This window comes from Microbacterium sp. NPDC008134, assembly GCF_042957055.1.
Lineage (GTDB): Bacteria > Actinomycetota > Actinomycetes > Actinomycetales > Microbacteriaceae > Microbacterium.
Genome location: NZ_JBIBHO010000001.1, coordinates 1811300 through 2189748 on the forward strand (window position 1 = coordinate 1811300; position 378449 = coordinate 2189748).

A 378449-nucleotide genomic window follows, 5' to 3' on the forward strand; every position below is an offset into this window, starting at 1 on the left:
GACCGTGCCGTTCTCGGCGAATCGCAGGGGCAGATCGCGATAGCTGCGCGCGCGCTCCTTGTAGATCAGGATGTGCATGGGGCAGTTCATCGGCTTCAGGTAATAGTCCTGGCCCTGCTTGGTGATGTTGCCCTCGTCGTCGCGCTCCTCGTCCATGACGATCGGCGGGAACATCCCGTCCTTGTAGGTGACGAGGTGGTTCGAGGTGAGGAAGAGGTCTTCCTTCGAGATGTGCGGGGTGTAGACGTAGGTGTAACCGCCCTCGATGTGGCGCTTGCGTGCGTGCTGCTCCATCTCGCCGCGGATCATGCCGCCGCGCGGGTGCCACACCGAGAGCCCTGAACCGATCTCCTCCGGGAAGGAGAACAGGTCGAGCTCCTTGCCGAGGCGGCGGTGGTCGCGCTTTGCGGCCTCCTCGAGGCGGTGCTGGTAGGCGCGCAGCTCGTCCTTCGACGGCCAGGCGGTGCCGTAGATGCGCTGCAGCTGCGGGTTCTTCTCGCTGCCGCGCCAGTAGGCGGCGGCGATGCGGGTGAGATCCCAGCCGTTGCCGATCATGCGGGTGTTGGGCAGGTGCGGACCGCGGCAGAGGTCCTTCCAGACCACTTCGCCGTCACGGGTCGTGTTGTCGTAGATCGTGAGTTCGCCCTCGCCGACCTCGACGGAGGCGCCTTCGACCTTGCCCACCTGGGTTCCTGAGCCTGTCGAAGGGCCTTTGAGTCCGATGAGCTCGAGCTTGAACGGCTCGTCGGCGAGCTCGGCGCGCGCCTCGTCATCGGTCACGACGCGGCGCACGAAGCGCTGGCCCTCACGGACGATGCGCTGCATCTCCTTGGTGATCGCCTTGAGGTCCTCCGGCGTGAACGGCGAGTCGACACCGAAGTCGTAGTAGAAGCCGTCCGTGATCGGCGGGCCGATGCCGAGGTTCGCCTGCGGGTTGATCCGCTGCACGGCCTGCGCGAGCACGTGCGCCGTCGAGTGGCGCAGGATACTGAGGCCGTCGGGGCTGTCGATCGTGACCGCCTCGACCTCGTCGGCGTCGGTCACTGTGGTCGCGAGGTCCTTGAGGATGCCGTTGACGCGCATGGCGACGACGGATCGGTCAGAGAACAGGGCGAAGCCGTCTTTCGGCTGGGCGTTTTCAGGCACTGATCACTCCATCTGGGTCTGGATCTAGGCTACTCGCCTGGCCGGGTCGCGCTGACCGTCACGACGCCGGCTCGGATGCCGTGTGCACGACGGCCGGGGCGAGGATGATGATCGCGGCGCCGACGAGCGCGATCGACGACCCGACCCAGTCCCAGACCGTCGGCTTGAAGCCGTCGACGATGATGCCCCACGCGAGCGACCCCGCGATGAAGATCCCGCCGTACGCCGCGAGCACCCGACCGAAGTTGGCGTCGGGCTGCAGCGCCGCGATGAACCCGTACGCGCCGAGCGCCATCACTCCGAGCACGGCGAAAATCCATCCGCGCTCCTCTTTCACGGCCTGCCAGATCAACCAGGCTCCCCCGATCTCGGCGATGGCTGCCAACACGAAGAGAACGATGATGCGGAACACGGTCATGCGGCCAGTCTGGCAGTCGGGCCCGACTGCGCACGAGCATCCGCTACCGCCGATGCGGTATGCCTTCGACCGCGGTGGGTCGATGTGCGCGCCGCACTGTCGCGTGACGCTGGATAGGCGGCGCGGGAGCGCGCCCGGAGAGGCAGGAAATGAAGAAGTTCGTGAAGAGGGCACTCGTCAGCATTGTCGCCGTCACCGCGACGGTCGCCGTCGCGCTCGCGACCACCACCGTCGTGAACGTCGTCGCGTCGGAGTCGGAGAAGGACGCGATCGATTCGTACGGTCGTTTCGTCACGGTCGACGGGCGTCGTATGAACGTCGTGATCGCGGGTACCGGGCCGACCGACATCGTCTTGCTCCCGGGGTTCGGCACCGCATCACCGGTCATCGATTTCTCTCCCCTCGTCGACGATCTGGCGGCCGATCATCGCGTGATCGTGATCGAGCCCCTCGGCTACGGCTTGAGCGACGGCACGGAATCCGCTCGGACGACGGCGAACATCGTGACCGAGGTGCACGACGCGCTCGAGCAGCTCGGCATCGACCGGTACGTGCTGATGGGGCACTCCATCGCCGGCATCTACGCCCTCGAGATGGCGGCGAGACACCCTGAAGAGATCCAGGCGTTCGTGGGGATCGACACCAGCGTCCCGGGACAGCCGCACATGGACACCGAGTTCCCCACGGACCTCCTGGCAGCCGTTCGGGCTCTGGGACTCGCGCGCGCTGTGGTCGCCGTGGGCGGGGTCGGTTACGAAACGGACGCCTACTCCGATCATGATCGGGAGCAGATCGCGATGATCTCGAACCGCACGTCGATGGCTCCCACCTATCTCGACGAGATGTCGCACATCGCCTCGAACTTCGCGGATGCCGAGGGACGCACGTTCCCCGAACACCTCCCGGTGCTGCTCTTCGCGGAAGCGGACAATGCGAGCAACCCGGACTGGGTCGCCCTGCACGAAGCCCAGGCGGAGAGCGTCGCGGACGGCGCCGTCATCCCCGTTCCGGGAGGCCACTACCTCCATCACACGCACGCGACGGAGATCGCCGAGGACTTCCGAACCTGGTCGTCGGAGCGGATGACGTCTCCGCAGTGATCCGGGTAGCGTGAACGGATGACTCGCACCGTCGCCCGTTGGATCCTCGCTGCCGGACTCGCCGCGATCGGAGTGTTGCATTTCGTCCAGACGCGTGGATTCCGCGTGGTCGTGCCGGATTGGGCGACGCGGGTCTCACGGCTCGACAAGGAGACGATCGTCGTCGCCTCGGGGGTGGTCGAGATCGGCCTTGCCGCCGCGCTGGTCGCGCTCCCCCGGGAGAGGCGACGGGTCGGCTGGGCGACGGCGGCGTTCTTCGCCGCCGTCTTCCCCGGCAATGTGCACCAGTGGCGCACCGGGAGATCCACACCGGGTCTCGACACCGATGGCCGACGATTCGGCCGCCTGTTCCTCCAGCCGTTGCTGCTCGTCTGGGCGTTGTGGGCGACCTGCCCGGAACGCCGAAGTCAAGGCCGTCGCTGACATTTCTCCGCTGACGGGGCGCGCGTCAGAATGGGGCGATGGTCTCCCCCTCGCTCGTGTGGTTCCGTGACGATCTGCGCCTCGCCGACAACCCGGCGCTGCGCGCAGCGATGGATCGCGGTGAGCCGATCATCGCTCTCTACGTTCTCGACGAGGAGTCCGACGGCATCCGCCCTCTCGGGGGCGCGGCGCGGTGGTGGCTCCACCATTCGCTCGCATCGCTGAGGGAGCGGCTGCGCGAGCGCGGCGGCGACCTCGTTCTGCGGCGCGGCCCCGCGGCCCGCGTGGTCAGTGGCGTGATAACGGATGCCGACGCCGGTGCCGTGTTCTGGAACCGCCGGTACGGCGGACCCGAGCGTCAGATCGATACCGACCTGAAGAGCGCCCTGCGCGCGGACGGCGTCGAGGTCGCCTCTTTCGCGGGTTCCCTGCTGCACGAGCCGTGGACGGTGACGACCGGGGCAGGCACTCACTTCTCGGTCTTCACTCCGTTCTGGCGCGCCTGCCTCTCCCTCCCCGCACCGCGGCTCCCCCTGCCCGAACCGCGCGAGATCGACGGCATCCGCTCCGTGCCGGCGTCGGACGACCTCGACGACTGGGCGCTTCTCCCGACCGAACCGGACTGGGCGGAAGGACTGCGCGACACGTGGGAGCCCGGCGAACCGACCGCGCGGCGTCGGCTGCGCACGTTCCTCGACGACGACCTCGCGGCCTACGACCGTGCACGCGACGAGCCCTCGGCCGGAGCCACGTCGCTGCTCTCCCCGCATCTGCGGTGGGGAGAGATCAGTCCGTTCACGGTCTGGCACGAGTCCGTCTCCACCGAGGGGGCGGGAGGGTTCCTCTCCGAGCTCGGATGGCGCGAGTTCGCCTGGCACACGCTCTACCACTTCCCGGATCTCGCGTCTAAGAACCTCCGGCCGGAGTTCGACGCCTTCCCCTGGCCGCGCCTGAAACCGTCCCACCTCCGGGCGTGGCAGCGCGGAGAGACCGGCGTCCCCCTCGTCGACGCCGGTATGCGGGAGCTCTGGCGCACCGGCTACATGCACAACCGGGTGCGGATGGTGACGGCATCCTTCCTCGTGAAGAATCTGCTGATCGACTGGCACCGGGGCGAGGAATGGTTCTGGGACACACTCGTCGACGCCGACGGAGCCAACAATCCCTTCAACTGGCAGTGGGTCGCCGGTTCCGGGGCGGATGCCGCGCCCTACTTCCGCATCTTCAACCCGGAACTCCAGGCGAAGAAGTTCGACCCGCATCGCCTGTACATCACGCAATGGGCGTCGGATGCGCCCACTGACCCGATCGTCGATCTCGGCGAGACGCGGAAGGCGGCGCTCGACGCCTACGACGTCGTCAAGCGCGCGCCGCGCGATCGATGACCACTGATCGCGTTTCGCCGGGCCGAAACCATATGAACCCGCCGGACACATCCGCAGGATTCCGGCACTTCGGGCATCCGAAAAGCTCCGAAAGTCGGTTTCGCCTTGGAGTCGGCTGAGAGCGCCCGCAAGACTGGTCACATCGAAGGGGAGTAGCTCCGGGCCCGGCCCGAGGCGGTATCGACATGCTGACGTTCACGACGATCGTCCGGTACCCCGTCCCGTCTGGATGAGCGAGACCTTCGGCCCCTCTGCGCGGCCGGAGTTCTGCATGCCCTCCTGCCGGTCGCGCCCGATCGAAAGGACCGATCATGCCGCGCGCACTGATCCGTCGCATACTCCTCTGCCTGGCCATCGCTTCCCCGGCCATCGCCTTCCGCGTGACCGGCTTCCACCCGGCACCCGTCATCTCGCTCCTGATCTTCGGCGCCGCGGTCGTCGCCGCGAGCTTCCTGCTCGCGTGGGCGGCCGAGGCCGCTCAGAAAGACATCTCGGGCGCTCTCGCGATCGCGATCCTCGCTCTCATCGCCGTGCTCCCCGAGTACGCGGTCGATCTGTACTACGCGTTCCGCGCCGGCTTCGATCCCGAATACGCGCAGTACGCGGCCGCGAACATGACCGGATCGAACCGGTTGCTACTCGGATTCGGATGGCCGCTCGTCGTGATCGTCGCGCTCGTCGTGGCGCGACGGGGGCTCGCTCGTGGCCAACGGCGCCCCGCGTTCCTCCGGCTGCCGGAGACCTCGCGGCTGGACGTGGGGTTCCTCGCGGTCCTCGCGGTGCTCGCGTTCGCGATCCCTTTCCTCGGCCACATCCCGATCTGGTTCGGCGCGATCCTGATCGCGGCCTTCGTGTTCTACCTCTGGCGTGCCAGCCGCGTCGAGGACGACGGTGAGGAGGAGTTCGTCGGCGCCGCCGCCGATATCGCCGACCTGCCGACGAGACTCCGGCGCGGCACCGTCATCGCGATGTTCTTCGTGTCGGCCGCGATCATCCTCGCGTGCGCTGAACCGTTCGCGACTGCGCTGGTCGATTCGGGCTCGGCGCTCGGTATCGACAGCTACTTCCTGGTGCAGTGGCTCGCACCGCTCGCGTCGGAGGCTCCCGAGTTCATCATCGCGGTGCTCTTCGCGCTGCGCGGCATGGGCGCCGCCGCGATCGGCACTCTCATCGCCTCCAAGGTGAATCAGTGGAGCCTGCTCGTCGGATCCCTGCCGATCGCGCACTTCTTCGGCGGAGGAGGAGGCGCACTCCCCCTCGACGCCCGACAGATCGAGGAGTTCGTGCTGACCGGCACCCAGACGGTGATGGGCGTCGCGATCCTGCTCGCGTTACGGTTCCACCTCGGATCGGCGATCTCACTCGCCGCGATCTTCCTCGTGCAGTTCTTCGTGACCGACACGACCGGTCGCTACGTGCTGTCGGCGATCCAGCTCGTCATCGCGGCGGGATTCCTCATCGTGCACCGTCGGCACATCGTCACCACGTTCACGGCGCCATTCCGCCGGCAGGCTCCGGGGGTTCTCCCGCCCCGTACGATCGAGGGAGCCCCCGCTCCCCTGCCGTGAAGGACCGCCGCATGACCGTCGCCCGTTTCGACACCCTCACCGAGAACGACCTGCGCGAGGCGGGGAGCGTGAAGTGGACGACGTTCCCCGACACGATCGGGGCGTTCGTCGCCGAGATGGATTTCGGTGTCGCTCCGGCGGTGAAGGACGCGGTGAACGGTGCCCTCGAGCAGGGGCTCACCGGATACCTCCCGCAGCACCTCGCCGACGACCTCGCCGCAGCGACCGCCGCCTGGTACGCAGGCCACTACGGATGGGAGATCTCGCCGACGCAGGTGAAGCAGGTGCCCGACGTGATCACCGCGTTCGAGTACGCGATCGAGCAGTACACGTCCCCCGGGGCCGCTGTGATCGTGCCCACGCCGGCGTACATGCCATTCCTCCTGGTTCCCCCGATGCACGGGCGACGGGTCATCGAGGTGCCCAGCACCGTCGAGGACGGTCGGTGGGTGCTCGATCACGACGCCGTCACTGCGGCTTTCGCCGACGGCGGCGAGCTGCTCGTGCTGTGTAACCCGCACAATCCGCTCGGCACCGTCGCGACGCGCGAGGAGCTCGAGCGGGTCGCCGTGACCGTGCACGATGCGCGCGGGCGCGTGTTCTCCGATGAGATCCACGCGCCGATCGTCTACGCCCCGGCTCGGCACATCCCCTACGCCTCGGTCTCCGAGATCGCCGCGGGCCACACCCTCACCGCGACGTCCGCCTCCAAGGCATGGAATCTCGCGGGCCTCAAGTGCGCGCAGGTGATCGTCTCGAACGACGCGGATGCCACGCTGTGGGAGCGCGAGGGCGCCTGGGCGGGTCACGGGACGTCGACAATCGGGGCCGTCTCCAACGTCGCCGCCTATGCGGACGGCGGTGAGTGGCTCGACGGTACGGTCGCGTACCTCGACGGCAACCGCCGGGCCCTGGCGGATCTCGTATCCGAGCATCTCCCCGAGGTACGGATGACAGTGCCCGAGGGCACCTACATCGCGCTCCTCGACTTCCGGGAGACCGGACTGACCGGCGACCTCGGCGCGTGGTTCCGCGAGCACGCAGGCGTCGCGATGACGGATGGAGCCGCTTGCGGCGTCGCTGCGGTCGGGTTCACGAGGTTCGTCTTCGCCCTGCCGCGGCCGCTTCTCGAGGAAGCGGTGCGCCGGATCGCGGCGGCCCTGCGCGGCGCGAACGACTGAGACAGAGCACTTCCCCTCGACCCGATCGCTCTTCCGCGGAGGAGGACGACGTGCTTTGCTGTCCTCGGAGGGGTACCACTGGGGAAAGGGTACCGATGATGGGTGAGGCGGAATCGCGCGCCAACGCGCAGTTCGGGGCGGTGTGGACGGCGTTCACCGGCGCGATCGGCGGGTTCGTCATCGCGATGTTCATCGCGCCGGCGATCCAAGTCCACTGCAGAAGTGGCTGGCTCGCCGGAACCTGGCAGCCGGATGCCCCCGTGGGGTGCGCGCTGATTCCGGGCTGGATGTACGGGAGCGGAGGGTTCGCTGCGGCGCTCGGGCTCGCACTCGCTCTGATCGTTGGCGGCGGCGTGTGGGTCTTCGTCTTCCTGAGCCACGACGACGACTGAGCGCTCTCCCGTTCCGCGCCCGGCACTTCCCGGAGAACGCAAAAACCCCCGGGGAGAACCGGGGGTTTCGTATGTGCGCGATACTGGGATCGAACCAGTGACCTCTTCCGTGTCAGGGAAGCGCGCTACCGCTGCGCCAATCGCGCCTATGAAGGCTATTCAGTTCTCAGTGAGGTGGCGACGGGATTCGAACCCGTGTAAACGGCTTTGCAGGCCGGTGCCTAGCCGCTCGGCCACGCCACCGTGTGGATTGACCCCACGTGCTGAAGGTCTTCCGAAGAAGACCCTCTGCACTCGAGCGGATGACGAGACTCGAACTCGCGACCCCAACCTTGGCAAGGTTGTGCGCTACCAACTGCGCTACATCCGCATTTTGTTCCCGGTTGTCCCGGGCACTTATGAAACATTAGCCGATGATCGACGACTGTCCAAACCGAACGCGAATCTCGCGCGTGTCTCGCCGGATGGTCATCACAGCCCGCATGCGTCCGGTAGTATCGTTTCTCGACCCCCTGGGTCATGGGCGATTGGCGCAGTTGGTAGCGCGCTTCCTTCACACGGAAGAGGTCATCGGTTCGAGTCCGGTATCGCCCACAGATGAAGCCCCGCCCGTCGCACTGACGGAGCGGGGCTTCGGTCATCTCCGGAGAAACTCGGGGCGGCGATGCTTCGCCGTGGTAACTTAGGGTCGCCTAAACTACTCGCGCGATCACCAGGCGGAGATTCATGTCGCTCACCGATACCGGCTCCGAGGAGACCGTCGTCTGGCGCATCGGGACGAACGATTTCGACGTCGCCGACGGTGCCGCATGGGACACCCACTCCCATCCTGATCGTCACGAACTGCTGTGGGGCGCGCGAGGCGTGCTCACTGCCGAGACCGATCACGGTCACTTCGCCATTCCCGCCACCCAGGGCCTCTGGATCCCGGCCGGCGTCGGCCATCGCGTCGCAGCCGCCCCCGGCACATCCTTCCGCTGCACCTTCGTCGACAGCGGTATCGCGTCGATCTCGTCGCGCGTGACCGCGGTCGCCATGCCCGAGGTGATGCGTGCGGTGCTCGACCGACTCGAAGCCCCTCCCTATCTCGCCGCCGGACCGCGCCTGCACGCCGAAGAACTCGCCGCAAGCCTGCTCGAGCCGGTGACGGCATCCATCGTCGATCTCCCCCTCCCCCTCGACCCGCGCACACGGCCCATCGCCGAAGCACTCCTCTCCGACCCCGCGGACGATCGCTCCATCGAGGATTGGGGACACCACGTCGGTGCCAGCGCTCGAAACCTCTCCCGCCTCTTCGTCGCCGAAACCGGTTTGAGCTTCTCGACGTGGCGGACGCGCGCGCGCATGCGGCGCGCGATCGAGTGGCTCGCCGCCGACTACACGGTCGCGCACGTGAGCCGACGCTCGGGCTACGCGACGCCGAGCGCGTTCGTCCAGGCGTTCCGTCGAGAGCTCGGGCGCACGCCCGGCGACTACGCCGCCCGACGAAACGAAGACTCCCCGAAGTCGGCGTGACCTCGACACGGTGTGGCATCTGCGCGACATTCGACGCGTTCATACTGGGTAAGCCGAGCCTTACCTAAGCCTCGATGCCCCGATCCCCTCCCGGAAGACCCCCATGCGCTCCACACCCCTATCCTTCGTCGCGCTCGCGGCGACCTGTCTGCTCCTCACCTCGTGCGCGGCCTCGTCCGCCGGCGGCTCTTCGACCGCGGACGAGACCGTGGAGCTCACGACGCCCACCGGTGTCGACATCGAGATCCCCGCCGAGCCGACCGCAGCCCTCGGGTTCTACACGACCGACCTCGACATCCTCATCACGCTCGGTTTCGACCTCGCCGACACGCAGCCGATCCGCGACGACTTCACGGCGTTCCCCGATTTCTTCCCGCAGGAAGAACTGGACGGCCTGGCGACCTTCGGCAACTTCCCCGAGTTCAACCTGGAGGCGGTGCTCGAGGCGGAGCCGGACTTCATCCTCAACGGCCTCGGCTACGAGCAGGACCTCGACGGGCAGCTCCAGAAGATCGCCCCGACCTACACGTACAACGCGTTCGACGGAGGCGACTGGCGCGATGTCGTCGCGAAGGCCGCGACCGACCTGGGCCGCGAAGAGCAGTGGCAGGCGTGGGTCGACCGGTACGAAGCTCGCATCGCAGACATCCGCGAGCGTCTCGACGCCGCCGACATCCACCCGGTCGTCGCCGACATGGGCTACTGGGAGGGTCAGGTCACGACCTCCTGCTACGGCGTCCCCTGCCTCGTCTTCGCCGATCTCGGGCTGGAGATGGCACCGCTCATGAACGCGACGGAGGACGGCCTGCCCGCGAGCGACGAGTATGCGGAGCTGAGCCCCGAGCAGCTCGGCCAGCTCGACGGCATCGACGTGGTCTTCACCGGAGCAGAGGAAGACGGAACGGTCTGGGTCGAGGAGGACGAAGCCCTCAAGCAGAACGCGATCTGGCAGAACCTCTCGTTCGTGCAGGACGGCGAGTACTACCCCTACAACTACGAGATGATCTACGGCTCCCCCAGCGGCATGGACGCGTTCCTCACCGTCGTCGAGAAGGCGCTCCTCGGATGACCGTCAACCTCGTGCACCGCGTCGTCGTGCAGCGCGTCGAGCGGCTGAGCCCCGGGATGATGCGGGTCGTCTTCGGCGGCGAAGGACTCGACGGATTCGTGACGACCGGCGTGGGCGACGAATACTTCCGCGTCTTCTTCCCGACGGAGGGACAGACCGAGCCGAACCTGCCGTTCCCGACGGACGACGGCTACTGGGATTTCCCGGAGGGTGTGGAGCCTGCTCCGATGCGCACGTACACGGTGCGCGAGTGGGATGCCGCGGCCCGTGAGCTCACGATCGACTTCGTCGTGCACGACGGAGGGATCGCTGCGGCCTGGGCACTGCGCGCCCAGCCCGGTGACGTCCTCGGGGTCAACACTCCGAAGGCGCTCTACGCGGCGCCGGCCGACATCGAGTGGCAACTGCTGATCGCCGACGCCACGGGCCTGCCCGCGGCCGCCCGCCTCGCCGAGAACGCGCCGTCCGGCGTCCGCACCCGTGTGGTCGTCGAGGTCGCGACCGCCGAGGACGAGCTCGATGTCACGACCCCGGACGGGGTCGAGCTGCACTGGGTCCACGGTGGCAACGGCCACGGCCCCACGCGCATCGAGGAGATACTTCGCGCGTCCGACCTCCCGAACGGTCGCGGATACGTGTGGGTCGCCGGCGAGACGAAAGCCACCCGTGGCGTGCGCAAGCACCTCCGTCACGAACTGAAGCTCGCGGCGAGTGACTACAAGATCCTCGGGTACTGGACCGAGAACGCCGAAGCCTGGCGCGAGCGGTACGAATCCCTCGACGAGAAGACGCACGCACGTCTGATGGCCATGTGGGACGATGACAGCCGCTCCGAGGAGGAGATCGAGGACGCCTACGACGCCGAGCTGGAGAAACTCGGCCTGTGAGGTGCGCGGGATGACCTCGACGCTCGTCGAGGAGACGGTGCCGCATGTCTCGGTCGTACGCCGCGGCCTGGTGATCGCTCTCCTCGCCGGCGCGCTCGCGCTCGTGTGCGTCGCGAGCGTGCTGCTCGGTTCGCAGCGGATCTCCCCGTTCGAGGTCTGGCACGGCCTGACCTCGGGCACCGGAGACGCCGGCGCGATCGTGCAGGGCATGCGCATCCCGCGCACGGTCGTCGGCCTCGCGGTCGGAGCGGCACTGGGGATCGCGGGCGCCCTGATCCAGGGATTCACCCGCAATCCGCTCGCCGATCCCGGCATCCTGGGGGTCAACGCGGGCGCGAGCCTGGGCGTCGTGATCGGGGTGGCGTTCTTCGGCGTGAGCGCGGCCAGCGGATACATCTGGTTCGCGTTCGCCGGAGCGATCGCGGCGACCGTCCTCGTCTACCTCATCGGTTCGGCCGGCCGCACCGCCCCCGACCCGATGCGGATGACGCTGTCCGGAGTCGCGCTCGGCGCCGTGATGGGCGGTGTCGTGGCGGCGATCGGACTCCTCAACCCGAGCGTCTTCGATCGGATGCGCAGCTGGAACGCGGGTTCGCTCACCTCGCTCACCGCGGACGTCTACACCGTGCTGCCCTTCGTGCTCGTCGGCCTCGTGCTCGCGTTGTGCCTCGCACCCTCGCTCAACGCCCTCGCGCTCGGCGACGATCTCGCGACGGCTCTCGGATCCCGGGTCACTCTCACGCGCGTGCTCTCGATCGTGGCCGTCACGCTGCTGTGCGGCGCGGCCACCGCCGCGGCGGGTCCGATCGCCTTCGTCGGACTGATGGTGCCGCACGCCGTGCGCTGGTTCGTCGGACCGCATCAGGGATGGATCCTCCTCGGCACCCTCTTCGCCGCGCCACTGCTACTCCTCACCGCGGATGTGACGGGACGGCTCGTGCTCCGCACGGGCGAGCTGCCCGTCTCGGTCGTGACGGCGATCATCGGTGCCCCCGTCCTCATCGCCCTCGTGCGCCGACGGAAGGTGAGTGGACTGTGAGCGTCGATCGCCTGGCGTCTCCGGTCGATGCCGGCCGCCGTATCTTCACCCTGCGCACGCCCGTCTTCTCCCGGCGCATCGGCGTGCGCGCGACGATCGTCGCCGTCGCCGCCACGGTGCTCGCGATCACGATCGGAGTGTTCGCCCTCACCCTCGGCGACGCCGTCTTCACCCCCGGCGAGGTCATCGCGACGCTCCTCGGCTTCGGCGAGCCCCGCGCCGAGCTCGTCATCATCGAATGGCGTCTGCCCCGGGTTCTCGGCGCGCTCGTCTTCGGCGCTGCCCTCGGTATCGGCGGCGCGATCTTCCAATCGCTCACGCGAAATCCGCTGGGGAGCCCCGATGTCATCGGCTTCGACGCCGGGGCCTACACCGGCGCCCTGATCGTGATCACGACGTTCGGCGTCAGCGTCGCGTCAACCGCGGCCGCTGCCCTGCTCGGCGGCGCGGCGACCGCATCGATCGTCTACCTGTTGGCCTTCCGGCGCGGGTTCACAGGATTCCGACTCATCATCGTCGGCATCGGAATCGCGTCGATGCTGGCATCGGTGAACACGTGGATCATCCTGAACGCGAACCTGAACGTCGCGCTCCTCGCCAGCGCGTGGGGCGCGGGATCGCTCAATCTGATCACGGCCGAACAGGTCGGCATCGCCGCGTGCGTCATCATCCCGATCTCGATCGCCGTCGCGATGCTCGCCGATCGCCTCCACATGCTCGAGCTCGGTGACGACGCGGCCTCCGCCCTCGGTGTGCGCACCGGAGGGGTGCGCCTGACGCTGGTGATCCTCGGCGTCGGTGTCACCGCTGTCGTCACGGCCATGGCGGGACCGATCGCCTTCATCTCCCTCGCGGCGCCGCAGATCGCCCGCCGTCTCACCGGGTCGGCGAGCGTCACGCTCACGGCATCCGCCGCGCTCGGCGCCCTGCTCCTCGTCGCGAGCGATGTCCTCGCACAGCGCTTGTTCGCCCCGACACAGATCCCCGTCGGCCTCGTCACCGTCTGCCTCGGCGGCGTCTACCTGGTGTGGCTGCTCATCCAAGAAGCGAGAAGACGATGACGATGCCCGAGACCCTCACCCACGCCCGCCTGCGGGGCCACGACCTGACGATCGGCTACGACGGCCGCGTGGTGTCGGAGCACCTCGACGTCGAGATCCCGGCCGGATCGTTCACGGTCATCGTGGGTCCGAACGCCTGCGGCAAGTCGACACTGCTGCGGGCGCTCGCCCGACTTCTTCGGCCGACGACCGGGCAGGTACTGCTCGATGGCCGTTCGATCTCCGAACTGCCGACGAAGGAGATCGCACGGCGACTCGGGCTCCTCCCCCAGACGTCCCTCGCGCCCGACGGCATCCGCGTCTCCGACCTCGTCGCTCGCGGGCGCCATCCCCATCAGACGATCCTGCGCCAGTGGTCGCACACCGACCAGGCGGCCGTGGCCGCCGCTCTCGCCGCGACCGGCACGACGGAGCTCGCGGGACGTCTCGTCGACGAGCTCTCCGGAGGCCAGCGTCAGCGCGTCTGGGTGGCGATGCTGCTCGCCCAGGAATCGCCGACGATGCTGCTGGACGAGCCGACGACGTTCCTCGACATCGCGCACCAGTACGACCTGCTGCGGCTGTTCCACGGACTCCACGCCGAGGGGCGCACCGTCGTCGCGGTGCTGCACGATCTCAATCAGGCCGCACGCTTCGCCGATCACATGATCATGATGCGCGACGGCGAGATCGTCGCATCCGGGGATCCTTCCACCATCGTCACCGCCGAGCGGGTCGAGGAGGTCTTCGGATTGGCCTGCTCCGTGATCCCCGACCCGCACGCCGGGACGCCCCTGGTCGTGCCGCTGTGACCGGCTGATCAGCCCATGAACGGGCGCAGGTCCGGGTAGCCGGTCGTCGCCCAGGCGCCATCGACGACGATGTTCTCGCCGTTGACGTACGAGGCATCGGCCGAGGCGAGGAACAGCGCGACGCCGGCGATCTCGTCGGGGTCGGCGGCGCGCTTCGCGGGGATGCGGTCGAGGTACGTCTCCATGACCCCCGGAACGGCCAGCAGCCCACCCGTGAGCGGAGTGGCGACGAGACCCGGCGAGACCGCGTTCACGCGGATGCCCTGCTCGGCGAGTTCGAGAGCGGCGTTCTTCGTGAGCATCACGACACCGGCCTTGGCGGTCGAGTACCCGGCACCGAAGTGCATCGGCACCTGGGAGTTCAAGGACGCGATATTCACGATCGACCCCGACGTCCCCTGCGCGAGGAACTGCTTCGCGCCCAGCTTCGTGCCGAGGAAGGCACCGTAGAGGTTCAGCTTGATGTTGAAGTCCCACGTCGCGAGATCCATGTCGACGATGCGGGCGGGCTTCGATCCACCGGCGACGTTGTACACCGCGTCGATGCGGCCGAAGCGCTCGACGGCAGCGGCGAAGAGTGCCTCCATCGACTGCTCGTCGGTGACGTCGGTGCGGATGCCGGCGACGTTCTCGCCGAAAGTCTCTGTGGCGGCGGCCACGGCGTCCGCGTTGATGTCAGCGACGAACACCTTCGCTCCGCGCTCGACGAGGCGGCGTGTGATCGCGGCTCCGATCCCCGACACTCCGCCGGTGACGACCGCGACGCTGTTCTCGAACCCTGACATGACTTCCTCTCTCCGGCACCCTCGTGGTGTCGTGTTCGATCGCCACGATACGCCCTATCTGACACATGTCGGATAAACTGAGCACATGGATGCACGGGCGCGACGTTCACGGGAGCACCTTCGCGCGGCGGTCCTCACTCTCGCCGGACGGATGCCGATCGCCGATGTGACCGCCTCCGCTATCTGCACCGAGGCCGGCGTGACCCGCGACACGTTCTACCGTCACGCGGAGAGTCCCGTCGACCTCCTCGCCGACGCCCTCTCGTCCGAGATCGCCGAAGCGATGGAGATCCTGCCGCGCACCGACGTGATCGGCGATGCCGAACGGGCGCTCCTCGAACACGTCCTGCGCCGCGCGGGCGTCTATCGCGGCGCGATGCACCCCCTGCTCGCCGCTCCCGTACGCAGCAACCTGGAGCGCTCGATCCGCTCGGGTCTCGAGATCTGGGCGCAGCTGCACCCCGACATCGTGCCGTCGGCCTTCCGCGACGATCCCGCGGCGATGCGGATCGCGATCGCCTACGCCGCCGCCGGCACCGTCGGATCCATCGAGGAGTGGCTGCGCAGCGGCGACGACGACATCGACCGCGCCGTGAGGCTCATCCTCGCGGCGTCCCCGGAGTGGTGGCTGCGCTGACGGCCGCCGGAAATGGAGAGAAGGATGAAGGCCGCAGTTTTCCACGCACAGGAGGATCTCCGCATCGAGGAGGTCGCCGATCCGTCGCCGGGTCCCGGCCAGGTCAAGCTGCGCAATGCCTTCGCGGGCATCTGCGGCTCCGATCTGCACGTCTACTACACACCGGAGGCGGCGGGCCTCGACTTCGAGCACCCGCACCCGGTCACGGGATCGACGCTCCCTCAAATCCTCGGCCACGAGTTCTCGGGCACGATCGTCGAGCTGGGCGCGGACGTCGATGGTTTCTCGGTCGGTGACCGGGTGGCAGTCTGGCCCATCTACTACTGCGGAGAGTGCCCGGCGTGCCGCCGCGGCAAGTACAACGTGTGCCAGAAGATCGGGTTCCACGGCCTGAGCTCCCACGGCGGTGGCATGGCCGAATTCACGACCGTCGACGCGTCGAAACTGCACGTGCTCCCCGAGAGCGTCGACCTGCGCCTCGGCGCGCTGGTCGAGCCGATGTCGGTGGCGTGGCACGCCGTCTCGCGCAGCGGGGTGAAGTCGGGCGGTACCGCACTCATCGCCGGCGCCGGGCCGATCGGCATCGGCGTGTGGTTCGCCCTCAAGGCCCGCGGCGTCGAGAAGGTACTGGTGTCCGAGCCGAGCGCGGAACGACGCGCCATCCTCGCGGCCCTCGGCGCCACGGTCATCGACCCGGTGACCGAGGATCTCGCCGCGGCCGTGGCCACACTCACCGACGGCGACGGCGTCGACGTGGCCTTCGATGCGGCCGGCGCCGGCCCCGCCGTCACTTCGTCGCTGGCGAGCCTCGTCCCGGGCGGACGGGTCGTCGTCGTGGCGATCCACGAGCGCACGATGGAGTTCCTGCCGACCCAGCTCGTGATGGGCGAGACCGAGATCGCCGGTGCGCTGGCCTACCTCCCCGAGGACTTCGACGCGGTCATCGCCGCGATGGCCGAGGGCGTGTACGACACGACCGGCTGGGTGCAGGACGTGCCCCTGGACGGGGTCGTCGACGCGATCCACGCTCTCCGCGGCGGCGCCGGGGCGAAGATCCTCGTCCGGTCGAACTGACGCCCATCCCACGGCGGCGGCCGGACCCGACACGATCGGCCCCGGCCGTCGCCGTATGCCCTTCCCTCCGCGGGGCCGGACTGACTAACGTCGGGATCACCACCCTGCGATGCCCTCCGGCGAAGGAGTCCCCATGCACACCTCTGACGCGATCGTGATCGGTGCGGGAATCTCCGGCCTCTCCGCCGCCCGACTCCTCCGAGCGGAGGGCCTCGGCGTCGTCGTGCTCGAGGCGCGGGATCGCATCGGGGGACGCGTCACGACGGATCGCTCGGCCGGACGGGTCACCGACCTCGGCGCCTCCTGGATCCACGGCGTCGACGGCAGTCCCGTCGCGGCGGCGGCCACCGCGTTCGGCATGCGCACGCAGGAGTTCACCGTCGGCGGCTATCAGCCCGACAGCCGCCCGATCGCGCATTACGGCCCCGACGGCATCCGCCTGTCCGATGCGGATGCCCGTGCGTACGTCGCCGACATCCATGCGGTGGATGCCGCGCTGCGCGACATCATCGCCGCATCCGCGCCCGACGCGTCCTACCGCGACGTGACCGAAGCCGCTCTCACATCCCAGGGATGGAGCATCGATCGCGCGCAGCGCGTGCGCGAGTATCTCGAGCACCGCGCCGAGGAGCAGTACGGCGCCTGGATCGAGGATCTCGCCGCTCACGGCCTCGACGACGACACGATCGACGGCGACGAAGTCGTGTTCCCCGACGGGTACGACCATCTGGCGACGCATCTGGCGGACGGACTCGACGTGCGGCTCGACCACGTCGTCTCCCGCGTGGATTGGTCGGTGGAGGGCGTCGTCGTCACCACGGTCCACGGTGTTTTCCGCGCAGCGGCGGCCGTGCTCACGATGCCGGTCGGCGTGCTGCAGTCCTCCGCCCTCGTGATCGACCCCGCGCTGCCCGAGCCGAACGCCGCGGCCCTGTCGCGCCTGCGCATGAATGCATTCGAGAAGGTCTTCCTCCGATTCCCCACGCGATTCTGGGACGACGACGTGTACGCGATACGCCAGCAAGGCCCCGAGGGACGCTGGTGGCACTCCTGGTACGACCTCACCTCCCTGCACGATGAACCGACATTGCTGACTTTCGCCGCGGGTCCGGCGGCCGAGGAGACACGGAGATGGGACGACGAACGGGTCGTGGAGTCGGTGCTCGCGCAGTTGCGACGACTCTTCGGCGACGACGTTCCGGCACCCGTCGCCGTGACTCGCACCCACTGGCAGGACGACCCGTTCACCCACGGTGCATACGCCTACATGACGCTCGGCGCGACGACCGCCGATCACGACGACCTGGCGACCCCGATCGGCGGCGTGCTGCACATCGCGGGAGAGGCGACCTGGACCGACGACCCCGCGACCGTGCCCGCCGCCCTCCTGTCGGGGCACCGCGCGGCTACTCGGATCCTCGGGCGGGAGGTCGCGGTCGAGCGGCTGTGGTCCCGGCCGTGAGCGCGAGACCGCAGCCGCCGACCGCGCCTCACTCGTAACGCAGGGACTCGACGGGATCGGCCCGCGCCGCCCGGGCGGCGGGCAGGGTGCCGGCGAGGAAGGCGATCACCATGACGAGCAGGATGATCGACAGGATCGAGACCGGGTCGAAGGCGATAAGGGTCAACCCCGGCAGATCGGCGAGAAGACCGTCGGCCAGTACCGCGCTGATCCCGGTACCGGCGAGCATCGCGATCCCGACGCCGATCGCGCTGCCGAGCAGACCGAGGAAGGCCGCTTCGAGGCTGAACAGCCCGAACACGCGACCCGACCCCATCCCCATCGCCTTCATCAACCCGATCTCCCGCGTGCGCTCCTGCACCGACATGTACAGCGTGTTCACGACGCCGAAGGCGGCCGCCAGGAGGGCGATGATCGCGAAGGCGTTGAGGACGAGCACGATCCCGTCGATGACGGTCGTGATGGTGCCGAGCTGGTCGGCCACTGTCGTCCCGGTGAACCCGGCATCGGACAGGCGCTCCTTCAGCGCCTGGATCTCGTCGTCCGTCGCGTCCGGCGCGAACCACACCGTCGCCGACGCGAAGCGGTCGACCTGATCCGCCGGCAGACCGGTCGTCTGCGCCTCGAAGAGAGCGTCGCTCATCGCCTGGTTCACGAGGATGCTCGACCCGGTCGGACTCGCAAGAGCCTCCTCGGTGATCCCGACCACGGTCGCCTCGATCGTGTGCGAGGTGCGCGCGGCATCCGTGATCCCCAGAGTGACGGTGGCCCCGAGCGCATCGTCGTCGTCCGCGAAGCCGAGGGCGGCGACGTAGGCGGCGGGGAGAGCGACCTCCGTCTCCGAAGCCCCGTCGTCCGGGTCCGTCCCGGCAGCGAGCACGGTCGTCTGCCCCGGGATGAGGCTCCCGACGGAGGCGACGAACGGCGTGCCGTCCCCCACCCGGATGAAGTCCGGAGTGAACGTCCGAGTGGGGTCCACGCGCAGGACGCCGTTGATTCCCTCGAGCTCGGTGATGTCCGCGGAATCGAGCGCGATCACCGTCTGCCCGGGGATGCCGCTCGACACGGCATCGGGCTCGTATTCCCGTGGCGCCCCACCGGATGCGCCCGGCAGGCCTCCCGAATCGTCCGCGGCCCGCGTGACACTCATCGCATCGGATGCCCCGACCCCCGAGACCGTGTCGTCGATGTACCGATTGATGCCGGTGCCGAGGCCTCCGGTCAGCGCGAGCGTGAAGGCGCCGACGAAGATGGCCAGGATGGTGAGTATCGTCCGGGTCTTCGCCCGGAACGTGTTCGAGATCGCCGAACCGACGAGGTCCGCCGCCCTCATGCGGCCACCGCCGAGTCGTTCTCGTCGACGATCCGACCGTCGCGGATCACGATCCGCCGATCGCACCGCGCCGCGAGCTCCTCATCGTGCGTGACGACGATCAGCGTGATGCCGCGCTCGCGATTGAGGCCGAACAGGATGTCCTCGACCACCGCCCCCGTCGCGCTGTCGAGATTCCCCGTCGGTTCGTCGGCGAAGATGATGCGCGGATCGTTGACGAGTGCACGCGCGATCACCACGCGCTGCTTCTGGCCCCCGGAGAGATCGACCGCCCGGTTCCGTGCCTTGTCGGCGAGATCGAGCTGCTCGAGCGCGGCCATCCCGCGTCGGCGGCGCTCGCCCGCACCGACGCCGGCGATCTTGAGCGGAAGCACGACGTTTTCCAGGACGCTGTCACCGCCGGTGAGAAAGAACTGCTGGAACACGAAGCCGAAGGTCTTGTTCCGCGTGCGGTTGAGCTGCGCACCACGCAGCCGCGACGTCGGCGCGCCTTCCAGGGAGATCGTCCCGGTGTCCGGGGCGTCGAGCAGGGCGAGCAGGTGCATGAGCGTCGACTTGCCGGATCCGCTCTTGCCCACGATCGCGATCGACTCTCCTTCCCCGACATCGAAGCTCACTCCCTTCAGCGCATCGAAGCGGGTCGGGCCGCGCCCGTAGGACTTGTGGACATCCCTGATCTGCAGGAGGGGTGAGGCCATCGGAGGACTCCAATCGGTTCGGCGGCTCTCAGCGTCCCTCCCGGCACCGAGCCCGCACATCCCTCCGCGGCGGTTCGGTTCTACCGCGTTCGCGGTATCCGGGGTGCCACGGGCGACGGACGCATCGGCACCCGTTCCACGGCAGACTGAGGGGATGTCAGAGTTCACGGACGTTCCGGAGGCACCCGCCGATCCGCGCCCGCGGATGCCCCGGTGGCTCCCCGATGTCCTCGTCTCGATCGTCGTGCTCGTGTTCGCCCTGGCGCCGACCCCGATCCCCGACTTCCGCCCGACGAGTGCGCTCTCGCTCGTCCTCGTCCTTCTGCCCCTCGCGATCCTCCCCTGGCGCAGACGGTGGCCGATCCTGACGCTCGTCGCACTCCTGATGAACTTCGGTGCGGCAGCCGCCACCGGCATCCTCTCGCCCGGAATCGGCATCGCGATCGGTCTCGCGATGTACCAGGTGACGCTGCGCTCGACCCGCCGACGAGCGTTGGTCCTCGCCGCGTGCGCCGTCGTCGCCGTGATGCTGCTGTCCCTCCTATCGGCGATCGGCTCGGTGTACGACCCCCGGGCATTCCAGTTCGGGCTGATCGTGGCGCTGTCGACCGCCCTCGGCGACGCGGCGCGTTCGCGTCGCGACTACATCGCCGCCATCACCGAGCGCGCGGAGCGCGCCGTGCGCAGTCGGGAGTCCGAAGCGCAGCGGCGGGTGAGCGAGGAGCGATTGAGGATCGCCCGCGACCTGCACGATGCGGTCGCCCACCAGATCGCCGTCATCAGCTTGCAGGCGGGGGTGGCGACCTCGGTGATCGACGATCGCCCGGACAGAGCGAAGCAGGCATTGGCGACTATCCGCGGCGCCGCCCGCATCGTGCTCGGCGAGATCGGCGACCTGATGTCGATGCTGCGCACGGCCGATGACGGCGAGCAGGCGTCGGTCCCGCTGGCGGGCATGGACCGGATCGACGATCTGGTCGCGCAGTTCGCCGCGTCGGGCCTCGAGGTCACGATGCGCCGGGAGGGAGACGTGGAACGCGTCACCGGCGCGACTGGTTTCGTCGCGTACCGCGTCGTGCAAGAGGCGCTCACGAACGCCCACAAGCACGGCGCCGAGCATCGTGCGCACCTCCTGCTCCACGCCGATGACGACGAGCTGATGATCTCGGTCACCAATCCGATGGCGATGCCGCCGGCGCGCGATGTCGATGATTCCTCCGGCCTCGGTCTGGTCGGTCTCCGCGAGCGAGTGGCATCGGTGCGTGGCACGGTCGACGCCGGACCCGACGGCGGCGGTTGGAAGATCCATGCCTGGATGCCCCGATCGAAGGACCAGTCATGATCCGTGTTCTCGTGGTCGACGACCAGGCGCTCATCCGTCAGGCGGTCGCGGACATCCTCGGCGCGCAGGACGACATCGACGTCGTCGGACTGGCGGCGAACGGACGGGAAGCGGTCGATCTCACCACCGCGCACCGGCCGGACGTCGTGATCATGGATATTCGGATGCCGGTGCTCGACGGCATCGAAGCGACCGCGCAGATCTGCCGCACACCGGGCCTCGAGAACGTCCGGGTGCTCATCCTCACCACTTTCGAGGAGGACGAATACCTCGTCCAGGCGCTCCGCGCGGGTGCCGGCGGCTTCATCGGCAAGGGCTCCGAACCCGAGGAGATCCCACGGGCCGTGCGCTCGGTGCACGCCGGCGACGCGCTGCTGTCGCCCGTGGCCACCCGCGCTCTCATCGATCGTTTCGTCGCGACGCCCGCGCGGGGCGAGCCCGTTCCGGGAATCTCCCGACTCGACTCCCTCACCGAACGCGAGCGCGAAGTCCTGATCATGGTCGGTCGCGGTCGATCCAATCAGGAGATCGCCGCCGAGCTGTTCATCTCGCCGCACACCGCGAAGACCCATGTCAACCGGATCATGACCAAGGCCGGCGCGCACGACCGTGCCCAGCTCGTGATCCTCGCCTACGAGGGCGGTCTGCTCGTCCAGGGCGGTTGAGTCCGGCGGCGCCACTGCACATGGGAGCGCCCCTCCCGCTCAGAACAGGAGGGGCGCCGTCCGGTACGCGCGTCAGGCTCGGGCGGCCCGCGGCGTGGTCTCGGGCTGCGGCTTCGAGAACAGCACGACGATGATGACCGTCACACCGACGACGACGTGCGGCAGCCAGACGTTCAGGGCCTCACCGGAGAAGCCGAAGATCCAGGGCGACAGTGCGAGGAACAGGCTGGCGACGATGTCGAAGACGAGGTGCACCGGCATCGGGATGAATCCGAAGGGGCCCCACTCGTACTTCGTGAAGAGGCTGTAGACGATGAGGCCGACGCCGAGAACGATCGGGATGATGACCGCTGCGCCGCCGACGGCGGAGAACCCGAACAGCCAGGGCGCGGCGATCAGGGCGATGCCGACGAGGTAGTCGAGGACTCCGTGGACCTTGGTGGGGATGAAACGCATGATGCCTCCTTGTGCGGGAACCGCGGGAGCGGCTCATGCAAGGTGTTCGGCACCCCGGCGGAAACGGATTGGAGGAGTCCCCTATCGGGCGATGCGCCAGCCGTAGCGCCGCTGGAGCGCCGCGGCGACCCGGTCGAAGCGCCCACGCGCGAGCACGGCCGCCTCGCGGCGCATCCCCGCGTCGTGCACGCTGTAGAGCTGTTCGACGTCGACCCAGGACTCGCGACCCTGGGAATCCCACTCCCCCGCACCGATCGACAGGTAGTCGCGGTCGCCGTCGTGCGAGCGGCTGGTCATCCGCACCGCGAACACCCGATCCGCGGACTCCCGGCCGATCACGAGCACCGGACGGTCCTTGCCGCGGCCGTCGTTCTCCTCGTACGGCACCCACGTCCAGATGATCTCTCCGGCGTCGGGGGCACCGTCGCGATCGGGCGCGTAGGAGATCACGACGTCGTCGAGGTGCGCGGGATCGAGACGAATCGTCTCGCTCCCGCGGGAGCGCCCGGCATCCGTCTTCATCGTCGTGAGAACAGCCGAACGTCCCGGCTCCTTGCGGGGCCGGGACGTTCGGGGTGTCAGTGCGTCGAGCAGCGCCTGCGCGATCGTGACGAGGATGCTCCTGGATGAACTCACACGCTCACACTACGTCGCTCGCGCTGGACGGTCACGCGTTGGTGAGCGCGTAGCCCTCCTCGCCGTGGACGACCGAGTCGACACCGGCGATCTCGTCTTCGCTCGTGATGCGGAAGCCGATCGTCTTCTCGATTGCGAAGCCGATGATGAAGGCGACGACGAACGAGTAGATCAGCACGCCGCCGGCGGCGATCGCCTGGACGGCCAGCAGACGCCAGTCACCACCGGTGAACATTCCCTGACCGGTGGCGAAGAAGCCGAGGTAGAGGGTACCGATGAGACCACCGACGAGGTGGATGCCGACGACGTCGAGCGAGTCGTCGAAGCCGAGGCGGAACTTGAGCTCGACGGCCAGAGCGCAGACGACACCGGCGACGAGACCGAGGACCAGTGCCCAGCCCGGCGTCAGGTTGGCGCAGGCGGGCGTGATGGCGACGAGACCGGCGACCGCACCCGAGGCGGCGCCGACCGAGGTGGGCTTTCCGTCCTTGATCTTCTCGATGACGATCCAACCGATGATGGCCGCGGCCGTCGCGCCGAGGGTGTTGATGCCGATGAGTCCGACACCGCCCATGTCCTCCGACAGCCACTCCGCACCGGCGTTGAATCCGAACCAGCCGAACCACAGGAGAGCCGCACCGAGCAGCGTCAGCGGCACGTTGTGCGGCTTGAGGATGCCCTTCTGGAAGCCGATGCGCTTGCCGAGGACGAGAGCGAGGGCGAGAGCTGCAGCACCCGCGTTGATGTGCACCGCGGTACCACCGGCGTAGTCGATGACGGCGATGCCGCTGTCCTCACCGAAGAGCGTGGTGCCGAGGTTCATGATCCAGCCGCCGCCCCAGACCCACGCGGCGATCGGGAAGTACCCGACCGTGGCGAAGATGCCGGCGAAGATCAGCCAGGAGCCGAACTTGGCGCGGTCGGCGATGGCGCCGGAGATCAGGGCGACCGTGATGATCGCGAAGGTGGCGCCGTACGCGACACCGAGCAGGGCGACGTTCGCGTCGGGGCCTTCGGAGAGTGCCGAAAGACCGAAGTCGGCGAACGGGTTGCCGGCGAACTGCGTCGGGCTGTCGACCGCACTCATCGAGTAGCCGAACAGGATCCAGAGCACGGCCACCAGTCCGATGGAGCCGAAGCTCATCATCATCATACTGACCACGCTCTTCGCCTTGACCAGGCCGCCGTAGAAGAAGGCGACACCGGGGGTCATGAGAAGAACGAGGGCGGTCGCGGTGATCGCCCAGGAGATGTTGCCGGGAGCATCCATGGAATACCTCACATCCGAGTAACTGAGAGCACCAGTGTGGCGATGCCCGGTTTCGGGGAGACGCGAGGAGTGTTTCGCTCCGGTTACACCCGACGTCGGTGTGTAACCATCGCGTTACGCGGGGCTGGAATGCGTCAGTGCATTCAGCCGTGAGATGGCGCGCAGGTACTTCTTGCGGTAACCGCCGCCGAGCATCTCCTCGGCGAACACCTGGTCGAGCGAAACTCCGGTCGCGACGATCGGGATCTGCGCGTCGTACACGCGATCGACGAAGGCGACGAAACGGAGCGCCTCGGACTGATCGGTGAGCACGCGAACATCGCGCAGACCCACGAGGCGGAGCCCGTCGATGAGCCGGATGTAGCGCGAGGGATGCACCTGCGCCAGGTGCGCGACGACCTCGTCGAACGCATCGTCGGAGACGAGGCCCGTAGCGGACGCCGAGGCGATCGCCGCCGCATAGTCGTCGTCCGAGAGCACGATCGACTGCCCGTCGATCGCACGCTGACGGAAGTCGACCCCGTCGATCCGCATCGTCTGGAAGCTGTCCGACATCTGGTGGATCTCGCGGAGGAAGTCCTGCGCGGCGAACCGCCCCTCGCCGAGAGCGTTCGGCGGGGTGTTCGAGGTGGCGGCGAGTTTCGTGCCCGACGTGACGAGTTCGCCCAGCAGGCGGGTCATGACCATGGTGTCGCCCGGATCGTCGAGCTCGAACTCGTCGATGCAGAGCAGGTCGGCGCCACGCAGCAGGTCGACCGTGTTCTTATAGCCCAGGGCGCCGACCAGAGCGGTGTACTCGATGAACGATCCGAAGTACTTCCGCCGCGCGGGCATCGCGTGATAGATCGACGCGAGCAGGTGCGTCTTGCCGACGCCGAATCCACCGTCGAGGTACACGCCGGGCTTGACGGCCTGCTCCTTCTTCGGACGACTGAAGAACGACGCCTTCTTCACCGGCGCACCGCGTCCGGCGAACCGCAGGAGCGCCTCCTTCGCCTCTTCCTGGGAGGGATAGGCCTCATCCGCGCGATAGCTCTCGAAGGTCGCGCCGTCGAACTGCGGCGGCGGCACGAGGCTCGCGAGCATCTCGGGACCGGTGACGGTCGGCTGGCGGTCGCTGAGGCGCACGACGCCCGTGGTGCTCTGCGTGTCGGTCATTCGTTTCCTGTGTCGAAGTCTTACGAATCCGGCGCCGGTGGCACCGCGGGGAACTATCGTCGAAGCGACGGATCAACACTACGCCGTCGCCGCCCGTCCCCTTCACTCGCACACCCCCGAGGAGCATCCCGTGACCATCGAGTTCGACACGTCGTCCGCAAAGTTCGCCGAGTACTCCGAGCCGGGACGGCTCGTCAGCACGGACTGGCTCGCCGCCCATCTGGGAGAGCCGGGCCTGGTCGTGGTCGAGTCCGATGAGGACGTGCTCCTGTACGAGACCGGGCACATCCCCGGAGCCGTGAAGGTGGACTGGCACACCGAGCTCAACGACCCGGTCGTGCGCGACTACGTCGACGGCGAGGGCTTCGCCGAGCTGCTGAGCCGCAAGGGTATCGCCCGCGACGACACGGTCGTCATCTACGGCGACAAGAACAACTGGTGGGCGGCATACGCGCTGTGGGTGTTCTCCCTCTTCGGCCACGAGGACGTTCGCCTGCTCGACGGCGGTCGCGACCGCTGGATCTCCGAGGGCCGTGAGATCACGCGCGAGGCGACGAACCGTCCGGCGGTCGAGTACCCGGTCGTGGAGCGCGATGACACGCTGCTGCGCGCCTACAAGGAAGACGTGCTCTCCCACATCGGCAAGCCGCTCATCGACGTCCGCTCGCCCGAGGAGTACAGCGGAGAGCGCACGACCGCTCCCGCCTACCCCGAGGAGGGCACGCTCCGCGCCGGCCACATCCCCACCGCGCAGAGCGTGCCGTGGGCGAAGGCGGTCGCGGAGGACGGTGGTTTCAAGTCGCGCGCCGAGCTCGACGCCATCTACCGCGACGGGGCCGGTCTCGCCGACGGTGACGAGGTCGTCGCGTACTGCCGTATCGGTGAGCGATCGAGCCACACGTGGTTCGTGCTCAAGCACCTCCTCGGATTCGAGAACGTCCGCAACTACGACGGTTCCTGGACCGAGTGGGGCAGCGCTGTGCGCGTGCCGATCGTGACCGGCTCGGAGCCGGGATCGATTTGAACGTGTGACAATGACAGGGATGAGCGACACGCACGTTCCTGAGACCCTGGCCGAGATCCGAGACGCCTTCCTGGAGACGCCCGAGAGCGACCGGCTGCTGCTCCTGCTGGAGTTCGCCGACGAGCTCCCCGCTGTCTCCGAGGAAGTCGCGAACCATCCGGAGATGTGCGAGCGCGTCGCCGAGTGCCAGTCCCCCGTGTACATCTACGTCGAGATCGTCGACGGTCGTGTGGTCATGCACGCCACCGCACCGCCGGAGGCACCGACGACCCGCGGATTCGCGAGCATCCTGGTGCAGGGCATCACGGGGCTCACGCCCGACGAAGTGCTGGCGATCCCCGAGGACTACCCGCAGGCGATCGGGCTGACCAAGGCGGTCTCACCCCTGCGCATCGGAGGCATGACGGGCATGCTCATGCGGGCGAAGAAGCAGGTCAGGCAGAAGCGCTGAGGCCCTGCGCCGCGAGCCACTCGCGGATCGCCGTCGACCAGCCGGCCTCGTCGTAGTTCCAGATCTTGGTGTGCCGTGCACCCGAGAAGGGCGGCATCGTGACGAGGTCGGGGCGCGCATCCCGCAGCGCGTGCGAGGCATCCGCCGGCACGAAACCGTCGTCGTCGCTGTGCAGGATGAGGATCGGAGCGACGAGCTCCTCCGCGCGCGCGACCATGTCGAGGCTGTCGAACGGGATCGCATCCTCCGCCCCGCTCAACCGGGCCGTGACGGGGAGCGACAGGGCTCCCATCGCCAGCGCCGGCAGCGGTGCACGGAGCCCCGCCTCGCGCGCCTGATAGCGCAGCACGGTGCGCCAGTCGACCACCGGCGACTCCAGGATCAGCCCGGCGATGCGATCGCGGTTGCCCGAGTTGACAGCGGTCTGCAGCGAGACGGCACCGCCCATCGACCATCCCATCAGCAGGACCCGCTCGGCCCCGTGCCGCAGCGCATAGGCGATCGCGGCATCCACGTCGCGCCACTCCGCCGCGCCCAGGGCGTAGGCCCCGCCGCGGCTGCGCGGCGCTTCGCCGTCGTTGCGGTATGAGACGACGAGGTTCGGCAGACCGGCCGCGTGGAGCACGGGTACCGCGCGCAGGCACTCCGCCCTGGTCGTTCCGCGTCCGTGGACCTGAATCACCCAGGTGCTCGACTCCGCGGGGAAGAACCATGCTGGGCACGGACCCGCCGGCGAGCCGATGAGCACGTTGCTCCACGGGAGATGCAGCTCGGACGGGGCCGAGTAGTACCAGCCGCTGAAACCGGCATCGCGATCCACGCGCGCGCCCGGCTCGATCTGCGTCAGGAGTTTGCGTCGTACGGTCGTGCTGTCGGCGCTGAGCACGGCGCCCAGCTTCACGTATCCGTAGGTCCCGGTCGTGTAGAGCCCGTAACGCCCGGGGAGCTCGGTGTCGAGCGTGCGACCGAGCTCGATCGTCTGCGCTCCGGTGTCGACCGCGATGATCTTCGTGTTGGGGCCGTTCCGTGTCGGCATCACGACGCGACGGGCGATGCTCAGCACGAGCAGCGCGGACGCCGCTCCGAGCGCGAGCAGGACAGGGAGGAGGAGTGCAACGGCGTGCCTGAGACTCTTCATCGCTTCCTGACTCTAGCCTGTTGCCGTGACCGCACCCCCCGATGCCGGGACCCTCTTCGAGAACGCCGCCGCAGAACTGCGGGCGACGGCGTTCCGTGATGACATCACCGTGCGCGAGATCCCGACACCGACCGGCCTCGCTCCCTTCGCGCTGGCACTCGCCGCCGACGTCCGGCCCGACGACGACGGCGACTCCGTCTACGGCACGGGTCGTTTCGTGCTGCTGCACGATCCGGAGGAACCGTCGGGGTGGGGAGGTGCCTGGCGGATCGTGATCTTCGCGCAAGCCCCCCTCGAGACCGAGATCGGCACCGATCCCCTTCTCGCCGACGTCACCTGGTCATGGCTCGTCGATGCGCTCGAGTCCCGAGAGGCTCGATACAGCGCGGCTTCGGGCACGTCGACCAAGACATTGTCGAAGGGATTCGGGAGTCTCGCCCTCGAAGGCGACGGTGCACAGATAGAATTGCGGGCGTCCTGGACTCCGCAGGGCCCGTTCCGACCCCACGTCGAAGCATGGGCCGAACTGGTCGGAATGCTGGCGGGTCTTCCGCCCGGTTCCGAGGGCATCGCCGTTCTCGGCGCGCGAAAGGCTGTACGTGACTGAATATTCCGTGATCTCGGATGCCGAGGAGTTCCGCGCCGCCTGCGCCGTCCTCGCGAACGGCACCGGGCCGGTCGCCGTGGATGTGGAGCGCGCCTCCGGCTTCCGCTACTCGCAGCGCGCGTATCTCGTGCAGGTCTTCCGCCGGGACGCGGGCGTGTACCTCTTCGACCCGCCCGCCATCGGAGACCTCACCCCGCTGAGCGCGGCGATCGGCGACGTCGAATGGGTCTTCCACGCCGCGAGCCAGGATCTGCCCTCGCTGCGTGAGCTCGATCTGGAGCCGAAGACGATCTTCGACACCGAGCTCGCTTCGCGCCTGCTCGGCCACGAGCGCGTGGGACTCGCCGCCGTCGTCGAGCACACGCTCGGCATCACGCTGAAGAAGGAGCACTCGGCCGCCGACTGGTCGACGCGGCCCCTGCCGGACGCGTGGCTCGAGTACGCGGCGCTCGATGTGCTGCACCTGATCGACGTGCGCGACGCACTCGCCCTCGAACTCGACGAGCAGAACAAGACCGCCTTCGCAGCCGAGGAGTTCGCGGCGACCCTGAGCCGTGCCCCCAAGCCGCCGCGCGAAGACCCCTGGCGGCGCCTGAGCGGACTGCATCAGGTGCGTGGCGCCCGCAATCTGGCCGTCGCGCGATCCCTCTGGCAGGCCCGTGAGTCGTACGCGCAGGCGCAAGACGTCTCCCCCGGCCGGCTCATCCCCGACCGCTCGCTGGTGGCTGCGGTCCTCGGGAACCCGCAGAGCAAGCAGGCGCTCGCCGGGATCAAGGAGTTCCAGGGACGCGCGAGCCGCACGCAGCTCGATCGCTGGTGGCAGGCCATCGTCGACGGACGCGCGACGGAGGAACTGCCCCGTGAGCGGGTTCCGAGCGACGCTCTTCCTCCCCCGCGCGCCTGGGCGGACCGCAATCCCGAGGCGGACGCGCGGCTCAAGGCCGCACGTCCCGCCGTCGAGGCGATCGCCGAGGAACTGCACATGCCCACGGAGAATCTGTTGACCCCCGACTACCTCCGCCGCATCGCGTGGGCTCCCGCGGGAGTGACTCCGGCGGCCGTCGGCGACGCCCTCACCGCTCTGGGGGCGCGCGCCTGGCAGGTTGAACAAACCGCACAGAAGATCGCCGCCGCATTTGTAGAAGCCGCGCAACAGCCTGACGAGGCATCCGCCGCCGCTTCGTAGGTTCGATCCAACCGATTCCTCCGCGTTTCGGGGCCTCCCTAGACTGAGGCCACCGCACAAACTTGGAGGCAGAGTGGCCGAGATCTCGGACGTCTTCTTCGTCGATGGAGTGCGCACCCCCTTCGGGCGCGCCGGCGAAAAAGGCATGTACTGGAACACCCGCGCAGACGACCTCGCCGTGAAGGCGACCATCGGACTCATGGAGCGGAATCAGGCCGTCCCGGCCGACCGGATCGACGACGTGGCGATCGCCGCGACCTCGCAGACCGGCGATCAGGGCCTCACACTCGGGCGCTCCGTCGCGATCCTGGCAGGTCTTCCCCAGACCGTGCCCGGCCTGGCCGTCGAGCGCATGTGCGCCGGGGCGATGACCAGCGTCACCACCATGGGTGCCTCGATCGGCGTGGGCATGTACGACCTGGCCCTGGCCGGTGGCGTAGAGCACATGGGACACCACCCGATCGGTGGCAATGCCGACCCGAATCCGCGCTTCGTCGCCGAGAAGATGGTCGACCCCGGCGCCCTCAACATGGGCGTGACCGCCGAGCGCATCTTCGACCGTTTCCCCCACCTCACCAAGGAGCGCTCCGACCGATTCGGAATGCTCAGCCAGCACAAGGTGCAGGCCGCCTACGACGCCGGCAAGATCCAGCCCGATCTCGTGTCCGTCGCGATCAAGGATGCCGACGGCGCCTGGGGCCTCGCGACCGAGGACGAGGGCCGCCGTCCGCAGACCACGATGGAGGACCTCGCCGCACTGAAGACGCCGTTCCGGCCGCACGGCAGGGTCACCGCCGGTACTTCGTCGCCCCTCACCGACGGCGCGACGATGTCGTTGCTCGCCGGTGGCGGTGCCGTGAAGGAACTGGGCCTCGCCCCGAAGATGCGGATGGTCTCGTTCGCCTTCGCGGGCGTCCAGCCCGAGATCATGGGCATCGGTCCGATCCCCTCGACCGAGAAGGCGCTGAAGAAGGCCGGCCTGTCGATCTCCGACATCGGACTCTTCGAACTCAACGAAGCATTCGCCATCCAGGTCATCTCACTCCTCGACCACTTCGGGATCGCGGACGACGACCCCCGCGTGAACCAGTGGGGTGGGGCCATCGCACTCGGTCACCCGCTCGCGGCATCCGGTGTGCGTCTGATGATCCAGCTCGCGGCCCAGTTCGCCGAGCGTCCGGACGTCCGCTACGGCCTGACCGCGATGTGCGTCGGCCTCGGACAGGGCGGTTCGGTCATCTGGGAGAACCCGCACTACGACGGCAAGAAGCGGAAGTGATGGCAGGCATGGCGAACACGGTTTCCGAACAGTACGCGAACGTCGACTTCGCACCGATCCAGGCGCTCACCGACGGCGAGGTGATCACGCAGTCCCCCGTCCGCGACATCCGTCTGGCGTCCGGCAAGGTGCTCGCGCTCATCACCCTCGACAACGGTCGCGATCACAATCGCCCCAACACCCTGGGACCTGCGACGCTCACCCAGCTCGGCGAGACGCTCGACGGCCTCGCCGCCCGGGCCGCCGCCGGTGAGATCCAGGCGGTCGGCGTCACGGGCAAGCAGTACATCCTCGCCGCCGGCGCCGACCTTTCGGACATCGGCAAGGTGGGGTCCCGCGACAATGCCCGCCTCATCGCGCAGCTCGGACACAAAGTGCTCGGCAAGCTCGGCGAGCTCGGCGTGCCCTCGTTCGCGTTCGTGAACGGTCTCGCACTCGGCGGGGGGCTCGAGATCGCGTTGAACTCGAGTTATCGCACGGTCGACTCGTCCGCCGCCGCGGTCGCCCTGCCCGAGGTCTTCCTCGGCATCATCCCCGGGTGGGGCGGGGCCTACCTGCTCCCGAATCTCATCGGCATCGAGAACGCCCTCGAGGTCGTCATCTCGAATCCGCTCAAGCAGAATCGGATGCTCAAGCCGCAGCAGGCCTTCGACCTCGGCATCTTCGACGCGATCTTCCCGGCGGCGAACTACCTCGAGAACTCGCTCGCCTGGGCCGACGCGGTGCTCGGTGGCAAGAAGGTCGAGCGCAAGAACGAGCCCGGCAAGATCGAGCGGCTGACGAAGTGGCCGATCGCGATCAAGATGGCGCGCGGCATGCTCGAGTCGAAGATCGGCACCGTGCCGAAGTCGCCGTACGCGGCGCTCGAGCTGCTCGAGAAGGCGAAGAGCGGAACGAAGGCCGAAGGGTTCGCCCGTGAGGACGAGGCCCTGGCCGATCTCGTCACCGGCGACCAGTTCGCGGCGTCGATGTACGCGTTCGATCTCGTGCAGAAGCGCGCGAAGCGTCCGGTCGGCGCTCCCGACAAGCAGCTCGCGAAGAAGGTCACGAAGGTCGGCATCATCGGCGCCGGCCTCATGGCCAGCCAATTCGCGCTGCTGTTCGTGCGCAAGCTGCAGGTTCCTGTGCTGATCACCGACCTGGATCAGGCCCGCGTCGACAAGGGCGTGGCCTACATCCACGAAGAGATCGGCAAGCTCGAGGCCAAGGGGCGTCTCGACGCCGACACCGCGAACAAGCTGCGGGCGCTCGTCACCGGCACGACCGACAAGGCCCTCTACGCGGACTGCGACTTCGTGATCGAGGCCGTGTTCGAAGAGGTCGGCGTCAAGCAACAGGTGTTCGGCGAGATCGAGACGATCATCGCCGAGGACGCGATCCTCGCGACGAACACCTCATCACTGTCGGTCGAAGAGATCGGTGCGAAGCTCGCCCACCCCGAGCGTCTCGTCGGTTTCCACTTCTTCAACCCGGTCGCGGTCATGCCGCTGATCGAGATCGTGAAGACGCCGAGCACCTCGGATGCCGCGCTGTCGACGGCCTTCGTCGTCGCTCGCACTCTCGGTAAGAACGCGGTACTCACGGCTGACGCTCCGGGATTCGTCGTGAACCGCCTGCTCGCCAAGGTCATGGGCGAGGCCGCGCGCGCCGTCTACGAGGGCACGCCGATCGTCGACGTCGAGAAGGCATTCGCTCCCCTCGGCCTGCCGATGGGCCCATTCCAGCTGATCGACCTCGTCGGATGGAAGGTCGCCGCCCACGTGCAGGACACGATGGCGACGGCGTTCCCCGAGCGCTTCTACGCGAACGAGAACTTCCACGCTCTCGCCGAACTCGACGCGATCGTCGAGAAGGACAAGGGTGGCCGGGTCACCGGGTGGACGAAGCCGGCCGAGAAGCTTCTGCGGCCCGCTCTCGGCTCCGCTCCCGCGTCGGCGGCGACGATCCTGCAGCGCGTGCAGGACGGCCTGGCCGACGAGATCAAGCGGATGCTGGACGAGGGCGTCGTCCCGGAGGTGGAGGACATCGACCTCTGCCTGATCCTGGGGGCCGGCTGGCCGTTCATCGACGGCGGCGCCTCGCCGTACCTGGATCGCGAGGGCGCCTCGGACCGCGCGTTCGGCGGGTCCTTCCACACCCCGCAGATCCGGGGCGTCGAGAGCCGCTGATCACACGCATCGGAGGGGCCGTGCGGTTTCGCACGGCCCCTCCATCGTTCCCGGCATCCGTCTCTCAGGTTCCGAGAAGCCGCTCCTGACCGGGACGACCGTCCTCGGTGCCTGCCTCGGGCCAGTACGAGAGAGCGCGCTCTGCGAGAGCGGTGATCGTGAGCGAAGGGTTCACGCCGGGGTTCGCGGGCATCGCCGAACCGTCGACGACGTGCAACCCGGGATGACCCCACACGCGGTGGTAGCGATCGATCACGCCCGTGCGCGGGGAGTCGGAGATCACCGCTCCCCCGAGGAAGTGGGCGGTCAGCGGAACTCCGAACACCTCGGGCCATGATCCGCGCGCCGCCGCGGACACGCCGCCGTCGCTCTGCATCCGCGCCGCGATCGCCTCGGCGGCACGATGCGCCTGTGGGAGGTGAGACGGGTTCGGCGCACCGTGCCCCTGCGCGCTGGTCAGCGTCAGCCGCCCCCACCTGCGCCGGAGCGACAGCGTGAGCGAGTTGTCCGCGGTCTGCATGACGAGCGCGATGATGCCGCGCTCGCTCCACCGGCGCAACGACGAGAGACGCGCCATCCGCAGCGGCGCGCGAATCACCTGCCCGACGAGGCCGGCGAGGCGGCCGACGAGACCGCGATCGCCCGGTACGAGAGCCGTCGCGAGCGCGCCCATGAGGTTCGACCCGGGTCCGTAGCGCACGTTCTCGACGTGCGTGCGGTCGTCGATGTGGAACGAGGTCGTGATCGCGACCCCCCGTGCGAGCTCCAGCGATGCGGGAACGGAGACCGCGACCGAGCCGTCCAGAGCCTCGGAGTTCGTGCGCGTCAACCTCCCGATCGTCTCGGAGACGCGCGGCAGGGCCCCCGAACGCCGCATGCGGTGCAACAGCTGCTGCGTTCCCCACGTGCCGGCGGCCAGCACGACGTCGCGCGCGGTGACCGTACGGGTGCGCCTGCCCCATCCGCTGCCTCGGGTCGTGACGGCGAATCCTCCGCCCGTGAGCGCCCGCACATCGACGACCGTTCGCATCGCTTCGATGATGGCACCGCGCCGCTCGGCCAGCGGCAGGTAGTTCTTCATGAGCGTGTTCTTGGCGCCGACACGGCATCCGACCATGCAGTTCCCGCAGAGGGTGCATCCGGTGCGCTCGGGCCCTTCGCCACCGAAGTACGGATCGGGCACCCGCTCCCCCGGCTTCCCGAACCACACACCCACCGGCGCGTGCCGGAACGTCGCACCGACACCGAGATCTTCCGCCGCTCCCGCCATGATCTTCTCGACCGGACCGGTGTGCGGATATCGCTCGACGACACCGAGCATGCGCTTCGCCGTCGCGTAGTGCGGCGCGAGTTCCTGCTCCCAGTCCGCGATCCCTCGCCACTGATCGTCGCCGAAGAACGCAGGGCCGGGCTGGTACAGCGTGTTGGCGTAGTTCAAGGAGCCGCCGCCGACACCGGCGCCCGCGAGGATCATCACGTGCGGAAGCCGGTGAATCCGCTGGATGCCGAAGCATCCCAGCTGAGGCGCCCAGAGATAGCGCCGCACGTTCCAGTTGGTCTTCGCGAAGTCGTCGTCCTCGAAGCGTCTCCCGGCCTCGTAGACGCGCACGCGGTATCCCTTCTCCGCTGCGCGAAGCGCTGCAACCGCACCGCCGAACCCCGAGCCGACGACCACCACGTCCTCGTCGAACTCAGTCACGCGGGCGCGCCTTCGTCGCCGGTACCAGGATCGAGAGTGCCCGCGTCCGCACACCGATGGTGCATTCGTCGGTCGCGATCCGCTCCCCGTCGGCGTACACCACCAGACCCGGTGCCGACACCGTCACCGTTCGTGCCCGTCGATGCGTGACCTCAGGGCGGGAGAGATGGCGACCGTGGAGCAACAGCGGGAAGAGGCGCAGCAACCGCACGCGACCGATCGGCGCCACGTGCACGACATCCAGCTGCCCGTCGTCGGGCGCCGCCGTCGGACAGATCGGCATCCCCCCGCCGTAGCTCGACGTGTTGCCGACAGCGACGAGCGTTCCTACCGTAGCCGCGGGCGTCCGCTCATCGACGCCGACCGTGAAGCGCATCGGGTGCAGGCGCACCACCTCGATCAGGACGGCCAGGTAGTAGCGGAGCGCCCCGCGCGGCCAACGCAACCGATTCGTGCGATCACTCACCTTCGCGTCGAAACCGAGCGCCGCCACCGTCAGGAACGGGGTGGTGCGACCGGCGCTGCTGACCTCCCCCACGTCGACGTGGCGCACGACACCATCGAGGGCGAGATCGGCCGCATCCGCAGCATTCCTCCGGGCGAGCCCCAGAGCGCGGGCGAGGTCGTTGCCGGTCCCGGCCGGGACCAGCGCGATCGGCACCGAGGAATCCCGCAGCGCGGGAAGGATCCCGGCGAGCGTGCCGTCGCCCCCGACGACGAGCAGCGCGCGCGGTGCGGCGCTCAGGGCCCGCGCCGCGAGCTCAGCGGTCTCTGCTGCGGATGTCCCGGCGAACTCGTGCACCTCGCACCCACGGTCGCGCAGACGGGCGACCGCGACGGCCGCATCCGAGCGTGCGCGCCCCTTGCCGGCGAACGGGTTGGACAGAACGGCGATGTGCGTGCCCATGTCAGACCTCCGGCGAATGCCCGAGCAGAGCCCCGGGATTGAGGATGCCGCGGGGATCGAGCTCGCGTTTGACCGCCCGCAGGATGCGCAGACCGGTGTCACCGACCTCATCGATGAGCCAGGGCGCGTGGTCCCGACCGACGCCATGGTGGTGGCTGATCGTTCCGCCCGATCCGACGATCGCGTCGTTCACCGACGCCTTCACGCGTTCCCAGACGGCGAGCTGATCACCCTGGATGCCGGCGAGAACCGTGAAGTAGAGCGACGCCCCGGTCGGATACACGTGCGAGACATGGCACATCACGTACGACCGCGCGTCGGCATCCTCGAACCCCGTCTTCAGCGCCGTTTCGATCGCCTTCTTCGACGCCGAGAGGTTCGACCACGTCGTCGCCGTCTCGAGCGTCTCGCAGAAGACCCCGGCGTCGAGCAGCGCGTCGCGCAGGTACGGGCCGTCGAAGCGTCCGCGGAGCCATTCCGCGGCGTCTTCCTCGCCCGCGGACTGTCCACCGGCAGCCCGCAGGATCTCGGCTGTGCGCTCGCGCCGCCCGGCGGCATCGCCGCCTTCGAAGACCGTCACCGCGCCTGCCCCCCGCGCGAGGAGTCGCCCGATCCGGCCGACCTGAGCCAGGCTCACGGCCGTCTCCGCTTCGTCCGACAGACGGATCACGGTCGGTCCGGGTCCGTGCTGCGCCACCCGGCGCAGAGCATCGGCACCCGTGACGAAGTCCGGGAACGTCCATGCCTCGAAGATCCGCCCGCGCGGCACGGGATGCGTCCGCACACGCACCTCCGTGATCACGCCGAGCGTTCCCTCGGACCCGAGGAAGAGCCGGGCCAGATCCGGCCCCGCGGCCGACCCGGGAGCACGCCCGAGATCGAGGTCGCCCGTCGGCGTCGCCACCCGGATGCCGGTGACCATGCCGTCGAATCGACCGTTCCCCGCCGAGTTCTGCCCGGACGATCGCGCCGCGGCGAAGCCGCCGATCGTCGCGTAGCGGAAGCTCTGCGGATAGTGGCCGAGCTCGTGTCCCCGCGCCGCCAGGAGGTTCTCGGCCACGGGTCCCGTCGTCCCCGCGCCGAGCAGCGCCTCCCCCGCGACCTCGTCGAACCGCAGCAGCCCGGATAGACGCCGGGTGTCGAGGCTGATCACCGCGCGGTGCGCACCCCGTTCCGGATGGAGCGCACCGACGACGCTCGTGCCGCCTCCGAACGGGATCACCGCGATGCGCCGTTCCGACGCCACGTCGAGCACGGCGCGCACCTCGTCATGCGTGGCCGGGTGGACGACGGCATCCGGTGCTTCCTGCGCCCGCTGGCGGGCACGCAGCAGATCCGGGGTGGATCGTCCTCGCGCGTGGCGGATCCGTCCCTCGTCCGTCGTGTCGATGCCCGCTGTCCCGACCGCGCCGACCAGCGCAGCCAGATCCTCGTCCGTCAGCGCCGAGGCCGCAAGGGTCACGTCTTCGATGTCCACCGCCGGTTCGGGGCGGCGAAGTCGACCGAGGAGCAGCGGGAGCAGGGCGCGGACGGCGCGAGACAGCGGAGCGGCCCGGTGCGGATCACCCCAGCCGTTCCAGCGCATCGGGAGATCGTCGTCGACCTCGCCGGAATTCGAGTTCATGCGTTACAGTGTGACAGATCATGGAAGAACGTCAACCAGCGGCACCGACCTGGGATGCGACCCAGGCCCGTGTCCTCGATGCCGCCGACGAACTCCTCATCCGACGCGGAGTGCACGGCGTCACCATCGCCGAACTCTCCCGCCGTTCCGGACTCAGCCGCCCGACCCTCTACCGGCACTGGAGCGACGCCGACGACGTGGTCCGCTCCGCGCTCCTGCGCCGGGTGACCGTCATCCTCGCGTCGTTCCCGGAGCCGGCGGCTCACCGCAGCGATCTCGTCGCCGACGTGCTCAGATTCTCCGGCCTCTTCTACGCCGACCCCGTGTATGCGCACCTGCTCGCTGACGAACCCGAGGCTTTCACCCGCTACACACTGCAACGCGTCGGTTCGAGCCAGCGGTTGATCCTGGAATGGCTCGGCGCGTCGATCGCCGCCGCCCAGCGCGGCGGGTCCGTCCGCGGCGGCGATCCACGCGCGATCGCCGTCATGACCCTGTTGATCGCTCAGTCGGCGGTACTCTCCCAGGGCACCGTCGCCGAACTCATCGACGATGCGACCTGGGAGAGCGAACTCCGCGCCGCCCTCGACGGGCATCTCCGGTCATGAGCACCGCATCCGCCGCCCTCAACGTCGCGAGGCGGCGTGCCGAACTCCTCCGGGCGGCGGAGGACGTCACCGACCTCCTCGTCGTCGGCGGCGGGATCACCGGCGTCGGCGCCGCACTCGACGCCGCGGCGCGGGGCCTCAGCGTGACTCTCATCGAGGCGGAGGACCTCGCGTTCGGCACCAGCCGCTTCAGCTCGAAGCTCGTCCACGGCGGCCTCCGCTATCTCGCGACAGGGGATGTCGCGACCGCGCGAGAGAGCGCCGAGGAACGGCATCTCCTGATGACCGCGATCGCTCCGCACCTGATCCGTCCGCTGCCCCAGTTGCTTCCCTTCGCGTCCGGAATCACCGTGCGCCAGCGCGCGGCGGGGGCCGTCGGAATGACGATGGGAGATGCCCTCCGACTGCGCGCACGAACACCGCGAAGGGTGCTGCCGCCGCCGCGATTCGTCGGTCGCCGTCGAGCGCTGGCGCTCGCGCCCGGGCTGGCCCCGCACGGACTGCGCGGAGGGATGATCTCCTTCGACGGCCAACTCGAAGACGATGCTCGACTGGTCACGACGGTCGCCCGCACCGCCGCAGCGCAGGGAGCGCTGATCCTCACGCGGGTGCGCGCGGTCTCCCTGCATGCGGAGGGCGCTCGGGCCCTCGACGTCCTCACCGGTGAATCGCTCGACATCCGAGCGCGCGCCGTCGTGAACGCGACCGGGGTGTGGGCAGGGACGCTCGACGGGAACCTCACCCTCCGGCCCAGTCGCGGCACCCACATCGTGCTCGATGCGGCGGATCTCGGGCATCCGGGCGCCGCGCTCACGATTCCTCACCCCGGCTCGATCAGCCGCTACGTCTTCGCGCTCCCGCAACCGCACGGTCGGGTGATCGTCGGACTCACCGATGAGGACGCGCCCGGTGCGATTCCCCGCGTGGCGATGCCGACCGAGGAGGAGATCGACTTCCTGCTCTCCCTCCTCAACGGCGTGCTGCGCGTCCCCGTGCACCGCGCGAGCGTGCGCGGTGCCTTCGCGGGACTGCGCCCGCTCGTGGACACGGGTGCGGACTCCACCGCCGACATCTCCCGACGTCACCTCGTGCAGCTTTCGGATGCCGGATTCGTGAACGTTCTCGGCGGAAAGCTGACCACGTACCGACGCATGGCGGAAGACGCCGTCGATCTCGCCGTACGCGCGCGAGGGCTCTCGGCACCGCCGAGCCGTACCGCCACGCTCCGCCTCGTCGATCGCGATGTGCCGCTCGGGGAGCCGCTCCTGAGCGGGCCGGGGATCACGCGCGCCGACGTCGAGTACGCGGTGCTCCACGAAGGCGCGCTGACGACCGATGACGTGCTGGATCGACGCACCCGGGTCGGTCTCGTCGACGGCGATCGTTCGCGCGCCCACGACCTCGTCGCAGCGATCGTCTCCGAGTCCCTCGACCGCCTGGGTTAGTCACCCGCAGGCGCCGAATCCGCCCCGTATTCATCGAGCGGCGGCGGGGCGAACGAGCACGGAACAGCGTGTGAACAGCGCGTCCAGGTGCCCGTTCACGACGCTCTCGCCCCGGCGGAGAAGGCACAGTGGTGTGCATGGACATGCTCCTCTCGATGCTGGGCGGCAAGGGACTCTCGGGTCTGCTGAAGACGGGGACCGCGATCCTCACGATCCTGCTGGTCGTTCCGGCGCTCCTGAAGATCTTCATCGTGACCGTGGACGAGGGCTGGGCGGCGATCCGCACCCGCAACGGCAAGCCCATCATCCGCAACCGTCCGCAGCGACGTCCCACCGGTCGCGGCGGTGCCGTCGGCGAAGTGGTCGTGCTCCACCCGGGCTCGCACGGCGCGTTCCCGTTGTTCTACTGGTACAAACTCATCGACGTGAGGTGCCGGGCGACCGACCTCCCCGCGCGCGAGATGACGGGGGCGCAGGGGCACCAGCATCGCGTCCACGCGTCGTTCGAGTGGAGACCGATCCCCACGGGACGAGATCTTCGGGTCTTCGAGCTCGATGTCGTGAACGTCAAGGAGCGTGCGTCGAATATCGTCGGCGCCGCCCTCCGCGATGTGATCCGCGGCTTCGACGGGGCAGAACTCCCGCACAACGACGAGATCAACACCCGCGTCATCGCCGCGAGTGCCGAAGAGGTGCGCCGGGCCTGCGGGGTCGAGCTCGTGCGCGTCATGGTCACCGGCGACGCGCTCACCGACGGCTACCTGCTGTCGACGGCGCTCCGCGACACCGATCGCGATGCGCGGGCGGTGGCCGCCCTGCACGCACTCAACTGACCGAGCAGCCGTCGACTCTGGCGGGTCAGCGCTGCTCGTGCAGCGGGAGGTCGATCGTGCCGGTCTCGCCCGCGCTCCGAGCCACGGGGATTCTCGTGCCGAGCACCTGGGCGACGACATCCTGCGCGATCTTCGACGCGGTCAGGCCGGCGTCGGCGAGAATCTGCTCTCGCGAGGCGTGATCGAGGAACTCGTCGGGGAGGCCGAGCTCGTCGACGGCCGTATCGATGCCCGCTTCGCGCAGCACCTGACGCACCCGCGTGCCGATTCCTCCGACGCGGATGCCGTCCTCCAGCGTGATGACGAGACGGTGACGTGAGGCGAGAGCCACCACCGACGGCTGCACCGGGATCGCCCAGCGCGGATCGATGACCGTCGCTCCGATCCCCTGCGCGCGCAACCGATCCGCGACATCCATGGCCATCGCCGCGAACGGACCGATGGCGACGATCAGTACGTCTTCGCTCTCGCCCCGCGCCAGGACGTCGACCCCGTCGTGAAGACGGTCCAGGGCAGGGAGTTCGGCCGCGACCTCTCCCTTCGGGAACCGGATGACCGTCGGTGCGTCATCGACCTCGACGGCTTCCTCCAGCGCTTCCGTGAGTCGGATGCCGTCGCGCGGAGCCGCGATACGGATGTGCGGCACGATCTGCAGCATCGCGAGATCCCACATGCCGTGATGGCTCGGCCCGTCGGGACCGGTGACGCCGGCACGGTCGAGCACGAACGTGACGCCGGCGCGGTGCAGCGCGACGTCCATGAGCACCTGGTCGAAGGCGCGCCCCATGAAGGTCGCATACACCGCGACCACGGGGTGGAGACCGCCGTACGCGAGTCCTGCGGCTGAAGCGACGGCGTGCTGCTCGGCGATACCGACGTCGTAGACCCGATCCGGGAAGCGCTCGGCGAAGGGGGCGAGGCCCGTGGGGCGGAGCATCGCGGCCGTGATGCCGATCACGTCGTCGCGGCGGCACCCGATGTCGACGAGCGCGTCGGAGAAGACATCCGTCCATCCGCGGCCGCCCGACGAGAGGGTCTCCCCCGTCGCGGGGTCGATCTTGCCGACGGCGTGGAACTGGTCGGCGTCGTCGTCGCGCGCCGGCTGATAGCCGCGTCCCTTCTCGGTGATCGCGTGCACGATGACCGGAGCACCGTAGGACTTCGCGAGCTCGAGGGTCTCGAGCAGCGCCGGGAGGTCGTGGCCATCGACCGGGCCCAGGTACTTGATGTCGAGGTTCGAGTAGAGCGCCTCGTTGTTCGTGAAGCGCGAGAGGAACCCGTGCGTTCCTCCTCGCACGCCGCGGAACACCGCGCGCCCCACCGGGCCGAAGGCCCGGAAGAGCCGATCGGACTTGTGGTGGAGGTCCTTGTACGCGGCGGCGGTACGCACACGGTTGAGGAAGCGCGACATCCCGCCGATGGTCGGAGCGTAGGAGCGGCCGTTGTCGTTGACGACGATCACGAGGTTGCGGTCGTTGTCGTCGGAGATGTTGTTGAGCGCCTCCCACGTCATGCCGCCCGTGAGCGATCCGTCACCGACGACCGCGACCACATGGCGGTCCGCTCGACCGGTGGCCGTCAGCGCCCGGGACACCCCGTCCGCCCAGCTCAACGAGCTGGACGCGTGGGAGGACTCGACGACATCGTGGGGGCTCTCTCCGCGCTGCGGGTATCCGGCGAGACCACCACGCACGCGCAGACCCGAGAAGTCCTGACGCCCGGTGAGGAGTTTGTGCACGTAGGACTGGTGGCCGGTGTCGAAGATGAAGGGGTCGTCCGGCGACGAGAACGTGCGGTGCAGGGCGATCGTCAGTTCGACGACGCCGAGGTTCGGGCCGAGATGCCCGCCCGTGCGGGAGACGTTCTCGACGAGGAAGTCGCGGATCTCCTGTGCGAGATCGGTCAGTTGCTCGGCGCTCAGACCGTCGAGGTCCCTGGGTCCTGAGATGCTCGGAAGAATGGGCATCGGCACCTCCTCACCTACTGTGTCGTCGGCGCCGGACTCGGTGCCCGGGGCCTCATCGATGGTACCGCCAACCCCGGGGAATCCCCCGGGAGGCGCACCCCCTGGCATGACGAAGGGGACCCGGCTACGATGCACCGGATCCCCTTCTCGGAATGCTCAGACGAGCGAACGCAGAACGTACTGCAGGATGCCGCCGTTGCGGTAGTAATCCGCCTCACCGGGGGTGTCGATGCGCACGACCGCGTCGAACTCGACGGCCTGCTTGCCCTCGGGCGAGTGCTCGCTCGGGGTGGCCGTGACACGCACCGTCTTGGGGGTGACGCCGTTGTTGAGCTTTTCCAGCCCCGCGATCGAGACGATCTCGGTGCCGTCGAGGCCCAGCGACTCCCAGCTCTCCCCAGCGGGGAACTGCAGCGGGACGACGCCCATACCGATCAGGTTCGAGCGGTGGATGCGCTCGAAGCTCTCGGTGATGACGGCCTTGACGCCCAGCAGGCTGGTGCCCTTCGCCGCCCAGTCGCGCGACGAACCGGAACCGTACTCCTTACCGCCGAAGATGACGAGGGGCGTTCCCTGCTCCTGGTAGTTCATGCTCGCGTCGTAGATGTACGACTGCGGGCCGCCCGGAAGGGTGAAGTCGCGGGTGAAGCCGCCCTCGACGATGGCGCCGTCGTTGACGGCCGAGACCATGAGGTTCTTCAGACGGATGTTCGCGAACGTTCCGCGGATCATCACCTCGTGGTTGCCGCGACGCGAACCGAAGGAGTTGAAGTCCTTCCGGTCGACACCGTGCTCGGTGAGGTACTGCGCGGCCGGCGTCCCCGGCTTGATGTTTCCGGCGGGCGAGATGTGGTCGGTGGTGACCGAATCGCCGAGGGTCGCCATGACACGAGCACCCTGGATGTCCTTCACCGGGGTGAGCTCCATCGTCATGCCATCGAAATACGGCGCCTTGCGCACGTAGGTAGAGTCCTCGTCCCACTGGAAGATCGCGTCATCCGGCGTGGGCAGGCTGCGCCAGCGCTCGTCACCGTCGAACACGGTGGCGTACTGCTTGATGAACTGCTCGCGCGAGATCGACGAGTCGACGATCTCCTGCACCTCGTCGGGCGAGGGCCAGATGTCCCTCAGGTAGACGTCGCTGCCGTCGCTGCCCTTGCCGAGCGAGTCGTTCTCGAAGTCGAAGTGCATCGAGCCGGCCAGCGCGTAGGCGATCACGAGCGGCGGGCTCGCGAGGTAGTTCATCTTCACGTCGGGGCTGATACGGCCTTCGAAGTTGCGGTTGCCCGAGAGCACCGCGGTGACGGCCAGATCGTGCGAGTTGATCGCCTCGGAGACCTCTTCGATCAGTGGACCGGAGTTTCCGATGCAGATCGTGCAGCCGTAGCCGACGGTGTAGAACCCGAGACCCTCGAGGTCCTTGTCGAGACCGGACTTCTCGTAGTAGTCGGTGACGACCTTCGACCCCGGGCCGAGCGTGGTCTTGACCCACGGCTTCTGCTTGAGGCCCTTCTCGAGCGCCTTGCGAGCGACGAGACCGGCGGCGATCATGACCGACGGGTTCGACGTGTTGGTGCACGAGGTGATCGCCGCAAGCGTGACGGCGCCGTTGTCGAGGATGTACTTCTCGCCGTCGGGCGTCGTGACAGGCACGGGCTTGGAGGCGTTCGCCGGAGCTCCGCTGTTGATGTGCACCGGACGGGTGGTGCGCGGCTCCTCCTCGCCGGGGACGGCGCCCGGGTCGGATGCCGGGAAGGAGTGCTTCGACTCGAGATCGACGACGTCGTCCGAGGTCGACGCGGTGGCGTAGTTCAGGATGTCCTGCTCGAACTGCGACTTCGCCTCGGAGAGGAGAATGCGGTCCTGCGGGCGCTTCGGGCCGGCGATCGAGGGAACGACGGTACCGAGATCGAGCTCGAGGTACTCGCTGAAGACGGGCTCCTGCGAGGCGTCGTGCCAGAGCTTCTGCTCCTTCGCGTACGCCTCGACCAGCGCGACCGCTTCCTCGCTGCGCCCCGTCAGGCGCAGGTAGTCGAGCGTCACGTCATCGATCGGGAACATCGCGGCCGTCGAACCGAACTCCGGCGACATGTTTCCGATCGTGGCGCGGTTGGCGAGCGGCACGGACGCCACACCCTCACCGTAGAACTCGACGAACTTGCCCACGACACCGTGCTTGCGCAGCATGTCGGTGATGGTGAGGACGACGTCGGTCGCCGTGACGCCCGCGGGGATCTCACCGGAGAGCTTGAAGCCGACGACGCGCGGGATGAGCATCGACACGGGCTGGCCGAGCATCGCGGCCTCCGCCTCGATACCGCCGACGCCCCAGCCGAGCACGCCGAGACCGTTGACCATCGTGGTGTGCGAGTCGGTGCCGACGCAGGTGTCGGGGTAGGCCTGGAGCACTCCGCCGTTGGTGCGGTCGTAGATGACCTTGGCGAGGTGCTCGATGTTGACCTGGTGCACGATGCCGGTGCCCGGGGGGACGACCTTGAAGTCCTGGAATGCCGTCTGGCCCCAGCGGAGGAACTGGTAACGCTCGCCGTTGCGCTCGTACTCGATCTCGACGTTGCGCTCGAGGGCGTTGTCGGAACCGAACAGGTCGGCGATGACCGAGTGGTCGATGACCATCTCTGCCGGCGAGAGCGGGTTGATCTTGTTCGCATCGCCGCCGAGCGCCGTCACGGCCTCGCGCATCGTGGCGAGGTCGACGATGCAGGGCACACCGGTGAAGTCCTGCATCACGACGCGCGCCGGCGTGAACTGGATCTCGGTGTTCGGCTCGGCCGCGGCATCCCACGATCCGAGCGCCTCGATCTGCGCCTTCGTGACGTTCGCGCCGTCCTCGGTGCGAAGGAGGTTCTCCAGCAGCACCTTGAGGCTGAAGGGGAGCTTGTCGAAACCGGGCACCGTGTCGATGCGGAAGATCTCGTAGTCGGTGCTGCCGACCGTCAGGGTGCTCTTGGCACCGAAGCTGTTCACCGTGGACACGATTCCGTCTCCTTCTGATCTGATGGAAGCGACAGGCGATTCCATCTTGCTCGCCTGGGAGGGGCCGGGGCTAGCAAGGCGTACCTAACCAGTCTGCGCCTTCGACCCTTCAGGCAGAAGCCCTGCAATTTATCTTGATGTCAAGATAAATCTATCACGCCTCGGAGGTCGTCTCCGCCGCCGACGCGCCCCGCTTGTCCTGCGGGTACAGGGCACGGACGACGAGCCAGGTGACGGCGACCATGGGAGCGAAAAGCGGGAGTCCCATGATGAGCTTGAGAGTGCCGAGCGCTGTGACCTCGCCCGCGAGATACAACGGGAGCTGCACGGCGAGGCGCGCGAAGAACAGAGCCGCCCACGCCACACCGAGCCAGAGGAACGCGCGACGCTTGCGCCGGTCCTGGCGCCAGGCCATCCCCTCTCCCATGAGGAAGCCCGCGGCGATTCCGATGAGCGACCAGCCGATCAACGCGGTCACCAGAAGCACCGTCCCGTAGGCGGCGTTCGTGATCAGTCCGGGCACGAAGTTGTCCTGCCCGCGTCCGGTGATCAGCGCCAGCGCAGCGGCCGCCCCCGCAGCCACGAGTCCGCCGATCGCGGCGGACGGCGGCGACTTCTGCAGCAGGCGGACGATCGTGAACACCGCGGCGAGACCGACGGAGACGCCGAGTGCCAGGATCAGCGGCTCGGGCTTGATCGTGAAGAGGATCACGAAGGCGAGGCTCGGCAGGACCGACTCGAGGATCCCCCTCCATCCGCCGATCGCGGACCAGACCACCGTGTGGGTGTTCGCGCCCTCGGCCGGGTCGACCCCGGCGCGACGCGCGGCGCCGCTGAGGGCCGCGCCCAGGATCTCCGAGGCCGACTGCTCGCGGTCGCCCTGCGGGCTGTCGCCGCTCACGCCGATCCCGGCGTGGCCGGCATCTTCAGCGGGATGAGGTCGCGGGGAGGCATCGGCGATCCACCGCGCACGACGACGATCGAACGGAAGAGGTCCTCGACCTTCGCGGCAGCGTCGGGATCGGATGCCGCAGCACCGCCGATCACGCCCCGGAGGAACCACCGCGGGCCGTCGATGCCGATGAATCGTGCGAGACGGAGCCCTGCGCCCTCGTTGGCGGCGGCGGGGACCTCGGCGAGCAGCTCCTTGCCGAGGGAGCCCTCTCGCTCCTCGACCCGGCCGCCCTGCGCCTTCACCTGATCGCGGAGCTGCACCCGGGTCTCGTCCCACAGGCCGCCGGAGCGCGGAGCCGCGAACGGCTGCACCTGCAACGAGGAGTCCGCATAGTCGAGACCGACCGCGACGATCCGCTTCGACTGCTCCTCGACCTCGAGGCGGAGGTTCAGACCCTCACGCGGGAGGATCTTGATGCCGCCGAGGTCGATGTAGGGGCGAACCGGGTTCGCCTCGGAGTCGTCGAACGGTCCGTCCACGGCGCGGTTCAGCGGTGCGGACTCCTGAGGAGTGGGGGTGTTGTCAGTCATTGCTCTTCCCTGCCTGGTATCCGGTGGATCCGAATCCGCCCTCGCCGCGAACGCTCTCGGGCAGTTCGTCGACCGGGTGGAAGACGGCACGCGTCACCGGCATGATGATCAGCTGCGCGATGCGATCGCCGACCGCCACATCGTACGCGCTCCGGGTGTCGGTGTTGATCAGGCTCACCTTGATCTCGCCGCGGTACCCCGCGTCGACGGTCCCCGGCGAGTTCACGATGGAGATGCCGTGCTTCGCCGCGAGACCGCTGCGAGGCACGACGAATGCGGCGTATCCGTCCGGAAGCGCGATGCGCACTCCGGTGGCGACCAGGGCGCGCTCCCCCGGCTCGAGGCGCACGGCCTCCGCCGCCGTCAGGTCCGCTCCGGCGTCGCCGGGATGCGCGTAGACCGGCGGCTGAGCGGCGATAATGGGGATATCAACGGAATCGGTCACCCCATGAGGCTAATGCAGAACCCCACCACCGACGCACGATCGCGCTATCGCGAACGACTCTCGCCGAGCCTGTGGCTCCTGGTCACGGTCGCCCTCGCGGGCCCCATGGTGGCCCTCATCTTCGTCCCGGTCGGTGCGACCGTCGCTCTCGTCGCCGGCGCCGCCGTCTCCGCGATCCTCGTCGCGCTCTTCATCCTCATCACGCCGATCGTGTCGGTCGAGGACGGCGTGCTCCGCGCCGCACGTGCGCACATCGACGTCGCCCATCTCGGCGATCCGCTCGCGCTGACCGGCACCGAGGCGAAGGATGCCCGTGGAACAGGTCTTCCCGCACGCGGATGGCACCTCATCCGCGGCGGAATCGACGGCGTGGTCGTGGTCCCGAACGACGACCCCGCCGACCCGGTCAGCGCGTGGACGATCTCGACCCGTACTCCCGACCGTCTCGCCGCCGCCATCCGCAGCGCTCAGCGCTGATCGCGTCGCGCCGTCGGGCAACCCTCGAAGACGACAACGCGCCCCTGACCTCGAGGGTCGGGGCGCGTGATTCGTCGCGCTGTGCCGTCAGGCCGCGCATTCCTTGCAGATCGGGCCGGCGGCCTCTTCATGGTCGAGCTGCGAGCGGTGCTTCACGAGGAAACAGCTCATGCACGTGAACTCGTCCTGCTGCGCGGGTAGCACGACGACGTCCAACTCCAGGTCCGAGAGGTCGGCTCCCGGGAGGTCGAAGCTGGACGGGTTGTCGGCGTCCTCGTCTCCGGTCGATCCGGAGAGCTTGTCGGGAACGCGCTCCTTCAGGGCTTCGATCGACTCGGAGTCGTCTTCGCTCTTACGGGGGGCGTCGTAGTCGGTTGCCATGCGGTTAGATCTCCACATTCATGGTGCGAGTGGTGGTGCGCCGTCGGGTATTCGGCGGCCATAGTTTGCATGACCGGAAGGCATTTAGCAAATGCCACTGCGATCGACAGAGCAAACTCGCGGCGCGCCCAGGGTATTCCCGCCCGGCGGCGTTCTCGCGTGACACCATGAACGCACACCCATCAGAGGGGCATTCGCATGGAAAACGTCACCATCGTCGGCACCGAGGCAGGAGTCCTCGTGCTCGCGACCGAGTCCGGCGAGCGTTTCGCGCTGGCCATCGACGACGTGCTGCAGCGCGAGCTGCGCAGGGCGACCCGGCAGACCGAACCGACCGCGCAGAAGCTCGCCGCGAGCCCGCGCGACATCCAGGCCCAGATCCGCGCCGGCCTCACGGCATCCGAAGTGTCCGCGCTGCTCGGAATCAGCGTCGATGACGTCGTGCGCTTCGAGGCGCCTGTCCTCGCCGAGCGCGAGCACGTGATCGGACAGGCCCTCGCCGTCCCCGTCCTGATCGGCAGCGAAGTCGAACCCGATGCGCAGCCCACGTTCGGCACGGCCATCCGCGCCAAGCTCTCCGACGTCGCCGCGACCGCCGAACGCTGGGCGAGCTGGAAAGAGGAGTCCGGCTGGATCATCAAGCTCGAGTTCACGGCGAACGACGTCGAGCACGACGCGCGCTGGAGCTTCGACCCGCGCCGGAGCGCCCTGTCGCCCCTGAACGCCAATGCCACCCAGCTGTCCCGTCAGGGCTCACTCCCCGACGGACTCATTCCGCGCCTGCGTGCCGTGGAGTCCGACCGCACGACCTCGCCGTACAAGGACGACAGTCGGTTCGACTCCGGAGCCTTCGGCCCGCGCCTCGTGCCGGCACCCGAGGCATCCGTCGAGGAACCGTCCACGCCCGAACGATCGAACGCAGCGGCGCAGGCTGCGGCGATCAACCGCGCGCCGGAGACCCCGAGCACGAACCCCGAGACGGCGGATCTGCTGGAAGCCCTCCGACGCCGGCGAGGTCAGCGCGAAGCCTCGCCGATCATCGACGATGCGCCGGTCGCGGAGCCGACCCCGTCGGCGGACACGACCGATGACGAGCCGGATCGCAACCTGATCGCCCTCTTCGAGGACGCCTTCGAGCCGGAGCCGGCGGAGCAGCCCCGCGCAGAGACCCCCGCGCCCTCTCGGGAATCCTCTGAGTCGAACGAGTCCTCCTCCCGGAAGCGCCGCCGGAACGCAATGCCCTCCTGGGACGAGATCGTTTTCGGAGCACGCACCGACGAGTGATGCCCGCGGGCTCAGCGCGCGAACGCACCGAGCCCGACCAGCGGCACCTGCCGCTCCTCCGGAGTGAGGCCACCGTGCTGTCCCACCATCCCGCGTCCGCGTTGATCGGCCGCAGTCCCGTCGTAGACCGCACCGTTGCCGCGCGGGATCACGAGCAGGTCACCGACGCGCGCCGCCGCGGCATCCGCGATCCGGGGTCCGAACAGACCGGCCGCGATCGCCTCGTCGCGTGAAGCGATATCGGCGAGGCCCTCGAGGTCGGACCGCCACCGGGCGATGACGGCTTCGGCGTCGGCCGGGCGTTCGAGATAGGCATGGATCATGCGGGGTTCTCCCCCGACGTGTCGGATGCCGTCGAGGTGGGACTCGTCGAGAACGATCTGCCGCCGTTCCGGAACGTCGATCATGCCGTGATCGGACGTGACCAGCACGCCGATGCCCGACGGCACACGGACCGCGAGCGCGGCATCGACATCCTCGAGTGCCGCCAGCCACTCCGCCGAAGCCATCCCGTGCTTGTGTCCGGCCTTGTCGACCTCGGGCAGATAACAGTAGACGAGAGAACCCGGGTTCTGTTCGGCGAGGGTGTAGGCCGACAGCACACGGTCGGCCGCGCTCGCCTCCGCGGAGAACACAGCCCCGCGCAGCGTCGCACGGGTGAACCCGCTCTGCGCGTAGGCGGCGAGACCGACGGCGAAAGCTCCGTGGCCGTTCGCCGCCGCACGCTCGAAGACCGTCGGCACCATCTGCCAGGTGGCGGGGTCCAGCCCCTCGCTCTCCCAGCCCGTGAGCTGGTTGACGAGGATGCCTCGGTCCGGGTCGACGACGCGATAGCCCATCAGGCCATGCTCTCCCGGCCACGCACCGGTCAGGATGCTCGTCAGGGCGGAGGCCGTGGTCGACGGGAAGACGGAGGTCGCGACGTCGCGCTTGCTCATCTGCGCCGTCAGGGCCCGGGCATGTCCCGCGTGCGCGCGAAGACCGATGGCGCCGAGTCCGTCGATCACGACCAGCACCACCGATGTCGCACGGGGAAGACGCCCGGCATCACCGCGCAGTGCGGCGAACACGTCGTCCGCCACCCCGACGACGCTCCGGGCTGACGGGGACTCGGACGGTAGCATGAGGGACATCCGAGCCAGTCTGACACAGGCTCCCGCACGCCCTCAGGAACCCCATGCCGAAAACGCCGCCGCCCGAGCCCGTCGAGGAGCGCATCCAGGACATCGATCTCTCCAGTGAGATGCAGGGGTCCTTCCTCGAGTACGCGTACTCCGTGATCTACTCGCGCGCCCTCCCCGACGCTCGTGACGGCCTCAAGCCGGTGCAGCGCCGCATCCTCTACCAGATGGCCGAGATGGGGCTGCGCCCCGACCGCGGACACGTCAAGAGCGCCCGCGTCGTCGGCGAGGTGATGGGAAAGCTGCACCCGCACGGCGACTCCGCGATCTACGACGCGCTCGTGCGCCTCGCCCAGGACTTCGCCCTCCGCGTGCCGCTCGTCGACGGCCACGGCAACTTCGGCTCGCTCGACGACGGCCCCGCCGCCGCTCGTTACACGGAGGCGCGCCTCGCCGCGTCGGCCCTCGCGCTCACCGAGAACCTCGACGAGGACGTCGTCGACTTCATCCCCAACTACGACGGTCAGTTCCAGCAGCCCGCCGTACTGCCCGCTGCCTTCCCCAATCTCCTGGTCAACGGCGCGAGCGGCATCGCCGTCGGTATGGCGACCAACATGGCGCCGCACAACCTCATCGAGGTCGTGGCCGCCGCGACGCATCTGCTCGAGAACCCCGATGCCACGACCGAAGAACTCATGGAGTACGTGCCCGGACCGGACTTCCCGTCCGGTGGCGTCCTCATGGGTCTCGACGGCGTGAAGGATGCGTACACGACCGGACGCGGCGCGCTCAAGGTGCGCGGCAAGGTCTCGATCGAACCCCTCGGCCCTCGACGCACCGGAATCATCGTGTCGGAGCTGCCGTACATGGTCGGTCCCGAGCGGCTGATCGAGAAGATCCGCGATGCCGTCCAGGCGAAGAAGCTCCAGGGCATCAGCGACGTCACCGACCTCACGGACCGCAACCACGGGCTGCGCGTCGCGATCGGCATCAAGACCGGCTTCGACCCGAACGCCGTGCTCGAGCAGCTCTATCGCCTCACGCCGCTCGAGGACTCGTTCAACATCAACAACGTCGCGCTCGTCGACGGCCAGCCGCGCACGCTCGGGCTGAAAGAGATGCTGAGCGTCTATGTCGGCCACCGTCTCGAAGTCATCACGCGTCGAAGCCGCTACCGCCTCGCCCGTCGCGAGGAGCGGTTGCACCTCGTCGAGGGTCTCCTCATCGCGATCCTCGACATCGACGAGGTCATCCAGGTCATCCGTTCGTCCGACGACTCCGAGCAGGCTCGCACCAAGCTGCGCGACGTGTTCGACCTGAGCGAGCTCCAGGCCGAGTACATCCTCGAGCTGCGCCTGCGGCGACTCACCAAGTTCTCGCGCATCGAACTCGAGGCCGAGCGCGATGCGCTTCTCGCCGACATCGCCGCTCTGCGAGAGCTCCTCGGCAGCGACGCACTGCTGCGCCGCGCCGTCGCCACCGAACTCGACGCCGCCGCCGACGCCTACGGAACCCCCCGCCGCACGCTGCTGATGAACGCCGCGCCGCCGAAGCCCCGCGCGAGCAAGGGGGCCGTCGATCTTCAGATCGCGGACGCCCCGACCGTTCTCGTGCTGTCGACGACCGGACGCGCGGTCCGCGTCGACCTGGTCGACGGTCAGGAGCTCACGGTTCCCGCCCGTCGCAGCAAGCACGATGCGATCCTGGCCACGGTCGAGACGACGGTGCGCGCGGAGATCGGTGCGCTCACGAGCACGGGTCGCGTGATCCGCTTCTCCCCCGTCGACCTCCCCTCGGTCCCGTCGAGCTCGGTGCAACTCGCCGCCGGGACGCCGTTGCGCGACTACCTGGGCATCACGACTCGCGGAGAGAGAATCCTCGGATTCGTACGCTTCGACAGCGACACCCCGATCGCGCTCGGCACCGCGCAGGGAACGGTCAAGCGCATCGTTCCCACCGCGATCCCCGTGCGCCCGGACGTCGAGGTCATCGGGATGAAGCCCGGCGACTCGGTCGTGGGCGCCGCGGACGCACCGGACGAGTCCGAGGTGGTTTTCGTCACCTCCGACGCTCAGCTGCTGCGCTTCTCGGCCTCCGCCGTGCGTCCGCAGGGCGCGCCCGCGGGCGGCATGGCCGGCGTGAAGCTCGGAGCGGGAGCATCCGTGCTGTTCTTCGGCGTCGTCGGCGCGGGGTCGGACGCCGTCGTGGCCACCGTCTCCGGCTCGGACAGCGCCCTTCCCGGGACGGATGCCGGCCGCGCGAAGGTGTCGTCGTTCACGGAGTACCCGGCGAAGGGCCGCGCCACGGGCGGTGTGCGTGCGCATGCCTTCCTGAAGGGCGAGGACCGGCTGACGGTCGCCTGGGTCGGTGCGAGTCCCGCGCAGGCGGTCGACCCGACCGGAGCGGTACGGAAGTTGCCGGAGGCCGGCGCGCGACGCGACGCGTCGGGTCAGCCGACGGACGGCGTCATCGGCAGCATCGGACGCACGCTCGTCTGATCTTCGTCGCGCTCACCGCATCGCGGCGTCGAAGCGCTCCTCGGCCAGGATGTCGAGCAGCGCGGCAGAGGTCTCGTCCGGCGCATCCCATGTGACGATGTGCCCGGCGTCGGGAACGATGCGTTCGTCGATGCCCTCGGCCTCCGCCCACCGAGGCATCGCCGACGCGATGTTGCCGGTGCGGTCCTCCGCTCCGCGGACCAGCCCGAGCGGCACCGTCGAGCGATAGCGCTGGTCGGGAGTGATCAGGGATGCCGTCGCCCGCCAGACGTCGAGGAAGGCCCGCTTCGGCATCCGAGCGAACATCTTCTCGGTGCGGGCGACTGCGGATGGCGACACGGCCGATGCTCTCGCCATGATCGCCGGAAGACGACGGGACGGCACCGACGCGAGCGCGGGTGCGGCGAGACGGAGGGCGAGACGTTCGCCACGGGAGAGCTGTCCCGTGTTCCAGCTCGCATCGAGCACGACGATCCCGCTCACCTGCGCGGGAAGGGCGGCCGCGAACGCCTGGGCGAGATTGCCTCCGAGCGAGTGACCGATGAGAACGGCCCGCGGAACTCCGCACTCCGCGAGCAGCGCTTCGATGTCGCCGAGAGCCGCGTCCGTCGAGAACCGCACCCCCTCGTCGAGCGGTGATGACCCGTGGCCGCGCAGATCGCACAGCAGCACTCGGAACCCCGCGTCGGTCAGGGCTGTCGCCTGAGCGTCGAACATGGTGTGATCCATTCCGGCTCCGTGCAGAAGCAGCAACGGATGCCCGGCTCCCCCGCTGTCGGCGAAGGAGAGCACGGCACCGGGGCGGACCAGACGACGGTCGAGAGCAGTCATGCCCCGACCCTACGACGACTCAGGCGTCGATCGACTCCCGCGACAGGCGGTCAGACGAGTCGATGATGAACTCGCGGCGCGGAGCGACCTCGTTGCCCATCAGCAGCTCGAACACGCGGCCGGCGGCCTCGGCATCCTCCATGCGCACGCGGCGGAGCAGGCGGCCCGAACGATCCATCGTGGTGTTCGCCAACTGCTCGGCATCCATCTCACCGAGACCCTTGTAACGCTGGATCGGTTCCTGCCAGCGCTTCCCGGCCTTGCGAAGCTTGGCCAACAGCGCGTGCATCTCCTGCTCGCTGTAGGTGTAGATCGTCTCGTTCGGCTTGGAACCCGGGTTTATCACGACCACACGATGCAGCGGCGGCACCGCCGCGAACACGCGACCGTGCTCGATGAGCGGCCGCATGTAGCGGAAGAAGAGAGTGAGCAGCAGCGTACGGATGTGCGCACCGTCGACATCGGCGTCGCTCATCAGGATCACCTTGCCGTAGCGCGCCGCATCGATGTCGAAGCTGCGCCCCGAACCGGCGCCGATCACCTGGATGATCGATGCGCACTCCGTGTTCGACAGCATGTCGCCGATCGACGCCTTCTGCACGTTGAGGATCTTGCCACGGATGGGCAGGAGCGCCTGGAACTCGCTGTTGCGCGCGTTCTTCGCCGTCCCCAGCGCCGAGTCGCCCTCGACGATGAAGAGCTCGCTGCGCTCGACCTCATTGGTCCGGCAATCGACGAGCTTGGTCGGCAGCGTCGACGACTCGAGCGCGTTCTTCCGCCGCTGTGTCTCCTTGTGGGCGCGCGCCGAGACGCGCGCCTTCATCTCGGCGACGATCTTGTCGAGCAACTGCGTCGCCTGGCTCTTGTCGTCGCGCTTCGTGGAACTGAAACGCGCGGCCAGATCCTTGCGGAGGACCTGTGCCACGATCTGGCGCACCGCCGGCGTGCCGAGCACCTCCTTGGTCTGCCCCTCGAACTGCGGCTCCGGCACGTTGACGGTGAGCACCGCGGTGAGACCGGCGAGCACGTCGTCCTTCTCGAGCTTGTCGTTGCCGACCTTGAGTCGACGGGCGTTCTGCTCGACCTGCGTGCGCAGCACCTTGAGCAGTTCCTGATCGAAGCCCTGCTGATGGGTTCCGCCCTTGGGGGTGGCGATGATGTTGACGAACGACCGCGTCGTCGTCTCGTACCCCGTGCCCCAGCGCATCGCGATGTCGACCTGGCAGACGCGCTCCACCTCGGTCGCGACCATGTGGCCGTCGGCCTGCAGAACCGGGACCGTCTCCTTGAAGGTGCCTTCACCCTGCACGCGCCAGGTGTCGGTGACGGGCGGGTCGCCGGCGAGATAGTCGACGAACTCCGAGATGCCGCCCTCGTAGTGGTAGCTCGTCTCGACCTTCTCCTCGGCACGCTCGTCGCGCACCACGATCTCGAGACCCGGCACGAGGAAGGCCGTCTGACGGGCGCGCGTCTCGAGGTCGCCGAGCTGGAAGGCCGCGTCCTTCGTGAAGATCTGGCGGTCGGCCCAGTAGCGGATACGCGTACCGGTGACGCCGCGCGGAGCCTTGCCGACGACCCGCAGTTCGCTCTTCTGCTCGAACGGGGCGAAGGGCGCGTCGGGACGCTTTCCGTCCCCGTCATCGAACACCCCGGGCTCGCCGCGGTGGAACGACATCGCGTACGTCTTGCCGCCGCGATCGACCTCAACGTCGAGCCGCTCGGAGAGCGCGTTCACGACCGATGCGCCCACGCCGTGCAGACCACCGGACGCCGCATACGATCCGCCGCCGAACTTGCCACCCGCATGCAGTTTGGTGAAGACGACCTCGACGCCGGTCAGGCCCGTGCGGGGTTCGACGTCGACCGGGATGCCTCGACCGTTGTCGTGCACCTCGACGCTGCCGTCGGAGTGCAGGATCACCTCGATCTTCGCGCCGTTGCCGGCGACGGCTTCATCGACGGAGTTGTCGATGATCTCCCAGAGGCAGTGCATCAGCCCGGGCGATCCGTTCGAGCCGATGTACATACCGGGACGCTTGCGGACGGCCTCGAGGCCTTCGAGCACCTGGAGATGATGGGCGGAATACTCGGCGGTCACAATCTCCGATTCTATGTTCGAATGCGCTCCCGGCTCCGCCGACACTCCCCGGACGCGCGTACCGCACGATGCCCGCGTACGCGCTGAGCGAAACACGCCGTGATCCGGGCATGCACCCAGCCACTCCGTGGTTGTATTGAGCACGCTCCCCAGCGAACCCGAATCGAGGAGGCACCGAGATGAACGCAACGACCGAACGTGAGACCTCCGTGGTCGAGTTCCGCCTGACCGCAGCCGACCGCTGCGACTCGTGCGGCGCGCAGGCCTACATCGCAGCCGAGGTCAACGGCTCCGAGCTCCTGTTCTGCGCCCACCACGGACGCAAGTACGAAGAGAAGCTCCGCGCCATCGCGACGAGCTGGCACGACGAGACCGCGCGTCTCGTCGAAGCCGTCTGACCCCACAGCCCACGAAGGCCCTCCCGCGGTAACGCGTCGAGGGCCTTCTGCATGCCCTCGGAGGCTCGACTTCTCAGTCGACGACGACCCGCCGCACCCGCGCAGTGAGTCGGGTGAGGATCTCCTCGCCCACGGTGTCGATCCGCTCGGCGAGCGTCGTCGCGGACGACTCCCCCCACTCGCCGGCGCCGAATACGCGGACGACGTCGCCCACTGCGGCGCCCGACCACCCGGCCACCACACTCCGGGTGTGATCGATGCTGCGCAGCTCCCGTGCTCCCTGCGGAGTTCCGACCGAGACGCCCGCGAGCGTCGAGGGAATCCCGTCGAAACTTCCGATCGCGACGATCGCATCGCCGTCGACGATGTCGACCACCGAGGCGGTGAGCGTGGCGACGGGGCGGATGCCGTCGAGTTCCGGGCCGTCGGCCGAGCGGACGCCGTAGCAGAATGCGCCGATACGCGAGAGCGAGCCCCGCAGCTCCGGGCGCCACCACGAGGCCGCCGAGGCCGTGAGATGCAGGAACGACGGAGCGGGACCGGTGTCGCCGACGTGCTGCACGGCGTCGACGAACACCGCTCGAGCCTCATCGTCCTCGGCATCGCTCGCCTCGGCGATGTGGCTCCACACGCCGACGAGCTCCACCGCACCGGCGGCCTCGGCCGCACGCGCGGTGGCGACGGCATCCGCCCAGTCCTCCGGAAGGATGCCGTTGCGGTGCAGGCCGGTGTCGATCTTCAGGTGCACGCGGGCGCGCACCTCGAGCGCCGTCGCCCGAGCGATCACCCGAGCGAGGTAGTCGGCCGTGCCCACGCCCAGGTCGATGTCGTTCAGCAATGCCTCGTCGATCTCCGCATCGGTCGACGTGACCCAGGCGAAGATGCGCACTCCGCCTCCCGCGACCCGACGCACGTCGACGGCGCTGCGCACATCGAAACTCCCGATCCAGGCCACCCCTGACGCGATCGCCGTCTCGACGGCCCACGGCAATCCGTGCCCGTATGCGTCGTCCTTCACCACGAGCATGAGCGCAGACGGCGCGATGCGCTGCTGCACCGCGGCGATGTTGGCGCGCAGCACGGAGCCGTCGAGCCGGAGTTCGGGGCGCGTCATGCTTCCCACCCCCGGTCGGCGTGGATACCGGCGACGGTGACCAACTCGGGCATCGTGAGCCCGGTGACCTCGGCCCAGCGAGCCAAGCCGGGGGCGGCGGGGCCGGCACCACCGAAGTAGGTGGCCTCGGTTCCGACTGCGGCATCCGCTCCGCCGAGATCGACCACGCACACGTCCATGGCAACGCGTCCGACGATGGGACGCTCGTGCCCGTTGATCTCCACCGCTGCGCGGTTGCCGAGCGAGCGCATGATGCCCTGCGCATAACCTCCCGTGACCAGAGCCACGGTCGTGTCGGTCGCGGCCCGGAAGGTGTACCCGTAGGAGACCGCGTCACCTGCACGCAGACGCTTCGTCGAGAGCACGAGCCCGTGGAGCCGCATCACGGCACGCCCGGGCATAGTCCCGTCGTGATCGGGGAGTCCGTAGAGAAGCGCGGGATCGATATCGGCCTCACCATCGAGCGTCGCCGCGATCCCCTCGAGGGCGAGCGCTTCGCGCACGCCCGGCGAATCGACGAGGACGCGCTCGGCCCCGACGGCCGTCACGGCGTGCGCGACGGCGAGCACGCCGTGCCCCCAGGCGTCGCGTCGCAGATCGGCGACGTGCCCGCCCGCACGAAGCGCTGCGGCAGCGCCGGAGGCCAGGGCGGAGCGGGAGATCATCGCCCGCGGCCGGGCACTCGAAGTCGTCTCACGCACGCATTCCAGCCTATCGCTGTCTCTCAGGCGCCGACCGGCGCCCACCGTAGACTGGGGAGAACCCCTTTCACCTTCGGAGTCACATGTCACGTCTTTCCCTCGCGCCCCGCATCCGCTACCTGATCGGACGCGCCCGGCGCATCGATGTCGGATCGGTCGTCGAACGTGCGAAAGAAGCGTCGGCGCAGCACCACAAGGCCGTTCCCGCCATCGTCGTCGACATGCTCTGGTCGGCGGCTCGGCACAACGTCGGTTTCCAGGACTACATCGACTACGACTTCGCGATGCTGACCCGCGCGGAGCGCGAGACGTACATGACCCACCCGGTCTCCAACCAGCTGTCGCAGCGATACGACCACCCCGACTTCCGCTGGATCTTCCAGGACAAGGTCGAGTTCGACACGCACTTCTCGGAGCACCTGCACCGTGAGTGGCTGGTGGTCGAAGAGGGCAACGCCGACGCGGTGCGTGAGCTCACCCAGCGCCTCGGAACCATCGTCACCAAAGAGCCGGTCGGGCAGGCCGGGACCGGTGTGCACCGCTACCACGCCGCCGACATCGAGGACTGGGACGAGTTCCACCGCGGTCTCCTCAATCGCGGTGAGCTACTGATCGAAGAGGTCATCCGGCAGCACGACGCACTCGCCGCGGTGTGCCCCGGCACCGTCAACACGACCCGCATCACGGCGTTCTTCGACGGCGAGAGGGCGCACATCCTCGCGATGGCGCAGAAGTTCGGACGCGGGGCGGTCAGCGATCAGATGACGTTCGGCGGCTTCTACACGATGCTCGACGAGAACGGCCACGCCGTGGGCGCCGGGTACGACTCGCACGGCCACGTGCACGAGACGCACCCCGACTCGGGCTTCCGCATCGCCGATTTCCAGCTGCCGCACATGGATAAGGTGCGCGCGTTCATCGACCAGGTCGCACGAGTCGTGCCGCAGGTGCAGTACGTGGGTTGGGACATCGTCGTCTCCCCCGACGGTCCCGTTCTCGTCGAGGGCAACTGGGGTGCCGGCGTCTACGAGAACAAGCCCAGCGTGACGGGCATCCGCACCGGGCACAAGCCGCGCTACCGCGAGGTCATCGGCTTCTGAGCCGCAGACGAAAGGGCCCCGGATGCCGAAGCATCCGGGGCCCTTTCTCGTACCGATCTCGTGACGGGGTCAGATCTCGCGGACGATGCCCAACGGCGTCGACTCCAGCCCCTGGCCGAGCGGGTTGTCGCCGAGGATCTTGACGAGACGACGCTCGCCGTCCTTGTCGAGGGTCGATCCGAGGATGTTGCCACCGATGTCGTTGATATCGACGACCGCGACCTCCGCCGTGCCGCCGAGGAGCGCCTTGAGGCGCGTGGCGACCTCACGCGGGTTCTTCGGACCGAGCACGACCGCCTGGTTGTAGGGCGGGATGGTGTGCTTGGTGGGGCCGTCGATCGCACGGGCCTTGTCACCGGCGATGCGGTAGAAGTCACCGCGCCGGCCGAAGGCCTTCGTCACGGCGGAGACCGCGGCGGCGAAGAGGATGCGCGGAGTCCCGCACTCGCGGAGCGCCATCTCCATCGTCTCGGGCATGCCGAGTCCGATTCCGTACGGGGTACGGGTGACGTACTTCGACAGGAACAGCGCGAGCTTGCGCGGCTGGATCTCGTCGAGACGGTAGGAACGCCCCTGCGTGATCGCCACGATCTTCTCGGTGACGAACAGCAGGTCGCCCGGCTGCACGGCGGACGCCGCGTACTCCGTGATGACCTGGTCGATGTCATCGTCCGGCATCACGACGCGCGTGCGCAACGGGATGCGCGCGAACGTCTTCCCGTCGACGCTGGTCTCGAGCGCCTTGCCCTCGTTCGCCTGCATCACTCGAGGTAGTCCCGCAGCGACTGCGAGCGGCTCGGGTGGCGAAGTTTCGCCATCGTCTTGGACTCGATCTGACGGATGCGCTCGCGCGTCACGCCGAAGGTGTCGCCGATCTGATCGAGCGTCTTGGGCTGACCGTCGCCGAGGCCGAAGCGCATGCGGATCACGCCCGCCTCGCGCTCGGAGAGCGAGTCGAGCAGCTGCTCGAGCTGACGCTGCAGCATCGTGAAGCCCACCGCATCGGCGGGGACGACGGCCTCGGTGTCCTCGATGAGGTCACCGAACTCGCTGTCACCGTCCTCACCCAGCGGCGTGTGCAGCGAGATGGGCTCGCGCCCGTACTTCTGCACCTCGACGACCTTCTCCGGCGTCATGTCGAGTTCGCGGCTGAGCTCTTCTGGGGTGGGCTCGCGACCGAGGTCCTGCAGCATCTGCCGCTGGACGCGGGCGAGCTTGTTGATGACCTCGACCATGTGCACCGGGATGCGGATGGTGCGGGCCTGGTCGGCCATGGCGCGGGTGATCGCCTGACGGATCCACCAGGTGGCGTACGTCGAGAACTTGAAGCCCTTGGTGTAGTCGAACTTCTCGACCGCGCGGATGAGACCCAGGTTGCCCTCCTGGATGAGATCCAGGAACTGCATGCCGCGGCCGGTGTAGCGCTTGGCGAGCGACACGACGAGTCGGAGGTTGGCGCCGAGCAGGTGGCTCTTCGCGCGCTGACCGTCACGGGCGACCCACTGCAGATCGAGCCCGAGCTGGCTCGTCTTCTCGGCGGCCGTCATCGCCGACAGCTTCTCCTCGGCGAAGAGACCGGCCTCGATGCGCATCGCGAGCTCGACCTCTTCGGCCGCGTTCAGCAGGGCGACCTTTCCGATCTGCTTCAGGTAGTCCTTGACCGGGTCGGCGGTCGCGCCGGTGATCTGCGTGGAGTAGACCGGCACGTCTTCATCGTCGTTGGACGAGATGACGATGGCGCCGGTCGGCAGCGGCTCGGTGAACTTCGGCTTCTTGTCGTCGTCGTCCTCGTCATCTCCCGAGGCGTCGTCGTTCGCGGCGGTGGGGGCCTCGTCTTCGTCGACGACGTCATCCGCCTTCTTCTTCTTGACCGGAGCGCGCTTCGCAGCCGCACGCTTGGCGGCGGTCTTCGGAACAGCCTTCTCTTCGACCTCGGCCTTCACGTCGAGGTCGGCGTCGTCGGCAGTCTTCTTCGTCCGGGATTTGTTGGTCGTGGCAGGAGTCACGTTTCGCCTTTCACGGAGCGGCAGAGCCCCTCCGGGACATTTCGGACACTAGTAAGACCCTTGTCAAGTCCGCTCCCCGGAAGGAACGATTGACAACGGGTCAGACAACCAGTATCGCACACGCAGAAGGATGCCGGTGCATTCGCGCCGAGTTCGTCGTGTCGAACGTCATCCGCGCCCCGACTTGTCGTCGTCGCCCGACGGACGCGAGGCGAGGTAGCGCTCGAGCTCCGCGGCGAGTTCGTCGGCGCTGGGGAGGTCGCGCTCGTTGAAACCGCCCTCGTCGTACGAGTCATCCTCGGGATTGCGCCCGGCCATGTACGCGTCGTACCGGCGCTCGAGGTTGTGCACCATCTGCTGCAGCTCCTCGTTGCCGACGACCTGCTCGTCGATCTTGGCGAGGTAGTCCTCGCGGCGCTCCTGGATCTCGTCGAGCATGAGCACGAGACCGGTCGATGCCATGAGTTTCTCGGCCGCGGCGATCACCGCGTTCGGGTTCTCGGTCTCGGCGAGGTAATGCGGAACGAGCAGCACGAAGCCGACGGCGCGGTCACCGCGCTCGGCGAAGCGGAACTCCAGGAGGTGCCCCGCGGTCGCCGGCACCTGGGTGCGCGGACGCCAGACGGAGTGCACGACGCTGAGATCGCGACGGTTGCCGCTCACCGTCGTGCCGATCGGACGGGTGTGCGGCACCGGCATCGCGATCGAATGCACCCAGTTCAGCCCGGAGACCTCGAACTCGGTCGCGAGGTCGAGCACCGTGCGCGCGAACGCGTTCCAGGCGAAGTCGGGCTCGTACCCGGCGAGCAGCAGGAACGGCTGTCCGAGGGCGTCGGTCGCGAGCGAGAGTTCGAGCTTCGCCGGGCGGAACTGCGTCAGGTGGTCCTGATCGAAGGAGATCACGGGACGACGCGCGCGATAGTCGAGGAGCACGTCGTTGTCGAAGACCACGACGGGCTGCGGGTCAGCGGTCTCACGCAGGTGCTCGATGAGGCCCGAGACGGCGTTGCCCGCATCGGTGAAACCGGTCAGCAGCATGACCAGCGGCAGTCCGGGCGGCACCGCCGGAGCGTTCGCGACTCGTTCGTGGATCTCACCGGAGAAGGGCATTCCTCCATGCTACGAGCACGGCGGCGCACGGGGGCTGGCGGGGTCTTGCTGAGAGCGAACACACCCCCTCCGGTCCACGCCCGTGCCGCGTACAGCTTGCCTAGGATGGAAGCATGACGCTTCCCGTGCTCTCGCACACCCTTGATCAGTTCCCCGGAAGCGCTGCCGATGCCGCAGTGCTCGTCGTCCCCGATCTCGCCGATGCGGCGACGTCGCTCGAGTCGTATCCCGGACTCGCCGAGGCCCTCGCGGCCGTGGGCTTCACCGGCGCGACCTCTGCCTTCACTCGGGTGCACGCGCCCGAGGTGACGGACCTGCCGTTCGCCGTCGTCGGTATCGGATCCACCCGATCGGCCGAGACGGTGCGTAACGCCGCCGGCGCCGCCCTGCGCACGCTGACCGGATTCGACACGGTCGCTCTGGCACTGGCGCCCGGCCTCGAGGAGTTCGCCGAAGCGGCGGCCGAAGGGGCGGTCCTCGGTGGGCACCGCTTCGAGGGGTACCGCACCAAGAAGCCGTCCGCCCGAGCCTCCGCCGTCGTGCTCCACGGCGAGCTCGACGACGCGTCGGTCGCTCGCATCCGGGCCACGGGCGAGGCGGTCGCGCTCGTCAAGGATCTCGTCAACGTCCCCGCCGAATGGCAGAGCCCGGCTGATCTCGCACAGAGCGCGCTCGACAGCGTCGCCGACCTCGACGTCACCGTCGAGATCCTCGACGAAGTGGCGCTCGCCGAGCAGGGCTTCGGCGGCATCCTGGGTGTCGGGCAGGGGTCCGAACGCCCGCCCCGTCTCGTGCGCCTCGATTACTCCCCCGCCGGCGCGACACAGCACATCGCCCTGGTCGGCAAGGGCATCACCTTCGACACCGGCGGTCTCTCGCTGAAGCCCGCGGCGTCGATGGTCGGGATGAAGTTCGACATGGCGGGAGCAGCCACCAGCCTCGCGGCGCTCCGCGCGATCGCGACCCTGGCGCTCCCGGTGCGCGTCACCGCGTGGCTCTGCATCGCCGACAACATGCCCTCCGGCCGGGCCACCCGCCCCGGTGACGTGCTGCGGATGCTCGACGGCACTACGGTCGAGGTTCTCAACACGGACGCCGAGGGCCGCCTGGTCATGGCCGACGGACTCGTCGCCGCGAGCCGCGAGAATCCCGACGTCATCATCGATGTCGCCACCCTCACCGGCGCGATCGTCATGGCGCTCGGCCACCGGCACACCGGCGTCATGGGAGATGACGAAACGGTGACGCGCTTCCTCGCGGCCGCCGAATCCGTCGACGAGCCCGCCTGGAGGATGCCGCTGCCGGAGTACATGGAGGACTCCCTCGACTCCCCCATCGCGGATCTCATCAACGCGAACATGAGCGACCGCGCGGCCGGCGCATCCTTCGCCGGACTGTTCCTCCGTCGCTTCGTCGGACGCGTGTCGGAAGACGCGGACGCCCCGCGCATCCCGTGGGTACACCTCGACATCGCCGGTTCGGGCGAGAACGGCAGTGCGCCGTTCGGATTCACCGAGAAGGGCCCGACCGGGGCGATGGTCCGCTCGATCGTGGCGTTCGCGGCAGCTTCGGCGCAGGAGGCCTGACATGACGACCCACACCTTCGACATCGTGGTCCTGGGCGGCGGCAGCGGCGGATACGCGGCGGCGCTGCGTGCGAGCGAGCTCGGGAAGTCCGTCGCCCTGATCGAGAAGGACAAGGTCGGCGGCACCTGCCTCCACCGTGGATGCATCCCGACGAAGGCCCTGCTGCACGCCGCCGAGGTCGCGGAGCACGTACGCGACGCGGCCGCCGTCGGTGTGACGGCATCGTTCGACGGCATAGACCCGGTCGGTGTGCGCACGTACCGCGAGGGCATCGTCGCGAAGAAGTTCAAGGGCCTCGAGGGTCTCGTCAAGGCGCGGGGCATCACGACCGTCGCGGGCATGGGACGACTCAACGCGGATCGTAGCGTGAGCGTCGGGGACGATGTCTACGTCGGCGCCGACGTCGTGCTCGCGACGGGCTCGTACAGCCGCACGCTGCCCGGACTCGAGATCGGTGGCCGCATCCTCACGAGCGAGCAGGCGCTCGCCCTCGATGAGGTGCCGAAGAGCGTGCTCATCCTCGGCGGCGGCGTCATCGGCGTGGAGTTCGCGAGCGTGTGGCGATCCTTCGGGTCCGACGTGACCATCATCGAGGCGCTGCCGCATCTCGTCCCGAACGAGGACATCGCGATGAGCAAGGGCCTCGAGCGCGCCTTCCGCCGACGCGGCATCCAGTACTCGCTCGGCATCCGCTTCCAGACCGCGGTGCAGGACGACGCCTCGGTGACCGTGACGCTCGAGGACGGCAAGCAGTTCACCGCGGACTACCTCCTCGTCGCGGTCGGACGTGGCCCGGTGACCGCGGATCTCGGCTTCGAAGAGGCCGGCGTAACCCTCGAACGCGGATTCGTCACGGTCGACCAGGACCTGCGCACGGGCGTCCCCGGTGTCTGGGCGGTCGGCGACATCGTGCCGGGCCTGCAGCTCGCACACCGCGGATTCCAGCAGGGAATCGCGGTCGCGGAACGGATCGCCGGTCTGTCTCCCGTGAACGTCCCCGATGTCCAGATCCCCAAGGTCACCTACTCCAGCCCCGAGGTCGCCTCGGTGGGCGTGACGGAGGAGGCCGCGATCGCCGCGCACGGTGCGGACGAAGTCGTCTCCTACGAATACAACCTCGCGGGCAACGGCAAGAGCGAGATCATCGGCACCGGTGGCCTGGTCAAGGTCGTGCGTCGCAAGGACGGCCCCGTCCTCGGCGTTCACCTGCTGGGAGATCGCGTCGGCGAGCTCATCACCGAGGGCCAGCTGGCCGTGGCCTGGGAGGCGCACCCGGAGGACATCGCACCCCTCATCCACGCGCATCCGACGCAGAGCGAAGCGCTCGGAGAAGCATTCCTCGCCCTCGCGGGCAAACCCCTGCACGCCCTCTGAACACCAACCGGTGCCCAGGGTCACTAAGCTAGATAAGCGTCTGAACAACTTCCTGAAGGAGACTCCGTCATGAGCACATCCGTTATCCTCCCCCCGCTCGGAGAGAGCGTTACAGAGGGTACGGTCACCCGCTGGCTCAAGCAGGTGGGCGACACTGTGCAGGCGGACGAGGGCCTGCTCGAGATCTCGACCGACAAGGTCGACACCGAGATCCCCTCGCCGGTCTCCGGCGTGATCGAGGAGATCCTGGTCGCCGAGGACGAGACCGTCGAGGTCGGTGCCCTGCTCGCCCGCATCGGCGACGGCAACGCATCCGCCCCGGCCGCCGACGCCCCCGAGGCTGCGGCTCCCGCCGCTGAGGCTGCTCCGGCCCCTGCCGCTCCTGCCGAGGCCGCGCCCGAGGCCGCCCCCGCTGCGGAGGCCGCTCCCGCCGCTGCCGCGCCCGCTGCTCCGGCCGGCGACGCCAAGGACATCGTCCTCCCCGAGCTCGGCGAGAGCGTGACCGAGGGCACCGTCACCCGCTGGCTCAAGCAGGTGGGTGACGAGGTCGCCGTCGACGAGGCCCTTCTCGAGATCTCGACCGACAAGGTCGACACCGAGATCCCCTCTCCGGTCGCCGGCGTTCTGCAGGAGATCCTGGCCGCCGAGGACGAGACGATCTCGGTCGGTTCGGTGCTCGCTCGCATCGGCTCGGGCGCCGCTCCCACCGCTGCGCCGGCCGCACCCGAGGCTGCTGCCCCGGCGCCCGCTGCTCCGGCACCGACTGCCGCTCCCGCCGCCCCGGCACCCGCCGCTGCACCCGCCCCGGCTGCTGCGCCCGCCCCGGCTGCTGCCCCGGCACCGGCCGCTGCTCCCGCAGCCGCTCCGTCCGCCGAGAACGACAACCTGTACGTCACCCCGCTCGTGCGCCGTCTGGCCTCGCAGCAGGGTGTGGACCTCGCGTCGGTCACCGGAACCGGCGTCGGCGGTCGCATCCGCAAGGAGGACGTGCTGAAGGCCGCCGAATCCGCTTCCTCTGCTCCGGCCGCTGCTGCTGCACCCGCCGCTCCCGCTCCGCTCGAGGTCTCGCCGCTTCGCGGCACGACCCAGCCGATGTCGCGTCTGCGCAAGGTGCTGGCGGAGCGCGCTGTCGCCTCGATGCAGCAGACGGCGCAGCTCACCACGGTCGTGGAGGTCGACGTCACGGCTCTCGCGGATTACCGCGACAGCGTGAAGGCGTCGTTCCTGCAGAAGACGGGCGACAAGCTATCGTTCCTCCCGTTCTTCGCCCTTGCGGCGGCTGAGGCGCTACGCGCCTTCCCGATCGTGAACTCCACGGTCGACGGTGACCAGATCGTGTACCCGGCGACCGAGAACCTCTCGATCGCCGTCGACACCGAGCGCGGCCTGCTGACGCCGGTCCTGCGCGACGCCGCGTCGAAGAACATCGCGGAGATCGCGCACGAGATCGCCGATCTCGCCGCCCGCACGCGCGACAACAAGCTGAAGCCCGATGAGCTCGCTGGTGGCACGTTCACCCTCACGAACACCGGTTCGCGTGGCGCGCTGTTCGACACCCCGGTCGTCTTCCTGCCCCAGTCGGCGATCCTCGGCACGGGTACCGTCGTCAAGCGCCCCGGCCTGGTCAAGGTCGCAGGGTCCGATGCGATCGCGATCCGCTCGTACGTGTACCTCGCACTCTCGTACGACCACCGCATCATCGATGGCGCGGACGCCGCTCGCTTCCTGGGCGCGGTGAAGGCCCGTCTCGAGTCGGCGGAGTTCGCCGCTCAGCTCGGAGCCTGACGACCGACACCTCAATCTGGCTGGTCCGCGACGTCGTACACGTCGCGGACCAGCCATTTCTCGTTCACCCGAACGAGAACGAGAATGTGCGCGGCATCCGGTGACTCCGCACGGATAACTGCGACATCGCCGTATTCGTCGACCGGGCTGATCGTCGGCTCGGCCGTGGCGATCCCCGCCAGGTCCGCGACATCGGCCGTCGATCCCTCGGCGATCACCTCCGGACACGATGACTGCGCGGCATCGTCACAGCCGGCCGCCGCGTCGAGCAACGCAGTCGCTGCCACGATCGCCGCCTCGTCGACCGCCGGAACACCCGCCCCTGGATGCGATGTCGCCGACGGCATCGGGCTGGCACTCACGCCGGTCGTCTCCGGAGAGCCGTCCCCGATCGTCGTGCCCGGTGATGCCGGCGCCTCCTGCCGCACGCCCGACGACTCTTCGCTCTGTCCTTCGGCGGCCTCCCCGGAATCGCCACCGGGCCACAGCAATCCGCCGGCCAGCACCGCGGCCGCGGCCGCCCCCGCGATCAGAAGGCTCCGACGGCGAGAACGCGGGGCCGCGTCATGGTCTGTTCGGCTCCGTGAACCCGCCGCCCACGCCCGTGCTGGCGATGACAGACGGCGATCGGAGAGACTCGGCAGCGCCCCCGCGAACCGTCGCATCAGCCCCGCCGCGCCCTGGTGGAATGCGCCGAGGGTCCCACCCGGAAGCCTCGACCGTCCCGCTCGCCGCGCCCGCCTCGTCATGCCCGACGCGATCCCCCCACTGTCGCGCCTTCCGAGCGCCGGGCGCTCGCGCGGACGAGCGTTCGCCGCACGGGCGACATCCTGCACACCCTCAGGTGTGACGATGTCGCATCGCAGAGGACGGGGAGCTGCGATCTGCAGCAGAGCCCCCTCCCACTCCTCGATCTGACGCTGCGGCACGCGCGGCTGCGCCTCGCCCAGGTGCAACCCCATCTGCACCTGGGCGAGGACGCGACCCATCCCCCTGTCGCGGCACCCCTCCGCGACGAGCTCGACCACGCGCGCCGCTCCCGCGCATGCCGGCTCCCCCTCCCCGACGACGAACACGGGGCGTCCCTCCCCGGTGACCCACCAGGTGCCGCTCTCGCGTGCCCCCGGTTCCCCGAGTTCGTCGATCCCCCTCAGCACACTGGCCACGAGTGTGCTGCTCTCCCCGAGCGACAGATGCTCATCGACGACCTGCCGACGAACGAGCAGGCTCGTCACGCGCTCCGTGCACCACGGCAGCAGTACATCGTGCCCGTCACGTCTTCTCACGACGTCGAGCGGCGCGGCGATGTGCTCGGCGCCTGCGAAGCCCCACCCCGCCCAACCGGTAAGCGTCTCCGCGTCGACCTGCACCGCCACGCCCTCCCCACGGGTGACGAGCAGGCCACCGAACGGCGTCTCGACCGCGTCGAGCGCGCGGACGACGCGATGCGCCTCCGGCACGAGCGGCGGCGTCGAGGTGCCGAGCGCGTCATCTGTCATGCCCCTATGACATCGCACCGCCCGGCGCGTAGAGCTCGAAAACGAACCGATGGGGATGCATCCGCGTGATCCGCACGTCGTGCAGGAGAAGTCGACACCTCACTCGGGGCGCTCCGCTCGACGCGAACGACGGCATCAGCTGCACCGGGGACTCGGTAGGCTTGTCCTTATGGCAAAGACTCCCGAACCCGAGAAGCGTCCTGGGTTCTTCTCCCAGATCAAGTCCCTCTTCAGGTTCACCAAGGAGGCGTACCCCTGGCTGCCCTGGGCGCAGATCGCGATCCTCATCGGCGGCATCCTCATCGGACTCGTCGTCGGGTATCTGATCCCGCCGCTGCAGTGGTGGACGCTACTGCTCTGGGGCATCACCGGACTGATGCTCGGCGTGCTGGCCGCGATGTTCCTCATGACGCGCCTGTCGACCTCGGCGATGTACACGAAGATCGACGGCATGCCCGGCGCCACCGGCCATGTCATCAGCACGAGCCTCGGTCGGCGTTGGCAGGCATCCGACACCCCCGTCGGCATCAACCCCAAGACCCAGGAGGCCGTCTACCGCGCGGTCGGCCGTGGCGGCATCGTCGTCATCGGCGAGGGCGCCCGCGGGCGCCTCACTCGCCTGATCAACGAGGAGCGCAGCAAGGCTCAGCGGGTCGCCAACGGCGTGCCCGTCACCGTGCTCTACGTCGGTCACGGCGATGACGAGGTGGCGATCTCCGATCTCGCCAAGACGATCAAGAAGATCCCCAAGTCGATCGACAAGGCGACGATGGGCGCAGTCATCCGCCGTATCGAATCGGTCTCCCAGTCGCTGTCGTCGCTGCCGATCCCGAAGGGGATCGACCCGACGAAGGTGCGTGCCCAGCGTCCGCGCTGATCACCGACTCCGTAGAAAGACGAAGCGCGGCCGTTCCCCACGAGACGGCCGCGCTTCTCTCATTCTGAGAGAGGCTGACGAGGCAGGCGGCGCACCTTCGCGCGCCGGCGCCGACGCTCGGGGATCATCGAGCGCATCTCGTCGAGCTTGCCGAAGCAGAACAGCCGATCATCCGCCTCCAGCACGACGTGCTTGCGCGGGTTGGGGATCACCGTGACCCCGCGATGCAGGGTCAGAACCGTGATGTCGCGCTCCCACAGACCGGCCTCGCCCAGCGTCTTCCCCACGAGGTCGACGGCTCCGTGCACCATCAGCTCGGCGACGCCGTACCCGGTCGAAACGGTGAGGCGCTGGCGCACATCGATCTCGGGGAAGGCGACCTGTCCGGCGATGTAGTCGATGATCGCGCCCGCGACGTCGAGCTTGGTCGCCAGCTCGATGCCCTGCAGGCCCGGAGAGGAGTTGACCTCCATCACGAGAGGCCCGTCGTCCCCCTCGAGCATGTCGACGCCGGCGACGCGCAGGCCCATGATCTGAGCCGACCGGACGGCCGCGCGCTCGTACACCGGGTCGAGCTCGACCGCCTCGACCGATCCGCCGCGGTGCACGTTCGAGCGGAACTCGTCACCCGCGGCCGAACGGCGCATCGCGGCGACGACGCGGTCTCCGACGACCAGGGCGCGGATGTCGCGTCCGCGGCTCTCGGCGATGAACTTCTGGATGAGCACGTTCTGCTTCGTCGAGTGCAGCGTCTCGATGATCGCTTCGGCGACCTTGACCTGCGGCGCGAGGATCACACCGATCCCCTGCGTTCCCTCGAGGAGCTTGATGACGACGGGAGCGCCACCGACGCGCTCGATGGCCGGACGCACGTCGGCGCGGTTGCGCACGAACGCCGTCGGCGGCATGGCGATGTTGTGCCGCGACAGGATCTGGTTCGCCCGCAGCTTGTCGCGGGCGCTCGAGATGCCGTTGGCCGTGTTCGGCGTGTACACGTCCATCTGCTCGAACTGCCGCACGACCGCGGTGCCGAAGTACGTGATCGAGTTGCCGATGCGCGGCAGGATCGCGTCGTAGTCGCTGAGCTGGCGGCCCCGGTAGTGGAGGTCGGGTTCGTCGGCGGTGAGGTCGATCGCGAAGCGCAACGTGTTCAGCACCTTGACGTTGTGCCCGCGCTGGAGAGCGGCGGCACGGAGGCGCTGGGTGGAGTACGCCTGGGGCGCACGGGAGAGCACTGCGAGCTTCACGAAGATTTCCTGCCAGGATGGTCGAGTGACGAAGACATCCCATTCAAACACTCTTACGGGGTGGCGAGAATGGGTGAGCTTGCCCGATCTCGGCGTGGACTGGATCAAGGCCAAGATCGACACGGGCGCCCGCACCTCGTCGCTCCATGCCTTCGACATCCAGGAGTTCGAGCAGGACGGCTCCGAGTGGGTCAGATTCAAGGTCAAGCCATGGCAGGACAGCCAGGCGGATGCCGTCGTCGTCGAGTCGCCCGTGCACGACCGGCGTGCCGTGCGCAGCTCCTCCGGACACGCTCAGGAGCGCCTGGTCGTGGAGCTCCTCATCCGTCTCGTCGACCGTGAGGTTCTGGCGGAGGTCACGCTGAGCAATCGCGACGAGATGGGCTTCCGCATGCTGATCGGGCGGGAAGCGCTCCGCCAGGGGTTCTCGGTCGATCCCGCACGGTCCTTCCTCGGGGGCCGAGCACCGCGCGAGGCCCGTCGGCGCAACCGCGGCCGGATCTGATCGATCAGGTGCGGATCAGCACCGTGCCCACGACCTTGTCGTGGAGTCCGCGCTGGTCGGCGTCGAAGATCACCGCGGGGATCACGACGATCAGCAGTGCCGTGCGAACGATCGGACGCCAGAGGCCCACCCATCCCCCGTCGAGGCGCACCACACGCATTCCGAGGATGCGGTGCCCGGGGCTTCCTCCCGCCGTGGGGATGAAGAGGATCTGCAGCAGGGCGAACACGGCCATCGGACCGAACTGGCTCAATCCCGCTTCCGCGGGGAGCGCGAACTGGTCGAAACCGAGGAATGCCGTAGCGATGATCGTCGCCGCGACGTAGTCGATGAGGAGCGCTCCGATGCGTCGGCCGAGGCGTCCGACGCTCCCCGTACCCGACGCGGGCAGTCCGAGGCGTTCACCGGGATAAGCGTTCACAGCATCCGTCACCTTCCCAGCCTACCGAGGGTCGATATGCGGCCCGAACGGCGAGGCGCTGTAACACGCCCGAAACAAAGTCGATACCGTGGAGAAATCCCCCGACCGTACTCTGCGAGTGGCCCCGAAGCCATCGATCCGTCTTACAGGAGTCGTACATGTTCAAAGATTCGTCCGAGGTTCTGAGCTACATCAAGGAGAACGACGTCAAGTTCCTTGACATCCGTTTCACCGATCTCCCGGGTGTGCAGCAGCACTTCAACATTCCTGCATCGACGGTCGACGAGGCGTTCTTCACCGAAGGCCAGCTGTTCGACGGCTCCTCGATCCGTGGCTTCGCCAGCATCCACGAGTCCGACATGCAGCTCATCCCCGATGTCACCACCGCGTACATCGACCCCTTCCGCGAGGCGAGCACCCTCGTGATGATCTTCGACATCTACAACCCGCGCACCGGCGAGATCTACTCGAAGGACCCGCGTCAGGTCGCCAAGAAGGCCGAGAAGTACCTCGCCTCGACCGGCATCGCCGACACCGCGTTCTTCGCCCCCGAGGCCGAGTTCTACATCTTCGACGACGTGCGCTACTCCGTCACCGCCGGCGAGAGCTTCTACAAGGTCGACTCCGAAGAGGCCGCGTGGAACACCGGTCGCGAGGAAGAGGGTGGAAACCTCGCCAACAAGACCCCGTACAAGGGCGGCTACTTCCCCGTCAGCCCGGTCGACAAGACGGCCGACCTGCGCGACGACATCACGCTCAAGCTGATCGACGCCGGCTTCATCCTCGAGCGCTCGCACCACGAGGTGGGCACCGCGGGTCAGCAGGAGATCAACTACCGCTTCGACACGATGGTGCACGCGGCCGACGACATCCTCAAGTTCAAGTACATCGTCAAGAACACCGCCAACGAATGGGGCAAGGTCGCCACCTTCATGCCCAAGCCGCTCTACGGCGACAACGGCTCCGGCATGCACACGCACCAGTCGCTGTGGAACGACGGCAAGCCGCTGTTCTACGACGAGGCCGGCTACGGCCAGCTCAGCGACATCGCGCGTTGGTACATCGGCGGCATCCTGGCGCACGCGCCGGCCCTGCTCGCCTTCACCAACCCGACGCTGAACAGCTACCACCGTCTGGTCAAGGGCTTCGAGGCTCCGGTCAACCTGGTCTACTCGGCCGGTAACCGCTCCGCCGCGATCCGCATCCCGATCACCGGCTCCAACCCGAAGGCCAAGCGCATCGAGTTCCGCGCTCCCGACGCCTCGGGCAACCCGTACCTCGCCTTCGCCGCGCAGCTCATGGCCGGCCTCGACGGAATCAAGAACCGCATCGAGCCGCACGAGCCCGTCGACAAGGACCTCTACGAGCTTCCGCCCGAGGAGGCCAAGGGAATCCCGCAGGTGCCGAACTCGCTCCTCGACTCGCTCGACGCTCTCGCGGCCGACCACCAGTTCCTCCTCGAGGGCGGCGTGTTCACCAAGGAGCTCATCGAGACCTGGATCTCGTACAAGTACGAGAACGAGATCCTCCCGATGGCGCAGCGCCCGCACCCGTTCGAGTACGAGCTCTACTTCGGAGTCTGATCTCGGATCGAAAGAGCGCCCCGCTGGCTTCGGCCGGCGGGGCGCTCTTTCGTGGTTCTGCCGCGGCCTCAGCCGCGCGGCATCCGGAAGGAATGCAGTCCGAGGTCGTGGCTCAGGACATCACTGACGGCATGCCCCCGCACGCTGGTGCCCTGCTCATCGAGCGGCGGACTCACGACGGCCGCTCCGAGTACACCGGGCGCGGCGAGCACGATTGCGCCCGAGACGCTCGACTTCGCCGGCACGCCCACCTGCCGCATCCATCTGCCCGATCCGTCATACACGCCACAGGTCGCCATCACCGAGACGACGTCGCGTGCGACCCCGTCACCGACTACCCGCTGGTCGGTGACGGGGTTGCGCCCTCCGGCCGCGAGCGTCGCACCCATGACAGCCAGGTCGCGGGCATCGACGAGAACGGCGCAGGCGCGCGCGTACACCGCGACCGCTTCGTCGGCGCCGATGACGAGTGTTCCTTCCGAGCGCATCAGGTGCGCCAGTGCGTGGTTGCGGTCGCCGAGCAGGTGCTCACTCTCGGCGATGCTCTCCGACACGCGGAGATCCCGACCGGCGAACGCCGACAGGCCGTCGAGGATGCGGCCGCTCCGCGATGCGGCGTCGGCACCGTCGACCAGGGCTGCCGTGAGGAGAGCCCCGGCGTTGACCATCGGATTCGGGGGACGCCCTGTCCCGCTCTCGAGCTTGATCGCGTCGAATGCCTCACCGGTCGGCTCGATGCCGACCAGATCGAGCGCAGCGGGACCGTGATCCTGCAGGGCCAAGGCGAACAGGAATGGCTTCACCGCCGACTGGATGCTGATGAGAACGTCCGCCTGTGCGCTGGCGCGCAGCACACCCTCGACGGTGACCAGCGCGATCCCGAGGAGATCCGGGTCAGCTCGCGCCAATTCGGGGATGCTGTCATCGACCGCTCCCCCTCCCGACAGGAGCGTGCGTGATCGCAGCTCATCGAGGTCGTACTCCCGGGGATCGGTGGCGGCGTTCATTCCCCCAGCCTGACACGGAGCGCGCTGGAACGAGTCAGCTCGCCGGGTCGTATCCGAACTCGCGGAGCTCCTGCGGGCAGCGGCAGGCATGTGCGACCCGGGCCGCCCACTCGACGGCATCGGCCCGGGTCGGTAGTTCGAGGACGAGGAATCCGCCGGTGATCCGCGACCCGGGATACGTCTCGTCGCTCACGGCGCCGCGACCGGTGACCAGCACGGGAGCGACGTCCTCGTCGATCCCGCCGCCGAACACGTAGACGCCCGCGGCCCTCGCCTCCTCGATCACGGCGTGCGAGGTCTCGACGACATCCGGGAACTCCTCCTCCGAGAGGTTCATCGCTTCAGCCGGGAACGAGATCAGGTACTTGGTCATGTTCCGATCGTCCTCCCGTATACCCCTCGGATCAACATCCGCACAAGCCCGCGCGTCCGGCTTGACCGCACCGCGTGCCGGTGGTCAACTGAGAGGTCGGAACGACCGAGGAGAGACATCATGCGCCGCAAGAACGACACCGCGAAGACCGCGACGCCGACGCACACCGCCACAACTCCGATGCCACGTTCGGTCGCCTCACTCGCCCGCACGAACCCGTTCATGCTCGGTCTGATGGGTGCGCTCGGCGTGCTCGTCGCCCTCGTCATCGGCGGGATCGTCGATCAGCTCGCCACGGTGCTGGTCTACATCGGCGTGGCGATCTTCCTCGCGCTCGGCCTCGACCCCATCGTCTCCTTCATCGAGCGCAAGCTGCCCCGCCCGGCTGCCGTGGCGATCGTCGTCGCCGCGGTCGTGCTCGCCTTCGTCGGCATCCTCCTCGCGATCGTCCCGATCCTCGTCGAGCAGATCAGCAACCTCATCGAGGACGGCCCGAAGATGGTGCAGGACTTCATGGCCAGCGCCTGGTTCAAGGATGTGAGCGAGCAGTTCGGGTCGACGTTCGACGACGCGGCTCAAGGAGTGCTCAGCTTCATCCAGGACCCCGGCAACATCCTCAACATCAGCGGCGGTGTCTTCGCCGTCGGAGCGGGCATCGCCAGCGGGTTCACCGGCGTCACGATCGTGCTGATCCTCACGCTGTACTTCATGGCGTCGCTGCGCAGCATGAAGAAGGTCGCCGCCCGGTTCGTGCCCGCGTACCAGCGCGACACGTTCAGCGGCCTGCTCGAGGACGTCTCCGGCGCCGTCGGCCGCTACGTGATGGGGCAGGCCAGCCTCGCACTCGTCAACGGCATCCTGAGCCTGATCTTCCTCAGCATCATCCAGGCCCCGGTTCCCGCACTGCTGGCCCTGATCGCCTTCATCGGGTCGATGATCCCCCTCGTCGGAACCCTGGCCGCGTCGATCATCAACTCGTTGATCTGCCTGATCGTCAGCCCCGTCACCGCACTGATCGCGATCATCTACTACCTGATCTACATGCAGATCGAGGCGTATGTGCTCTCTCCGCGGATCATGAGTAAAGCCGTCGCCGTTCCGGGCGCCCTGGTGGTCATCGCCGCCGTCGCGGGCGGCGCACTCGGCGGAATCCTCGGCGCACTCGTCGCGATCCCGGTCGCCGCGAGCATCATCATCATCGTGCAGAAGGTCGTCTTCCCCGCTCAGGACCGCAAGAAGACTCCGCCGGCCGTCACCGCACCGTGAGCGCGCCCGGCTGAACCCGGACGGAGAAGGACGACACCTCGCCCATCTCCTCGCCGTCGATCTCGAAGACGAGCGGACTCGCGAGTTCGACGCTGATCTTCTCGACCGCGAGGTGCTGGGTCGACTCGGTGCTCACCGCGCTGTCGTCCTTGCCGAGCAGACGACGGATGCCGTTGTCCCACACGAACGACCGCACGGTGTCGAGCCACTGCAACGGGCCTTCGGAGCTCACCAGGAGGATGTCGAGCAGTCCGTCGTCGAGCTGTGCGTCGGGCAGCAGACGGATGCCGCCCTGCAGCATGCCGCAGTTGCCGATCAGCATCGTGTGACCGCGGACCTCCTCCGGCTTGCGGTCGTCGATCGTGACCGTGATGTCGGTCATCTCGGTACCCGCGAGCGCACGGCCCATCGCCTCGACATACGCGAGCCACCCGGCCTTGGACTTGAGATCGTCATCGGTCTCGACGAGCATCTGCGCGTCGATGCCGAAGCCGACCATTACGGCGAACGCCCGGGTCTGACCGTCGAAGTCCACCCAGCCGAGGTCGATGTGCTGGGGAGTCGCGTCCCGAACGCGCTCGAGCGCGGGCTTCATGCCGTTCAGGGGCACGCCGAGGTTGCGCGCGAGGAGGTTGCCGGTGCCCTGCGGCACGATGCCGAGCGCGGTCTCGGTGCCCGCCAGGGCCTCCGCGACGGCGCGCACGGTGCCGTCGCCGCCGACCGCGATGACGAGCTCGCGCCCATCGGCGATCGCTTCCTCCGCCATCCCCCGGCCCGGGTCGTCGATGGTCGTCTCCCACCATCGGATCGGCGCGTCGGTGCCGAACACCTCGTCGACGGCGAAACGCAACGCGTTCTCGTCGATCTTGGACGGGTTCCAGACGATGCCGATGCTCGAAACGCTCATGAGGCCAAGCTAGCGGGTGTCGCGACCCGCGGAGCACGGCGCGCTTACCTACCCGTAGAACTCCTGCTCGAAAGCTTTGCGGGAACGGCGGGTCACTCCGAAGTAGTCCTCCTCGAGCTCGGTCGCCGAGAAGTCGGGGTAGCCCAGGATGCGCGCGATGCCGTCGAGCTCTCGGCGATCCGCCGGAAGCACGTCGCTGGTCGTCCCGGTGAGGATCGTGATCGCGGAACGTAGGCGACTCGACAGCAGCCAGGCCTCGCGGAGACGTTCGGCCGCCTCTGCGGGGAGAAGTCCCGCCTCGACCGCCGCACCGAGCGCCACCAACGTCGACGTCGTGCGCATTCCGGGAACCGCGTGGGCATGCTGCAGCTGGAGCAGCTGCACGAGCCACTCCACGTCGCTGAGCGTGCCGGGACCGAGCTTGAGGTGGCGACGTGGGTCGGCACCTTGCGGAAGTCGCTCACCCTCGACGCGCGCCTTGATGCGCTTGATCTCCCGGGTGCCTTGGAGGTCGATCTCCGCGGGATAGCGGATCGTGTCGGCGAGCTCGGTGAAGCGCGCGATCAGCTTCGCGCTGCCGGCGACGCCGCGCGCCCGCAGAAGGGCCTGCGCCTCCCAGGAGAGCGACCACCGGCGGTAGTACTCGGCGTAGGCCTCGATCGAGCGCACCACCGGACCGTTGCGACCCTCCGGGCGGAGCCCCGCGTCGAGATCCAGCGGCAGACGATGATCGGTGACGTGCTCGCGGAGTCCGGCGACGATCTTCGCCGCGAGAGCCTGCGCACGATCGGGGGCGACGCCGTTGGCCGAGTAGACGTAGAGGATGTCGGCATCCGATCCGAATCCCAGTTCCGCTCCCCCGAATCGCCCCATCGCGATCACCGCGAAGTCGAGAGCCTCGTCCTCGGGCGGCACCACCTCGCGCAGCACCGCGCGCAGTGCGGCCTGGATGGTCGCCTCGGTGATGTCGGTGAGAGCGGTCGCGACGTCTTCGATGGTCAGCACGTCGAGCACCCCGCCCATGGCGGTGCGCAACAGTTCGCGGCGGCGGAGGGCGCGCACGGCGCGGAGCGCGTCTCCGATCGTCTCGTGTCGCGTCTGGATCGCCCTGGCCTCCTCCGAGAGCGCGGCTCCACCCCGCGGACGCAGGGACTCGGTGCTGTCGAGCCACGCCACGGATTCCGGGATCCACTCCATCAGCTCGCCGATGTATCGCGATGTCGACAGGATCCGGGTGAGGCTCTCGGCCGCCCCCGAGGAGTCGCGCAGCATCCGGAGGAACCAGTGCGTGTCGCCCAGACGCTCGCTGATCCGCCGGAATGCGATCAGTCCGTAGTCGGGATCGGTGCCGTCGGCGAACCACCGCACCATGACCGGCATGAGGTGGCGCTGGATCGTGGCCTTGCGGCTGAGCCCGCTCGTCAGCGCACCGATGTGACGCAGGGCGCCCGCCGGGTCGCGGAACCCGATCGCCGCCAGACGATCGTGGGCCTGCGCGGTCGACAGCGTGCGCTCCCCCTCGGGCAGCGCGGCGACCGCGCTGAGCAGGGGGCGATAGAAGAGTCGCGTGTGGATCTCGCGGACCTCGCGTCGCACGCTCTCCCACCGCGCCCACACGCCGGCGCCGCTGTCCGCCAGCGTCGTACTGCGCGCGAGGACCCGGAGACCCGCCGGAGTCCGCGGCATGAGGTGGGTGCGACTGAGCTCCTTGAGCTGCAGGCGATGCTCCATCAGGCGGAGCACCCGGTAGTCGTCGGCGAAGGTCGTCGCCTCGACGCGGCCGATGTAACCACCCTCGACCAGCGCCTCGAGGCTCTCGAGCGTGCCTCTGGTGCGGAGCGTGGCATCGGTCAGTCCATGTACGAGCTGCAGCAGCTGGACGGTGAACTCGATGTCGCGCAGACCGCCCTCACCGAGCTTGAGCTGGTATGGGGCGTCCTCCGGATCGATGTGCTCCTTGACGCGCTCCCGCATGCGCTGCACGCTGTCGACGAAATCCTCGCGTGCGGCGCTCGACCAGATCTTCGGCTGTACGGCGGCGATGTACTCCGCTCCGAGCTCGGCGTCGCCGGCGAGGGGCCGCGCCTTCAGCAGCGCCTGGAACTCCCAGCTCTTCGCCCAGCGGTCGTAGTACGCGAGGTGGGAACCGAGCGAGCGGACGAGGGCGCCGTGTTTGCCCTCGGGCCTCAGGTTGGGATCGACCTCCCAGAGGGGCGGCTCCTTCTCGATCCCGTCCAGGCCGCGCATCGTCTCCCGCGCGAGCTTGGTCGCCAGATCGATCGCCCGCGCCTCGGAGACGATCTCCTCGTCGCTCGTGCCACCGACGAAGATCACGTCGACGTCGCTGACGTAGTTGAGCTCCCGTGCACCGGCCTTGCCCATACCGATGATCGACAGACGCACGGCGGCCACCTCACGTGCGTCGATGCTCTCGCTCAGTCGGCTGCGCGCGACGGCGAGCGAGGCCTCCAGGGCGGCACCGGCGGCATCCGCGAGCGCCGCGGCGACGTCGGCGACCGCCGCGACCGGCGCCGTTCGGGTCAGATCGTAGGCCGCGATCGCGGCGAGGCTGCGCCGATAGGCGACCCGGAGGGCCACGATCTCGTCGTCACCACCCGACCGGGCGAACCCGTCGACGGCGCCCACACCGGCGAGCATCGCCCGAGCGAGGTCGTCGGCGGTCGGCAACGCGTCGACCCCCTCGGCGAGCACGGCCAGTTCCGCCGGATGACGGAGGAAGAAGTCCGCCAGCCCCTCGGATGCTCCGAACACGCGCCAGGTGCGTCGCTGCGTCTCGCCACCGTCGAGCAGAGCGGCCACGGGCGCGGGATCCCGTCGCGCAACGCGCAGCATTCCGCGTACTGCGGCGTCGGGGTCGGCGGCATCCGCTCCCGTCAGCAGCTCCGCGCGCGAACGACCGAGCAATTCGGAGAGCTCGGCGAGGGCCTCAGCGGCCTCGCCGAGCTCATCGAATCCGAGGCGAGCCAGCGCGGACAGGGAGAAGGAATCGTCCGGACGGGCCATGCGCACGACTCAGAGCAGCTCGAGGTTGTTCTTCAGCTCGAGCGGCGTGACCTGACCGCGGTACGCCTCCCACTCCTTGCGCTTGTTGAGCAGCACGTAATTGAAGACCTGCTCGCCGAGCGTCTCGGCGACAAGCTCGGAATCCTCCATGTACTCGAGCGCGTGGTCGAGGCTCGCCGGCAGCGACGAGTACCCCAGCGCACGACGCTCCGCGTCGCTCAGCGACCAGACGTTGTCCTCGGCCTCGGGCGGGAGCTCGTACTCCTCCTCGATGCCCTTGAGACCCGCGGCCAGCATGAGCGCGTAGGCGAGGTACGGGTTCGCCGCAGAGTCCAGCGCGCGGTACTCGACGCGCGACGACTGCCCCTTGTTGGGTTTGTACATCGGCACGCGCACGAGCGCGGAACGGTTGGCGTGCCCCCACGTGACGAAGCTCGGCGCCTCGTCGCCGCCCCACAGGCGCTTGTACGAATTGACGAACTGGTTCGTGACGGCCGAGATCTCGTTCGCGTGCCGCAGGAGGCCGGCGATGAAGTGACGCCCGGTCTTCGAGAGCTGGTACTTCGCTCCCTCTTCGTAGAACGCGTTCTGGTCGCCTTCGAACAGCGACATGTGCGTGTGCATTCCGCTGCCCGGGTGGCCGCTGAGGGGCTTGGGCATGAACGTCGCGTAGACGCCCTGCTCGATCGCCACCTCCTTGATCACCGTACGGAAGGTCATCACGTTGTCGGCGGTGGTGAGGGCATCCGCGTAGCGCAGGTCGATCTCGTTCTGACCGGGACCACCCTCGTGGTGGCTGAACTCGACCGAGATGCCGAGGTCTTCGAGCATCCGCACCGAGCGACGACGGAAGTCGTGCGCCGTGCCACCGGGCACGTTGTCGAAGTATCCGGCGGAGTCGACCGGGACCGGTCCCTCGGGGCCGTACTGCGACGACTTGAGCAGGTAGAACTCGATCTCGGGGTGCGTGTAGAACGTGAACCCGGCATCGGCGGCCTTCGCGAGCGTGCGCTTGAGCACGTGGCGCGGGTCGGCGACAGCGGGCTGGCCGTCGGGCGTCGTCAGGTCGCAGAACATGCGGGCGGTCGGGTCGATCTCCCCGCGCCACGGCAGAGTCTGGAACGTCGTCGGATCGGGCTGCGCGAGCAGATCGGACTCATGGCTGCGGGTCAGACCCTCGATGGCCGACCCGTCGAAGCCGATGCCCTCGGCGAACGCGCCCTCCACCTCGGCCGGCGCGATGGCGACCGACTTGAGGGTTCCGATGACGTCCGTGAACCAGAGGCGGACGAACTTGACGCCGCGCTCCTCGATCGTCCGGAGGACGAAGTCTCTCTGCTTGTCCATATCGTGCGGAGCCTCAGCCCTTTCCTTCGTCCCAGCCGGATTCGGCTGCTTCTTCATCAGCCCAGGCGCGGGAGCGCGCCTGCAGAGTCTCGGGTGCGTTCGCGGCCTCGGCCTCGGTGTCGAACGGGCCCACGCGGTCGATCGACTGCGAGATCATCCCGTATTCGACCTGCTTGGTCTCGAGGTTGTACCAGTACTTGTGTTCGCCGTCGGACATGGCCCGTCCCTTCGTCGTCTGATGTCATCGATCCTACTGGCGCGAACGCCTGTCGCTATGCTGTGGGTCATGGCAAAAGCGATCGGCGTCGACATCGGCGGTACCGGAATCAAGGCAGGAATCGTCGACCTCGAGCACGGCACGATGGCGTCCGATCGGGTGCGCGTCCCCACCCCCGAGGGCGCGTCGCCCGCCGACGTGCTGCAGGCCGTGCAGACGGTGCTGAAGACACTCGACGTGCACGACTCGACCCTGCCCCTCGGCGTGGCCTTCCCGGCCATCGTGAAGCGCGGCAAGACCCTCTCGGCCGCCAACGTCTCGAAGGAGTGGGTCGACTTCGACGCGGAGCGCTTCTTCCGCGACGGACTCGGCCGCAACATCGTCTTCGTGAACGATGCGGATGCCGCAGGCGTGGCCGAGGCACGACACGGCGCGGCGCGCGATGTGCGCGGGTTCACCCTGCTCACGACCCTCGGCACCGGCATCGGCTCGGCCTTCATCAACGACGGCGTGCTGCTGCCCAACACCGAACTCGGGCATCTCAACTTCCGCGAGTACGAGTCCGTCGAGCAGTGGGCGGCGACCTCCGCCCGTGAGCGCGAAGGCCTCACCTGGGCGGAGTGGGCCGAGCGCCTGCAGGCGTTCTACTCGCACATCGAATTCCTCTTCAGCCCCGACCTGTTCGTGGTCGGTGGCGGCGTGTCGAAGAACGCGGGCGACTTCCTCCCGCTCCTCGACCTGAAGACCCCGATCGTCCCGGCGATCCACCGAAACAACTCCGGCATCATCGGCGCAGCCTCGCTCGCGGGCGACTGACCACCAGAGACGACGACAAGGCCCGGTGACCTGATGGTCCCCGGGCCTTTCACGTCGAGGCGAATGGGCCGACCTGTACGCCGGGTTCTGTTCCGGGGTTCTTCGCCCCTTCGACGGCCATCTCTCTCGGCGACACGTTGCCGTGCCGCTCCAGCGGTCTACCCGAGGACTCGGCGAGCCGCGTCAACATCCTCTGTCTGACCTTGCTCCGGGCGAGGTTTACCTGGCGGGACATGTCACCATGTCCCCCGGTGGTCTCTTACACCACCCTTTCACCCTTACCCCCGGCGAACCGGGGGCGGTCTGCTCTCTGTGGCACTGTCTCGCGGATCACTCCGGGTGGGTGTTACCCACCGCCCTGCCCTGTGGAGCCCGGACGTTCCTCGGTGCGGTTGCCCGCCACGCGACCGTCCAGTCGACCCATTCGCGTCTGCCAGTCTACGACGCCGGACCGCGCATCATTTCTCCGCGGACTCGGTGACGCGCAGATCCAGGGGCACATCGATCGGGAAGCTGCCGAACAGACGGGTCGTCGCGATGGCCGCCGCTTCGCGCACGGCGTCGGCCGCGGCATCCGCAAGCTCGGCGGGCACGTGCAGGATGACCTCGTCGTGCAGGAAGAACGCGAGGTGCGCGGCATCCGCGAAGGGGCCGGATGCCTTGGCCGGCGTCGCAGCAGTGGGCATGCCGCGCAACCGATGTCGGATCTCCGCGAGCCAGATGAGCGACCACTCCGCCGCGGTGCCCTGCACCACGAAGTTGCGGGTGAATCTGCCCCAGTCCCGCGCCCGACGGCGCGCCTGCGTCACCACGACCGGGTCGACATCGGCGCCGGTGGCGGCGGACTGGAGCGCCGCCCATTCCGCGGACGGCTTCGGCGACGAACGCCCGAGCCACGTCGACACGACCCCGCCGTCCTCCCCCGTCCGCGCCGCGGCGTCGACGAGCGCCATCGCTCGCGGGTACACCTTGCGCAGGCGCGGGACGAGGCGCCCGCTGTCCCCCGTCGTCGCTCCGTACATGGCGCCGAGCACCGCGTACTTCGCCTCCTCGCGCGTGGCGACCGCGCCGGAGTCGACCACCCCGGCATAGAGGTCTCTGCCCTGCGCTGCGCGCGCCATCGCGGCATCCGATGCCATCGCCGCGAGCATGCGGGGCTCGAGCTGGGCGACATCGGCGACGACCAGCATCCACCCGGGGTCCGCCCGCACGGCGGGTCGCAGACTGCGCGGCAGCTGAAGCGCACCGCCACCGGCGGAGGCCCACCGACCCGTCACGACGCCGCCCGGGATGTACACCGGGCGGAACCGGCCACGATGCACCCACTCGGCGAGCCACACCCACCCGTTCGCGCTGAGCAGGCGCGACATCTTTTTGTACTCCAGCAGCGGCTCCACGACCGGATGCTCGTACTGCGCGAGCTCCCATTTGCTCGTCGACTCGACGGGCACCCCCGCGCGGTGCAGCGCCCGCAGGAGCTTGGGCTGGCTGTCGAGGTGCAGCGTGGCATCGCCGAGAATGGTGCGCACCTGATCGCCGAGCGCGAGCATCTTCGCCGGGAGTCCGCCGGCGAGGGAACGAGCGCCGAGCGTCCGAGTGAGGATCTCGTGGTGCACCCCCTCGTTCCACGGCACGCCCGCGGCGCGCATCTCCTCGGCGACGAGACCACCGGCGGACTCCGCGGCGCAGAGCAGAGCGAGTCTGCCGTCGGACGCCGCCGCGATCACATGCCGCTGCGCACGGTACTGTGCGAGCGCCTCGACGACGGTGTCCACGCGCGCGTCGGACTCGAAGAGGTCGAACAGGCCGGGCTCGGCATCGGGAGCATCACGCCGCACCCAGTTCTCCGAGGGTTCGAGCGGCTGCGGGACTGATGCCGTGTCACGCAGGATCGCGTGGCACAGGAGCAGATCGTGGGTGCGCCCGAGACGGATCCCCTCGGCGAGCAGAGGCGCGTACGTCTCGCGTGCGCTCCGGATGATCCATCGCGGCGCGTCCCGTTCCTCGGCCTCGGCGACCCAGCCAGCGAGGTCGCGGGCGCTCAGGTGCTCGCGACCGACTTCGACATCCGCAGCGTCGAGATCGACCGCGATGTGCGCGCCGCTGCCGACGGCGGCCAGCAGAATGCGTCGCTCGGACGCTGTCGGCGACGCGCTCACGACGAGGGCGCCGCGGGCATCACAGTCCCGATTCCTCCGTGCGCACCAGGATGCAGCCGCACTCGGGGCACGAGACGACCGCATCGTCGGCGGCGCGACGGATCTCGGCGAGATCGGTGCCCGGCAGCATCATGCGGCATCCCTCGCACGTGCCACGGGTGAGCAGAGCCGCACCGGCGCTGTTCGCCGTGCGACGTGTGTACTCCGCGAGGAGGTCGGCCGGAACGTTCTCGGCGACGGCCGCGCGATCGCGTGCCAGTTGGACACCGAGTTCGGCAGCGGCAGCGACGTCGGCCTTGCCCTGCGCGCTGAGGGTCGAGCCCTCGGCCGTGGTGATGTCGATGAGCGCCTGCTGAGCGGCGACGGCGGCCTCGGCCTCTTCGACACGACCCATGACGTCGAGCTCGGCGTCTTCGAGATCGCTCTGACGACGGGCGAGACTCGCGATCTCGTGCTCGAGGGCCTGCGCCTGCTTCGGATCGGTCGCGACGGCGAGGCGCTCGGCATCGCGGGCGCGGCGCTGCTCGACGAGCTTCACGTCGGACTCGAGACGCGTCAGTTCGGTGCGAGCGTCGTCGCGGGTGCCGGTGAGCGCGGTGAGCTCGCGCAGCTGCTCCTGACGGATCGCCACCAGCTCGTTGATGCGCGCGGCCTGCGAGGGGTGGGTGCGGGCACGATCGGCCTGCGCGATGCGCCGATCGAGGTCGGCGATGTCGAGCAGGATGCGCTGGTGTTCGGAGCTGGCGTTCACGCTGTCCAATCTATCGCCTGGCGGGCGCGACCATCACAGCAGGTCGCCGTCGACGTACAGCCACCGGCGCTCCTCCCGCACGAACCTGCTGCGTTCGTGCAGTGCGCCACGAGAGCCGTCCTGCACCCAGTGCGCCGCGAACTCCACGACGCCCTCGCGGTCGAAGGGGCCGCCCGCCTCCCGGTCGAGCACCACGAGCCGCCGCCAGTGCAGGTCCGGTTCGATCTCGATCGACGACGGGCGCGTGGAGACGTGCCAGGTCGTGCGCAGGTGCGCGACGTCTCCGACCACGAACGCCGTGTAGCGCGAGCGCATCAATCGCTCAGCCGTCGGGGCGCTGACCTCGGCGCGGAGGATCGGCCCGCAGCATCCGCCGTAGACGTCTCCCGATCCGCACGGGCATCGTGCGGAGTCGGTGATCGCCGTGTCATGCGGCGCCATCTCCGCCTCGGATGTCATCCCCCCAGCGTACGCTCGAGACACCGACCGAGAAGGAGCACCGTGAGCACCCAGCCCGCCATCCCCACGTTCACCGCCCACAACGGATTCGCCCTGCCGGCGATCGGATTGGGGACGTACGCGCTCAACGGCGATGCCGGAGCGGATGCGGTGACCGGCGCCATCGGTGCCGGGTACCGCCTCATCGACTCCGCCTTCAACTACGAGAACGAGGGATCGGTGGGACGCGGCGTCGCGGCATCCGATGTCCCCCGCGGCGAGATCATCGTGACCACCAAGCTCCCCGGTCGGCACCACCCCGCCGAGAAGGCACGGACGAGCATCGAGGAGAGCCGTTCACGTCTCGGCCTCGACATCACCGACCTGCACCTCATCCACTGGCCCAACCCGAGTCAGGACGAGTACGTGCAGGCGTGGGCCGCCCTGGTCGACGCGCAGCAGCGCGGCGTCGTCCGCCAGATCGGCGTCTCGAATTTCCTCCCGGAGCACCTCGAGCGCATCGAGCGCGAGACCGGGGTGCGACCCGTCGTGAACCAGATCGAGGTGCACCCCTACTTCCCGCAGAGCGAGCAGCTCGCGTATCACCGGGAGCACGGCATCCTCACCGAGGCCTGGAGCCCTCTCGGTCGCGCGAAGGAACTGCTCGACGAGGATGTGATCCGCGAGGTCGCCGCCTCCCACGGCATCACCCCCGCGCAGACGGTGCTCGCCTGGCACGTCGCCCGCGGCACCGTCTCGATCCCGAAGGCCTCGTCTCTCGAGCACCAGGTCGCCAACCTGGCCGCCGCCGAGGTCGCGCTCGACGAGGCGGAGGTGCTGGCGATCACGGGGCTGGGGCGTGCGGACGGGCGACTCTTCGACGCCGACCCCGCGCACCACGAGGAGTCCTGACCGAGATCAGACCTTCTGCGTGCCGAGCACGCGGAGGAACTCGAGCTTGCTCGCCGCCTCACTTCCCGGCGCGGCGGTGAGCACGATGAGCGCCTGCGATTCGTCCTCGGTGAACAGCGCCTGGCAGTCGACCTCGATCTCGCCGAGCTCGGGATGGACCATCGTCTTGTGCTGCTCGAACCGCCTGCTCACCTCGTGGTTCTCCCAGAGGCCGGTGAACTCGTCGCTGCGCTCGGAGAGCTCTCGGACGATCTCGCCGGCGCGCGACCGCGCGCCCATGACGCCGTGCGCCGCGCGCAACGACGCCACCAGAGCGCGGCTCTGGCGAGCGTGGTCGGCCGCGGGATAGCGACGGCGCTCCGTCTCGGGCATCGCGAACCAGCGGTAGATCCCACTGCGTTCGAGCCCGGTCAGCGCGCTCGCATCACCGAGGAGCGCCCGGGCGGCGTCGTTCTGCACGAGCACCTCGTCGAGCACAGAGACGACGAACGCCGGAGTGTCGTGCAGGCGGTCGAGCACGCGCAGGATGCCCGGACGCACGTAATCCGTGACGTGTGCCCGATCGGGAGCGCTGTAGCCGCACAGCCGATAGAGGTAGTCGCGCTCGTCCTCGCTGAGCCGGAGTGCGCGGGCCAGCGACGCGAGGATCTGCGCACTCGGCTGCGGTCCCCGCCGCTGCTCGAGGCGCGTGTAGTAGTCGGTCGACATCGTCGCGAGCTGCGCCACCTCCTCGCGACGGAGTCCGGCCGTGCGCCGACGCGGTCCCGCCGAAAGCCCCACGTCATCGGGGGTCAGCGCCTCCCGTCGCCGCAGGAGGAAGTCGGCCAGCGCATCGCGATCCATCCCCCGAGTATCCCTCGGCCGGTCGACGCGATCCAGGGACGGACGGTCCCTGGATCGACCATCTCTGGAGCGGCTCGCGCGGCCGATCGAGGCTGGACGCATGAACATCAGCGGAAACACCATCTTCATCCCCGGTGCGACGAGCGGGATCGGCCTCGCGCTCGCACTCAGCCTGCGTGATCGCGGCAACACCGTGATCGTCGGCGGCCGGCGCACCGACCGACTGGAGGCGATCGCCGCCGAGCACCCGGGTCTCGGCACCGTACGCATCGACACCGGGGATGCCCGGAGCATCGAGGACGCCGCACGCACGGTGCTCGCCGAGCATCCGTCGCTGAACGTACTCGTCACGATGGCGGGCATCATGCGCGCCGAGGACTGGCGCACGCCCGAGGGCTTCCTCTCGACCGCCGAGGAGATCGTCACCACGAACTTCCTCGGACCGATCCGTCTCATCGCGGCATTCATCGAGCACCTGCGCAGCATGCCGGATGCGACGATCATGACCGTCTCCTCCGGCCTCGCCTTCGCCCCGCTACGGGTCACCCCGACTTACAACGCGAGCAAGGCGGCGATCCACATGCTCAGCGAATCGCTGCGTCTGCAGTTCGCAGGATCCAGCGTGTCGATCATCGAGCTCGAGCCCCCGGCGGTCCGGACCGACCTCATGCCGGGTCACGCGGAGAACGACGCGGCGATGCCGCTGGACGAGTTCGTCTCCGAGGTCATGGCGCTGCTCGAGACCCACCCCGACGCCCCGGAGGTGCAGGTCGAGCGCGTGAAGTTCCTCCGCTACGGCGAGGCGCGCGGGGATTACGCGCAGGTCGTCGCCGCCCTCAACAGCACCGATCCGCACGGGAAGTGACAGCGGGCGGGGTGTCGGGCAGAGCCCCGGCACCCCGCGCCTCCGCGTCCCGTCGGGCGGGAGCAGTCAGGCGCGTAGGCTCGTGGCGGCCGAGCGCAGCGCGTCGGCAGACCCTCGCAACAGCGAGAGCTCGCCATCGGAGAACGAGGTGTTGCGGATCGGGACGGCGCCCGAGGCGCTGACGATCGACGGCACCGAGAGCGCGACGCCGTCGATCCCGTGGAAGTCGTGGAGCACCGTGCTCACGGGCATCACGGCATGTTCGTCGTGCAGGATGGCTTCGACGATCCGGGCGCTGGATAGTCCGATCGCGTAGTTCGTCGCCCCCTTGCCCCGGATCACCTTGTAGGCCGCATCGCGGACGTCGACCGCGATCTCGTCGAGCTCGGCGAGTGTGAATCGCGGATGCTCGGGCGTCTCCCACTCGAGGATCGGCACCGTCCCGATCGTGGCGCGCGACCACAGGGGGAACTCCGTGTCGCCGTGCTCGCCCACGATGTGCGCGTGCACGCTCGCCGTCGAAACGCCCGCCCGCTGCGCCAGCTTCCAGCGCAACCGCGAGGTGTCGAGAACCGTGCCGGAGGCGAAGATCCGCTCGGGCGGCAATCCCGTCTCCTGTTGGGCGATGACGGTGAGCACGTCGCACGGATTGGTGACGATCACGTACACCGCGTTCGGAGCCACCTCGAGAAGCTGCGGCATCATGCGTCGGATGATCCCCGCGTTCACGTCGGCGAGCTCGATGCGCGTTTGGCCGGGATTCTGCTTCGCCCCGGCGGTGATCACGACCACATGGGAGCCGGCGGCGACGGAGACGTCGCTGCCGCCGATGATGTCGCTCGTGCCGGTGAACTGCGTGCCGTGCGCGAGATCGAGCACTTCCGCCTCGACCTTCTCGGTCGCGATGTCGTAGAGGGCGACATGCCGCGCGGATCCCCGGATCAGCGCCGCATAGGCCACGCTCGAGCCGACGCTTCCCGCGCCGACGACCGTGAGCTTCGAGTTCTCGATGATCTCCATGCGCCCAGTGTGGCAGGTGACCGGGTGGATAGCATGGGGCGGTGTTCGCCGGCATCCGCATCGCTCCCCCGGCAGCACGCGCGTACTTCGTGCTTCAGGCCGTGGCCGGCGGATGCTGGTGGGTCGGGGTGTTCCTCGTCCCCGCGATCCGCGTCGCCACGCTCGACGGGCTCCCGGTGCTCCCGATCGCGCTGGCCGACATCCCGCTCTTCGTCGGCGGGTCGGCGCTCGCGGCCTTGGGCGTGCGCGCGGCGATCTGGATCATCACGCCCTGGGCCGCCCTCGTCGCGGTCGCAATGGTGGTGTACGCGACGGCGACCGGTTCAGCAGGGTGGGGTGCGCTGCTCATGGTGGCCGCCGCGGGCGGGAGCCTGGCGGCAGGGATCGTGATCGCGCTCGGTCGGGCACCCTTCGGGTGGATCGCTCGGGGACCGTTCGCCTTCCGTACCACCCGCATTCGCGGACGCGCGCGGGTGGCGGCCCGAACCGGAGTGCAGACGCTGTTCTTCTGGGGGTTGTTCCTCGGCATGCTCCCCGCCCTCATCGCGGCTTTCGAAACCCGATGGGGTCTGCATTTCGAGATGCCGCCCGGCATCCGCGTGACCGGTGTCGTGCTGTTCCTCGCGGCGACGGCACTGGGGCTCTGGTCGGCCATCACCATGTCGTCGCTCGGTGAGGGCACTCCGCTCCCGTCCGACATGGCGCGCCGCCTCGTGATCGCCGGGCCCTACCGCTTCGTGCGCAACCCCATGGCGGTCGCCGGTATCGCACAGGGCGTCGCGGTCGGACTGATGCTCAGCTCCTGGCTCGTGGTGGTCTACGCCCTGTGCGGGTCGCTGATCTGGAACACCGCCGTGCGGCCGATCGAAGAGGCTGATCTCGCTCAGCGGTTCGGCGAGGAGTACGCCGACTACCGCCGTCGTGTCTCCTGCTGGGTGCCGCGACTCGCAACGTCCCCCACGTAAACGAGGAAAATTCACGACCGACACGCCGTTTCTCGCTTGTCGTCCGGGCCTCCGGCGTGAAATGGTATCCCGGGCGGATCCCCCACCGCTCGTCCTCCGGTTCCTGCGTGACTCCCCTAAACGCCGGAACCTTCTGCTCCGTACGTGTCTTCTCGCCCCTGGGCCGAGCGAGCTGTGCGGTGAGCCGCGAATCCGACCGATCGACCATCGGGGAGCGAAGGAGGAGGGTGTTGTCCAGCACCTACATCGAGACCGGTGGTCACGTCCGTGTCTACGACAACGCCGTCCGCACTCACCCCGCGTTCCCCGCGGGCACCTATCGGGTCAGCTTCACCTCGAAAGAGGGGTTCAGCCTCGTGCGCATCGACGATCTGACCGTCGGCGCGGAGCGGGTCTACGGCGGCCGCGATCGCAAGGTCGCCAAGATCTTCCGTTCCTACGCTCTCTCCGACCGCAGCCTCGGGGTGATGCTCTCGGGCGACAAAGGCATCGGCAAGTCCCTGTTCCTGCGCATGGTGGCGGAGGCCGCTCGTGAGCAGGGCCTCCCCGTGGTCGTCGTCTCCGAGGACCACGACGGCATCGTGGAGTTCCTCGACAGCCTCGACGAGTGCCTCATCGTCTTCGACGAGTTCGAGAAGATCTTCCCGGCCGGACGCCGCGGGATCTCCGACGGGCTGAACCGGCAGAATCAGTTCCTGTCTCTGTTCGACGGGCTCTCCTCGGTGAAGCGGATCTACTGCCTGTCGGTGAACGCGATCGCCGACGTGAGCACGTACCTCGTCAACCGACCCGGTCGGTTCCACTACCACCTGCGGTTCGACTACCCGGGCCCCGACGAGGTGCGGCAGTACCTTCTCGATCAGGCGCCGAACGCTCACCCCGACGAGATCGAGAACGTCGCGCTGTTCTCGCGCCGCGCCCGGCTCAACTACGACCATCTGCGCGCGATCGCGTTCGAGCTGCAGCAGCCCGACACGCTGTTCGCCGAGATCGTCGACGATCTCAACATCAAGGCGGTCGAGCCGGGCACGTACCGGATCGAGGCGCGCTTCCCCGACGGCAAGATCTGGTTCGACGAGGTCGAGATGAACCTGTTCGAGCGTGGAGACGTCGGACGCACGTTCGAACTGCGCAACGGCACACGTTCGCTGTTCGCGTCGTTCGTTCCGCGCGATCTGATCTTCGAACCCGACGGCAGCATCTTCGTTCCGATCGACCGCCTCGATCTGCTCGGTGACGACGACGAGGAGCCGGAGATCTATCCGACGACCGTCAGCCTCGCGCTGGTCGCGCAGGCGACGTACGGCTTCGGCCTCTGACGCGCACCGTCGCCCTTCAGTCGGTGACCTTGACGCGACGGTTGACCTCGCGCGTCGCGGAGAACTTCAGGACCGTGTAGTCGGTGACCTCACCGGTTCCCTCGTCCTTGCCGAACTGAACGCGGTGCCCCTTGTGGGTCTGCGGGTAGAACTTGCCGAAGTTGGTGAGCGTGACGGTATTGCCCTGGCTGACAAGATCGAGGAGTTCGTCGATCATCGCGTTGTAGGCCGTCTGCGCGGCGAAGACCGAGATCCCGCCGCGTCGCGCGAACCGCTGCACGAACTCGCGTTTGCTCACGCGATTGGCCTCGAGCGTCTTGGATGTGCTCATGCTCTGTACCGTCCCCTGGTGTGTTCGCTCGTCGCCGAGCGTCTTGCGCTGCGCCCCTGCAGCTGCACCGGTGATTCGTCGAAGGCCCCCCTGCGACGAACCGGGATCAGCGAGGCCCCAGCCCTTACCCCTCAGAGGATAGTGCCTCTTCCTTGGTATATGCGGTGAACTCTGGTTTCACCTGGTTCTTCCGTGTTTTCACTGATTCTCGGAGGGTTCGCGCCGCAGCGGTCGATCCGTCGATCTGCGCGCGGATGTCGCGTCCGTGCTCGTCGACGTCGACCGAGAGGTCGGTCACCTCAAGGGTCTTGGTGTTCACGACGACGTCGCCGTCGTTGATCAAGAGGTCGGCCTTCACCCCGTAGGCGCGGCCGACGACCGCTCCGCGCGCATCACGCAGCGGGGTCGTGTTCTCGCCCGCCGTCTCGGCGATCGCGGCGAGCTGGGCGGCCGTGTACCGGGCCGAGTTCTCGAACGCGCCCGCGGATGGCTCCTCCTTCGTCGGAACGAGGGCGAGCTCCGTCTCACCCGGCGCCCGACGATCGCCGGGGTGCACCCGTGCATCCAGATGGTGGACGATGTCACCGTCGGCACCGGCGAAGACTACGCGGTCGACGTACGCGAGAACGACGAGGTTGACGCCCTTCATCGCCCCCGGTCCGTGCGTGCGGGATCGCAGATCGACCATCCGTCACCGTCCGCCGAGAAGGGAACGGATCGGATAGGCCTGATCCTCGAGAATCACCTGCGCCGCGCGTCCGGTGCCGGGATGGACGACGATCGGTGCGCGCAGGTTCACATGCACACCGTCTTCCCCGGGATTCGCCACGACCAACACCTGGAGCGCATCTCCCGCCGAGGCGCCCAGCTCTGCGCGGACGGATGCCGGCACCTTCGGCGCGTACGCGCGATCGACGTACGGCGCCTCCAGGACGAACAGGCGCACATCGGCATCCGTCGTACGGAGTGCGTGCAGACCGTCGGCTCCCGCGATGCTCTCGAGGGTGAACGTCGTGTGCGGAGCGAGGCCGAGCAGGGGCGCGGCGAACTCGATCACGGGCGCCGTGGGCTCGATGCCCGCACGGGCGGTCGTCGCGGTCATCGAAGGAACTCCAGGAGGTTGGTCTGCAGCGACTTCGCGGTCACCTGCAGGGCGGATTGGAACACGAGCTCGGCGGACTGCAGCCGCACGAGCACTTCGAGGCTGTCGACGTTCTCGACCTCGGCGCGACGCGCCTCGAGGTCGGTGGAGGTCGCGAGGTTCTGCGACGCCGCGCGCTCGATCTGCACCTGTCGCGCGCCCGTGGTGCCGCGCGCCGAGACGACGTCCTTCAGACGTGCGTCGATGTCATCGAGCCGTGATCCCACATTCGCTCCCCCGCGCAGTTCGGCCGCGATGTCGTTGAGCAGCGCGAACGCGCTGTTCGCCCCCTCCCCGAATGCCTGCGAACCGTCGAAGTCGACGCGCACCGTCTCGTTGTCGCTGATGCGTCGCTGCACGCCGTCTCCCGGGCTGCCGTGGAACACGAAGGTGTCGGGATCGAACGCAGCGCCGGAGTCGCCGGTCCCGGCGAATACGCTCCGCCCCAGCACCGTCGTGTTCGCCTGGGCGAGCAGCTCGGCGCTGATCGTCTCGAGTTCCTCCGCGATGGACTCCCGCGCGGTCGGGCTGAGCGCACCCGAGTTCGCGCCCTGCGCCGTCAGATCGCGCGCGCGGTTGAGGAGGTCGGTGCTCGCACCGAGCGCGGTGTCGACCGTGGTGACCCAGGCCATGCCGTCGCTGAGGTTGCGGGCGAACTGCGCGACTCGCGCCTGCTCGCCGTGTACACCGAGAGTCGTCGCCGCGGCGGCGGGATCCTCGCTCGGCGTGCGGAAGGCGCGCTGCGATGCCGCCTGGTTCTGCAGGCGCTCGCGGTCGACGAGGTTGGTCTGCAGTGTGCGCAGCGACTGCTGCGTCATCGTGCTGCTCGTGATGCGTCCGATCATGGTCGTCTCCGGGGTCAGCGGCCGACCAGGCCGGTGCGGTTGATGAGCAGGTCCAACGCCTCGTCCATGGCGGTGAGCACACGGGCGGCGGCCTGATAGGCGGTCTGATAGGTCAGCAGGTTGATCGTCTCCTCATCGCCGTCGACCGAGGCGTTCGACTGCTGCGCGGTGACTGCCGCCACGGCGCCCATATCGGCGATGTCCGCCCGCTGCAGATCGCCGGCGACCGAGACCGCGAAGCCGGTGACGAAGGTCGCCCAGGTCTTGCTCGGCCCTGTTGCGGACGCGCCGAGCGCGCTGATGCGGTCGGCGATCGTCGTATCCTTCGCTCCGGCGCCCGGGGCGGCCAGCGCGAGCTGATCCAGGCCGGTGGGGACGACGCTCAGCCCGAGCGCCGCAGGGGCCGTGGCGTCGACAGCGAAGAAATCGCCTCCGGCGACGCCGGTGGACGTCACTCCGGTGCGGTGCAGGTCGTTGACCGCGGCGGCGAGGGCTGCGGCGGTGTCGTTGTACGCTGCGGCGACGCTGGCGAGCGTGCCACCGTCCGTCGCCGGAGCGAGCGCGCTGACGGTGCCACCGATCACACCGCCACCGACCGCGACCGGCACGTCCGGCCGATCCGACCACGACACGACGATGCGGCCGGCATCCGCGATCTCGCGCGGACCGCTCACCTGCAGCGAACGGCTGCTGTCACCCGAGACGAGGGCGTTCCCGTCGACGCGGAGCGTGAGGGTGCCGTCCGATTCGACGACCCCCGTCGCACCGATCGCGGACGAGAGCTGCTGCGCGAGCACGTTCCTCTGATCGATCAGCTCATTGGCGTTGCGCCCCGCGTGCAGAGCATCGCGGATCTGACCGTTCAGCGTCGCGACCTGGCCCGCCACCGCGTTGACGTCGGCGATGTCTCGGTCGACCTGCCCGCGCAGATCGCCCCACTGCCCGGCGACGGCCTGATATCCCGCGGCGATCTGACCGACGAGGACCTGGGCGTTCGTGAGCACGACCTGCGCCGCAGCGGGCTCCGGGGTGTTCGCGAGATCGGACCAGCCGGCCCAGAAACGGTCGAGGTTGGCGGCGAGGCCGTCAGCGGTCGGCTCCGCCATCGCACTCTCGGCGTGCGCGGCAGCCGTCGCACGCGCGCTCCAGAACCCGGAGGTCGAGAGGGCATCGCGAACACGTGCGTCGAGCACGGCGTCACCGAGGCGCGCGACTCCTGTGATCGAGACGCCTCCGCCGATTCCGAGGCCGCTCTTCCAGAGCCCTGTCTGGCCGACGCCGGAGAGGGGTGCCTGATCGACCCGCTGGCGGGTGTACCCCGTCGTGGTCTGATTGGCGATGTTCTGACCCGTCACGGTCATGCCCGCGCGGGCGGCGGAGAGGGCGGATTCCGCCAGACGAAGACCTGCGAACGAAGACATGGTCACCTCACATCCGGGTGTCGAGCAGTCGGGCGTCGCCGCCGCGGACGACGTCGCCGGCCGGCGTGTACTCGCCGGTGGGCTCACCGAGGCCGGCGATGGTCTCCTGGGTCACGCGGATCGCGGTGCGCAGACGCTGCTCGTTGACCTGCTTCATCTGCTCGATCTCATCGGCCAGTGCGGTCATCGCGGACAGGTGCCCCTCGAGCACCTCGCGCCAGCCGTCGGAGGGTGCCGCGGCGATCAGTTGCCGCAGTGTCGTCGCCTCGGGCACGCCCCACTCATCCGCCACGGCCACGACGAGGGCATCGCGCGAGAGGGCGACGGTCGGCATCGCCGCGAGCACGCGCTCGATCTCGGTCGATGCGTGGCGGATCCAGCGGTTGCGGCCGGTCGCGAGCAGCATCTGCTGCTCGTCCAGCTTGAACAGCAGGGTCTCGAGCAGCTCGCGCTCGCGCAGCAGGTGCATGCTCAGATCGTGAGCGGCCACAGGGCGTCACCTCGTCGGGTCGGATCGTCGCTGACGGGAATCCCCGTCACATCCACGACTATCGCGACATCACCGACGCGAGTAACTCGACACGCATGGGGAGAAGTCCCCATTGACACCCGTCAGGATGCTCCACTCAGGCGTCGCAGAGCACCGAGCAGCGCGCTCTCGGCAGACTCGTCGCCCGCCGTCTGGACGGCCTCCTGATTGGCGTCCCCGACCGCGAGCACGATCTCGGCGCGGTTGATGCGAGTGTCGCGCGGGGCGTCGATACCGACCCGCACCCCGCTCGGCGTGACCGCCAGGATCGTCACCGTGATGTCGTCGCCGATCACGATGCTCTCGTTCGCACGCCTCGTCAGAACCAGCATCTCGTCCGCCTTCCCTGGCTGCGGCGCCTACGCGCCATCCTGATCACCAAGGTACTGCATGCGCTCGTAAACGAGCGGAATCAGCGGGTCAGCCCGCGGCACTGGGAAGGGCGGACGGCGCGATGCGCACGACCCCGACCACATCCGTCGCGTGACCGGCGGCACCGGCCTCGTCGTAAGACAGCACGGGGAGGGATTCGACCTGCGGCGCCAGCATCCGACGCACCGCTTGACGCAGGGACGGTGCGCACACGAGCACCGGCTCCGGCCCCGCCTGCGCCAGCTCCGAGACCGTGCGGCGCACGCTCTCGAGCACCTGCAGAGTCGCCTCGGGCGTGAGCACGATCTGAGGGCTGCCGTCGACGACGCGCATCCCCTCGAGCATCTGCTGTTCGAGCATCGGATCGAACATGATGACCCGGATGCGTCCGTCCTCCGCGAATCGCGCGGCGATCGCGGGTCCGAGGGCCGCGCGCGCGGAGTCGATGAGCCCGGGGATCTCGGTCGAGGTCTTGCCCCGGAGCACGAGCGCCTCGTAGATGCGCGCGAGGTCGTTGATCGGCACGCGCTCCGCCAGCAGGCCGGCGAGCACCCGCTGGATCGCCGCGAGCGAGAGCACTGCCGGGGTGAGTTCCTCGACCGTCGTGGGGCTCGTCTGCTTCAGGTGCTCGGTCAACTGGCGCACATCCTCCAGGGACAGGAGCCGGTGCGCCTGGCTCTGCACGATGTCGGACAGATGCGTGATGATGACGCTCGCCCGGTCGATGACCGTCGCGCCCGCCATGTCGGCCGCGTGGGACATCTCGGTCGGAACCCACTTGCCCTCGAGACCGAACACCGGATCGACGACGGCCTCGCCGGGCAGCTGCTCCAGCCCGGTGCCGATCGCCAGAACATGGCCGCGCGGCACGGCGCCGCGTCCGACTTCGACGCCGGCGATGAGGATCGCGTAAGTCTGCGCCGGCAGATCGATGTTGTCGCGGGTGCGCACGGGGGGCATCAGGATGCCGATGTCGAGCGCGAGCTTGCGGCGGAGCGACTTGACGCGGGTGAGCAGATCGCCCGAACCACCGGCGGCGAGATCGACGATGTCGGTCGAGAGCGAGATCTCGAGGGCATGCACCCGCATCCGATCCATGAGGTCGTCCGGGCCCTCGGCGCCTGCATCGGCCGCCTCCTGCTGGAGGGCGTCGGCCTCGCGTGCGGCATCCCGCTCCTGGTTCGCCTTCACCCGCGACGCGGCGAACAGCAGTACGGCGCCGATGCTCGCGAACACGAGCAGCGGCATCCCGGGGATGAACCCCATCGCGATCGCGGCGAGACCGGTGATGACCAGGGCGTTGCGCGACTGCATCAGTTGCCGCGCCGCGGCCTGGCCCATCTCGGCCTCGACGTTCTCGCGCGTGACGATCATGCCCGTCGAGACCGCCATCAGCAGTGCCGGGATCTGGGTCACGAGCCCGTCGCCGATGGTCAGGATGCTGTACGTCTCGAGCGCCTCCCCCATCTCCATGCCGTGCTGGGCCATGCCGATGATGATGCCGCCGACGAAGTTGATGACGACGATCACGATGCCCGCGATCGCGTCACCCTTCACGAACTTCGAGGCACCGTCCATCGCCCCGTAGAAGTCGGCCTCGGCCGCGACCTCGGCACGGCGCCGGCGCGCCTCGGCGTCGGTGATGAGTCCGGCGTTGAGGTCGGCGTCGATCGCCATCTGCTTGCCGGGCATGGCATCGAGGGTGAAGCGCGCGCCGACCTCCGCGACGCGCTCCGCGCCCTTGGTGACCACCACGAACTGGATGACGGTGAGGATCAGGAAGATCACGGCACCGATCACGAGCGATCCGCTGATCGTGATCTGCCCGAACGCCTGGATCACCTGGCCCGCGTGCGCCTCGCTGAGCACCAGACGCGTGGATGCCACGTTGAGCCCGAGGCGGAACAGCGTCGCCACGAGCAACAGGCTCGGGAACACCGAGAAGTCCAGCGGCTTCTTCACGAACATCGCCGTGAGCAGGATCAGAAGCGCGAACGAGATGTTCACGACGATGAGCACGTCGAGCAACGGTGTCGGGATCGGCACGATGAGCAGGAGGATGATCCCGACCACACCGACGGGGACGGCTCCCTTCGACAGCAGCTGACCGATCATGCGTCCTACCTTCTCGTTCTCGGTGTCTCAGGGTTCGGTTCGGGGCTCAGGGGCGGGCTCGGGTCAGAGCCCGCGGTCGCGGGTGCTCGCGAACGGCATCGTGTGGGTTCCGCGCGCCGAGCCGCGCCGCTTGAGGTGCTCGATGAACGCGAGCACCTGGGCGACCGCAGTGTAGAGCTCCTCGGGGATCTCGCGTCCGATCTCGCAGGCCGCGTGCAGGGCGCGGGCGAGCGGGATGTCGCGCACCAGCGGGACGCCCGACTCCTCGGCGCGCTCGCGGATCTTCTGCGCGACGATCCCGGCCCCCTTCGCGACGACGCGCGGCGCCGACTTCCCGGGCTCGTAGCGCAGTGCGACCGCGACGTGCGTGGGGTTGACGAGCACGACGTCGCTGTCGCCGACCGCCGCGATCATGCGGTTGCGGCTGAGAGCGATCTGCCGGGACCGGCGCTGCGAACGCACGAGCGGGTCGCCCTCGGTCTTCTTGTGCTCGTCCTTCGCCTCCTTCTTGGTCATGTGCGTGTGCTTGCGGTTGCGGCGCAGCACGACGGCGACGTCGACGGCGGCGAGGAGGATGCCCACGACGACGGCGACCTGCAGGAGGGCGAGCACTCCCCCGGCGGCCTGCTCGACGAGCCACGTGATGTTGTGACTGCCGCTGGCCAAGAGCACGGGCACGAGCCCGGAGACGACGATCCAGAGGGCGAGACCGATGGCCACCGTCTTCAGGAGCGCTTTGGCACCCTCCCAGAGCGCCTGTCGCCCGACGACCCTCTTCAGGCCGGTCACGATGTTGAACTGCTCGGTGCGCATCGTGACGCCGCGCAGGTGGATGCCACCCTGCGCCACGGCCGTGGCGGTGGTCGCCAGCAGCACGACCACGAGCATCGGAAGCAGGATGCCGCCCATCGACGAGAGCGCCGTTCCGAGCACCTCGACCGCGCTGTCGGACGTCGGATGCTCGGCCATCGGCGAGACCCGCAGGAAGAGCTCGGTGAGCGCCTGGGTCGCCGAGGAGATCGCCGGGAGCGACATGATCGCGGCGGCGGCGATGCACACCCAGGCCGTGAAGTCCTGGCTGCGACCGATCTGCCCCTTCCGACGAGCCTCCTTGAGGCGGCGGTCGGTCGCCTTCTCGGTCCGTTCACCGGTGTCTGTCTCGCTCATCGGGTCACCTCCAGCAGGAGGCGCGCGGCATCGTCGGCGATCGCGGCGACCACTCCGGGGAGCGCCGCGTACACGAAGCCCACGAGCAGGAGCGTGAGTCCGATCTTGATGGGGAAGCCCATCGCGAACGCGTTGAGTGCCGGCGCGACGCGGGTCACGAGCCCCAGTCCGACGTCGGCGAGGAAGAGGACGATGAGCAGAGGGCCGGCGATCTGCACGGCGCTGAGCATCATCTGCCCCGCCGCGCCCACAAGCGCCTCGGCCGGACGCGCGAGATCGATCATGCCCGTCACGGGCACCGCATCGAACGAACGGAAGAGGCCACCGAGCACGAGCTGATAGCCGTCGGAGGCGAACAGCAGCACGATCGCGGTCATCTGGAACAGGCGGGTGAACTGGGCGCCGTTCACGGCCATCCCGGGGTCGAACGCCTGGGCGAGCTGGAACCCCCCGAAGGTGTCGACGAGATAGCCGGAACTCTGGACCGCACTGAAGAGCACCATCACCAGGAAGCCGAGGAGGGCGCCGGTGAGGGCCTGACCGACCAGGGCGAGCAGGAAGCCCCCGGTGTCGAGACGCTCATAGCCCGCGGTGACCACCGGCGACACCGCCAGCGCGAGACCTGCGCCGAGCATCGCGCGGATCCGCATCGGCACGGTGCCGTGGCTGAACGGCGGTGCGATCACCAGGAATGCCGTGATCCGCACGCAAGCGAGAGCGGTCGCCTCGAGCCAGGTGAAATCGATCGGGATGTGCATCAGCCGCCGTTCAACAGCGCCGGTATGCGTGCGAACAGCTCGTTCGAGAACGCGATCATCTCGGAGATCATCCAGTGCCCGCTCACCAGCAGCGCGATACCGACCGCGACGAGCTTCGGCACGAAGGAGATCGTCATCTCCTGCACCTGGGTGATCGACTGCAGCAGCGAGATCGCGAAACCGACCACGAGCGCGGTGATCAGGAGGGGCGCGCAGAGCTTCGCCGCGAGGATGAGCGCCGCCTGACCGATGTCGATGACCGCTTCGGGGTTCATCCGCCACCTCCGGCGTAGGACTGCACGAGGGCGGTGATGACCATGCCCCAGCCGTCGATGAGCAGGAACAGCAGGATCTTGAACGGCAGCGAGATCATGACGGGCGGGAGCATCATCATGCCCATCGACATCAGCGCGCTCGCGACGACGAGATCGATGACGAGGAACGGCACGAAGATGATGAACCCGATGAGGAACGCCGCACGCAGCTCGCTGAGCATGAACGCCGGCACCAGCGTCTGCAGAGGGATGCTGGAGGGATCGGTGGGGTTCTCGATCTGCGCGGCGCGGTGCATCAGGGCGATGTCCTCTTCGCGCGTGTACGCGAGCATCCACTGCCGCAGGGGTTCCTGGGCGAGCTCGAACGCCCGACCGAAATCGATCTGACCGTCGGTGAACGGCGCCACCGCGACGGTGTTGATGTCGGTGAGCACCGGCCACATGATGAACAGCGTCAGGAACAGGCTGAGGCCGGCGAGCACCTGGTTCGGCGGGATCGAGGGAAGCGACAGGGCGTTACGGGTGAGAGCGAGAACGACGAAGATCTTCGTGAAGCTCGACATCATCAGCAGCAGTGCGGGGGCCACGCTGAGCACCGTGATGCCGAGCAGCGTCACGATGCTGTCGGACGGTGTTCCGTTGATGCCGTTGATCGTCACGCCCTCGCCGTCGCCCGACTGCGCAGGAACGGCGGATGCCGCGGCATGGGCCGCCGCGGAGCCCCACAGCACGAAGACAGCCACGAGAACGAGAGCGGCAGCGACCAGGACGGCGATCCGGCCGCGGGCTCGCCACGCGCGCATCGTCGGCGCGACGGCGAGGGCTGATGCGGGCACGGCGGCACTCCGAAGATGGGTGTCGTGGCCGATCCGTAGCCAGGGGGCGAGCGATCCGTGCTCACCGAGGACTATCGCGACAGCGGTCGTCCCGCGTAACCGGGTGGTCGAGGGGGCGAGTGCCGGTCAGGCGACGCTGGTGAGCGGTGGCCGCTCCGCACCGTCGTCGTGCGCAGCGTCGTCTGGCGCGTCGACGAGCGCATCCTCGATCCCTGCGGGGGCCTCCTGCGTGTCCACGACGCTGACACCGCCCTCCGTGACGCCGAGCACATAGCGGATGCCGCCGAACTCCGCGACGACGAGTTGCGCCTTGGCCCCGATCCCACTGCGGGCGACGACCGTGATCTTCTCGGGGCGTGGCCGCGCGGACTTCGGCGCCGAGGAACGCGGGGGGCGGAGCACGGACAGCCTACCGAGTTTCCTGGGCAGGAGGCCGTCCAGCGGGCTGCCGCCCTTCGCTCCGGCCTTCTGCAGACGGCGGCTGAGGAACAGCAACAGGCCCAGCACCGCGGCCAGGGCCACGATCATCCGCAGTGCGACGAGGATGTCGTCCATGTCAGACGCTCTCGGCGCCGTCGAGGATGCGCTCGACGCGGATCGCGAAGTCGCCGTCGGCGACGACCACCGTGCCGTGTCCGATCAGACGACCGTTGAGCTTGATGTCGGCCGGCGATCCCGCAGCGCGGTCGAGTTCGACCACGTTGCCCGGCTCCAGCGCGAGCACGTCGCGCACCGGCATCCGCGTTCGTCCGATCTCGACGACCAGCTCCATCTCGACACCGGCGATGCGATTGATGCGCTGCGGGCCCGAAGATCCCGAGCCCGCCCGATCACCGTCGATGCGGACCGAGGCGCGCGCGGCGATGGCCCCGGTCGAATCGACGAGGTCGAACACCTGCGTGCCCGGAGCCGCGAAGACCTCGGCCGCCGCGACGCTTTCCCCCGCACCGAGCGCCCCGGGACCGAGCACGATCGCCGCGGCCTCGAAGATCGGATGCAGCCGGTCAGCGAGAGCCGCCTTCTTCGACCCGTCCTCGAGCTGCGCAGGGTCGATCACCTGGATCGCGAGCCGCGCGCCGGGCGTGCCGGTGAAGGTCACTGCGATCGCGTCTCCCACCGCTCCGGGGTCGGTCGACGGCGTCGGGATGACGGGGAAGCCGAACGGCAGCTTGCCGGCGATCGCCGCGGCGATGGCGGTCTCGTGGAAGGTGCTCATCAGTGGTTCTCCTCGTGGGTGGTCGTGATCGTGCAGGCGAGGCGCGATCCTCGGCTGCCGGGGGTCGCACGCGCGATGGTCGTGTTTCCCGCCATCAGCTCGTAGGGCACCGTCTCCGGGTGCGGGAGACGCAGCAGATCACCCGGCGCGAGATCGAGCACCTCGCCCGCACCGATCGTGATCGGCGCGAGACGCAACGTGATCTCGAGCGGAGTGCTGTGCACCTGATCGCGGGTGTGGCCGGCGCCCCGCGTCGCCGCAGCATCCGCCCCTGCCTCGGCGAGGTGGTCCACGACGGCCGTAGCGGGAAGCATGATCGAGGCGACCGTGCGCGTGTCACCCAAGCGCATCGTGTACCGGGCGACGATCACAGCGGCCGAGGCCGAGATGACCTGCAGATACTGCGGGTTGTAGTGCACACCGCCGAAGACCGGCTCCCCGGGCAGCAGCGGACCGAGGCTCGCGGAGAGGTGCTCGAAGGTCCCCTCCATGAGGTTGCGCACCAGGGCGAGCTCGATCGGGGTGAACGTGCGGGCGTCCGGGAGCGACGTGCTGCGCCCTCCCATCATCTGCACGACCCACAGCAGCGCACTGTCGAGTCCGAACTGCACGACGCACGGCTCGTCGCGATCGGCGAAGGCGCCGGCGACCATGGCGGTCGTGCTCGGCAGCGTCTGCGCGTACTCCTCGTACGAGACGAGCTCGACGTCATCGAGAGTGAGATGCGTGCGCACCCGGATCTTCGCGGTGAGCTGTGACGACCACAGGCGCGCGAACGACTCGAACGACGCCTCCAGACGGCGGATGCTGTCACGCCCGAGCTGCGCGGGCCGACCGAAGTCGTACGCCGGATAGCGCGGTACGGAATCATCGGGCTCGCCGTGCGCGGCCATGGCGGTCTCCTCGGAGATGGTGGACACGTCTCAGCCCTTCCCGGCCGCATCGGCGAGTGCGGGGAGCAGCGCCCGCACCTGGTCTTCCTCGGTGGATTCGACGACGATGTCGACCCGCCTGTTGCTCGCCAGCGCCTCCGGCGTGTCGCCCTCGGCGAGCGGACGGGTGTCGGAGAAGGCGGTCGCCTTCACCCGCGCCCCGCCGACGAGTTCGTGCTCGACGAGGAAGCGCGCCACCTGGGTCGCTCGACCCCCCGACAGCTCCCAGTTCGTCGGGAAGGGTGCGGCCGACAGGCGCCGGTCGGCATGCCCCTCGACGCTCACCTGGTTGTCGACCGTCGTCAACACGTCACCGATCGCGTCGAGCACGGCATCCGCCTTCGCCGAGAGATCCGTGCTGTTGTCGCCGAAGAAGGTCTCCGCACCGATCAGGCCGACCTTGAGTCCGCGGTCGTTGATGACGAACTCGACCGTGTCCTGCAGACCCTGAGCCGCGAGTGCCGTGCGCATGCGCTCGCGCAGCTCCTCGAGCGACTCGTACTCGGCCGCGGCGCGCTCGGTCAGATCTGGTTCGCCCTCCTCGTCGAGCATCTCCGGAGGAATCACCAGCCCTTCGGAGATGTCGGCACCGCCAGTCGTCGTCTCCTCCTGCCCGAAACCGGTCGCGAGGCTGTTCGCGAGCAGCTCGAACTTGGTCTTGTCGACGTTCGACACGGCGAACAGCACGATGAACAGGCACATCAGCACCGTCACCATGTCGGCGTATGACACCGCCCAGCGCTCGTCGGGTTCGTCGTGGGATTCGTCCTCGTGCCCGCGCCCGCCCGCGCGGCGGGCCGTGCTCACAGGACCGCCTCCGAACCCTGCGCCTCCGAACCCTTCGGCTCCTTCGGCGCGCGGCGCTTCGGCTTGACGGTCGACAGCGCCTCGAGGCGCTCCTGCAGCAGATGCGGAGCACTGCCGGCCTGGATGGCGAGCATGCCCTCGCTGACGATCATCATGCGCTCGAGCTCCACCGCCCCGATGCGGTTCAGACGCCCCGCGATCGGGTTCCAGATGAAGTTCGCCGAGAGGAGCCCCCAGAGCGTCGCGACGAACGCCGCCGCGATCATCGGTCCGAGGTGATCGGGCTCGTCGAGCTTCTCGAGCACGTGCGTCAGCGAGACCACCGTGCCCACGATGCCGATGGTGGGCGCGTAGCCGCCGAGAGACGAGAAGAACTTCGCGGCGATCCGCGTGCGCGACGAGGTGGCCGTGATCTCGTCGTCCATCATGAGACGCAGGTCGTCGGCATCCGTCCCATCGGCCAGGGCCTGGAGCGCCTGGCGCGTGAAGGCGTCGGGTGCCGAGTCGAGCTCCTGCTCGAGAGCCAACAGGCCGTCGCCGCGGGCCTTCTCGGCATAGCCGACGAGGAACGGGATCACGGCCTCGGGCGTCGAACGCGGGCCCCGCACCATGCGACCGAGGCTCGTGACGGCCAGGCGGGTGTCGCGCAACGTGTGGCTCGCGATGCCGACGCCGATCGTCGATCCCAGCACGAGGATCATCGGCGCCGGGATCAGCAGGGCCTCGAAGCTCGCGCCCTCCATCGTGATCATCGCGACGAGGGCGCCGAACGCCAGGACGACGCCGATGAGGAATGCGGGATCCACGCTCAGTCCCCCGACTTCCGACCGAGGGTCTGCGCGGCGTCGAGCACGCGCGCCCGATAGGCGACGATCAGCTCGACCACGGCATCGAGGCTCTCCTCGACGACGTAGACCCCACCGTCGATCATGTGCAGTGTGGTGTCGGGCGACGAGTAGACGCGCTCGATGAGATCGGGGTTCACCGCGAACCGTGTGCGGTCGAGGCGAGTGACGATGATCATCGAGAAGTCTCCGGGCGAGGGCGTCGGGCGAGAGGCGGTTCAGCCCCGACTATCGCGACGTGACCCGCCCCGGGTAACCAGGGCGGGCCGCGAGTGCGTTGCAGGGATCAGCGCTTGAGCTGGGTGAGCTCCTGCAGCACCTCGTCGCTCGTGGTGATGATGCGGGCGTTCGCCTGGAAGCCGCGCTGCGCGACGATGAGATTGGTGAACTCCTGCGACAGGTCGACGTTGCTCATCTCGAGTGCACCCGACACGAGGCTGCCGAATCCGGCCTGGCCCGCCTCGCCGATCTGCGCCGGTCCCGAGTTGACCGAGAGGCGGTACGACGACCCGCCGGCCTTCTCGAGGCCCTCGGGGTTGGCGAAGGTCGCCATCGCGATCTTGCCGAGGGTTTGGGTCGCGCCGTTGCTGAACGTGCCGACGATCGAGCCGTCACCGGTGATGCTGTACGACTTGAGCGTGCCGGCAGCGGCTCCGTTCTGGTCGGTGACGGCGACGGTCGAGAGGCTCGCGTACCCGGTGACCGCGGTCAGATCGATGGTCACGGCGCCCGCGGTGAGAGTGAGGCCCGCACCGGTCTGCTTGCCGTCGATGAAGGCGAGGTCGCCCGTCGCGCCGCTCACCGGCTCGGAGACGCCCCAGCCCGCAGCCGTGCGCGTGAACGTGAGGCTCAGCGTCGTCGGCGTGCCCTGCGCGTCGAACACCGTGACGTCGCGCACGACCTCGTCGCCGACGGCAGCGGTCGAGGGCAGGTTTCCGGTGACGGTCGCTCCCGTCGTCGCACGTGCGGGTGAGACGGCATCCAGCGGCAGCACGATGTTGCCGACGGCCTGACCGGTGTTGACGACGCCGTCCTGCGCCGACCAGCCCTGCACGATCGCTCCGTCCGCGGTGACCATCTTGCCCGTCGGGTCGAAGGAGAAGCCTCCAGCGCGCGTGTAGAGCGTCTCACCGCCCGCGCGCACGGCGAAGAAGCCGTCGCCCGAGATCATGAGATCGCCGCCGCGTCCGGTGGCCTGGGCCGACCCCTGGGCGAAGTTGGTGCGCACGCCGGCTACCTGTACACCGAGGCCCACCTGCGCGGGGTTGCGTCCGCCGACCTGGTCGTCGGGGATACCGGCGTTGCCGATGAGCTGCGAGAGGGAGTCCTGGAAGACGACGGACGATCCCTTGAAGCCCGCGGTGTTCACGTTGGCGATGTTGTTGCCGGTCACGTCGAGCATGGTCTGGTGCGAGCGGAGTCCGGAGATGCCGGAGTAGAGCGAGCGGAGCATGGTGTTCTCTCTTCCTGTGTGTCAGGTGGTCGGTGCGGTCGTGGTGGCGACGCCCGTGATGGCGTCGAGTGCGATGGTCTTGTCGCCGATGGTCACCTGCGGCACGGGGCCGTCGAACGAGACCTTCGTGACGATGCCGGTGACGGACGTGCCGTCGGCATCCTCGTAGCTCGCCTCCTGCCCGATGAGGGCGGCGGCGGCCTGGCGCATGTCGAGCGCGAACGCCTCGGCGCCGTTGTCGGCGAGAGCCGTGAGCTGCTCCATCATGGCGAGCTGCGTCGTCTGCGAGATCATCTCGTTGGTGTCCATGGGACTCGAGGGATCCTGGTGGGTGAGCTGGGTGACGAGCAGCTTGAGGAAGACCTCGCCGTCGAGCACTTGCTTTCGGGCGGCGGGGTCGGTGGTGCTTCCGGTGTGGATCGACGTGGGTGCGCTCACGGCATCGACGGTCATGGGCTGTCCTCTCAGGCGAAGGTGTCGAGCCCCGCGCCGGCGACGGCGGGGGTGGAGGTCGGGAGGGTCCGCGCAGGGGGCGCATCGGCGCGGGCCCCGGAGGTGACGTCGGCCCCGGAGCCGCGTCGACCGTCGGCGTGTCCTCCGGCGCCCTGCTCGGCGCCGGGCTGCGCGAACCGCTCGGCGCCCCCGGCATCCGACGACGAGGCGGATGCCGACGCGAGCGAGAGGTTCGCGTGCGGGAGGACCGCCGCAAGGTCACGGCGGAGGTCGGAGACGATCGCGCGTAGCGCCTCACGCCCCGCATCGGTCGCACCGACGAGCTCGACCCGCACATCACCGTTCTGGCCGATGTGCGCCCGCACGGTCACCGGGCCGAGAGTGTCGGGGGTGACGGTCATGGTCAGCTGGTGGCTGCCGGCCGGACGCTGGGCGATGCTCACGACGACCGGAGACACCTGGGTGGCGACCGAGCGCGCGGATGCTGCGGGCTCCGGCGCCGAGACGACGGCGACCCCCGGCGCCGGTGCGCTCGCCGCGGGTACGACGGACGGCGTCGACGGAGCTGCCGTAGCCGGACCGGCGGGCGGCTCCGTGCGGTCCGCGACGGTGCCGGACGATGCGGCGGCGGTGATCTGAATCGCCGATGACGGGGCGGCGGACGAGGCGCCCGCCGGACGGACGGATGCCTCGACCCGCGCCGCCTCGGACGCGATCGCGCTCGCTGTACCCGACAGGAAGCCATCCGGCGGCGCAGCATCGGAGGACGGGACGGTCGTGGACGAGGGCACCGTCGGGACCGCGTCGACGGCGGCGCGGGCGAGGGACGGCATCCGCTCGTAGGACCGGGCGACGTCCGCAGGCAGCGCGCCGACGCTGTCGCCGGCATCCATCGTCGGGGCGGAAGGAGAAGCAGGCGCGCTCGTCACTGCGGGCCGCGATTCAACGACGCCGTCGGGGGTCGCGGCATCGGCTGCTTCGGTATCGGGTGCGTCGGCATCGGATGGGTCCAGGACAGTCATGGTCGGAGATGACGTCTGCGTCGACGCGACCGACATCGCGCTGATCATCGCGGGATCCGTCGTCGCTTCACCGCCCGCCGCCTCACTCGACGCGGTTTCCGCCGAATCCGTCGCGCCCTCGCCGGCGTTCGGAGCGGCGTTCGGCCCGACCGAGGACTCGGCGGTCGCGGGCGACGGAGTGCTCGCCTGCGCCTCCGAGCCGCTGGGGGCATCGAGCATTCGCTCCGCGAGTTCCAGCGCAGCGCCGAACGAGGTCGCCGGGACGCCCGTTCCGCGACCGGCCTGCGTCGCTCCCCCGGCGATGATCGCGACGAACGGATCGGTCGGCGTCGTTCCCGCGGCGAACCCGGCCCTCATGCGGTGCGCTCCTCGCGCAGACTGCGCACGACGGCGATCTCGTCGAGCGCGGTCTGCTCCGCGTGCTGCTCGATCTGTGCGCTCTCGACGCGATGCGCGTCCTCGAGGCGTTCCAGGCCTCGCAGCTCCCGGCGCGCCTCGATGTGCGCGGCCTTCGCCTCCGCCTCTTCCGCGCGACGCAGCTCGGTGAGCGCCTGGATATCGCTCAGGGCGCTGCGACCGGCGGCTCGCGCCGCCGCCATCGCGAGCAGGGTCTGTGCGTCGTCGACCTGCGCGCTGATCTCGGAGAGGCTCACGACCGCCCCCTGTTCTGTGCTCTCGGCCTGCAGCCGGGCGGATGATGTGCGGGACAACTGCTCAGCGGCGACGCGCTCCTGGGCGTCGCGCACGCGCAGCAGGCCGGCGAGGGGGAACGTCATGGCGTCAGTCCTCCGAGCTCGGTGGTGAGAGCGGCGAGGCGCCGCCAGGAATCCTCGGCGCAGGTCAGGTCGTCCATCCGCTGGGTGAGGAACCCGGCGATGTCTTCCTCGTGCGCGAGAGCGGCATCGACCAGCGGGTTCGCCCCTGCCCGGTACGCGCCGATGTCGATGAGGTCGTTCGCACTGCGACGTGCGGCCAGCACGCTGCGCAGCGCCACCGCGTGTGCTCGCTGCTCGGTGGTGGTGATCTTCGACACCACGCGCGAGATCGAGCCGAGCACATCGACGGCCGGAAAATGCCCACGCACCGCGAGGGCGCGATCGAGCATGACGTGCCCGTCGAGGATGCCGCGGGCGGCATCGGCGATCGGCTCGTTGTGATCGTCGCCGTCGACGAGCACGGTGTACAGACCCGTGACCGAACCGACGGGCCCCGTACCGGCGCGCTCCAGGAGACGGGCCAGCACCGAGAAGGTCGACGGTGGATATCCGCGGGTCGCCGGCGGCTCCCCTGCGCTCAGCCCGATCTCGCGCTGCGCCATCGCCACGCGCGTGAGGGAGTCCATCATGAGCACGACGTCGCTTCCCTCTGCCCGGAACCCCTCGGCGATGCGCGTCGCGACGAACGCCGAGCGCATCCGCACCATCGCCGGCTGATCGGAGGTCGCGACGACGACGACGGAACGGGCCAGACCTTCGGATCCCAGGTCGTCCTCGAGGAACTCGCGCACCTCACGGCCGCGCTCACCCACCAGAGCGATCACGGTGACGTCGGCCGTCGAGCCGCGGGCGATCATCGACATCAGCGACGATTTGCCCACTCCCGAGCCCGCGAAGAGTCCGAGGCGCTGCCCGGTACCCACAGGGATCAGTGTGTCGAGCACCCGGACGCCGAGTCCGAGCTGACGATCGATCCGCTGGCGGTTCAGGATGCTCGGGGCCTCGTGATCGAGCGGCACGAAGGCGGTGTCGCGGCCCAGGGGCCCCTTCCCGTCGATCGGTCGACCCAGACCGTCGAGCACGCGCCCGAGCAGCGACGTGCCGGTCGGCACCCGCAGGCGCTCGCCGGTGTGCAGCACGCGCGCCCGTGCGGTGATCCCATCGAGCGGTCCGAGCGGCATGCACCGCGCCGAACCACCGTCGACCGCGACGACCTCGGCATCCACTCGGCGCCCGCCTGCCACATCGATCCGGACGCGATCGCCGACCGCGGCATCGATGCCCACGACCTCGGCCCCGAGCCCGAGGACGGACTTCACCGTGCCCGAGCGCTCCGGGCGCACGGCCTCCAGCGCCCGCGACCACGACGCCGTGCGGGCGCTCATGCGCGGCCCTCGATGTCACCGCGAGCATCGTCGCCGCTGTCATCGCGGCCGCCGTCGACGCCGCCGCGCAGGGCCGCACCCGCCCGCCGCAGAGCGTCCGCGACGCTCAGGTCGACGGCACCGTCGACGATCTGCACGATCGCACCGCCCGGCGAGATCGAGGCGTCGTCGATCATGTCGACGCCCTGCAGCGCCGCCGCGGCATCCGCGTCCCCGCGCAGGATCGCCGCGTCCTGCGGGTGCACCGCGATACGCGTCCACCGGTCCACGGGCATCTCGGCTACGGCTCTGCGAAACGCGTGCGCTGCCGAGCGCGCGGCATCCGACAGCTCTGCGCCGAGGATCACGGACGCGAGCTCGACCGCGAGTTCTTCGATGCGATCGACCGAGAGTGCGCTCATCGCACCGACCCGCTCGCCGAGGGCGGATCGGGCGTCGTCGAGCGCGGCCAGAGCACTCGCTGACCGCTCCGCGTGGGCATCGCGCTCCCTCTGGAGGCGCTCGGCCACGACGACCTGCTGCGCCCGCGCCTCGTCGAGCGCGATCCGTCGCCCTTCCGCGAAGCCCTCGGCGTAGCCGCGCGTGCGCGCACGCCTCGCCTCGTCACGGACGTCGGTCGGGGTCTCCCCCACGCGCGGCACGACGAGCGGGGTGAAGGCGGTGTCGGAGGGCATCATTCGATCAACTCGTCCTCGTCCTCGCGCGAGATCGTGATCTCCTCCGCGGCCTCGAGTTCGCGGATGATGCGCACGACCTCGGCCCGCGCCTCATCGACCTGACGGACACGTACGGATCCGAGCACTCGGGCCTCCTCGGCGAGGTTCTCCCGGTTGCGCTCGGTCATGTTGGTCGTGACCTTGAGGGCGATCTGCTCGTCGGCCCCCTTGAGCGCGAGCGCGAGGACGCGCAGGTCGATGCCGCGCAGGACGCGCTGCGCGTCGCGGTCCTCGAGTCGGGTGAAGTCGGCGAACGTCACCATCCGGCTGCGGATGTCCTCGGCGAGGGCGAGGTCGCGGCCCTCAAGGCTCGCCAGAAGCGACTTCTCGAGTGCGGTGTCCGAACGGCTGATGATCTCGACCAAGGGCTGCACGCCCCCGATCGACTCATGGTTGTCGCGCATGGCGAACACACCGGTGCGCGAGCGCAGGGAGTCCGCGACGATCGAGATCGCTTCCTGCGTGGCGGTCCCCATCGTCGCGATCGCCTGCGCGACGTCGGTGCGCAGCGGGTCCTGCAGCGCGGCGAGCACCGCCGCGGCGCGATCCGCCCGCAGGTTCGCGAGCACGACCGCGACCGTCGTCGGCAGCTCGCCCTCGAGGATCGTGGCGAGCTGAGCCGGATCCGCCGCGTTCAGGAAATCGAACGACACCGCGCCCTGCGACATCACCCTGCCGACCATCCCGACGGCCTTCTCCCGCCCGAACGCGGTCTCCAGCAGCCCGGTCGCGAGCTCCTGTCCGCCGCGGGACGGCACCGACCCGCCCGATGCGATGCGCGTGAATGCGGCGAGGGCGTGGGCCGTGGCGGCGAGATCGACACCGCCGAGCTGCGTGAGCTCCGCAGCGAGCAGCTCCGACCGGTCCTCGCCCAGCAGACGGAGCACCTCGGCGCTCGCCTCGCGGTCCATGTTGAGAAGCACGATGGCCGCCTGACGGAGTCCGCTCATCGGAGCGATCGCCTGCCCCGAAGAGGCCACGACCGCCTCGGTGATCTGCTCGGTCGGGGCATCCGCTGATTCGATCTGCATGCTCATACGGTGGACTCGTCCATCAGGCTCGCCAGCGCGGTGGCGGTGGCTTGAGGTTCGCGGCGGGCGATGTCGTCGATCTCACGGCGACGGCGCTCGACGAGGATCTGCTCCCGCTCGGGTTCCTCCTCGACGTCGAGCAGAGTCGGCGACACCTGCGGCAGCAGCGGTGCGGTCAGTGCTTCGCGGTCCTGCAGACCCTTGAGCGATTTGAGCTTCTGCTCCTCGCTCTCGGTCAGAGTCGCGAGGTACTCGATCGGCCCCTCGTCGGTGTAGGCGATGCGCCGCTTCATCCGCAGACGGATCGAGAGGAACACCACGAGGATGATCACGGCGAGCAGGATCGACCCGCCGATGATCGCCGACCGCACGAGCTCCTGCTGGAACTGCGCCGCCTGCTCCGCCTCGGCGGCTGCCAGCGCCGTCTGCGCCGCATTCGCACCGGCTCCGGCGAACTCCACGAACTCGACGGCGATCGTGTCACCGCGCTCGACGTCGATGCCGGCCGCCGAGGCGACGAGCGTCTCGATCTGCGCTGCGGTGACGCCCGTCACGGTGCCACGGTTGAGGGCGATGCTCACGGTCTGCCGGGTCACTTCACCGGCGGGTGTGATCGTCTTCTCGGTCGATTTGTTCACGGCGTTGCTGCGCGAGGTCTCCTCGAACTCGTAGGCGCCGTCACCGTCCGCCCCATTCGGCACCGCGATGTTGTCCGGGCCGAGCACTCCCGTGCCGCCGCCCTGACCACCGGTGTAGGTCTCGGTCTTCGTCTGCTCCGACGCGCTGAGATCACCCTCGGGGGCCGAGTAGGTCTCGTCCATGCGCTCGGAGGTCGAGTTCGCGACGTCGGCGGACACCGTCACGGTCGCGTTCCCCGGCCCGACGATCGTCTCCAGCATCCGATTCACCGACGCGGCCACGCGGGCCTCGTGCTCGGTGGCCTGCTTCGACGAGTTGCCGGCCACGCCCGAACCGACCGCCGAGAGCACCGTGCCGTTCTGGTCGGTGACGGCCACGTCCTCCGGAGTCATACCGGGAACCGACGCGCTCGTGAGGTGGATGATCGCCTCGATCTTCTCGTCGCTGAGCGTCGATCTGTTGCGGGTCTTCACGAACACGGATGCCGTGGGAGTCTGCTGCTCCGAGACGAAGACGCTCTCCTCGGGGATCGCGAGCTGCACCGACGCGGTGCTGATGCCGTCCATCGCGCTGATCGTGCTCGCGAGCTCGCCCTCGATCGCACGCTTGTAGGTCACGGACTGCTGGAACTCGCTCGCGGTGACGCCCATCTTGTCGAGAAGGGTGTATCCCTCGCTCGTGTCGCCGGGAAGACCGGCGGATGCCGCCGCCAGTCGCTGCGCATAGACCTGATCGTCGGGGACGAGGATCGTCGCGCCGCCCTCGGCCAGCTCGTACCCGACGCCCGCCGACTTGAGCTGATCAACGACCGCCGAAGCGTCGCCGGCGCTGAGACCGGTGAAGAGCGGGCTCATCTGCGGCTTGGTGAGCCATGCGCCGAGCGCGACGGCCCCCATCACCAGTAGCGCGACGCCGATGATCGCGATCGTGCGCTGGGCGACCGTGAAGCCCGAGACGATCAGCTTCACGCGTTCGAAGGAGTTGGAGAGCACCTTCGGCATGGTCAGGCCTGCATCCGCATGATCTCGTTGAACGCCGACACGCTACGGTCGCGGACGGCGACCATGAGATCGAGCGTCACACCCGCGCGGGCGGAGGCGATCATCGCCTGGTGGATGTCCTGCAGATCGCCGGTGACGGCCTGCACGGCGAGTTCGTTGGACGTCGACTGCAACTGCTGCAGGTTCTCGACGGCGCCGGTGAGCGACGTCGCGAAGGCACCCGCCGACGTGGAGGATCCCACACCGTCGGCGCCGGATTCGAAGCTGAGGGCCGACATCGGGGTGACGCCGGCGGCGGAGATCGCGTCGATGGGAGACGACATCAGTTGCGTCCGATCTGCAGGGCCGCCTCGTAGGTCGTCTTCGCCCGGTCGACGACGGCGGCGTTGGCCTCATACCCGCGCTGGGCGAGGATCAGCATGCTCATCTGATCACCGAGCTCGACGTTCGGGTACTGGACGTACCCCTCTTCGTTCGCGTACGGATGCTCGGGGTCGTAGACGAGTTTCGCCTCGGCCTCCGATTCGACGACGCCGGCGACGAAGACTCCCGGGCTCGAGGTACCTGCCTGCACCGTCACGAACTTCTCGCGGAACGCCTCCTCCCCGGCCGGGGTGGCGGTGTTGACGTTCGCGATGTTGTCGCTGAGGGCGTCGAGCCACTTGCGGTGCACGTTCAATCCGGTACCGGCGATGCCGATCGCGTCGAAGGTCATGCGGATGCCTGTCCGATCGCCTTGGTGATCGATGCGGCCTGACCGCCGATCGCCTGGCTGGCGAATTGGAAGCGGAGGACGGTGTCGATGTTCGACAACGTCTCGGTGTCGAGGTTGACGTTGTTGCCGTTCAGACGAGTGGGCTCGAGCGAGCGCTCGACCGTCGCCGCGACCGACCCCGACCCGTCATCGACCGCGCGCCGGAGTTCGTCTTCGAACTGCACCCGCTTCGCCTGGTAGCCGGGTGTGTTCACGTTCGCGATGTTCTCGGCGATCGAGCGCTGGCGCAGCGCCAGGCCGTCGAGCGCACTGATCAGTGCGGAGGAGGTTACGGATTCGAGCACGGCGGCACCCCGGAAGTGTGGTGGAGAAGCCGATCCGTGGCCTGCGTCGAGCGATCCGTGCTCGTGGCCGACTATCGCGACAGTGCCGCGTCGGCGTAACCGCCGTCGCTCATCCTTCGACGTCGAGGTAGACGGGAGCGTCGGGGGTGCCCGTCGGCACCCGCCGGAGAGCGGCGAGTTCGCGCGCCACGTTCGCCCGTGAGGCGGTGAGTCCGCGGATCATCATCTGCTGACGCGCGAGCACCGCCTCCGCACGTTCGCGCAGTTCCTCGGGCACCGGGCCGGTCGGCGCCTCGAACGCCGGGTCGAGCTGATCATCGGCGGCATCGAGCGCACGCTCGAACGAGTCGAGCACCGCCATCCACGACGCGAGATTGTCGGTCATCCGATTCAGCCCAGGGCGGATGCCGGGGCGGGAGCCGACGCGGAGGTCACCGCTGCCGCCTGGTGCCACGCCTCGCGCAGCGGGGCGATGAGCTCACGGCACTCCGCGACGGCCGCCCGGTCGCGGCCGATGTTCGCGGCGATGAGTCGACCGGTGACGTAGGTGTACAGCGCGCGCAGATCGACCGCGCCGTCCCAGGCGTCGGTGAGCGAGCCGCTCAGTTCGGCGACGATCTGCTGGGCGTGGGTGAGATGTGCACCCGCAGCCGCCCAATCCTCGGCTTCCTGCGCGGCACCCGCTCGATCGACATCGACGAGCAGACGGTCGTACAGCAGGGTGAGCAGCCGCTCGGGCGAGGCCGAGGCGACCTGCTGCTCGAGGTACTGCTGCTTGGCGCGTTCCAGGGATGTCAGGGGCATCGCTTGTCTCCTCGGCGATCAGGACTTGGTGGCGGTGAGGGCGTCGAGCTGCCCGGTCAGCCACGACGACTGGGATTCGAGCTTCGAGAGCTGCACTTCGAGCTGGGCGTAGGTGCGCTCCAGGGTGGCGCGACGCTGCTCGAGGCGGATGTCCCACCGCTCGACCTGCGTCTTGAGTGTCTTGACCTCGGACTCCTGGCCGGTGATCCGCTGCGTGAGCAGACCGTCGTACTTGTCGGAGTAGGTGTCGGCGACGCCTTCGAGACGCGCGGCGACACTCGAGAACAGCTCCTGCGTCTTCTCGGGATCCTCGGCGAGTGCCGCGGCGAACTTCTCGGCGTCGAACGAGAGCACGCCCTTCTCGTTGATCGAGACGCCGATGCTCGAGGGCGAGACCCCGTCGAGCGGGTGCTGCACGGCGTTCGCGAGCGCCGTGCGGAGGTTGCGTACCGTGCTGTCGCCGGTGAACACACCGAGGGTCGTCTTCTCCCCCACCTCACCGACCGTCGCCTTCGAGCCGTTGTCGATGCGGGTGAGCAGACCGGCGATCTCCTTTACGAACGCCTCGGCCGTGGCCGTCTGCGCCTTCGCGTCGAGGGCGACCGTGACGGTGATCGGATCGGTGCTGGGCTTCGTGACCGTGACGGTGACGTCGTCGCCGACGGTGATCGTGTTGCTCGCGCTCGCGAGCACCTGCTCGGCGGAGGTTCCGGCGAACAGTCGGATGCGGGCGTCCGAGCCCGTGGTCAGGACGGCGGCGCCGGGCTCTGCGCCGAGGTCGATCGCGGTGCCGGCGTCGAGGTCGTCGCCGTTGCCTCGGTGCAGCGTGAAGCGGTTTTCGGCCCCGGTCTCTGCGGCGTTGAGCTGGATGCGCGAGAGCGGTGCGCCGTCGGCATCCGTCCCGGCGGGCACCACGGTCGCCGTCACACCGGCTTTCGCCGCGTTGATGGCCTTGACGAGGTCCTGGGGCGATGACCCGGAGGGCGCGATCTCGGTGCGGGTGCCGTCGGCGGCGACGAGGGTGAAGGCCCCTCCCCAGGAGTCCGCGCGTCCGGCCGCGGTGACGACGGAGTGCGCGGTGGCGACGGCATCGACGACGATGCTCGTCGAGAACGCACTGGCTTTCGGCCCAGCGGCCACGGTGACGCTCTCGGCCGACGACGTGGCGGTGAACGCAGCCAGCGACGTGGCGGCGGCTGCGGTCTTCGCTTTCTCGACCAGTGCCTGGAGCGAGGTGTTGAGCGACTGCAGGTTCGTGATGATCGAGGTGCGGTCGGTGATCTTGGTGGTGATCAGTTTCTTCGGGATCGCCGACACGTCCATGAGCGCGTCGATGAGCTCACCGGTCTTCAGTCCGGAGATCAGTCCGTCCAGTTTCATCGTCGGATGCCTTCCATCGGAACGTGTCGCGTTGCTTATGGGAAGGCGCCCGGGCGGAGTGTCCCCCGCCCGAGCGCCCGGTGCGCCTCAGGCGCGCTGACTCAACGCAGCAGCTGCAGAACGCCCTGGCCGGACTGGTTCGCCTGCGCGAGCATCGCGGTGCCCGCCTGCTGCAGGATGTTCGCCGCCGTGTACTTGACCATCTCCGCCGCCATGTCGGTGTCGGCGATGCGGCTCTTGGCCGCCGAGAGGTTCTCGGCCGAGACCTGCAGCGAGTTGATCGTCGACTCGAAGCGGTTCTGCACCGCACCGAGGTCGGCGCGGGCCGACGAGACGCTCTTGATCGCGGTGTCGACCGTCGTGATGGTCGCAGCGGCCACCGTGGGGTCGGCGAAGCCGTCCGTGGTGACGATCGCGGCCTTGAGGTCGGTGGCGAGCGTCGCGATGTCGGCGGACGCGAGGTTCACCGTGATCTGGCTCGACGCGGCGCCGTCGGCTCCGACCTGGAAGCTGAGCACACCGTCGCCCGCGGCACCGGCCGACGCATCCAGCAGCTTGATGCCGTTGAAGTTCGTCGTGTCGGAGATGCGGGTGAGCTCGTCGACCAGCTGCGTCACCTCGGTGGTGATCGCGGCGCGCGAGTCCTCGTTGTTGGAGTCGTTTCCGGCCTGCACCGCGAGGTCGCGCACGCGCTGCAGGATGGAGTGGACCTCGGTCAGTGCACCTTCTGCGGTCTGGATGACCGAGATGCCGTCCTGAGCGTTGCGGGCTGCGACGTTCAGGCCGTTGACCTGCGAACGCAGGCCCTCGGAGATGGCGAGGCCGGCGGCGTCGTCGGCTGCGCGGTTGATGCGCAGGCCGCTCGAGAGCTTCTCGAGCGACTTCGAGACGTCGTTCTGATTGCTCGACAGGTTGCGGTACGAGTTGAGCGCGCTGACGTTGGTGGCGATCTGAAGACCCATGAGTATCCTCCGTGGTTATGGGACTGGAAGCGGGTCCATCCGTGGACCTGCACATCCCACATTCGCGACAGCTCGCGCGTCCCGTAACCGACGATCGGGAGGAAACTCAGATCGCGGGGAGGAGATCTTCGCTCCGGTGCGCGGTCGTGGTCTTCTCCGGCCCGAACAGCGCGCCGAAGAACTCGGCCTTCGCCGGGCTGGTTCGGTCGCCGGACGTCCCCTGTTCCCACGCTTCCATCGCCTCTCGCATGAGAACGAGGCCGCGCGAGCGCAGCTTCGACACGTAGGCGTGGCTGACCTCCATCTCGTCGGCGAGGTCTTTGACCATCCGGTCGTCGAGATAGATCCCGCGGATCACCCGGCGCATCGCGTCCGGAAGCGCGTCGAGCACTCGGACGACCATCTCGCGCGTCTCGTTCTGCTCCGCGGCGAACTCGGGCAGCACGATGCTGTCGGTGAGGTCGACCGCCTGCCTCCCCGATTCGGGGTCGAAGTGCTCCTCGAAGCTCGTCGCGGTGCGCACCATCGTGTCGAGGTGCAGCATCTCGGTGACCGCCGCGACGTCGAGACCCGCTTCCTTCGCGACCTCGGCCGGTGTGCCCGCGCGCCCGGTGCGGGCGAGCACGGCGTCGCCGGCGGCGCGAATCAGCTCGATCTTGTCGCGCCCTCGTTCCCCGGCCGGGTCGGCGCGGCGCATCTCCGAGAGCATCGCCCAGGTGATCTGGGTGCGGGCGAAGGCACCGAACGGGATGCCGCGCTCGGGCTCGTAGGTCATCGCCGCCCGAGCCAGTCCGAGTCGTGCGGCCGACATGAGGTCGTCGAGGTCGACGTGCTCGGCGGTGCGGGCCTTCTCGAGGGCCAGGAACGTCGCCAGCGCCATGTTGTCGCGCGCGAGTTTCTCGGCGGATGCCGTCGTGGACCCGCGCGATCCGGAGACAGCAGAAAGAGCAGAATCCTGCAGCAACGTGGCCCCCTGAGTTATCAACTGATTTACGAGTGAAGATAACAGGTTTTACACGTAGACAAGTAAATAATTGATTTCCCGCTCGTGTCTGTCGAGGTGCGCTTCGGACGGCGACGCGAACAGGCTCGACAGATGTCGTAGCGCCGCCTCGGACGATCCGCTTGAATGACCCTCAGGAGCGAAGGGCAGGCGGACATGAGTGTGATCTCCCACGGATTCGGTGCGCGCCGACGAGAATCCGATGAGCGACTCCCTCCGGGCCAATACCTGACCGAGGACTTCCCCGTGCTCTCGGCCGGGCCGACGCCGCGAGTACCGACGGAGTCCTGGGAGTTCGTCGTGGTCGGGCGCGACGGCATCCGGCATTCCTGGTCCTGGGACGAGCTGCACGCTCTCCCGATCGAAACGATCAGCACCGACATCCACTGCGTGACGCGATGGTCCAAGCTCGGCACGCAGTGGCGCGGCGTCGCGGTCGAGCGCCTGCTCGACCAGGTGGGAGACGACGCGGCGTTCGCCGAGGTCTTCTCCTACGGCGGATACACGACCAACGTCTCCCGCACCGACCTCGCCGAAGGCCGGGCATGGATCGCGCTGGAGTTCGACGGGGAACCTCTCGCCCCCGAGCACGGCGGGCCCGCCCGCCTGCTGATCCCGCACCTCTACTTCTGGAAGTCCGCGAAGTGGGTGCACGGGCTGAACCTGCGCGACCACGACGCACCGGGGTTCTGGGAGCAGAACGGCTACAACATGCACGGCGACCCGTGGAGAGAGGAGCGGTACTGGTGAGCACGGGCTTCCTGTGGCGGGTCGCGACGGTCACGTCGGCGCGCCCGACCGGGTCCCGAGGACGCGTGCTGGAGCTCGCCGTCGAGGAATGGCCCGGCAACATCGCCGGGCAGCACGTCGACGTCCGCCTCACCGCCGAGGACGGCTATCAGGCCGTGCGTTCCTATTCGCTGGCGTCTTCCGGCACGGTACCCACGATCGAACTCGCCGTCGACGAGATCCCTGACGGTGAGGTCTCGCCCTACCTGGTCGAAGACGTGCGCCCCGGCGATCAGGTGGAGGTGCGCGGTCCGATCGGCGGCTACTTCGTGTGGACGCCCGACCGCCCCGAACCCGTGCAACTCATCGCTGGCGGGTCGGGCATCGTGCCGATGATCGCGATCGCCCGAGCACACGTCGGAAGTTCCGCACCCCTGCGGCTGCTCTATTCCGTCCGCACCCCCGCCGACGTGTTCTACGTCGAGGAGCTGAACGCGCTCGCGAATGCCGACTTCCGCATCGACTGGGCCTACACGCGCTCCGCGCCCGCCGACGATGCGCGCCCTCCCGGCCGCGTCGACGCCGCCACGATCGCCGAGGCGACGCTTCCACCGTCCGAGCATCCGACCGTGTACGTGTGCGGACCGACGGGATTCGTCGAGACCGTCGCCGATCTCCTCGTCGCGGCGGGGCATCCGCCCGACCGCATCCGCACCGAACGCTTCGGAGGCACGTGATGGACGGCAAGGACATCGCCCGCGTCAGGCGAGTGGACGGGAACGCTGCGGGCGGCCTGCTGCTCGAGATCTTCGGCCGGGACATGACCAGCGCGCGAGCGCGCTGCGCGCACTGCCGGCGCGATGCGGAGGTGGCGGATGCCGTCGCTGAACTCGACGACACCGGCATGATCCTGCTCTGCCGCGGGTGCGGTCGCACTCTGCTGACGTATCTGCGCACGGACGGGCAGGCGATGCTCACGATCGGCACCCTCACCCACCTCGAGTGGGACGAGGATAGGTCGATGGATTCTGTGGTGGGCCCTGCCGGGATCGAACCGACGACATCCACGGTGTAAACGTGGCGCTCTACCAGCTGAGCTAAAGGCCCTGGTGCGTCCAGTGTATCCGTATGCGGATGCGCACCACGGTCGTGGAAGAGGGCTAGGCTGAGGACGGCGCGCGTTGTGCACAGCCGACAAGGCTGCCCGCGTCGCTTCCCGTTTCATTGGCATGACCTGCCAGCTTGACGAAAGGCTCCCCGTGACCGTCCACGACCAGGATCCGTACTCTCAGGACTCTCTCGACAGCGACCCGGAAGAGACGGGTGAGTGGCAGCAGTCGCTCGATGAGCTCGTCGATGCCAAGGGCCACGGCCGTGGGCGCGAGATCATGCTCAGCCTGCTGAAGCGCTCCAAGGAGCTGCACCTCGGCGTTCCGATGGTTCCGACCACGGATTACATCAACACGATCGCGCCCGAGAACGAGCCTGAGTTCCCCGGCGACGAAGAGGTCGAGCGTCGCTACCGCGCGTGGATCCGCTGGAACGCCGCCATCACGGTGCACCGCGCCCAGCGCCCCGGAATCAGCGTCGGTGGCCACATCTCGACGTACGCCTCGTCTGCCGCCCTGTACGAGGTGGGCTTCAACCACTTCTTCAAGGGTGCCGACAATCCCGGCGGCGCCGACCAGATCTTCATCCAGGGCCACGCCTCCCCCGGCACCTACGCCCGCTCCTTCCTCGAAGGCCGACTGAGCGAGGACCAGCTCGACGGCTTCCGCCAGGAGAAGTCGCACGCCCCGCACGGCCTTCCCTCCTACCCGCACCCGCGCCTGATGCCGGACTACTGGCAGTTCCCGACCGTATCGATGGGCCTCGGCCCGATCAACGCGATCTACCAGGCGATGTCGAACAAGTACCTCGAGAACCGCGGCATCAAGGACACCTCGCAGTCGCACGTCTGGGCCTTCCTCGGCGACGGCGAGATGGACGAGGTCGAGAGCCGCGGCCAGCTCCAGGTCGCAGCGAACGAGGGTCTCGACAACCTGACCTTCATCGTCAACTGCAACCTGCAGCGCCTCGACGGCCCCGTCCGCGGCAACGGCAAGATCGTGCAGGAGCTCGAATCGTTCTTCCGCGGCGCCGGCTGGAACGTCATCAAGGTCGTCTGGGGCCGCGAGTGGGACGACCTGCTCGCCCGCGACACCGAGGGTGCGCTGCTCAACCTCATGAACGTCACCCCCGACGGCGACTTCCAGACCTTCAAGGCGGAGTCGGGCGGATACATCCGCGAGCACTTCTTCGGACGCGACGAGCGCGCCGCCGCCCTCGTCGAGGGCTACTCCGACGACGACATCTGGAACCTCAAGCGCGGTGGTCACGACTACCGCAAGGTCTACGCCGCGTTCAAGGCGGCCACCGAGCACAAGGGCAAGCCCACCGTCATCCTCGCGAAGACCGTCAAGGGCTACGGCCTCGGTCCGCACTTCGAGGGCCGCAACGCGACCCACCAGATGAAGAAGATGACGCTGGACAACCTCAAGACGTTCCGCGACGCCATGCACATCCCGATCACGGACGCGCAGCTCGAGGAGAACCCGTACCTGCCCCCGTACTACAACCCGGGCCCCCAGGACGAGACGATCCAGTACATGCTGGAGCGCCGCAAGAACCTCGGCGGCTTCCTGCCCGAGCGTCGCTCGACGCACGTGGGTCTCTCGCTGCCCGACGACTCCGCGTACGCCCTGCCCAAGAAGGGCTCCGGCACGCAGGAGATCGCCACGACCATGGCGTTCGTCCGTCTGCTGAAGGACCTGCTGCGCTCGAAGGACTTCGGACACCGCATCGTGCCGATCATCCCCGACGAGGCGCGCACCTTCGGTATGGACGCGTACTTCCCGACCGCGAAGATCTACAACCCGAACGGTCAGCACTACACGTCGGTCGACCGTGAGCTCCTCCTCGCCTACAAGGAGAGCCCGCAGGGCCAGATCGTCCACGTCGGCATCAACGAGGCGGGCGCTCTCGCGGCGTTCACCGCCGCCGGCACGTCGTACGCGACGCACGGCGAGCCGCTCATCCCGATCTACCTCTTCTACTCGATGTTCGGGTTCCAGCGCACGGGCGACGCGCAGTGGGCGGCGGGCGACCAGATGGCCCGCGGTTTCATCATCGGCGCCACCGCCGGCCGCACCACCCTCACGGGTGAGGGTCTGCAGCACGCCGACGGGCACTCGCACCTCCTGGCGGCGACCAACCCGGCGACGGTCTCGTACGACCCTGCCTACGGCTACGAGATCGCGCACATCATGCGCTCGGGTCTCGAGCGCATGTACGGCGGCCAGCACGAGGACCCGAACGTGATGTACTACGTCACCGTCTACAACGAGCCGCTCGTGCAGCCGGCCGAGCCGGAGAATGTGGACGTCGACGGCATCGTGCGCGGCATCCACCGCGTCTCGGTCGGCGAGGGCGAGGGTCCCCGCGCTCAGCTCTTCGCCTCCGGCGTCGGACTCCCCTGGGCCCTCGAGGCGCAGGAGCTGCTGAAGAACGACTGGGGCGTGATCGCGGACGTCTGGTCGGTCACCTCCTGGACCGAGCTGCGCCGCGACGGCCTCGCCGCCGACGAGCACAATTTCCTGCACCCGGAGGAGGAACCCCGCACGGCATACCTCACCCAGAAGCTGCAGGGCGCCGAAGGCCCCGTCATCGCGGTGAGCGACTTCATGCACGCCGTCCAGGACCAGATCCGTCCGTGGGTCCCGCAGCGTTTCGCGACGCTCGGTGCCGATGGCTTCGGTTTCTCCGACACCCGCGCCGCGGCACGTCGTTTCTTCAAGATCGACGGCCCGTCGATCGTGGTGCGCACGCTGCAGTCGCTCGCCGAGGACGGCGTCGTCGACCGCTCGCTGGCCGCGCAGGCCATCGCGAAGTACAGCCTTCACGATGTCAACGCCGGCACCAGCGGCAACGCGGGTGGCGAAAGCTGAGCCATCGGTGACAGGTTCGTCTCCCGCCGGCATGGACAAGGCCGCGACCCTCGCCTGGCTGCGCCGGATCTCCGGTGACATCGCCTCGGTGACGATCAAGCGCCTCGAAGACACGCTGCCCTGGTACGCCGACATGCCACCAGCCCGCCGCTCTGCGGTCGGGCTGGTGGCCCAGGCGGGCATCACGTCGTTCATCCAGTGGTACGACGACCCCACCTCGACGCCCTGGATCGCGGCCGATATCTTCGCCGCGGCTCCGCGCGAATTGCTGCGCAGCGTGAGCCTGCAGCAGACGCTCCAGTTGATCCGTGTGACCGTCGAGGTCACCGAGGAGCGCGTCGCCGGCAAGGGCGAGAACATCCGCGAGGCGATCCTGCTCTACTCGCGCGACGTCGCCTTCGCGGCCGCCGATGTGTACGCGCGTGCAGCGGAGGCTCGCGGACTCTGGGATGCCCGTCTCGAGGCGCTCGTCGTCGACTCGATCCTCACGGGCGAGGCCGACGAAGAGCTCCCCAGCCGGATCGCCGCGCTCGGGTGGCACGGTCACGGCGAGGTCGCGGTGCTCGTGGGCACGACTCCCCCGCAGTTCGACGTCGACCAGGTGCGGCGAACCGCCCGCAAGCTCGCGGTCGACGTGCTGATCGGCGTGCAGGGCTCCCGCCTCGTTCTCGTGCTCGGTCGCGCGCGCGACGACGACCACGAGACCGACGACGATGAGCTCTCGTTCCTCGAGATCGCTTCTCGCCTGGAGCCCTCGTTCGGCCCCGGCTACGTGGTGCTCGGCCCCGCCGTGGTCGCGCTCGTCGACGCCAGTCAGAGCGCCCGTGCGGCACTCGCCGGTTTCGCGGTCGCGCGCGCCTGGCGCAGCGCACCCCGGCCGGTCGAGGCCGATGATCTGCTCCCCGAGCGCGCTCTCGCCGGCGACCCGCTGGCGAAGCAGACGCTCATCGAACGGATCCACCGCCCCCTTCAGGCGCATTCGACCGACCTCGTCACGACGCTCTGGAGCTACCTCGACAACGGCCGCTCCCTCGAGGCGACCGCCCGTGAGCTGTTCGTGCACCCGAACACCGTGCGCTACCGCCTCAAGCGGGTCAGCGAGGTCATCGGTTGGGATGCCACCGGGCCGCGCGAGGCGTTGATCCTGCAGACGGCATTGATCCTCGGCTCGATCGGCGCCGCCGACCAGTCGCGACGCCGCCCGTCGCAGCGCCGCGTGCCGCGCTGACCCGCGATTTCCGCGACTCTGTGCGCCACACACAAGCGTTCTTCGGAATCTTGTGATGAATCATCCACCGCTTGCCTCAGATCATTGGCAGACTGGTGAGGTGATTGTCGTCGTATGCCCTGGTCAGGGCTCGCAGACCCCCGGTTTCCTCGCCCCTTGGCTCGAGCTCGACGGGGTGGCCGAGCGCCTCGCGTCGTACTCCGACGCCGCCGAGGTCGATCTCCGCCTCCACGGCACCGAATCCGATGCCGACACGATCCGTGACACGCGCATCGCGCAACCGCTGATCGTCGCGGCGTCGTTGATCGCAGCCGACGCCCTGAACGCCCGCGCCGGCCGCCGGGCCGACGGTATCGCGGGCCACTCGGTCGGTGAGATCGCCGCCCTTGTCGGCAGCGACGTGATCGATGCCGAAACGGGCATGCGCCTGGTCGGCATCCGCGGACGCGCGATGGCGGATGCCGCGGCGCAGACTCCGACGGGCATGAGCGCGGTCCTCGGCGGTGACGAGGCGGCGGTGCTCGCCCGTCTCGACGACCTCGGGCTCTCCCCCGCCAACTACAACGGCGGCGGCCAGATCGTCGTGGCCGGTGAACTCGCAGCGCTCGAGGCCCTCGCCGCCGAACCCGTCAAGGGCACGCGCGTGATCCCGCTGCAGGTCGCGGGCGCGTTCCACACCGCGTTCATGGCCCCCGCGGTCGCCGTTCTGCGCGACGCCGTCGGCGAGGTCGCTCCCGCCGATCCGACGCTCACCCTCTGGACCAACCGCGACGGATCGACCGTCACGACCGGTATGCAGGCCCTCGACTACCTGGTCGACCAGGTCTCGTCGCCCGTTCGCTGGGACCTCTGCATGGCGTCCTTCGCCGAGCAAGGCATCACCGGACTGATCGAACTCGCTCCCGCCGGTGCGCTCACCGGACTCGCCAAGCGCGGTCTGCGCGGCGTGCCGAGCGTCGCCGTGAAGACCCCCGAAGACCTCGACGCGGCCGTCGCGCTGCTGAACGGAGAAGCCGCATGAGCGCCACCCTGACGCAGGCCACGGGCCCCGCTTTCACCCGCATCTACTCGTACGGAGCCGCACGCGGCGAGAACGCCGTTCCCAATGAAGACCTGATCGGTCCGATCGACTCGAGCGACGAGTGGATCCGCCAGCGCACGGGCATCATCACCCGCGCTCGTGCCGACAAGGGCACCGATGCGATCGATCTCGCCTCGGAGGCCGCTGCCGAAGCGATCGCGAAGGCCGGGATCCCCGCCGATCAGGTCGATCTCGTCATCGTCGCGACCATCAGCAACCCGAAGCAGTCCCCGTCCGTCTCCGCGATCGTCGCCGACCGCGTCGGTGCGAACCCTGCGGCGGCCTACGACATCAACGCCGCGTGCGCGGGTTACGCCTACGCCGTCGCCCAGGCCGATGCCCTCATCAAGGCCGGCGCCGCCCGGTACGCCCTGGTGATCGGCGCCGAGAAGCTGTCCGACATCGTCGATCCCGCCGACAGAAGCATCTCGTTCCTGCTCGGCGACGGCGCCGGCGCAGCCCTCATCGGTCCGAGCGACACCCCCGGCATCGCGCCGGCGGTGTGGGGCTCGGACGGCTCGAAGGCGGATGCCGTGGGCATGAACGCCACCCTGACGGAGTTCCGTGACGGCGAGGTGCCCTGGCCGACCCTCCGTCAGGAGGGCCAGACGGTTTTCCGCTGGGCCGTGTGGGAGATGGCCAAGGTCGCGCGCGAAGCGCTCGACCGAGCCGGAGTCGAGGCATCCGACATCGCCGCGTTCATCCCCCACCAGGCGAACATGCGCATCATCGACGAGTTCGCGAAGCAGCTGAAGCTGCCCGCGACCACGGTGATCGCCCGCGACATCGAGACGACGGGCAACACGTCGGCCGCCTCGATCCCGCTGGCCAGCCACCGCCTCATGGCGGAGCACCCCGAGCTCTCGGGCGGACTCGCCCTGCAGATCGGCTTCGGCGCGGGCCTCGTGTTCGCGGCTCAGGTGGTCGTGCTCCCCTGACCGGGGCCCGATTTTCCCTAGACTGTTCCACGGTTCCGAAAACAACCCGCAAGAAAGAGGAAGACCACATGGCTTTCACCAACGATGAGGTCCTCGCCGGCCTCGCAGAGCTCATCACCGACGAGACCGGCATCAACGCCTCCGAGGTCGCTCTCGAGAAGTCGTTCACCGACGACCTCGACATCGACTCGATCTCGATGATGACGATCGTCGTCAACGCCGAGGAGAAGTTCGGCGTCACCATTCCCGACGACGAGGTCAAGAACCTGAAGACCGTCGGCGACGCCGTCAACTTCATCGTCGCAGGCCAGGAGTAAGACGCGCAGGATGCCACCCCCGCACGGTCGGGGCGTGGCATCCTCCGTCCTGCCCCACCCCGCCCTGAATCCCGTCCGACAAGGAACCACACCATGACCAAGCGCATCGTCGTCACCGGCATCGGCGCCACGTCCGCCATCGGCGGGACCGCCCCGGAGAACTGGACCAACCTCCTCGCGGGAGCCTCCGGCACCCGCGCACTCGAGCACGACTGGGTCGCTCAGTACGAGCTGCCCGTCACCTTCGCCGCCGAGGCGATCGTGCGGCCCGAGGAAGTCCTCCCCCGCCACGAGGCCAAGCGCCTCGACCCCTCTTCTCAGTTCGCCCTGATCGCCGCACGCGAGGCCTGGGCCGACGCCGGCTCCCCCGAGGTCGCTCCCGAGCGCCTCGGCATCGACTTCGCCACCGGTATCGGCGGCCTCTGGACGCTGCTCGACGCCTGGGACACGCTGCGCGAGAAGGGCCCCCGCCGCGTCATGCCGCTCACGGTCCCGATGCTCATGCCGAACGCGGCCGCCGGCAACCTGTCGCTCCAGTTCGGTGCGCGCGCCTACGCGCAGACCGTCGTCAGCGCCTGCGCCTCGAGCACCGAGTCGATCATCCACGCCTTCCACCACCTGCAGGAGGGTCTCGCCGACGTCGTGATCGCCGGTGGCACCGAGTCCGCGATCCACCCGATCACGATGGCCTCCTTCGCCTCGGCGCAGGCGCTATCCCGTCGCAACGACGACCCGGCCACGGCTTCTCGACCCGGCGCGATCGACCGTGACGGTTTCGTCATGGGCGAAGGCGCTGCCGCACTCATCCTCGAGACCGAGGACCATGCGAAGGCCCGTGGTGCGAAGATCTACGGCTACGTCCTCGGCGGCGGTGTGACGGCGGATGCCTATCACATCACCGGCAACGACCCCGAGGGCACGGGAGCGGCACGTGCCGTCACCCAGGCGCTCGAGGAGGCGGGCATCACGGCCGACCAGGTCACGCACATCAACGCGCACGCCACGTCGACCCCGGTCGGAGACCCGAACGAGTACGTCGCGCTCAAGAAGGTCTTCGGCGACCGCATCGACGAGATCCCCGTCTCGGCGACGAAGGCATCGACCGGGCACCTGCTCGGCGGCACCGGTGCTCTCGAGGCGATCTTCTCGCTTCTCGCGCTCCGCGACCGCGTCGCTCCTCCGACGATCAACATGACCGAGCCCGACCCGGCCGTGCCATTCCGCCTGTCCGGCGAGGCGCAGCCCCTCGGCGACGGCCCGCAGTACGCGATCAGCAACTCCTTCGGCTTCGGCGGCCACAACGCCGTCGCCGTGTTCGCCGCCGCCGACAACTGATCGACGCGCGAACGCACGCGAGAGCGGCCTCGGGATTCGTCCCGGGGCCGCTCTCGTTTCTGCGGTGTCAGCGCGTTCGGGCGAGATGCTGCGATCGTGCGCTGCGCATCGCCGTGATGCGCGGCAGGAACCACCCGATCAGCGGGCCGACTCCGAAAGCGAACAGCACGGTTCCGACACCGACCGGGCCGCCGAGCAGGAAACCGACCAGCAGCACGCTTCCCTCGATCAGCGTGCGCACGATCCAGACGCGCCATCCGGTCACGCGGACGAGCCCGGTCATCAGGCCGTCGCGCGGTCCGGGTCCGAAGTCCGCGGCGATGTAGAGCCCGGTCGCGAACGACAGCAGGAACAGCCCGAACACGAACATCGGTGCGCCGATCCACACCGTAGGGGGCTCGGGGAGCACCAGCAGCGTGAGATCCGCCGAGGGACCGACGAGCAGCGCGTTGAGCAGAGTCCCCGCGCCGACGCGCTGACGCAGCGGGATCCACAGCAGGAGGACGACGATCGAGACCAGGACGGTCACGGCGCCGTACCCGATACCGGACTGGCTCGCGACCCCGAGGGCGAGAACGTCCCACGGCGCCACTCCGATGCCACCGCGCACCATGAACCCCAGGGACACTCCGTAGAGGAAGAGTCCGATGAGGAGCTGCACCGAGCGCTCGACGAGGTCGCGCCGACTGGTCGCGGCGATGGGCAGGAAGATCGAACGGAGGCGCATTCCCTCATTGTGGCGCGCTCCACCCGCGCGTGGCGGAGTCCACTGGCAGACAAGTGGACTGCATATATCAGTCCACTCTGCGCCATGCTGGACAAATGGGATCCCGACTCGTGGAACAACTCGGCGCGCAGACCGTGGCGGGAGCGACCGCCGCCGCACTCGCCGGGCAGATCCGCGCGCTCATCCTCGACGGACGCCTCACCGTCGGCGAACGACTGCCGAGCGAGCGCGCCCTCGCCCTCGAGCTGCGCCGTTCGCGCTCGACCATCACCCGCGCCTACGGAGTGCTCGAGAGCGACGGGTACGTCTCGCGTTTGCACGGCGGGAGCACGCGCGTGACCCTCCCCCATGCCGCTGCGAGCATGCCGTCCGACGACGACGAGAGCGCGATCGACCTGTCGATCGCCTCGATGGATTCCACGCCCGGTCTCTACGACGCCACGGTGCGTTCCCTGCCGCGCCTCGCCGCGATGCGCGGGACCAGCGGATACTCCCTGCGTGGCCTGCCCGAGCTGCGCGAGGCCGTGGCCCAGCGGTTCACCGAGCGGGGAGCAGTGACCGCGCCCGACGAGATCATGATCACGTCCGGCGCTCTGAACGCCCTGAATCTCGTGCTCGCCACGATCGGCCGCCGCGGCGAACGCGCCCTGGTCGAGCAACCGACCTTCCCGCACGCCCTCGAGGCGATCGCCCGGCACGGCTACCGCCCGGTGCCGACGCCGGTCGACGTCGACGGATGGGACCCGCGGCACCTGAGCGAGACCCTGCTGAGCGCCCGCCCGCACGTGGCGTACCTGATCCCCGACTTCCACAATCCGACCGGCGCCACGATGCCCGACGGCGAACGCTCCCGGCTCGTCGCGACCGCGCGCAGCGCCCGCACACACCTCATCGTCGATGAGACGACCGCCGATCTCGACATCGACCGCGGATGGACTCCGACACCGATCGCGGCCTACGACCCCCGGGTCATCACGCTCGGCTCGATGTCGAAGATCGCCTGGGGCGGGATGCGCATCGGGTGGATCCGCGCGGAGCGCAGCCTGATCGACCGGCTTCTCGCCGTTCGGCCCTCGTTCGAACTCGGCACCGCGCTTCTCGAGCAGTGCATCGCCGTCGAACTGCTCTCCGACATGCCGGCGCTCACGACCCACGTGCGGGCCCGCCTGCGCGCGGGGCGGGCCGCGGTGGCGGCGGGTCTCGCGGCGATCGGGGGCATCGGGATGCCGACCACCCCGGGTGGGCTCTCCGCCTGGGTCGACCTCGAGGCGCCCCTGTCGACCGCCCTCTCCCTCGCCGCACGAGAGCGACAGGTCATCCTGCCTCCCGGACCCCGCTTCACCACCGGCGGGGTGCTCGAACGGCGGCTGCGCATCCCGATCACCCTTCCTCCCGAGCGCACGGCCGAGGCAATGTCGAGGATCGCGGATGCCTGGCACGATGTCCGCTTCGGGCACCCGGCCCGGCACGACGACCTCCGCCACGCCGCCGTCATCTGACGCGCTTCCCGACGACGAAGACCCCGCCGCTGCGGACAGGGGCGGGGTCTTCGTCTATGGAGTGGGGAACGTCTTCTCAGCGTCCGGGACGAGTCACCGGCATCCGATACTCACGCCTCCCGCACTCCAGGTCTCCTGGTCGGCCCGGTCGTCAGCCGACCTTGTGCAGCCACACGACACGGGCGTCATCGCTCGCGTGACGGAACGGCTCCAATTCGTCGTCCCACGCGGACCCGAGCGCGACGTCGAGTTCGCGCTGCAGCTCGAGTGCGCTTCCGGCCGCGATCTCCATCGCATACCGGATGCGGTCCTCGCCGATGACGATGTTGCCGGCAGCATCCGTCTGCGCATAGTGGATGCCGAGGTCGGGAGTGTGCAGCCATCGCCCACCGTCACTGCGGGGCGTCGGGTCCTCGGTCACCTCGAAACGGAGGTGCTCCCAGCCGCGGATCGCGGTCGCGAGAGCCGCTCCCGTTCCCACCGGGCCGTCCCAGTAGAACTCGGCGCGGCGCGCACCGTCGAGGACGGGCTGGTCGGCCCAGTCGAAGTTCACCGCACGCCCGATAGCGCGACCCACCGCCCATTCGAGGTGCGGGCAGAGCGCGCGAGGCGCCGAGTGGATGTACACCACTCCGCGTGCGTAAGCCGTCGCCATGATCTCTCCGTTTCATCAGGTGCGTCTTCCCCAACGACCTGACCTGAAATCGGCGACGATATGCGGTTATGCGCCCATTCTCGCCCACGATCCTGGAAATCACAAGCATGTGATTTCACGCGGAAGGGCCCCGGTCGCGACGACCGGGGCCCTTCGTGCAGACGGGTCTCCGAGGTGCGGCGGATCAGGCCTCGCTCATCGCCTGCTTGACCTGCTGCCCCTTGGCGGCGTAGTACGCAGCGCGCGCGGCATCCTTGCGGGCCTGCTCGGCGTAGCCGTGCTCGAGCACGTCCTGCGGGACCTCGACGTTGGGGACATCGTCGGTGCCGTGGTACTTCTCGATGTACGCGTCGAGCTCGGGGCCCGAGGTCCACGAGGTGATGAGGCAGTAACGCGGCTCGGTGCCGTTGTGCGTCGCGGCGTGCCAGAGGCGCTGCGTGTCGACGATGAGCTGGGCGCCGGCCGGAAGAGCGATGCGGTACTCGATGCTCGGGTCGGTGCGGTTCTCGCGCAGGACGAAGTAGCTGTCCTTGTCGTCGGTGAGGTTGAAGAACCCGCGGACCACCCAGCCCGTGCCGTCCGGGTTCAGACGGTTGTTGTCATCCTGGTGCAGGTTGTAGAGGCAGTCGCCGTACGGGGTCGGCTGCAGCTCGATGATGCGGCAACGCCCGACGTTCGCTCCCGGCTCCTGCGCACGGCGCGTGAGGTTCGGGGCCTTGGAGGTCTGCGCGTCGATCCAGACGCCGTCCTTGTCGGTGCGCGGCGGCTTGTGGTTCCAGAAGCCGTTGCACTCGATGTCGCCGAAGGCGCTGGCGAGGGGCGCGAAGCGCGTGTCGCCCGAGGACTTCCAGTCGTTGTACTCGACGTCGAGCCATTCCTTCGGGTCGAGTTCCTGGTTGTAGCTGTCGAGGACGACGAAGCCCTTCTCCTCCAGCGCTTTGGACTTGATGTATCCCATGATCGAGTCATGTTCCTTTCATCGGGGGCCAGCACGTTTTAACAGGCCCTGATAAGGCAAGCCTAACAGCGAGGCGCGCGCCCGCTTCGGAGGCGGCCGTGAATAACCGAATAGACTGAAATCGGTGCCGGGTTCGCCCCGTGCGCCGCGCACTACGGGAGGACGAGACACCAGTATGAGCACCGCCACCAACGTCGAGGCGACAGCAGTCAACACGATCGAGTGGCTCGCGGCGGGGTCGACCACCATCGTCGTCCCCGTGTATCAGCGGCAGTACCGGTGGGACATCGGCGGCTGCGAGAGGCTGCTCTCCGACGTCCGCTCCGTCGCCGACGCCGACGACTCGCACCGCCATTTCATCGGTTCGATCCTCTCGGCGCAGGACGGCGCGACCGACGACGACCTGATCCTCATCGACGGCCAGCAGCGCATCACGACGCTCACACTCCTCATCGCCGCTCTGCACCACAGCGTCCGGGACACCGACCCGCAGCTCGCCGGCGAGCTCGCGCGGGTGCTCGTGCGCGCCGATGACCCGTCGCGCACCAAGTTGCGCCCGCACGACGCCTGGGCAGGGCTCTACGAGTCCGTCGTGCTCGACCGACGCGATGACGCCGAGCGGGAGTCTCGATTCGACGACAACTACGCCTTCTTCCGCAGCCAGGTGCACGCCGACGAGGTCCCGCGCATCTGGCGCGGGCTGCGGCGCCTCGAGCACGTGTCGATCACGCTCGGCGCACAGGCGAACGCCCAGCAGATCTTCGAGAGCCTCAACTCGACGGGCGAACCGCTGCGGGACCACGAGCTCATCCACAACTACATCCTGATGGGTCTGACCCACGCCGAGCAGCTCGACGTCGAAGCACGGTTCTGGCTGCCGATCGAACGCCACACGGGAGAGACGATCGGCGCCTTCTGGCGGCACTACCTCGTGATGACGACCGGTCGCGAACTCGCGGCGAACGGCGAGCACGGCGTCTACAGCGCCTTCCGGCACTCGTTCCCCCGGGTGGACGCCGAACGGCTGCAGGCGGATGCCGAGGTCTGGCGCCACTACGCCGAGATCTACGGCATCCTTCTCGATCCCTCCCTCGACAGCGACGACGAAATCGCCCGGCAACTGCGCTACGTCAACACCTTCGGCCGTGCCGCGTACCCGCTCGTGCTCAGCGCGTACAGCGACCATGCCCGCGGGATCATCTCCCGCGACGAGCTGATCGAGACCCTCGAGTGGATCCAGGCGCTCTATCTGCGCCGCACGCTGGTGAACCTGCCAAACGAGCGTCTCGTGGCCCGGCTCTGCCGCGCCCGCGCGCAGGGTCGCGAGGCACTGGCCCGCGCATTCGCGCGGATCACTCCCTCCGACGAGCGTGTCAGCGCGGTGCTGAAGTACAGCGAACTCCCTTACTCCGCCTATGTCCTGGGGCGCCTCGAAGGGGTCGACGACCCGCTCGCGTTCGATGTCGAGCACATCGTTCCGACCGTGCCGGGCGATTCCTGGTCGGGTGACGGAGTGCGCCCGTGGAGCGAGTACAGCGAAGACGAACAGAACAGCCACCGCGCGCTCGCCCCCACGCTGGGCAACCTCACGCTGCTCGAACAGCACCTCACGGAGAGCGTCTTCGGGGCGTCGTTCCCCGCCAAGCGCCCGGCCTACGCGCGGAGCACCGTCACCGCGACCCGCGAACTCGACGGGATCGATCGGTGGGACACCGCGGCGATCACCGCTCGTACCGTGCGGCTCACCACCGAGCTGCTCCGGATCTGGGCGCGACCGGCTCTCCCCGAGATCGACGACGACGGGCTGACCCCGATCCTCGACGCCGTCCGCCGTCGCGGCTGGCCGGCCGGCTGGGAGCGCGAGTTCGACTACGTCGAGTACCGCGGCGAGCGGTGGGAGGTCTACGACGTCAAGCACCTCTTCAACCGCGTGCTGCGTCGCGCCTGGACCGACACCCGCGCGGCCGCTCTGGCGTACTCGGCGGCGCACGGTGGCCCGATCTACGACGGCATGGCCTGGAAGGGCCAGTGGGACGAACTCACCGAGGGGCACCACCTCTACATGGGCTGGGACTCGAACTACATGATGAGCGCCGTGCAGGGCGTGCTCGAGGAATCGGGGATCGCCGCCGAGGTGTTCGTCAAGTACTCCTACATCGGCAACGTGATGTAACTCCGGAGGCACCGTCGACCCCCACCGTCGATCGATAGGATCGAAGACGTGACTACCGTCGTGCGCCGCCTGCTGGATCTGACCGTCGAAGAGCACACGCTCACCGTCCCCCTCGTCTGGGGTGATCCCGCCGACACCCGCACGATCGACGTGTTCGCCGCCGTCGTCTCCCGCCCTGGCGGCGAGACGCTCCCCTATCTTGTGTTCCTCCAGGGCGGCCCGGGCAGCGAGGCGCCGCGTCCGTTCCACGCCGCCACCGCGCCGGCGTGGCTCGATGAAGCACTCGCGCACTATCAGGTCGTCTTGCTCGATCAGCGCGGCACCGGGCGCTCGACGCCCGTCTCCGACGCAGACCTCGAGCTCGGATCCTCCGTCGTCGCCGAGCACCTCACGCATCTGCGGGCCGACGCGATCGTGCGCGACTGCGAGGCCATGCGCCAGCATCTCGGCGCCGAGCAGTGGAGTGTGCTCGGCCAGTCGTTCGGCGGGTTCACGACCCTCGCCTACCTCTCCACCGATGCCGAGTCCCTGACCGATGTGTTCATCACGGGAGGGCTGAGCGCGATCGGACGCCACCCCGACGACATCTACGCGCTCTGCTACGACAAGATGCGGGATGCCTCAGAGCGCTACTACCGGCGCTTCCCCGAGCACCGCGACGCGATGCGCCGCCTGGTCGATCGTGCGGCGGCCGGCGACATCGTGCTCCCCGACGGCGAGGTCGTCTCGGTCTCACGGTTGCGCTCCTTCGGCTCGGCCCTCGGGACGGATGCCGGATGGCAGACGGTGTGGTCGCTCCTCGAACTCGACCCGACGACCAACGCCTTCCGCTACGACCTCATGAATGCGATGCCGTACGGCGGGCGCAACCCGCTCTACTTCGCCTTCCACGAGTCCAGCTACGCCGACGGTCACGCCACGCGGTGGTCGGCCGAGCGCACGGAGCCCGCGGACTTCCGCGACGACTCGACGCTGTTCACCGGCGAGCACATCCGCCGCGAGTGGACCGAGACGGTGCCGGCCTTCCAGCCCTGGCGGGATGTCGCGCTGGAGCTCGCCGAGTTCGCCTGGCCCTCGGTGTACGACGCCTCGGCGATCGCGGCATCCGAGGCGACCGGCGCCGCCGCCGTCTACGTCAACGACGTGTACGTGCCCTACGAGTTCTCACTCGAGACCGCGAAGCTGCTTCCCGGTGTGCACCTGTGGCAGACGAGTGAGCACGAGCACAACGGACTGCGGTCGGGTCCGGTCCTGAGCCGCCTCATCGACCTCGCGCACGGTCGACGCATCCGCTGAGGATATCCGTCGATCGACGGATGCCGTCGCGCGATGCGCCACCTACGCTGGACGCATGGACGAGGTGCTCGGAGTGATCCTGCTGGTCGGCGCGCTCGTGCTCGCAGGCACGATCGTGATCGTCCTCATCGCGTTCGGCTTCTCACGGGCGTCGATCGACAGCAAGTACGAGAGCGCCGGGGGCGGCCTCGGCGGAGCCTTCGATGCGATCTGGTCGCCCACGGCACACAAGGCCGGAATGGAGCGCGATCGCCAGACGCAGCGAACCGCTCCCGCCCCGGCTCCCGGCGATCCGCCCGACGCGCTCGGCGACGGACGCATCCGTATCGACATCTGAGTATCCAGGAATCCTCTTCCCCTAGCCGCTGAGCCTGCGTTCCTGGACCCCTGAGCCTGTCGAAGGGTCGTAGGGACGCACCGCGGATACGACGAAGGCCCCGCCCTCCGAGGAGAGCGGGGCCTTCGCGGCGGGGGTCCTTACTTGGACGAGCCGCCGAAGCCCTTGAAGCGCTGGTTGAACTTCTCGACGCGGCCGGCCGAGTCCATGATGCGCTGCTTGCCCGTGTAGAACGGGTGCGAAGCCGAGGAGATCTCGACGTCGATGACGGGGTACTCCACGCCGTCCAGCTCGATGGTCTTGTCGCTCGAGACGGTGGAGCGGGTGAGGAAGGTCTCGCCCGAACCGAGGTCGCGGAACACGACTGCCTTGTACTCGGGGTGGATGTCAGTCTTCATGGGATTCCTTAGTTGCTGCCCTGGATTGTGCCAGGGACGAGGGAAGTCTGCGGTGCAGAGTGCACCAAGGGTCGATCTTATCAGATGACGCGTCAGGATGCCGCGCGGGCCGCGTAGCGTCCGTCCTCACTGCTGAGCGCGATCGGCATGCCGAACGCCTCGGTGAGCGCCTCGGCCGTGAGTGTCTCGCGGATCGGGCCCGCCGAGACCACCCGTCCCTCACGCAGCAGCATGACGTGGGTGAAGCCCACGGGGATCTCCTCGACGTGATGCGTCACCATCAGCATCGCCGGAGTCGTCGGCGACGAGGCGTATCCGCTGAGCAGCGCGAGGAGCTCTTCGCGCGAGCCCAGGTCGAGCGAGGCGGTCGGCTCGTCGAGCAGCAGCAGCTCGGGGTCGGTCATCACTGCACGGGCGATCTGCACGCGCTTCTGCTCGCCGTCACTGAGAGTGCCGAAGGTGCGGTCGGCGAGGTGGTCGAGCTTCCACTCTCCCAGCACGCGGAGCGCGCGGCGCTCGTCGATGTCCTCGTAGTCCTCATTCCAGCGCCCGAGCACCGAGTAGGCGGCGGTGAGAACGGTGTTGAGCACCGTCTCGTCACGCGGGACCCGCTTCGCCATCGCCGACGATGCGAAGCCGATCCGGGGACGCACCTCGAACACGTCGGTGCGACCGAGGGTCTCCCCCAGCACCGTCACGGTTCCCGATGTCGGGTGCATCAGCGTGTCGGCGAGCTGCAGGAGCGTGGTCTTGCCCGCGCCGTTGGGCCCGAGCACCACCCAGCGCTGGTCGTCCGCGACCTGCCAGGTCACGTGGTCGATGATGTTTCGCCCGTCGCGGCGCACGACGACATCGGTGAAATCCAGAGCGATCGGCATGCGTCCAGCCTATCGGCTCAAGCGGTCAGCTCCGCGTAGAGCGCGCGCGTCGCGTCGGCGATCGACGACCAGCTGAACTCGCGCGTGGCGCGCTCGCGTCCGGCGTCTCCGTAGGCCCGCGCCCGGGCCGGATCCATCGCGACCTCCGTGAGCACGGCGGCGAGATCGGCGACGTACCTCTCGGGATCGACCGGAGTGCCGGTACCGTCCTGCACCTGCTCGATCGGCACGAGGCGTCCCGTCACTCGGTCGGCCACCACTTCGGGGATCCCCCCGGTCGCGGTCCCGACCACGGCCGCGCCGCACGCCATGGCCTCGAGGTTCACGATCCCCAGCGGCTCGTACACCGACGGGCAGACGAAGGTCGTCGCGGCGGTGAGGATCGCCGACAGCTCGTCGCGCGGCAGCATCCGCTCGATCCAGATCACGCCGTCGCGGGTCTGCTGGAGCAGCCGGACGCCCTCCTGCACCTCCGCCATGATCTCGGGGGTGTCCGGTGCACCGGCGCAGAGGATCACCTGCACCTCTGGCGGGAGAAGACGCGCGGCCTGGAGCAGGTACGGGAGTCCCTTCTGGCGCGTGATGCGCCCGACGAAGACCACCGACGGGCGGTCGGGGTCCATGCCGATCGATGCGAGGAACTCCGGGTTCTGCACGGGGCGCCAGCGTTCGACGTCGATCCCGTTGTGGATCACCCGCACCTTCGCGGGGTCGACCTGGGGGTAGCTGCGCAGGATGTCCGCCCGCATGCCCGCGCTGACCGCGATCACGGCGGCCGCGTTCTCGTAGGCGAGCTTCTCGATCCCGCTCGACACGGCGTATCCGCCGCCGAGCTGCTCGGCCTTCCAAGGGCGCAGCGGCTCGAGGCTGTGGGCGGTGAGCACGTGCGGGATGCCGTGCAGCTGAGAGGCGAGATGGCCCGCGAAGTTCGCGTACCAGGTGTGACTGTGCACGATGTCGGCGCGCTCGATGGCGGCGACGATCTCGAGGTCGGTGCCGAGGGTCTGCAGCGCGGGGTTCGCGGACGCGAGTTCGGAAGGCGTGGAGTAGGCGGCGGTGCCCCGTTCGTCCCTCGGCGATCCGAAGGCTCGGACGCTCACCTCGATGCTCTCGCGGAGCGCCGCCACGAGCTCGGCGACGTGCACCCCGGCACCGCCGTAGATCTCCGGCGGATACTCCTTGGTGATCATTTCGACTCGCATGTCTGAACGCTAGTACAGCGGGCAGGATCGCATCTATGGTGGAGCCATGTCCGCACCAAAGAAGATCTTCGGCATCATCCTCGCCGGCGGCGAGGGCAAGCGACTCATGCCGCTCACGGCGGATCGAGCGAAACCCGCGGTGCCCTTCGGCGGACAGTACCGATTGATCGACTTCGCGATCTCGAACCTCATCAACTCCGGCCTGCGGCAGGTCGTCGTGCTGACGCAGTACAAGTCGCACAGCCTCGACCGCCACATCTCGCAGACGTGGCGCATGTCGGCACTGCTCGACTCCTACGTGACCTCGGTCCCGGCGCAGCAGCGCCTGGGCAAGCGCTGGTTCTCGGGCTCGGCCGACGCGATCCTGCAGAGCATGAACCTGCTCAACGACGAGAAGCCCGACATCGTCGTGGTGATCGGCGCGGACCACGTCTACCGCATGGACTTCCGGCAGATGATCGACGCCCACATCGCATCGGGCGCGAAGGCCACCGTCGCCGGCATCCGTCAGCCCCTCGCCCTCGCGTCGCAGTTCGGCGTCATCGACACCGATCCCGAGGACCAGGGCCGCATCCGCGCCTTCCTCGAGAAGCCCACCGATGCCACCGGTCTGCCGGACGCTCCGCACGAGGTGCTCGCTTCGATGGGCAACTACGTCTTCGACGCCGATGCGCTGATCGCAGCCGTGGAGACGGATGGCGAGTCCCCCACCTCCGGGCACGACATGGGCGGCGACATCATCCCCTATTTCGTCGGACGCGGCGAAGCGGGCGTGTACGACATGAAGCGCAACGAGGTGCCAGGCTCCTCGCCGCGCGACCGCTCGTACTGGCGCGACGTGGGAACGATCGAGTCGTTCTTCGACGCCCACATGGACCTGATCTCGACGCTGCCCGTTTTCAACCTGTACAACACCGACTGGCCGATCCACTCGCAGACCGTGAACTCCCCGCCCGCGAAGTTCGTGCGCGACTCGGTCGGCCGCATCGGCAACGCGATCGACTCGATCGTGTCGCTGGGGTCGGTGCTGTCGGGCACCCATCTGGAACGCAGCGTCGTCGGCCCGTGGACTCTCGCCGGCGGTGGATCGACGATCACCGACTCCGTCGTCTTCGACCACGTGAACGTCGGCGCCGGTTCTCGCGTCCATCGCGCGATCCTCGATAAGAACGTGGTGCTGGCCGACGGCGCGACCGTCGGTGTCGATCGGGAGCGCGATCTCGCGCGCGGCTTCACCGTCACCGAGACGGGCATCACCGTCGTCGGAAAGGGCCTCTACATCGAGCGCTGAGCGTCATCCGTCCGGCACGCTCCGCCGTGCTCGGTAGGCTCGACGTCGTGACCTCTGCGCGCCTCCTCGTCGTCCTCGATGCCGATTCCACCCTCATCCGGAACGAGGTGATCGAGTTGCTCGCCGACGAGGCGGGGCGACGCGACGAGGTGCAGGCCGCGACCGAGGCCGCGATGCGCGGTGAGGTGGATTTCTCCGAGAGTCTACGCACGCGCGTCGCGGCGCTCCGCGGGGTGTCGGTCGACGCCTTCCCCCGCGTCCTCGCGCGTATCGAGCCGACACCGGGTGTCCGCGAGCTGACCGCCGCGGTGCACGCACGCGGCGGAGTGGTGGGCGTCGTGTCCGGCGGATTCCACGAGATCCTCGACGACGTGGCCCCTGGGCTCGGCGTCGACCGCTGGCGGGCGAATCGACTCCGGGTGGTCGACGGTCGGTTGACGGGTGAGGTCGACGGCGCGATCGTGGATGCCGCCGCCAAGGCCGAGTCGCTTCGCGAATGGGCCGCAGAGCTGGGTGTGGCCCCGCACGCGACCATCGCGATCGGCGACGGTGCGAACGACCTGAAGATGATGGCGGCCGCCGGACTCGGACTCGCCTTCAACGCCAAGCCCGCGGTGCGCGCCGCGGCGAGCCTGGTGGTCGGACCGCAGGATCTGTCCGAGGTCATCGCGCTCCTCCCCTGATCGGCCCCGGCGCATTCCGCGACCCCCTCGCGGATGTCGGACGCCGGCGCTAACGTCAGCCCATGGACATCATCCTCATCCCGGGCCTGTGGCTCGATGCCGAGAGCTGGAACGACGTGACCCCCGTGCTGACGCGCGCGGGCCATCGGGTGCACCCGCTGACCCTGCCGGGCGTCGGTGCACCGGCGACCGAGTCCGCCGACATCGGCATCGCCGTCTGGGTCGACGCCGTGACGCAGAAGGTCGACGAGATCCCCGGGGAACGAGTGGTCGTCGTCGGGCACAGCGGCGGCGGCAACGTGGCCTGGGGCGCGGCGAACGCGCGCGCCGAGCGCCTCGACCGCGTGATCCTGGTCGACACCGTCCCGCCCCCGCCCGGTCACGGCATCAGCGAGTTCGAGGTCGCCGACGGCGTCGTCCCCTTCCCGGGCTGGGACTTCTTCCCGGATGAGGACGTCTTCGATCTCGATGCCGACACCCGCGCCCGCACGGCCCCGACGACACGGAGCGTCCCGGCTCGCGTGCCGACCGACGCGATCGTTCTCGACGGCGACGCACGCTACGGCGTCCCGGTGACGATGCTGATGGGCGGTCTCGACAAGGAGTCGCTCGAATCGGAGATCACCGACTGGGGCCCCTACGGCGACGAGTACCGGGCGATCTCCGACGTCGAGGTGGTGAAGATCGGCTCCGGCCACTGGCCGCAGTTCTCGGTACCTCGGCGCCTGGGTGAGCTGATCCTCGCCGCCGTCGACCGCTGAGCGGCGATCGACGAGGCGGTGCTGTCAGTGCCCCATCCCGAGGCCACCGTCGACGGGGATGACGGCGCCGGAGATGTAGGCCGCGTCATCGCCGGCGAGCCAGGTGACGACGCCCGCGACCTCGTCGGGGCTCGCGAATCGTCCAGCGGGGATGTTGGCCTTGTACTGCTTCTGGGTGTCTTCCGGCAGTTCGGCGGTCATGTCGGTCTCGATGAATCCGGGCGCGACGACGTTCGCCGTGATCCCGCGACCACCGAGTTCGCGCGTGAGCGAACGGGCGAACCCGACGAGAGCGCTCTTCGATGCCGAGTAGTTGATCTGGCCGGCCGAGCCGTACAGCCCGACCACGCTCGAGATCAGGATGACGCGGCCGAACCGGGCACGCAGCATCCCCTTCGACGCCCGCTTGACCACGCGGAAGGTGCCGCCGAGGTTCGTGGCGATGACGCTGTCGAAGTCGTCCTCGCTCATCCGCAGCAGCAGTGTGTCCTTGGTGATGCCCGCGTTCGCCACGACGATCTCGATCGGACCGAGCTTCTCCTCGACCTCGGTGAACGCGGCGTCGATCGCGGCAGCATCCGTCACATCGGCACGCACCGTGAGCGTGCCCTCGGGCCCCTCGCCGCTGCGGGCGGTGACGGCCACTCGGTAGCCCTCGCGCACGAATCGTTCGGCGATCGATCGGCCGATGCCCCGGTTGCCTCCGGTGACGAGGACGACGCGCTGCTCACTCATGTTCATTCACTCCTGCTGTTCACGACGATCCGGCGACCGAACCGACACCGATCCTATCGAGGATGCCTCCCGGCCATCGGGTGCGGGACGTTTGACACCCACCCGGCGGGCTGGGAGCCTGATCTCGACGAAAGGGTCTCCGCGTGAGCGACAACACCACTCCCCCTCCCTTCGGCGGCACACCGTACAGCCCGCCGCCGGCCGCCCCCGTGCAGCCCACCCAGGCGTATCCCGGTGCCGCCCCCAGTTACGGTGCCGCGTCACCCACGGGGTACGGCCAGCCCCAGCCGCCCGCTCAGCCCGGCTACGGCGCCGCGCACCAGCCCTACGGCTACGCGCAGAATCCCTATCCGATCTACCCGGCGCCGCGACCGACGAGCGGGCTCGCGATCACGTCGCTGGTGTGCGGCATCGTGAGCCTCCTCTTCGGCCTGCTCGTCCTCCCGGCGCTCGCGTCGATCGCTGCAGTGATCACCGGCCACGCAGCACTGAAGAAGACGAAGAACGATCCGACCGTCGGCGGCCGGGGCATGGCGTTCGCAGGGCTCATCATGGGGTACGTCGTCCTCGCGGTCGGCGTGATCACGGTCGGAGTCACGATCATCTCCTTCCTCATGGTCGGAGCCTTCACGCTCCCCTTCCTCTACAACAGCTGACGCGCGCGAACGCACTCCGGCCCGCGCCCACCGGCGTAGGCTGGAGGCATCGTGAACCGCAAGCATTCCGTCCCCGCAGTGACCTCGCTGCCGCAGTCGCCGGCAGCCGAGTCCGATCACCGCGTGCGCCGTTATGCCATCACGATGACGATCCGCATCGTGTGCTTCGGACTGATGGTGTTCGTGCAGCCCTACGGGTGGTACACCTGGGTGTTCGCCGCGGCGGCCGCGGTGCTCCCTTACATCGCCGTGGTGTTCGCGAACGCGGGCAGCGACAGCACCGAGTCCGCCGCCGAATCCCCCCGGCAGGAGATCGAGGCGACCCCGCGAGTCGCGCCCGACGAGATCGAAGAGACTCCCGGCATCATCACGATCCACGAGAAGCCGCAGGACCGCCCGTGACCGATCTCATCTGCTCGCGCGCCGGATGCCGGAGCGCGGCGACGAAGCAGGTCGTCTGGCGCAACCCCCGCATCCACGCCGCCGACCGCGAGAAGATCTGGCTGGCGTGCGACGAGCACGTGGAGTACCTGCACGACTACCTGGCGGCCCGCGACTTCCCGGTGGCCGTCCGAAACGGAGTACCCGCGTGAGCAAGCGCCTGACCCGGTGGATGGTCTACGTCCTCATCGCGATCGGCTTCGCGATCGCCTGTGCGTTCCTCTCCCAGTGGCAGTTCGACCGCAACGAGTCCCGCGCCGAGCAGATCGAACTCGTCGAGCAGAACTACGATGCCGACCCCGTTCCGCTCGGCGACCTGATCGGCGACGACGACGTGCTCCAGCCCGGCGATGAGTGGCACCCGGTCGTGCTCAGGGGCGAGTACCTCTCCGATCAGCAGTTGCTGGTGCGCAACCGACCGCACGGAGGCACCAGCGCCTTCGAGGTACTCACGCCGTTCCGCGATGTCGACGGCCGCGTGTTCGTCGTCGACCGCGGCTGGGTTCCCCCGGGCGACGGCGACACCCCGGATGCCGTCCCCGAGGCGCCGAGCGGCACCGTCGAGGTGATCGCGCGTCTGCGCCCGAGCGAACAGGTCCCCGCGTCCGGACGTGGCGCCCCCGAGGGGCAGGTTCCGACCATCAACCTGCCCACCATCGCGGGTCTCATCGACGGCGACGTCGTCACGGCGGCCTATGGGCAGTTGATCAGCGAGGAACCGGCGGGAGCGCCCCTGGGTGGGTTCACCTCGCCCACCGACGACCCCGGGCCGCACCTGTCGTACGCGATCCAGTGGATCCTTTTCGCGATCATGGGCTTCATCTTCATCGGGTACATCATCCGCACCGAGATCGTGAAGCACCGCGAGGAGGTCGAGGGCCGACCGGCTCCGGTCAAGGAGAAGCGTCGGCGAGACAAGGACGCCGACGTCGAGGACGAGCTCCTCGACGCTCGCTGACGCTCAGGCGCTCGCCGCCCCGGCATCCGTTCGCACCCACGCACCGTCACGGGATTCGTACACGAGCCGGACGTGCCGACGATCCGGCGAGCCCTGCCAGAACTCGATGCGCTCGGGTACGAGTCGCCACAGCACCCAGTCGCCGGGTTCGATCCCTGAACGCGCCGTGGCCGAGCGCGCCGCAAGATCGGCGGCGCTCTCCTCCGCCGCGGCTTCGACGACCCGACCGCGTGCGCGCACGGCGCGCACGAGAGGCTGCCACCAGAAGCTCAGCGCAGCTGCGGGGTGCACCGCCAGGTGATCGGCCTTGCGCGATCCCCGCGGACCGGCGAATGCCCAGCCGCGCTCATCGACGTCCTTGAGGATCAACGCACGCGCATCCGGGATGCCGTCTGCACCGACCGTCGCCAACGTCGCGACATGCGGTTCGGGTACCCCGGCCTGCACGGCCGCACCGATCCAGTTCCGGAAGAGGTCGACGGGCGAATCCGGCGCAGCGGACGCGTCCCACGCCGGCGCGGTTCCGATCAACGACGGCTGATGACGCAGCCAGGAAGACATCTCGCTCGGTGGGGTCGGCATGCCTCCGACTATGCCACCGATGCGCCGCTCAGGCGTCAGGCGAGCTCGATGAGGTCCTGATACTCCTGGTTCCAGATGTCTTCCACGCCGTCCGGCAGGATGAGCACGCGCTCGGGGTTGAGCGACTGCACCGCTCCCGGGTCGTGCGAGACGAGCACCACGGCACCCTCGTAGTGCGCGAGCGCGTCGAGGATCTCCTCGCGTGACGCGGGATCGAGGTTGTTCGTGGGCTCATCGAGGAGCAGCAGGTTCGCCGACGATACGACGAGGGTCGCGAGCGAGAGACGGGTCTTCTCACCGCCGGAGAGCACGCCCGCAGGCTTCAGCACGTCGTCTCCGGTGAACAGGAACGATCCGAGCACGCGACGCGCCTCGGTCTCGGTGATGTGCGGAGCGGCCGAGACCATGTTCTCGAGCACGGATCGACTCACGTCGAGGTTCTCGTGCTCCTGGGCGTAGTAGCCGACCTTGAGGCCGTGCCCCGGCTCGAGCTGGCCGGTGTCGGGCTGGTCGACGCCGGCGAGCATCCTCAGGAGCGTGGTCTTGCCGGCACCGTTCAGGCCGAGCACGACGACCTTCGAGCCGCGATCGATCGCGAGATCGACGTCGGTGAAGATCTCGAGCGAGCCGTACGACTTCGACAGCCCCGACGCCATGAGCGGCGTCTTGCCGCAGGGCGCGGGCTTCGGGAAACGCAGCTTCGCGACCCTGTCCTGCTGCCGCACGTCGTCGAGTCCGGCGAGCAGCTTCTCGGCGCGCGCCACCATCTGGTGGGCAGCCGCGGCCTTCGACGCCTTCGCACCGAAGCGGGCGGCCTGCTGCTGCAGGGTCGTGGCCTTCTTCTCGGCGTTGGCGCGCTCCTTCTTGCGACGCTCCTCGTCGGCGACGCGCTGACGCAGGTAGTTCTTCCAGTTCATGTTGTACGTGTCGATGACCTGACGGTTCGCATCGAGGTAGAACACGCGGTTGACGGTCTCGCCGACGAGTTCGACGTCGTGGCTGATGACGATCAGTCCACCCTTGTACGTCTTGAGGAACTCGCGCAGCCACACGACGCTGTCGGCGTCGAGGTGGTTGGTCGGCTCATCGAGGATCATGGTCTCGGCATCCGAGAAGAGGATGCGGGCGAGCTCGATGCGGCGACGCTGACCACCCGACAGGGTCGACAGCGGCTGGTCGAGGATGCGGTCGGGAAGCGAGAGGTTGTGGGCGATGGATGCCGCCTCTGCCTCGGCGGCATAGCCGCCCTGCGCCTCGAACTGCTCGGTGAGGGCCGCGTAGCGCTTCATGGCCTTCGCCGCGACGGCGGGGTCGTCCGAGCCCATCGCGAGCGACGCCTCGGTCATACCGAGGTTGAGCTGACCGAGGCCGCGGGCGTCGAGGATGCGCGTGCGCGCGAGGTCCTCGGGGTTGCCCGAGCGAGGATCCTGCGGCAGGTAGCCGAGTTCCCCCGAACGCGTCACGCTGCCGCCGGAGGGCAGCACGTCGCCGGCGAGCACCTTGGTGAGGGTGGTCTTGCCGGCGCCGTTCCGGCCGACGAGGCCGATCTTGTCACCGTCGCCCACGCGGAACGACACGTTCTCCATCAGGAGGCGGGCGCCCACGCGGATCTCGAGTTCGTGCACGGCAAGCACAGCGGGATGTCCGTTCGTTCGGGTGGAAGGTGGCCGAGCGGCCAGCCTCCCAGTATAAGCGCCCCGTCGGTACGAGCAGCCCAGGAAGATCACTCCCTGGTCTGACGCGATCGATACCACGGGGTGATGACCTCGCACCCGCCCGATTCGTACCGTTCCAGGGTGGACGTGATCAATGACCTCATTCTCCAGGCCGTGGCCTCGCCATGGCTCGTGCTCGCGCTCTTCGCCGTCACGGTGATCGACGGGTTCTTCCCTCCGGTGCCGAGCGAGACCGTCCTGGTCGCCGCGGCGGCGGCATCCGTCTCGGGCGGAGGGACGAACCTGCTCCTCCTCGGCATCATCGCGGCCGTCGGCGCAGCCCTGGGCGACAACATCGCGTTCCTCCTCGGCCGGCGGATCGGAACCACCCGGGCGAGGTGGATGCGCCGACCGCGCGTGCGCGCCGCGTTCGCGCGTGCGGAGCAGGCGCTCGAGACCCGCAGCGCCGCGCTCATCCTCGGGGCCCGCTACATCCCGGTCGGCCGCGTCGCCGTCAACATGACCGCGGGCGCCGTCCGCTTCCCGTGGCGGCGCTTCCTGCCCCTCAGCCTCGTCGCCGGAGCGAGTTGGAGCGCGCTCAGTCTCGCGATCGGCCTGCTCGCCGGCAGCTGGATCAAGGATCAGCCGCTCCTGAGCGCCGGGGTCGGGATCGTCATCGCGCTGCTGATCGGCGTCGTGATCGACCGCGTGTCCGCGGCCCGGCGCCGACGAAGCGCACCTGCCCACCTGGCAGGATGAACGTCGTGACCCGTTCTCCGCGCCCTCCCCGTCTCCGCAGACGGACCTTGGCGGCGATCGGCCTCTGGACGGTGACGATCAGCCTGTACGCGGTGTTCGTGCCCATCCATGCCGCCCTGTACGGCACCCCGCCCGCTCTGGCCTTCCTCCTCGGCGCCGCCGTCTGCGGTGCGGTCCCCCTGTCGATCGACCATCCGCGCATGGCGATCGTCCTGTTCTGCGCGGCGACCTTCGTCGTGCCTCTGGTCACGGACGGGGCTCTCGCCGCCACCGCGCCGTGGCCGTGGTCCGTTCCGTCGACGATCGCCCTGGTGGTCGTCACCGGACTCGTCACCGGGATCCACGGCGCGCGCTGGGGCGCTCTCCCCCTCGGCATCGGACTCGCCGCCTCCCTCACCGCCGCGCTGCTGCGTCCCGACATCATCGAGACCGCGAACGTCGGGGCCACGGCCACCGCCGACCTCATCGTCACGGCATCCGTGGGCGTCGCCGCGCTTCTTCTCGCCCTGCTGATCGCCAGCCGCCTGCGCATCGGAGCGGAACTCACACGGGAGCGCGAGCACTCCGCGCTGGAGGAGTCGCGCCGCGCCCTCGTCGAGGAGCGCACCCGCATCGCCCGCGAACTGCACGACGTCATCGCCCACAGCATGTCGGTCATCCAGGTACAGGCCTCGACGGCCCGGTACCGGCTGCCGACCATCGACGACACCGCCGCCGCGGAGTTCGACGACATCGCCGCGACCGCGCGCACGTCGTTGAGCGAGATGCGGCGGATGCTCGGAGTCCTGCGCACCGAGGACCAGACGATCGAGCTCGCGCCGCAGAGCGGCATCGACGACATCCCTGCGCTGGTCGAGACGATCCGTCGTGCCGGGGTCGATGCGGGCCTCTCCCTCGTGGGCATGGACGCCGCGGCATCCGCTCCCGCGGCTGTCCAGATCGCGGCCTACCGAATCGTGCAGGAGAGTCTCAGCAACGCGGTACGTCACGCGTCCGGCAACGCCGTGACCGTGCAACTGCAGGCGGATGCCGCCACCCTCCGGATTCGCGTGCGCAACTCCGCCCCTGCCGAGGCACGGGATCGCGGCACCGGGCACGGTCTCCGAGGAATGCGGGAGCGCACGGAGGTGCTCGGCGGCAGTCTCACGGCCGGGCAGACTCCCGACGGCGCCTGGCTCGTCGAGGCCGCTCTCCCCCTGGCCGGAGGGAACGACGGGCAGCCGTCCCCGGCATCCGCGACTCACAAGGAGAATCCGTGACCATCAACGTCCTCATCGCCGACGACCAGGCCATGGTACGGGCCGGCTTCGCCGCGCTGCTCGACGCGCACGACGGCATCCGGGTGACCGGTCAGGCCGCCACCGGAGCCGAGGCCGTCACCATGTCCGCGCGGCTCGATCCCGATGTCATCCTCATGGACGTGCGGATGCCGGACCTCGACGGGATCGAGGCGACGCGACGGATCCTCGGCTCCTCGTATCCAGCGGCGCACGTCCCGCGCATCCTCATGCTCACCACGTTCGACATCGACGACTACGTCTACGACGCGCTCGAAGCGGGAGCGAGCGGATTCCTCCTCAAGGACGCACTCCCGGAGGAGCTGGTGCACGCCGTGCGCGTGGTCGCCGCCGGAGACGCCCTCCTCGCACCGAGCGTGACCCGTCGCGTCATCGCGCAGTTCGCCGGTCGTCGCCCGCGCACACCCCGTGCGGCATCCGCGCTCGCCGACCTCACCGACCGCGAGCGGGAGGTGCTCGTGCTGATCGGCCGTGGGCGGTCGAACGGCGAGATCGCCGCCGAACTCTTCATCGCCGAGCAGACGGTGAAGACGCACGTCGGCAAGGTGCTCGCAAAACTCGGGCTCCGCGATCGTGTGCACGCCGTGATCCTGGCGTACGACACGGGGCTCGTCGAGCCCGCCTGAGTCCGGGATCACCCCACGGTACGGGGTACGACGGCACCACGGTGTGATGCCCCACGGGTTACGGCGTCCATAGCCTCACGGGAGACCGTTCCCCAGGAGGATCCATGGCCATCGTGCAGGCGCCCGCCGTCCGACCCACCCCGACCGTCACGACTCCCGGAGTCCGCGACACCGGGATCGATCTCGTCCGCTCGCTCTGCGTGATCGCGGTCGTGCTGCTGCACGCGATCATGGTCGGCGTCGACGTCGTCGACGGACGCCCTGTCTTCGACAATGCGAGCACCGGCACCTGGTGGATCGTGCCTGTCAGCTGGGCGTTGCAGGTCATGCCGCTCTTCTTCGTCATCGGCGGCTTCTCCGGTCTCCTCGCGTACCGTGCAGTCCTCGCCCGGGATGGCGAAGCGCGGAGTTTCGTCGCGGGCCGGGTGCACCGGCTGTTGCGGCCCGCAGTGGTCACGATCGCCGTGATCGGTGCCGCTCTCGGTGCTCTGCTGCTCCTCGGCGTGCCGGCCGATCTCGTCGCCGTCGCCGGCTATCGCTACGGGCAGCCGCTGTGGTTCCTCGCGGTCTTCCTGCTCTGCCAGGCGCTGCTGCCCGCGCTCGCGAACGCCCATCGGGTGCGACCACTCCTCAGCCTGACGCTGCTCGTCGCCGCAGCGGTCGCGGTCGACATGTCCCGAGCGATCAGCGGCATCGAGGCCCTCGGGTTCCTCAACCTCGCGTTCGTCTGGCTCGCACTCCAGCAGATCGGCTTCTTCCTCGCCGACGGTCGGATCGATGCCCTCAGTCGGCGCCTGCGGATCCGCCTCGCCCTCGGTGCGGTCGTCACGCTGCTGCTGGCCTTCGCGACCGGATTCTGGCCCGCCGATCTGATCGCGCACATCAATCCGCCGACGATCGCCTTGATCCTGGTGGGCGTCGCTCACACGTGCGCGCTCTCGCTCCATCGCACGCGTCTCGCCGCTCTCAGCCGTCGCCCGGTCGCGGCGCTCCTGATGACATTCATCGGCGGTCGGACGATGACGATCTACCTCTGGCACATGCCGGTACTGCTCGCCATGGCCGGTGCGACCGCGCTCGTCGCGATCGGCGAGGGCACGGCGCTCCCGGAGATCGGGGGTGCCGACTGGTGGAGTGGGCGTCCACTGTGGCTCGCGATGGCCCTCGCCCTCACCGCTCTGGTCGCGCTGCCGTTCACACGATTCGAGACGCTCCGCGCGCCTCTCCCCGCCGACACCACACGGCGCCTCGTCCTCGCGGTGCTGAGCGGTCTGATCGGTGTGGTGCTGTTGCTCGTGATCGGCACGACACCGATCACGGCGTCGATCGCCGTCGCGCTGCTCGTCGTAGCGCTGCGCCTGGCGGCTGCCCCGGCGCGGGACGCGAAATCGTCCCGGTTGTGGCTCAGGAGCGCTCGGCCGCGTGTCCGAGCCTGAGGCCCGGGAGAGCGGCCACGCCGACCAGCGCGATGCAGACCACGAACACGATCCAGAACGTGCCGACACCGCCTCCGAGCGCCGCGACCGCGAGACCGGCGAACGCGATCGTGACCGCGGACCCCGTGGAGTCCGAGATCGACAACGCCGAGGAGTTGAATCCCTGGTCGCGCTCGTCGGAGTATGCGAGCGTGAGCACCGTCAGACGCGGATACAGCAGGCCCATTCCCCCGCCCGCGAGACCCCACCCGATGAGGACCACGAGCGGGGAGATACCGACGAGAGCGGCCAGCAGCACGCACAGCAGTGCGAGCAGCAAGAGGGCGAGGCTGATCGTCGTGATGCGACGGTTCCCGAGGCGCTCGCCGTACTTCCCCTGCACCGCGGATGCCCCGGCCCACGCGAGAGCAGCGAACATGAGAGCGACGCCAGCCCACGTCGCCGTGAACTCGAAGCGCTCCATGAGCAGGTACGGGATGTACGCCTCGGCGGCGAAGAAGGCGCCGGCGACGATACCGCGCATGAGCACCACGCTCGGCAGCCCGCGTCCGGCCCGCAGAGTCCCGCGCGGCAGTAGCGGCAGGATCGCGACGGAGATCACCACCAGCGCACCGACCGCGACCGGCCACCGTACGGCGGACAGCATATCGGCGGTGAATCCGATCACCACCGCGAGCACCGCGACGACGACCGCGAGCAGCAGGCGGGTCGCGATCACCCGGCGATTCTGCGACTCGCCGTGACCGAGGTCGACCCCGCGCAGTCGCACGGCGATCACCATGAACGCGATGCCCGTGAGCACCGCGACCCCGAGGAACGTCCAGCGCCAATCGATGTGCTCGGCCACGGCTCCGGCGAGGAACGGACCGATCATCGACGGCACGACCCAGGCCGCTGCGAACGCGGCGAAGATCCGGCCGTGCAGATGGGGCGGGTACAACCGCGCGACGACGACGTACAGCGCGACGGTCTGTCCGCCCGCGCCGAGCCCCTGAACGAGACGGCCCACGAGGAACTGGTGCATCGTGACCGCGAACCCCGAGATGAGCAGTCCCACCAGGAACAGCGTGACCGCGACGTAGAGCGCCCCGCGCGGACCGCGGGCATCCGACCAGGCGCCGGCGGCGACCATGCCGATGACACCGGTCGCCAGAGTGCCGGAGAACGCCACCGCGTACAGCGCACCCCCGTCGAGCGCCTCGCTGACGATCGGCATCACCGTCGTCACCGCGAGCGCCTCGATCGCGGCGAGGAAGATCAGCGCCACCGCGCCGGTCGTTACCCAGATGCGGCTCCGGTCCCAGATCGACGCGACGGGCTGCGGAGCCGTCATCGCCCGACGAGCGCCGCGATGCGCTCGATGGCTTCGGTGAGGATCTCGGGGCTGGTGCCGAAGTTCAGGCGAGCGAAGCCCGTGCCCTCGTCGCCGAAGGCCGCCCCGTTGTGGAGAGCGACCTTCGCCTCGCGCAGGATGCGCCGCGAGGGATTGTCTCCCCACCCCAGTGGCCGCAGGTCGATCCAGGCGAGATAGCCCGCATCGGGGATGCGGTAGCGGGCACCCGGGAGGTGCCGGGCGAGGAGGTCCTCGAGCAGCACACGGTTCTCGTCGAGTGCGCGGAGCAGCCCGTCGAGCCACCCATCGCTCTCCTCGGAGAACGCCGCGACGGCCGCGATCAGACCGAACTGCCCCGTGCGCCAGACCACCTCGATGGGCAGGTCGCGCAACACGGCATGCGTCGCGTCATCGGCGGCCACCATCAGCGCGCATTTGAGGCCCGCGAGATTGAACGCCTTGCTCGCGCTGACCACCGCATAGCCGACCCGGCGCGCGGCGTCGTTCACGGCGAGGAACGGTGTGAAGCCCGTGCCGGGCTGAGCCAGCGGCGCGTGGATCTCGTCCGAGACCACCGCCGCACCGAACTCGTCGGCGAGATCGGCGAGTGCGGCGAGAGCCTCCCGATCGTGCACGGTCCCGGTCGGATTGTGCGGATTGCAGAGCAGGATCGCGGTCGCTCCGTCGTCGAACGCCGCTCGGATGCCGTCGAGATCGAGTTCCCAGCGCGAACCCGTGTCACGCAGGGGCACGCGCTCGACCTCGGCACCGGCCTCGGCGACGAGATCGTAGAAGGGCGGATACACCGGAGGCGTCACGACAACGCGCTCCCCCGGCTGGGTCACCCGACGGAGGATCTCGACGATCCCCATGCTCACGTCTGCCGTGCTGCGCATCCGCGCCGGGTCGGGAGACCACCCGAACCTCCGCGCGGCGAACGCCGCGTAGGCGTCGTTCAACGGAGTGCGCGAGGCGATGTACCCGGTGTCGCCGACATCCAGCGCACGCTGGAGCGACGCCGTGATCTCCGGCGCGAGCGGGAAGTCCGTCTCCGCCACGAAGAGCGGCAGCACGTCATCGGGGTACTCGCGCCACTTCTCGCTCGTGCGCCGGCGCAGCTCGGCGAGAGGCAGCGCCTTCACCTCGAGCATCAGATGGCGAAGCCGAGCGCTCGCATCATGTCGCGGCCGTCGTCGGTGATCCGCTCGGGACCCCACGGCGGCATCCACACCCAGTTGATCCGGAAGCGGTCGACGACCTTGTCCAGGGCCTGCGCGGTCTGCTCCTCGAGCACGTCCGTGAGCGGGCACCCGGCACTCGTGAGCGTCATGTGGATGACGAGAGCATCGTTCTCGTCATCCCACGCCAGGTCGTAGATGAGTCCGAGGTCGACGACGTTGATCCCGAGCTCGGGATCCATGACGTCCTTGAGAGCCTCGGTGACCTCGTCGTACTTCTCGTCGGTCAGCGTCGCGGTCATGCGGTCAGCCTACGCCTCGATGGGAGCGGCGGGGTCGAGGAAACGGTCGTATCCCTCGTCTTCCAGCCGGTCGGCGAGCTCGGGGCCGCCCTCCTCGACGATCTTTCCGGCGACGACCACGTGCACGAAGTCGGGGCGGATGTAACGGAGGATTCGCGTGTAGTGCGTGATGAGCAGCACGCCGAGGCCGGTCGCCTCCTTGGCGCGGTTGACGCCCTCCGAGACGATCTTCAGCGCATCGACGTCGAGACCCGAGTCGGTCTCGTCGAGGATCGCGAACTTCGGCTGCAGGACCTCGAGCTGGAGGATCTCGTGACGCTTCTTCTCGCCGCCCGAGAAGCCCTCGTTGACGTTGCGCTGCGCGAACTTCGGGTCCATGCGCAGGTTGGCCATGGCAGCCTTGACGTCCTTGGTCCACGCGCGGATCGCGGGAGCCTCGCCGTCGAGCGCCGTCTTGGCGGTGCGCAGGAAGTTGGTGACCGTCACACCGGGAATCTCGACCGGGTACTGCATCGCGAGGAACAGACCGGCGCGCGCGCGCTCGTCCACGCTCATCTCGAGCACGTCCTCACCGTCGAAGGTGATCGAACCACCGGTGACGGTGTACTTGGGGTGCCCGGCGATCGTGTACGCGAGCGTCGACTTGCCGGAGCCGTTCGGGCCCATGATGGCGTGGGTCTCACCCGTGTTCATGGTCAGGGTGATTCCGTTGAGGATCGGGGTGGTCCCCGTTTCGGTCTCGACCGTCACGTAGAGGTCGCGGATCTCGAGAACAGACATCAGATTTCCTTCGTCACAGTCGGGTCGATGAGCACGTCGTCGCCGTCGATCTCGACGACGTAGACGGGGACGGGCTCGTAAGCAGGGAGGTTCTGGGGCTTGCCGGTGAGCAGCGAGAACGCCGAGCCGTGGGCCCAGCACTCCACCGTGTCACCTTCGACGAACCCCTCGGAGAGCGAGATGTCTCCGTGGGTGCAGGTGTCGCCGATCGCGTGGATGACGCCCTCGCCGTCCTTGATCACGGTGATCGGAACGCCGTCGGGCTCGACGCGGATCGGCATGTCCTGCTCGAGCTCCGCGACACCGCACACGCGCTGAGCGCTCATGCGGAGACCGCCGCGAGCTCGGCCTCGATCGCGTCGAGCAGCTCGGTCTCGAGCGCGGGGATGCCGAGACGCTGCACGATGTCGCTGAGGAATCCGAGCACGACCAGACGACGCGCCTCCTCCTCGGTGATGCCGCGCGCCTGCAGGTAGAAGAGCTGCTCGTCATCGAAACGACCGGTCGCGCTCGCGTGACCGGCGCCGACGATGTCACCCGTCTCGATCTCGAGATTCGGGATCGAGTCGGCGCGCGCGCCTTCGGTGAGAACGAGGTTGCGGTTCGCCTCGTACGAGTCGGTGCCCGTGGCATCCGGTCCGATGAGCACGTCGCCGATCCACACCGAGTGGGCGCTCTCGCCCTGGAGCGCGCCCTTGTAGAGCACGTCGCCCTTCGTGTGCGGACCCTTGTGGTGCAGGTAGACCTGGCTCTCGAGGTGCTGCCCGGCGTCCGCGTAGGACAGGCCGTACAGGTAGCCCTCGGAACCGGCACCGGTGAGTTCGACGCTCGGGTTCACCCGCACGACACCGCCGCCGAAGCTGATGACGAAGTGCTTGAGCGTGGCGTCGGCGCCGACCGTGGCCTGGTGAGCCGCCGCATGCACGGCATCGTCATCCCACCGCTGCAGGCTGATGACCGAGAGCTGGGCGCCGTCGCGCACGATGATCTCGACGTTCTGCGCGTACTGGGCCGAGCCCGAGTGCTCGAGCACGATCGTCGCACGCGAGTGCGGCAGCGCCTCGATGAGGATCTGCGCGAACGCACGCTTGTCGGCGCCCGCACCCCGGATCGGAACGACGACGGGCTCACCGAGCTCCGCCTCGGCCGGCACCTGGATGTGGAGGCCACGCGGTCCGTGCTTCCAGGCCAGGGCGCTGGGGAGATCTTCCGGACGGAAGAACTCGCCGTAGGTCTCCACGCCCTCGGCGGCGGGCTCGAGAAGCGCCTCCGCCTGCTCGAGGTCGTAGCTGACGGCATCCGCATCGCCGGGCTCATCGGCGAGGAGACCGGCGAGCTTAGCGACGGGTGTGTGCTTCCAGTTCACCTCGCGACCCGTGGGCGCGCCGAAGTCGGCGGGCTCGAACGAGTGCGGGCGCTCGGAGCGGGTCTGCACCGGCACGAAGCCGGCATCCGCCACCTGCGCCGCCGGGTCGACGTGCGCGCTCGAGTAGTGCGACGCCGTGGGCGTCGTCGTCTGGGAGGTCATCTCAGCCGACCGATCCTTCCATGCCCATCTCGATGAGCTTGTTCAACTCCATCGCGTACTCCATCGGCAGCTCGCGCGCGATCGGCTCGATGAAGCCGCGCACGATCATCGCCATCGCCTCGTCCTCCGGCATGCCGCGGGACTGCAGGTAGAAGAGCTGCTCCTCGCTGACCTTCGAGACGGTCGCCTCGTGGCCGAGCTGCACGTCGTCGACGCGGATGTCGATCGCCGGGTATGTGTCGGAACGCGACTTCGTGTCGACCAGGAGCGCGTCGCAACGCACCGTGTTGGCCGAGTGGTGGGCGTTCGCATCGACGCGGACCTCGCCGCGGTAACCCGCACGGCCGCCGCCGCGGGCGATCGACTTCGAGACGATCGACGACTGCGTGTACGGAGCCATGTGGATCATCTTCGCGCCGGCGTCCTGGTGCTGGCCGGGGCCGGCGAAGGCGACCGAGAGCGTCTCGCCCTTGGCGTGCTCGCCCATGAGGTAGATCGACGGGTACTTCATCGTCACCTTGGAGCCGATGTTGCCGTCGACCCACTCCATCGTCGCGCCCTCGTGCGCGACGGCACGCTTGGTGACGAGGTTGTAGACGTTGTTCGACCAGTTCTGGATCGTCGTGTAGCGCACGCGGGCGTTCTTCTTCACGATGATCTCGACGACGGCCGAGTGCAGCGAGTCGGACTTGTAGATCGGAGCCGTGCAGCCCTCGATGTAGTGCACGTAGCTGTCTTCGTCCGCGATGATCAGGGTGCGCTCGAACTGACCCATGTTCTCGGTGTTGATGCGGAAGTACGCCTGGAGCGGGATCTCGACGTGCACGCCCTTGGGGACGTACACGAAGGAACCGCCCGACCAGACGGCCGTGTTGAGGGCCGCGAACTTGTTGTCGCCGGCCGGGATGACGGTGCCGAAGTACTCCTCGAAGAACTCGGGGTGCTCGCGCAGCGCCGTGTCGGTGTCCATGAAGATGACGCCCTGCTGCTCCAGGTCCTCGCGGATCTGGTGGTACACGACCTCGGACTCGTACTGCGCGGCGACACCGGCGACGAGACGCTGGCGTTCGGCCTCGGGGATACCGAGGCGCTCGTAGGTCTCGCGGATCTCCTCGGGGAGGTCCTCCCACGACTGCGCCTGCTTCTCGGTCGAGCGCACGAAGTACTTGATGTTGTCGAAGTCGATGTCGCTGAGGTCGGCGCCCCACGTCGGCATCGGCTTGCGGCCGAACAGCTGGTACCCCTTCAGACGGGTCTTCAGCATCCATTCGGGTTCGCTCTTGAGCGCCGAGATCCCGCGGACGACCTCCTCGGAGATCCCGCGTTTCGCGACGGCGCCGGCGGCGTCAGCGTCGTGCCAGCCGAATTCGTACACCCCCAGCCCATCGAGCTCCGGGCGGTCGATCAACACATCCGACATCACACTCTCCTCATTGGGCCTCAACGGTGTCATCCGCCCCGACACACCTGATCCCCGTCGAGTCTGCGGGGAGCGGGTGCCGCTGGTGGGCCCTCATCGCCGGCGCATCCTTCGCGCCTAAACTGTTATCGATGCTTCCGCGCCCTCGAGCGCGCATCGCAACAATCCGATTCTACAGGTTCCGCTTCGCGGACGGGCCGCCCGTCCCGTCCGAAGCGCGCCGGAGGCCCCCATGCCCGACACCGCCACGCCCGCCCGCACCACCCCCGCGGAGCTCGACCTGCGACCCGCAGCCTTCACCTCCCCGTGGGGCCGCGTCCTCCGCGTGTTCGCGTGGCTCTCGTTCCTCACCGAGACGATCATCATCGGAACCGGTGGCGCGGTGCGGCTCACCGGTTCCGGACTCGGATGCTCCGAATGGCCGCTCTGCACGCCGGAGTCCCTGGTCCCGATCCTGGCGGATCAGGGCATCCACGGCGCGATCGAGTTCGGCAACCGACTCATGACCGGCGTCGTCGGCGTCATCGCGCTGGCGGTCGTCCTGCTCGTGCTGCACCTCACCGACGGATCGCGCTCGGTCTTCCGCGCTCTGCGCTACGCCGGTGGCGGCATCCTCGCGGCCGCCGCGGCGTTCGCGCTCGTCAGCCTCACCGGCCTTCCGGTGCCCGCCTTCCCCGTGGCATCCGCGGTCCTGCTGCTCGCCGTGATCGCCGCAGCCGTGCACACCACGCGTCGCACCTCGACGCGCCGCGATCTCGTCGTGCTGGCCTGGGTCGTATTCGCCGGCGTCATGGCGCAGGCGCTCGTCGGCGGCATCACGGTGCTCACGGGGCTGAACCCGTTCATCGTCGGATTCCACTACACGTCGTCGCTGCTCCTGGTGTGCGTCACCGCGGCGTTCCTCGTGCGCATGTACGCGGTTCCCGGCCCGCGCGAGCGCGCGGTGCCGACCTGGTTCATGATCCTCAGCCACGTCACCGGTCTCGCGCTCGCGGTCACCATCCTCTTCGGCGTGCTCACGACCGGTTCCGGTCCGCACTCCGGCGATCAGGACGTGCTGCGGCACGGGTTCGACGCGACGGTGCTCGCGCACGTGCACTCCTGGCCGGGGTACATCCTCGCCGCCCTCGTGCTCGCCCTCGCCGTCTCCGCCTGGGCACTGCGTCTTCCTCCCCGGAAGTGGCTCGTCGTGCTTGTGCTGGCGATCGCGGTCCAGGTCGGCGTCGGCGTGTGGCAGGCTCGCGAGGGACTCCCGCCACTGCTCGTCGGCATCCACATGGTGCTCGCCTCACTCTCGGCCGCGACCTACACCGTCGTGGTGCTGAAGCTGAAGCGACCGGTCGTCGACGAAGATCTCTCCCCCGTCGCCTGATCGCCCGCTTCCCCGCGCGTGTCAGTGCGCGCGGACAGCCGATCCATAGGTTCCGCATACCGCAGTCATCAGCGCGTCCGTGATCGTGGTCGGCATGAACAAGTCACTGACACGCAGCATCGGTTTCTGGCTGCTCCTCGTGCTCGCGCTCGCCTCGACCGCTGTGGGCGGTTGGCTCATCTCCGGCCAGATCGGAACGATGACCACGACGCTCCTCGACGGGACGGCCACGGGCATCGAGGTCTACGTCGGGCAGTCGCTGGTCGTCGTCGGAGCCGCCCTGCTCGGCGCCGGAGTGCTCGGCATCCTCCTCGCCGTCGCGCTCGTCGCCGTGCAGGCGATCATCCCCGCGTCGACGCCCGTCGTCGTCGAGCCCATCGACTGGAAGGCCGAGTCCGAGGATCTGGCCGCGTCCGAGGACGACGCGACGGTCACGGCTGTCGGCGAGGAGACCTCAGCGGACGACGCCGTCGACGCCACGACGGAGCCGGAGAAGGCGGATGCCGAGACCGACGATCAGAACGGCAGCAGCGGGTCGACCGCGACCGCGACGAAGATCAACGTCAAGTAAGTGATCGAGGCGTGGAAGACTCGCATCGGCCGCGCCTCGGTACCCCGCACCGCACGGTTGTACAGGCGGTGCGACTCGTAGATGAACCATCCGCCGAAGACGAGGGCCGACACGGTGTAGACGAGGCCCATGTTCGCGATCGGCACCAGCAGCAGCGAGCAGGCCAAGGTCGCCCACGCGTACAGGATGACCTGGAGACCGACCTGCGAAGCATTGCGCGTGACGCCGAGCATGGGCACGTCGACGTCGTCGTAGTCACTGCGGTACTTCATCGACAGCGGCCAGTAGTGCGGCGGCGTCCACAGGAAGATCAGCAGGAACAGGATGAACGCCGGCCAGTCGAGCGAGCCGGTCACGGCTGCCCAGCCGATGAGCACCGGGAAGCAGCCGGCGATGCCGCCCCACACGATGTTCTGCTCGGTGCGGCGCTTGAGCAGCATCGTGTAGATCACGACGTAGAAGAAGATCGCGAAGGCCGACAGCGCGGCGGCGAGCCAGTTCGTCGTGACCAGCAGCCAGACCGTCGAGAGCACCGCGAGCGTCCAGGAGAACACGAGGGCGCCGCGCGGGGTGACCTCGCCCGTCACGAGCGGACGGTTCTCGGTGCGGTGCATGTGCGCGTCGATGTCGCGATCGAGGTACATGTTGAAGGCCGCAGCGGATCCGGCGCTCATCGCGCCGCCGATCACGGTGGCCAGCACCAGCCACAGATCGGGCATCCCGCCGTACGCCAGGAACATCACCGGCACGGTCGACACGAGAAGCAGTTCGAGGACGCGGGGCTTGGTGAGGGCGACGTACGCCTTCACCGTGCGACCGATGGACTGCTTCTCCACGGTCTGATCAGACATCGTCGAGATCTCGATCGCCTCCTCCGCACGCGCCATGACAACCCTTCCAGTCTAGGGCACGCGGCGGGGCGGACTCGGAGCGTAAGACGGGGTCTGGGGTCGAACCCTCCCCGCTATGCTGAAATGACTCGCGCCCAGCGCTGTGCACACTCTCCGTGACGATGCGGAGGCGCAGGGAATACGGGCGCCCTCGAAACTGTCGGAAAGGGCATGAACGTGTCGGAATTGCAGTGGGATGAGATCGATCGGCGCGCGGTGGACACCGCTCGCCTCCTGGCGGCTGACGCCGTGGAGAAGGTCGGAAACGGACATCCCGGCACGGCAATGAGCCTCGCTCCCGCCGCCTATCTCCTCTACCAGCGCGTGCTGCGCCACGACCCGACCGACACGGACTGGCTCGGTCGCGACCGCTTCATCCTCTCGGTCGGACACTCGTCGCTCACGCAGTACGTGCAGCTCTACCTCGGCGGCTTCGGCCTCGAGCTCGATGACCTCAAGGCGCTGCGCACCTGGGGCTCGCTCACCCCCGGTCACCCCGAGTACGGCCACACCAAGGGCGTCGAGATCACCACGGGCCCGCTGGGTCAGGGCCTCGCCTCGGCCGTCGGCTTCGCGTACGCCGCCCGCTACGAGCGCGGCCTGTTCGACCCCGAGGCGGCAGCGGGCACCAGCCCGTTCGACCACTTCGTCTACGTCATCGCCGGCGACGGCGACCTGCAGGAGGGCGTGACCAGCGAAGCCTCGTCGCTCGCGGGCCACCAGCAGCTCGGCAACCTCATCGCCATCTACGACTCGAACCAGATCTCCATCGAGGACGACACGAACGTCGCCTTCACGGAGGACGTCGCGAAGCGCTACGAGGCCTACGGCTGGCAGGTGCAGACGGTCGACTGGAAGAAGACCGGCGAGTACGTCGAAGACGTCGCCGAGTTGAACGCGGCCATCGACGCCGCGAAGGGCGAGGCGTCCAAGCCCTCGCTCATCATCCTCAAGACGATCATCGGCTGGCCGTCGCCCGGCAAGCAGAACTCCGGCAAGATCCACGGTTCCGCGCTCGGCGCCGACGAGCTCGCCGCCACCAAGAAGGTCCTCGGCTTCGACGCCGACGAGAACTTCGCCATCGCCGACGACGTGATCGCACACACGCGCGGGCTCGCCGAGCGCGCCGCCGGTGTCCGCGCCGAATGGCAGCAGTCGTTCGACGCCTGGGCCGCCGCGAACCCCGAGCGCAAGCAGCTCCTCGACCGCCTCGAAGCGGGAGAGCTCCCCGCCGACATCCAGGGCGCGCTCCCGGTCTTCGAAGCCGGCAAGGACGTCTCGACCCGTGCGGCCTCCGGACAGGTCATCAACGCCCTCGCCGCCGAGCTCCCCGAGCTCTGGGGTGGATCGGCCGACCTCGCCGAGTCGAACCTCACCACGATCAAGGGCGCGCCGTCCTTCATCCCCGAGGAGTGGTCGACGCACGAATGGTCGGGCAGCCCCTACGGCCGCGTGCTGCACTTCGGCATCCGCGAGCACGCCATGGGCGCCATCGTCAACGGCATCGTGCTGCACGGCAAGACCCGCGCGTTCGGCGGCACCTTCCTCATCTTCAGCGACTACATGCGCCCCGCGGTGCGTCTGGCCGCACTGATGAACGTGCCGAGCGTGTTCGTCTGGACCCACGACTCCGTCGCGCTCGGCGAGGACGGCCCGACGCACCAGCCGATCGAGCAGCTCGCGACCCTCCGCGCGATCCCGAACCTCGCGGTCGTACGTCCTGCCGACGCCAACGAGACCTCGGCCGCCTGGCTCGAGATCCTTCGCCGACAGGAGGGTCCGGCCGGCATCGCCCTCACCCGTCAGAACATCCCGGTGTTCGCGCGCGGCGAGGGTGACGCGGCAGGCGATGTCTTCGCCTCCGCAGACCGCACCGCCCGCGGCGCATACGTGCTGGCGGAAGCCGCGAACGGCACGCCGGACGTCATCATCATCGCCACCGGATCCGAGGTGCAGCTCGCCGTCGAGGCCCGCGCTGCTCTCGCCTCCGAGGGCGTCGGCGTGCGTGTCGTCTCGGCGCCGTCGCTCGAGTGGTTCGACGAGCAGGACGAGGCATACCGCGAAAGCGTGCTGCCCGCCTCCGTCACCGCGCGCGTGTCGGTCGAGGCCGGTTCCGTGCTCACGTGGCGCGGCATCGTCGGCGACCGCGGCCGCTCGGTCGGCATCGACCACTTCGGCGCATCCGCCGACTACAAGACCCTCTTCCAGAAGTTCGGTATCACCACGGAGGCCGTGATCGCGGCCGCTCGCGAGACCATCGCCGCACACAGCACCAAGGAGAACGCATGAGCACCCCCACCGCACAGCTCGCCGCCGCCGGCGTCAGCATCTGGCTCGACGACCTCTCTCGCACCCGAATCTCGTCCGGCAACCTCGCCGAACTGATCGAGACGCGCAACGTCGTGGGTGTCACTACGAACCCGACGATCTTCGCCAACGCGCTCACCGACAAGAGCAACACGTCGTACGACGCGCAGGTGACCGAGCTCGCCGCCTCCGGCGCCTCCGCCGAGGAGGCCGTGTTCGCGGCCACCACCCAGGACGTCGCCGCCGCACTCGACGTGTTCCGTCCGGTGTGGGAGGCCTCGAACCACGTCGACGGCCGTGTCTCGATCGAGGTCTCCCCCGACCTCGCGCACGACACCGACGGCACCGTCGCGTCGGCCAAGGAGCTGTGGAGCAAGATCGACCGCCCCAACCTCCTGGTCAAGATCCCCGCGACGAAGGCCGGTCTCCCGGCCATCACCGAGGCGATCGCCGCCGGCATCAGCGTCAACGTCACGCTGATCTTCAGCCTCGAGCGCTACGAAGAGGTCATCGACGCCTACCTCGCGGGTCTCGAGCGCGCGAAGGACGCGGGCACCGACCTCTCGACGATCCACTCGGTCGCCTCGTTCTTCGTGTCACGCGTCGACACCGAGACCGACAAGCGCCTCGACGTGATCGGCACCGACGAGGCGAAGGCCCTCAAGAGCAAGGCGGGTCTCGCGAACGCGCGTCTGGCCTACGAGCTCTTCGAGAAGAAGTTCGCCGAGAAGCGCGCACAGGATCTCCTCGCCGCCGGCGCGAACCTGCAGCGTCCGCTCTGGGCCTCGACCGGCGTCAAGGACCCGTCGCTCCCCGATACCCTCTACGTGACCGAGCTCGTCGCCTCCGGCGTCGTCAACACGATGCCGGAGAAGACGCTCGACGCCACGTTCGACCACGCCGTCGTCACCGGCGACACGATCACGGGCGGCTACGCCGAGGCTCACGAGGTCTTCGATGCGCTGGCCGCGGTCGGCATCGACCTCGTCGACGTCACCCAGGTGCTCGAGGACGAAGGGGTCGCGAAGTTCATCGACTCCTGGCACGACCTCCTGGAGCAGGTCGCCGCGACGCTGGAGGCACAGCGATGACCTTCGGCATCCATGCCTCCGGCGACGCGCGCGTCGCGATCGACGAGGCCGTCCCGGCGCTCGTGCGCGACCTCATCGCGTCTCGCATCACGGGCGGCGACTCGACCCTGTGGGGCCCGGCCGCCGAGGCCGAGGCATCCGTTCGTCTGGGCTGGGTCGAGGCCGTCTCGGTCTCGCGTCCGCTCGTCGACGAGATCGTGGGCCTGCGCGAACAGCTCGCCGCGAAGGGCGTCACCCGCGTCGTGCTCGCGGGCATGGGCGGATCGTCGCTCGCCCCCGAGGTGATCGCGCAGACCGCGGGCAAGCCGCTCACGATCCTCGACTCGACGGCCCCTGGTCAGGTGCTCGCGGCCCTCGACGAGGGACTCGCCGACACCGTGCTCGTCGTCTCCTCGAAGTCGGGTTCGACGGTCGAGACCGACTCGCAGCGTCGCACCTTCGAGGCCGCGTTCCGCGACCTCGGCATCGACCCGCTCGAGCGCATCGTCGTCGTGACCGACCCGGGCTCCCCGCTCGACGTCTCGGCACGCGAGACCGGCTACCGGGTCTTCAACGCCGACCCGAACGTCGGTGGACGCTACTCGGCGCTCACCGCCTTCGGCCTCGTTCCCTCGGGCCTCGCGGGCGTCGACATCAGCGAACTCCTCGACGAGGCGGAGGCGTCGCTGCTCGAGGTCGCGGTCGACTCCGCCGAGAACCCCGCACTGCGCCTCGGCGCGGCCATCGCCGCGACGAACCCGCGCCGCGACAAGCTCGGCCTCATCACCGACGGCACCCACATCAAGGGGCTGCCGGACTGGATCGAGCAGCTGATCGCGGAGTCCACGGGCAAGGACGGCACGGGCATCCTCCCCGTCGTCCTGCTGCCGGTCTCGCCCGAGCTCGACACGAAGCCCGCGGATCTCCAGATCGTACGCCTGGTGGACGACGCCAACGAGTTCCACCTGCACGAGCGCCACGAGGGCGAGATCCTCGTCAGCGGCTCGCTCGGCGCGCAGCTCATCGTCTGGGAGTATGCCACCGCTATCGCGGGCCAGCTGCTGCGGATCAACCCGTTCGACCAGCCCGACGTCGAGTCGGCCAAGGTCGCGGCCCGTGGTCTGCTCGACGCGCGCCCCGAGCCCACGGCTCCCGCGTTCGTCGAGAACGGTGTCGAGGTGCGCGTGTCCGATCCGGCTCTCGCCGCCTCGGGCACCGTCGAAGGCGTGCTCGACGCTCTCTGGGCACAGCTCGCCGAAGACGGGTACGTCTCGATCCAGGCCTACGTCAACCGCCTCGAGGTTCCGCAGCTGCAGGGTCTCCGCGAGCTCGTCGCCGCCGACTCCGGTCGCCCGACGACCTTCGGCTGGGGTCCGCGCTTCCTGCACTCCACGGGTCAGTACCACAAGGGAGGCCCGGCACAGGGCGTCTTCTTGCAGATCCTCGAGCGCACCGACGTCGATCTCGAGATCCCGGAGCGACCGTTCACGTTCGGCCAGCTCATCGAGGCTCAGGCCGCCGGCGACGCCGCGGTCCTGGCCGAGCACGGTCGTCCGGTCGTCTCGCTGACGATCACCGACTCGTCGGCCGACGTGCTCACCCTCTTCGAAGCCGCACAGAAGTAGTCAGCAGGAGAATCCCCCACCGATGTCTGTTCCCCTCTCGCGCGGGCACAACCCGCTGCGCGATCCCGATGACCGCCGTCTCAACAGGATCGCCGGGCCCAGCGCCCTCGTGATCTTCGGCGTCACCGGAGATCTGTCCCGCAAGAAGCTCATGCCGGCGGTCTACGACCTCGCCAACCGCGGCCTTCTTCCCCCCGGCTTCGCGCTGGTCGGCTTCGCCCGGCGCGACTGGGAGGATCAGGACTTCGCCCAGGTCGTCTACGAGGCCGTCAAGCAGCACGCGCGTACGCCGTTCCGCGAGGAGACGTGGGCGCAGCTGCTGCAGGGCATCCGCTTCGTGTCCGGGGAGTTCGACAACCCCGAGTCGTTCCAGAAGCTGAAGGACACCGTCGATCAGCTCGACGTGGAACGCGGCACCATGGGCAACCACGCGTACTACCTGTCGATCCCGCCGAAGGACTTCCCGCTCGTCGCGAAGCAACTCAAGGACTCGGGACTGGTCGGGGAGGACGCCGACGAGGATTCGCGTTGGCGTCGCGTGGTGATCGAGAAGCCGTTCGGGCACGACCTGGACTCGGCGCGGGCGCTCAACGAGGCCCTCGAGGTCGCGTTCCCGGCCGACTCGATCTTCCGCATCGACCACTACCTCGGCAAGGAGACGGTGCAGAACATCCTCGCTCTGCGCTTCGCCAACGAGCTGTACGAGCCGATCTGGAACCGCAACTACGTCGACCACGTGCAGATCACGATGGCCGAGGACATCGGAGTCGGCGGACGCGCGGGGTACTACGACGGGATCGGCGCCGCGCGCGACGTCATCCAGAACCACCTGCTCCAGCTGCTCGCGCTCACCGCCATGGAGGAGCCGATCAGCCTCTCGGCGGAGCACCTTCGCGCCGAGAAGGAGAAGGTCCTCGCCGCGGTGCACGTGCCGGACGACCTCTCGCAGGCGACCGCGCGCGGCCAGTACGCGGGCGGATGGCAGGGCGGCGAGCAGGTCACCGGCTTCCTCGACGAGGAGGGCATGAACCCCGAGTCGACCACCGAGACCTACGCCGCGATCAAGCTCGAGATCGACACGCGCCGCTGGTCGGGTGTGCCGTTCTACCTGCGCACCGGCAAGCGCCTGGGCCGTCGCGTCACCGAGATCGCCGTGGTGTTCAACCGCGCTCCGCAGCACCTGTTCGGACGCGGCAACGCGTCGGAGTTCGGTCAGAACGCGCTGGTCATCCGCGTGCAGCCCGACGAGGGCGTCACGATCCGCTTCGGGTCCAAGGTCCCGGGCAGCGGGTCGAACGTGCGCGACGTGACGATGGACTTCGGATACGGCCACGCCTTCACCGAGGCGAGCCCCGAGGCATACGAGCGCCTGATCCTCGACGTCCTCCTGGGCGACCCGCCGCTGTTCCCGCGGCACGAGGAGGTCGAGCTCTCCTGGAAGATCCTCGACCCCGTCGAGAAGTTCTGGGCGTCGGAGGGCGGCCCGGTTGAGCAGTACGCACCCGGTTCGTGGGGCCCGGCATCCGCCGACGCCCTGCTGGCCCGCGACGGACGAGTCTGGAGACGACCGTGATCATCGACCTTCCCGACACGACCGTCAGCCAGGTCGCCAAGCAGCTCGTCAAGGTGCGCGAGGAGGGCGGCGCCGTCGCCCTCGGTCGCGTGCTGACCCTCGTCATCTCGGCCCGCAACGGCGTCGCCGAGGCGGCGATCGACGCCGCCAACGACGCATCGCGTGAGCACCCGATGCGCGTCATCGTGCTCACCACCAGCGAGGGCGAGTCCCGTCTCGACGCCCAGATCCGCGTCGGTGGGGATGCCGGAGCGAGCGAGGTCGTGGTGCTGCACGCCTACGGCGAGGCCGCGAGCAACGAGGAGAGCCTTCTCACGGGTCTGCTCCTGCCGGATGCTCCGGTCGTGGCCTGGTGGCCGGAAGAGGCACCGACTTCTCCATCGTCCTCTCCGCTGGGCCGGATCGCGCAGCGCCGGATCACCGATGCCGCGACGGCGCACGACGTGCGCGACCGCCTCGCGCTGCTCGGCAAGACGCACGCGCCGGGTGACACCGACCTCGCCTGGACCCGTCTGACGCACTGGCGCGAGCAGCTCGCCGCCGTGCTCGACCAGCCGCCGTTCGAGCCGATCACCGCCGTCGAGGTCCGCGGGGCTGCCGCCTCCCCCTCGACCGCGCTCCTCGCCGCCTGGCTGCAGCTCGCTCTCGAGGTGCCGGTCCGCTGGTTCTCCGAGCAGCCGGAGGTCTGGCACGACGGCATCCGTTCGGTGCGCCTGACCCGCGAGTCGGGCGACATCCTGCTCGAGCGCCCGGCGCCCGGCGTCGCCAAGCTCACGCAGCCCGACCAGCCGAACCACGACCTGCACCTTCCGCGGCGCACCCTTCGCGAATGCCTCGCCGAAGAGCTGCGTCGTCTGGATCCCGACCTCCTGTACGGTCGAGTGATCACCGAGGGCTGGGAGAAACTGGGCCCGCCCGAGACAGGAGAGTGACGACGTGAGCGACGCAACGTCCGCGGAGAAGCGGGTCGTGATCGAAACTCTGCCCGCCGATGTGGCTGCACGGGTCGCCGACCGCTTCCTGACGCGGCTGCGCGCCCGCACCGTCGACGGCCGCGTCGCTCACGTCGCCCTCACCGGCGGTTCGATGGGCGGCGCGGTGCTGACGGCGACGCGCGAGGATCCGCGTGCCGAGGCGATCGACTGGTCACTCGTGCACTTCTGGTGGGGTGACGAGCGTTTCGTGCCGCGCGACGACGCGGACCGCAACGCGCTCCAGTCCCGTCGCGCACTGCTCGACCACATCCCGGTACCGCCCGAGAACATCCACGAGGTGGCCGGCTCCGACGAGGGCGTGACCCTCGATGAGGCGGCCGCGGCGTACGCCGCCGAGCTCGCGCGATTCGGTACCGACGAGAACCCGTGGCCCGCGTTCGCCGTGTGCTTCCTCGGGGTCGGCCCCGACGGGCACATCGCGTCGCTCTTCCCGGATCGCGCCGAGGTCACGGTGACGGATGCCGCGGCCCTCCCCGTGCGCAACTCGCCGAAGCCTCCGCCCGAGCGCGTGACGCTGACGCGTCCGGTCATCAACTCGTCGAAGCGCGTCTGGATGGTGCTCACGGGTGCCGACAAGGCATCAGCGCTGGGCCTGGCCCTCGCCGGCGCGAGCTACACGAGCGTTCCGGTCGCCGGGGCCCGCGGTCGCAAGCGCACGGTGTTCTTCGTCGATGAAGCTGCCGCTTCCGAGGTCTCACCGGATCTCATCGATCAGGCGTACTGACCTCGGACTCGAGGGAAACGCCCCTACGGACGATCCGTCTCCTCGGACCCCGGTGCCTGCGCGGCGCCGGGGTTCGTCGTTGTCGTCGGGCCGCCGTCGCTTCCGCGCGTGATCCCGATCTCCTGGCTCTCGCTGAGCACCTGCGGGTGGTAGCGGGCGAGGTTGACCACGCCGTAGACCGCGATCGCTCCGGCGACACCGTAGATCACGAGGGCCCACGGCGGCGCGGCGGCCGCCTCGCCGAGGACGACCATGCCGATGAGCACGGCGACGAGCGGGTCGACCACCGTGAGGCCGGCGATGACGAGATCGGGAGGTCCCGAGCTGTAGGCGGTCTGCACGAAGTACGCGCCGGCCGCCCCGGCGGCGATCAGCGCGATGACGCAGATCGCGGTGATCCACTCGAACTGGCCCGCCTCGATGCGCTTGATGACGACTTTGGCCAGGGTGGCGACGAATCCGTACAGGATGCCGGCACCGATCACGTAGAACAGCGCCCGCATACGGTGGCGCAGGATCAGCCAGCACGCTCCGAGCACGATGATCACGACGAGGAGGAGCGCGAGGATCACGAACAGCTCTCGATCCTGCACCTCGCGCTCGGTCGCGAACAGCGCGGCGAAGAAGACGAAGAGGAAGATGCCGCCGACGCAGCAGATGATCGCCGTGATGGACTTCTTGGTCGGCGAGTGACCGGAGATACGGGCGTTCAGCAGCGTCGTGATCACCAGTGCGATGGCGCCGAGCGGCTGCACGACCATCAGCGGTGCGCGCACGAGCGCGGCGAGCTGGCACACGATCGCGAGTCCCAGCATCAGGGTGCCGATGATCCACGAGGGACGCGTGAGCAGGCGACGGAGCTGGTCGAAGCTGAGTCCCGAGGTACCCTGCGAGCCGCTCAGACGCTCGACCTTCTCGACGCCGCGGTGCTGGTACTGCGCGCCGAGCGACATGAACACCGCTCCGGCCAGGGCGAGCGGGATGCCGAGGAGCAACCCGGGGTTCTGGAAGACACCGACGAGCTGTTCGCCGACGTCTTCGACCGAGTTCACTTCCACACCCCTGCGCTCACCCTACGACCCTACCTGCCGCAGTGCGCCCAGTAGGGTTGTGACGTGGCTGTACTTCCGATTCGCATCATGGGCGACCCCGTCCTGCACTCCCCCGCTTCCCCCGTCGACGAGATCACCGACGAGATCCGCACGCTCGTCGCCGACATGTTCGAGACGATGGACATCGCCCCGGGTGTCGGCCTGGCCGCCCCGCAGGTCGGCGTCGGCCTGCGCATCTACACCTACTCCTACGTCGACGACGACGATCAGCCATGGCGCGGCGTCATCCTCAATCCCGAGCTGTGGATCACCCCGCTCGAGCCCGGCTCCCCCGACCCCGACCTGGAATCCGAAGGCTGCCTGTCGTTCCCGGGCGAGCGCTTCCCCCTGCGCCGGTCGGAGAGCGCACGCGTCACGGGCATCGACCTCGAGGGAGCTCCTGTCTCGATCGCGGTCGAGGGATGGCGCGCACGCATCATGCAGCACGAGTTCGACCACCTCGACGGCATCCTCTACGTGGATCGGCTGTCGGACGGCGACTGGAAGACAGCGCAGAAGATCGCGCGGAAGCGCGGCTGGGGCCGACCCGGCGCGAGCTGGATGCCCGGCGTCGACGATCTGGAAGGCTGAGGATAGGGATGACCCCGCACGCACGCCGCGGCCTCGCCGGGCTCGCACTCACCGCCTCCCTCTCGATCACCCTCCTCGGGTGCAGCACATCGGAAGAACCCGAGCGCGACTCCGAGACCGGTCAGGTCGCGGAGGAGGCGACCATCGACATCGTCGCGCTCGAGCTGGGCGACTGCATGATGGATGCCCCCAGCGGTCTGCGCGAGGACATCGTCGTGGTCCCCTGCGCGGAGTCCCACGACCAGGAGGTCTTCCACGAGATCACCATGCCCGACGGGGACTTCTCGGAGACCGACATCGACGCGGCGAGCATGGAGTGCATCGGCGAGCCCTACACCGGCTTCATCGGCCTCGAGAAGGCCGAATCGGTGTTCGAGGTTTTCCCCCTCACCCCGAGTGAGACGTCATGGGAAGAGCACGACGACCGGACCATCCAGTGCGTCGTCTTCGACCCGTCCGGCCCCGTCACCGGCTCTCTTGCGGGCGCATCACGTTGACGTCTCGCCGCGGCCGGGCCGGAGATCGAGCCGACGCAGCAACTGCGCGTTGAGCGCGACGACGACCGTCGAGAGCGACATCAGCACGGCACCGACCGACATCGGCAGCACGAACCCGATCGGCGCCAGCACGCCCGCGGCCAGCGGCACGGAGAGCAGGTTGTAGCCGGCCGCCCACCACAGGTTCTGCGACATCTTGCGATAGGTCGCGCGCGACAGCTCGATCACGGATACGACGGAGCGGGGATCGGAACTGGCCAGGATCACCCCGGCCGAAGCGATCGCCACGTCGGTCCCCGCCCCGATCGCGATGCCGACGTCGGCCTGCGCCAGCGCGGGGGCGTCGTTCACGCCGTCCCCGACCATCGCGACGGTCCTGCCCTCGCGCTGCAGTTCCGCGACCGTGGCCGACTTGTCCTCCGGGCGCACGCCCGCGAACACACGCCGGATGCCGAGATCTGCGGCGACGGCATCCGCGACCGCCTGCGCGTCCCCGGTGATCATGACGACGTCGACGCCGCGCCGATGAAGGTCATCGACCGCGGCCCGGGACTCGGTGCGCACCTCATCGGCCAGCGCGAACGCGCCAGCCAGCGCGCCGTCGACGACGACGTGCAGGATGATCGCCCCGGTCGCCCGCCATGCCTCGGCGATGGGCAACTCCGCTGCCCCGACCTCGTCGAGCATCTTCGGGCCGCCCACGCGTACGTCCTCGCCGTCGACCGCCGCCCGGACTCCGACAGCCGGCGATGAGGAGAATCCCGTGGCCGAGGGGACGTCGAGTGCGCGTTCCTCCGCCGCGCGGACGATCGCCCGGGCGAGGGGGTGCTCGCTGTCTCCCTCCGCCGATGCCGCCAGGGCGAGCACGCGAATGGGATCGATGCCGTTGGCCGCCGCGATATCGGTGACGACCGGCTCACCGCGCGTCAGCGTTCCGGTCTTGTCGAACAGCACCGTGTCGACGGTACGCATGCGTTCGAGCGCCAACCGGTCCTTCACGAGGATGCCGGCACGGGCCGCACGCTCGGTCGCGATCGAGACCACGAGGGGAATCGCGAGACCCAGAGCATGCGGGCACGCGATCACGAGGACGGTGATCGAACGCACGACCGCGGCGTCGACGTCGCCGACGGCCGACCAGGCCGCGGCGGTCGCCGCCGCCGAGATCAGCGCGAACCAGAACAACAGCGCCGCCGCCCGATCGGCGAGCCGCTGGGCGCGGGATGACGAGTTCTGCGCATCCTCGACCAACCGACGGATGCCGGCCAGCGCCGTGTCGTCGCCGACCGCGGTGATCTCGACGCGGATACCCGAATCGGTCGCCACGGTACCGGCGGTGACCGTCTCGCCGGACTCCCGTGTCACCGGGCGGGACTCCCCCGTGATCATCGACTCGTCCATCGCCGCGCTCCCGTCGACGATCCGCCCATCGGCGGGCACCCGCGAGCCGGGGCGCACCACCACCAGATCGCCCGGACGGAGCTCGTCCGGCGACACGCTCACCGTTCGACCGCCCTCGAGGCGCTCGGCCTCGTCGGGCAGGAGCGCGGCCAGCGAATCGAGCGCCGAGGTCGTCTGCGCCAGCGAACGCATCTCGATCCAGTGCCCGAGCAGCATGATGACGATGAGGAGGGCGAGCTCCCACCAGAACTCCAGCTCGTGGAGCAGCAGCCCCAGGGTCGCTCCCCACGAGGCGAGGAACGCGACCGTGATCGCGAGGGCGATCAGCAGCATCATTCCGGGGCGTCGTGCGCGCAGTTCGCCGACGGCGCCCTGGAGGAACGGCCGACCGCCCCACACGTACATCACCGAACCGATGACGGGGGCGACGAATCGCACGCCGCCGTCGGGGATGTCGTAGCCGATGATCATCGCGAACATCGGCGACAGCAGCACGACCGGCACCGCCAGGATCAGATTGATCCAGAACAGTCGCCGGAACTGACCGACGTGATCGCCGTGCCCGGTGTGCCCCGCGTGGGCGGAGTGCCCGTCGTGAGCGGAGTGCCCTCCGGCATCCGCCTGCTCACTGGCGGGCGCCGCATCGTGCCCGTGGTGCGCGTGTGCGTGCATCTCGCTCATCGCACTCTCCCCTCTTCGCGCGCGATGCTGCGGAACCCGCGCAGGCGCAGACTGTTGCCGACCACGAACACGCTCGACAGGGCCATCGCAGCGCCGGCCAGCATCGGATTGAGCAGTCCGAGGGCCGCGATCGGGATCGCCGCCACGTTGTAGGCGAACGCCCAGAACAGGTTGGTCTTGATCGTGCTCAGCGTGCGGCGCGAGAGGCGGATCGCGTCGACGGCGCTGCGCAGATCGCCGCGGACCAGAGTGACGTCGGACGCCTCTATCGCGGCATCCGTTCCCGTTCCCATCGCGATACCGAGGTCGGCACGCGCGAGCGCGGGGGCGTCGTTGACACCGTCGCCGACCATCGCGATCGTCCGGCCGTCCGCCTGCAATCGCGCGATCACCTCGGCCTTCTGCGCGGGGAGGACCTCGGCGATGACCTCGTCGATGCCGACCTCGCGAGCGACATGCCGCGCCACCGCCGCGTTGTCGCCGGTGAGGAGCACGGGGGTGAGCCCCATCGCGGTCATCCGTGCGACCGCTTCGGCACTCGTCGGTCGCACGGCATCCGCCACGACGAGCGCTCCGCGGAGCGCACCGTCCCAGCCGACCGTCACCACCGTACGCCCCGCCTGCTCGTGCGAAGCACGGGCAGCGAGAAGAGCGCCGGTATCGGAGGTGTCGGAATCATCGAACAGCGCGGCGCGGCCGACACGCACGCGCCGCCCGTCGACGATGCCCTCCACTCCGATGCCGGGATGGTTGACGAACCCGTCGACGGACGGAAGCGCGTCGACCTCGGTCGTCGCCGCACGAGCGATGGCCTGGCCGATCGGATGCTCGGACGCCCGCTCGAGAGCACCGGCGAGACGGAGGAGCTCGACGCGGTCCGTGCCCTGTTCGACGATCACGTCGACGAGGCCCATCGCGCCGCGGGTCACCGTCCCCGTCTTGTCGAGAACGACCGTGTCGACCGCTCGCGTGGACTCGAGCACCTCCGGCCCCTTGATGAGGATCCCCAGCTGGGCTCCGCGGCCGGTACCGACGAGCAGAGCGGTGGGGGTCGCGAGACCGAGCGCGCAGGGGCACGCGATCACCAGCACCGCGACGGCGGCCGTGAACGCCATCGTCGTCGAGGCACCGACGACGAACCAGGTGACGAGCGTGCCGAGAGCGATCACCAGCACGATCGGCACGAAGACGCCCGAGATCCGATCGGCCAGACGCTGCACCTCGGCCTTCCCGGTCTGAGCCTCCTCCACCAGTCGCGCCATCTGCGCGAGTTGCGTGTCGGCGCCGACCCTGGTCGCCTGGACCACGAGGCGACCACCCGCGTTCACCGTCGCCCCGATGACCGGGTCTCCCGCGACGACCTCGACGGGGACGGATTCCCCCGTCATCATCGAGGCGTCGACGGCCGATGTCCCGGACACGACGACCCCGTCCGTCGCGATCTTCTCGCCAGGGCGCACCACGAACTCATCGCCGATCCGCAGTTCCTCCGCGGGGATGCGCCGCTCGATCCCTTCCCGGAGCACCGCGACGTCCTTCGCGCCGAGTTCCAGCAGGGCGCGCAGCGCGGCTCCCGCGCGACGCTTCGACCGCTTCTCGAAATACCGACCGGCCAGGATGAACATCGTCACGCCCGCGGCGACCTCGAGATAGATCGCATCGGCACTGTCGGAGGGTGAGAGCACGAACTCGAACGGATGCGTCATGCCCGGCATTCCGGCCATGCCGAAGAACAGGGCGTGCAGCGACCACAGGAACGCCGCGATCGTGCCCATCGACACGAGCGTGTCCATCGTCGCCGCTCCGTGACGGAGATTCACCCAGGCCGCCCGGTGGAAGGGCAACCCACCCCACACGACGACGGGAGCGGCGAGCGTCAGCGACGCCCACTGCCAGTACGTGAACTGCAGTGCCGGGATCATCGCCATCGCGATCACGGGCACGGTCAGCGCGATCGTGACGAGCAGCCGCGTGCGCAGGCTGTCGAGCTCGGGGTCGCCCGCGGCATCGGGTTCGGTATCCGGCGTACGCTCCGGCAACGCGGCCGTGTACCCGGCCTTCTCGATCTCGGCGATCAGGACGGCCGGGTCGTAGCCCGAGGGCACCGCGACGGACGCCTTCTCCGTCGCGTAGTTGACCGTGGCGGTCACCCCGTCCAGGCGATTGAGCTTCTTCTCGATCCGCGTTGCGCACGAGGCGCACGTCATCCCGCCGATCTCGAGGTCGACACCGGCCGCCCGAGCGCTCATCAGACGCGCACGGCCGAGTATCCGGCCTCGGATACAGCCGCGAAGATCTGCGCATCGTCGACGTCCGGAGCGGTGATGCGCAGCATCCCGCTCTGAGCGCTGACGTCGACGACCTCGACGCCGTCGATCTGCTCGACCTCTTCGCGGACCGACATCTCGCAGTGGCCGCAGGTCATGCCGGTGACGCGGAATTCGGTGGTGGTGTCGCCCATGGCTACTCCTTCGATAGGGACCGATACCCCCAGGGGGTATCACATTAAACGTCACTCTACCCGGGATATTCCCCGACCGCACCCGCACGTTCCCTACGGCATACTTCCAAGGGAACGAAAGGATGCGCGATGACGCAACCACCCCAGGACCCCACTTCCCCGCGTCGCGCCGGAGTCTTCCGACGCCGAGCCGCCGACGGCGGTGCGGTGACGACGGACGCAGGTCGCCGCACCCGCTACGTCGACGACGGCAGACTGAGCGTCCCGTCACGCAGCACCACGGTCGACGACGCGATGCGCTTCACGCGGGAGGGCGCGAACCGCACCACGCTGCTGTTGTACCCGACGCCGACGCCGAACGATGTCGCCGAACTCGCGACGGCGTGGGAGCTCCACCCCGTCCTCGTCGAGGATCTGCTGCACGCCGGTCAACGCCCGAAACTCGAGCGCTACGACGACACCCTCTTCCTCGTCGTGCGTTCGGCCTGGTACCTCGACGCAACCGAGGACGTCGACTTCGCGGAATTCCACATCCTCGTCCGGCCGCACGCCGTCGCCGTGTTCTGCCAGGATGCCCGTTGGATCGACGGCGTCGACGCCGACGACGCCTCCGGGGCAGCGGATCGGGGCGAGCAGACGCTCCTCGCCGATGAGAAACTGCTCCGGCACGGGCCCGAAGCCATCGTCTACCGACTGCTCGACGCCATCGTCGACGGCTACTCCCCCGTGCTGCGCGGCATCGCGGTCGACAAGGAGCAGATCGAACGACAGGTGTTCCGCGGCGAATCCACGGTGACCGAGCGCATCTACCGCCTCAGCCAGGAGGTCATCGACCTGCAGCAGGCGACATCCGGGTTGAGCGAGGTGCTGGCCGCCCTGCGCGACGGCTTCACACGCTACGACATCCCCGAAGAGCTGCAGACCTATCTCCAGGACGTCGACGACCACCTCCGCCGAATCGGCACGCGGGTTGCGGAGGTGCGCGAGTCGCTGTCGCAGATCCTCACCGTCAACGGAACCCTCGTCGCCCAGCGCCAGAACGAGGACATGAAGAAGATCTCAGGGTGGGCGGCGATCCTGTTCGCGCCCACGCTCATCGGTGCGATCTACGGCATGAACTTCGACAACATGCCCGAACTGCACTGGACCTTCGGCTATCCGCTCGCCGTCGGCGGGATGATCGCATTCGCACTCGTGCTCTTCCTCGTCTTCAAGAAGCAGAAGTGGATGTAGCAGGAACTCGCGGCAGGCAAGGGAAAAGCCCCTCCGAAGAGGGGCTTTTCATTGGCTCCCCGGCTTGGACTCGAACCAAGAACCTGCCGGTTAACAGCCGGCTGCTCTGCCAATTGAGCTACCGAGGAATGTGCTCCGCTGCGCGGGCAACTCGACAAGCTTAGCAAACTCCGAGCCGTGCTCGTGACACCGGGGGCGGTTATCGCGCTCTCGGGCGTGTCGCGATCACCGCCGAGAATCCGCCTCCGCGTTCGGCACCCAGAGCAGATCCTTCCCGACCCCGCGCGCCACGACGTGTCCGGCGCGCAGCATGAGCGTCTCGGCATTGAGCTCGCGGATGAAGTCGGCGTCGTTCGTCACGAGAAGCGCCGCCATCGACTGCTCCTTTCGCCGCCGCGTGATCGCGTCGAAGACCACCGGACGCACCTCGAGGTCGAGGTTCGCGAGGATCTCATCGGCGATGAGCACCTGCGGCTCGAGCACGAACGATCGCGCGATCGCCACGCGCTGGCGCATACCGGCGCTCAGCTCGTACGGGAACTTCGCGGCCGTTCCGAGCGGCAGGTGCAGCTCGTCGAGAAGCGTGGCGACGCGGATCGAGAGCGCCTTGCTGTTGACACGCTTCTCCCGCATCAGGATGGGCTCGGCGATCACCTCGTTGACGGTCAGCCGCGGAGGAAGATCGGCTCCGGCGCCCTGCGGCACGAAGCCGGTGCGGTAGGTGAGCACGCGGTGCTTGCGTCCGGGTCGACGCGCGTCGACGCCGCAGACCTCCGCGCGACCACCGACGACCTTGACCGACGGATCGGTGGATCCTGCCAGAGCGGCGACGAGGCTCGACTTGCCCGACCCTGTGGGCCCGGCGATGCACAGGAGCGCGCCCGGAGCGAGCGAGAACGAGACGCCGTCGACCGCGCGCGTGGGAGATCCGTGCCCGATCCGGTCGATGACCAGATCGGAGCAGTCGATGGCGTGGGTGGAGGCGTGCCTGCGGGACATTCCTCCATCCTGCCCTCCCGCAGCGGCCCCGGGGGGTTACGACTCGACGAACCGTTGACGCTCGATATCGATGTCGCGCAGGCGCATGCGGAGCGCGCGCCCGCCATCGGAGTCCGCCGGAACCCGCTGGACCGCTCCCAGGAGCTCCTGCTTCTCGCTCTCGAGCTGACGCAGGACGAGGCGCCGCGCGAGATCCGTGGTGCTCGCCACCGCGCCCTCTTCGTTCCGCGCGGGGAACGGCATCATGAGCAGCTCCCCCGCGAGCGAGCGGTACGGCTCACGCACGCTGTTGACGGCATCCGTCGCCCACCCCGCCCGCGTACGATCCGCAGCCGCCGCGACCGCCTCGCGCACGGCGTCGAGTGCGGGCGTGCGCAGCGGCGCGCTGAGCGCCCGTGAGAGCAGCGGCTGGTCGATCTGATGGCCGTACTGCAGCGCGCCCATCAATGCGTCGCGCTCCACGGCGATGTCGGCCGAGCGCGGCAGGCTCGCGAGCGTCACGGGAGCGATCCCGGATGCTGTGCCCTCGCCCGCACCGGAGGGCACCGTCTCGCGGCGCGAGGGAGCGCTCTGCGATCCGCCGCGCGCCGAGCGCTCGACCTCGGTGTGCACCTCGGTCGGGTCCATGCCCAGGCGTCGCGCGAGCACGCGCTCGTATCCCGGGCGCAGCAGTCGATCGCGGATCTCCGCGACGATCGGGGCGGCCGCCCGCAGCGCACCGACGCGCCCCTCGACCGTCGCCAGGTCGAAGCCTGCGAGCTTGCGATCGATCGCGAACTCGAACATCGGGACCTTCGCGTCCATGAGGCCGCGCACGGCGGCATCCCCGCGCTGCAGGCGCAGGTCGCAAGGATCGAGACTGTCGGGCGCCACGGCCACGAACGTCTGCGCGTTGAAGCGGTCGTCCTCGGTGAAGGCGCGTAGCGCCGCCTTCTGCCCCGCCTCGTCGCCGTCGAACGTGAACACGACCTCGCCCGACGCATTGTCGTCGCCCATCACTCGGCGCAGTACCTTGATGTGCTCGGCGCCGAAGGCCGTTCCACAGGTCGCCACCGCCGTCGTCAGTCCGGCGAGATGGCAGGCCATGACATCGGTGTACCCCTCGACGACCACGACACGGCGCGGATCGCCACGGGAGATGTCGCGCTTGGCGAGGTCGAGGCCATAGAGGACCTGCGCCTTCTTGTAGATCGGCGTCTCGGGGGTGTTGAGGTACTTCGGCCCCTGGTCGTCGTCGAAGAGCTTGCGCGCGCCGAACCCGATCGTCTGACCGGATACGTCGCGGATCGGCCAGACGAGTCTGCCGCGGAATCGGTCGTACACGCCACGCTGCCCGGTGGAGACCAGACCGGCGGTGCTGAGCTCCTCGCGGGTGAAGCCCTGCGCCGTCAGCGCCTTGAGCATCCCGTCCCATCCGCGGGGAGCGAAGCCCACACCGAAGTGCGCCGCCGCTCCGGCATCGAACCCGCGCTCGCCCAGGAACCGTCGCGCCGCCTCGGCATCCGCCGACAGCAGCTGCGACCGGAAGAATTCGGCCGCGGCGGTGTTCGCGGCGTACAGCCGACTGCGACCGCTCGTCTCGGGGGCGGCGCCGCCGTCCTCGTAGTGGAGCGTGTAGCCGATGCGCCCGGCGAGCCGTTCTACCGCCTCGGTGAAGCTCACGTGATCCATCTCGCGCAGGAACGAGTAGACGTCGCCCGATTCCCCGCACCCGAAGCAGTGGTAGTAGCCCACCTGCGGGCGCACGTGGAAGCTCGGGCTCTTCTCGTCGTGGAAGGGGCAGAGCCCCTTGAGCGATCCGACGCCGGCGGACTTCAGCGCGACGCGCTCCCCCACGATGTCGGCGATGTTCGTGCGCGACTTGACCTCGTCGACGTCGGCCTGCCGGATACGGGGCATCAGCGCGCCCCTTCGACGACGGTCGACCTCTCGGCGTGCGCGCGCGCCCCGGGGCGTGCGTGACGGGGGGTCCAGATGCCGACCTCGGCCGGGTCGATCTCGCCCACGAGACGGTTGTGCCAGTCGATCGCGCTCTGGTCGGTGAGGCTGGCGATCTGGTCGACGATCACGCGTGCGCGCTGGTCGTCGGTCTCGGCGTCGTGGAAGTCCGCGGCGAACGCGGGCTCGAGCACATCGGCTCCGGCCGACCACAGCGTGTCGGTCTGCCACAGCGCGTCGGCGAGACGCGTGAGCACCCGGCGCTGCTCCTTGTAGACGCCCTTGCGCGCCTCGATCGTCACGATCGCCTGGCCCATGATGCCCTTGAGCACGGCGATCTCGGCCTCGACCACGCGCGGCACGACGACGTGCCCGTTGTAGCGCACGAGGTTCTCGCTGCCGTAGGCGTCGCGGGTCGCCGACACGGCCGCACGGGCGAACCGCCCGATCAGGTCGCTCGTCAGGTTCTTGAGACGCGCGAGCGACTGGCGACTGCGGTCGAAGGACGAGAGCCACATCGACTGTGACGAGAGCCGGTAGAGGGCATCGGCGAGTTCCTCGCGCGTGAAGTCGTACCCCACCCACTGCTGGATGCGGCTGAGCAGCGCCTCGTGCTCGGCCGGATCGGAGAGCTGGGCCACGTCGAGGTAGCCGTTGACGATCGCATCCTCGAAGTCGTGCACCGAGTACCCGATGTCATCGGAGAGATCCATGATCTCGGCCTCGATGCAGCGCAGCCGTCCGGGCGCGCCCTCGCGCATCCACCGGAAGACGGCTTCGTCTTCGGGGTACACCCCGAATTTCAGACGTCCACCGGGATCGGGAACCGGGCTGTCGACCGTCCAGGGGTACTTGCACGTGGCGTCGAGGCTCGCGCGCGTGAGGTTGAGCCCGACGGAGCGCTCGTCGTCGTCGAGCACCTTCGCCTCGAGCCGGGTGAGGATGCGCAGCGACTGCGCGTTGCCCTCGAACCCGCCGATGTCGGCCGCCCACTCGTTGAGCGCACGCTCGCCGTTGTGACCGAAGGGCGGGTGCCCGAGATCATGGCTGAGGCAGGCGGTGTCGACCACGTCGGCCGAGACCCCCAGCGCGATCGCGAGCTCGCGACCCACCTGTGCCACCTCGAGCGAGTGGGTGAGACGGTTGCGGGCGAAGTCGGCCGTGCTCGCCGGACTCAGCACCTGCGTCTTCGCGGCGAGCCGCCGCAGCGCGGCGGAGTGCAGCACGCGCGCCCGGTCGCGCGCGAAGTCGTCGCGCTCCGAACGATGTGTCTCGGCGAAGAAGCGCTCGGCGTCGCGCGGGTCGTACCCGTCGACTCGGGGTGCACGCGCCGGCGTGCCCGGGTCACCCACCGCTGTTCTCGATCTCTGCTCCACGCATCATCTCCGAGGCCGACGCGGCGATCTCGCGCGAATCGAGCCACTTGTCCGGGAGGGCCGGGCGCTTCGGACGGCCGGCGCGGCCGCGCTGCCCCTCGGCATCCGCTCCGGGATAGGGGGCGGTGTGGTCGAGGCGGCTCAGCAGGTCGTCGATCTCGGCGAGGCTCGAGGCCGTCGCAAGCCCCGTGCGGATGTCGCCGCCCACCGGATACCCCTTGAAATACCAGGCCACGTGCTTGCGCACGTCGCGGCATCCGCGGTCCTCGTCCTCGAAGAACTCGACGAGCAGTTCGGCGTGTCGACGGAAGGCGTCGGCCACGAACCCGAGCGTGGCGTCGACGGGGTGGCTCTCGGCGCCGAAGGCGGCGGCCAGTTCTCCGAAGAGCCAGGGGCGCCCGAGGCATCCGCGTCCGACGACGACGCCGTCGCAGTCGGTCTGCTCCATCATGCGCACGGCGTCGTCGGCCGACCAGATGTCGCCGTTTCCGAGCACCGGGATGCTGGTGACGGCCTGCTTGAGCTTGCCGATCGCGTTCCAGTCGGCGTTGCCGGAGTAGAACTCGCTCGCGGTGCGGGCGTGCAGGGCAACCGCGGCGACGCCTGCGTCTTCGGCCGCGCGCCCGGCGTCGAGGAAGGTGAGATGGTCGGGATCGATCCCCTTGCGCATCTTCACGGTGAGAGGCACGTCGCCCGCCGCCTTCACGGCCTGCGTCACGATGTCGGCGAAGAGCGAGCTCTTCCACGGCAGAGCCGCTCCCCCGCCCTTGCGCGTCACCTTGGGCACCGGGCATCCGAAGTTCAGATCGATGTGGTCGGCGTGGTCCTCGGCGACGATGATGCGCACGGCTTCGGCGATCGTCTTCGGGTCGACGCCGTAGAGCTGGATGGACCGCGGCGTCTCGCTCTCGTGGTGACGGATCAGACGCATCGTCGTCTCGTTGCGTTCGACGAGAGCGCGCGAGGTGATCATCTCGCTGACGTAAAGGCCGGCGCCGTACTCGCGGCACAGACGACGGAAGGCGGTGTTCGTGATCCCGGCCATGGGCGCGAGGACCACCGGCACGTCGAGGTCGATGGGACCGATGCGAAGCGTGCGCGCGGATTCGGTGGCGAGAGTCATGTCCTGACCATTCTCCCAGACGCGGAGCCCGGAGTGCCCCATCGACCTAAGCTGTGGAGTATGACCGATTCCGCGCTCCGTTCGATCCCCTTCACCGATGCGCAGGGCAACGAGAAGACTCTCGATGACCTCGGCGCCGATGTGCTGCTGGTGGTGAACGTCGCGTCGAAGTGCGGGCTCACCCCGCAGTACGAGCAGCTCGAGGAACTGCAGCGCCTGTACGGCGACCGCGGGTTCAGCGTGGTCGGCTTCCCCAGCAACCAGTTCCTGCAGGAGCCGGGCTCCGTGGAGCAGATCACGGAGTTCTGCTCCACGACCTACGGCGTCACCTTCCCGGTGAACGACAAGGTCAAGGTCAACGGACGGAACGCCGCAGAACTCTTCAAGGCTCTGAAGGAGACGCCCGACGCGAACGGCAAGGCCGGGCGCGTGGAATGGAACTTCGAGAAGTTCCTCGTGCTGCCCGACGGCGAGGTCCTCCGGTTCCGGCCGAAGCAGAAGCCGGACGACCCCGCGATCGTCGGTGCGATCGAGGCTGCGCTGACGCGTTAGACCGCGGCGGCCTCGGCCTCCGCGTTGCCCTCGAGCTCGGCGTCGCCGCGCTTCGACCACAGGTCGCGCAGCACGTTCTCGAACGCGGCGGGAGGCTGGGCACCGCTGATGCCGTACTGCCCGTCGATCACGAAGAACGGCACGCCCTGGATGCCGTAGGTACGCGCCTGCGCCTGGTCCTGGCGGACGGCCGGGAGGTACTGCTCGGTCTCGAGCGCTTCGCGTGCGCCATCGGCATCGAGACCGACCTCGACCGCGAGGGCCACGAGATCGTCGATGCGGCCCACGTGCTTGCCCTCCGTGAAGTACGCCGACATCAGGCGCTCCTCCATCTCGTGCTGGAGGCCCTGCGCCTTGGCGAAGTGCAGCAGCTCGTGCGCCTTGACGGTGTTGGTGTGCTGCAGCAGGTCGAACCGGTACTGCAGGCCCGCCTTCTCGGCGACACCGGTCACGTTGGCGAGCATCTGCTCGACCTGGTCGCGCGGCATGCCCTTGTGCCCGGCGAGGAAGTCGATCTCATCGCCGTCGAAGTCGACGGGGGTGTCGGGCGAGAGTTCGAACGAGTGGAAGGTGACGTTCACCTGCGGGGCGTCGTCGTCGCCGGAGACCGCTTCGAGCCCCTTCTCGAGATTGCGCTTGCCGATGTAGCACCACGGGCAGGCGATGTCGGACCAGATGTCGATGGAGATAGGTTCGCTCACACTTTCGTCCAACCCCCTCGGACTCGCTCGTATTCCGGTGGGAAGTAGGATCGTCGGATGCTGTCCGCCGACGATCCGTTGCCGCTGACGCCGCAGCGCGTGCTGGTGGCGGGCGTCTCCGGATCCGGCAAGACCACTCTGTCCGGCCGCATCGCCCGACTCTGGGGGCTGCGTCACGTCGAGATCGACGGACTGTTCCATGGCGCCGACTGGACGCCTCGACCGGAGTTCCTCGCCGACGTGCGCGCGTTCGCGGGCGAGGAGCGCTGGGTCACCGAGTGGCAGTACACGAGCAAGGGCACGGACGAGATCCTGCCACCGCGCGCTCACCTCGCCGTGTGGCTGGACTACCCGTATCGCGTGGTGCGGTCGCGCCTGCTCCGCCGCACGATCGGCCGCAGCGTCCTTCGCACCCGACTGTGGAACGACAACGTCGAGAGACCGATCTGGCGGACGTTCCGCGGCTCACCCGAGGAGAACATCCTCGCCTGGCAGACGGCGACGCTCGGCAAATGGGCGGAACGGATGCCGGTGGTCGCCGCCGAGTTCCCGCATCTCGTGATCGTGCGTCTCCGGCATCCGCGCGAGGCGGAGCGATGGCTGCGCGCTCAGGCCGAGGCGTCGGGCGCGTCGATCGCGCCGCCGAAGCGGCGGTCGCGCGAGAGATAGATCCCGATCGCCCGCCAGAGCTCCTCGCGAGAGAAGTCCGGCCAGAGCGTGTCGAGGAACACCATCTCGGCGTATGCCGATTCCCAGAGCAGGAAGTTCGAGGTGCGCTGCTCCCCCGAACTTCGCAGGAACAGGTCGACATCGGGCATGTCGGGCACGTACAGGTGGCGACGGATCACCTTCTCGCTGATCGCGTTCGGCTTCACCCGGCCCGCCGCGACGTCCGCCGCGATCGAGCGCATCGCGTCGACGAGTTCCACCCGTCCGCCGTAGTTGACGCACATCGTCAGCGTGAGCACGTCGTTGCCACGCGTCAACTGCTCGGCGTACTGCAGTTCCTTGATGACGCTGCCCCACAGGCGCGGCTTGCGCCCCGCCCACCGCACCCGCACGCCCCACTCGTTGAGCTGGTCGCGGCGCCGGTGCAGCACATCGCGGTTGTAGCCCATGAGGAAGCGCACCTCCTCGGGCGACCGCGCCCAGTTCTCGGTCGAGAACGCGTAGACCGAGAGGTGCTTCACGCCCGCCTGGATGGCGCCGGCGACGACGTCGAGCAGCACCTCCTCGCCCGCCTTGTGCCCCTCGACCCGGCTCAGGCCCCGGCGATTCGCCCAGCGTCCGTTGCCGTCCATGACGATCGCCACGTGCTCGGGCACCGCACGGAACTCCGGCGGGTGCACACCCGTCCAGTCGAGCGGTCGGTACGCCACCGCGTCTTTGTGCGTGTAGGGCTTGGGGGTCACCGTGCTCCTCCGGGGATGTCGGATACGTGCGCGAGCGAGCGGATGCCGCGCTCGAGGTGCCATTGGGCGTAGGCGCTGATGAGGCCGGACGCAGTGGCCGTGTCGGCGGCGGACGCCGAGTCGACGGCATCCCACTCGCCCGCGAGCAGTGAGCGCAGAAGGGCCAGCGCCGTCTCGCCGATGCGCGGGCTGCCCGCGGGAGCGCACGACGTGCACACCAGACCACCCATCTGCACGACGAACGTCGAGTGGGGTCCGGGCGTGCCGCATCGGGCGCACTCCCCGAACGACGGCGCCCAGCCCGAGAGCGCCATCACACGCAACAGGTAGGAGTCGAGGATGCTGCGGGGTGCGTGCTCGCCGCGGGAGAGCGCTCGCAGGCCCCCGACCAGCAGCAGGTACTGCTCGGGAGTCGCCTCGGCGTCGCTCAGCCGGTCGGCCGTCTCGACCATCGCGCTGGCCGAGGTGAAGCGGTCGTAGTGCGCGACGATGTCGGCGCCGTACGCGCCGAGGGACTCCGCCTGCTGCACGATGTCGAGCGACCGCCCCTGGTAGAGCTGCACATCGGCCACCATGAACGGCTCGAGTCGCGAGCCGAACTTCGACGAGGTGCGCCGTACGCCCTTCGCGACCGCGCGGATCTTGCCGTGACGGCGCGATAGCATCGTGACGATGCGGTCCGCCTCCCCGAGTTTGTGGGTGCGCAGGATCACCGCTTCGTCTCGATAGGTGGGCATCCCTCGATTATCCTCCGTGCGCGACAATGGACGGGTGACCGAACCGCTCTTCATCATCCCGTTCTGGGCGGATCTGCTGGGCGTGGGGCTCGGCGGCGTCCAGGGAGCCCTCTTCGCCTCCGGTTTTCAGGGGCAGCGACGTCTGGACTGGCTCGGCGTCGCGATCATCGGGATCATGATCGGGATGGGCGGCGGTCTCATCCGCGACATCCTGCTCGGGCAGACCCCGGCGACGCTGCAGAACCAGTGGTACCTCGTCACGGCCACCGGCGCCGCACTCTTCGGGATGCTGCTCGCCGGACTCTTCACGCGGTTGAACAAAGTGATCGTCGGGCTCGACGCGATCGTCATCGGCATGTTCGGGGCCTTCGGCACGAGCAAGGCCCTCACGCTCGGCATCCCCGAGGTTCCGGCCGTCTTCATCGGCGTGTGCGCTGCGGTCGGCGGCAGCGTGCTGCGCGACATGCTCATGGGGCTGCCGACCGCGATCATGCACGTCGGATCGTTGTACGCCGTCGCCGCGGGAGGCGGATGCGCGTTCATCGTCGTCGCGCACGCTCTCGGCATGTCGATCCCCCTCGCGGCCGTGATCGGCATCGCCGTCACCGCGGTGATCCGTGTGCTCGCGGTGAGCTTCGATGTCTCCCTGCCCGAGCAGCGTCGACTGTACCGCCGCAAGGTCGCGGCGGAGACCGGGGCGATCCCGATCGTCAAGCCCTGACGCGGTTCAACAGGGCCAAGCCCTGTGCAGGTCACCGACCCGGATAGTCGCTCAGACGGCGGCGAGCTCCGACTGCCGGGCGCGGATCGAGCGGTTCACGCCCGAGACGATCGCCTTGAGCGACGCGGTCGAGATGTCGCCGTCGATACCGACGCCCCACAGACGCTGGTCACCGATCTGCAGCTCGACGTAGGCCGCGGCCTGCGCGTCGCCGCCGGCGCTGAGAGCGTGCTCGACGTAGTCGTAGAGCGTGATGTCGAAGCCCTGCGCGCGCAGCACCTCGATGAACGCGGCGATCGGCCCGTTGCCGTTCCCCGCGACGGCCACCTGCTGGTCGTCGTCACGGAGAGTGACATCGAGCACCACATCGCCCGACATGTCGCTCCTCGTCTGCGTCGAGAGCAGCTCGAAGCGACCCCACTTGTCGTCGCTCGATACCGCCGGCAGGTACTCGTCGGTGAAGATCGACCAGATCTGGTCGCTCGTGACCTCGCCGCCCTCGGCATCCGTCTTCGTCTGGACGACGCCCGAGAACTCGATCTGCAGCTTGCGCGGCAGGTCGATCGCGTGGTCGGCCTTCAGCAGGTAGGCGACACCGCCCTTGCCGGACTGCGAGTTGACGCGGATCACGGCCTCGTAGGAGCGACCGAGGTCCTTCGGGTCGACCGGCAGATACGGCACCGCCCATTCGATGTCGTCGACCGTGACGCCCTCCGCGTCGGCCCGCACGGACATCGCCTCGAAGCCCTTCTTGATCGCATCCTGGTGCGATCCGCTGAACGCGGTGAAGACCAGGTCTCCCGCCCAGGGGCTGCGCTCGGGCACCGGCAGCTGGTTGCAGTACTCGACCGTGCGCTTCACCTGATCGATGTCGCTGAAGTCGATCTGCGGATCGATGCCCTGCGTGAACAGGTTGATCCCCAGCGCGACGATGTCGACGTTGCCGGTGCGCTCCCCGTTGCCGAACAGGCATCCTTCGATGCGATCCGCGCCGGCCATGTAGCCGAGTTCGGCCGCGGCGATCGCGGTGCCGCGGTCGTTGTGCGGGTGCAGCGAGAGGATGACGTTCTCGCGGTGGTTGAGGTTGCGGCTCATCCATTCGATCGAGTCGGCATAGACGTTGGGCGACGCCATCTCGACCGTGGCCGGCAGGTTGATGATGACCTTGCGCTCGGGCGTCGGCTCGAAGACTTCGATCACCTGGTTGCAGATGTCGGCGGCGAACTCGAGCTCCGTGCCCGTGTAGCTCTCGGGCGAGTACTCGTAGTACACCTGCGTCTCGGGGATGCGCTTCTCGAACTCGCGGCACAGGCGCGCGCCCTCGAGCGCGATGTCGATGATGCCCTGCCTGTCGGTGCGGAAGACGACCTCTCGCTGCAGCACGCTCGTCGAGTTGTAGAGGTGCACGATGGCCTGCTTCGCGCCGGCGATCGACTCGTACGTGCGCTCGATCAGGTGCTCGCGCGCCTGGGTCAGCACCTGGATCGTGACGTCATCGGGGATCAGGTTCTCCTCGATCAGCTGACGCACGAAGTCGAAGTCCGTCTGGCTGGCGGACGGGAACCCGACCTCGATCTCCTTGTATCCCATGTTCACGAGGAGTTCGAACATCACCCGCTTGCGCTCGGGCGACATCGGGTCGATGAGGGCCTGGTTGCCGTCGCGCAGGTCGACGGCGCACCAGCGGGGCGCGGTCGTGATGCGGGCATCGGGCCAGGTGCGGTCCGGGAGGTCTACCGCGATCTGCTCGTGGAACGGCCGGTACTTGTGGATCGGCATCCCGGAGGGGCGCTGCGTGTTCTGCATGGTGGGCTTCTTCTCTTCGTCAGAAATGTACGGGCCAACACAAGCGCCGCGACGAGGAAGGCCCTAGCTCTCAGGACTCGTCGCGGCAGCTAAGAAGAAGCAGACCGCCGAAAGGCATGTGGTCATGCTAGCAGGATGCCTCGTCCGCCGCGCACGTGAGACGATCACGACCTCGGCGACACTGGTGGGTATGAGCACACCACTGCGCCGCCGTCTTCTCTGGTCCGCTGCCGCCGCGACGGCGCTCGCCACGACGCTGGCCGCCTGCGCCGCAGGCCCCGGTTCGGGCGGCGCGCCCACGAGTAGCGCGGGTTCTCACGCGCAGGACTTCTCGGACATCGTAGTCGATCCACCCGAGGGGCCCGTGCGCGGCACCGGCACGGTCCTCGACGTCGACGGCGACACTCAGTTCTGCCTCGGTGCGGTCGCCGAGTCGTATCCGCCGCAGTGCACAGGTGTGCCGCTGCTCGGGTGGAGCTGGGACCGCGTCGACGGGAGCGAGACGAGCGGAGGAACGACGTGGGGCGCGTACGCGGTGACCGGACAATACGACGGCGAGAGCATCACCGTCACCGATCCGCCGATTCTTCTGGCGTTGTACGACCCGATGCGTCCGGTCGACCCCACCGGCGGGGTCGACGGTGAGGCGACGACAACCGAGCTCACGGAGATCCAGGACGATCTGAGCTCGCGCCTGGGCACCGACGCTCTGGCCCTCTGGTCGGAGCGCAGCTACGTCTGGGTGCAGGTCGTCTGGGACGACGGACAGCTCCAGCAGGCACTCGATTCCGAATACGGCGAGGGCACCGTCATCGTCCTGCCCGCCCTGAGCGAGATCGACGCCCCCTAGGCCGAAGGACGGCCTCGGAGGACGAGGTCAGAGGACGCAGCGGACCGTCTTCGCCGTACCGCCGACGTTCGCCCATGCCCCGGCGTTCGCCGTGGCGAGCACTCCCCCCGCGCTGTTGCGGGCCTGCGCGTAGCCGGAGCTGCGGGCATTGGCGAGCGACCGCGGCACGAACCCGCTCGGCACGGTCAGGATCCCGCACGTGCCCCACGACACGCTCGTTCCCATCAGCGAGCCGCTGCTGTACGCGCAGATCCGCCCCGTCGCGCAGCTCCCGACCGCGGCGCGTGAGGCGAATCCCCCCACGGCGCCGGGCACCGTGACCTCCATGTCGAGCTCGGGCCACACGGCGCGGTGGGAATCGATGAGCACGCCGCCGGGGATCTCGTCGAGCATCTGCGCGATCTGCGGATCGACCTCGTCCGCGCCGGTCGCAGCAGATGCCGCGGCGGGGGCGGACGCCACGAGCAAGCCGGCGACGATCAGGGCGGAGAGCACGGCACGGGTAGACCTCATCACAGAATCCCTTCGATATCCCAGAGCTGGTAGGAAATGATGGCGCCGGCGGCGAACGCCTCGTTGTCGAGGAGGTTGGTGCGTTCGACACCGACGATGCGACCGGTGTCGGCGGAGAGCAGCACCACGTCGCTCGAGGTGCCGTCGGGCGACGGGACTCGCAGTGCCGTCACGGGGCGATCGAGCCTGTCGGTGGACGTGCCCAGCGCCTCGACGCCGGGCACCTGCTCCAGGATGCCGAGCATCTCGGACTCCTGAGCGTTCGTGAGCGTCCACTGCCCCTTCGCGGCACTGATCGCGGCGACGACGTCGAAGCCCGTCGGATCGCTCGGCAGCCAGTAGGCATCGAGGACCTCGCGCATGTTCTCCGGGGTCGCGGTGGGCATGTCGACGACGGGGACGGAGAACTCGCCCGGCGCCATGTCGAGCTCCCAGGCGACCTCGCCGCTGCTCGAGATCTCGGAGCCGACGTTCGCCGCGGCATCCGCGGGATCGTAGGGAACGCCCTCGATCGCGACCGTGCGGCCGGACAGATCGGCATTCCAGGTGGTCGTCACGAGCTGCGGCACGACCTCGGTCTCCCGAGTGCCCATGTCGACCGCGAACGACCAGGATGCGGATTGGGCGACACGCTCGGCCTCGGCCGGGCCCGGACCGGTCGCGAGCGCGGCCTGTGCGTCGTCGAGGATCTGAGTCGTCGTTCCCCCGGCGTCGAACTCGAGCGGGAGGGGCGTGCTGGCGACGGCCGCGTTCTGCGGAACCATGACGGCGACCGCGACGACGGCGGATGCTGCGGCGACCGTGAGCCCCGACGCCCACCCGGAGACGGCCACGCGGTGCTGCCGCGGGGCCCGCGTATCGCGCAGGATCCGTTCTCGCAGCGCGATCGCTCGCAGGTCGGGTGCGGATTCCCGCGGTGTGCGTGCCGGGTCGGCGTCGGTGAGCACGCGCTCGAGCAGAGCACTGTCAGTCATCGACGATCACCCCCTCCGATCTCAGCGCTTCGCGCACGTGAGCCTGTGCGCGGAGCAATGTCTTGCGCACCCGGGCCACGGAGCTCCGCGAGAGTTCGGCGATCTCCCCCACCGACAACCCATCCCAGTACGTGAGCACGATGATACGCCTCTCGCGGGCCGCGAGTACAGAGAGCGCACGCAGAACAGCGGCATGCTCGGCGGCATCCGTCTCGTCGCGCGGACCGCGCAACCCGTCGTGCACCGCTGCCGCCGCGCTCGAACGGGTGCGGGCACCGTGTGCGCGCCCCCGGAGCGCGCGGTCGGCCGCGCGAAGGAGCCAGATCCGCCCCATGGGCTTTCGCGGGTTCAGGCGCGCCCAGGCGGTGACGAACACCTCCGAGACGATCTGGGTCACCTCGCCGTCGTCGACGACCACGCCCTCGATGTGGTGGCGGATCGCCGCCCAATGAGCGTCGAAGACCGCGGAGAAGACCTCATCCCGCAGCGATCTCGGGTCGTCGCTGCGGGAGATCATGTGCTCGGAGGTGGCGGTCCCGCGTGCGCCGCCGGCATCCCTCGGGAAGTCATGTCAGAACCCGAGCCTGCCCAGTTGCTTCGGGTCGCGCTGCCATTCCTTCGCGACCTTCACGTGGAGCGAGAGGAACACGCGGGAGCCGAGGAGTTCCTCGATCTGCGTGCGCGCACGCGCACCGACGTCGCGCAGTCGCTTGCCCTTGTGACCGATGATGATCGCCTTCTGGCTGTCGCGCTCGACGATGATCTGCGCGTGCACGTCGGTGAGGTCGCTGCCCTCGCGCGGCGCCACCTCGTCGACGACCACGGCGATCGAGTGCGGCAGTTCGTCGCGCACGCCCTCGAGTGCGGCCTCGCGGATGTACTCGGCGATCCGGTCGTCCTGCGACTCATCGGTCGTGATGCCCTCGGGGTACAGGGCCGGACCCGTGGGCATCAGCGAGAGGATCTCGTCGGACAGGACGTCGAGCTGATCGCGCGTCAGCGCCGAGAGCGGGACGACCGCCGCCCAGTCCTCGCGCAGCGCATCGACCTCGAGAAGCCGCTCGGTGATCTCGTCGCGCCCCGCGGCATCCGTCTTCGTCACGATCGCGACCTTCTTCGCGCGCGGGTATCCGTCGAGCGACGCGGCGATCCGCCGATCCCCCGGGCCGATCTTCTCGGTGGCGGGCACGCAGAAGCCGATCACGTCGACGTCGCCGAGAATCTGCTCGACGAGATCGTTCAGACGCTCACCGAGGAGGGTCCGGGGCTTGTGGATGCCGGGGGTGTCGACGATGACGAGCTGGCCGTCCGGCCGGTTGACGATGCCGCGGATCGCCCGCCGGGTGGTCTGCGGCTTCTCACTCGTGATCGCGATCTTCTCGCCGACCAGGGCGTTCGTGAGAGTGGACTTCCCGACGTTCGGTCGGCCGACGAAGGTCACGAACCCGCTTCGGTTCTGCTCAGTCATCGTGTTCTCCTTCGTCGTCCGCGGCATCCTCGCCGCGCGCTGCTCTCTCCACGAACACCGTGGCGATCCCTCTGCCTCGTCCTCGCGAAGCCCCGCCCGTCAGGACCAGTCCGTCGACGACGGCCGTCGCGCCGGGCTGAGGAACCTGCCCGAGAGACTTCCCGAGGAGACCGCCGATCGAGTCGACGTCCTCGTCCTCCAGTTCGACCCCGAACAGGTCGCCCACGTCTTCGAGCGAGAGGCGGGAGCTCACGCGGTAACGCCCGTCACCGAGATCGAAGAAGTCCGCGGACACCCGATCGTACTCGTCCGAGATCTCGCCGACGAGTTCCTCGATGAGGTCCTCGAGCGTCACGAGTCCCGAGATCCCCCCGTGCTCGTCGATCACCAGGCACACGTGCACCGCGTCGCGCTTCATCTGCTGCAGGAGCGTCTCCGCACGCATCGACTCGGGGACGAACGTCGCGGGGCGCGAGATGGGACGGATGGATGCTCCGCGCCACGCTCCCTCGTCGCGGTACGCGAACTGCACGAGGTCCTTGAGGTAGAGCACCCCCACGACGTCGTCGGCCTCGTCGTCGACGACGGGCATGCGCGACACGCCTCGGTTCAGGAAGAGTTCCATCGCCTCGCTCGTCGACGCGGTGGCGTCTACCGTGACCATCTCGGTGCGCGGCACCATGACGGCGCGCACGAACTGGTCGGTGAAATCGAAGACGGAGTGGATGAGGTCGCGATCGTCGGCCTCGATGAGGTCGTTCGACGCCGCCTCGTCGACCATGCTGAGCAGCTGCTCCTCGGACGAGAAGGAGCTGCGTCCGGCACCCGGGGTCACCCGGTTGCCGAGAAGTACGAGACCCTGCGCGATCGGCCCCAGGATGATGCGCAGTCCGCGCACGATCGGGGCGTTCGCCCGCAGCAGACCGTCGGCGCGGTGGCGTCCGACCGACCGCGGGCTGGCACCGACCAGCACGAACGTGATCCCGGTCATGAGCACGGCGGCGGCGAGCATCGCCCACCAGATGTTGTCGAACAGCGTCGTGAACGCGACGGTGACGAGCACGGCCGCCGTCACCTCGGCGAGCACACGGATGAAGGCGACGGAGTTGACGTGCGCGTCGGGATCCGCCGCGATCCGTGCGAGCTGCGCGGCGTTGCGACCTTCCGTGCCCATCTCCTCGAGATCGGCGCGCGATCGCACGCTGAACGCCGCGTCGATCGCCGACATCAGGCCGCCGAAGGCGACGAGGAGGACGGCAGCGGCGAGGAGGACGGCGGCGACGGCCGTCATCGCCGGCGCTCGGCCGCCGCGAAGCTCTGGATGAGCTCCTTCTGCAGGCCGAACATCTCACGCTCCTCGTCGGGCTCGGCGTGGTCGAATCCGAGCAGGTGCAGCAGACCGTGCGTGGTGAGCAGGATGAGCTCGTCCATCAGCGTGTGGCCGGCGGCCTGCGCCTGGGTCTCGGCGACCTGCGGGCAGAGCACGATGTCTCCGAGCAGACCGGGCGCGGTCGGACGGTCCTCGGTGCCGGGGCGCAGTTCGTCCATCGGGAAGCTGAGCACGTCGGTCGGGCCGGGCTCGTCCATCCACTGCACGTGCAGGGCTTCCATGGCGCCCTCGTCGACGAGGACGATGGCGACCTCGGCATCCGGACTCACGTGCAGCTCGGCGAGATTGTGGTCGGTCAATCGCTGCAGCACGGTCTCGTCGACGTCGATCGCCGATTCGTTGTTGATCTCGATCATGAGAGTCCTCGTTTCGGCATGCGGTCACGGGGACCGGGTCGTTGCGCTCCGCGACGATCGGCGCGATTCGCGAATTCGGCGGCCTGTTCGCGCTCGAATCGCTGCGCCGTGCGCTTCTCGTCGTACTCGCTGTAGGCGTCGACGATGCGGCCGACGAGCGAGTGCCGCACCACGTCGTCGCTGGTCAGTCGGGAGAAATGGATGTCGTCGATGTCGCCCAGCACCCGGGTCACCATGCGCAGGCCGGACGACCCCTGCGGCAGGTCGACCTGCGTGATGTCACCGGTGACGACCATCTTCGTGCCGAAGCCGAGACGCGTGAGGAACATCTTCATCTGCTCGGGCGTGGTGTTCTGCGCCTCATCGAGCACGACGAAGGAGTCGTTCAGTGTGCGCCCGCGCATATAGGCGAGCGGGGCGACCTCGATGGTTCCGGTGGCCATGAGGCGCGGCACGATCTCGGGGTCCATCATCTCGTTGAGCGCGTCGTACAGCGGTCGCAGGTACGGGTCGATCTTGTCGGTCAGGGTGCCGGGCAGGAATCCGAGACGCTCACCGGCCTCGACCGCGGGACGGGTCAGGATGATCCGCGTGACCTCCTTGCGCTGCAGCGCCTGCACCGCCTTGGCCATCGCCAGGTAGGTCTTGCCCGTTCCGGCGGGACCGATGCCGAAGACGATCGCGTTCTCCTCGATCGCGTCGACGTACTCCTTCTGTCCGACGGTCTTCGGGCGGATCACCTTGCCGCGGGTCGACAGGATCGCCTCGCCGAGCACCTCGCTCGGGCGCGGGCCCCCGTCGCGCAGCATCCGTGCAGAGCTGCTGACGTCGCTGGGAGCGAGATCGGCCCCGCCGCGGGTCATCTGCAGCAGTTCCTCGACGAGGGTCTTCGCCGCCGCGACCGCGGATGCCGAACCGCTCAGCGTGATCTCGTTGCCGCGTACGAGCACCTGCACGTCGCGGTGCTCCTTCTCGAGCATGCGCAGGAGCCGGTCCTGCGGACCGAGCAGCTGCACCATCGCGACGCCGTCGGCGTAGATCTTCTCGACGGACTCTGGAGCGGATGCTCCGCTGCGCCGCTCCGGGATCTCCGGGCTCTGATCGTGGTTGTCAGGCACCGACACTCTTCTCGGTCAGTCCCCCGCCCAGGACGTGGGCGTGGACGTGGAAAACGGTCTGTCCGGCGTTCGCGCCGGAGTTGAAGACGAGGCGGTAATCGCCGTCTTCGGTGTGCTGCGCGGCCAGCTCCTTCGCGAAGGAGACCATCTCGGCGAGCAGCGTCGGGTCATTCGCCGCGACCTCGGCGACGTCGCGGTACTCCGCGGTCTTCGGGATCACCAGGAGGTGGACCGGCGCCTGGGGTGCGATGTCGCGGATGGCGAAGACGCGCTCGGTCTCACCCAGGATCTCTGCGGGGATCTCACCGTTCAGGATGCGCGTGAAGATCGAGGGTTCGCTCATGTTCCCAGTCTAGCGGCGGGGTCGGACGGCGCGGCGGTGCGCTCACCAGCGCCGGAGCGCGACCGAGAGCACCGCGATCGCCGCGGGACCCGCCGTGGAGGTGCGCAGCACGGTGTCTCCGAGGAGCACCCGCTCGGCACCCGCCGCCGTGAGCCGCGCGAGCTCGTCGTCCGACACGCCGCCCTCCGGCCCGACGACCAGCACGATGTCGCGGTCGTCCGCGACGATCTCCGACAGACGGGTCGTCGCCGACGGGTCGAGGATCAGCACGCGCTCGCTGCCGGCCCGGGTCGCCAGGTCACCCGTGCTCGCGGGGACCGACACCTCAGGGACCCACGGCCGGTGGGCCTGCTTGGCGGCCTCGCGCACGATGGTCGCCCAGCGTTCCCGCCCCTTCACGGCCTTGGGGCCCTCCCACCGGGAGACGCTCCGGCCGGCCTGCCAGGGCACGATCTCATCGACACCCAGCTCGCAGGCCGCCTGCACGGCGAGCTCGTCGCGGTCGCCCTTCGCCAGCGCCTGCGCGAGCGCGATGCGCGGGGTCGGCGACGGATGCACCGACCGCTCGGAGACCCGCACGTCCACGCGCGCCGGGGCGACCTCCTCCGCGACGCCCTGGAGCCACACGCCCCGGCCGTCGCCGATCGTCACCTGCTCCCCCACGCGCAGCCGCCGGACGACCGCCGCGTGCTTCGCCTCGGCTCCGGTCAGCGACACGAGGTCGCCGGGCCCGGCATCCGACGACGTCTCGACGAGGAAGTGCAGTGCCATGGCTCAGTGCGTGCGGAAGCGGTCGCGAAGCTTGGAGAAGAGCCCCTGCTGGAACTGCGCGAGCTGCGGGCCCGGAGCCTTGGCCTTCTTCGCGAAGTCCTCGATGAGCGCCCGCTGCGCGGAGTCGAGCTTCGTCGGGGTCACCACCTGCACGCCGACCCGCAGGTCGCCCCGCTGCGATCCGCGCAGCGGAGTGATGCCGCGTCCCTTGATCGTCAGCACATCGCCGGACTGCACGCCGGCGCGCACCTCGAGATCCACCGCACCGTCGAGACCCTGGATCGAGGTCTCCGTGCCGAGGATCGCATCGGTCATCGACACCTCGAGAGTCGCGAGCAGATCGTCGCCGTCACGGCTGAACGCCGCGTGCGGGTTGACCGTGACCTCGACGTAGAGGTCGCCGTTCGGGCCGCCGGCTTTGCCGACCTCGCCCGAACCGGGAAGCTGCAGGCGCAGCCCGGTCTCGACGCCCGCGGGAATGTCGAGCGACACGGTGCGGCGCGAGCGCACGCGCCCCTGGCCGCCGCACGTTCCGCACGGGTACGGGATGGTCGTGCCGTAGCCCTCGCACGTGCCGCAGGGCTGCGAGGTCACGACGTTGCCGAGCAGGCTGCGCACCGTGCGCTGAACGTGACCGGAACCGCCGCAGATGTCGCAGGTGACCGGTGAGGTCCCCTCCTGGCAGCAGGATCCCTGGCACGTCTCGCAGAGCACCGCGGTGTCGACCTCGATGTCGCGGTGGGCGCCGAAGACGACGTCGCCCAGATCGAGGTTCACCCGGACCAGTGCGTCCTGACCGCGCTCGCGACGGGACCGGGGGCGCGCACGCCCACCGCCCTGACCGGCGCCGAAGAACGTCTCGAAGATGTCGCCGAACCCGCCGAAGCCTCCACCGAAGTTCCCGGAGGCGCCGTCTCCCCCGCCCATGTCGTATCGGCGACGGGAATCGTCGTCGCTGAGCACGTCGTACGCGTGCGTGACGAGCTTGAACTTCTCGGCGGCCTCCTCGCCCGGGTTCACGTCCGGGTGCAGCTGGCGCGCCAGGCGCCGATACGCCTTCTTGATCTCGTCGGTGGAAGCGTCCCGGGACACCCCGAGAACCTCATAGTGGTCGGCCACGTTCGCCTTTCTGCGTCGTTCTTCGTCGACGGCCGCTCAGCGGCTCGTCTCGTCTTCGTCGAGCATCCGCGTCAGGTAGCGGGCCACGGCCCGCGCCGCCGCGAGATTGCTCGGATAGTCCATGCGCGTCGGTCCCATCACACCGACTCGAGCCGTGCCGCTGGGGGCGGCGTAGTTGCTCGCCACGATCGAGGCCTCGCCGAGGCCGAACGAGGCGTTCTCGGTTCCGATGCTCGCGGCGAGACCGTGCTCGTCGGTGACCATCTCGCTCATCAGACGCAGGAGCGTCACCTGCTCCTCGATCGCCTCGAGCAGCGGATGGATGCTCCCGCGGAAGTCCTGCTCGCGACGGGCGAGCGTCGCGGCGCCCGCCATCACCAGGCGCTCCTGACGGAACGTGCCCAGCTCATCGACGATCACGGCCGCGAGTGCCCGCAACGCCGCCTCTCCCGGTGCGGCTTCGGGCGACGCGAGAAGCGTCTGCAGGCGCTCGGCCGCGTCGCTGACCGCCTGCCCGGTGAGCAGGGCGGAGAGTCGTGCGCGGAGCATGATCGTGTCGCTCTGGTCGATCTCGATCGGCAGCGGCGTCATCCGCTGCGAGACGCCACCGGCGTCGGTGACGAGCACGACGAGCATGCGGGTCGGGGCGAGCGGCACGAGTTCGATGTGCGTGAGGTGCGCGCGGGCGAACGACGGGTACTGCGCGAGCGCGACCTGACCGGTCAGCTGCGTCAGCACTCGCACGGTGCGCACCATCAGGTCGTCCAGATCGCTCGGCGCCGCCAGGAACGACTCGATCGCGGTGCGCTGCGCGGACGAGAGCGGGCGCAATTGGGCGAGATGGTTGACGAAGACGCGGTACCCCTTGTCGGTGGGCACCCGGCCCGATGACGTGTGCGGCGCGGTGATGAGCTCCTCGTCCTCGAGAAGCGCCATGTCGTTGCGGATCGTGGCCGCGGAGACCCCGAAGGAGTGACGGTCGACGATGGAACGGCTGCCGACGGGTTCGTGGGTCTCGACGTAGTCCTGCACGATCGCGCGGAGAACCTGGAGTCCTCGCTCTGTGACCATCGCCCTTCCCTTCCGTTGGCACTCGGACGTTCAGAGTGCCAATCCTACCCCGCCCGCGGCGTCTCTCGTCGGAGGTCGGGCCGCCGGCCTAGGATGACGACCATGACCGCCCCCACCGTCGAGCTGTCCACCGGAGTCGTCGAGGGATCGAGCGAGGGCGGGATCTCCCGGTTCCTCGGCATCCCCTACGCCGCGCCACCCTTCGGCGAGAACCGGTTCCGGGAACCGCAACCGGTGACGCCGTGGACCGGCGTGCGATCCGCCACGGCCTTCGGACCCACGGCACCGCAGCTGCCCTATCCCGGTGCGATCGGCGAGTTGCTCGGATCGGTGCGCATCGCCGGCGACGACATCCTCACCGCCAACGTCTGGGCCCCGACGGATGCCGACGACGCACCCGTGCTGGTGTGGGTCCACGGCGGCGCGCTGGAGCGCGGCACCGCGGCCCTTCCGCTCTACGACGGCGCGGGGTTCGCGGCCGCGGGGATCGTGTTCGTGTCGATCAACTACCGTCTCGGGTCGGAGGGCTTCTCGGTGCTCGACGACGCCCCGCGCAACCTCGGTCTGCGCGACGCGGCGGCGGCTCTCGAGTGGGTGCACCGCGAGATCGGCGCATTCGGAGGCGGCCCCGCGCGGATCACTCTGATGGGCGAGTCCGCCGGCGGCGCGATCGTCGCGGGCCTCCTCGCCCGCGACGAGTCGCGCGCCCTCGTCGCGCGTGCGATCATCGAGTCCGGCCCGCTCGAGGCCCAACCGCCGCAGAAGGCGGGGCGGGCCACCGCAGCCCTCGCCAAGAGGCTCGGCATCCGCACCGATCGTGCGTCGTTCGCCGCGGTGCCTCCCGAGGAACTTCTCGAGGCGCGTCGAGCGCAGTCCGCGGGCTCATCGCCGCTGGGTGGAGCGCCGGGATTCCAGTTCGCGATCGATCCCGAGAGCCTTCCGCACTCGCCTCACGAGGTGCTGCCGACGATCGACACGCCTCTGCTGATCGGCAGCAACACGGATGAGTACCGCCTCTGGTTCACTCCCGAGACCCTCGCCGAGATCCGTCCCCTCAAGCTCCTCATCGCGCGGCTGGCCCTCGGCATCCCGCGCCGCGCCGTGTCGGAGTACCGGAAGGCTTTCCCCGACGCGTCCACCGGCGAGATCTTCGGACAGCTCGCGACCGACATCATGCTGCGTGCGCCGCTGTCCCGCGCGGCACGTGCGCGCCCCGCCCTCACGTTCGTCTACGAATTCGCCTGGCCGAGCCCCGTGCGCGATCTGCGCGCCGCGCACGCCCTCGAGCTCGGATTCGTCTTCGACCGCCTGTCGGCCCCCGAGGCGCAGCGACTCGCGGGCGCCGATGCCCCTCAGGCTCTCGCCGATGAGATGCACGCCGCCTGGATCTCGTTCGTCACGACCGGTTCACCCGGCTGGTCGGCGTACGGCGTGGATCGCACGACACGGGTGTTCGATACGACGAGCGGCACGCTCCCCCAGCGACGCACCGCCGGGTTGGATCTGCTCCCGATCCGAACCTGAACGGCCTCTCGCCGTCAGTCGGTGAGCTCGCGCACCACGGCGTCGGCCAGAAGGCGCCCGCGCAACGTCAACCGCACCCGCCCCTGGACGGCGGCTCGAGCGTCGACGAGACCGTCGGCGATGAGTCCCGCGACGTTCGGACGATTGCCCGCAGGCAGGTCGGCGACGGCGATGCCCTCGGCCAGGCGGCTCTGCAGCAGCACCCGTTCGAGCATCCGCGCATCCTCGTCGGGACGCTCGGTTCCCGCGGCTGGTGAATCGGATGCCGACAACCGCTGCGCGTACGCCGCCGGATGCTTGACGTTCCACCAGCGGAGTCCGGCGACGTGGCTGTGCGCGCCGGGGCCGAAGCCCCACCAGTCACTCCCCCGCCAGTACGCGAGGTTGTGGCGCGATCGCTGCGATTCACTGCGGGCCCAGTTGCTCACCTCGTACCACTCGAAGCCGGCCGCGTCGAGACGGCGATCGGCGAGCTCGTACATGTCGGCCTGCAGGTCGTCGTCGGGAGTCGGCACCTCGCCGCGACGGATCTGCCGGGCGAGTTTCGTGCCGTCCTCGATGATGAGCGCGTAGGCGGAGATGTGGTCGGACTCGAGCTCGAGGGCGGCATCCAGCGACGCCTCCCAGTTGGCGAGCGACTCACCCGGTGCGCCGTAGATCAGGTCGACGCTCACGGCGAGACCCGCATCCTTCGCTGCGGCGACGGCCGTGCGCACGTTGTCGGGGTCGTGCGTGCGATCGAGCGCGGCGAGCACGTGCGGCACCGCCGACTGCATGCCGATCGACAGACGTGTGACACCGGCATCCGCGAGAGTCCGGGCGACCTCCGGGGTCACCGTGTCGGGGTTCGCCTCGACCGTGACCTCGGCGCCCTCGGCCAGGCCGAAGGCAGAGACCGCGGCGCCGAGCATCCGCGCGAGGTCGCCGGCCGGGAGCAGTGTGGGCGTTCCGCCGCCGAAGAAGACCGTGTCCATCGGGCGCAACGCGCCGGCCTCGCCGAGCACCCGCCGCGCGAGGTCGATCTCGGCGAGGAGGGTCGAGGCGTAGTCCTCCTGGCGGGCGCCGCGCAGCTCACTCGAGGTGTAGGTGTTGAAGTCGCAGTATCCGCACCGCACCCGACAGAACGGGATGTGGAGGTACGCGGAGAACGGGACGGAGGGATCGATCGGCAGATCGGCCGGCAGACGGCCGTCGGAGGGAGCGGGATCGCCGAGAGGAAGGGGCCCCGCCATCAGAGGGGGGTCGCGTAGAGCGGAGAGATCGCCCGGAGATAGCGGGCGAAGAGCTCGCGACGGCGACGCTTCACGAGCGGCGGCACCGTGCGGTACAGCAGGGAGTTGGGAGCGTCGAACGCGCGCACTGTGAACCAGACCTCGTCGTTGTCCTCGCGCCAGTCGACGTCGAACGACTCCTCACCGCTGACGACGGACCCGCCGACCGTGCCGAGCACGAACCCGATGCGCCGGGCCTCCTCGGTGACCGAGATCACGCGCAGCTCGGCATCCGCCCGCATGCCCGACAGACGACCGCGCACGCGCAACGTCATCCCCGGGCCGACGAGCGGCGTTCCCTCGGCGTCGTAACGGGGCTCGACATCGCGCTTGCTGGGGGCGATCGGGTTGCCTTCGGCATCGAAGCTCACCCCGGCGTAGGCCGGACCGGAAGCGGGACGCACGTCTTCGATCGCGAGTCCGGCCGCGCGCTGCGCCGTCCACGACAGCAGCGCCTCACCGGCGGTCTGGAACCGCTCCGCACCGGAGCCGATGCGCCAGGACTCCTCCGCCGGGAAGCTGCGCTCCGGCGGGTACTGCATCAGATCGGGCGCGTGGGTGGCACCCACGGCCGCATAGTCCACCGTGTCGTCTCGGAAGTTCCCGCGCCGCATGACATCCAGCCTACTGTCGGTTGCCTGGACGAACACCCCGTGATCAGTGCGCGGCGTCCGCCTCGGCCGCGACGATACGCGTGTAGCGGGCGTGGGTGCGGCGCTGCATCAGGCGCAGAGCGGGCGACAGCAGCCACCACACGACGGTCGAGGGTCGCGAGATCGACCGCGCGGTGAAGACGCCGTCGTCGAGCACGAACGACTCCTCGCCGTAGATCGGATGCCCGGGGCGCGTCTCGTACCCGAAGCCCCGCTCATCGGCCCAGACGACCCGGATCGGCTCGGTGAAGCGGATGCCGAGAACGCGCTTCGCCAGCGTGCCTTCGTTGCCTGCGACCGGCGCGGCGGTCGGTCCGTCGAAGCCCGCCCGCCGCTTGAACTCCCAGGAGCCGATCAACGCACGCACGGCACCCTGCGCCTCCGGCGCGACCGCGATGCTGCGCTCGGACAGTCGCATCCCGGCCGGGACGTCGACGATCGGATGCCGCGTCATCCCGCGCGCGTACCGCGGGAGCGTCATCGCTACTTCTTGTCCTTGCCCTCGACGTCTCCCGAGAGTGCGGCGATGAACGCCTCCTGGGGGACCTCGACGCGGCCGACCATCTTCATGCGCTTCTTTCCCTCCTTCTGCTTCTCGAGGAGCTTGCGCTTACGGGTGATGTCACCGCCGTAGCACTTGGCGAGCACGTCCTTGCGGATCGCGCGGATCGTCTCGCGAGCGATGATGCGCGCACCGATCGCCGCCTGGATCGGCACCTCGAACTGCTGGCGCGGGATGAGCTTGCGCAGGCGCTCGGCCATCATCGTGCCGTAGGCGTACGCCTTGTCGCGGTGGACGATCGAGCTGAACGCGTCGACCTTGTCGCCCTGCAGGAGGATGTCGACCTTCACGAGGTCGGCCTCCTGCTGTCCGGCGGGCTCGTAGTCGAGCGAGGCGTAGCCCTGCGTCTTCGACTTGAGCTGATCGAAGAAGTCGAAGACGATCTCGCCGAGCGGCATCATGTAGCGCAGTTCGACGCGCTCCTCGGAGAAGTACTCCATCCCCAGCAGGGAGCCACGACGCGACTGGCAGAGTTCCATGACCGTACCGACGTAGTCCTTCGGGAGCAGGATCGCGGTCTTGACGATCGGCTCCGACACCGAGCCGATGCGGCCGTCGGGGTACTCGCTCGGGTTCGTGACCGTCACCGTCTCACCCGTGTCGGAGGTGAGCACCTCGTAGATCACGCTGGGCGCGGTGGTGATGAGGTCGAGACCGAACTCGCGCGACAGGCGCTCGGTGATGATCTCAAGGTGCAGCAGGCCGAGGAAGCCGCAACGGAATCCGAAGCCGAGGGCGACCGAGGTCTCCGGCTCGTACTGCAGGGAGGCATCGGAGAGCTTGAGCTTGTCGAGTGCCTCGCGCAGCTCGGCGTAGTCGCTGCCGTCGATCGGGTAGATGCCCGAGAAGACCATCGGCTTCGGGTCGGTGTATCCCGCCAGCGCGTCGGTCGCGGGCTTGCGCGCAGACGTGACCGTGTCACCGACCTTCGACAGGCGGACATCCTTCACGCCGGTGATGAGGTAACCCACCTCACCGACGCCGAGGCCCTTGGTCGGGATCGGCTCGGGGCTCGACACCCCGATCTCGAGCGCTTCGTGGTTCGCGCCGGTCGACATCATCTGGATGCGCTCGCGCGGCGACAGGCTGCCGTCGACCATGCGGACGTAGGTCACGACGCCGCGGTAGGCGTCGTAGACCGAATCGAAGATCATCGCGCGCGCCGGGGCATCCGCATCGCCGACAGGAGCCGGGATCTCGTTCACGAGGCGATCGAGCAGCGCTTCGACGCCGACGCCGGTCTTGCCCGAGACGCGGAGGACGTCTTCCGGCTTTCCGCCGATGAGCGAGGCGAGCTCCTTGGCGTACTTGTCGGGGTCGGCGGCCGGCAGGTCGATCTTGTTCAGCACGGGGATGATGTGCAGGTCGTTCTCGAGCGCGAGGTAGAGGTTCGCGAGCGTCTGCGCCTCGATGCCCTGCGCGGCATCGACGAGCAGGATGGCCCCCTCGCATGCGGCGAGCGAACGGGACACCTCGTAGGTGAAGTCGACGTGGCCGGGGGTGTCGATCATGTTGAGGGCGAACGTCTCGCCCTCGAGCTGCCAGGGCATGCGGACGGCCTGGCTCTTGATCGTGATGCCGCGCTCACGTTCGATGTCCATGCGGTCCAGATACTGGGCCCGCATGTCGCGGTCGGCGACCACGCCGGTGATCTGCAGCATGCGGTCGGCGAGGGTCGACTTGCCGTGATCGATGTGCGCGATGATGCAGAAATTGCGGATCTGCGTCGCGGGCGTCGCGGCAGGCTGAAGCGGAGTGAGAGCGCGTGGGGACATGTTCCGTCGATTCTACGGTGAGGGAGGCCTAATGCCCGATTCCGCCGATCCGGTGGTAACGTCGCCCAGGTCTTCGACGTGGAACCGAGTTCCACGAAGGAAACGACCCCGTAACATCTTTTTGGTATACCGGAACGTGCGAAGAGGCGCGTCCGGAGTGAAGCACGTTGATCAGATCCGCAACGGCGATCCCGTTCGGCTCTGGTGAAGAGAGAGATACCGACCTTGATCAAGTACCTGCTGCGTCGAACGCTGGGCTGGCTGCTCATGATCGTCGTGGCGACGAATGTCACCTACTTCCTGGCCTGGAGCTTCCTGGATCCGCGGAGCAACTATGTGGGTCGCCGGCCTCCGCTCTCGCCGGACGAAGTCACCCGGATGCTCGAACCGCTGAATCTCAGCGACACCGTCCCGCTCGTCGAACGGTGGTGGACCTGGCTCAGCGGAATCGTGCTCCGCTGGGACTGGGGCCAGAGTCCGGTCGGCCAGTCCGTGAACGATCAGATCGCCTATCGCGCGCTGATCTCTGGTGAACTCGTGATCGGGGCCACCATCATCGGCGCCCTGCTCGGGATCGGTCTCGGTGTCTACACCGCGTCACGTCAGTACAAGCTGGGCGACCGGATCGGACAGGCGACATCGATCATCACGATGAACGTCCCGATCGTCGTGGCAGCGCTCGGCATCGTCCTCCTCGCGATCGCCTTCAACGAATGGGTCGGCGTTCGGGTCTTCTATGTGACGGGTGCCGGCGGCAACGACGTCGACGGATTCCTCCCGTTCATCCTCGACAAGATCCAGCACCTCACACTTCCGACGATCGCGCTCGTCTTCACCGGGTACGCGAGCTACCACCTTCTACAGCGTTCCCTGCTGCTCGACAACATCAAGGCGGACTATGTGCGCACGGCGCGCGCGAAGGGTCTCACCAAGCAGCAGGCCATCCGGAAGCACGCGCTTCGCCCTTCGCTGATCCCGGTCGCCACGCAGCTCGCCTTCACGATTCCGACGGTGTTCACGGGCGCAATTCTGACGGAGACGATCTTCGGCTGGAACGGAATGGGCAAGTACTTCGTCGACACGATCAGCAAGAACGATGTACACGGCGTGGTCGCAATCGCGGCATTCGGCGCCGTCCTCACCGCCATCGGTGCGGTTCTGGCCGACGTTGCCGTCGTCGTTCTCGATCCTCGAGTGAGAGTGAGCTGACATGGCCACCGAAATGATCGATCCGACGCTGCACCCGGAAGCCGTTGTCTCGGCACCCGTCATCGCGCAGCGCAAGCGGACATCCGTCTTCGCGCTGTACTACCGCCGGTTCGTGCGCAACCGTCCGGCTGTCGTCGGCGTGTTCATCTTCATCGCACTCGTCCTCTTCGCCATCATCGGTCCACTGGTGGCGAAGTACGACCACATCTTCCTCGACTTCCTCAACCTCGGCACGGGACCCTCCGCCGAGCACTGGTTCGGTACCACTCCCGCCGGAAATGACCTCTTTGCACAGGTCTCGATCGGTCTGCAGCGATCCCTCATGATCGCGGTCACGGTGTCCGTCGGAACCACTGCTCTCTCGGCGATCGTCGGCACAGCTGCGGCCTACTTCGGCGGCTTCCTCGAACGATCGACGCTCCTGATCATCCACTTCCTGATGGTCATTCCGACGTTCCTGATCCTCGCCCTGGTCTCCAACACCGCGGGCGGCGACTGGCGGGTCATCGCACTCGCCCTGATCTTCGTCGGCTGGTTCTTCCAAGCACGAGTCATCTGGACCATGGCGCTGTCTCTGCGCGAACGTGAGTACGTGCACGCGGCGCGCTACATGGGCGTGCGGGGCATGAAGATCGTGTTCCGTCATCTCCTGCCCAACATCGGTTCCCTGCTCGTGATCAACTTCACGCTCGGCGTCGTGGCCGCCGTGATGACAGAGACCGGCCTGTCCTTCATCGGCTTCGGCGTGAAGATCCCGGATGTCTCGCTCGGGTCACTGATCGGCAGCGGCGCCAACACCATCACCAGTGCGCCCTGGGTGTTCTACTTCCCGGCCGCCGCTCTGACTCTGCTCACCGTGTCGATGGCGCTCGTCGCCGACGGTCTACGGGACGCCCTCGATCCCACTTCGGCGGCTGGAGGCCGCGCATGAGCACCACCACTGCATCCACCGTCCTGTCCGTGCGTGACCTGCGGGTCAGCTTCCCCTCCGAGGCCGGACGGGTCGACGCCGTTCGAGGCGTGTCCTTCGACCTGAAGGCGGGCAAGACTCTCGGAATCGTCGGCGAGTCGGGGTCGGGCAAGTCCGTGACCTCACTCGCCATCATGGGCCTGCTCGACGAGAACGCGAAGGTCACCGGCTCCGTCGTGTTCGACGGCCAAGAACTCCTCGGCAAGACCGATAAGCAGATGTCGATGATCCGCGGTAACGGCATGACGATGGTCTTCCAAGACCCCCTGACGTCGCTCACCCCGGTCTTCACGGTCGGCGACCAGTTGATCGAAGCCCTCACGGTGCACCGCAAACTCGCCAAGAAGGACGCCTGGAAGCGCTCGGTCGAGTTGCTATCTCTCGTCGGGATCCCCGAGCCGGAGAAGCGCATGAAGGCCTTCCCGCACGAGTTCTCCGGCGGCATGCGGCAGCGCGTCGTCATAGCGATCGCCATGGCCAACAACCCGAAACTCATCATCTGCGACGAGCCCACCACGGCGCTCGACGTCACGATCCAGGCGCAGATCCTCGAACTCATCGAGAAGGCGCAGAGCGAGACCGGCGCCGCCGTCATCATGATCACGCACGATATGGGAGTCGTCGCTCGGACGGCCGACGACGTCATCGTGATGTACGCCGGCAAGCCCGTCGAGCAGGCCGAAGCCCGCGAGCTCTTCCACCACACGCGGATGCCGTACTCGATCGGCTTGCTGGGTGCGATCCCCCGCGTCGACAAGTCCGAGAAGCAGCCGCTCGTGCCCATCAAGGGCAACCCGCCATTGCTCATCGGCCTGCCGGATGCCTGCCCGTTCGCCGACCGCTGCCCGATCGTCGTCGACGCGTGCCGCACAAAGGAGCCGGAGCTGCTGCCCGTGTCGGCCGATTCCACTGCGACGCACAATGCGGCCTGCATCCGGTCCCAGGAGATCGAGGACGGTGGTCTGATCGGTGGCATCCCCGTCTACCCGATCCCGGTGATCCCCGAAAGCGATCTCACGCGCACGCCGCGCGAAGAGCGTCCGATCACCCTCGAGGTCCGCAACATGACCAAGACCTTCCCTCTGATGAAGGGAGCGCTGTTCAAGCGCAAGGTCGGCGAGGTGCACGCTGTGAAGGGCATCAGTTTCGACGTGCGCGAGGGCGAGACCATGGCCATCGTCGGCGAATCCGGTTCCGGTAAGACGACGACTCTGCTGCAGATCATGGACTTCGAGCGGCAGAGCGACGGCGACATCGTGATCGCGGGCACGAGTGTCGACGACATCAGCAGCGGACGCCAGGAGCGAGCGCTCCGTCGTGACATTCAGATCGTGTTCCAGGACCCGATGGCCGCCCTGGACCCGCGCATGACGGTCGCCGACATCATCGCGGAGCCGATGACCGCGATCGGCACCTCCCGCGCCGATGCGCACGTCCGCGTACAGGAGCTGATGGCTCTCGTCGGGCTGGACCCCGCACACCTCGACCGCTTCCCGAGCGCTTTCTCCGGCGGGCAGCGACAGCGGATCGGAATCGCGCGGGCGCTCTCGACCAACCCCAAGATCGTCGTGCTCGATGAGCCCGTCTCCGCACTCGACGTCTCTATCCAGGCGGGTGTGATCAACCTGCTCGACGAGCTCAAGGTCAAGCTCGGCCTGTCGTACCTCTTCGTCGCGCACGACCTCTCCGTGGTCCGGCACATCGCCGATCGTGTTGCCGTGATGTACCTCGGCGAGTTCGTCGAGCACGGGGACGTCGACGACGTGTTCGACCACCCGCAGCACCCGTACACCCAGGCGCTGTTGTCCGCGATCCCTGTTCCCGATCCCGATATCGAGCGAACCCGGCAGCGCGTCGTGTTCGACGCGAAGACCATGACCACTCAGCCGCTTCTCTCCTGATCGGCTCCCCGGTAACGGTTAAGCCCCATTCACCGACAGACCCGAGCCATCCGGACCGAAGCGAACTAACCTCCCCTTTATGACACGCCGAAAGGCGAAAGGAGCACCATGAAAACCACCACGAAGCTGACGGGCATCATCGCCCTCAGCGGCGCTCTCGCACTCGTGATCAGCGGATGTGCGGCGGGCGGAGACAACGGCGGTGCCGATGGCGGCAACACGCCCCAGGAGACCAAGCAGGCGGATTACAACCCGCAGCCCCGCGAGAATCTGCAGGAGGGCGGCGAGGTGAACTTCGGTATCAACGAGGTCACCCCGCAGATGAACCCCTTCAACGGAAACGCCAGTGCCGACACGACGCGCCTCGCGCAGTGGTACAACCCCCAGGTGTTCCTGATGACCCCCGAGGGCGACGTCTCGGCGAACCCGGCATACCTGGATGCATGGGACATCACGACCGAGAACGGCAAGACGACCATCACGATGAAGGTCAACGAGAAGGCGGTGTGGAACGACGGCACGCCGATCGACTACACCGCGTTCGAGACCACGTGGAAGGCCAACAGCGGCGAGGACGAGGCGTACGAGACGAGCTCGACCGACGGGTACAAGGAGATCGAGTCGGTCACGGCGGGCGCAACGGACAAGGACGTCATCGTCACCTTCAAGGGCGAGTTCGCATGGCCCAAGATGCCGTTCCTCAACGGCATCCTGAACCCCGCGGTCAACTCACCCGAGGTGTTCAACACCGCATACATCGAGAACGCGCACCCGGAATGGGGTGCCGGACCGTACAAGCTCACCGAGTACGACGTGAACGGCCAGCGCGTCACCTTCGAGCCGAACGAGAAGTGGTGGGGCGACAAGCCGCTGCTCGACAAGGTGACCTACACCGGCCTCGACGCCGCGGCGTCGATCAACGCCTTCAAGAACGGCGAGATCGACATGGTCGGCACCAACACGAAGGACCGCCTCGCGCAGGTCGCCGATATGGAGGATGTCGTCACCTACCGGTCGCAGCAGACCGCGAAGACCATCGTCATCCTCGACGCCGAGAAGCCCCAACTGCAGGACCTCGACGTTCGTGAGGCGTTCTTCATGGCGATCGACATCGATCAGCAGAAGCAGATCGCGTGGAACGGCCTCGACTACGAGGAGGCCCCCGCAGGCTCGCTCAACATGTATGACTTCCAGGACGGCTATAAGGACTCGTTCGCCGAGGCAGGCCTGAAGTTCGATGTCGATGGCGCCAAGAAGCTGCTCGATGACGCCGGATGGACCGAAGGCGAAGACGGCATCCGTGAGAAGGACGGCGTGAAGCTCGAGATCGTCTACCCGATCCACAGCGACGACCCGACGATCGAGGCACTCGCGAAGGCGCTGCAGCAGCAGGAGAAGGCCGTCGGTATCGACCTGCAGATCGAGAAGCGTTCCCCTGCGGACTTCTCAACCGACTTCAGCACGAAGAACTGGGACGCATTCTCCCTGCGCTTCACGGATTCCGACCCGTTCGGACCGCTGTACTTCTGCCAGCTGTACTGCTCCGACAGCAGCCTGAACCTCTCCGGTTCCGGCAACGCCGAGATCGACGAGAAGATCAAGTCCGAGGTCGAGTCGCAGACGACGGCCGAGGACTGGACCGCCGCCACGATGAAGCTCGAGCCGGAGATCATCGCGGAGACGTGGGGCGTCATCCCGCTCTACAACGGTCCGTCGATCTACACGGTCAAGGAGGGTCTCGCGAACCTGACCCCCGAGCCCTACGTGGGCCTGGACCTCTTCGGTGTCTCGCCCGTCGAGAACGTGGGCTGGGAGAAGTAATCCCCTCATCCGAGGCGGGGTCGGTGGTCTTCCACCGGCCCCGCTTTCTCGTGCGGGGTCGCGGAAGCGCACCTAGGCTGAGACCGTGAGCGTCCAGATCGTCTTCGTGCACGGCATCCGCACGTCGGCGACGATGTGGCGCTCTCAGCAGGCGTACCTCGACGAGCGAGGGTACGCGCACACTGCGGTCGACCTGCCGGGGCACGGCACGCGCATCGCCGAGGACTTCACCCTCCACGAGGCCCTGCACACGATCGATGCCGCCGTGCGCGACGCCGCCGCACGCGGACCGGTGCTGCTCGTCGGGCACTCCATGGGCGGCATCCTCTCGCTCGCCTACGCGGGAAGCGGCGAGCCGACTCCTGTCGCGGGTCTCGTGGCAGCATCGTGCACCGCACTCCCGCTCGGCGCGGGTCTCGCCGCCTACCGCTGGCTCGCGCGCGCGATGGACTCCCTGCCCGACCGCGGGCGCTGGCTCTCGGATCGCGTGCTCGACGCCACGATCCCTGCGGAGACGCGCGAGGACTTCGGCGCCGGCGGATATGCACTCGACGCGCAGGACATCGCCCTGGGCAGCCTTTCAGCCCTCGACCTCGCGTCGGCGGTCGCCCGCATCCGTCTGCCCCTGTGGTTCGTGAACGGACAGTACGACCAACTGCGTCGCAACGAGACGCTCTTCTGCTCGCTGGCTCCGCAGGCCGAACTCATCGTCGTGCCGCGGACCACCCACCTCGTGACGGCGATGCGTCCCCGCGTGTTCAACGCCGTGCTGCAGCTCGCGATCGCAACCCTCGAGAGTGAGAGCTCATGACCGCTGCGGTTGCCGCGCGAGGCCGGTGAGCACACCGCCCGCGAGCGAGAGCACCGCGGCGGCGACGAAGACCAGCCAGAAGCCTCCCACCAGCGCCACGAGGCCCGCCCCGAGAACCGGTCCGATCAGCTGACCGAGCGCGGCCGTGACATTCACGATGCCGAGGTCGCGGGCGTGATCCTTCTCGTCGGGCAGCAGGTCGGCGGCGAACGCCAGACCGACGGTCGAGAACGCGCCGTAGCCGAGCCCCATGAGCGCGGCCGCGACCATCGTCATCTCGAAGGTCGGAACCACCGCGATCGCGACGCCGGATGCCGCCTGCACGACGGTGGCGATCACCGCCAGCCGACGCCGGTCACCGGTGCGATCGGACAGGATGCCGGTGAGCACGGATGCCGCGACCACGAACAGCGTGTAGACGACGATGAGCAGGAGCAGGTTGTCCTGCGCCGTCGACGACGGCTGGCCGAGGCCATGGAGGAGGAAGAAGAGGAAGAGCGCCGTGCCCAGGGCATTGCCGATGTTTGTCACGAGCCGACCGGCGAGCATCCAGGCGAAGTCGCGGTCGCGGAGCGAGGCGAAGCGCCGGCTGTCCTGGGCCGCCGGCCGCACGGCATCCGACGAGGAAGGGTCGGGCAGCAGCAGAGCGGCGGCCGTGCCGACCACGGCGATCACGGCGGCGAGTAACAGGTAGCCCGAGAGGATGTCGAGCCCGAGCAGCACGACGAGGCCGACCCCCAGGACGATGCCGACGGCCTGACTCGACCCCACGGCAGCGGATGCCGCGCCCCGCTGCGTCGTCGGCAGCTGATCCGCGATCATCGCGGTGAAGGCCGCCGACGACACCGCCACGCCGATCGAGACGCCGACCCAGGCGCCACCGACCGCCCATGGCCCCGTCGAGAACCCCGTGAGCACCAGGAACGCGGCGGTCGTCCACACGCCCGCGAGCGCCCACGGTCGCCGGCGCGGACGCCCCGGTCGGGCGCGATCCGACAGCGCTCCGGCGATGGGTCCCGCGATGATGCCCGCGAGCCCTCCGATCCCGAGCACGAGGCCCGAGGAGACCACTCCCCGGATCCAGTCGTCTTCGGGGGTGTCGAGCTGCAGCGGCAGCAGGAGTTGGACGGGCGTGAGCTGCACGGTCCAGATCGCGAGCCAGGCGAGGGTGAACAGCGACATCCACCGTGCGCCGACCTTCGTGGCCGCGGTCACAGCACGGTCCGCTCGATCGCGTCTGCGGTGCGGGTGCGAGCGATCGCGTCGCGGTACCAGTCGTACGAGGCCTTGGGGGTGCGCTCCCCTGTGGCGAAGTCGACGTGCACGAGGCCGAAGCGCTGGGTGAATCCGTCGGCCCACTCCCAGTTGTCGAGGAGCGACCAGACCGTGTACTCCTCGACGGGGACCCCGGCGGCGATCGCTTCGCCGACCGCGGCGATGTGATCGGCGAGATAGTCGATGCGGTCGGCATCATCGATACGTCCCGCATCATCCGGCTCGGGGAACGAGGCCCCGTTCTCGCCGATGATCACCGCGGGCATCCGTGGATGCCGGTGATGGAGGTCGAGGAGCAGATCACGGAGCGCCCCGGGCACGATCGGCCACTCCGAACCGAAACCGGTCACGGGCGCCCCGGGTGTCGGCACGATCTCGAACGGCAGAGGCCCTGTCGGGTCGGCGGCAGTGACCGTCGTGGGGTTGTAGAAGTTGATGCCGTAGAAGTCGATCGATGATCGGATGCGCTCGAGGTCCCCCGCGCGCACCGGCATCGACGGCAGGCCGAACGCCTCCAGGTCGGGGTACCCGCCCGCGAGCAGGGGCTCACTGAAGAGACGGTTGTGAAGCGTGTCGTAGACGGTCGCGGCCACGAGGTCGTCGTGCGACCCGGTGAGCGGCAGCACCCGGGTGTGGTTGTTGACGAGGCCGACGGCGGCCGCGCCGCGCAGCCGCAGCTCCTCCGCGGCGTGAGCGTGGGCCAGGAGCTGATGATGGACGCTCGGGAGAGCGCCGAACAACAACTGCCGTGCGGGGGCGAGTGCTCCGGTTCCGTACCCCTGCAGTGTGGTCATCGCCGGTTCGTTGAGCGTGTACCAGTGACGCACCCGATCACTGAGCCGGTCCGCGACGAGCGCGGCGTACTCTCCGAAACGCTCGGCCGTGTCACGCGCGAGCCAACCGCCGTCGGACTCCACCGCGCTCGGCATCTCCCAGTGGTAGAGCGTGGGGAACGGCGTCACGCCTGCCTCGAGCAGGGCATCGACGAAGCGGGAGTAGTGATCCAACGCGGCGGTTTCGCCGGGGCCCCGCCCGTCCGGCTGCACGCGCGCCCACGGGATCGAGAAGCGATAGCGGTCGATGCCCAGTCCCGCGATCAGAGCGACGTCGGACTCGGGATGCCGGTAACTGTCGCAGGCACGCTGCGGGGTGGAGCCGTCTCGCACGGCGCCCGGAACGTCGGCGAAGTCGTCCCAGATCGAGCGCCCTCCCCCGTCATCGGCGGGAGAGCCTTCGATCTGAATGGAGGATGTCGCCGCTGACCAGCGGAGACCTGAGGGCAGAACGGTATCGCGGGAGGCAGAACTCATGTCGCTCCTTGACGTCTGTGTCGGGTGATCCTGATTCTGCACCCGGTACCGTGTTTCGCGCGACCGAGTTCCTCGATCGGCTCGTCGTGTCGGACATCCGACAGCATCCGTCAGGCGTCGTTTCGCGTGATCCACCCGACTGCTGGTAGAGTTGGCTCTTGGCTTGCGTGTGGGTTCTTCCCTCACGACCGTCGTGCAGCAGCCCTCTTCTGCTGTCGGCACTCCGAATCACTCCTGTACAGAAAGTGTCCACACGTGGCAAACATCAAGTCGCAGATCAAGCGCAACAAGACCAACGAGAAGGCTCACGAGCGCAACAAGGCCGTGAAGAGCGAGCTCAAGACCCTCGTTCGTCAGACCAAGGCAGCCGTCGCCGCGGGCGACAAGGCCGCCGCTGAGGCCACCCTCAAGAAGGCGTCCGTCAAGCTCGACAAGGCCGTCAGCAAGGGTGTCCTGCACAAGAACCAGGCGTCGAACCGCAAGTCGGCCATCGCCAAGTCGGTCGCCGCTCTCTGAGTCGCACACCGCTGAGAAAGGCCCGTCCCGTTCGCGGGGCGGGCCTTCTTATCTCCTCCCAGACGGAGGGGCGGGGCTACTCCTCGCCGAACGGTCGGCGGGTCGCGATGACCGTGACCATGCGCTCGAGCGCGAAGATCGGGTCGCGTGATGCACCCTTCACCTCGGCATCCGCCCGTGCCGTCGCCTGGATCGCGAGGCCGAGCGAGCGCTCGTTCCATCCCGCGAGATCGCGACGTGCACGATCGACCTGCCAGTCCTTCATGCCGAGGCGCTGCGCGAGCTGACGACTCGGCTCCCGATTGCCCGCGACGCGCGCCATCGTGCGCAGCTTCATCGCGAAGGCGGCGACCATCGGCACCGGATCGGCGCCGGACGACAGCGCGTGCCGCAGCGAGATGAGCGCCTCACCGTAGCGGCCGGCGATCGCGGTGTCGGCGACGACGAAGGCGGAGACCTCGACGCGTCCGCCGTAGTACTTGGTGACGACGTCGTCGGTCACGTCGCCCTCGACATCGCCGATGAGCTGCTGACAGGCGGCGGCGAGCTCGGTGAGGTCGTCGGCGAAGGCCGAGACGAGCGCCCGGAGCGCCGAAGGCTGGATGCGCTTCTTCGCGGCCTTGAATTCACCGGCGGCGAAATCGACCCGGTCGCCGTCGCGCTTGATGGCGGGGCAGGCGATCTCGACACCCTCTCCCGTGCCGGCGCGCAGGGCGTCGAGGAGCTTCTTGCCGCGCACGCTCGCGCCGGTGTGCCGGAGGACCACCGTCGCGCCGTCCTGCGGCTGATCGAGGTACGACACGGCCTCCTGCAGGAAGGCATCGGAACAGCGCTCGACTCCCGAGACCCTCACGAGCCGCGGCTCGCCGAAGAGCGACGGAGATGTCATCGACAGCAGCGTGCCGGGCGCGTAGTCGTCGGCACGGATGTCGCTGACCTCGAGAGCCGGGTCCTCGGCACGCAGGTAGTCGCGGATGCCGGCGATCGCACGTTCGGCGCAGATCTCCTCGGGGCCCGAGACGAGCACGAGCGGGGCCGGTCGCGGATCACGCCAGGAGACCTGCGGGATCTTCGACGGCTTGGCGGCGGTGCGGGACGAGGATCGCGGAGCTGCCATGGATCCAGCCTACTCGGGGGCGCCGACGTCGGTCTCCGTCCAGACCGCTATCCCGTCCGCCTCGATGCCGAGCAGGATGCGCCCCTGCTGGTCGGTTCGCAAGACATACGCTCCGACGGTCGCGAGCAGATCGAGCGTCTCCTCCCTCGGGTGACCGTAGTCGTTGTCGATGCCCGCGCTGAAGATCGCGACGGCCGGGCGGATCGTCTCGTAGATCGCGGGATCCTGATCGGCGCTACCGTGATGCGCGACCTTGACCACGTCATACGGTCCTGTCAGACGTGCGCTGCGCGCGAGCATCCGCTGGGCCTCGGCCGACAGATCGCCGAGGTAGATCGAGCGCGGCACGCCACCGCCGGAGATATCGATCACGACGCTCGCGTCATTGCCCGCGGGGAACGCCGCGGATTCGCGCTGCGGCCAGAGCACCCGCCATGTCGCACCGCCGAACGTGCCCCGCAGGCCCGTCGTCGCCTCGGTCACGGCAGCGCCATCGGATGCCAGGGCATCGAGGATCCGTTGCTCCTCCGCTTCGATGGCGGGGCCGTGCAGCACCGTATCGACCCGCCCGCGGACGGCGTCCACTCCCCCGACATGATCGAGATCGAAGTGCGTGAGGACGAGGAGATCGATGCGATCGATGCCGAGCGACCGCAGGCAGTCGTCGAGCGGACCCGGGTCCGGACCGGTGTCGATCAGCGCGACCTCGCCCTCAGAGCGCACGAGGAGGGCATCTCCCTGGCCCACGTCGCACGCGGCGATGGACCAGCCCGACGGCGTGGACATCGCCGCGAGCGGTCCGTCGAGGACGAGGTGCGCCCCGCCGAGCGAGAGCGTGACGATGAGCACCACCGCGGCGAGACGGTGTGCCCACGGAGCCCACCGAGCCTTCCTCCCGGGGTGGCCGAGCGCGACGCGTCGTCCGCAGACCACGAGCCCCAGGGCGGCACTGAGCACGGCGACGAGCAGGGCGCTGCCGAGCCCCGGCACCAACGATGCCTGCGCAAGCGGTAGACGCGCGCTCACCGTCGCGGTGACCGAGATCCATGCGGCCGGCAGCCAAGCGGATGCCGCGAGAAGATCGGCGAGCATCGGGACCGGTGCGGCGACACACGCGAGAAGGCCGATCACGGTCGCGATCGGCGCGGCGGGGGCGGCGAGCAGGTTCGCGGCGATGCCGACCAGCGACTGCTGCTCGGCGAACAGCGCGATGATCGGACCGCACGCCAACTGAGCGGCGAGAGGAACCGAGATCGCGAGCGCCAGTGGCTGCGGCATCCACCGAGCGAGTCCCCGCGCGAGCGGTGGTGCCAGCAGGATCAGGGCACCCGAGGCCGCGACCGACAGAGCGAAACCGGCCGTCGCGGCCAACCACGGATCAACGATGAGGATACCGGTCGCGCACAGCGCGAGCATCCCCGCTCCCGCGCTCGGGCGCCCGAGGAGCACCGTGAGCATCGCGACCCCGGCCATCACCGCCGCACGGATCACGCTCGGTTCCGGCGTGACGAGGATCACGAATCCGGCCAGCGCGAGGGCGGCGACGAAGATCCGCAGGCGGCGACCGCCGCCGCACAGTGCGACGAGCCAGAACGCCGCCGCGACCACGATCGCGCAATTGGCGCCGCTGACAGCCGTAAGGTGGCTGAGACCGCTCGTACGCATCTCCTCGTTCAGCGCGTCGGAGACAGCCCGGGTGTCACCGACGGCGAGACCGGGCAGCAGGCCAGCGCCCGGCTCGGGCAGGCGCGTCGCCCGCTCGATGAACGCGCTGCGCGCGCCGGCCGCCACCGCGAACGCTCCCGAGGCCGGCTGCACGATCTCCGCCTCGCTCGCGAACACGACGACCGCGGCGCGCTCCCCCGGATCCGTCGCCTCCATCTGGCCCGTGACCCGGATCGTCGCGCCGAGGTCGAACCCCTCGGCGGGCTCGATCCCGATGCGCACCGGCGCCGAGACCGCCACGTTCCCCTCCGCCGATTCGATCGAACGAGACTGCGCCTCGAACCACAGCCGCCCATCCTTCCCGACCGACGCCGACGACGACACGTCCGCGACCAGATCCACCGCATACGCCTCGCGCTCACGGGCCGCGTCACGCGCCGGCATCGCCAGGCATGCGGTCACCGCCACCGCGCCCGCCGCCGCGAGGACGACGATGAGGAGTCCTCCCCGCTCCACACCCCGCATACGGGAGCACCAGACGACCCCACCCGCCACGACCGCCACCACCACGCAGGCGACAGCCACCCCGGCCGCGATCTGCGGGAGGAACACGCACAGCAGTCCGGAGGCCCACGCTCCCCCGGCGATCGGCAGCAGCCGAAGATCACGCCGCCTCACACCCGCACGCCGTCGCGCAGACCCTCGAGCAGCTTCTCTCCGATGCCCGGCACAGCGAGGAGGTCGTCGACGGTCTGGAAGCGCCCGTTCTCCTCGCGCCAGGAGATGATGCGCTCGGCCAACGCGGGGCCGATGCGCGGCAGGGTCTCGAGCGCCGCCTGATCCGCGGAGTTGAGATCGATCCGATCGTCGCCCGGCAGGGTCGCTCCCGTTCCCGGTTCGGCGGGATTCGCACCGATGACGGGGACGACGACCTGCTCGCCGTCGGTCACGATCCGTGCGAGATTGACGGCGGCGAGGTCGGCCTCATCCGTCGTGCCACCCGCCGCCGCGAGGGCATCGACGATTCGGGCATCGATCGCGAGCACGTACAGGCCCGGCTTCTCGACAGCACCCAGGACGTGCACGTACAGCTCTCCGCCCGGGGCCGCGGTCCCGGCGGCATCCGTCGCGTCGCTCGACGACTCTCCGATCGACACTGTCTCGACCGGAGCGGCCTGCCCCCGCAGGATGCCGAGACCGACCGCCGCCGAGAGCACGACGAGGGCGAGCACGACCGCTGCCCCGATGCCCAGTCGCAGACGCCGCGGCGCAGGCTGCGGCACAGCGGGGACGGAACCATCGGGAGGAGCATCGGTCGGCGGCATCCGCCCACGCTAGGTCGCCCGACTTCTCCGGCCCGCCACTCTTCCCGCGCACGGTGGACAACTCCACACATCGGTCAGCCGTGCAGAACCACCCGAAGCGCCGAAACCGCCGCCCGGCATCCGGACGGCGGTCTCGATCGAACGAGCGAATCAGCCCTTGACGACGAAGCTCACGATCTTGGGCGCGCGCACGATGACCTTGACGATCTCCTGGTCGCCGATCGCGCGGATCACGCGCTCATCACCGCGAGCGAGAGCCTCGAGCTCCGCCTCGCCGATACGTGCGGAGACCTCGAGCTGAGCACGCACCTTGCCGTTGACCTGCGCGACCGCGGTGACGGTGTCTTCGACCAGCAGTGCCGGGTTCGCCGAACGCCACGTCACGAGACCGACAGAGGGCTCGTGACCGAGGATCTCCCACATCTCCTCCGCGGTATGCGGGGCGATGAGGTCGAGCATCACGGCGACGGTCTCGGTGGCCTCGCGCACGGCCGGGTCGGCTGCACCGTTCGCACCGTTGTCGATCGTCTTGCGGATGGTGTTCACGAGCTCCATCAGACGGGCGACGAGCACGTTGAACTTGGTCTGCTCGACGAGCGCGGGGGCCTCCGACAGCAGCTTGTGCGTCGTGCGGCGCAGGGCGGCGTCTCCCCCGTCGAAGACGACGTCGACCGGGCTCGAGACCTCGCGGGCGATGCGCAGGGCGCGCGACAGGAACTTCTGGGCACCCGTCGTCGAGACGTCGGCCCAGTCCTTGTCGTCTTCCACGGGACCGGCGAACGCCAGACCCACGCGCAGTGCGTCGGCACCGTGAGCGTCGAGCTCCTCCTGGAAGAGCACGAGATTGCCCTTGCTCTTCGACATCTTCTGACCGTCGAGGAGCACCATGCCCTGGTTGATCAGGTTGGAGAACGGCTCGGTGAAGTCGATCAGCCCCATGTCGAACAGCACCTTCGTGATGAAGCGTGCGTACAGCAGGTGCAGGATCGCGTGCTCGACACCGCCGATATACGAGTCGACCGGAGCCCACCGAGCGGCCTGTGCCGGGTCGAAGGCGACCTGGTCGCTGTTCGGCGACAGGAACCGCAGGAAGTACCACGAGCTGTCGACGAAGGTGTCCATCGTGTCGGGGTCGCGCAGCACGGGCTCGCCCGTCTCCGGGTCGACCGTGCGCACCCAGCCCTCGGCGCCGCCCAAGGGCGAGGTGCCCTTCGGCTTGAGGTCGAGTCCCTCGATACTCGGCAGGCGGACGGGCAGCTTGTCTTCCGCGACCGGGATGATGTCGCCGTCCTCGGTGTGCAGCATCGGGATCGGCGTGCCCCAGAAGCGCTGGCGGGAGATCAGCCAGTCGCGCAGGCGGTAGTTCTTCGCGGCGCGGCCGGTGCCGGATGCCTCGAGCTGCTCGATCGCGCGAGCGATCGCGTTGCGCTTCGACAGGCCGTTCAGGTCGCCCGAGTTGATCAGACGTCCCTCGCCCGTGAGCGCCACGCCCGTCGACGCGGGGTTCTGGTCATCGAGCGCACCCGTGTCGATCGGCACGCCCTCGTCGTCGACCTCGATGACCGGCATGGCGCCCGTGATGGGCGCGGTCGTGTCGACGACCACCTTGACCGGCAGGTCGAACGCGCGGGCGAAGTCGAGGTCGCGCTGGTCGTGCGCGGGAACGGCCATGACGGCGCCGTGGCCATAATCGGCCAGCACGTAGTCGGCGGCCCAGACCGGCAGCTTCTCGCCGTTGACCGGGTTGATCGCGTAGCGCTCGAGGAAGACACCCGTCTTCGGGCGGTCCGTCGCCTGGCGGGCGATGTCGGTCTCCTTCTGCACGCCCTCGAGGTACGTCTGGAAGCGCTCGCGCACCTCGGCGGGAGCATCCGCCGCCAGCTCGGAGGCCAGGTCGGAATCGGGCGCGACGACGAAGAACGTCGCACCGTGCAGCGTGTCGGGACGCGTCGAGAACACGGTGACCGGCTCGTCACGCCCCTCGATGCGGAAGTCGACGTCGGCACCGACCGAGCGGCCGATCCAGTTGCGCTGCATCTGCAGCACCTTGTGCGGCCAGAAGCCCTCGAGCTGGTTGAGGTCGTCGAGCAGGCGGTCGGCGTAGTCGGTGATCCGGAAGTACCACTGCGTCAACTTCTTCTTGACGACCTCGTAGCCGCAACGGTCGCAGCGACCGTCGACGACCTGCTCGTTCGCGAGCACAGTCTGATCGTTGGGGCACCAGTTGACGGCGCTCTTCTTGCGGTAGGCGAGGCCGCGCTCGTGCATCTTGAGGAACAGCCACTGGTTCCAGCGGTAGTACTCGGGGTCGGACGTGTGCAGCACGCGCGACCAGTCGAACGAGACTCCGTACGCCTGGAAGCCGACCTTCTGCTGCGCGATGTTCTGATACGTCCACTCACGCGGGTCTGCGCCCTGACGGATCGCCGCGTTCTCGGCGGGCAGGCCGAAGGAGTCCCACCCGATGGGGTTCAGGACGTTGTGCCCGCGGTGGCGCCAGAATCGCGCCACGATGTCGGAGTACAGGTAATTCTCGGCGTGCCCCATGTGCAGGTCGCCGGACGGGTACGGGAACATCGCGAGCACGTACCGACGGGGGCGTGTGTCGTCGTCGCCGCCGGTGAGGAACGTCTCGTTCTCCGCCCAGTACTTCTGCCACTTGGCCTGGATGGCGTGGGCCGACGACGTCTCGTCCTCGGCGGGAACGGTGGACAGGTTCTCAGACAACGAACGCACGACCAATCTGGAAGGAAAATCGGGATCAGTTCAGGATATCCGAACCCCAGGCCCCGGGCAGGACAGCGCCCAGCGCCGCCAACGGCGCCCGCGCCTTGGTGGCGACCTCGGCGACCTCGGCCGCGGCATCCGACCCCCAGGTGATCCCACCGCCGGCACCGACGGTCGCCCTCTCGCCGTCGATCACGATGCTGCGGATGACCATGGCGAGGTCGACGGCGCCGTCCACGCCGATGTAGCCGAAGCATCCGGCGTAGATTCCGCGCGGTCCGCCCTCGAGAGCGTGCAGCTGTGTCATCGCCGAGAGCTTCGGCGCACCCGTCATACTGCCGGCCGGGAATGTGGCTTCGAACAGTGCGCCGACGGTCACGCCCGGCGCGGCCGTGCCGCTGACCGTGCTCACCAGCTGGTGCACCGCGGGGTAGCTCTCGACGCCCCACAGTCCGTCGACCCGGATCGACCCGGGTACGCAGACCCGGGAGAGATCGTTGCGCATGAGATCGACGATCATGACGTTCTCGGCGCGTTCCTTCGGGTTGACGGCGAGCTCGGCGGCGAGGGCGGCGTCCTCGACCGGGTCCACCGATCGCGGCCGCGTGCCCTTGATCGGCCGCGTGCGGATGACGCCGCCGTCGACCCGGAGGAACTGCTCGGGGCTCGCACTCAGCAACGCACGGCCCTGGATCCGCACGAACCCGCCGTGGTGCGCGGGCGTCGCGGCGCGCAGGCGCGTGTACACGGCGACCGGATCGCCGACGCCCGATGTCGAGAAGCGCGTCGTGAGGCACAGCTGATACGCGATGCCCTGGCGGATGAGGTCGCGGCACCGCTTGATGAGGGACGCGTACTCGTCCGGCTCGTGCCGGGCCTCGGCCACGACGCCGGCGGGCGGCGCGTCCGGAAGAGGGGGAAGAGCGGATGCCGTGACCGCCGCGCGCTCGACGATCGCCGACCATTCCTCGAGTCCTGCGTCGGCCTGCACCCAGACCCGGCCACGCGCGTGGTCGAACGCGGCGGACCGCTGCACGCGCATCCACGATGCCCGGTCCCCCGCGTCACCCTCGTGGGTCGGAGCGCCAGCGATCGCGGCCCCGCTCTCGTAGTCGCGCCACCCGACCCATCCCCCGCGGAACGGAGGACGTTCGTCATCGATCATCGCCCCGCCACCAGGAGCGTCCGCATCTCCTCCGAGCACGACGTCGTCGGGCAGCGCGGACGGCTCGCCGACACCGACGAAGCTCCACCCGTCCACCGCGTCGGCGCCCGCATCGAGCCAGAAGACATCCGGGAACGAAGCCTCGAGAACACGGAAGACGTCGAAAGGCTCGACCCAGACAGGGAGGGGACGAGCGGTCGGACGATGGGGCACCTTGTCAGCCTAGAACCTGGTCGCTCCCGTATTCTCGTGCTGTGGATGACCTCTTGACCTGGCTGTTCGAATTCATCCGTTCGATCGACCCCGTCACCCGCACTCTCATCGCCGGACTCGCCGTCATGCTCGAGACCAGCGTGCTCATCGGGCTCATCGTGCCCGGCGACACCGTCGTGATCATGGCGTCGATCGGCGTCCGCGGTCCCGTCGAGGCGACCGCGATGGTGATCGCCGTCGTCGTCGGAGCGCTGATCGGCGAGAGCATCGGCTTCGCGCTCGGCCGGTGGCTCGGCCCGCGCATCCGCACCTCCTGGCTCGGGAGTCGCATCGGGGAGAAGAACTGGGTGCGCGCGGAGCGGTACCTGCAGCGACGCGGGGGCATCGCGATCTTCCTCTCGCGGTTCCTGCCCGTGCTCCACTCGCTCGTGCCCCTCACGGTCGGCATGAGCCATTACTCGTACCGGCGCTTCCTCGCGTGGACGGCACCCGCCTGCGTGATCTGGGCGATCGCCTACGTCAGCGTCACCTCGCTCGCCGCGTTGACCTTCGACGAGATGGTCGATCGAGTGCACTACGCCGGGTACATCTTCGTGGCGATCATCGTCGCGTTCCTCGTGGTGGTCTATCTCGGCAAGAAGCTCCTCGAGCGCTCCGAGGCCCGTCACCTCGACGCCCACGACGCAGAACCCGAGGCGGACGTGAAAGACTGAGCCAATGGCTTCCGCACCCCCGGCGCCCCGGATCCACTGGTTCGCCCGACTCGAACACCGCTTCCACGTGTGGCGTGAAGTGCGTGCGCGCAAGCGGGGTCGCACGGCGACCGTGGTGCCGTTCCCCGGCTACGGCGGACCCGGCTGGGTGCGGGTCGTCGGACGCGTGCTGATCGTGCCTCCGCAGCGGCGGGGCAAGGACGGCGAACTCGCGAGCATCCGCGGGTGGCGCAGCTTCGTCGGAATCCCCGTCAGCTTCGGGAAGGTCACGGTGCGCATCGGCGACACCGAGCACCAGGTCGTCGCCGATCGCGGCGGGGTCGTGGATGCCGTGATCCATGGCGATCTCGACGCCGGATGGCAGACCTTCCACGTGTCGACGGAAGAGCAGGATCCGGTCGAGGCGACCGCCTTCGTCGTCGCGGAATCCACGACGTTCGGTGTCGTCTCCGACGTCGACGACACCGTCATGGTCACCGCTCTCCCCCGCCCGTTCATCGCGTTCTGGAACTCCTTCGTGCTCGACGAGCACGCACGCATCCCCGTGCCCGGGATGGGCGTGCTCCTCGACCAGTTGCTGCGTCAGCATCCCGGCGCCCCGATGGTGTATCTCTCCACCGGCGCATGGAACATCGCCCCGACGCTGCGCCGCTTCCTCAGCCGCCACCTCTTCCCTGCCGGCTCCATGCTCCTCACCGACTGGGGCCCGACGCACGACCGCTGGTTCCGCAGCGGCCGCGAGCACAAGCTCACGAACCTCCGCCGCCTCGCCACCGAGTTCCCGCACGTGCGCTGGCTGCTGATCGGCGACGACGGCCAGCACGACGAGTCGATCTACTCGACGTTCCTCGAGGAGCACCCCGAATCGGTGGCCGGTGTGGCGATCCGTCGCCTGCTGCCGGCCGAGGCCGTGCTCGCGGGTGGGCGCACGGATGCCGAACCGCACGGCGATGCCGACGTGCCGTGGGTCAGCGCCGAGGACGGCGCCGGGCTCCGCGATCGACTCGGCGACGCCGGCATCCTCGACTGACATGCCCCTGCCCCTGCCCGAGGTCGAGTGGCGCGAGCGCGAGCACGCCCACCAGGAGCGCGCGGATGCCCTGACCGCCGCGCATCGATCCCGCGTCGCCGCGGGCGAGAAGCATCCCGTGTGGGACTTCCTCTTCACCTACTACTCGTACAAGCCCGCGCAGCTACGCCGCTGGCACCCCGGCACGGGTGTCGAGCTCGTCGATGCCCCGGAGCGCGCGGACTGGCGCTGGTACGCCGCCGGATCGGCGCGCGACAGTGTCGTGCCGGATGCCGCCGCGTTCGCTCGCGAGAAGCCCGAGCTCGCGGGACTCGTCGAACGGATGCTCCGCCGCACCGCCTCCCGCCCCGGGCAGTTCGGTTGTTTCGGCCTGCACGAGTGGGCCATGGTCTACCGGGCCGATGAACACCGTCACCCCGTGCCGCTCCGACTCGGACGCGAGGGCACCGACGCGGTCGTCGAGGCGCACGACCTGCGTTGCACGCACTTCGACGCGTTCCGCTTCTTCACTCCGGAAGCCGTGCCCCGCAATCGCACGGAGCTCACGCGCGAGGAGCAGCCGCTGTTCGAGCAGCCGGGCTGCCTGCACGCGGGGATGGACCTCTACAAGTGGGCGACGAAGCTCGGCCCCCTGGTGCCCGGTGAACTGCTGCTCGACACGTTCGAGCTCGCGCGCGACATCCGACTGCTCGACATGCAGGCCGCCCCCTACGATCTCTCGGCGTGGGACGTCGAGCCGGTACCGATTGAGACGAGTGAGGGCAAAGCGGAGTACGTACGCCGCCAGCGCGCGTTCGCCGATCGCGGTGCGGCGCTGCGCACGGCCCTGCTCGATGCCTGGCAAGGAGACGCGGCGACGGTCGCTACCTGAGGCGAGGTCAGCCGGCTGGCGTGCAGTTCTCGCACACCGACCAGTCGGCGGTGGCCGCCGCCAGCTCGAGACGCAGCTGCCTCACGCGGGTCGCCGCGTCTGCGAGACGCTCGGCCGGGAGATCGCCCGACTCCACCGCCGCCACGATCCCCGCGGCCATCTGGCCCGCCGTGTCGGGCGTGGACCCCGCGATCATGAGCACGAGGTCGTTGCCCGCGGCGATCGCGGCGACGCCGTTCGCGACCGGATCCGCGTAGGCGGGGTCACCCGACGAGAGCAGCATGCCGAGGTCGTCGGTCACCATGACGCCCTCGAAACCGAGGTCTTCGCGAGCGATCCGATGCCACTCGGCCGACATCGACGCGGGAGCGGAATCGACGGCAGTGTACGCCAGGTGGCCGAACATCAGCAGCGAGGCCCCCGCATCGATCCCGGCGACGAACGGCGGTGCATCATCGGTGCGCCACTGCTCCACCGACATCGGCGTCGTCGGGATCGCGTGGTGCGAATCCCCCTCCGCGGCACCGTGCCCCGGGAAGTGTTTGAGAGTCGACGCGAGGAACCCCTCCTGGGCCGTGGTCGCCGCTGCGACGCGCTCCGAGGCGGACGACGGGTCGGTACCGAGTGCACGGCCGTAGATGAAGGACGCGGCGCTCGAGGTGACGTCGGCGACCGTGCCGAAGTTCACGGTGATGCCCGCACGGGCGACCAGTGACGCCCGTGCGGTGAAGGCATCCGTCGTCTCGATCACCGGGGCCGACTTCAGCGTCGTCGACGCCGCGAAGGTGTCGGCGGGAAGGCGCGAGACGATGCCGCCCTCCTGATCGATCGCGATCAGCGGAGGGAGCGATTCATCGACCGTCAGCGCGGCGGTGAGCGCCCGCAGCTCCGGCTCGGTCGCGGGGATGTTCGACCCCATCAGGATGAAGCCGCCGAGTCCCTGCTGCATGTAGGTGCGGAGAGCCGCCGCATCCGTCACCGGGATGTGCCCCATCACGACGCTCGCCGCCTGTTCGGCGACGCTCATGTCGCGCACGTCCGCCGCCGCACGTGCGGCGGGGCCGAAGACGTCCGACGGCGCGGCATACGCCTGCCGGCTCGCGGCGGCCGGCCGCGAGGTCTGTGCCGGTGCCTGCGCCGCCGCGGGTGCCGCGATCGCCGCCACCGCGAGAGCGGCGACGCTCGCGAGCATCCAGCGGCGCAGGGTTCTCATCCGGTCAGCTCAGCGCCTCGGCGATCGGGACGGCGGTATCGGCCGGGCCGTTGCCGAATCGGATCGTGCGCCCGAACGTCGACGGCTCGACGAGCGTCGCGGCGATCACCGCGGCGACATCCGCCCGCGACACCTCGCCCCTGCCCTCGGGGTCGATCACGATGCGACCGGTCGGGTCGTCGAACGTGAGTGTGCCCGGACCCAGGATCGTGCCGTCGAGGTCGGTCGAGCGCAGGTATTCGTCGGCGGCCCACTTCGCGTCGGCGTATGCGAAGAAGCTGTCGTTCTCGGGCACACCGTGATCGGCCGTCGAGCCGATCCACGACACCATCACGTAGCGCCGGACGCCCGCGAGCTGCGCCGCGTCCATCGAACGGATCGCGGCGTCACGGTCGACCGCGTAGGTGCGCTGCGGGTCGCCGCCGCCGGCGCCGGCCGACCAGACGACCGCGTCGTGCTCGCGGATCAGGTCCGCGATCCCCGCGGCGTCGAGCGACTCGATGTCGGCGACGAGCGTACGCGCGCCCGTGGCCTCGACATCGGCGATGTGCTGGGGGTTGCGGATGACGGCGGTCACCTCGTCGCCCCGGGCGACGAGAAGCGGCGCGAGCAGCAGGGCGATGCGGCCGTGCCCTCCGAAGACGATGATGCGGGACATTGCGATTCTCCTCACTCCGACAGCTGGGAGCTGTCGATCACGAAGGCTTGCGGATGGCTCGGAAGGTAGCGTACGACCACAGGCTGACCGCCCGGTATGTAGGCGTCGCGGTCGGGGTAGACGGCGGGACTGAAGAAGTTGCTCTCGAGGGTGTACTCCACGCCCTCGCCGGTGGTGAAGGTGACCCAGTCACCGTCGAGCGTCGCCACGGTCGGACGACCGTTGTCATAGATGTAGGCGCGCGTGACCGGGACCCCGGTGAGGCTCAGGATGCCGATGACGAGGCTCGCGAGCATCGCGAACGCGAGGATGCGGAACAGCACGTGCAGGATCGTCCCCCCGATGTCACGCCGCGGCGCGCCGTGCTCCGGCAACAGACCCTCGCGCTCGCGCACGCGACGCAGAGACGCCGCGGGACTCGTGCGTTTCGCCGAGACGGCGAACAGCGCCAGGATCGAGAAGCCGGCGATGAACACCATCGCGTAAGCGTGCGAGGCGGGGAAGTTCAGCACCCAGAAGACGGTGTCGAGCGGGTTCATCGTCCGGCTTCCTTTTCGATCGTCACGGCCACGGTCTGCGGATCCTCCCGGCGATAGAACGCCCAGATCGGCGCGCCGACCTGCAGACGCCCGACGGCTTCGGGGTAGACGAAGACGGTGGTGTCGGCCTCCCAGGTCTCTGCACCCTCGGGGGCGAGCAGCACGCGCAGGGAGAGTTCGGACTGCCCCTCGCGGCGGCGTCCGGTGGGCCGGATCTCGAGAACGGATGCCGGAACCTGCGTGCCGGTCGTACGTGCCCGCACTTGGCGCGGATCGATGAGCCCGCGGTCGATCCGCCACTGCAGCAGCGCCTCACGCACCGCAGGATCGGTCGGATCGGCGAGTTCGATCGCGGTTCGCGCTCCGTCGCGGTAGCGGACGGCGAGCGGCTGGCCGACCTGCAAGGCCCCGACCTCGGACAGCGGCACGAGCGTGCGCAGCTGTGACACGAAGTCGTCGCCGTCGGTCGGGGTGACGCGGACGAAGATGTCGTACTCGGGCACGTCGTTGATCATCGTCCCGGTCGTGGAGACCTCGACGATGCGCGCGACGCCGATCTTCGCGTCACCCGCGCGCGTGATGCGCCGGCGGGGCAGTCCGAGCATCGTTCCTCCGAAGGTGAGGAGGATGCCCCAGGCCACGCCGATCATGATCGGGGCGCCGAGGCTGTCACCGCCGAACGGCAGGATGGACTCGCGTTGGTCGACCCCGAAAAGTCCCTCTCCCGTCCAGACGATCAGCCACGCAGAGAGCAGCAGCCAGACGATCAGCAGGATGACGCGGAGCATGCCCTCAGCGTATCGAGGGAACGTTCGCCAGCGCCCGACGCACTCCGGTCGCGGCCGAGCGCCCGGCGCGATTCGCTCCGATCGTGCTCGCCGAGGGGCCGTAGCCGACGAGCTGGATGCGGGGGTCGGCGACGGCCGTGGTGCCCCGTCCGCCGCGATCGAGTTGGATGCCTCCAGCGGCGCTGCGCAGGTGCAGCGGGGCGAGGTGGCCGATCGCGGGGCGGAATCCGGTCGCCCAGAGGATCACGTCGACGCGCTCGAACGATCCGTCGGCCCAGCGCACGCCATCCGGCTCGATCCGCGCGAACATCGGCCGGCGCCCGGCATACGCGCCGAGGCGCTCGGCTTCGCGCTCCTGTTCGCGGAGCATGAGTCCCGTCACGCTCACGACGCTCTGCGGTGGAAGGCCCTGCGAGACGCGCTGCTCGACGAGGGCGACCGCCGCCGCACCCGCTTCGGGGGTGAAGTCGTCGGTGCGCCAGACCGGCTCGCGACGCGTCGCCCAGAGCGTGTCGGTGATCGGGGCGAGCGCGCCGAGGAACTGCACGGCGGATGCCCCACCGCCGACCACGAGGACGCGCTTGCCTCGGAAGTGCTCGGGGCCGGGATAGTCGACGGTGTGCAGCTGCTCGCCGAGGAACGTCTCCATCCCGGGATAGTGCGGGAGGAACGGATGCGTCCAGGTTCCGGTCGCATTCACCAGGGTGCGCGAGCGCCACTCTCGCTCCCCCGCCCGAGTCACGAGCACCCCGCCTTCGTCGTCGACGCGGTCGACCGTGACGGGGCGAATGACGGGAAGGGCGTGGGCGCGCTCGTACGCGGCGAAGTAGGAAGGAACGACGAGGTTGGCGCGCTGCTCGTCGCGCGGCGGCGCTGTGTCGCCCGGAAGTTCGGCGACGCCGTGCACGTCACGCATGGACAGGGCATCCCATCGGTGCTGCCAGGCCCCGCCGGGTGCCGCGTCGGAATCGAGCACGACGTGCGAGATGCCGAGCCGCGTCAGGTGATACGACGCCGACAGCCCGGCCTGGCCCGCGCCGATCACGATGCTGTCGAGGATGCTCACGCTGACGTGAACGTGCGAGCGCGCGGTGTTGTTCCCGCCGCTCCCCCGGCAGCGCGCCACGACGCGCCCGGGCAACCCGGCTCGATTGGTGCTGACGTCGAGACCTGTAGTACGCTTTTCGAGTTGCCCCGGTTGATCCGGAGCGATTCTGGGCCTGTGGCGCAGCTGGTAGCGCACCTGCATGGCATGCAGGGGGTCAGGGGTTCGAGTCCCCTCAGGTCCACCGGAGAGAAGCCCCGCGAGAGATCGCGGGGCTTTTTCGTGTTTGGAGAAAAAGTTTCGTCTTCTCATAGATCCTGTTTCCTGTAGGATTCTTGCGACCATGACCCTCGCAACGACGCAGGAGCTCTCATGAACGCTTCGACGGAATCCCCCGCCTCCCCCACCACGAAGAAGAACTTGATGCTCGGCGTCGGCGCCGCAGCGCTCGTCGGCTCGGCCCTCGAGTGGTACGACTTCTACCTCTACGGCACCGCCGCAGCTCTGGTCTTCAATCGGATCATCTTCGTGAACTCCGATGCCGTCGTCGCGACGCTGGCCGCTTTCGCGACCTTCGCCGTCGGCTACCTGATCCGCCCCCTGGGCGGCCTCATCTTCGGTCGCATGGGCGACACCCTCGGCCGCAAGCGCGTGCTCGTGCTGACGCTGCTGATCATGGGCGTGGCCACCTTCCTCATGGGTCTCACCCCCTCCTACGAGCAGATCGGTATCTGGGCCCCGATCATGCTGATCGTGCTCCGACTGGTGCAGGGCATCGGCGCCGGAGCGGAGTTCGGCGGCGCGGCCATCTTCTCGGTGGAGCATGCCGATCCCCGCCGGCGCGGTCTGCACGGCGCCTGGCCGTCGGCCGGCGTCTATCTCGGACTCCTGATGGCATCGGGCGTGTTCGCGATCGTCACCCAGCTCCCAGAAGACCAGTTCCTCGCCTGGGGCTGGCGCATCCCGTTCCTGCTCAGCGCCGTCGTGGTCGTCGTCGCCCTGATCATCCGCCTCCGCCTCGCCGAGAGCCCGGCGTTCGTCGCGATGCAGTCCGAGGAGCACGCTCCCGTCTCCCCCGTGAAGACGGTCTTCGCGCAGGAGAAGACGGGCATGCTCACGCTCTTCCTCGCGCAGCTTCCCCAGAATGTCGTCTCGTCGATCAACCTCGCCTTCATCACCGCCTATCTGGTCGGCAACCTGCAGCTGTCGGCATCCGTCGGCCCCGTCGCCACCACGATCGGCACGGCGGTGACCATGGTGCTCCTGCCCGTCTTCGGGGCCCTGTCGGACCGGGTCGGCCGTCGTCCCGTCATCCTGTTCGGCATCGTCTTCTCGGGGGTCTTCGCGTTCCCGTACTTCTGGCTGATCGGCGGCGGCGAGGCTCCAGCGCTGGTCGTCCTGGCGATCGTTCTGAGCCTGGGCCTCGGAGTGGGCGCCATGTTCGGCCCTCAGGCGGCGTACTTCGCTGAGCTCTTCACCGGCGGTGCACGGTTCACGGGACTCGCGTTCTCGCGCGAACTCGCCGGAGCCGTCAGCGCGGGCACGACCCCGCTTATCGCCGTGGCCCTCGTCGCCGCGACGGGCGGCGCGACCTGGGCGGTCTCGCTGTTCATCGTCGCGGCCTGCGTGGTCGGCGCGATCGCGGTGTACTTCGGAGGCGAGACGCGCGGACGACGGATGAGTGCGACGACCGTCGCCGATCTGAAGGCATCCACCGGGTCGTTCGAGCGCTGAGGCCCGCCCTCGCACACGAACGCCCGCGGTGGCAAGGGGCAGACGGATGTCGGTGGGTGGCGGATAGGTTCATCCGGTGAACCATTCCGACCACCATCCCGACGGCGTCCTCTGGGCGCGCGTCGAAGACGGCTTCCACGTGGGCAGCCGCGGCGGCGACTTCCTCGGCTACGTGGATCGACAGCCCGACGGCAGCCATCGCGCCTTCGACGCCCGCTCCGTCGCCCTCGGCGACTACGCCTCGCTCGGCGAGGCGACGCACGCGGTCGTGGTGTCCGCCACACCGCCGGCCTCGCTCGCCGGATCCGCGGATGCCGTAGACGGAGGGCTCGTATGACCGGTGAAGACCTCGTCTCCCTCGTGTACACCAGCACCGCCTCGCAACCGTTCCGTGAGAGCGCCCTCGAAGAACTCCTGACGACGAGCCGTCGTCTCAACGCGGAACGCGACGTCACGGGGATGCTGCTGTACCGTGACGGTCGGTTCATCCAGGTGCTCGAGGGCGAACGCGCCGTCGTGACCGGACTCGCGCAGAGGATCGCCGCAGACTCCCGGCACCACGACATGCGGGTTCTGCTCACCGAGTCGATCCCTCGACGCACGTTCGGCGAATGGACGATGGGGTACCGTGCGATCGGCGACCCCGCACAGACGCCGCTCGGGTATCGAGACTCCTTCGCCGATCTGGATGCCGGCTCGGACAGCGGAACCGTCGAACGAGCGCTGGCCGAACTCACACTGTGGTTTCGCGTGCGGTCGGGAGCGTCGGTCGGCGCCACCCGATGAGGAACGGATCGTCAGTCGGTCGGTGCGAGCATCGCGTCGTATCCCTCGGCGTACGTCGGGTACGTGAGAGAGCTCAGCACCGTGTTCAACAGAGTGCCGTCGAGGACGTGGCCGCTTTCCTCGGCGCCGGTGTCGGGCGGCGTGTCGACGGCCAGACGCCGGGCGACGTGGCGTACGACGTCGCCGAGCGGTGCGGGACGCGCATCGACGGCGTGCAGAAGCGCAGGCGGGTCGGGCATCTCGAGCAGAGCGTGCACGGCACGGGCGAGATCCACCTCGTGGATGCGGTTCGTCCAGCGGCGGTGATCGACCGGGATGCCGTCGCGCACGCGCCGCACCAGGAAGTCGCGACCGGGGCCGTAGATCCCCGCCGGGCGCACGACCACGGCGCTGAAGAGCTCGTGCGCCGCGACCTCACCCTCGAACAGTCCGCGTGCACGCGTCGTGAGCACGCCGGGCTCGTCGCGCTCCGTCAGGCGCGGCTGCGAGGGCGCTCCCTCGAACACGCCGGTCGACGAGACGAAGACCGTGCGTCGGGGCGGCGACGGCAGAGCACGCGCGAGGTTCTCGAGCGCGGAGCGGTATCCCCCGACAGCGCCGCTCGGCGGCACGGTGATGACCACGGAGTCGACGTCGGGCAGCGGCCGGGTGAGCGGCGAAGCGATGTCGGCGACGATGCCCGTCGCCCCGACCGGCAGCTCGCTGTCGGTTCGGCGGAGCGCGAACACGTCCGCCCCCTCACCGCTGAGCTCGTGCGCCAGGCGCGCCCCGAGCTTGCCGAATCCCACGAGCAGAGTGCGCTGGGATGCGCGCGATGAGCCGGCGGTCGGGGGGATCTCCATCCCTCCAACCTGCCACAGGCGGTCCGCTTCCATGGTCTGGTCAGGGGCGATCGCTAAGTTTGACAGTCACGGCGCGCTGGCGCCGGCGAACGGGAGGATTCTGATGGGACTGTTCCGACGACCGGAGACGCCGACTGCCGCACCAACCGCTGCACCGGGGCTCTGGTCCCGCGGGTTCGGTGTCGTCGCGACGCGCAGCCTGCAGACCCTGATCGTGCTCGCGCTCGTCGCCGTCGCCGTGCTCGTGATCACGCAACTCTCCCTCGTCTTCATCCCTGTCACGATCGCGCTCATCCTCGCGAGCGCGATCCACCCGCTCGTCGCGCTCATGCGCCGCCGCGGGATGCCGTCGATCCTGGCGACGTGGATCGCGCTGATCGGCATCCTGGCCGTGCTCGGCGGCGTGGTGTGGATCATCGTGCTCACTGTCCGCTCGCAGTGGGACGACCTCGTCGACTCCGCCACCGACGGCATTGCACAGGTCACCGCATGGCTCGACACCCTTCCCTTCGATTTCGAGGCCATCGACCTCGACGACGTCTGGGCGAACGCGCAGGACTTCCTCACGAGCGCCTCGTTCGGTCAGGGGGCCCTGGCCGGCGTCTCGGCCACCGCGAGCTTCTTCACCGGACTCGCGCTCATGATCGTCGTGCTGTTCTTCTTCCTCAAGGACGGCCCGCGCATCTGGGAGTTCCTGCTGCGCCCCTTCACGGGCGAGAGCTACGAGCGGGCTCGCCGGATCGGCGACAAGACCGTCGACGTGTTCGGCGGCTACATCCGCGGCACGTCGATCGTCGCCGCCGCCGACGCGCTCGGCATCGGCATCGGCCTGGCGATCCTGCAGATCCCGCTCGCGGTACCGCTCGCCGTGATCGTCTTCCTCACCGCCTTCATCCCCCTCGTGGGCGCGACCGCCGCCGGCATCCTCGCCGCTCTCGTCGCTCTCGTCACGCACGGCCCCGTCGCGGCACTGATCGTCGTCGGCATCGTGGTGCTCGTCAACCAGCTCGAGGGCAACTTCCTGCAGCCGGTCGTGATGGCGCGGTCGCTGAAGCTGCACGCTCTCGTCATCCTGCTCGCTCTGACCGCGGGCACGATCCTTGGCGGCATCGTCGGAGCGGTGCTCTCGGTGCCGCTCGCGGCGGTCGCCTGGGGAATCATCACGGTCTGGGACGGACCGCACCTGCCGGCTCGCCCCTTCCGCAAAAAGCGGTCCGAGACCGTCTGAGGCCCGGTCTCGACAGCCGTGCCGTCCGCTTCTCTGTGCACAGCGCAGCGGAGTGATTCCCAGCGCGCACGATCTGCTGGATTCCGTCCAGCGCTTCGCGGCGGATCTCTTCCACGGCGGCACCTCCCATCCTGTGCTCCTCACGCTAGGTGCACAGGATGGGTGGGCCGTCCGAAGTCCGTCGAGGGTACGAAGGACGAATGCCGGATCGCGGCTGCGACCGGAAAGCTCAGCTGGCCGCGGCGGATGACCGCCGAGCCATGAGGTCGTAGGCGTCGCGCACGGCATCCGCCGTCGTCTCGACCTCTTCGTAGTAATGGGTGAACCCTCGCTCGTCACGGACGACGAGCGAGACGCGGACCATCCCGCTCCGAGCGGGTGCGGCGGACGTCAGGGGGACGACTCCAGTGGGGGACATGGAACTCCTTCGTGATCGTGCGAGCCGGAGAAGTTCACACCATCCGGCCCCACCAGGAAGACGCCGCCGAGGGCGGTTCATTACGCCGACACGCGAGAATTCCTTCGAAGTCTCCCCCGAGGTCGTCACCCCGCCCGCGTCAGCGCGCGACGCCCGCGAGCGTGCCCTGCACCTGCGCGCTGGGGTCGTACACGATGCACTGGATCAGGCGGTCGCCGTAGTCCTCCCAGCTGCCGGTCGTCGGCGTGAGGTAGTTGTACTCGAGCACGGAGTCCGCATAGGCGATGCCGACGAAGCCCTCGAACTGCGCGAAGCAGTTCTCCTCGGCGGCAGCGGAGATCGCGTCGTCGCCCGGGAACTCCCCATCGGGCATCTCGTGCTCGTAGTACACCTCGTTGTCGTGCGGGTCGGCGCACGGCACCACCGGCAACTCGCTGACCTGCTCCCCGGCGGTGTCGTTGAAGCAGTCGCCGATCTCGAGCGTGAAGACGCTCAGGTCGCCCCCCTCGGTGATCTCCGCGCTGTCCGCATCGCGGACCGCGCTGCCGCCACCGCCGACGAGGTCGGTGATGACGGAGCAGCCCGACAGCAGGGCCACCGCCGCGGCCGCCGCGATCGTCGCGATTCCAAGACGTGATGCACGATTCATGTGCGTTCCTCTCCGGGGCGCGCTCGGGAACGCGCGTTCTCTCCCCGGAATATCAACGTAGCGGTACGGCGAATCTGACGCCATACGCCCGTGCGACGACCCGGTCATACGCCTCAGAACACCCCTGGTCAAGCGCCTCACCCGCCGCGCCGCGCTTCCCTATCGTGATCTCCATCACCGACGAGAGGAGCACGACATGTCGAACCCACCCCCGATCCCCCCGATCCCTTCGCTGGGCGACGAGTCCGACGACGAGCGGGACGGCGTCCCGACGCGCGAGGTCGACGGCGAGCGTGAGATCGATCCCGACGCCGACGATTCTCAGATCGACAGCGCCGAAGCGGATCGTCTCGCCGCCGACGGAGATTGACGCCCGTGAACGCGGAGGGGCGGGAGCGGAATCATCCGCTCCCGCCCCTCCGCATCACGCGTCAGTTGGCCAGTAAAGGCGGCAGGTGAGGGATCTGCACCGGTCGGGTCGCACGACTCGAGCCGTGCATGCGTTCGACATCGGCGAGCACGTCGAACGCATTCGAGTAGCGCATCGCCAGGGGCAGGTCACGGACCCACACGACCTCGACCTCGGTGTCCGCGTACTCGTACACGCACGCGACGATGTGACGGGGGTCGTTGGCCGGGAAGCGCTGGTCGTTGATCACCCATTCCGTCGGCGTGATGCGGCGAAGGATGTAGCGCGGTTCCGGATCCTCTGACATGGCAGCCCTCCAAGACTCTCTCCCCTTGAAAAGAGTGTGCGCGCCGGTATACCGGGCGGGAAGACCCTTGACAGAATCCGTGCGGGATGCCGCACCCGAGACGCACTCAGTTCTCGGATGCCCCCGCCGACGCGACCTGCGCACGCCACCACGGCGTTTCGATGAAACCGCGCTTCATGAACACGAGCTCCATGGCCGCGGTCCAGCCGCGCACGCCCTTGAGATGCGCGATCGTTCCCGTGAGGAAGTCGTGCAGCGTCTCGGTGCTCGGAAGGATGATCTCGCAGTACAGCGAGTTCTCCTCGAGCGCCGCCGCGAGGAAACGGACCGATACGTGCTGCGAAAGCGTCTGGGCGACCGAGGCGAGACGCGAGGGCTCGACGCGCAGCATCAACAGCGTCTCGGCGCTCATCCCGAGTGCCGATGCCGGCACCATCGTCACCGTCGTCAGACAGCCCGCACTCCGCATGCGCTCGTAGCGCCGACGCACGCTGCTCTCGTTCATCTCGAGCTTCGCGGCGATCGACAGGAACGATGCCCGGCCGTTCTCGCTGAGCTCACGAACGATCGCGTGATCGGCGTCGTCGAAGTGGGTGGGATCGCACGTGTTCGGCGCCGGCATGTACGACTGGGGATCGGTCGCGGCTTCGGCGTGCGAATCGTAGAGTTGCCGCCCCCAGTCGAAGCTCACCTTGTAGGTATGCACCACCAGATCGCTGCGCCACCGCTCGACGCCCGGAATGCCCTGCAGATCCGTCAGCACGTGCGCATAGGTCGCCGAATCCCCGGGGATGACCACCTCGGCGAAGACGTCGAACTTCCCGGTGACCAGCGTCACGAAGCGCACGTACGGCGAGCCGATGAGGGCCTCGGCAACCGCCAACTGAGACCCCGGCGTGCAGTTGATGCGCACGAAGAAGGTCTCGACATGCCCCTCGCTGCCGAGCGTCGGCACGATCCCGACGCGTACCACGCCCTCGGCGAGCAACTGCTGCCCGCGTCGGGTCACGGTCGAGACGGATGCCCCGGCGAACTCCGCGATGGACGTCCAGCTCGCGCGTCCGTCCTGCTGGAGTGCGACGACGATGCGTCGGTCGAGGTCGCTGACCTCGCGTCCCATCTGCACGGCGCTCATGCCGTCGGCGGGTACACCCGGTGCAGGAACGTGCGCACGGTGTCGGTCCACGCCTCTGCCTCCTCGATCTGGGGCGAATGCCCGGACTTCTCGAACACCACCATCTCGGAGTCCGGGATGAGATCGGCGATCACCTGGCTACACGATACTGGCGTGATCCAGTCTGTTCGGCCCACGGTGATGAGTGTCGGCGCGGAGATCTCGTGCAGACGAGGCTTGAGGTCGTAGTTCGGGAGGTTCACCGAGAACGCGTAGTTGTGCGCCTGATAGCGATACGGGGTCGCCTGCACCTTCCGCTCGGTCGCCTCGGGGTCGTAGACGAAGTCATACAGCGGAAGGATCTCGCGCCAGCAGTCCTTGAGGTCCTCGTCGTCACGCACCTGCCCGACGTCGATCCGATCGAACTTCTCCATGTCGATCGTGACCCGATCCGAGGCGAGGGCGTTCTCGCGTGCGAGATGGGCGTTGGAGTTGTCGGGCGAGGTGTCGCGCAGCACGACGGCCGCGACACGCTCGGGGTAGCGCAGTGCGTACTCCATGGCCATGAAACCGCCGTACGACCCGCCCGCCATCACGATCCGCTCGGCGCCGACCCACTCGCGCAGGCCGTCGATGTCCGCAGCCCACTGCGCGTGACTGTAGGTACCCTCGCCCTCGCTCACGCCGCTCCCCCGCGCGTCGAAGACGACGACACGATACTCGTCCGCCAGACGTCCGAAACTCGCGCGCGGCTCGGCTCGCGAGCCGAGACCGGGCGCGCCGTGGTGGGTGATGATCACCGGCGCCCCTTCCGGACCGAGCACCTCCACCGCCAGATGATTGCCGTTGATCTCGACCCACTGGTGGTCGCTGGTAGCGGCGGCGAACTCCGGAGAGACCTCGGGTGTCGATGTCATGTCGTCCTCTTTTCTGGGTCGGTGGCGCTCAGAGAGCGATCGTGCAGTCTTCGAGGCTGCGGGGGAAGGTGGTCAGCGCCTCGGCGCCGTCGGGGGTGACGAGCATGCTGTCGCTGATCCGATAACCGGCGTGCCCCGGTACGTAGATGCCGGGCTCGTTGGAGACGACCATTCCGGCGGCGAGCACCGTCGGATCGCCGTCTTCCAGCCAGGGCGCCTCGTGCATCCCGAGTCCGATGCCGTGGCCCTGACGGTGACGGATGTACGCCCCCAGACCCGCTTCGCGGATGACGCCGAGGCACAGACGATTCGCCTCACGACACTCCAGCCCGGCGCGGATCGTCTCGCGTCCGACGGCTTGCGCATCGCGGATCGTGTCGTGGTAGCGCCGCTGATCCGCCGTCGGCTCGCCGAGCACGAACGTGCGCTCGCCCTCGATGAAGCGCCCGCCGACCGCGCAGCCGAGCGACAGCATGAACGTGTCTCCCGCTTTCAACCGGTTGACGGACGGCAGCCCGTGCGGGAACGCGGAGTTCGCGCCGGAGTACACGAGACCGCCCGCGAGGAGCGAGGCGACGACCACGTTGCGATGCTCGGCGTACATGATCGCGGTGCCGGTCGCCGTGACGTGACGTTCGAGCTCCGTCTCGGTCGGCAGGTCTCCCCCGGCGGCGATCGCGTCCGTCACCAGCCGCACGCCGGCGTCGAGCATCCGATCCGTCACCCGAGCGGCCTCGCGATGCAGGGCGATCTCCTCGGGGAACTTGATGTAGCGCGCGCGGTCGATGAGATCGGAGGCGACCAGCTCGGCATCCCCCATCGCCGCGCGCGCTGCGGCGAGCCGTTGGACGCTCATCGACGAACTGAAGCCCACGCGGCCGCGGGGACTCACGGCATCCGAGAGCGCCGCGTAGGGCGAGGCCACCCCGGGGTACTCGAAGAAGGCGACGAGGTCGGCCCTGGCCGACTGCGATTCCGCGTACTCACGCTCGAGTTCGGGGAGGAGCATGACCACGCGGCCGCCGCTGTCCAGCCAGATCGCGACGGGGCGCTCGGAGGGGTGGTGGAAGAATCCGGTCAGGTATGCGATGTCCTCGGGATGGTCGGTGAGGAAGGCGTCGAATCCCTCCTCTGCCATCATCACCCGCACGCGCTCCTGCACCCGATCGAAGAAAACGGGTGCGAGACGCTGATCGAGGTCGGTCATGCGGTCCTCCTTCTCACCGGGCGAGGTGGCGCGGGTTGCGCGCATCGTTGTAGGCGATCGAGAGCAACGTCGCCGACAGCACCAGGATGAGGATGGCGATCGACGGGAAGAGCGTGAGCCACCAGGCGCTCACCATCGCCCCGGCCTGCTGGGCTTCGTAGAGGATGCGCCCCCACGACCAGGTGGTCGGATCGCCGAGGCCGAGGAACGCGAGTCCGGCCGCCGAGAGCACCGCACGGGATGCCGTGACGACGACCGAGACCACGACGACCGGGGTCACGGCGGGCAGCACATGCCGCGAGATGATCCAGAGCGGCGATGTGGTCATCAGACGTGAAGCGTCGACGTAGGGAAGCCCCACGACGGTGAGGGCCTGCGACCGGACGAGACGGGTCACCTCCGGCCACGAGAACGCGGCGACGACGAGGATGATCGTCGTCGTGCTCGGTCCGGCGAGGGCGGCGATGAGGATCATCAGCGGCAGCACCGGCAGAGAGAGCGTCATGTCGACGACCACACTGATGAATCCGTCGAGGCGACGGAAGTACGCACCGATGACCGCGATGATCGTTCCGAACACGATGGCGATGACGGATGCCGCGACCGCGACCAGCACGCTCTGCTGCGTTCCCCAGATGACCTCGGAGAACACATCGCGCCCCAGGGCGTCGGTACCGAACCAGTGGTCACCTCCGGGCGGGCGCAGAACGTCGGGCCCGTAGCTGGCGGGATACGGCGCGATCAGCGGGGCGGCGAGCGCGATGATCACGAGGAGGATCAGCAGACCCAGCGAGATCATCCCGAGCGGGTCGCGCCGGAACGCCCGCCACGTGTGGGCACTCGCCCGCTCGCTGCCGACGGCGGCGGGTTCGGTGGGGTGGATGTTCTCGGTGGAGGGCAGCGGAGCGGTCATGACGTCTTCACTCTCGGGTCTAGGTAGCCGTAGATGATGTCGGTGACGGTGTTGGCGACGACCACCGTGACCGCGAGCATGAGGAATGCTCCCTGCAGCACGGGGAAGTCCAGCTGCGTGACCGCCTCGTAGATGCCCCGACCGATGCCCGGGTAGGCGAAGACCGTCTCGGTGAGTACGGCTCCACCGACGAGGAAGCCGAGTTGGAGTCCGATGAGGGTGGTCGTGGGGAGTAGCGCATTGCGGAGCGCGTGCTTCCAGAGGATGCGGCGACCCCGGAGGCCGTTCGCCTTGGCGAGGAGGATGTAGTCCTCGCCCAGCGTCTCGATGAGTGTCGAGCGCATGGTGAGCACATAGGAGCCGACCTGGATGAGCATCAGCGATACCGCGGGGAGGACGAGATGCTGTGCGACGCTCAGGTACCACTCGAAGCCGTAGGTGTTGTTCGTGTAGGCGCCGCCGATCGGGAACCAGCCGAGATTCAACCCGAAGACGAAGAGCAGCAGGATCGCGACGCTGGGCACGAAGAGCGACTGGCCGGTGACGCCGACGATCTGAACGGCCCGATCGATGAAACGGCCCTTGTGCGACGCTGCCGCGACACCGAGCGGGATACCGATCACGATGGTCAAGGCGAGCGCCGTGAGCGTCAGCAGCAGCGTCCACGGCAACCGCTGCAGCAGCACGTCGAGGACGGGGATGGACTGGGTGAACGAGATGCCCAGGTTGCCTTGCACCAACTGCCACATGTACAGCCCGTACTGCACGATGAGAGGCTGGTCGAGGCCGTACTGTTCGAGGATGGTCGCCCGGATGGCATCCGTCATGTTCGGGCTGGCCAGCGCGAGCGCCGGATCGCCGGGGAGCAGACGGAGCAGAAGGAACGTCACGGTCACGGCGAACCAGATCGTGAGCAGACCTCTACCTGCGCGACGGAGTATGAACGATGCTCGGGACACCCGGGCGACCTTCCTCGAGAGTGGGGGGTGTTACTCGACCGGGTGCGCGCTCGCGAGCGAGAGCGGATTGACGATCGAGAGCAGTTCGCTCGGCTTCGAGATGAAGCCGGCCCACTCGTCGCTGGCGGCGAAGAACAGGTTCTGCGTGTACATGATGTTGTCGTAGACCTGCTCGTGCACGATCTTGTTCGCCTCGCGCATGATCTCGATCTTCTCGTCCTCGTCGAAGGTGACCATGCCCTCTTCGATCAGGGCGTTCAGCTCGGGGTCGTCGACATGGGTGTAGTTGATCGCCCCACCGGGCAGGTAGGAGAGCGCGAAGTTCGTCACCGGGTCGTCCATGATGGCGAAGTTCCCGGCGTAGATGTCGTAGTCGCCCTCACTCGTCATCGACAGGTACGTGTTGCGCTCGGTGCCCTGCAGTTCGATCGTGATGCCCGCCTCGGCGGCGCTGTCCTTGACCATCTGCGCCCACTGGCTCGTCACGCTGTCCTGCAGCGAGTAGATCAGCCGGAACGACACGGGGAACGTGCCGTCGGAGCCGGCGACGTAGCCCGCCTCCTCCATGAGCGAACGCGACTCCTCGGGGTCGAACGCGTACTCGGTCACCGAATCGTCGTAGTACTTCGCGAGCACCGGCATGAGCGCGCTGGAGCCGGTCGAGACCGCCTGGCCTTGCAGCACCACCGTGCGGATCGCCTCGTAGTCGACCGCGTGGGCGAGCGCCTGACGGACGAGTGCGTTCGCCAGATCCGGCTTGTCCATGTTGTAGACGAGGTGCGCATAGCCGAGGCCCGCCGCCTCGATGACCTGGAGGCCATCGGTGCTGCGGAGCTGCTCCACCTGCGCCGGCGGGAGGGCGTTCGCGATCACGTCGATCTCGCCGCTCTGCAGCGCGAGGATCTCGGTGTTCACATCGGGGTACACGCGGTAGACGACCTCGGCCGGTCCGGGAACGCCGCCGTCCACCAGCGGGTAGTCCTCCACACGATCGAGCGTGTAGTGCTGCCCCACCTGGAAGTCGCTGAGGATGAACGGGCCCATGCCCACCCACCCGCCATCGCTGCCGTCGTTCGCGAACTCCGCGATGGATCCCTGGGGCTCGAACACGTGCTGGGGCACGACCACTCCCCAGAATCCGATCTCGTCGACGATCGACGAGTCGGGCTGGGTGAGAGTGAGCTCGACGCGAGTGTCCGAGACGGCGGTGGCGGTGTCGAGGTTGCCGAGCTGGCCGAAGAATGTTCCCGGTGCCTGATCGCGCTTGACGGCGTTCAGCGTCCACGCGACGTCCTCGGCGGTCAGCGGCTCGCCGTCGCTCCACGTCAGGTCATCACGGATCTCGTAGAACCCGGTCGTGTCGTCGACGTAGCCCCAGTCGGTCGCGACATGCGCTTCCTTCGTGCCGTCATCGCTGATGCTCAGCAGGTGCGGATACATCAGATTGGTGATCCACGAGTCCGTGCGGCTGTTGCCGAGCACGGGGTTGAAGTTGACGACGTCCGTCGTCGTGCCGATGCTGAGCGTCTCATCGCTCGGCCCGGCGGTTCCGGATGACTCCCCCGGCTCTGGCGCCGTGGGGGCGCATGCGACGAGACCGACGGCGAGAGCCGCGGCAGCGCCGAGCGCGAGGTACCTGCTGTGCTTCATCAGACCCAAACCTCCTCGAGTACGCGCATGGTGTTCCCGCCGACGACCGCGCGGATCTCGTCGTCGGAGTAGTCGTGCTTCACGAGCCAGCCGATGATGTTGTAGAAGGCCTCGGCGGGGTTCTCGATACCGTCGACGTAGGGCTGCTTCTCGTAGTCGACGTTCGCGTGCGCCTGCCCGAGCGACAGGTTCGACGAGAACGCGTCGTGCAGACCCACGTGGTCACCGAACAGGGTGTCCGGTCCGAAGCTCACGTGCTCGAGACCCACGAGGTCGACGCAGTACTGGAAATGGTCCATCACCGACTCGAGCGAGTGCTTCGGATGCTGCGGCGAGATCGTCGTGTGGGGCGCGGCCTCGATGCCGATGACTCCCCCGCGCTTCGCGCACTCGATGATCGTCTCGTCGGTCTTCATGCGGTTCGTCGGCCACAGACCGCGCGCGCCCGCGTGCGTGATGAACACCGGCACCTTCGAGTGCTTGACCACGTCGACGCAGGTGCGATCGCCGGAGTGCGAGATGTCGATCGCGATCCCGAGCTTGTTCATGCGCTCGACCGCGCGCTCGCCGAAGTAGGTGAGGCCGCCGTCGCCGCGCTCCTTGAGGCCGCCGCCGAGCATGTTCGCCTCGGAATACGCGATGCCCATCTGACGCACGCCGAAGCCGTACAGCACATCGAGCCGATCGACCTCGTTCTCGATCATCGTCGCCGCTTCGAGCGCGAAGATATGGGCCACACGACCGGTCTCGGCCGCGTAGCGGATGTCCTTGATCGACTCCGCCTTGATCACGAAGTCCTGGTGGGCGAGGTCGGCCATGCGAACGCCCAGATCGAACAGCACGTCCTGGTACTTCCAGCCGGCGTCGCTCGAGATGCAGCACGTGCCATCCATGCCGTTGTCGAAGACGGCCGTGAGTCCGGAGCGCGCGAGCCCCTGGTATCCGGTGGGTTCGCGGCCCTGACGGATGTGGTCGCGCAGCTCCCCCATGTCCTCGGGGAAGACCTGGACGTGCTCGTGCAACGAGATCACGGTCTCCTCGCGCAGCAGGCGCTCGGTGCGCTCCTTCTGCGCGTCGTTCAGGTCGAGCCCCTCGTATGCGGGGACTCGCCCGATCTGCTTGGCGTAGCGGAACTCGCGGTAGTCCTTGCCCGCTTCGAGGTAGTCGTAGGCAGTGTAACCGGTGTAACGGTCGGCTTTCTCGAGCACGAATGCGCTCCTTCGGTTCGTTGGTGCGGGGTAGCCTCTCCCGCTCGACGAAGGGGAGATTCCTCGAATCTCGATTATTTCGGCGCAAATGTCAACAACAATGATGATTTTCGGCTGAGATGTTTCCTGTCCGAAACATTTCAGAGCAAATTCTTGGCATGATGGCCTCATGCACACCACGCCCGCAGCAGAGCACGACATCGTCCTCGACGTTCGAGGCCTCACCGTCACCCTGTCGTCCGACGGACGTCGCAACCGCGTCGTCGACGGCATCGACCTCACCGTGCGCCGGGGAGAGGTCTTCGCGCTGCTCGGCGAGTCCGGTTCCGGCAAGTCGATGACCGCGCGCGCGATCATGGGACTGCTCGACAAGGGCGACGTGACGGCCGATCACCTGACGCTCGACGGAACCGATCTGCTCCCCCTGTCGGACGAGGAGCGCCGACGGCTGCGCGGCGTGCGGGTGAGCCTGGTCATGCAGGATGCGCTCTCGGCACTCAACCCCGTGCTCAGCATCGGCGACCAGATCATCGACCTCATCCGGGCGCACCGCACCGTGAGCCGTCGCACCGCGGAGAAGCGCGCAGTCGAGCTGCTGACGCTGGTCGGCATCCCCACGCCGGAGAAGCGGGTCCACGACTATCCCCATCAGTTCTCGGGCGGACAACGGCAGCGGATCCTCATCGCAATGGCGATCGCCCTCGAACCCGATCTCATCATCGCCGACGAACCGACCACCGCGCTCGATGTGACGGTGCAGGCTCAGATCCTCGACCTGCTCCTGTCGCTCCGTGACCGCCTGGGCATGGGCATCCTGCTCATCACGCACGATCTCGGAGTGGTGATGGAGGTCGCAGATCAGGTAGCGGTGATGCGCACCGGACGGATCGTCGAGGCGGGCAGCGCAGACACGGTGCTCACCGCACCCCAGCATCCCTACACGCTGCAGCTCCTGCACTCCCTGCCGAGTGATGTGAGCGCGGCCGTCGACGACCCCGCGGCTGCGCCCATCCTGCAGGGCACGGCCCTCGAGCGCACCTTCCGCTCGGGCACCGGGCGCCGAGCGCACCGGGTCGCCGCGGTGGCCGGAGTCGACCTGAATCTCCGAAAGGGAGAGATCCTCGCGATCGTGGGTGAATCGGGCAGCGGAAAGTCGACGCTCGCGCGCATGCTCGTGGGCCTCGACTCGCCCGACGCCGGCACCCTGACGTACCGGGACCAGGACGTCACACGCGGGCGCCTCCGTGATCGCAAGATCCTGCGCCGCGGCGTCCAGATGGTGTTCCAGGACCCGTACATGTCGCTGAACCCTCGGATGACGGTGCAGCAGATCATCGCCGAGCCCCTCGCCGCGACCCGCACGGGAAGCCCGTCGAGCCGGCGAGAGCGGGTCGCCGAGCTCCTCGAACTCGTGGGGCTCACCCCGGAGATGGGATCACGCTTCCCGCACCAGTTCTCCGGCGGTCAACGGCAACGTATCGGCATCGCACGCGCACTCGCGCTCGATCCCGATGTGCTCGTGTGCGATGAGCCGGTGTCGGCACTCGACGTCTCGATCCGCGCCCAGATCATCGACCTGCTCTGCGACCTCCGGGAACGACTCGGCATGTCGATCGTCTTCATCGCGCACGATCTCTCGCTCGTCCGCCACATCGCCGATCGGGTCGCCGTCATGTACCTCGGTCGGATGGTCGAGATCGGCGAAACCGAGGACGTCTACCGCACTCCGTCCCACGCGTACACGCGGTCTTTGCTGTCGGCCATCCCGCCGCAGACCCGGGCCGAGCGCGGCATGCTGCAGCGACGGACCCCGCTCACCGCCTGACACGAAGGCCGCCGATGGTCACTCCCCCGCGACGGGCTCCGGGAGGTCGATCGGCACGACGGGGCAGTCCTTCCACAGACGCTCGAGCCCGTAGTAGACGCGCTCCTCCTGGTGGAAGACGTGCACGATCAGGTCACCGAAGTCCATCAGCACCCAGCGCGCCTCGGCGCGTCCCTCGCGACGCACGCGCTTGTGCCCGGCCTCGATGAGTCGGTCCTCGATCTCGTCGGCGATCGCGGCGACGTTGCGCTCGCTGTTTCCCGTGACGAGCAGGAAGATGTCGACGAGCGGGAGCGGCTCGGACACGTTGAGCGCGACGAGGTCTTCGCCGCCCTTCGAGACGGCGGCTGCGGCAGCGATCTGCAGCATGGATTCAGCGGATTCAGGTGATTGCATCAGAACACATTCGTAGTGAAGGCGACGACGAGGACCACGCCCAGTGCGAGAGCGAGACCACCCGCAACGATCGCGAGGATGAGCATGAGCCTGTTGCCCTTTTCAGGGGCAGGGGGTCGGATGACCTCGCCGGCGGGCTTGATGGTGCTGACCGCCGAGCTGGCGGCGATCGGCGTGGGAGAGGAAGCGGGCGGCAGTTCGCCGTCGATGAGAACGGCATCGACGTCCTTGCCGTCGGCGACCCCGTGGGCGTGCCCCTGCGAGCCGATACCGCGAGGGAGCTCGTAGGAGCCGGTCACGAGGATCTCACCGGTCGACGCGACCGGCCCCGAGAGCGACCCTTCGCCCGGCGATGGAGTGAAGATCAACGCGCTGGGCGACGTGTGCTGGGAACCGCTCGAATCGCCGACCGTGAGCAGGTCATCGAATGACGGCGCGAAGGGCTTGCGCGCCTCGTCGATCACGGATGCCCCGAACGCCGGGTTCACCGTCGGTCGCTCGTCCGGCGCGATGGCCTCGTCGTCCTCGCCGACGTCGGCGAGGACGTCGTCGCTCTCCGGGACGGCGGGGTCCTGGTCGAGGCCCAGAACGGCATCGACGTCGTCGACGTCGTGCGGCGTCTCGACGATCTCACGGGACTCGTCGACGGGCTGCTTCGCGTCGACCGCCTCTCCGAGCGGCACCTCGCCGACGGAAGCGCTCGCGCCTGCGGCGCTCACAGGCGCGATCACGATCTCGGCGTCATCCACCTCGTCGTCGTGGATCTCGTCGTCCGTGAGGTCATCGCTCGTGGTGGCCGGTGCCGAGAACTCCGGCACGGCGGAGACGATGGGCTCCTTCTCGACCGGCGCACTCTCGACCGGGGCCTGGACGTTCGCGGCCGGAGTCGGAGCAGCGGGGGTTGCGGGCTCCGCGGGAGCGACAGGTGCCGCTTCCTCGGGCTCGACGACGGGAACGGATGCCGTCCGCACGCGCTCCTGATCGCGCGCCTGCCGGCGGGTGAGCGGGGCAGCAGGCGACGCCGGGGCCGCGGGCTCCGGGGCGGCGGGCTCCGGGGCGGCGGGCTCCGGGGCGGCGGGAGCGGCGGTCGGGTTCGGAGCAGCCGGGGTCTCCGCAACCGGTGCGGGCGCGGGGGCAGGAGCCGGCTTGGGCGTGGCCGCCGTCTCCTCGTCGGTGATGACGGGCGTCGATCCGGTCAGTCGGATCTCACGCAACTGCTTGCGTGTCAGCGGACCCTGGCCGTGCTGATCCGATGTAGTCATGACTTGCTCCGATACAGATGATGCTTCGCGATGTACTGGACGACCCCGTCGGGAACGAGATACCAGACCGGCTGATCGTCCCGGACCCGCTCGCGGCAGGCGGTCGACGAGATCGACAGGGCCGGCACCTCCAGCTGGCTGACGTTGTCGCTCGGGAGGCCATCCGTGCTCAGGACGTGTCCTGGCCGGGAGACCGCGACGAAGTGGGCCAACTCCCACAACTCATCATGGTCCCTCCAACTGAGAATTTGCGCCACGGCATCCGCACCGGAGATGAAGAACAGCTCCGCATCCGGCCGATCTCGCTTCAGATCCCGCAGGGTGTCGATCGTGTACGTCGGACCTTCGCGATCGACGTCGACGCGGCTGACGGTGAACTGCGGGTTGGACGCCGTCGCGATCACGGTCATCAGATAGCGGTGCTCGCTCGGAGTGACGTCCGACTTCTGCCAGGGGCGGCCGGTCGGCACGAAGACCACTTCATCGAGATCGAAGGAGTGCGCGACCTCGCTGGCAGCGACCAGGTGACCGTGGTGGATCGGGTCGAACGTTCCACCCATCACACCGATACGCGGAGCGCGCGAGGTCACGGTCTTCATAGTGCCTTAGTGGCCGTGTCCTGCTCCGTGACCGTCCTTGCCGTGCTTCGCAGCCCACGCCTCGGCCTTCGCAGAGTGGCGGTTGGCGACGTTGCGGTACGACAGCGTCACGAGACCGAGGAACGCGAAGATGATCGCAGCGATCACACCGAAGATCACGGTCTCGAGGGCAACGTTGCCGTGGTGCTCGGTTTCCGCAGCGGCCATCGCGACCTGTGCGATGAGGTTCATCGTTTCTCCGTTTCGTGACCTGAGTCAGTGCAGCGCCATCCAGTCTAGCCCTCAGCCGCGCGTCTGCCCCGCCCCACGCGCCAGCCATTTCGTGCTCGTGAGCTCGGCGAGGCCCATCGGACCCCGTGCGTGCAGTTTCTGCGTCGAGATGCCCACTTCGGCGCCGAAACCGAACTCGCCGCCGTCGGTGAAGCGAGTGGAGGCGTTCACCATGACGACCGCGGAATCGACCTCAGCGAGGAAACGCTCGGCGTTACGCGTATCCGTCGTGATGATCGACTCGGTGTGACCGGTGCTGTAGGTGCGGATGTGCGCGAGGGCCTCGTCGAGATCGTCGACGACCTTGATCGCGATGTCGAGGCTGAGATACTCGGTCGCCCAGTCCTCCTCCGTCGCCGGGATCACGTTCGAAACGAGGCCCGAGACGATGTCGTCTCCGTGGATCGCCACCCCTTCGCTCTGGAGAGCGCTCGCCACGAGGGGCACGAGACGCGGAGCGGCCTGACGGTGCACGAGGACGGTCTCCACCGCGTTGCACACGCTCGGTCGCTGCACCTTCGCGTTGACGACGATGTCGCGCGCCCAGTCGTCCGGCGCCGACTCGTCGAGAACGATGTGCACGTTGCCGGCTCCCGTCTCGATGACCGGCACGGTCGACTCGGTCACGACGGTCTCGATGAGTCCGGCGCTCCCCCGGGGAACGAGCACATCGATGTATCCCCGCCCGTGCATGAGCGCCGTTGCCCCGTCGCGCCCGAAGTCGTCGACGGTCTGGATCGCCTCGGCCGTGACGCCGGAGCGCACGAGCGCCTCGCGCATCACCTCGACGAGCACGGTGTTCGACTCGCGCGCGGCGCTGCCGCCCCGGAGCACCGCCGCGTTGCCCGAACGCAGCGCGAGGGCGGCGATGTCGACCGTGACGTTCGGGCGCGCCTCGTAGATCGCGCCGACCACGCCGAAGGGCACACGGATCTGCTCGAGGGAGACCCCGTTCGGCATCCGATGTCCACCCACGACACGTCCCACCGGATCCGGGAGCGCTGCCACCTGCCGCACCGCGGCGGCGAGAGCCGCGACGCGATTCTCGTCGAGGCGCAGACGGTCGATCAGCGAGTCGCCGATGTCGTTCTCCCGCCCGCGGGCGATGTCGAGCGCGTTGGCGGCGATGATGCGCTCGGCGTCGCGCTCGAGCCCGAGCGCGATCTCCTCGAGCACCTGCTCCTTGTCGCCACTGGTCAGAACGGCGGTCGCGCGCGACGCCTCCTTCGCGCGCTCGAGGCGCACCTGCGGGGTCTGGTCGGTCATCCGCCCAGTCTAGGGCGCTCGCCTTCGCTCAGACGGCGGGCTCGAACCAGGTTCCGACCTCGGCCCCCGAGAGCGCGCGATCCACCAGGTCGGCGCTCGTCACGAGCACGCCGATCCCCGACGCAGCCGCGAGGCGGGCGGCCGACACCTTGGTCGCCGCTCCCCCGGTGCCGACGCTGTTCACGACCGTCGCGCCGAACTCGAGTCCGCTCAGATCGGCATCCGCGGCGATCACATCGATCGGCTCGGCGCCGGGGTCGGACGGTGGCCGCGTGTACAGCGATTCGATGTCGCTGAGCAGCACGAGGGCGTCCGCCTCGATCAACTGGGCGACGAGCGCACCCAGACGGTCGTTGTCACCGAAACGGATCTCCTGCGTCGCGACCGTGTCGTTCTCATTGACGATCGGGAGCACCCGCAGTCCGAGAAGGCGCTCCATCGCACGGCGGGCATTGCTTCGCGACGTCGGGTTCTCGAGGTCACCGGTCGTCAGCAGCACCTGCCCCGCGACGATGTCGAACGGCCGCAATGCCTCTTGATACCGGTAGACGAGGATGTTCTGACCGACCGCTGCGGCCGCCTGCTGCGTCGCGAGATCGGTGGGGCGGGCATCGAGCCGCAGGAAGGGGATGCCGGAGGCGATCGCACCGGACGAGACGAGGACGACCTCCGTGCCCCGACCGTGCGCGGCGGCGAGGGCCTCGACGATCACCGGGATACGCCACGAGGCCTCCCCGCTGATCGACGACGATCCGACCTTGACGACGATGCGCGCAGCCGTGGCGAGGTCTGCACGCGAGCGTGCGGTCACTCGCCCTCTTCGCGATAGGCGGCGAGGCGCTGGGCCTCGACCTCCGCGCGCGCCGCGGCCTTGGCATCCATGCGCTCGTAGTAATTCTCGCGGCGCTCCGCCGTCGTCCGTCGCGAGTTCGGCGCCAGACGCGGGTCGGTGCCACGCGGGGCCGTCATGAGCTCGGCCGCCGAGGTCATCGTCGGCTCCCAGTCGAAGACGATGCTGTCGCCCTCGCCGATCACCACGGTCGAGCCCTGCACCGCTCCGAGGCGGAAGAGCTCGTCCTCGACGCCGAGCTTCTCGAGCCGGTCCGCGAGGTAGCCGACGGCCTCCTCGTTCTGGAAGTCGGTCTGCTGCACCCAGCGCACCGGCTTCTCGCCGATGATCCGGTAGACGTTGCCGTAGGTGCCGCCCTCGACCCGGATCGTGAAGTCCTTCTTCGAGCCGCGCGGGCGGATGACGACGCGCTCGCGGGGCACCTCGACGGTGGCCTGCTCGGCGCGCACCTTCTCTACGAGCTCGCCGAGCGCGAAGGTGAGCGGGCGCAGGCCCTCGTGCGAGACGGTCGAGATCTCGAAGACACGGAAGCCGCGCTCCTCGAGGTCGGGCCGCACCATCTCGGCGAGGTCGCGCGCCTCGGGGACGTCGATCTTGTTCAGGGCGACGAACTGCGGGCGCTCCAGGAGCGGGGTCTGCCCTTCGGGCACCTCGTAGGCCGCGAGCTCGGCGAGGATCACGTCGAGGTCAGAGAGCGGATCGCGTCCCGGTTCGAGGGTCGCGCAGTCGAGCACGTGCAGGAGCGCCGAGCAGCGCTCGACATGACGGAGGAACTCGAGACCGAGACCTCGGCCCTCACTCGCTCCCTCGATGAGCCCGGGCACATCGGCGACGGTGTAGCGCGCACCGCCGGCCTGCACGACACCGAGGTTGGGATGCAGGGTCGTGAACGGATAGTCCGCGATCTTGGGCCGTGCGGCCGAGATCGCCCCGATCAGGCTCGACTTGCCGGCCGAGGGGTACCCCACGAGCGCCACATCGGCGACGGTCTTGAGCTCGAGCACGACATCGCCCTCGTGGCCCGGTGTCCCGAGCAGCGCGAAGCCCGGCGCCTTGCGCTTGGGAGAGGCCAGCGCCGCGTTGCCGAGTCCGCCGATGCCGCCCTTCGCCACGACGAAGCGCTCACCCGGGGTGACCATGTCGATCAGCACCTCACCGGTGCTGCTCTTCACCACCGTGCCGACGGGCACGGGGAGCTCGAGATCCTCGCCGGCGTATCCCGAGCGGTGGTCGCCCATCCCGAACCCGCCGTTGGGCGAGGACCGGTGCGGAGAGTGGTGGTACGAGAGCAGCGTGCCGGTCTGCGGGTCGGCGACCAGCACGATGTCGCCGCCGTCACCGCCATTCCCGCCATCGGGTCCACCGAGCGGCTTGAACTTCTCGCGGTGCACCGAGACACAGCCGTTGCCGCCCTTGCCCGCGCGCAGGTGAAGCGTCACGGTGTCGACGAACGTGACCATGTGTCGGTCTCCTCAAGTGATAGCTGTCGCCCAGCGGAATCGGTGGGCAGATACACGGACGGGGCGAGCCGAAGCCCGCCCCGAACCGGATGTCTGTTGCTGTGCGGCGATTACTCGCCTGCAGCGACGATGTTGACGACCTTGCGGCCGCCCTTCGCGCCGAACTGCACCGCACCGGCGGACAGCGCGAAGAGCGTGTCGTCGCCGCCACGGCCGACGTTCACGCCGGGGTGGAAGTGGGTGCCGCGCTGACGGACGATGATCTCGCCGGCGTTGACCTGCTGGCCGCCGAAGCGCTTGACGCCGAGGCGCTGTGCGTTGGAATCACGACCGTTACGGGTGGAGCTTGCGCCCTTTTTGTGTGCCATGTCCTGGTCTCCTCGGTCTTACTTGATGCCGGTGATCTTGACGCGCGTGAGCTCCTGACGGTGGCCCTGGCGCTTCTTGTAGCCGGTCTTGTTCTTGTACTTCTGGATGACGATCTTCGGGCCGCGGAGGTTGCCGATGACCTCGGCGGTGACCTTGACCTTGGCCAGCTTGTCGGCGTCGGTGGTCACCGTAGCGCCGTCGACGAGCAGCACAGCGGCAAGCTCGATCTTCTCGCCCTGGGCAGCCTGCACACGGTCGAGCTGAACGATCGTGCCGACCTCGACCTTCTCCTGCCGCCCACCGGCGCGCACTACTGCGTAAACCACTTCATACCTGTTTCGTTGGGGAGCTCGCGGCTCCGAGAATCTCACGGGAAGACTGTTGCTTGCATGCGCCGCAGGGCGACGGGTGCGAATGCAAGACTCTCCGCTCCGGCCGACGAGGACGACGCGGCATACGCACCAAGGGACTACTTTACCGGATGCCGGACCCACTCGCAAAGTGAGTGGAGGGGCGTGTCCGGTCATAGGCTTACGGAATGACCGTTCTCGTCGACGACCCGCTGTGGCCCGCGCACGGACGCCTGTGGGCGCACCTCGTCAGCGACGAGAGCCTCGACGAGCTGCACACGTTCGCGCTCCGTCACGACCTGCCCCCTCGGGCTTTCGATCGGGACCACTACGACGTGCCGGAGGAAAGCATCCCCCGGCTCATCGCCGGTGGCGCCCAGCACGTCGGCGGCAAGGAGCTCGTCCGACGACTGATCGCCTCAGGCCTCAGGATCCCCGCTCGCGACCGACGCTGACCCCTCGCCGTTCACCGACACCGGCGTGCCGGTGAGCGCCGCAGTGCTCACCCGACGACGGCCGCGTCCCTGACCCGGTGCCTTCGGCTCCGGGAGGGCATCGAGCACCGAGTCGAGCAGCTGCTCGGCCTGGCTGCGTGGTGCGGGCTTGCGGTCTGCGCCACGCTTCTTGCGGGGCTTCTTCGCACGTTCGAGGACCTCGACCGGTGCTTCGTCGACCACGACCGCTTCGGCCGCACCCTCGACGGGTGCCTTCGTGGACGCCGCGATCTGCGCGAGCGCCGACTTCGCGCCCTCGGGGATGCTGTGCGTCGCATTGGCCGCCGGAGGAGCGCTCTGGCTCTGTCCGCCGCCGTTGCCGCCGCGCTGACGACGGCCGCCCTGGTTGCCGTTGCCGCCGTTGCCGTTCCCACCGTTCCCGTTGGAACGGTGCTTGACGACGGGATCGTGGTGCACGATCACACCGCGACCCGCGCAGACTTCGCACGCCTCGCTGAAGGTCTCGAGAAGTCCGAGACCGAGCTTCTTGCGCGTCATCTGCACGAGTCCGAGCGAGGTGACCTCGGCGACCTGGTGCTTGGTTCGGTCTCGGCTGAGGCACTCGATGAGACGACGCAGCACGAGGTCGCGGTTCGACTCGAGCACCATGTCGATGAAGTCGACCACGATGATGCCGCCGATGTCGCGAAGACGCAGCTGGCGGACGATCTCCTCCGCGGCCTCGAGGTTGTTCTTGGTCACCGTCTCTTCGAGGTTTCCGCCGGAGCCGACGAACTTCCCGGTGTTGACGTCGACCACGGTCATCGCCTCGGTGCGGTCGATCACGAGCGATCCACCCGACGGCAGCCAGACCTTGCGGTCGAGCGCCTTCTCGATCTGCTCTGTGATCCGGAACGCGTCGAACGGGTCGGCGGCGTCTTCGTAGGCCTCGACGCGCTCGAGCAGGTCGGGGGCGACGCTCTCGAGGTAGGAGCGGATCGTGCGCTGCGACTCCTCGCCCTGGATGAGCATCTTCGTGAAGTCCTCGTTGAAGACGTCGCGGACGATCTTGACGAGCAGGTCGGGCTCGGCGTGCAGAAGTGCGGGCGCCTGCTGGCTCTCGACCTGCTTCTGGATGTGCTCCCACTGCGAGGTGAGACGCTGCACGTCGCGCGTGAGCTGGTCCTCCGTCGCGCCTTCCGCTGCAGTGCGCACGATGACGCCGGAGGACTCCGGCAGCACCTCCTTGAGGATGCGCTTCAGACGCGCACGCTCGTTGTCGGGGAGCTTGCGGCTGATGCCGTTCATCGAGCCACCGGGAACGTACACGAGGTAACGGCCGGGAAGCGAGATCTGGCTGGTCAGGCGGGCGCCCTTGTGGCCGACCGGATCCTTCGTGACCTGCACGAGCACGCGGTCGCCCGGCTTGAGGGCGAGCTCGATGCGACGGGGCTGGTTGCCGGTCTCGACGCCGTCCCAGTCGACCTCGCCGGAGTAGAGCACCGCGTTGCGGCCGCGCCCGATGTCGACGAACGCGGCCTCCATGCTCGGCAGCACGTTCTGCACGCGTCCGAGGTAGACGTTGCCGATGAGCGAGGCGTCCTGGTTGCGGGCGACGTAGTGCTCGACGAGCACGCCGTCCTCCAGGACGCCGATCTGCGTGCGGCCGTTCTTGGAACGCACGACCATCTTGCGATCGACCGACTCCCGACGAGCGAGGAACTCCGCCTCGGTGACGACCGGGCGACGACGACCCGCGTCGCGTCCGTCGCGGCGGCGCTGCTTCTTCGCCTCGAGGCGCGTGGAGCCCTTGATCGCCTTCGGCTCGGTGATGTATTCGACGACGCGCTGACGCTGACGCGGCTCGCGCTGGTCGTCGCCCTCGGATCCGCCGCGACGGCGACGTCCTCGGCGACCGCCGTCGGCGTCGTCCAGGTCGCGATCGGGGGCGGATGCCCGACCGGGGCGTGCCGGCAGCGGCACGATCTCCGGTGCGTAGAAGTGGAGCTGGGTGGAGACCTGGGAGACGAACACCTCGGGAAGCAGACCCAGCGAGACGGCGGTGACCGCGGCGGGCGCCTCGGGAGCCGCGGGCTCCTCCTCGACGGGCTTCTCCGCGGCAGGCTCTTGCGCTGCGGGCTCCTCGGCGACCGGCGCCTCAACGACCGGTGCTTCTTCTGCCCGCGCCTCTTCGACCGGTGCCTCTTCGACCGGCGCCTCTTCGACCGGCGCCTCTTCGGCGGGCGCCTCTTCGGCGGGCGCCGTTTCGGCGGAGGCCTCGACGGGCTCCTCGGTGTTCACGACCTCGGCGGGAGCATCCGACTCGGCCTCGGCCGCGTCCTCCGGCGTCTCGACCTCGGGAGTCGGGGACTCCGTCAGCTCTTCCGCGGCGTCCGCCGGGAAGTCGAGGGTAGGGGTGTTGTTGTCATTGTTCTCATCGGCCATCTCTGGCTTACTCCCTGCGCGGATCACCGGAGTGTTCCGCGAAACTCATGCAGCACCCGCGGGTGCCGCGAACTCACTCGATCTGCGACCGGCTCGTAGCTCTGGTCGCGTGGGGCATGGGCCCCGAAGTCTGCGTCGACACGTGTCACGGCTGGGCCGCTCATCGCGTCACAGGTCATTATCGCACCAAGTTCCGCAGAATGCGGCATCCGTGCACGTCCGATGATTTTCTCCGGCCCGTTCTCGCCTCATCCATAGCCGTCGCTGAGATAATCCTCAGATGAGCGAGCAGCGCACCCGCCCCGTCATCTTCGCCGTCTGGCTGATCATCGCGAGCATCATCGGCTGGTTCGCCGCCTTCCAGCTCACGGTCGAGAAGTTCGTCATCCTCGCTGACCCGGACGCATCGCTGTCGTGCGACCTGAGCGCCTTCATCCAGTGCGGCAAGAACCTGGAGTCCTGGCAGGGTTCGGTGTTCGGATTCCCGAACCCGATCCTCGGCCTCACGGGCTGGATGGCACCGCTCGTCGTCGGTGTGGCGATCCTCGCCGGCGCTCGCTTCCCCCGTTGGTTCTGGGCGCTCTTCGGCGTGGGTATCACGTTCGCCTTCGGCTTCGTGTGCTGGCTGATCTCGCAGAGCATCTACGACCTGATCGTGCTGTGCCCGTGGTGCATGGTCACGTGGGCCGTGACGATCCCGACCTTCTTCGCCACGATGCTGCACCTCACGCGCAACGGCACGTTCACCCGCAACGAGGTCGTGCAGCAGCGGGCCGACAAGCTCATGGCGTGGGTCCCCCTGGCCACGGTCGTCGCGTACGCGATCATCATCGTGATGGCGCAGACCAAGGGCATCGACTTCCTCGGCGAGATGGTGCGCATCGTCACCGGCGGCTGACCCGCCCATGAGAAAGGCCCGTCCGCTGCGCAGCGGACGGGCCTTTCTCATGGATGTGCGACTCAGTCGAACCAGATGCCGAGCTCGCGCGCGGCGCTCTCGGGGCTGTCGGAACCGTGCACGAGGTTCTGCTGGACCTTGAGTCCCCAGTCGCGACCGAAGTCACCGCGGATCGTGCCCGGGGCGGCAGTCGTCGGGTCGGTCGTACCGGCGAGCGAGCGGAATCCCTCGATCACGCGGTTGCCGGCGAGGCGGATCGCGACAGACGGGCCCGACAGCATGAACTCGAGGAGCGGCTCGTAGAACGGCTTTCCCTCGTGCTCGGCGTAGTGCGCGGCGAGCAGGTCGCGGTCGGGCTCGACGAGGCGGATGTCGACGAGCGCGTACCCCTTCGCCTCGATGCGGGCGAGGATCGCGCCGGTGAGGCCGCGTGCGACGCCGTCGGGCTTGACGAGGACGAGGGTTTCTTCGGTGGCCATGTCATTCACTCTCTGTCTGAGTCTCGGTCGAGGGCTCGGTCGGGCGTTGTGCATCCACCCGCGCCCCCTTGATGGTCGCATACGCCCACATGCCGCCGAAAATCAGCACGACGAACAGGATGGACGGAACCAGGATCGCCGACAGGGCGATGATGACCTGCACGATCCAGCCGGCCGTGATGGCCCAGGGCTTCGTGATCATCCCGGCGATGGCGATGCAGACCAGCGCCATCACGATGCCGCCGACGATCCCCCACCACTGCGGGATGGCGGGCGGAAGCGAGCGCAGCCCGAAGATCGTCAGACCGACGAGGAAAACCACGATCGATTCGAAGCCGAGCACGACCGGCGCGAGCTTCTGCACGAGGGTGCGGGGCGGGCGCGGCGGGCGCGGAGCGCGTCCGCCGGCGGCGCTGGAGGTCATGCGCGCCACCCCGACTTCCAATCCTCGTCCTCGGCGAGGGCGATCGCCTCGCCCGCGAGGACGACGGAACCGGCGATCACGACCGCGCGGCGGTCGCTCGATGCGGCCCACTCGCGAGCGGCGTCGGCCGCGTCGGCGAGACTCGGATGCACGGTCGCCCGCTGCCCCGCCTGCTCGACGAGGTCCGCGATCGCGTCGGCATCGGATGCACGGTCGGAGTCGGGCGCCGTGGCGAACACGTGCGCCGCCGCCGGAGCGAGCTGCGCGACGATGCCCGCAGCGTCCTTGTCGGCCAGCACCCCGAGCACGACCCCCCACTCGTCGAAGTCGAAGCTGTCGTCGAGCGCCTGCACGAGGGCCTTCGCGCCGTGCGGGTTGTGGGCGGCGTCCACGACGACCGTCGGTGCGACGCCCAGCAGCTGCAGTCGGCCCGGAGAGGTCGCGCCCTGCAGACCCTCAGACATGATGTCATCGGCGATCCGCTGGGTCGCGCCGCCGATGAGCGACTCGACCGCGGCGACCGCGAGGGCGGCGTTGTGCCCCTGGTGCGCGCCGTAGATCGGCAGGTACTCCTCGACGTAGTCCCCGGCCAGGCCGCGGATCGTGAGCAGCTGTCCGCCGACGGCGAGTTTCTGTTCGGCAAGCCCGAACTCCTCCCCGTCGAACGCGATCGTCGCGCCGCGCTCGGCGGCGACGCGGCGCAGCACCTCGGCGGCCTCGGCCGGCTGCTGTGCGGAGACGACCGCGGCGCCGTCCTTGATGATCCCGGCCTTGACCTCGGCGATCTTCGCGATCGTGTCGCCGAGACGGTCGGCGTGATCGATGTCGATGGGCGCGAACACCGCGACGTCGCCGTCGGCCGTGTTCGTGGAGTCCCACTCCCCTCCCATGCCCACCTCGAGCACGAGCACGTCGACGGGCGCATCGGCCACGGCGACGAACGCGAGGACCGTCAGCAGCTCGAAGAAGGTCAGCGGGGCGTCGCCCGCTGCCTCGAGTTCGGCATCCACGATCTCCACGAACGGGGCGATCTCGTCCCACGCGTCGGCCACGGCCGCGTCGTCGATCGGCTCACCGTCGATCATGATGCGCTCGGTGAACCGCTCGAGGTGCGGGCTGGTGAAGAGCCCCGTGCGCAGTCCGTGGGCGCGCAGCAGGCTCTCGATCATCCGCGCGGTCGAGGTCTTGCCGTTCGTCCCGGTGATGTGCACGACGCGGTAGGTGCGCTGCGGGTCGTCGAGGAACGCGAGGATGCGGGCGGTGCGCTCCTTGCGCGGCTGCACCCAGCGCTCCCCCGCGCGTCCGAGGAGAGTCTCGTAGACGGCATCCGCCCGGTCACGTGCGCTCATTCCGTTCCTCCGATCCGGCTGACGGCGATCGTGAAGGCCGCACGGTTCGCGTACGTGCCCTTCTCGATGTCTGCGATGAACTCGGCCCCCGCCACAGGGCGATCCTCGCGGTGCAGCGAGTGCTCCACCGCCAGGGTCTCCCCCGCAACGTCGGCGATCTCGAAGGCCGAGGCGACGGCATCCGCATCCTCCTCGCTCGCGAACCGCAGATCCAGACGGATGCGGTCGCTCACGTCGAAGCCGGCGTTCTTGCGCGTCTCCTGCACGGCGCGGATGACGTCGCGCGCCAGTCCTTCCGCCTCGAGCTCGGGCGTCGTCTGCGTGTCGAGCAGCACGAACCCTCCGGTCGGAACGATGGCGAGGGCTTCACCCTCCGGGCGCCCCGTCGTCTCGAGCACGAGCTCGTACTCGGCAGGCTCGAGCGCGATGCCACCGGCGGTCACGACACCATCGACCTCGGCCCAGTCACCGGAACGCGCGGCCTGGATCGCCTTCTGCACCTCCTTGCCGAGGCGCGGTCCGGCCGCCCGGGCGTTGACGCTCAGGCGGTGGTCGATGCCGTAGTCCTTCGCCGTGGTGTCGGCGAGCGGCACAAGCTCGACCGCCTTCACGTTGAGCTCCTCGCGCAGGATGTCCTCGAACTGGCCGAGCGTCGATGCGAGCGGCGATACGACCGTGAGACGCGCGAGCGGCAGACGCACCCGCAGCTTCTCCTTCTTGCGCAGCGCGTTGCCGACGCTCGACAGCTCGCGCACGGCGTCCATCGCATCGCGGATCTCGTCGGCGGCCGGGAACGCCTCAGCATCCGGCCAGTCCTGCAGGTGCACGCTGCGCCCGCCGGTGAGTCCCTGCCACACGCGCTCACTGATGAGCGGCACGAGGGGCGCCGCGACACGGGTGAGCGTCTCGAGCACGGTGTACAGCGTGTCGAAGGCCTCGCGGCTCTTCGGGTCCTCGGTCACGCCCACCCAGAACCGGTCGCGCGAGCGGCGGATGTACCAGTTGGTCAGCACCTCGGCGAAGTCCCGCAGACGTGCGGCGGCCGTCGTCGAATCGAGACCCTCGAGGTCGGCGCGCACTTCGCGAACGAGATCGCCGAGCCGGGCGAGGATGTAGCGATCGAGCACATCGGTGGAGTCGGTGCGCCACGATGCCTCGTAGCCAGCGCCCGTCTCGGTCGCTGAGCCTGTCGAAGCGTTCGCATATGTCGCGAAGAAGTACCACGAGTTCCACAGCGGCAGCAGGAATTCGCGCACGCCCGAGCGGATGCCCTCCTCGGTCACCGCGAGGTTTCCCCCGCGCAGCACCGAGCTCGACATGAGGAACCAGCGCATCGCGTCGGAGCCGTCGCGGTCGAGCACCTCCGAGACATCCGGGTAGTTGCGCAGCGACTTCGACATCTTGTAGCCGTCACTGCCGAGGACGATGCCGTGGCAGCTGACGCCGGTGAAGGCGGGGCGGTCGAACAGCGCGGTCGACAGCACGTGCATCACGTAGAACCAGCCGCGGGTCTGCCCGATGTACTCGACGATGAAGTCGGCCGGCGCGTGCGAGTCGAACCACTCCTGGTTCTCGAACGGGTAGTGCACCTGGGCGTAGGGCATCGAGCCCGAGTCGAACCACACGTCGAAGACGTCTTCGATGCGGCGCATCGTGCTCTTGCCGGTCGGGTCGTCGGGGTTCGGACGCGTGAGATCGTCGATGTACGGGCGGTGCAGGTCGATCTCGCCCTCGGGGTTGCGCGGCAGCGTACCGAAGTCGCGCTCGAGGTCCTCGAGCGAACCGTAGGCGTCGACGCGCGGGTACTCGGGGTCGTCGCTCTTCCAGATCGGGATCGGCGATCCCCAATAGCGGTTGCGGCTGATCGACCAGTCGCGCGCGCCCTCAAGCCACTTGCCGAACTGGCCGTACTTGACGTTCTCGGGCACCCAGGTGATCTGCTCGTTGTTCGCGAGCAGATCGTCCTTGATGTCCGTGACGCGGATGAACCAGCTCGACACGGCCTTGTAGATGAGAGGGTTCCGGCAGCGCCAGCAGTGCGGGTACGAGTGCTCGTAGCTCTGCAAGCGTACGAGGCGACCGCTCTCGCGCACGAGGCGCACGAGCGGGGTGTTGGCGTCCATCCAGAGCTCGCCGGCGACGTCGGTGACCGCCGAGAGGAAGCGCCCGCCGTCGTCCAGGGAGATGATCGTCGGGATGCCGGCGCCACCCGCGACCCGCTGGTCGTCCTCACCGTAGGCCGGAGCCTGGTGCACGATGCCGGTACCGTCGCTGGTCGTGACGTAGTCGTCGACGAGGATGCGCCAGGCGTTCTCGGTGCCCCACGTCTCGGCATCCGCGTAGTAGTCGAAGAGGCGGTCGTACGTGACGTCCTGCAGCTCGGATCCGCGGACGGATGCCTCCACCGCGGCGAGCGCCTCTTCGGCGCTCTCGTAGCCGAGGTCCTTCGCGTAGCCGCCGAGAAGTTCACGGGCGAGCAGGTAGCGGTGCGCGGAGGCCTCGACCGCGGCATCCGTGGAGCCGGCGACCTGGTGCACGTCGGCCGCGCCGTTCGGACCGGCGGGCACGACGACGTAGTCGATGTCGGGCCCCACGGCGAGCGCGAGGTTGGTCGGGAGGGTCCAGGGTGTGGTGGTCCAGGCGAGGGCGCGCACGGCGGTGAGGCCGAGGGACTCGGCCTTCGCGCCCGTGAGCGGGAACGTCACGGTCACGGACGGGTCCTGCCGCATCTGGTACACGTCGTCGTCCATGCGGAGCTCGTGCGCGCTGAGCGGCGTCTCGTCGCGCCAGCAGTACGGCAGCACGCGGTGCCCCTCGTAGGCGAGGCCCTTGTCGTAGAGGGTCTTGAACGCCCAGAGCACGCTCTCCATGTAGCCGAGGTCGAGCGTCTTGTAGCCGCGCTCGAAGTCGACCCAGCGCGCCTGGCGGGTGACGTAGTCCTGCCATTCGCGCGTGTACGCGAGCACCGAGCTCTTCGCCTTGTCGTTGAAGACGTCGATGCCCATCGACTCGATCTCGCTCTTCTCGGTGATCCCGAGCTGCTTCATCGCCTCGAGTTCGGCCGGGAGGCCGTGCGTGTCCCAGCCGAAGACGCGATCGACCTTGTGACCGGTCATCGTCTGGAAGCGCGGGAAGACGTCCTTGGCGTACCCGGTGAGCAGGTGCCCGTAGTGCGGCAGACCGTTGGCGAACGGCGGGCCGTCGTAGAACACCCACTCGGGCGAGCCCTCGCGCTGCTCGATCGAGGCGCGGAAGGTGTCATCGGTCTTCCAGAACTCGAGCACCTCCTCCTCGATCTGGGGGAAGCGGGGGCTGGGCGCGACGGAAGCGTCGGCGGCGGGGCCGAAAGAGGAACGCGGATAGGTCATCGTGTCTCGCAGTGGTCGTCGTGGCGGATGCTCCTGCGAGGACGACCCTGCCGGGCCGCGGTACCACCTCGCGTGCGCTCCCACCCCTCTCGGTGTGTTCACGCCACTCTCACTGCGGCTGTGACGGGCCTGCCCCGCTCGGTTCTACTGAGCCCGTCGCCGGACCGTTCTTCCGAGAGCTCCCCGGTGATGCCGGATCGATGCTCGTGATTCCAGTGTACGCGCCCCGCGGTCGTGCGGGATCCCGCAGATCCGCACGACCCTGCGAGTGTCGGCGCCCCGCCCTACGCTCGACGCATGGCCCGCTCCGCCGAGACCCCCGTCGCACCCCGCGTCTCACCGCCCGACCTCCCCGATCGCCTCGACACCGCCGTCGCCGCGCGCAGCGCCGACCTCCTCGCCGCACGGATCGAACTCGCGGGCGATGCCGACCTCGCCTATGCCTCGCTCGAGCAGTGCGTCGTGACCGCGGATGCCGACTCGATCGACCTCACCGGGGCGACCCTGCTCGACGTCGACATCACCGGCATTCGCGCCGCGTCGGTCAAGCTCCGTGGCGCCGGCATCCGTCGCCTGCGTGTGACCGGCGGGCGCATCGGCACGCTCGATCTCAGCAGCGCCCGGGTGTCCGAACTCGAGCTTCGCGACCTCCGCATCGACTACCTGAACCTGGGCGCGGCTCGCGTCGACGACGTCGACGTGATCGGATGCCGCATCCGCGCCCTCGACATGCCCCAGGCGGAGCTCGCCCGCATGCGCTTCGCGGATTCGGCGAGCGATGAGGTCGACACCCGGGGCATGCGGGCGACCGATGTCGATCTGCGCGGGCTCGACGCCCTCGCCTTCCTCGATGCGAACAGCCTGCGCGGCACGACCCTCACGTCGTTCCAGGTGCAGCAGCTCGCCCCCGTATTCGCCGCAGGGCTCGGCATCCACGTCACCGGCTGACCGCGACCGGGTGACCGCCATGGGCTGACGAGCACCGGTCAGGGCCGGCGCACGCCGCTCGCCGCGAGGAGTTCCCGGGTGAACGGATGCTGTGGGTCTGCGAACACGTCGACCGCCGTTCCCTGCTCGACGATCCGACCGCCCTGCATCACCAGTACGCCATCGGCGACGGCCCCGACGACGTCGAGGTCGTGCGAGACGAAGACCATCGTCAAACGCCTCTCGCGCTGCAGCCGGAGCAGCAGACGCAGCACCCGTTCCCGCACCGACGGGTCGAGCGCCGACACGGGTTCGTCGAGAACGAGCACATCCGGGTCTGCGGCGAGCGCACGGGCGATCGCCGCTCGCTGACGTTGTCCGCCGGAGAGCTCCGACGGACGCCGCCGGGCGAGAGATGGATCGAGGTCGACCTCCTCGAGAAGACCCGCGACACGCTCGCGACGCTCGGTGCGCGGCACTCCGCCCGCGGCGAGCGCCTCCTGCAGCGAACGCCCGATGCTCCAGCGCGGATCGAAAGCGCCGAGCGGATTCTGATGCACGAACTGCACCCGGTGCGCGCCGCTCCAGCGGATGCTCCCGGCATCCGGTTCCTGCACTCCGAGCAGCATGCGCGCGAGCGTGGTCTTCCCGGAGCCGGACTCCCCGACGATCCCGAGCGTCGACCCCTCACTCACAGAGAACGTGGCGTCGACGACGGCGTCCACGCCGGCGAACGACACCGACGCACCCTCGACGGACACGACCGATTCGCCGCCGGCATCGTGTGCCTGGCGGGGTTCGTGCAGGGTCGCGGCGATGAGCTGTCGTGTGTACGGATGCTGTGGCGCCTCGAGCACCTCGGCGACCGGGCCCTGCTCCACCACCGTGCCGTCGCGCATCACCAGCACACGGTCGGCGAGCAGCCGCACCGCGGCGAAGTCGTGGCTGATGAAGAGCACGGCGGTTCCGGCATCCGCGATCTCCCGCAGCAGGTCGAGGATCCTCGCCTGCACGGTGGCGTCGAGGGCCGTGGTCGGCTCATCGGCGATGAGCGCGGCGGGGCCGGCCGCGAGAGCCGAGGCGATGAGCGCGCGCTGTCGCAGTCCTCCCGAGAGTTCGTGCGGGTACTGGCGCATCCGACGTTCCGGCTGCGGCATCCAGACGCGGCGCAGCAGACCGAGCACTCTCTCGCGCAGTGCACTTCCGCCGCGCGAATGGAGGCGCAACGGCTCGGCGACCTCCGACTCGATGCGCTGCAGCGGATCGAGGGCGACGAGAGCGTCCTGGGCGACCAGCGCGGCTCGCGCTCCGCGGAGGCGGCGCCAGCCGCGCTCGTCGAGACCGCGCGCATCGGTGCCGTCGATCCGCATCGTGCGGGCGGTGACGGATGCCCGCGTGGGAGCGAGGCCGAGGAGCGCGCGAGCCGTGAGCGACTTGCCCGCTCCGGACTCCCCGACGATCGCGACGCACTCCCCGGGCGCCACGGTGAGCGACACCCCGTCGACGACGGAGACGTCGTCGATCACGATCCGCAAATCCTGCACCTCGATCACGGGAGGTGTGCTGGCGCTCATCGTCCGCCTCCGTCCGCTCGCGACCGGAGCACTCGACCGACGATCGTCGCCGCGACCACGGTGAGGGTGATCGCGATGCCGGGGAACACCGAGATCCACCACGCCTGGCCGAGCACGTTCCGACCGCCTGCGAGCATGAGGCCCCATTCCGGTGTCGGCTCCGCGGGACCGAGACCGAGGAAGCTGAGACCGGAGGCGGCGAGGATGCTCGATCCGATGCCGATCGTCGCCAACACGCTCAGCGATCCCACCACCCCGGGGAGCACGTGGCGCCAGAACGCCAGGAGACGCGGCACACCGAGGATCCGCGCGGCCTCCACGTGCTCGGCGACGCGGAGGGTGCGCGTCTGCACGCGCGCGAGACGGATGTACACCGGTACCGCCGCGAGCGTCACGGCGATCGCGACGTTCGCCGGCCCCGGCCCGAGCACGGCGATCACCACGAGCGCGACCAGGAACTCGGGGAACGCCATGAGCACGTCGTTCACGCGCATGAGCGAGACGTCGACCCAGCGCGGGGCGAGGCCGGCCAGCGCACCGATCGCGAGCCCCACGATCAGTGCGATTCCCGTCGCGAGCAGCCCGATGCCGACCGAGCGGGCGGCGCCGAACACGACCCGGGAGTACACGTCACGGCCGCTCTGGTCCGTGCCGAAGAGGTGCTCGCCGCTCGGCGGGCGGAGCGCTCCCCGCACATCGGTGAGCACGGGGTCGTGCGTCGCGAGGATTCCCGGGAATGCGGCGGCGAACGCGATGACGCACAGGACGGCGACGGCCGCCCACAGCAGCACCCGCTGCGCGCGGCTCATCGCCCCGTCTCCCGGACGGACATGCGCACGCGCGGGTCGATCAGCGGATGCACCAGCTCGACGATCACATTCACGATCACGAACACGAGAGCGCTGAGCAGGATGATCCCGGAGATCACCGGGAGATCGCGATCACTGATCGCCGCGAGGGTCACCCGACCGAGTCCCGGCCGTGCGAAGACGGTCTCGACCAGCACCGCTCCACCGAGAACGGATCCGGTGAGGTAGGCGGTGAGCGTCACGGCTCCCGCTGCCCCGTGGCGCAGGCCGTGCCGGAGCGTGAACCATCCTGCGCTCGCACCGCGTGCGCGCACGGTCTCGGCGAACGGCATCCGCTCGGCCTGCACGAGACCGTCGCGCAGCACCTGACCGAGGAGCGCCGCGACGGGCAGGGCGAGCGTGACCGCCGGAAGGACGATCGTGGCCGGATTGCGCGCACCCGACACCGGGAACCAACCCAGCCCGAACGCGAACACGCTCAGCAGCACGAGACCGATCCAGAACACCGGCGACGAGAGCACGACCAGCTCGACACCCGTCGCGACGGCGCGCGCCGTGTCACCTCTCGCGAGCAGCGCCACCGAGAGGGCGAGCACCACGGCGATGAGCAGGGCGAGCGCCGAGAGCTGCAGGGTCGCTCCGAGCTGCCTGCCGATGACCTCGGCCACGGGCATCCGCAGCTGGTACGACTCCCCCAGGTCTCCGCGCAGCAACCGACCGAGGTAGTCGACGTATTGCTCGACGGGCGGACGGTTCAGTCCGAGATCCTCACGGATGCCGTCCTTCACCGCTTCGCTGACCTGGGCCTGCGGTCCGAGCATCACCGACACCGGGTCGCCGGGAATCACGCGGAAGGCCAGGAACGCCACCGTGGCGGCGCCCCACAGCACGACGACCACGGATGCGACGAGACCGGCGATCTTCGCGAGCGCAGCCTTCACCGCTCTCCTCCCGCCGCCGTGCGTCGACCCGGGTCAGCCGACCGTCACATCGTAGAACAGCGGCCGGCCGTAGAGGTCGTACGCGAGTCCGTCGACGCGCTCGCCGACCGCGGTGATCGCCGAGGGACTGTAGAGCGGCACGATCGCGGTGTGCGTCGCGTTCCACTCCTGCAACTGCGTGTAGATCGCGTTGCGCTGGTCCTGGTCGCTGGTCGCGACGGCCTGCTCGAGGAGTCCGTCGACCTCAGCGTCGGTCACCTGCGAGGCGTTCTGGAACCCGTCCGTGTGCAGATGCGCACGCAGGAAGTCGGGGTCCACGCCCGAGAATCCCCAGTCGGTGAGGTCGAAGGTCTTCGGACCGTACTGCTCGTTGTACGCCCCCGGCTCGAGCACCTCGCGCTCGACCTCGAAGCCGATCTTCTTCAGGTCGGACTGGATGGCGTTCGCGAGCGCCGCACGGTCGTCGGGCACGGGCGTCCACGCGATCCAGCGCGCGGACAGGCGCTGACCGTCCTTCATGCGGATGCCGTCGGTGTCGCGCTCGGTCCACCCTGCTTCGTCGAGCAGACGGTTTGCTTCGTCGGGGTCGAACGCCCAGGTGCCCTCGAGCGCGGAGTCGTAGCCCGGCGTCGTCGAGCTGAGCACGCTCCACGCGCGCGGGAACTGCCCGAAGAAGATCTCCTCGACCGCGGGGTCGATGTCGATGCCGCGGGCGAACGCCTGGCGCACCTTCTCGTCGGCGAACACACCGTACTTCTCGTTGAGGTACAGCGAGTACGGGAGGCCGGGGTATTCGATCGAGTCGACGCGCACGCCGTCTCCGAGGTCGCCGGCGAGGTTCGGCGGGATGTTGCTCGCGAGGTCGGCCTCGCCGCTGGTCACGACTCCGGCGCGGACGGATGCCTCGGGCTGGATCTCGACGCGCAGCGTCTCGAACTTCGGCGCCCCCTCACCGTGCGGGCCCCAGGCGTAGTCGTCGTTGCGCGTGTAGACGATCTCCTGGTCGGGCGTGTACTCGGTCATCTCGAACGGCCCGGTCCCGACCGTGATCCCGGGGCCACCGGCCTTGAGCTGATCGGCCGATTCGGCGAGCACCGCCGGCGAGTAGAACCCGAGCAGCGGCGTGCTCGCCGCCTGAAGGAACGGAGCGTAGGGCTGAGTGAAGCTCACGGTCACCGTGTGATCGTCGACGACCTCGGTGCCCGCGTAGAAGTCGGCGCCGAGCATGCTCGCGGCCTGCGCGGACGCGGTCTCGGGGTCGACGATGCGGTCGAAGTTCGCCTTGACCGCCGCGGCGTCGAAGGGCTCGCCGTCGGTGAACGTGACGTCGTCGCGCAGTGTGAAGGTGTACTCGGTGCTGTCGTCCGATACGGTCCAGTCGGTCGCGAGCCACGGCGAGAACGTGCCGTCCTCCTCCTGGAAGACCAGTGAGTCGAGCACCGCGCGCTGCACCATGCCCGAGACGTCGAGCTGGCTCACCTGCGGGTCCATGTGACCGGCGGAGAGGTTCGCGCCCTCGATCGACCAGACGACCTCACCGTCGCCGTCCTGCCCGCCGGGCGCGGCGCAGGCGCTGAGCGCGAGGGCGGTCGCGGCGACGATCGCCGCGGCGGGGAGAAGACGGCGCACGGATGCTGCGGGCATGACGATTCCTCAGAACGGAAAACAGGGGGTGGGATCAGTCTAGGACCGATTCTTGGACTGGGTCGATTTGCGACAGGCTCCGCCTCTCCCGACGGTCGCTAGACTGGAGCGCACACCCACACTCAGGCACGCTCACACAGTGCCGCACACATCGCTCAAGGAGACCTCCATGTCCGTGATTCCCGACAAGCCCGCACTCGAAGGTCTCGAAGCGAAGTGGGATGCCGCATGGGCGGAGCAGGGCACGTACCTGTTCGACCGCCTGCGCGCCGCACAGTCCGGCCGTGAAGGCGTGTACTCGATCGACACCCCGCCGCCCACGGCATCGGGAAGCCTGCACATCGGCCACGTGTTCTCGTACACCCACACCGATGTCAAGGCCCGCTTCGAGCGCATGCGCGGCAAGACGGTGTTCTACCCGATGGGCTGGGACGACAACGGGCTCCCGACCGAGCGCCGCGTGCAGAACTACTACGGCGTGCGCTGCGACCCGTCGCTGCCGTACACCCCCGACTTCACTCCCCCGTTCGAAGGCGGCGACAACAAGTCCAGCCGTGCGGCCGACCAGCTGCCGATCAGCCGCCGCAACTTCATCGAGCTGTGCGAGCGTCTGACGATCGAGGACGAGAAGCAGTTCGAGGCGCTGTTCCGCCAGCTCGGTCTGAGCGTGGACTGGACGCAGACGTACCGCACGATCTCCGACGACACGATCCGCCAAAGCCAGCTCGCGTTCCTGCGCAACATCGAGCGTGGCGAGGCCTACCAGGCGCTCGCGCCGACCCTCTGGGACATCGACTTCCGCTCGGCGATCGCACAGGCCGAGCTCGAGGACCGTGAGCAGCAGGCGGCGTACCACACGATCGAGTTCCCCTTCGCGGACGGATCGGGATCGATCGCGATCGACACCACTCGTCCGGAGCTCCTGCCGGCGTGCATCGCGCTCGTGACGCACCCCGAGGGCCCGCACAAGCACCTGATCGGGACGAAGGTGCGCACTCCGTTCTTCGGTGCCGAGATCGAGATCCACGGCCACCACCTCGCGCAGCCCGACAAGGGCACGGGCGCCGCGATGGTCTGCACCTTCGGCGACGTCACCGACATCATCTGGTGGCGCGAGTTGCGCACCGTCGCCGGCGAGTCCCTGCCGAACATGACCACGATCGGTCTCGACGGCCGCTTCCTGCCGGAGGCCCCGTCGACCGTCGCCGACGCGGGGGCGCGCAGCTGGTACGCCGCCGAGGTCGCCGGTAAGACGGTGTTCAGCGCCCGCAAGGCGATCGTCGAGAAGCTGCAGGAGACCGGCGACATGACCGCCGTCGGCAAGCCCTTCAGCCACGCGGTGAAGTTCTTCGAGAAGGGCGACCGCCCGCTCGAGATCGTGTCGACGCGCCAGTGGTACATCCGCAACGGCGCGCGCGACGGCGAGCTGCGCGAGCAGCTGCTCGCGCACGGCTCGGAGTTGAACTGGCACCCGGAGTTCATGCGCGTGCGCTACGAGAACTGGGTCGGCGGACTGACCGGCGACTGGCTCGTGTCCCGTCAGCGCTTCTTCGGAGTGCCGATCCCGCTCTGGTACGCGCTCGACGAGAACGGCGAGCGCGACTACGACCGCGTGATCGTTCCGGATGCCGCGTCGCTGCCGATCGACCCCACCACCGACGTCCCCGCGGGGTACACGGAGGATCAGCGCGGCGTGGCGGGCGGTTTCGACGCCGAGGCCGACATCTTCGACACCTGGGCGACCTCTTCGCTGACCCCGCAGCTGGCCGGCGGCTGGCAGCGCGACGAGGAGCTGTGGAACCTCACCGCTCCCTTCGACCTGCGCCCGCAGGGCCAGGACATCATCCGCACGTGGCTCTTCTCGACCATGCTGCGCTCGGTCCTCGAAGACGGACGCTCGCCGTGGCGCAACGCCGCCATCAGTGGCTTCATCGTCGATCCCGACCGCAAGAAGATGTCGAAGTCGAAGGGCAACGTCGTCACGCCGGCCGACATCCTCGAGACGCACGGATCGGATGCCGTGCGCTACTGGTCGGCGTCCAGCCGTCTCGGTGCGGATGCCGCGTTCGACCCGCAGAGCCCGACGCAGGTGAAGATCGGTCGCCGTCTGGCGATCAAGGTGCTCAACGCCGCGAAGTTCGTGCTGTCGTTCCCGGTGCCCGAGGGGGCACAGGTCACGCACGCGATCGACGCGTCGATGCTCGCCGCGCTCGACGGCGTCGTCGCCGAGGCCACCGCCGCGTTCGAGAACTACGACCAGGCCCGCGCGCTCGAGATCACCGAGGCGTTCTTCTGGACGTTCTGCGACGACTACCTCGAGCTGGTGAAGGAGCGCGCCTACAACCAGGCCGACGTGGGCCAGGCATCCGCCGCCCTCGCCCTGCGCCTCGCCCTGTCGACGCTGCTGCGCCTGCTGGCTCCGGTGCTGTCGTTCGCGACCGAAGAGGCGTGGTCCTGGTTCGAGGAGGGCTCGGTGCACACCGCCGCCTGGCCGGAGGCGCTCGGCATCGAGGGCGACACCGCTGTGCTGTCGGCCGCGAGCGAGGCCCTGATCGGCATCCGCCGTGCGAAGACCGAGGCGAAGGCGTCGCAGAAGACCCCCGTGTCGCGTGCGGTGATCGCGGCTCCGACCGCGAAGCTCGCCGCGCTGCGTGCGGCTGCCGATGATCTGCGGGCCGTGGGCCGGATCGCCGAGCTCGAGATCACCGAGGCGGAGGAGTTCGCCGTCACCGCGATCGAGCTGGCACCGACGGAGGCGTCCTGATGCAGCTGGGCACGCGCTGGGCGACCGGTTCCGAGGCTCCCGCGTCGGTTCCCGCGGCTCTGCGGCCCGCGATCGCCGAGGTGGAGGCACGCGGTCTCACCGGTCACTGGACCCTCACGTGGCTCGAGGGACGCGCGATCGCCGAACTCGATGCCGGCTGGGAGGTCCTGCAGTCCGCGACGGGTGAGGTCATCGCCCGCCCGTTCGAGGACTGACGCCGCGCCCCTCTCGAGAGGCCCCCTCGCCCACCGGCGGGAGGGGCCTCTTGCCATTTCGTGCGCGAGCCTCGACGATGTGGGCATGACCGCCTTTCCCGACGGTCCGTTCGGCGCGACGGAGCGCCTCACTCTCGACCCCGTGCCGCTGGCCGTCATCCGGCACGACGGCATCCGCCTCGCGGCGCTGCGCGACGCCTTCGACACCGGGTACGGCGCGATCGCCGCGTTCTTCCATGACGGCGCGCTCGTGCCCACCGGACCTGCGCTCGCGATCTATCACGGCGATCCGATGGGAGTTTTCGACCTCGAGCTGGGCTTCCCCGTCTCCGCGGCCCCCGTCGAACCGCTGGGCGGGCCGAGCGGCGTGTCGGTGCGCGGTTCGACGCTTCCGACCGGCGACGCCACCGCCACCACATACGTCGGCGTTTATGACGGCCTCGGTTCGGCCTGGATGGGTCTCGCCGAGCGATCGAGCGCAGAGGGCCTGCATCACCGCGGCATCTGGATCGAGGTCTACGTCTCCGATCCCAGCGAAGGCCCCGACGACCTCCGCACCGATCTCATCCTGCCGGTCGCCTGACGTTCCGGGAGCGGAGGAGCTCTTCCGCTTTGTACCAGGTGAGCTGGTGGTAGCTCTGGTGCAGAAGGTTGCCCAGGCCGACGAACGGAACCACCCGAACCCTGATGTCTTCGCTCTCGTCCAGCGACTGCTCGGTGACGCGTCGGCAGTCGAGTGCGACGAAGTGGTGCACGCGGTTCGTGTGATTACCGAAGTTCGCCCAGGTCGCTCCGAGGTGGATCATCGAGCCCGCCTCGTACCCCGTCTCCTCACACAGCTCGCGATAAGCCGCCGAATCAGGGGTCTCTCCCCCGATCACGCCGCCACCGACGGTTCCGAGCGCGACCACGCCGGCACCTTGCCGGTACTCCTCGACGAGGACAGCGTCACCGGAGGTGTCGATCGCGAGGACTGACACCCAATCGCCGTAGTCGAGGACGTAGTACGGGGCGATCACCTGCCCACCGGCACCGACGCACTCATCCGCCCGCAGCGAGATCCATCGGTCGGCGATCACGACGTCGGAACGACGCGTCTGCCATGGCTGGGGAGCGGAACCGCTGCCCAGGCTCACGCGCTCTTGCGCTTGCGCTCCATAACGATCGTGGGAGGGGCGCCCTCGTCGACGGCGGCGCGGGTCACGATGACCTTGGCGACGTCTTCGGCCGAGGGGATCTCGAACATGATCGGCCCGAGTACGTCTTCGAGGATCGCGCGCAGTCCGCGGGCACCGGTCTTGCGCTCGACGGCGAGGTCGGCGATCGAGCGGAGGGCGTCGTCTTCGAACTCGAGCTGCACGCCGTCGAGTTCGAACATGCGCTGGTACTGCTTCACGAGCGCGTTGCGCGGGCCGGTGAGGATGTCGATCAGGGCGTCCTGATCGAGCGGCGACACCGAGGCGATGACGGGCAGACGGCCGATGAACTCGGGGATGAGACCGAACTTGTGCAGGTCATCGGGGAGCACCTCGCTGAAGAGGTCGATGTCCTTGCCCTTGTCGTGCAGCGGGGCGCCGAATCCGATGCCGTGCTTGCCGACGCGTGCGGAGACGATGTCTTCGAGACCGGCGAAAGCACCGGCGACGATGAACAGCACATTGGTGGTGTCGATCTGCAGGAATTCCTGGTGCGGATGCTTGCGCCCGCCCTGCGGCGGCACGGAGGCGACCGTGCCCTCGAGGATCTTGAGCAGTGCTTGCTGCACACCCTCGCCCGAAACGTCGCGGGTGATCGACGGGTTCTCCGCCTTGCGGGCGACCTTGTCGATCTCGTCGATGTAGATGATGCCCTGCTCGGCTCGCTTGACGTCGTAGTCGGCGGCCTGGATCAGCTTGAGGAGGATGTTCTCGACGTCTTCACCGACGTACCCCGCCTCGGTGAGCGCGGTCGCGTCGGCGACGGCGAACGGAACGTTGAGACGCTTGGCGAGGGTCTGCGCGAGGTACGTCTTGCCGCATCCGGTCGGGCCGATGAGCATGATGTTGCTCTTCGCGATCTCGACCTCGTCGGCCTTCTGCTCTGCCGGCTGCAGTGTGCTGTGCGCGCGCGTGCGCTTGTAGTGGTTGTAGACGGCGACGGCGAGAGCCTTCTTGGCGGGCTCCTGACCGACGACGTACTCCTCGAGGAACGAGAAGATCTCACGCGGCTTGGGCAGGTCGAAGTCGGTGACGCCCTCGGCCGAGGACTCCGCCATCCGCTCCTCGATGATCTCGTTGCACAGTTCGACGCACTCGTCGCAGATGTACACACCGGGGCCAGCGATGAGCTGCTGCACCTGCTTCTGGCTCTTTCCGCAGAACGAGCACTTGAACAGGTCAGCGCTTTCACCGATACGGGCCATGCGCGTCCTCCTATGGGGGATCAGAGATCGTCTTCCGAGCCTAACCTCTGCATCGGACACCGGGACGCATTGGGGAAGGCACCGTGTCAGACGAGCTCAGAATGCCCCGCGTGTCCACGTCCCTTCGGGAAGCGTGAAGCACTCCGAGCCTGACGCGATGCGGATCTCGTCCGGAGCGACGCCCTCAGAGACGATGTAGTTCTCTGCCATCTCCGACGACATCAGATGCACTTCGAGATGATCCGAGATGTTCAATCGCGTGCGCATCTCGAAGCGGCCTCCGGCGTAGTGCGCTTGGATCGACCGAACGATCGCCTCGATATCCGTGCCCTCGACAACGGTCACCGTCGTAGCCCCGTACCAGGTCCATTCCGTCTCACTGCACGAAAAGAGCGTCCCCTTCGGCATCTGATCTACCGACACCACCGCCTCCGAAGGCACCAGACCAGCGATCTCCAACTCCATCGCCTGCGCCTGTGCCTTCGCCTCGTCCAAAGTCAGCTCTGACACCGCCATCGATGACGGGCCGACTGTCGACGACACTCCATCTCGGGGAGCCCCGAGCGATTCATCAACGCACCCGGTCAAGACCATGGCACCGACAAGCAGGCCAACACTCGACCAGATCGTGGTGTTTCGATCAGAAGGACCCACGGGTCCATGTACCTTCTGGAAGCGTGAAACAGACCGACCCCGAGTCGATCCTAATCTCAGTAGGTGTGAACCCTTCTCCCACTATGTAGGTTTCCGCGGTCTTCGGCGACATCAACTGCACCTCGAAGTCGTCCGCGATGTCCCGCCGCGTCCGCAGATCGAAACGGCTCCCCTCATAGTGCGCCTGGATCGAACGGACAATCGCCTCGATATCCGTCCCCTCGAGCACAGTCACTGTCGTCGCTCCGTACCAGGTCCACTCGACATCGCTACACGAAAAGAGCGTCCCCTTCGGCATCTGATCTACCGACACCACCACCTCCGAAGGCACCAGACCCGCGATCTCCAACTCCATCGCCTGAGCCTGTGCCTTCGCCTCTTCTAATGACACCTGGGATGCGGTCACTGGGTTCTCCGTTTTCTCGCTGTCTTCAACCGAGTTCTCCGCTGATTCACAAGCAGACAGCAACAGCATGAACGCGGCTGTGAGCACGATCGCGATTCCCCGCGCTTTGCTCATCCCTGCACCAACTTGACGAGCTCTCTGAGTACTTGTCTGTTGTCATCCACGTTCTGCGTGATCAGGTCATGGTTGTCTTCGAGTACTTGAAGGTCAGCGAACGTGAACTCGCCATCGTCGAGCACGGCGTCATCAGGCCCGCGATAGAAGTCACCGTACTCGAACACGGGAGTCACGCGCGGATAGCGCCCCTCCCACACGACGCCGCCGTTCTGAGCCCGTTGCAGCAGGTCACAGTATGAGAGATCGGTGTACTCGGTATCGGGGTTCGCCCGCCACTCCTCGGGCATGCCCGCACCCGCGAGGGAGATCACCTGGTCGTACTCCGTGCCTGCCGCTTCCGAAGCAGCGATGTGGGTCAGCCCCCAACTGTGCCCGATACCGATCTGCTCTGCGGTTGCCAATGACGGATCGGTGCGCATCCCCGCCTCGAACGATGCGAGCTCGATCCCCGCGGCCATTGCGCGGTCGGGTTCGTTCGCTTCGCCGATGCGCAGCATGTTCCGGCCACCTCTCACCGAGTTCTCGCCGGGGAATGTGCCTTCTTTCACCACGAAAGCCACGGTGCTGCTCGCATTCTCCGTGAGATAGTCCGCGACTTGCTGCACTCCTCCCTGGTAGAAGTCGTTCATGCTGGTGAACGTCCCGGGCGAGTAGGTGACGACGTCGATCGTCTCCGCCGACGGTGTGCCGACCATCTCGACGACGCGCGACGCGTCGCGGTCGTAGAGGTAGAGCTGCACGTCGCCAGCGATCGAACGTTCCAGGTAGGCGATTTCGTTGAGGAGGAACTCACGCGCGCCAGCATCCAGGTCGGGATTCTTCAGGTCCTCCCGCGCCGCCGCGATCCAGTCGGGCGCGGCCGTGCGATTCGCCGTTACTCGGTCGAGGGCCGGCACGCCGTTGAGCGAGCCGATCAGAGCGGGCACAGCTGCAATGAGCGCCGCTGCCGGTCCTGATTCCCATGCCCCCGGGATACCCTCCGAACGAGATGCCAGATCGGCCCACCACTGCGCGACCTCCTCCGGATCGACCATCTCGACGTTGTCCCAGAAATCGGGGTGCTCGTCAAGCCAACGCTTCGCCTCCTCAGCCGAGACTGAGAGCATCCAATCCAACCGGTCCGTCACCGAGTCCGCGATCAGCCGCTCCCACACGTCGGTCGCCGAGCCCGGTTCTCCCGCCGGTGCCCAGTCGGTCACGCGCGCCGTGAACGGCGTGCCGTCGAGAGCGGGGATGACATCGTCGACGGGAACACGGCGCAGATCGGTCTCGAACGCGTCCTCGGCGCCGTCCAGATCACGATGGAACTTCGCGATGTCGGCGAGCAGATCATCGGCGGCGGACTGAGCCGCGAGCAGATCCGACTCCGCCACCATTCCGAACTCCGACGAGACCTGCGAGGCGGCCGAGCTCTGCTCCGCCTCGGCGAGCCGCTGTCGCATCGCCGCCACGCGTTCAACCAGCACCTCACGACGGCGACTGAGCGCCTCGTACTCGTCGGCGAGGTAGCCCAACGCTTTGCACCCCCGACCGACGTTCTCGGCGAACAGAGTCGTCGAGAGTTCGGGACCTACCATCGCCTGGTTCACCGTCTCCGCACCGCTCACCGCGAAGACGAGGTCGACATTGCTCCACCGCCCCTTCACAGTTGTCATGGCTTCGAGAATCGCGGCCGTGCGCGCGTCGATACGATCGCGCGCTTCGCGTAGCACGGCGGCGCTCGGCACCTCTTCGATGCCCCAGGCGTAATCCGTGAAGATCATCCCGCCGCTCCGATCCGCTCCACGGCATCGTCGAGATTCCAGAACGAGGCCATCTCCGCCGCTCGAGCGTCGAGCGCCATCGTCGTGTCGCCGTCGTCGATGGCTGCGGTCGCAGCGCTCAGCGCGCCGGTCGCACCGGCGATGTACGCGAGGAGGTTCTCCGGGATCTGCACGCGCCCGTCGAAGAATCCGGTGAGCAGTCGAGCGGCGCGAGCACGTCCCGCGCCGTCCAGCTCCGCGATCGCCTCCTCGACCGCGCTCGAAAGTCCATCTCCCTCCGCGTCGATCTCCACCGCCTCTTGATCGATGAGGCGCAGAAGATCGCGCACTCCGACCATGTCGACCGACCATGTGTCCATCTCGCGCACCTTTCCGTCGCAATCGTCCGGAGAAGACTAGGACGAATCGCCAGAGCCGCGCCGAAGTTATCCACAGCCCCTCGGCACGACGAAGGGCCGGCCCGCAGCATCCTGCGAACCGGCCCTTCGATGAGCGAGAAACTCAGATCAGATCATGCTCTTCGTGTGCCACACGGTCTTGACCTCGGTGAAGGCGGCGATGCGCTCGGGAGAGGCGACGACCTCTCCGGGAGCGATCACGCGCTTGAGCGTCTCGGCGGCCGCGATCTGCAGGTCGACCCACTCCAGCGCACCGGCACCCGCGAGGTCGAGAGCGTTCACGTCCTGGTGCGAGGCGAGCCACGGAGCGATCTCCGCCGGCGACCCGGTGAGCACGTTGACCACGCCCCCGGGCACATCGCTCGTCGCCAGCACCTCGGCCAGGCTGATGGCCGAGAGCGGATGCCGCTCGCTCGCGATCACGACGACCGTGTTGCCCGCGACGAGCGCGGGTGCCACGACCGAGACGAGACCGAGCAGTGCCGAGTCCTGCGGTGCGACGATCGCGACGACACCGGTGGGCTCGGGAACCGTGATGTTGAAGTACGGCCCCGCCACGGGGTTCGCGTTCCCGGCGACCTGCGCGTACTTGTCGCACCATCCCGCGTACCAGACCCAGAGGTCGATCGCCTCGTCGACCTGCGAGGCCGCGGCCGATGCCGACAACCCCTCCTGAGCGACGATCTCATCGATGAACTGCGCGCGACGGCCCTCGAGCACCTCGGCGACGCGGTAGAGCACCTGACCGCGGTTGTAGGCGGTCGCGCCCGACCACCCCTTCACCGCTGCACGCGCAGCGACCACGGCATCCCGAGCGTCCTTCCGCGATCCCTGCGCGGCGTTCGCCAAGAACGCGCCCTTCGGAGAGACGACCTCGTAGGTGCGTCCGGACTCGCTGCGCGGGAAGGCGCCGCCGATCGCCAGCTTGTACGTCTTCGGCACGGTCAGTCGCTTGCTCATGCTGACGCTCCCTTCAGGTAGGCGGTGAGACCCTGGCGGCCGCCCTCGCGGCCGTATCCGGACTCCTTGTATCCGCCGAACGGGCTCGACGGGTCGAATCGGTTGAACGTGTTCGCCCACACCACACCGGCGCGCAGGCGATCCGCGACCGCGAGGATGCGCGAGCCCTTGTCCGACCAGATGCCGGCCGAGAGACCGTACGGGGTGTTGTTCGCCTTGGCGATGGCCTCGGCTGGGGTGCGGAAGGTCAGCACCGAGAGCACGGGTCCGAACACCTCGTCGCGGGCGATCCGGTGCGACGCCTCAACACCCGTGAAGATCGTCGGGGCGAACCAGAACCCCTTCTCGGGGATCGCGCAGTCCGCCGTCCAGCGCTCCGCACCCTCGGCCTCGCCGATGTCACTGAGCTCGCGGATGCGTGCCAGCTGGGCCGCGGAGTTGATGGCGCCGATGTCGGTGTTCTTGTCGAGCGGATCGCCGAGGCGGAGGGTCGACAGTCGTGTCTTCAGCCGATCGATGACCTCGTCGTGGATCGACTCCTGCACCAGCAAACGGCTACCGGCGCAGCACACGTGGCCCTGGTTGAAGAAGATGCCGTTGACGATGCCCTCCACCGCCTGGTCGATCGGTGCGTCGTCGAACACGATGTTCGCGGCCTTGCCGCCGAGTTCGAGCGTGAGCTTCTTGTTCGTGCCGGCGACGGCCTTGGCGATGTCGCGCCCGACACCCGTCGAGCCCGTGAAAGCGACCTTGTCGACGTCGGGGTGGCGAACGAGGGCGGCACCCGTCGAGCCTGCACCGGTGATGATGTTGACGACGCCCGCAGGCAGATCTGCCTGCTGCAGGATCTCCGCGAAGATGAGCGCCGTGAGCGGCGTCGTCTCGGCGGGCTTGAGCACGACCGTGTTGCCGGCGGCGAGAGCCGGGGCCAGCTTCCACGCGAGCATCAGCAGCGGGAAGTTCCACGGAATGACCTGACCGGCCACGCCGAGTGCGCGCGGGTTCGCGCCGAGGCCGGCGTGATCGAGCTTGTCGGCCCACCCGGCGTAGTAGAAGAACCAGGCGGCGACCAGGGGCACGTCGACGTCGCGGCTCTCCTTGATCGGCTTGCCGTTGTCGAGACTCTCGGCGACGGCCAGCTCGCGGGCGCGCTCCTGCACGAGGCGGGCGATGCGGAAGAGGTACTTGCCGCGGTCGCGACCGCTCATCCGCGACCACGTCTTCTCGTAGGCGCGGCGCGCGGCCGCGACGGCACGGTCGACGTCGTCATCGCTCGCGGTGGCGATCTCGGCGATGCGCTTCTCGCTCGCGGGCGAGATCGTCCTGAAGCTGTTGCCGGACCCATCGACGAACTCGCCGTCGATGAAGAGGCCGTAGCTGTCCTTGAGGTTCAGCAGCGCCGTGGATTCCGGCGCGGGGGCGTATTCCAGAAATGACATTATGCGTATCCCAGTCAGTCGATCGTGACGTAGTCGGGGCCGGAGTAGTGGCCGGTGGTGAGCTTCTGACGCTGCAGCAGCACGTCGTTGAGGAGGCTCGAGGCGCCGAAGCGGAACAGGTGCGGCTGGAGCCACTCCTCCCCGACGGTCTCGGCGACAGTGACGAGATACTTGATCGCGTCCTTCGACGAACGGATGCCGCCGGCCGGCTTCACACCGATCTTCTCGCTGGTCGCACGGTGCCAGTCGCGCACGGTCTCGAGCATGAGCAGCGTCGTCGGGAGGGTGGCCGCCGGCTGCACCTTTCCGGTCGACGTCTTGATGAAGTCTCCGCCGGCGAGGATGCCGAGCCACGACGCCCGCTTGATGTTGTCGTAGGTGTTCAGCTCACCGGTCTCGAGGATGACCTTGAGCGATGCGTAGCTGCCGTCCTCACGACGGCATGCTTCCTTCACACGCGCGATCTGGTCGAACACGAGACCGTAGCGCCCGGAGAGGAACGCCCCGCGGTCGATCACCATGTCGATCTCGTCGGCTCCGGCTGCGACGGCCTCGGCCGTGTCGGCGAGCTTGATCTCGAGCGAGGAGCGCCCGCTCGGGAATGCCGTCGCGACGGCGGCGACCGAGATGAGCCCGTCGTCCGGGTCGCCGTGCAGGGCACCGAGAGCACTCACCGCGTCACCGACCATGTCTCCGTAGACGCAGACCGCCGCGACCTTGGGGGTGCTCGGGTCGGCAGCATCCGGGTTCTTGGCCTTGGCGACCAGGGAACGCACCTTCCCGGGGGTGTCCGCCCCCTCGAGCGTGGTGAGGTCGATCAGCTTGATGATGGTGTCGAGGGCCCAGGCCTTCGACGTCGTCTTGATCGATCGGGTGCCCAGCCCTGCGGCGCGCTGCTCGAGGCCGACGGCGTCGACGCCGGGGAGGCCGTGCAGGAAGCGGCGGAGGGTCGCGTCGTCGGGATCTCCGCCGAGCACGTCCACCGCCGTTCTGCGGGTCAGTTCATTGGTCGTCATCGTTCCTCCAACAATGCTCGTGCTGTGGTCTCATCTGTCACCATTACCCCGCACAGGCCGCTGGTGACGACGGTGCGGGCGATGTCATGCTTCGCGGGGCCTGCGGTGACGAAGATGGCTTTCTTCGCCCCGCGCAGCCGGTCGAGGCTCACGCCGACCGTGCGGGCGTCGAGCTGCGCGTCGACGATATTGCCCTCGGCGTCGACGTAGCGTCCGAGCACGTCGCCGACGGCTCCGCGTCGCGCGAGCTCGTCGACGTCCTCAGCGCTGAGGTAACCGTTCTCGACGTGCGCCGACGACGCGTCGCAGGGACCTGCGGTGAACAGGAAAGCCTGTGCGTCCGCAGCCTCCTCGAGGATGCCGGCGACCGTCCGATCGGACTCGATCGCCCTCTTGGTCTCGACGCGCTCGAGGATCGCGGGGCTCGGCAGCAGCGAGACTTGACCGTTCGCGCGCTGGGCGATCGTGACGGCGAGTCCGGCGGCCCCGCCGGAGCGGCGGTTGAGGCTCACTCCCCCGTTGAGCTGGACTACGGTGACACCGTTGGCCCAGCCGTCGGGAAGGGCTTCGGCCACCGCTCGGAGGGTGCGCCCCCAGCTCACCCCGAGCGTGCGCGGAACGGGACGGAGCGCAGTGAGGAAGTCGGCCGCTGCCTGGGCGACCCGCTCCAGCGTGCCGTCGTCGCCCTCCGGAGCAGGGACGACGACCGCGTCGCTCAGGCCGAAGCGCTCGACGAGCTCGCGCTCGAGGCCGAGACGTCGAGCGCGCGGGTGGATGATCTCGATGCGGACGATGCCGCGCTCGCGCGCCTGGGTCAGCAGACGGCCGACCTTCCAGCGCGAGATCTTGAGGAGTCCGCCGATCTCGTCTTGTGTCTTGTCCTCGTCGTAGTACAGCTCGGCGACCCGGACCATGAGCAGTTCGTCTTCCACGGCATCCTCCTTCCGTGCTCCAGCGTACGACTCTTCCCGCGTTGGCGCACGCTTGTGCTCATATGAGCATTGGCCGCCATCCGTCCGCACATCTGCCGGGTACGACGAAGGGGCGCCGGTCGTGATGACCGACGCCCCTTCGAGAGGCACTCAAGCGCGCTTGCGCGAGGTGAGCACCTGATCGACGATTCCATACTCGCGAGCCTGCTCGGCCGAGAGGATGTTGTCGCGGTCGATGTCGCGGTTGATCTGCTCGACCGGCTTGCCGGTGTGCTTGGCCATGGTCTCTTCGAGCCACGTGCGCATCCGGAGGATCTCCGCCGCCTGGATCTCGATGTCGGATGCCTGCCCCTGACCGGCCTCGCCCATCGCGGGCTGGTGGATCAGGACGCGCGCGTTCGGCAGCGCGAGACGCTTGCCCGGCGCGCCGGCGGCGAGCAGCACGGAGGCCGCGGATGCCGCCTGGCCGAGGACGACGGTCTGGATCTGCGGCGCGACGTACTGCATCGTGTCGTAGATCGCCGTCATCGCGGTGAACGAGCCACCGGGCGAGTTGATGTACATCGTGATGTCGCGCTCGGAGTCCTGGCTCTCGAGCACGAGCAGCTGCGCCATCACGTCGTCGGCGGATGCGTCATCGACCTGTACGCCGAGGAAGATCACGCGATCTTCGAACAGCTTGTTGTACGGGTCCTGACGCTTGAAGCCGTACGCCGTGCGCTCCTCGAACTGCGGGAGGACGTAGCGGCTGGAGGGCAGGTTGCCGGCGGATTGGAAAGTGGGCGTGTACATGGTGTCCTTTCGAATCCGGATCAGGCGGCGTCGTCGGCCGTGCCGCCGCCACCGGTGACGTCGCTGGCGTGCTCGCGGATGTGGTCGACGAAGCCGTACTCGAGGGCTTCCTCAGCCGTGAACCAGCGGTCGCGGTCACCATCGGCGTTGATCTGCTCGACGGACTTGCCCGTCTGGCCGGAGGTGATCTCGGCGAGACGCTTCTTCATCGAGAGGATGAGCTGCGCCTGCGTCTGGATGTCGCTCGACGTTCCACCGAAACCGCCGTGCGGCTGGTGCAGAAGCACGCGTGCGTTCGGGGTGATGTAGCGCTTGCCCTTGGTGCCGCTGGTGAGCAGCAGCTGTCCCATGGAAGCGGCCATGCCGATGCCGACGGTGACGATGTCGTTCGGCACGAACTGCATCGTGTCGTAGATCGCCATTCCCGCGGTGATCGAGCCACCGGGCGAGTTGATGTAGAGGTAGATGTCCTTTTCCGAGTCCTCTGCGGCGAGAAGAAGGATCTTCGCGCAGATCTCGTTGGCGTTCTGGTCACGCACCTCTGAGCCCAGCCAGATGATGCGATCCTTCAGCAGCCTGTCGAAGACGCTCGTCGCGACAAGGGGTTCTGCAGCCATTTCAGCTCCTGTTTCCGTGTTCGTGCTTCGAATCTACCGGCGACCGCGTAGCCTCCAGGCCGTTGTTCGCCGTCGGCATATCAGCGCGGCGGATCGACCAGTTCGCGGGCGTATCCGGTGACCGACCGCGTGTACCGCGGCAGGTGCGGCGCGAGCGCCTCGAGTGCGATCGCGGCACCGCGCACGGGGTCACCGCTCGACACCAGGGCGAGAGCGTAGAAGGCGGATGCCGCGTCACCGAGGGCACCGCCGCGGTCGCGCTCGGCGCGCAGCATCTCGAGCGCCTCTTCGGTGCCGCCGAGGTTCCGCAGCGTGCTCGCGAGTTGGATCACGGCCTGCGGACGATGCTCCTCGTCGAGCCCCGCAGCGAGGGCGCGCCGGTAGAGCGCCTCCGCCTCGGCCTCGATGCCCGCGGAGTCACGCGCCCCGGCACGCTCGAACAGCGCACGGGCGTCGTCGTCACCGCGCTCCGCCGCGAGGGCGTCGATGCGCACGATCCGCTCCGCGTCGGTGAGGGCGTCGTCGGCCCACACCTCGTCGATCCGCGCGTTCCAGTCGTCCATCCGATGCTCCTCCAGTGATGCGAAAGGGGCGGACGCCGCAGCATCCGCCCCTTTCATCGTGATCGTGCGATCACTCGGCCTTGTCGGCCGCCTTCTTGGCCGGAGCCTTCTTGGCGGCGGGCTTCTTCGCGGCCGGCTTCTCGTCGGCGTCGGCGTCCGCCGCCTTCTTGGCGGGAGCCTTCTTCGCCGGAGCCTTCTTGGCGGGAGCCTTTTTCTCGGCGGGAGCCTCTTCGGCCTCCGCTGCCTCCGCCTCGTCATCGGTCACGATGAAGTCGGACAGGTCGACCGGCTTTCCGTTGGTGTCGACGACCTTGACCTTGCCGAGGGCGACGGCCAGCGCCTTGTTACGCGCGACCTCGCCGACGAGGGCGGGGAGCTGGTTCGACGACTGCAGCGCCTCGACGAACTCCTGGGGCGCCATGCCGTACTGCGCCGCGGACTGCACGAGGTACTGGCTGAGCTCCTCCTGCGAGACCTGCACGTCGGCCTGCTCGGCGATCGTGTCGAGCAGCACCTGCGTGCGGAACTGCTTCTCGCTCGCCTCGGTGACCTCGGCGCGGTGGACGTCGTCCTCGAGGCGGTTCTCGCCCTCGAGGTGGTTGTGCACCTCGTCCTCGATGAGCTGCGGCGGAACCGGGATCTCGATCTGCTCGAGCAGCGTCTCGACGAGCTTGTCGCGCGCGGCCGAACCCTGCGTGAAGACGCCCTGCTGCGCGACGCGCTCGGCGAGGCTCGCACGCAGCTCGGCGATCGTGTCGAACTCGCTCGCGATCTGCGCGAAGTCGTCGTCAGCCTCGGGCAGCTCGCGCTCCTTGACGGCCTTGACGGTCACGGCGACCTCGGCTTCGGAGCCGGCGTGGTCGCCTCCGACGAGAGCGGAGCGGAAGGTGGTGTCCTCACCGGCGGTGAGCGACTCGATCGCGTCGTCGATGCCCTCGAGCAGCTCGCCCGAGCCGACCTCGTAGGAGACGCCCTCGGCGCGGTCGATCTCGGCACCGTCGATGGTCGCGACGAGGTCGAGCTCGACGAAGTCGCCCTTCGCGGCGGGACGGTCGACGGGGACCAGCGTGCCGAAACGGGCGCGCATGTTCTCGAGCTCGGCGTCGAGAGCCGCGTCATCGGCCTCGACGGCGTCGACGGTCAGCGTGATGCCGTCGTAGGAGGGGAGCTCGATCTCGGGGCGCACGTCGACCTCGACGTCGACGAGCAGGTCGCCGGAGAAGTCCTTCTCGCTCGGCCACTGGGTGATGTCGGCGGACGGGCGGCCGACGATGCGCAGCTTGTGCTCGGCGCTCGCCTCGCGGAAGAACTTGTCGAGGCCTTCGTTGACCGCGTGCTCGATGACGGCACCGCGGCCGACGCGCTGGTCGATGATGGGAGCAGGGACCTTGCCCTTGCGGAAGCCGGGGATCTGGACGTCCTGAGCGATGTGCTCATAGGCGTGAGCGATGCTCGGCTTGAGGTCGTCCGGGGTGACCGTGATGGTGAGCTTGACCCGGGTCGGGGTCAGCTTCTCGACGGTGCTGTTCGCCATGCTTGTGTGTCTCCTTGTGATTTCCGCGGTGCACCGCGGCCGTGAGCCTTGGGGGCCGTGTCGGGGCGACAGGAGTTGAACCTGCGACCTCCCGCTCCCAAAGCGGGCGCTCTACCAAACTGAGCTACGCCCCGGGGAATCCGCACGCAGATTCAGCCCCACCGAGTCTAACGGACAGGAGCATGCCTCAGAGTCCGGTATAGTCGTTGAGTCGGCAACCGAGTCCCCGGGCTCGTTTTCCGGGGCTGTAGCTTAGTGGTAAAGCCTTAGTCTTCCAAACTAATGATGCGGGTTCGATTCCCGTCAGCCCCTCCACCTCACGAAGGCCCCCGTCATGAGACGGGGGCCTTCGTCGTGCGTGCCATCTCCTAGACTCGAGGGCATATCCACGTGGTGCCACGACGAGGGGGATGCCGGTGAGCGACGGGAATCGACCTGCGTACGGACCGGCCCCGGCGAGCGGCCACCACCTTCCGCCGCGGTTCTCCGGTGGAACCGGACCGATCGTGCAGCGCCGCTCCGCACCGAAGACTCTGTTGTTCGGCATCCTCGGCGCCGCCGTCGTCGTCGGGGCGTTCACAGCCGTGCACATCGGCGCGAATCTCCGGTTCGACGATGCGGCGGATGCGTACCAGTCCGCCCGCACCGAGACGGTCGCCGCACGCACCGCCCTCGAGTCGGAGGTCGACGCACTCACCGCGACCACGACCTCCGCCGACAGCCTGCTCGCCGCGGACACGGGGCTGTTGATGGACGGCGTGCCGCTCGACGATCTCACCACGGCGATCACCGACGCCAAGGACCTGACCGCGACGGCGCAGGAGCTCACGGCGCAGGAACCACCCCGCCTCGGCGAGAAGCCCGGGTGGTTCTGGGAGCTCTTCGGTTCCGCCGACCTCCTCGACGCGCAGGCCGACGATGCCGATGCTCTTCGAACTGAGCTCGACGCGCAACTGCCAGAGGTGGAGGAGGCAGATGCCGCGATGATCGACGCCGGCAGCACGGTCGTCACCGGTGCTGCTGCCGCCGTGCCTGCTTTCGAAGCCGGTCACATCTCGGCGAAGAACCTCGACATCATCGCGATGCGCACGGCCGCCGACGACATCGCACCGCTGACGACACTCGACGACGATGCCGTGGCGCGCTTCACCACGCTCCAGGCATCCGCCGCCCAGGTCGTCGCCTCTGAGGACGCGGAGATGGCGGAGAAAGCCGGCCCGCTCCTCGGCGCCCGGCTCGAGATCGAGGCGTTCGCCCGTTCGCTCGCGCCAGGAGTGCTACTGGAATTCGACTGGGCGCCGATCGTCAACGGAGCGGGTGACAACGGGAGCATGGGCGGGTACACGACCTGGTGGTGGGACGAACCGGATCGGTCCGTGATCCTGCTGTCGAACTCGGTCGCCGAGCAGTGGCCCGCCGACCGCAGCAAAGCGCTCGTCGCGCACGAGGTCGGTCACGCCATCAGCGTGAAGTGCGAGGACATGTACGACTCCTCCACGCAGGACAGCATCGAGAAGTGGGCGACAGCCTGGGCGATCAGCATGGGCTTCACCGATGACGCGAACGGCGTCTGGGCGTACGGCTACCCGCCCGAAAGTTACATCGCCGCAGCATCCGGATGCCGCTGACCCACTCTCGCCGGATACGACGAAGCCCCCGCGAACGATCGCGGGGGCTTCGTGATGTCTGCTGCCGGCGAGCTACTGCCCGCGACGCTCGCGCAACTGCGTGAGGGCATCGTCGAGCAGCTGGACGGCCTCCTCGTCGGTACGGCGCTCCTTGACATAGGCGAGGTGCGTCTTGTACGGCTCGGTCTTCGCCAGCGCCGGCGGGTTCTCGCGGTCACGACCGGCGGGAAGCCCCGTCTGCGGGTGATCGATCGTCTCGGGAATCTCCTCTTCGGGGAGACCCGCCGCGAAGTACCGGACCGTCTCGTTGCCGAGGCCGTCCCAGTACGACACCGCGATGCGGTCGGCGTGGTACCCGTGGTCCTGCTCCCCCATGGGGCCGGAGCCGACACGGGTGCCGCGAATGGCGTTGCCACCGGTAGCCATCAGATCACCTCGAACTTCGTGATGAGTCCCAGCGCGACGATCGCCACGAACCAGGCCAGTGCCAGAACGACGGTGAAGCGGTTCAGGTTGCGCTCGGCGAGACCGGACGAGCCGACCGCCGAGGACATCCCCCCACCGAACATGTCGGACAGGCCGCCACCGCGGCCCTTGTGCAGAAGGATGAGAAGGGTCAGCAGAACGCTGGTGATGCCCAGCACGACCTGCAGGACGAACTCGAGAATTGCCACGAGAAAGAGCCTTTCGCTGGGGCAGGAGTGCCCCCGTAACGGTCAAGTATACGGTGCAGCGGGGCCGAAGCCCCGCCGCACTCACACTCCGACGTGCTTCTCGAAGCGGATGATCGCAGCGAACTCGTCGACGACCAGGCTCGCACCGCCCACCAGCGCGCCGTCCACGTCGGGCTCGCGCATGAAGCTCGCGATGTTCGCGGACTTCACCGAACCGCCGTAGAGGATGCGGGTGCGGGCAGCGGCGTCCTCACCGAGGACCTTCGCGATGACGCCGCGGAGGGCGGCGCAGACGTCCTGCGCCTGCTGCGGCGTCGCGGCCTGTCCCGACCCGATGGCCCAGACCGGCTCGTACGCCACGACGATGTCAGCGGATGCCGACACGTTCTGCAGCGCGGCCTCGAGCTGACCGGCCGGAACCGCGCTGGCCCCGAACTTCTCGAGGTCCTCCGCGGTCTCGCCGACGCAGATCACCGGCACGAGTCCGTGCTTGAGCGTCGCCTGGACCTTCGCCGCGACGACCTCGTCGGACTCGGCGTGGTACTCACGACGCTCCGAGTGGCCGATGATGACGTACTTCGCATCCAGCTTGGCGAGGAACGCGCCCGAGACCTCTCCGGTGTACGCACCCGAATCGTGGGCCGAGACGTCCTGCGCGCCCAGGGCGAAGGGGATCTTGTCGGCGTCGATCAGGGTCTGCACGCTGCGGATGTCGGTGAAGGGCGGGAACACCGCGACCTCCACGGAGCCGTCTTCATGCTTGGCGTCCTTCAACGTCCAGTGCAACTTCTGCACGAACGCGACCGCCTGCAGGTGGTCGAGGTTCATCTTCCAGTTTCCCGCGATCAGCGGGGTACGGGCGTTCAGGCCCATCCGAGCACCTCCAGGCCGGGTAGTTTCTTGCCCTCGAGGAACTCGAGGCTGGCGCCGCCGCCGGTCGAGATGTGACCGAAGCGATCGTCGACGAATCCGAGCTGACGCACGGCCGCGGCGGAGTCTCCCCCACCGACGACGCTGAGGCCGTCGACCTCGGTCAACGCCTGAGCGACCGCGCGGGTGCCGTTCGCGAACGCGGGGAACTCGAACACGCCCATCGGGCCGTTCCAGAACACCGTCTTCGATCCCCGGATGACCTCCGCGAACCGCGCAGCGGTCTCGGGGCCGATGTCGAGACCGATGCCCGAGGCGCCGAACGCCGTCGATTCGATCGCATCGGCCGAGGTCACCTCGTGCGCAGCATCCGCGGAGAACGAGGCGGCGACGACCACATCGGTCGGGAGCACGAGCTCCACCCCGCGCTTCTCGGCCTCGGCGATGTATCCGCGCACGGTGTCGAGCTGGTCCTCCTCCAGGAGGCTCGCGGCGACATCGTGCCCCTGCGCCTTGAGGAAGGTGAACAGCATGCCGCCACCGACGAGGATCCGATCGACCCGCGGGAGCAGATGCGAGATGACGCCGAGCTTGTCGCTGACCTTCGATCCGCCGAGCACGACCGCGTACGGACGCTCGGGGTTCTCGGTGAGACGATCGAGCACGTCCAGCTCGGCGGCGATCAGCAGCCCGGCCGCCGAGGGCAGGATCTCGGCGAGGTCGTAGACGCTCGCCTGCTTGCGGTGCACGACACCGAAGCCGTCAGAGACGAGGACGTCTCCGAGTTCCGCCAGTTCGGCCGCGAATGCCGCGCGGGTGGCGTCGTCCTTCGAGGTCTCTCCCGGGTTGAAGCGCAGGTTCTCGATCACGACGACTTCGCCGTTCTCGAGCGACTCCACGGCATCCTTCGCGGATTCGCCGACCGTGTCGCGCGCGAAGGCGACCGGCTTGCCGAGCAGCTCGGAGAGTCGCTGCGCGACCGGCTCGAGGCTGTACTGGGGGTCGGGTGCGCCGTCCGGGCGTCCGAGGTGCGAGCACACGACGACGCGGGCGCCCGCGTTGATGAGCGCGTTGAGGGTCGGCAACGAGGCGCGTACACGGCCATCGTCCGTTATGACCCCGTCCCGCAGGGGGACGTTCAGGTCACAACGGACGATGACGCGCTTGCCCTCGAGCGAACCCAGTGAGTCCAGGGTGCGCAGAGTCATGGGGCGATACTCAGAGACGCTCTGCCACGTACTCGGTCAGGTCGACGAGACGGTTGGAGTAGCCCCACTCGTTGTCGTACCAGCTGGAGAGCTTGACCTGGTTGCCGATGACGCGGAGCAGACCGGCGTCGAAGATCGACGAGTGTGGGTCGGTGACGATGTCGCTCGAGACGATCTCGTCCTCCGTGTACTTGAGGATGCCCTTGAGGGGCCCCTCGGCGGCAGCCTTGTACGCGGCCTTGATCTCGTCGACCGTGACCGGGTTCTTGGTCGTGATCGTGAGGTCGGTGATCGAGCCGGTGGGAACCGGAACGCGCAGCGCGAAGCCGTCGAGCTTGCCCTTGAGCTCCGGGAGGACCAGGCCGATGGCCTTCGCCGCACCCGTGGACGTCGGGACGATGTTGATCGCTGCGGCGCGCGCGCGGCGGAGGTCGCTGTGCGGGCCGTCCTGCAGGTTCTGGTCGGCGGTGTAGGCGTGGACCGTCGTCATGAGACCGGTCTCGATGCCGAACGCGTCATTGAACACCTTGGCGAGCGGCGCGAGGCAGTTCGTGGTGCACGAGGCGTTCGAGATGATGTGGTCGGTCGCCGGGTTGTAGGTGTCCTCGTTCACGCCCATCACGATGGTCGCGTCGTCACCCGTGGCGGGAGCCGAGATGAGCACCTTCTTGGCGCCGGCCTCGATGTGCTTCTTGGCGAGCTCCGCCTTCGTGAAGAAGCCGGTCGACTCGATGACGATGTCGACGCCCAGGTCGCCCCACGGCAGGTTGGCGGGGTCGCGCTCGGCGAAAGCCTTGATGACGTTTCCGTTGACGGTGATGCTGTTCTCGTCGTAGCTCACCTCGGCGTCGAGGCGACCGGTGATCGAGTCGTACTTCAGCAGGTGCGCCAGGGTCTTGTTGTCGGTGAGGTCGTTGACCGCGACGATTTCGATGTCCGCGTCCTGCGCGAGAGCCGCGCGGAAGTAGTTGCGTCCGATACGGCCGAAGCCGTTGATACCGATCTTGACAGACACTCAGGTCTCCTGATTTCTCGTGCGCTTGCGCGCGGTTTCTACTAGAGAAGCGTGGACAACGGCGTCCCGACGGGCGAATCGTCCGTCGGGACGCCCGTCTTGTTTACGACAGTACCAGCAGGCCCGAGGTCTTCTCGCGGGCGACCTCGAAGCGCTGGGCGACGTTCTCCCAGTTCGCGATGTTCCACGCGGCCTTGACGTAGTCGGCCTTGACGTTGAGGTAGTCGAGGTAGAAGGCGTGCTCCCACATGTCGAGCTGGAACAGCGGGACGGTGCCCTGCGCGGTGTTCGCCTGCTGATCGAACAGCTGCTGGATGATCAGGCGCGCGCCGATCGGGTCCCAGCTCAGCACGGCCCAGCCGGAGCCCTGGATGCCGGTCGCCGCAGCCGTGAAGTGGGCCTGGAACTTCTCGAACGAGCCGAAGTACTCGTCGATGGCCGCCTTCAGCTCGCCCTCGGGCTGGCCGCCGCCGTTCGGCGAGAGGTTGGTCCAGAAGATCGAGTGGTTGACGTGACCGCCGAGGTTGAACGCGAGGTCCTTCTCGAGCTTGTTGACGTTCGCGAGGTTTCCGCTGTCGCGGGCCTCGGCGAGCTGCTCCAGCGCGGTGTTCGCACCGGTCACATAGGCCTGGTGGTGCTTGTCATGGTGCAGCTCCATGATCTTTCCGCTGATGTGCGGCTCGAGAGCTGCGAAGTCGTAGGGGAGGTCGGGGAGCGTGTAGGTCGCCATATCGCTTTCATCCAATCCGCGCCGCGCCGCGGCGCTTGCCGATCCTCCGCGCCGCCGAGATGCGGCGAGGAGCGGACGTAACTCATCCTACTGACGCCAACGCCCTGCGGCACCGGATCCTTCCGCTGAATGACGAAGAGAGCCGACCCTTGACAGGACCGGCTCTCATGTGAGCATGGGCGCGATGCTCAGACGTCGAGCCCGGCGGGCACCGCGGACTCGGTGCCCGGAATGCCGTCGTGCTGCGCCTTCTTGTCGGCCATCGCGAGGAGGCGGCGGATGCGACCGGCGACGGCATCCTTCGTCAACGGCGGGTCCGCGTGATGACCGAGCTCGTCGAGGCTCGCATCCCGGTGCGCGAGACGCAGCTCCCCCGCCACGCGCAGGTGGTCGGGAACCTCGTCGGCGAGGATCTGGAGCGCGCGCTCGACGCGTGCGCAGGCGGCGACGGCGGCCTGCGCCGAACGACGCAGATTCGCGTCGTCGAAATTGACGAGACGGTTGACACCGGCGCGCACCTCGCGGCGCTGACGCAGTTCCTCCCACGCGACGGCGGTGCGGTGAGCACCCATCTCGCTGAGGATGGCACGGATCGCCTCGCCCTCGCGGACGACGACGCGCGGCATGCCGCGAACCTCCCGGGCCTTGGCTGCGACGCCCAGACGGTGCGCGGCGCCGACGAGAGCCATGGCGGCCTCCGACGACGGGCAGACCACTTCGAGCATGGCGGAGCGGCCGGGTTCGCTGAGCGAACCGGCAGCGAGGAACGCACCACGCCAGAGACCGGCGAGTTCCGAGCGCGAGCCCGTGGTGAGACGGTTCGGGAGTCCGCGAACCGGACGACGACGCTGGTCCAGGAGGCCGGTCTGACGGGCGAGGGTCTCGCCCGAATCGATGACGCGCACGGCCCATCGGGCACCCTCGTTGGCGGTGCTCGACTGCACCTGAGCGATCTCGGGACGAACGCCGTAGATCTCGGCGAGATCCCGCGCCACGCGACGCGCGAGGGTCTCGGCATCCACTTCCGCTTCGACGGCCACCCGGCCGGCGATCGAGTGCAGGCCGCCGGCGAACCGCAGGACCGCCGTCACCTCCGCCACTCGCACCGTCGGGGGTGCGTTTCGGATGCTGACCAGCTCGGCCTTGACGTCGGTGGTGAGTGCCACGGGACTCCTTCTACGTTCACGCGCCGGGTCGCGACGCAAACGTCCAGCTTACCGGCTGGGCGCTCCCTTACTCGCGCCCGAGGTCGCGATGACGGACGTTGACGGCCACCCCGGGGATGGCGGCGAGGCGGCGCGCGAGCTCCTCCGACATGGCGACGGAGCGGTGTTTGCCCCCGGTGCACCCGATGGCGATGGTGGAGTGGCTCTTGTTCTCGCGCTGATACCCCTCGAGCACGGGAGTGAGAGCCGCGGCGTAGGCCTCGAGGAAGTCGCTCGCGCCCTCTCGGGAGAGCACGTACTCGCGCACCGGCTCGTCCTGCCCGGTGAGGCCGCGCAGTTCCTCGTTCCAGAAGGGGTTCGGGAGGAAGCGCATGTCGGCGACGAGATCGACGTCGGTCGGCAGACCGTACTTGAACCCGAAGCTGAGCAGCGTGACGCGGTGGCGAGCCTGCCCCTCTTCGGAGAACAGCTCCGACACCTGAGTGGCCAGCTGATGGATGTTCAGCGTCGAGGTGTCGATCACCATGTCGGCGGATTCGTGGATCGGCGCGAGTCGAGCGCGTTCTCGCCGGATACCGTCAAGAAGCGTGCCGTCGTTCTGCAGCGGGTGCGGACGGCGGACGGCCTCGAAGCGCCGTACGAGCACGTCGTCGGATGCCTCGAGGAACAGCACGCGCACGGAACCGCGTGAGCGCAGCAGCCGCGCGACCTCCGGGAAATCGTCGAAGAGGCTGCGCCCTCGCACGTCCACGACGGCCGCGACCTTGGGCAGTGCGTCGCCGCCCATGTCGGTGAGGTCGATCAGCGGTCGCAGGATCTGCGGGGGGAGGTTGTCGACGACGTACCAGCCGAGGTCTTCGAGGGCGTTCGCCACCGTGGTGCGGCCGGCGCCGGACATACCCGTGACGATGAGGAACTCGCCCTTCTCGGACTCGGTCATCTTACGCTCATCCCTTTCGCCTGGGATACCAGCCTATCGAGTGGCGAGGTGCGTGTGGATGTTCTGCGCCAGGACCGGCCCGATGCCCTGCACCTCCTCGATCTGGCCCGGCTCCGCCGCCCGCAGGGCCGTCACCGATCCGAAGTGCTTGAGCAGCACCTTGATGCGAGCGGCGCCGAGCCCCGGCACCTCGGCGAGCACGGTGGTGATGTCGTTGCGGCGCTTCTTGCGCTGATGCACGATCGCGAAGCGGTGGGCCTCATCACGCAGGCGCTGCAGCAGGTAGAGCGCTTCGCTCGTGCGCGGCAGGATCACTGGGAAATCGTCGCCGGGCAGCCAGACCTCCTCGAGGCGCTTCGCGATGCCGCACACGCTGATCTCGGGGTGCCCCGAGTCGCGCAGGGCGCGAGCCGCCGCCTCGACCTGCGGCTTGCCACCGTCGACGAGGAGCAGCTGCGGCCGATACGCGAAACGCGGCTTCTTCCGACCGGTCTCCGGCTCTGCCTCTGCGTCGACCTGGCCGTCGGCGAGCACCGGGCCGTCGGCGAGCACCGGGCCGTCGGCGAGCAGTGGATCGCTGACGACGACCGGCTCCGGCCGGTCGAGATACGCCAGGCGACGGCGCAGAACCTGGTACATCGAGTCGGTGTCGTCCGTCGTCTCGGCGATGCCGAAGGAACGGTACTGGTCTTTGCGCGGGAGGCCGTCCTCGAAGACGACCATCGAGGCCACGACGTTCGTCCCGCCCAGGTGCGAGATGTCGAAGCACTCGATGCGCAAGGGAGCCTCGTCCATGCCGAGGGCGTCCTGCAGATCGGTGAGGGCCTGCGTGCGCGCCACGTAATCGCTGGTCCTCCGCGTCTTGTGGCGGATGAGGGCCTGCTGCGCGTTCAACGTGGCGGTGCGCATGAGATCAGCGCGCTGGCCACGCTGCGCCACGGCGATCTCGACCTTCTTCCCGCGGCGCTCGCGGAGCCATTCCTCCATCTCGGGAGCGTCGTCCGGCAGCGCGGGCACGAGGATCCGCCGCGGCACGTCCGCGGCGTCTCCGTACGCCCGCTGGAGCACCTGATCGACCAGCTCGGCACCCGAGATGTCGATCTCCTTCTCGATCGTCATCGCCCGCACGCCGCGCACACGGCCACCGCGGATCACGAAGTGCTGAACGGCCGCGGCGAGCTCGTCCTCCGCGATGCCGAAGAGGTCCGCGTCCTCATCCGATGCGAGCACGAGGGCGCTCTTGCCGAGCACGGCCTCGATCGCGGAGAGCTTGTCGCGGTACTTCGCCGCCGCTTCGTAGTCCATCGCCGCGGACGCGTCGAGCATCCGCTTGCGGAGATCGCGGGTGAACCGCTCGTCGCCGCCGGCCATGAACGCCACGAAGTCGTTCACCATCGCCCGATGCTCCTCGATCGTGACCGTCATCGAGCACGGCCCGCCGCACTTGCCGATCTGTCCGGGGAAGCAAGGGCGCCCCGTCTGCATGGCGCGCTTGTAGCTCGCGTCGCTGCAGGTGCGGATCGGGAACGCCTTGATCATCAGGTCGATCGTCTCGTGCACCGCCCAGACCTTCGGGTACGGTCCGAAGTACCGCGCACCCGGGATCTTGCGGTTCCGCGTGACGAGCACCCGAGGGGCCTCGTCGCCGAGGGTCACCGCCATGAACGGGTACGACTTGTCGTCCTTGTAGCGGACGTTGAAGGGCGGATCGAACTCCTTGATCCACATGTACTCGAGTTGCAGCGAGTCGACGTCCGTCGACACCACGGTCCACTCGACCGACGCGGCCGTCGTGACCATGCGCCGCGTGCGCTCGTGGAGAGTGCGCAGCGGAGCGAAGTAATTCGACAGACGCTGACGGAGGTTCTTCGCCTTACCGACGTAGAGCACCCGCCCGTCCGCGTCTCGGAAACGGTACACGCCGGGGTCGGTCGGGATCTCTCCCGGCCGCGGCTTGTACGGAAGCACATCGGCCATCAGCTGGCCTTGCGCGCGGCGCGCCCTTCCCCGAGGATCTCGGCGAGGAACTGCCCCGTGTGACTCTCCTCCACCCGCGCGATCTGCTCGGGAGTACCCGTCGCGAGGATCTCACCACCTCCGGATCCCCCCTCGGGACCGAGGTCGATGACCCAGTCAGCGGACTTGATCACATCGAGGTTGTGCTCGATGACGATCACGGTGTTGCCCTTGTCGACGAGTCCGTTCAACACTTCGAGCAGCTTCCGCACGTCTTCGAAGTGAAGACCCGTGGTCGGCTCGTCGAGCACGTAGATGCTGCGCCCGTTGCTGCGCCGCTGGAGTTCGGTGGCGAGCTTCACGCGCTGCGCCTCACCGCCCGAGAGCGTCGTCGCGGACTGACCGAGTCGCACGTATCCGAGCCCGACGTCGACCAGCGTCTTCATGTAGCGGTGAATCGCCTGGATCGGCTCGAAGAACTCCGCGGCCTCCTCGATCGGCATCTCGAGGACTTCGGCGATGTTCTTGCCCTTGTAGTGCACGGCGAGGGTGTCACGGTTGTACCGCTTGCCGTGACAGACCTCGCAGTCCACGTACACGTCGGGAAGGAAGTTCATCTCGATCTTGATCGTGCCGTCGCCGGAGCACGCCTCGCAGCGCCCGCCCTTGACGTTGAAACTGAATCGTCCGGGCTGATAGCCGCGCACCTTGGCCTCGGGCGTCTCGCTGAACAGGGATCGGATGCGATCGAAGACCCCGGTGTACGTCGCCGGATTGGAGCGCGGCGTGCGACCGATCGGTGCCTGGTCGACGTGCACCACCTTGTCGAGGTTGTCGAGCCCGGTCACACGCGTGTGCTTGCCGGGGACGGTGCGTGCACCGTTGAGCCGGGAGGCGAGCACCTGGTAGAGGATGTCGTTGACCAACGACGACTTGCCCGATCCGCTGACGCCGGTGACCGCGGTGAGCACTCCCAGCGGGAAGCTCGCGTCGACGTTCTTGAGGTTGTTCTCCCGCGCGCCGACCACCTTGACCATGCGCGAGCGGTCGAGCTTGCGTCGCTTGCTCGGTGTGACGATCTCGCGACGGCCGGAGAGGTACTCCCCCGTCATCGATGCCCGATCGGCGAGCAACGCCTCGTACGGCCCGGAGTGCACGACCTCGCCGCCGTTGACGCCCGCGCCAGGCCCGATGTCGACCACCCAGTCGGCCGCTTCGATGGTCTCTTCGTCGTGCTCCACCACGATCAACGTGTTTCCGAGATCCCGCAGCTTCACCAGCGTGTTGATGAGACGCCGGTTGTCGCGCTGGTGCAGACCGATCGAGGGCTCGTCGAGCACGTAGAGCACTCCGGTGAGACCGGATCCGATCTGCGTCGCGAGTCGGATGCGCTGCGCCTCACCACCCGAGAGCGATCCGGCGGACCGGCTGAGGTTGAGATACGAGAGCCCCACCTGCAGCAGGAAGTCGAGCCGGAGACGGATCTCACGCAGAACCTGCGCGGCGATCTGCGCCTCTCGCTCGGAGAGGGTCAGCGTCTGCATGAAGGCCTGGGCGTCGCTCAGGCTCAGGTGCGAGACCTCGGCGATGGAGTGACCCTGCACCTGGACGGCGAGGACCTCGGGCTTCAGGCGGTTTCCGTCGCAGACGGGGCACGGCACCTCGCGGAGGTACTCGCCCCACCGACCGCGCTGCGTGTCGGACTCGGCCTGCAGGTACTGCCGCTCGATGTACGGCACGACGCCCTCGAACCCGGAGGCGTACCGCATCTCCCGTCCGTACCGGTTCTTCCACTTGACGGTCACCTTGTAGTTCTCGCCTCGCAGCACGGCATCCTGAACGTCGGAGTGCAGCTCGCGCCAGGGAGTGTCGAGCGAGAAGTCGAGATCACGGGAGAGCCCCTCGAGCAGGCGCTCGTAGTACTGGAACAGTCCCTTGCCCTGCGTCGTCCACGGGATGATGACGCCCTCGCGGATCGAGAGATCCTCGTCGCCGAGCATGAGGTCGACATCGACCGACATGCGGGTGCCGAGGCCGGAGCAGGCGGGGCAGGCGCCGAAGGGCGCGTTGAACGAGAAGGTGCGGGGCTCGATCTCGGTGAGGCTGAGTGGATGCCCGTTGGGGCAGGCGAGCTTCTCGGAGAAGGACTGCCACGCGTCGTCGCCCTCTTCATCGACGAAGTTGACCTGCATGACGCCCCCGGCGAGCCCGAGTGCCGTCTCGACGGAATCGGTCACCCGCCCGAGGATGTCGTCCGATGCGACCAGGCGATCGACGACCACGGCGATGTCGTGCTTGTAGCTCTTCTTGAGAGTGGGCGGCTCGGCGAGCTGGATCAGGTCGCCGTCGACGATCGCGCGCGAGTAGCCCTTCGCTCCGAGCTCACGGAAGAGGTCGACGAACTCGCCCTTCTTCTGGGACACGATCGGAGCCACGATCTGATAGCGCGTGCGCTCGGGCAGCTCCATGAGCTGGTCGGCGATCTGCTGGACGGTCTGCCGCTGGATCTTCTCGCCGCACTCCGGGCAGTGAGGGACGCCGATGCGCGCCCAGAGCAGACGCATGTAGTCGTAGATCTCGGTGATCGTTCCGACGGTAGAGCGGGGATTCCGGTTGGTCGACTTCTGGTCGATCGACACCGCCGGGCTCAACCCCTCGATGAAATCGACGTCGGGCCGGTCGACCTGACCGAGGAACTGGCGAGCATAGGCACTCAGCGATTCGACGTAACGACGCTGCCCCTCGGCGAAGATCGTGTCGAACGCGAGGCTGGACTTCCCGGAGCCGGAGAGGCCGGTGAACACGACGAGCGAGTCACGGGGGATGTCGATGTCGACGTTCTTGAGGTTGTGCACGCGGGAACCGCGAACACTGAGTTTTCCGGGGGTGGCGACGGGGACGATAGGCACCGGACAAGTCTACGAGGGGCCACCGACATTGGCTCCGCAGAGCTCCGATGCTCAGCCGCCTCCGAGGCGCCGGCCCGCGAACGGGCCCAGCCCGTCACGCAGCGCGGACACTTCGTGCACGTCCATCCCGACTGCAGCCATCACCTGCGCCGGCACCTGCAGCGCACGTTCGCGCAGCGCGCGCCCCGCATCGGTGAGCGTGATGTCGAGACGACGCTCGTCCTCCGAGCTACGCTCCCGAGCGACGAGACCGTCCGCTTCGAGCCGTTTGACGAGCGGCGATGCCGTGGCGGGCTCCATCGCGAGGTCCGCGGCGAGATCGTTCAACGTGCGAGGCGACCGCTCCCAGAGGGCCAGCATGACCAGATACTGCGGATGGGTCAGACCCAACGGCTCGAGGATCGGTCGATAGATCGCGACGACGTTGCGCGCCGCGGTCACCAGCGCGAAGCACAACTGGTTCTCGAGCCGGAGGAGTTCGTCGGATGCGCTCATCCGGCCAACTATACAACCGCCCTAATCGTTAGTACGCTAATCAACATGGCACATGATCCCGATCGGGCACCCCTGCGCACGCGTATTCGCGAAGCGGGAGGGCTGTACGCGTGGGTGAACACAAACCTCATCCGCTTCGCGGGACCCGCATCCGTCGGCCCCTACGAGAAGACTCCCCCACCGAGCGCTGCGGAGCGCGCCGAACGGGCGTGTCCGCTCTGCGGGGCGCCGATGACCGCGCACGAGATCGATCGTTCCGGGCCGAAGCCCCTCATCCACTGCCCCTGATGCCGGGAACGAGCGCCCGCCCCGCAGCGTGAGCGGCGGGGCGACTCAGTCGGCTCCGGCGCGAGCGGCATCGATCCAGAACAGCAGCCCGTCGTCATCGGCGATCGCCGACGGAGCAACGTCGATCCATCGCGCACTCATCGTCCGCGGGCCCATCACGGCGCGTGCGGCCCCCTCACGAAGAAGCAGTACGGCCTCGTCGTCTGCGGCGACCTTGATCAGAAGGACTCCGCCGGGCCGGGCACCGGCCAGGATCCGACCGTCGAGCAGGAACGCTCGGATTCCGAACATCCGCCGCTCTTCGACGTCGGATCCGGACGCGACGATCGCACGAATCCTGTCCGCGAGCTCTTCCCCCGCAGGATCCATGGACGCCTCCCTCGTCTACCGAGCGCTCTCAGGCATGTCCGGCACGCTCCATCGCGCGCAATTCCTTCTTGAGGTCCTGCACCTCGTCGCGCAGTCGTCCCGCCAACTCGAACTTGAGTTCGGCGGCGGCGGCCAGCATCTGATCCGAGAGATCCTGAATCGTCGCCTCCAGTTGCTGCGCGCCCTCGGCGGCGATCCCCGCGCGCCGGAGGTTCGGCGTCGGGGACTTCCCCTTGCCCGTCGCGCGCCCCCGACCCGACATCATCTCCGCAGTATCCGCGCCCTCGCGGGCCAGGACCGCGGTGATGTCGGCGATCTTCTTGCGCAGCGGCTGCGGGTCGATCCCGTTCTCCTTGTTGTACGCGATCTGCTTCTCTCGACGCCGATCGGTCTCTTCGATGGCCTTCGTCATCGAGTCCGTCATCTTGTCGGCGTACATATGGACCTCACCCGACACGTTTCGTGCCGCACGCCCGATCGTCTGGATCAGTGACGTCCCGGAGCGCAGGAAGCCCTCTTTGTCGGCGTCGAGGATCGCCACGAGCGACACCTCGGGCAGGTCGAGGCCCTCACGCAGGAGGTTGATCCCGACCAGCACGTCGTACACCCCCGAGCGCAACTCGCTCAGCAGCTCGACGCGGCGGAGGGTGTCGACGTCGGAGTGCAGATAGCGCACGCGCACACCGTGCTCGCCGAGGAAATCGGTGAGTTCTTCGGCCATCTTCTTCGTGAGGGTCGTCACGAGGATGCGCTCGTCGCGCTCCACCCGCAGGCGAATCTCTTCGAGGAGGTCGTCGATCTGCCCCTTCGACGGCTTCACGATGATCTCCGGGTCGACCAGACCCGTCGGACGGATGATCTGCTCGACCACCCCGTCCGCGATCCCCATCTCGTACTTCCCCGGCGTCGCGGAGAGGTAGACGGTCTGACCGATGCGGTTCTTGAACTCGTCCCAGCGGAGCGGGCGGTTGTCCATCGCGCTGGGCAGACGGAATCCGTGGTCGACGAGCGTGCGCTTGCGCGAGGCGTCTCCCTCGTACATCGCGCCGATCTGGGGCACGGTCACGTGCGACTCGTCGATCACGAGGAGGAAGTCGTCGGGGAAGAAGTCGAGGAGCGTGTGCGGCGGCTCTCCCGGTGCCCGCCCATCCATGTGACGGGAGTAGTTCTCGATGCCCGAGCAGAAGCCGAGTTGCTGCAGCATCTCGAGATCGAACGTGGTGCGCATGCGCAAACGCTGCGCCTCGAGCAGCTTCCCCTGCTTCTCGAATTCGGCGAGCCGTTCCTCGAGCTCCGTCTCGATCGTTCCGATCGAACGCTGGATCACATCGGTTCCGGCGACGTAGTGCGAGGCCGGGAAGATCGGCACGGCGTCGAGCTTCTCGATCACCTCGCCGGTGAGCGGGTGGAGCGAGTAGAGCGCCTCGATCTCGTCGCCGAAGAGCTCGATGCGGATCGCGTGCTCCTCGTAGACGGGGATGATCTCGATCGTGTCGCCCCGCACGCGGAAGTTGCCCCGCGAGAAGTCGACGTCGTTGCGGTTGTACTGCATCGCGATGAACTGCCGGATGAGCGCGTCCCGGTCGTACCGCTCCCCCACCTGGAGGGCGACCATCGCACGGAGATACTCCTCGGGAGCGCCGAGGCCGTAGATGCACGACACGGTCGAGACCACGACGACGTCGCGGCGGCTGAGAAGCGAGTTCGTCGTGGAGTGTCGGAGCCGTTCGACCTCGGCATTGATCGACGAGTCCTTCTCGATGAAGGTGTCGGTCTGCGGGACGTACGCCTCCGGCTGGTAGTAGTCGTAGTAAGAGACGAAGTACTCGACCGCGTTGTTCGGCATGAGCTCGCGGAACTCGTTCGCGAGCTGCGCCGCGAGCGTCTTGTTGTGCGCGAGGACCAGCGTCGGACGCTGCACCTGCTCGACGAGCCACGCGGTCGTCGCCGACTTTCCGGTACCCGTGGCCCCCAGCAGCACGACATCCGTCTCACCGGCGTTGATCCGCGCGGCGAGCTCGGCGATGGCCTGGGGCTGATCACCGGCGGGCGCGTATTCGCTGATGACCTCGAACGGGCGAACACTGCGAGTGGGTTCCATACGTCCAGCGTAGGCGGGGCCACCGACATCGGGGGCCGCTTCCCCTCCGGGCGATCGGCCCTCACACCCGTCCGGCGGCGGACGTGCGCAGGGCGACCCCCGCGATGACCGCGGCGGCCGCGCACATCGCGACGACGCCGGCGATGAACCACCCCCAGCCCACCGCGCCGAAGACGAGACCGAGCGCCCATCCGAACAGGCTCGACCCCGCGTAGTAGCCGAAGTAGTAGAGAGACGATGCCTGGGCGCGAACCTCGGGATCCGCATCCGCCGGCACCCACCCGGAAGCGACCGCGTGCGCGCCGAAGAACCCGGCCGTGAACAGGACGAGCCCTGTCAGCACCGCTCCCGTGCTCGGCATCACCAGCAGCACGGCGCCCGCCACAGCGACGCCGATCGCGACCAACAACACGGTATAGCGCCCGTGCCGACTGGCGAGCGACCCGGCCCAGGGCGAGGAGATCGTCCCGGCGAGGTACGCGACGAACAGTAGGGTCACGAGCCAGGCAGGGAGGAGGAAGGGCGGGGCGGCCAGATGGAATCCAAGATAGTTGTAGACGGCGACGAAGGCGCCCATGAGGAGGAAGCCCTGAGCGTACAGGGCGAGCTGTCGTGCGGAACGCAGCGGCCGAAGGAGTCGCGTCAGCGCCCGGGGCCCTGCTCCTCGCGCTGAGGGACGGAACCCCCGAGCGCGCGGCGTGAGCCACAGGAACAACGCGGCCGACACGACGCAGATCGCGGCGACCGCCCACATCCCCGCACGCCATCCGCCCACCTCGCCGATCCCCCCGGCGACGAGACGCCCCGTGAGCCCGCCGAGCGTCGTGCCAGCGATGTAGCTCCCCGCAGCCGCCGCCGCGTGCGAGGCGCGCACCTCCTCGCTCAGGTACGCGAGGGCGACGGCGGGTACGGCGCCCAGCGCGATGCCCTCCCCCAATCGCAGGACGAGCAGAGGGAGGATGCCGTCGCTGAGCGGCGCGCAGACGCCGAGCACCGTGGCGATGATCACCCCCGTAGCCATCGCCGGGATCCGCCCGATCCGATCGGCGACCATCGACCAGGGGATCACCCCCGCCGCCAGCCCGAGCGTGGCGGCGGACACGGTCAGCGCCGCTGCCGCCGGGCCGATCCGGAGGTCCACGGCGATCTGCGGGAGGACCGCTTGGGTCGCGTAGAGCTGGGCGAACGTCGCGACGCCGGCGAAGAAGAGCCCGATGATCAGTCGGCGATACTCCCGCGATCCGGGGCCGTGACCGACGAACGGCTCGCTCACCGGGAGCGGATCCGCTCCCAGAGCGCGTCGGTGCGGGCTTCGGTCTCGTCGAGCGACCCGGAGGTGTCGATGACCGCGTCGGCGATCGCGAGACGCTGATCATCCGATACCTGCGCGTCTATGCGCTCCTGCGCCGCCTTCGGATCCATGCCGCGGATCTCGACGAGGCGGCGCAGACGTTCGGCCGCCGGGGCGTGGGCCACGACGATGAGGTCCCAGGGATCGTCGACGCGAGCCTCCACCAGGAGCGGGACGTCGTAGACGACGATCGCTTCGTCATCTCGTGCGAACGCCTCGTCGAAGCGGCGCTGGGACTCGGCGCGCACGGCCGGGTGCACGATCGCGTTCAGAGCGGCGAGCTGCTCCGGTTCGCCGAACACCCGCGCGCCCAATGCCGGTCGGTCCAGCGTCCCATCGGCCGCGATGACCTCGTCACCGAACCGTTCGGCGATCCGCTGGAGCACGGCACTGCCCGGAGCCTGCACGTCTCGAACGATCTGATCCGCATCGACGAGGATCGCACCGTGCGAGGCCAGACGTCGGGCGATGGTCGACTTCCCGGACGCGATTCCGCCGGTGAGCGCGATGAGGGGCATGGTCTCCATCCTGTCATGCGGGTGGACGCGGAACGGGCCGCCACCCGAAGGTGACGACCCGTTCCCTGATGTGATGCTGCTTAGGCGTTGCCACCCGAGAGCTTCTCGCGAAGAGCCGCGAGCGCCTCGTCGTCGGCAAGCGTGCCCGCACCGGCGGTCTCGCTCGAGAACGACTGGCCGCCGAAGTCCTCGCCGGCCGCCGCCTCGGCCTCGGCCGCCTTGGTGACCTGAGCCTTGTGCGCCTCCCAGCGAGCCTGGGCCGCAGCGTACTCCTGCTCCCATGCCTCGCGCTGGGCGTCGAAGCCTTCCTTCCACGCACCGGTCTCGGCGTCGAAGCCCTCCGGGTACTTGTACTCGCCGTTCTCGTCGTACTCGGCGACCATGCCGTAGAGGGCCGGGTCGAACTCGGTGCCGTTGGGGTCGACCGACTCGTTGGCCTGCTTCAGCGACAGCGAGATGCGACGACGCTCGAGGTCGATGTCGATGACCTTGACGAACACCTCTTCGCCGACGGAGACGACCTGCTCGGCCAGCTCGACGTGCTTGCTGGAGAGCTCGGAGATGTGGACGAGGCCCTCGATGCCGTCTGCGACGCGAACGAACGCACCGAACGGAACGAGCTTCGTGACCTTACCCGGGGTGACCTGACCGATCGCGTGGGTACGGGCGAAGACCTGCCACGGGTCCTCCTGCGTCGCCTTGAGCGACAGGGAGACGCGCTCGCGGTCGAGGTCGACCTCGAGGATCTCGACGGTGACCTCCTGGCCCACCTCGACGACCTCGGAGGCGTGCTCGATGTGCTTCCAGGACAGCTCGGAGACGTGCACGAGGCCGTCCACGCCACCCAGGTCGACGAACGCACCGAAGTTGACGATCGACGAGACGACACCCTTGCGGACCTGACCCTTGTGGAGGTTGTTCAGGAACGTGGTGCGCGACTCCGACTGCGTCTGCTCGAGCAGCGCGCGGCGGCTGAGCACGACGTTGTTGCGGTTCTTGTCGAGCTCGAGGATCTTGGCCTCGATCTCCTGGCCGAGGTACGGCGTGAGGTCGCGGACTCGGCGGAGCTCGATGAGCGAGGCCGGGAGGAAGCCACGGAGGCCGATGTCGACGATGAGGCCACCCTTGACGACCTCGATGACGGTGCCGGTGACGACGCCGTCGTTCTCCTTGATCTTCTCGACGTCTCCCCAGGCACGCTCGTACTGCGCGCGCTTCTTGGAGAGGATCAGACGGCCTTCCTTGTCCTCCTTCTGGAGGACGAGGGCCTCGACCAGGTCGCCGACGGCGACGACCTCGTTGGGGTCGACGTCGTGCTTGATGGAGAGCTCGCGCGAGGGGATGACACCCTCGGTCTTGTAGCCGACGTCGAGGAGGACCTCGTCGCGGTCGATCTTGACGATCGTGCCCTCGATGATGTCGCCATCGTTGAAGAACTTCAGGGTCTTCTCGACCGCGGCCAGGAAGTCCTCAGCAGATCCGATGTCGTTAATGGCGACCTGCTTGGTGGCCGGGGCGGTCGTTGCGGTAGTCATGTAGTGGGTTGTCCTTGTGAATGGAAACTCAGGCCGTGGGCAGCGACCGCGCACGGCCGACATCCTGCTTCACAGCGATTGGATTGGTTGGATCGTCACGAGAGCATGCGGATGCACGCCACGAGTGACGCTTCAGATTACCAGATCTCGGGATGCTGCGGGGGGTCGGGGGTCGGATGCCCGTGCGAGACTGTCCCCGTGACCGATCGCCTGATGCTGCTCGATACCGCCAGCCTCTACTTCCGCGCCTTCTACGGGGTGCCGGACAGCGTCACCGCGCCGGACGGCTCCCCCATCAATGCGGCGCGGGGCCTGCTCGACATCGTCGCCAAGCTCGTCACGCTGTACGAACCCACCCAGATCATCGCCTGCTGGGACGACGACTGGCGTCCGCAGTGGCGCGTCGACCTCATCCCGAGCTACAAGAGCCATCGCGTCGTCGAGGTCGTCGCGGACGCGCCCGACGTGGAAGAGGTTCCGGACCCGCTCGAGGCGCAGATCCCTCTCATCCGGCAGTCGCTCGCGGCCCTCGACATCCCGATCATCGGTGTCGCCGCCCACGAGGCCGATGACGTGATCGGCACGCTCGCGACGGCATCCGCTCTCCCCGTCGACATCGTCACCGGGGATCGCGACCTGTTCCAACTCGTCGACGACGCGCGTGGCGTCCGTGTGATCTACACCGCCCGCGGCATGAGCAATCTCGAGATCGTCACCGATGCGACCGTCGTCGCCAAGTACGGCGTCCTGCCCAGCCAGTACACCGACTTCGCCACGATGCGCGGCGACGCCTCCGACGGCCTCCCCGGCGTGGCGGGCGTCGGCGAGAAGACCGCCGCGACCCTCCTGCAGGCCAACACCGACCTGGAGGGCATCCGCGCGGCGGCCGCTGCAGGTGAGGGCATGAGCGCCGGCGTGCGCGCGAAGATCCTCGCGGCGAGCGACTATCTCGACGTCGCTCCGACGGTCGTCGCCGTGGCCACCGGTCTCGACATCAGTGCTCCGGGCATCCAGCTGCATCCGCTCGACGATGTCGCGCTCGGCGAGGCCACGTCGCTCGCCGAGCAGTGGAACCTCACGTCGTCGATGAACCGCGCGATCTCCGCGATCGACAAGGTCACGGCCTCCGCCTGACCGTCAGTCCGCCCAGGCCAGCAGGCGCTCCAGGCCCCAGGTGGTGACGATCCGGGATGCCGGCACCCCTGCGCGCTCCGCTCGCTCGGCGCCGTGGTCGAGAAGCGACAGCTGGCCGGGCGCGTGGGCATCGGAATCGATCGAGAACAGGCATCCGGCCTCGAGAGCGAGCGCGATCAGTTCGTCCGGCGGATCCTGACGTTCCGGCCGGGAGTTGATCTCGACGGCGACCCCGTTCTCGGCGCACGCCGCGAACACGGCGGCCGCGTCGAACTCCGACGACGGTCGCGTGCCACGCTCCCCCTGCACCAGACGTCCCGTGCAGTGGCCGAGCACATTCACCCGGGGGTGCGCGACCGCGGCGAGCATCCGGCGGGTCATCGACCGCGAGTCCATCCGCAGCTTCGAGTGCACGGACGCGACCACGACGTCGAGCTCGCGGAGAAGCCCCTCCTCCTGATCGAGCGCCCCGTCATCGAGGATGTCCACCTCGATCCCCGCCAAGAGCGTGAACCCCTCGCCGGACTCGGCGCGCACGAGGGGGATCTGTTCGCGCAGTCGCTCCGCCGAGAGTCCGCGCGCCACCCGCAGACGCGGCGAGTGATCGGTGATCGCCTGGTACTCGTGGCCTTGCGCTCGAGCCGCAGCCGCCATGACCCCGATCGATGTCGTTCCGTCCGACCAGTCGGTGTGCGCATGGAGGTCGCCCCGAAGCCTCCTTCGCAGGTCGGAGACGCGCTCCGGCTCCACGTCGCCCCGGAGCTCGACCAGATAGTCGGGCACCGCGCCCTGCTGCGCCTGACGGATCACCGCGAAGGTCGACGCACCGATCCCCGGTGCCGCACGGAGACGGTTCGGATCGGCACGGACATCGTCCGGCAATCCGTCGAACGTCGCGGCTGCCTGCCGGAACGCCTTGGCCCGGTACCGCGACGCGCGCTCGCGCTCGAGCAGCGAGGCGATCTCGAGCAGCGCGGCGATCGGTTCCATGGTGCACCTCAGACGGCGGCGAGCTCCCGGCTGACGCCGATCCATTCATCCAGCTTCGCCAGCGCCCCGCCGTCGTCGACGACAGCGGCAGCACGCTCGTGCGCGCTGCGCAGGCGTTCGAGGATCGGACGCTGCACCTGGGCGGCGTCCTGAGAAAGCTCGAAAGCGACGATCCCCGCGGCGGCGTTAAGCAGCACGATGTCACGCACCGCTCCGCTCTCCCCCTCCAGAGTCCGGCGGAGAACGCCCGCGTTGTGCTCCGGCGAGCCCCCGAGCAGATCCGAGAGCTCGGCGAGCGGGATGCCGAGGTCTCGCGGGTCCAGGTCGTGCTCGTGCACGTCTCCCCGCGTGACCTCCCAGATCCGGCTGTGTCCGGTGGTGGTGAGTTCGTCGAGTCCGTCGTCGCCGCGGAAGACCAGCGCGGTGGCGCCTCGCGTGCGGAACACTCCGGTGATGAGGGGAACGCGCTCCAGTTGAGCGACGCCCACGGCGTTCGCCTCCGCGCGCGCGGGGTTGCAGAGGGGTCCGAGCATGTTGAACACCGTCGGGACGCCGAGCTGCGACCGTACGGCTCCCGCATGCTTGAACCCCGGGTGGAATGCGCCCGCCCAGGCGAAGGTGATGCCCGTCCGGTCGAGGATCGACGCCACGGCGGCAGGATCCAGAGTGAGCTCGAGGCCGAGCGCGCCGAGCACGTCGGAGGACCCCGAGGCGGAGCTGGCCGCCCGATTGCCGTGCTTCACGACGGGGATCCCCATCGCGCCGATGACGATGGCCGCGGTCGTCGAGACGTTGACCGTTCCGACGCGGTCGCCGCCCGTGCCCACGATGTCGAGGACGTCGGGTGAGACCGGGAGCGGGACAGCGGCTTCGAGGATCGCGTCACGGAAACCGACGATCTCGTCGATCGTCTCGCCCTTCGCACGCAGAGCGACGAGGAATCCGGCCAACTGAGCCTCGGTGACATCACCCCGCATGATCTGTCGCATCGCCCACGTCGACTCCCAGACGCTGAGGTCGCGACGCTCCAGGAGAGTGGTGAGCACGTCGGACCAGGTCAGGGATTCAGCCATGTGTGCGATCCTATCGGCGCCGAGAAAACCTGCATCCCGTCTTCCACGGATGCCGACGACCGGTGCACCCGCGATTTCCCGCGGATTCACCGACGATTCGCAGTGTTTTCTTAGGGTTACCTAAGTGAAAAGCTGGCGAAACGAGGCCTCCTGGTGCAAGAATCACCCCGGGGAATCGGCCATAATGGAACGGTGACGACCTCAGCGACGTATGCCCCGGCGGCGAGAACCATCAAGCGGCCCAACCCGGTAGCTGTCGGCACCATTGTGTGGCTCGGCAGTGAAGTGATGTTCTTCGCGGGACTCTTCGCGATCTACTTCACGCTCCGAAGCACCTCCCCCGAACTCTGGGCCGACCGCACCGAGCTGCTGAACGTCCCGTTCGCGTTCGTGAACACCGCGATCCTCGTGCTCTCGTCGTTCACCTGCCAGATGGGTGTGTTCGCGGCCGAGGACCTCCAGCCCTACAAGATCGGCAAGGGCCAGAAGAACGGTGCCGGCCGTCGCCGCCTGTTCGGCTGGGGAATGGTCGAGTGGTTCTTCCTCACCTTCGCCCTCGGTGCCATCTTCGTCTCCGGCCAGGTCTGGGAGTACGCGCAGCTCGTCGCAGAGGGCATGCCCATCAGCGCCGACTCCTACGCTTCCGCGTTCTACCTGACCACGGGCTTCCACGCGCTGCACGTGACGGGCGGACTCGTCGCGTTCCTGCTCGTCATCGGACGCGCGTTCGCCGTCAAGAACTTCCGGCACAAGGAGGCGACCTCTTCGATCGTGGTGTCCTACTACTGGCACTTCGTCGACGTCGTCTGGATCGTGCTGTTCGTCGTAATTTACTTCCTGAAATAAGAGCGGAGCTGATCCCCGAGATGGCACGAGAGAAGAAGCGCCGTTCTGGCGGTCGCCGCAGCCCCCTGGCTGCCGCGGCCCTCATCGGAGCAGGCCTGATGATCACCGGCGCCGTGTACGCCGGCGCGTCCGCGGCCTTCGCCGCGACCGACACGCAGACCGCGGCGACCACCCTGACCGTCGAGGACGGCGAGAAGCTGTTCCAGGCGAACTGCGCCACCTGCCACGGCCTCGACCTGCAGGGAACCCCCAACGGCCCGAGCCTCTACGGCGTCGGCGAGCTCGCCACCGAGTTCCAGCTCTCCACCGGACGCATGCCGCTGCAGATGCAGGGACCTCAGGCACCACAGAAGGAGCCGCAGTTCACCGAGGACCAGATCCTCGCGATCTCGTCCTTCGTGCAGTCCACGGCTCCCGGCCCGACCTTCCCCGAGGACCGCATCCTCGACGGAGAGGGTGACGTCGCGCACGGCGCCGAACTCTTCCGCGTCAACTGCGCGATGTGCCACAACGTGGCCGCTGCCGGTGGTGCGCTCACCGAGGGCAAGTACGCCCCCGCTCTGACCGAGACCAGCGCGCTGCACATGTACGCCGCCATGGTCACCGGCCCCCAGAACATGCCGGTCTTCGGCGACATGAACCTGTCGGACGAAGACAAGCGCGACATCATCTCGGCTCTCCTGTACCAGCAGCAGTCCGTGCAGATCGGCGGGTTCTCCCTCGGATCTCTCGGACCGGTCTCGGAGGGCCTGTTCGTCTGGATCTTCGGCATCGGCGCACTCGTCGCCATCACCGTGTGGATCACGGCGAAGTCCAACTGACGCTTAATCATCGAAGAGGAACGTACGAGGAGCACCATGGCACACGACGACGACTCGCAGGCTCTTGACAGGGCCTACCAGCCCTCTCCGGGGCTGGGCGTCGCAGTCAGCGACCCTGTGCAGAACCCGGGCCTGCCGCCGCACCGCGAGCGGATGACCGACAAGGACCCGCGCGCGGAGAAGGCCGCGGTCCGCACGGTCTACACGCTGTTCTACCTGTCGCTCGCGGGCAGCATATGGGCGGTCGCCGCCTACATGCTGTTCCCGATCGAGAGCGGCGCGCTCATCGACATCCGTCAGAACAACCTCTTCATCGGACTCGGCATCGCCCTCGCGCTGCTCTCCCTCGGCCTCGGAGCGATCCACTGGTCGAAGGCGCTCATGTCCGACAAGGAGCACATCGAGCACCGCCACCCGACCCGCGGCAAGGACTCGACCCGTGAGGCCGCGATCAAGGCGTTCTCCGACGCGAACGAGGAGTCCGGGTTCGGACGTCGCACGATGATCCGCAACTCGCTGTTCGCAGCGCTCGTCGCGTCGATCATCCCGGGTGTCACCCTCTTCCGCGGCCTGGCCCCGCATGCCACGCCGGACGACCCCTACGCGGGCGACCCGGTCCACCTGCTCAAGCACACCATGTGGGAAGAGGGCATGCGCCTCGTCCGCGACCCGGACGGCACGCCGATCCGCGCCGCCGACGTCACGCTCGGCTCCGCCTTCCACGTGATCCCGGCCGACCTGGCCGAGCTGAGCCACCACGACGGCTACCTCGAGGAGAAGGCGAAGGCCATCGTGCTCATGATGCGCCTGCGTCCCGAGCAGCTGATCGAGTCCGAGGAGCGCAAGGACTGGTCGTACGACGGCATCGTCGCGTACTCGAAGGTGTGCACCCACGTCGGATGCCCGGTCGCGCTCTACGAGCAGCAGACCCACCACCTCCTCTGCCCCTGCCACCAGTCGCAGTTCGATGTGACGGATCACGCCAAGGTCATCTTCGGACCGGCCGCGCGCCCGCTGCCTCAGCTGCCCATCACCGTCGACGACGAGGGCTACCTCGTCGCGCGCAGTGACTTCACCGAGCCCGTCGGCCCGAGCTTCTGGGAGCGCCATTGAGCACCGCAACGCTGTCCAAAGAGGACAAGGACACCAAGGCGCCTCTCGGCGGCCGATTCGTCGGCGCCGCGTCGAACTACATCGATGAGCGCACCAGCCTCTCCGGCTTCGTCAAGGAGCTGGGCCGCAAGATCTTCCCCGACCACTGGTCGTTCATGCTGGGTGAGATCGCCCTGTGGAGCTTCGTCGTCGTGTTCCTCTCCGGAACCTTCCTGACGTTCTTCTTCCAGGCGTCGATGGTCGAGACCCACTACACCGGTGCCTACGCCCCGATGCGCGGCATCGAGATGTCCGCCGCGCTCGAGTCGTCACTCCACATCTCGTTCGACCTCCGTGGCGGTCTGCTCGTCCGTCAGATCCACCACTGGGCCGCTCTGGTCTTCGTGGCCGGTATCGGCGTCCACATGCTCCGCGTGTTCTTCACCGGTGCGTTCCGCAAGCCGCGCGAGCTGAACTGGGTGATCGGTTTCGTCCTCTTCATCCTCGCTCTCGCCGAGGGCTTCACGGGATACTCGCTCCCCGACGACCTGCTCTCGGGTAACGGCCTCCGCATCATCGACGGCATGGTCAAGGGTCTCCCCCTCATCGGTACGTGGACGTCGTTCCTCCTGTTCGGTGGCGAGTTCCCCGGTACGGACATCGTCGGACGCCTGTACTCGCTGCACATCCTGCTGCTGCCGATGCTCGTGATCGCGCTGATCGTCGTGCACCTCATGCTCATGATCATCAACAAGCACACGCAGTTCGCCGGCCCCGGCCGCACGAACGACAACGTCGTGGGCTACCCGATGATGCCGGTGTACATGTCGAAGATGGGCGGATACCTGTTCATCGTCTTCGGCACGATCGTCCTGATCGCGACGTTCTTCCAGATCAACCCGATCTGGAACTACGGCCCCTACGACCCCTCCCCCGTGTCCGCCGGAACCCAGCCCGACTGGTACATCGGCTTCGCGGACGGCGCGCTGCGTCTGGCCCCGTCGAACTGGGACATCGTGTTCCTCGACCACACCTGGTCGTTCGGCATCCTGGTGCCGGTGGCCGTGCTCGGTCTGTTCATCGTCGCCGTCGCGATCTACCCCTTCATCGAAGCGTGGATCACCGGAGACAAGCGCGAGCACCACATCGCGCAGCGCCCGCGCAACGCGGCGACCCGCACCGCCATCGGCGTGGCCGGCGTCATCTTCTACGCGGTGCTCTGGGCTGCAGCATCGTCCGACCTCATCGCGACGCACTTCATGCTCACGATGGAGGGTGTCATCCACACGCTCCAGGCGCTGCTGTTCCTGGGACCGATCCTCGGCTACTTCGTCACCAAGCGCATCTGCATCGCCCTGCAGAAGAAAGACCGCGAGATCGTCCTCCACGGCTACGAGTCGGGTCGCATCGTCCGCCTCCCCGGCGGCGAGTTCATCGAGGTGCACCAGCCGGTCGATCAGTACGACCGCTGGAAGCTCATCGACGTCGACGGCTACGAGCCGCTCGTCGTGCGCCCCAACGCCAAGGGACGCATCCCGTGGACCGAGAACCTGCGTTCGTCGATGTCGCGCTGGTTCTTCGAGGACCGCCTCGCTCCGCTCACTCAGGCGGAGGTCGCCGCTGCGGATGCTCATCAGCACCACGTCACGGCGCACAACGAGGAGACCGAGGCCACCGAGATCCAGGGCGCTCACGAGCGTGCCGGCTTCCCGGATGCCCCGCTCGAGGCCACTGAGGACCACGTCGACGAGACGCCGAACACGCCCAGCACGGTCATCGCGACCGAGCCCGTGAAGAAGCCTCACAAGAAGAAGTCGGAGGACGGCGAGTAGCCACTCACCGCTCTCCTGAAAGGGCCCTGTCCATACGGACAGGGCCCTTTCGCATTCCCGTGGGAGGATCGAGGCATGACGTCCGTGGTTCGACTCATCCGATCCGATTCTCTCGCCGATACCCCGTACGCGTACGCCGCGACCGCACCCGCAGGCTCGCGTCTCGTCTTCCTGGCCGGCGCCTGTCCGCTGAACGATGACGGGACGACGACCGCGCCGGGCGACTACGCCGCTCAGGCCGCACGATGCATCGAGACCCTCCGCGCCGCACTCGCCGCGGCGGACGCATCCCTGACCGATGTGATCAGCACACGGGTGCTCGTGGCGTCCTCTCGTCAGGCCGACCTCGTCACGGCCTGGAACGTCGTGGAGTCCGCCTTCGGTTCACACGACGTCCCGAGCACCCTCCTAGGGGTGACGGTGCTCGGCTACGACGACCAGCTCGTCGAGATCGAGGCGATCGCCGCTGTGCAAGGCGGAGCACGATGAGCGGTCGAGACGGCGTGATTCGCGCCGCGCGTGCGGACGACGCGGAGATCCTCGAGGCGATCGAAGCATCCGCGGACAGTCTGCTCATCGAAACTCTCGGAGCATGGGACTGGCCGCCGGCCGGGGACGGCGTATCGCGACTGGTCGACCCCGGTTTCGTCCTGCTCATCGAGGAGGACTCCACCCACTCCCCCGTCGGTTTCGTGCACGTGCTCGATGCCGACGGCTACGCGCATCTTGAACAGCTGTCGGTGGTTCCGACCGCAGGACGCCAGGGGCACGGCCGCGCTCTCGTCCTGGCCGCGCTTTCCGAGGCACAGGGTCGCGGATACTCTCGCGTGACTCTGCGCACCTACGCCGAGATCCCCTGGAACGCCCCCTTCTACGCCTCGTGCGGCTTCGTCGAGAGTCTCCCGGAATCCGCGTTCCACCGATCACTCGTCGAGTCCGAGGCGTCCCTCGGACTCGAGAGGTACGGGCGCAGGGTGCAGATGACCGTGGACCTCGATGCCGCGCCCGGCCTGTCCGGAAACCGCTGACGAATGACCGTATAGCGCGCACATCCGATACTGAGCTCTCCTACGCTGAGAGACATGATCGACCGAGCCGACTACTTCGCCGCCAAACTCGAGTATGAGACCGACGCCAGCGACGTTCATGCCGACCTCCGCGCGGGCACGCCGATCGTCGTGATCGACGTACGATCCGCCGAAGCATGGGCTCAAGGCCGAGTCGCGGGCGCGACGCACATGCACTACAGCGAGATCGAGACCCGAGCGCCGGCGGAGATCCCCTCCGACAGTGAGGTCGTCGTGTACTGCTGGAGCCCCGGCTGCAACGCAGGCGCGAAAGGCGCACTGGCGTTCTCGCGACTGGGCTACTCCGTGCGGGAGATGATCGGCGGGTTCGAGTACTGGGTGCGCGAAGGGTATCCCGTGGAAGACGCCGACGGCGTGCACCACCGCCCCGTCGACCCACTCACCGGCATCCCACGGGTGCGCAATCGCGCCTGACATGAAGAAGCCCCCGGGGACTCCCCGGGGGCTTCTTCATGCGTTCACTCAGCGGGCGAAGTTACCGCGGTAGTACTCGTACACCCACCCGACGATCGCGACGACGAAGATCGCCAGCCCGATCGGAAGGAGGAAGTGACCGACGGCCAGACCGACCACGAAGACACCGGCGGATGCCGCCAGCACCAGAGGCCACCACGACCACGGGCTGAACTCGCCGAGCTCGGGGTCACCATCGTCGATGTCCGACGTGAGGATGTCCTCCGGCAGTTCACCGCCCTGCGCGTTGTGGGTGCGGTCGAGGTAGAAGGCGATCATGGCGCCCATGAAGGCGGCGAAGAACAGGGCGGTCGTACCGACCCACTCGATCCGCATCGCGAAGTTGTCGTCCGGCGTGGCGAGGATGTGCCAGCCGGTGTAGACGACACCGACGAGGGCGAAGAAGGCGGTGAGGATCCACCAGAGAATGACGTTGTCGCGCATGGCTCAGTGGACCTCTCGCTCGCCCGGAGCCGTCGTGGCGAACTCCGCTGCTTCGGGGTGGTTCAGGTCGAAGGCCGGACGCTCGCTGCGGATGCGCGGGATCGACGTGAAGTTGTGACGCGGCGGCGGGCAGGACGTCGCCCACTCGAGCGATGCACCGTAGCCCCACGGATCGTTGACGGTGACCTTCGGAGCCTTGCGGGCGGTGATCCAGACGTTCAGGAAGAACGGGATCATCGACGCACCGAGGATCATCGCTCCGATCGTCGAGACCTGGTTCTGCCAGGTCCAGCCATCGGCTGCCGAGTAGTCCGCGTAGCGACGCACCATGCCGTCGACGCCCAGCCAGTGCTGGATGAGGAAGGTCATGTGGAAGCCGATGAACAGCATCCAGAAGTGCACGTAGCCGAGACGCTCGTTGAGCATGCGTCCGGTCCACTTCGGCCACCAGAAGTAGAAGCCGGCGAACATCGCGAAGACGACGGTTCCGAAGACGACGTAGTGGAAGTGCGCGACGACGAAGTAGGAATCCGACAGGGCGAAGTCCAGCGGCGGGGCCGCGAGGATGACGCCGGTCAGACCACCGAAGACGAACGAGACGAGGAAGCCGAGGGAGAACACCATCGGCGTCTCGAAGGTCACGGACCCTCGCCACATCGTGCCGATCCAGTTGAAGATCTTCACACCCGTCGGCACGGCGATGAGCATGGTCATCAGCGCGAAGAACGGGAGCAGGACGGATCCGGTGACGTACATGTGGTGCGCCCAGACGGCCACCGAGAGCGCCGCGATCGCGATCGTGGCGTACACGAGCGTCTTGTATCCGAAGATCGGCTTGCGGCTGAACACGGGGAAGATCTCGGAGACGATACCGAAGAACGGCAACGCGATGATGTAGACCTCGGGGTGCCCGAAGAACCAGAACAGGTGCTGCCAGAGCAGCACGCCACCGTTGGCCGGGTCGTAGATGTGAGCACCGAGCACGCGGTCTGCACCGGCGGCGAAGATCGCAGCCGCGAGGACCGGGAACGCCATCAGGATCAGGAGGCTCGTGACGAGCGTGTTCCACGAGAAGATCGGCATGCGCCACATCGTCATACCCGGTGCACGCATCGTGATGATGGTCGTGATGAAGTTCACGGCACCGAGGATGGTTCCGAATCCGGAGATGCCGAGGCCGAGCATCCAGAGGTTTCCACCGGCACCCGGCGAGAACGAGGCGCTCGCGAGCGGCTGGTAGGCGAACCATCCGAAGGACGCCGCACCCTGCGGGGTGAGGAAGCCGGCGACGGCGATCGTCGAGCCGAAGAGGAAGAGCCAGAACGCGAAGGCGTTCAGACGCGGGAAGGCAACGTCCGGTGCACCGATCTGCAGCGGCAGGATCGCGTTCGCGAAGCCCGCGAACAGTGGCGTCGCGAACATCAGCAGCATGATCGTGCCGTGCATCGTGAACAGCTGGTTGTACTGCTCCTTCGTCGGGATGATCTGCATTCCCGGAGCGAAGAGCTCGGCGCGGATGACGAGGGCCATCACGCCGCCGAGGAGGAAGAACAGCACCGAGGCGATGAGGTACATGTACCCGATCGTCTTGTGGTCGGTGGAGGTGATCCACTTGACGACGATGTTGCCCTTCTGCTCGACGCGCGAGGAGCTCATGAGAGCGGCCTGGCGCGCGGGCAGGGTGGTGGGACGGGAGCGGTTCGCCTCGTCGGTGCGGGGTGCTTCAGTCGTCGACATGGCTTACTCCTCTCCTTCTTCGGAGTCGTTCTTCGGGGTCGTTCCGGGGTAGTTGCCCAGACGGTCGTACGCGTCCGTGATGTCTCCGGTGTTGCCCTTGTCCTTGAGCTCGTCGAGGTACGCGTCGTACTCGTCCTGCTCGACGACCTTGACGTTGAAGAGCATCATCGAGTGGTACTCACCGCAGAGCTCGGCGCACTTTCCGGCGTACTCCCCCACGCGGGTGGGGATGAACGACCAGGAGTTGTCCTTGCCGATGTACATGTCCTTCTTGTACAGGAAGTCGATGATCCAGAAGGAGTGGATGACGTCGCGCGACTGGAGCTTGATGGTGACCTTCTGGTCGACCGGGAGCACCAGCGTCGGCAGCTGCGACTGGTCGATGTTGCCCTCGGCGTCGGGCTGGGCCTGGATGCCCATCGTCCACACCGTGTCGTCGTCGGAGTCCGCGTCGTACTGGAAGTCCCACGCCCACTGCTTCGCGATCGCGGTGATCTCGACATCGGGGTCGTCCCACTGCGTCTCGATCGCGGCCTGGTCACGCGCGGTGAAGAAGAACATGCCGAGCACGAGGATCAGCGGCACGATCGTGTAGAAGATCTCGATCGGCATGTTGTAGCGCATCTGGACGGGAAGCCCCGTCTGACCCTTGCGGCGACGGTACGCGATCGCGGCCCAGGCCATCAGGCCCCAGGTGATCACGCCGACCGCGAGGAGGACGATCCAGGAGTTCACCCAGAGCGACGACACACGCTCGGTCTGGTTGGTGGCAGCGGGGCCATCATCGACGAAGCCGGGGAGATAGCCGTTCAGCTCGGCGGTGGTACATCCCGCCAGGGCCACAGCTGCCGCGACTCCCAGAGGGAGTGCGGCCCAACGAAGGCGGCGGCGTTTCGAGGGCACGATGCACCTTTCAGATTGCGGATAGGGCACACCCAAGTCTAGAGCAACCTCACACCCGATTCATGCCAACCACGCAGGTTGGCGGAGCCGATACGGGTCAGTGGAAGCTGTCGCCGCAGGCGCAGCTTCCGGCCGCGTTGGGGTTGTCGATCGTGAAGCCCTGCTCCGAGATCGAATCCTTGAAATCGATGGATGCGCCGTCGAGGTACGGCACGCTCATGTTGTCGACGATGACCTCGACGCCGTCGAAGTCGACGGTCTCGTCGCCCTCGAGGAAGCGCTCGTCGAAGTAGAGCTGGTAGATCAGTCCCGAGCATCCGCCCGGCTGAACGGCGACGCGCAGACGAAGATCGTCGCGTCCCTCCTGCTCGAGGAGGTTCTTCACCTTGGTCGCGGCCGCGTCGGTGAGGCTGATGCCGTGGGCCTTGGTGGTCTCTGAGGTCAGGGTGGTGTCGCTCATGTCGCTCCTTGTGACGGGCCGCAGTCGCACGGCTTTCCCCGTAATTCTACCGTCGCTGCCGGCGAAGGCGGCGAGATCCGGGAGAAGCCGTGCGACGGGGCGTCACTGCGGGAGAGTGAGGGCGTTCATCCGCGCCAGGAGCAGCGCCTCGGTCGCGACCGCGTTGCGGAAGGTGTCGAGGTGCAGCGACTCGTTCGGGCTGTGGGCGCGGGAGTGCGGATCTTCGACGCCCGTGACGAGGATCTGCGCCTCGGGGAACTCGCGCACCAGGTCGGCGATGAACGGGATCGAACCTCCGACCCCCAGATCCACGGGCGGAACACCGTACCCGTCGCGCATCGCGTCGCGGGTGAGGGCGACCGCCCACCCGGAGGTGTCGACCAGGAATCCGTTGCCCAGGTCGACGTCGGAGAACGTCAGCTCCGCTCCGAACGGCGCATTCGCCCGCAGGTGCCGCTCGAGCGCCTCGTAGGCCTCCTGTCCGCTCTGGCCGGGTGCGACACGGGCGCTGAGGACCACCGTCACCTCCGGGAGCAGCGTGTTGGATGCCGCGGCAACGCTCGTGGCGTCGATGCCGATCACGGTGACCGACGGCTTGTTCCAGATGCGGCTGAGGATCGTGCCATCGCCGATCGGCATCGTGCCGGGCAGGAGCCCCGCCTCGTCGCGCAGCGTCTCCTCGGTGTAGTCCGGAGTCGCGGCATCCCGCTCGGCCATCCCCTCGACAGCGACCGACCCGTCGTCGTTCCACAGGGTCGAGAGGAGCTTCACCGTGGCCATCATCGCGTCCGGGATCGCGCCGCCGAACATGCCGGAGTGCGAGGCGTGCTCGAGGGTGCGGACGCGCATCGTGAACCGCGCGTTCCCCCGCAGCGACACCGTCAGACCCGGCGTCGTGGAATCCCAGTTACCCGAGTCGGCGACGACGATCGCGTCGGCACGCAGAGCGTCCTTGTTGTCGGAGAGGAACTGCGCGAAGGAACGCGAGCCGTACTCCTCCTCCCCCTCGATGAACATCGCGATCCCGAGGTCGAGATCGTCGCCGATGGCGTCGGCGACGGCACGGATCGACGCGATGTGGGCCATGATCCCGGCCTTGTCGTCCGCCGCGCCACGACCGTAGAGACGTCCGTCGCGCACGGTCGGCTCGAACGGCGGCGTCTCCCAGAGCGCGTCATCGCCCGGAGGCTGCACGTCGTGGTGGGCGTAGAGCAGGATCGTCGGACGCCCGTTGCGAGCCGCCCGGGTGGCCAGGACGGCGGGTTGGCCCTGCTCATCGGTGCCGGGGATGCCGGCACGGAGGATGCGCACCTCGTCGAACACACCGGTATCCGTCGCGAGCGCGGCCACGGCCTCGGCACTGCGCTCGAGCTGGGTCTGATCGAAGGCCGGCCAGGCCATGCCGGGGATGCGCACGAGACGCCCGAGATCAGACAGCGCGGCCGGACCGCCGGTCGCCACCGCCTCGAGAATGTCCGATTCGGAGACAGGGGGAATCTCAGCAGAGGTCATGCGAGTAATCTTAAGGTGATCCCCCGTCAGCGAACCGAGGAACCTCGTGGCCACTACTCCTGCATCCCCGTCGACGAACGACGACGCCCCCGAGACGCCGGTCGTCGGAAAGGGCCGCGCGACGCCGAGCCGCGCCGAGCAGGAGGCCGCCCGCCGCCGCCCCCTCGTCGCCAACACCAAGGAGGCGAAGGCCGCGGCCCGCGCCGACCTCAACGAGCGTCGCGCCCGGGCGCAGGCCGGCATGGCCGCCGGTGAGGAGAAGTACCTCCCCGCACGCGACAAGGGACCGCAGCGCCGCTGGGTGCGCGACTACGTGGATGCCGGTTGGCACCCCGCCGAGTTCGTGATGGCGGTGATGGTGCTCGTGATCCTGGCGACGCTCGTGCCGTTCAGCACGCTCGTCTCCTACTACGCCTACCTCGTGATGATGGCGTATCTCGTCATCGCGATCGGCGGCATGATCCTTCTCGGCATCCGCGTCAAGCGCAAGGTCGCCGCGAAGTTCGGCCAGGAGCGCATGGAACGCGGCCTGGGCTGGTACGCCGCGATGCGTTCGCTGCAGATGCGCTTCATGCGCCTGCCGAAGCCGCAGGTCAAGCGCGGCCAGTACCCCGACTGATCTTCACGTTCCACGAAGAAGGCCTCGTCTCCGCTGTGGAGAAGAGGCCTTCTTCGTGAGTGCCGTCAGCGGCGCGCGAGTCCGCGGTTGATCTGTCGAGCCCACAGCGGGCCCCGGTAGAGGAATGCCGTGTAGCCCTGCACCAGGGTCGCACCGGCCGACAGTCGCTCCTCGACGTCGGCAGCCGTCTCCACTCCCCCGACCGCGATGACGCAGAAGCCCTCGGGGACGGCGGCGCGCACGACGCGGAGCACCTGGAGCGAACGCTCCTTCAACGGCGCACCCGACAGCCCTCCCGCCCCGGCCGCGGCGACGACAGCGGGGTCGGTTCGGAGGCCCTCCCGGCTGATGGTCGTGTTGTGCGCGATGATTCCGGCGAGCCCCTCGGCCACCGCCATCTGCGCGATCGCCGTGATCTCCTCATCGGGGAGATCGGGGGCGATCTTCACCAGCAGTGGCGTCGCTCCGGAGGCGTCGCGCACCGCGCGCAGCAGCGGAGCCAGCGTCTCGACTGCCTGGAGCCCGCGCAATCCCGGCGTGTTGGGGGACGAGACGTTCACGGCGAGGTAGTCGGCGAGCGGGGCCAGCCGGGTGGCCGAGGCCACGTAGTCCGCCGTCGCATCCTCGACGTCGACCACCCGGCTCTTGCCGATGTTGACGCCGATGACGGTGTTCGGGGCGCCCCGTCGCAGACGCGCGAGACGTCGCGCGGCGGCATCCGCGCCCTTGTTGTTGAAGCCCATCCGGTTGATCACCGCGCGATCGGGCACGAGTCGGAAAAGCCGCGGCTTCGGGTTCCCGTCCTGCGGGATCGCCGTCACGGTCCCGACCTCGACGTGCCCGAACCCGAGTGCGGCGAACCCGCGCACGCCCACGGCGTTCTTGTCGAAGCCCGCGGCGATGCCGAACGGCGAGGGGAACGTCAGCCCCAGAGCAGTGACCTGCAGCGAGGGATCGGGACGCGTGAGCGAGCGAGTCACCACGGAGAACGGCGGCACACCGAGCACGCGGATCACCGCCATGCCGGCGTGGTGGGCGAACTCGGGATCGAAGCGCGAGAGGACAGCGCGGAAGAGCAGCGGATACATCACTGCCAGATTACCTCTCGGCGGACTCCGCCTTCGCGTGGTCCGCCCGGAGGTCGCTGATCGCCGATTCGAAGTCCTCGAGGGAGTCGAACGCCTGGTACACGCTCGCGAAGCGGAGGAATGCGACCTCGTCGAGCTCGCGCAGCGGTCCGAGAATCGCGAGACCGATCTCGTTCGCGTCGAGCTGCGAGACGCCCGTCTGACGAACGGCCTCCTCCACGCGCTGCGCGAGGATGGCCAGATCGGCTTCCGTCACCGGACGCCCCTGGCAGGCCTTGCGTACGCCGGAGATGACCTTCTCGCGGCTGAACGGCTCCATCACTCCCGATCGCTTGATCACGTTGAGGCTGGCCGTCTCGGTGGTCGTGAACCGACCGCCGCACTCGGGACACTGTCGGCGTCGACGGATGGAGAGGCCGTCGTCGCTCGTGCGGGAATCGATCACACGGGAATCGGGGTGACGGCAGAAGGGGCAATGCATCCGTACAACCTACTCCGTGAATCGGGCTTCGATCGCCTCGCCGTGCGCGGGCAGGATCTCGCTGTTCGCCAGCGCGACCACACCGTCGCGCACCTCGGCGAGAGCGGCCCGGTCGTACGAGATCACCTGCTGCGGGCGCAGGAACGTGTAGGCACCGAGACCGGGCGCGTATCGCGCCTGTCCCCCGGTCGGCAGCACGTGGTTGCTGCCGGCCATGTAGTCGCCCAGGCTGACGGGCGTCTGGTCTCCGACGAACACCGCTCCCGCGCTGGTGAAAGCGGATGCCGCGGCCTCGGCGTCGGTGAGGTGCAGTTCGAGGTGCTCCGGCGCGTACGCGTTGCTGAACGCGGCCGCCATCGCGCGGTCGTCGACGAGCACGATCGCGGACTGCGGTCCGTCGAGAGCGGCGGACACCCGCGCGCTGTGCCGGGTGGCCGCTCCCTGAGCCGCGACCTCCGCGGCCGCACGGGTGGCGAGGTCCTCCGAATCGGTGACGAGCACGGCGGAGGCCTGCTCGTCGTGCTCGGCCTGGCTGACGAGATCGGCGGCGACGAGACGGGCGTCGGCGGAGGCATCGGCGACGACGAGGATCTCGGTCGCTCCGGCCTCGGCATCCGTCCCGACCACACCCGCGACCGCACGCTTCGCGGAAGCCACGTAGTTGTTGCCCGGGCCGGACACGACGTCGACGGGATCGAGGCCGACACCGGGGACACCCCACGCGAACGCGCCGATAGCACCGGCGCCTCCCATCGCGTAGACCTCGGTGATCCCGAGCAGCGCGGCAGCGCCGAGGATCGTCGGGTGGATCCGCCCGCCCTGATCCGCCTGGGGCGGCGAGGCGAGAGCGATCTGCGTGACGCCCGCGACCTGCGCCGGAACCACGTTCATGATGACGCTCGACGGGTACACCGCCTTGCCCCCGGGGATGTATACGCCCACCCGGTTCACGGGCTGCCACCGCTGCACGATGCGCGCACCCGGCCCGAGCAGAGTCGTCTGATCCGCGGGGACCTGCGCGGCGGAGGCGAGGCGCACGCGGCGGATCGCCTCCTCGAGGGCGGCGCGCACCTCGGGAGCGAGCGCGTCGAGCGCTTCGGAGATGTGCGAGGCGGGAACGCGGATCGCGTGGTCGCTGACGCGGTCGAATCGCTCCGCCTGCTCGCGCAGGGCGGACTCCCCCTGCGCACGCACATCGTCGACGAGCCGGGCGGCCGTGTCGAGCGCCTCGGCGCGTGCCTGTGTCGCGCGCGGCACGGCCGCGAGCATGTCTGCCGGCGAGAGCTCGCGCCCCCGCAGATCGATGATTCGCACTTCAGCCCTTCGTGATGCCGGAGATGTCGTGGAGGTACCCGATGCGACCGTCGTCGTGACGGACGACGAAGGCGCCGCCGCGGTCCTCGATCACGAGCGCCCAGGCCTGCGGCCCGATGCGGAAGATCGCCTCGCCGCGCTCATCGTGCACGTCGCGCTCCGACGGCGCGAGGATCCAGAACGGCTGCGCGGCCTGGGCGGGCTCGCGGGGGTGCGTCGCCTCGGGATCGACGACGACGGACCCGTCGCCCATGACGTCCGTCGGATGATCCGTTGCCGCACCGGTCGGAGCCGGGACCGGCTCGGCGACCTCATCGAGGAAGGACTCGATCTCGCCGGTGTCGGAGATGATCTCGGGTGCACGGGAGCGCCGCGAGTAGGACGGGGTGTACTCCTCCTCGGCGATCGCTTCCTCGGTGCCGGTGCCGCCACCCGATGCGTGTGCGGCCAGCGGAACCTGCTGCGGCAGGTCGAAGCGTGCGATCTCGTCGGTGGCGTGGCCGTCGGGGGCGTCGGTGTCGAGGGCGGCACGACGGGTGGTCGGCGGACCCGCATGTTCTTCGGCTTCGTCCGCCGCGGGAGACTCCTCGGACTCAACCGTCGCGGCGTCGGTTCCTGCACCCTCGTCGGTTCCTACAGCGTCATCGACTCCCGCAGCAGCGGAAGCGGGGCGGTCAGCGCGCGGACGGGCGATGACCGGACGCACCGGGTTCGCATTGCGGTGCGCCAGCGTGACCAGCCGGCCGTGGAAGTCCTCCTTCAGCCCCGGGACGATCGGAGCGAAGACCGTGAGCACGACCAGCGCGAGGGACGCGACGAGTTGCACGATGCCGACCCAGTTGAGCGTCCAGAATCCGACCTCGATCACCGCGGCGATCGACGCCCACAGGGCGCTGACCCACGTCACCGCGGAGACGGTGAACGCGACCGAGGCGAACTGGTCGATCCCGAGGGAGCCCACACGACGGATGCCGTCGGGCGAGAACCGCCGGAGCACGACCAGGAACACGGCCGCCGTCGGCACGCCGATCGGCAGGACCCACTGGATGCCGGAGCCCCAGATGGATGCTCCACCCGTCAGGGGGAAGAAGGAGACGACGAAGGCGATCAGCCAGACGCCGACGATCGCGAGTTCGCGGAGCGTGAATCCGAGGATACCGAACTCCGGGGTCACTTCTTCGTCGTACAGGACACCGTCCTCATCGAGGAACGCCTCGTTCTCGGCATCCACGTTATCGGGGATATCGGTACTCATGGGTCTTCCTTTCGTCACGACGCGCAGAGGGGGATGCGCTTCCGACGCGTCCTGATAATACCCGCTCAGCCCAAGCAACCCGGTCCGAGGAGCGACTTGAGGTCACCGAACAGATCGGCGGACACCTTGACCGGCATCGGAACCTCGAAGACCTTCGCCGTGCCACCGCGATGCACGCGCAGCAGGACCTCGGTCTCGCCCGAATGACGCCGGAGCACATCCGCGAGCTCGTGCATCACACGCTCCGTGGCCCGCTGCTCGGCGAGAACGAGGGCGAGTGGTCCTGCGGCATCGAAGGACCCGACATCGGGGGCGAACGCCGACTGCGCATGGAGATTGAGTCCGTCGTCACGGCGCGACACGCGGCCGCGCACGGCAAGGATCGAATCCTGCTGGAGGACGTGCTGGAACTCGGTATAGGTCTTCCCCATGAACATCACGGTGACCTCGCCGTTGAAGTCCTCGACCGTGATCATGCCGTAGGGATTCCCGCTGGCCTTGGCGACCCGGTGCTGGACGCTCGTGACGAGACCCGCGACCGTCACCTGGTCGCCGTCCTGGAGGTCCTCCGAGTTGTTGAGGACGTGGATCGAGATCGAAGCATGCTTCGCGAGCGGCACCTCGAGTCCGGCGAGGGGGTGATCGGAGACGTAGAGTCCCAGCATCTCCCGCTCGAACGCCAGCTTGTCCTTCTTGGTCCACTCGGGGCGGGCCGGCACCTTCGCCGGTGCAGCCTCCTCCATCCCCTCGTACAGACTGTCGAAGTCGAAACCGATGGCGCCCTGCGCCTCGTTCCGCTTGCGGTCGACAGCGGCCTCGACGGCGTCTTCGTGGATCTCGACGAGCGCTCGACGGGAGTCGCCCATGGTGTCGAAGGCACCGGCCTTGATGAGGGACTCGACCGTGCGCTTGTTCGCGACGTGCAGCGGCACCTTGTCGAGGAAGTGGTGGAAGGAGGTGAAGCGCTCGTCCTTCCGCGCCTGCACGATTCCCTCGACGACGTTGCTGCCGACGTTGCGCACGGCACCGAGTCCGAAACGGATGTCATCGCCGACGGCCGCGAAGAAGTTGATCGACTCCGAGACGTCCGGCGGCAGCACCTTGATCCCCATACGACGGCACTCGTTGAGGTACAGCGCCATCTTGTCCTTCGAGTCGCCGACGCTGGTCAGCAGCGCCGCCATGTACTCGGCGGGGTAATGGGCCTTGAGGTACGCGGTCCAGTACGACACCACTCCATAGGCGGCGGAGTGCGCTTTGTTGAAGGCGTAGTCGGAGAACGGCAGCAGGATCTCCCAGAGCGCGTTGACCGCGCCGTCGGAGTACCCGTTGGCGTGCATACCCGCCTGGAAGCCCTCGAACTGCTTGTCGAGCTCGGACTTCTTCTTCTTACCCATCGCGCGACGGAGGATGTCGGCCTGACCGAGCGAGAATCCAGCGACGCGTTGGGCGATCGCCATGACCTGCTCCTGGTAGATGATCAGACCGTAGGACTCCTCGAGGATGTCGGCGAGCGACTCGGTGAACTCGGGGTGGATCGGCGTGATCGGTTGCTGGCCGTTCTTGCGCAGCGCGTAGTTCGTGTGCGAGTTCGCCCCCATGGGACCCGGGCGGTAGAGCGCGATGAGTGCCGAGATGTCGCCGAAGTTGTCGGGCTTCATCAGTCGCATGAGCGATCGCATCGGCCCGCCGTCGAGCTGGAAGACCCCGAGCGAGTCTCCCCGCGCGAGCAGGTCGTACGCGCCCTGGTCGTCGAGCGCGAGGTGCTCGAGGTCGAGTTCCTCTCCCCTGTTCATGCGGATGTTGTCGAGGGCATCGGAGATGATCGTGAGGTTGCGGAGCCCCAGGAAGTCCATCTTGATGAGGCCGAGCGTCTCGCACGAGGGGTAGTCGAACTGCGTGACGATCTGACCGTCCTGCTCACGACGCATGATCGGGATGATGTCGAGCAGCGGCTCGGACGACATGATCACACCGGCGGCGTGCACGCCCCACTGCCGCTTCAGCCCCTCGAGACCGAGCGCACGATCGAAGACGGTCTTCGCCTCCGGGTCGGTCTCGATCAGGGCCCGGAACTCGCTCGCCTCCTTGTACCGCTTGTGAGCGGTGTCGAACATGCCGCCGAGCTCCATGTCCTTGCCCATCACGGGCGGCGGCATCGCCTTGGTCAGACGCTCTCCCATGCTGAACGGGAAGCCGAGGACTCGTCCGGCGTCCTTCAACGCCTGCTTCGATTTGATCGTGCCGTACGTGACGATCTGCGCGACGCGCTCGGAGCCGTATTTCTTGGTCACGTAGTCGATGACCTCGCCACGGCGACGGTCATCGAAGTCGACGTCGAAGTCGGGCATCGAGACACGATCGGGGTTGAGGAAGCGCTCGAAGATGAGGCCGTGCTCGAGCGGGTCGAGGTCGGTGATCTTCATCGCGTAGGCGACCATCGACCCCGCACCGGAACCACGCCCCGGACCGACCCGGATGCCGTTGTCCTTCGCCCAGTTGATGAAGTCGGCGACGACGAGGAAGTATCCCGGGAAGCCCATCTGGAGGATGATGCCGGTCTCGTACTCGGCCTGCTTGCGGACCTTGTCGGGGATACCGCCCGGATAGCGGTAGTGGAGGCCGGCCTCGACCTCCTTGATCAGCCAGCTGTCCTCCGTCTCGCCGTCCGGCACGGGGAAGCGCGGCATGTAGTTCGCCGCGGTGTTGAACTCGACCTCGCAGCGCTCGGCGATCAGGAGCGTGTTGTCGCACGCTTCGGGGTGGTCTCGGAACAGCTGGCGCATCTCGGCGGCGGTCTTGATGTAGTAGCCGTCGCCGTCGAACTTGAAGCGATTGGGGTCGTCGAGCGTCGATCCCGACTGCACGCACAACAGGGCCTCATGCGCGTCTGCCTCGTGCTGGTGTGTGTAGTGCGAGTCGTTCGTCGCGACGAGCGGGATGTGGAGATCCTTCGCGAGGCGGAGCAGATCGGTCATCACGCGGCGCTCGATGGAGAGCCCGTGATCCATGATCTCGGCGAAGTAGTTCTCCTTGCCGAAGATGTCCTGGAACTCGGCCGCCGCCGCGCGCGCCGCGTCGTACTGCCCGAGGCGGAGTCGCGTCTGCACCTCGCCCGACGGGCATCCGGTCGTCGCGATCAGGCCCTTGCCGTACGTCTGCAGCAGCTCGCGGTCCATGCGGGGCTTGAAGTAATACCCCTCCATGCTCGAGCGCGAGCTGATGCGGAAGAGGTTGTGCATGCCCTCGGTGCTCTGGCTCCACATCGTCATGTGGGTGTAGGCGCCGGAGCCCGACACGTCGTCGCTCTTCTGGTCGGGCGAGCCCCACTGCACGCGGGTCTTGTCGCTGCGGTGCGTGCCCGGGGTCATGTATGCCTCGAGCCCGATGATGGGCTTGACCCCCGCGTTGCGCGCCGCGTTGTAGAACTCGAACGCCGCGAAGGTGTTGCCATGATCGGTCACGGCGATCGCCGGCATGCCGTATTCCGCAGCCGCCTGGGTCATCGCGTTGATCTTCGCCGCCCCGTCGAGCATCGAGTACTCGCTGTGCACGTGCAGGTGGACGAAGGAGTCGGATGCCATGCGTTCGAGTCTACTTTCGGCATCCGACATCCGGCCGCCGGACGGGGTCACCGAGCGTCAGTCGGACAGATCGAGCCGCATGAGAATGCGCGGGAATCCGTTCAGGCGCGAGGTCGTGTCGGCCGACTTCCGGAAGCCGGCCTTCTCGAACAGCCCGCGCGTGCCGACGTACGCCATCGTCAGGTCGACCCGCTCCCCCGCGTTGTCGACGGGGTACGCCTCGATCGCCGGCGCTCCCTGTGCACGGGCGAACGCGACGGCCCCGTCGACGAGTGCGTGCGAGATGCCCTGCTTGCGATGACCGGGCCGTACGCGGATGCACCACAACGACCAGACGTCGGCGTCGTCGACGTGCGGGATTCTCCGGTTGGTGGCGAAACTGGTGTCGCGTCGAGGATGCACGGCTGCCCATCCGACCGGCTCATCGTCGAGATACGCGATCACACCGGGAGGCGGGTCTTCGGCGCAGAGGCCGCGTACGCGTTCGGCGCGTTCCTCACCGCGAAGTCTCTGGTTCTCGGCGCTGCGGAGCCGGTAGCTCAGGCAGAAGCACACGTTCGACGTCGGTTTCTTCGGGCCGACCAGAGTCGCGACGTCGGCGAAGACCGTGGCGGGGCGAACTTCGATGTCCATGCGGACAGTATGGCTCCGGCATCCGACATCCGCCGCCGAACCGGCGATCACTCGCCCCGGAGCACCGCCAGGGCATGCTCGAAGTCGGCGGGATACGGCGACTCGAACTGCACCCAGTCGCCGGTCGTCGGATGCGTGAAGGCGAGCTGGTGCGCGTGCAGCCACTGCCGGGTGAGGCCGAGACGGGCCGACAGCGTGGGGTCGGCACCGTAGAGCGGGTCGCCGACGCACGGATGCCGGTGCGCCGCCATGTGCACGCGGATCTGGTGGGTGCGGCCGGTCTCGAGGTGGATCTCCAGGAGCGACGCGCCGGGGAACGCTTCGAGCGTCTCGTAGTGGGTGACCGAGGGTTTGCCGTCCGGCGTGACCGCGAACTTCCAGGAGTGGTTCGGATGCCGTCCGATCGGCGCATCGATCGTTCCCACGAGCGGATCGGGATGCCCCTGAACCACCGCGTGATAGATCTTCTCGACCGTGCGCTCCTTGAAGGCGCGCTTGAGGTGGGTGTAGGCGGCCTCCGTCTTGGCGACGACCATGAGCCCGCTCGTGCCGACGTCGAGCCGGTGGACGACGCCCTGGCGCTCCGGAGCGCCGCTGGTGGCCACGCGGAACCCTGCCGCCGCGAGTGCGCCGACCACCGTCGGCCCGTCCCAGCCGAGGGAGGGATGGGCCGCGACGCCGGTCGGCTTGTCGACCACGACGATGTCATCGTCGTCGAACACGATCCCGAGCTCCGGCACCGCGATCGGGACGATCTTCGGCCCTTCCTTGGGCTGCCATTCGACCTCGAGCCATCCCCCGCCACGCAGCCGGTCGGACTTGTCGAGCGTCACGCCGTCGAGACGCACGCCGCCGGAAGCCGCGACCTCGGCCGCGAACGTCCGGGAGAAACCGAGCATCTTCGCGAGGGCGGCGTCGACGCGCGCGCCCTCCAGGCCGTCGGGAACCGGCAGTGAACGCGACTCCACGGTCAGCGCTCGTCTTCGACCGACGCCGCCGGTCGTACGACGTCGTCACGTGCGGCGAGTTCCTGCTCCGCTGCTGCGGCCTCCGCCTCTTCCTCCGTCTCGACGGGCGCGTGATCGCGTTCCCGCGATCCATCGAAGCGCAGACCGAAGACGACCAGCAGGGCGACGGAGATCATGCCGCACACGATGAAGATGTCGGCGATGTTGAAGATCGCCGGCATCATCCACGGCATGGAGATCATGTCGACGACATGTCCCACCGGGAAACCGGGATCACGGAAGAGACGATCGCCGAGATTGCCCAGCACACCACCGAGCAGAGCACCGAGCACGACGGCCCAGAGCCGGGATCGCAGGCCGAAGGCCTTCCAGACGATGACGCCGGCGACGACCGCGAGAGCGATCGTGAAGATCCAGGTGACGTCCGATCCGAGCGAGAACGCCGCTCCGGGATTGCGGACGTAGTACAGCTGAAGGAACTCACCGAGGACGGGAACCGGCTCCTGGTACGGGAGGTTCTCGGTGGTGAGGTACTTCACAAACTGATCGGCGGCCAGCACGAGCGCTGCGAGAATCGCAACGATCGCACCGGCCGCCGACCGACGAAGGGGAAGGCGTGGGCTCAAGACCTACGACCTACAGTCCGATCGCGGAGACGGGCGTCGAGTCCGTGGAAGCCGACTTCTCGTCGAGGTCGCGGAGCTGACCCTCGATGTAACCGCGCAGCTGCGAGCGGTAGTCGCGCTCGAAGTTGCGGAGCTCGGTGATCCGGGCCTCGAGGGTGTTGCGCTCGCGCTCGAGACGTGCCGACTCCTCGCGCTGCTTCGCCTCCGCCTCGGTGCGGATGCGGGCGACCTCGGTCTCGGCATCGGCGATGAGCTGGTTGCGCTTCGCCTCACCCTCGGCGACGTGCTCGTCGTGCAGGCGCTGCGCGAGCTCGATGATTCCGGCGGTCGCCGTGGCGGAGCCGGACGGAGCGGCCTCCGCAGGAGCCTCGGCGGCGGGGGCCGGAGCCGCAGGCACGGGTGCCTCGACGACGGGAGCGGCCGCGACCGGCTCGGCGGCCGGAGTTGCGCCCGACTCGTAAGCGGCCAGCTTGGCCTTGAGCTCGACGTTCTCCTCGAGGGCCTTGCGCCACTCGATGACGATCTCGTCGAGGAAGTCGTCCACCTCGTCCGGGTCGAAGCCGTCCTTGAAGCGAACGTGCTGGAACTGCTTGGTGACGACGTCATCCGGGGTAAGTGCCATGATGGCTCCTCTTTCGGTGAGTTCGGTTGCCAGTTTCGATATGGCGTGGTCGTGATCTGGCGCGAACCCGGGGCGCGCACCTGGGAGCCAGCATAGCCCCCGTGCCTGAGCGCCGCGATGTCACGACACCCGAGGAGGAGGAACTGGCGGGACTCAGATGAAGAGTCGGACGATGTTCATCAGGATGAGCACGATGAGCATCGTCAACGCGAAGCCGAAGTCCAACGACAGTGTGCCGATGCGCAGTGGCGGGATGATCCGCCGGAAGAACCGGATGGGCGGATCGGTGACCGTGTAGGCGGCTTCCGCGACGACGAGGCCGAATCCCTTCGGACGCCACTCCCGGTTGAACAGGGGGATGTAGTCGAGGATCAGCCTCGCGAAGAGGACGAAGATGTACAGCAGCAGCACCAGATGGATGATGCTCGCGGCGATCGAGACCAGCTGCACGGCTTACTACTGGTCGAAGCCCGCGGACTCCGCGTCCGCGTGCGCGATACCCCCCTGGCCCGACACGGCGATGTTCTCCGGCGAGAGCAGGAAGACCTTGGAGGTCACGCGCTCGATACGACCGTAGAGGCCGAGGGAGAGACCGCTGGCGAAGTCGATGAGACGGCGGGCGTCGGCATCGCTCATCTGGGACAGATTGATGATGACCGGAACACCCTCGCGGAAGCTCTCGGCGATCAGCTGGGCGTCACGGTACTGCTTGGGGTGGACGGTCAGGATCTCGTTCACGGCACCCACCGAAGGCTGACGGACGGCGACGGGACGACGCAACGGAGTGACCGGAGCCGGAGCGGGCTCTTCACGGTCTCGGTCGCGGTCACGCTCGCGGTGAGCGCGAGCGGGCGCCTGCTGCTCTTCTTCATAGGCTTCTTCCTCATCGGCGAGGCCCAGGTACACCATGGTCTTCTTCAGCGGGTTACCCATCGTGTCCTCCGGTTCGAACGATACGGGTTGGTCTGTGTAGAGGCTAACCCCGGTCGGGGCGGGGGCCGGTGATTGCCGACCCGATGCGAAGGTGTGTCGCGCCTGCCGCGATCGCCTCGACGAAGTCGCCGGTCATCCCCGCAGAGATCCACGTGGCGTCGGGAGCGACCCCGCGCACGTCGTCGGCGACGCGACGCAGACGCGCGAAGGCGGATGCCGGCTCCTCGTCGAGAGGCGCGACGGCCATGACCCCGCGCAACCGCAGCGACGGAAGCGCAAGGACGTGCTCCGCAAGGGCGGCGGCTTCCTCAGGCTGGACGCCCCCTCGTCCGGCGTCCGGTGTGAGGTTGACCTGGACGAGGACGTCGAGCACGTCGTCGCTCTCGGCGGCGCGATGCAGCGCGTCGGCGAGACGTGCACGATCCACGGAGTGGACGACGTCGGCACTGCGACGGATCGCCGCGGCCTTGTTCGTCTGCGCCTGGCCGATGAAGTGCCAGGTGAGATCCAGTTCCTCGAGCTCGGCGCGCTTGGCGGAGAGCTCCTGCTGCCGGTTCTCCCCGACCTGTCCGACCCCGAGAGCGCTGAGGTCGCGCACGAGCGCGGCGGGATGGAACTTCGTCACGACGATGCGCGTGATCTCCGCGGCATCCCGCCCGGCCCGGCGCGCGGCATCGGCGATCTGGTCGTCGATCGCCGACAGCCGCGCTCCCAGGTCGGTCACTTCAGGAATTCGGGGATGTCGATGTCGTCGTCGGCGAACGCCGGCTCGATGCTGGTCGTGTGTGCGCGCTGCGGGGCGGCGGCGGGCTGAGCCTCGGAGGTCTCCTCCTCGGCCACGGCATCCTGCTCGTCCGAGAGCGCGACCTCCGGGAGCGTCGCCGTGGCGGGACGCGACACGACCATCGGGTCGAGGCGCAGGGAAGGCTCGCCTCCGTCGAAGCCGGCGGCGATCACCGTCACGCGCACCTCGTCGCCGAGGGTGTCGTCGATGACGGTACCGAAGATGATGTTCGCCTCGGGGTGCGCCGCTTCCTTGACGAGGTCCGCCGCGTCGTGGATCTCGAAGATACCCAGGTTCGACCCACCCTGGATCGAGAGCAGCACGCCGTGCGCACCCTCGATGGATGCTTCGAGCAGCGGCGATTCGACGGCGAGCTCGGCCGCCTTGATCGCCCGGTCGGCACCGCGCGCGGAGCCGATGCCCATGAGCGCGGAACCCGCGCCCTGCATGACGGACTTCACATCGGCGAAGTCGAGGTTGATGAGACCCGGGGTCGTGATGAGGTCGGTGATGCCCTGCACACCGGCCAGGAGGACCTGGTCCGCGGTCGCGAAGGCCTCGATCATCGAGATCCCGCGATCGCTGATCTCGAGGAGGCGGTCGTTCGGCACGACGATGAGGGTGTCGACCTCTTCCTTGAGCTTCGCGACACCGGCTTCGGCCTGGCTCTGACGGCGACGGCCCTCGAACGAGAACGGCTTGGTGACGACACCGATCGTGAGAGCGCCGATCGACTTGGCGATCCGTGCGACGACGGGCGCACCACCGGTTCCGGTACCGCCTCCCTCGCCCGCGGTGACGAAGACCATATCGGCGCCGGTGAGGGCCTGCTCGATCTCCTCCGCGTGGTCTTCGGCGGCACGCCGACCGACCTCGGGGTCGGCTCCGGCGCCGAGCCCGCGGGTGAGCTCGCGCCCGACGTCGAGCTTGACGTCGGCGTCGCTCATCAGCAGCGCCTGTGCGTCGGTGTTCACCGCGATGAACTCGACTCCGCGGAGACCGAGATCGATCATGCGGTTGACGGCGTTGACGCCGCCACCGCCGACGCCGACGACCTTGATCACGGCGAGGTAGTTCTGGTTCTGGCTCATGGCCGGCCTCCGAGTTTTTCGAGCCTGGATCGGGCCAAACCTTAAACCTCAAGTAGAGGTGTAAAGTATTTCCCGGTATTGCGTTCTCTTGATCGAAGGTATGCGCCGCATCGACATGCGCGCGCAGCGAGATGGGCGTGTCGCGCGTTTCCTCGCGAAAGTCGTCAGCCGACGACGGCGGTCTTCGAAGAGGACACGTCGATCGTCGTGGCTGCGGGGTAGGCAGCCAGGGTTCGCGAGAGGATGACGCCCTTGGTCGCCGACTCCTCATCACTCCCCCACACGACGGTGAGACCGCTGCTCAGCGTCAGCGTGACGTCATCGGCGGTGGTCGCCCGCACACCCGTCAACTGCCCGCGGACATCCGCCGGCAACGAGCGGATGACGAGGCCCGCACTCTCGAAGGCGACCGAATCCGCGCCTCCGGCGATGTCGAGGAGCGGCTGCCCCTCCGGCTGATCGGTCGTCGTCGCGAGTGCCACACCCGCCGCGTCGACGAGCGTGTATCCGGCATCCGATCGCAGCACGCCCACCGGGGTGCGCTCGACGATGCGCACCGTGAGGTCGTGCGGTGGGCGGGCCTCGAGGGAGTAGGTCTCGATGAGCGGGAAGCCGAGGAGCGCCGCCTTGATCTCGCTGCTGTCGACGAGTGCGAGCGGGGTGCCGATCTGATTGCCGAGCGCCGCCTCGAGGGTAGCGGGGTCGAGGGTGGTGGCGCCGACGATCGTGATCTTCTCGACGGCGAACAGCGGGCTGTATGCGGCCGCTACGCTCCCGCCCACCAGCAGGAGAAGAGCGCCGACGACGCTCCACCCTACGATGCGTCGACGACGGGATCGCTGCGTGAAGCGACGGATCTCTGCTCGGAGCGCCTTGCGACGAGCGCGGGCCGCGCGCCAGACGTCGCGAGTGGAGGTCGGCGTGTCGGCCTCTGCGACGCCCGGAACATCCGCCCCGGCTTCCTGACCGTGCTCCGCCTCCACCGCGTCATCCGCGTCGACCGGCTCGGCCTCGCGCGGTGCACGACGCGGCAGTCGGGGCGACGACGGGCGGGCTCCCTCCGCCGGGTCCTTCGGCCGATCGGTCGGCAGCGGAGCTGGGCGGCGCACGGACTACGCCCCGTCGGTCCGGCTCAACGCGTCCAGCACCTGAGGGATCATCTGGTAGACGTTCCCGCAGCCGAGGGTCACCACGACGTCACCGTCCCGGGCGACGGTCGCGGTGTAGTCCGAAGCCTGCTGCCAATCGGCGACGAAATGCACGTGCGAGGGATCACGGAACGCACCGCTCACGAGCTCGCCGGTGACTCCGGGCACCGGATCCTCCCGCGCGCCGTACACGTCGAGCATCACGGTGTGGTCGGCGTACGTCTCGAGGACGTCGGCGAACTCCTGGTACATGTGCTGTGTACGCGAATAAGTGTGGGGCTGCTGGATCGCGATCAATCGGCCGGAACCCGCGATACCGCGCATCGCCTCGAGTGCGGCCCTGACCTCCGTCGGGTGATGCGCGTAGTCGTCGTAGACGCTCACGCCTCGCGCGACACCGTGCAGCTCGAGGCGCCGGACCGTGCCGGCGAATCCCTCCACGGCGCGGACGGCATCCACGAGCGGATACCCGAGCGCACCGAGCACGGCGACCGCCCCGGCGGCGTTGATCGCATTGTGCACGCCGGGAACGGCGAGCTGCATGCGCACGCTCTCACCGTCACGGGTGAGGGTGGCGGCGACCGCGCCCGCCGTCTCGATCTCGGTCACGCGCAGGTCGGCGTCCTCGGCCTGCCCGAAGGTGATCACCCGGGGGTGGGAGAGATCCGCTCCCACCCGGAGCGCGCCGGCGTCGTCGCTCGAGATCACGACGGCTTCGGAGGCGGCATCCGCGAATCGGACGAACGCGTCGTGGAACGCCTCTTCCGAACCGAAATGGTCGAGGTGATCGGGGTCGACGTTCGTGATCAGGGCGACCGCCGTGTCGTAGAGCAGGAACGTGCCGTCGGACTCGTCCGCCTCGATCACGAAGAGGTCGCCCGACCCCGTGGCGCTCGATGCGCCGAGTTGCTCGATCACACCGCCGTTGACGAAGTGCGGGTCCGCGCCGAGGTCCCGCAGAGCCGTGACGATCATCCCGGTGGAGCTCGTCTTGCCGTGCGCTCCGGCGACCGAGACCAGACGGCGGTCGCCGATCAACCAGTGCAGCGCCTGCGAGCGATGGATGACGTGGAGCCCTCGTTCCTTCGCGGTGACGAACTCGGGGTTCTCCGGCCAGATCGCGCCGGTGTGCACGACGGTGTCGGCATCGCCGAGGTGAGCGGCGTCGTGACCGACGTGCACCGTCGCACCGGCGGCCGCCAGCGCCCGGAGATTGTCGCTGTCGGCGCGGTCCGATCCCGAGACGCGGATACCCGCATCGAGGAACATCCGAGCGAGGCCGCTCATGCCCGAACCGCCGATGCCGATGAAGTGCGCGGCGGTGATCGAATCGGGGATCGGCAGGGTGAGGTCAGGTCTGATCATGTCGTGCTCAGTCTACTTCCGGGTGCTCAGCGAGCGATCGACGAGCGCGATCACGTTCGCGGTTCCGTTGCGCGTTCCCGTGCTCTCGGCGGCCTCGGCGATCTGCGTCAGCCGCGCACTGTCCGACAGCAGCGGCACGACCTCTCGGCGAACCGCGTCACCGTCGAAGGCCGCGTCGTCGAGCAGGCGAGCGGCACCCGCGGTGACGGCGGACGCGGCGTTCAGGCGCTGCTCCCCGTTCCCGACGGAGTACGGAACGTACAGCGCAGGAATGCCCAGCGCGCTGATCTCGCTCACCGTCGCGGCACCGGAGCGCGAGACGATGAGATCCGCCAGGGCGAAGGCGAGATCCATGCGATCGACGTACCGTCGCATCGCGTAGCCGGGAGCACCCGGGTCGGCGAGGTCGCTGCGCTCCCCCGTCACGTGGAGCAACTGCCATCCGGTGCCGAGCACGTCGCGCCAGGAATCCGCGAACGCCTCGTTGAGACGCTGGGCGCCGAGGGAGCCGCCGAAGACGAGCAGCACGGGTGAATCGGGGTCGAGTCCGAAGTACCGCGCGGCTTCGGCACGGGTGGCGGCGCGGTCGAGTTCGACGATCTCGCGACGCAACGGCATCCCGACCACCTCGCTCCGGCGCAGCGGAGTGCCGGGGAAGGCGACGCCCACCGCGGCCGCTCCGCGCGCACCGAGAACGTTCGCGAGACCCGGCTTGGCGTTCGCCTCGTGCACGACGAACGGGATGCCCTCACGACGTGCCGCGACATAGGCCGGAGCCGAGGCGTAGCCGCCGAACCCCACCACCACATCGACTCCGTGCGTGCGGATGTGCCGGCGTACCTGCGCGATCGCCCGGCGGAAGCGCTGCGGGAAGGCCAGGGCCTGGCGGTTCGGACGGCGCGGGAACGGGACCTTGTCGACGATGAGCAGCTCGTACCCTCGTTCGGGAACCAGGCGCGCCTCGAGACCCTCCGCCGTTCCGAGCACGAGCACCGCGTCGGAGGCGTCACGCGCGACGAGTCCGTCGGCGACGGCGAGCAGGGGGTTCACGTGGCCGGCGGTACCACCGCCGGCGAGAAGGTACGAGGTCACTCCGAGACCCTACCCCGCCGCGCTGCGCGGACTCCGCGAGCGCCCGTGCGCGCGGCGACGTCCTTCTTCTCCGCGCTCGGGAGCGTGCGGGCGAAGGCGAGGAGCACGCCGCAGGCCAGGAGCACCGCGAGCAGCGCGGTGCCACCCTGCGACATGAACGGGAGCGGAACGCCCATCACCGGGAACAGTCCGACGACGACGCCGACGTTGAGGACGGCCTGTCCGACGATCCACACCGTGATCCCGCCCGCCGCGACGCGGATGAACGGGTCGTCGGTCTTACGGATGATGTGGAACGCCCCGACCGTGAAGAACGTGAAGAGGGCGAGCACGACGATGCATCCGATGAGGCCGAGCTCCTCTCCGACGATCGCGAAGATGAAGTCGTTGCCCGGAGCCGGGAGCCATCCGTACTTCTCCTGCGAGTTGCCGAGCCCGAGACCGAAGATGCCACCGTTGGCCATGCCCCAGATGCCGTGGATCGACTGGTAGCAGTCGGTGTTGTAGAGGGCCATGTCGTCGCAGTTGGCGGTGATGCGCCGCATGCGGTCGGTGCTCGAGAGCGCATAGGCGAGCACCGCGGCGACGCCCAGGATCACGGGGATGATGAACAGACGGAGCTTGACCCCGGAGAAGAACAGGCAGCCCAGCAGGATGAGGACCAGCACCATCGCGGTACCGAGGTCCTTACCGGCGAGCACGGTGCCGATCGCGAGCGCACCGACCGGCACCACCGGGATGAAGACGTGGTGCCAGGTCCCGAGCATCGCGTGCTTGCGCAGGAGCACGTAGGCGATCCAGAGCGACAGCGCGAGCTTGAGGAACTCGGACGGCTGCATCTGGAATCCGCCGATCTGGATCCAGTTGCGGTTACCGCCGTCCGCGACGCCGAGCGGGGTGAAGACCAGGAGTTGGAGCGCGACCGCTCCGAACAGCGCGGGCCAGGCGAGCTTCTTGAGGAAGCGCACCGGCAATCGGCTGATGAGGAACATGAGCGGGATGCCGAGAAGCGCGAAGATCCCCTGGCGCAGTGCGCCGCTCATCGGGTTCGAGCCGTTCGCCACGGCCGTCGCGCTCGTCGCCGAGAGCACCATGACGAGCCCGAAGAGCGTGAGGAGCAGAGCGGTCGAGGCGATCAGCAGGAACTCGGTCGACACCGGTGTGAACCGGCGCCCGAGGGAGACCCTGGCAGCGAGACCGCCGGACTCAGAACGCGGAGGGCGAGCCACCTGCGTCATCGGCACTCCCCCGCTCGATCCACGTGCGCACCGCCTCGGCGAAGCGATGTCCACGATCCGCGTAACTGGTGAACTGGTCGAAGGACGCCGCCGCCGGGGCCAGCAGAACCGTGCCCTCGTCGTCAACGATCCCCGCCGCGATCTCCACGACACGGTTCATGACCTCTCCAGTGTCGCCAGCATCCACCTCGAACACCGGCACCGTCGGCGCGTGTCGTTCGAATGCCGCGACGACGGCGGCGCGCTCGACCCCGATCACGACGGCGGCGCGCGCCGTTCCCCCGGAGCTCGCGACGAGATCCGCGATGTCGACGCCCTTGAGATCTCCGCCCACGACCCACACCGAACCGGGATACGCGCGCAGCGAGGACGCCGCGGCGTGAGGGTTGGTGGCCTTCGAGTCGTCGATCCAGGTGATGCCCGCGTGCGTGGCGATGACCTGGATGCGGTGAGAGTCGAGCCGGAACGACTCGAGAGCCGAATGGATCGCTTCGGGCTCGACGCCGAGTGAGCGCGCGAGCGCGCTGGCGGCGAGGATGTTCTGCACGATGTGCGGGGCCGCGAGGCCGACGCGCTGCAGGTCGGCGACCGTGGTGATCTCGAGTGCGCTCCGAGCGCGGTCGTCGAGGAACGCGCGGTCGACAAGCAGTCCCTCCACGACTCCCAGGTCACTCGGGCCGGGAGTTCCGAGGTCGAAACCGATCGCTCGAGCGCCGTCGACGACCTCCGCCTCCTCGACCATGCGCCGGGTGGCTTCGTCCGCCTTGTTGTAGACGCACGCGACCCGGGTGTTGCGGTAGACCAGGGCCTTCGCGTCGCGGTAGGCCTCGGCACTGCCGTGCCAGACGAGATGGTCGTCGGCGAGGTTGAGGCAGACGGCGGCGTGCGGGAAGAGCTCGCCCTCCGGCTGGGAAAGGCCGAGGTACCAGAGCTGATGGCTCGACAGCTCGACGACGAAGGCGTCGAACCCGGCGGGGTCGCGCACCGCATCGAGAACCGGTACGCCGATGTTGCCGCAGGGCGCGGCGCGCACGCCGCCCTCGACGAGGATCGCCGCTGTGAGCTGGGTGGTGGTCGTCTTGCCGTTGGTCCCCGTGATGAGCACCCAGTCGGCGGGAGCGCCGTCATCGCGCACGACCTTGTCGCGCACGCGCCAGGCGAGTTCGATGTCGCCCCAGAGCGCGATCCCGGCATCCTGCGTCCACCGGATGATCGGATGCCCGGGTGCGAACCCGGGGGATGCGATGACGACCTCGGGGTTGAAGTCGGTGAGCGCCGCGGGCACGGTCGCGAGCGAGCCGATCTCGAGCCGGGCACCGATCACCGGCACCAGGCGCTCGTACTCCTCGTCGGCGGACTCGCTCAGCACGAGGACGTCGGCACCGAGTTCGGTGAGGGTGTCGGCGACCGAGAACCCGGTCATCGAGATTCCGAGGACGGCGACCCGGAGGCCCGTCCAATCGGCATGCCAGCTCGTGAGGGTGCGCAGACGTTCGTCAACCGACACGGGTCAGCCATTCGACGTAGAAGAGTCCGACAGCCGAGACCGCGAGCAGACCCGCGATGATCCACAGCCGGACGACGATGGTCACCTCGGCCCATCCACGCATCTCGAGGTGGTGATGGAACGGGCTCATCAGGAACAGGCGCTTGCCGCGCGTGAGTTTGAAGTACGCGCGCTGCAGGATCACCGATCCCGACGAGAGCACGAACACGCCCGCGATCACGAAGAGCAACAGCTCGGTGCGCGTCAGGATCGCGAGGGCGGTGATGACACCGCCGATCGCCATGGAACCCACGTCACCCATGAACACCTTGGCCTTCGGCGCGTTCCACCACAGGAACCCGACGAGCGCACCGGCGAAGGAGGCCGCGATGATGGCGAGGTTGAACGGATCGCGTACCTCGTAGCATCCGGCGAGGGCCCCCATGTCGACGCCTTCGCCGACGCAGGGCTGCTTGAACTGCCAGAAGGCGATGAGGCTGTACGCGCCGACGACGATGACTCCGGCGCCGGCGGCGAGCCCGTCGAGCCCGTCGGTCAGATTGACGCTGTTCGACGTGGCGACACCGATCACGGCGATCCAGATGAGGTAGAGGGCCCAGCCGATGATCACACCGAACGCGAAGAGGTTGAGCCAGGTGATGTCACGGAAGAGTGAGATCGACTCGCTGGCGGGAGTCTGACCGAACTTGTTGGGGAAGTTCAGCGCGACGATTCCGAAGGGGATGATCACCAGCAACTGACCGATCACCTTGCGCCAGCCCGAGAGACCGAGACTGCGCTGGCTGCGCACCTTCATGTAGTCGTCGATGAAGCCGACAGCGCCGAATCCGACCATGAGCCAGATGACGAGCAGCGCGGACAGTGCCGGGACGCCGCCGCCGACGTACACGCCGGTGAAGTACCCGAGGATGGTGCCGATGATGAAGATCACACCGCCCATCGTCGGTGTACCGCGTTTCGCCTCGTGGCTCGGGTTCTCGAGCGCCTCGGGGGTACGGATGACCTGCCCCCAACCCCACTTGCGGAAGAGCCGCAGGAAGACGGGAGTCAGGAAAAGAGTGAAGGCGAGCGAGATCGCCGCCGCCATGATGAGTGACCTCACGAGAACAATTCTCCCAGACGATCGCCGAGATGCCGGAGGCCCACGGAGTTTGATGACTTGACGAGCACGCGGTCGCCGTCGCGCAGCTCGGTGCGCAGGTATTCGAAAGCGGCGTCCTGGTCGGGCAGATGCACGGCTTCGCTGTCCCACGACCCTTCGCCGACGGCGGAGAGGTAGAGACGGCGGGCCTCGGGACCGACGACCACGATGCGGCGGATGTTGAGGCGGACGGCGATCAGGCCGATGCGGTCGTGCTCCTCCCCCGCGCTCTCTCCGAGTTCGCTCATGGCGCCGAGGACGGCGACGGTGCGCTCGTCGGGTCCGGTGATCTGGGCGAGGGTGCGCAGGGCGGCCGCCATCGAATCGGGGCTCGCGTTGTAGGCGTCGTTGATGATGCGCACGCGCTCGTTACCGAGGGGCTGCATGCGCCAGCGCTCCGCGATCTCGACGGTCTCGAGGCGCGCGACGGCATCCGCCACGGGCACGCCCAGGACCCCGGCCGCGGCGATCGCGGCGAGGGCGTTGGTGACGTGATGTGCGCCGAGCACGCGGAGATCGAGCGGGATGCTCTGGCCTGCGGCCTCGATCACGCACCGGGTTCCCGAGGCCGAGACCTCGATGTCGCGCGCACGCACGTCGGCCGCGCTGCTCTGCCCGAAGCCGACGACGCGCATCCCCCGCGACTCGGCGAGCTCGCGCATCGCCGAGACCCGGGCGTCATCGACGTTCAGCACCGCGGTTCCGGAAGCTCGCGCTGCGGCGACGAGCTCGGACTTCGCCTTGGCCGTCTCCTCGATGCCACCGAAGCCGCCGGCGTGCGCCATCCCGACCATCAGCACGACCGCGAGGTCCGGCTCGACGAGACCGGCCAGATGCGCGATACTCCCGGGCGCCGCTGCGCCGAACTCGCTGACGAGGAACCTCGTCGTCTCGGTCACCCGGAGCATCGTGACGGGCGCACCCACCTCGTTGTTGAACGACTTGACGGGAGCGACCGTCTCGCCTTCGTCCGACAGGATGCGTGCGAGGAAGTTCTTGGTGGTCGTCTTGCCGTTGGAGCCGGTGATCCCGACGATCTTCAGATCGCCCGTCTCGCGCACGCGACGAACGACCTCGCGCGCGAGCGCGCCGAGGGCGATCACGGCATCCGGCACGACGATCTGGCTCACCTCGACGTCGACCGCGTGCTCGACGATCGCGAGCGCGGCCCCGCCGTCGACGGCGGCGCCGACGAAGCGGTGGCCGTCGGTCTCGGCGCCGGGCTTCGCGACGAAGATCGAACGCGGACCCATGGTGCGGGAATCGGTGTCGACGGTGCCGTCGACGACGGTGCCGGCCGTATCGGTTCCGGCAAGGCGCAGCTCACCGCCGATGGCTTCGGCGATCTCAGCGAGCGACAGGGCGATCATGACATCTCCAGGCGCGGCTCTCGCCGGCTATTCGAACTTGGGCAGCAACTCGTCCATGGGAGTAGAGGACGGCATCACGCGATAGGTCTTCATCACCTGCGTCATCGCCTTCTGGAAAGCGGATGCGGTCGCCGCGGACGATACAACCTTAGTCGGCTCGTCGAGGGTGACCACGACGACGTACTGAGGATCGTCGACGGGGGCGAACCCGACCATGCTGGTGAAGTAGACCCCGGCCTTGTACCCGCCGTTGCCGTCGGGAACCTGTGCGGTACCGGTCTTGCTCGTCACGCGGTAGCCCGGGACCTGGATGCGATCGGCGTTACCGCCCTGCACCGCGACGTTCTCGAGCATCCGGGTGAGGTCGGATGCGGTCTGCTCGGCGATGATCTGCTCGTGCTGCGGCTCGTCGGCCGCGACCACGGTGCCGTCGGGCTGCGTGCACGACTCGACGAGCGACAGATCGATCTTCTCGCCGCCGTTCGCGATCGCCTGGTAGGCGCCGGCGACCTGCGCAGCGGTGACAGTGAAGTACTGACCGAACGTCGTCGTGTAGAGCGACTGGTTGTCCCACTCGCTGACGGGGTGGAGGATGCCGGAGACCTCGGTGGGGAAACCGACCGTGTCCTCGCCGACGCCGAAGCGCTGGAGGTAGTCGTAACGCACCTCCGGGCTCACCATGGTTCCGAACTTCGAGAGTGCGACGTTCGACGAGTCGATCAGACCACCGGCGAGGGTGTAGTTGTACGCCGGGTGAGTGAAGGAGTCGTTGATCACCGCGCCGTTCGGGAAGGTCTCCTTCGACGCGGCGCTGACGGTGCTGAGCGGTGTGACGCCCGCGCCTTCCATCACCGCAGCGGCGGTGATCGCCTTGAACGTCGACCCGGGCTCGAAGTCGCGGTGGAAGATCTGGCTCCCCCACGACGACGGGCTCGCGCCGTCGAGATCGTTGGGGTCGAGCGACGGCCACTCCGCTGCTGCACGGATCTTGCCGGTCTTGACCTCGACGACCGTGACCGTGCCGCCCTTCGCGCCCTGAGCCTGCGCCTCCTCGGCGATCATCTGCTGCAGGTACCAGTTGAGATCGCTGTTGATCGTGAGCTGCACGGTTCCGCCGTCCACGGCATCCGTGATCTTCTCGCTGCCGGGGATGACGACGCCGTCCTTGCCCTTCCGATACGCGATCTCTCCGTCGGTGGGCGCGAGGCAGGACTGATCCATCTTCTCGATTCCCGCCTGCGCCTCGCCGCTTCCGTTGAGGAACCCCACGATGTTGCCGGCGACCGCGCCGTTCGGGTACACCCGGGTCTCGCGGGCCTTCTGGTGCACATAGGCGAGCTTGAGGTCGCGCAACTCGATGTACTGCTCGGTGGTGAGCGACTTCTTGAGTTCCACGTACTGGCTGTTCGGATTCACGGCCAGGGCGTCGGCGACGAGCTTTCGCACTTCTTCCCCGGTCTGTCCGGTGATGGCGGCGATCTTGTCGGATGCCTCCGCCCAGGGCACCTCCGGGTCCTTCTCCTCGAGCTGCGTGATCACGAGCGGGCTGAGCTCCGCGTCGTAGACGAGCACGCTCTCGGCGAGCGGCGTTCCGGTGGAGTCGACGATCGTGCCGCGTTGACCCGCGATGGTGTCGCCGTGTCCGATGTACAGCTGAGAATCGGAGACGTGCTCCTCCGCACTGACCACCTGGATGTCGACGAGGCGCACCACGAACGCCGCGAGGACGGAGAGGATCACCGCGAGAGCGACGACCGTGCGTCGCCGCGGACCGCGTGTGGCACGTGTCGTCATGGGATCTCTCCGTCAGTTCGTGGTCAGTGCGTCGTGGGGCTGGGGAGGCCGTCGGTGATGGCCGGGGGCAGGTCCTGTCCGGAGGGCGGGGCATCGGTGTCGCCCTCCGCTGCCGCTTCTTCCGCGGCGGGAGGCGGTGCGATCACCGCGTTGCTCACTGCGCCGGCACCGTTCGGGTCGATGGTCGACGTCCAGTCGGCTCCGGCTCCGGTGCCGAACACGGCGCCGTCGCTCAGACGCAGATACGACGGTGAGCCCGCGACGACCATCCCGAGTGCCGAGGCGTCCGTCGCCAGCACCTGCGGCGAGCTGAGACCGGTGAGTTCCTCCTGGAGGGCGCTCGTCCGGAGATCGAGTTCGCGTTGCTGCGAACTGAGGCCGGCGAGGGTGAAGGAGTCCTGGGTGATGGCCAGGGACAGCGCGATCTGAGCACCGCCGATCAGCAGCGCACCGGCGAACGCGACGAGGGCGTACGCGAGCTTCGGCTTGCGGCGCGCCGCGGGAGCCGAGACCGGCTGGAGTCGGCGCGGCGACGCGGGTTTCGGTGCGACCGGCTGCGCCGGCCGACGGACGACGGCGGGCGCACTCATGCGGTCTCCCGGAGCTTCTCAGCCGCACGCAGGCGCACGGGGATGGCGCGGGGGTTGCGGGCGCGCTCCGCCTCATCGGCCAGTTCGGCCCCCTTGGTCACGACCCGGAAGCGCGGGGCGTGCTCGGGAAGTTCGACGGGCAGGCCCTTCGGAGCAGTCGAGGCGGATGCCGCGGCGAAGGCCTGCTTCACGAGGCGGTCCTCGAGCGACTGGTAGGACATGACGACGATGCGTCCGCCGACCCCGAGCGCGTCCATCGCCGGCGGGATCGCATCGGCCAGCACCGTGAGTTCGGCGTTGACCTCGATGCGCAGGGCCTGGAAGACCCGCTTGGCCGGGTGGCCCGATCGTTGCGCGGCCGCGGGCGTCGCCGCCTGCAGGATGTCGACGAGTTCGGCCGAGCGCGTGATCGGCTTCTTCTGCCGCGCTTCGACGATGAACCGGGCGTAACGACCGGCGAGCTTCTCCTCGCCGTAGCGCTCGAAGATGCGACGGAGGTTGCCCTCGCTGTAGGTCGCGATGACATCGGCGGCGGTGACGCCCTTGGTCTGATCCATCCGCATGTCGAGCGGAGCGTCCTTGGAGTACGCGAAGCCGCGATCGGCCTCGTCGAGCTGCAGCGACGACACACCCAGGTCGAACAGGATGCCGGATGCTCCCTGCGCGTGCAGGCCGATCTCGTCGTAGACGGTGTGCACGAGCGAGATCCGGTCGGCGAATCGCTCCAGCCGCTGACCGGCGATGCGCAGCGCATCGGTGTCGCGGTCGAGTCCGATGAGACGGATGTTGCCGAAGCGCTCGAGGAACGCCTCGGCATGCCCGCCCATGCCGAGCGTGGCGTCGACGAGCACGGCCCCATCGCCCTGGAGGGCGGGAGCCAGCAGCTCGACGCAGCGCTCGAGCAGGACGGGGGTGTGGATGTCTCGGAGGTTCATGATCTCTCTCGGGTGACCTTCGGCTCTGATCCCCCTCCGCTTCGCGACCCGGCACCGGGGAAGTGTGTCGGGGCGGGAGCGGCGGGGCATCACAGCCGTGGTCAGAACAGGCCCGGAATCACCTCCTGCTCCAGATCGGCGTAGGACTCCTCACCGGCGGCGAGGTATGCGTTCCAGCTCTCGGCATCCCAGATCTCGGCGTGGGCGCCGACACCGGTGACGATGAGCTCCTTCTGCAGACCCGCGTACTGACGCAGGTGCGGCGGGATGGTGATGCGGTTCTGACTGTCGGGCATCTCCGCACTGGCACCGGAGAGGAACAGGCGCATGAAGTCGCGCGCCTGCTTGTTCGCGAGCGGGGCCTGACGGATCCGCTCGTGCATCGCCTCGAACTCGGCCGTGCTGAAGACGTAGAGGCAGCGCTCCTGACCACGGGTGACGACGATGCCGCCGCCCAGATCTTCGCGGAACTTCGCGGGGAGGATGACCCTTCCCTTGTCGTCCAGTTTCGGAGAATGCGTCCCCAACAACATCAGCCATCACCCCCTCTCCGTCCGGCCAACTCGAGGTGCGCCCCACTTTACTCCACTTCCCTCCACATTCCTACGAAAATTCCGAGCATTCTTGCACCGAAGCACGAGAGAAGGGCCGATTCTCCGCGAAATCTCGCGGTGGAGGAGAGTGGAGCGCTGGTGGAGGGCCAGTGGAGGCCGATAGCGTCCCGGCCGAGACCGAGCGCGCTCAGGGCATGAAAAAGGCCCGGATGCTCAGAGCATCCGGGCCTTCAGAAGTGGGTGGGGGTCAGTTCCCCTCGTGGCGGCGATCCCAACGATCGTTCATCCGGTCCATGAAGGACGCGGAGTCCTGCCGCTTGGCGGTCGGCTTCTCGGACGACGTCGCCGCGGGTACGGCGCGGCGCACCGGGGTCACGGCGAGCATGACACCGGCCAGCATGGCGGCGAATCCGACGACGCCGATCACGATGCCCCAGACGTCTCCGACGATCACGCCGGCGACCAGACCGCCGACGCCCGCCAGAACCAGGAGCGCCCCGTAGACGAGGTTCCGATAGCTCAGTGCGCGATCGCCCGAAGGCGCGCTCACGACGTCGGCGTCATTGTGGAGGAGATGGCGTTCCATCTCGTCGAGCAGACGCTGCTCCTGTTCGGAGAGTGGCATTTCGTCCCCCTCGGGTATCGTGCGTTCCATTCTACGCGCGCCCGGCGGTCGGAGGCTAGCCGTTCGCCCCCTCATTGCTTTACGTATGCTGGGAGTCGTGCCCTCCCCCGCCCCGATCGTCGAAGCCGTCGCGTCCCGCCTGGAGCAGTTCGTCGAGAGGATGCGCGCCGAGTCCGCCGACTACGGCCCCGATGCGGCCGCGCTGCTCGATGCCGCGGCGGAGACCCTCGTGGGCGGAAAGCGGCTGCGCGCGCGGTTCTGCCATGCGGGATGGCAGGCGGTGGCGCGCGGGGGCGACCCTCGCGCGACCGAAGACGAAGCGCTCTGGAACACCTGCGCGGCACTCGAGATCTTCCAGTCGGCCGCGCTCGTGCACGACGACATCATCGACAACTCCGACACCCGTCGCGGCCGCCCCGCCGCGCACCGCGCGTTGGAGAGCGCGCATCGCGCGAGCGGTTGGAGCGGCGATGCCGAAGCCTTCGGTCGCGCCGGCGCGGTGCTGCTCGGCGACCTCCTCGTCGCCTGGAGCGACGACCTCGTCGAGTCGGCGATCACCGACCACCCCCACGCCTCGACAGTGCGTCGCGAGTACGCCCGCATGCGCCGTGATGTCACGGTCGGGCAGTACCTCGACATCGCCGAGGAGTCGGCGTGGAGGGTGAACGACGATGCGGAGCATGCGGAGCGCGCGCTCCGCGTGGCCTCGCTGAAGTCGGCCAGGTACAGCATCGAGCAGCCGCTCGTGCTCGGCGCGTCAATGGCGGGCGCGGATGCGGCGCAGTTGGCGGCCCTGCGGAGCTTCGGCCACCCCCTCGGGCTGGCCTTCCAGTTGCGCGACGATGTGCTCGGAGTCTTCGGCGACGAGTCGGTCACCGGCAAGCCCGCGGGCGACGATCTTCGCGAGGGCAAGCGCACGGTACTGATCGCTCTCACACGAGAGGCTCTCGATCGTCCCGCCCGCGGGATCGTCGACGAGATGCTCGGCGACCCGGGGCTCGACGCCGGACAGATCGGATTCCTCCAGGCGACGATTCGCGACACCCGCGCCCTCGACCGCGTCGAAGCCATGATCGCCGACTACGCCCGCGAGGCCGATCGCGCCCTCGTCGGCGCGCGCCTGGACAACGCCGCCGTGAGTGGTCTCCGCGATCTCGCGCGAGCCGCGACCGTTCGCGCGGCCTGAACCGGCGCGAGCGGACCTCAGGCGAGGGTGCGGGCGATCCGTCGGACCTCGCTCTTGTGACCGGCGAGCAGCGCGTCGATCGGCGAGCGCCCCATCGACTCCTCCTCGGCGAGGAGCCAGTCGATCAGCTCGTCGTCGTCGAATCCGGCGTCCTGCAGCACGATGATCGTGCCGCGCAGGGAGCTGAGCGGCCGACCGTCGACGATGAAGATCGACGGCACGGCGAAGACGCCGGTACGACGCGAACCGATGAGGTGGTGCTCGTCGATGAGTCGGCGCACCCTGCCGAGCGGCTCGTCGAGCACCTCGACGAGATCGGGCAGCGTCAGCCACTCCAGGGCGGGGGTTCCATCAACGTTCTCAGACACCCAGCAACTATCTCATCTCGGAGCAGGTCGCGCATGCCGCGATGCCTCTCTTCACATCAGTCACTTTTTTCACTCCTGTTGACTTCCGTTTACTTCCGTGTCAGCGTGGCAGGGTTCGAAAAGGGGGCCCCTCGTGACACCGAACACCTCTTCCCGTCGCCAGCGGTATGCGACGCTCGGTCTGCCGGCCGCCGTCCTGGGAGCGCTGGCCGGCGTCCTGGTCGCCGCCCCCGCCGAGGCGGACGCCGCGCCGGACGCCTCCTCCACCGCTCGACTCAGCGGCGTCCCGAGTCGCGTGGTGCCGTCGGAGGCCCCGCCCACCGACTACGTCGTCGCGCCGGGCGACACCATCTTCGCGATCGCGCAGCGATTCGGTCTGCGGACAGCTGATGTGCTCGCGTGGAACGGGATCGACGCACGCGCGACGATCTTCCCCGGGCAGAAGCTGCGGCTCCATGCGCCGCACGCCGCGTCGAGTCCGCCTCCCGCGGCCCCGGTTCCGGAATCCGGTCCCGCAACGTACACGGTCGCCGCAGGCGACACCCTCTTCGCGATCGCCCAGCGTCACAGCATCCCGCTCGACACGCTTCTCTCCGCCAACGGGCTCGATCGATCCTCGATCATCTACCCCGGACAGAGTCTCGTCATCTCGGCATCCGCCCCGACGGCATCACCGGCCGCGGTTCAGACGCCCGCGCCGGCGCCGGCCGCTGCACCCGCCACACATACGGTCGCCGCAGGCGACACCCTCTTCGCGATCGCCCAGCGTCACGGCATCCCGCTCGACACGCTTCTCTCCGCCAACGGGCTCGATCGATCCTCGATCATCTACCCCGGACAGACCCTCGCGGTGAGCGTATCCGCCCCCGCACCCGCGGCGGCCCCTGCGGCGGCGGAAGCCCCACCCGCGCAGAAGTCCGCCGATCTCTCCCCCGAGCAGGCGGCGAACGCCGCGCTGATCATCCGCATCGGACGAGAACTGGGCGTGTCCGATCACGGCATCGCGATCGCGCTCGCGACCGGAATGGTCGAGTCGGATCTGCGCAATCTCGACTGGGGCGACCGCGACTCGCTCGGCATCTTCCAGCAGCGACCGAGCACCGGCTGGGGTGCGCCAGAGCAGATCCTGGATGCCGAACGCAGCACGCGCGTCTTCTACGGCGGCCCGAACGACCCGAACGGCACAACGACCCGTGGGCTCCTCGACATCCCCGGATGGGAGTCGATGGCGTTCACGGATGCCGCGCAGGCCGTGCAGATCTCGGCCTACCCGCTTCGATACGGGCAGTGGGAGACGGCGGCTCACCGTTGGCTCGCCCTCTACCAGTGATCGCGCGTCCTGAAATCCGGTTGCCCTCAGGGGTGAGGCGCTCCCCGGCCTTTCAGGCAGTTCTCCATAGAATTCTGTCGTGACGTCCAATCAGCAAGCCGACCCCCTCATCGGGCGGCTTGTCGACGGTCGGTACCGGGTACGAGCGCGTATCGCACGCGGCGGCATGGCCACCGTCTACGTCGCCACGGATCTGCGCCTCGAACGACGCATCGCCCTCAAGGTGATGCACGCGCACCTCAGCGATGATTCGGCCTTCCAGAGCCGGTTCATCCAGGAGGCCCGATCCGCCGCGCGGCTCGCCGACCCGCACGTCGTGAACGTCTTCGACCAGGGCCAGGACGGCGAACTCGCCTACCTCGTGATGGAGTATCTGCCCGGCATCACGCTGCGCGAACTCCTGCGCGAGCAGAAGCGACTGACGATCACGCAGACGATCACGATCATGGACGCCGTGCTGTCGGGGCTGTCCGCCGCGCACCGGGCGAACATCGTCCATCGCGACGTGAAGCCCGAGAACGTGCTCCTCGCCGAAGACGGTCGCATCAAGATCGGTGACTTCGGCCTCGCCCGTGCGACCACCGCCAACACGGCCACGGGGCAGCAGCTGCTGGGCACGATCGCGTATCTCGCCCCCGAGCTCGTCACGCGGGGAACCGCCGACGCGCGCAGCGACATCTACGCCCTCGGCATCATGCTGTACGAGATGCTGGTGGGTGAGCAGCCGTACAAGGGCGAGCAGCCCATGCAGATCGCCTTCCAGCACGCGACCGAGTCGGTGCCACGCCCCAGCGCCCGCAACCCCGGTGTGCCCGAGCAGCTCGATGAGCTCGTGCTGTGGGCGACGGAGAAATCTCCCGACGAGCGTCCGGACGACGCGAAGCAGATGCTCGAGCGCCTGCGCGAGATCGAACGCGAGCTCGGCATCTCCCCCGCCGCCGCGACGACCGCACCGCCGACGCGATCCGCGAGCGACTCCGGCGACCTCACAAAGGTGATGCCCGCGACCGTGGCCGTCACGGACCCGGTCGCTCCCGCTCCACAGACGGTGGACAACGCGACGCTCCTCCGGCGGCGCGCATCGCGACGACGTGCTCGCGGCGCGTTCCTCCTCACGCTCGTCCTGCTGCTCGCAGTGCTCGCCGGCGGCGTCGGGTGGTGGTTCGGTTCCGGTCCGGGCTCGCTCGTCGCGGTTCCCGGCGTCGCGGGCATGACCTACGCCGAGGCGGCCGATGCGCTCACCGCCGACGGATTCTCGCCGCGACAGGAGGATCGTTTCTCTCTCGACGTCGAACCGGGCACGGTCATCGAGACCGATCCCGCCGAGGGTCAGCGCCTCGACAAGGGCGCGGTCGTGTCGGTGATCGTCTCCGCCGGCCCCACACCTCACACGGTCGAGACGCTCAACGGGCGGGCAGAGGAAGACGCACGCGATTACCTCGCGAGCATCAATGTGAACGTCGCCGACACGACCGTCGTCCTCTTCTCGGATGCCGCCGAAGGCGTGGTCATCAATGCGTTCGCCACTCCACGGGCCGGTGGCGAGGCATACGCGTGCGCCGAGGGATGCGATGTGCTCGAGGCCGACACCATCGAGCTCTACATCTCGGCCGGCGCCTTCCCGGATGTCTCGGGAATGTCCGTCGGTGAGGCCAGCTCGACGTTGACCGGTCGCGGCCTGGTCGTGGGCGAGTCGTCGTACGTCTTCAGCTCGGACGTCGAGAAGGACATCGTGATCGGCGTCTCGGACCGAGCGGAAGAAGGCAACTGGCGCCCCGGTGACACCGTGCAGCTGATCGTCTCGAAGGGGCCCGAGCTGTTCCCGGTCCCGGACGTGACGGGAATGACGCGCGACGAGGCCGCGCAGACCCTCAGGGATGCCGGTTTCGAACCCACCTGGAACGCGATCTGGAATGCGTTCCCGAACGATTTCACCGAAGTGTCGGGAACGGACCCGGCACCCGAGTCCGAACGCCGGAAGGGCGCCCAGGTCACTCTCCAGATCAGAAGCAGCGGCTTCTAGCCGACCCCCCGCCCCGGCATCCGCTCGTCTCGGACCATTCACCGAACGACGAAGGCCGCACCTCAGGATTCCGGGGTGCGGCCTTCGCCGTTCGAAGGTGCCGCGATCAGCGCTTCTCGAGCTCCTCGGCGACGAGGAACGCCAGCTCGAGGGACTGCATGTGGTTCAGACGCGGATCGCAGAGGCTCTCGTACCGGGTCGCCAGCGCAGCCTCGTCGATGTGCTCGGACCCACCGAGGCACTCGGTCACGTCGTCGCCGGTGAGCTCGACGTGGATGCCGCCCGGGAAGGTGCCGACGGCGCGGTGCGCCTCGAAGAATCCGCGCACCTCGTCGACCACGTCATCGAAACGACGGGTCTTGTACCCGGTCGGCGTCGTGATGCCGTTGCCATGCATCGGGTCGGTGACCCACAGCGGGGTCGCGCCCGAGTCGCGCACGGCCTCGAGCAACGGCGGAAGAGCGTCGCGGATCTTGCCCGCACCCATGCGCGTGATGAACGTGAGACGCCCCGGCTCGCGGTTCGGGTCGAGCTTGTCGATGAGCTCGAGAGCCGTCTCGGGCGTCGTGGTCGGCCCGAGCTTCACCCCGATGGGGTTGCGGATCTTCGAGAAGTAGTCGACGTGCGCCCCGTCGAGGTCGCGCGTGCGCTCCCCGATCCAGAGGAAGTGGGCCGAGGTGTTGTACGGCGTGTCGGTGCGCGAGTCGATACGCGTCATCGGGCGCTCGTAATCCATGAGCAGGCCCTCGTGACCCGTGAAGAACTCGACGCGCTTGAGCTCGTCGAAGTCGGCGCCTGCCGCCTCCATGAACTTGATGGCGCGGTCGATCTCGGCGGCCATGCGCTCGTAACGCTGGTTCGCCGGGTTCTGCGCGAAGCCCTTGTTCCACGAGTGCACCTCGCGGAGGTCCGCGAACCCGCCCTGCGTGAAGGCGCGGATGAGGTTCAGTGTCGACGCGGCGGTGTGGTACCCCTGCAGCAGGCGGCCCGGGTCGGCCTGACGCGAACCCTCGGTGAAGTCGTAACCGTTGACGATGTCGCCGCGGTAGGCCGGCAGGGTGACGTCGCCACGGGTCTCGGAGTCGCTCGACCGCGGCTTGGCGAACTGGCCCGCCATACGGCCCATCTTGACGACCGGCATCGAGGCGCCATACGTGAGCACGACCGCCATCTGCAGCACCGTCTTGATGCGGTTGCGGATCTGCTCGGCGGTCGCGCCGGCGAACGTCTCGGCGCAGTCACCGCCCTGAAGCAGGAAGGCGCGGCCGGAAGCCGCGCGGGCGAGACGATCGCGGAGGTTGTCGACCTCGCCGGCGAACACCAGCGGCGGCAGAGCCGCGATCTGTCGAGAGACCTCGGCGACGCGCTCGGCGTCGGGCCACTGCGGCTGCTGCTTGATGGGGAGCGAGCGCCACGCGTCCAGGGCGTCGATATCGTGCGGGAGCATCCTCCCAGCCTAGTGGTCGCTCGGCGCGTCGGCGGCGTCAGGAACGTCGTGTGACGCGCACCGGAAGACGGTCCTTCACGGTCGACGCGTAGACGTCCTCGTACTTCTGCTCGCCGAGCCGCTGCAGGGCCACCATGATCTCGTCGGTGACGGACCGGAGGATGTACCGATCGTTCTCCATGCCCGCGTAGCGCGAGAAGTCGAGCGGCTCACCGATGACGATGCCGACGCGCACGATACGTGGAAGCCTCTGCCCGATCGGCATGGCCGTATCGGTGTCGACCATGATCACCGGCACGACGGGGACCTTGGCCTCGAGCGCCATCCGGGCGATGCCCGTACGTCCGCGATAGAGCGTGCCGTCGGGGCTGCGCGTGCCCTCGGGATAGATGCCGAGAAGGTCTCCCCCTCCCAGCACCTGGAGCCCGGTGTTCAGAGATGCCTCGGATGCCTTGCCGCCGGACCGGTCGATCGGGATCTGCCCGGTGGCGCTCATGAAGAACTTCGTCGCCCAGCCCTTGAGACCGCGTCCCGTGAAGTAGTCGCTCTTCGCGAGGAACGACATCTTCCGGTCGATGACGAGGGGCAGGAAGATCGAGTCGGCGAACGACAGATGGTTGCTGGCGAGGATGGCCGCGCCGCTCGCGGGCACGTTCTTGCGGCCCACGATCCAGGGACGGAAGATCGCCTTGACCACGGGGCCGATCACGACGTACTTCATCAACCAGTAGAACACCGTCGTGAGTCTAGCCCCGCGATCGCACTCCGCCGGAAACTTCACAGGAACGACCGTCAGGAAGCGACCCAGTTTCACCAGGTGTGCGACCCGGTGTCATGCCCTAGACTCGGGAGGAACCCGTACCCGACCGGTACCGAAGGAGCTGCCGTGGTCCAGTTTGAAGTTCCCGCCGTCGTCCCCGCCGACCCCGACGCGAACGTCGCCGACCTCCTGGTCGAACGCGTTCGCACGACCCCCGACCGCGCCCTGTTCGCCGTTCCCGAACGCGACGGATGGCGCGACATCTTGGCCGCCGACTTCCAGACCGCGGTGATCGCTCTCGCGAAGGGGTTCGCCGCCGCCGGCATCCAGCCGGGCGAGAAGGTCGGATTCCTCGCCCGCACCACCTACGAGTGGACGCTCGTCGACTTCGCCCTCTTCTATGCCGGCGCGGTGATGGTGCCGATCTACGAGACGAGCTCGCCGTCGCAGATCCAGTGGATCCTCGAGGACTCCGGGGCCATCGCCCTGATCGTCGAGTCGCCGGAGCACTTCGCCCGCGTCGACGAGGTCCGCGGTGACCTCCCGCTCATCCGCGAGGTGTGGCAGCTGCACCTGGGCGCCATCGACACCCTCACCGCTCAGGGCGCGACGATCGAGGATGCCGAGATCGATCGCCGGCGCTCCCTCGCCGTGGGCTCGGACATCGCGACGCTCATCTACACCTCGGGCTCGACCGGCCGCCCGAAGGGCTGCGTCCTCACGCACTCCAACTTCGTCGAACTCGCGCGCAACTCCGCCAAGGCGCTGGACGAGGTCGTGCAGGTGCCCGGAGCGTCGACGCTCCTCTTCATCACCACGGCGCACGTCTTCGCGCGCTTCATCTCGATCCTCGACATCCACGCCGGCGTCCGCACGGGTCACCAGCCCGACACCCGCCAGCTCCTCCCCGCCCTGGGGTCCTTCAAGCCGACGTTCCTGCTCGCCGTCCCCCGTGTGTTCGAGAAGGTGTACAACTCCGCCGAGCAGAAGGCGGAGGCCGGCGGGAAGGGCAAGATCTTCCGCGCCGCGGCGGACGTCGCGATCGAGCACTCCAAGCTCGTCGAAGCCGGTAAGAAGATCCCGTTCGGCACGAAGCTGAAGTTCGCCCTGTTCAACAAGCTCGTCTACGGCAAGCTCCGCGAGGCGATGGGCGGTAACGTCGCCTACGCGGTATCCGGCTCCGCCCCGCTGGGATCGCGCCTCGGGCACTTCTTCCACAGCCTCGGTGTCGTCATCCTCGAGGGATACGGCCTGACCGAGACGACCGCCCCCGCCACCGTGAACCTCGCCGACAAGTCGAAGATCGGCACGGTCGGTCCCGCACTCCCCGGTGTGGGCGTGCGCCTCGCCGATGACGGCGAGATCGAGGTCCGCGGGATCAACGTCTTCAAGGAGTATTGGAACAACCCGGAGGCGACGGCGGAGGCCTTCAGCGAGGGCGGCTGGTTCCGCACCGGCGACATCGGCAGCTTCGACTCCGAGGGCTTCCTCACCATCACCGGTCGCAAGAAGGAGATCATCGTCACCGCCGGCGGCAAGAACGTCGCGCCGGCGGCGCTCGAGGATCCGATCCGCGCGAATCCGATCATCGGTCAGGTCGTCGTCGTGGGCGACCAGAAGCCCTTCATCTCGGCTCTCATCACGCTCGACTCCGAGATGCTGCCCACCTGGCTCGCCAACAACGGCCTGCCCGCAGACCTGTCGCTCGCGGACGCCGCGAAGAACGACGCCGTGCGCGCCGAGATCCAGCGGGCGGTCGATGCCGCCAACGCGCGTGTCTCGCGAGCCGAGTCGATCCGCAAGTTCACCGTGCTGGAGTCGGAGTGGACCGAGGCATCCGGTCATCTCACGCCCAAGCTCTCGATCAAGCGGAACGTCATCATGAACGACTTCGCCGACGAGATCTCGGCGATCTACGACGAGCCGGTGTCGACGACGAACGTCGCGATCGGCGGCTGATCCGCTCGAACGGTCCACGGGAACGACGAGGCCCCCTGCGCATCGCAGGGGGCCTCGTCGTTCCGGTCGGGTCAGAACCAGTCGCTCTCGCGCACCTCGCGCATCGCCGTCCGCCGGGTCTCGGGGTCGAGACGCGAGAGGTAGAGCTTGCCGTCGAGGTGATCGGTCTCGTGCTGCAGCGCCTGAGCGAGCAGGCCTTCTCCCTCCAGCACGACCGGTGCGCCGTCGAGATCGATGCCCTCGACGCGCGCCCAGGGGTACCGCAGTGCATCGTGCCAGAGGCCGGGCACCGACAGGCAGCCCTCCCCCGTCGGTACGGGCTCGCCGCGCACCTCGGTGAGGACGGGGTTGATCACGTAGCCGATGTCACCGTCGATGTTGTAGCTGAACGCGCGCAGCGCGACGCCGATCTGCGGTGCCGCGACACCGGCGCGACCCGGCAGCTCGACCGTCTCGACGAGGTCCGTGACGAGAGCACGGACGCCGTCGTCGATCTGGTCGATCGGTGCGCAGACGGTGCGCAGCACGGGATCGCCGAAGATCCGGATCTCACGGACGGTCATGCGGATGCCTCCGTCCGGAGTCCTTCGATCAGCAGAGCGGCCAGCCGACGTGCCGCGAGGCGGGTCTCGGGCTGCAGGTTCGCGAAGACAATCGCACCACCGGCGGCGATCTGCGCGTCGTACGGCATCTGCACGACGTTGCGAACGCGGGAGGCGAAGTGCGCCTCCAGTTCGTTCACCCGCACGAGAGGCGTTCCGGGCGTGGAGTGGTTGAGCACGACGATCGCGTCGTGCGCACGCTCCTCGAACCCGTTGGTCTCCAACCACGTCAGCGTCTCGGACGCCAGGCGCGCCTCGTCGACGCTGAGTCCCGAGACGATGACGATGCGGTCGGCCAGGTCGAGGGTCGCTGCCATCACCGAGTGCACGATGCCGGTTCCGGTGTCGGTGAGGACGAGCGAGTAGTAGTGTGCCGCCAGGTCAGCGACGTCGCGGTAGTCGACATCGCTGAAGGCTTCGGCGATGCGCGGATCGGCGTCGGAGGCGAGCACATCGAGCCGAGTCGCATCGCGCGCGACCACCGCCGAGATGTCGTGGTAATCCGCCACCTGATCGTGGATGCGCGCGAGATCCCGCACCGACTTCGTGTGCTGCGGACGCACGATCCGATCGGCGAGCGTGCCGCGGTCGGGGTTGGCGTCGATCGCGATGACCCGGTCGTCGCGAGCATCCGCCAATGCCATACCCAACAGAGCAGTGATCGCGGTCTTGCCCACCCCGCCCTTGCGGGAGAGCACCGGCACGAACCGTGCTCCACCGGGCAGCGGCGCGGCGATGCGAGCGGAGAGCGCCTTGCGCTCACGTGCGCGACGGCCGTCTCCGATGTTGATGCGCCGCCCGGAGATCGAGTACAGCAGGTGACTCCACGAGCCTTCGGGCTCGGGCTTCGTCAGGCGGTGCGGATCGAGCAGCCGATCGGTCGTGAGCAGATCGGCCGATTCGCGATTCGCACCGCTCAGCTCGCCGAGGCGCTTGGACGTCAGCGTCACCTCGGGCGGAACGGCGCGCGGCGCGACGTTCTTCTTCGGGGTCTCCACGGGGACGGCCTCCTTCACGGGAGCGGGGACGGGCGCGACAACGGGTGCGGGCACGAGTTCGGGCTCAGTTTCCCGCTCGACGATGACCTCGACGGCAGCAGGGACCGGCGCGGCGGTCGCCGCAGGGGCGGCGTCCTCGAACACGATGTCGGCGATGACGGCCTCATCGACCTCGCCGTCGATGACCGCCTCGTCGGCGAGATCGTCCTCGTGCTCCTGCGGCATCGCGACGCTCACCTGGGCGGTTCCGCCGAGGATGCCGATGCCGGCCGTCGCCACGGACGCGGCGTCGTCGAGCATCCCCATCGCGTCGTCCTCACGGGGATCGGGGGTCTTCTTCGGGGTCACTGTCTCGCTCCAAGCATGCACGGGCGAGGGCGCGCCGCACGGCGCCGCCCCCGCCCGGACAAGGTTAGTGCGCGGGACGGATGACGACCAAAAGATCCCCGGCGTCGACCTGCTGCGTCGCGGAGATCGCATGACGCTCGATGACACCGTCGACGGGGGCCGTGATCGCGGCCTCCATCTTCATCGCTTCGATCGATGCGACCGGCTCACCCGCGCGAACCGTGGCGCCGACCTCGGCCTTCAGGGTGACGACGCCCGAGAACGGAGCCGCGACCTGACCGGGCACCGAGGTGTCGGCCTTCTCCACCTCGTGGGCGTCGACCGAGACCGCGCGATCCCGCACGAACACCGGGCGAAGCTGACCGTTGAGGGTCGTCATCACGGTGCGGATGCCGCGGTCGTCGGCATCACCGATCGCCTCGAGTCCGACGTACAGCTGCACGCCGCGATCGATCTCGACCAGGTGCTCCTGGCCCGCGACGAGCCCGTAGAGGTAGTCGCTGGTGTCGAGGACCGACAGATCACCGAAGAGCTCGCGCATCTGGCTGAACTCGCGCATCGGTGCCGGGAAGAGCAGGGTGTTCAGCCGCGCGCGCCGCGTCGCGCTGTCGCCCGCGAGAGCCGACTCGTCATCGGCGGTGAGGTCGGTCAGACCGACGCGCACCGTACGACCCGCGAGCACCTTCGAGCGGAAGGGCTCCGGCCATCCCCCCGGCAGGTCACCGAGCTCGCCCGCCATGAAGCCGACGACCGAGTCCGGGACGTCGTACTTCTCCGGGTTCGTCTCGAAATCGGCCGGGTCGGCCTTCACCGCGGCGAGGTGCAGGGCGAGATCGCCGACCACCTTCGACGACGGAGTCACCTTCGGCACGCGCCCGAGGATACGGTCGGCTGCGGCGTACATGTCCTCGATCAGCTCGAAATCGTCGGCGAGGCCGAGCGCCTTGGCCTGCTGGCGCAGGTTCGAGAGCTGACCGCCCGGGATCTCGTGGTGGTACACCCGACCCGTGGGTCCCGGGAGACCGGACTCGAACGGCGCGTACTGATGGCGCACGGCCTCCCAGTACGGTTCGAGATCCGAGACGCCCGCGAGGTCGATTCCACTGTCGCGATCGGTGTGGGCGAGGGCCGCGACCAGTGCCGACAGCGAGGGCTGGCTCGTCGTGCCCGACAGCGGTGCGGATGCGGCATCCACCGCGTCGACGCCGGCGGCGCTGGCCGCCAGGAGGGTCGCCAGCTGACCGCCCGGGGTGTCGTGCGTGTGCAGGTGCACCGGCAGATCGAAGCGCTCGCGCAGCGCGGAGACGAGCTTCGCGGCAGCCGCCGGTCGCAGCAGCCCCGCCATGTCCTTGATGGCGATGATGTGCGCCCCGGCATCGACGATCTTCTCGGCGAGGTCGAGGTAGTAGTCGAGCGTGTAGAGCTTCTCGTCGGGGTTCAGCAGATCGCCGGTGTAGCAGAGCGCGACCTCGGCGACCGCGGTGCCGGTGCGCCGCACGGCGGCGATCGCCGGACGCATCTGCTCGATGTCGTTGAGCGCGTCGAAGATCCGGAAGATGTCGACCCCGCTGGCCGCGGCCTCGGCGACGAACGCATCGGTGACGGCCGTCGGGTACGGGGTGTATCCGACCGTGTTCCGTCCGCGGAGCAGCATCTGGATCGCCACGTTCGGGAGCTCTGCGCGCAGCTTGTCGAGACGCTCCCACGGGTCCTCGCCCAGGAAACGGAGCGCGACGTCGTACGTCGCCCCGCCCCAGGCCTCGACCGAGAGCAGCCCCGGCGTCAGTCGCGCGACGTAGGGGGCGGCCGCCACGAGGTCCTTCGTCCGCACGCGGGTCGCGAGCAGCGACTGGTGCGCATCGCGGAAGGTCGTCTCGGTGATCGCCAGAGCGCTCTGCGCGCGCAGCTCGTCGGCGAACCCCTCCGGTCCGAGCTCGAGCAGGCGCTGGCGCGAACCCGGAACGGGCTCGACGCCGAGATCGATCGCAGGCAGCTTCGTGCGGGGATCGACGGAGCCTGGGTGCGCGCCGTTCGGCTTGTTGACGGTCACGTCGACCAACCAGTTGAGGATCTTCGTGCCGCGATCCTTCGACACCCGTCCGCGCAGCAGCTCGGGCCGCTCATCGATGAACGAGGTGCTGAGGTCACCGGCGACGAAGGCGTCGTCGTCGAGCAGCGCCTGCAGGAAGGGGATGTTCGTCGAGACGCCGCGGATGCGGAACTCCGCCAGTGCGCGGCGCGCACGGGCGACCGCGGCGGGGAAGTCGCGCCCGCGGCAGGTCAGCTTCGACAGCATCGAATCGAAGTGGGGGCTGATCTGCGCGCCCTGGTGCACGGTTCCGCCGTCGAGACGGATGCCGGCGCCGCCGGGCGAGCGGTAGGTGGTGATCTTCCCCGTGTCCGGGCGGAACCCCTGGGTGGGATCCTCCGTCGTGATCCGGCACTGGAGCGCCACGCCCCGGAGGTGCAGGTTGTGCTGCTGAAGCCCGAGGCCCGCGAGCGTCTGCCCGGAGGCGATGCGCATCTGGCTCTGCACGAGGTCGACGTCGGTGACCTCTTCGGTGACGGTGTGCTCGACCTGGATGCGCGGGTTCATCTCGATGAACACGACCTCGCCCGCCCGCTCCCCCGCGGTCTCGAGCAGGAACTCCACGGTGCCGGCGTTCTCGTAGCCGATCGACCGCGCGAAGGCGACGGCGTAGCCGTGCAGCGCGGTGCGGATGCTGTCGTCGAGGTTCGGGGCCGGCGCGATCTCGACCACCTTCTGGTGGCGTCGCTGCACGGAGCAGTCGCGTTCGAAGAGGTGAACCGTCTCGCCGGTCTTGTCGGCGAGGATCTGCACTTCGATGTGGCGGGGACGGACGACGGCCTGCTCGAGGAACATCCGCGGGTCGCCGAAGGCGCTGTCGGCTTCGCGCATCGCCTCTGCGAGAGCGGGCGCCAGCTCCGCCGCGGTCTCGACCCGACGCATTCCGCGCCCTCCGCCGCCGGCCACGGCCTTGGCGAAGAGGGGGAAGCCGATCTCCGCGGCCTGGGCGACCAGGGCCTCGACGTCGGCGGATGCCTCGGTCGAACGCAACACCGGCACACCGGCGTCGACCGCATGACGCTTGGCCTCGACCTTGTTGCCGGCCATCTCGAGCACGGCAGCCGGCGGACCGATGAAGACGATGCCGTTGGCGGCGGCCTTCTCCGCCAGTTCCGGGTTCTCGGACAGGAAGCCGTACCCGGGGTAGATCGCGTCGGCACCGGACTCGAGCGCGACGCGGATGATCTCGTCGACGTTCAGGTAGGCGCGCACCGGATGCCCGCGTTCTCCGATCTCGTAGGCCTCGTCGGCTTTGAGGCGGTGCACGGAGCCCCGATCCTCATGGGGGAAGACCGCGACGGTCCTCGCTCCGACTTCGTAGGCCGCTCGGAAGGCGCGGATCGCGATCTCGCCGCGGTTGGCCACAAGGATCTTCTGGAACATGCACACCTCTGAAGAGCTCGATGTGCGCGCCGATGCACGCACATGGGGCGGGGCTGAGTGTCCCCCCAGACTAGGGCAAGGTAACGTGGAGTCCGTGCACGTACTCAGCGTCAGCTCTCTCAAGGGAGGCGTCGGCAAGACGACCGTGACCCTCGGCCTGGCCTCCGCGGCCTTCGCCCGGGGCGTCCGGACTCTCGTCGTCGACCTCGACCCGCAATCCGATGTGTCCACCGGTATGGACATCCAGGTGGCCGGAAGACTCAACATCGCCGATGTCCTGGCGAACCCGAAGGAGAAGGTCGTCCGTCAGGCGATCACCTCCAGCGGCTGGGCGAAGGTGCACCCCGGCACGATCGACGTGCTCATCGGCAGCCCCTCGGCCATCAACTTCGACGGCCCGCACCCCAGTGTGCGCGACGTGTGGAAGCTCGAAGAGGCCCTGGCCGCCGTCGAGGCCGACTACGACCTCGTGCTGATCGACTGCGCGCCGTCGCTCAACGCGCTCACGCGCACCGCGTGGGCCGCGAGCGACCGCGTCATGGTGGTCACCGAGCCCGGTCTGTTCTCGGTCGCCGCAGCCGACCGTGCCCTCCGCGCGATCGAAGAGATCCGCCGCGGCCTCTCCCCTCGACTCCAGCCTCTGGGCATCGTCGTCAACCGCGTGCGCCCGCAGTCGATCGAGCACCAGTTCCGCATCAAGGAGCTGCGCGACATGTTCGGCCCGCTCGTCCTCTCCCCCCAGCTCCCCGAGCGCACGTCGCTCCAGCAGGCGCAGGGCGCGGCCAAGCCGCTGCACATCTGGCCGGGCGACTCGGCCCAGGAGCTCGCCGCCGACTTCGATCAGCTCCTCGATCGCATCATCCGCACGGGCCGCATTCCCGTGCCCGAGAGCGGTCAGCAGGCGTAACCGACCCGCAGACATGAGAAACGGCCATCCTCGTCGAGGGTGGCCGTTCTTGTGTCCGGGAGGGGGGTGAGTCAGGCGGAGCGCTTCGATCGGCGGCTGGCCAGCTCGTCGACGGGATCCGGAGCCGTGGGATCGAACTCGACCAGCGTCGACTCGACCTCGCGGAGCACCTTGCCCACAGCGATGCCGAACACGCCCTGGCCGCGGCTCACGAGGTCGATGACCTCGTCGTTCGAGGTGCAGAGGTAGACGGAGGCACCGTCGCTCATCAGGGTGGTGCCGGCGAGGTCGCGGATGCCGGCGCGGCGCAGTTCTTCGACCGCGGTGCGGATCTGCTGGAGCGAGATGCCGGTGTCGAGCAGGCTCTTCACGAGCTTGAGGACCAGGATGTCGCGGAAACCGTAGAGACGCTGCGAGCCGGACCCGCTGGCACCGCGGACGGTCGGGACGACCAGCTCCGTGCGCGCCCAGTAGTCGAGCTGGCGGTAGGTGATGCCGGCGGCACGAGCGGCGACCGCACCACGGTATCCGACCTCGTCGTCCATCGCCGGGAGACCGTCGGTGAAGAGGAGTTCGGGCACGAACCGCGGGTCGCCTGTGAGCTCATCCGCATTCATTTCAAATCCTCCCTGGAACGGTTACCTCCACGCTAGAGCAGCACCCCCGGGGCGGCAACGACATCCGCGACACCGCGAAGGTGTGTCGCAATCAGTTCGTTACGAAAGAATACGCGCCAGCGCTTCCTTCACGAACAGCCCCCGGACCTCGTCGATCTTCGACGCCAGTTCCGGCGCCAGTTCACTCGCCTTGGCGCGCGAGGCGGCATCGGTGCGTCGCAGCAAGGCCGACAGCGCGGACTCGATGAGGGCGACCTCCCGATCCGCTCCCTGACGCAGTGCCCGCAGGTGACGCGGCTCGATGCCGTGACGGTCGAGAGCGACCAGTCCGCGCAGCAGTATCACCGTGGCCTCGGGATACGTCTCCTGTGCCGTGATGACGCCGGTGCTGATGGCGTCGTTCAGCAGCTGAGGACCCGCGCCCGCGGCGGAGAGGAGTTCGGTGCGGCGGTAGCGGCGCGGCGTGGGGGTGATCGACGGCGGGGGCGTGAGGGCGGTGGGCTCCGCGCCGACCTCGTCGAGCTGCTCGCGGATCACGCTCAGCGGAAGGTAGTGGTCGCGCTGAAGGGTGAGCCCGAGACGCAGGCGTTCGATGTCGGCCGGCGAGAACTTGCGGTATCCCGACTCGGTGCGCGAGGGGGTGACGATCCCCTGCACCTCGAGGAATCGCAGCTTGCTGGAGGTGAGATCCGGGAAGTCCGGTGTCAGCCGTGCGAGCACCTGACCGATGCTCAGAAGACCCGCGGACGCAGATCGTTCGCGGGCCGGAGAAGCCGCCATCAGGCGTTGGCCGCTGCGCGGTCGATCGGCGAGGCGAAGAAGTTCAGTCGGAACTTGCCGACGCGCACCTCTGCTCCGTCGACCAGGGGGCTGCGGTCGAACCGCTCGCCGTTGACGTAGGTGCCGTTCAGCGAACGCTGGTCGATGATCTCGAACGCCGCACCGTTGCGTGTGACCTCGGCGTGCCGCCGCGAGACCGTGACGTCGTCGAAGAAGATGTCGGCCTCGGGGTGACGCCCGATCGTGGTCACATCGGTGTCGAGGAGGTACCGCGCACCCGCCAGCGCGCCGGAGCGCACGAGCAGCAGCGCCGAACCCGAGGGGAGTGCGGCGATCGCCGACTGCTCGACCTCGGTTAGTTCCACGCCGAAGGGCACGAACGACAGGTCGGAGTCGTGTCCGAACGTCTGCGTCACGTCGTGCTTCTGCTCGCCGGATCGGTGGATCGCCGCGTCTGCGGCCGGTCGGCTGTCGTTGTCTGTCACTTCGCCCTCCTGGTCGTCCAGACTATCGGATGCCGAGCCCCTCGCGGGAGCCGCATCCACAGTCGATCCACACATTCAGGCATCGCACACCGGATATTCCTAGGGTGGTGGGGTGAAGACCTCGATCCTCCGGCGCTCGACCGCGCCCCTCGCTCTCGCCGCGGCCCTTCTCGCCGCCTTCCTCGTGCTGTTCGCGCCGCTGTCCGCGTCGGCCCACGATGCTCTCACCTCGTCCTCGCCCGAGGCGGACTCGACGGTCGACGTCCTGCCCGCAGAGATCACCCTCACCTTCAGCGCCGACCTCATCACGGGCGAAGGCGCGACCGAGGTCCAGGTCACGGATGCCGCGGGCACCCCGGTCACGGACGGCGCGGCGATCACCGAGGGCCCGACGGTCATTCAGCCTCTGGTCGCCGAAGCGGAGGCCGGCGCCTACCACGTGGTGTGGAAGGTCGTCTCGAGCGACGGGCACCCGACATCGGGCGAGTACTTCTTCACGGTCACGAACAGCACCGTCGCCGCCGAACCCTCCTCCGAGCCGACCCCGACCGCGACCGAGACGGCATCCGCCCCGCTCGCGTCGGCCGCCCCCTCCGCGACGCCGACCCCGACCGGTGGCGAAGCCGACGCGAGCCCGTCGACCGCCTGGATCTGGATCCTCGCGATCCTCGGCATCCTCGTGATCGCCGCCGGCATCACGCTCGCCGTCATCCTCTCCCGCCGCCGTCGCGGCGCCTCCGCAGCCGATTCCGACGGCCCTGCGGCGCGATAGGCTTAACGCATGCCTCATTACGACGTCGTCATCCTCGGTGCAGGTCCTGGTGGATACGTCGCTGCGGTTCGCAGCGCGCAGCTCGGCCTGTCCACCGCCATCATCGAGGAGAAGTACTGGGGTGGTGTCTGCCTCAACGTCGGCTGCATCCCCTCCAAGGCCCTCCTGAAGAACGCGGAGATCGCCCACACGCTGAAGCACAAGGCCGACTTCTTCGGCATCTCGGGCGACTTCACGCTCGACTACGGCAAGGCGTTCGACCGCAGCCGCGTCGTGGCCGATGGCCGCGTCAAAGGCATCCACTTCCTGATGAAGAAGAACAAGGTCACCGAATACGACGGCCGCGGCACCTTCACCGGCCCGAAGGCCATCTCAGTGGCCAAGTCCGACGGCACGACCGAAGAGGTCACCTTCGACAACGTCATCATCGCCACCGGTTCCACGGTGCGACTGCTCCCCGGGGTCACCCTCAGCGAGAACGTCGTCACGTACGAAGAGCAGATCATGAGCCGCGAGCTGCCCGAGTCGATCGTCATCGTCGGCGCCGGCGCGATCGGCATGGAGTTCGCCTACGTCATGACGAACTACGGCGTGAAGGTCACGATCATCGAGTTCCTCGACCGCGCCCTCCCCAACGAGGACGCCGACGTGTCGAAGGAGATCGCGAAGCAATACAAGAACTACGGCGTCGACATCCTCACCTCGACCAAGGTCGAGACGGTCGTCGACAACGGCTCGTCCGTCACGGTCACCTACACGGGCAAGGACGGGCAGGCCGGTTCGATCGAGGCGTCGAAGGTCCTCATGTCGATCGGCTTCGCGCCGCGCGTCGAGGGCTTCGGCCTGGAGAAGACGGGCGTCGAGCTCACCGAGCGCGGCGCGATCGCGATCGACGACCACATGCGCACCAACGTCGAGGGCATCTACGCCATCGGCGACGTGACCGCCAAGCTGCAGCTCGCCCACGTGGCCGAGGCGCAGGGTGTGGTCGCCGCGGAGACCATCGGAAAGGCCGAGACCATGACCCTCGGCGACTACCGCATGATGCCGCGCGCGACGTTCTGCTCGCCGCAGGTCGCCTCGTTCGGTCTCACCGAGCAGCAGGCGAAGGACGAGGGGCGCGACATCAAGGTCGTCAGCTTCCCGTTCATGGCCAACGGCAAGGCGCACGGCCTCGGCGAGCCCGTCGGCTTCGTGAAGATGATCGCCGACGCCGAGCACCTCGAACTCATCGGCGCGCACATGATCGGCCCCGACGTCTCGGAGCTGCTGCCCGAGCTGACGCTGGCCCAGAAGTGGGACCTCACCGCTCTGGAGCTGGCGCGCAACGTGCACACGCACCCGACGCTGTCGGAGGCCCTGCAGGAGGGCTTCCACGGCCTCGCGGGGCACATGATCAACTTCTGATCACGCCCGCCTCTCCGAGGCATCGCCACGAAGGCCCGGTCCGCGCTCGCGCGACCGGGCCTTCGTGCGTCTCGCGACCGTCGGCGCGTTCACCCGAGCGGATGCTCCCACCGCAGTTCGAGCCGAGCGGGCAGCGCCGACCGCACCCGCCACCCCGCAGGTGCGACCCCGCGGAGTTCGGCGGCGGTGTAGGAGCGTCGGATGCTGCGCAGGCCGTCGGTCCGGATGAACGAGTCCGCGAGGAGTGTGGTCGCGAGCGGCGCCGTGCCCATGGCGTAGAGCGCATAGGCGACGCGTCCGCGCGCGATGTCCTGATGCGCGACGACACCGCCCGCCGCCACCAGCTTCTCGCTGTCACGGAGGAGAGCCGCGAGCCCTGCCGGGTCGAGGTGGTGGAGGAGATGGTTCGAGACCACGACGTCGAATCGTTCACCCGCCGTCGCCAGCGCCTCGCTGTCCGCGCACCGGTAGTCGACACCGGCACCGCCATCATGGGCGCGCGCCCATGCGATCGCCCGATCGTCGGGGTCGAGCGCCGTGACCCGACCCGACAGCCCATCGCGACGCAGGCGCGCGGCCACATACCGGCAGAGGTCTCCCCCACCCGCGCCGATGTCGAGGATGCGCACGTCTCCGCGCCGCGCACGCGGTCGGACGTGGCGTCGATAGAGAGAGCCCGGCCGCGACACCACCGCGTTGACGGCCGCGAACCGCCGGTAGGTGCGCTCGAGCATCCGCAGGTCGGCCGCGGGATCATCCATGAGCTCGGGGAGATCGAGCGCCCTCTGACGCAGGTCAGGAGACATGGCCGCGCGGCATCTCGACCGTCATCAGCGCGCTCTCCGCGGTGAGACCCGGGCCGAAGGCCATCGCCGCCACGCGATCCCCGCGCTGTGCCCCCTCCTCGAGGATGCGCTGGAGGACGAAGAGGATCGTGGCGCTCGACATGTTGCCGTTCTCACGCAGCACCGTGCGCGCCGGATGCAGCTGCGCGTCGCTCAGACGAAGACGCTCCTGGATCCGATCGAGGATGCTGCGGCCCCCGGGATGGATCGCCCAGTGCGCGACCCGCTCGCCGATCGTGCCCTCCTCGAAGGCGATCGACATGTCGTGCTCTCCGACGTACAGCGGGCGGAGAGCGCCGAGGATCGTCTCGCCGATGATCTGCGGAACCGCCGTCGAAAGGATCATCTCGAAGCCCTCGTCACCGATCGTCCACGCCATGTCCTTCTCCCCCTCGGGAGCGATGGCGGTGTGGAACCGGTCGAGGATCAGCGCCGGCACCTCGGAGGGCAGCTGGCGCGCCGTGACGATGCCGGCCGCGCCGCCGTCGGCGAACAGCGAGGTGGCGACAATCGTGTCGGGGTCGTCGGACGACCGCAGATGCAGAGTGCAGAGCTCGACGCTCACGACGAGGACGACGGCATCCGGATCGGCCGCGCAGAACTGGCTCGCCGCGCGCAGGGCGGGCATGACCGCGTAGCAGCCCATGAATCCGAAGTGGAAGCGTTGCACACTGTCGGGCAGCCCCAGGGCGCGCACGATCTCGTACTCGGGCCCGGGGGCATGGAAGCCCGTGCACGAGACGGTGATCACATGGGTCACATCGGAGGCCTGGAGATCGGGATCCTCCTCGATCGCGCGCTGCGCGACCTCCACGAACAATCTCGTCGACTCGCGCACGTAGATGTCGTTGCGCGCCCGAGTTCCCGGCGCGAGCAACCGACGCGTCGACGGGGCGAAGAACACCGGCTCTTCGGTCTCGTGCAGCGGCGAGAACTCCTCGATCACGGTGTGCCGGGTATCGATGCCCGAACCGTCGAAGGATGCTGTGACGATTCGCTGCGCGAGACGCCCGAGACCGGGTTGCTGCGCGAAGACGTCTCGCACCGCGTCCTGTGCGATGACGGTGTCGGGAACGATCGTCTGCAGCGAGCGCAGGACGGCGGGACGGCTCATGGTGCCACTCAAGCACGCGGCCGATTCCCGAGGGAAGGGGGTTGTGCCGTGTCGAGACCTCTGCGAAGGCTCAGAAACCGAGCGCGCGGGCGAGCTTCGACCCGGAGGATGCGTCGCGCCCTCCCGCCGCGTTCACGGCGGCCTCGACCGCGGAGAAGAATCTCTCACGTCCGTCGGCATCCGCAGGCGCAGCCGGTCCCAGCTCCATCTCCCACTCCCGCCACGCACGCTCGACGCCCTGGCGGAGGTCAGTGGCACGCACCCGGTCGTCGACGAACTCGGCGATCACGCCATCGGGACCGGTGAGGAGGTAGGCGGTGCGATCGTTGCGGATGCGCGCCAGAGGCGTCAACGGGTCGGTCGTCCATCGGGCGACCGTAGCGGCGACGGCATCCGGAATTCCCTCGCCGTCGTCGAGCGGCCATCCGAGTTCGAGCCGACCGTCGCCCTCGCGCGGACCCTTGACGTGCCAGCCCGCATCGGGGCCGCCGGTGCGTCGACGCAGGGCGACCCCCGAGCGCGACAGCGCCCCGTCGGCCGTGTCGAAGTACTGGGCGTCGAGGTCGCGGGACTCGCCGTCCGTCACGGAGTCGACTCCGGGGATCGCATCCCACCGAGGAAGCGGCGTCGCATCGTCGACGTCGAACTTGCGCTCGACCTCGACGGTGCGCGACGGCTCAGTCATCGTTGGACGTGAGGTCCTCGAGGGACTCGTCGTACCAGTAGTCGATCTCGGTGGGGCCGTCGTCGGAGCCGGTGTTCTGCGGCTCGCCGCGGCGGTTGTACACCACCTGCGTCTCGCTGTAGGGGACGATCAGCTTGTCGTCCGCGTCGCCGAGGGGGATGATCTGCCCGTCCAGCGGGCCGCCGTGAAGTCGTGCGAGTGCCATGCCCTCACCCTATCTCCGCGCTCCGACCTCCGGGCGGAGAACCGACGGGACACGGCTCAGACGGCGAGGACGCCGAGGACCGCACCGATGATCATCCACGGCCCGAAGGCGATGCGCGTGGTGCGGTCGGCCCGGCGGAGCGCCATCAGTCCCAGCGCGTACAGCGCGCCGAGGACGAAGGCGGATGCCGCACCCACGGCGAGCGCGGTCCACCCGTGCCACGCGAGCACCACGCCGATCACCGCCGCGAGCTTCACGTCTCCCCCTCCCATCCCGGAGCGGCTGAGGAGGCGCAACAGCGCGTAGAAACCGCCGAGCACGATCATCCCGAGGAGTGCGCGGATCGACGGCGCCCTGTCCCCGGTCGCGAGCGCGTCGACGAGGGCGAGCAGGAGGAGTCCCGCGAGGGTGGGGAGCACGATGCGATCGGGAAGACGGTGGGTGCGCGCGTCGATGACGAGCAGCCACCCGCCGATGCCGAGCAGCAGCAGATGGACGAGCCCGACGAGGGCGAAGCGCGTATCCATCCCGGAAGGCTAGGAGATTCCCGCCTCCTCTCGCGGACCGCTGTGGATAACCGTGCCGACCGGCATCCCGAGCCCCGGACGCGCAATGTCCCATGTACGAATTAGGCTCGGCACCATCACTTGATATATTCGAATATTCGTTCGAGGATGGAGAACATGGGGATCGGGCTCGATGCGGTGACCGCGCTCTCTCCGAACAGCGATGCGCGTGCGGGAGAGGTGCTTCGCCTGCGCCGCGAGATCAGTCGGATGCAGCGCCGCCGCAGCGAGCAGGCGGTACTGCCCCTCGACCCCGCCCTCTCGTCCATCCTGCCCGACGACGGCCTCCTGGCCGGCACGGCCTACACACTCTCCCCCTCCCCGAGCCTCGTGCTCGCCCTGCTGAGCGCGGCCTCCCAGAAGGGGCACTGGTGCGCGGTCGTCGGGATGCCGACGCTCGGCGTCGAAGCGGCGGCGGGTTTCGGCATCGATCTCAGCCGGCTGATCCTGGTGCCCGACCCCGGTGATCGCTGGTTCGCCGCGACTTCCGCTCTCGCCGAGGTCGTGCCGTTGATCGCCGTGCACCCCGGAACACGGCTGCGCGACGCGGATGTCTCCCGGCTGAGCGCCCGACTGCGCGATCGCGGCTCCACCCTGCTCGTCACCGGGGTCTGGCCGCAGAGCGAGGGATCCATCCGCGTGCACGACCCGCAGTGGAACGGCCTCGGCGCCGGATGGGGACTGCTCTCCGACCGCACGGTGACCGTGACCGCGCAGACCCGCCGCCGCCCGCTCTCCTCCAGCATCCGCGTGCGTCTGCCCGGTCGAGACGGGGCGCTCGAATCCGTGACGACCGAACTCGCCGCGCTGCCCTCGCTGCCCGCGCGCACGCAGAGTCCCGAGCCTGCGCCCGAGCTCCTCCGTTGGGCGGAGGCGGGATGACCGAGCCGCTCCGCGTCCTGGTGCTGTGGTTCCCCGACTGGCCGCTGCGCGCCGCACTGGGCGATGCGCTGCCGCACCCGCCCACGGCCCTCCTGCACGCGAACACCGTGGTCGCCTGCACCGCCTCCGCCCGTGAGCACGGGGTGCGCGTGGGGCAGCGTCGCCGCGAGGCGCAGGGACGGCTCTCCTCCCTGCGTGTACTCCCCCACGATCCCGATCGTGACGAGCGCGCCTTCCTCCCCGTACTGCACCTCATCGAGGAGCACGCTCCCGGCGTCACCCTACTGCGCCCTGGTCTCGCGGTGCTCCGCGCCCGCGGGATCTCCCGCTATCACGGCGGAGAGGCGGAGGCCGCGGCGTGGCTTCTGACCGTGCTCTCGGAGGCGGGCTTCCCCGAGGTGCGCATCGGGGTCGGCGACGGCCCGTTCACCGCCGAGATCGCCGCTCGGGGACCGCAGCGCTGCACCGTCGTGCCCCCGGGTGAGGCGCGGGAGTTCCTCGCCCCGTTCCCCGTGCAGGTGCTGCGCGACGAGCAGATCACCGGCCTGCTCCTCCGCCTCGGCGTGCGCACGCTCGGGGAGTTCGCCGCCCTCAGCCCCGTCGATGTGCGCGACCGCTTCGGCGAGCGCGGTTCCCGGCTCCGTGCACTGGCCGCCGGCGCGGATTCGCAGCGCCTCGCTCCTCGCCCTCCCGACCCCGAGCTGGTGCGGAGCGTGGAGTTCGAGACTCCGCTCGGCGGCGCGGATCAGGTCGCCTTCGCGGTGCGGCAGACCGCCGATGCGGTGATGCTCGCGCTGGGCGAAGCATCCGTCGTCTGCACCGAGGTGCGCGTTGATCTGACCGATGACAACGGGCAGGTCTTCTCTCGCCCGTGGCTGCATCCCTCGTGCTTCGACGCCTCCGACCTGGTCGACCGGGTGCGCTGGCAGCTCGAGGCGCTGGCGGCGCAGTCCGCGAAGGATCCGGTCGACGAGGCACGGGCGTTCGGCGGGATCGTCGCGGTGCGGATCGCGCCGGTGGCGGTCGACGACGCCGCCCATCACCAGCCGGGACTCTTCGGCTCGGGTACGGACGAGCGCCTGCACCACGCGGTGTCGCGCGTCCAGACCATGCTGGGGCACGAGGGCGTGGTCACCGCCGCGCTCTCCGGCGGACGGTGGCTCGCCGACCGCCAGGTGCTCACTCCGTGGGGAGAGCGCGCGGTCCCTCCGCGCGACCCCGCCTCCCCCTGGCCCGGGAGCCTTCCAGAGCCCCTCCCCGCCGAGGTCTTCCGCCCGCCGCGCCCCCTCGGGGTCACCGGAGCGGACGGAGCCGTGCTCAGCATCGATGACCGCGGGGCGCTCTCCGCCGACCCCGCGTTCATCGACGGCACCGCCGTGCACGCCTGGGCCGGGCCCTGGCCCGTGCACGAGCGCCGGTGGGCCTTGAGCGGAGGCAAGCGCGGACACCGATTCCAGGTCGTCGACGATCAGGATCGCGCGTGGCTGGTGTTCTGCGCGGGTGGGCGCTGGTGGGCCGAGGGGCGGTACCGCTGATGGGCTTCCACAACCCACCGCTGAAGTGGGGCGAGCTGGCACGCACGCTCAGCGGAGAACCGCCCAGCGCCGAGCCGTCCGGAGCACGCGCCGATCCCGGCCCGGTGAGCAGGCGGCGCAAGAGCATCCCGCCGTCGCCCGTCCCCCGCCCAGACGATGCGGTGCCCTATGCCGAGCTGCACACCCACTCCTCGTACTCGTTCCTCGACGGCGCCTCCTCCCCCGAGGCGCTCCTGATCGAGGCCGAGCGTCTCGGACTCAGCGCCCTGGCCCTCACCGACCACGACGGGTTCTACGGCGCCGCGCGCTTCGCCGAGGTCGCCGAGCTCATGGACGTCCGCTTGCAGACGGTGTTCGGGGCCGAGCTCTCGCTCGACCTCCCGGCCCCGCAGCGCGGCACCGCCGACCCGGCGGGTGAGCACCTCCTCGTCCTCGCCCGCGGGATGGAGGGCTACCACCGGCTCTCCGGGGCGATCACCGCCGCGCAACTGCGGGGCGGCGAGAAGGGGCGCCCCGTCTACGACATCGACGAACTCGCGGCGAGCGCGGGAGGCCACTGGACCGTCTTCACCGGATGCCGCAAGGGAGCGGTGCGCCGGGGGCTCGAGTGCGGAGACGCCCGCGAGCCGCTGCAGCACCTCATCGACCTCTTCGGCGCAGAGCACGTCGCCGTCGAGCTCTTCGACCACGGGGACCCCCTCGACACCCGCCGCAACGACATCCTCGCCGAGCTGGCGGGACGGATGCACCTCCCCGTCGTCGCGACGAACAACGTGCACTACGCCACCCCGCGGCAGGCGCCCCTCGCGGAGGCCGTCGCCGCGGTGCGGGCGGTGCGCAGCATGGACGAGCTCGACGGCTGGCTGCCCGCGCACGGGGGTGCGCATCTGCGCAGCGGCGCCGAGATGACCGCACGCTTCCGGCGCTATCCCGGAGCCATCTCCTCGGGGCTCGAGCTGGCCGCGGCATCCGCTTTCCCCCTGCGCCTCGCCCGCCCCGCCCTCCCGCGGCAGAAGGTCCCGGAGGGCCACACCCCGATGAGCTGGCTGCGGCGACTCGTCTGGGAGGCCGTGCCGACGAAGTATCCGCGCATCGACGACGCCGGGCGGAGTCGGATCGAACGCGAGCTGAACGTGATCGAGGAGAAGGACTTCCCCGGCTACTTCCTGATCGTGCACGGCATCGTCGCCGAAGCCCGTCGCCGCGGCATCCTGTGCCAGGGGCGCGGGTCGGCCGCGGCGAGCGCGGTCTGCTATCTGCTGGGGATCACCGCCGTCGACCCCATCCTCTACGGGCTGCCCTTCGAGAGGTTCCTCGCGACCACCCGCCAGGAGGAGCCCGACATCGACGTCGACTTCGACTCACGGCGGCGGGAGGAGATCATCCAGTGGGTGTACGCCGAATACGGTCGGGAGCGCGCCGCGCAGGTTGCGAACGTGATCCAGTACCGCCCGAAGAACGCGGTACGCGACATGGCCCGGGCGCTCGGGCACTCTCCGGGGCAGCAGGACTCGTGGTCACGCCAGGTCGACGGCTGGGGCGCCGGTCTGGAACCGGCCGAGGGGCACGACATCCCGGCGAACGTGCTCGCCTATGCCGGGGAGCTTATGAAGGCTCCGCGCCATCTCGGCATCCATTCGGGCGGCATGGTGCTCACGGCACGTCCGGTCGGTGAGGTCGTGCCGGTGGAGCACGCGCGCATGGAGGACAGGACCGTCATCCAGTGGGACAAGGACGACGCGGCGTTCATGGGCCTGGTCAAGTTCGATCTGCTGGGCCTCGGGATGCTGGCGGCCCTGCAGCACTGCTTCGACCTGATCCACGAGGCCACGGGTGAGCGCTGGACGCTCGAGAGCATCCCCAAAGAGGAGCCGGGGGTGTACGACATGCTCTGCCGCGCCGACTCCATCGGCGTCTTCCAGGTGGAATCTCGGGCGCAGATCGGGCTGCTCCCCCGGCTGCAACCGCGGAGCTTCTACGATCTCGCGATCCAGATCGCCCTCATCCGTCCCGGCCCCATCCAGGGTGGGGCGGTGCATCCGTTCGTGCAGCGCAAGATGGCGAAGGACAGGGTCGACGAGGAGAACCGGGAGCGCGCTCGTCGCGGCGAGGAACCCGTCGTCTTCCCGATCCCCTATCCGCACGCGGATCTCGAGCCGATCCTGAAGCGCACTCTGGGCATTCCGATCTTCCAGGAGCAGTTGATCCAGATGGCGACCGCGGTCGGCGACTGCACCGCCGACGAAGCCGATCTGCTGCGCCGGGCGATGGGCTCCAAGCGCGGTCTCGAGAAGATCGAGAAGGTGCGCGAGAAGCTCTACGCGGGCATGGCACGACGCGGACTCGACGAGGCGGCATCCGATCGCATCTACGCGCAGATCCAGGCGTTCGCGAACTTCGGTTTCGCGGAGTCGCACTCGCTGTCGTTCGCCCTCCTGGTGTACGCGAGCTCCTGGCTGAAGCTGCACTACCCCGCGGCCTTCCTCGCCGGGCTCCTGCGCTCCCAGCCCATGGGGTTCTACTCCGCGGCCACGCTGACGGCGGATGCCCGACGGCACGGCGTGGAGGTGCGGCGCCCCGATCTGCAGGTCTCTGGCGCGACCGAGACGCTGGAGCCGCTCACCGGATCGGAAGGGCGGATGCCGACGGGGCGAGACTCCTGTCGAGGCGTGCCCCAGCCGCCGACCCTGCGCTTCGACCGGAACGCCCCGGACGACGCCGAGGCCCACCGGCGCGATGGCGGTTACGCCGTGCGGATGGGGCTCAGCGGGGTACGAGGGATCGGCGTGCCGATGGCCGAGCGGATCGTGGCGGAGCGCGAGGCGCACGGCCCGTATCGCGACCTGAACGATCTCGTACGGCGCACGGATGCCACGGCCGCGCAACTCGAGGCGCTCGCGACCGCCGGGGCTTTCGCGTGCCTCGGGCTCGAGCGCCGTGAGGCCATCTGGCTCGCGGGGGCGGCGGCGGACGACCGATCGCGATTCCTGCCGGGCACGACCGTGTCCGTGCAGCCGCCCCTGTTCGCCGATCAGAGCAGCTACGAACGCCTCTCCGCCGACCTGTGGGCGACCGGGGTCTCGACCGACGATCATCCGATGCTGCACTTCCGTGCGGCGCTGGGCGAGCGCGGGGTGCTCACTTCCGCTGATCTGCGCACCCACGAGACGGGCCGGCGCGTTGAGGTCGCCGGTCTCGTGACGCATCGCCAACGCCCGGCGACTGCGGCCGGTGTCACCTTCGTGAACCTGGAGGACGAGACGGGGCTCGTCAACATCATCTGCTCGGCGGGCGTCTGGAACCGCTATCGCCGGGTTGCGCGGGACTCCCCCGCGCTGATCATCCGCGGCATCCTCGAACGGTCGGAAGAGGGCGTGATCAACATCCTCGCGGATGCCTTCGACGATCTGCGCACCGGCCTCTCCCACCGCTCGCGGGACTTCCGATGAGCAGAGCCAGGGTGGTGGGCGCGAGACTCACCAGAAGCGCTCGGCCTCCTCGCCCGGCGGCGGGCGATCGGAACCGCCCCAGCGGTCGGCCTCGGCCTTTGCCGCGTCGGCCGCGGCATCCGCATCGCGCAGGGCGACCTTCGCGCCGACCGGACCCGGCCCCCGGACGTCGAGGCGCAGCTCGGTGCGCGATCCCGTCGACGACACGCTCACCGCGCAATCCAGCACCCGACCCAACCAGCGCAGCTCGTCGAGGCCGACGGCCTCCTCGAGAAGCCGGTAGCGGATGTTGGTCTCGAGATCACGGACGGCGATCGCGAGCGTCTCGCCGCTGAGCGGATCGAGCTGTTCGGTGACCTCGACGCGATGGCCCTGCGCGATGGCGACCTGCCCCGGAAACACGATCGATCTGTCCATGGCTCCACCTTAGGAAGCATCCGATCGAGGCGGTAGGAGACAGCGGAATATCGCGACTTTCAAAAAAGTTTGTCCCCCAAATGGCGGACAAGATAGTTTGGAGATATTCTGATATGCGTAGCGGGGGCTACAGGGGCTGAGGACTGGGGAATCAGCCCGAGAGAGCAGCGATTTTCATTCGCCGCCTCCCCACCGTCCGGGTAGGACGGTGAAGCCCTCTCGAGAAGACCTGTGTGGGGCAGACGACTCGAGAGGGCTCATCCCCCGCAGCTCTAGCTCTCCTCCTGGAGCATCCGCTGACGGACGTCCTTGCGAAGGACCTTCCCGATCAGCGACCGGGGCAGATCGTCCATCGGCACGATCCGACGCGGAACCTTGTAGGCAGCGAGGTGAGTCCGGCAGTAATCGCGGAGCGCCTCCATCTCGATCGCCGCCGCGGGGCGCAGCACGACCGCAGCCGCGACCATCTCGGCACCGTCACCGCGCGGCAGCGCGACCACCGCGGCGTCCTCCACGTCCGGATGCGAGCGCAGCGCCTCCTCCACCTCACTGGGCGAGACGTTGAAGCCACCCGTGATGATGAGCTCCTTGCGACGATCGACGACCGTCACGAAACCGTCCTCCGACACGGTCACGATGTCGCCGGTACGCACCCAGCCGCCCGGCAGCAGGGCCTCGGCCGTCTCCTCCGGGCGCCCCCAGTAGCCGGAGAACACCTGCGGCCCCTGGATGAGCAGCTCGCCCGGATCACCCGGCTCGACCTCGACCTGCGGATCGTCGGGATCGACCACCCGGATCGTGGTGCTCGGGAACGGGATGCCCACGGTTCCGGGGCGTCGCGTCGGGCCGACGGGGTTGCCGAGGGCGACGGGCGAGGTCTCGGTCATCCCATAGCCTTCGACGAGGAGACCGCCGGTGACCTCCTCCCAGCGCGCGACGGTCGCCACGGGCAGGCTCATCGCACCCGAGATGGCGAAGCGCACCGTCGAGAGATCGAGGCCATCGCGGGATGCCGCGCGCGTCAGGCGGTCATAGATGGGAGGGACAGCGGGGAGGAACGTGGGCGGACTCTTGCGAACGGCCTTCGAGACGAGACCGACATCGAACGTCGGGAACAGCACGAGCTTCGCGCCGATGCCCATCGCGAAGGTCAGGCAGAGCGTCATCCCGTAGGCGTGGAACAGCGGGAGCACGCCGTAGACCGTCTCCTCGCCCTCGCGGAGGCCGGGGAGCCAGGCACGACCCTGCATCGCATTCGCGCGGAGGTTGCGGTGCGTGAGCATCGCCCCCTTGGGTTCGCCCGTGGTTCCGCTCGTGTACTGGAGCAGAGCGACGTCGTCGAGGTCAGGGCCCGGCGCTCGTCGCGGCAGGGGCCTGGCGCGCTCGACGCTCTCCCACGCGCGGATGCCGTGGCCGCGCGGCGCCTTCGCGGTGAGAGCCGTGCGAGCGTCGCGTGCCCGCCGGATCGGCAGGCGCAGGGCGAGGCGCTGCGCCGCCGGCATCGCCTGCGTCAGGTCGACCGTGAGGATATGCGCCGGGCGCACGTCGGACGGGAACGCTGCGACGGTGGCGGCCACCTTGTTCCACACGATCGCGAACGTCGCGCCGTGGTCCTCGAACTGGTGACGCAGTTCGCGCGGCGTGTAGAGCGGGTTATGCTCGACGACGATCGCGCCGAGACACAGCGCCGCGTAGAACGCGACGACATGCTGGGGGCAGTTCGGGAGGACGAGGGCGACCCGGTCGCCTTTTCGGGCGCCGAGGCGCTTCAGGCCCGCAGCTGCTCGCCGCACCCGTTCATCGAGATCGGCGTAGCTCGTGCGACTACCGAAGAACTCTAGCGCCGTGCGCTTGGCGTGCGTCTTGGAGCTCTGGCGGAGCATCTCGGGGAGGGTCTGGGTCACCTCATCAATCTCGTGCGGGACGCCGTCGGCGTAGGCATTCAGCCACGGCTTGGCGTCGGAAAGTGATGCGTGGTCCATGGGATCCTCCTCGTCACGGGCGCCGTCGGAGTCAGTCTAGGAGCGGGAGGAATGGGGATGCTGAGTGGGTGTGCGGGTGCGACCGAAAAGCAAGAAGGACCGATCCGTATCGGATCGATCCTTCTCATGTGGTCGGGCTGACAGGATTTGAACCTGCGACCCCTTGACCCCCAGTCAAGTGCGCTACCAAGCTGCGCCACAGCCCGTTGTTCTGCACTCTCGCGCAGGCAACTCATCCATCTTAGCCTGACGCCGAGGCCTCCGCGAACCACCGCGGCTTTGCGAGTGTCGGATGCCGGGCGTAACGTGCCGCGCATGACCACGATCTTGACCGAGCTCGCGACTGCCCCTCGGTGGGACGAAGTGCAGCACGCTTTGACCGGCGGTGGCGATGGCGCCAGTTGCCAGTGCATCTGGCCGATGCTCCGCAACAAGGACTGGCAGGCAAGCTCCACGCCGGAACGCACACAGATGTTCCACGACGAGATCGACGCGGGGCCGCCGCCTGGCCTGATCGCCTACGTCGACGGTAAGGCCGCCGGGTGGATCCGCATCGGTCCGCGCACCGTGCAGCGCCGCCTCGAGCACACCCGCGCGATCGCCGCGGCCACCGGCGAACCCTTCGATGACGAGGCGGTCTGGGCCGTGACCTGCTTCGTCGTGCGCCGCGAGTACCGAGGGCAGGGCCTCAACGCCGCACTCTTGCGCGCCGCGGTCGACTTCGCGCGCTCGTCGGGCGCCCGGCTCGTCGAGGGCTATCCCGTCGACACGGGCGGCACGAAGCAACACGCGAACGAGCTCTTCCACGGCATGCTCACCACCTTTCTCGCCGAAGGCTTCGACCAGCGCGGTGAGCTGAAGCCCGGGCGCCCGCTCGTGGCCCTCGACCTCGCCGGATGACCGCGTGAACGACACACCGACCGCTAGCGTGGAGACATGAGCGACGAGCATCCGACCATCGACGACGCCGACCTCGGAGTATTCACCCGCGCGACGACCGAGCTCAGCGACGGATCGGTGCTCACCCACGACTGGTACGGCGGGTCGCTCACTCATCGCGACTCGACGATCGAGCTCATGCTCGAGGGTGCGTCCGTCGAGGAGTCGCGCGCACGACTCCCCCGGCTTCGCGCCGTCATCTCCGATCTCGACGCGATCCAGCGCCGAGCATCCGACGCCGTCGTCACCTCGTTCAGCCAGGACGAGCCCGAGCAGCATGAACTCGACGACGCGGCATCCGACCTGGCGCTGGAGGCGATCGAGGCCGCCTCCGACGGCACCATCGTGCTCCACCTCACCGACACCTGCGGCACGCACTTCCCCGAGGGGTACTGGCCGGCCGCCCATCTCGCCGATGACGACACCATCACGAACGTCACCGTCGAGTCCTGACGCGTCGCGCGGCGGGTCACGCTCCGACGGTCAGGACATGTTGCGCCACCCCCTTCCTCGCGCGCTGGCGTGGTCGTTCGCGCCCTACGTCGTCGTGTCGATCGCGCACGTCGTCCTGCTCGCCGTCGACAGTCCCGCAGCCGGCCCGACGAAGATCCTGTTGATGCCACTGCTCGCCGTACCCGTCATCGTGAGCGCACGACGCCTCGCGTCTCCCGCCGCCATCGCGCTCATCGGAGCAGCCCTCCTCTTCTCCTGGCTGGGCGACAGCACGGGCGCATTCTTCCCTTCGCTTCCCGAGTTGCCGCTGATGCTGGGTTTCTTCGGCCTCGCGCACGTGGCCTACATCGTCCTCTTCATCCGACACCTGAGCCGACGGCGGATGCCGTGGTGGGCCCTGCTCTACGCAGCCTGGTGGATCGTGATGCTCGTCACGCTCGGACCGCACACCGACGGGCTGCTTCTCGCACTCGCCGTCTACGGCCTCGTACTCGCCGGCACAGCGGCCACCTCGGCCCGCAGCACCACGATCATCGCCATCGGCGGCGCGTTCTTCCTCCTGAGCGACACGATCCTGGCATTCCGACTCTTCCTCCCCGAGCTGGTCTCGCCGTGGGGCAGCCCCGCCGTGATGCTCACCTACACGCTCGGACAGGGCCTTCTCGTCGCCGGCGCGATCGCCGCCCTCACCCGCAGGAGCACATCATGAGCACCACCGCACGCGTCGACAGTTGGCTCTGGGCCGTCCGCGTCTACAAGACACGATCCGCCGCGACGACCGCCTGCCGCGCCGGCCACATCCGCGTCAACGGCGACAAGGTCAAGGCCGCGCAGGCGCTCAAGATCGGTGACGAGGTACGCATCCGCGTCTCCGGCTTCGACCGGATCCTCTTCGTGAGACAGCTCCTCGTCAAGCGCGTCGGTGCACCCCTCGCCGCCGTCGCCTACGACGACCACACTCCCGAACGCGAACCGCAGGCGGCACTCGCCCTGCGAGACCGCGGCGCCGGGCGCCCCACCAAGCGGGAACGTCGAGAGATCGATCGACTGCACGCACGGTCCGAGCGCGGATCGGACGATTTCTTCCGCTGAATCCCCTACCCAGTTTCGAACATATGTTCTATACTGGGGTCATGTCCGCACCCGCTTCCGTCCCTCTCGATCTCGTCGAGCGTGGCCGTCTGCTCGATGAGTGGGTGGATGTGCGGCGGCGGATCGCGGTGTTGGAGGCGCAGGCCGCGGCGTTGTTGGGTGAGCGGATCGGTGAGCATGATGCGGAGGTCGCGGAGGAACCGTTTCATCGGGATGCGATCTACCGGTCGATGATCGCGGAGTACTCGGCGGCGGGGAACCTGTCGCGGGGCGCGGTGGAGTTCGCGTTCGCGGACGCGTTGGCCTTGCAGGCCATGCCCACCCTCACCGGGGCGTTCACGGAGGGTCGGGTGAGCGCCGCGCACGTGCGGGAGGTGGTGCGGGCGGCGTCCGTGGTGCGCGAAGCGGTCCGGAACGGGCGGGCGGATGCCGCGGTGCTGGG

At 68.5% G+C, this 378449-nt stretch carries 367 protein-coding genes, 10 tRNA genes, 1 other RNA gene and 1 pseudogene (1 of these 379 cut by a window edge); 133 read left to right on the plus strand and 246 right to left on the minus strand.

Annotated elements, in window-relative coordinates:
- Both thrS and ACFY9N_RS08565 read right to left on the minus strand, forming a co-directional pair.
- Positions 1-1083: the 5' portion of a threonine--tRNA ligase gene (thrS, locus tag ACFY9N_RS08560; protein ID WP_391478473.1), read on the minus strand. Its footprint begins 864 nt before the window's first position; the window shows 1083 of its 1947 coding nt (coding positions 1-1083); its start codon is at positions 1081-1083; its stop codon lies beyond the left edge, outside the window.
- Positions 1084-1204: 121 nt separating this feature from the next.
- Entirely contained in the window at positions 1205-1564 is a 360-nt protein-coding gene (locus ACFY9N_RS08565) for a YnfA family protein (protein WP_391478046.1), read from the minus strand.
- A gap of 149 nt (positions 1565-1713) precedes the next feature.
- Between ACFY9N_RS08565 and ACFY9N_RS08570 the strand changes: the two genes are divergently transcribed.
- From ACFY9N_RS08570 to ACFY9N_RS08595, 6 genes are all read left to right on the plus strand, one after another.
- Entirely contained in the window at positions 1714-2664 is a 951-nt protein-coding gene (locus ACFY9N_RS08570; protein ID WP_391478047.1) for an alpha/beta fold hydrolase, read from the plus strand.
- An 18-nt stretch (positions 2665-2682) separates the two neighbouring features.
- Positions 2683-3087, plus strand: coding sequence for a hypothetical protein (locus ACFY9N_RS08575; RefSeq protein WP_391478048.1), 405 nt, complete (start codon positions 2683-2685; stop codon positions 3085-3087).
- Between the two features lie 38 nt (positions 3088-3125).
- Positions 3126-4472, plus strand: a complete 1347-nt coding sequence (locus tag ACFY9N_RS08580; RefSeq protein ID WP_391478049.1) for a cryptochrome/photolyase family protein — start codon at positions 3126-3128, stop codon at positions 4470-4472.
- 311 nt (positions 4473-4783) lie between these two features.
- Positions 4784-6040 (plus strand): sodium:proton exchanger, encoded by a 1257-nt coding sequence (locus tag ACFY9N_RS08585; protein ID WP_391478051.1) that lies wholly within the window; start codon positions 4784-4786, stop codon positions 6038-6040.
- Positions 6041-6051: 11 nt separating this feature from the next.
- Positions 6052-7221, plus strand: a complete 1170-nt coding sequence (locus tag ACFY9N_RS08590; RefSeq protein WP_391478052.1) for a MalY/PatB family protein — start codon at positions 6052-6054, stop codon at positions 7219-7221.
- A 98-nt stretch (positions 7222-7319) separates the two neighbouring features.
- Positions 7320-7613 carry a hypothetical protein gene (locus tag ACFY9N_RS08595; protein ID WP_391478053.1) on the plus strand — a complete coding sequence of 98 codons (294 nt, stop codon included), beginning with the start codon at positions 7320-7322 and terminating at the stop codon, positions 7611-7613.
- Positions 7614-7687: 74 nt separating this feature from the next.
- Here ACFY9N_RS08595 and ACFY9N_RS08600 read toward each other — a convergent pair.
- The 3 genes from ACFY9N_RS08600 to ACFY9N_RS08610 all read right to left on the minus strand — a co-directional run bounded on the left by ACFY9N_RS08600 (position 7688) and on the right by ACFY9N_RS08610 (position 7983).
- A tRNA-Val gene (locus ACFY9N_RS08600) sits at positions 7688-7759 on the minus strand.
- A 26-nt stretch (positions 7760-7785) separates the two neighbouring features.
- Positions 7786-7856: transfer RNA gene (locus ACFY9N_RS08605), tRNA-Cys, on the minus strand.
- A 54-nt stretch (positions 7857-7910) separates the two neighbouring features.
- Positions 7911-7983 (minus strand) — tRNA-Gly (locus ACFY9N_RS08610).
- A 151-nt stretch (positions 7984-8134) separates the two neighbouring features.
- Between ACFY9N_RS08610 and ACFY9N_RS08615 the strand changes: the two genes are divergently transcribed.
- The 7 genes from ACFY9N_RS08615 (at position 8135) to ACFY9N_RS08645 (ending at position 13975) form a co-directional block, all read left to right on the plus strand.
- Positions 8135-8207: transfer RNA gene (locus ACFY9N_RS08615), tRNA-Val, on the plus strand.
- Between the two features lie 132 nt (positions 8208-8339).
- Positions 8340-9128, plus strand: coding sequence for a helix-turn-helix domain-containing protein (locus ACFY9N_RS08620; protein WP_391478055.1), 789 nt, complete (start codon positions 8340-8342; stop codon positions 9126-9128).
- A 103-nt stretch (positions 9129-9231) separates the two neighbouring features.
- Entirely contained in the window at positions 9232-10197 is a 966-nt protein-coding gene (locus tag ACFY9N_RS08625; protein ID WP_391478056.1) for an ABC transporter substrate-binding protein, read from the plus strand.
- Positions 10194-11084 (plus strand): siderophore-interacting protein, encoded by an 891-nt coding sequence (locus ACFY9N_RS08630; protein WP_391478058.1) that lies wholly within the window; start codon positions 10194-10196, stop codon positions 11082-11084. The genes ACFY9N_RS08625 and ACFY9N_RS08630 overlap by 4 nt, the downstream gene beginning before the upstream one ends.
- A 10-nt stretch (positions 11085-11094) precedes the next feature.
- Complete coding sequence (locus ACFY9N_RS08635; RefSeq protein ID WP_391478059.1) at positions 11095-12123, plus strand: iron chelate uptake ABC transporter family permease subunit; 1029 nt, start codon at positions 11095-11097, stop codon at positions 12121-12123.
- Positions 12120-13184, plus strand: coding sequence for a FecCD family ABC transporter permease (locus ACFY9N_RS08640; RefSeq protein ID WP_391478061.1), 1065 nt, complete (start codon positions 12120-12122; stop codon positions 13182-13184). The genes ACFY9N_RS08635 and ACFY9N_RS08640 overlap by 4 nt, the downstream gene beginning before the upstream one ends.
- A gap of 2 nt (positions 13185-13186) precedes the next feature.
- Positions 13187-13975, plus strand: a complete 789-nt coding sequence (locus ACFY9N_RS08645) for an ABC transporter ATP-binding protein (RefSeq protein WP_391478062.1) — start codon at positions 13187-13189, stop codon at positions 13973-13975.
- Between the two features lie 8 nt (positions 13976-13983).
- On the opposite strand, the gene ACFY9N_RS08650 is transcribed toward ACFY9N_RS08645, so the two are convergent.
- A complete protein-coding gene (locus ACFY9N_RS08650; RefSeq protein ID WP_391478064.1) occupies positions 13984-14760 on the minus strand; it encodes an SDR family NAD(P)-dependent oxidoreductase in 777 nt (258 codons plus the stop codon).
- 85 nt (positions 14761-14845) lie between these two features.
- On the opposite strand from ACFY9N_RS08650, the gene ACFY9N_RS08655 reads away from it, so the two are divergent.
- From ACFY9N_RS08655 to ACFY9N_RS08665, 3 genes are all read left to right on the plus strand, one after another.
- Complete coding sequence (locus ACFY9N_RS08655; protein WP_391478066.1) at positions 14846-15397, plus strand: TetR/AcrR family transcriptional regulator; 552 nt, start codon at positions 14846-14848, stop codon at positions 15395-15397.
- 24 nt (positions 15398-15421) lie between these two features.
- Complete coding sequence (locus ACFY9N_RS08660; protein WP_391478067.1) at positions 15422-16471, plus strand: 2,3-butanediol dehydrogenase; 1050 nt, start codon at positions 15422-15424, stop codon at positions 16469-16471.
- Positions 16472-16604: 133 nt separating this feature from the next.
- On the plus strand, positions 16605-17933 hold the full coding sequence (locus tag ACFY9N_RS08665) for a flavin monoamine oxidase family protein (RefSeq protein WP_391478068.1): 1329 nt from the start codon (positions 16605-16607) through the stop codon (positions 17931-17933).
- 28 nt (positions 17934-17961) lie between these two features.
- On the opposite strand, the gene ACFY9N_RS08670 is transcribed toward ACFY9N_RS08665, so the two are convergent.
- Both ACFY9N_RS08670 and ACFY9N_RS08675 read right to left on the minus strand, forming a co-directional pair.
- Positions 17962-19266 (minus strand): ABC transporter permease, encoded by a 1305-nt coding sequence (locus tag ACFY9N_RS08670; RefSeq protein WP_391478069.1) that lies wholly within the window; start codon positions 19264-19266, stop codon positions 17962-17964.
- Entirely contained in the window at positions 19263-19964 is a 702-nt protein-coding gene (locus ACFY9N_RS08675; RefSeq protein ID WP_391478070.1) for an ABC transporter ATP-binding protein, read from the minus strand. Before ACFY9N_RS08675 ends, ACFY9N_RS08670 begins: the two co-directional genes overlap by 4 nt.
- A gap of 154 nt (positions 19965-20118) precedes the next feature.
- Here ACFY9N_RS08675 and ACFY9N_RS08680 point away from each other — a divergent pair, with 154 nt between their 5' ends.
- Positions 20119-21306 (plus strand): sensor histidine kinase, encoded by a 1188-nt coding sequence (locus ACFY9N_RS08680; RefSeq protein ID WP_391478072.1) that lies wholly within the window; start codon positions 20119-20121, stop codon positions 21304-21306.
- Positions 21303-21971 (plus strand): response regulator, encoded by a 669-nt coding sequence (locus ACFY9N_RS08685; RefSeq protein WP_391478073.1) that lies wholly within the window; start codon positions 21303-21305, stop codon positions 21969-21971. Before ACFY9N_RS08680 ends, ACFY9N_RS08685 begins: the two co-directional genes overlap by 4 nt.
- Before the next feature lie 72 nt (positions 21972-22043).
- Here ACFY9N_RS08685 and ACFY9N_RS08690 read toward each other — a convergent pair whose 3' ends face one another.
- The 4 genes from ACFY9N_RS08690 to zapE form a co-directional block, all read right to left on the minus strand.
- A complete protein-coding gene (locus ACFY9N_RS08690) occupies positions 22044-22427 on the minus strand; it encodes an SPW repeat protein (RefSeq protein ID WP_391478075.1) in 384 nt (127 codons plus the stop codon).
- Between the two features lie 81 nt (positions 22428-22508).
- Positions 22509-23063, minus strand: coding sequence for a type II toxin-antitoxin system PemK/MazF family toxin (locus tag ACFY9N_RS08695; RefSeq protein ID WP_391478076.1), 555 nt, complete (start codon positions 23061-23063; stop codon positions 22509-22511).
- A gap of 31 nt (positions 23064-23094) precedes the next feature.
- Positions 23095-24333 (minus strand): ammonium transporter, encoded by a 1239-nt coding sequence (locus tag ACFY9N_RS08700; RefSeq protein ID WP_391478077.1) that lies wholly within the window; start codon positions 24331-24333, stop codon positions 23095-23097.
- Positions 24334-24447: 114 nt separating this feature from the next.
- Positions 24448-25491, minus strand: coding sequence for a cell division protein ZapE (gene zapE / locus ACFY9N_RS08705; protein ID WP_391478078.1), 1044 nt, complete (start codon positions 25489-25491; stop codon positions 24448-24450).
- Positions 25492-25621: 130 nt separating this feature from the next.
- On the opposite strand from zapE, the gene ACFY9N_RS08710 reads away from it, so the two are divergent.
- Both ACFY9N_RS08710 and ACFY9N_RS08715 read left to right on the plus strand, forming a co-directional pair.
- Positions 25622-26515: a sulfurtransferase gene (locus ACFY9N_RS08710; protein ID WP_391478080.1), complete on the plus strand. Its 894-nt coding sequence runs from the start codon at positions 25622-25624 to the stop codon at positions 26513-26515.
- Between the two features lie 19 nt (positions 26516-26534).
- On the plus strand, positions 26535-26966 hold the full coding sequence (locus tag ACFY9N_RS08715) for a SufE family protein (protein ID WP_391478081.1): 432 nt from the start codon (positions 26535-26537) through the stop codon (positions 26964-26966).
- Here ACFY9N_RS08715 and ACFY9N_RS08720 read toward each other — a convergent pair.
- Positions 26950-28104, minus strand: coding sequence for an alpha/beta hydrolase (locus tag ACFY9N_RS08720; RefSeq protein ID WP_391478082.1), 1155 nt, complete (start codon positions 28102-28104; stop codon positions 26950-26952). The two genes, ACFY9N_RS08715 and ACFY9N_RS08720, sit on opposite strands and share 17 nt — an antisense overlap.
- Before the next feature lie 25 nt (positions 28105-28129).
- On the opposite strand from ACFY9N_RS08720, the gene ACFY9N_RS08725 reads away from it, so the two are divergent.
- The 4 genes from ACFY9N_RS08725 to ACFY9N_RS08740 all read left to right on the plus strand — a co-directional run bounded on the left by ACFY9N_RS08725 (position 28130) and on the right by ACFY9N_RS08740 (position 33344).
- The gene (locus ACFY9N_RS08725; protein ID WP_391478083.1) at positions 28130-28711 is read left to right on the plus strand and encodes a DUF3000 family protein; all 582 of its coding nucleotides are present in this window, start codon (positions 28130-28132) and stop codon (positions 28709-28711) included.
- A complete protein-coding gene (locus ACFY9N_RS08730) occupies positions 28704-29897 on the plus strand; it encodes a ribonuclease D (RefSeq protein WP_391478084.1) in 1194 nt (397 codons plus the stop codon). Before ACFY9N_RS08725 ends, ACFY9N_RS08730 begins: the two co-directional genes overlap by 8 nt.
- Before the next feature lie 73 nt (positions 29898-29970).
- The gene (locus ACFY9N_RS08735) at positions 29971-31176 is read left to right on the plus strand and encodes a thiolase family protein (protein WP_391478085.1); all 1206 of its coding nucleotides are present in this window, start codon (positions 29971-29973) and stop codon (positions 31174-31176) included.
- A complete protein-coding gene (locus tag ACFY9N_RS08740) occupies positions 31176-33344 on the plus strand; it encodes a 3-hydroxyacyl-CoA dehydrogenase NAD-binding domain-containing protein (RefSeq protein ID WP_391478087.1) in 2169 nt (722 codons plus the stop codon). The genes ACFY9N_RS08735 and ACFY9N_RS08740 overlap by 1 nt, the downstream gene beginning before the upstream one ends.
- Before the next feature lie 64 nt (positions 33345-33408).
- Here the strand turns inward: ACFY9N_RS08740 and ACFY9N_RS08745 are convergent, their stop codons facing one another.
- From ACFY9N_RS08745 to ACFY9N_RS08755, 3 genes are read right to left on the minus strand one after another with little or no spacing between them, the layout of a single operon-like run.
- Positions 33409-35043, minus strand: coding sequence for a GMC oxidoreductase (locus ACFY9N_RS08745; protein WP_391478088.1), 1635 nt, complete (start codon positions 35041-35043; stop codon positions 33409-33411).
- Positions 35036-35950, minus strand: a complete 915-nt coding sequence (locus ACFY9N_RS08750; protein WP_391478089.1) for a YegS/Rv2252/BmrU family lipid kinase — start codon at positions 35948-35950, stop codon at positions 35036-35038. The genes ACFY9N_RS08745 and ACFY9N_RS08750 overlap by 8 nt, the downstream gene beginning before the upstream one ends.
- A gap of 1 nt (position 35951) precedes the next feature.
- A complete protein-coding gene (locus ACFY9N_RS08755) occupies positions 35952-37574 on the minus strand; it encodes an FAD-binding oxidoreductase (protein WP_391478090.1) in 1623 nt (540 codons plus the stop codon).
- 20 nt (positions 37575-37594) lie between these two features.
- Here ACFY9N_RS08755 and ACFY9N_RS08760 point away from each other — a divergent pair, with 20 nt between their 5' ends.
- The 3 genes from ACFY9N_RS08760 (at position 37595) to ACFY9N_RS08770 (ending at position 40460) form a co-directional block, all read left to right on the plus strand.
- A complete protein-coding gene (locus ACFY9N_RS08760; protein ID WP_391478092.1) occupies positions 37595-38182 on the plus strand; it encodes a TetR/AcrR family transcriptional regulator in 588 nt (195 codons plus the stop codon).
- Positions 38179-39627 carry a glycerol-3-phosphate dehydrogenase/oxidase gene (locus ACFY9N_RS08765; protein WP_391478093.1) on the plus strand — a complete coding sequence of 483 codons (1449 nt, stop codon included), beginning with the start codon at positions 38179-38181 and terminating at the stop codon, positions 39625-39627. Before ACFY9N_RS08760 ends, ACFY9N_RS08765 begins: the two co-directional genes overlap by 4 nt.
- A 137-nt stretch (positions 39628-39764) precedes the next feature.
- Positions 39765-40460 (plus strand): SPFH domain-containing protein, encoded by a 696-nt coding sequence (locus ACFY9N_RS08770; protein WP_391478094.1) that lies wholly within the window; start codon positions 39765-39767, stop codon positions 40458-40460.
- Positions 40461-40485: 25 nt separating this feature from the next.
- On the opposite strand, the gene dxs is transcribed toward ACFY9N_RS08770, so the two are convergent.
- The 5 genes from dxs to dut form a co-directional block, all read right to left on the minus strand.
- On the minus strand, positions 40486-42426 hold the full coding sequence (gene dxs, locus ACFY9N_RS08775) for a 1-deoxy-D-xylulose-5-phosphate synthase (RefSeq protein WP_391478096.1): 1941 nt from the start codon (positions 42424-42426) through the stop codon (positions 40486-40488).
- Between the two features lie 156 nt (positions 42427-42582).
- Positions 42583-45420 carry an aconitate hydratase gene (locus ACFY9N_RS08780; RefSeq protein ID WP_391478097.1) on the minus strand — a complete coding sequence of 946 codons (2838 nt, stop codon included), beginning with the start codon at positions 45418-45420 and terminating at the stop codon, positions 42583-42585.
- A 154-nt stretch (positions 45421-45574) separates the two neighbouring features.
- Complete coding sequence (locus ACFY9N_RS08785) at positions 45575-46321, minus strand: DUF3159 domain-containing protein (RefSeq protein ID WP_391478098.1); 747 nt, start codon at positions 46319-46321, stop codon at positions 45575-45577.
- A complete protein-coding gene (locus ACFY9N_RS08790) occupies positions 46318-46905 on the minus strand; it encodes a DUF3710 domain-containing protein (protein ID WP_391478099.1) in 588 nt (195 codons plus the stop codon). The genes ACFY9N_RS08785 and ACFY9N_RS08790 overlap by 4 nt, the downstream gene beginning before the upstream one ends.
- Positions 46898-47350, minus strand: coding sequence for a dUTP diphosphatase (gene dut / locus ACFY9N_RS08795; protein WP_391478100.1), 453 nt, complete (start codon positions 47348-47350; stop codon positions 46898-46900). The genes ACFY9N_RS08790 and dut overlap by 8 nt, the downstream gene beginning before the upstream one ends.
- Positions 47351-47362: 12 nt before the next feature.
- Here dut and ACFY9N_RS08800 point away from each other — a divergent pair, with 12 nt between their 5' ends.
- A complete protein-coding gene (locus tag ACFY9N_RS08800; protein WP_391478101.1) occupies positions 47363-47827 on the plus strand; it encodes a DUF3093 domain-containing protein in 465 nt (154 codons plus the stop codon).
- A gap of 87 nt (positions 47828-47914) precedes the next feature.
- Here ACFY9N_RS08800 and ACFY9N_RS08805 read toward each other — a convergent pair whose 3' ends face one another.
- On the minus strand, positions 47915-48208 hold the full coding sequence (locus ACFY9N_RS08805) for a DUF4193 domain-containing protein (RefSeq protein WP_247622371.1): 294 nt from the start codon (positions 48206-48208) through the stop codon (positions 47915-47917).
- Positions 48209-48406: 198 nt separating this feature from the next.
- On the opposite strand from ACFY9N_RS08805, the gene sepH reads away from it, so the two are divergent.
- Positions 48407-49492, plus strand: a complete 1086-nt coding sequence (gene sepH, locus ACFY9N_RS08810; RefSeq protein WP_391478102.1) for a septation protein SepH — start codon at positions 48407-48409, stop codon at positions 49490-49492.
- A gap of 11 nt (positions 49493-49503) precedes the next feature.
- Here sepH and ACFY9N_RS08815 read toward each other — a convergent pair whose 3' ends face one another.
- Positions 49504-50625: an alkaline phosphatase family protein gene (locus ACFY9N_RS08815; protein ID WP_391478103.1), complete on the minus strand. Its 1122-nt coding sequence runs from the start codon at positions 50623-50625 to the stop codon at positions 49504-49506.
- A 44-nt stretch (positions 50626-50669) separates the two neighbouring features.
- On the opposite strand from ACFY9N_RS08815, the gene ACFY9N_RS08820 reads away from it, so the two are divergent.
- Positions 50670-53111 carry a DNA topoisomerase (ATP-hydrolyzing) subunit A gene (locus ACFY9N_RS08820; protein ID WP_391478104.1) on the plus strand — a complete coding sequence of 814 codons (2442 nt, stop codon included), beginning with the start codon at positions 50670-50672 and terminating at the stop codon, positions 53109-53111.
- A gap of 12 nt (positions 53112-53123) precedes the next feature.
- On the opposite strand, the gene ACFY9N_RS08825 is transcribed toward ACFY9N_RS08820, so the two are convergent.
- Complete coding sequence (locus ACFY9N_RS08825; RefSeq protein ID WP_391478105.1) at positions 53124-53942, minus strand: alpha/beta fold hydrolase; 819 nt, start codon at positions 53940-53942, stop codon at positions 53124-53126.
- A 19-nt stretch (positions 53943-53961) separates the two neighbouring features.
- Positions 53962-56040 carry a type IIA DNA topoisomerase subunit B gene (locus ACFY9N_RS08830; protein WP_391478107.1) on the minus strand — a complete coding sequence of 693 codons (2079 nt, stop codon included), beginning with the start codon at positions 56038-56040 and terminating at the stop codon, positions 53962-53964.
- A gap of 179 nt (positions 56041-56219) precedes the next feature.
- On the opposite strand from ACFY9N_RS08830, the gene ACFY9N_RS08835 reads away from it, so the two are divergent.
- Entirely contained in the window at positions 56220-56438 is a 219-nt protein-coding gene (locus tag ACFY9N_RS08835) for a hypothetical protein (protein WP_247622365.1), read from the plus strand.
- Positions 56439-56511: 73 nt separating this feature from the next.
- On the opposite strand, the gene ACFY9N_RS08840 is transcribed toward ACFY9N_RS08835, so the two are convergent.
- Both ACFY9N_RS08840 and ACFY9N_RS08845 read right to left on the minus strand, forming a co-directional pair.
- Positions 56512-57552: an alanine racemase gene (locus tag ACFY9N_RS08840; protein WP_391478108.1), complete on the minus strand. Its 1041-nt coding sequence runs from the start codon at positions 57550-57552 to the stop codon at positions 56512-56514.
- Complete coding sequence (locus ACFY9N_RS08845; protein ID WP_391478110.1) at positions 57549-58253, minus strand: alanine racemase C-terminal domain-containing protein; 705 nt, start codon at positions 58251-58253, stop codon at positions 57549-57551. Before ACFY9N_RS08845 ends, ACFY9N_RS08840 begins: the two co-directional genes overlap by 4 nt.
- 83 nt (positions 58254-58336) lie before the next feature.
- Here ACFY9N_RS08845 and ACFY9N_RS08850 point away from each other — a divergent pair, with 83 nt between their 5' ends.
- Positions 58337-59353 (plus strand): sugar-transfer associated ATP-grasp domain-containing protein, encoded by a 1017-nt coding sequence (locus ACFY9N_RS08850; protein WP_391478111.1) that lies wholly within the window; start codon positions 58337-58339, stop codon positions 59351-59353.
- A 69-nt stretch (positions 59354-59422) separates the two neighbouring features.
- Here the strand turns inward: ACFY9N_RS08850 and ACFY9N_RS08855 are convergent, their stop codons facing one another.
- The 3 genes from ACFY9N_RS08855 to ACFY9N_RS08865 form a co-directional block, all read right to left on the minus strand.
- Complete coding sequence (locus ACFY9N_RS08855; protein ID WP_391478113.1) at positions 59423-60115, minus strand: coenzyme F420-0:L-glutamate ligase; 693 nt, start codon at positions 60113-60115, stop codon at positions 59423-59425.
- Complete coding sequence (locus ACFY9N_RS08860) at positions 60115-61359, minus strand: RNA polymerase sigma factor (RefSeq protein WP_391478115.1); 1245 nt, start codon at positions 61357-61359, stop codon at positions 60115-60117. Before ACFY9N_RS08860 ends, ACFY9N_RS08855 begins: the two co-directional genes overlap by 1 nt.
- A 168-nt stretch (positions 61360-61527) precedes the next feature.
- A complete protein-coding gene (locus ACFY9N_RS08865; RefSeq protein ID WP_391478116.1) occupies positions 61528-62469 on the minus strand; it encodes a proteasome assembly chaperone family protein in 942 nt (313 codons plus the stop codon).
- A 113-nt stretch (positions 62470-62582) separates the two neighbouring features.
- Here ACFY9N_RS08865 and ACFY9N_RS08870 point away from each other — a divergent pair, with 113 nt between their 5' ends.
- From ACFY9N_RS08870 to sucB, 3 genes are all read left to right on the plus strand, one after another.
- On the plus strand, positions 62583-64055 hold the full coding sequence (locus ACFY9N_RS08870; protein ID WP_391478117.1) for a leucyl aminopeptidase: 1473 nt from the start codon (positions 62583-62585) through the stop codon (positions 64053-64055).
- Position 64056: 1 nt separating this feature from the next.
- Complete coding sequence (lpdA, locus tag ACFY9N_RS08875; RefSeq protein ID WP_391478119.1) at positions 64057-65430, plus strand: dihydrolipoyl dehydrogenase; 1374 nt, start codon at positions 64057-64059, stop codon at positions 65428-65430.
- 69 nt (positions 65431-65499) lie between these two features.
- Positions 65500-67215 carry a 2-oxoglutarate dehydrogenase, E2 component, dihydrolipoamide succinyltransferase gene (gene sucB / locus ACFY9N_RS08880; protein ID WP_391478120.1) on the plus strand — a complete coding sequence of 572 codons (1716 nt, stop codon included), beginning with the start codon at positions 65500-65502 and terminating at the stop codon, positions 67213-67215.
- Between the two features lie 11 nt (positions 67216-67226).
- Here the strand turns inward: sucB and ACFY9N_RS08885 are convergent, their stop codons facing one another.
- On the minus strand, positions 67227-68714 hold the full coding sequence (locus tag ACFY9N_RS08885) for a hypothetical protein (RefSeq protein WP_391478122.1): 1488 nt from the start codon (positions 68712-68714) through the stop codon (positions 67227-67229).
- A 169-nt stretch (positions 68715-68883) separates the two neighbouring features.
- Between ACFY9N_RS08885 and ACFY9N_RS08890 the strand changes: the two genes are divergently transcribed.
- Positions 68884-69591, plus strand: coding sequence for a DUF4191 domain-containing protein (locus tag ACFY9N_RS08890; RefSeq protein ID WP_391478123.1), 708 nt, complete (start codon positions 68884-68886; stop codon positions 69589-69591).
- A 59-nt stretch (positions 69592-69650) separates the two neighbouring features.
- Here the strand turns inward: ACFY9N_RS08890 and ACFY9N_RS08895 are convergent, their stop codons facing one another.
- Positions 69651-70838, minus strand: coding sequence for a RimK family alpha-L-glutamate ligase (locus tag ACFY9N_RS08895; protein WP_391478124.1), 1188 nt, complete (start codon positions 70836-70838; stop codon positions 69651-69653).
- Between the two features lie 25 nt (positions 70839-70863).
- Here ACFY9N_RS08895 and ACFY9N_RS08900 point away from each other — a divergent pair, with 25 nt between their 5' ends.
- The gene (locus ACFY9N_RS08900) at positions 70864-71343 is read left to right on the plus strand and encodes an ATP-dependent zinc protease (protein ID WP_391478126.1); all 480 of its coding nucleotides are present in this window, start codon (positions 70864-70866) and stop codon (positions 71341-71343) included.
- 4 nt (positions 71344-71347) lie between these two features.
- On the opposite strand, the gene ACFY9N_RS08905 is transcribed toward ACFY9N_RS08900, so the two are convergent.
- Entirely contained in the window at positions 71348-71776 is a 429-nt protein-coding gene (locus ACFY9N_RS08905; RefSeq protein ID WP_391478127.1) for an RDD family protein, read from the minus strand.
- Between the two features lie 146 nt (positions 71777-71922).
- Between ACFY9N_RS08905 and glnA (ACFY9N_RS08910) the strand changes: the two genes are divergently transcribed.
- Positions 71923-73347 (plus strand): type I glutamate--ammonia ligase, encoded by a 1425-nt coding sequence (gene glnA / locus ACFY9N_RS08910; RefSeq protein ID WP_391478128.1) that lies wholly within the window; start codon positions 71923-71925, stop codon positions 73345-73347.
- Between the two features lie 68 nt (positions 73348-73415).
- Here the strand turns inward: glnA (ACFY9N_RS08910) and glsA are convergent, their stop codons facing one another.
- Entirely contained in the window at positions 73416-74354 is a 939-nt protein-coding gene (gene glsA, locus ACFY9N_RS08915) for a glutaminase A (RefSeq protein ID WP_391478129.1), read from the minus strand.
- 34 nt (positions 74355-74388) lie between these two features.
- The gene (locus tag ACFY9N_RS08920) at positions 74389-74727 is read right to left on the minus strand and encodes a YciI family protein (RefSeq protein ID WP_391478131.1); all 339 of its coding nucleotides are present in this window, start codon (positions 74725-74727) and stop codon (positions 74389-74391) included.
- Between the two features lie 120 nt (positions 74728-74847).
- On the opposite strand from ACFY9N_RS08920, the gene ACFY9N_RS08925 reads away from it, so the two are divergent.
- Positions 74848-75993, plus strand: coding sequence for an AI-2E family transporter (locus ACFY9N_RS08925; RefSeq protein WP_391478132.1), 1146 nt, complete (start codon positions 74848-74850; stop codon positions 75991-75993).
- Here ACFY9N_RS08925 and ACFY9N_RS08930 read toward each other — a convergent pair.
- The 4 genes from ACFY9N_RS08930 to ACFY9N_RS08945 are packed head-to-tail and all read right to left on the minus strand — an operon-like array spanning position 75980 to position 81488.
- Entirely contained in the window at positions 75980-76900 is a 921-nt protein-coding gene (locus ACFY9N_RS08930) for a diacylglycerol/lipid kinase family protein (RefSeq protein WP_391478133.1), read from the minus strand. The two genes, ACFY9N_RS08925 and ACFY9N_RS08930, sit on opposite strands and share 14 nt — an antisense overlap.
- A 48-nt stretch (positions 76901-76948) precedes the next feature.
- Complete coding sequence (locus ACFY9N_RS08935; protein WP_391478134.1) at positions 76949-79924, minus strand: bifunctional [glutamine synthetase] adenylyltransferase/[glutamine synthetase]-adenylyl-L-tyrosine phosphorylase; 2976 nt, start codon at positions 79922-79924, stop codon at positions 76949-76951.
- A gap of 9 nt (positions 79925-79933) precedes the next feature.
- Positions 79934-81271, minus strand: a complete 1338-nt coding sequence (glnA, locus tag ACFY9N_RS08940; protein ID WP_391478136.1) for a type I glutamate--ammonia ligase — start codon at positions 81269-81271, stop codon at positions 79934-79936.
- A 13-nt stretch (positions 81272-81284) separates the two neighbouring features.
- Entirely contained in the window at positions 81285-81488 is a 204-nt protein-coding gene (locus tag ACFY9N_RS08945) for an SPOR domain-containing protein (RefSeq protein WP_391478138.1), read from the minus strand.
- A 69-nt stretch (positions 81489-81557) separates the two neighbouring features.
- Between ACFY9N_RS08945 and ppgK the strand changes: the two genes are divergently transcribed.
- On the plus strand, positions 81558-82304 hold the full coding sequence (gene ppgK / locus ACFY9N_RS08950) for a polyphosphate--glucose phosphotransferase (RefSeq protein ID WP_391478139.1): 747 nt from the start codon (positions 81558-81560) through the stop codon (positions 82302-82304).
- 60 nt (positions 82305-82364) lie between these two features.
- Here the strand turns inward: ppgK and rnpB are convergent.
- The 4 genes from rnpB to ACFY9N_RS08970 all read right to left on the minus strand — a co-directional run bounded on the left by rnpB (position 82365) and on the right by ACFY9N_RS08970 (position 85673).
- An RNA gene (gene rnpB, locus ACFY9N_RS08955) (RNase P RNA component class A) lies at positions 82365-82727 on the minus strand.
- A gap of 35 nt (positions 82728-82762) precedes the next feature.
- Positions 82763-84463 carry a bifunctional 3'-5' exonuclease/DNA polymerase gene (locus ACFY9N_RS08960; protein ID WP_391478140.1) on the minus strand — a complete coding sequence of 567 codons (1701 nt, stop codon included), beginning with the start codon at positions 84461-84463 and terminating at the stop codon, positions 82763-82765.
- 19 nt (positions 84464-84482) lie between these two features.
- A complete protein-coding gene (locus ACFY9N_RS08965; RefSeq protein WP_391478142.1) occupies positions 84483-85214 on the minus strand; it encodes a zinc ribbon domain-containing protein in 732 nt (243 codons plus the stop codon).
- A gap of 33 nt (positions 85215-85247) precedes the next feature.
- Positions 85248-85673 carry a YchJ family protein gene (locus tag ACFY9N_RS08970; protein WP_391478144.1) on the minus strand — a complete coding sequence of 142 codons (426 nt, stop codon included), beginning with the start codon at positions 85671-85673 and terminating at the stop codon, positions 85248-85250.
- A gap of 42 nt (positions 85674-85715) precedes the next feature.
- Between ACFY9N_RS08970 and ACFY9N_RS08975 the strand changes: the two genes are divergently transcribed.
- The gene (locus ACFY9N_RS08975; protein ID WP_391478145.1) at positions 85716-86564 is read left to right on the plus strand and encodes an aldo/keto reductase; all 849 of its coding nucleotides are present in this window, start codon (positions 85716-85718) and stop codon (positions 86562-86564) included.
- Positions 86565-86570: 6 nt separating this feature from the next.
- On the opposite strand, the gene ACFY9N_RS08980 is transcribed toward ACFY9N_RS08975, so the two are convergent.
- Positions 86571-87407, minus strand: a complete 837-nt coding sequence (locus ACFY9N_RS08980) for a helix-turn-helix transcriptional regulator (protein ID WP_391478147.1) — start codon at positions 87405-87407, stop codon at positions 86571-86573.
- A gap of 100 nt (positions 87408-87507) precedes the next feature.
- Between ACFY9N_RS08980 and ACFY9N_RS08985 the strand changes: the two genes are divergently transcribed.
- The gene (locus ACFY9N_RS08985; RefSeq protein ID WP_391478149.1) at positions 87508-88272 is read left to right on the plus strand and encodes an SDR family oxidoreductase; all 765 of its coding nucleotides are present in this window, start codon (positions 87508-87510) and stop codon (positions 88270-88272) included.
- A 66-nt stretch (positions 88273-88338) separates the two neighbouring features.
- Here ACFY9N_RS08985 and ACFY9N_RS08990 read toward each other — a convergent pair whose 3' ends face one another.
- A complete protein-coding gene (locus tag ACFY9N_RS08990; protein ID WP_391478150.1) occupies positions 88339-89292 on the minus strand; it encodes an L-lactate dehydrogenase in 954 nt (317 codons plus the stop codon).
- A gap of 41 nt (positions 89293-89333) precedes the next feature.
- Here ACFY9N_RS08990 and ACFY9N_RS08995 point away from each other — a divergent pair, with 41 nt between their 5' ends.
- Positions 89334-90257 (plus strand): methyltransferase family protein, encoded by a 924-nt coding sequence (locus ACFY9N_RS08995; protein WP_391478151.1) that lies wholly within the window; start codon positions 89334-89336, stop codon positions 90255-90257.
- 230 nt (positions 90258-90487) lie between these two features.
- The gene (locus tag ACFY9N_RS09000) at positions 90488-91576 is read left to right on the plus strand and encodes an AAA family ATPase (RefSeq protein WP_391478152.1); all 1089 of its coding nucleotides are present in this window, start codon (positions 90488-90490) and stop codon (positions 91574-91576) included.
- A gap of 16 nt (positions 91577-91592) precedes the next feature.
- Here ACFY9N_RS09000 and ACFY9N_RS09005 read toward each other — a convergent pair whose 3' ends face one another.
- From ACFY9N_RS09005 to ACFY9N_RS09170, 34 genes are all read right to left on the minus strand, one after another.
- Complete coding sequence (locus tag ACFY9N_RS09005) at positions 91593-91907, minus strand: HU family DNA-binding protein (RefSeq protein ID WP_247622327.1); 315 nt, start codon at positions 91905-91907, stop codon at positions 91593-91595.
- 124 nt (positions 91908-92031) lie between these two features.
- Positions 92032-92595 carry a hypothetical protein gene (locus ACFY9N_RS09010; RefSeq protein WP_391478154.1) on the minus strand — a complete coding sequence of 188 codons (564 nt, stop codon included), beginning with the start codon at positions 92593-92595 and terminating at the stop codon, positions 92032-92034.
- Positions 92596-92598: 3 nt separating this feature from the next.
- Positions 92599-93009: a flagellar assembly protein FliW gene (locus ACFY9N_RS09015; RefSeq protein WP_391478155.1), complete on the minus strand. Its 411-nt coding sequence runs from the start codon at positions 93007-93009 to the stop codon at positions 92599-92601.
- On the minus strand, positions 93006-93893 hold the full coding sequence (gene flgL, locus ACFY9N_RS09020) for a flagellar hook-associated protein FlgL (RefSeq protein WP_391478157.1): 888 nt from the start codon (positions 93891-93893) through the stop codon (positions 93006-93008). Before flgL ends, ACFY9N_RS09015 begins: the two co-directional genes overlap by 4 nt.
- 14 nt (positions 93894-93907) lie before the next feature.
- Positions 93908-95314, minus strand: coding sequence for a flagellar hook-associated protein FlgK (gene flgK, locus ACFY9N_RS09025; protein ID WP_391478158.1), 1407 nt, complete (start codon positions 95312-95314; stop codon positions 93908-93910).
- 7 nt (positions 95315-95321) lie between these two features.
- Positions 95322-95783 (minus strand): flagellar protein FlgN, encoded by a 462-nt coding sequence (locus ACFY9N_RS09030; RefSeq protein ID WP_391478159.1) that lies wholly within the window; start codon positions 95781-95783, stop codon positions 95322-95324.
- Positions 95784-95926: 143 nt separating this feature from the next.
- The gene (csrA, locus tag ACFY9N_RS09035; RefSeq protein WP_391478160.1) at positions 95927-96175 is read right to left on the minus strand and encodes a carbon storage regulator CsrA; all 249 of its coding nucleotides are present in this window, start codon (positions 96173-96175) and stop codon (positions 95927-95929) included.
- An 88-nt stretch (positions 96176-96263) separates the two neighbouring features.
- Positions 96264-98330 carry a flagellar biosynthesis protein FlhA gene (locus ACFY9N_RS09040; protein ID WP_391478161.1) on the minus strand — a complete coding sequence of 689 codons (2067 nt, stop codon included), beginning with the start codon at positions 98328-98330 and terminating at the stop codon, positions 96264-96266.
- A 63-nt stretch (positions 98331-98393) separates the two neighbouring features.
- On the minus strand, positions 98394-99497 hold the full coding sequence (locus ACFY9N_RS09045) for a flagellar biosynthesis protein FlhB (protein ID WP_391478162.1): 1104 nt from the start codon (positions 99495-99497) through the stop codon (positions 98394-98396).
- Entirely contained in the window at positions 99494-100255 is a 762-nt protein-coding gene (locus tag ACFY9N_RS09050) for a flagellar biosynthetic protein FliR (RefSeq protein ID WP_391478163.1), read from the minus strand. Before ACFY9N_RS09050 ends, ACFY9N_RS09045 begins: the two co-directional genes overlap by 4 nt.
- A complete protein-coding gene (gene fliQ, locus ACFY9N_RS09055; RefSeq protein ID WP_391478164.1) occupies positions 100255-100530 on the minus strand; it encodes a flagellar biosynthesis protein FliQ in 276 nt (91 codons plus the stop codon). Before fliQ ends, ACFY9N_RS09050 begins: the two co-directional genes overlap by 1 nt.
- On the minus strand, positions 100527-101333 hold the full coding sequence (gene fliP, locus ACFY9N_RS09060; RefSeq protein ID WP_391478474.1) for a flagellar type III secretion system pore protein FliP: 807 nt from the start codon (positions 101331-101333) through the stop codon (positions 100527-100529). The genes fliQ and fliP overlap by 4 nt, the downstream gene beginning before the upstream one ends.
- A gap of 159 nt (positions 101334-101492) precedes the next feature.
- Positions 101493-101921: a flagellar biosynthetic protein FliO gene (locus ACFY9N_RS09065; RefSeq protein WP_391478165.1), complete on the minus strand. Its 429-nt coding sequence runs from the start codon at positions 101919-101921 to the stop codon at positions 101493-101495.
- Between the two features lies 1 nt (position 101922).
- Entirely contained in the window at positions 101923-102582 is a 660-nt protein-coding gene (locus ACFY9N_RS09070; RefSeq protein ID WP_391478166.1) for a FliM/FliN family flagellar motor switch protein, read from the minus strand.
- Positions 102582-103502, minus strand: a complete 921-nt coding sequence (locus tag ACFY9N_RS09075; RefSeq protein WP_391478167.1) for a flagellar motor switch protein FliM — start codon at positions 103500-103502, stop codon at positions 102582-102584. Before ACFY9N_RS09075 ends, ACFY9N_RS09070 begins: the two co-directional genes overlap by 1 nt.
- Before the next feature lie 3 nt (positions 103503-103505).
- On the minus strand, positions 103506-104321 hold the full coding sequence (locus tag ACFY9N_RS09080) for a flagellar motor protein MotB (RefSeq protein WP_391478169.1): 816 nt from the start codon (positions 104319-104321) through the stop codon (positions 103506-103508).
- Positions 104318-105127 (minus strand): motility protein A, encoded by an 810-nt coding sequence (locus tag ACFY9N_RS09085; protein ID WP_391478171.1) that lies wholly within the window; start codon positions 105125-105127, stop codon positions 104318-104320. The genes ACFY9N_RS09080 and ACFY9N_RS09085 overlap by 4 nt, the downstream gene beginning before the upstream one ends.
- Positions 105128-105129: 2 nt before the next feature.
- The gene (locus tag ACFY9N_RS09090; protein ID WP_391478172.1) at positions 105130-105345 is read right to left on the minus strand and encodes a flagellar FlbD family protein; all 216 of its coding nucleotides are present in this window, start codon (positions 105343-105345) and stop codon (positions 105130-105132) included.
- A gap of 107 nt (positions 105346-105452) precedes the next feature.
- Positions 105453-106619, minus strand: coding sequence for a flagellar hook protein FlgE (locus tag ACFY9N_RS09095; RefSeq protein WP_391478174.1), 1167 nt, complete (start codon positions 106617-106619; stop codon positions 105453-105455).
- Between the two features lie 21 nt (positions 106620-106640).
- Positions 106641-107072, minus strand: a complete 432-nt coding sequence (locus tag ACFY9N_RS09100) for a flagellar hook capping FlgD N-terminal domain-containing protein (protein ID WP_391478176.1) — start codon at positions 107070-107072, stop codon at positions 106641-106643.
- Between the two features lie 11 nt (positions 107073-107083).
- Positions 107084-108451, minus strand: a complete 1368-nt coding sequence (locus ACFY9N_RS09105; protein WP_391478178.1) for a hypothetical protein — start codon at positions 108449-108451, stop codon at positions 107084-107086.
- Complete coding sequence (locus ACFY9N_RS09110; protein WP_391478179.1) at positions 108448-108870, minus strand: hypothetical protein; 423 nt, start codon at positions 108868-108870, stop codon at positions 108448-108450. The genes ACFY9N_RS09105 and ACFY9N_RS09110 overlap by 4 nt, the downstream gene beginning before the upstream one ends.
- Positions 108867-110195, minus strand: coding sequence for a FliI/YscN family ATPase (locus ACFY9N_RS09115; protein ID WP_391478181.1), 1329 nt, complete (start codon positions 110193-110195; stop codon positions 108867-108869). The genes ACFY9N_RS09110 and ACFY9N_RS09115 overlap by 4 nt, the downstream gene beginning before the upstream one ends.
- Positions 110192-110869: a FliH/SctL family protein gene (locus ACFY9N_RS09120; RefSeq protein WP_391478182.1), complete on the minus strand. Its 678-nt coding sequence runs from the start codon at positions 110867-110869 to the stop codon at positions 110192-110194. The genes ACFY9N_RS09115 and ACFY9N_RS09120 overlap by 4 nt, the downstream gene beginning before the upstream one ends.
- Entirely contained in the window at positions 110869-111948 is a 1080-nt protein-coding gene (locus ACFY9N_RS09125) for a flagellar motor switch protein FliG (protein ID WP_391478183.1), read from the minus strand. The genes ACFY9N_RS09120 and ACFY9N_RS09125 overlap by 1 nt, the downstream gene beginning before the upstream one ends.
- A complete protein-coding gene (gene fliF / locus ACFY9N_RS09130; protein WP_391478184.1) occupies positions 111945-113582 on the minus strand; it encodes a flagellar basal-body MS-ring/collar protein FliF in 1638 nt (545 codons plus the stop codon). Before fliF ends, ACFY9N_RS09125 begins: the two co-directional genes overlap by 4 nt.
- A 2-nt stretch (positions 113583-113584) precedes the next feature.
- On the minus strand, positions 113585-113905 hold the full coding sequence (gene fliE / locus ACFY9N_RS09135) for a flagellar hook-basal body complex protein FliE (RefSeq protein WP_391478186.1): 321 nt from the start codon (positions 113903-113905) through the stop codon (positions 113585-113587).
- Positions 113905-114297 (minus strand): flagellar basal body rod protein FlgC, encoded by a 393-nt coding sequence (flgC, locus tag ACFY9N_RS09140; protein ID WP_391478187.1) that lies wholly within the window; start codon positions 114295-114297, stop codon positions 113905-113907. Before flgC ends, fliE begins: the two co-directional genes overlap by 1 nt.
- Entirely contained in the window at positions 114294-114641 is a 348-nt protein-coding gene (gene flgB / locus ACFY9N_RS09145; RefSeq protein WP_391478188.1) for a flagellar basal body rod protein FlgB, read from the minus strand. The genes flgC and flgB overlap by 4 nt, the downstream gene beginning before the upstream one ends.
- Before the next feature lie 109 nt (positions 114642-114750).
- The gene (locus ACFY9N_RS09150; RefSeq protein ID WP_391478189.1) at positions 114751-115026 is read right to left on the minus strand and encodes a hypothetical protein; all 276 of its coding nucleotides are present in this window, start codon (positions 115024-115026) and stop codon (positions 114751-114753) included.
- Between the two features lie 5 nt (positions 115027-115031).
- The gene (fliS, locus tag ACFY9N_RS09155) at positions 115032-115445 is read right to left on the minus strand and encodes a flagellar export chaperone FliS (RefSeq protein WP_391478190.1); all 414 of its coding nucleotides are present in this window, start codon (positions 115443-115445) and stop codon (positions 115032-115034) included.
- A gap of 18 nt (positions 115446-115463) precedes the next feature.
- Entirely contained in the window at positions 115464-116825 is a 1362-nt protein-coding gene (gene fliD, locus ACFY9N_RS09160; protein WP_391478191.1) for a flagellar filament capping protein FliD, read from the minus strand.
- A 101-nt stretch (positions 116826-116926) separates the two neighbouring features.
- Entirely contained in the window at positions 116927-117787 is an 861-nt protein-coding gene (locus ACFY9N_RS09165; protein ID WP_391478193.1) for a flagellin, read from the minus strand.
- A gap of 106 nt (positions 117788-117893) precedes the next feature.
- Positions 117894-118751, minus strand: coding sequence for a sigma-70 family RNA polymerase sigma factor (locus tag ACFY9N_RS09170; RefSeq protein WP_391478194.1), 858 nt, complete (start codon positions 118749-118751; stop codon positions 117894-117896).
- Positions 118752-118946: 195 nt separating this feature from the next.
- Here ACFY9N_RS09170 and ACFY9N_RS09175 point away from each other — a divergent pair, with 195 nt between their 5' ends.
- Genes ACFY9N_RS09175 through ACFY9N_RS09185 form a run of 3 tightly spaced genes read left to right on the plus strand, consistent with a single transcriptional unit; the run spans position 118947 to position 120594 of the window.
- Positions 118947-119540, plus strand: coding sequence for a molybdopterin-dependent oxidoreductase (locus ACFY9N_RS09175; RefSeq protein ID WP_391478195.1), 594 nt, complete (start codon positions 118947-118949; stop codon positions 119538-119540).
- Complete coding sequence (locus tag ACFY9N_RS09180) at positions 119537-120256, plus strand: ferredoxin reductase (protein WP_391478197.1); 720 nt, start codon at positions 119537-119539, stop codon at positions 120254-120256. Before ACFY9N_RS09175 ends, ACFY9N_RS09180 begins: the two co-directional genes overlap by 4 nt.
- A complete protein-coding gene (locus tag ACFY9N_RS09185; protein ID WP_391478475.1) occupies positions 120256-120594 on the plus strand; it encodes a DUF6510 family protein in 339 nt (112 codons plus the stop codon). The genes ACFY9N_RS09180 and ACFY9N_RS09185 overlap by 1 nt, the downstream gene beginning before the upstream one ends.
- On the opposite strand, the gene ACFY9N_RS09190 is transcribed toward ACFY9N_RS09185, so the two are convergent.
- A tRNA-Val gene (locus ACFY9N_RS09190) sits at positions 120551-120626 on the minus strand. The genes ACFY9N_RS09185 and ACFY9N_RS09190 overlap by 44 nt on opposite strands.
- Positions 120627-120778: 152 nt before the next feature.
- On the opposite strand from ACFY9N_RS09190, the gene aceE reads away from it, so the two are divergent.
- From aceE to ACFY9N_RS09220, 6 genes are all read left to right on the plus strand, one after another.
- Positions 120779-123505, plus strand: coding sequence for a pyruvate dehydrogenase (acetyl-transferring), homodimeric type (gene aceE / locus ACFY9N_RS09195; protein ID WP_391478198.1), 2727 nt, complete (start codon positions 120779-120781; stop codon positions 123503-123505).
- Between the two features lie 31 nt (positions 123506-123536).
- Complete coding sequence (locus tag ACFY9N_RS09200) at positions 123537-124733, plus strand: PucR family transcriptional regulator (protein ID WP_391478476.1); 1197 nt, start codon at positions 123537-123539, stop codon at positions 124731-124733.
- A gap of 100 nt (positions 124734-124833) precedes the next feature.
- On the plus strand, positions 124834-125754 hold the full coding sequence (locus ACFY9N_RS09205) for an ACP S-malonyltransferase (RefSeq protein WP_391478200.1): 921 nt from the start codon (positions 124834-124836) through the stop codon (positions 125752-125754).
- Positions 125751-126752: a beta-ketoacyl-ACP synthase III gene (locus tag ACFY9N_RS09210; protein ID WP_391478202.1), complete on the plus strand. Its 1002-nt coding sequence runs from the start codon at positions 125751-125753 to the stop codon at positions 126750-126752. Before ACFY9N_RS09205 ends, ACFY9N_RS09210 begins: the two co-directional genes overlap by 4 nt.
- A 68-nt stretch (positions 126753-126820) precedes the next feature.
- On the plus strand, positions 126821-127069 hold the full coding sequence (locus ACFY9N_RS09215; protein WP_017202249.1) for an acyl carrier protein: 249 nt from the start codon (positions 126821-126823) through the stop codon (positions 127067-127069).
- Between the two features lie 93 nt (positions 127070-127162).
- Positions 127163-128404, plus strand: coding sequence for a beta-ketoacyl-[acyl-carrier-protein] synthase family protein (locus ACFY9N_RS09220; protein ID WP_391478203.1), 1242 nt, complete (start codon positions 127163-127165; stop codon positions 128402-128404).
- A gap of 67 nt (positions 128405-128471) precedes the next feature.
- Here ACFY9N_RS09220 and ACFY9N_RS09225 read toward each other — a convergent pair whose 3' ends face one another.
- Positions 128472-129131: a YitT family protein gene (locus ACFY9N_RS09225; RefSeq protein ID WP_391478205.1), complete on the minus strand. Its 660-nt coding sequence runs from the start codon at positions 129129-129131 to the stop codon at positions 128472-128474.
- 95 nt (positions 129132-129226) lie between these two features.
- On the opposite strand from ACFY9N_RS09225, the gene ACFY9N_RS09230 reads away from it, so the two are divergent.
- A complete protein-coding gene (locus ACFY9N_RS09230; protein ID WP_391478207.1) occupies positions 129227-130630 on the plus strand; it encodes a PLP-dependent aminotransferase family protein in 1404 nt (467 codons plus the stop codon).
- A 151-nt stretch (positions 130631-130781) separates the two neighbouring features.
- On the opposite strand, the gene ACFY9N_RS09235 is transcribed toward ACFY9N_RS09230, so the two are convergent.
- Positions 130782-131285 carry a DUF3145 domain-containing protein gene (locus tag ACFY9N_RS09235; RefSeq protein WP_247622283.1) on the minus strand — a complete coding sequence of 168 codons (504 nt, stop codon included), beginning with the start codon at positions 131283-131285 and terminating at the stop codon, positions 130782-130784.
- Positions 131286-131469: 184 nt separating this feature from the next.
- Positions 131470-132243, minus strand: a complete 774-nt coding sequence (locus ACFY9N_RS09240) for a hypothetical protein (protein WP_391478208.1) — start codon at positions 132241-132243, stop codon at positions 131470-131472.
- 175 nt (positions 132244-132418) lie between these two features.
- Between ACFY9N_RS09240 and ACFY9N_RS09245 the strand changes: the two genes are divergently transcribed.
- From ACFY9N_RS09245 to ACFY9N_RS09255, 3 genes are read left to right on the plus strand one after another with little or no spacing between them, the layout of a single operon-like run.
- Positions 132419-134416, plus strand: a complete 1998-nt coding sequence (locus tag ACFY9N_RS09245; RefSeq protein ID WP_391478209.1) for a DUF262 domain-containing protein — start codon at positions 132419-132421, stop codon at positions 134414-134416.
- A gap of 48 nt (positions 134417-134464) precedes the next feature.
- Entirely contained in the window at positions 134465-135712 is a 1248-nt protein-coding gene (locus ACFY9N_RS09250; protein WP_391478211.1) for an alpha/beta fold hydrolase, read from the plus strand.
- A gap of 55 nt (positions 135713-135767) precedes the next feature.
- Entirely contained in the window at positions 135768-136049 is a 282-nt protein-coding gene (locus ACFY9N_RS09255; RefSeq protein ID WP_391478213.1) for a hypothetical protein, read from the plus strand.
- 140 nt (positions 136050-136189) lie between these two features.
- Here ACFY9N_RS09255 and ACFY9N_RS09260 read toward each other — a convergent pair whose 3' ends face one another.
- From ACFY9N_RS09260 to glgA, 3 genes are all read right to left on the minus strand, one after another.
- The gene (locus ACFY9N_RS09260; protein WP_021200734.1) at positions 136190-136447 is read right to left on the minus strand and encodes a type B 50S ribosomal protein L31; all 258 of its coding nucleotides are present in this window, start codon (positions 136445-136447) and stop codon (positions 136190-136192) included.
- A gap of 92 nt (positions 136448-136539) precedes the next feature.
- Positions 136540-137325 carry an ABC transporter ATP-binding protein gene (locus ACFY9N_RS09265; protein WP_391478214.1) on the minus strand — a complete coding sequence of 262 codons (786 nt, stop codon included), beginning with the start codon at positions 137323-137325 and terminating at the stop codon, positions 136540-136542.
- A gap of 17 nt (positions 137326-137342) precedes the next feature.
- Positions 137343-138527: a glycogen synthase gene (gene glgA / locus ACFY9N_RS09270; RefSeq protein ID WP_391478215.1), complete on the minus strand. Its 1185-nt coding sequence runs from the start codon at positions 138525-138527 to the stop codon at positions 137343-137345.
- A gap of 46 nt (positions 138528-138573) precedes the next feature.
- Here glgA and glgC point away from each other — a divergent pair, with 46 nt between their 5' ends.
- From glgC to ACFY9N_RS09285, 3 genes are all read left to right on the plus strand, one after another.
- Positions 138574-139818 (plus strand): glucose-1-phosphate adenylyltransferase, encoded by a 1245-nt coding sequence (gene glgC / locus ACFY9N_RS09275; RefSeq protein WP_391478217.1) that lies wholly within the window; start codon positions 138574-138576, stop codon positions 139816-139818.
- A gap of 47 nt (positions 139819-139865) precedes the next feature.
- Positions 139866-140501, plus strand: a complete 636-nt coding sequence (gene serB, locus ACFY9N_RS09280) for a phosphoserine phosphatase SerB (protein WP_391478218.1) — start codon at positions 139866-139868, stop codon at positions 140499-140501.
- 62 nt (positions 140502-140563) lie between these two features.
- Positions 140564-141262 (plus strand): alpha/beta fold hydrolase, encoded by a 699-nt coding sequence (locus ACFY9N_RS09285; protein WP_391478219.1) that lies wholly within the window; start codon positions 140564-140566, stop codon positions 141260-141262.
- Between the two features lie 24 nt (positions 141263-141286).
- Here the strand turns inward: ACFY9N_RS09285 and ACFY9N_RS09290 are convergent, their stop codons facing one another.
- The gene (locus ACFY9N_RS09290) at positions 141287-141997 is read right to left on the minus strand and encodes a beta-ketoacyl-ACP reductase (protein WP_391478220.1); all 711 of its coding nucleotides are present in this window, start codon (positions 141995-141997) and stop codon (positions 141287-141289) included.
- A gap of 143 nt (positions 141998-142140) precedes the next feature.
- Here ACFY9N_RS09290 and ACFY9N_RS09295 point away from each other — a divergent pair, with 143 nt between their 5' ends.
- From ACFY9N_RS09295 to ACFY9N_RS09310, 4 genes are read left to right on the plus strand one after another with little or no spacing between them, the layout of a single operon-like run.
- Positions 142141-142653 (plus strand): DUF4190 domain-containing protein, encoded by a 513-nt coding sequence (locus ACFY9N_RS09295; RefSeq protein WP_391478221.1) that lies wholly within the window; start codon positions 142141-142143, stop codon positions 142651-142653.
- 51 nt (positions 142654-142704) lie between these two features.
- Positions 142705-143055: a DUF3099 domain-containing protein gene (locus ACFY9N_RS09300; RefSeq protein ID WP_391478222.1), complete on the plus strand. Its 351-nt coding sequence runs from the start codon at positions 142705-142707 to the stop codon at positions 143053-143055.
- Positions 143052-143246: a hypothetical protein gene (locus tag ACFY9N_RS09305; protein WP_391478223.1), complete on the plus strand. Its 195-nt coding sequence runs from the start codon at positions 143052-143054 to the stop codon at positions 143244-143246. The genes ACFY9N_RS09300 and ACFY9N_RS09305 overlap by 4 nt, the downstream gene beginning before the upstream one ends.
- Positions 143243-144052, plus strand: coding sequence for an SURF1 family protein (locus tag ACFY9N_RS09310; protein WP_391478224.1), 810 nt, complete (start codon positions 143243-143245; stop codon positions 144050-144052). The genes ACFY9N_RS09305 and ACFY9N_RS09310 overlap by 4 nt, the downstream gene beginning before the upstream one ends.
- 3 nt (positions 144053-144055) lie before the next feature.
- On the opposite strand, the gene ACFY9N_RS09315 is transcribed toward ACFY9N_RS09310, so the two are convergent.
- Together ACFY9N_RS09315 and ACFY9N_RS09320 are read right to left on the minus strand one after the other, a co-directional pair.
- Positions 144056-144634, minus strand: coding sequence for a pyridoxal 5'-phosphate synthase (locus ACFY9N_RS09315; RefSeq protein WP_391478225.1), 579 nt, complete (start codon positions 144632-144634; stop codon positions 144056-144058).
- 35 nt (positions 144635-144669) lie between these two features.
- Positions 144670-146268 (minus strand): ABC-F family ATP-binding cassette domain-containing protein, encoded by a 1599-nt coding sequence (locus tag ACFY9N_RS09320; protein WP_391478226.1) that lies wholly within the window; start codon positions 146266-146268, stop codon positions 144670-144672.
- Positions 146269-146430: 162 nt separating this feature from the next.
- Here ACFY9N_RS09320 and ACFY9N_RS09325 point away from each other — a divergent pair, with 162 nt between their 5' ends.
- From ACFY9N_RS09325 to ACFY9N_RS09340, 4 genes are all read left to right on the plus strand, one after another.
- Positions 146431-147048: a DedA family protein gene (locus ACFY9N_RS09325; RefSeq protein ID WP_391478227.1), complete on the plus strand. Its 618-nt coding sequence runs from the start codon at positions 146431-146433 to the stop codon at positions 147046-147048.
- Between the two features lie 5 nt (positions 147049-147053).
- Positions 147054-148307 carry a sensor histidine kinase gene (locus ACFY9N_RS09330; protein WP_391478228.1) on the plus strand — a complete coding sequence of 418 codons (1254 nt, stop codon included), beginning with the start codon at positions 147054-147056 and terminating at the stop codon, positions 148305-148307.
- The gene (locus ACFY9N_RS09335) at positions 148304-148972 is read left to right on the plus strand and encodes a response regulator (protein WP_391478229.1); all 669 of its coding nucleotides are present in this window, start codon (positions 148304-148306) and stop codon (positions 148970-148972) included. Before ACFY9N_RS09330 ends, ACFY9N_RS09335 begins: the two co-directional genes overlap by 4 nt.
- Before the next feature lie 104 nt (positions 148973-149076).
- Positions 149077-150408, plus strand: coding sequence for an acyltransferase (locus ACFY9N_RS09340; RefSeq protein ID WP_391478230.1), 1332 nt, complete (start codon positions 149077-149079; stop codon positions 150406-150408).
- Here the strand turns inward: ACFY9N_RS09340 and ACFY9N_RS09345 are convergent.
- The 7 genes from ACFY9N_RS09345 to sufB are packed head-to-tail and all read right to left on the minus strand — an operon-like array spanning position 150377 to position 156949.
- Positions 150377-151741, minus strand: coding sequence for an MFS transporter (locus ACFY9N_RS09345; RefSeq protein WP_391478231.1), 1365 nt, complete (start codon positions 151739-151741; stop codon positions 150377-150379). The two genes, ACFY9N_RS09340 and ACFY9N_RS09345, sit on opposite strands and share 32 nt — an antisense overlap.
- Positions 151738-152892, minus strand: a complete 1155-nt coding sequence (locus ACFY9N_RS09350; protein WP_391478232.1) for a MalY/PatB family protein — start codon at positions 152890-152892, stop codon at positions 151738-151740. Before ACFY9N_RS09350 ends, ACFY9N_RS09345 begins: the two co-directional genes overlap by 4 nt.
- A complete protein-coding gene (locus tag ACFY9N_RS09355; protein ID WP_353113410.1) occupies positions 152892-153221 on the minus strand; it encodes a metal-sulfur cluster assembly factor in 330 nt (109 codons plus the stop codon). Before ACFY9N_RS09355 ends, ACFY9N_RS09350 begins: the two co-directional genes overlap by 1 nt.
- 9 nt (positions 153222-153230) lie before the next feature.
- On the minus strand, positions 153231-154001 hold the full coding sequence (gene sufC, locus ACFY9N_RS09360; RefSeq protein ID WP_391478233.1) for a Fe-S cluster assembly ATPase SufC: 771 nt from the start codon (positions 153999-154001) through the stop codon (positions 153231-153233).
- Positions 154001-154327, minus strand: a complete 327-nt coding sequence (locus ACFY9N_RS09365; protein WP_247622259.1) for a non-heme iron oxygenase ferredoxin subunit — start codon at positions 154325-154327, stop codon at positions 154001-154003. Before ACFY9N_RS09365 ends, sufC begins: the two co-directional genes overlap by 1 nt.
- The gene (gene sufD, locus ACFY9N_RS09370; protein WP_391478234.1) at positions 154324-155529 is read right to left on the minus strand and encodes a Fe-S cluster assembly protein SufD; all 1206 of its coding nucleotides are present in this window, start codon (positions 155527-155529) and stop codon (positions 154324-154326) included. The genes ACFY9N_RS09365 and sufD overlap by 4 nt, the downstream gene beginning before the upstream one ends.
- A 1-nt stretch (position 155530) precedes the next feature.
- Positions 155531-156949, minus strand: a complete 1419-nt coding sequence (sufB, locus tag ACFY9N_RS09375) for a Fe-S cluster assembly protein SufB (protein WP_391478235.1) — start codon at positions 156947-156949, stop codon at positions 155531-155533.
- Positions 156950-157181: 232 nt separating this feature from the next.
- On the opposite strand from sufB, the gene ACFY9N_RS09380 reads away from it, so the two are divergent.
- Both ACFY9N_RS09380 and ACFY9N_RS09385 read left to right on the plus strand, forming a co-directional pair.
- The gene (locus ACFY9N_RS09380; RefSeq protein WP_391478236.1) at positions 157182-158321 is read left to right on the plus strand and encodes a heme A synthase; all 1140 of its coding nucleotides are present in this window, start codon (positions 157182-157184) and stop codon (positions 158319-158321) included.
- Between the two features lie 94 nt (positions 158322-158415).
- Positions 158416-158892 carry a hypothetical protein gene (locus ACFY9N_RS09385; RefSeq protein ID WP_391478237.1) on the plus strand — a complete coding sequence of 159 codons (477 nt, stop codon included), beginning with the start codon at positions 158416-158418 and terminating at the stop codon, positions 158890-158892.
- Here ACFY9N_RS09385 and ACFY9N_RS09390 read toward each other — a convergent pair.
- On the minus strand, positions 158838-159752 hold the full coding sequence (locus ACFY9N_RS09390) for a heme o synthase (RefSeq protein WP_391478477.1): 915 nt from the start codon (positions 159750-159752) through the stop codon (positions 158838-158840). The genes ACFY9N_RS09385 and ACFY9N_RS09390 overlap by 55 nt on opposite strands.
- 207 nt (positions 159753-159959) lie before the next feature.
- Between ACFY9N_RS09390 and tkt the strand changes: the two genes are divergently transcribed.
- The 6 genes from tkt to pgl are packed head-to-tail and all read left to right on the plus strand — an operon-like array spanning position 159960 to position 168076.
- Positions 159960-162071: a transketolase gene (gene tkt, locus ACFY9N_RS09395; RefSeq protein ID WP_391478478.1), complete on the plus strand. Its 2112-nt coding sequence runs from the start codon at positions 159960-159962 to the stop codon at positions 162069-162071.
- A complete protein-coding gene (gene tal / locus ACFY9N_RS09400; RefSeq protein ID WP_391478238.1) occupies positions 162068-163180 on the plus strand; it encodes a transaldolase in 1113 nt (370 codons plus the stop codon). Before tkt ends, tal begins: the two co-directional genes overlap by 4 nt.
- Entirely contained in the window at positions 163177-164784 is a 1608-nt protein-coding gene (locus ACFY9N_RS09405; protein ID WP_391478239.1) for a glucose-6-phosphate isomerase, read from the plus strand. The genes tal and ACFY9N_RS09405 overlap by 4 nt, the downstream gene beginning before the upstream one ends.
- Before the next feature lie 22 nt (positions 164785-164806).
- Positions 164807-166357, plus strand: coding sequence for a glucose-6-phosphate dehydrogenase (gene zwf, locus ACFY9N_RS09410; protein ID WP_391478240.1), 1551 nt, complete (start codon positions 164807-164809; stop codon positions 166355-166357).
- Positions 166354-167289 carry a glucose-6-phosphate dehydrogenase assembly protein OpcA gene (locus ACFY9N_RS09415; protein ID WP_391478241.1) on the plus strand — a complete coding sequence of 312 codons (936 nt, stop codon included), beginning with the start codon at positions 166354-166356 and terminating at the stop codon, positions 167287-167289. Before zwf ends, ACFY9N_RS09415 begins: the two co-directional genes overlap by 4 nt.
- Before the next feature lie 4 nt (positions 167290-167293).
- The gene (gene pgl, locus ACFY9N_RS09420) at positions 167294-168076 is read left to right on the plus strand and encodes a 6-phosphogluconolactonase (protein ID WP_391478242.1); all 783 of its coding nucleotides are present in this window, start codon (positions 167294-167296) and stop codon (positions 168074-168076) included.
- A 23-nt stretch (positions 168077-168099) separates the two neighbouring features.
- Here the strand turns inward: pgl and ACFY9N_RS09425 are convergent, their stop codons facing one another.
- Positions 168100-169128 (minus strand): DMT family transporter, encoded by a 1029-nt coding sequence (locus ACFY9N_RS09425; RefSeq protein ID WP_391478243.1) that lies wholly within the window; start codon positions 169126-169128, stop codon positions 168100-168102.
- Between the two features lie 63 nt (positions 169129-169191).
- Between ACFY9N_RS09425 and def (ACFY9N_RS09430) the strand changes: the two genes are divergently transcribed.
- A complete protein-coding gene (def, locus tag ACFY9N_RS09430) occupies positions 169192-169758 on the plus strand; it encodes a peptide deformylase (RefSeq protein WP_391478244.1) in 567 nt (188 codons plus the stop codon).
- A gap of 8 nt (positions 169759-169766) precedes the next feature.
- Complete coding sequence (locus ACFY9N_RS09435) at positions 169767-170255, plus strand: hypothetical protein (RefSeq protein ID WP_391478245.1); 489 nt, start codon at positions 169767-169769, stop codon at positions 170253-170255.
- Here ACFY9N_RS09435 and ACFY9N_RS09440 read toward each other — a convergent pair.
- Genes ACFY9N_RS09440 through ACFY9N_RS09450 form a run of 3 tightly spaced genes read right to left on the minus strand, consistent with a single transcriptional unit; the run spans position 170247 to position 174798 of the window.
- A complete protein-coding gene (locus ACFY9N_RS09440) occupies positions 170247-172337 on the minus strand; it encodes a heavy metal translocating P-type ATPase (protein ID WP_391478246.1) in 2091 nt (696 codons plus the stop codon). The two genes, ACFY9N_RS09435 and ACFY9N_RS09440, sit on opposite strands and share 9 nt — an antisense overlap.
- Entirely contained in the window at positions 172334-174586 is a 2253-nt protein-coding gene (locus tag ACFY9N_RS09445) for a heavy metal translocating P-type ATPase (protein WP_391478247.1), read from the minus strand. Before ACFY9N_RS09445 ends, ACFY9N_RS09440 begins: the two co-directional genes overlap by 4 nt.
- Positions 174586-174798, minus strand: a complete 213-nt coding sequence (locus ACFY9N_RS09450; RefSeq protein ID WP_391478248.1) for a heavy-metal-associated domain-containing protein — start codon at positions 174796-174798, stop codon at positions 174586-174588. Before ACFY9N_RS09450 ends, ACFY9N_RS09445 begins: the two co-directional genes overlap by 1 nt.
- 129 nt (positions 174799-174927) lie before the next feature.
- On the opposite strand from ACFY9N_RS09450, the gene ACFY9N_RS09455 reads away from it, so the two are divergent.
- The gene (locus tag ACFY9N_RS09455; RefSeq protein WP_391478249.1) at positions 174928-176031 is read left to right on the plus strand and encodes a magnesium and cobalt transport protein CorA; all 1104 of its coding nucleotides are present in this window, start codon (positions 174928-174930) and stop codon (positions 176029-176031) included.
- Positions 176032-176083: 52 nt separating this feature from the next.
- Here ACFY9N_RS09455 and ACFY9N_RS09460 read toward each other — a convergent pair.
- The 5 genes from ACFY9N_RS09460 to dusB form a co-directional block, all read right to left on the minus strand.
- Positions 176084-176159, minus strand: a tRNA-Asn gene (locus ACFY9N_RS09460).
- Positions 176160-176256: 97 nt separating this feature from the next.
- Entirely contained in the window at positions 176257-177030 is a 774-nt protein-coding gene (locus ACFY9N_RS09465; RefSeq protein ID WP_247622243.1) for an ATP-binding cassette domain-containing protein, read from the minus strand.
- Between the two features lie 36 nt (positions 177031-177066).
- The gene (dnaG, locus tag ACFY9N_RS09470) at positions 177067-178929 is read right to left on the minus strand and encodes a DNA primase (protein WP_391478250.1); all 1863 of its coding nucleotides are present in this window, start codon (positions 178927-178929) and stop codon (positions 177067-177069) included.
- The gene (locus ACFY9N_RS09475; RefSeq protein WP_391478251.1) at positions 178929-180320 is read right to left on the minus strand and encodes a deoxyguanosinetriphosphate triphosphohydrolase; all 1392 of its coding nucleotides are present in this window, start codon (positions 180318-180320) and stop codon (positions 178929-178931) included. Before ACFY9N_RS09475 ends, dnaG begins: the two co-directional genes overlap by 1 nt.
- Positions 180313-181467, minus strand: a complete 1155-nt coding sequence (dusB, locus tag ACFY9N_RS09480) for a tRNA dihydrouridine synthase DusB (protein WP_391478252.1) — start codon at positions 181465-181467, stop codon at positions 180313-180315. Before dusB ends, ACFY9N_RS09475 begins: the two co-directional genes overlap by 8 nt.
- Positions 181468-181527: 60 nt before the next feature.
- Between dusB and ACFY9N_RS09485 the strand changes: the two genes are divergently transcribed.
- Entirely contained in the window at positions 181528-182019 is a 492-nt protein-coding gene (locus ACFY9N_RS09485) for a glutathione peroxidase (RefSeq protein ID WP_391478253.1), read from the plus strand.
- Here the strand turns inward: ACFY9N_RS09485 and ACFY9N_RS09490 are convergent.
- Positions 182016-182720, minus strand: a complete 705-nt coding sequence (locus ACFY9N_RS09490) for a DsbA family protein (protein ID WP_391478254.1) — start codon at positions 182718-182720, stop codon at positions 182016-182018. The genes ACFY9N_RS09485 and ACFY9N_RS09490 overlap by 4 nt on opposite strands.
- A gap of 57 nt (positions 182721-182777) precedes the next feature.
- On the opposite strand from ACFY9N_RS09490, the gene ACFY9N_RS09495 reads away from it, so the two are divergent.
- Positions 182778-183389: an AAA family ATPase gene (locus tag ACFY9N_RS09495; RefSeq protein ID WP_391478255.1), complete on the plus strand. Its 612-nt coding sequence runs from the start codon at positions 182778-182780 to the stop codon at positions 183387-183389.
- On the opposite strand, the gene ACFY9N_RS09500 is transcribed toward ACFY9N_RS09495, so the two are convergent.
- Both ACFY9N_RS09500 and recO read right to left on the minus strand, forming a co-directional pair.
- Complete coding sequence (locus ACFY9N_RS09500) at positions 183329-184132, minus strand: isoprenyl transferase (RefSeq protein ID WP_391478256.1); 804 nt, start codon at positions 184130-184132, stop codon at positions 183329-183331. The two genes, ACFY9N_RS09495 and ACFY9N_RS09500, sit on opposite strands and share 61 nt — an antisense overlap.
- A complete protein-coding gene (gene recO, locus ACFY9N_RS09505) occupies positions 184129-184869 on the minus strand; it encodes a DNA repair protein RecO (protein ID WP_391478257.1) in 741 nt (246 codons plus the stop codon). The genes ACFY9N_RS09500 and recO overlap by 4 nt, the downstream gene beginning before the upstream one ends.
- Before the next feature lie 34 nt (positions 184870-184903).
- Between recO and ACFY9N_RS09510 the strand changes: the two genes are divergently transcribed.
- The gene (locus ACFY9N_RS09510) at positions 184904-185590 is read left to right on the plus strand and encodes a trimeric intracellular cation channel family protein (protein ID WP_391478258.1); all 687 of its coding nucleotides are present in this window, start codon (positions 184904-184906) and stop codon (positions 185588-185590) included.
- Positions 185591-185641: 51 nt separating this feature from the next.
- On the opposite strand, the gene leuA is transcribed toward ACFY9N_RS09510, so the two are convergent.
- Positions 185642-187396 carry a 2-isopropylmalate synthase gene (leuA, locus tag ACFY9N_RS09515; protein WP_391478259.1) on the minus strand — a complete coding sequence of 585 codons (1755 nt, stop codon included), beginning with the start codon at positions 187394-187396 and terminating at the stop codon, positions 185642-185644.
- A 190-nt stretch (positions 187397-187586) separates the two neighbouring features.
- On the opposite strand from leuA, the gene ACFY9N_RS09520 reads away from it, so the two are divergent.
- Positions 187587-188246: a hypothetical protein gene (locus ACFY9N_RS09520; RefSeq protein ID WP_391478260.1), complete on the plus strand. Its 660-nt coding sequence runs from the start codon at positions 187587-187589 to the stop codon at positions 188244-188246.
- Between the two features lie 27 nt (positions 188247-188273).
- On the opposite strand, the gene ACFY9N_RS09525 is transcribed toward ACFY9N_RS09520, so the two are convergent.
- The 11 genes from ACFY9N_RS09525 to hrcA all read right to left on the minus strand — a co-directional run bounded on the left by ACFY9N_RS09525 (position 188274) and on the right by hrcA (position 197369).
- A complete protein-coding gene (locus ACFY9N_RS09525) occupies positions 188274-188759 on the minus strand; it encodes a hypothetical protein (protein ID WP_391478261.1) in 486 nt (161 codons plus the stop codon).
- A complete protein-coding gene (locus tag ACFY9N_RS09530) occupies positions 188759-189733 on the minus strand; it encodes a hypothetical protein (RefSeq protein WP_391478262.1) in 975 nt (324 codons plus the stop codon). Before ACFY9N_RS09530 ends, ACFY9N_RS09525 begins: the two co-directional genes overlap by 1 nt.
- Positions 189726-190250, minus strand: coding sequence for an RNA polymerase sigma factor (locus ACFY9N_RS09535; RefSeq protein WP_391478263.1), 525 nt, complete (start codon positions 190248-190250; stop codon positions 189726-189728). The genes ACFY9N_RS09530 and ACFY9N_RS09535 overlap by 8 nt, the downstream gene beginning before the upstream one ends.
- 54 nt (positions 190251-190304) lie before the next feature.
- Entirely contained in the window at positions 190305-191201 is an 897-nt protein-coding gene (gene era, locus ACFY9N_RS09540; RefSeq protein ID WP_391478264.1) for a GTPase Era, read from the minus strand.
- Positions 191194-192492, minus strand: coding sequence for a hemolysin family protein (locus ACFY9N_RS09545; RefSeq protein ID WP_391478265.1), 1299 nt, complete (start codon positions 192490-192492; stop codon positions 191194-191196). The genes era and ACFY9N_RS09545 overlap by 8 nt, the downstream gene beginning before the upstream one ends.
- On the minus strand, positions 192489-192947 hold the full coding sequence (ybeY, locus tag ACFY9N_RS09550; protein WP_391478266.1) for an rRNA maturation RNase YbeY: 459 nt from the start codon (positions 192945-192947) through the stop codon (positions 192489-192491). The genes ACFY9N_RS09545 and ybeY overlap by 4 nt, the downstream gene beginning before the upstream one ends.
- The gene (locus ACFY9N_RS09555; protein ID WP_391478479.1) at positions 192944-193966 is read right to left on the minus strand and encodes a PhoH family protein; all 1023 of its coding nucleotides are present in this window, start codon (positions 193964-193966) and stop codon (positions 192944-192946) included. Before ACFY9N_RS09555 ends, ybeY begins: the two co-directional genes overlap by 4 nt.
- A 91-nt stretch (positions 193967-194057) precedes the next feature.
- Complete coding sequence (locus ACFY9N_RS09560; RefSeq protein WP_391478267.1) at positions 194058-194408, minus strand: histidine triad nucleotide-binding protein; 351 nt, start codon at positions 194406-194408, stop codon at positions 194058-194060.
- Positions 194409-194450: 42 nt separating this feature from the next.
- Positions 194451-195179 (minus strand): 16S rRNA (uracil(1498)-N(3))-methyltransferase, encoded by a 729-nt coding sequence (locus ACFY9N_RS09565; RefSeq protein ID WP_391478268.1) that lies wholly within the window; start codon positions 195177-195179, stop codon positions 194451-194453.
- Positions 195180-195182: 3 nt separating this feature from the next.
- Positions 195183-196298, minus strand: coding sequence for a molecular chaperone DnaJ (dnaJ, locus tag ACFY9N_RS09570; protein WP_391478269.1), 1116 nt, complete (start codon positions 196296-196298; stop codon positions 195183-195185).
- A gap of 36 nt (positions 196299-196334) precedes the next feature.
- Positions 196335-197369, minus strand: a complete 1035-nt coding sequence (hrcA, locus tag ACFY9N_RS09575) for a heat-inducible transcriptional repressor HrcA (protein ID WP_391478270.1) — start codon at positions 197367-197369, stop codon at positions 196335-196337.
- 102 nt (positions 197370-197471) lie between these two features.
- Between hrcA and ACFY9N_RS09580 the strand changes: the two genes are divergently transcribed.
- A complete protein-coding gene (locus ACFY9N_RS09580) occupies positions 197472-198893 on the plus strand; it encodes a carboxylesterase/lipase family protein (protein WP_391478271.1) in 1422 nt (473 codons plus the stop codon).
- A gap of 14 nt (positions 198894-198907) precedes the next feature.
- Here ACFY9N_RS09580 and hemW read toward each other — a convergent pair whose 3' ends face one another.
- From hemW to lepA, 4 genes are read right to left on the minus strand one after another with little or no spacing between them, the layout of a single operon-like run.
- Entirely contained in the window at positions 198908-200125 is a 1218-nt protein-coding gene (gene hemW / locus ACFY9N_RS09585; protein ID WP_391478272.1) for a radical SAM family heme chaperone HemW, read from the minus strand.
- The gene (locus ACFY9N_RS09590; RefSeq protein WP_391478273.1) at positions 200125-200778 is read right to left on the minus strand and encodes a DUF1990 family protein; all 654 of its coding nucleotides are present in this window, start codon (positions 200776-200778) and stop codon (positions 200125-200127) included. Before ACFY9N_RS09590 ends, hemW begins: the two co-directional genes overlap by 1 nt.
- 43 nt (positions 200779-200821) lie before the next feature.
- A complete protein-coding gene (locus ACFY9N_RS09595) occupies positions 200822-201298 on the minus strand; it encodes a DUF1990 family protein (protein WP_391478274.1) in 477 nt (158 codons plus the stop codon).
- A 2-nt stretch (positions 201299-201300) separates the two neighbouring features.
- On the minus strand, positions 201301-203154 hold the full coding sequence (lepA, locus tag ACFY9N_RS09600; protein ID WP_391478275.1) for a translation elongation factor 4: 1854 nt from the start codon (positions 203152-203154) through the stop codon (positions 201301-201303).
- A gap of 225 nt (positions 203155-203379) precedes the next feature.
- On the opposite strand from lepA, the gene ACFY9N_RS09605 reads away from it, so the two are divergent.
- From ACFY9N_RS09605 to ACFY9N_RS09625, 5 genes are all read left to right on the plus strand, one after another.
- On the plus strand, positions 203380-204363 hold the full coding sequence (locus ACFY9N_RS09605) for an ABC transporter permease (RefSeq protein ID WP_391478276.1): 984 nt from the start codon (positions 203380-203382) through the stop codon (positions 204361-204363).
- A gap of 1 nt (position 204364) precedes the next feature.
- Positions 204365-205294 carry an ABC transporter permease gene (locus ACFY9N_RS09610; protein ID WP_391478277.1) on the plus strand — a complete coding sequence of 310 codons (930 nt, stop codon included), beginning with the start codon at positions 204365-204367 and terminating at the stop codon, positions 205292-205294.
- A complete protein-coding gene (locus ACFY9N_RS09615; RefSeq protein ID WP_391478278.1) occupies positions 205291-207234 on the plus strand; it encodes a dipeptide ABC transporter ATP-binding protein in 1944 nt (647 codons plus the stop codon). Before ACFY9N_RS09610 ends, ACFY9N_RS09615 begins: the two co-directional genes overlap by 4 nt.
- 108 nt (positions 207235-207342) lie before the next feature.
- Positions 207343-209055 (plus strand): ABC transporter family substrate-binding protein, encoded by a 1713-nt coding sequence (locus ACFY9N_RS09620; protein WP_391478279.1) that lies wholly within the window; start codon positions 207343-207345, stop codon positions 209053-209055.
- An 85-nt stretch (positions 209056-209140) separates the two neighbouring features.
- Entirely contained in the window at positions 209141-209866 is a 726-nt protein-coding gene (locus ACFY9N_RS09625) for an alpha/beta fold hydrolase (RefSeq protein WP_391478280.1), read from the plus strand.
- Here ACFY9N_RS09625 and ACFY9N_RS09630 read toward each other — a convergent pair.
- Positions 209861-211048, minus strand: a complete 1188-nt coding sequence (locus tag ACFY9N_RS09630) for an MFS transporter (RefSeq protein WP_391478480.1) — start codon at positions 211046-211048, stop codon at positions 209861-209863. The genes ACFY9N_RS09625 and ACFY9N_RS09630 overlap by 6 nt on opposite strands.
- A gap of 29 nt (positions 211049-211077) precedes the next feature.
- On the minus strand, positions 211078-212451 hold the full coding sequence (locus ACFY9N_RS09635) for a glycoside hydrolase family 1 protein (protein ID WP_391478281.1): 1374 nt from the start codon (positions 212449-212451) through the stop codon (positions 211078-211080).
- Between the two features lie 255 nt (positions 212452-212706).
- On the opposite strand from ACFY9N_RS09635, the gene rpsT reads away from it, so the two are divergent.
- On the plus strand, positions 212707-212967 hold the full coding sequence (gene rpsT, locus ACFY9N_RS09640) for a 30S ribosomal protein S20 (RefSeq protein WP_391478282.1): 261 nt from the start codon (positions 212707-212709) through the stop codon (positions 212965-212967).
- Between the two features lie 76 nt (positions 212968-213043).
- On the opposite strand, the gene holA is transcribed toward rpsT, so the two are convergent.
- The 5 genes from holA to ACFY9N_RS09665 form a co-directional block, all read right to left on the minus strand.
- Positions 213044-214084, minus strand: coding sequence for a DNA polymerase III subunit delta (gene holA, locus ACFY9N_RS09645; protein ID WP_391478283.1), 1041 nt, complete (start codon positions 214082-214084; stop codon positions 213044-213046).
- Between the two features lie 9 nt (positions 214085-214093).
- Positions 214094-216427, minus strand: coding sequence for a ComEC/Rec2 family competence protein (locus ACFY9N_RS09650; RefSeq protein WP_391478284.1), 2334 nt, complete (start codon positions 216425-216427; stop codon positions 214094-214096).
- Positions 216424-217074: a helix-hairpin-helix domain-containing protein gene (locus ACFY9N_RS09655; protein ID WP_391478285.1), complete on the minus strand. Its 651-nt coding sequence runs from the start codon at positions 217072-217074 to the stop codon at positions 216424-216426. The genes ACFY9N_RS09650 and ACFY9N_RS09655 overlap by 4 nt, the downstream gene beginning before the upstream one ends.
- A 150-nt stretch (positions 217075-217224) precedes the next feature.
- The gene (gene leuS, locus ACFY9N_RS09660) at positions 217225-219801 is read right to left on the minus strand and encodes a leucine--tRNA ligase (protein ID WP_391478286.1); all 2577 of its coding nucleotides are present in this window, start codon (positions 219799-219801) and stop codon (positions 217225-217227) included.
- A gap of 34 nt (positions 219802-219835) precedes the next feature.
- Entirely contained in the window at positions 219836-221179 is a 1344-nt protein-coding gene (locus tag ACFY9N_RS09665) for an anthranilate synthase component I family protein (RefSeq protein ID WP_391478287.1), read from the minus strand.
- A 41-nt stretch (positions 221180-221220) separates the two neighbouring features.
- On the opposite strand from ACFY9N_RS09665, the gene ACFY9N_RS09670 reads away from it, so the two are divergent.
- From ACFY9N_RS09670 to ACFY9N_RS09680, 3 genes are read left to right on the plus strand one after another with little or no spacing between them, the layout of a single operon-like run.
- Positions 221221-221892, plus strand: a complete 672-nt coding sequence (locus ACFY9N_RS09670) for a DedA family protein (protein WP_391478288.1) — start codon at positions 221221-221223, stop codon at positions 221890-221892.
- A gap of 4 nt (positions 221893-221896) precedes the next feature.
- Entirely contained in the window at positions 221897-222922 is a 1026-nt protein-coding gene (locus tag ACFY9N_RS09675; RefSeq protein WP_391478289.1) for an App1 family protein, read from the plus strand.
- Position 222923: 1 nt separating this feature from the next.
- Entirely contained in the window at positions 222924-223793 is an 870-nt protein-coding gene (locus ACFY9N_RS09680) for a 3-methyladenine DNA glycosylase (protein ID WP_391478290.1), read from the plus strand.
- Positions 223794-223800: 7 nt separating this feature from the next.
- On the opposite strand, the gene ACFY9N_RS09685 is transcribed toward ACFY9N_RS09680, so the two are convergent.
- From ACFY9N_RS09685 to ACFY9N_RS09705, 5 genes are read right to left on the minus strand one after another with little or no spacing between them, the layout of a single operon-like run.
- Positions 223801-225006, minus strand: a complete 1206-nt coding sequence (locus ACFY9N_RS09685; protein WP_391478291.1) for a glycoside hydrolase family 3 N-terminal domain-containing protein — start codon at positions 225004-225006, stop codon at positions 223801-223803.
- A gap of 4 nt (positions 225007-225010) precedes the next feature.
- A complete protein-coding gene (locus tag ACFY9N_RS09690; protein ID WP_391478292.1) occupies positions 225011-225664 on the minus strand; it encodes an SDR family oxidoreductase in 654 nt (217 codons plus the stop codon).
- 11 nt (positions 225665-225675) lie between these two features.
- Positions 225676-226203, minus strand: a complete 528-nt coding sequence (locus ACFY9N_RS09695) for a hypothetical protein (RefSeq protein WP_391478293.1) — start codon at positions 226201-226203, stop codon at positions 225676-225678.
- Positions 226200-226991: a hypothetical protein gene (locus ACFY9N_RS09700; RefSeq protein WP_391478294.1), complete on the minus strand. Its 792-nt coding sequence runs from the start codon at positions 226989-226991 to the stop codon at positions 226200-226202. The genes ACFY9N_RS09695 and ACFY9N_RS09700 overlap by 4 nt, the downstream gene beginning before the upstream one ends.
- Positions 226992-226995: 4 nt before the next feature.
- Positions 226996-228057: an NAD(P)-binding domain-containing protein gene (locus ACFY9N_RS09705; protein WP_391478295.1), complete on the minus strand. Its 1062-nt coding sequence runs from the start codon at positions 228055-228057 to the stop codon at positions 226996-226998.
- Between the two features lie 150 nt (positions 228058-228207).
- Between ACFY9N_RS09705 and ACFY9N_RS09710 the strand changes: the two genes are divergently transcribed.
- The 4 genes from ACFY9N_RS09710 to ACFY9N_RS09725 all read left to right on the plus strand — a co-directional run bounded on the left by ACFY9N_RS09710 (position 228208) and on the right by ACFY9N_RS09725 (position 230556).
- Positions 228208-228280: transfer RNA gene (locus ACFY9N_RS09710), tRNA-Ala, on the plus strand.
- 128 nt (positions 228281-228408) lie between these two features.
- Positions 228409-229770, plus strand: a complete 1362-nt coding sequence (locus tag ACFY9N_RS09715) for an MFS transporter (RefSeq protein ID WP_391478296.1) — start codon at positions 228409-228411, stop codon at positions 229768-229770.
- A gap of 76 nt (positions 229771-229846) precedes the next feature.
- Positions 229847-230107: a hypothetical protein gene (locus tag ACFY9N_RS09720; protein ID WP_391478297.1), complete on the plus strand. Its 261-nt coding sequence runs from the start codon at positions 229847-229849 to the stop codon at positions 230105-230107.
- The gene (locus ACFY9N_RS09725; RefSeq protein ID WP_391478298.1) at positions 230104-230556 is read left to right on the plus strand and encodes a BLUF domain-containing protein; all 453 of its coding nucleotides are present in this window, start codon (positions 230104-230106) and stop codon (positions 230554-230556) included. Before ACFY9N_RS09720 ends, ACFY9N_RS09725 begins: the two co-directional genes overlap by 4 nt.
- Positions 230557-230567: 11 nt before the next feature.
- Here the strand turns inward: ACFY9N_RS09725 and ACFY9N_RS09730 are convergent, their stop codons facing one another.
- Positions 230568-231398 carry a hypothetical protein gene (locus ACFY9N_RS09730; RefSeq protein ID WP_391478299.1) on the minus strand — a complete coding sequence of 277 codons (831 nt, stop codon included), beginning with the start codon at positions 231396-231398 and terminating at the stop codon, positions 230568-230570.
- Positions 231399-231501: 103 nt separating this feature from the next.
- On the opposite strand from ACFY9N_RS09730, the gene ACFY9N_RS09735 reads away from it, so the two are divergent.
- On the plus strand, positions 231502-232626 hold the full coding sequence (locus ACFY9N_RS09735) for an AI-2E family transporter (RefSeq protein ID WP_391478300.1): 1125 nt from the start codon (positions 231502-231504) through the stop codon (positions 232624-232626).
- A 229-nt stretch (positions 232627-232855) separates the two neighbouring features.
- Here ACFY9N_RS09735 and ACFY9N_RS09740 read toward each other — a convergent pair whose 3' ends face one another.
- Together ACFY9N_RS09740 and ACFY9N_RS09745 are read right to left on the minus strand one after the other, a co-directional pair.
- Entirely contained in the window at positions 232856-233044 is a 189-nt protein-coding gene (locus tag ACFY9N_RS09740) for a hypothetical protein (protein WP_391478301.1), read from the minus strand.
- 139 nt (positions 233045-233183) lie between these two features.
- Complete coding sequence (locus tag ACFY9N_RS09745) at positions 233184-233693, minus strand: septum formation family protein (protein ID WP_391478302.1); 510 nt, start codon at positions 233691-233693, stop codon at positions 233184-233186.
- Positions 233694-233889: 196 nt separating this feature from the next.
- Here ACFY9N_RS09745 and ACFY9N_RS09750 point away from each other — a divergent pair, with 196 nt between their 5' ends.
- Positions 233890-234063 carry a hypothetical protein gene (locus ACFY9N_RS09750; RefSeq protein WP_391478303.1) on the plus strand — a complete coding sequence of 58 codons (174 nt, stop codon included), beginning with the start codon at positions 233890-233892 and terminating at the stop codon, positions 234061-234063.
- Positions 234064-234124: 61 nt separating this feature from the next.
- Here ACFY9N_RS09750 and ACFY9N_RS09755 read toward each other — a convergent pair whose 3' ends face one another.
- The 8 genes from ACFY9N_RS09755 to ACFY9N_RS09790 all read right to left on the minus strand — a co-directional run bounded on the left by ACFY9N_RS09755 (position 234125) and on the right by ACFY9N_RS09790 (position 242377).
- Positions 234125-234409 carry a hypothetical protein gene (locus tag ACFY9N_RS09755; protein WP_391478304.1) on the minus strand — a complete coding sequence of 95 codons (285 nt, stop codon included), beginning with the start codon at positions 234407-234409 and terminating at the stop codon, positions 234125-234127.
- A gap of 106 nt (positions 234410-234515) precedes the next feature.
- A complete protein-coding gene (locus ACFY9N_RS09760) occupies positions 234516-235595 on the minus strand; it encodes an Lrp/AsnC family transcriptional regulator (RefSeq protein ID WP_391478305.1) in 1080 nt (359 codons plus the stop codon).
- Positions 235541-236440: an alpha/beta fold hydrolase gene (locus ACFY9N_RS09765; protein ID WP_391478306.1), complete on the minus strand. Its 900-nt coding sequence runs from the start codon at positions 236438-236440 to the stop codon at positions 235541-235543. The genes ACFY9N_RS09760 and ACFY9N_RS09765 overlap by 55 nt, the downstream gene beginning before the upstream one ends.
- Positions 236441-236468: 28 nt before the next feature.
- A complete protein-coding gene (locus ACFY9N_RS09770) occupies positions 236469-237647 on the minus strand; it encodes a M24 family metallopeptidase (RefSeq protein WP_391478307.1) in 1179 nt (392 codons plus the stop codon).
- Positions 237648-237660: 13 nt separating this feature from the next.
- Positions 237661-238560 carry an ABC transporter permease gene (locus ACFY9N_RS09775; protein WP_391478308.1) on the minus strand — a complete coding sequence of 300 codons (900 nt, stop codon included), beginning with the start codon at positions 238558-238560 and terminating at the stop codon, positions 237661-237663.
- The gene (locus tag ACFY9N_RS09780; protein ID WP_391478309.1) at positions 238557-239519 is read right to left on the minus strand and encodes an ABC transporter permease; all 963 of its coding nucleotides are present in this window, start codon (positions 239517-239519) and stop codon (positions 238557-238559) included. The genes ACFY9N_RS09775 and ACFY9N_RS09780 overlap by 4 nt, the downstream gene beginning before the upstream one ends.
- A gap of 30 nt (positions 239520-239549) precedes the next feature.
- Complete coding sequence (locus ACFY9N_RS09785; protein ID WP_391478310.1) at positions 239550-241169, minus strand: ABC transporter substrate-binding protein; 1620 nt, start codon at positions 241167-241169, stop codon at positions 239550-239552.
- Positions 241169-242377, minus strand: a complete 1209-nt coding sequence (locus tag ACFY9N_RS09790; protein ID WP_391478311.1) for a dipeptidase — start codon at positions 242375-242377, stop codon at positions 241169-241171. The genes ACFY9N_RS09785 and ACFY9N_RS09790 overlap by 1 nt, the downstream gene beginning before the upstream one ends.
- A 169-nt stretch (positions 242378-242546) precedes the next feature.
- Between ACFY9N_RS09790 and ACFY9N_RS09795 the strand changes: the two genes are divergently transcribed.
- Positions 242547-244202 carry a dipeptide ABC transporter ATP-binding protein gene (locus tag ACFY9N_RS09795; protein WP_391478312.1) on the plus strand — a complete coding sequence of 552 codons (1656 nt, stop codon included), beginning with the start codon at positions 242547-242549 and terminating at the stop codon, positions 244200-244202.
- Between the two features lie 18 nt (positions 244203-244220).
- Here the strand turns inward: ACFY9N_RS09795 and rsfS are convergent, their stop codons facing one another.
- The 9 genes from rsfS to rplU all read right to left on the minus strand — a co-directional run bounded on the left by rsfS (position 244221) and on the right by rplU (position 251000).
- Positions 244221-244571: a ribosome silencing factor gene (gene rsfS, locus ACFY9N_RS09800; RefSeq protein WP_391478313.1), complete on the minus strand. Its 351-nt coding sequence runs from the start codon at positions 244569-244571 to the stop codon at positions 244221-244223.
- Between the two features lie 26 nt (positions 244572-244597).
- Entirely contained in the window at positions 244598-245860 is a 1263-nt protein-coding gene (locus ACFY9N_RS09805; protein ID WP_391478314.1) for a hypothetical protein, read from the minus strand.
- Positions 245857-246459, minus strand: a complete 603-nt coding sequence (gene nadD / locus ACFY9N_RS09810; RefSeq protein ID WP_247622165.1) for a nicotinate-nucleotide adenylyltransferase — start codon at positions 246457-246459, stop codon at positions 245857-245859. The genes ACFY9N_RS09805 and nadD overlap by 4 nt, the downstream gene beginning before the upstream one ends.
- A gap of 6 nt (positions 246460-246465) precedes the next feature.
- Positions 246466-246690, minus strand: coding sequence for a hypothetical protein (locus tag ACFY9N_RS09815; protein WP_247632000.1), 225 nt, complete (start codon positions 246688-246690; stop codon positions 246466-246468).
- 51 nt (positions 246691-246741) lie between these two features.
- Positions 246742-247995: a glutamate-5-semialdehyde dehydrogenase gene (locus tag ACFY9N_RS09820; protein ID WP_391478315.1), complete on the minus strand. Its 1254-nt coding sequence runs from the start codon at positions 247993-247995 to the stop codon at positions 246742-246744.
- Positions 247996-248023: 28 nt separating this feature from the next.
- Positions 248024-248806: a glutamate 5-kinase gene (gene proB / locus ACFY9N_RS09825; RefSeq protein ID WP_391478316.1), complete on the minus strand. Its 783-nt coding sequence runs from the start codon at positions 248804-248806 to the stop codon at positions 248024-248026.
- Positions 248803-250305 (minus strand): GTPase ObgE, encoded by a 1503-nt coding sequence (obgE, locus tag ACFY9N_RS09830; RefSeq protein WP_391478317.1) that lies wholly within the window; start codon positions 250303-250305, stop codon positions 248803-248805. The genes proB and obgE overlap by 4 nt, the downstream gene beginning before the upstream one ends.
- 110 nt (positions 250306-250415) lie before the next feature.
- A complete protein-coding gene (rpmA, locus tag ACFY9N_RS09835; RefSeq protein ID WP_247622160.1) occupies positions 250416-250673 on the minus strand; it encodes a 50S ribosomal protein L27 in 258 nt (85 codons plus the stop codon).
- A gap of 18 nt (positions 250674-250691) precedes the next feature.
- On the minus strand, positions 250692-251000 hold the full coding sequence (rplU, locus tag ACFY9N_RS09840) for a 50S ribosomal protein L21 (protein WP_391478318.1): 309 nt from the start codon (positions 250998-251000) through the stop codon (positions 250692-250694).
- 212 nt (positions 251001-251212) lie between these two features.
- Here rplU and ACFY9N_RS09845 point away from each other — a divergent pair, with 212 nt between their 5' ends.
- Positions 251213-251479, plus strand: a complete 267-nt coding sequence (locus tag ACFY9N_RS09845) for a DUF4031 domain-containing protein (protein ID WP_391478319.1) — start codon at positions 251213-251215, stop codon at positions 251477-251479.
- Here the strand turns inward: ACFY9N_RS09845 and ACFY9N_RS09850 are convergent.
- Positions 251444-253903 (minus strand): Rne/Rng family ribonuclease, encoded by a 2460-nt coding sequence (locus ACFY9N_RS09850; RefSeq protein ID WP_391478320.1) that lies wholly within the window; start codon positions 253901-253903, stop codon positions 251444-251446. The two genes, ACFY9N_RS09845 and ACFY9N_RS09850, sit on opposite strands and share 36 nt — an antisense overlap.
- A gap of 280 nt (positions 253904-254183) precedes the next feature.
- Here ACFY9N_RS09850 and ACFY9N_RS09855 point away from each other — a divergent pair, with 280 nt between their 5' ends.
- Complete coding sequence (locus tag ACFY9N_RS09855) at positions 254184-254801, plus strand: vitamin K epoxide reductase family protein (RefSeq protein ID WP_391478321.1); 618 nt, start codon at positions 254184-254186, stop codon at positions 254799-254801.
- Positions 254802-254863: 62 nt separating this feature from the next.
- Here ACFY9N_RS09855 and ndk read toward each other — a convergent pair whose 3' ends face one another.
- Genes ndk through ileS form a run of 4 tightly spaced genes read right to left on the minus strand, consistent with a single transcriptional unit; the run spans position 254864 to position 260421 of the window.
- Positions 254864-255280, minus strand: a complete 417-nt coding sequence (gene ndk, locus ACFY9N_RS09860; RefSeq protein ID WP_067120383.1) for a nucleoside-diphosphate kinase — start codon at positions 255278-255280, stop codon at positions 254864-254866.
- Between the two features lies 1 nt (position 255281).
- Positions 255282-255704, minus strand: coding sequence for a DUF4233 domain-containing protein (locus ACFY9N_RS09865; RefSeq protein ID WP_391478322.1), 423 nt, complete (start codon positions 255702-255704; stop codon positions 255282-255284).
- Positions 255701-257053 carry a bifunctional folylpolyglutamate synthase/dihydrofolate synthase gene (locus ACFY9N_RS09870; protein WP_391478323.1) on the minus strand — a complete coding sequence of 451 codons (1353 nt, stop codon included), beginning with the start codon at positions 257051-257053 and terminating at the stop codon, positions 255701-255703. The genes ACFY9N_RS09865 and ACFY9N_RS09870 overlap by 4 nt, the downstream gene beginning before the upstream one ends.
- Complete coding sequence (gene ileS, locus ACFY9N_RS09875) at positions 257050-260421, minus strand: isoleucine--tRNA ligase (protein ID WP_391478324.1); 3372 nt, start codon at positions 260419-260421, stop codon at positions 257050-257052. Before ileS ends, ACFY9N_RS09870 begins: the two co-directional genes overlap by 4 nt.
- A 297-nt stretch (positions 260422-260718) precedes the next feature.
- On the opposite strand from ileS, the gene ACFY9N_RS09880 reads away from it, so the two are divergent.
- The gene (locus ACFY9N_RS09880) at positions 260719-261369 is read left to right on the plus strand and encodes a pentapeptide repeat-containing protein (RefSeq protein WP_391478325.1); all 651 of its coding nucleotides are present in this window, start codon (positions 260719-260721) and stop codon (positions 261367-261369) included.
- Positions 261370-261407: 38 nt separating this feature from the next.
- Here the strand turns inward: ACFY9N_RS09880 and ACFY9N_RS09885 are convergent, their stop codons facing one another.
- From ACFY9N_RS09885 to ACFY9N_RS09900, 4 genes are read right to left on the minus strand one after another with little or no spacing between them, the layout of a single operon-like run.
- A complete protein-coding gene (locus ACFY9N_RS09885; RefSeq protein WP_391478326.1) occupies positions 261408-262922 on the minus strand; it encodes an ATP-binding cassette domain-containing protein in 1515 nt (504 codons plus the stop codon).
- Positions 262919-263731 carry an ABC transporter permease gene (locus tag ACFY9N_RS09890; protein WP_391478327.1) on the minus strand — a complete coding sequence of 271 codons (813 nt, stop codon included), beginning with the start codon at positions 263729-263731 and terminating at the stop codon, positions 262919-262921. The genes ACFY9N_RS09885 and ACFY9N_RS09890 overlap by 4 nt, the downstream gene beginning before the upstream one ends.
- Entirely contained in the window at positions 263728-264672 is a 945-nt protein-coding gene (locus tag ACFY9N_RS09895; protein WP_391478328.1) for an ABC transporter permease, read from the minus strand. Before ACFY9N_RS09895 ends, ACFY9N_RS09890 begins: the two co-directional genes overlap by 4 nt.
- Positions 264673-264705: 33 nt before the next feature.
- On the minus strand, positions 264706-266316 hold the full coding sequence (locus ACFY9N_RS09900; RefSeq protein WP_391478329.1) for an ABC transporter substrate-binding protein: 1611 nt from the start codon (positions 266314-266316) through the stop codon (positions 264706-264708).
- Positions 266317-266485: 169 nt separating this feature from the next.
- Between ACFY9N_RS09900 and valS the strand changes: the two genes are divergently transcribed.
- From valS to ACFY9N_RS09915, 3 genes are all read left to right on the plus strand, one after another.
- Complete coding sequence (valS, locus tag ACFY9N_RS09905) at positions 266486-269080, plus strand: valine--tRNA ligase (protein ID WP_391478330.1); 2595 nt, start codon at positions 266486-266488, stop codon at positions 269078-269080.
- Positions 269080-269295 (plus strand): hypothetical protein, encoded by a 216-nt coding sequence (locus ACFY9N_RS09910; protein ID WP_391478331.1) that lies wholly within the window; start codon positions 269080-269082, stop codon positions 269293-269295. The genes valS and ACFY9N_RS09910 overlap by 1 nt, the downstream gene beginning before the upstream one ends.
- 85 nt (positions 269296-269380) lie before the next feature.
- On the plus strand, positions 269381-269878 hold the full coding sequence (locus tag ACFY9N_RS09915) for a GyrI-like domain-containing protein (RefSeq protein WP_391478332.1): 498 nt from the start codon (positions 269381-269383) through the stop codon (positions 269876-269878).
- Here the strand turns inward: ACFY9N_RS09915 and ACFY9N_RS09920 are convergent.
- The 15 genes from ACFY9N_RS09920 to ACFY9N_RS09990 form a co-directional block, all read right to left on the minus strand.
- Positions 269859-270431, minus strand: coding sequence for an NUDIX hydrolase (locus ACFY9N_RS09920; RefSeq protein WP_391478333.1), 573 nt, complete (start codon positions 270429-270431; stop codon positions 269859-269861). The two genes, ACFY9N_RS09915 and ACFY9N_RS09920, sit on opposite strands and share 20 nt — an antisense overlap.
- Complete coding sequence (gene clpX, locus ACFY9N_RS09925; protein WP_391478334.1) at positions 270428-271696, minus strand: ATP-dependent Clp protease ATP-binding subunit ClpX; 1269 nt, start codon at positions 271694-271696, stop codon at positions 270428-270430. Before clpX ends, ACFY9N_RS09920 begins: the two co-directional genes overlap by 4 nt.
- A gap of 96 nt (positions 271697-271792) precedes the next feature.
- Positions 271793-272212, minus strand: coding sequence for a hypothetical protein (locus tag ACFY9N_RS09930; protein WP_391478335.1), 420 nt, complete (start codon positions 272210-272212; stop codon positions 271793-271795).
- A gap of 124 nt (positions 272213-272336) precedes the next feature.
- A complete protein-coding gene (locus ACFY9N_RS09935; RefSeq protein WP_391478336.1) occupies positions 272337-272843 on the minus strand; it encodes a hypothetical protein in 507 nt (168 codons plus the stop codon).
- A gap of 23 nt (positions 272844-272866) precedes the next feature.
- The gene (locus ACFY9N_RS09940; protein ID WP_391478337.1) at positions 272867-274636 is read right to left on the minus strand and encodes a hypothetical protein; all 1770 of its coding nucleotides are present in this window, start codon (positions 274634-274636) and stop codon (positions 272867-272869) included.
- Positions 274633-274995, minus strand: coding sequence for a hypothetical protein (locus ACFY9N_RS09945; RefSeq protein WP_391478338.1), 363 nt, complete (start codon positions 274993-274995; stop codon positions 274633-274635). The genes ACFY9N_RS09940 and ACFY9N_RS09945 overlap by 4 nt, the downstream gene beginning before the upstream one ends.
- A gap of 147 nt (positions 274996-275142) precedes the next feature.
- Positions 275143-275994, minus strand: coding sequence for an aldehyde dehydrogenase family protein (locus ACFY9N_RS09950; protein WP_391478339.1), 852 nt, complete (start codon positions 275992-275994; stop codon positions 275143-275145).
- Entirely contained in the window at positions 275991-277433 is a 1443-nt protein-coding gene (locus ACFY9N_RS09955) for an aldehyde dehydrogenase family protein (RefSeq protein ID WP_391478340.1), read from the minus strand. Before ACFY9N_RS09955 ends, ACFY9N_RS09950 begins: the two co-directional genes overlap by 4 nt.
- 14 nt (positions 277434-277447) lie before the next feature.
- On the minus strand, positions 277448-278449 hold the full coding sequence (gene deoC, locus ACFY9N_RS09960) for a deoxyribose-phosphate aldolase (protein ID WP_391478341.1): 1002 nt from the start codon (positions 278447-278449) through the stop codon (positions 277448-277450).
- Positions 278446-279381, minus strand: coding sequence for a sugar-binding transcriptional regulator (locus ACFY9N_RS09965; protein WP_391478342.1), 936 nt, complete (start codon positions 279379-279381; stop codon positions 278446-278448). Before ACFY9N_RS09965 ends, deoC begins: the two co-directional genes overlap by 4 nt.
- Positions 279382-279531: 150 nt before the next feature.
- Complete coding sequence (locus ACFY9N_RS09970; protein WP_247622138.1) at positions 279532-280173, minus strand: ATP-dependent Clp protease proteolytic subunit; 642 nt, start codon at positions 280171-280173, stop codon at positions 279532-279534.
- A gap of 20 nt (positions 280174-280193) precedes the next feature.
- Positions 280194-280790, minus strand: a complete 597-nt coding sequence (locus ACFY9N_RS09975) for an ATP-dependent Clp protease proteolytic subunit (protein WP_391478343.1) — start codon at positions 280788-280790, stop codon at positions 280194-280196.
- A gap of 80 nt (positions 280791-280870) precedes the next feature.
- Positions 280871-281353 carry a tetratricopeptide repeat protein gene (locus ACFY9N_RS09980; protein WP_391478344.1) on the minus strand — a complete coding sequence of 161 codons (483 nt, stop codon included), beginning with the start codon at positions 281351-281353 and terminating at the stop codon, positions 280871-280873.
- A 70-nt stretch (positions 281354-281423) separates the two neighbouring features.
- Positions 281424-282887, minus strand: coding sequence for a trigger factor (gene tig, locus ACFY9N_RS09985; RefSeq protein WP_391478345.1), 1464 nt, complete (start codon positions 282885-282887; stop codon positions 281424-281426).
- Positions 282888-282947: 60 nt separating this feature from the next.
- Positions 282948-283021, minus strand: a tRNA-Pro gene (locus ACFY9N_RS09990).
- 107 nt (positions 283022-283128) lie between these two features.
- Here ACFY9N_RS09990 and ACFY9N_RS09995 point away from each other — a divergent pair.
- Positions 283129-283202: transfer RNA gene (locus ACFY9N_RS09995), tRNA-Gly, on the plus strand.
- A gap of 101 nt (positions 283203-283303) precedes the next feature.
- Positions 283304-284515 carry a hypothetical protein gene (locus ACFY9N_RS10000; protein WP_391478346.1) on the plus strand — a complete coding sequence of 404 codons (1212 nt, stop codon included), beginning with the start codon at positions 283304-283306 and terminating at the stop codon, positions 284513-284515.
- A gap of 72 nt (positions 284516-284587) precedes the next feature.
- Here ACFY9N_RS10000 and ACFY9N_RS10005 read toward each other — a convergent pair whose 3' ends face one another.
- From ACFY9N_RS10005 to ACFY9N_RS10055, 11 genes are all read right to left on the minus strand, one after another.
- Complete coding sequence (locus tag ACFY9N_RS10005; RefSeq protein ID WP_391478347.1) at positions 284588-284941, minus strand: RNA polymerase-binding protein RbpA; 354 nt, start codon at positions 284939-284941, stop codon at positions 284588-284590.
- Complete coding sequence (gene secG / locus ACFY9N_RS10010; protein ID WP_247622132.1) at positions 284941-285189, minus strand: preprotein translocase subunit SecG; 249 nt, start codon at positions 285187-285189, stop codon at positions 284941-284943. Before secG ends, ACFY9N_RS10005 begins: the two co-directional genes overlap by 1 nt.
- A gap of 81 nt (positions 285190-285270) precedes the next feature.
- Entirely contained in the window at positions 285271-286062 is a 792-nt protein-coding gene (tpiA, locus tag ACFY9N_RS10015; protein ID WP_391478348.1) for a triose-phosphate isomerase, read from the minus strand.
- Positions 286053-287267: a phosphoglycerate kinase gene (locus ACFY9N_RS10020; protein WP_391478349.1), complete on the minus strand. Its 1215-nt coding sequence runs from the start codon at positions 287265-287267 to the stop codon at positions 286053-286055. Before ACFY9N_RS10020 ends, tpiA begins: the two co-directional genes overlap by 10 nt.
- A 10-nt stretch (positions 287268-287277) precedes the next feature.
- The gene (gap, locus tag ACFY9N_RS10025) at positions 287278-288282 is read right to left on the minus strand and encodes a type I glyceraldehyde-3-phosphate dehydrogenase (RefSeq protein ID WP_391478350.1); all 1005 of its coding nucleotides are present in this window, start codon (positions 288280-288282) and stop codon (positions 287278-287280) included.
- 103 nt (positions 288283-288385) lie between these two features.
- Positions 288386-289012 (minus strand): superoxide dismutase, encoded by a 627-nt coding sequence (locus tag ACFY9N_RS10030; RefSeq protein WP_391478351.1) that lies wholly within the window; start codon positions 289010-289012, stop codon positions 288386-288388.
- A gap of 188 nt (positions 289013-289200) precedes the next feature.
- The gene (gene whiA / locus ACFY9N_RS10035; protein WP_391478352.1) at positions 289201-290178 is read right to left on the minus strand and encodes a DNA-binding protein WhiA; all 978 of its coding nucleotides are present in this window, start codon (positions 290176-290178) and stop codon (positions 289201-289203) included.
- 67 nt (positions 290179-290245) lie between these two features.
- Positions 290246-291118, minus strand: a complete 873-nt coding sequence (gene rapZ, locus ACFY9N_RS10040) for an RNase adapter RapZ (RefSeq protein WP_391478353.1) — start codon at positions 291116-291118, stop codon at positions 290246-290248.
- A gap of 33 nt (positions 291119-291151) precedes the next feature.
- Positions 291152-293095 (minus strand): excinuclease ABC subunit UvrC, encoded by a 1944-nt coding sequence (gene uvrC, locus ACFY9N_RS10045; RefSeq protein ID WP_391478354.1) that lies wholly within the window; start codon positions 293093-293095, stop codon positions 291152-291154.
- On the minus strand, positions 293095-295983 hold the full coding sequence (uvrA, locus tag ACFY9N_RS10050; RefSeq protein ID WP_391478355.1) for an excinuclease ABC subunit UvrA: 2889 nt from the start codon (positions 295981-295983) through the stop codon (positions 293095-293097). The genes uvrC and uvrA overlap by 1 nt, the downstream gene beginning before the upstream one ends.
- Positions 295984-296034: 51 nt before the next feature.
- Positions 296035-296478: a MarR family winged helix-turn-helix transcriptional regulator gene (locus ACFY9N_RS10055; RefSeq protein ID WP_391478356.1), complete on the minus strand. Its 444-nt coding sequence runs from the start codon at positions 296476-296478 to the stop codon at positions 296035-296037.
- Between the two features lie 45 nt (positions 296479-296523).
- Between ACFY9N_RS10055 and ACFY9N_RS10060 the strand changes: the two genes are divergently transcribed.
- Positions 296524-296766, plus strand: a complete 243-nt coding sequence (locus ACFY9N_RS10060) for a hypothetical protein (RefSeq protein ID WP_391478357.1) — start codon at positions 296524-296526, stop codon at positions 296764-296766.
- Positions 296767-296811: 45 nt separating this feature from the next.
- Here ACFY9N_RS10060 and ACFY9N_RS10065 read toward each other — a convergent pair whose 3' ends face one another.
- The 5 genes from ACFY9N_RS10065 to rpsA form a co-directional block, all read right to left on the minus strand.
- Positions 296812-297135, minus strand: a complete 324-nt coding sequence (locus ACFY9N_RS10065) for a TfoX/Sxy family protein (protein ID WP_391478358.1) — start codon at positions 297133-297135, stop codon at positions 296812-296814.
- 28 nt (positions 297136-297163) lie between these two features.
- Positions 297164-299236, minus strand: coding sequence for an excinuclease ABC subunit UvrB (gene uvrB, locus ACFY9N_RS10070; protein WP_391478359.1), 2073 nt, complete (start codon positions 299234-299236; stop codon positions 297164-297166).
- Positions 299237-299297: 61 nt separating this feature from the next.
- Complete coding sequence (locus ACFY9N_RS10075) at positions 299298-300509, minus strand: MFS transporter (protein ID WP_391478360.1); 1212 nt, start codon at positions 300507-300509, stop codon at positions 299298-299300.
- Positions 300506-301105, minus strand: coding sequence for a dephospho-CoA kinase (coaE, locus tag ACFY9N_RS10080; RefSeq protein ID WP_391478361.1), 600 nt, complete (start codon positions 301103-301105; stop codon positions 300506-300508). The genes ACFY9N_RS10075 and coaE overlap by 4 nt, the downstream gene beginning before the upstream one ends.
- An 80-nt stretch (positions 301106-301185) precedes the next feature.
- Complete coding sequence (gene rpsA / locus ACFY9N_RS10085) at positions 301186-302640, minus strand: 30S ribosomal protein S1 (protein ID WP_247622117.1); 1455 nt, start codon at positions 302638-302640, stop codon at positions 301186-301188.
- A 198-nt stretch (positions 302641-302838) separates the two neighbouring features.
- On the opposite strand from rpsA, the gene ACFY9N_RS10090 reads away from it, so the two are divergent.
- Positions 302839-303774: a 5'-3' exonuclease H3TH domain-containing protein gene (locus ACFY9N_RS10090; protein WP_391478362.1), complete on the plus strand. Its 936-nt coding sequence runs from the start codon at positions 302839-302841 to the stop codon at positions 303772-303774.
- A gap of 3 nt (positions 303775-303777) precedes the next feature.
- Here ACFY9N_RS10090 and ACFY9N_RS10095 read toward each other — a convergent pair whose 3' ends face one another.
- Both ACFY9N_RS10095 and trpD read right to left on the minus strand, forming a co-directional pair.
- Entirely contained in the window at positions 303778-304764 is a 987-nt protein-coding gene (locus ACFY9N_RS10095; protein ID WP_391478363.1) for a PHP domain-containing protein, read from the minus strand.
- Between the two features lie 8 nt (positions 304765-304772).
- Positions 304773-305837: an anthranilate phosphoribosyltransferase gene (gene trpD / locus ACFY9N_RS10100; protein WP_391478364.1), complete on the minus strand. Its 1065-nt coding sequence runs from the start codon at positions 305835-305837 to the stop codon at positions 304773-304775.
- 288 nt (positions 305838-306125) lie between these two features.
- On the opposite strand from trpD, the gene ACFY9N_RS10105 reads away from it, so the two are divergent.
- The 7 genes from ACFY9N_RS10105 (at position 306126) to ACFY9N_RS10135 (ending at position 311930) form a co-directional block, all read left to right on the plus strand.
- Positions 306126-306683 (plus strand): heme-copper oxidase subunit III, encoded by a 558-nt coding sequence (locus ACFY9N_RS10105; protein ID WP_391478481.1) that lies wholly within the window; start codon positions 306126-306128, stop codon positions 306681-306683.
- Between the two features lie 20 nt (positions 306684-306703).
- Positions 306704-307504 carry a c-type cytochrome gene (locus tag ACFY9N_RS10110; protein WP_391478365.1) on the plus strand — a complete coding sequence of 267 codons (801 nt, stop codon included), beginning with the start codon at positions 306704-306706 and terminating at the stop codon, positions 307502-307504.
- A 36-nt stretch (positions 307505-307540) separates the two neighbouring features.
- Positions 307541-308617, plus strand: coding sequence for a Rieske 2Fe-2S domain-containing protein (locus ACFY9N_RS10115; protein ID WP_391478366.1), 1077 nt, complete (start codon positions 307541-307543; stop codon positions 308615-308617).
- Positions 308614-310428: a cytochrome bc complex cytochrome b subunit gene (locus tag ACFY9N_RS10120; RefSeq protein WP_391478367.1), complete on the plus strand. Its 1815-nt coding sequence runs from the start codon at positions 308614-308616 to the stop codon at positions 310426-310428. The genes ACFY9N_RS10115 and ACFY9N_RS10120 overlap by 4 nt, the downstream gene beginning before the upstream one ends.
- Before the next feature lie 75 nt (positions 310429-310503).
- The gene (locus tag ACFY9N_RS10125; protein ID WP_391478368.1) at positions 310504-310917 is read left to right on the plus strand and encodes a RidA family protein; all 414 of its coding nucleotides are present in this window, start codon (positions 310504-310506) and stop codon (positions 310915-310917) included.
- Positions 310914-311456 (plus strand): GNAT family N-acetyltransferase, encoded by a 543-nt coding sequence (locus tag ACFY9N_RS10130; RefSeq protein WP_391478369.1) that lies wholly within the window; start codon positions 310914-310916, stop codon positions 311454-311456. Before ACFY9N_RS10125 ends, ACFY9N_RS10130 begins: the two co-directional genes overlap by 4 nt.
- Before the next feature lie 54 nt (positions 311457-311510).
- Positions 311511-311930 (plus strand): rhodanese-like domain-containing protein, encoded by a 420-nt coding sequence (locus tag ACFY9N_RS10135; protein WP_391478370.1) that lies wholly within the window; start codon positions 311511-311513, stop codon positions 311928-311930.
- Between the two features lie 48 nt (positions 311931-311978).
- Here the strand turns inward: ACFY9N_RS10135 and ACFY9N_RS10140 are convergent, their stop codons facing one another.
- The 5 genes from ACFY9N_RS10140 to ACFY9N_RS10160 form a co-directional block, all read right to left on the minus strand.
- Entirely contained in the window at positions 311979-312413 is a 435-nt protein-coding gene (locus ACFY9N_RS10140; RefSeq protein WP_391478371.1) for a cytochrome c oxidase subunit 4, read from the minus strand.
- 3 nt (positions 312414-312416) lie between these two features.
- Positions 312417-314150: a cytochrome c oxidase subunit I gene (gene ctaD / locus ACFY9N_RS10145; protein WP_391478372.1), complete on the minus strand. Its 1734-nt coding sequence runs from the start codon at positions 314148-314150 to the stop codon at positions 312417-312419.
- 3 nt (positions 314151-314153) lie between these two features.
- Positions 314154-315053, minus strand: a complete 900-nt coding sequence (coxB, locus tag ACFY9N_RS10150) for a cytochrome c oxidase subunit II (RefSeq protein ID WP_391478373.1) — start codon at positions 315051-315053, stop codon at positions 314154-314156.
- A gap of 97 nt (positions 315054-315150) precedes the next feature.
- Positions 315151-315513, minus strand: a complete 363-nt coding sequence (gene erpA, locus ACFY9N_RS10155) for an iron-sulfur cluster insertion protein ErpA (protein ID WP_391478374.1) — start codon at positions 315511-315513, stop codon at positions 315151-315153.
- A 102-nt stretch (positions 315514-315615) separates the two neighbouring features.
- Positions 315616-317025: a dipeptidase gene (locus ACFY9N_RS10160; RefSeq protein ID WP_391478375.1), complete on the minus strand. Its 1410-nt coding sequence runs from the start codon at positions 317023-317025 to the stop codon at positions 315616-315618.
- Between the two features lie 46 nt (positions 317026-317071).
- Here ACFY9N_RS10160 and ACFY9N_RS10165 point away from each other — a divergent pair, with 46 nt between their 5' ends.
- Positions 317072-317644: a DUF3043 domain-containing protein gene (locus ACFY9N_RS10165; protein WP_391478376.1), complete on the plus strand. Its 573-nt coding sequence runs from the start codon at positions 317072-317074 to the stop codon at positions 317642-317644.
- Positions 317645-317709: 65 nt separating this feature from the next.
- On the opposite strand, the gene ACFY9N_RS10170 is transcribed toward ACFY9N_RS10165, so the two are convergent.
- From ACFY9N_RS10170 to ACFY9N_RS10290, 25 genes are all read right to left on the minus strand, one after another.
- A complete protein-coding gene (locus ACFY9N_RS10170; RefSeq protein WP_391478377.1) occupies positions 317710-318732 on the minus strand; it encodes a quinone-dependent dihydroorotate dehydrogenase in 1023 nt (340 codons plus the stop codon).
- Between the two features lie 10 nt (positions 318733-318742).
- A complete protein-coding gene (gene nrdR / locus ACFY9N_RS10175) occupies positions 318743-319213 on the minus strand; it encodes a transcriptional regulator NrdR (protein WP_391478378.1) in 471 nt (156 codons plus the stop codon).
- A gap of 9 nt (positions 319214-319222) precedes the next feature.
- Positions 319223-320527 carry a histidinol dehydrogenase gene (gene hisD, locus ACFY9N_RS10180; protein WP_391478379.1) on the minus strand — a complete coding sequence of 435 codons (1305 nt, stop codon included), beginning with the start codon at positions 320525-320527 and terminating at the stop codon, positions 319223-319225.
- 1 nt (position 320528) lies between these two features.
- Positions 320529-321782: a hypothetical protein gene (locus ACFY9N_RS10185; RefSeq protein WP_391478380.1), complete on the minus strand. Its 1254-nt coding sequence runs from the start codon at positions 321780-321782 to the stop codon at positions 320529-320531.
- 65 nt (positions 321783-321847) lie between these two features.
- Positions 321848-325366 carry a DNA polymerase III subunit alpha gene (gene dnaE, locus ACFY9N_RS10190; RefSeq protein WP_391478381.1) on the minus strand — a complete coding sequence of 1173 codons (3519 nt, stop codon included), beginning with the start codon at positions 325364-325366 and terminating at the stop codon, positions 321848-321850.
- A gap of 57 nt (positions 325367-325423) precedes the next feature.
- Positions 325424-325999: a GNAT family N-acetyltransferase gene (locus tag ACFY9N_RS10195; RefSeq protein WP_391478382.1), complete on the minus strand. Its 576-nt coding sequence runs from the start codon at positions 325997-325999 to the stop codon at positions 325424-325426.
- Between the two features lie 47 nt (positions 326000-326046).
- On the minus strand, positions 326047-326967 hold the full coding sequence (locus ACFY9N_RS10200; RefSeq protein ID WP_391478383.1) for an RluA family pseudouridine synthase: 921 nt from the start codon (positions 326965-326967) through the stop codon (positions 326047-326049).
- A gap of 2 nt (positions 326968-326969) precedes the next feature.
- Positions 326970-327506 (minus strand): signal peptidase II, encoded by a 537-nt coding sequence (lspA, locus tag ACFY9N_RS10205; protein WP_391478384.1) that lies wholly within the window; start codon positions 327504-327506, stop codon positions 326970-326972.
- Between the two features lie 97 nt (positions 327507-327603).
- Positions 327604-328215 (minus strand): DivIVA domain-containing protein, encoded by a 612-nt coding sequence (locus tag ACFY9N_RS10210; RefSeq protein ID WP_391478385.1) that lies wholly within the window; start codon positions 328213-328215, stop codon positions 327604-327606.
- 153 nt (positions 328216-328368) lie between these two features.
- Positions 328369-328665, minus strand: a complete 297-nt coding sequence (locus ACFY9N_RS10215) for a YggT family protein (protein ID WP_247622092.1) — start codon at positions 328663-328665, stop codon at positions 328369-328371.
- A gap of 6 nt (positions 328666-328671) precedes the next feature.
- Entirely contained in the window at positions 328672-329148 is a 477-nt protein-coding gene (locus tag ACFY9N_RS10220) for a cell division protein SepF (RefSeq protein WP_247956408.1), read from the minus strand.
- 43 nt (positions 329149-329191) lie between these two features.
- The gene (locus tag ACFY9N_RS10225; protein WP_391478386.1) at positions 329192-329872 is read right to left on the minus strand and encodes a YggS family pyridoxal phosphate-dependent enzyme; all 681 of its coding nucleotides are present in this window, start codon (positions 329870-329872) and stop codon (positions 329192-329194) included.
- On the minus strand, positions 329869-331023 hold the full coding sequence (gene ftsZ, locus ACFY9N_RS10230; protein ID WP_391478387.1) for a cell division protein FtsZ: 1155 nt from the start codon (positions 331021-331023) through the stop codon (positions 329869-329871). Before ftsZ ends, ACFY9N_RS10225 begins: the two co-directional genes overlap by 4 nt.
- 164 nt (positions 331024-331187) lie before the next feature.
- A complete protein-coding gene (locus ACFY9N_RS10235; RefSeq protein WP_391478388.1) occupies positions 331188-332132 on the minus strand; it encodes an FtsQ-type POTRA domain-containing protein in 945 nt (314 codons plus the stop codon).
- A gap of 3 nt (positions 332133-332135) precedes the next feature.
- A complete protein-coding gene (gene murC, locus ACFY9N_RS10240; protein WP_391478389.1) occupies positions 332136-333536 on the minus strand; it encodes a UDP-N-acetylmuramate--L-alanine ligase in 1401 nt (466 codons plus the stop codon).
- 12 nt (positions 333537-333548) lie between these two features.
- The gene (locus ACFY9N_RS10245; RefSeq protein WP_391478390.1) at positions 333549-334628 is read right to left on the minus strand and encodes a glycosyltransferase; all 1080 of its coding nucleotides are present in this window, start codon (positions 334626-334628) and stop codon (positions 333549-333551) included.
- Complete coding sequence (gene ftsW, locus ACFY9N_RS10250; RefSeq protein WP_391478391.1) at positions 334625-335866, minus strand: putative lipid II flippase FtsW; 1242 nt, start codon at positions 335864-335866, stop codon at positions 334625-334627. Before ftsW ends, ACFY9N_RS10245 begins: the two co-directional genes overlap by 4 nt.
- A complete protein-coding gene (gene murD / locus ACFY9N_RS10255) occupies positions 335835-337373 on the minus strand; it encodes a UDP-N-acetylmuramoyl-L-alanine--D-glutamate ligase (protein ID WP_391478392.1) in 1539 nt (512 codons plus the stop codon). Before murD ends, ftsW begins: the two co-directional genes overlap by 32 nt.
- On the minus strand, positions 337363-338475 hold the full coding sequence (gene mraY / locus ACFY9N_RS10260) for a phospho-N-acetylmuramoyl-pentapeptide-transferase (protein WP_391478393.1): 1113 nt from the start codon (positions 338473-338475) through the stop codon (positions 337363-337365). The genes murD and mraY overlap by 11 nt, the downstream gene beginning before the upstream one ends.
- Positions 338472-339884 carry a UDP-N-acetylmuramoyl-tripeptide--D-alanyl-D-alanine ligase gene (gene murF / locus ACFY9N_RS10265; protein WP_391478394.1) on the minus strand — a complete coding sequence of 471 codons (1413 nt, stop codon included), beginning with the start codon at positions 339882-339884 and terminating at the stop codon, positions 338472-338474. The genes mraY and murF overlap by 4 nt, the downstream gene beginning before the upstream one ends.
- A 27-nt stretch (positions 339885-339911) precedes the next feature.
- Positions 339912-341678 (minus strand): peptidoglycan D,D-transpeptidase FtsI family protein, encoded by a 1767-nt coding sequence (locus ACFY9N_RS10270; RefSeq protein ID WP_391478395.1) that lies wholly within the window; start codon positions 341676-341678, stop codon positions 339912-339914.
- 23 nt (positions 341679-341701) lie between these two features.
- A complete protein-coding gene (locus tag ACFY9N_RS10275) occupies positions 341702-342268 on the minus strand; it encodes a hypothetical protein (RefSeq protein WP_391478396.1) in 567 nt (188 codons plus the stop codon).
- Positions 342265-343203: a 16S rRNA (cytosine(1402)-N(4))-methyltransferase RsmH gene (rsmH, locus tag ACFY9N_RS10280; protein ID WP_391478397.1), complete on the minus strand. Its 939-nt coding sequence runs from the start codon at positions 343201-343203 to the stop codon at positions 342265-342267. The genes ACFY9N_RS10275 and rsmH overlap by 4 nt, the downstream gene beginning before the upstream one ends.
- 101 nt (positions 343204-343304) lie before the next feature.
- Positions 343305-343736: a division/cell wall cluster transcriptional repressor MraZ gene (gene mraZ, locus ACFY9N_RS10285; RefSeq protein ID WP_391478398.1), complete on the minus strand. Its 432-nt coding sequence runs from the start codon at positions 343734-343736 to the stop codon at positions 343305-343307.
- 268 nt (positions 343737-344004) lie between these two features.
- The gene (locus tag ACFY9N_RS10290; protein WP_391478399.1) at positions 344005-344382 is read right to left on the minus strand and encodes a DUF3040 domain-containing protein; all 378 of its coding nucleotides are present in this window, start codon (positions 344380-344382) and stop codon (positions 344005-344007) included.
- A 97-nt stretch (positions 344383-344479) separates the two neighbouring features.
- Here ACFY9N_RS10290 and ACFY9N_RS10295 point away from each other — a divergent pair, with 97 nt between their 5' ends.
- Entirely contained in the window at positions 344480-345568 is a 1089-nt protein-coding gene (locus tag ACFY9N_RS10295) for a polyprenyl synthetase family protein (protein ID WP_391478400.1), read from the plus strand.
- Between the two features lie 17 nt (positions 345569-345585).
- Here the strand turns inward: ACFY9N_RS10295 and ACFY9N_RS10300 are convergent, their stop codons facing one another.
- Positions 345586-345936 (minus strand): Rv2175c family DNA-binding protein, encoded by a 351-nt coding sequence (locus ACFY9N_RS10300; protein WP_391478401.1) that lies wholly within the window; start codon positions 345934-345936, stop codon positions 345586-345588.
- A 133-nt stretch (positions 345937-346069) separates the two neighbouring features.
- Here ACFY9N_RS10300 and ACFY9N_RS10305 point away from each other — a divergent pair, with 133 nt between their 5' ends.
- The gene (locus ACFY9N_RS10305; RefSeq protein ID WP_391478402.1) at positions 346070-347266 is read left to right on the plus strand and encodes a LysM peptidoglycan-binding domain-containing protein; all 1197 of its coding nucleotides are present in this window, start codon (positions 346070-346072) and stop codon (positions 347264-347266) included.
- A gap of 79 nt (positions 347267-347345) precedes the next feature.
- Positions 347346-349289, plus strand: a complete 1944-nt coding sequence (gene pknB / locus ACFY9N_RS10310) for a Stk1 family PASTA domain-containing Ser/Thr kinase (protein ID WP_391478403.1) — start codon at positions 347346-347348, stop codon at positions 349287-349289.
- A 106-nt stretch (positions 349290-349395) separates the two neighbouring features.
- Here pknB and ACFY9N_RS10315 read toward each other — a convergent pair whose 3' ends face one another.
- Both ACFY9N_RS10315 and ACFY9N_RS10320 read right to left on the minus strand, forming a co-directional pair.
- Positions 349396-350736 carry a class II 3-deoxy-7-phosphoheptulonate synthase gene (locus ACFY9N_RS10315; RefSeq protein WP_391478404.1) on the minus strand — a complete coding sequence of 447 codons (1341 nt, stop codon included), beginning with the start codon at positions 350734-350736 and terminating at the stop codon, positions 349396-349398.
- A gap of 37 nt (positions 350737-350773) precedes the next feature.
- The gene (locus ACFY9N_RS10320; protein WP_247622072.1) at positions 350774-351472 is read right to left on the minus strand and encodes a 1-acyl-sn-glycerol-3-phosphate acyltransferase; all 699 of its coding nucleotides are present in this window, start codon (positions 351470-351472) and stop codon (positions 350774-350776) included.
- Between the two features lie 150 nt (positions 351473-351622).
- On the opposite strand from ACFY9N_RS10320, the gene ACFY9N_RS10325 reads away from it, so the two are divergent.
- Complete coding sequence (locus ACFY9N_RS10325) at positions 351623-353455, plus strand: AMP-dependent synthetase/ligase (RefSeq protein ID WP_391478405.1); 1833 nt, start codon at positions 351623-351625, stop codon at positions 353453-353455.
- Positions 353456-353526: 71 nt separating this feature from the next.
- Here the strand turns inward: ACFY9N_RS10325 and def (ACFY9N_RS10330) are convergent, their stop codons facing one another.
- The 3 genes from def (ACFY9N_RS10330) to ACFY9N_RS10340 form a co-directional block, all read right to left on the minus strand.
- The gene (def, locus tag ACFY9N_RS10330; RefSeq protein ID WP_391478406.1) at positions 353527-354018 is read right to left on the minus strand and encodes a peptide deformylase; all 492 of its coding nucleotides are present in this window, start codon (positions 354016-354018) and stop codon (positions 353527-353529) included.
- Entirely contained in the window at positions 354015-355403 is a 1389-nt protein-coding gene (locus tag ACFY9N_RS10335) for a MinD/ParA family protein (RefSeq protein WP_391478407.1), read from the minus strand. The genes def (ACFY9N_RS10330) and ACFY9N_RS10335 overlap by 4 nt, the downstream gene beginning before the upstream one ends.
- A 64-nt stretch (positions 355404-355467) precedes the next feature.
- A complete protein-coding gene (locus ACFY9N_RS10340) occupies positions 355468-358875 on the minus strand; it encodes a pyruvate carboxylase (protein ID WP_391478408.1) in 3408 nt (1135 codons plus the stop codon).
- Between the two features lie 94 nt (positions 358876-358969).
- Between ACFY9N_RS10340 and ACFY9N_RS10345 the strand changes: the two genes are divergently transcribed.
- On the plus strand, positions 358970-359782 hold the full coding sequence (locus ACFY9N_RS10345; protein WP_391478482.1) for a ParA family protein: 813 nt from the start codon (positions 358970-358972) through the stop codon (positions 359780-359782).
- A gap of 71 nt (positions 359783-359853) precedes the next feature.
- Here ACFY9N_RS10345 and ACFY9N_RS10350 read toward each other — a convergent pair whose 3' ends face one another.
- The 3 genes from ACFY9N_RS10350 to ACFY9N_RS10360 all read right to left on the minus strand — a co-directional run bounded on the left by ACFY9N_RS10350 (position 359854) and on the right by ACFY9N_RS10360 (position 361664).
- Positions 359854-360399 (minus strand): MerR family transcriptional regulator, encoded by a 546-nt coding sequence (locus tag ACFY9N_RS10350; protein WP_247622066.1) that lies wholly within the window; start codon positions 360397-360399, stop codon positions 359854-359856.
- Positions 360400-360498: 99 nt separating this feature from the next.
- Positions 360499-361179 (minus strand): MerR family transcriptional regulator, encoded by a 681-nt coding sequence (locus ACFY9N_RS10355; protein WP_391478409.1) that lies wholly within the window; start codon positions 361177-361179, stop codon positions 360499-360501.
- On the minus strand, positions 361179-361664 hold the full coding sequence (locus ACFY9N_RS10360; RefSeq protein WP_391478410.1) for an FHA domain-containing protein: 486 nt from the start codon (positions 361662-361664) through the stop codon (positions 361179-361181). Before ACFY9N_RS10360 ends, ACFY9N_RS10355 begins: the two co-directional genes overlap by 1 nt.
- A 112-nt stretch (positions 361665-361776) precedes the next feature.
- Here ACFY9N_RS10360 and ACFY9N_RS10365 point away from each other — a divergent pair, with 112 nt between their 5' ends.
- Together ACFY9N_RS10365 and lpdA (ACFY9N_RS10370) are read left to right on the plus strand one after the other, a co-directional pair.
- Positions 361777-362436, plus strand: a complete 660-nt coding sequence (locus ACFY9N_RS10365) for a copper resistance protein CopC (RefSeq protein WP_391478411.1) — start codon at positions 361777-361779, stop codon at positions 362434-362436.
- Between the two features lie 9 nt (positions 362437-362445).
- Positions 362446-363843 (plus strand): dihydrolipoyl dehydrogenase, encoded by a 1398-nt coding sequence (gene lpdA, locus ACFY9N_RS10370; RefSeq protein ID WP_391478412.1) that lies wholly within the window; start codon positions 362446-362448, stop codon positions 363841-363843.
- A gap of 89 nt (positions 363844-363932) precedes the next feature.
- Here lpdA (ACFY9N_RS10370) and ACFY9N_RS10375 read toward each other — a convergent pair whose 3' ends face one another.
- The 5 genes from ACFY9N_RS10375 to ACFY9N_RS10395 form a co-directional block, all read right to left on the minus strand.
- A complete protein-coding gene (locus ACFY9N_RS10375; protein ID WP_391478413.1) occupies positions 363933-364649 on the minus strand; it encodes a methyltransferase domain-containing protein in 717 nt (238 codons plus the stop codon).
- Positions 364639-365802 carry a type III polyketide synthase gene (locus ACFY9N_RS10380; RefSeq protein ID WP_391478414.1) on the minus strand — a complete coding sequence of 388 codons (1164 nt, stop codon included), beginning with the start codon at positions 365800-365802 and terminating at the stop codon, positions 364639-364641. Before ACFY9N_RS10380 ends, ACFY9N_RS10375 begins: the two co-directional genes overlap by 11 nt.
- A 70-nt stretch (positions 365803-365872) precedes the next feature.
- Positions 365873-366487 (minus strand): CYTH domain-containing protein, encoded by a 615-nt coding sequence (locus tag ACFY9N_RS10385; RefSeq protein ID WP_391478415.1) that lies wholly within the window; start codon positions 366485-366487, stop codon positions 365873-365875.
- A complete protein-coding gene (locus ACFY9N_RS10390; RefSeq protein WP_247622058.1) occupies positions 366480-366692 on the minus strand; it encodes a response regulator in 213 nt (70 codons plus the stop codon). Before ACFY9N_RS10390 ends, ACFY9N_RS10385 begins: the two co-directional genes overlap by 8 nt.
- 56 nt (positions 366693-366748) lie before the next feature.
- Positions 366749-367219, minus strand: a complete 471-nt coding sequence (locus ACFY9N_RS10395; RefSeq protein WP_391478416.1) for a prepilin peptidase — start codon at positions 367217-367219, stop codon at positions 366749-366751.
- A 156-nt stretch (positions 367220-367375) separates the two neighbouring features.
- Here ACFY9N_RS10395 and ACFY9N_RS10400 point away from each other — a divergent pair, with 156 nt between their 5' ends.
- Genes ACFY9N_RS10400 through ACFY9N_RS10410 form a run of 3 tightly spaced genes read left to right on the plus strand, consistent with a single transcriptional unit; the run spans position 367376 to position 373124 of the window.
- Entirely contained in the window at positions 367376-368140 is a 765-nt protein-coding gene (locus ACFY9N_RS10400; protein ID WP_391478417.1) for a hypothetical protein, read from the plus strand.
- A complete protein-coding gene (locus ACFY9N_RS10405) occupies positions 368137-369675 on the plus strand; it encodes a DNA polymerase Y family protein (RefSeq protein WP_391478418.1) in 1539 nt (512 codons plus the stop codon). The genes ACFY9N_RS10400 and ACFY9N_RS10405 overlap by 4 nt, the downstream gene beginning before the upstream one ends.
- Complete coding sequence (locus ACFY9N_RS10410) at positions 369675-373124, plus strand: error-prone DNA polymerase (RefSeq protein WP_391478483.1); 3450 nt, start codon at positions 369675-369677, stop codon at positions 373122-373124. The genes ACFY9N_RS10405 and ACFY9N_RS10410 overlap by 1 nt, the downstream gene beginning before the upstream one ends.
- A gap of 27 nt (positions 373125-373151) precedes the next feature.
- On the opposite strand, the gene ACFY9N_RS10415 is transcribed toward ACFY9N_RS10410, so the two are convergent.
- The 3 genes from ACFY9N_RS10415 to ACFY9N_RS10425 all read right to left on the minus strand — a co-directional run bounded on the left by ACFY9N_RS10415 (position 373152) and on the right by ACFY9N_RS10425 (position 375729).
- The gene (locus ACFY9N_RS10415; protein WP_391478419.1) at positions 373152-373541 is read right to left on the minus strand and encodes a hypothetical protein; all 390 of its coding nucleotides are present in this window, start codon (positions 373539-373541) and stop codon (positions 373152-373154) included.
- A 272-nt stretch (positions 373542-373813) separates the two neighbouring features.
- The gene (locus ACFY9N_RS10420) at positions 373814-375523 is read right to left on the minus strand and encodes a long-chain-fatty-acid--CoA ligase (RefSeq protein ID WP_391478420.1); all 1710 of its coding nucleotides are present in this window, start codon (positions 375521-375523) and stop codon (positions 373814-373816) included.
- 129 nt (positions 375524-375652) lie between these two features.
- A tRNA-Pro gene (locus tag ACFY9N_RS10425) sits at positions 375653-375729 on the minus strand.
- Between the two features lie 109 nt (positions 375730-375838).
- Here ACFY9N_RS10425 and ACFY9N_RS10430 point away from each other — a divergent pair.
- From ACFY9N_RS10430 to ACFY9N_RS10450, 5 genes and pseudogenes are all read left to right on the plus strand, one after another.
- Positions 375839-376423, plus strand: a complete 585-nt coding sequence (locus ACFY9N_RS10430) for a GNAT family N-acetyltransferase (RefSeq protein WP_391478421.1) — start codon at positions 375839-375841, stop codon at positions 376421-376423.
- Between the two features lie 36 nt (positions 376424-376459).
- Positions 376460-376915, plus strand: coding sequence for a hypothetical protein (locus tag ACFY9N_RS10435; protein ID WP_391478422.1), 456 nt, complete (start codon positions 376460-376462; stop codon positions 376913-376915).
- A gap of 37 nt (positions 376916-376952) precedes the next feature.
- Entirely contained in the window at positions 376953-377624 is a 672-nt protein-coding gene (locus ACFY9N_RS10440; protein ID WP_391478423.1) for a lysoplasmalogenase family protein, read from the plus strand.
- Positions 377621-378007: an RNA-binding S4 domain-containing protein gene (locus ACFY9N_RS10445; RefSeq protein WP_391478424.1), complete on the plus strand. Its 387-nt coding sequence runs from the start codon at positions 377621-377623 to the stop codon at positions 378005-378007. Before ACFY9N_RS10440 ends, ACFY9N_RS10445 begins: the two co-directional genes overlap by 4 nt.
- Before the next feature lie 41 nt (positions 378008-378048).
- Positions 378049-378449, plus strand: a pseudogene (locus tag ACFY9N_RS10450) (HNH endonuclease); the annotation flags it as partial.

Coding starts and splice junctions, on each gene's coding strand:
- ACFY9N_RS08565 (WP_391478046.1), bottom strand. CDS start 1,564: ATGACCGTGTTCCGCATCATCGTTCTCTTCGTGTTGGCAGCCATCGCC.
- ACFY9N_RS08570 (WP_391478047.1), top strand. CDS start 1,714: ATGAAGAAGTTCGTGAAGAGGGCACTCGTCAGCATTGTCGCCGTCACC.
- ACFY9N_RS08575 (WP_391478048.1), top strand. CDS start 2,683: ATGACTCGCACCGTCGCCCGTTGGATCCTCGCTGCCGGACTCGCCGCG.
- ACFY9N_RS08580 (WP_391478049.1), top strand. CDS start 3,126: ATGGTCTCCCCCTCGCTCGTGTGGTTCCGTGACGATCTGCGCCTCGCC.
- ACFY9N_RS08585 (WP_391478051.1), top strand. CDS start 4,784: ATGCCGCGCGCACTGATCCGTCGCATACTCCTCTGCCTGGCCATCGCT.
- ACFY9N_RS08590 (WP_391478052.1), top strand. CDS start 6,052: ATGACCGTCGCCCGTTTCGACACCCTCACCGAGAACGACCTGCGCGAG.
- ACFY9N_RS08595 (WP_391478053.1), top strand. CDS start 7,320: ATGGGTGAGGCGGAATCGCGCGCCAACGCGCAGTTCGGGGCGGTGTGG.
- ACFY9N_RS08620 (WP_391478055.1), top strand. CDS start 8,340: ATGTCGCTCACCGATACCGGCTCCGAGGAGACCGTCGTCTGGCGCATC.
- ACFY9N_RS08625 (WP_391478056.1), top strand. CDS start 9,232: ATGCGCTCCACACCCCTATCCTTCGTCGCGCTCGCGGCGACCTGTCTG.
- ACFY9N_RS08630 (WP_391478058.1), top strand. CDS start 10,194: ATGACCGTCAACCTCGTGCACCGCGTCGTCGTGCAGCGCGTCGAGCGG.
- ACFY9N_RS08635 (WP_391478059.1), top strand. CDS start 11,095: ATGACCTCGACGCTCGTCGAGGAGACGGTGCCGCATGTCTCGGTCGTA.
- ACFY9N_RS08645 (WP_391478062.1), top strand. CDS start 13,187: ATGCCCGAGACCCTCACCCACGCCCGCCTGCGGGGCCACGACCTGACG.
- ACFY9N_RS08650 (WP_391478064.1), bottom strand. CDS start 14,760: ATGTCAGGGTTCGAGAACAGCGTCGCGGTCGTCACCGGCGGAGTGTCG.
- ACFY9N_RS08655 (WP_391478066.1), top strand. CDS start 14,846: ATGGATGCACGGGCGCGACGTTCACGGGAGCACCTTCGCGCGGCGGTC.
- ACFY9N_RS08660 (WP_391478067.1), top strand. CDS start 15,422: ATGAAGGCCGCAGTTTTCCACGCACAGGAGGATCTCCGCATCGAGGAG.
- ACFY9N_RS08665 (WP_391478068.1), top strand. CDS start 16,605: ATGCACACCTCTGACGCGATCGTGATCGGTGCGGGAATCTCCGGCCTC.
- ACFY9N_RS08670 (WP_391478069.1), bottom strand. CDS start 19,266: ATGAGGGCGGCGGACCTCGTCGGTTCGGCGATCTCGAACACGTTCCGG.
- ACFY9N_RS08675 (WP_391478070.1), bottom strand. CDS start 19,964: ATGGCCTCACCCCTCCTGCAGATCAGGGATGTCCACAAGTCCTACGGG.
- ACFY9N_RS08680 (WP_391478072.1), top strand. CDS start 20,119: ATGTCAGAGTTCACGGACGTTCCGGAGGCACCCGCCGATCCGCGCCCG.
- ACFY9N_RS08685 (WP_391478073.1), top strand. CDS start 21,303: ATGATCCGTGTTCTCGTGGTCGACGACCAGGCGCTCATCCGTCAGGCG.
- ACFY9N_RS08690 (WP_391478075.1), bottom strand. CDS start 22,427: ATGCGTTTCATCCCCACCAAGGTCCACGGAGTCCTCGACTACCTCGTC.
- ACFY9N_RS08700 (WP_391478077.1), bottom strand. CDS start 24,333: ATGGATGCTCCCGGCAACATCTCCTGGGCGATCACCGCGACCGCCCTC.
- zapE (WP_391478078.1), bottom strand. CDS start 25,491: ATGACCGACACGCAGAGCACCACGGGCGTCGTGCGCCTCAGCGACCGC.
- ACFY9N_RS08715 (WP_391478081.1), top strand. CDS start 26,535: ATGAGCGACACGCACGTTCCTGAGACCCTGGCCGAGATCCGAGACGCC.
- ACFY9N_RS08720 (WP_391478082.1), bottom strand. CDS start 28,104: ATGAAGAGTCTCAGGCACGCCGTTGCACTCCTCCTCCCTGTCCTGCTC.
- ACFY9N_RS08740 (WP_391478087.1), top strand. CDS start 31,176: ATGGCAGGCATGGCGAACACGGTTTCCGAACAGTACGCGAACGTCGAC.
- ACFY9N_RS08750 (WP_391478089.1), bottom strand. CDS start 35,950: ATGGGCACGCACATCGCCGTTCTGTCCAACCCGTTCGCCGGCAAGGGG.
- ACFY9N_RS08755 (WP_391478090.1), bottom strand. CDS start 37,574: ATGAACTCGAATTCCGGCGAGGTCGACGACGATCTCCCGATGCGCTGG.
- ACFY9N_RS08760 (WP_391478092.1), top strand. CDS start 37,595: ATGGAAGAACGTCAACCAGCGGCACCGACCTGGGATGCGACCCAGGCC.
- ACFY9N_RS08765 (WP_391478093.1), top strand. CDS start 38,179: ATGAGCACCGCATCCGCCGCCCTCAACGTCGCGAGGCGGCGTGCCGAA.
- ACFY9N_RS08770 (WP_391478094.1), top strand. CDS start 39,765: ATGGACATGCTCCTCTCGATGCTGGGCGGCAAGGGACTCTCGGGTCTG.
- dxs (WP_391478096.1), bottom strand. CDS start 42,426: ATGCCCATTCTTCCGAGCATCTCAGGACCCAGGGACCTCGACGGTCTG.
- ACFY9N_RS08790 (WP_391478099.1), bottom strand. CDS start 46,905: ATGACTGACAACACCCCCACTCCTCAGGAGTCCGCACCGCTGAACCGC.
- ACFY9N_RS08800 (WP_391478101.1), top strand. CDS start 47,363: ATGCAGAACCCCACCACCGACGCACGATCGCGCTATCGCGAACGACTC.
- ACFY9N_RS08805 (WP_247622371.1), bottom strand. CDS start 48,208: ATGGCAACCGACTACGACGCCCCCCGTAAGAGCGAAGACGACTCCGAG.
- sepH (WP_391478102.1), top strand. CDS start 48,407: ATGGAAAACGTCACCATCGTCGGCACCGAGGCAGGAGTCCTCGTGCTC.
- ACFY9N_RS08815 (WP_391478103.1), bottom strand. CDS start 50,625: ATGTCCCTCATGCTACCGTCCGAGTCCCCGTCAGCCCGGAGCGTCGTC.
- ACFY9N_RS08820 (WP_391478104.1), top strand. CDS start 50,670: ATGCCGAAAACGCCGCCGCCCGAGCCCGTCGAGGAGCGCATCCAGGAC.
- ACFY9N_RS08825 (WP_391478105.1), bottom strand. CDS start 53,942: ATGACTGCTCTCGACCGTCGTCTGGTCCGCCCCGGTGCCGTGCTCTCC.
- ACFY9N_RS08835 (WP_247622365.1), top strand. CDS start 56,220: ATGAACGCAACGACCGAACGTGAGACCTCCGTGGTCGAGTTCCGCCTG.
- ACFY9N_RS08840 (WP_391478108.1), bottom strand. CDS start 57,552: ATGACGCGCCCCGAACTCCGGCTCGACGGCTCCGTGCTGCGCGCCAAC.
- ACFY9N_RS08850 (WP_391478111.1), top strand. CDS start 58,337: ATGTCACGTCTTTCCCTCGCGCCCCGCATCCGCTACCTGATCGGACGC.
- ACFY9N_RS08855 (WP_391478113.1), bottom strand. CDS start 60,115: ATGCAGGCGAACGAGGGCAAGGCGCTCGAGACCAGCGTCGACGGGAAG.
- ACFY9N_RS08865 (WP_391478116.1), bottom strand. CDS start 62,469: ATGCCCTTCTCCGGTGAGATCCACGAACGAGTCGCGAACGCTCCGGCG.
- ACFY9N_RS08870 (WP_391478117.1), top strand. CDS start 62,583: ATGACGCTTCCCGTGCTCTCGCACACCCTTGATCAGTTCCCCGGAAGC.
- lpdA (WP_391478119.1), top strand. CDS start 64,057: ATGACGACCCACACCTTCGACATCGTGGTCCTGGGCGGCGGCAGCGGC.
- sucB (WP_391478120.1), top strand. CDS start 65,500: ATGAGCACATCCGTTATCCTCCCCCCGCTCGGAGAGAGCGTTACAGAG.
- ACFY9N_RS08885 (WP_391478122.1), bottom strand. CDS start 68,714: ATGACAGATGACGCGCTCGGCACCTCGACGCCGCCGCTCGTGCCGGAG.
- ACFY9N_RS08890 (WP_391478123.1), top strand. CDS start 68,884: ATGGCAAAGACTCCCGAACCCGAGAAGCGTCCTGGGTTCTTCTCCCAG.
- glnA (WP_391478128.1), top strand. CDS start 71,923: ATGTTCAAAGATTCGTCCGAGGTTCTGAGCTACATCAAGGAGAACGAC.
- glsA (WP_391478129.1), bottom strand. CDS start 74,354: ATGAACGCCGCCACCGATCCCCGGGAGTACGACCTCGATGAGCTGCGA.
- ACFY9N_RS08920 (WP_391478131.1), bottom strand. CDS start 74,727: ATGACCAAGTACCTGATCTCGTTCCCGGCTGAAGCGATGAACCTCTCG.
- ACFY9N_RS08925 (WP_391478132.1), top strand. CDS start 74,848: ATGCGCCGCAAGAACGACACCGCGAAGACCGCGACGCCGACGCACACC.
- ACFY9N_RS08930 (WP_391478133.1), bottom strand. CDS start 76,900: ATGAGCGTTTCGAGCATCGGCATCGTCTGGAACCCGTCCAAGATCGAC.
- ACFY9N_RS08935 (WP_391478134.1), bottom strand. CDS start 79,924: ATGGCCCGTCCGGACGATTCCTTCTCCCTGTCCGCGCTGGCTCGCCTC.
- glnA (WP_391478136.1), bottom strand. CDS start 81,271: ATGGACAAGCAGAGAGACTTCGTCCTCCGGACGATCGAGGAGCGCGGC.
- ACFY9N_RS08945 (WP_391478138.1), bottom strand. CDS start 81,488: ATGTCCGACGGCGAACACAAGTACTGGTACAACCTCGAGACCAAGCAG.
- ppgK (WP_391478139.1), top strand. CDS start 81,558: ATGGCAAAAGCGATCGGCGTCGACATCGGCGGTACCGGAATCAAGGCA.
- ACFY9N_RS08970 (WP_391478144.1), bottom strand. CDS start 85,673: ATGACATCCGAGGCGGAGATGGCGCCGCATGACACGGCGATCACCGAC.
- ACFY9N_RS08980 (WP_391478147.1), bottom strand. CDS start 87,407: ATGGATCGCGATGCGCTGGCCGACTTCCTCCTGCGGCGACGGGAGGCG.
- ACFY9N_RS08985 (WP_391478149.1), top strand. CDS start 87,508: ATGAACATCAGCGGAAACACCATCTTCATCCCCGGTGCGACGAGCGGG.
- ACFY9N_RS08990 (WP_391478150.1), bottom strand. CDS start 89,292: ATGGAGATCATCGAGAACTCGAAGCTCACGGTCGTCGGCGCGGGAAGC.
- ACFY9N_RS09005 (WP_247622327.1), bottom strand. CDS start 91,907: ATGAGCACATCCAAGACGCTCGAGGCCAATCGCGTGAGCAAACGCGAG.
- ACFY9N_RS09010 (WP_391478154.1), bottom strand. CDS start 92,595: ATGGTCGATCTGCGATCCCGCACGCACGGACCGGGGGCGATGAAGGGC.
- ACFY9N_RS09015 (WP_391478155.1), bottom strand. CDS start 93,009: ATGACCGCGACGACCGCCCGTGCGGGCATCGAGCCCACGGCGCCCGTG.
- flgL (WP_391478157.1), bottom strand. CDS start 93,893: ATGATCGGACGCATCACGAGCAGCACGATGACGCAGCAGTCGCTGCGC.
- flgK (WP_391478158.1), bottom strand. CDS start 95,314: ATGTCTTCGTTCGCAGGTCTTCGTCTGGCGGAATCCGCCCTCTCCGCC.
- ACFY9N_RS09030 (WP_391478159.1), bottom strand. CDS start 95,783: ATGCACCTGCTGCGCGAGCGCGAGCTGCTCGAGACCCTGCTGTTCAAG.
- csrA (WP_391478160.1), bottom strand. CDS start 96,175: ATGCTGGTTCTGACGAGGCGTGCGAACGAGAGCATCGTGATCGGCGAC.
- ACFY9N_RS09040 (WP_391478161.1), bottom strand. CDS start 98,330: ATGATCGGTCAGCTGCTGTCGAAGGGAGCCGTCCCCGTCGGTGTGGTC.
- ACFY9N_RS09045 (WP_391478162.1), bottom strand. CDS start 99,497: ATGAGCGAGACAGACACCGGTGAACGGACCGAGAAGGCGACCGACCGC.
- ACFY9N_RS09050 (WP_391478163.1), bottom strand. CDS start 100,255: ATGCACATCCCGATCGATTTCACCTGGCTCGAGGCGACCGCTCTCGCT.
- fliQ (WP_391478164.1), bottom strand. CDS start 100,530: ATGAACCCCGAAGCGGTCATCGACATCGGTCAGGCGGCGCTCATCCTC.
- fliP (WP_391478474.1), bottom strand. CDS start 101,333: ATGCGCGCGTGGCGAGCCCGCGGCCGGATCGCCGTCCTGGTCGCTGCC.
- ACFY9N_RS09065 (WP_391478165.1), bottom strand. CDS start 101,921: ATGGACGACATCCTCGTCGCACTGCGGATGATCGTGGCCCTGGCCGCG.
- ACFY9N_RS09070 (WP_391478166.1), bottom strand. CDS start 102,582: ATGAGCACCTTCCACGAGACCGCCATCGCCGCGGCGATCGCCGGCAAG.
- ACFY9N_RS09090 (WP_391478172.1), bottom strand. CDS start 105,345: ATGATCATCGTCACTCGCCTCGACCGCACACGGTTCGCGGTGAACCCC.
- ACFY9N_RS09095 (WP_391478174.1), bottom strand. CDS start 106,619: ATGCTCCGCTCGCTCTACTCCGGCATCTCCGGACTCCGCTCGCACCAG.
- ACFY9N_RS09100 (WP_391478176.1), bottom strand. CDS start 107,072: ATGACCGTCGATGCCGTGAGCGCACCCACGTCGATCCACACCGGAAGC.
- ACFY9N_RS09105 (WP_391478178.1), bottom strand. CDS start 108,451: ATGAGGGCCGGGTTCGCCGCGGGAACGACGCCGACCGATCCGTTCGTC.
- ACFY9N_RS09110 (WP_391478179.1), bottom strand. CDS start 108,870: ATGACGTTCCCCCTCGCCGGCCTGCTGCGCGTGCGCGACGCCCAGGAG.
- ACFY9N_RS09115 (WP_391478181.1), bottom strand. CDS start 110,195: ATGAGCGCCCGCACGGCGTCGTGGTCGCGGGCGCTGGAGGCCGTGCGC.
- ACFY9N_RS09120 (WP_391478182.1), bottom strand. CDS start 110,869: ATGCCCTCCGACACCGCCTTCACCCCGCTCGTCGTGCCGCGCGTGGGG.
- ACFY9N_RS09125 (WP_391478183.1), bottom strand. CDS start 111,948: ATGAGCATGCAGATCGAATCAGCGGATGCCCCGACCGAGCAGATCACC.
- fliF (WP_391478184.1), bottom strand. CDS start 113,582: ATGCCGAAGGTGCTCTCCAACTCCTTCGAACGCGTGAAGCTGATCGTC.
- fliE (WP_391478186.1), bottom strand. CDS start 113,905: ATGTCGTCTCCCATCGACGCGATCTCCGCCGCCGGCGTCACCCCGATG.
- flgC (WP_391478187.1), bottom strand. CDS start 114,297: ATGACCTTCGACGCGATCGGCATCGCCGGTACCGGATTGAACGTGCAC.
- ACFY9N_RS09150 (WP_391478189.1), bottom strand. CDS start 115,026: ATGACCGACAATCTCGCGTCGTGGATGGCGGTGCTCGACTCGTTCGAG.
- fliS (WP_391478190.1), bottom strand. CDS start 115,445: ATGCCCCTGACATCCCTGGAACGCGCCAAGCAGCAGTACCTCGAGCAG.
- fliD (WP_391478191.1), bottom strand. CDS start 116,825: ATGAAACTGGACGGACTGATCTCCGGACTGAAGACCGGTGAGCTCATC.
- ACFY9N_RS09165 (WP_391478193.1), bottom strand. CDS start 117,787: ATGGGTCTTCAGATCGCCACCAACGTCAGCGCGCTCAACTCGTACCGC.
- ACFY9N_RS09175 (WP_391478195.1), top strand. CDS start 118,947: ATGAGTGTGATCTCCCACGGATTCGGTGCGCGCCGACGAGAATCCGAT.
- ACFY9N_RS09185 (WP_391478475.1), top strand. CDS start 120,256: ATGGACGGCAAGGACATCGCCCGCGTCAGGCGAGTGGACGGGAACGCT.
- ACFY9N_RS09200 (WP_391478476.1), top strand. CDS start 123,537: ATGGACAAGGCCGCGACCCTCGCCTGGCTGCGCCGGATCTCCGGTGAC.
- ACFY9N_RS09210 (WP_391478202.1), top strand. CDS start 125,751: ATGAGCGCCACCCTGACGCAGGCCACGGGCCCCGCTTTCACCCGCATC.
- ACFY9N_RS09215 (WP_017202249.1), top strand. CDS start 126,821: ATGGCTTTCACCAACGATGAGGTCCTCGCCGGCCTCGCAGAGCTCATC.
- ACFY9N_RS09220 (WP_391478203.1), top strand. CDS start 127,163: ATGACCAAGCGCATCGTCGTCACCGGCATCGGCGCCACGTCCGCCATC.
- ACFY9N_RS09225 (WP_391478205.1), bottom strand. CDS start 129,131: ATGCGCCTCCGTTCGATCTTCCTGCCCATCGCCGCGACCAGTCGGCGC.
- ACFY9N_RS09230 (WP_391478207.1), top strand. CDS start 129,227: ATGGGATCCCGACTCGTGGAACAACTCGGCGCGCAGACCGTGGCGGGA.
- ACFY9N_RS09235 (WP_247622283.1), bottom strand. CDS start 131,285: ATGGCGACGGCTTACGCACGCGGAGTGGTGTACATCCACTCGGCGCCT.
- ACFY9N_RS09240 (WP_391478208.1), bottom strand. CDS start 132,243: ATGGGATACATCAAGTCCAAAGCGCTGGAGGAGAAGGGCTTCGTCGTC.
- ACFY9N_RS09245 (WP_391478209.1), top strand. CDS start 132,419: ATGAGCACCGCCACCAACGTCGAGGCGACAGCAGTCAACACGATCGAG.
- ACFY9N_RS09255 (WP_391478213.1), top strand. CDS start 135,768: ATGGACGAGGTGCTCGGAGTGATCCTGCTGGTCGGCGCGCTCGTGCTC.
- ACFY9N_RS09260 (WP_021200734.1), bottom strand. CDS start 136,447: ATGAAGACTGACATCCACCCCGAGTACAAGGCAGTCGTGTTCCGCGAC.
- ACFY9N_RS09265 (WP_391478214.1), bottom strand. CDS start 137,325: ATGCCGATCGCTCTGGATTTCACCGATGTCGTCGTGCGCCGCGACGGG.
- glgA (WP_391478215.1), bottom strand. CDS start 138,527: ATGCGAGTCGAAATGATCACCAAGGAGTATCCGCCGGAGATCTACGGC.
- glgC (WP_391478217.1), top strand. CDS start 138,574: ATGTCCGCACCAAAGAAGATCTTCGGCATCATCCTCGCCGGCGGCGAG.
- ACFY9N_RS09285 (WP_391478219.1), top strand. CDS start 140,564: ATGGACATCATCCTCATCCCGGGCCTGTGGCTCGATGCCGAGAGCTGG.
- ACFY9N_RS09290 (WP_391478220.1), bottom strand. CDS start 141,997: ATGAGTGAGCAGCGCGTCGTCCTCGTCACCGGAGGCAACCGGGGCATC.
- ACFY9N_RS09315 (WP_391478225.1), bottom strand. CDS start 144,634: ATGCCGACCCCACCGAGCGAGATGTCTTCCTGGCTGCGTCATCAGCCG.
- ACFY9N_RS09340 (WP_391478230.1), top strand. CDS start 149,077: ATGGCCATCGTGCAGGCGCCCGCCGTCCGACCCACCCCGACCGTCACG.
- ACFY9N_RS09345 (WP_391478231.1), bottom strand. CDS start 151,741: ATGACGGCTCCGCAGCCCGTCGCGTCGATCTGGGACCGGAGCCGCATC.
- ACFY9N_RS09350 (WP_391478232.1), bottom strand. CDS start 152,892: ATGCTCGAGGTGAAGGCGCTGCCTCTCGCCGAGCTGCGCCGGCGCACG.
- ACFY9N_RS09355 (WP_353113410.1), bottom strand. CDS start 153,221: ATGACCGCGACGCTGACCGACGAGAAGTACGACGAGGTCACCGAGGCT.
- sufC (WP_391478233.1), bottom strand. CDS start 154,001: ATGTCTGTTCTCGAGATCCGCGACCTCTACGTGACGGTCGAGACCGAA.
- ACFY9N_RS09365 (WP_247622259.1), bottom strand. CDS start 154,327: ATGAGCGCTCAGCGCGTGTGCGGTGTCGCGGAGCTCGAGCAGGACATG.
- sufD (WP_391478234.1), bottom strand. CDS start 155,529: ATGACCTCCCAGACGACGACGCCCACGGCGTCGCACTACTCGAGCGCG.
- sufB (WP_391478235.1), bottom strand. CDS start 156,949: ATGTCGGATGTGTTGATCGACCGCCCGGAGCTCGATGGGCTGGGGGTG.
- ACFY9N_RS09380 (WP_391478236.1), top strand. CDS start 157,182: ATGCCCGACACCGCCACGCCCGCCCGCACCACCCCCGCGGAGCTCGAC.
- ACFY9N_RS09385 (WP_391478237.1), top strand. CDS start 158,416: ATGAACAAGTCACTGACACGCAGCATCGGTTTCTGGCTGCTCCTCGTG.
- tal (WP_391478238.1), top strand. CDS start 162,068: ATGAGCACCCCCACCGCACAGCTCGCCGCCGCCGGCGTCAGCATCTGG.
- ACFY9N_RS09405 (WP_391478239.1), top strand. CDS start 163,177: ATGACCTTCGGCATCCATGCCTCCGGCGACGCGCGCGTCGCGATCGAC.
- zwf (WP_391478240.1), top strand. CDS start 164,807: ATGTCTGTTCCCCTCTCGCGCGGGCACAACCCGCTGCGCGATCCCGAT.
- ACFY9N_RS09435 (WP_391478245.1), top strand. CDS start 169,767: ATGACCCCGCACGCACGCCGCGGCCTCGCCGGGCTCGCACTCACCGCC.
- ACFY9N_RS09440 (WP_391478246.1), bottom strand. CDS start 172,337: ATGAGCGAGATGCACGCACACGCGCACCACGGGCACGATGCGGCGCCC.
- ACFY9N_RS09445 (WP_391478247.1), bottom strand. CDS start 174,586: ATGAGCGCTCGGGCGGCCGGTGTCGACCTCGAGATCGGCGGGATGACG.
- ACFY9N_RS09450 (WP_391478248.1), bottom strand. CDS start 174,798: ATGGGCGACACCACCACCGAATTCCGCGTCACCGGCATGACCTGCGGC.
- ACFY9N_RS09455 (WP_391478249.1), top strand. CDS start 174,928: ATGACGCAACCACCCCAGGACCCCACTTCCCCGCGTCGCGCCGGAGTC.
- ACFY9N_RS09465 (WP_247622243.1), bottom strand. CDS start 177,030: ATGTCCCGCAGGCACGCCTCCACCCACGCCATCGACTGCTCCGATCTG.
- dnaG (WP_391478250.1), bottom strand. CDS start 178,929: ATGCCCCGTATCCGGCAGGCCGACGTCGACGAGGTCAAGTCGCGCACG.
- dusB (WP_391478252.1), bottom strand. CDS start 181,467: ATGACTCTCGCCACCGAATCCGCGCGCACGCTTCGCATCGGTCCCATC.
- ACFY9N_RS09485 (WP_391478253.1), top strand. CDS start 181,528: ATGACCGATTCCGCGCTCCGTTCGATCCCCTTCACCGATGCGCAGGGC.
- ACFY9N_RS09495 (WP_391478255.1), top strand. CDS start 182,778: ATGCTGTCCGCCGACGATCCGTTGCCGCTGACGCCGCAGCGCGTGCTG.
- recO (WP_391478257.1), bottom strand. CDS start 184,869: ATGCCCACCTATCGAGACGAAGCGGTGATCCTGCGCACCCACAAACTC.
- leuA (WP_391478259.1), bottom strand. CDS start 187,396: ATGCAGAACACGCAGCGCCCCTCCGGGATGCCGATCCACAAGTACCGG.
- ACFY9N_RS09520 (WP_391478260.1), top strand. CDS start 187,587: ATGAGCACACCACTGCGCCGCCGTCTTCTCTGGTCCGCTGCCGCCGCG.
- ACFY9N_RS09525 (WP_391478261.1), bottom strand. CDS start 188,759: ATGAGGTCTACCCGTGCCGTGCTCTCCGCCCTGATCGTCGCCGGCTTG.
- ACFY9N_RS09530 (WP_391478262.1), bottom strand. CDS start 189,733: ATGACTGACAGTGCTCTGCTCGAGCGCGTGCTCACCGACGCCGACCCG.
- ACFY9N_RS09535 (WP_391478263.1), bottom strand. CDS start 190,250: ATGATCTCCCGCAGCGACGACCCGAGATCGCTGCGGGATGAGGTCTTC.
- era (WP_391478264.1), bottom strand. CDS start 191,201: ATGACTGAGCAGAACCGAAGCGGGTTCGTGACCTTCGTCGGCCGACCG.
- ACFY9N_RS09545 (WP_391478265.1), bottom strand. CDS start 192,492: ATGACGGCCGTCGCCGCCGTCCTCCTCGCCGCTGCCGTCCTCCTCGTC.
- ybeY (WP_391478266.1), bottom strand. CDS start 192,947: ATGATCGAGATCAACAACGAATCGGCGATCGACGTCGACGAGACCGTG.
- ACFY9N_RS09555 (WP_391478479.1), bottom strand. CDS start 193,966: ATGGTGCAGCTGCTCGGTCCGCAGGACCGGCTCCTGCGCATGCTCGAG.
- ACFY9N_RS09560 (WP_391478267.1), bottom strand. CDS start 194,408: ATGAGCGAACCCTCGATCTTCACGCGCATCCTGAACGGTGAGATCCCC.
- ACFY9N_RS09565 (WP_391478268.1), bottom strand. CDS start 195,179: ATGGCACTGCACTTCCTCGTCGAGACGTCGTCGGATGCCGGGCCCGGC.
- hrcA (WP_391478270.1), bottom strand. CDS start 197,369: ATGGTCACAGAGCGAGGACTCCAGGTTCTCCGCGCGATCGTGCAGGAC.
- ACFY9N_RS09580 (WP_391478271.1), top strand. CDS start 197,472: ATGACCGCCCCCACCGTCGAGCTGTCCACCGGAGTCGTCGAGGGATCG.
- hemW (WP_391478272.1), bottom strand. CDS start 200,125: ATGGCGGGGCCCCTTCCTCTCGGCGATCCCGCTCCCTCCGACGGCCGT.
- ACFY9N_RS09590 (WP_391478273.1), bottom strand. CDS start 200,778: ATGCGGCGCGGGAACTTCCGAGACGACACGGTGGACTATGCGGCCGTG.
- ACFY9N_RS09595 (WP_391478274.1), bottom strand. CDS start 201,298: ATGACGCTCCCGCGGTACGCGCGCGGGATGACGCGGCATCCGATCGTC.
- lepA (WP_391478275.1), bottom strand. CDS start 203,154: ATGTCCCCACGCGCTCTCACTCCGCTTCAGCCTGCCGCGACGCCCGCG.
- ACFY9N_RS09610 (WP_391478277.1), top strand. CDS start 204,365: ATGGCCACCGAAATGATCGATCCGACGCTGCACCCGGAAGCCGTTGTC.
- ACFY9N_RS09615 (WP_391478278.1), top strand. CDS start 205,291: ATGAGCACCACCACTGCATCCACCGTCCTGTCCGTGCGTGACCTGCGG.
- ACFY9N_RS09620 (WP_391478279.1), top strand. CDS start 207,343: ATGAAAACCACCACGAAGCTGACGGGCATCATCGCCCTCAGCGGCGCT.
- ACFY9N_RS09630 (WP_391478480.1), bottom strand. CDS start 211,048: ATGTCGCTGTTCACCCTCGCCTGGCTCGCGATCTGGACCGTGCAGCTC.
- ACFY9N_RS09635 (WP_391478281.1), bottom strand. CDS start 212,451: ATGAGTTCTGCCTCCCGCGATACCGTTCTGCCCTCAGGTCTCCGCTGG.
- holA (WP_391478283.1), bottom strand. CDS start 214,084: ATGGCAGCTCCGCGATCCTCGTCCCGCACCGCCGCCAAGCCGTCGAAG.
- ACFY9N_RS09655 (WP_391478285.1), bottom strand. CDS start 217,074: ATGCCGCCGACCGATGCTCCTCCCGATGGTTCCGTCCCCGCTGTGCCG.
- ACFY9N_RS09675 (WP_391478289.1), top strand. CDS start 221,897: ATGGCTTCCGCACCCCCGGCGCCCCGGATCCACTGGTTCGCCCGACTC.
- ACFY9N_RS09680 (WP_391478290.1), top strand. CDS start 222,924: ATGCCCCTGCCCCTGCCCGAGGTCGAGTGGCGCGAGCGCGAGCACGCC.
- ACFY9N_RS09685 (WP_391478291.1), bottom strand. CDS start 225,006: ATGAGAACCCTGCGCCGCTGGATGCTCGCGAGCGTCGCCGCTCTCGCG.
- ACFY9N_RS09690 (WP_391478292.1), bottom strand. CDS start 225,664: ATGTCCCGCATCATCGTCTTCGGAGGGCACGGCCGCATCGCCCTGCTG.
- ACFY9N_RS09695 (WP_391478293.1), bottom strand. CDS start 226,203: ATGAACCCGCTCGACACCGTCTTCTGGGTGCTGAACTTCCCCGCCTCG.
- ACFY9N_RS09700 (WP_391478294.1), bottom strand. CDS start 226,991: ATGCTCCGCGTCATCCTGCTGATCGTCTGGCTGCTGCTCTCTGCGTGG.
- ACFY9N_RS09715 (WP_391478296.1), top strand. CDS start 228,409: ATGAACGCTTCGACGGAATCCCCCGCCTCCCCCACCACGAAGAAGAAC.
- ACFY9N_RS09725 (WP_391478298.1), top strand. CDS start 230,104: ATGACCGGTGAAGACCTCGTCTCCCTCGTGTACACCAGCACCGCCTCG.
- ACFY9N_RS09730 (WP_391478299.1), bottom strand. CDS start 231,398: ATGGAGATCCCCCCGACCGCCGGCTCATCGCGCGCATCCCAGCGCACT.
- ACFY9N_RS09735 (WP_391478300.1), top strand. CDS start 231,502: ATGGGACTGTTCCGACGACCGGAGACGCCGACTGCCGCACCAACCGCT.
- ACFY9N_RS09740 (WP_391478301.1), bottom strand. CDS start 233,044: ATGTCCCCCACTGGAGTCGTCCCCCTGACGTCCGCCGCACCCGCTCGG.
- ACFY9N_RS09745 (WP_391478302.1), bottom strand. CDS start 233,693: ATGAATCGTGCATCACGTCTTGGAATCGCGACGATCGCGGCGGCCGCG.
- ACFY9N_RS09750 (WP_391478303.1), top strand. CDS start 233,890: ATGTCGAACCCACCCCCGATCCCCCCGATCCCTTCGCTGGGCGACGAG.
- ACFY9N_RS09755 (WP_391478304.1), bottom strand. CDS start 234,409: ATGTCAGAGGATCCGGAACCGCGCTACATCCTTCGCCGCATCACGCCG.
- ACFY9N_RS09765 (WP_391478306.1), bottom strand. CDS start 236,440: ATGACATCGACACCCGAGGTCTCTCCGGAGTTCGCCGCCGCTACCAGC.
- ACFY9N_RS09770 (WP_391478307.1), bottom strand. CDS start 237,647: ATGACCGACCTCGATCAGCGTCTCGCACCCGTTTTCTTCGATCGGGTG.
- ACFY9N_RS09775 (WP_391478308.1), bottom strand. CDS start 238,560: ATGACCGCTCCGCTGCCCTCCACCGAGAACATCCACCCCACCGAACCC.
- ACFY9N_RS09785 (WP_391478310.1), bottom strand. CDS start 241,169: ATGAAGCACAGCAGGTACCTCGCGCTCGGCGCTGCCGCGGCTCTCGCC.
- ACFY9N_RS09795 (WP_391478312.1), top strand. CDS start 242,547: ATGCACACCACGCCCGCAGCAGAGCACGACATCGTCCTCGACGTTCGA.
- rsfS (WP_391478313.1), bottom strand. CDS start 244,571: ATGCTGCAGATCGCTGCCGCAGCCGCCGTCTCGAAGGGCGGCGAAGAC.
- ACFY9N_RS09805 (WP_391478314.1), bottom strand. CDS start 245,860: ATGACTACATCGGATCAGCACGGCCAGGGTCCGCTGACACGCAAGCAG.
- nadD (WP_247622165.1), bottom strand. CDS start 246,459: ATGAAGACCGTGACCTCGCGCGCTCCGCGTATCGGTGTGATGGGTGGA.
- ACFY9N_RS09815 (WP_247632000.1), bottom strand. CDS start 246,690: ATGAACCTCATCGCACAGGTCGCGATGGCCGCTGCGGAAACCGAGCAC.
- ACFY9N_RS09820 (WP_391478315.1), bottom strand. CDS start 247,995: ATGACCGACCAGACCCCGCAGGTGCGCCTCGAGCGCGCGAAGGAGGCG.
- obgE (WP_391478317.1), bottom strand. CDS start 250,305: ATGGTCACGTTCGTCGACACCGTGACGCTTCACCTGCGCGCGGGCAAG.
- rpmA (WP_247622160.1), bottom strand. CDS start 250,673: ATGGCACACAAAAAGGGCGCAAGCTCCACCCGTAACGGTCGTGATTCC.
- ACFY9N_RS09845 (WP_391478319.1), top strand. CDS start 251,213: ATGACCGTTCTCGTCGACGACCCGCTGTGGCCCGCGCACGGACGCCTG.
- ACFY9N_RS09850 (WP_391478320.1), bottom strand. CDS start 253,903: ATGGCCGATGAGAACAATGACAACAACACCCCTACCCTCGACTTCCCG.
- ACFY9N_RS09855 (WP_391478321.1), top strand. CDS start 254,184: ATGAGCGAGCAGCGCACCCGCCCCGTCATCTTCGCCGTCTGGCTGATC.
- ndk (WP_067120383.1), bottom strand. CDS start 255,280: ATGGCCACCGAAGAAACCCTCGTCCTCGTCAAGCCCGACGGCGTCGCA.
- ACFY9N_RS09865 (WP_391478322.1), bottom strand. CDS start 255,704: ATGACCTCCAGCGCCGCCGGCGGACGCGCTCCGCGCCCGCCGCGCCCG.
- ACFY9N_RS09870 (WP_391478323.1), bottom strand. CDS start 257,053: ATGAGCGCACGTGACCGGGCGGATGCCGTCTACGAGACTCTCCTCGGA.
- ileS (WP_391478324.1), bottom strand. CDS start 260,421: ATGACCTATCCGCGTTCCTCTTTCGGCCCCGCCGCCGACGCTTCCGTC.
- ACFY9N_RS09880 (WP_391478325.1), top strand. CDS start 260,719: ATGGCCCGCTCCGCCGAGACCCCCGTCGCACCCCGCGTCTCACCGCCC.
- ACFY9N_RS09885 (WP_391478326.1), bottom strand. CDS start 262,922: ATGAGCGCCAGCACACCTCCCGTGATCGAGGTGCAGGATTTGCGGATC.
- ACFY9N_RS09890 (WP_391478327.1), bottom strand. CDS start 263,731: ATGAGCCGCGCGCAGCGGGTGCTGCTGTGGGCGGCCGTCGCCGTCCTG.
- ACFY9N_RS09900 (WP_391478329.1), bottom strand. CDS start 266,316: ATGCCCGCAGCATCCGTGCGCCGTCTTCTCCCCGCCGCGGCGATCGTC.
- valS (WP_391478330.1), top strand. CDS start 266,486: ATGTCCGTGATTCCCGACAAGCCCGCACTCGAAGGTCTCGAAGCGAAG.
- ACFY9N_RS09910 (WP_391478331.1), top strand. CDS start 269,080: ATGCAGCTGGGCACGCGCTGGGCGACCGGTTCCGAGGCTCCCGCGTCG.
- ACFY9N_RS09915 (WP_391478332.1), top strand. CDS start 269,381: ATGACCGCCTTTCCCGACGGTCCGTTCGGCGCGACGGAGCGCCTCACT.
- clpX (WP_391478334.1), bottom strand. CDS start 271,696: ATGGCCCGTATCGGTGAAAGCGCTGACCTGTTCAAGTGCTCGTTCTGC.
- ACFY9N_RS09930 (WP_391478335.1), bottom strand. CDS start 272,212: ATGGCGGTGTCAGAGCTGACTTTGGACGAGGCGAAGGCACAGGCGCAG.
- ACFY9N_RS09940 (WP_391478337.1), bottom strand. CDS start 274,636: ATGATCTTCACGGATTACGCCTGGGGCATCGAAGAGGTGCCGAGCGCC.
- ACFY9N_RS09945 (WP_391478338.1), bottom strand. CDS start 274,995: ATGGACACATGGTCGGTCGACATGGTCGGAGTGCGCGATCTTCTGCGC.
- ACFY9N_RS09950 (WP_391478339.1), bottom strand. CDS start 275,994: ATGAGCAAGCGACTGACCGTGCCGAAGACGTACAAGCTGGCGATCGGC.
- ACFY9N_RS09955 (WP_391478340.1), bottom strand. CDS start 277,433: ATGTCATTTCTGGAATACGCCCCCGCGCCGGAATCCACGGCGCTGCTG.
- deoC (WP_391478341.1), bottom strand. CDS start 278,449: ATGACGACCAATGAACTGACCCGCAGAACGGCGGTGGACGTGCTCGGC.
- ACFY9N_RS09970 (WP_247622138.1), bottom strand. CDS start 280,173: ATGTACACGCCCACTTTCCAATCCGCCGGCAACCTGCCCTCCAGCCGC.
- ACFY9N_RS09975 (WP_391478343.1), bottom strand. CDS start 280,790: ATGGCTGCAGAACCCCTTGTCGCGACGAGCGTCTTCGACAGGCTGCTG.
- ACFY9N_RS09980 (WP_391478344.1), bottom strand. CDS start 281,353: ATGGACGACTGGAACGCGCGGATCGACGAGGTGTGGGCCGACGACGCC.
- tig (WP_391478345.1), bottom strand. CDS start 282,887: ATGGCGAACAGCACCGTCGAGAAGCTGACCCCGACCCGGGTCAAGCTC.
- ACFY9N_RS10005 (WP_391478347.1), bottom strand. CDS start 284,941: ATGGCTACCGGTGGCAACGCCATTCGCGGCACCCGTGTCGGCTCCGGC.
- tpiA (WP_391478348.1), bottom strand. CDS start 286,062: ATGGGCCTGAACGCCCGTACCCCGCTGATCGCGGGAAACTGGAAGATG.
- ACFY9N_RS10020 (WP_391478349.1), bottom strand. CDS start 287,267: ATGACTCTGCGCACCCTGGACTCACTGGGTTCGCTCGAGGGCAAGCGC.
- ACFY9N_RS10030 (WP_391478351.1), bottom strand. CDS start 289,012: ATGGCGACCTACACGCTCCCCGACCTCCCCTACGACTTCGCAGCTCTC.
- rapZ (WP_391478353.1), bottom strand. CDS start 291,118: ATGACCGAGTCCGAGAAGGGCGAGTTCCTCATCGTCACGGGTATGTCC.
- uvrC (WP_391478354.1), bottom strand. CDS start 293,095: ATGGCCGATGTGCTTCCGTACAAGCCGCGGCCGGGAGAGATCCCGACC.
- ACFY9N_RS10055 (WP_391478356.1), bottom strand. CDS start 296,478: ATGAGCGCATCCGACGAACTCCTCCGGCTCGAGAACCAGTTGTGCTTC.
- ACFY9N_RS10060 (WP_391478357.1), top strand. CDS start 296,524: ATGGCACATGATCCCGATCGGGCACCCCTGCGCACGCGTATTCGCGAA.
- ACFY9N_RS10065 (WP_391478358.1), bottom strand. CDS start 297,135: ATGGATCCTGCGGGGGAAGAGCTCGCGGACAGGATTCGTGCGATCGTC.
- uvrB (WP_391478359.1), bottom strand. CDS start 299,236: ATGGAACCCACTCGCAGTGTTCGCCCGTTCGAGGTCATCAGCGAATAC.
- coaE (WP_391478361.1), bottom strand. CDS start 301,105: ATGCCCCTCATCGCGCTCACCGGCGGAATCGCGTCCGGGAAGTCGACC.
- rpsA (WP_247622117.1), bottom strand. CDS start 302,640: ATGACTACCGCAACGACCGCCCCGGCCACCAAGCAGGTCGCCATTAAC.
- ACFY9N_RS10095 (WP_391478363.1), bottom strand. CDS start 304,764: ATGGAACCGATCGCCGCGCTGCTCGAGATCGCCTCGCTGCTCGAGCGC.
- trpD (WP_391478364.1), bottom strand. CDS start 305,837: ATGGCTGAATCCCTGACCTGGTCCGACGTGCTCACCACTCTCCTGGAG.
- ACFY9N_RS10105 (WP_391478481.1), top strand. CDS start 306,126: ATGTTCTTCGCGGGACTCTTCGCGATCTACTTCACGCTCCGAAGCACC.
- ACFY9N_RS10110 (WP_391478365.1), top strand. CDS start 306,704: ATGGCACGAGAGAAGAAGCGCCGTTCTGGCGGTCGCCGCAGCCCCCTG.
- ACFY9N_RS10115 (WP_391478366.1), top strand. CDS start 307,541: ATGGCACACGACGACGACTCGCAGGCTCTTGACAGGGCCTACCAGCCC.
- ACFY9N_RS10125 (WP_391478368.1), top strand. CDS start 310,504: ATGACGTCCGTGGTTCGACTCATCCGATCCGATTCTCTCGCCGATACC.
- ACFY9N_RS10130 (WP_391478369.1), top strand. CDS start 310,914: ATGAGCGGTCGAGACGGCGTGATTCGCGCCGCGCGTGCGGACGACGCG.
- ACFY9N_RS10135 (WP_391478370.1), top strand. CDS start 311,511: ATGATCGACCGAGCCGACTACTTCGCCGCCAAACTCGAGTATGAGACC.
- ACFY9N_RS10140 (WP_391478371.1), bottom strand. CDS start 312,413: ATGCGCGACAACGTCATTCTCTGGTGGATCCTCACCGCCTTCTTCGCC.
- ctaD (WP_391478372.1), bottom strand. CDS start 314,150: ATGTCGACGACTGAAGCACCCCGCACCGACGAGGCGAACCGCTCCCGT.
- erpA (WP_391478374.1), bottom strand. CDS start 315,513: ATGAGCGACACCACCCTGACCTCAGAGACCACCAAGGCCCACGGCATC.
- ACFY9N_RS10160 (WP_391478375.1), bottom strand. CDS start 317,025: ATGACCTCTGCTGAGATTCCCCCTGTCTCCGAATCGGACATTCTCGAG.
- ACFY9N_RS10170 (WP_391478377.1), bottom strand. CDS start 318,732: ATGTATCCGCTGCTCTTCCGCGCTGTCCTCTCGCGCTTCGATCCCGAG.
- nrdR (WP_391478378.1), bottom strand. CDS start 319,213: ATGCATTGCCCCTTCTGCCGTCACCCCGATTCCCGTGTGATCGATTCC.
- ACFY9N_RS10185 (WP_391478380.1), bottom strand. CDS start 321,782: ATGAGTACCGATATCCCCGATAACGTGGATGCCGAGAACGAGGCGTTC.
- dnaE (WP_391478381.1), bottom strand. CDS start 325,366: ATGGCATCCGACTCCTTCGTCCACCTGCACGTGCACAGCGAGTACTCG.
- ACFY9N_RS10195 (WP_391478382.1), bottom strand. CDS start 325,999: ATGGACATCGAAGTTCGCCCCGCCACGGTCTTCGCCGACGTCGCGACT.
- ACFY9N_RS10210 (WP_391478385.1), bottom strand. CDS start 328,215: ATGGCACTTACCCCGGATGACGTCGTCACCAAGCAGTTCCAGCACGTT.
- ACFY9N_RS10220 (WP_247956408.1), bottom strand. CDS start 329,148: ATGGGTAACCCGCTGAAGAAGACCATGGTGTACCTGGGCCTCGCCGAT.
- ftsZ (WP_391478387.1), bottom strand. CDS start 331,023: ATGAGCCAGAACCAGAACTACCTCGCCGTGATCAAGGTCGTCGGCGTC.
- murC (WP_391478389.1), bottom strand. CDS start 333,536: ATGATCAGACCTGACCTCACCCTGCCGATCCCCGATTCGATCACCGCC.
- ftsW (WP_391478391.1), bottom strand. CDS start 335,866: ATGACGCAGGTGGCTCGCCCTCCGCGTTCTGAGTCCGGCGGTCTCGCT.
- murF (WP_391478394.1), bottom strand. CDS start 339,884: ATGATCGCCCTGTCGCTCGCTGAGATCGCCGAAGCCATCGGCGGTGAG.
- ACFY9N_RS10270 (WP_391478395.1), bottom strand. CDS start 341,678: ATGACGACACGTGCCACACGCGGTCCGCGGCGACGCACGGTCGTCGCT.
- ACFY9N_RS10275 (WP_391478396.1), bottom strand. CDS start 342,268: ATGAGTGCGCCCGCCGTCGTCCGTCGGCCGGCGCAGCCGGTCGCACCG.
- rsmH (WP_391478397.1), bottom strand. CDS start 343,203: ATGAACCTCCGAGACATCCACACCCCCGTCCTGCTCGAGCGCTGCGTC.
- mraZ (WP_391478398.1), bottom strand. CDS start 343,736: ATGTTGTTGGGGACGCATTCTCCGAAACTGGACGACAAGGGAAGGGTC.
- ACFY9N_RS10290 (WP_391478399.1), bottom strand. CDS start 344,382: ATGCCACTCTCCGAACAGGAGCAGCGTCTGCTCGACGAGATGGAACGC.
- ACFY9N_RS10315 (WP_391478404.1), bottom strand. CDS start 350,736: ATGCTCCCGCACGATATCGACGCCCTGGACGCGTGGCGCTCGCTCCCC.
- def (WP_391478406.1), bottom strand. CDS start 354,018: ATGACCGTCCGTGAGATCCGGATCTTCGGCGATCCCGTGCTGCGCACC.
- ACFY9N_RS10340 (WP_391478408.1), bottom strand. CDS start 358,875: ATGTTCCAGAAGATCCTTGTGGCCAACCGCGGCGAGATCGCGATCCGC.
- ACFY9N_RS10350 (WP_247622066.1), bottom strand. CDS start 360,399: ATGAATGCGGATGAGCTCACAGGCGACCCGCGGTTCGTGCCCGAACTC.
- ACFY9N_RS10355 (WP_391478409.1), bottom strand. CDS start 361,179: ATGGCGGCTTCTCCGGCCCGCGAACGATCTGCGTCCGCGGGTCTTCTG.
- lpdA (WP_391478412.1), top strand. CDS start 362,446: ATGCCTCATTACGACGTCGTCATCCTCGGTGCAGGTCCTGGTGGATAC.
- ACFY9N_RS10375 (WP_391478413.1), bottom strand. CDS start 364,649: ATGTCTCCTGACCTGCGTCAGAGGGCGCTCGATCTCCCCGAGCTCATG.
- ACFY9N_RS10380 (WP_391478414.1), bottom strand. CDS start 365,802: ATGAGCCGTCCCGCCGTCCTGCGCTCGCTGCAGACGATCGTTCCCGAC.
- ACFY9N_RS10385 (WP_391478415.1), bottom strand. CDS start 366,487: ATGACTGAGCCGTCGCGCACCGTCGAGGTCGAGCGCAAGTTCGACGTC.
- ACFY9N_RS10390 (WP_247622058.1), bottom strand. CDS start 366,692: ATGGCACTCGCACGACTTCACGGCGGCCCGCTGGACGGGCAGATCATC.
- ACFY9N_RS10395 (WP_391478416.1), bottom strand. CDS start 367,219: ATGGATACGCGCTTCGCCCTCGTCGGGCTCGTCCATCTGCTGCTGCTC.
- ACFY9N_RS10400 (WP_391478417.1), top strand. CDS start 367,376: ATGGGGATCGGGCTCGATGCGGTGACCGCGCTCTCTCCGAACAGCGAT.
- ACFY9N_RS10405 (WP_391478418.1), top strand. CDS start 368,137: ATGACCGAGCCGCTCCGCGTCCTGGTGCTGTGGTTCCCCGACTGGCCG.
- ACFY9N_RS10410 (WP_391478483.1), top strand. CDS start 369,675: ATGGGCTTCCACAACCCACCGCTGAAGTGGGGCGAGCTGGCACGCACG.
- ACFY9N_RS10415 (WP_391478419.1), bottom strand. CDS start 373,541: ATGGACAGATCGATCGTGTTTCCGGGGCAGGTCGCCATCGCGCAGGGC.
- ACFY9N_RS10420 (WP_391478420.1), bottom strand. CDS start 375,523: ATGGACCACGCATCACTTTCCGACGCCAAGCCGTGGCTGAATGCCTAC.
- ACFY9N_RS10430 (WP_391478421.1), top strand. CDS start 375,839: ATGACCACGATCTTGACCGAGCTCGCGACTGCCCCTCGGTGGGACGAA.
- ACFY9N_RS10435 (WP_391478422.1), top strand. CDS start 376,460: ATGAGCGACGAGCATCCGACCATCGACGACGCCGACCTCGGAGTATTC.
- ACFY9N_RS10440 (WP_391478423.1), top strand. CDS start 376,953: ATGTTGCGCCACCCCCTTCCTCGCGCGCTGGCGTGGTCGTTCGCGCCC.
- ACFY9N_RS10445 (WP_391478424.1), top strand. CDS start 377,621: ATGAGCACCACCGCACGCGTCGACAGTTGGCTCTGGGCCGTCCGCGTC.